The following is a 449968-nucleotide window of genomic DNA, read 5'->3' as shown; positions in this document are numbered from 1 at the left end:
TCGACGCCGTTGATGCCGGACAGTTTCAGCACGCGATTCTGATCGACGACGCGCGCCTCTTTCTCAATCCGCCGCCGCCACCGCACAAGGCCGACCAGTGGCCGACCATCGGTGCCGTCGTGGATCGCCTGCGCGCGCGTTTCGCCGACGCGTTCGTCATGGTGTCGGACGACGTCATCGTGCGGGTTCCGGCGGCACTGCGGTCGCCGCTCGAGCAATTTATGGGTCGTGAAAGCCGGCCCGTTCGCGCCATCCGCCGATGGCTGCGCGGTCGCTGAGCGGTCACTTTGCCGGGCTTGCACGCACGAAACCTGGCGGTGCGAGGCAGGCTTGCAGCGGGCCCACATCGCGCGGAGCTGGACGTTCATTAGAGCGACAGAGCGACGACGTTCAGCGCCAGTTCGCGACTCGATCCCGGCCAGCGTCAACTATTCGCCATGTCGGGGCGCTTCCGCCTAAACAGCACGTTGTGCTGAGAGGGAAATTCAAAGTCCCGATCGGTTGGCTGGAAGCCCGCCGCGCGAAGACAAGGTCTCGACGTCTCGCTTCAGCCATTGCCCCTGCCAAACGGATTCTTCCTCGACCTCGATCAACAGGGATTGCACTGTCGGGAGGAACCGCTGGGCCCCGGTCAGAACCTCACGAGCAGCCCCTTCCACGTCGATCCATAACGCTGCGTGGCGATGCGATGAGCCGCGAAAGAATTCGTCCAGGGAAGTACACGGGACGTCGACATGGACATACGAGTGCCCGGTCCCGGATCTGCCGAGTAGCGAACTGCGCTTGTTGGCGCGTTTGCCGTCGCCAAGAACTGTGAAGGTTCGCTGCTCCGAATTGTCGGCCACCGCAGAGAGCACGAATTCGACGTCGCCCTTTTTCAACCCACGCGCCTTGGCAAAGCGCTTGTAGTTGAAGGGGTTCGCCTCGAAGGCGACGATGCGCGATCGCGGCAGCGATCGGCGCATTTGGACGGATGTTGCTGCGTCATAGGCGCCGACCTCAACAAACAGATCCGGCTGCGTCTCGCGCTGTAGGCCAATAAAGGTTTCACGGAGGGCTGCCGCGGACGCCGCGCCAGGTCTTACCTTGCTTCGCCAGAAGAAACGCATACGCCACCTGCGTGCACTAAATACTACCGCAGCGAGCAGCGTAGTGTTTTATTCGTCCTTTCTCAACGAGATTGCCGGTCAGCCACCGCGGCCGACGTATTCCTGCAGCGGGCGCACATCGAGTTCGCCGCGCTTGTACGCTTCGATGCCGAGGGAGGCGGCGACCGCGCCGGCGATGGTCGTGTAGTACGGTACCTTGTGGAGCAGGGCGGCGCGGCGGAGCGACCGGCTGTCCGATACGGCCTGGGCGCCGTCGGTCGTGTTGAAGACGAGCTGCACGTCGCCGTTCTTGATCGCGTCGACGATGTGCGGCCGGCCTTCCAGCACCTTGTTGATGCGCGTGCAGGCGATGCCCTTGTCGGCGAGATATTCTTTCGTGCCGCCGGTGGCGATGATCCTGAAGCCGAGCTTCTCCAGCCGCGCCATCGCCTCGACGATCTTCTTCTTGTCGCTGTCGCGCACCGAGACAAACACCGTGCCGCCCTGCGGCAGCACGGCGCCGGCGCCCATCTGCGACTTGGCGAAGGCGACGGCATAGTCGCGGTCGAGGCCCATGGCCTCGCCGGTCGAGCGCATCTCGGGCCCGAGCAGCGTATCGACGCCGGGGAAGCGGGCGAAGGGGAACACCGCCTCCTTCACCGCAACATGATCGAGCTTCTTCGTTTTCAGATTGAACGAGGCCAACGGCGCTCCGGCCATGACCAGCGCGCCGATCTTGGCGAACGCGGTGCCGACGGTCTTGGCGACGAAGGGCACGGTGCGCGAGGCGCGCGGGTTGACCTCGAGGATGTAGATGTCGCCATCCTTGATGGCGTACTGCACGTTCATCAGCCCGATGACGTTCAGCGCCAGCGCCAGCTCGCGCGACTGCCGCTCGAGCTCGGCGATGATCTCCGGCGACAGCGAGTGCGGCGGCAGCGAGCAGGCCGAGTCGCCCGAGTGGATGCCGGCCTCCTCGATGTGCTCCATGATGCCGCAGACGAAGACGTTCTTGCCGTCGGCGAGCGCGTCGACATCGACCTCGATCGCGTCGGAGAGATACGAGTCGATCAGCACCGGCGACTTGCCGGAAACGACCACGGCTTCCGTTATGTAGCGCTCGAGCTGCACCGTATCGTGGACGATCTCCATGGCGCGGCCGCCGAGCACATACGACGGGCGGATGACGACCGGGAAGCCGATCTCCTCGGCGATCTTGCGGGCTTCCTTGCCGCTCTTGGCGATGCCGTTCCGCGGCTGCTTCAGCTTCAGCTTCTCGATCAGGTGCTGGAAGCGCTCGCGGTCCTCGGCGAGATCGATCATGTCAGGCGAGGTCCCGAGGATCGGCACCTTGGCCTTCTCCAGCGCCTCGGCGAGCTTCAGCGGCGTCTGGCCGCCAAGCTGGACGATGACGCCGTGGAGGGTGCCGCGCGATTGCTCGACGCGCACGATCTCCAGCACGTCCTCGGCGGTCAGCGGCTCGAAATAGAGGCGGTCGGAAGTATCGTAGTCGGTCGACACGGTCTCCGGGTTGCAGTTGATCATGATCGACTCGTAGCCGGCGTCGGCGAGCGCGAAGCAGGCGTGGCAGCAGCAGTAGTCGAACTCGATGCCCTGGCCGATGCGGTTCGGGCCGCCGCCGAGGATGATCACCTTCTTGCGGTCGCTGGGCGCGGCTTCGTCCACGACCGCGCCGGCGAACGGCATCTCGTAGGTCGAGTAGAGATACGCCGTCGGCGAAGCAAATTCCGAAGCCGACGTATCGATGCGCTTGAACACGGGATGTACGCCGGCCTTGCGCCGCAAACTCGCGACGTCGCTTTCGTTCCTGCCGGTGAGATGCGCCAGCCGCGCGTCCGAAAATCCCATCGCCTTCAGCCGGCGAAGCGGCCCGGCCGCCGCCGGCACACCCTTGGCGCGCACCTCGTCCTCGGCCGCGACGATCGCGTCAAGCTGGCGCAGGAACCACGGGTCGATGTGGCAGACGGCGTTGATCTCCTCGACCGTCAGCCCCAGCCGCATGGCCTGCGCACACGCGACGAACCGGTTGGGCGTCGGCTTTCCTAGGGCGGCGCGGATGGCGTTCTTGTCGTCGCCCTGGCCAAGGCCGGGGATGGCGACTTCGTCGAGGCCCGTCAGCCCGGTTTCCAGCCCGCGCAGCGCCTTTTGCAGCGACTCGGCGAACGTGCGGCCGATGGCCATGACCTCGCCGACCGATTTCATCGACGTGGTCAGCGTCGGTTCGGCGCCCGGGAATTTTTCGAAGGCGAAGCGCGGGATCTTGGTGACGACGTAGTCGATGGTCGGCTCGAAGCTCGCCGGCGTGGCGCCGCCGGTGATATCGTTGTCCAGTTCGTCGAGCGTGTAGCCGACGGCAAGCTTGGCCGCGACCTTGGCGATCGGGAAGCCGGTCGCCTTCGACGCCAGCGCCGAGCTCCGTGAGACGCGCGGGTTCATCTCGATGACGATCAGCCGGCCGTCGGCCGGATTGACGGCGAACTGCACGTTGGAGCCGCCGGTTTCGACGCCGATCTCGCGCAGCACCGCGATCGAGGCGTCGCGCATGATCTGGAATTCCTTGTCGGTCAGCGTCAGGGCGGGGGCGACGGTGATCGAGTCGCCGGTGTGGATGCCCATCGGATCGATGTTCTCGATCGAGCAGACGATGATGCAGTTGTCCTTCCTGTCGCGGACGACCTCCATCTCGAATTCTTTCCAGCCGAGCACCGACTCCTCGATCAGGATCTCGTCGGTCGGCGAAGCATCGAGCCCGCGCTCGACGATCTCGAGAAATTCTTCCCGGTTATAAGCGATACCACCGCCGGTGCCGCCGAGCGTGAAGCTCGGCCGGATGATGCAAGGCAGCCCGATCACCTCCAGCGCGTTCAGCGCATCGCCGAGCTTGTGGGCGAGCACGGAGCGCGGCGTCTCCAGCCCGATCTTCTTCATCGCCTCGCGGAAGAGCTCGCGGTCCTCGGCCTTGTCGATGGCGTCGGCGGTCGCGCCGATCATCTCGACATTGTACTTTTCGAGCACGCCCATCTTGCGGAGCGACAGCGCGGTGTTCAGCGCCGTCTGCCCGCCCATGGTCGGCAGCAGCGCATCCGGCCGCTCGCGCGCGATGATCTTCTCCACGATCTCCGGCGTGATCGGTTCGATGTAGGTGGCGTCGGCGAGGTCCGGATCGGTCATGATCGTCGCCGGATTGGAATTGACGAGGATGACGCGATAGCCCTCGTCCTTCAGCGCCTTGATCGCCTGCGTGCCGGAATAATCGAACTCGCACGCCTGGCCGATGACGATCGGCCCGGCGCCGATGACGAGGATGGATTTTATATCGGTGCGCTTCGGCATAGGGCTCGCGAACAAAGCCCCGGCGCGGCGGTCCGGCCGGGGCGAATCCAGAGTTTCAGGCTAGGCCGGGCTTATAGGGGAAAGGGGCGGGGGGCGGAACCCCCGGGACGGCGACGAGAGCCGAGGTTCGGGATCGACCCGCACCAGACCTCGCTCGGCTACGCTGTGCAACAACGACAGCCCCGAGGAATCCCCCGGGGCTGCCGAACCTTTTCGACCGGTGCGGAGCTACCTAAGACCCGAGCGCCGCAATGAAATCCTGGGCACTGGTGAGGACGAGGTTGGCGACGCGGTCGGCATCGTCTTCAAGGTTCTTGTAGTTTTTCACGTAGGCACTGGCGAACTCGTCGATGCCCATGTTGGAATATTGCACCGTATGCTGAACTTCATGGGCCCAGAAGAAGAGATCCCCCTTGGCGCCGGGCGTGTTTTTGAAAACGATGATGTTGTCGATAGTCACGGCGTGATTGGTGGTCGTGGCTTCGCCGAGCTTGTCCTGCAGGAGATTGATCAGGCCGGCTATGTTGCCCGCGTTGTCATCAACAATGTAGCGGACTCGGTCGAGCTGCTCGCGGCTGAAATGACCACCAATCTCAAGAAGCACGCGAACTTGGGGCGGGAGCGGCTTGGCCAGAGGCTCATAGTACGTTTTCGCCTGGCGGAGCATCGCGTCGAGAGGCACGGCCACGATGTCCTCGGCGCCGATTGCTTCGCCCTCGCTGGCCCCGATCGCCTTGTCTACCAAAACGCCGGGAAGCTGGTTCGCCACCTGCGTGGGCATGTGCATGACCACAACGACCGACGCTGCGCCGGTGCCGAGCACGTCACCAACCGTGCCAATCGCAGCGTTCTCGATCCCAGCGGTGAGCGTTGGGATGGAAGCGGCGGCGCGGAGCCCTTCCTTCGCCTGGTCAACGAGATCGTCGAGCGCATCTTGCGTGCTCTTTCCTTCGAGCAGGACTTTGCCTACCTCGTTGAGCGGCGCCGCTGCAGTCTTGCCGATCGTCTTCAGCGTTGTCGGTATCTTCTGCAGGGGCGGAGTCACCACATCCGAGACGTTGTGGCACGTCTTGTGGGCGAGCTTACCAAAGACGTTGAAGACCTGATCGCAAATGACGCCTGCGTGCCCGGGAGCGGACGCAGTGACGACGGCGGAGAAGGTCACGGCGAGAAGAAGCTTGCTTGAGGTTTTCATGGCAGTTCCTTTTCAGCGTTTGGCCTGTCCGTCGGCGCTGGTGGGCGCTTGGGACGTTGAGGTACCGACTTGAGCTGGTCTCGTCGGGCCGCTGCTTGATCAGCGACGACTGCTTTTGCCAAACCCGGAAAGTGCAATCGAACCAACTGACGGAACGCCATCGGCGTGCGCGTCCCCATCCGGCGTTAAGAATCCGTTAACCATGTTGCACCGGTAGGTTGTGGGGAATAGAAGGGAGAAATGGGGAACTGATCGGGAAGTTTCTGGGGGAGCGCCGTGAGCACCATTCCGACCGAGGTTGCTTCGCAGATCACAGCGGCCATCAACCGCGCGATCATGATGAAGGGCATCACTCAGCTCATGATCGCCCACGACACGGGCTACGATCCCAAGACAATCCGCAAGATGATTAACGGCCAGAGCGTCCACCCGCAAACGATCATCGACACTTGCGAATACCTGGGTGTCGATTTCGAATCGTTCTTCGAGCAGAAGAGTGACGCGCGCGTCGCGGACGACGAGTACGGCGCCTATAACTATGCGTCGGTCCAGGAATATCTCGGGGATTATTATCTCTATCGCCGCAAGTTCGACCCGCACATGACGTGCGTCTGTTCAGCGGTGAAGATTTTCTGGTCCGACGTCGTTAATGCCCTTGCCTTCCATCACGACAACAAGTCGTCCGACGCCTCCGGGGCGACGATCGATCACAGTCAAGCCGGGCTCATCCACATCAGCCCGATGATTGGGTTGATCCACATGGTCACCATAGCCAAAGGCGCGGTGCGGTTGATCACACTCCATCGCATGCGCTTCCCCGAGAATTTCCTTTATGGCGTGCTGCTCACACAGTCGGACGAGAAGCTTTATTGGAAGCCGTCGGTCTCGCCCGTCGTGATGGAGAAAGTCGCCGTCGGCGGAATTCCTTCAGCATCCGCGTTTGGAGTGGTGGCGGAGAAGAGCGAGCGCTACGCCGGCATTGCCAATCGGCTCGCGCTTGCGGAGAAGCAGTTCGTGAATTTTGCGGTTCACGCGGCGCCTTAGCGCTCAGCGACTGGCCCCGACGGTTACTCCGCCGGCGCCACCGCCAGCCGCGGCACGCTGCGCCGCGACCAGAACAGCACCGCCAGCGCGATCAGCGCCGACGTCGCGCCAACGAGGCCGAGGTCGGTCAGCGGGATCGCGGTCTGGACGAAGGAGCCCAGCGCCGCGCCGCCGGCCTGGCCGAAGAACAGCGCCGACGAGTTGAGCGACAGCACGACCACTGGGGCAGCCGGCGCGACTTCGATCAGGCGCGAGGATTGCGCCGGGTAGAAGGCCCAGCCGGCGGCGCCCCACACGACCATCAGCGCCAGCACGACCACCGTCGCGGCGGTGCCGGAGGCGAAGGTCGCGGTGACGGCGATGGCGGCGAGCGAGGCGGCAAGCGTGCCCAGCGCGACGGCCAGTGTGCGCGCCGAGCCGATGCGGTCGACGATGACGCCGCCGTAGGCGTTGCCGGCGGCGGAGGCCGCGCCGAACAGGAAGAAGGCGCCGCTCACCTGCCAGCCGGTGACGCCGACGTGGGCGAGCAGCGGGGCGACGAAGGTGAACACCGTGAAGGTCGCCATCGCCCAGAAGAGGGTGACCAGAAGCGTCTTCAGCACCAGCGGCTCGGAGGCGAGCGCCAGGCGTTGGCGGAGCGAGACGGCGCCGACCGGCAGCTTGCCGGGCATGAAGACGGCGAGGCCCAGCGAGGCGACGAGGCTGACGACGGCGACCACGGCGAAGGGCACGCGCCACGACGTCTGCGTCGCGATCAGCGTGCCGATCGGGGCGCCGAGCGCGACGGCGACGGTCATGCCGCCGATGACGGTGGCGATGGCGCGGCCGCGCATCTCGGGCGGCACCATCTGCACGGCAACGGCGTTGGCGGTCGGGATGAACAGGCCGGCGGACAGGCCGAGGAGCACGCGCGCCGCCATCAGCAGGGCGAAGCTCGACGAGAAGGCGGCGAGCGCGTTGGCAATGGCGAAGGCAACCAGCGCGCCGACCAGCATGGGCTTGCGCGGTGCGCGACCGAAGGCGGTGGCGAGCACCGGCGAGCCGATGGCGTAGGTGAGGGCGTAGGCGGTGACGAGCTGGCCGCCGGCGGCGAGCGTCGTGCCAAGGTCGGTGGTGATCTGCGGCAGGACGCCGGCGACGATGAAGCCTTCCGCGCCGATGACGAAGGTGCCGACGGAGAGCCAGAGGAGACGGGCGAGCATGGGAAACCCCGGGGTTCAAGGCTTAGTTCAACGATCCTTGAACAATAGGCCTATGCTGCACCGCATTCAACGGCGAAGTTCAAAAATATTCGTACTATTGAAATTACCTGCGATTACAGCTATTTGCAACCCATGCGAACCCTGCCTCATCCGAACACCAACGAAATCGAGCTGGCCCGCGTGCTGGAAGCCTTGAGCGATCCGACGCGGCTGGCGGTGGTCGCCTTCCTGGCGCTTGGCGACGGCGAGCCGTTCGAGACGCGTTGCGGCGATTTCCAGGCCTTCGGCTCCAAGACGAACCTCACCTATCATCTCGCCAAGCTGCGCGAGGCGGGCGTCACGCAGACGCGCATTGCCGGCACCTCGCGCTACATCTCGCTCCGCCGCGCCGATCTTGAGGCGCGCTTCCCCGGCGTGCTCGACACGCTGATCACGGCCGCCCTGTCGGAGCCGGAGCGCGCCGCGCTGGTGCGCGCCGCGCAGGCCGAAGCGGCGAGCCTCGCCGCCGCGTCCTAACGCCGGCGGCTCTTCGGCTTGCCGTCGTATTCCTCGACGCCGATCGAGAGCGCATAGCAGGCGAGTTCCACCGCCTTCGGAATCTCGATCTTCTTCCCGTCGCGGGCGCCGTGCTCGTAGTACTGGATGACGCGCTTCTTCAGCCCCAGCTTGTCCGCCGCTTCTTTCTGCTTCAGGCCCATCGCCTTCCGCCACGCCTTGAACGCCGCCGGGGTCATTGCCGTGCCGGCTTGGTGCCGAGTGCCACGAACGACGCCGGCTTCGCTTCCGCGGCGCCGCCGACGCCGGCGGCATTCAGCGCGGGGTAGGCGACCGAGGCGATGTGCGAATGGATGCGCTTCAGGTCGCGCAGGATGTCGAGGTGCAGCGACGTCGTCTCCATCGACTCGCGCCGGCCTTCGCGCAGCCGCTCGATGTGATGCTCGGCGGCGGCGAGCTCGGCGTTGCGCAGTTCCGTCTTCTCCGCGATCAGCTTGCGCGCCTCGACCGGATCGCCCGACATGAAGACGCCGAGCGCGATCCTGAGACTCTCCAGGATGCGGCGATGGAAGGCGGCGAGTTCCGCCGCGCCCTCGGCCGAGAACTGCAGCTTGCGCTTGATCTTCTTCGCCGCGAGCTCCGACAGGTTCTTGTCGATGATGTCGCCGGCGTGCTCGAGGTTGATCGAGAAGGAGATGATCTCGGTGGCGCGCCGCGCCTCGCGCTCGTCGAGCGAACCGCGCGTCAGCTTGGTGACGTAGAGCTTGATCGCCTCGTCGAGCTTGTCGACGGTGTCGTCCATGCGGCTCACCTCGGCGACCAGTGCGCGGTTGCCGGTGAGGATCGCGGTCATGATCTTCTGCAGCATCGTTTCGACGACGTCGCCCATGTGCAGCGTCTCGCGCGCCGCGTCGGCAAGCGCCAGCGACGGCGTGTCGAGCGCGCTTTCGTCGAGGTAGCGCGGCGCCGAAGGGTCGGCGGCCTTCTGCCGTGCCGGGAAGAGGCGCACCAGCAGCGCGGCGAACGGATCGAGCAGGCCGATGAACAGCACGGTGAGCGCCAGGTTGAAGGCGATGTGGAAGAACGCCGTCATGCGTGCCGCGTCGGGCGCGAAGGCGGTGAACGCGTGCGTAATCGGGCCGAGGAACGGCAGCACCAGGACAATGCCGACGAGGCGGTTGAGCAGGTTGCCGACCGGCAGGCGGTAGCTCGCCGGGTCGTCGCGCCTGGCGCCTTCCAGTATCGGATTGATCGCCGAGCCGAGGTTGGCGCCAAGCACCATCGCCAGCGCCGCGTCGGGCGTCACGAAATGCGAAAACGCCAGCGACATGATCAGCAGCACCGCGGCGACGCTCGAATGCGCCGCCCAGGTGAAGATCGCGGCGACCAGTATCGCCATGATCGGGTCGCCGGTGATCGCGTCGAGCAGCACGCGGACGCTCGGCGCGCTCTCGGCCGGCGCCAGCCGGTCGATGATGATGTGCAGCGCCAGCAGCACGAGGCCGAAGCCGATGGCGATGCGGCCGATGTCGCGCACGCGCGTGCCTTCGCCGGCGCGGAAGGCGACGAGGCCGATGACGAACAGCACCGGCGCGATCGCCGCGACGTTGAAGGCGAGAAGCTGGACGATCAGTGTCGTGCCGACATTGGCACCGAGCATGATCGCCAGCGCCGGCACCAGCGCCACCATGCCCTGCGCCGCGAACGACGCGGTCATCAGGCCGGTTGCGGTCGACGACTGGAGGAGGGCGGTCAGCCCGAGGCCGGCGGCGAACGCCGAGAAGCGGTTGCCGAGCGCCTTCGCCAGGAAGTAGCGCAGATCGGAGCCGAAGGCGCGCAGTATGCCGGACTGCACCATGTGCAGCCCCCAGAGCAGCAGCGCGACGCCGCCCATGAGGTCGAGGAGGACGAGGGTGCCCATGTCAGCCGGCCGCCATGCTTGAAAGGCGAGGGCGCCGCGAGGGGCAGGGAAGGCTGGGCAAGTCTCTCGTCCTTGGTCTGATTTCTATCCGCCTCCCAACGACTCATATAACGCACGTGGTGCGTCTTGTGAAGCGCACATCGTGCGCCTGATGGAGCCAAGAAAATCCCGCCCTCACCGGGGGGAGAGGGCGGGACCTGCGAGGACGCCCGCGGTGTTGAGAGGGCGCCCCCACATCTTCGCGGGCCTGCCGGCGGCTTGCGCCCTGGCCGCCGCGCCACGACGGCGCGGGTGCCCTCGGGCACAGGTACGCGGGAAGCCGGCACAAGGTTTCATCGGCGCGCAACTTTTCCCTCTGCGATGCCGGTCACTGTTCGCGGCGGGGAACTTCCCTTAGGTTCGGCCGTTCATCCGCTGGCGGAGAAACTTCCATGGAATGGCGCGGACGTCGCGAGTCGACCAACATCGAGGATCGCCGCGGGACCGGCGGCGGCATGGGCGGCGGGCTCGGCGGCCCGCGCATGAGCATGGGTGGGGGCGGCGGCCTCGGCATCGGCGCCATCGCGGTCATCCTGATCGTCGGCTGGGTCGCCGGCATCAACCCGCTCGACCTGCTCAGCCAGATGGAGGGCGGCGCGCCGATCTCGTCGGGCAGCGGTACCGGCAGCCAGACCACGGGCAAGGTCGGCACGCCCAGCGACGACGACGGCCAGTTCGTGGCGACCGTGCTCGCCGACACCGAGACCACATGGCACGACATCTTCGCCGCGGCCGGCAGGACGTACGAGGACCCGACGCTGGTCATCTTCGACGGCGGCACGCAGTCGGCGTGCGGCTACGCCGAGACGGCGCAGGGTCCGTTCTACTGCCCGAACGACCGCAAGGTTTACATCGACCTCGCCTTCTATCGCGAACTGCAGGAGCGCTTCCAGGCGCCCGGCGATTTCGCCGAGGCCTACGTCATCGCGCACGAGATCGGCCACCACGTGCAGAACCTGATCGGCACGCTGCCCAAGATCGATGCGCAGCGTCAGCAGGTGAGCGAGGCGGAGTCCAACAAGCTGTCCATCCGCATCGAGCTGCAGGCCGACTGCTACGCCGGCATCTGGGCGCACGACGAGGAGAAGCGCGGCTTCCTCGACGTCGGCGACATCGACGAGGCGCTGAACGCGGCGGCCCAGGTTGGCGACGACGCCATCCAGGAACGCAGCCAGGGCTACGTTGTGCCGGAAAGCTTCAACCACGGCACCTCGGAGCAGCGCAGCCGCTGGTTCAAGCGCGGCTATAACGGCGGTACGCTCGACGCCTGCGACACGTTCACGCCGAACGCGGTGTAAACTCTTTCGCTGACGTAGTTTCCGAGTCGCGTTTTCCGCGGGGAGATATCCATGCAACATCACGAAGCCATCGGCGCGCTGGCCGAACAGCTATTGGCCATGGACGAGGGCGACCTCAAGCCGCACGAGCGGGCGGTGATCGAGCGCTGCGTCCGCCGCCTCGCCGTCTCGCGCAACATCAACATCGACCTCGAGAACAGCTCGACTTTCGGCGAGCGCCTCGCGGATCGCGTCGCGTCGGTCGGCGGCTCGTGGAAGTTCATCATCGGCTTCGGCGTCTTCATCGCGCTGTGGTCGGCACTCAACACCGTGCTCCTCGCCACGCACGCCTTCGATCCCTATCCCTTCATCTTCCTCAACCTGACCCTGTCGATGCTGGCGGCGGTGCAGGCGCCGCTGATCCTGATGTCGCAGAACCGCGCCGCGGCGCGCGATCGCATCGCCGCGACGCACGACTACGAGGTCAACCTCAAGGCCGAGATCGAGATCGCGGCGCTGCACGAGAAGCTCGACCAGATCCGCGCGCAGGAATTGGCGACGCTGATCGAGAGCGTGCGGGCGGAGGTGAGGAAGATCTGACCCGTCAGCCGAGCAGGCGCTGCAGCTCGGCATGGGCACGGCCGTAGGTGCCGGCGGCGCGGTCGACCAGTCCCTTGCGGTCGATGATCGAAACCTTGCCGCGGCGGCTGTCGATCAGGCCGTCGCGGGCGAGTTCCTGGATCGCCAGCGTCACGCCGGCGCGGCGCACGCCCAGCATCAGCGCCAGGAATTCGTGCGTGAAGGGCAGGGCGTCCGCCTCCATGCGATCGTTGGCCATCAACAGCCAGCGCGCCAGCCGCGCGTCGATGGTGGCGCTGCCGTTGGCGAGCGCCGTCTCCGTCACCTGGATGAGGAAGGTCGCGGCGAAGCGCAGCAGCATGCGCCGGAAGGATGCGCTTTCCCCGATCGCCGTCATCAGCAGCTTGGCCGGCAGGCGGTAGCCCTCGCCGGCGACCTGGACGTAGACGTCGTGCTGCGAGCGGTCGTCGTGCAGGATCAGCTCGACGCCGGTGCAGCCTTCGTGGCCGATCAGGCCGACCTCGACGGGCTTGCGCTGGCGGCCGTTGGCTGCGACCACCGAGATGATGCCGTGCTCGACGAAATAGATTTCGCTGATCGGCCCGCCGACAGCCTGCAGCGACTTGCGAAAGGGCAGCTCGACCGGTGACAGCCCATCGCGCACCAGCGCCGGGTCGGTCTCGACCAGCTTCTGCAGGATGCGGTTACGGAATTGAGTTTTCGTGCGCGCCACGTCAGCTCGTGTTGGGCGCGGGACAGCGAAGCGCTCCCGGCCGGTTCGCTTGTTCTGCGGACCTGAAAAGAGCGTACGCGGCGGAATGTTCCGTGGTTAGCGAAAATTCGGTGCGATATCGCACCGTTCGGGCGGGAAAAAGTGGAAAAGGGCGACAGCGCCGTCGCCCTTTTCGATTTTCGTGCCGGGCAGTTCTAATGCGCGGCGTGGAAGCCGTTGACGCCGTCGCCGGTCACCTGGCCGGGGCGCGTGTCCTTGAACCAGAAATACAGCGGCTTGCCGTTGTAGGCCCACTGGTTGCCGAACATGCCCATGCGGTGGACGACGCTCCACTTGCCGAAGCTCTTGGCGTTCATCGCCGCGCGGAACGGCGGCCAGGCGACGGCGCAGGCGCCGTAGCAGGTCGACTGGCCCTTCGGGTCCTTGCCGAAGGTGTAGAGCGCGAAGCCGCGCGCATCGACCCAGACGAGACCCTTGCCGGTGCGGGCAAGATGCGCCGGCGCGAGCGCGAGGACCGGCTTGACGTGCACCGGCGGCTTCATGATCGAATGCATCGGTGCGGGCGGTGTGCCGTAGCCGGCGGCGTCGGCCGTTCCGGTCATGAATGTGACGGCCGCAAGAATGGCGGCCGCGGTGGTGAACGATTTCAACATGTCGATATCTCCTGGCGCGAGCACGCGCTCGAGCCCCCTAGCCGCGCCGTCAACACGCCAGCGTTGCCGGTTATTCGAACGGCGGCGAACGCCGCGGGCGGTGTCCCACTCTGCAACCACGTCGAATTGACTCGCTATTGCGGCCCATTCGTGCGCTGCCTGCGCCATGCCGGAAGCAGCAATGACCCGCAGGGCCGGAACGCCCCGCTCGCTGGCGGACGCCATCGTCGATACGGTGCACGAGCCGCTGGTCATGCTCGACCGCGATCTGCGCGTGCTCGCCGCCAGCCGCTCGTTCTACAGGGCGTTCGGCGTGTCGCCGTCGGCGACGCAGGGCCGCCTGTTCTACGAGCTCGCCGACGGGCAGTGGGAGATCCCGGCGCTGCGCAAGCTGCTGGAGGAAGTGATCCCGCTGCACCAGACGGTGGAAGCTTACGAGATCGAGCACGACTTCGCGACCATCGGCCGGCGCACGCTGCTGCTCAACGCGCGCGTCGTCTTCGACGAGGACAACGCCGATACTGCGCTGCTGCTGGCGATCGAGGATGTCACCGGCCGGCGCAGCATCGAACGCGAGAAGGACGAACTGCTGCGCCAGAAGGAGATGCTGCTTGAGGAGATGCGCCATCGCATCGCCAACAGCCTGCAGATCATCGCCTCGATCCTGCTGATGAAGGCGCGCACCGTGCAGTCGGAGGAAACCCGCCGCCACCTCGAGGACGCGCACCAGCGCGTCATGTCGGTCGCCACCGTGCAGGAGCAGTTGCGCGGCACCGGCTTCGGCGACCACATCGAGATCGGCCCGTATCTCCGCAAGCTCTGCGACAGCCTCGGCAAGTCGATGATCGGCGCCGACCGCTCCATCGCCGTCGTGGTCGAAGCGGGCGAGGGCGCCGCCGTCTCCGGCCAGGCGGTGAGCATCGGCCTGATCGTGACCGAGCTCCTCATCAACGCGGTCAAGCACGCCTTCCCGCTCAACCGCGCGGGCACGATCCGCGTCGCCTACCGCGCCACCGGCCCGGCGTGGCGGCTCACCGTCTCCGACGACGGCGTCGGTCGCCCGACCGGCGAGGGCAAGCCGGCGGCAAACGGCCTCGGCACAAGCATCGTCCAGGCGCTGGTCCAGCAACTCGACGCGCAGCTCGACATCGCCAGCAGCGCGCAGGGCATGACGGTAACCGTCGCCCACGCGGCCTAGCGGCCGCTAGGCCAGCATCGCTCCCGCGATCTGCCGGCGCCGCCGCCGGTCACGCTTCAGATGCCACTCCCGGCTCATCGCTTCGCGCTTCGAGGCGAGTTGCTCGACATGCAGCAGCACCCACACGCGCCCACGCGTCGACCGCGCGCCGGTGCCGGCGTTGTGCTCGCCAAGCCGGCGATCGGGATCGGTCGTCCAGCCGACGTAGGTGCGGACGCCGTCATGGTCGGAACAGCCGAGGAGATAGACGAAGAACATGGAGCCGATGATGCTGGTGAGATGTTGATGCGAAGTTGAGAGCGAGGGCTAGTTACGAACGCGTTCCCCCACCCGTCCGGCTCCGCCGGCCACCCTCCCCGCAGGGGGGAGGGAAGTCCGCAGCGCGTCCACCGCTTGTAGAATACGTGCAGAGCGAATTGGATGTCCTCCCTCCCCCCTGCGGGGAGGGTGCCGAGCGAATGCGAGGCGGGTGGGGGACGGCCTCTCAGTTCGGCGCAAACAGTGCTGACCGGTCGCTGCTGAAATGTGGACCGGCGGAGTGGCGCCTGCGCGCCGCCTAGCGCTTCCCGTCCATCAACCCGACAAACCGCTCGAACAGATACCGCGAGTCCCGCGGCCCCGGCGATGCCTCCGGATGATACTGCACGCTGAATACCGGCCGGTCCTTCAGCTTCAGGCCGCAGTTCGATCCGTCGAAGAGCGAGACGTGCGTCTCCTCGACGCTGTCGGGCAGCGAGTCGCGGTCGACCGCGAAGCCGTGGTTCATCGACGTGATCTCGACCTTGCCAGTGGTCAGGTCCTTCACCGGATGGTTGGCGCCGTGGTGGCCCTGGTGCATCTTCAGCGTCTTGCCGCCGAGAGCGAGGCCGAGCATCTGGTGGCCGAGGCAGATGCCGAAGGTCGGCACGCCGGAGTCGATCACGCCCTTGATCGCAGGCACGGCGTATTCGCCGGTCGCCGCCGGGTCGCCGGGACCGTTGGAGAGGAACACGCCGTCGGGCTTGTGCGCCAGAATCTCGTCGGCGGTGGCGGTTGCCTTGACGACGGTGACGCGGCAGCCGTGGTCGGCGAGCAGCCGCAGGATGTTGCGCTTGATGCCATAATCGACGGCGACAACGTGATGCTTCGGCTGGGCGAGGCGGCCGTAGCCCTTGCCCCACTGCCACGACGTCTCGTCCCAGGTGTAGGTCTGCCCGGTGGTGACGTCCTTCGCGAGGTCCATGCCGACAAGGCCCGGCCAGGCGCGCGCGTCCTTGAGGACGGCGTTGCGGTCGAACTTGCCGCCGCGGTCGTGGATGATCACCGCGTTCGGCGCGCCGCCGGTGCGGATCAGCGCGGTCAGCGCGCGGGTATCGACGCCGGCGATGCCGATGATGCCGCGCGCCTTCAGCCAGGCATCGAAGTGGCGCGTGGCGCGATAGTTCGACGGCTCCGAGATGTCGGTCTTGATGACGCAGCCGCGCACGCCCGAGGCGGACGCCATGTTGACCGTCTCGATGTCCTCGTCGTTGACGCCGACGTTGCCGATGTGGGGGAAGGTGAAGGTGACGATCTGCCCGGCGTACGACGGGTCGGTCAGGATCTCCTGATACCCGGTCATCGCCGTGTTGAAGCATACCTCGCCGACGCACTGGCCCTCGGCGCCGATGCCGTGGCCCTCGACGACGGTGCCGTCGGCGAGCGCCAGGAGCGCCGTCGGGGCGGGGTCGTGCCAGGGGGCAGGGGAGTCGGCCATGATGGCGCCTAGATAGCGAGGCGAGGCGGGTGCGTCAAAGGCGTGCGGGCGGCGGCCGCAGCGGCGTCGCCCCCTCACCCTCTTTCTCTAGGCTCGCTGCGCTCGCCAAGAGAAAGAGCCCTCTCCCACAGGTGGGAGAGGGGACAAACCAATAGTGAGGCAGGTCCCCTCTCCCACCTGTGGGAGAGGGCTTCGCCTCTTGAGAGCGAAGCGAACTAGAGGCGAAGGGTGAGGGGACGCGGCCGGTCGAAATTCCGCCACACCGCTTCTCCAACCACGCCGCGAGTATCGACCGGCGTCTTCCTCCTGCTCCGCTTCCCCCGCGAAGGCGGGGCCCAGGTGGCGAGCGCGGCACGATAGGCAGTTGCGCTCTCGCCTGACGACCTGGATCCCCGCTTTCGCGGGGAAAGCGGAGAGGGGTGGCGCCGCCCTACACCCGCTTATCCAACCACGCCTCGATATCCGCCAGCGTCTCTTCCTTGCCGACGTCGGCAAGCAGGTCGTGGAAGTGATCCTTGTAGATCTTGATCTGCTTGTCCTTCGAGCCGGCCTTGTCGAAAAACTCCTGGCTGCCCACGGGGAGCGTAGCGTGGTCCGCCGTGCCGTGCAGGATCAGCACGGGGATCGTGATCTTCGAGAACTCGCGGTGCAGACGGTCGCCGGCAAGCTTCAACGCGGCGATCGTCTTCAGCGGCTGCTTCTCGCCCTTGATCAGCGGGTCGGCATCCATCTCGGCGACGTGCTGCTTGTCGCGCGAGAAGTCGCTGTTCTTCAGCGCCAGGATCGGAAACTTCGGGAAGAACGACGAGAGCCAGACAAACACGTTGATGATGAAGTCCGGCGCCGGCACCTTGTAGGCGAAGCTTTCGCTGATCAGGCCGGCGAGTTCGTTCTGGTTGTCGAGCGTGTAGTAGACGGCGGTGACGCCGCCGGCGCTGTGGCCCATCAGGAAGACCTTCAGCCCGGGATGGCGCGACTTGGCGAGCTTGATCATCGCGCCGAGGTCGCTGGTGTACTGGCTGATGTCGTCGACATAGAAGCGCGGCGTGCCGTCGGACTTGCCGCGACCGCGGAGATCTGCGGCGTAGACGGCGTAGCCGCGCGCCGCTTGCTTTGCGCCGGGCCAGGCAAAGTATCCGCTGTGGGCATTGAAGCCGTGGCAGAACACCAGGACGGCCTTCGGCGCGCCCTCCGGAAGCCAGGAGCGGTAGGCGATCTTGCCGCCGGTGCCGGCGAAGCTGTCTTCCTTCACTATTGCCATGGTGCTGGTCCCCTCGTTTTGGATGCTTGGCCGGCCGCAAGCAGGCACAAGCCGTGCCATCGCCGATATTGGCAAAGGCGGCCGTTTCCCGTCTATGACACGTTCCGCACCACTGCGTTAATGTTCCCCGCGATTCACAAGGATGGGCCCATGATCCGCGAACGCATCGCCGATGAAACCAAGACCGCGATGAAATCGGGCGACAAGGCGCGCCTGTCGACGCTGCGCATGGTGTCCTCGGCCATCAAGAACGCCGAGATCGAGGCGCGCACCGGCGGCAAGGGCGACCTATCCGACGAGGCGCTGCTGCCGCTGCTGCAGAAGCTGGTGAAGCAGCGCCAGGAGTCGGCCGAGCTCTACGACAAGGGCGCGCGGCCGGAGCTCGCGGCGAACGAGCGCGCCGAGATCGCGGTCATCCAGTCCTTCCTGCCGCAGCAGATGAGCGAGGACGAAGTCCGCGCCGCGATCGCCGAGGCGATCAAGGAAGCCGGCGCGACGAGCGCCAAGGACATGGGCAAGGTGATGGCGGCGCTGAAGGCGAAGCATTCCGGCAAGATGGATTTCGCCAAGGCGAGTGGAGTGGTGAAGGGGATGCTGGGCTGACGCTACCTGGGGAGGAGGCACACCCCTCCCCAAAACGCCTACGGCGTTTTGACCCTCCCGCAAGGGGATGGTTCGTCGTGTGGGAACACCGAGCCTCCACAAACTCCGCTTGAGCCCTCCCCTTGCGGGAGGGCCAAAACCGCTTCGCGGTTTTGGGGAGGGGTGTCTCTCCTCCCCACCGGCATCGCCAGGCGATCACCGCGAAACTAATGCGCCTCGATCTTATTCTTCGAAATCGTGAACCCATTCCCGCCGCGCTTGCACACCAGTCCGCTGGTCGCCGAGGTGCACGAGAACGGCGGCATGTTCCACGTCTGCCCATACGCGAACGAATTCGACCCGCCGCAGCAGCCGGGGTCGCCGACGTCGCCGATGACGCTGGTCGGGCCGCTCGCGGCAAGGGTGAAGCGGAGGTACGTCGGCTCGGCGGCGGTCGCACGACAGCTCCGGCCCGCCGTCGGCCGGCGTGTAGACCGACGAGCCGCCGGCCGGCGTGTAGATGCCAGGCGACGTTGCCGGACGGCATGACGAAGGTGATGGCGCCGCTGGCGTCCGGCGCAAAGGCAACCGGCGCCGCGGTGGCGAGGCCGGTTGCGGCGACAAGGGCAAGGCCGAACGAGGCGAGGCGCGTCAGCATCGGTTTTCCTCCCGTCACGAACCGTGATCGAAAGATACCCTAACACGGGCGCCGCGTGCCTTAGAACCGGCGAAGTTCAGCCATCACACTTCCGCATTGGCGCGCTCTAACCGAGCCCTCGGACTTAGGGATCGAGGGAGCGGGTAGAATGCGCGGGGCGGGCGGTGCGGCGAGTGCCGGAAAGATCGATGGAGGTGGAGGCCGTGGTGAGCTATTCGCTCATTTCCGCCGGATGGCGACAAGCCGGCGGACAATGACGGGCGCGTCGAGCCGCGCCTGACGATATTGCCCATGGAGCGCAAGGTGCGCTCCGCCGAGATCGCGGCGCCCTCGTCGGAGGAAGCCGCCGCGCACGGCGCCCGTTTCGAGGCGCGGCCGATCGATCCGTTGCCGCCCGACCCCAAGGCCCGGCGCCGCCGTCGTCCGGGCGTCGCCATCGTCGGCGTTGCCGCGGTGCTGATCGGCATCGGCGTTCTCGCCGCCACCTTCGGCAAGGTCATCACCGGCAACGCGCCGGCCGTGACGGAATCGGTGAGCGAGCCGCCGGCGCCGATCGCGCTGGAGCCGCCGCCGCCCGCCATCGAGGACACCGCCGGTCCGGGCGTGCGCGTCATCGCGCCCGACGGCAACACCGGCAGCGGATCGTTTGCGACGGATACCGTCTCGCCTCCGGCGGCCATTGAGCCGTCAACGGAGGCAGCGGCGCCAGCCACGAACACCGCCACGCTCGAGCCGATGCCGGCGCCCGAGCGCGGCGCCGGCCAATCCGCCGCTGCCGCGCCTGCGCCCGACGACGCCGACCGTCGCCTCGCTTCCCCGCGGCTACCGCCGCGTCCGGTGCGCCCGCCGCGCAGGGCGACGACGTCGGTGCGATGATGTCGGACATCGACCGCATCCTCGCCGAGCACAAGGCAGCCGAGCCCGCGCCTGCGGCACCCGCGCCGCTGGCGCCGCCGACGGACAACCGCCGACGCCGGTCCGCAGACGATCACGGGCCCGGCGCCGCTGGAACTCCTGGCCCCGCCACCGCCGGCCCGCCGCGGCTGGTTCCTCTACCCCAACACGCGCGACGCCAGCGGCATACCCGTGCCGCCGGCCGACATCCCCGATCCGGAAGGTGCGCCGGGGCAGTAGCCTCCGTGCCGGCTGTTGCCTTCCGGGGCGGCGCTGTGCATGGCTTGTCCGTCGATTTCTGCCAACGATGGCCTGACCATGCTGCGTTCGATTGCCCGGGGACTCCTGACGATCGCCGACCGGATGGAGCGGCAAACCGCGGCCGACAGCCCGTTCGGCAATGCCCCGCAGGCCGATCGCGCCACGTATCTGGCGCTTTATGAGAAGGCCCGGCAGGCGGCCTATCCCGAGATCGACGCGATAGAAGCCGAGAGCGGCTTCGCCATCGACCGCGGTTTTCTCGACGGCCTTGCGCTCCACACGCAGGTGGTCGTGAAGAAATCGGCGCTCGCCTGGCCCCACGGCCGCGTGCTCTACGCGCTCTTGCGCGACTACATCCGCCGTGCCGGCGGCGTAGGGCAGTTGACGGTGCTGGAGACCGGCACCGCGCGCGGGTTCTCGGCGCTGTGCATGGCGAGGGCGCTCACCGACTCCGGCACCGGCGGCACGATCCTGACCTTCGACACGCTGCCGCACGACCGCGCCATCCACTGGAACGTCATCGACGACAACGACGGCCCGCGCACCCGCCGCGAACTGCTGGCGCCGTGGCACGATCTCATCGCCGCGCACGTCGTGTTCGTCTGGGGCGATACGCGCGTGACGCTCCACCGCGTCATGCCTGAGCGTGTCCACTTTGCCTTCCTGGACGGGCAGCACGACTACCCCTCGGTGATCGCTGAATTCGAGCACGTGGCGGCGCGCCAGCAGAGCGGCGACATGATCGTCTTCGACGACGTGACGCCGGACCGCTACCCGGGCATCGTCAAGGCCGTCGCCGAGATCGGCGCGACGCGCGGCTATAAGGTCAGGCCGCTCAGCGCACGGGCCGACCGCCAATATGCCATCGCCACCAAGGCTTAACGCGTGGGGATAAGGCTGTGCTCAAACCTGTGCATAACCTGTGGATAAGTTGGGGATAGCCTGGGGACAGCCTGTGGAGAGAGACATCCGGCAGCGCCTCTCGCGCCCTTTCCGCCGCCAGGGCATCATCCCGGTCATGCCGCCGCGCCGCCGCTGTTTCCCGTGACCGCCACGCCACGCCCGCGCAAGGCATCGACGCGGCCGCTGCTGGTGGTCGACGGCGACTCGTTCACGCACCGCGCCTATCACGGGCTGCCGAAGACCATCCGCCGTGCCAACAAGCGGCCGGCGGGCGCCATCGTCGGCTTCGCCAACACGCTCATCCGCCTCTACGAGCAGGAAAGCCCACGCGCCGTCGTCGTCGGCTGGGACACGCTGGAGGAGGCGACCTATCGCCACGAGGCGCTGGAGTCCTACCAGGCCGGCCGCGACTTCGACGACGCGCTGCTCGAGCAGCTCGCGCTGATGCCCGAGTTGGTCGCGGCCTGCGGCTTCGCCAATGCGCGCGGCGCCGGCTACGAGGCCGACGATTTCCTCGCCGCCGCGGCCAGGCGCGAGGAGAAGCGCGGCGGCACGGCGCTGGTGGCGAGCGGCGATCGCGACTCCTTCCAGCTCGCCTCCGACGCCGTCACGATCCTCTATCCCATGGGCGGCGGGCAGTGGGCGCGCGTCACGCCGGCGGAGGTGCGCGAGCGTTACGGCGTGGAACCGCGGCAGGTGCCCGACTTCATCGCGCTCCGCGGCGATCCCTCCGACGGCATTCCCGGCGCCAAGGGCGTCGGCGCGATCGGCGCCGCCAACCTGCTGACGCACTTCGCGACGCTCGAAGATGCCTTCGCCGCCGGTCGCCTGTCGGCGCAGGCCGACACGCTCCGCCTTTACCGCAAGATCGCGACCATGGACGCGAAGGCGCCGCTGCCGCGCCTCGGCGACATGAAGCCGACGTGGGCGAAGGCGGCGGCGCTGGTAGAACAATGGGGCCTCAACGCGCTCGCCGGGCGTCTCGAAAAACTGGCGGAGGAATGATGGCCGGCACCAACTGGGCGGGAAACCTGGCCTATCACGCGACCGCGCTGGTCGCGCCGGCAACCGTCGCCGAGGCGCAGGCCGCCGTGCGCGCCGCGACGAAACTCCGCGTCGTCGGCTCCCGCCACTGCTTCAACGACATCGCCGACACCGACGCGACGCACCTGTCGCTGGAGAAGCGGCGCGGCGCGCTGTCGATCGACGCGGCGCAGCGCACCGTCACCGTCGAAGGCGGCACGCGCTACGGCGACCTTGCGCCCGCGCTCCACGCCGCCGGCTACGCCCTCCACAATCTCGCCTCGCTGCCGCACATCTCGATCGCCGGCGCCATCGCCACGGCGACGCACGGCTCGGGCGTAACGCTCGGCAATCTCGCCACCGCCGTCCGCGCCATCGAATTCATCGGCGCCGAGGGCGAACTCAGCACGCTGTCGCGCGACAAGGACGGCGACACCTTCGCCGGCGCCGTCGTCAATCTCGGCGCGCTCGGCGTCATGACGAAGCTGACGCTCGCCGTCGAGCCGAGCTTCACGGTCCGCCAGGACCTGTGGCTCGACCTGCCGCTTGCCGAACTCACCGCGAATTTCGATGCGATCGTCGCGGCCGGGTACAGCGTCAGCCTGTTCACCGACTGGCGGAGCGACGCGATCAACCAGGTGTGGATCAAGAGCCGCGCCGATGCCTTCATGCCGCGCGCCGATTTCTTCGGCGCCACGCGTGCGACGGCGAAGATGCATCCGCTGCCCGGCCACGACGCGACGGCCGCGACCGAGCAGCTCGGCGTGCCCGGCGCCTGGCACGACCGCCTGCCGCACTTCCGCATGGACTTCACGCCGTCGAGCGGCGCCGAGCTGCAGGCGGAATATTTCGTGGCGCGCGAGCGGGCCGCGGACGCCATCGCGATCCTTCGCCGCTGGGGCAGGGCGCTCGGGCCGTACCTCATGGTGTCGGAGATCCGCACCATCGCTGCCGACGACCTCTGGCTCAGCCCCGCCTACCAGCGCGACGTCGTCGCCTTCCACTTCACTTTCCGGCAGGAATACGGAGTCCGCCGCGCGCTCCACGAGATGGAAGCGCAACTCGCGCCGCTCGATCCCCTGCCGCATTGGGGCAAACTGTTCTCGCTGTCGCCGGAGAAAGTGCGCGCCGGCTATGCGCGGATGGACGATTTCCGCGGGCTCGCCGCCAAGCTCGATCCGGGCGGCAAATTCCGCAACGCGTTCGTCGATAAATATATCCTCGGCAAGTAGCGCGAGACACCATGCGCAAACCCGCAACGACCAAGACTATCAGGCCGCGCAAGGCGCCGGCGAAACCGCCGTCCGGCAAGGCTGTGAAGCCAAAACTGCTATCCGGCGGCAATCCGCAGATTGCCAAGGCCGATGGCGACGCGCCGGTCGCGGCCTACATCGCCGCGACGCCGGGCTGGAAGCGCGACGTCGCCGCCGGCATCGATGCGCTCGTCACGCGCACCGTGCCGGGCGTGCAGAAGGCGGTGAAATGGAACTCGCCCTTCTACGGTCTCGCGGGCCAAGGCTGGTTCCTCAGCTTCCACTGCTTCACCAAGTACGTGAAGGTCGTCTTCTTCAAGGGCGCCTCGCTGAAGCCGCTGCCGCCCGGCGAGTCCAAAGGCGAGAACACGCGCTACCTCGACATCCACGAGGACGACGGCTTCGACGAGAAGCAGTTCGCCGCGTGGGTGAAGCAGGCGAGCAAGCTGCCCGGCTGGCTGGCGTAGTTCACGCCGCGGCGCGTTCCGCGACCACGCGCGGCGCAGGTTCGCCTGCGTCAGCGCCGGCGGCTGGTAGTCGGCTTCATTGATGCCGACATCGGCGCCGGGCGGCACGATCTGGTCGATCCGGTCCAGCACATCGTCCGCAAGCCGCACCTCGGCGCCGGCGAGGAGCTCGTCGAGCTGGGCCATCGTGCGCGGACCGAGAATGGCCGAGGTCACGCCCATGCCATAGCGCTGGCAGGTCGGCAGCATGTCGCGCTCGATGCCGCGGTCGAGCATCGAGTAGGGCGGCTCCTCGGTGCGGAGGCGGGCGAGATCCGCGCCGGCGTGGAGCCAGGCGAACTGCTGGGCGCGGTGGCAAGCCTGTCGACGCAGTCGCATGGCGAAGGCGCCGCCGCCGCCCAGCGCATGGTCGCACTGCTCGTCGACGGCTTGCGCTACGGCGCGAAGCCAAGGACGAAGAAGCGCGGCTGATTTTGCGTTATCGTCGCGGCGACGTCAGCCAAGAGGGCCGCGGACCGCAGCGATGAAAAAAGCATCCCCCGCCGAGAAGAAAGCCGTCGCCGCAGGCGCCGCCGCGTCAAAACTCATCGACATCGCGATCGCCGAGCTGCCCGGCTGGCGCGGCGAGACGCTCGCCCGCATCCGCGCGCTCATCCGGCAAGCCGATCCGGACGCGGTCGAGGAGTGGAAGTGGGGCATCCCGGTGTGGTCGCACGACGGGCTGATCTGCACCGGGGAGACCTACAAGGCGGCGGTGAAGACGACCTTTGCCAGGGGCGCGTCGCTGCCCGATCCGTCGCGCCTCTTCAACTCCAGCCTCGAAGGCGCCACGCGCCGCGCCATCGATTTCCGCGAGGGCGACAAGATCGACGAGAAGGCGTTCAAGGCGCTGATCAAAGCGGCGGTGAAGCTCAACACGGCGAAGCCGGAGCAGGCAGTCGCGAAGAAGCCGGCGAAGAAAGCCGGATGAGATTCAACACCGCCGGTATCGCCAATGGCCGCGGGCGGAAGTTATTTGTCCTCCCTCCCCCTTGCGGGGAGGGTGCCGAGCGAATGCGAGGCGGGTGGGGGAACGCGTTGCATGAAGTCGAACAAGCCAATGGGAGGCACTCCCCCACCCGGCCGGCTACGCCGTCCACCCTCCCCGCAAGGGGGAGGGAAGTGCAGCGTCGATCGCGCTCTGCCCGCGAACTCCCCTGAAAGGGGAGGGCGGGAGGGGGTCACTTCCAGCCACATCCGCCGACCATGAGCGACGACTGCTACACCCGAAGACGAACGCCGCGCAGGAGAAGAACCTGATCGCGCTGGCACGCCATCGCGTCACCAACCGCCGCCCGACATGGATCACTCGGTCAAGCTGGGTGATGACGATGCCGGTTGGACCCGCCGCGCGTCACAAACTCCGCTTGAGCCCTCCCCTTGCGGGAGGGCCGAAACCGCAAAGCGGTTTCGGGGAGGGGTGTCTCTCATCCTCGCTGCCCGAGATGCGGATGCCGCCGCTCGCCGGCGTCGCGCCGAAGCCCGGCGGCGACGACTGGCGCAGCTACTCAGCCCGCTCCTTCTGCATCCGGTTCGAGCAGCCGTTCATCCACTGGCTGCAGGCCGCGCCGTGGAAGGAGACGGAGGGCAGCGCGATGGGCGCGGGCCTGCGCATCGCCTACGTCCTCGACTACGGCGTCCCGCACGACTACCGGGCGATCGCCGCGGGCACGGCCGGCACCGACTACGACGACAACGGCTTCCTCTGGGACAAACTCGACATGCTGCCGCCGGGATACATGGGCGGCCCGTTGCCGAAGCTGCGGCAGTGGCCGTCGCGCGGCGACGAGGTCGCGGGCGAGATCAGCCCGGGAGGATTTATGCCGAGGGGGAAGGAGAAGTGGGAGGCGGAGTGGGCCATCGAACGACGGGGCTTAGCTTGGCGACAACTGCGCTCCCGGAAATCATACCAGCGTGACTAGGCGGCCTTGTGCTCTTGGATGAAGAAAGCCATCGGAACGCTGAGCAAATGCTTTTCCGAACTAGACATTAGGAGCAGGCGATTGACGTTATTATCTTGAAGGCCTTTCGCCGGAAATGCACACAAGACCTTGCCGTGTTTTATCGGCATGCCGATTCTAGAAATCGTTGCCTGTGCTGATGCGTGTGCCCTTACGAAATATCCATTTAGGCTCGCCTCGACGTTTGGTTTCCGTCCGCGCTCTTCGTAGTTCGACAAGTATTTGAACGCGTCGCGCATGAGTGGCGCGTATGCCTTCATCGTGCCTTGAACATCAAGCGTGGCAATGTCAGTTGCGACCTGCGGAAAAGCGAACGTTGCTGATCGGATGCTGTTCTCCAAGCTCGCGAGTCGCGCCGCACCTGCTACGCTCAATCGGCGAGCAATAGCGGCTTTTATCTCGCGCCAGCGCATGGGGCTATCGGTGACGATCGAAGAGCCGGTCGCTTGTGCGATATAAAGCACCATTTCGAAATTCGGAGCGAGTTTGATCATGTTGAGTTGCCCGCCCTCCTTTCCGCCAGCTAGAGACCCCTCCTGCAACACCGCGAGTGGGTCTTCTTGTTTGATTTGGTCGACGTAGGAAAGGGCATTCGTCAGCGCAGTCCCATCTAGTCCCGGAGAGGATTTCAAAAATTCACGCCGAAGCGCGTCCCTTGGCATCGACCAAAGACCACGTTGAAAGTCTTGTCTCATTAGTTCTTCAATTCGAGGCTCATCCTTTGGACTGAGTTCAATGCCAGCGGAACGAGCTGTGGCCATCCTCAGCATCTCGTCACGGAGATGGCTGTCGAAGTTGCATGGGTCGGGGATTAAATTTACCAGGCCATGTTCAACCAGGGGCATGATAGTCAAAAAACAAAGGACTGTTTTTAGAAACTCCTGGCGGTACTTCTTGGGACTGTGAACGGGGCTGAATTCCTTCTTCATGATGCCGGCGTGAACAAACGGGTGTTCGACGATTAGCTCGCCGAAATAGAGGGGCGCCGCAAGCGCGAACTCGACTATCGTTGCCGGATGAATTGGCCCGGTATACACGGCGCGAGCGCTTCCATCCGGCTTCGGCAATAACTTCAGCAAGTCGGTCTCAAGGGGCCAAAGGGCTTCGAAAATTCCGTAGACTTTGCTTATTTGCTCGTCTGTTAGATCGCGCCGCACGCTGATCCAATCTCGCCCTTCCGACAGTCGCAAGACGTTGTCGATGCCGTTCAGCAGCATGATGTTTCGCTCGCGGATGCTGCGTTCGTCCCACGATGGTCGCAGTGTGACGGGCTTCGAGCTGCAGCAAGCACCAAAAGATCGCCCCGAGCCACAGCCACATAAGTCGCGACTGCGAAGCGGACCGCTGGGCGGCTGCTTAACTAGAAAGTCGCGCGGCTGCTCGGTTCTTCCGAATTCGTCCTGATAGTGAACGTGCCCACTGTCGAACTTTGCAATTATCTCGCCGCCGAAGTGCCAAAGCCCGTTTTCTGGCGGCTGTAGCGTCGTCCTTAGATCGGACCACTGTCCTTCGAATTGTCTTTCGGGATAGAGCCATTCTTGACGGCCGGCCGCTACATATCGACGGGCGCGCAGCTTCACGATGTAGTTGATCTGCGCCACATGGTCGTCGGACAGTTTGCGCGTGTGGATGAACCCGTCGGTTCGAACCATGGAATTGCGATAGTTGCGTGCGAAGGTCCGTTTTTCGAGGGGCGGAGTTGACGTATCCTTCGCGTATTCAAGGTTTGTAATTATCAAACAAAAATTCCGGTTGAGCGGAAAGATCGTTTGTGTGGCCCTTAGCGCAATTCCGGGATCATTTGGATACCGGCACTCGTCTGCGGCAGGGGAGGCCGCATAGTTGTAGATCGTGACTGGGTGGTCGCTGATTATGAACTTTAGACCCGCGTCCTCAGCTGAGACGATCTCGTGGACTCCTTCGCTCCAGATCGTACAGAGCATCGACCGGATGCCCTGCATCTCGAACATAAGTTCGTTTTGGGTAAGATCGGGGTATTGCGCCTTGAGCCAATCTAATCCCTTAGGCGTGCGAATTTTTTGGACGTCAATGTATTCGAACAGCGTCTGATAATTTCGATGCCATTCATTGATGTCTGCCGGTCCCGCAAAGGCCCTTACGGCTCGCGATCCTCGTGCATCTACTTCACCGAACAATCGGCGTTCGATTTCGTCGTTGATGGAGTTGCCGAAAAAAGTTGAATAGAGATCGATCTGGAAAAATGCGCGTGATGTCGGTGCGTCAAACAACGCTCTCCCTACAATCGTTCGGCCGTCATCGAGCCTCTTCTGGGCAGGCTGCAAGTCAAGATATGCAAGCGTGTTGCGGTCAGGCTCGAAGAAGCCTTCTTGATACCACTGCGGCACGTAGTGGTTATTTCGCGTTTTTGTCATCGTGAGGTCAGTTGCTCGGGTTTCGGCGCGCGAGCACCAGTGTCGATCTGGCGCCGCAAGAATCACTCTCGCCAATGTAGTTGAGGTGCGAGCTGTGTGCCGTGCCGACTGTCCTGTGCATAACCCGGAAAACCGCGCCTAAACCCGCCGCCATCCGCCCGCCACACCACGACCCCGTATAATCCCGCGAATCACTCCCGCTCCCCGCTGATTCGGTCGCCGCTCGCATGCGCTTTCCCGATTCCCTGCTCGATGAAATCCGCGCGCGGCTGCCCGCGTCGGCGGTCGTCGGGCGGCGGGTGAAGCTCAAGAAGCAGGGCAGGGAGTTCGCCGGGCTGTCGCCGTTCAATGCGGAGAAGACGCCGTCGTTCTTCGTCAACGACAGCAAGGGCAAGTGGTTCGATTTCTCGGCGCAGAAGAACGGCGACATCTTCACCTTCCTGATGGAAACGGAGGGGCTGTCGTTCCCGGAGGCCGTCGAGCGGCTGGCCGCTGAGGCTGGCGTCGCCATGCCAGCGCGCGACCAGTTCGCCGAGGAGCGCGAGAAGGAACGCGCGACGCTCCACGAGGTGATGGAGCTGGCGACGAAATTCTTCGAGGCGGCGTTGCAGTCCCGCGCCGGCGCCGCCGCGCGCGGCTATCTGCAGAACCGCGATCTCGGCCCCGAACTCCAGCGCCGCTTCCGCGTCGGCTACGCGCCGCCGGACCGTGCGGCGCTGAAGGAGCATCTCGCGTCGAAGAACGTGACGCAGGCGCAGATGATCGCCGCCGGCCTGCTCGTCACCGGCGACGACATTCCGGTCTCGTTCGATCGCTTCCGCGATCGCGTCATTTTTCCCATCGCCGATTTCAAGGGCCGCATCGTCGCCTTCGGCGGCCGCGCGCTCGCTGCCGACGTGCCGGCGAAGTACCTGAACTCGCCGGAGACCGAGCTCTTCCACAAGGGCTCGCTGCTCTACAACGGCGCGGAGGCGCGCAAGGCCACCCACGACACCGGTACGGTGATCGCGGTGGAAGGCTATGTCGACGTCGTGCAGATGGTCGGCGCCGGCTTCCTGAACACCGTCGCGCCGCTCGGCACCGCGCTCACCGAGCGCCAGTTGCAGATTCTGTGGCGCATGGCCGACGAGCCGATCCTCTGCTTCGACGGCGACAAGGCCGGCGTGCGTGCTGCCTTCCGCGCCGCGGATCTCGCCCTGCCGCTGCTCGCGCCCGGCAAGTCGTTGCGCTTTGCGCTCCTACCGGCGGGGCAGGACCCCGACGATCTCGTCCGCTCCGGCGGCCGCGATGCGATGGCCGCGGTCATCGCGGCGGCGCGTCCGCTGGTCGATATGATCTGGGTGCGCGAGACCGAAGCGGGCGTCTTCGACACGCCCGAGCGGCGCGCGGCGCTGGAAGCCAAGCTCCGCGAGATCGCGCGCGCCATCGGCGACGAGAGCGTGCGCCGTCATTACATCCAGGCCTTCGCCGAGCGCGTTGCTGCCTTCTTCCCGCGAGCGAATAGCGAGTGGCGAGTAGCGAATAGGGACCAAGGTAGGGGCCGGAATTTCGCTACGCGCTATTCGCCATTCGCTAGTCGCTCTTCTTCCGCTACTCGCTATTCGCTACTCCCTACTCGCTCCACTGCCATTCCCGTTTCCGATCGTCTGCGCCGCAGCCAGATCATGTCGGGCCGCGCCCAGCATCCGCTCCGCGAGGTCGTGCTGGCGATGACCGTCATCAACCACCCGGCGCTGCTTCAGAGCCACCTCGACGAATTCGCCCACATCGAGTTTTCGTCGACCGACCTCGATCGCCTGCGCGGTTCCATCCTCGAGATCGTCTCGCATGGCGACGGCGAGGGCGCCTCGATCCGTGACGCCCTTGCCGCGGCCGGCTTCGGCGCCGTGCTGGAGCGGCTGGAAGATCAGGTCGAAAAGGCGGGATACTGGCCGGCGACGCCCGAGGCCGCCGACGCCGATGCCAATGAAGGCTGGCTGCAGGCGTTGACCTTGCACCGCCGGGCGGGGGCGTTACATAAGGAACTCAAGGACGCCGAGGGCGCGCTGGGCCTTGATCCCAGCGAGGCCAATCTCGCCCGTCTGGTTGACATCCAGCAGCAGCTTGCCAAAAGCGAGGGCACCGAGGCTTTGATCGAGGGTTTCGGCGCCCCATCCGGGCGCGCCGCGCGGGCGTTCTGATGCTGGAAGTCGCATACGGCCCGCCTTGCCCGGCAGGGTTAAGCGTGGCTTAAGACGGGGACATTAGGTTCGGGGAGTGCCGGTCGGGACGAGGGCAGCCGGTATCTTGCGGATTTGTAAGGCGTTTTCATTTTCGGGCTGGCGGGCGATGCGCCCGCCGCTCGGCTGTCGGAGATTAGATTAGATGGCGACCAAGGTTCAGGAAAACGAGGAAGCCCCGGACGCCCCGGCCGCCGAGGCTCCGGACGGGCCGCTGCTCGATCTTTCCGATGCCGCCGTCAAGAAGATGATCAAGTCCGCCAAGAAGCGCGGATTTGTCACCTACGACGAGCTCAACGCCGTGATGCCCTCGCAGGAGGTTGGCTCCGAGCAGATCGAGGACGTCCTGTCGATGCTCTCCGAGATGGGCATCAACGTCATCGAGACCGACGAGGTCGAGGAAGCCGACGCTGACGAGGAGGAAGAGAAGGAGGAGGGGACCGAGGTCGCCGAGCGCCCGTCTTCCGCCGTCGCCACCAAGGCCGCCAAGGAACCGACCGACCGCACCGACGATCCGGTGCGCATGTACCTCCGCGAGATGGGCTCGGTCGAGCTGCTGTCGCGCGAGGGCGAAATCGCCATCGCCAAGCGCATCGAGGCCGGCCGCGAGACCATGATCGCGGGCCTCTGCGAATCCCCGCTCACCTTCCAGGCCATCATCATCTGGCGCGACGAGCTGGCCGCCGGCAAGATTCTGCTGCGCGACATCATCGACCTCGAGGCCACCTACGCCGGCCCCGACGCCAAGAACGCGCCGATCCAGGTCCACACCCCGCCAGAGGGCGGCCACCAGAACGGCCGCACCAACCCCTACATCAAGATCCAGCCGGCGAACCCGCCGCCGCTCGCCCCCAAGGGCAGCGACGACGATGACGAGGTCGCGCAGGAGCGCGCGCGTCTCGCCGCGCAGGAAGAAGAAGACGAGGACGAGTTCGAGAACGCCATGTCGCTCGCCGCGATGGAGGCCGAGCTCAAGCCCAAGGTCGTCGAGACCTTCGACACCGTCGCCGCCGAGTACAAGAAGCTCCGCCGCCTGCAGGACCAGGACGTCGAGTTCAAGCTCAAGAACACGACGCTCTCGCCGTCGCAGGAGCGCCGCTACAAGAAGCTCAAGGACGAGATCGTCACCGCGGTCAAATCGCTGTCGCTCAACCAGCACCGCATCGACAGCCTCGTCGAGCAGCTTTACGACATCAACAAGCGCCTGCTCGGCTACGAGGGCCGCCTGCTGCGGCTCGCCGAATCCCACCGCGTCACCCGCGAATCCTTCCTCAAGGAATACCAGGGCGCCGAGCTCGATCCGAACTGGATCCGCCGCATCTCGAATCTCTCCGCCAAGGGGTGGAAGGAATTCGTCGGCAAGGAGAAGGAGAAGATCAAGGACCTCCGCAAGGAGATCCAGAATCTCGCCACCGAGACCGGGCTGGAGATCACCGAGTACCGCCGCATCGTCCATATGGTGCAGAAGGGCGAGCGCGAGGCGCGCCAGGCGAAGAAGGAGATGGTCGAGGCGAACCTCCGCCTGGTCATCTCGATCGCCAAGAAATACACCAACCGCGGCCTGCAGTTCCTCGACCTGATCCAGGAAGGCAACATCGGCCTGATGAAGGCGGTCGACAAGTTCGAGTACCGCCGCGGCTACAAGTTCTCTACCTACGCCACCTGGTGGATCCGCCAGGCGATCACCCGCTCGATCGCCGATCAGGCGCGCACCATCCGCATTCCCGTGCACATGATTGAGACGATCAACAAGATCGTGCGCACCTCGCGCCAGATGCTGCACGAGATCGGCCGCGAGCCGACGCCGGAGGAACTGGCCGAGAAGCTCGCCATGCCGCTCGAGAAGGTGCGCAAGGTCCTCAAGATCGCCAAGGAGCCGATCAGCCTCGAGACGCCGATCGGCGACGAGGAAGACTCCCACCTCGGCGATTTCATCGAGGACAAGAACGCGATCCTGCCGATCGACGCGGCGATCCAGTCGAACCTGCGCGAGACCACCACCCGCGTGCTGGCCTCGCTCACCCCGCGCGAGGAACGCGTGCTGCGCATGCGCTTCGGCATCGGCATGAACACCGACCACACGCTGGAAGAAGTCGGCCAGCAGTTCAGCGTCACGCGCGAACGCATCCGGCAGATCGAGGCGAAGGCGTTGAGGAAGTTGAAGCATCCGAGCAGATCACGGAAGCTGCGGTCGTTCCTGGATAATTAGTCGATGTCGTTATGGCCGGGCTTGTCCCGGCCATTCCCATCTCAGGGCTACGCCGCCTTCAGCCGCGCAATCTCCGTTTCGAACTCAAAGCGAAGTTGCGCGCCTTCGTCATCCGGGAGCCAAAGTGTCATTTGGGGAACAATGGCGCGGTAAAGTGAGAGCCGCGTCGGTTCCCACGGCAATGTTTTGGCCGTGCGGGCTTCGCCAATAATCTTGTGTAGTCTCGCGCGTACCTTGTCTGGGTCAGGCTGGTAAACAGGTGTCGCATCAGGCCCAAACAGTTCCTGTTGCGTTTCGGTTTCGAAAAAATCCGGTTCGTCAGGGCGAGCCACACGTCCACCGCAAATCTGGAAGCGAATCACAGTGAATCATGCTCGAATTGACTAGCGGGCGCGAGGGCCGAAGGCCGCTTATCCCCGGTCGGGAAATGTCGCTCGGTAAGCTTTGTCGATTTCAGCCATCTGCTCGATCGTGAACGCAAGGCTGTCTGCGATTGCTGAAACGTGGGTGATTTCGTCAAGTGATAGCGAGCGCGCTTTGCGTGATTTCAGATAGTTGTCGAGCACCTGGTAGCCGCCGATTTGGAATTCCCAAACGGCCGGCGTCACGGGCTCGAAGCGTTGAGTGGTGTTAATCCAGATGGCCTGCTCTTGGAGTGAATAGCGTACGCCTTCGACCGTATGGTTGCCTTTGCCGTGGTACGCAGCCAACCCCCGCTGCGGCAGTTCGAGGAGGAGGTGTGCCTGCACCAAGCCCCAGCCGAGGACAGAGAGGTTTTCGAAGTCCTCTGCGGAATCGGGAAAGGGCACACGTGGAAAGTCGATGCGGAGGAATTCGGCATAGCGCGACCGATAGGTCGGCGCGTGCAACACGGCATAAACGTAGCCGAAGACCTCCTCCGGACTGTAGTGATGGTCATAACGTGCATCAAGGAACGAACGGAAATCTGGGGAGAGGTTTTCGGCAGCTCTTCGTCCTCTCTCCTGCTGCGACTGGTCGGCTGGATGAACATACAGAGGAAACACGTAAGAGATGTCGTATGCCGACGCGCTCTTATGAGCGATTGGGTCCAGCGTACAGAATACCGCACCTTCGTCTTTGGTGATTCTGGTCGTAATCAATCCGATATTTGGCCACTTGAAATTCCGCATCACCGCTCGCCGCGGTCGGAAAACCAACCGGCCGTCGTTGTAGAGTTTGCGACGATCAAATGGCCTAAAATTATAGTCCTCAACGAGATTCGGATTAAACGGCTCGCCTTCCAGTGCCTTTCGAGCGGTCGCTAGCTTCCATTGGTAGTTGTCCCCGACTGCATAGCTGGTGCGGATTTCCTCGTCCGGCACTGTCGGATCGATGAATTTGTTGATCCGCGTCCGAAGCTCGCGTTCGGAAAACGCGACCACCAATCCATCGCGGGCGGTAACAATCCCTGTGACGCTCAGGGAGATGATGTCGGCGATAGAGCGGAACTCGTTGTACTCCGCCCGCCCGGAAGTAGTCTGAGGAATGAAGAAATAATAGGGGCTAGTCGGCTGCAATTCATTCCAAATCTGTGTTTTCAGTGTCTCCTTTGCAGCGGTTTCGTACTTGCTTTGACGCGACCCCCACGCGTCGGCGTGGAACACGCCTCGTGGTAGGCCCGCCTTTTTTACAAACACGCCAATCGCAACGCCCTGCTTGATGTCAAATACGTTTTGATCCTCGCCCCCGCCGGGAGGACGCTCCTTTTTTTCAGCATTGCCGTGGAGGTTGAGCACATAGATTTGGTCGAATGTCGACATCAGCGACTGGCGCATGCCTCGGAAGGTGGGATTGTCCAGCCAGGAATGATTGGTGATGATGCCAACGACGCCTTCCTCAACGGCGTCCATTTTTTGCTGAGCGAAGCGGATGAATTTCACGTAGTCATCATTCAGCCAGTGCTTTTTCTCTCCTAGCGGCTTCCCGTCAACCCACTTGTAAGCTCCGATGGAGGCGGACGCGTGAGGCCCCTTGTTGCGCGAAATGGCCGAGTATGGCGGGTTGCCCGTGATGACTAGGACGGGCTGTTCTTTTACTCGCTGGGCCGCCTCGGCTTCAGCGCTGATCGCGGGGAGCAAGAGGTTCATCTGGGGCTCAACTGGCTCCAACGTATTTGTCAAAAAGACTTGGAGTCGTTCGTCGCCATCTAGTGGATGCCCTTGATCCCTCAGGTACTGCGACAGCTTGAGATGCGCGATTGTATAGGGCGCGATCAGGTATTCGAATCCGAACAGGTTCTTTAGAATATGCTCGCGCACGATCGGCTCGGCGCGTCCAGTCTCTGGGCCACCAATATTGTCGAAGATTCGCTGAAACACCTCCAAGAGAAATGTTCCGGTGCCACAGGCGAAGTCGAGCACGGTCACCCGCTTGTGGTCGGCTAGGCCGTCGTGGATGCTGAAGCTGTCCTTCAGAATGTCGTCCACTGCACGAACAATGAAGTTCACTATGGGCGGGGGCGTGTAGTACACCCCACGACTCTTGCGCATCGCAGGGTCGTAAGCTTTCAGGTAGTCCTCGTAGAAATAGATGAAGGGGTCGCGCTCGAAGAGCCTGTGTTCTTCCTCATCCGTGGCGCGCACATTGCGGCTAATCGCCTTCCGCCGGCGGAACGATAGGTCTTCATGAATGGCCGCAAGATCCAACGAATTCACGATGGACAGCACCTCTTCGACCACCCAACGCACATCGCGGTACTCGTATTTTTCGAGTTCGATCAAGAAGTCGACGAGTTCACGAATGAGTCTGAATGACCCCGGTACGTACTCCCGTGCATTGTGGAGTGTCACCTGTTCCAAACCGGAATTGAGCCGCGCAAGAAAGAGGCCGTAGGCAAGCATCTGCGCAAATGCGTCAGCAAATTCCTCAAGCGTTAGTTCGTGGAAGACCTGGTCGCGGAAGATTTGAAAGAGGCCAAAAAGTCGCCCTTCCTTATGCTCACGCTCCTGCCTCACCAGTTCTTCGCCGAGGTAGTCGCGGAGCAATTTGCTGCGCACGGCGAGAGCCAACGCGAGTTGCTGCGAACGGCCGATGCCTTCGGGAGCCGTCGAAAAGAAGCCCTGCAGTAGCTTCGAGACTGCGGCAACGCGATCTTCACGTAGCCGGTATTTCGGATTTTCCAGATCGGTCGAATGGCACAGCGACTCGCGCTGGATGCCATCTTTGCTAATCCAGGCGAAATGCAGGTAGTCAGTGACGATGATATTTTGCGAGAGAGTCTTGTAGCGTTTGATCTGATCGGATTTCAGAACCTTATCGAGATTCTCTCCGATGGCTTTGTTTTCGACGTAACCAAGGATCAGGCCGCCTTTTTTGATCTTGAAGTCTGGTGCACCCTTGTCAGCTATGCGCTTGGGCTCATGTTGGATGGTGAGGCCCCTCGACCCCGTCTCTCTGGCAAATTCGTTCAGCAATGCTTCCAGCGCCGCGCGACCGGTGTGTTCGGTCTGCTCATCAAGCGGAATTTCGCGGAGTTTTCGAAGATATGAGTCGAATTTGTTCGCCATTGCTGCTTGTCGCTTGACGGTCAATGACCGTCAAGGTTGAAGGACTGGGAAGTTATCCCCGTCTCCGAGACTTGGATGACGATGGCAGGATGACCAGCCCCAAGTCAGCTTTCCAGAACCCCCGCGAAATCCCCTTCGAGCCCCAACTCGAACGCCCGCCGCTGACGCTGCCGCCGCGGCCCGAGCGCGATCTGGTCTATGAGCGCCGCGTCGAGGCGGATCGGCTGTGCCTGTGGATGGCGTGCCGCCGCGCGCTCTGCCGCTCCAGCCGCCATTGCAACGGCACGCTCGCCACCTGCATCTTCGAGAATCCCGACATCGTTGATCCGATCCTGCGCTGAGCCGCCGACGGAAGCGGACGTCGCCGCTGGCCGCGGCGCCGACTTTCTTGCGTCACCCCCACCCGAAATCGCTCTGCGATTTCGACCTCCCCGCAAGGGGGAGGTAGGAGGAGGAGAGGGCGCCGCTCAACTTCTGAGCGGGCATAACTAAAAACTTATCCCACAGTACCCAACTCCCATGATGATGCTCCGTCCTCGCTCGACGAAGGGGCGCCAACCGGTGGCGACCAGTTTGCGGAGTGGGGATGTGTTGCCTGGCGGTTCCGGCAGGGGCCGCAGAAGGAAGTAACCCGTCAGCCGGTGAGGTAGCCGGCCGTCGACGCGTCATGGCGCGATCAAGGGTGCGTGGTCCGGTGCCGCGGTGGCCGCGACGGAGATCTTCCGTGGCGGCACCGCACGTGAAGGCACCGAAGCGAGGACCGGGGAGGCGACATCCCCTCCGGCCTGGCCACGAGTCCGGGTGCGGGGCTAACCCGAAAAGCAGCACGGCGGGCGCTTGGTTCGAGCGCCCCAGAAGCTAGCTGGTTTGGCACTCAACCGAGCGCCCGCCACCCCTTCTCACGCCGTAGCGCAAAGCGCGAAGGCGGATGAGGGACTGAGACAAGAGACCGTGGAGCGCCGAAGCGCGACAGGGATCGAAAAAGTGGAAGGAGACGATGACTCGGATGCAAAGGCGTCGCGAGAACGCGGACGCATACTCAGATGTCCCCTCTACCCGGAGGGGAGAGGGCCATGAGCCTTACGAGCGAAGCGAGTTAGGCTCATGGGGTGAGGGGAGAAACGACAGGAGTCATGCGCGCCAGATGTTGCCCTCACCCTTCGTCTCCAGTTCGCTTCGCTCACAAGAGCCGAAGCCCTCTCCCCGTCGGGGAGATCGGACACTGAGAAGGCAGGGATAAGGGGCGGGTCCGCTACTCCTCGTCCGCCTCATCCTCCAGATGAAACCGATGCAAAAACCGATGCAGGATCGGCGCGATCGTAACGCCGGCGGTCGCGATCAGCGCCAGACCCGAGTAGATCGCGTACAGGCCGGCGAAGAGCTTGGCGCCGTTGTCGTGGAGTTCGTCGACCGGGCCCATGCCGGAAAGAATCATCGCCGCGTTCTGGAAGGCGTCGATCCACTCGAGCCGCGCGATGAAGTGGTAGCCGGCCATGCCGACGAACAGCGAGCCCAGTATCAGCACGATCGCCACGAGGCCGTTTACGGCCAGCCGGCGGACGAACACCGAGCGGCTGGCGAGCGGCTCGCCGCGGTGCTCGTAACCGAAGAAGCTGAACTTCGGTGGCTCTTTCGTCTTCTTTTTTTGGGCGGGCTTCGCCATCGAACGCGCCGCTACTGCGGCGCAATTTCAAAAGTCACCGACGCGTTCACCGTCACCTGCTGCTCGCCCGGCATCACCGGCACCGGCGCCGATGCCTTCAGGTCCATGCGCGCGTACATCGGCATCGGGCCGCCACCCTCGGAGGTCGAGACGTTGAGGATGCGCACCAGCTTGACGCCGGCGGCCGCCGCCATCAGCTCGGCCTTCCGCCTGGCATCGGCGATCGCGTCCTTCAGCGCCGCGTCCGAGGGCGTCGTGCGGTCGGCGACGTCGAAGTTGATGCCGGAGACGCGGTTGGCGCCCGCCGTCACCACCTGGTCGAGGATCGCGCCCGACTTTGCGATGTCGCGGATGGTGACGCGCACCTCGTTCGAGACTTCGTAGCCGGCGATCTTCGGCGGCTGCGTCTGGCTGCCGTCGCTGTTCTGGGCGTAGACGGGGTAGATCGAGAAGCCCGACGTGCCGATGTCCTTGTCGGCGATGCTCGCCGCCTTGATCACGGCGATCGCCGCCGCCAGATCGGTGCTGTTCTTGGTCAGCGCCGCGCTCGCCGTATCGCCGCGGGTGGTCACCCCCAGCGTCACGATGGCGATGTCCGGGGTGACGTTAACGATGCCGGCGCCGTTGGCCTGGAGCTGTGGCACGGGCGGCGCGTCGGCAAAGGCCGGCGCGGCGAGGAAGGCGAGGGCGGCTAGGCTGGCTGCGAACGTCTTCATGGGCGGTACTCCTTGGATCCGGGGCGCGGACGGGTGCCAATCCATTGCGGTATCATTGCGGCGCGACAGCGTGGTGGGCCCGGCAGGACTCGAACCTGCAACCAGATCGTTATGAGCGACCGGCTCTAACCATTGAGCTACAGGCCCGCCAGAGGCGGTATACACCGCTTCGCGCCGCCTTCAACCAGCCCCGGCGCGGCCGGCATTTGTAACTTTCGTCGAATCGAAGCTGTGTTAGCCTCACGTTACTGAAGCGGGGAATAGCTGCCTGACGAAGCGGGGTGCGTGGTTCGCCCTCGTCCTGCTGGCGGCCGGTGCGGGGCAAGCGCTCGCGGGGAGCGTCGCCGATCATCGGCTGCTGGTGCTCGACGGGGATACGGTCAAATGGGGGGCGCCGGTGCTGGGCACGGGCGCGACGGTGACCTACGCCCTGGTGGCCGCGCCTGGCGAATTCCCCGATGCCCGCAATTGCCGCTCGGTCGTCGCCCTCGATGGCCTTCTCGCCGCCAACGGAATCTCGTCTGCCCGGTTCCAGGGGGAAGTGACGCAAGCCTTCGCGGTCTGGTCGGCGGTGGCCAACATCGTCTTCCAGCCGTCGGACCCGGCGACTGCCGACATCCTGATCGGCGCCGAGGCCGATCCGTTCGGCCGCGCCTTCACCAATGTCGCCCACGCGGCAGCGTCAGGCGAGGGCACCGCGCCCATCGCGCGTTCCGTCATCTGTCTCAACCCGGTGCAGAAATGGAAGGTCGGCTTCGACGGTAACCTCGACGTCTACGATCTGCGCTACGCGCTGGAGCATGAGATCGGCCACGCCATCGGGCTCGATCATCCGGGCGTCACCGGGGTGCTGATGGATTTCCGCTACCGCGAGAAATTTTCGGGGCCGCAGGCGGGCGATATCGCCGGGGCGCTGGCGCTATACGGGGAGAAGGGTGCGACGCCGCCGGTCGCGGCAATCGCGGCGCCGGCAATCGGCACCGCCGAAGTCGGCCTCGGTGCGAACGCCAATGCCGCGCCGCTCGATCCGCGGCATCTGTTCCGGCCCTAAAAAACGAAACGGCCCGCACCGAAGTGCGGGCCGCTCCGCTGGCCTCATTCCAAATTTACGACGGCGACGTCAGCCGCATCGTGTCGCGCGAGCCGGAGTACGCGTCCTTGTCGTACTGCGGCGCCGCTTCGAGCTGGTCCTTGCTGAACTTCGTGTAGACGAAGAGCGCGCCGTTGGCGTCCTTGCGGATGTCGAGGCCATCGAAGCCGATGGCCACCGGCTTCTCACCGAGACCGAGGAAGCCGCCGACGTCGAGCACGACCGCGTCGATCTTGCCGTCCTCAGCCAAGATCACGTCGCTGACTTCACCGACGTTCTCGTTGGTGCCGGAGTAGACGGTGGCGTTCATCAGGTCCTTGGCGCTGATGGTTGCCACATCGACCGGCTGCAGGTCGGCCGAGTTCGGGATGGTCGCCGACGTGCCGCTGGCGGCCGGCGCGGGAGTCTGCGCCGCCATCTGCGTCTGGTCAGTGCCGGTGGCGTCCGTGGTGGCGCCGGCCGCGGGGACCGGTGTCTGGGTCGCTACCTGCGTCTGGTCAGCCGGGGCCGCCGTGCCGGCATCAGGCGCCGCCTGCTGGGCGAGCGTGTCGTCGGCGGGCACCTGATCGGTGGTCGCCGCGCCGGTCGCGTCTGTCGCCGGAACGTTAGACGCCGTCTGGTCGACTGGCGCCGTGCCGTCGGCCGGAACCGGCTGGTCGAGCGCGGCGGTGTCGAAGGCCGGGGCGTTGTTCAGGTCGTCCTTGGTGGCGCTCGCCACCAGCACCGGGCCGTCGTCGCGGGTCGTCCAGTGAAGCGAGGTGAAGTCGAGCGCGACGTTCTTCTGGCCGATGCCGAGGAAGCCGCCGACGCCGACGACCACCGCCGAGACGGCGCCGTTGTCGGCGATCACGATGTCGTTGATGTTGCCGATGGACTGGGCGTCGGCAGCGTCGCTTTCATAGACCGCGGCGCCGATAAGCTTGGTGGCGAGATGATCGCCTGAGGTGGCCGCCGGCAGGAGAACCTGGCCGGTGGCGGGGAGGACGGTGGTGGCGGCGTTGGCGCCGGCGGTTGCGTTGACAGTCGGTTGGGCAGCCTGCGTGGCCGTCGCGATCGTCGCGATGGCCGTGGCCGCAAGAAGTTGCTTGAGCAGCATTTTGGTCTCCTCGAGAGGAATGGTGCCCCATCGGGAACGCTCCCGTCAGCGGAGAGAAAACGATGCGCAGCGGGATATGTTCCAAATCGAAGCGGCTGGAGTTTCCGCCGCACGTGTGTTGAAAAGGCCGCGAAATCGGGGCGGGAAAAACCGGCGTGTTCGATAACGGAATTGTCATCGTCGGAGGCGGCCACGGCGGCTCGCAGGTCGCCGCGAGTCTGCGCGCCGACGGCTACGACGGCACGCTGACGCTCGTCACCGCTGAGCCCGACCTGCCGTACCAGCGGCCGCCGCTGTCGAAGGCGTTCCTCAAGGATCCGAAGCACGACCTGCTGCCGCTGCGGCCGGAGTCGTTCTACGTCAAGAACAACGTCGATCTGCGCCTCGGCGCCGAGGCGACCGCGATCGACCGGCGCCATGGCGTCGTGCGGATGGCCGACGGCGGCGCGATCCCGTTCGACCGCGTCGTGCTGGCAACCGGCTCGCGCCCGCGCCTGCCGCCGATCGCCGGGATCGCGCTCGACGGCGTCATGACGCTCCGCCATGCCGGCGACGCGCGGCGGCTGCGCGAGCGGCTGACCGCCGCGGCCAACGTCGTGGTCGTCGGCGGCGGCTTCATCGGCCTCGAGATCGCGGCGACGGCGCGGCTGCTCGGCAAGACGGTGACCGTGCTGGAAGCCGCCGACCGCCTGATGGGTCGCGTCGTCGCGCCGCAAATCTCGCAGCATTTCCTGGCGCTGCACCGCGGCTGGGGCAGCGACATCCGCCTCGGCACGCCGGTCGGCGGGATCGTAGGCGAGGACGGTCGCGTCGTTGCGGTCACCACCGCCGACGGCGCGCGCATTCCGGCCGACATCGCGGTCATCGGCATCGGCGTGATCCCGAACACGGAGCTCGGCGCCGCCGCAGGCGTGGAAATCGCGAACGGCATCGGCGTCAGCGATTTCATGGAGACCAACGTCCCCGAGATCATGGCGGTTGGCGACGTCGTGTCCTTCACGCACTGGGAACTCAACCGCCGCATCCGGCTGGAGTCGGTGCAGAACGCCGTCGATCAGGGGAAGATCGTCGCGGCGACGCTGCTCGGCCGGCGCGAGGCGTATCGCGCCGTGCCGTGGTTCTGGTCGGACCAGGGCGACGTCAAGCTGCAGATGGTCGGGCTTTCCGGCGATGCGACTCGGAGCGTCATGCGCGGCGCGCCGGAGGGCGGCACGTTTTCCGTTTTCCACTACGCCGGCGAGCGGCTGGTGGCGATCGACTCGGTCAACCGGCCGGCCGATCACGTGCTCGGCCGGCGCATGATCGGCGCCGGGATTTCGCCGGCGCCGGCGCTGGTCGAGGACGAGGGGACCGATCTCAAGGCGCTGGTCGCCGGCCTCGCCGCCGCGCCGGCCTGAGACGCGGGAGCGGTCGCCCGGCGACTTGAGATTCATTCCAACGTCACTTTCGGGTGACTGCCGGTTTGCAGGCGGCCACGCGATCGGTGCGTCGCCAACGGCTTAGGCCACCGTTGGCATAATTAGAATAATTACAAAGGCTTGGCGCCGCGCCTGCGACCGAAAATGCATTGCGGTCAGGGGCTTCGGCCTGTACGCCAATCCGCCGAGGCCCCCGTTGGTGTCGCCAATAAAAATGAAAAGCCGTATTGCCGCCGTCGCCGTGTTGGTCACGCTTGGATTTGCCGCGCCGGCGTTTGCCGAAGATCCCGTGCAGATGGCGATCGTGATCAAGGATCACAAATTCGATCCGGTCGAACTGAAGGTGCCCGCCGGCAAGGTCGTCGAGCTCACCGTCGATAACCAGGACCCGACGCCGGAGGAATTTGAATCGGCGACACTCAGGGTCGAGAAGATCATTCCGGGCAGCTCGAAGGGCAAAGTTCGCTTCGGCCCGCTGTCGCCCGACGTCTATCTCTTCATCGGCGATTTCAATCAGGCGACCGCGCGCGGCGCGGTCACGGCGGAGTAGGCCGGTGCTCAGCGCGTTCGTCATTGTCTTGCGTGAGGTGATCGAAGCCGGCCTGATCGTCGGCATCGTGCTTGCCGCGACGCGTGGGGTGCACGGGCGCGGGCTGTGGGTCGGGCTGGGCGTGCTCGGCGGTCTGGTCGGCGCCGGTCTTGTCGCGATCTTCGCCGGCGAGATTTCGAATCTCTTCCAGGGCTATGGCCAGGAAATCTTCAACGCTGCGATCCTCATCCTCGCGGTCGGCATGCTCGCCTGGCACAACGCCTGGATGGCCAGCCACGGCCGGCAGATGGCGGCGGAGGTCCGCAAGGTCGGGCAGGACGTCGCCCACGGCGACCGGCCGCTCGCCGCGCTCGCCATCGTCTGCGGCGTCGCCGTGCTGCGTGAGGGTTCCGAGGTCGTGCTGTTCCTCTACGGCATCGCCGCCGCCGGTTCGTCGGGCGTCGCGATGCTGGAGGGCGGCCTGCTCGGGGTGCTCGGCGGCGTCGCCGTCACCGGCCTTTCCTATCTCGGGCTGCTCGCCATACCGCAGCGCTATATCTTCACGGTGACCGGCTGGCTGATCACGCTGCTCGCCGCGGGCCTGGCGACACAGGCGGTGTTCTTCCTCAACGCGGCGAACGTGCTGACCGCCCTCAACACGCAGATCTGGGACACCTCCGCGATCCTGCCGCAGGACGGCGCCATCGGCCTCGTGCTGCACACGCTGATCGGCTACAGCGACCGGCCGACCGGCATGCAGCTCGTCGTCTACCTCGGCGTCATCGCTGCGATGATCGGGCTGACCCGCTACGCCCGCGCGCCGCAGAAGACGGGCAAGCCGGCGACGGCGTAGCGCGCCGACGCGAAATATTGCGGCGGCCTTGCGCTTCGACTAGAAGAACGCCACCTCTCGACCTCACCTCAAAAACGCGGCTTCCCGCATGGCGCGGGTGTGCCCACGGAGTCCCAAGTGGCGCGGCAGTTCATCTATCACATGCAGGGCCTGACCAAGGCTTATGCCGGCGGCAAGAAGGTGCTGGAGAACGTCCATCTCCAGTTCTACCCGGACGCCAAGATCGGCGTGCTCGGCCCGAACGGCTCGGGCAAATCGACGCTGCTCAGGATCATGGCCGGCACCGACAAGGAATACGCCGGCGAGGCGTGGCTCGCCGAAGGCGCCACCGTCGGCTACCTGCCGCAGGAGCCGCAGCTCGATCCGACCAAGGATGTCGTCGGCAACGTGATGGAAGGCGTCGCCGCCAAGAAGGCGATCCTCGACCGCTACAACGAACTGATGATGAACTACTCCGACGAGACCGCCGACGAGGCGACGACGCTCCAGGAGAAGATTGACCGCGAAAACCTGTGGGACCTCGATTCCCAGGTCGAGCAGGCGATGGATGCGCTCGGCTGCCCGCCGAACGATTCGCCGATCGAGAATCTCTCGGGCGGCGAGAAGCGTCGCGTCGCGCTCTGCCAGTTGCTGCTCCGTCAGCCCGACCTGCTGCTGCTCGATGAGCCGACCAACCATCTCGACGCCGAGACGGTGCAGTGGCTGGAGAAGCACCTCCGCGAATATCCGGGCGCGATCCTGATCGTCACCCACGACCGCTACTTCCTCGACAACGTCACCGGCTGGATCCTCGAATTGGATCGCGGCCGCAGCATCCCGTACGAGGGCAACTACTCGGCGTACCTCTCGGCCAAGGCCAAGCGCATGGCGCAGGAAGGCCGTGAGGAGGCGGCGCGCGAGCGTGCGCTCAACGCCGAGCGCGAATGGATCGCGGCCTCGCCCCGTGCCCGCCAGACGAAATCCAAGGCGCGTATCCGCGCCTACGACGAGCTGCTCAAGCGCAACGAGGAGCGCGCGCCGGGCACCGCGCAGATCATCATCCCGCCGGGCGAGCGCCTCGGCGACAACGTCATCGATCTCGAGAACGTCTCGAAGAGCTACGGCGACACCCTGCTCATCGAGAATCTCACCTTCAAGCTGCCGCCCGGCGGCATCGTCGGCGTCATCGGCCCGAACGGCGCCGGCAAGACGACGCTGTTCCGCATGATCACGGGGCAGGAGAAGCCGGACTCCGGCTCGATCGAACTCGGCGACACCGTGCATCTCGGCTACGTCGACCAGAGCCGCGACGATCTCTCGCCCAACAAAAACGTCTGGGAGGAAATCTCTGAGGGCGCCGACATCATCAAGCTCGGCAAGCGCGAGATCAACTCGCGCGCCTACGTCGGCGCGTTCAACTTCAAGGGCGGCGACCAGCAGCAGAAGGTCGGCTCGCTCTCCGGCGGCCAGCGCAACCGTGTCCACCTCGCCAAGCTCCTGAAAGCCGGCGCCAACGTGCTGCTGCTCGACGAGCCAACCAACGACCTCGACACCGAGACGCTCGCCGCGCTGGAAGACGCGCTGGAGGATTTCGCCGGCTGCGCCGTGGTCATCAGCCACGACCGCATGTTCCTCGACCGGCTGGCGACCCACATCCTCGCCTTCGAGGGCGACAGCCACGTCGAATGGTTCGAGGGCAACTTCGCCGACTACGAAGCCGACAAGATCCGCCGCCTCGGCGCCGACGCCAACAGCCACAACCGGGTGAAGTATAAGCGGCTGACGCGGTAGGCGGCCAGCACTGGACGTTGCCGCAGCTATGAGCGATCCTGCCGCGATGACGAAGTCGAGAGCATAGTGCTCGAGCACCTCCGCCATATCCGCCGGGCGGTCGATGACCTGCGCGAAGACATGGTTGAGGTAAAGTCGCGCCTGGGCATCCTCGCGAACCAATACGCCAGCCTTTCCAGCCGTCTCGACCGGATCGACCAACGCGTTGGCCGCATTGAGCAGCGGCTGGAATTGGCGGAAGCCTAGTCGATCAGCAGTCTGAGCCGACAGATGATGTTGTCCGTCAATTCGCAACAGCGATACGCGGCGACGTGCTAGACCGCGTATCTGACCGGCGAACGACGCGGCACAATGGCCCGCGGGACGCTGCTTTGCAGACGAATTCCCGCAACACATCGCGCCCCGGGGGCCCATGGTTCGCTACGCCAAATCCGATTGGCTGATCCCGGCCGGGCTGATCGCGCTCGCGTTCATTCCGGTCGTCGCCGGCATGGCGCGCCTCGTCATGCTGGCGAGCGGCGCGCCGGTCACGGCCGACAACGCCCGCTTCTTCGCCGAGCCGGTTCCGGTCGTGCTGCACGTCCTATCGGTTACGATCTACTGCATCGTCGGCGCGTTCCAGTTTTCGCCGGGCCTCCGGCGTTACCATCCGCGCTGGCATAGTATCGCCGGCCGCGCGCTGGTGCCCTTCGGTCTGGTCGCCGCGGGGTCCGGAATCTGGATGGCGCTGGCGTACGCGATCGTGCCCGCGGACAACGCGCTGCTCCACAGCTTCCGCCTGCTCGCCGGCGCCGGCATGGCAGCGTCCCTGGTGCTGGGCTACGTCGCGATCCGGCGGCGGAATGTCGAGATGCATCAGGCATGGATGCGGCGTGCCTATGCGATAGGGCAGGGCGCGGGCACGCAGGCGCTGACGCAGTTGCCGGTGATCCTGTTGTCCGGCCCGCTCGACGACATGACCAGGGCGCTGATGATGGGCGCGGCGTGGCTGATCAACCTCGGCGTCGCCGAGTTGCTGATCCGGAGGCGCCGTGAGGGCAGGCGGATCGCGGTCGCCGAGGCCTAGTCGGCCAGCAGCCTGACCAGATGGTTGGTCTGCATCAGCCGCTTGGCCAGCATCGTCGCGATGCCCTCGTGGAAGCGGAGCCCCACGTCCGGCATCTCGGCCTGCAGCCGCTCGATCGACTGGCGCGAGAAGCGCCACACGACCATGTCTTCCTCGGCGATCACCGAGGCCGAGCGCTCCTCGCCGAGGTAGAACGCGACCTCGCCGAGGATGGCGCCCGGGCCGACCGTCGCCAGGCGCACCGGCGTGTGGCCGTCGGAGGCGACGCTGACCGAGGCGTGGCCGCACTCGACAAAGAAGATGTCGGCCGACGGCGTGCCCTGCTCGATGAGGGTGACGCCGCGCGAGATGTCCATGCGCTCGCAGTAGGCGGCGACCTTGGCCGCCACGTCGCGATCTTCCAGGATATCGCCGAGGCGGCTTTCCAGCGGCCGCGCGGCGTTCGGCCGGTAGTCCGGCGCGGTGCGGGCGAGCAGCGCGTCCTCGCACCACTTTAATCCGGCGTCGAGGTCGCCGATGAAGCGGATCGGGGCCTCGTCGCCGACGTCGAGGCCGCCGCGCAGCATGGTGGCGCGCGTACTTTCGCTGACGCCGGTGAAGACGATGGTGAAATCTTCGCGCACCGCGGTCTGGCTGAGGCGGACGAAGCTCAGCACGGTCGATGAATCGAGGCCGGTGACGCGGCGGAAATCGATGACGACGAAATGCGTGCGCGTGCCCTGGTCGATGGCGCGGCGCTCGACGCGCTGGCGCAGGCGGTCGGCGGTGCCGAAGAACAGGAAACCCTGCAGCCGCATGATGAGGATGGCCTCGCCGTGCGCGGCCAGCGTCTGGCGGCGTTCCTCCGACGCGTCGATGCTCGACTGGTAGTCGCGGCCGGTGACGAACAGGCGGACGATGTCGATGCGGCCGTATTCGACGACGAACAGCATCAGCGCCGCGACGACGCCGACGAACAGGCCCCAGGCAAAGCCGACGAAGGCAATGGCGACGAAGATCAGGATGATGACGAGGTATTCCCAGATCGACAGGCGCCGGTAGGAACGGAACAGCCACTCGGTGAGCAGCGAGCTGCCGATCCACAGCAGCATGGCGCCGAGCAGCGGCGTCGGAATAGCGCGCAGCACGACGTTGCCGAAAAGCAGCGCGCCGAAGCACATCGCCGCCACCGTCAGGCTGACGGCGGCGCCGCGGCCGCCGAGCCGGCTGCCGAGGAAAGTCAGCGACAGCGAGTGAAACCCGGGCAGGCCGCCGCCGAGGCCGGCGACGATGTTGGCGAGGCCGACGACCTTCAGCTCGTTGTCGAGATCGACGTCGCGGTGCTGGTCGAGCTCGATCGAGGTGGCGTTCATCAGCAGCGCCGCAATGGTGAGCACCGCCGCGGCGGGCAGATACTCCATCGCCGGCAGGATGGCGTGCCAGTTGATCAGGCCGAACTCCGCCGGCGCGATCGGCGGCCACAGCACGGCGTTCTGCGGCAGGGTCAGCAGCCAGCCGCCGGCGGCGAGCGCGGCGCTGGACAAGCCGGTGGCCCAGGCGACGACGTTGAACAGCACCAGCGCGGCGGCGACCATCGCCGGCAGCAGCAGCCGCGAGGTGACGACACGGCCGAGCAGCAGCACCGCGGCGATGAACACGGCGGCAGCGGCGAACTTGCCGGCGAGCGGTCCGTCGACGTGGCTTGCGGCTTCCAGGATCGGGCGCCCGGCGATGACGTCGAGCCCGCCGCGCAGAATCAGCAGGCCGGAGCCGGCGAGGAATCCCGCGACCACCGGAAACGGCGTGAAGCGGATGAAGCGGCCGAGGCGGAAGACGCCTAGGATCAAGGCCGTCGCGCCGGTCACCAGCGTCGCCACGGCTACGGTCGCCACCAGCGTCGCGGTGAGGGTGGCTGCCGAGGCGCCGGCGGTCGCCGTCTCGACGGTGCTCAGCATGCCGAGGATACCGACCGTCGCCACGCCCTGCGTGATCGCGACGATGCCGGGGCTGGAGGAGAGAAGCGGCGTGATCGCCGCCACGACGGCGCTCGAGAACAGCGCCATGCCGATGGCGGTCAGCGAGAACGACGGCACGCCCGTCGCCAGCAGGCTGCCGAGGCCGATCGACTGGACGATGGCCAGCAGCCCGCAGGTTGCGCCCGCCGCTATGGCGTGCGTCAGGTTGCCCGATGGCGGGGGCGGGGAGCTGATGGTCATGCGGCGAGCGGCAACCGGATTCCTCTGGCGCTCACTATGACATGGACGCGACAGTCTCATGGCGGAAAGCGCCCTTTGTCTGCTGACACTTGCGGGCAGCCGTTGGGCTAGACTGGCCGCATGTCCGAAACGCGCTACTGGATCGGTGTTGCCTCCCGCGACCATGTGATGAAGGGCGTCGCCGGCGGTTTCTGCCAGCTTTCGCACGGCAAGGCCGGGCCGGTGCGGCGGCTCTCGCCGGGCGACTGGCTCGCGTACTACTCGCCACGCGAGACGATCGGCGAGGGCGAGCCGGTGCAGGCATTCACCGCGATCGGCCGCATCAAGCCGGGCGAGCCGTACGAAGGCGAAATGGGCGGCGGGTTTCGCGCGCTCCGCCGCGACGTTGCGTTCCTCAAGGCGAAGGATGCGCCGATCCGCCCACTGCTCGACATGTTGAGTTTCACCAAGGGACGTGCGTCGTGGGGCTACGTCTTCCGCCGCGGCAGCTTCGAGGTCGGTGCCGACGACTTCCAGCTCATTGCCGAGGCGATGGACGTCGCGGCGAAGATCACGTGACTCGCGTCGTGTGGCTGAGCGCGGCGTAGTAGCTCCTGCCGTAGCCGGCGATGAGGTTCGCCTTGTCGGTGCCGTTGACGATGCGGCGGGCGCCGGTCCAGTCGGCGCGCGACGGATTGAAGTAGTCGGCCAGTTTCCGTCCGGTGAACATGCCGCGGATCATGCCGGTGAAAAGGATCTCGGTCGCGACCGGCAGTTCCATCGCTCTGTCGGGAAAGGCGACGAGGTCGATGCACGTCGGTCCCGTCATGGCGCGGTAGTTGTCCTTCCAGGTGAGCTGCACGAAGCCGCGCCCGCAATATTTCACGCCGTCGCCGGGCTCCGTGTTGCCCATCTTGCGCGCCAGCGCCGGCCGCGCGCCGGTGACGTCGTACATGCGGCGGAGATAGGCCGCGCCGCCAGCCTCGCGGATCGGCTGCAGCGTGCGGTCGGTCTCGTGGTGGGCGGTTGCCAGCATGTACGCCAGCCAGCGGTCGTCGCTCGCGGCGTGGTCGCGCTCCCAGGCGTCGAGGATCGCGGTCAGGCCATCGACCTGCGACTGGCGGAGCGCGCCGTCGAACAGGGTGAGGCGGATGCGGTCGAAGAAAAAATGGCGGTCGATCATCGTGCGGCTCCGTACGTTTGCCGCATGATCCGGCCGCCGCCGTTGCCGGGGATAAGTCGGCCGCCTCTCCCCGTTGCCGGCCAGGCGGAGCGGGGCTAGGAAACGCGGCATGACCGACCTTTTCGGCCCACCGCAGAAAATCCCGCGCAAGACGATCCACGCCCGCGTCGCCGGCCTCTATGCCGCCGGCTCGGCCAGGGACATGACGTCGGTCGCGGTCGAGACGCTGGAGCTGGAACTCGCCGGCGTGCCCGGCGACCGTCACTTCGGCTTCACCCGCAAGGCCGGCTCGCGCGAGCCGTGGTATCCGCGCGGCACCGAGATCCGCTCCGGCCGGCAGGTCAGCATCGTCTCGATCGAGGAACTGGCCGAGGTCGCGCGGCTTATGGAACTGCCGTCGCTGCCGGCGGAGTGGATCGGCGCCAATCTCGCGCTGGAAGGCCTGCCGCATCTCTCGCATCTCCCGCCCGGCACGCGGCTGTTTTTCGAGGGCAGTGCCTCGCTAGTGGTCGAGGGCGCGAACGCGCCGTGCCGCGATGCCGGACGCTCCATCGTGCGTCACACCGGCGGTCGCTCCGAATTCGAGCTGATGTTCCCCAACGTCGCGCGGGAGCTCCGCGGCGTCGTCGCCTCGGTCGAGCGCGCCGGCATCGTGCGGACCGGCAGCGACGTGCAGGTGCGCATCCCCGAGCAGCGGCTTTACGCATGACGGCGTGGTCGGCGGCGCAATAGCTGAAGTTCGAGGACGAGCGCACGCGCCCGGCGCGCGAGCTGCTGGCGCGGGTGCCGCTCGCCTCGGTCGCCGCCGCCGTCGACATCGGCTGCGGCCCCGGCAACTCGACGGAGCTGATCGCGGAGCGCTACTCGGCTGCAAAGCTTACCGGCGTCGACTCGTCCGTCGACATGATCGCCGCCGCCCGCCAGCGCCTGCCGGCGGCAACTTTCGTCGAAGCCGACGTGGCGACGTGGTCGCCGCCGGCGCCGGTCGACCTGATCTTCGCCAACGCCGTGCTGCAGTGGGTGCCCGACCATCTCGAGGTCGTCGCGCGGCTGATGGCACACCTCAATCCGGGTGGCGCCATCGCACTGCAGGTGCCGGATAACCTGCAGGAGCCGTCGCACAGCCTGATGCGCGAGGTGGCGGCTTCCGGTCCGTGGGCGGCGAAATTCGCGTCGCCGATCGCGCGCGAGGCGATCCCGCCGGTCGAGGCGTACTACGATCGCCTGGCGCCGCTCGCCGACGTCGATATCTGGCGCACGATCTATCACCACGCGCTGGCCGATGCGGCGGCGATCGTCGAGTGGGTGAAGGGCACGGGCCTGCGACCGTTCATCGAGCGGCTCGATGCAGCGGAGCGGCCGGCATTCGTCGCGGCGTACCAGGCGAAGCTGGCGGAGGCCTATCCGCCGCGCGCCGACGGCCGCGTGCTGTTCCGGTTTCCGCGCCTGTTCGTCGTGGCCGTGAGGCGCCGATGAACATCGACGTCACCGGCGTCAGCTCCGATTTTCCGGATTTCCGCGTTGCCGTGGTCGTCGCGCGCGGCCTGACGATTCCTGCCGAGCGTCCGCCCGAGCTTGCGGCGCTGATTGCCGCGCGTGAGGAGGCCTGCCGGGCGCGCTGGGGCGGCACCGATCTTTCCGCGATCCCGGGCATCGCGGTGTGGCGCGCCGCGTATCGCGCCTTCGGTGTCAAGAAGACGAGCTACCGCTGCGCGGTCGAGCGGCTGGTCAAGAACGTGCTCGCCGGGCGGACGCTGCCGCCGATCAATGCCTTCGTCGACGCCTACAATGCCGTGTCGCTGACACACGTGATGCCGCTCGGCGCCGACGATCTCGCCCATATCGTCGGCGATGTCGCCTTCCGCCGCTCGCGGCCGGGCGACACGTTTCTCGACATGGCCGGCGGCGAGAACGGCGAGGGCGGTCCCGTCGCCGATCCGCCGAAGGAGGGCGAGGTCGTGTACGCCGATGCCGAGAAGGTCCTGTGCAGGCGATGGAACTGGCGGCAGGACGCCCGCTCGCTGGTGACGCCCTCCACGACCGAGGCCATCGTCACGATTCAGACGAACGGGGAGGGCGACCTCGACGCGGCAGTCGCCGATCTCGACGCGCTCATCCGGCGCTTCTGCGGCGGGTCGGTCAGCGTCGCCATCGCTGATCGCACCCGTCCGGTCCTGGAAATCGGCCAGTCCTGAGCCATTGCTTCACGGCGGCACAACGTATAAGTATATCTTTATATCCGTTGGAGGCCGCCGTGGCGCCGTCGCTGTCGCTTACCGTCGAAACCGTGCTCACCGCGCTCAAGGCCGCGGGTGAGGCGACGCGCCTGCGCATCCTGGCGCTGCTCGGGCAGGCGGAGCTGACTGTCAAGGACCTGACCGCGATCCTCGGCCAATCGCAGCCGCGCATCTCGCGTCACCTCAAGCTGCTGTCGGAGGCCGGGCTGATCGACCGCCATCCGGAAGGCGCGTGGGTCTTCTACCGTCTCACCGACGGGGCGCCGACGCGGCGGCTGGCCGCCGATCTGCTGGCGCTGGTCGACATTGGCGACCCGATCCTGACGCGCGACCGCGAGCGCCTGGCGTCGGTGAAGCTGGAGCACGCCGAGGCGGCGAAGCGCTACTTCGCCGACAACGCCGTCGACTGGGACACCATCCGCGCACTCCACATCGCCGACGCTGCGGTCGAGGCCGCGATCGTGGCGGCGCTCGGCGAGCGGCAGTTCGACTCGCTGCTCGATCTCGGCACCGGCACCGGCCGCCTGCTCGAGCTGCTGGCGCCGCTCTACGCGCGCGGCATCGGCGTCGATGCCTCGGCCGACATGCTTGCCGTGGCGCGCGCCAATCTCGACCGTGCGCACCTCGCCAACGCGCAGGTGCGTCTCGGCGACATCCACCATCTGCCGTTCGCGAAAAATTCGTTCGACGTGGTCACCATCCACCAGGTGCTGCACTACCTCGACGAGCCGGAGCGCGCGATCGCCGAGGCGGCGCGCGTGCTGCGTCCCGGCGGCCGCCTGCTGATCGTCGATTTCGCGCCGCACGATCTCGAATTCCTGCGCGAGCGTCATGCCCATCGCCGCCTAGGCTTTCCGCAAAACGCGATGCGCCAGTGGATCGAGGCGCCGGGTCTGGCGCTGGAATCGGCGCGTGACCTGCCGGCAGGCGAGGGCGGCAAGCTCACCGTCACGCTGTGGCTGGCGCGCGACCGGCGCATCGCCGTCGCTGACGCCGGCGCACGCGAGGTGGCATGATGGACGCCAGCCCGCGCCACAGCCGCATGATCGGCAGCGACGGCCGCCTCGCGGTGTCGTTCGAGTTTTCCCCGCCTAAAACGGAGCAGATGGAAGAGACGCTGTGGCGCTCAATCGAGCGCCTGGCGCCGCTTTCGCCGTCCTTTGTCTCGGTCACCTACGGTGCCGGCGGCTCGACGCGCGAGCGCACGCACGCCACCGTCAAGCGCATCCTCACCGACACGTCGCTGACGCCCGCGGCGCATCTCACCTGCGTGGGCGCCAGTCGCGCCGAGGTCGATGCCATCGTGGACGGCTATACCGAGATCGGCGTCCGCCATCTCGTGGCGCTGCGCGGCGATCCGGTCGGCGGCCTCGGCACGCCGTACGTTCCGCATCCGGAAGGCTATAGCCACGCCGCGGACCTCATTGCGGGCATCAAGCGCCGTCATCCGGCGATGGAGATCTCGGCCTCCGCCTGGGTAGAGCGGCACCCGGAAAGCAGCGACTGGCAGACCGAGATAGACAACATCAAGCGCAAGGTCGACGCCGGCGCGGATCGTCTGATCACGCAGTTCTTCTTCGACAACGACCTCTACGATTCCTATCTCGAGCGCATCCACGCCGCCGGCATCCGCCTTCCGGTCGTCCCGGGCATCGTGCCCATGCTCAACTTTGCGCAGACGGCGAAATTTGCAGCGAAGGCAGGCGCGTCGGTGCCGGCCTGGCTGGTGCAGCGCTTCGAGGGCCTTGAAGACGATGCGGCGACGCGCCAGTTGGTGGCGGCCGCCGTCGCTTCCGAGCAGGTGCTCGACCTGGTCGATCGCGGCGTCACGAATTTCCATTTCTACACGATGAACCGCGCCGATCTCGTCTACGCCATCTGCCACCTTCTCGGCCTGCGTCCGGCGAAGACCGTTGCGAGCGAGGTAGCCGCGTGAGCAAGAATCCCGAAGCCGCCCTCCGCGCCGCCGCCGCCAAGCGCATCCTGGTCATCGACGGTGCCATGGGCACGCTGATCCAGGGCCTGAAGCTGAACGAAGCCGATTTCCGCGGGTCACGCTTCAAGGACTGGCACCGCGACCTCAAGGGCAACAACGACCTGCTCATCCTGACGAAGCCGGACGCGATCCGCGGCTTCCATCTCGATTATTTCCGCGCCGGCGCCGACATCGTCGAGACGAACACCTTCGCTTCGACGCGCATCGCGCAGGCCGACTACGGCCTCGAGGATTACGCGTACGAACTGAACGTCGAAGGCGCGAAGCTGGCGCGCGAGGCGGCCGACATCGTCAGCGCTGAGACGCCGGACCGGCCGCGTTTCGTTGCCGGCGCCATCGGGCCGACCAACCGCTCGGCCTCGATCTCGCCGGACGTCAACAATCCCGGCTTCCGCAACATCTCGTTCGACGAGCTGGTCGCGGCCTATGGCGAAGCGGCACGCGGCCTCATCGACGGCGGCGCCGACATCATTCTGTTCGAGACGATCTTCGACACGCTCAACGCCAAGGCCGGGATTGTTGCGGTCGAGCAGGTGTTCGCCGAGAAGGGCATCCGCCTGCCGGTGATGATCTCGGGCACCATCACCGATCTCTCCGGCCGCACGCTGTCCGGCCAGACGCCGACCGCGTTCTGGTACTCCGTCCGCCACAGCCACCCGTTCACCATCGGCCTCAACTGCGCGCTCGGCGCCAAGGAGATGCGCGCCCACATCGCCGAGATCGGCCGCGCCGCCGATGCGCTGGTCTGCGCCTATCCGAACGCCGGCCTGCCCAACGAATTCGGGGAATACGACGAGAGCCCCGAGGCGATGGCGGCGATGCTCGGCGAGTTCGCGCGCTCGGGTCTGGTCAACGTCGTCGGCGGGTGCTGCGGCACGACGCCGGCGCACATCGCCGCGATCGCGAAGGCTGTCGCGGGCGTGACGCCGCGGGCGGTTCCCCAGGTCGAGACCAAGCTGCGCCTCTCGGGCCTAGAGCCTTTCGAAACCGCCGCATGATAGATCAGCCCGCGTATGAGTAAGAGCACCGCCACCTTCGTCAACATCGGCGAGCGGACGAACGTCACCGGCTCGGCGAAGTTCCGCAAGCTGATCACCGCCGGCGACTACGCCGCCGCGCTCGACGTGGCGCGCGAGCAGGTCGCCAACGGCGCGCAGGTGCTCGACGTCAACATGGACGAGGGCCTCCTCGATTCCGAGAAGGCGATGGTGACGTTCCTCAACCTGATCGCGTCGGAACCCGACATCGCGCGCGTCCCGATCATGATTGACTCGTCGAAATGGTCGGTGATCGAGGCGGGCCTGAAGTGCGTGCAGGGCAAGGGAATCGTCAACTCCATCTCGATGAAGGAGGGCGAGGCCGAGTTCCGCCAGCGCGCCGAGCTGCTGCGCCGTTACGGAGCCGCGGTCGTGGTCATGGCCTTCGACGAACAGGGCCAGGCCGACACCTACCAGCGCAAGATCGACATTTCGGCACGTGCCTATCGCATCCTGACGCAGGAGATCGGCTTCCCGGCGGAAGACATCATCTTCGACCCGAACATCTTCGCGATCGCCACCGGCATCGACGAGCACAACAACTACGGCGTCGATTTCATCGAGGCGACGCGCTGGATCAGGCAGAACCTGCCGCACGCGCACGTCTCCGGCGGCGTCTCGAATCTCTCGTTCTCGTTCCGCGGCAACGAGGGCCTGCGCGCGGCGATGCACTCGGTCTTCCTCTACCATGCGATCCAGGCGGGCATGGACATGGGCATCGTCAACGCCGGCGCGCTGCCGGTCTACGACGATATCGACCCGGAGCTCCGCGATCTCTGCGAAGACGTGATCCTCAACCGGCGGCCCGATGCGAGCGGGCGCCTGCTCGAAGCGGCAACGCGGCTCAAGGGCGATACGTCGGAGAAAAAGGGTCCCGATCTCACGTGGCGCGAGCTGCCCGTCAATAAGCGGCTGGAGCACGCGCTGGTCGCCGGCATCACCGAGTACATCGAGGCCGACACCGAGGCGGCGCGGGTTGCGGCGCTCCGCCCGCTTGACGTGATCGAAGGCCCGCTGATGGCCGGCATGAACGTCGTTGGCGATCTGTTCGGCAGCGGAAAAATGTTCCTGCCGCAGGTAGTGAAGTCCGCCCGCGTCATGAAGCAGGCGGTCGCCTACCTGCTGCCGTTCATGGAGGAGGAGAAAAAGCGCACCGGGCAGGCGCAGGGCAACGCGCCGCGCATCCTGCTCGCCACGGTCAAGGGCGACGTCCACGACATCGGAAAGAACATCGTCGGCGTCGTGCTCGCCTGCAACAACTACGAGGTCATCGACCTCGGCGTCATGGTGCCGGCGGCGAAGATCCTCGCCACGGCGCGCGAGAAGCAGGTCGACATCATCGGCCTGTCGGGCCTCATCACACCGTCGCTCGACGAGATGGCGCACGTCGCGGCGGAACTCGAGCGCGAGGGCTTCGACCTGCCGCTGCTGATCGGCGGCGCCACCACAAGCCGTGTGCACACGGCGGTGAAGATCAACCCGAACTACAAGCGCGGCCAGACCGTGCATGTGCTCGATGCCAGCCGCGCGGTGGGCGTCGCCTCCAGCCTCATCGGCGGCGGCAAGGACGCCTACGTCGAAAAAATCCGGGCCGAGTACAAGAGCGTCGCCGAGGGGCACGCCCGCGGCATGGCCGACAAGAAGCGCATATCGCTGGCGAAAGCGCGCGCCGACCGCTTCGCCATCGACTGGAAGGCGCCGCTGCCGAAGCCGACGTTCCTCGGCACGCGCGCCTTCGTGAATTATCCGATCGCCGAGCTGGTGCCCTACATCGACTGGACGCCGTTCTTCGCGACCTGGGAGATGAAGGGCACGTACCCGCTGATCCTTGACGATGAGAAACTCGGCGCTGCGGCGACGTCGCTCTACAACGACGCGCAGGCGATGCTCCGCCAGATGGTCGCGGAAAACTGGCTGACCGCGAACGGCGTCATCGGCTTCTGGCCGGCAAACGCCGAGGGCGACGACATCGTCCTCTACGACGATGAGACGCGGACGAAGGAGAAGACGCGCCTCTATACGCTCCGCCAGCAGATCGCGCGCTCGGCCGACTCCAAGCGCAGCCATACGGCGCTGGCCGATTTCGTCGCGCCGAAGTCGACCGGCATCGCCGACTGGATCGGCGGCTTCGCCGTCACCGCGGGCATCGGCGAGGAAGCGATCGCGGAGCGTTTCGACCGCGCCAACGACGACTACTCCAAGATCCTGAGCCAGGCGCTCGCTGACCGCCTCGCGGAAGCCTTCGCCGAGCGCATGCACGAGCGCGTCCGCCGCGAGTTCTGGGCCTCGGCGCCGGACGAAGACCTGGCGCCGGAGGACCTGATCCGCGAGCGCTACAAGGGCATCCGCCCGGCGCCCGGCTATCCGGCGCAGCCCGACCACACCGAGAAGCAGACGCTGTTCGATCTGCTCGACGCGGAGAAGACGACCGGCATCAAGCTGACGGAAAGTTACGCCATGTGGCCGGGCTCGTCGGTCTCGGGCCTCTACTTCGCGCATCCGGAGTCGCACTACTTCGGCGTCGGCAAGATCGAGCGCGACCAGGCCGAGGATTACGCCCGCCGCAAGGGCTGGCCGCTGGCGGAAGCCGAACGCTGGCTGGCGCCGATCCTCAACTACGAGCCGGAAGGCATGGCGGCGGCGGAGTAGGCCGGCGAGAGGTTCTCGTGCGGAGGAGGGACACCCCTCCCCAAACGGCCTTCGGCCGTTTGACCCTCCCACAAGGGGAGGGTTCGTTCTGCCGCTCGACCCGGGCTCCACTTGAGCCCTCCCCTTGTGGGAGGGCCGAAACCGCAAAGCGGCTTCGGGGAGGGGTGTGCCTCAGCGTCCGCCGAGCCGCCGTTTGAGCTCCGCCGTGTCCGCCACGAACCACGCCACGGCGCCACGATTCGACTCAGCGATAAACGCCGCCAACGCCTCGCTCGCCGCAATCGCCGCCGAAACGTCGCCGACGAACGCCACCCGTACGCCGTAGTTCACGAACTTCTGGATGAACAGCCCGGCCATCTTCGTGCGGAGCTGAAGAAAATCGGCAGCCAGCCGCGAGACCGGAATTGCGAACAGCGCGAATTCCACGCCATACGCCTCGCCAATCAGATCCGTCGCGTTGTGCTCGCTGCCAAGCCGCGGTTCCTCCGCCGGCACCTCGAACACCGTTACGCCGCCCTGATCGAAAGTCCGCATCCGCGCCTCTACCGCGTCGACCACGCCAGCCATGCGGCGATGCCGAGCAGCGCGACCGCGAACACGCGGCTGGTGATCGACACCAGCCGATCGTTGGTCAGCAGCGGCCGCAGGAATCCCGCGAGCGTCACGATCGTGGCGTGGACGGCGGTGGCGACGACGACGTAGAGCGCGGTCAGCGCCAGCGCCTGTCCCTCGGCCGGCCGCGCCGGGTCGATGAAGGTGGGCAGCACGGCGACATAGAAGATCGCGGCCTTGGGATTGAGGAGGTTCGAGATCAGCCCGCGCACGAAGAAGCCGGTGTCGCTCTCGACCCGGATGGCGGCAGAGGGCAGGCCGTCGCGCCAGGCGTCCCAGGCGAGGTAGATGAAGTAGAGGACGCCCAGCCAGCGGAGCGCGCCGTAGACCATCGGCGACGCCGTGACGATCGCGGCCAGCCCCAGCGCGGCCGCGAGGCCCAGTCCCGCCAGACCCAAGGCCACGCCGGCGGTGGCGGCATAGCCGGCACGGCGCCCGACCGTGACGCCGACCAGCGCGAGGTAGGTCATGTTCGGCCCGGGCGTGAGCTCGATAAGCAGGCTCGCGAGCGCAAAGGGCCAGACGGCCTGCATGATGTATCGTTCTGCCTCCGCCGCAACCTGCCGGGCTTGGGGCCCGGCCCTGGCGCGGAGTATAGCTATCGGCGCGAAAGCGCCTACTTCTGCCTTCAAAGGCTCCGCCAATCCGCGTTGTTCAGGAAACGCCGCCCATGTGTCGCAACATCCGCCCGCTGTTCAATTTCGATCCGCCCGCGACCGAGGATGAGATCCGCGCCGCGGCCATCCAGTTCACGCGCAAGATCAGCGGCTTTACGCGGCCGTCGAAGGCCAACGAGGATGCCTTCAACCGCGCCATCGATGAATTCGCCGCGGTGGCGCGCGGCCTGCTCGATCATCTCGAGACCAACGCGCCGCCGCGCAATCGCGAGATCGAAGCCATGAAGGCGCGCGGCCGGGCGCAGCTTCGCTATGGGCGGGTAAGCGCCTGATCCTCGCGGCCACTCTCGCCGCGCTGCTGGCGTCGCCGGCAACGCCGGTCAACATCATCGACGGCGCCGACGATCGCGGCGCGCTGAACGTACTCGGTCCGTCGCTGGGCCTGAGCGCCGCCGAGATCGCGCGCATCCGGAAAGTCTCCGGCCACGTCGGTTGCTTCGATCCGCTGCCCAAGGTCGGCTCGGGCGCGTTGTTCCTGTCCGGCGACCTGGTGCTGACGGCGGCGCACATTTTCTTCGAGGGCGGCAAGCGCGAGAGCAAGTGCTACTTCCGGGCGCAGACTCCGGGCGCCGGGTGGGTGGCGCTGAAAACCGGCGCCGCGGACGCCCGTTTCGGCGCGGCGAACCCGAAGCCCGGCTCGAACAATGACTGGGCGATCGTTCGGCTGTCGGCGCCAATCGCCGGTGCTTCGCCGTTCCCGCCCGAGGCGGCAAAGCCGGTCGCCGGCGATCCGCTGATCGTCGTCAGCGCGCACCCCGACGGCATGGAATCCGTGCCGCTCGACATGCCGGTGGCGCAAGCGTGCAGCGTGCGCCGCGCGCCGGTATCGTCGGGCGCGACGTCGTTCTATCGCACCGACTGCGACGCCAGCCCGGCGTCGTCGGGCGGGATGCATCTCTTCCGCGGCGCCGACGGTGCGCTGCGTTTCCGCGGCATGACAATCTCCACCGGCCCGTGGAGCGATGGCGCGCTCGCCGGCGCGCCCTATAACGAGAAGGCGGGCAGCGTGACGACGGCGCTCGGCACCGACGCCGCGATCCTCGCGGCGGGGAAGGAACTCGCGGGACAGTAGTTGGCGATTGGTGCTCAGTCGTGACCCCCTCCCATCCTCCTCCTTTCAGGGGGGGAGGCCGAGCAGCGATCGGTCGTACGAATTAAAGAGTGAGAGGATCACCCACGGCGCCTTTTTCCTTCCTCCCCCTGAAACGGAGAGGTGGGAGGGGGTCGCCATCCTCCGCGCAAATAGTGCATCGAGAGAAACATGGCCAATCATCTCACCGGCCTCGTCACCGGCGCCAACCAGGGGATCGGGCTGGAGGTCTGCCGCCAGTTGAAGGCACAGGGCTACGACGTGATCCTCACCAGCCGCGACGAGCGGGCGGGGCGGGCGGCGGCGAAGGAAATCGGCGTCGATTATCGCCGTCTCGACGTGACCAGCGCCGCCGACATCGCCGCGCTGGCGGCTGAGAAGCTGCAGCTCGATCTGCTGGTCAACAATGCCGGCATCTCGATGGACGGTTTCAACGACAACGTCGTCAAGACGACGCTCGCCATCAACTTCCTCGGCGCGCTGGCGGTGACCGAGGGCCTGCTGCCCTCGATCCGCGACGGCGGCACCATCGTCTTCGTGTCGAGCGGCATGGGCGAGTTGCATCCGTATTCACCGGCGATTCGTGCGCGCTTTTCCGATCCGAAGCTGACGCGCGATCAGCTCGTCGCGCTGGTCGATGAATTCATCGCCGGCGTGCACGCCAACCGCCACACGCAGGAAGGCTGGCCTTCGTCGGCCTATCGCGTGTCGAAGGCGGCGTTGGTGGCGCTCGCGAAGGTTCTGGCGCGCGATCTCGCGCCGCGCGGCATCCGCGTCAACGCGGTGTGTCCCGGCTGGGTCAAGACGCGGATGGGCGGACGCTCGGCGCCGCGGTCGGTGGAGCAGGGGGCGCGGTCGGTGGTCTGGGCGGCGACGCTACAAGACGCCACCACCGGCGGGTTCTATCGCGACGGCAAGCCGGCGACGTGGTGAACCGAGCTCGGTGTCATTCCCGCGAAGGCGGGAATCCAGTAACCGCCGGCCGGGCTTTCATCGCGCTGGCGGCGTTTACCAGGTCCCCGCGTTCGCGGGGCGACAATTGGAGCGTAGGCGGGCGCCTCGCGCCTAGATCGCGCCCAGCACGATGGCGCCCACGAACAGGAACGCCGCGAAGATCATGACTACCTGGAACGGTCGAGCTTGGCTCATGGCTGTCTCCCGTCGTCGATCATCGAACCTTAAGCATACCCCGGTTCGGCCCGGTCTCGAAACGCCGAATGCGCCGGCTTGTTCCCGGCCCCTTGATTTGCCAGCGTTTCCGGGCCGGCCGCCTGTGGACAACGGCGCCGTCCTTTTGCCGTCATCGTCGCCCTGCTAGCGTCCCTGCGTAGCCGAATCTCCCGTTAGGACCAGCCGCATGGAGCGTTTCGAGACCGCGCGGGACGCCGCTTTCGCGCTCCGCCCCGACGTGCCGGTTTACTGCTTTCGCCCGCGCGTGCTGGCAGACGACGCGCGCACCTTCATCTCGGCGTTCCCCGGGCGCACCGCCTATGCGGTGAAGACCAACGGCGAGCCGATGGTGCTCGAGGCGCTGACCGCCGCCGGCATCAAATGCTTCGACGTCGCCTCGCCCGGCGAGTTCGCCGCCGTGCGCGCCGTCGCGCCGAAGGCCGAGATGCTCTACATGCACCCGGTCAAGGCGCAGTCCGACATCCGCCTGGCGCTCGAGACGTATCGCATCCGCACGATGGCCCTCGACCACGAGGACGAGGTCGCCAAGATCCTGCGCATCGTGCGCGGCCTCGATCTCGATCCGGAAGAGATCACGCTGTTCGTGCGCATCGCAGCGCGCGGCCATGCCGCTTACGAATTGTCGAAGAAGTTCGGCGCCTCGCCCTCGCACGCGGTCGAGCTGGTCAATCGCATCGCGCGCATCGGCTTCAAGGTCGGCCTCTGTTTCCACGTCGGCAGCCAGATGGAGGACGCCGACACCTATGAGCGCGCGCTCGCCACCGCGGCGTGGGTGAGGAGCCGCGCCAGCGCCGAGATCAGTTCCCTCGACATCGGCGGCGGCTTCCCGGCTGCCTACGGCAGCGATCCGCGGCGCGCGCCGCTGCCGCCGCCCGACACCGCCGGCCTCGTCTCCGAGATCGTCGGCGAGATCGGCGAATGGGGCCTCAGCGACCTGCCGCTCACCGCCGAGCCGGGCAGGGTGATCGTCGCCCGCTCGCTGTCGGTCATCGTCCGCGTGCTGCTGCGCAAGGGCAAGCGCATCTACATCAACGACGGCATCTGGGCGTCGCTGTCGGATTCGTGGACCGGCAAGATCACGCTGCCCGCCCGCCTGCTGCCCGACCCGGCGCACCGGGGAAAACGCGCCGGCAACGCCGACAGGCTGATGCCGTTCCGCGTCATGGGCGCCACCTGCGATTCCGTCGACATCCTGTCGCGCCCGTTCTACCTGCCGGAAACGGTGGACACCGGCGACTGGATCGAGATCGGCCACATCGGCGCTTATTCGCTGGCGCTGCGCACGCGCTTCAACGGCTTCTATCCCGACACGTTCGTCGAGGTGACGACGCCGTTCGAGGCCGGCGGCCCGGCGGAGTCTTTTGCGTCGATCGAGACGATGGCGGCGGCGGAGTAGTCCCTCACCCTTCCTCTCTAGGCTCGCTCACGCTCGCCAAGTTCGGAAGTCCTCTCCCCTGCAGGGAGAGGGGACGCATATTCAGGGTTCCGTGCTCCGCTCCTTGTCCGGAACTCCACGTCCCCCTCACCCCGCAGGGGAGAGGGCTTCGCTCCTTATGAGCGCCAGCGAATTAGAGGCGAAGGGTGAGGGGCTCTGCTCTCTCGCGAATGCGTCGCAATCAAAATCATCGCCGTTGATCGCATCCTCCGCGGCCCCTACAACGCGCGCCGAGATGCGCGACCAACCTGCCCACGCCAGCACTAACACGCTCGCCGCGATCAGCGTCGGCGTCGGTGCGCTCGTGCTCGCGCTGAAGTTCGCCGCCTGGTATCTCACCGGCTCGGTGGCGCTGTGGTCGGATGCGCTGGAGAGCCTGGTCAACGTCGCCACCGCGATCGCGACGGTCGCCGCCATCCGCTACGGCGCGCTGCCGGCGGACGCCAACCACCCGTATGGCCACGGCAAGGCGGAGTATTTTTCCGTCGTGCTGGAGGGCGTGTTCATCATCATCGCGGCGGTGTCGATCTTCAACGCCGCCTACACCGGCCTGCGCGCGCCGCAGCCCATCGGCCAGCCGGTCGAGGGCCTCGCCATCACGGTGGTGGCGAGCGCCATCAACGGCGCGTGGGGCTGGGTGCTGGTGCGCGAGGGCCGCAAGCGCCGCTCGCCGGCGCTGGTCGCCGACGGCGTGCACCTGTTCACCGACGTGGCGACCTCGGCCGGCGTCGTGATCGGCCTCGTGCTGGCGCTGGTCACCGGCTACCTGATACTCGACGCCATCCTAGCCGCGCTGGTCGCGCTCAACATCCTGTGGGCCGGCTGGCGCGTCATCCGCATGTCGATCGGCGGCCTGATGGACGAGGCGGTGGCGCCCGACACGCTCGACCGCATCCGCGCGCTCATCTCGCAGAACGCCAGCGGCGCCATCGAGGCGCACGACCTGCGCACGCGCCACGCCGGGCGCCTGACGTTCATCGAGTTTCATCTGGTGGTGCCGGGCGCCATGCCGGTGTCGGAATCGCACGACATCTGCGACCAGATCGAGCGCGCGCTGAAGGCCGAGGTCGAGGACGCGATCATCACCATCCACGTCGAGCCGGAAGAGAAGGCGAAGCACACCGGCGTTGTGGTCGTCTGATTCGCTAGCTGCGCGGATGATCGGCCGGCCAGCCGCGGCAGTGGCCCATCTCGTGGCGCAGCATCGGCTGCCAGCCCTTGACCGGCAGGATGATCTCGCACGGGCTGCCGATCTCGGCGAACGAGCAGGCGAGGTGCTTGCCGAAGCAGGCGGCGGCGAGCGCCGCGGGTGCCAGATGCTCAATGACCGGCGTTTGGTATTGCGGATTGATGAGCGGGCCGCGGTCGTATTTTGCCGGCGGCGGCCAGATGTCTTTTGCCTCGGCGCCCGAAACCGACAACACGAGAATGGCGGTGAGCAGACCGATGGCGATATCGCGAACGAATTTCATGGGCGTCGTGCCTCGAAATGATGAGGGCTTCGCCGTTCGCGTTCCCGACGTCCGGCTGCAGCCCGAAAAAAGGGGGAGCGGATTCAGCGATTCCGGGAGCGGCGCGAACGCGGCTCGGCGGCGCTGGCCCTGGCCCGTCTCATGCGGCCTGGGGGCGTGTCGCAGTTGAGGATCGGCAGTTCCTGACGGCCGGTACGACGGAGAAGAACACTCACGAATCGTGCCGGGCGTTTGGTGCCGTATCGGGACTCGGGCGGCCGCCCGGATGGCGCGATCCGGTCGTTCAGTCCGTCTGAGGCACGGCGCGTGCTTCCCGCGCGCGACCGATCAGAGACAGGCGTCCCAAACCTCGGTCAACGCTTCCTTAACCCGATCGCTCCAATTGTCTGGATATGCTCCGTCGTGTTGCGTATCTGGCGGTCATTGCCGGCGTTGCCATCGCGCTCACCGGCTGTGCGCTCTCCCTCTTCGGCTACGAACGCCGCGCCGCCTGGCGCGATGCGGAGGAGCGCTCGTGCATGGCCTCGCGGCAGGTTCAGTTGTCGGCGTGGGTGCGGCCCGATCGCGGCGCCGCCAACGATCGCGGCGCCTGCGGCATCGATCGGCCGCTGCAGGTTTCCGCCTTCGAGCAGGGCACCGTGGAACTCGGACCGGCGGCGACGCTCGGCTGTCCGATCACCGCCGCCGTCGAAGGCTGGCTGAACGATGCCGTGCAGCCGGCGGCGATCGCCTGGTTCGGCGAGCCGATCACCGACATCAAGCAGATCTCCGCCTACTCGTGCCGCCCGCGCAACAACGAGTCCGGCGAGCGGCTATCGGAACACGCCTTCGGCAATGCGCTCGACGTCGCCGGCTTCCGCCTCGCCGATGGCCGCATGATCACGGTGAAGCACGACTGGTCGCTCGGCGACGACGCGACGCGCAGCTTCCTGCGCGAGGTCCTCGCCGCCGCCTGCGAGCGCTTCAAAACCGTGCTCGGGCCGGGCGTGAAATATCATGGCGACCACTTCCACCTCGACCTCGCGCACCACAACGAGGCGGGCACTTCGCGCTATTGCCGTCCGGTGATGGACATTCCGCCGCCGCGCCGCGCCCCGTACTCGCCCGGCCTCTTCGCCCGCACAGGCGGGCTGGTCGACTACGGCCAGACCAGTTCGATCACGCCAGCGCCGGCGCCTGGCGAACTGCTGACGCAAGCCCCGCCGGACGTGATCGGCGAAGAGCTCGGCGAGCTCGACGCGGACTAAGTGATCAGTGCGCTCTCCCCCAGGCCTTACTCCTCTTCTCGGAATTTCCTAGCGCGATAAACGATGAACTTCTTGATGGTTTGATCGAAGAATCTGACAAACCTGCCATCGACTTCAATCTTGCGCCCATAAAACTGGCTCCAGGAAAAGATATCTTGGCGCTCCAGCTTCCCCGGTTGGTCGTATTCGAATCTAAAACCTCGTCCCATATCCTCGGAGAACATGACGCCGGTCTTCGACGACCGGCTGAAGGAGTTCACGACGCCGACGACCGTCTTGACGTCGTCGTCAATTTCGTCGGCCTCTATTCTGGCCAAAACGCCCGCGTCCACCACGCCCACTGGTTGTTGCGTGGGGCCGGCGAGAATCGCCACGGTGTCCGCGCTCCGCCCGATCGGACGAAAGATGCTCCTGAAGGATGAGGATGTAATGCTTCGTAGAACCTGCATCTCATTTGTGTGAGCCTGCATATGATCGGACACAGTTGCTTCTTGTTGCGCCGTGATGGCGGGAGCGACAGAACTAGGCCGTTCTCTGAGTAGGCGGTTATTTTCCTGCAACTCAGCGACGATGGCCGATAGTTGTGGACTCTCGCTCGGTATCCATGACTCGACCACCTTGGTAATGAACACCGTAAATGGCACCGAAATAATTGAGGTCACAACTCCCGCGATAACTGTTTGCTTAAACGACCCTTCTTCCGGGGGTACTAGATAAAGGGCGAGCTGACTCGTCGGCGCCTGAGAGATAATTGAGCCGTTTATGTAGTACTGGCCTAAGATTGAAAGTACGCGAGCAAGCCCATAGTAGGACTGACTAGCGTCGTAGAGATCCAATCTGTTGGCCCTTGCATCACGCCCGTTAAAGAGAAGCGAAAACTCGGAGTCGGCCATTCGAAGGGTCCCGCATGCCGGTCGAATCGCTACTATCGGTTGTGTTGCTCTTGTAGTCTAGGATATCCCGTACCCGCCACCGGTCGGCGTCGTCACGATCACCGCGTCGCCCGGCGCCATCGTCGTCTGATCGCATCCGCTGAGCGCCTCTATCCGGCCATCCGCGCGTCGGATGCGCGTGACGCCGAGCCCCCCGTTGGCGCCGCCCATCAGCCCGTGCGGCGGCACGATGCGGTGGGATGAAAGGATCGCGCAGTCCATCGCCTCGAGGAAGCGCAGCGTGCGCTCCGTTCCGCCGCCGGCCGACCAGCGGCCCTTGCCGCCCGAGCCTGCGCGGATGTGGAAATCTTCCATCACGATCGGATAGCGCAGCTCCAGGATTTCCGGGTCGGTCAGCCGCGAATTGGTCATGTGGGTGTGGACGCCGTCGGCGCCGTCGAAGCCGGTGCCGTCGTTCAGCACGCCGGCCGGCGCGCCGGAGCACAGCGTCTCGTAGTACTGGTAGCGCGCGTTGCCGAAGGTGAGATTGTTCATCGAGCCCTGCGCCGAGGCCATGGCGCCCAGCGCGCCGAACAGGCAGTCGGTGACGTGCTGGCTGGTCTCGACGTTGCCGGCGACGACGGCCGCCGGATATTTCGGCGATAGCATCGAGCCTTCCGGGATGACGATGCGGATCGGCCGCAGGCACCCCGCGTTCATCGGGATGTCACCCTCGACCATGACGCGGAAGGCATAGAGCACGGCGGCGCGCGCCACCGGCTCGGGCGCGTTGAAGTTGGTCGCCTGCTGCGGGGAGGTGCCGGCGAAGTCGACCGTTGCCTCGCGCTTCGCCCGATCGACGGTGATCTTCACCTTGATCGTCGCGCCCTGGTCGGTGTCGACCGCGAATTCGGAATCGTGCAGCGCGTCGATGACGCCGCGCACGCTCTCCGCCGCGTTGTCCTGCACGTGGCCCATGTAGGCGCGCACGACGTCGAGGCCGAAGTGCGCCACCATCTTGTGGACCTCGGCGACGCCCTTCTCGTTGGCGGCGATCTGGGCGCGCAGGTCGGCGATGTTCTGCGCCGGGTTGCGGCACGGGTAGGGGTGGTCGGTCAGCACGGCCAGCACATCGGCGCCGCGGAAGACGCCGGCTTCGACGAGGCGCAGGTTGTCGATCAGCACGCCTTCCTCGTCGACGGTGGTGGCGCGCGGTGTCATCGATCCGGGCGCCGTGCCGCCGACGTCGGCGTGGTGGCCGCGCGAGGCCACCCAGAACAGGATCTTTCTTTCTTTCCCGGTCGCGCCTTCGGCGCTTCTCGCCTCTTGGCCCGCCTCATCGAAGACGGGCGTGCAGACCGTGATGTCCGGCAGGTGCGTGCCGCCGTTGTAGGGCGCGTTCAGCGCGAACACGTCGCCGGGATGAATGTCGCCGGCGTTCAGCCTGATGATCGTCTCGACCGAGCGGTCCATCGAGCCCAGATGCACCGGCATGTGCGGCGCGTTGGCGACCAGCCGGCCGTCGCCGTCGAACACGGCGCAACTGAAATCCAGCCGCTCCTTGATGTTCACCGAGCTCGCCGTGTTCTGCAGCGTCACGCCCATCTGCTCGGCGATCGCCATGAAGAGATTGTTGAACACCTCGAGCATGATCGGGTCGGCATCGGTGCCGACGGCGGCGCGGTGGTGCGCCGGCGCAGTGCGCGTCAGGACGAGATCGTTCCGCGCCGTCACCTCGGCGCGCCAGCCGGCTTCGACCACGACCGTCTGGTTCGGCTCGATGATCAGGGCGGGGCCGGCGACGACGGCGCCGAGGGGCACGGCGTCGCGCAGGTAGATGTCCGCGTCGTGGAACGCGCCGTTCGAGAAGAAGCGGCCGCGGCCGGCCGCCTTCGGCTCGCCGCCCGCAGCGTGGCCGGCGACGTCGGCGATCCCGGCGCCGCCGCCGACCGCCTCGACCTCGACGCTTTCGACGACCACCGGCCGGTCGGGAAACAGGAAGCCGAACTGCTTGCGGTGGGCGGCTTCGAAATCGACGGTCGCCGCTGCAACCTCGCCGCCGGGACGGCGAACGAGAACGGGAATGGTCGTATCCGTTCCGTCGTAGCGCAGGTGGAGCCGCGTGAAGGTCGCGACGCCCTCCGTCACCCCTTGGCCCGCCAGCTCCGCCAGCACCTCCGCGGTCAGCGCATCGACAAGCGCGGCGTCGATGCCGTGCGACAGCGGCATCATCACCGCCCGGTTGCGGGTTGCGCGAATCTCGGCGAGGCCCATGCCGTAGGCGGAAAGCACGCCGGAATAGGGATGGATGAGCACCGTCGTCATGCCGAGCGCGTCGGCGACGGCGCAGGCGTGCTGGCCGCCGGCGCCGCCGAAGCAGTTCAGCGCGTATTCGGTGACGTCGTAGCCGCGCGCCACCGATACCTTCTTGATCGCGTTCGCCATGTTCTCGACCGCGACATGCAGGAAGCCGTCGGCGATCTCCTCCAGCGAGCGCCCGTCGCCGATCGTCTTTGCCAGTTCCGCGAATTTTTCGCGGACGGCGTTCGCGTCGAGCGGCGCGTCCCGGTCCGGTCCGAAGATCGCCGGGAAATATTCCGGCATCAGCTTGCCGACCATGATGTTGGCATCTGTGACAGTGAGCGGGCCTCCGCGGCGGTAGCCGGCCGGGCCGGGATCGGCGCCGGCCGATTGCGGGCCGACGCGGTAGCGCCCCTGGTCGAACTTCAGGATCGAGCCGCCGCCGGCGGCCACGGTGTGAATGCGCATCATCGGCGCGCGCATGCGCACGCCCGCGACCTCGGTCTCGAAGGCGCGCTCGTATTCGCCGTCGAAATGCGAAACGTCGGTCGAGGTGCCGCCCATGTCGAAGCCGATGACGCGACCGAAGCCCGCCTGCCGCGCCGTCTCGACCGCGGCGACCACGCCGCCGGCCGGGCCCGATAGGATCGCGTCCTTACCCTGGAACAGATCGGCGGCCGTGAGCCCGCCCGACGAGCGCATGAACATCAGCCGCGGCGCCCCCTCACCCGGTTCCTCTAGGCGCGCTGACGCTTGCCAAGAGGAACCGCCCTCTCCCACAAGGGGAGAGGGGATCGCCACTCTTGAGGTGTTTCCCTCTCCCCTTGTGGGAGAGGGCTGCGCCTCTTGTGAGCGGAGCGAGCTAGAGGCGAAGGGTGAGGGGGCGCCAGCCCCCAATTCGCGCGCCACCTCATCCACATATCTCCGCAGGATCGGCGAGAGATACGCATCGACCACGGTCGTATCGCCGCGCCCGACGAGTTTGATCAGCGGCGAAACCTCGTGGCTTGCCGAGACTTGCGGGAAGCCCATCTCGCGCGCCAGCGCCGCCACCCGCCGTTCGTGTTCCGGAAATTTCCACGCGTGCATGAAGACCACCGCGACCGAGTGGATGCCGTCACGCCACGCCGCCTCGAGGTCACGGCGGACGGCGGCGAGATCGGGCGCCGCTTCGACCGTGCCGTCGGCGAGCACGCGTTCGCCGACCTCGGCGACGCGCTCGTAGAGCATCTCCGGCTTGACGATCTTCTTGGCGAAGATTTCCGCCCGCGCCTGGTAGCCAAGCTTCAGCGCGTCGCGGAAGCCGCGCGTGATCAGCAGCAGCGTGCGGTCGCCCTTGCGCTCGAGCAGCGCATTGGTGGCGACGGTCGTGCCCATTTTCACGGTGGCGATGGCGCCGGCGGGAATTGCCTCGCCCTCGTTAACGCCGAGCAGGCGCCGGATGCCCGCGATGGCTGCATCGCGGTACACGCCCGGATTTTCCGATAAAAGTTTCGCGACATGCAGCCGTCCGTCGGGGGCGCGGGCGACGATGTCGGTAAACGTACCGCCGCGGTCGATCCAGAAATCCCATTGCCCCGGCGCTGCCACAGTCTTCTTCTCCCAATCTTCCCGGGCTGGCCCGACGTCGGGCCATATGGCCCCGGCGCCGTTCGCTTCTCAAGCTGTTCCATCGACGGAGCCGGGGCTATAGCATCGCCGCCCGAGGGGAGCCGCTTCGAAATGATTGCCCGCACGTTCGTCCTTGCCGCCGCGCTCTGCCTCGCGGGCCTCGGGCCCGCGGCGGCCGTCTGCCCGGGGCTCGACGTGCTGTTCGCGGACACCTTCGATTCGCTGCAGCCGACGTGGGGGCAGGCGAGCGCGACGGTGAAGGTCGAGGCCGGTCAGCTCGTGCTGACGCCGGCCGTCGGCACGTACGTCTGGGTCGCCAATAACGCCGGTATGTACGACGACGTCGACATGTGCGTGAACGTGACGACGGTCACCGGCATCGACCCGACCGAGGCCAAGGCCGGGCCGATCTTCTGGTACGCCGACGTCAACAACTTCTACGTCTTCGAGCTGGCGCCGAACGGCAAGGCATCGGTGTGGCGGCGGCAGCGCGGCAAGTGGCTGGCGCAGGTCAACTGGCAGGACGCGCCGAACGCCAACAAGGGCGACGGCGCCACCAACGAACTGCGCGTCACCACCACCGGCGACGACGCGACGTTTTACGTCAACGGCACCGAGTTCAAGAAATTTTCAGGGTCGGCGCCCGACAACGGCCAGCAGATCGGTCTCTTCGCCGGCTCGCCGGAAAAGGACGCCGCCACCTTCGCCTTCGACGACCTCAAGGCGACGAAGCCGTAGGCTTCCTATTTTCGCCAATGTGGCTGGAATGCTGCTTCGTCCCGAATTTGGGCAGGCAGCGATAGTACGTCGTTCCAAGATCGCCGACGCTTGCTAGGCTCTCTGCGCGGCGTTTGTTGCGTAGCATTGTGTCATGTGGGGTTTCGGGGGGAATGGCCGGCGGCGCTTGCTCGGCGCGCTCGGTCTGTTTGGCGTGGCGCTGCTTGGGCTCATGGGCGGGTCGGCGCAGGCGGAGACACTTCCGTCCGTCGGGTGTCAAATCATCAAGATCTACTACTTTCAGTCCGACAACCTCTCCGGCCTTAACGCGTCTACGAGCCACATCATTGATGGGCCGTTTTCGGCCGGAGAAACGATCACCATAACCGGGCAGCCAATTGAGAATATCAAGTCTGACACGAACGTCCTCGTGCAGGCTAGCGGTCGGCATGCGTTCGTCGATGCCGCTACCGGTGTTGCGACGCTGGTGATCGAGGCAAGCGAGGTCGCTTCATCGATAACGCTATTCGTGGCCACTAATAGTGTGGGGGCGGCGGATTTCACCTATTCGTGCACGGCCGCCGAGGCGCCGGCCACCAGTACGACCACGCTCAGCTCGTCACTGAACCCCAGCGTCGATGGACAGGCGGTGACCTTCACCGCGGTGGTTTCCGGATTCGGTGGCAGCGGCGCCGTAGGCGGCACCGTCGAATTCAAGGACGGCTCCGACTCGCTGGGTAGCGCCACGCTGAGCGGCGGCGTCGCCACCCTTACGACGGCGGTGCTTGCCGTCGGCGACCATACGATCACCGCGGTCTACAGCGGCAATTCCGACTTCCCGACGAGCACGTCGCCGCAGCTTATCCAGACCGTGACGGCCGCCTCCAATGACAGCCAGCACCTTTCCGAGGTGCAGGGGCAGGGCTCCACTCTGGTCGCGACGACCACGGGCGCGGCGACTTCAGACGCGGTCGCTGGAGCCGTCGAGGACGGGTTCGGCTCGTCGGGCCAGACCTTCGCCATGAACGACAACGGCTTCCGTCTCGCCTTCGGCCCGGAGAAGGGCACCGACAATGCGGCATCCGGCGCAATCGCGCGTAACGACCCGCGCTGGAACGTGTGGTTCGACGCGCAGCAGAGCGGGTGGAACGTCGACCCCGGCGCCAGCATCGCCGGCAACCAGACCAACGCCATCGCCGGGATAGGCTTCCGTCCGAACGCGACGTTCGTCGTCGGCGCGCTCGCGGGCTACGAGCGGTTCGACTACGGCTTTGCCTCGCTCGGCGGCAGGCTTACGGGCTCTGGCTGGTCGGCGGGCGGCTATGCCGGCTGGCGCCCCGACGACGGCCCGCGCCTCGATGTCTCCGTAGTGCGGTCGTCCATCGCCTATGACGCCGTCGCCGGTGCTGCGACGGGATCGTTCAGCGGTGTGCGCTGGCTTGGCTCCGCCGGCCTTTCCGGCGCGCTGGCCGCCGGCGCGTTCACGTTCGAGCCGTCGGCGCGCGTCTATGGCCTGTGGGAGAGCCAGGCGGCCTACACCGACAGCCTAGCCGTCGCGCATGCAGCCAACGAGTTCGGCACAGGCCGCGCGAGCGGCGGCGGCCGGGTCACCTGGCAGAATCCGATCGGCGGCTCGGCGACTCTCAGCGCCTACCTCGGGGCCTTTGGCGACTATCGCTTTTCGCAAGGCGGTGCAGCGGCGAGCAACGGCGCGGTTTCCTTCATCGACGGCTGGTCGGCCCGTGCGACCACCGGAGTTTCGGTTCGCTGGTCGTCCGGTGCCACGCTGGGCATCGACGGCGAACTCGGCGGCGTCGGCGGCGGCTACGTCGCCTGGTCGGCGCGCGCCCGCGCCGGCCTGCCGTTCTGACCCTGCCGTCGTTGCTGTGCCCTAGCTGACGGCGCGCTGGCCGACAGCGGCGCGGCGGCCGAGCGCCACCACGACGACTACGGCCAGCGCGAAGCCGATCATCTCGCCATCGACGGCTTCCTTCAGGAACAGCGCGGCCAGCCCCATCGAGACGAAGGGCTGCACCAGTTGCAACTGGCCGACGCGTGCCACCCCGCCTGTCGCCAGCGCCACGTTCCAGAAGGCGTAGCCGATGAACTGCGAGATCGCGCCGACGTAGATCAGGCCGATCCACGCCGGCAGCGGCACGCTCGCCGCGTCTGCCGGCCACAGCGCCACCGTCACGACGACGGCGAAGGGCAGCGCCATCACCAGCGCCCAGGCGATCACCTGCCAGCCGGCCATGGCGCGCGACATCACGCCGGACAGCGTGTAGCCAACGCCGGTCAGCGTCACCGCCAGCGCCAGGAATATGTCGCCGGTGACGATGGCGACGTTGCCGTCGCGCAGCGCGAAGGCGGCGACCAGCCCGGCGCCGGCGAGGCTCAGGATCCAGAAGAATAGGGAAGGGCGCTCGCCGGCCAGCGGCACCGCGGCGACGGTGGTGGCGAGCGGCAGGAGACCCAGGATGACGCTGCCGTGCGCTGCCGGCACGGTGACCGAGGCGATCGCCATCATCGCCGGAAAGCCGATGACGAGGCAGGCCGAGATCAGCGCCAGCCGGGCGGTGTGCTCGCGCGGAAAGCGCGGCCGGTTCACCGCCAGGGTGCCTAGCGCCAGCACGCCGCCGATGGTCGCGCGCGCCGCGGTGACGAACCAGGGATCGAGATACGCAACGGCAATGCGTGTCGCCGGCAGCGAGCCGCCAAACATGACGACGGCGACAAGGCCGAGCAGGAGGCCAAGGGTGCGGCTGTTCTGAAGCATCGGTGTAACGAAGGCATAAAGCGTCGTGGCGGCCCTGTCTCGCACGGCCGGCGCGATTCGCCTAAGCTTCCAGCCATGAGCTTGTGGAACTGGATAGGTCAGGCGGCCGAGAGCGGCGTCGATGCGCTGGGCGCGCTGCTCGCCAAGACCGGGGCGCTGTTCGGGGCGATCCCGGATGCAGCGACGCGGCGCCAGGTCGCCTTCGCGACGGCGCTCATCGCGCTGTCGGCCAAGATGGCGAAGGCCGACGGCGTCGTGACGCAATCCGAGGTCGCCGCCTTCCGCAACATCTTCAGCATGCCGGCGGGCGAGGCGGGCCATGTCGCCCGCCTGTTCGATCTCGCCAAACGCGACGTCGCCGGCTACGACGCCTACGCGCACCGCGTCGCGACGCTCTACGCCGACGACAAGGCGACGCTCGAGGACGTGCTCGACGGCCTGTTCTTCATCGCCAAGGCGGACGGGGCGGTCCACGAAGCGGAGCTGGCGTTCCTGGAATCGGTGGCGGAAATTTTCGGCATCCGCGGCCCGGCGTTCGAGCGGGTAGCGGCGCGCCATGTCGTCGGGCCGGAAGGCGATCCGTACATGGTGCTGGGCGTCGGCCGTCACTGGCCGCAAAGCAAGATCCGGTCGCAGTACATAAAACTTGTCGCCGAAAATCATCCCGACCGGTTCATCGCGCGCGGCTTGCCGGCCGACTTCATCGCCATAGCCAACGACCGGCTGGCGACGATCAACCGCGCCTATGAGCAGATCGAGCGCCAGCGCCGCGCGGCGACGGCGGGGGCCAACTGAGGATGGCGCTCGCGATCGAGCACAGCCCGTCGCCCAACCACGGCGAACGCGCGCCGGGCAAGCCGGTCGACATGCTGATCCTCCATTACACCGGCATGATCTCCGACGAGCGGGCGCTGAAGTGGCTGTGCGATCCGGAGTCGGCGGTCTCCTCGCACTACTTCGTCTATGAGGACGGCCGGCTCGCCCAACTGGTCGACGAGCAGCGCCGCGCCTGGCACGCCGGGCAGTCTTCCTGGGCGGGTGAAACCGACGTCAATTCGCGCTCGATCGGGATCGAGGTCGCCAATCCCGGTCACCAGTTCGGCTACCGGCCGTTCCCCGAGGCGCAGATTGCCGCGACTATCGCGCTGTGCCGGGACATCCTTTCCCGCCATGCGATTGCGCCGGATCGCGTGCTGGCGCATTCCGACATAGCCCCAATGCGGAAAGACGACCCCGGCGAACTGTTCCCGTGGCAGACGCTGGCGGAGGCCGGCGTCGGCCTATGGGTTCCCGCGGAAACCATTAACGGGGGTCAAAGTCTCCGGTTTGGTGAACGCGGGGCGGGCGTCGAAAATTTGCGTGCCGCGTTGGCCAGCTACGGCTATGGCCTTGATCCCGGTAACGAATTCGACAGCGTTACCGAGGCGGTCGTAAAGGCGTTCCAGCGCCATTTTCGCCCGGAACGGGTCGACGGCATCGCCGATCGGAGCACAATTGCTACCCTAGGTAACCTTCTCGCAATGCGGCGAAATTAATCCCGCAAGGCAACATTTTCTTACAGTTAAGAGACGGTAAGTGACTTGGCGCGCCCCATTTCCGGGCGCTTTCCCCGATGGGTTCGCGGCCTCACCAAAACCATCGGGGAATGCCAAGACATGCGAAATGCCTTCCGTACCGTTTTTGCGTCCGTTTTCTTCCTAGCCATCGCCGGTGCCATCTCCTCCCAAGCACAAGCCGGCAATCCCGAAGCCTACGCTGCCCTCATCGCGACCCACGCGTCAGCCAACGGAATCCCGGTCGAACTGGCCAGGGCCGTGGTCCGCCATGAGAGCAACTTCAACCCGCGGGTAACGGGTCGGGCGGGCGAGATCGGCCTCATGCAGATCAAGCTGCAAACCGCCCGTGGCATGGGTTACACGGGCACCCGCAAGGCGCTCTACGACCCGGCGACCAACATAAAATGGGGCATGAAGTATCTCGGCCAGGCGCAGCGCCTTGCCGGCGGATCGCAGTGCGGCACGCTCTCGCGCTACAACGGCGGCCTCTACACCAAGCGGCTGATCAAGGGTTACTGCCGCAGCGTGGTCGCCAAGCTCGAGATCGGCGCCCGCGCCAAGCACGCCAAGGCGATCCGCGTCGCGGCGGTTGCTCCGTCGAGCGTGCGGGGCAACGCCACGGTCGCGAACGACAACACCGGCGGCGGCAACCTTTTCCAGGTCTTGCTCGCGTCGCTGCAGTAAGCCTCAAGCAAACGCCAACCAATCCGCCGGCTTCGGGTTGACCCGGGGCCGGCGGACTGCCATCTGCACTGTCGTCAGTAGGCCGGACGGCCGCTCCGGCAAGTTCCGAAAGGATGCCGGGGAGGAAAGTCCGGGCTCCATGGAAACACGGTGCCGGCTAACGGCCGGCGAGGGCGACCTCAGGGAAAGTGCCACAGAGAGCAGACCGCCCGCCGGCGCAGCTTCGCTGCTACGGCGTGGCAAGCCCTTCATCGGGCGCGTCACGACGGAGCCCCGCAAGGGGCGAAGGCGGGTAAGGGTGAAAGGGTGGGGTAAGAGCCCACCGCGGCGCTGGTAACAGGGCCGGCATGGCAAACCCCACCGGGAGCAATACCGAATAGGGACGACGGAGGTTCATAGCCTCAGGCCTGTTTTCTGGCTGGTCGTCCGGGTAGGTAGCGCGAGATGCCGGGCAACCGGTGTCCAAGAAGAATGGCCGTCACGCGGCGGGCAACCGCCGCCGTACAGAACCCGGCTTACAGGCCAACTGGCACATTACGATGAGGGGCCGTCGTCCGAACAGGACGGCGGCCCCACCCGTTTTGGCCGGGAATTATTCCCGCGGCTTGCTACCCTGCCGTGCTAAGAAAGCGATGCATGAGCAGGCAACCGCCAACCCTGAAAGGCTTAATCAGTTCGGTCGGCGACCAGATGTTGGGAGCGGCGTGTTGGTTTGCCGTTCCGCTTGTTCTGCTCTTCGCGCGCGTCCCAATTCCCTATGTCGTTTTGGGAGCTTTTGCGCAGATTGCAGCAGTTGTCGCGCTTTCAAGCTTCTTTCAGCGCCGTCGAGCAACGTCGCGAAGCCACCTCAGCTTCCAGAGCATCGAGGCGGAATTTTCGGATTCCGGATGGGAACGCGACGCGATCGAAGCGGCGTACCTGGATATTTCCCGCGATCGGGGCCATCCGGTCCAAAGATACGATTTGATTCAGAAGACCTTGGGATTTCTTCCGGAGGACTTCGCCTCGCTAGCGCGGAGCAGATTGAGCGAACTTGGCGTGCCCGACCTGGATACGTCCGCGTATGCGAAAGCCTCGAATGACGTAAGGACCGTGGACGACTACGTGGGTTTCCTTTCCCACGTGATCCGTCTGGAACGGGAAAAGAAGGGAGCGCCGGAATAGCTCGAGCGTTGCGCGCGGTTCAGGCTATTCGCGCGGCTCGTCGAGGGTGGCGTCGATGGCGAGGATGGCGGCTTTGAGCGCGCGGAGATCGTCGCGGATGACCGCATAGAGGATGCCGTTGATGACATCGCGGTATTCGTGACGCAGAACATTGCCTATCGCCCGGATTTGGTGCCAGCGCACTTCGGGCCGGGAATCGCAGAGCTCCTGCGGAATGCGTCGTGCAGCTTCCGACATGATTTCGATGCTGCGCTTGACAACCTTCTGCAGGCGTCGATCGCTGTCATAGTCGCCCAGCGACTTGCCTTGCATGATGCCGTCGATGTCAGCGATTTCGCCGAGGATGTCATTGAGATACGGACGGACCAATTTCCGCACGCTCAAAATATCCTTATCGCATCGCTCTCAGCGAATTTCCGAAACTCCGGTCGGATGCCCTTGCGAATCGAGACATCGACCTTGGTCGCCAGACGCTCTTCCAGCTCCTGCTGAATGCCAACTAGGTCGAGGAGTGAAAATCGTTTTCCTTCGTCATACTCGATGAACACATCGACATCGCTATCCGCTGTCGCCTCATCCCGCGCCGTCGATCCGTACAAATAAAGCGCGGTCGCGCCGAGTGCCCTTACGGCATCGGCGTTCTCCTTCAGCTTGGCGATGGCGGTGTCGCGGTTCATGGCACCACTAATATAAGCGGCGACCAGTTTCGGCACCATTAGCGGCCCCGTCCAAATTGGGACGCACGCCGTGCCACCGGCCGAACGGAATCTTAAGCCTAACCGTCTTTGATCATGGCCAGGCGCCGGGTCTGGTGACCGCGTACCGGCGCCGTTTTTCCTTTTGTTGTCACGGGTTTCCATTGACGGCCCGGAAAATCCCATGGTATCCCATGAAATCCCGGAAATTGGCGGCTTAGGCCGGCCCTTCCGGCCCGTTCCGGCAGGCGGGCTCACCCGGGATCATGGAGTCACGGGCGAGGGCGATGGACGAGTTCGTTTCCACATTCACCAACCGGCTGGACGCCAAAGGTCGCGTTTCGATACCGGCGTCGTACCGGACCGTGCTGGCGGTCGATGGCTTCGACGGACTCTATTGCTGCCCGACGCTGGATCGCCAGGCAGTGGACGCGGGGGGAAACCGCTTCCGGGCGACGATCGGGGCGAGCCTCGCCAACTTCGAGCCGTTCTCGGAGGATCACGAGTTGCTGTCGACGACGCTGATCGGCGAGAGCGAGATCCTGAAGATCGACGGGGACGGGCGCGTGGTGCTGACGGACGCGCTGAAGGCGCACGCGGGCATCGCGGACAAAGTCACGTTCGTGGGGCAGGGCTACAAGTTTCAGATTTGGGAACCGGACCGTTTTGTCGCCTACCGGGAAGAGGCCAAGAACCGGTTGCGCGACATACGGAAGCGGCTCGGCCCAAGCCACCGCGCGACAGGCGCAAGTCAGAGGACGGAAGACTGATGGCGGGTCGCGGCACACCGAGCGGCGGTGTCGCTGGCGGACTGGCTCGCCATGTTCCGGTTCTCATCGAGGAGGCCCTTGGGTTCCTCGCGCCTGTCGCCGGTGGACTAATCATCGACGGGACGTTCGGGGCAGGGGGCTACACCGAAGCCATCCTCGCCACCGGTGCCTCGGTCATCGCCATCGACCGCGACCCGACCGCGATTGCGGCGGCGGAGCCGCATGAGCGGCTGACGCTGGTCGAAGGCCGCTTCTCCGACCTCGACGAGATCGCGCGGGCGCATGGCCACGAGCGCGTCGACGGCGTCGTGCTCGACGTGGGCGTCTCCTCCATGCAGCTCGATACGGCGGAGCGCGGCTTCTCCTTCCGCAACGACGGCCCTCTCGACATGCGCATGGGCGACGAAGGGCCGACGGCGGCCGATGTCGTCAACCAGATGGAGCGCGGCGACCTTGCCCGCGTCATCGCGGTGCTCGGCGAAGAGAAGAAGGCGCGGCTGGTGGCGGCCGCTATAGACCGGGCCCGTTCCGGCGGCCCCATCGCGACCACGACCGACCTTGCCGAGATTGTGTCGAAGGCGATCGGCCGCGGCGGTGCCGACAAGATTCATCCCGCCACGCGGACGTTCCAGGCGCTGCGCATTTTCGTCAACCGCGAGCTGGAGGAGCTGGCGCAAGCGCTGGCCGCCTCCGAGCGGATATTGGGCGAGGGCGGCCGGCTGGTCGTCGTCTCGTTCCACTCGCTGGAAGACCGCATCGTGAAGCGCTTCCTCGCCGACCGCTCGGCGGAGAAGAGCAGCGGCTCGCGGCACGTTCCGGAAGCAATCGTCGCGCCGCCGACGTTCACGCTGCTCGCCAAAAGCGGCGTCGAGCCGTCCGAGCGCGAGGTGCGCGCCAACCCGCGCGCCCGTTCGGCGCGCCTGCGCGCTGCGCAGCGCACGGCGGCGCCGGCGCGTGCCGTCGATGAATTCGAGTTGGGTGTCCCGGCGTTGCCGTCGTTCGGTTCGGGGAGGGCGTAAATGATCCGCCGCATTTTCAATTTCGTGCTGCTCGCCGTGATGATCATCGGCGCCACCGTCACCTACGACCTGAAGCACAAGGCCGAGATGGCAGCCGACAAGGTGGCGCGCCTGCAGACCGATATCGCCAAGGAGAAGGACAAGCTGGCGCTGCTTCGCGCCGAGTGGAGCCTGCTGACGCAGCCGTCGCGCCTGCAGTCGGTGGTCGACAAATACGCCGATCACTTCCAGCTCCAGCCGTTCTCGCCGAAGCAGATCGCCAGCATCGGCGAGATCCCGCTGCGCAAGGTGTCGGCGCCGATGCCGGCCGGCGAGACGCTGGCGCGGCTGGCTTCAGGGGAGCAGCCATGAACCCGAAGCCGCAGACCGCCGACGGCATGCGCGGGCGCATCCGCGTCGCCGCCGTCATCTTCCTGCTGGCGTTCGGCGTCGTCGTCGGCCGCCTGATCATGTTCGGCCTGACGCCTGCCCCTAACGAGGCGGCCGGCGTCGCCGCCAATGCCGGGCTCGCCACCTCGCGCCCCGATCTGGTCGACCGCAACGGCGAGATCCTTGCCACCGACATCAAGATGTCGTCGCTCTACGCCGAGCCGCGCAACATCCTCGATCCGGACGAAGCGACCGAGCTCCTGTCGAGCGTGCTGCCCGACCTCGACGCCACGGCGGTGCGCCAGAAACTCGCCACCAACGCCGGTTTCGTCTGGATCAAGCGCGAGATCACGCCGGACCAGCAGCGCCAGATCCATGAGCTCGGCATCCCGGGCATCGGCTTCATCTCCGAGTCGCGCCGCTTCTATCCGGGCGGGCCGACTGCCGCGCACATCGTCGGCCTCGTCAACGTCGACAACCAGGGCATCGCCGGCTTCGAGAAATACGTCGACGATCACGGCCTCGCCGATCTCCACTCAGCCGGCTTCGCGACGACCGAGGACATCGCGCCGGTTCCCTTGTCGATCGACGTGCGCGTGCAGCACATCGTGCACGACGAACTCGCCGATGCGATGGTGCGCTACAAGGCGCTGTCGGCGACGGGCGTCATTCTCAACGCGCACACCGGCGAAGTGCTGGCGATGGTGTCGCTGCCGGACTACGACCCCAACAACCCGGTCGACGCGCACGATCCCGATCGCCTCAACCGGATGACTGCCGGCGCGTACGAGCTGGGCTCGGTGTTCAAGAGCTTCACCTTCGCGATGGCGTTCGACTCAGGCGAAGTGAAGATGAGCGATGTCATCGACGCCTCGACGCCGATCCATATCGGCGGCTTCACCATCCACGACTTCCACGCCAAGTCGCGGCCGCTGACCGTGCCGGAAGTCTTCATCTACTCGTCCAACATCGGCGCCGCGCGCATGGCGATGAAGGTCGGCAAGGAGGAGCAGCAGGCGTACCTGCGCAAGCTCGGCCTGCTTACCCGCCTGCAGACCGACCTGCCGGAGGTGGCGAGCCCGATCCTGCCGCCGCGCTGGACCGACCTCACCGCCATGAACGTCGCCTTCGGGCAGGGCATCGCGGTCACGCCGATGCAGACCGCCGTCGCCGACGCCGCGCTGGTCAACGGCGGCTACCTCATCCCGCCGACCTTCGAGCCGCGCACCATCGAGCAGGCGCGGGCGCTCGCCGTGCAGGTTGTGAAGCCCACGACCAGCGACCAGCTTCGCTATCTGTTCCGCCTGAACGTCGAGAAGGGGTCCGGCAAATCTGCCGATGTCCCGGGCTATATGGTCGGCGGAAAGACCGGAACGGCCCAAAAAGTCATCGACCGCCGTTATTCCGACAATCATCGGATCAATTCCTTCCTCGCCGCATTCCCGATCGACGATCCGCAGTACGTCGTTCTGGTAGTGCTTGACGATCCGCAAGCCGAGAAACAGGGTGCGGGTTCTACCGCCGGCTCGAATGCGGCACCGGTGGTAGGCGCGATTATCCGCCGTTCGGCGGCGCTGCTCGGGGTCGAGCCGCGTACTGACACTGAACTGAGCCCCCTTCTGGTGTCGAACTAGTTTCGCCGCCGGCCGGGAGCGTATGACTTGAACCGCACAACCGGGTTTCGGCGACCGCAATGCTCCTTGAGGACCTCGTCCCCTCCGATGTGACCGTGCCCGAGGGCGCCGGCAGCATCGATATCAAGGGCGTTTCCGCCGACAGCCGGACGATCCAGGCCCAGTCGCTGTTCGTCGCCGTCGCGGGCACCAACACCGACGGCACGCATTTCGTCGCCAATGCCGTGACCAGGGGCGCGGTCGCGGTACTCGCCGCCACCGACGTGCCGGTGGTCACGACCGTGCCGATTCTCCGCGCCGCCGATCCGCGCCGGGCGCTGGCGCTGATCGCGGCGCGCTTCCGTCCCTTCCAGCCGACGCATCTGGTCGCCGTCACCGGCACCAGCGGCAAAACATCGGTCGCCGATTTCGCGCGCCAGATTTTCGCCGCCGACGGAAACCAGGCGGCCAGCATCGGCACGCTCGGCGTGGTCACCGCGTCGGGCACCGAGTACGGCACCATGACGACGCCGGATCCGGTCGCGCTGCACACGCTGCTCGACGAGCTGGCCGAGCGCGGCATCACGCATGCGGCGATCGAGGCGTCGAGCCAGGGCCTCGACCAGCGCCGCGTCGACGGGCTGAAGCTCGAGGCGGCGGCGTTCACCAATCTCGGCCGCGACCACATGGACTACCACCCGACGGTGGAGGCGTATCTCGCCGCCAAGCTGCGCCTGTTCGACACCGTGCTGCCGGCCTCCGGCGTTGCGGTCATCGACATGGACGGCACGCACGCCGCGGCGGTCGAGAAGGTCGCCAGCGATCGCGGCCAGATCCTCATCCGCACCGGCAAGGCGGGCGAGGAACTGAAGCTCGTTTCGCGCATCCCGAAAGGCTTTCGCCAGCAGCTCATCGTCAGCGCCTTCGGCAAGGAGCGCGAAGTGATGCTGCCGCTCGCCGGGGCTTTCCAGGCGTCAAACGCGCTGGTCGCGGCGGGCCTCGCCATCGGCGCCGGCATCGATACGCTCGACGCGCTGGATGCGCTCGCCGAGCTCAAGGGCGCGCCCGGGCGGCTTGAGCTGATCGGCTCCAAATCCAACGGCGCCATGGTGTTCCTCGACTATGCCCACAAGCCCGACGCGCTGGTCAGCGTGTTGCGTGCGCTCCGCCCGATGACAGAGGGCGTGCTGTTCGTCGTCTTCGGCGCCGGCGGCGACCGCGACGCCGGCAAGCGGCCGCTGATGGGCGCCGCCGCCACCGCCAACGCCGACGTCGTCATCATCACCGACGACAACCCGCGCTCGGAGGACCCGGCCGCGATCCGCAAGGCGATTGCCGACGCGGCGCCGGACTCGATCGAGATCGGCGACCGCGGCGAGGCGATCCGGCGTGCGGTCAAGATGCTGGGTGCCGGCGACGTGCTGGTGGTCGCGGGCAAGGGCCACGAGACTGGGCAGATCGTCGGCGGCAAGACGATCCCGTTCTCCGACCGCGATACGGTGGTGGCGGCGCTCGCCGCCGAAGAGGCGGCAGCATGAGCGCGCCGCTGTGGACCTGGGACGCATTCCTCAAGGCGACCGGCGGACGCCGCCTCGGCGGCGCGCCCGACGCCGTCACCGGCATATCGATCGACACGCGCACCATCCAGCCGGGCGACGCGTTCTTTGCGATCAAGGGCGACGTGCACGATGGCCACGACTTCGCGCTGATGGCGCTCGCCAAGGGCGCGGCGACGGCGGTGATTGCCGACAGCCGCCTGTCGGGCCTGGCGCGGGCCAAGGGCTGCCTCACCATCGTCGATGACGTCATGGATGCGCTGCGCGATCTTGGCATCGCGGCGCGCGTGCGCTCCACTGCGGGCATCGTCGCGATCACCGGCAGCGTCGGCAAGACCAGCACCAAGGAGATGCTTGCCGCGGCGCTGATGCCGGACGGGGACGTGCACTATTCGCCGGCCTCGTTCAACAATCACTGGGGCGTGCCGCTGACGCTGGCGCGGATGCCGGCGTCGGCCAGGTATGGCGTGTTCGAGATCGGCATGAACCACGCCGGCGAGATCGAGCCGCTGGTCAAGATGGTGCGGCCGACCATCGCGATCGTCACGACCGTCGAGCCGGTGCATCTCGAATATTTCAAGACGGTGAAGGACATCGCGCGCGCCAAGGCCGAAATATTTCTCGGCATCGAGAAGGGCGGCGCGGCGATCCTCAATCGCGACAATCCGCACTACACGCTGCTCGCGAAGCTCGCCAAGGAAGCCGGCGTCGAGCGCATCGTCTCCTTCGGCGAGCACAAGAAGGCGGACCTGCGGCTCGACGAAGTCTGTCTCAAGCCGGAATGCAGTTGCGTCTCGGCAACGGTGCTCGGCGAAGCGGTATCGTACAAGCTGGGCTCGCCCGGCCGCCATCTCGTGCAGAATTCGATCGCGGTGCTGGGGGCGGTGTCGCTGCTCGGCGCCGACATGGCGAAGGCGTGTCTCGCCTTCGCCTCGATGCGGCCGCCGAAGGGCAGGGGCGAGCGCCACAAGCTCGTGTTCCCGCGCGGCGGCGAGGCGACGCTGATCGACGAAAGCTACAACGCCAACCCGGCCTCGATGCGCGCCGCCATCGCGACGCTCGGCCAGGCCGAGGTGAAGAAATCGGCGCGCCGCATCGCGGTGCTCGGCGACATGCGCGAGCTCGGCAAGGACGGCGCCAAGATGCACGCGGCGCTCGCCGAGGCGATCGAGGCGGCGCGCGTCCACGCCGTCTTCCTCGCCGGCCCGCTGATGCGCTCGCTGTGGGATGCGCTGCCCGCCGGCGTCCGCGGCGGCTACGCGGAGACGGCCAAGGAACTCGAAGGCGCCGTCATCGGGACGCTGGCGCCCGGCGATATCGTCATGGTCAAGGGCTCCAACGCCAGCCGCATGGGCCCACTGGTCGAAGCCATCAAGGCGCGCCTTGCTCCTGCGCAGGCGACGCTCGAGGACAAGCAGGAACAGGAAACCGCCTAAGATGCTCTACTACCTCGGCCAGTTCGGCGAGCACCTCTCGGTCCTCAACATCTTCCGTTACATCACGTTCCGCACGGCGGGGGCGACGGTGACGGCGATCGTGTTCGTCTTCCTGTTCGGGCCGACGATCATCGCGGCGCTGCGCATGCGTCAGGGCAAGGGCCAGCCGATCCGCGCCGACGGTCCGCAGAGCCACCTGCTCACCAAAAAGGGCACGCCGACCATGGGCGGCCTGATGATCCTGTCCGGCCTCGTGGTCACGACGCTGCTGTGGGCGAACCTCACCAACCCCTACGTCTGGGTGGTGCTGTTCGTGACCATCGGCTTCGGCGCCGTCGGCCTCTACGACGACTACCTCAAGGTCACCAAGGCGACCGCCGGCGGCTACTCGGGCCGCGCCCGGCTCGCCATCGAGGCGGCCATCGCCATCGTCGCGGCGATCGCCTTCGCCTACATCGGCACGCAGCCCCTGGCGACGGAGCTCACCTTTCCCTTCTTCAAGGACGCGGTCATCAACCTCGGCTGGTTCTTCGTGCCGGTCGCGGCGTTCGTCATCGTCGGCGCCGGCAACGCGGTGAACCTCACCGACGGCCTCGACGGCCTCGCCATCGTGCCGGTGATGATCGCGGCGGCGAGCTTCGCGCTCATCGCCTATCTCGCCGGCAACGCGGTGTTCGCCGACTACCTGCAGATCCACCCGGTGCCGGGCACCGGCGAACTGGCCGTGGTGTGCGGCGCGCTGCTCGGTGCGGGCCTCGGCTTCCTCTGGTTCAACGCGCCGCCGGCGGCGATCTTCATGGGCGACACCGGATCGCTGGCGCTCGGCGGCCTGCTCGGCGCGGTCGCGGTCGCGATCAAGCAGGAGATCGTGCTCGCCATCGTCGGCGGCCTGTTCGTGCTGGAAGCGGTGTCGGTGATCGTGCAGGTCGCGTCGTTCAAGCTGACGGGCAAGCGCGTCTTCCGCATGGCGCCGATCCATCATCATTTCGAGGCGCTCGGCTGGACGGAATCCCAGATCGTGATCCGCTTCTGGATCATCGCCGTCGTCCTCGCCCTCGTCGGCCTCTCGAGTCTCAAGCTGCGATGATCCCGGTCTTCTCCTTCCGCAACCAGAACGTCGCCGTCTTCGGCCTTGGCGAGAGCGGCAAGGCGACGGCGCTGGCGCTCATCGCCGGCGGCGCGCTGGTGTCGGCCTTTGACGACAGCGCCGTGTCGGTCGATGCCGCGGCGTCGGCGGGCGTACCAGTCGAGGATCTGCGGATTGCCGACTGGCAGAGTTTCGCGGCGCTGGTGCTGGCGCCGGGCGTGCCGCTGACGCATCCGAAGCCGGCGTGGCCGGTGGTATCGGCGCGCGCGGCGGGCATCGAGGTCATCGGCGACATCGAGCTGTTCTGCCGCGAGCGCACCCGCAACGTGCCCGCGGCGCCGTTCATCGCCATCACCGGCACCAACGGCAAGTCGACGACGACGGCGCTCATCGCGCATATCCTTTCCGCCACCGGGCGCGAGGTGGAACTCGGCGGCAATATCGGCCGCGCGATCCTGTCGCTCGAGCCGCCGCGTACCGGGCGCTACCACGTCATCGAGTGCTCGTCGTTCCAGATCGATCTGGCGCCCAGCCTCAATCCGTCGATCGGCGTGCTGCTCAACATCACGCCCGATCATCTCGACCGCCACGGCACGCTTGCCGCCTACGCGCGCATCAAGGAGCGGCTGGTGGCGCAGTCGGAGATCGCGGTCATCGCGATCGACGACGAGTGGACGCAGTCGACGGCCGACCGCCTGCAACGCGCGGGCAAACGCGTCATCCGCATCTCGGCCCGGCGGCCGCTCGCCGACGGCGTCTACGCCGAGGGCGCCGACATTTACGTCGCCTCGAACGGCAACGCGGTGAAGTTCATGTCGCTCGACGGCATCTCGACGCTGCGCGGCCAGCACAACGCGCAGAACGCCGCCGCGGCCATCGCGGTCTGCCGCGCCTCGGGCCTCAGCGACGCCGAAATCGCGACGCAGGTGCAAACCTTCGCCGGCTTACCGCACCGCCTGGAGGAGGTCGGCCGCCGCGGCCGCGTCACCTTCATCAACGACAGCAAGGCGACCAACGCCGACGCCACCGCCAAGGCGCTCGCCGTCGTCTCGCGCATCTACTGGATCGCCGGCGGCCGCGCCAAGGCCGGCGGCATCGCCAGCCTCAAGCCATACTTCCCGCGCATCGAGAAAGCCTACCTGATCGGTGAGGCGGCAAAGGATTTCGCCAACACGCTCGGCGACGACGTGCCGTGGCAGATGTGCGGCACGCTGCAGAACGCGGTCAACGCCGCGGCGGCGGATGCCGCCGACGACAACCGGCCGGGTGATCCGACCGTGCTGCTTTCGCCGGCGTGCGCGTCCTACGACCAGTTCCAGAACTTCGAGCGGCGGGGCGACGCCTTCCGCCTGCTCGTGCGTCAGCTCAACGGGGTCACCAGCCAGGGGAGGGCTGCCTGATGGTCAGCCGCGCCAACAGAAGTGCATTTTCCGAGTGGTGGTGGACGGTCGACAAATACCTGCTTGGCGCGGTCATCGTGCTGATGCTGGGTGGCGTCGTTCTATCGTTGGCCGGCTCGCCGGCGGTGGCCGAGCGCCTCGGCTACGACAGCTTCCACTTCGTCAAGCGGCACGTCGAATTCTTCGTGCCGGCACTCGCGGTGATGATCGGGACGTCTTTCCTTAGCCCGCGAAATGCCCGGCGCACGGCGATGGTCGTGCTGCTCGTCGCGCTCATGCTGATGCTGGCGACATTGTTCGTCGGCTTCGAGGTCAAGGGCTCGCGCCGCTGGATCAACCTCGTCGGCCTGTCGCTGCAGCCGTCGGAGTTCATGAAGCCGGCCTTCGTCGTCGTGGTCGCCTGGCTGTTCGCCGAAAGCCGCGTCCGCACCGACATCCCGGGCAACATCTTCGCGCTCATCCTGCTCGCCATCGCCGCGGCGCTGCTCATCGCCGAGCCCGACTTCGGCCAGACGATGCTGATCACGCTCGCCTGGGGCGCGCTGTTCTTCCTCGCCGGCATGTCGTGGGTGTGGATCGCGGCGCTGGGCGTCGTCGCGGTCGCGGGAACCTTCGCCGCCTACACGATGCTGCCGCACGTCGCGCAGCGCATCGACCGGTTCATGTCGCCGCAGTCGGGCGATACGTTCCAGGTCGACAAGGCGCTGGACTCGATCATGCACGGCGGCTGGTTCGGGCAGGGGCCGGGCGAGGGCATCGTCAAGCGCGTGCTGCCCGACGCGCACACCGACTTCATCTTCGCGGTGGCGGCGGAGGAATTCGGCATCATCGTCTGCCTGGCGCTGGTCGCGGTCTTCGCGCTTATCGTGTTCCGCGGCCTGTCGCGGAGCGCGCGGAGCGAGGATCCGTTCGTGCGCCTCGCCTCGGCCGGGCTGGTCGTCCTGTTCGGCGTCCAGTCGGTGATCAACATCGCGGTCAACCTCAACCTGATGCCGGCCAAGGGCATGACGCTGCCGTTCATTTCCTACGGCGGCTCGTCGATGATCGCGGTCGCCTTCGGCATGGGTCTGCTGCTCGCCTTCACGCGGCGCAAGCCCGAGGCACGCCGCGTCCGCCAACCGCTCGCCGCCGAGCCGCAAGTCACGGCGGCCTGACGTTGGCCGGTCGTCTCGTCCTGATCGCCGCCGGCGGCACCGGCGGCCATCTCTTTCCGGCGGAGTCGCTGGCGCTGGCGCTCAAGGCGCGCGGCTGGCGGGTGCAGCTTGCGACCGACCACCGCGTCGAAACCTACGGCCACGATTTTCCGGCGGAGAAGATTCACTTCATCCAGTCGGCGACGATCACACGCTCGCCGGTCGGACTGGTGACGGCGCTGGCGTCGCTGGGCTGGGGCGCCCTGCGGTCGCGCGTTCTCGTCCAGCGCATCAAGCCCAACGTGGCGATCGGCTTCGGCGGCTACCCGACCGTGCCGCCGATCCTTGCCGCCGCGTCGGCCAAGATCCCGACCATCGTGCATGAGCAGAACGCGGTGCTCGGCCGCGCCAACCGCTTCCTCGCCAAGCGCGTCACGCGGCTGGCGACCAGCTTCGCCAAGGTCGGCGGCACCGAGGCGCTGGCCGCCAAGGTCGTGCAGACCGGCAACCCGGTTCGCCCTGCGGTGCGCGAAGCTGCCGCGACTCCTTATCCCGCACGTAGCGCCGCCGATCCGTTCCGCCTGCTCGTCTTCGGCGGCAGTCAGGGCGCGCGTTTCTTTTCCGATCTGATGCCCGCCGCCGTCGCGCTGATGGGCAAGGACATGCAGGCGATCCTGAAGCTCACGCAGCAGTGCCGGCCCGAGGATATCGCCCGTGTCCGTCAGGGCTACGATCTGCTGGGCATCAACGCCGACCTGCAGCCGTTCTTCTCCGACATGCCGAAGCGGATCGCTGCGAGCCATCTCGTCGTCTCGCGCTCGGGCGCCTCGACCTGCGCCGAGCTCGCGGTCATCGGCCGGCCGGCGATACTGGTGCCGCTGCCGCATGCGCTCGATCAGGATCAGAAGGCCAACGCCACGGTGCTGGCCGAGGCGGGCGGCGGCTGGCTGATCGATCAGGCGGCGCTGACCCCGGCGCGTCTCGCCGGCGAGATCGTGCGCACCATGAAGGAACCGGAGCGGCTGACGGTCGCCGCCGCGGCCGCCAAAGGGCAGGGCAGGCCGGACGCAGTTGACCGGCTCGCCGATCTGGTGGAACAGGTCGCCGCATGATCGAGCTCGACCCCTCCCCAAAACCGCTGCGCGGTTTTGACCCTCCCGCAAGGGGAGGGTTGGAAAAGAGATGAAGCAGCTCCGCGAAGACATCGGGCCGGTGCATTTCATCGGCATCGGCGGCATCGGCATGAGCGGCATTGCCGAGGTGCTGGCCAATCTCGGCCATCGCGTGCAGGGTTCGGACGCCGCCGACAACGCCAACGTCCAGCGGCTGCGTGCTCGCGGCATCCCGGTCTTCGTCGGCCACAAGGCCGAGAACCTCGGCGCCGCCAAGGTGGTGGTCGTGTCGTCGGCGATCAAGCGCGACAATCCGGAGCTGATCGCGGCGCGCGAAAAACTGCTGCCGGTCGTGCGCCGCGCCGAGATGCTGGCCGAGCTGATGCGCTTCAAGCAGGCGGTCGCCATCGCCGGCACGCACGGCAAGACGACGACCACGTCGATGGTGGCGGCACTGCTCGACGCCGGCGGTTTCGATCCGACCGTCATCAACGGCGGCATTATCAACGCCTACGGCACCAATGCGCGCATGGGCGCGTCGGACTGGATGGTGGTCGAGGCCGACGAATCCGACGGCACGTTCGTCAAGCTGCCGGCCGACGTCGCGCTGGTCACCAACATCGATCCCGAGCACCTCGATCATTACGGCTCGTTCGACAAAGTGCGGGAGGCGTTCCTTGAGTTCGTGGAGAACGTGCCGTTCTACGGCTTCGCCGTGATGTGCCTCGACCATCCGGAGGTGCAGGCGCTGGTCGGCCGCATCGAGGACCGCCGCATCGTCACCTATGGCGCGAGCCCGCAGGCCGACGTGCGCTACGTCGATCTGCGCATTGAAGGCGGCAAATCGCATTTCTCCGTGCTGGTGCGCGATCGCCTGGGCGGCAAAACGCACATGATCGAGAATCTCGCGATCTCGATGCCGGGCGAGCACAACGTCCAGAACGCGACCGGCGCGCTGGCGGTCGCGCACAATCTGGGCGTCGCCGACAAAGCCATCGTCGCGGGCCTCGCCGGCTTCGGCGGCGTCAAACGGCGCTTCACGCGCACCGGCGAATGGAACGGCGTCGCGATCATCGACGATTACGGCCACCACCCGGTCGAGATCGCCGCCGTATTGAAGGCGGCGCGCTCGATCAGCGCCGGGCACCACGTCATCGCCGTCGTCCAACCGCACCGCTACACGCGGCTGCACGATCTGTTCGACCAGTTCTGCCTCTGCTTCAACGACGCCGACACGGTCATCGTCGCGCCGGTCTACGCCGCCGGCGAGGCGCCGATCGAAGGCGCCAGCCGCGACGCGCTGGTCGCGGGCCTGAAGACTCGCGGCCACCGCGATGCACGGCCGCTGGAAGGTCCCGAGGCGCTGGCGCCGATGATCCGCGACATCGCGCGGCCGGGCGACATGGTCGTCTGCCTCGGCGCCGGCTCGATCAGCGCGTGGGCCTACGCGCTGCCGGAGCAACTGGCGAAAGCCGGCGGGAAGGCTTAGATTCGAGCCATGAGCGATGCTGAAACCATTCTCACCCGGGAAATCAGCCGCGACCAGCTCGTTGCGGAACTGAAGGCGTTGCGGCCGAGGTTCGAACGCGAGGGCGTGCTTCACATGGCGCTTATCGGCTCGCGCGCGCGGAGAGATAACCGCCCCCACAGCGACGTCGATCTTGCCATCGAAGTGCTGGACGGAGTGCGTCGGTTTTCGCTGCTCGACATGATCGGCGTGAAGCACGTGGTCGAAGATTCTCTCGGTCTCCAAGCCGACGTCTTCATGCTGCGGAGTCTCGATCCTGCGTTGCGCGCCAACGCGCAGCGCGATCGAGTCGACATCTTTTGACGCCTGAACGGCCGCAGCAGCGCGCGGATGACATAAAAGTCCGCATTCGCCTGATACGACGTCTGCTCGACGGAAAGTCGCTTAACGAAGTCGGCGCCGACCTTGTTGCGCGCGCGGCATTCGAGCGCTTTCTGGAGATCATCAGCGAAGCATCGCGGCATCTGCCGGATGATTGGAAGGCAGAACATCCGGAGATTGAGTGGCGGCGTATTGCTGATATCGGCAACGTCATGCGTCACGTCTATTCGGCTGTCGACCTCTCCATCCTGTGGGCGATCTACGAGCGTGACCTCGATCCGCTCGAAGCAGCGATTGAAGCCATGCTTGCAGCGTACGGAAAATGACGATGCCGCATTTCGGCGATTTCGCCGGCGTCCGCGGCCGGCTCACGCCCAATGCCGAGATCGCGCCGTTCACATGGTTCCGCGTCGGCGGGTCGGCGGAGCTTCTGTTCCAGCCGGCCGATGCCGACGACCTCGCGTTGTTCCTGTCCAAGCTCGACGCGTCGGTGCCGGTCACCGTCATCGGCGTCGGCTCCAATCTTCTGGTGCGCGACGGCGGCATCGCGGGCGTCACCATCCGCCTGTCCGCCAAAGGCTTCGGCCAGGCGACGCGCGAGCCGGGCGAGCGCATCCGCGCCGGCGCCGCGCTGCCCGACAAGCGGCTGGCGTCGTTCGCGCTGGAGCAGGGCTTAGCCGGCTTTGCGTTCTACTACGGCATCCCCGGCACGATCGGCGGCGCCCTCCGCATGAACGCCGGCGCCAGCGGCGGCGAGACCAAGGACCGGCTGATCGAGACGAACGCCATCGACCGGCAGGGCAGGCGGCATACGCTCGCCAACGCCGACATGGGCTTCACTTACCGGCACTCGGCCGCGGGCGACGACCTCATTTTCACCGACGCCGTGTACCAGGGCACGCCCGCCGATCCCGCCGCGATCAAGGCCGAGATGGATGCGGTCGAGGCGCACCGAGAGGCGGCCCAGCCGATCCGCGAGAAGACCGGCGGCTCGACCTTCACCAACCCGCCCGGCAAGAAGGCGTGGCAACTGATCGACGCCGCCGGCTGCCGCGGGCTTCACGTCGGCGGCGCGATGGTGTCGGAGATGCACTGCAATTTCCTGATCAACACCGGGCCGGCGACGGCGCACGACATCGAACTGCTCGGCGAGACGGTGCGCGCCCGCGTGCTCGAAACCAGCGGCGTGCGGCTGGAGTGGGAGATCAAGCGGGTAGGGCGGTTCAAAGGCGAGGAAATCCGGCCATTTTTGGTGGATGGTTGAATTCTACCATCCGTGGGTATATTTCTACCTTTGGAGGTTGCAATGGGCATCAACATTAAGAATACCGAGACCGAGCGGCTTATCCGCGAGTTGGCGGAGATGACGGGCGAAGGAAAAACTCAGGCCATCGGGACTGCTGTTCGTGAGCGGATCAATCGACTGCAAGCAAAGAGTCGCGCTGAACAGCGATACAAGGCGATGACGGAGATCGCCGAGGAGATAGCGCCCCTGTTAAAGGACTTCGACATGGATGACGCGCTCTACGGTCCTGACGGGCTATATGACCGGGAAACCGGCTTGCCGAAATGATCGTCGATACTTCGGCGCTCGTCGCGATTATTCATTATGAGCCCGAGGCAGAGCTCTTCCAGAAGATAATCAGCGAGGCCGAACCCGCACGCTTATCTGCGGCAAGCTATGTTGAACTGGGTGTCGTCATCGCGCGCGGCCGCAATCCACGGATCAGCAACACACTTGATTATTTTCTCGATGGTGCTGGCATCATCATCGAGCCGGTGACCGAGAAGCAGGCGCGGATCGCGCGCGAGGCTTATCGCGACTACGGCAAGGGCAGCGGCCACCCTGCCGGCCTTAATTTCGGCGACTGCTTCGCTTATGCACTCGCCCGAGATCTGGGGGAGCCGTTGCTGTACAAGGGCACTGACTTTGCGCACACCGACGTCCGGTCCGCGCTGAAATGACCAAACACGTCGCGGTCCTGATGGGCGGCTGGTCGTCCGAGCGGCCGGTGTCGCTGTCCTCCGGCGGGCAGTGTTCCGATGCGCTGGAGGCCGAGGGCTACCGCGTGACGCGCGTTGACGTCGGCCGCGATGTCTCGGAGGTGCTGGGGCGGCTGAAACCCGACATCGCCTTCAACGCGCTGCACGGGCCGTTCGGCGAGGACGGCTGCATCCAGGGCATCCTCGAGTATCTCGCGATCCCCTACACGCACTCCGGCGTGCTCGCCTCGGCGCTGGCGATGAACAAGCCGAAGGCCAAGGACGTGATGCGCGCGGCGGGCATCCCGGTCCCCGGCGGCGGGCTGTTCAGCCGCCTGGAGGCGGCCAGGGCCCATGTGATGGAGCCGCCGTACGTCATCAAGCCGCCGGCCGAAGGTTCGTCGTTCGGCGTGCTGATCGTGAAGAAGGACCAGACCCACCCGCCGCAGCAGCTTTATTCGTCGGAGTGGGCCTTTGGCGACACAGTGCTGGTCGAACCGTACGTCGGCGGGCACGAGCTGACCTGCGCGGTTGTCGGCGACCGGGCCCTCGACATTATTGATATCGTTACGGATAATCGCTTCTACGACTACGAGGCGAAGTATGCGACCGGCGGCTCCCGCCACATTCTTCCGGCGCAAATTTCACCAATTATTTACCAAAATGTACGGATGCTTGCTCTGCGCGCTCATCAGGCTTTGGGCTGTCGTGGAGTTAGCCGTTCCGACTTTCGGTACGACGATCAACTCGAGGGTACGGACGGTCTCGTCTGCCTCGAAGTGAACACGCAGCCCGGCATGACAGCGACGTCTCTGGTTCCGGACATGGCGGCTTATGCCGGCATGAGCTTCCGGGACCTGGTGCGCTGGATGGTCGAGGATGCGTCTTGCAATCGGTAGCAGATAGAGCGGACTCACTGGTCGATGACGAGATGGTGCGGGCGCGGGCCTCGCATCACATCGTGCTGCCGCGCTTCCTGCGCCGGCCGGTCAGGGTGCTGCGCCGTGCCAACTGGAAGCTGCCGCGCCATCTCGGCATCAAAAGCCTCGCTGCGCTGTTTCTCGTCACCGCGGTAGGCGGCGTAGTCGTCGGCGGCCATGGCATGACCGTGCTTTCCGCCGCCACCGCCGCGGTCGGCTTCGGCATCGAAAACGTCAAGATGACCGGGCAGAGCGAGACCTCCGAGGTCGATGTGCTCGCCGCGCTCGATGTCGGCCAGTATCCCTCGACGCTGACCCTCGATCTGCAGGATGCGCAGGCACGCATCGAAAAACTGCCGTGGGTCAAGCGCGCGGCGCTGAAGAAGCTGTTCCCCGACACGGTCGAGATCGCCATCGTCGAGCGCGAGCCCTATGCGCTGTGGCAGCACGACGACACGCTGTCGCTGATCGACGACGCCGGCAAGGTCATCACCGACGATATCGACGATCGCTATGCCGCGCTGCCCAAGGTCATCGGCGCCGGTGCGGCCGAGAAGGCGACGGCCTACACCGCGCTGCTCGATCCGTTCCCGGCCATCGCATCGCAGGTGCGCGCCGGCATTCTCGTCTCGGAAAATCGCTGGACGCTGGTGCTGGGCAACGGCATCGAGCTGATGCTGCCCGAGAAGGATCCGGCGGCGGCGCTCGGCACCATCGCGGCGCTCGACCGCGATCAGTCTCTCTTGTCGCGTGAAATTGCGGCGGTCGATCTTCGCGAGCCCGGTCACATGATCGTGCGGCTTACCGGTACGGGTCTGACTGCCCACGACGCTGCGCTCAAGGAGCGTGAGAAGCTGGCCAAGAGCGGAAGGACGAACACCTGATGGGTATGTTCGCGTCTTCCGAGGGCCGGTCGCTCTCGCGCCGTCCAACGATCGTGTCGGTCCTCGACATCGGCTCGACCAAGGTGTGCTGCGTCGTCGCGCGGCTCACTCCGGCCGAGCAGGGCGAGGCACTCCGTGGGCGCACCCACACCATCGAGGTGCTCGGCATCGGGCACCAGCGCTCGCGCGGCATCAAGTCGGGCATCGTCGCCAACCTCGACGCCGCCGAGCAGGCGGTGCGCGCCACCGTCGATGCGGCCGAGCGGCAGGCCGGCGTCACGGTCGAGTCGCTGATCGTCAATCTCTCCGCCGGGCGGCTTGCCAGCGAGACCACGTCGGCCACCGTCGATCTCGGCAGCGAGCCGGTCGGCGACAAGGACATCGGCCGCGTGCTCGCCGCCGGCCGCCGGCACTCGGTCGCGCCCGGCCGCGCCATCATCCATTCGCTGCCGATCGGCTACGGCCTCGACGGCGACGGCGGCATTGCCGATCCGCGCGGCATGGTCGGCCACAAGCTCGGCGTCGCCATGCACATGGTCACCGCCGACCAGCCGCCGCTCCGCAATCTCGAGCTCGCCGTCAACCGCTGCCATCTGTCGGTCGAGGCGCTGGTAGCCTCGCCCTATGCCTCCGGCCTGTCGGTGCTGGTCGACGACGAGGCCGAGCTCGGCTCCGCCGTCATCGATTTCGGCGGCGGCACGACCTCCATCGCGGTCTTCAATCGCGGCGAGCTGGTGCATGTCGATGCCATCGCCGTCGGCGGCCAGCACATCACCACCGATATCGCGCGCGGCCTTTCGGTGCGCATCGAGGACGCCGAGCGGCTGAAGACGATGTACGGCAGTGCGCTGCCCGGCATATCCGACGAGCGCGACGTGCTGTCGATCGCGACCATCGGCGACGACGAGCACTCCGGCCCGACGCAGGTGCCGCGCGCGGCGCTGACGCGGATCGTCCGGCCGCGCGTCGAAGAGATTCTGGAACTCGTGCGCGACCGGCTCAATGCCTCCGGCTTCGCGCATCTTTTCGGCCGCCGCCTGATCCTCACCGGCGGCGGCTCGCAGCTCAACGGCCTTGCCGAAGCGGCGCGGCGCATCCTTGCCCGCAACGTTCGCCTCGGCCGGCCGCTCGGCATCGCGGGGATGCCCGAGGTCGCCAAGGGTCCGGCGTTCGCCGCGGCCGTCGGGCTGCTGATCTATCCGCAGGTCGCCGAGATGGAGCAGATCGACGACCGGCGCACGGAATACGCGATGACCGGAACGGGCGGCGGCTTCGTCGCCCGCGTCGGGCAGTGGTTCAGGGAAAGCTTTTAGGGACTGGAGTTCCGGGCGCCGTGGCGGCGGTGCCCGAAAGCAGAACGGATAAGGCCGGCGGGACGCGCGGACGGCCGACTGGGGTCAAGACGGGACGAGGATGCCATGGCACTCAATCTGAAACTGCCTGAGATCAAGGAACTGAAGCCCAAGATCACCGTGTTCGGCGTCGGCGGCGCCGGCGGCAACGCGGTCAACAACATGATCCGCTCCGGGCTGCAGGGCTGCGAATTCGTCGTCGCCAACACCGACAGCCAGGCGCTGACCTCCTCGCGCGCCGAGAAGATCATCCAGATGGGCGTCGCCGTCACCGAAGGCCTTGGCGCCGGCTCGCAGCCGGAAGTCGGCCGGGCCGCGGCGGAAGAAGCCATCGCCGAGATCACCGATCACCTGACCGGATCGCACATGGTGTTCGTCACCGCCGGCATGGGCGGCGGCACCGGCACGGGCGCTGCCCCGATCATCGCGCGCACCGCGCGCGAGCAGGGCATCCTCACCGTCGGCGTGGTCACCAAGCCGTTCCAGTTCGAGGGCGTGCGGCGCATGCGCGTCGCTGATGCCGGCATCAAGGAGCTGGAAGCCTGCGTTGACACTCTGATCGTCATCCCGAACCAGAATCTCTTCCGCATCGCGAACGAGAAGACCACCTTCGCCGACGCCTTCGCGATGGCCGACCAGGTGCTCTACTCGGGTGTGGCCTGCATCACCGACCTGATGGTCAAGGAAGGCCTGATCAACCTCGACTTCGCCGACGTCCGTTCGGTGATGCGCGAGATGGGCAAGGCGATGATGGGCACCGGCGAAGCCTCCGGCGAGCGGCGCGCGACGCAGGCCGCCGAAGCCGCGATCGCCAACCCGCTGCTCGACGAAACCTCGATGCGCGGCGCCCGCGGGCTGCTCATCTCGATCACCGGCGGCAAGGACCTGACGCTGTTCGAGGTCGACGAGGCCGCCACCCGCATCCGCGAGGAAGTCGATCCCGACGCCAACATCATCCTCGGCGCCACCTTCGAGGAGGCGCTGGAAGGCGTCATCCGCGTGTCGGTGGTCGCCACCGGCATCGCCTCCAGCGAGCAGAAGGCCGACCAGCGGCCGCTCGAAGCGCGCGCTGCCGAGCAGATCAGCCAGCGCCTGCGCGGCCTTGCCGCGGCCGTGAACCCGGCGCCGGCGAAGCCTGCTCCGGCGCCCGCCATGCCGCGCACCGCGCCGGCGATGCCGCCGCGTCCGGCGCCGCAGCCGATGATGCCGGCCGCGATGCAGGATCCGTCGCTCGCGGCGTTCGACACCGACGCCTCGCACTACGGCATGGAGCCGGAGACGATGGAGGAGGGGGCCGACGAGATGGATCCCGCCGACGCGCCGTTCATCGCGCCGGCGCCGGAAGCTCCGGTCCGCATTCCGCGGGTGGAGGATTTCCCGCCGGTCGTCCAGCGTCAGATCGAGGCCCGCCAGCAGCCGCAGCGTCCGGCGCACGAGGACCGCGGTCCGATGAGCCTGCTCCGCCGCCTCGCCTCCGTCGGCCTCGGCCGTGCCCACGAGGAAGCGCCGGCACAGGATCGCCAGCCGGCGCCGGTGCAGCGTCCTGTCCAGAAGCCACAGACGCAGCAGCGGCAGACGCCGCCGCAGCCGCGCGCCGCCCAGCCGGCGGCGGCTCGTACGCCGGCTAAGGACGCCCTGTATCGCCCGGCCGAGGGCAATCTCGACCCGCACGGCCGCCAGCAGCCGGCGGCCCGGGCGCAGGAGGACGAACTGGAGATTCCGGCGTTCCTCCGCCGCCAGGCGAACTAGCCGAAAACGATCACGAAAAGACCGGCACCTTTGGTTTAGGTGTCGGTCTGCAAGCCTTTGTGCGAACAATGGAAAGGCCGAATCAGCCTCTGTGGATATCCGCGTAACACGAGGATACCAAGCGTGATTGGTGCAAGGCCCGCGGCGCGCCTATCCTTTGATTCGAGGACAGCGCCTGGGGTCGGGCGCCAGTGGGGCTGAGCACCGGTTTTTCCCCGTTAGAGCGGGGCTATCCATGTCGGTTCCCCTGTACCGCCGCCCTATGACGTCGTCTCGTGCCGCGCAAGCGGCGGGGGTTGCATCGGGGCGTACGCGAACCATGGTTCAGCGTGGACGGCAGTCGACCTTACGCAAGCGTGCCAAAGTTTCTGGCATCGGCGTTCATTCCGGTCGCGAAGTTTCCATCACCCTCCATCCCGCCGAAGCCGACAGCGGCGTCACCTTCTTCCGTACACATGCCGAGGACGGTCGCGACCGCGAGATCCCGGCAAACTACCGCCACGTCAACGCCACCGACCTTTGCACCTCCGTCGGCGTGCCCGGCGCCTCGGTTGCCACCATCGAGCACCTGATGGCGGCGCTTTCCGCGCTCGACGTCGACAACGCCACCATCGAGATCGACGGGCCAGAAGTTCCGGTCATGGACGGCTCGGCCGGCGCCTTCATGTCGGCGGTCGATGCCGCCGGCGTTGCCGGTCTCGACGCGCCGCTGCGCTATCTCAAGATCACCAAGCCGGTGCGCATCCAGCAGGGCGACTCCTTCGCCGAATTCACGCCGTATAACGGCCGCCGCATCGAGGTCGAGATCGATTTCGCCTCGCCGCTCATCGGCAAGCAGAGCTTCGCCGCCGACATCGACTCCGATTGCTTTCGTCGCGACATCGCGCGCGCCCGCACCTTCGGCTTCCTGGCCGAGGTCGAGCAGCTCTGGGCCCGCGGCTTCGCGCTAGGCGCCTCGCTCGAGAATGCGGTCGTCATCGGCGACGATCGCGTCATCAATCCGGAAGGCCTGCGCTTCGCCGACGAATTCGTGCGCCACAAGGTGCTGGATGCGGTCGGCGACCTGGCGCTCGCCGGTGCACCGATCCTCGGCCGCTACCGTTCCTACCGCGGCGGTCACAAGCTGAACTTCAAGGCGCTGGAAGCTTTGTTCGCCGACACCTCGGCCTGGGTGATGGTCGAAGCGACCCAGCCGCGCCGCGAAACCGCGCACGCCGACCTCGTCTCCGGCGTGGTCGCCCCGGCGTACAGCGCCGAAGCTTCGTAGCTCGCGCTAGACCCCTCTCAAGGTCCGCTAGGTGAACTTCGTTCGCCAAGCTTCCCTTTCTCCCCTGCAAGGGGGAGAGGATTCGCTGCATTGTTGCCGTTCCGGCTCTCCCCCCCCTTGCGCGGGAGAAAGCCGCGCTCGGCGAGCCGTAGCGAGCCTAGCAAGGCTTGAGAGGGGTCACCCACAGTCCTATTCCCCGTCCGCCACAAATTCGCGGCATTGCGCCCGCACCAGAGTTGGCGGAATCGGGCGGCTTCGGCTAAACAGGCTCGGCTAAAAACGCGGGACAGGAGAGGCGAAGCACGGCTCCCCGGGGAGCGGCTTCGAGAGGGCATGGACGACAAGCGCAGAAACGGCTTCCGGGCCGCCCTCAGTCTCGTGGCCGTCGCCGCGGCGCTGTTCCTCGCCGGCTGCAACAAGACCACGCAGGACGTGATGGCCGACGACGAGCCGGCCGGCACGCTCTACAACGAGGCACTCGACAAGCTGAACGCCGGCAAGCTCGGCGATGCGGCCAAGGGCTTCGACGAGGTAGACCGCCAGCACCCGTATACGGACGAGGCGCGCAAGGCGATCCTGATGTCGGCCTTCGCGCAATACCGCCGCGGCCGCTACGACGATACCGTCGCCTCGGCCAACCGCTTCCTGACGCTCTATCCCGGCAGCCCCGATGCGCCCTATGCGCAGTACCTGATCGGCTCGTCCTACTTCCACCAGATCCCCGACATCACCCGCGATCAGCAGGCGACGCAGCGCGCGCTCGCCTCGCTGCAGGAGATCGTCGATCGCTACCCGGATTCGGAATACTCCGCCGACGCCAAGCAGAAGATCATCGTCGCGCGCGACCAGCTCGCCGGCAAGGAAATGCAGATCGGCCGCTACTACCTCGAGCGGCGCGAGTACATCGCGGCGGTCAACCGCTTCAAGAACGTGGTGACCAACTATCAGGACACGCGCCACGTCGAGGAGGCGCTGGAGCGGCTGAGCGAGGCGAACCTGTCGCTCGGCCTTTCGTCGGAAGCGCAGACCGCGGCGGCGATCCTCGGGCACAATTTCCCGGACAGCCCCTGGTACAAGGACGCCTACAACCTGCTCCAGTCGGGCGGCCTGTCGCCGAACGAGAACAAGGACTCGTGGCTGTCCAAGCTGTTCGGCGGCAAGCCGGCGCAGACGGGCTAGCCGCGCCGCCGGCGGCCGCATGCTCGTCGCCCTGTCCATCCGCGACATCGTCATCATCGACCGGATGGCCATCGATTTTTCCTCGGGCCTGACGGTGCTCACCGGCGAGACCGGCGCCGGCAAATCCATCCTGCTCGATGCGCTGTCGCTGGCGCTCGGCGGCCGCGGCGATGCGGCGCTGGTGCGTTCCGGCGCGGAGCAGGGCGACGTCACCGCCGTCTTTGCCGTTGCCGACGATCATCCCGGCCGCGCGTTGCTCGTCGAGGGCGGGCTCGACGCGGAGGGCGACCTGATCCTGCGCCGTGTGCAGGGCGCCGACGGCCGCAGCCGCGCCTTCGTCAACGACCAGCCGGTGTCGGCGAGCCTGCTCCGCCAGATCGGCGAGACGCTGGTCGAGATTCACGGCCAGCACGCCGACCGCGCGCTGATCGAGACATCCGGCCACCGCGCGCTGCTCGATGCCTTCGACGGCCTTGCGCCGCTCGCCGCAAAAGTGCGCGCGGCGCACGCGACCTGGCGCGCCGCCGACCATGCGGTCGCGGCGCTGAAGGCGAAGATCGCCGCCGCGCGCAACGAGGCCGATTACCTCCGCGCCGCCGTCGATGAGTTGACGATCCTCAACCCGCAGGCCGGCGAGGAAGAAAGCCTCGCCGAGCGCCGCGCCCAGATGATGCGTGCCGAGAAGGTCGCCGGCGATCTTGCCGAGGCACACGAGACGGTCGCCGGCTCGGCCTCGCCGATCCCGACGCTGTCCAGCCTCGCGCGCCGCCTCGAACGGAAGGCCGCGACGGCCGGCGGGCTGCTCGATCCGGCGGTGGCGGCGCTCGACCGCGCGCTGATCGCGCTCGACGAGGCCGAGCAGGCGCTGAACGCCGCCATGCACGCCGCCGATTTCGACCCGAAGGAACTGGAGCGGATCGAGGAGCGCCTGTTCGCGCTTCGCGCCGCCGGCCGCAAGCACAGCGCGCCGGTCGCGGAGCTGCCCGCGGTCCTGGCGCGCATGAGCGCCGATCTCGCGGCATTGGAGTCCGGCGAGGAGCGTCTGGCGGCATTGGAGAAAGAAGCCGCCATGGCGCGCGCCGCCTACGACAGCGCCGCCGCGTCGCTATCGAAGAAACGCCACGCCGCCGCCAAGCGGCTGGAGAAGGCGGTCGCCGCGGAGCTCCCCGCGCTGAAGCTCGAGCGGGCGCAATTCCTGGTCGACATCGACTCCGACGCAACGCGGGCAGGGGAGGCCGGCATCGACGAGGTCGCGTTCTTGGTCCGCACGAACCCGGGTACCGAGCCCGGCCCGCTGATGAAAGTTGCATCCGGCGGCGAGCTCGCGCGCTTCCTGCTGGCGCTGAAGGTCGCGCTCGCCGATCGCGGCAGTGCGGCGACGCTCGTCTTCGACGAGATCGACACGGCCGTCGGCGGCGCGGTCGCCGACGCCATCGGCGTCCGCCTCGCCCGCCTCGCGGAGCGTGTGCAGGTCCTCTCCGTCACCCACGCGCCGCAGGTCGCGGCGCGCGCCGGCGCCCACATGCTGGTCGCGAAGAAGGCGGCGCGGGGCACGGTCGTCACCAGCCTGACGCCGCTCGACGCCGGAAAACGCCGCGAGGAGATCGCGCGGATGCTCGCCGGTGCTACTATCACCGACGAAGCGCGCGCCGCCGCCGATCGCCTGATCCGCGGCGCGGCGTAGAACCGAGGGCGACCGGGGAGCGTATGACCAAGAAGTACATAATGGGCTGGCTGCACTTCAAGCCGGGCAAGCGCGATGCCTTCATCGCCGGCTCGCGCGACTACGTCGGGAAATGCCGCGCCGAGTCCGGCTGCGAATTCTTCGACGTCAGCGTGTCGCCGTTCGATTCTGACCTGGCGATGGTGATGGAGTGCTTCACGAGCCCGGAGGTCCACGAGGCGGAGCACCTCAACTCTCGGCACTTCAAGCAGTTCTGGGCGGCGCTCGGCGAGGTCTGCGTCGAGGCGCATTTCGAAAACATTCTTTCCGACACGGTCATTCCCGACACGACTAAATTCGCCTGATGTCGGCCAAGCTCGCGATCCTCTTCGGTATCCTCGTCATCGACGTTTTCGGCATCGGCCTCATGCTTCCGGTGGTGCCGGGGCTGGTGCGCGAGCTGACCGGCGGCGACATCGCCTCGGCGGCGGCCACCTACGGCTGGCTGATCGCGCTTTATTCGCTGATGCAGTTTCTCTTCGGCCCGGCGATGGGGGCGCTGTCGGATCGCTTCGGACGCCGGCCGATCCTGCTCATCTCCATGCTCGGCCTCGGCCTCGACTACCTGCTGCTGGCGGTGGCGCCGGCGCTCTGGGTGGTGGTCGTCGCGCGTATCATCGGCGGCGCCATGGGCGCCTCGATCTCGACCGCCAGCGCCTACATCGCCGACATCACGCCGCCGGAAAAGCGGGCGCAATCCTTCGGCTTCATCGGCGTCGCCTTCGGCATCGGCTTCATCACCGGGCCGCTGGTCGGCGGCTTCCTCGGCGAATACGGATCGCGCGTGCCTTTCTACGGCGCCTCGACGGTCAGCTTCATCGCACTCATCGCGGCGTGGTTCCTGCTGCCCGAGTCGCTGGCGCCGGAGCTCCGCCGCCCTTTCCGCCTGCGCGAAGCCAATCCGCTCGGTGCCTTCATCGTCATCTCGCGCTACAAGGCGGTGATGACGCTGCTCGTCGTCTTCGTCCTGTCGCAGCTCGCCGAGCGGCTGCTGGAGAGCACGTGGGTGCTGTTCACCGCCTATCAGTTCCACTGGTCGCCGGTCGATGTCGGTGTTTCCTTCGCCTGGGTCGGCATCCTGTTCGTCGTCACGCAAGGCGGGCTCGTGCGCCTCGTGGTGCCGCGGCTCGGCGAATGGAACACCGTCATCCTCGGCTTCGTCGTCGCGGCGGTGTGCATGACGACGATGGCGTTCATCACCAGCCCGTGGGCGCTCTACGCCATCACCGTGCCCTACGTGCTCGGCTGGGGCCTCACCGGCCCGGCGTCGCAGGCGGTGGTGACGCGCATCGTCGCGCCCAACGAGCAGGGCATCCTGCAGGGCGCCATCGCCAGCGTCTCGACCGCCACCGGCGTCATCGCCCCGCCGATCGGCGGCGCCCTGTTCGGCTATTTCATCAGCCCGGGCGCGCCGTTCCATCTGCCGGGCGTGGCGTTCCTGCTCGGCGGCTCGCTGTTCGTGCTGGGGCTCATATTTGCGGCGCGGCCGAAGGTGTTCCGGACGGTGCGCGAGGCGCTGGCGAAGGCATAGGGCCGGTGATCCTCCCCTGCAACGCGGGGGAGGGGGACCATGCGAAGCATGGTGGAGGGGGCACGGCAAAAGCCCCCTCAGTCGGCTTCGCCGACAGCTCCCCCGTAAACGGGGGAGCACCGCCGCTGCTACTGACGCCTTGCGGCATTGATCGGTGTTAGGCAACTTTCGCGTAAACGGAGCAACACGCGTGGCGAAGAAAGCGGCGAGCGTCAGGGCAAAACGCGTCGCGGACCTCAGCGAGGCCGAGGCGAAGGTCGAGCTGGCCGATCTCGCCGCCGAGATCGCGCTCAACGACCGCCGCTACCACGAGCAAGACGCGCCGAAAATTTCCGACGCGGAGTACGACGCGCTCCGCATCCGCAACGACCAGATCGAGGCGCGCTTCCCAAAGCTGAAGCGGACCGACAGCCCGGGCAAACGCGTCGGCGCCAGGCCGTCCGCGAAATTTGCCACCGTCCGCCACGCCGTGCCGATGCTGTCGCTGGAGAAAGCCTTCACCGACGAGGACGTCCGTGCGTTCGTCGAGCAGGTGCAGCGCTTCCTCAACCTGCCGAAGGACGATCCGGTCATGCTGACGGCCGAGCCAAGATCGACGGCCTGTCGATATCGCTCCGCTACGAGGACCGTGAGCTGGTGCAGGGGTTGACGCGCGGCGACGGCGTCGAGGGCGAGAACGTCACCGCCAACGTCCGTACGATAAAGGACATTCCGCACAAGCTGCCCAAGGATGCGCCGATCTCTTCGAGGTGCGCGGCGAGATCTATCTGCGCAAGGAAGATTTCCTCACATTGAACCGCGAGCAGGCGGAGGCGGGGCTGGAGCTCTACGTCAACCCGCGCAACACCGCGGCCGGGTCGCTCCGCCAGAAGAACCCGGAGGTGACCGCCGCGCGCCCGCTGCGTTTCTTCGCCTATGCCTGGGGCGAGAACCACGGCCTGCCGGCGGACACGCAGTTCGGCGTAATGGCGGCCTTCCGGCGCTGGAAATTTCCGGTCAATCCGCTGGTCCGCCATTGCGCCGGCGTCGACGAGGCGCTCGCTGCCTACGCCGAGATCGAGAAGCAGCGCGCGTCGCTCGCCTATGACATCGACGGCGTCGTCTACAAGGTCGATCAGATCGCGCTGCAGGAGCGCCTCGGCATGCGGACCTCGACGCCGCGCTGGGCGATCGCGCACAAGTTCGCTGCCGAGCGCGCCACGACTGTCGTCGAAGGCATCGCCATCCAGGTCGGCCGCACCGGTGCGCTGACGCCGGTGGCGCAGCTCACGCCGGTCGGCGTCGGCGGCGTGGTCGTCGTCAGCGCCACGCTGCACAACGAAGATTTTCTCCGCGGCTACGGCCGCGACGGCGAGCCGCTGCGCATCGACGACGACGGCAACGTCATCGACATCCGCGTCGGCGACACCGTCACCATCCAGCGCGCCGGCGATGTCATCCCGCAGGTGCTGTCGGTGGACCTGAAGCTGCGGCCGAAATCGGCGAAGCCGTTCGACTTCCCGAAAATCTGCCCGTGTCCGCTGAAGACTCCGGTGGTGCGCGAGGAAACCGCGACCGGCAGCGAGGGCATCGTACGCCGCTGCTCGGGCGAATTCGCCTGCCCGTTCCAGCGCAAGGAGCACCTCCGCCACTTCGTCTCGCGCGGCGCCTTCGACATCGAAGGCCTCGGCGAGAAGCAGATCGAATATTTCTACGACAGCGAGGACCTGCCGGTGAGGGCGCCGGCCGATATCTTCACGCTGCGCGCCCGCGACCAGCAGAACCTCAAGAAGCTGAAGGACGTCGACGGCTTTGGCACGGTCTCCGTCGCAACCTGTTCGATGCAATCGACGCCCGCCGCGAAATTGCGCTCGACCGGTTCCTCAACGCGCTCGGCATCCGCCACGTCGGCGAGACCACCGCCAAGCAGCTCGCGCGCGGCTACGTCTCATGGTCCGCCTTTCACGACGCGGCGTTAAAGATCGCCGACGGCGACATGCTGGCGCGGCAGGAGATGGACGACATCGACCAGATCGGCGAGACGGTGGTCGATGCGATCGCGCGCTACTTCGCCGAGCCGCACAATCGCAAGCTGGTCGAGGCGCTGACCAAGGAAGTTACGATCCTCGATGCCGAGCGCGCCGCCACCAACTCGCCGGTGGCCGGCAAGACCGTGGCCTTCACCGGCTCGCTCGAGAAGATGACGCGCGACGAAGCCAAGGCGATGGCCGAGCGCCTGGGCGCGAAAGTCTCCGGCTCGGTGTCGAAGAAGACCGACCTCGTCGTGGCCGGCCCGGGCGCCGGCTCGAAGCTCAAGGAAGCCGAGAAACACGGCGTCACGGTCATCGACGAAGACGCCTGGCTGAAGCTGGTTGGCGGGTAGGGGCGCTGGCGCGGTGCCACTCGGACACTAGGTGGATCCGCAAACTCCTTCCCTCCCTTGCGGGGAGGGTGGCCGGCGGAGCCGGCCGGGTGGGGGGAGTGCCTCCCGGATCCTGTGCATCTTTACGCAATGCTTTCCCCCACCCGCCTCGCAGGGGAGAGGGAAGCTAGTGAACAATGTTCGTGAACATTGTTCACTATCTGCTACATTAGGCGCGTCCTAATTCACCAGCGAGGCCGCATGTCTTTGGTCCGACAATTGAAACGCGCCGGTGCGATTGCCACCTTCCTGGTCGTCCCTGCGATTGCCCACGCCGATTCCGCCGCCGTCGACGAGACGGTCGAGACGCTGCGCTCCGGACAACTCTCGGCAGGCGCGGTGACGCTCACCGAGATGATCGCCGCCGACAGCGCCAACGACGAGGCCCGCTTCGGCCTCGGCATGGTGCGCTTCGTCCAGGCGATCGAGCATCTGTCGCAGGGCTTCTACCGCTACGGCCTGCAGCCGCCGCGCTCGGTGATGATGCCGATCGTGCGGCTGCCGGTGCCCGACAATCCCGATCCGGAGCCGATCGACTACGAAAAATTCCGCGCGCTGCTGGTGGCCTTCGTTGCCGATCTCGACAGTGCCGAGAAGACGATGGCGGGGATGGGCACGCGCGAGGTGAAGCTGCCGGTCAACCTCATCACCGTGCGCTACGACGTGGACGGCGACGGCAAGGCGGAGGCCGACGAGACGCTGATCGCGGCGCTCGCCCGTTTCTTTGACACGGACGCCAGCGACATCATGGGCCGTGATATGACCGTCGCGTTCGACCGCGCCGATGCCTACTGGCTGCGCGGCTATTGCCACGTCCTCATGTCGATCGGCGAATTCCTGTTGGCGTACGACTGGCACGAGAGCTTCGACGACTCGTTCCACATCTTCTTCCCGCGGGCGCACTCGCCGTTCCAGGAGGCGCTGGCGCCGCCCGGCACCGGCTTCATCTCGTCGGAGACCGCGATCGCCGACCTGATCTCGTTCCTGCACGTCCGCTGGCCGGTGGTCGAGCCGCAGCGGCTGCTCGCCGTGCGCGAGCACCTGAAGCAGGTGGACGGCGCTCAGCCGCGAGGATTTCGCCGCGATCGTCGCGGAGAACGACAACGACCGCGAGTGGATCCCGAACCCGAAGCAGACCGGCGCCGCCGGCTCGCCGGTGACAGGCGAACAGATCGCCGCGTGGCATGCGGTGCTGGACACCTTCGACGGCCTGCTCGACGGCACGCTGCTCATGCCGCACTGGCGGCTCAAGCAGGGCGTCAACCTCCGCCGCGTTTTCGAGGAGCCGCGCCCGTTCGACTTTATTCTGTGGATCACAGGCCCGGCGGCGCTGCCCTACGTCGAAAACGGCCGCGTGCTGACGAGCCGGGAATGGAAGGACATCACGACCGCCTTCGAAGGCTCCTTCGGCGGCTACGCCATCTGGTTCAACTAGCCGGCCGGGTTGGGCGCCGGGTTGATCGGCAGGACCGGGACTGCGGGCGAGGGCGCCTGCGGCACCGGTCCTTCCGGCGCCATCATCGCGGTGGCGCTGAAGGCGGGCGCCGCGTCCAGTTCCTCCTTCGTCGTGTCGAAGGTCAGGCGCAGCTTGCCGTCCGCATCGATAGATGGCGTGATCGCGGCGTACGAGACGGCGACGTTCTTCTCACCGAGGCCGAGGAAGCCGCCGACGCCGACGACCAGCGCATAGGGGCTGCCGTCGGAGGCGAGCACGATGTCGTTGACGTCGCCGAGATTTTCGCCGGCCGGGCTGTAGACCGTGGCGCCGACCAGCTCGCTCGCGAGCAACTGGTCGGCTCCGATCTGCGGGATGAATTTCGGTGCCGTCAGGGTACCGCTCGGAGTCTGGATATTCGGCATGACGGGCGGGGGCCACGACGTCCTGGGCGTAGAGCGGAGTCGCGAGGCCGAGCGCCGCGATAGCGGTTGCGGTCACGAAGATCTTGCGCATGATTTCTCTCCTCGATGCGATTGTTCGTTCCCACCCTTCCGGTGCGATGGGTTCGGTGCTGCACAGAGAATGCGCCGGCGCGGCGTATGTTCCGTGTGCCTCGTCCTAGGCGAGGTAGCCGCCGTCGATGGTCAGGCTGGCGCCGGTGATGAAGCTCGACTCGGGGCCGGCGAGGTAGGCCACGAAACTGGCGATCTCCTCGTCCTGCGCCATGCGGCCGAGCGCGATCAGCGGCCGGACGTAGTTGGCGACCGCGTCGTTGTTCATGTCGGTCATCGTCGGGCCCGGCTGCACGTTGTTTACCGTGATACCGCGCGGCCCGAGGTCGCGCGCCAGCCCGCGCGTGAAGCCGGCGAGCGCCGCCTTGGTCAGCGCATAGACCGACGCGCCGGCGACGCCGGTGCGTTCGGCGACAACGCTGCCGATGGAAACGATGCGGCCGCCGGCGGTCATGTGGCGCGCCGCCTCCTGCGCCGCCACAAAGAAGCCGCGCACGTTGACGCTCAGCATGCGGTCGAAATCGGCAAGGTCGTAGTTGTCGATCTCGCCGCGCAGCATGATGCCGGCGTTGCTGACGAGAATGTCGAGCTTGCCGAACGCGGCTATGGTCGCGGCGACGGCGGCGCGTACTGCTTCGGCGTCGGCGCTGTCGGCGCGGATCGCTATCGCGCGGCCGCCGGCGGCGGTTACCTCCGCCACCAGGGCGGAAGCCTTGTCCTCCGCATTGGCGTAGGTGAAGGCGACCGCCGCGCCCTCGCGCGCCAGCCGCCGTACGATCGCCGCGCCGATGCCGCGCGAGCCGCCGGCGACCAGCGCCGTCTTCCCGGAAAGTGTAGCGGTCATAAAAGAGTCCTGTTCTGGATTGTTCAGTCCAAAATGCGGTGAGCGCCGTCGCGGCGGATTGCGTTCCGTGATCTATTTCAAGCTGCGGATGGCCATGCGGGCGATGTCGCGCAGTGCGGCCGGCGCCGTGCCGCCGCGGGCGGCGACCTTGATGCCGACGATGGTGGCGCCGAGGAATTCCGCCGCGGCGCGCGCATCGAGCTTGCGGTCGACGCTGCCGTCGGCCTTTGCCGCCGCGATCGTCCGCTCGAAGGCGGTGCGCAGCCGCCCGGCCGGCGGCCTTGTTGAGCGCGTCGATCTCGTCGTCGGCGCGGCCGAACTCGCAGGTTGCCATCACGCCCATGCAGCCCTGCGCGGCGACAGCCTGCGGCCGCGAGGCGAAGGCGACCAGCGCGGTTTCCAGCTTTGCCAGCGGCGGCCTCCGCCGCGTCCATGCTGGCGATGATCTCAGAGATGCTGGCGGCGTTGTAGCGCTCCAGTGCCGTCAGGTAGAGCTGCCGCTTGTCGCCGAAGGTGTCGTAGAGGCTCTGGCGGCTGATCCCCATGGCGCCGAGGAGCGCCTCGGTCGATGCGCCCTCGTAGCCGTCGCCGGAGAAAACCGTTATCGCCGCGTCGAGCGCCGCCTCGCGCTGGAATTCCTTCGGCCGTGCCATCTGCCATGCCTTCTGCGTGAATCTTCAGAAGGCAACATAGAGTTATGGACTGATCTGTCCAGTATCTAAAATCGGCTTGGTTGCGGCGAGCAGCCAGGCCTTGTCATCCGCGCCAAGCAGATGGCCGAGCTTGGCGGGCAGAGCGGTGTGGTACGCGTTGAGCCACGCCCGCTCCTCCGCCGTCAGCAGCGCGGCGTCGACCAGCCGCGTGTCGATTGGCGCGAACGACACCGTCTCGAACGACAGAATCGGCCGCTCGCCGCCGGCAATTTCCTGCGGCGGCAGCACGAGCACCAGATTTTCGATGCGGATGCCGTAGGCGCCGGTCCTGTAGTAGCCGGGCTCGTTCGACAGCAGCATGCCGGGCTCGAGCGGCACGGTGCTCACCTTCGAGATGCGCGCCGGCCCCTCGTGGACGGAGAGAAACGCGCCGACGCCGTGGCCGGTGCCATGGTCGAAATCGAGGCCCGCCTCCCACAGCGCGCGCCGCGCGAACGAGTCGATCTGCGCGCCGCTGGCGCCAACGGGAAAGCGCGCCGTCGCGATGCCGATGTGTCCCTTGAGCACGCGGGTGAAGCGGTCGCGCATCTCGGGCGTCGGATTGCCGGTCGAAATCGTGCGAGTGATGTCGGTGGTGCCGTCGCGGTACTGCGCGCCGGAATCGATCAGGTACAGCTCGCCGGGCCTGAGGACACGCGCGCTTTCCGGCGAGGCGCGATAGTGGATGACTGCGCCGTTCGGCCCGGCGCCGGAAATCGAATCGAACGACAGATCGACCAGCTCCGAGCCATCCTTTGTCGCAGTGTCGGCGCGAAATTCGCGGAGCTTGTCGGAGAGCGCGATCTCGTCGTAGCGGCCGCTGGCGCCTTCGCGATCGAACCACGCCAGGAAGCGCACCATCGCGGCGCCGTCGCGGACGTGGGCGCGGCGGATGCCGGCGATCTCGGTGGCGTTCTTGCGGGCGCGCGGCAGCACGACCGGATCGCTGCCTTCGACCAGCATGCCGCCGGCGGCGGTCACCGCGCCGGCGACGGCCTGGCTCGTGGTCTGCGGGTCGATCAGCACGCGCTTGCCGCCAAGTTCGGTGAGTGCCGCCGTCAGCGCCGCCGGCTCGCGCGGATCGGCGATCTCGGCGAGCGTCGCGCGGATGCTGTTGGAAAGCTTGCGCCCGTCGATGAACAGTTCCGGCTTTCCCGCGGCGGGCAGCACGGCGTAGGCGAGTGCCACCGGATTGTGCGCTACGTCGCCGCCGCGAACGTTGAGCAGCCAGGCGACCGAGTCCGCCTGCGTGATCACCGCCGCGTCGATTTTCCGTTCGGCCAGCCCCGCCTGCAGGCGCGCGATCTTAGCGGCCGCTTCCTCGCCGGCGAGCGCCGCCGGCTGCAGCGACACCGGCGCCATCGGCGCCGCCGGCCGGTCGCGCCACAGCGCGTCGAGCGGATTGGCGGTCACTGGCACGAGCGCCGCCTCCGCCGTTTCGCAGGCCTCGGCGAAGCGGCGCACCTCGGCGACGGTCATCAGCCACGGGTCGTAGCCTATGCGATCGCCCTTCTTCGCATGCGCCGCCAGCCACTTCGCCGGCGGATGCTCGATCAGGTGCTCGCGCGCAAACGATGCGACGTCGACCTGCTGCGCGGCCTGCAGCGTGTAGCGGCCGTCGATGAAGATCGCCGCCTCGGTCGCCAGCACGATGGCGAGGCCGGCCGAACCGGTGAAGCCGGTCAGCCACGCCAGCCGTTCGGCGGACGCCGGCAGGTATTCGCTCTGGTGTTCGTCGGCGTGCGGCACGATGAGGCCGGTCAGCCCGGAAGCAACGAGCGAGGCGCGGAGCGCCGTCAGGCGCGTCGCGGCGCTGGATTTGGCGGGCGTTCCGGTCATGCGCTTCCCCTCGAATTATGCACAAAGCCGCGCCACCGTGTGGCAGCAATGCGGCAGTGCAACATTTCCATGACGCAATGCAATAAACTCATGTCTGTCATGCCTTAGGGCCGTATCCGGCGACCGCGGCGCCATCGTATCTAGCGGCCGGGGCTGATTCGAGAACGGAGTCGGATCATGGTCATGACAGTCTACGACGGAGCCGGCGGCCGTGCCGCGCCGGTCCATGGTGTACTCCGCCGCGCCGTCGCGCGGATCGTGGTCGCGCGCCCGCGTCCCGACCGTCGCGCCAGCGCGCATATGCTGGGCCTCGACGACGCCGGCTTCGCCACCTTCGCCGCGGATCGCCGCGCGATGGAGCACGCCGGGCAGGGCGAGTGCCCGCTCTAGCGGCGGAAAACTAAAGTCGCCCATTCGCCTAGCGGGATCGCTGATGCAAACCTCAGCCCCTGTCCGCGGTACGCGGCCGCGACACGCCGCTGCTGTTCCGTCAGCAACCCCGACAAAATCACGGTGCCGCCCGGCGCCAGATGCCGGCGGATTGCCGGCGCCAGCATCACCAGCGGCCCCGCCAGAATATTCGCAACGATCAGATCGTAAGGCGCCTCGGCTTCGATCGCCGCGTGGTTCAGCCCCGGCGCGGTTAGCGTTTCAACAAATCGCGCCACCCCCGTTCAGCCGCACATTGCCCGCCGCGACTTTCGTCGCCACCGGATCGATGTCGCTCGCCACCACATGCGCGTGGGCGCGCTTGGCGAGCGCAATGGCGAGCACACCGGATCCGGTGCCGACGTCGAGCGCGTTGACGATCCGCCGCGCCTTGGTCTCGCGGTCGATCGCGATCAGGCATCCGGTCGTGGTGCCGTGGTGTCCGGTGCCGAAGGCCAGCCCAGCCTCGATCTCGATGCCGAGATCGTTCGGCATGACCTTGCCGCGGTCGTGGCTGCCGTGAACAAGAAACCGCCCGGCGCGGACCGGCGCCAGGCCGGCGAGCGACTTCGCCACCCAGTCGGTCTTGGGCAGCGTCGCCACGACGAACTTTGCCTTGCCGGCGAGGCGGCTGAGCGCCGCGCGCTCTTCGCTGGTCGGCGCCGTCTCGAAATAGACCGCGACCTGCCATCTGCCCGGCGCGGTCTCGCTGAGGTCGAACGCGTTTGCCCACAGCAGATCGTCGCCGTCGAGCGCGCCGGCAAGGGCGCGGGCAGGGGCCTCGGCAAGGGCAATGGTGGCGACGACCGTCATCGGGCGGCGTTCATAGCAGAAGCCTGACCGTCACAGGGCAGCGGCGAAACCGCGGAAATCCGCCGAAGCCGAATTAACCAATGGCATCAATGTCATCGGGGTGTCATCGCAATCCCATCTGCCTGCAATCCGGCCGCCCCAGACTTTGGCGTGATCTTGTGATTCGCTGGCCATTCGCCTCCGAACGGCCGTCGAAGCATCGAAAGGAGCGACGATGGCCGACCGGTCAGACATCACGGTGCGACGCGTTGTCGATGAAGCAGGCCGGGCCGACGTGCTCGGCATCCTCAAGGCGACCTATCTCGCCGAGAAGCGCTGGATCAGCAATCCCGAGGGCCAGTTTCCGTCGTCCGATCTCGAGCGCGACGATATCGTCTGGTTCGTCGCGGAAGCCGGCGGCGTGCCGGCCGGCGTGGTGCGCATCCTCAACGATCCGCCGATCGCGGCCTACGCCAAGTACCAGCTCACCGCGCTCGATCCGGCGATCCGCGTCGAAGACTTCATCGGCCAGCCCGGCATCGCCGAGGTCGGCCGCTTCGCCGTGCTGCCCGACAGCCGCAAGCGCCTGATGGTCGCCGCGACGCTCATGCGCGCCGTCACCATCGACTGCCTGCAGCGCGGCGTGACGCATCTCATCACCGACGTGTTCGAGGACGATCCGCACAGCCCGTTCGGCTTCCACACGCGCGTGCTGGGCTTCCGCCCGGTCGCCACCCACGACGTCGGCGAGCTCGCCAGCACCAGCCGGCGCATCACGCTGCTCCTCGACATCATCGGGGCGCACCGGCGCCTGCGCGGCCTCAACCACTGGTTCTACCGCTATCTCAAGGACGCGATGCCGGCGGCCCTCCACGGCCGGCTGGCGGCGTGACCTGCCGATGAGCGAGATGAGCGAACGCAGCGTGGTGCCGACGGCGGCCAACGACGCCGCCTCCGACCTGTCGTCGCTGGCGATCCAGTCGGTGGCGCGCCGCATGGCGCCGCTTGGCTCCAGCGGCGTGCCGACGGTCGGGCAGGTGTTCCGCCGCCGCCTGCCGTTCGCGCGCATGCTCGACCGGCTGCTGCTCCGCTTCGTGACGCTGGTGGCGCGCCGCCAGGTCGCGGCGATCAGCGGCATCGAGCACATCCTCGGCCCGCAGCCCTTCATCCTGGCGCTCAACCACAGCATCAAGCGCGAAGCCGTCATCGTGCCGGCGCTGCTCGTCTTCCACCGCGGCGGCCGGCTCATCCATTTCTGGTCGGACTGGGTCTATCGCCTGGTGCCCGGGCTGGCGCTGATCCTCCGCCGTGCCGGCACCATCGTCGTCATCACCAAGCCCGGCCGGCCGCGTGCGTTGAATGCGCTGAAGCCGCTGTTCGCACCGGCAAAGCCGGCGATCGAGCAGGCGCGCGCCCATCTCATGGCGCACCGTCCGATCGGCGTGTTCCCGGAGGGCACCGTCAACCGCAACCGCCGCCGTCTGCTCCCCGGGCGCTACGGCACCGCCCGCCTGTCGCTCGAAACCGGCGTGCCGGTCGTCCCCGCCGGCATCGTCTTCCCGTCGGCGCCCGCCGGCAGCGGCCCGATCCCCGAACGCGAGACGATGGAAATCCGCATCGGCGCGCCGCTCACCCCGCCGCACTACGCCGGCGCCCGGCCGACACACGACGAGATCCGCGCCTGGCACGCAACGATCATGCGCGAGATTGCGCGGCTCTCCGGCAAGACGTGGGAACCGATCCGCGACAGCGGCGAGGATCGCGACGAGCAAGCCGCGGCGGCAGCCTGAATTCGGTCGATCCCGGCAAGGCCGGAATCCAGCGCGACCATTGCGGTGCACTCCGCGTTCAGCGCTGGGCCCCGGCTTTCGCCGGGGTGACGACGGAGGAGGCGCGCCGCGCACTCCTCCCCCTCATTCCAGCGAGAGCCGGAAATCCAGCGCGAGCCAAAGCATCCGCGCGACGCCTCGCTAGTGCCGCTCCACAAACGAATCCAGCACCTTCTTCTGCCCGGCCTTTTCGAAATCGACGGTGAGCTTGTTGCCGTCGATCGAGGCGATGCGGCCGTAGCCGAATTTCTGGTGGAAGATGCGTTCGCCGGCGCGGTAGTCGCTGGTGCCGCCGATCACCGATTTCGCCACCAGCTCACCCTCGATCAGCCGCGGCCCCGAGCTCAGCGGGTGGTCGAAGTTGGAGCCCTTGCGGCCGCCGTTTTTCTTCGCCTCCTCGGCGCCGCGCTTCTGGGCACGCTGCCAGCCCGGCGTGGCGTACGTGTTCTGGAACGGATCGCGCGTGTCGAAGCGCGAGGCGCCGTATGCCGCCGAGCCGTAGCCGCCATAGGCCGACGTATCCTCGACGACATCGACGTGCGCCTCGGGCAGTTCGTCGAGGAACCGTGACGGCATGCCGGACTGCCAGAGCCCATGCATGCGGCGGTTGGCGGCGAAGCGGATGAACGCGCGCTTGCGCGCCCGCGTGATGCCGACATAGGCGAGGCGGCGCTCCTCCTCGAGGCCGGCCTTGCCGTTCTCGTCTAGCGTGCGCTGCGAGGGGAACAGGCCTTCCTCCCAGCCGGGCAGGAAGACAGTGTCGAACTCCAGCCCCTTGGCCGAATGCAGCGTCATGATCGAGACGGCGTCGTTGCCTGCCTCGGCCTCGGCATCCATCACCAGCGAGATGTGCTCGAGGAAGCCCTGCAGGTTGTCGAACTCCTCCATCGAGCGGACGAGTTCCTTGAGGTTTTCCAGCCGCCCCGGCGCATCGGCCGAGCGGTCGGCCTGCCACATCTCGGTGTAACCGCTTTCCTCGAGGATCAGCTCCGCCAGCTCGGTGTGCGACAGCGTCTCGATCTGCGAACGCCAGCGCGCGAAGGCGCCGAGCAGATCGCGGAGCGAGGCGCGCGTCTTGCCGGCGAGCTCATCCGTCTCGGCAAGCTCCGCCGCCGCCTGCATCAGCGGTACTTGGCGGAGGCGCGCGCGGTCGTGCAGCGCCTTCACCGTCGTCTCGCCGATGCCGCGGCGCGGCACGTTGACGATGCGCTCGAAGGCGAGGTCGTCGGCCGGCTGCGCGGTGGCGCGGAAATAGGCCAGCGCATCGCGCACCTCCTGCCGCTCATAGAAACGCGGGCCGCCGATGACGCGATAGGGCAGCCCCAGCGCGATGAAGCGATCCTCGAAGGCGCGCATCTGGAACGAGGCGCGCACCAGGATCGCGATCTCGTTCAGTTTGTGCCCCTTGGCCTGCAGCGCCTCGATCTCCTCGCCGATGGTGCGCGCTTCCTGCTCGCTGTCCCACGAGGAAGCGACGGAGACACGCACCGCGTCCGGATCGACGTCGTCGGTGAACAGCGTCTTGCCAAGGCGGCCTTCGTTGTGCGCGATCAGGTGCGAGGCGGCGCCGAGGATATGCGAGGTCGAACGATAGTTCCGCTCCAGGCGGATGACGACCGCGCCGGGAAAATCTTTCTCGAAGCGCAGGATGTTGTCGACCTCGGCGCCGCGCCAGCCGTAAATCGACTGGTCGTCGTCGCCGACGCAGCAGATGTTCGCGACGCTTTTTCTTTTGCCGTCATGGCCGGGCTTGTCCCGGCCATCCACGCCTTCACTGGTCGGCGTGCTGCCCGGCGATGCCGGCGGGGCCTGGGCGAGCAGCCGCAGCCAGAGATACTGCGCGACGTTGGTGTCCTGATACTCGTCGACCAGCAGGTAGCGGAAGCGCTGGTGGTAGTCCGCCAGCACATCCGGATTGGCGCGCATGATCCGGAGCGGCTCGAGCAGCAGGTCGCCGAAGTCGGCGGCGTTCAGCGTGCGCAGCCGCGCCTGATAGGCGGCGTAGAGCTTCTTGCCCTTGCCGTCGGCGAAGGCGCGGCCGTCGGCATCGGAGACGTCGCCAGGGGCCTGCCCGCGGTTCTTCCAATGGTCGATCATCCCGGCGAGCTGGCGCGCCGGCCAGCGCTTCTCGTCGATGTTCTCCGCCTGGATGATCTGCTTCATCAGGCGGATCTGGTCGTCGGTGTCGAGGATGGTGAAGTCAGATTTCAGCCCGGCGAGTTCCGCGTGCCGGCGCAGCATCTTGGCGCCGATCGAGTGGAACGTGCCCAGCCACTGCATGCCCTCGACGACGCCGCCGATGAGATCGCCGACGCGCGTCCTCATCTCGCGCGCCGCCTTGTTGGTGAAGGTGACGCAGAGGATCTGCCACGGCTTGGCCTTGCCGGTGGCGAGCAGGTGCGCCACCCGCGTGGTCAGCACGCGCGTCTTGCCGGTGCCCGCGCCGGCCAGCACCAGCACCGGCCCCTCGGTCGCCTCGACGGCGGCGCGCTGTTCCGGGTTCAGCCGCGCCAGATACTCCGGCACGGCGCCGCGCCCCGAGGCGCGCGCCGCGATGCCGCCGGGCTTCGGCCCGGGCGCGGCAACATCGTCGCCGGGCTCGCCAACAGACGCGGCGAGCGAGCCTGCCCCGGACCCCGATCCGGGGTCCAGCAACGGGGCGTCGTCATCGTCACGGCGTTTGGCAGGGTCGGTCATAGGCCCCTAAGGAATCCACGAATCCGGAAAGGAGAACACTATAGCAACAGATGGGGGAGGCGGCGGCTTTCGCAATCGCGAAAATGAAACAGGCCGATGGCCTGTTTCGAGCGGACGAACGCGGGAGCGCAAGCCAGAGCCGGACGCCAACTGTGGAGAAGGGCAGGGGCCGCCCGCAACGGACCTTCAATCATTCGCCGCCACTATAGGGTGTGGGTGCGGCGGTGATTCGGGCCGCCGGCAGAGGCGGTACGGTTCATGCGGCGGTCCATCAGCGCCACCCTCGCGGTGGCGGCGGCGATATGGGCTGCGCAAGCGGCCGGTGTCTCGGCGCAAACGCCCGACTGGAGCGGCGCCTACCTTGGCGCCTTTGCCGGCTCCGTCTCCGGCGATTCGGCCGCCACCACCGAGATCGGCTGCGTCGACGGCGGCTATATCTGCAGCCCGGTCCAATATCTGGACAACGGGGCGCTGGTCGGCGCCACCGGCAGCGGCTCGGCCGGCGCCACCGCCTTCATCGGCGGCGGCTTCATCGGCCGCAACTGGCAGAACGGCGAGGTCGTCTACGGCCTCGAGGCCGACATCGGCGCGATGCCGCTCAGCATCACCAACGGCGGCAGCGCGGCGAGCGTCAACGCGGGCATCGTCAACAACGGCGTGCCCGCGACCTTCTCGATGCACGTGACCGCGTCGACGGACTGGCTGGCGACGGCGCGCGCCCGCGTCGGCTTCCTGCCGCTGCCCGGGCTGCTCCTCTACGGCACCGCCGGCATCGCCGCCACGACGCTGACCGTGTCGAACGCCTACGCCGACGACTACGTCTTCACGGACTACTCGGGCCCGAGCGGCGGCCACGAAAATGCCAGCACCTCGGAGTTCCGCACGGCGCTGGTGCTCGGCGCCGGCGCCGAATGGGCGATGGCGGAGCACTGGACGATGCGTGCCGAATACCTGCACGCCGATTTCGGCACGCTCGCGGTCGCGGGCAGCATCTCCTACGCCGATCTCTGGATCGACGTGAACCCGGCCAACAGCACCGCCAGCCTCAGCACGGACATCGTCCGGGTCGGGTTGGCGTACGGGTTCTGACGCCGCAGCCAAAGCAGACTTCGCTTGTCCCTTCGATCAGGGATACGCCTCGCGAAGCGCACTCGGCCTGCTCTCCGATCAGGGACGCGCATAGCCAAAGCAACTCCGCTTATCCCTCCCCTCTACGGGGAGGGGGACCGCGCATAGCCGAAGGCGAAGCGTGGTGGGTGGGGCACGCCTCCATGCCATACGCCCGGCCTCACATCGGACGCGGTAGCGGGAACGCGAAGTCTTGTGCTCCTTTCCGCTCATTCCCGCGATAGCGGGACCCGAGAGCAAGAAGGGAGGACCACGGTCGCCAGTACGCACCGCGCGCTTCTATCGACCTGGATTCCCGATTTCGCGGGGAAACGCGGGGAGGGAAGAACCACCCGGAACACGCGCCCTCGATCGCGGCCGGTCCCGCGGCGATCGCCGCGATGCCGAAGCCGCGCGATGACGTTCCGGCGACATGGCACATCCGTTGCTCCGTCTTGTGCCGATAGTGGCGGCTGGCGCTGCCGGCACGCGATACGGCGCAAAGGGCGAGTGAGCAAAAGGGGTGAATGCAATGCGCACGATGTTGAAAGCCATGCAATTGGCCGGGCTGCTGGCCGGCCTTGCCGCCATGACCGCGGTCGCGTCGGCCGACGATCTCTATTCGGCCAAGAAATTCACCAGCACCAGCCAGACGAAGGAGGGCTACTTTGTCGATGCCGCTCCGATTCCGGGCCAGCGCGCCATCCGCGCCTGCATTGGCGACAAGGTCTGTCCGGTGGCCGTCGCGGCAATGTTTCCCTGCGGCTACACCGAGCTTCAGGTCGCGACGGAGGTCTGCACGCTCTACAAGGCCGACGGCAGCACCGCCGTTCTCGATCACTCGATTGTGCATCAGGGGACACACGCCGGTAACAAATGCGGCTACGACTGGTTTTTGGTGACCTGCTACCCGGCGAACTAGCGCAGCGCGGTCGATTGTTTGGGCGCGTTGTCTAATTCTTGCGCTTGCCATGCTGCGTTGCATTGGCAAATGTTGCATAGCAGCAAGTGCCCGTGGGAGGGGCGCACTTTGACTGTCCGTATGGGCAATCAAAGAGGACTCCATGGAGAGTTTGCGTGCTTCGATCCTGCTCGTTGAGGATGACGAGCCGATCCGACTGGTGCTTTCGAGGGTTCTGAGCAAGGCCGGGTACGACGTAGCCCAAGCGGCCGACGGCCGCGAGGCGATCAAGCGTATTGCCGAGTCGCTGCCGGATCTCATCATTTCCGATGTCGTCATGCCGCGGCTGGACGGGTTCGGGCTGGTCGCCATGCTGCGCGCCGATCCATCCACGCGGATGGTTCCGCTGATCCTGCTTTCCGCCCGCAACAAGCACAGCGATATCGTGCGCGGGCTGGACCTCGGGGCGGACGATTATCTCGTCAAGCCGTTCGACGGGGCGGAGCTGTTGGCGCGCGTGCGCGCCAAGATGGTCCGCCCGCCCGTGCCCTTCGACCTCGTGCCGCAGGACGCCACGGCCGGCATCCTGCCGGTTGCCCACTTCAACCAGGAAGCCGCCCGCGAGATCGCGCGCACCCAGCGCGGCGGGGCGCCCGGCGTGCTCGCCTATGTGGCGCTGAACGAACTGTCGTCCGGGCTGCGCGAGCGCATGGGCACGCGCAGCCAGACCCAGCTTGCCGCGCAGGTGTCCGCGCTGGTCGACGCCGACCGCCAGCCGCTCGACCTGCTCAGTCGCGACAGCGCCCTGCGCTTTCCGTTGCTGATGCCCGAGATGGACGTGACGACCGCCAAGGTCCGCCTTGCCAAGCTTGCCTATCGCATCGCCGCGCACAGCTTCGTCGCCGGCGGCGAGCGCATGCGGCTCACGCCGACGATCGGCTACACCACCTTTGACGATACGACGGAGGCGTCGCCGGCCCGTGAGGCGCTGACTGCCCTCGACGTCGCGGCGACCCATCTCGACCTGCAGCCCATTCGCTACCATCCGAGCCAGAACATTGCGGTCAGCCGGAAGAAGGCGGCGCTCGAGGTGGCGCTGCGGCCGTTGCTTGAGCGGCTGGGGGCGCTGCTGCTGCCGCCTCTGCAGTTGGCGGTTCTCGCTTTCCTGGCGTTCGGCTTGCCGCTGACGGTCTATTCCTCGCTGGCGCGCGTCGGCTGGGACATCACGCCCTTCGCCTATCTGGTCGTGCTGCTGGCGCTGCTGTTCACCGCCGGGCTGATCTGGGCGGAAGGGATCGCGGCGATGCGCCGCGTCGATCCGCCCAACGATCCGCAGATGGTCTATCCGCCGGCCAGTGCGATCATCGCGGCCTACTTGCCCAACGAGGCCGCGACCGTCACGGAGACGATCGAGGCTTTCCTGCACCTCGAATATCCCGGGCCGCTGCAGATCATCCTTGCCTACAACACGCCGCGCACGCTGCCGGTCGAGGCGCATCTGCGCGAGCTTGCCGCGCGCGATCCGCGCTTCGTGCCCATCCGGGTCGCCGATAGCACGTCGAAGGCGCAGAACGTCAACGCTGCGCTGGCCGCGGTCACCGGCGAGTTCGTCGGCGTGTTCGACGCCGATCATCATCCCGACGCGCGCAGCTTCACCCGCGCGGCGCGCTGGCTCGCCAACGGCTACGACGTCGTGCAGGGGCACTGCCAGGTGCGCAACGGCGACGAATCGTGGGTGTCGCGCATGGTCGCGGTCGAGTTCGAATCGATCTACGCGGCCAGCCATCCCGGACGGGCGCGGCTGCATGACTTCGGCGTCTTCGGCGGTTCGAACGGCTACTGGAAGACCAACCTGCTCCGTGAAACCCGGATGCACGGGTTCATGCTGACCGAGGACATCGACTCGTCGATGCGGGTGGTCGAGGCCGGCTACAAGATCGCATCGGATCCGCATCTGGTGTCGCGCGAGCTGGCGACGACCACGCTGAAGGCGCTGTGGAACCAGCGCCTGCGGTGGGCGCAGGGCTGGTTTCAGGTATCGCTGCGCCACACGGCGAGTGGATTTCAGTCGTCAAGACTCTCGCTTCGGCAAAAACTCGGGTTCGCCCATCTGCTGGCGTGGCGCGAGATCTATCCCTGGATATCGCTGCAAATGGTTCCGATCCTCGCCTTCTGGGCATGGCGGGCCGGCGGCATCCAGTACATCGACTGGTTCGTGCCGATCTTCGTTCTGACGACGATCGTGACGCAATCGGTGGCCGTCGGGCAGGTCTACATGGCCTACGTGCTGGCGGCGCCGGAGATCCGCAAGCGAACCAGTTGGTTCGTGTCCTACTTCTTCATCTCGTTCTTCTTCTACACGCCGCTCAAGAATCTCATCGCGATGTACGCGCAGATCAAGGAGCTGTTCCGCGACCGCAAGTGGAAGGTGACGCCGCGGGGGGCGAGGGGTGGCGGCAGTGCGCCGGCCGAGGTCGAGGCGGTGCAGGGCTAGGACGGCGCCCGCGCGAGGCGCCGGAACACGCGCCCGTCGATCGCGGCCAGCCCGGCGGCGATCGCCGCCATGCCGATGAAGTGGTTTGCCGCCAGCCGCTCGCCGAGGAACACCGCGCCGAGCAGCACGGCGGTCACCGGGATGAGCAGCGTCACCAGCATCAGGTTGACCGAGCCGGCGGTCGCCAGGATGCGGTAGTAGATGACGTAGGCGAGGCAGGTCGACAGCGCGGCGATGCCGAGCAGCGCGCCGATCACCGCGAGGCTCGGGAGCGGCAGGCGCCACGGCCCGTCGAAGACGAGCACGAGCACGCCCATGATCGCCGCGCTCGCCGTGATCTGGCCGGCGGCGGTGGCGAGCGGCGCGAGGCCCATCTGCGAGAAGCGGCGGGCAAAGATCGCCGAGTAGGCGTAGAGGCAGCAGGCGGCGAGGATGGCGAGCTCCGGCACGAGGTGGCCGCCGACGTGGGCGAGCGCGTCGCCGCCGATCATGACGACGACGCCGGCGAAGCCGACGAGAATGCCGCCGACGCGGAGCGGCGTCATGCGCTCGTCGATGGTGAGATAGTGGGCGACGACGACCGTGAACAGCGGCGTCGCGGCGTTGAGGATCGAGGCGAGGCCGCTAGGGATCCCGTGGCCCTGCGCCCACGCGATCAGCGTGAAGGGCAGCACGTTGTTGCAGAGGCCCATGATCGCGAAGGCGCGCCAGCTTTCGCGGTCGCGCGGCAGACGACCGCCGGTTGCACGCAGCACGGCGTAGAGCAGGGCGGCGCCCAGCACGACGCGGACCGCGACCAGCGTGTAGGGATCGACGCCGGTGAGTGCCACGGCGTTGAAGAAGAACGAGCCGCCCCAGAGCAGCGAAAGAAAAAGCAGCAGCCCCCATTCGGCCGCGGTCATGGTGTGATTTGGCGGTGAGGCCATGTCGGTCGGTTCCAGCATCGGTTGCCGGCGGGAGTAGCAGGCGCCTGAAAAGGATGCATTCCGTTTCTTGCGCTTGTCATGAACGGGTGCCTTTAAGGCTTTGGTTCCCTTGGATCATTTGCTACGCTCATGGCCTCGCCCATGTGACCGGCGGAGGCAGACCTGAACCGGCTTTATCTCATCGTCGGCGGGGCCATCGTGATCGTGCTGTTCGCGGCACTGATCGTGCCGTGGTTCGTCAACTGGGACAGCTACACGGCGAACTTCGAGCAGGAGGCGACCCGCCTCGTCGGCCATCCGGTCCATGTCGGCGGCGCCGCGCGCGTGCGGATATTGCCGTCGCCGTCGGTGACTTTCACCGATGTCGAAGTCGGCGAGCCGGGCGCGCCGCCGATCGTCACCGTCGAAAATTTCTCTGCGACCATCGAGCTGGTGCCGCTGCTGCAGGGCGAGGTGCGTGTGCTGTCGATGACGCTGGAGCGGCCGCACGTGCGGCTCTCCGCCGACAACCTCGCCGCGGTCAACTGGCTGAAGCCGCCGGGCGGCGGCAAGGGCAACCCCGACCGCATTGTGCTCGGCGGCGTGCAGATCAACGACGGCACGCTGAACTATACGGATTCTGAAACCGGCATCGCGCTCGCCTTCGGCGGCGTCACGGCATCGGTGGCGGCGGACTCGCTTGCCGGTCCGTGGCGGCTGGAGGGCACGTATCTCGAGGGCCAGCGCAGCGTGCCGTTCCGCTTCGCCACCGGCCGGCAACTCGACGACGGCACCATCCGTCTGCAGTCGACGCTGGCGCCGCCGATGCTGCCGGTCAGCCTCTCGGCCGATGGCGTGCTTTCCAATACCGCCGCAAAAGGCTTCGCCTATGTCGGTACCTACAACGCTGCCGAGGTCGCCGGCGACAAGCCGCTGCCCGCCGGCTGGCGCAGCCAGGGCACCTTCGCGCTGTCGCGCGACCGCATCGCCATCGACAAGGCCGTGCTGTCGAACGGACCGGTCGAGCGGCCGACGAGCGTCGCCGGATCGCTCAGCGTCGCCTTCGGCAAGGATCCATCGTTTGCGGCGAGCGCGGAAGCGCGCCAGCTCGATCTCGACCGGACGCTTGCCGGCGGGCCGTCGCAGCCGGTCGACGTTGCTGCCGTGGCGCAGGATTTCCTCGCCCGCATCGTGGCGCTGCCGGTGCCGACGATCCCCGGCCGCATCGCGTTCAATGTGCCCGGCATCGTGGTCGGCGGCTCGGTCATCCAGGACCTCGCCTTCACGGCGGAACCGGCGCCAGACGGCTGGAAGGTCAGCGGACTGCGTGCCCGCCTGCCGGGGCAGGCGCTGGTCGAAGCCGACGGCGTGCTGTCGACGCGGCGCGCGGTCGGCTTCAGCGGCCACGCGCGTCTTGCCGTCGCGCAGCCGGCGGTGTTCGCCGGCTGGTGGCGCGGCAGCGCGCAGGCGGGAGCGGGCGGGCCGCTCTCGGCCTTCGACATATCCGGCGACGCCATGCTCGCTGCCGGCCGCGTGTCGGTCGACAAGATCGCGGCGACGATAGGCGATGCGACCATCACCGGCCGTTTCAGTTGGGGCGACGTCAAGGGTGGCCGTGCGCTGTCGACCGACCTCAAGGCGGATCGCATCGACTACGCCGGGGTGAAGGCGCTGGCCGACCTGCTCGCCGGGCGCGACCTCGCCGATGTGGGATCGCTCGCCGACAGCTTCTCGGTGCGGCTCGCCGCCGACGCCTTCCAGTACGGCGACGTCGCGATGCGGAACGTCGCGGTCGATGCGTCCTACGCCAACGACACGCTGAACGTCGTGCAGCTCGCGATCGGCGACGTCGGCGGCGCGAGCTTCCGCGTCACCAGCGGGCGGATCGACGAACTGACCGCCAACCCGCGCGGCCACCTCGACGCGCACCTCGAGGCCGACACGCTCGACGGCCTGACCGTGATCGCGGGCAAGGTGCTGCCCAGGAGCAGCATCGCCGAGTGGCTGGCGCGTACGGCGCCGTCGCTGGCGCCGGCGGTCGTCAACGCGCGCATCATGGCGCCGCCGAAAAGCGGTGCCGGATTTCAGGTCGCGGTCGACGGCGTCGCCGGGGCGACCACCTTCAGCGCGACGGTGCAGTCGTCGGTCAATCTCAAGCAGGCATCGACATGGCGGACCGTGCCGGGCGTCTTCGCGATCACGGCCGACTCGCCGGACAGCGCTGCGCTCGCGCATCAGTTCGGCTTTGCGGCGAGCGCAGTGAAGGACGACGGCGGCGCGCACCTCGCCGCGAAGGGCGCGGGGATTCCGAAGGACGGCCTCGACTCGGTGGTCGACGGCGAATTCGCCGGCGTCACGGCGAGCGCACAGGGCAAGCTGGTGCTCGCCGAGGCGGCGCCGATCTTCACCGGCAATTTCACGCTCAAGGCCGACGACCTCGCCGCCGCCATCGGCACCGCCGGCCTGTCGATCCCGGGAGCGGCGGCGGGCACGCCGGTCGCGCTCGCCGGGACGTTCGTCGCCAACGGCTCGGATCTCACGCTAACGTGGAAGGACGGCACCGTCGCCGACCAGCCCGTGAGCGGCAACGCCGAAATCGCGCGGGCCGCCGACCAGAGCTGGCGCGTCGGCGGGGCGCTCGACATCGACACGGTCGATCTCGGCTGGCTCGCCTCGCTCGGCCTCGGCTTCGCGCCGGAACTCAGCGGCAACGCCAAGGCGCCGTGGTCGAAGGCGGTATTCGCGCCGCCTACCTATGGCGCGGTGAGCGGCAAGGTCACGGTCGCGACGCGGCATTTTTCCGTCGGCGACCTTGACGTCACCGGCGGCAGCATCGCGCTGGCGCTGCAGCCGAACCGGATCGACGTGGACCTCACCGGCGGTCATGTCGCGGGCGGTGCGGCGGCGGGCGGCGTCTCGATCCAGAACGTCGACGGCAATGCGACGCTCACCGGCCAGTTCAACCTGACCGGCGCGGCGCTCGACTCGTTCGTGTGGCAGCGCGACGGGCAGCCGGCGATTGCCGGTGGACTCGACCTGTCGGCGAATTTCGAGGCGACCGGCAAATCGCCGGCGGCGCTGGTGGCGAGCATGACCGGCGGCGGCGTCATCGCGGTCCACAACGGCGTCGCGCGCGACATCAATCCGGAGACGGCGCGCACGATCGTCCGGCTTTCCGATCTCGGCGAGCCGTTCAGCGACGCCGCCCTGCAGGACGCCGTCGCCAGCCACATCGACACGGATTCGCTGCCCTTCGGCGAGACCGGCGGCGCCTTCACCATTGCCGCCGGCACGGTGCGGCTCAACGGCCTCGCGGCGCGCGGCGCCGACGTCGAGGCGACAGGCAACGCCGTCCTCGACCTCAACGCGCTGACGCTCGCCAGCGACTGGTCGCTCGTCTTCAACTCGGTCGAGCCGGTAGCGGGCGGCGGCGACGCGAAAATCAATCTCGCCTTCCGCGGGCCGCTCGCCGCACCTGTCCGCACCATCGATGCGCTGCCGTTCAACTCGTACCTGTCGACGCGCCAGGCGGCGCGCATGCTCGACGTGATCGCGACGGAGGAAGCGGACCATATCGAGCATGACCGGCTGCGCGACCAGATCAGCAAGATTCGCGGCGATGCGGCGCGCATCGAGCGGCAGAAGCAGCAGATGATCGACGCGGCACGGCGCAAGGCCGAGGCGACGGCCAGCGCCATCGCCAAAGTTGCGGCATGGCACGTCGACCGCGAGATCGATGACGAGGCCCGCACGCTGACGATGCTGGTGCGGGCCGCGGACATTGCCCGCGGCGCCGCGGCGACGGCCGACCTGAGCGCGACCGATGCGGCCGCGAGCGCTGTGGCGGCACGGGCGAAGGCGAACGATGCGCAGGCGGTGCTGGCGTTATCGGTGGCTGCCGACACGAACGCCGCTGCGGCAGCCGCGAAGGCCGGCAGCGACGTTGCTGCGGCGCAGGCGGCGGCGGCTTCGGCCGACGATGCCGCGCGCAAGGCGGCGGCAATCGCGGACAGCGCCGAGGCCAGTGCGGCGGCGGCGATGAAGGCGGAGGCAGAAGCAAAGGACACCGCCGACAAGGCCGACGCCGACCGCTCGACGACGGGCGTCGCGCTCGACGCTGCTAATGCGAAAGCGACCGAGGCCCATGCCGCTGCCGATGCGACCGTCGCCGACCTGGCGCGGGCGCGGGCGGCGCTCGATGCTGCCGGCAAGGCGGTGACCGACGCGGCGCGGCAGCGCGATAGCGCGAAGCAGGCGCTGGCGTTGGCGAGTTCAACGCTGGCGACGACGAAGACGCTGGCCAACCAGAACGCCGAGATCGCGCGGAGCGCGGCGCAGGACGCGACCGAGGCCGACGCGGAGCGGGCGCGGCTGGAGATGCTGGCGCATGCCGCGGTCGACGATCAGCGCGCCGCCGAGACGGAGCGCGACCGGGCGCGCGCCGCGGCCGACGGCAACCGTCAGCAATATGCCGTCGCCCAGTCCGACCTCGCTGCGGCCGAAAGCGCCGATCCGACCGGCAACAGCCTGCAGATTCTCACCAAGCGCACCGACGCCGACAATGCCAAGCGGATGCTGGAGATCGCCGAGAATGCGCTGGCGGCCGCCGAGACGAGCGTCGGCACGGTGGCGGCGAAAGCGGCGACCGCGCAGGCGAGCGCCGACCTCGCCATCGGCAAGGCGCTCGGCGCCGCCGCTGCGTCGTCGCAGGCGGCGGCGACCAGCAGCGCCACGCAGAGCCTGCTCGAGCAGAAGACATCGGAGCGCGATACGGCCGCCGCGCTGGCAGACGCCACCGAGACTGCGGCGCAGCGCGCCGGCGCCGATTTCAACGCGGCGCAGACCGCGGTAAACGTCGCCGACCAGCGCGCCGCAGAACTCGCTGCGGCGGCGAAGGCGGCCGACGCCGAGCAGACCGCCGCGACGAAGGCCAGCGCGGCATCCGGCGCCGGCGTTGCCGGCTTCGCGCTGGCGCAGGCGACCGCGGCGCGCGCCGCCGCCGTTGCCGACGCAACCGCGGCGCGGGATGCCGCCGACATCGCCAAGGCCAGCGCCGATGCCGCTTCGTCCGCGCTGGCGACGCTCGTCGCCGCCAATAACGCGGCGACGGCGGCCGCCGAGACGGCGCACGTGAGGCGGGTTGCCGACCAGCAGGCGGCCGAGGCCGCGCTCGCGGCGGCGACAAAGGCCGACGCCGACGCGACCGCCGCGGCGGCGAATGCCAAGGTGCTGCTCGCCGAGGCGGATGCCGCAACGCGCCGGGTTCAGCCCGAAGCGATGGTTCCGGCGAAGCCATCGGCGACGGTGATGCCGATGCCGCGCCAGCGGCCGCGGCCGTTCAGCCTCGTGCCGGACGCGATGGCCGGCGAGCCGATGACGATCACGCCGGCGGAGTAGCCGCCTTCTTGCGATACCAGGCGAGCACTGCGACGCGGACGGCGGCGGAAAGATTGGTGCCCTCGGCGCGGCCGCGGTCGATCGATGCCACCACGGCCGCGACGCTCGACTTCCGCGCCTCGGCCATCGCGGCCAGCGCCTCCCAGAACGGCGCCTCGAGCGAGATCGACGTGCGGTGGCCGGCGACAGTGAGCGACCGCTTGGCCATCAGTCGCGGTCGCGCTTGTGGCCGTCGATGTTTTTGTCGGCGAGATCGCGCCGTGCGGCCTCGGCTTCCTTCTCGGCGCGCGTACGGCCGAAGCGGGTGCGGTTCGCGGCGGCTTCCTTCTCGCGCTCGTCGCGTTGCTTCGATTTGCGGACGCGGCGGAGGTTGACGATATCGGCCATGATCAGACGCCCGTGAACAGCAGGTCGAGCGCGCGGATGATACGGTCGCGCTGCGCTGCCAGGGTGCCGGCGACTGCGCCTAGCGAACTCGTGCGGATATATGCGAGCTCATTTATGGCCAGCCAATATTCGCCACGGCTGAAACGTATCGGGACAAATACCGGAGGTCGCGCGTGATCGGATTCCGGCCACAGCGGCGCGACGACCACAGTGCGTATGGGCTCCAGGTGGTCGGACTGAAGATTTACGAGAAACGGCGGGTCGGACGCTCCATCCGCGAACGCGTTGCGGTGGACGTCGAATTGGCGACTCATCAGTCGCGAAGGCGTTCATACCAGAGACCGTTTTTCTCGATCTCCTTGTTCCAGGCGTCGATGGCTTGGCGATTCTCTTCCTGCCAGGCGAGCTGCCGCTTGCGCTTGTCAATACTCTGGCGGAGGCCCAATTCCACCTCACGCTCCACATCGACACCGAGCTTCCGCGCCTCGCGCAGCAATGCCGAATCCACGGCAAGATCGACTGTGTCAGCCATGATCTTCTCCTAGACCTTCAGAATAGCACGGCCCCGGCAGGCGGCAACCGATGGCCTATTTCGGCCCGAGCATGTCCTCGGGGCGGACGATCCGGTCGAATTCGGCGGCGGTGACGTAGCCGAGGCGGACGGCTTCTTCCTTCAGCGTGGTGCCGTTGTGGTGGGCGGTCTTGGCGATCTCGGCGGCCTTGTCGTAGCCGATCTTGGGGGTGAGCGCCGTCACCAGCATCAGCGAGCGCTGCATCAGTTCCTTGATGTGATCTTCGTTGGCCTTGATGCCGATGACGCAGCGGTCGGTGAAGCTCACCGCGGCGTCGGCGAGCAGGCGCACCGACTGCAGGAAATTGTACGCCATCACCGGATTGTAGACGTTGAGCTCGAAGTGGCCCTGGCTGCCGGCGAAGGTGACGGCGGCGTGGTTGCCGAAGACCTGCACGCAGACCTGGGTCATCGCCTCGCACTGCGTCGGGTTGACCTTGCCCGGCATGATGGACGAACCCGGCTCGTTCTCGGGAAGCGACAGCTCGCCGAGGCCGGAGCGGGGACCGGAGCCCAGCAAGCGGATGTCGTTCGCGATCTTGAACAGGCTCACCGCCACCGTGTTCAGCGCGCCGTGCGAGAAGACCATCGCATCATGTGCCGCCAGCGCCTCGAACTTGTTCGGCGCCGTGGTGAAGGGCATGCGCGTGATCGCGGCGATGCGGTCGGCGATGCGCTGCGCGAAGCCGACCGGCGCGTTGAGGCCGGTGCCGACGGCAGTGCCGCCCTGGGCGAGCTGCATCAGGCGGGGCAGCGTCTGCTCGATGCGCGCGATGCCGTTCTCGACCTGCGCGGTGTAGCCGGAGAATTCCTGGCCGAGGGTAAGGGGCGTCGCATCTTGGGTGTGGGTGCGGCCGATCTTGATGATGCGGGCCCACTCCATCGCCTTGTCGTTCAGGGCGTTCCGCAGCTTCTGCAGCGCCGGGATCAGGCGGTGGTGGATCTCCTCGGCCGCGGCGATGTGCATCGCGGTCGGGTAGGTGTCGTTGGACGATTGGCTGAGGTTGACGTGGTCGTTGGGGTGGACCGGCGTCTTCGAGCCGAGTTCGCCGCCGAGCAGCTCGATCGCGCGGTTGGCGATCACCTCGTTGGCGTTCATGTTCGACTGCGTGCCCGAGCCGGTCTGCCAGACGGCGAGCGGGAAGTGGGCGTCGAGCTTGCCCTCGATCACCTCCTCGGCCGCCTCGACGATGGCTTCGCCGATCTTCGGGTCAAGCTTGCCGAGGTCCATGTTCACTTCCGCCGCGGCGCGCTTGACGATGCCCAGCGCGCGCACGATCGGGACGGGCTGTTTCTCCCAGCCGATCGGGAAATTTTCCAGCGAGCGCTCGGACTGCGCGCCCCAGTAGCGATCCGCCGGCACCGCGATCGGGCCGAAGGAGTCCGTCTCCATTCGCGACTTCTGGGTGGCCATCGGAGCTTACTTCTTGCGGAATGCGTCGAGGCTGACGACCTGGGCCGCCGCGGCCGGCACGGCGTCTTCCTTGTCTTTGTCTTTTTCCTTGTCGCGGGCGGCGGCGGGCGCCTCGGCCTTCTTCTCGAGCGCGACGACAGGCGCGGGCGCCGCGACTTCGGCGAGCGGCTCGGCGAGGCGCGGGGCGAGCGCCATGTTGAACTCGATCTTGAAGCCGACGGAGGGATCGAGGAACTGCTTCACCGCAGAGAATGGAATGAGCAGCCGCTCGGGTATGCCGTTGAAAGAGAGACCGACCTCCATCGCGTGCTCGGTGACGACGAGATCCCAGTACTGATGCTGGAGGACGATGGTCATCTCCTCCGGGTACTGCGACAGCAGGCGGGTGGAGACGCGCACGCCCGGCGCGGTCGTCGCGAACGAGATGAAGAAGTGATGGTCGCCCGGAAGCGTGGTGCGCGCGACTTCCGACAGCACCTTCCGCACTACGCCGCGCAAAGCATCCTGCGCCAGGATGTCGTAGCGGATCAGATCCTCGGCCATTGTGCCTGCCGCATTAACCAGTGCCCCCCGCGCATCCGTCGGGGCACAGCCCCTGGAATAAAGTGGAGGCTTCTGTTGCCAGGTGCCTCCGAACCCCGCCTTACGATGCGAACCGCAAGGACTTCGATTGAGATTGCATCACTGCATTACGCAGCGAGGCGAACCTCGGCATAGTTGTCATTAGCAACTATAGTTTCGGTCCGATAACGGTGGAACCATGCCGAGCGAAAACACACCCTTTACGCCCTCGTCGATCCTAGTTCGCCCCCATAAATGGTGGAGGCGCCGGGTACTGCCCCCGGGTCCGTAGGGTTTATTACGATGGCAGTTTATCGCCGTAGCCGGATTGCTCCGGCACCTCGAAATATAGGGATTCGCGCCGCGAACGCAAAGGGAAGCCGTTCGCTGTGCCTTAAGAGGCGATGAACCGGCCAATTGCCTCACTGTCCCCAAACAGGGCAGCACGCGCGCGATCCCAATCGACGACCATCAGCGGCTCGGGCGAAGGGAGGGCCGCCAGGGCGGAAAGCACGGCTTCCTGCTCGGTGTCGGAGCCGCGCAGCGTCAGTTCGATCGTCTGGATGGCCGTGCCGGCGGGCTGGCGGTAGAGCACAGCCGCCGTCAGGAGCGATGGCCCGAAAGCCTTGGCGCGAGCGATGATCTGGGGCCGGTCGGTGCGGCCCGTGACGACCTGGCCGATCGGTGGGAACAGAGGCGCCAGAGCATCGACCGCGGCCGCGAACGGGATTCCGAGGCGCTCCACATCGGCGGGAGCCGGCGGCCGCACATACATGTCCGACCAGCCGTAAGCGGTCCGGTGCGCTGCCGAATGGCGGGCAATTGCTGCCATTTGTTCGGCCACCCAGGCTGCGTTCCCGGCAGGCATGACTTCCACCCCGCCAACCACATCGTCGTCGATGAACAACTGCTCCATGGGGTGCGATCTTGCCGAGACGGGCAGGGGACGCCAAGTAGCATCCCTCCATGAGGGCGAAAACTATGGAACTGGGCGTCTACACCTTTGCCGAGATGTCGCCGGACCCGCGGACAGGCGCGCGGCTCGATCCGGCGACGCGCTTCCGTAATCTGCTGGAGGAAGTCGAACTGGCCGATCAGGTCGGGCTCGACGTCTTCGGCATCGGCGAGCACCACCGCGTCGATTTCGCGGTGTCCGCTCCCGCCGTGGCGCTCGCGGCAGCGGCGGCGCGCACCAAGAACATCCGGCTGACCAGCGCGGTCAGCGTCATTTCCTCCGACGACCCGGTGCGGGTGTTCGAGGAATTCGCCACGGTCGACAATATCTCCAACGGCCGCGCCGAGATCATGGCGGGGCGGGGCTCGTTCATCGAGTCGTTCCCGCTGTTCGGCTACGACCTCAACGACTACGACTCGCTGTTCGCCGACAAGCTCGACCTGCTCCTCAAGATTCGCGCCGGCGAGCGCGTGAAGTGGTCGGGCAAGCATCGCGCGCCGATCAACAATCTCGGCGTCTATCCGCGGCCGGTGCAGAATCCGCTGCCCGTGTGGATCGCGGTCGGCGGCACGCCGGAGTCGGTGGTGCGCGCCGGCACGCTCGGCCTCCCGCTGGCGCTCGCCATCATCGGCGGCGAGCCGGAGCGCTTCGCGCCGCTGGTCGATCTCTATCGCGAGTCGGCGCAGCGCGCCGGTCACGATCCGGCGAAGCTCAAGGTCGGTATCAATTCGCACGGCTATGTCGCCGACACCGCCCAACAGGCGCGTGACGAAGCCTTCCCGCCGTTTGCCGAGGCGATGACGCGGATCGGGCGCGAGCGCGGCTGGCCGCCGACGACGCGCGCGCAATTCGATGCGGGAACGACGCTGCGCGGGGCTGCGTTTGTCGGCAGCCCGGACGAGGTGACGGAAAAGATTCTGTTCCAGCACGAGTTCTTCAACCATGACCGCTTCCTCGTGCAGTTCAGCGTCGGGGCGCTGCCGCACAAGCAGTTGATGCACTCGATCGAACTGTTCGGCACGAAGGTCGCGCCGGCGGTACGCAAGGCGCTGGGCGCGGCGGAGGCGGCGACCGTAGCGGTCGACGCCTAGTTCGCCTCACTTTTGCAGCTTCGCCTTCACCTCCGGCCAGTTCGTCTGCGCGGCGGGGATGTTGCCGGGCAGGTCGACGAAGGCCGCCGAATAATTCATGTAGAGCTTGCCTTCGATCACCTCCCAGACCTCCGGCTCGATGTTGGCGGAGACCTCGTGGTAGGCGACGCCCTCGGCGCACAGGCCGCCGAATTGCGGCGCGTACGCCTCCGGGTTGGCGGCGAACAGGGCGCGGTCCTTCTCATTCGCGAACTGCCACGTGGCGCCTTGCCATTCGTAGGTGATGGTCTCGAGGCCCCTGGTCGCTTTCCTGGCCGTGAAATACGCGACCGTGTCGTAGCCCTCGATGGCGACGTTGCCGAAGTATCCGGTGTTGACGTTGCTGGCGAAGGCGGGCGCGCTCGCCAGGATGGTTCCGGCGACAAGCAGGCTGGTGAATCGGAAGGTCATTGCCGTGGCTCCTTGGTTATCGCCGTCGATCAGAGTGCGGCTTTGCGCTTGGTGCATTCCTTCAGCCATGCCGGATCGACCTCCTGGCACGCAGCGCCCCTCTTGAGGAGCAGCGCGATGATGGCGTCGTGTTCCTTGAAGGCGGAGCGCGTCAGCACCGTGTAGCCGTGTGCTTCGGTCTGCTCGATCGCGGCGCCGCGGTCGAGCAGCAGCGTGACGATGTCGATGTGGTTCTCCTCCGCGGCGACGAACAGCGGCGTCACCTTGAACTTGTTGCCTGCCTCATCGACGGCAACGCCGGCGGCGAGCAGGGCCTCGACGGCGGGCAGATCGCCGGCAAAGGTCGCGGCGTGCAGCGCCGTCATGCCGCGGTCGTTCCTCGCGTTGACGTCGGCGCCGCGCTTGATGAGATCGAGCACCACGGCGGTCTTGCCGGCGAGTGCGGCGATGATCAGCGGTGTCTCGGCGCTGGCGTTCTTTTCCTCGATCGTGCCGCCACTGCCGAGCGCCTTGGCAAGTGCCGCGAGGTCGCCGGCCTTGGCCGCGTCGCCGACCGGGCCGGCCATCGCGGCGGCAGCGAAGAGGCAGGAAAGCGAAGCGGCGATTGCAGCGATTCGAAGGTGCATCGGAGGTCTCCCTGACGCGCTCTGTGCGTGCTCCGACTTTGCTTGCATCGCGGCGATGATGGTATGACTGGCCGTCCGATCTTGCTGTCCGATCGTCCCAATCGGGAGGGCGAATGAGCATTCTGACCCTCGAAGAGATGGTCGAGCAGATCCAGCAGCCCGAGCCGGACGTGCTCTCCGAGGTGTTGCGCGCCGTCCGCCTGACCGGCGCGCTGTTCTTCGACAACGCCGGATACGCGCCATGGGTGGCGACGACGCCCACCGTCGCCGACGTCGCCCATTTCGTCATGCCGCGGGCCGAGCATGTGATCCCCTTCCACATCGTGACGGCGGGCTCGTGCTGGGTGTCGCTGGTCGACGATCCGTCGTCGGCCGTGCTGCTGCGCGCAGGCGACGCGGTCCTCTTCCCCAACGGCGATGAGCACAATCTCGGCTCCTCGCCGGATCTCCACGAGGAGCCGCGGCTGGAGGAATGGGACGTTGCCGATCGGCCGCTGCCGGTTACCTTCATTCTTAACGCGGGCGAGGGCAGGGAGGAGGCCTGTCACTTTGTCTGCGGCTTCCTCGGCTGCGACGCGCGTCCGTTCAATCCGCTGCTGGCCGCGCTGCCGCGCATGCTGCGCGCGCGCACGTCGGAATCGACGCAGCGCCTGCTGGTCAGTCTGGTCGGCAAGGCGATCGCCGAGACGCGCGGGCGTGGCGCCGGCAGCGATTCGGCGCTGACCAAAGTCGCCGAGCTGATGTTCGTCGAGGTGATCCGCTGGCACATGGACAATCTGCCGGCCGACGCGGTCGGCTGGCTGGCGGCGCTGCGCGATCGCCACGTCGGCGCCGCGCTCCGCCTCATGCATTCGCGGCCGGCAGAGCCGTGGACCATCGAGAGCCTGGCGCGGAACGTCGGCCTGTCGCGCTCGCGCTTTGCCGAGCGCTTCACCGACCATCTCGGCACCTCGCCGATCCAGTATCTCGGCCGGTGGCGCATCCAGCTCGCCTCGCGCCTGCTCGAGCAACAGGGTGCCAGCGTCGCTAGAGTCGCGGCGGAGGTGGGCTATGCTTCGGAGGAAGCCTTCCAGCGCGCCTTCAAGAAACTCATCGGCGTGCCGCCCGGGGCCTGGCGGAAGGAACACGGCCCCCTATCTCCCGCTGCTTCGGTCACCGGGTCAACCTGACGACTGCTGTCAGGTTCGTGCTGCAGTGCATGGCATTGTGATCAAATCGTCACACCTAAGATGTTGATGTGACGGGTGTTCCAGCTAAATTGTTGCATTGCACAAATGCGCGGTATATAGACTTAGTCCCAGCGCGATCCTTCCTCCCAAGGCGGCCCGCGCCACCACCCGAAAGACATCGCTATGGCATCAAGTTTCGCACGAAACGCGATCGTGCTCGGCCTCGTGTCGGCTATCGGCCCGTTCGCGATCGATATGTATCTTCCGGCCTTGCCGACGCTTGCGCAGGACCTGCAAGCTTCGCCCGCCGCCGCTCAGGGAAGCCTCATGGCTTTCTTCCTGGCGGTCGCCCTCTGCCAGATCATCTACGGCCCGGTGTCCGACTCGTTCGGCCGCAAGGCGCCGCTTTATTTCGGCAGCATCCTCTACGTCATCGGCGCGGTCGGCTGCAGCTTCGCGCCGTCGATCGAGTGGCTGATCTTCGCGCGTTTCGTTCAGGGTATCGGTGCCTGCGCCGGCATGACGATCCCGCGCGCGGTCGTGCGCGATCTGCACACCGGACATGAGGCCGCGCGCCTGATGTCGCTTCTCATGCTCGTCTTCAGCGTCTCGCCGATCCTGGCGCCGCTGTTCGGCAGCGCCGTCATCGCGTTCGGCTCGTGGCGGGAAATCTTCCTGGCCATGGCGGTTGCCGCCGTGCTGAGCGTGTTCCTCGTCGGCTTCGCGTTGAAGGAGACGCGGCCGGTCGAGCAGCGTATCCCGTTCAACATCCGCACGATCGCGGCGAGCTATGCCGGGCTGTTCCGCGACCGGCAGTACATCGGGCTGGTGTTCATCGGCGGCTTCGGGCTGGCGAGCTTCTTCGCCTTTCTGTCGGGCTCGTCGTTCGTCTACATCGGCCACTTCGGCCTCTCGCCGGCCGAGTACAGCATTGCCTTCTCGGTGAACGCCATCGCCTTCATCGGCACGGCGCAGCTCACCGGGTATTTCGGCAAGCGCTTCGGCCTGCACCGCACGGTGCGCGCGGCGCTCACCTTCTACCTGATATCGACCTCGACGCTGTTCGTGCTGACGCTGGCCGGCGTCGACAATCTCTACGTTCTGGCCAGCCTGCTGTGGATCGGCTTCGCGGCGATGGGCCTCGTCATCCCGTCGACAGCGGCGCTGTCGCTCGAAAATTATGGCCGCACGGCAGGTACGGCGGCGGCCCTGATGGGTACGCTGCAGCTTGTTGCTGGAGCCGTCGTGGTCGGCCTCGTCGGGGCGTTCTCGAACGGCGCCGTCCTGCCGATGGTCACGGCCATCGTCGCCTGCGCGCTGGTCGCCTTCATTCTCGGCATGATCACGCTCCGCAAGGGCGCGCCGGAAGTCGAGGTCGAGGCCGAGGCGCACGCGCAGCCGGCGGAATAGCTGGAGTTTCGGGCGGGGGTGCGCCCCCGCCCGGAATCGCCTATCTAGTCCCGGATGCGCCAGTACCTCGACCTGATGCGCCACGCGCTGGAGCACGGCACCCGCAAGCCGGATCGCACCGGCACGGGCACGTTGTCGCTGTTCGGCTACCAGATGCGCTTCGATCTCGCGGCCGGCTTCCCGCTGGTGACGACCAAGAAGATTCACCTGAAGTCGGTGATCCACGAGCTGCTCTGGTTCCTCTCCGGCGACACCAACATCCGCTACCTCAAGGACAACGGCGTCCGTATCTGGGACGCGTGGGCCGATGAGAACGGCGACCTCGGCCCGGTGTACGGCAAGGAGTGGCGGGCGTGGCCGACGCCGGACGGCGGCACCATCGACCAGATCAAGCTGGTTGAATCCGAGATCAAGCGTAACCCGGACTCGCGCCGCCTGATCGTCACCGGCTGGAACCCGGCCGACATCGACAAGCAGGCGCTGCCGCCGTGCCACACGCTGTTCCAGTTCTACGTCGTCAACGGCACGCTCTCGTGCCAGCTCTACCAGCGTTCCGGCGACATCTTCCTCGGCGTGCCGTTCAACATCGCGTCCTACGCGCTGCTGACGCAGATGATGGCGCAGGTGACCGGGCTGAAGCCCGGCGAATTCATCCACACGCTCGGCGACGCGCACCTCTATCTCAACCACATCGACCAGGCGAAGCTGCAGCTATCGCGCGCGCCGCGGCCGCTGCCGAAAATGAAACTCAATCCGGACGTCCATTCGATCTTCGATTTCGTCTACGACGATTTCGTGCTGGAGGGGTACGACCCGCATCCGTCGATCAAGGCGGAAGTCGCGGTCTGAGCTGAGGAGACGGGCGTGAAGGAGATCGAGTCCGCGATCGAGAAGCTGATCATGGCGGCGCGCTGGATTCTGGTCGTCTTCTACGGCGGCCTCGGTCTGGCGCTCATCGTCTATGCGGTTTCGTTCGTGCTCAAGTTCTTCGATGTCGCGGCGCATGTCGTCGATTACGGCGAGGACGAGATGATCCTCGCCATGCTGTCGCTGATCGACGCGGCGCTGGTCGCCTCGCTGCTGGTGATGGTGATGATCTCGTCCTACGAGAACTACGTCAGCCGCTTCGAGAACGCCGCCAACGAATTGTCGTGGCTGGGCAAGCTCGACGCGGGCAGCCTCAAGATCAAGGTGGCGTCGTCGATCGTCGCCATCTCGTCGATCCATCTCCTGCAGATTTTCCTGAACCTCGGGAAGTACAGCGAGGACCAGATCCGCTGGGCGACGATCCTGCACATCACCTTCGTCGTGTCGGCGCTGCTGCTCGCGGTCGTCGACCGCATCTCGTCCAAGACCAAGGAACCGAAGCAGCCGTGAGCCGCCCGCGCATCGCGCTCATCGCGGCGGTCGCGCGGAACGGCGTGATCGGCGCGGCGGGCAAGATGCCGTGGCGGCTGTCGACCGACGCGCAGCGCTTCAAGCGGCTGACCATGGGCAAGCCGATCGTCATGGGCCGCAAGACATACGAGTCCATCGGCAAGCCGCTGCCCGGGCGCACCAACATCGTCGTGACGCATCGTCCCGGCGCTGCAACCGAGGGCGTCGTGTTCGTGCCCGACCTCGAGGCGGCGCTGTCGGTTGCCACGACCCGTGCCGAGGTGGCCGGCGTCGGTGAGATCATGGTTATCGGCGGCGGCGAGATTTACGCGGCGACGCTGGAGCGCGCGGATCGCCTCTACATCACGCATGTCGAGGCGTCGCCGGACGGCGACGCGCGCTTTCCGCCGATCGATCCCGCCGTGTGGCGCGGCGCGTCGTCGGAGCGCATCGGCGTCGGGGAAAAAGACACCGCGCCGACGACCTTCGTTATCTATGACCGGGTGGCGCCGCTGCCTGTTTAGTTGACAGTCGCCCCGCCGCTACCCAAGTGATGCCACGCCCCTCACGTTGCATGGGTGGCCGAGGTTGCTATAACCCCGGCCGGACAGCATGATTGCCCGCCCGAAGCGCAAAACCCTGCGCTGACAGCCCCTTAAGGAGCGCAATGCCCGGTATCATTCACGCCAGCGGTGGCTGGAAAGGCGGCAACGGCGGTCCGTGGGGGCAGGGCCCGCGCAACCCGGGCAGCGGCGGGGGGTCGAGCCCGCCAGACCTCGAAGAGCTTCTCCGCCGCAGCCAGGACAGACTGCGCCGCGTGCTGCCGGGCGGCGGCGGGCGCAACGTCAATCCGGTAACGCTGATCGCGATCCTGGCGCTGGTCGTCGCGTTCGCCGCGTATTTCTTCTTCACCTTCCGTGTCGCGCAGAACGAGGAGGGCGTCGTCCTCCGTTTCGGTTCCTATTCGCGCGATGCGCGGCCGGGCCTGAACCTGCGCCTGCCGTATCCGATCGAGACGGTGTTCACGCCCGAGGTGACGACGGTCAACCGCGTCACCATCGGCCAGGACGACCGCGGCAGCGGCCGCGACATTCCGGAAGAGTCGCTGATGCTGACCGGCGACGAAAACATCGTCGACATCGACTTCACCGTCTTCTGGAAGATCAACGACGCGGCGAAGTATGTCTTCAACATGCAGGACCCCGACGGCACGGTGAAGGCCGTCGCCGAGAGCGCGATGCGCGAGGTCGTCGGCCAGTCCGACATCGCGGCCGTGCTGACGCAGGCACGCCAGATCACCGAGACCAACGTGCAGAAGCTGATCCAGGGCACGCTCGACGAGTTCGGCTCGGGCATCATGATTACGCAGGTGCAGTTGCTGAAGGTCGATCCGCCGGGCGACGTCATCGCGTCGTTCCGCGACGTGCAGGCGGCGCGCGCCGACCAGGAGCGCATCCAGAACGAGGCGCAGACCTACGCCAACAAGGTGGTGCCGGAAGCGCGCGGCCGGGCTTCGCAGATCACCGAGGCCGCCAACGCCTACCGCGACCAGATCATCGCCGAGGCGGAAGGCCAGGCGGAACGCTTCGATAAGGTCTATCAGAGCTACAAGGCGTCGCCGGACGTGACCCGCCGGCGCATGTACCTCGAGACGATGGAGCAGGTGCTGGGCGGCGTCGATAAGGTCATCGTCGGCGAGGGGGCTGCCGGCGCCTCGGGCGTCGTGCCGTACCTGCCGCTCGACCAGTTCAGCACGACCCGCAGCGCGCCGCCGCCGCCGGTTTCGTCTTCCTCGACGACGGGAGACGGCCAATGAGACGGACAATCTTCTCGGGCGTCGGCGTCGCCGTCGTCGTCATCCTGGCGTTCCTTCTCTATGTGAGCGTCTTCATCGTCGACCAGACGCAGCAGGCGCTTGTCTTGCGCTTCGGCCAGGTGGTGGCGCCGGTCGGCGGAGACCTGCAGCCGGTCACGCAGCCCGGCCTCTATTACAAGCTGCCGCTCATCGACAACGTCGTCTATTTCGAGAAGCGTATCCTCGATCTCGACTCGCCGCCGCTGGAGGTCATTGCGTCGGATCAGAAGCGGCTCGTGGTCGATGCCTTCGGCCGCTACCGCATTACCAACGCGTTGCTGTTCTACCAGTCGGTGGGCAGCGAGGAATCGGCGCGCGAGCGTCTGTCGCTGATCCTCAACTCCGCTATCCGCCGGGTGCTCGGCGATGCGACCTTCATCCAATTGGTGCGTGACGAGCGCGCCGACCTGATGAAGAAGATCACCGAGCAGGTCGATCGCGAGGCGAACGGCTTCGGCATCCAGATGGTCGACGTGAAAATCCGGCGGGCCGATCTGCCGGCGGAAAACAGCCAGGCCATTTACCAGCGGATGCAGACCGAGCGTCAGCGCCAGGCGACGGAAATCCGTGCGCAAGGCGAGCAGGCGGCCCGCCGCATCCGCGCCGAGGCCGACCGTCAGGCGACGGTGATCGTGGCCGAGGCGAACGGCGAGGCGTCGCGCCTGCAGGGCGACGGCGAAGCCGAGCGCAACCGCATCTATGCGGCGGCGTACGGGCAGGACCCGGACTTCTTCGCCTTCTACCGCTCGATGCTGGCGTATCAGGCGGGGCTGAAGCCCGGCTCGACGCGGCTGCTGATCTCGCCGGATTCGGAATTCTTCCGCTTCTTCGGCAATTCGCTGGGGACTCCGGTGCCTCCGGCGGCGGCAAAGCCGGCGACGCCCTAGCTCGGAGGCGCACCTCCTCTCCGCCTTCCCCGAAGGCGGAGACCTCCTCTCCGCTTTCGCAGGGATGAGCGCGGCGTCGGGGCCTCGCGGAAAAGTGCCCGCAAACGCGGTCGCTTTTCCGCCCCAGTTACAGCATGATTGTTGTCGCGAGGGCGGCCGCGGTCGGCCGCTTTGAGGAGAGGCTGATGGCCGCCACCACGATGTCCCGAGCCCCCATGATTTTCGGCGCCGCGCTCTTCGCGGCGTTCGTCGCCGCCGGCCCGGCCTCGGCCAAGAACGGCGGTGGGCCGGACTCGGTCGCCGATCTCGTCGCGCCGCTGCTCGACGCGGTGGTCAACATCTCGACCGCGCAGACGATTGCCGGCACGCGCGGCGCGGCGCCGGCGCCGGACGACAACGCCGGGCCGGGCGGCGACGTGCCGTTCCAGGATTTCTTCAACGATTTCTTCGGCGACAAGAACGGCGGCGCGGTGCCCGAGGCGCGGCCGCGCCGCGTCCAGTCGCTGGGCTCCGGCTTCGTCATCGATCCGTCCGGCATCATCGTCACCAACAATCACGTCATCGAGGACGCCGACGAGATCACGGTCAACTTCCCGAACGGCAAGAAGCTGCCCGCGACCGTCATCGGTCACGACGACAAGACCGATATCGCGCTGATCCGGGTCAAGCCGGCGGCGCCGCTGACCGCGGTCAAGTTCGGCGATTCGACCAAGCTGCGCGTCGGCGACTGGGTGATGGCGATCGGCAATCCGTTCGGCCTCGGCGGCACGGTCACGGTCGGCATCGTCTCGGCGCGCAACCGCGACATCAACGCCGGCCCCTACGACGACTTCATCCAGACCGACGCGGCCATCAACCGCGGCAACTCGGGCGGCCCGCTGTTCAACGAGAGCGGCGAGGTCATCGGCATCAACACGGCGATCATCTCGCCGACCGGCGGCTCGATCGGCCTCGGCTTCTCGATCCCGTCGGAGATCGCGTTCAACATCGTCGGCCAGCTCAAGGAATTCGGCGAGACGCGCCGCGGCTGGCTCGGCGTGCGCGTGCAGGACGTGACCGACGAGGTCGCCAAGGATCTGGCGATGGATACGCCGACCGGCGCGCTGGTCGCGGGCGTCGAGGAGACCGGCCCGGCGGCGGCCGCCGGCATCGTCGCCGGCGACGTCATCCTGTCGCTCGACGGCAAAACGATCGACGCCATGCACGCGCTGCCGCGGCTGGTCGCCGACGAGCCGGTCGGCAAGGTCGTCGATGTCGTCATCGTCCGCAAGGGCGTGCAGCAGACGCTGAAGGTGACGCTCGGCCTGCTCGAGGAAGCAAGCGCGGCGGCGCTCGCCAATGACAAGCCGGACGCAACGACCGCCGCGCCGGGCGACACCAAGAAGGGCGGCGGGACCACCGACCAGGCCAACCGCGGCGACGATTCCACGACCATGCAGCAGGGCGAGACGCCGCCGGCAACCGCGCCGCACGTCATGACCGGGCCGCTCGGCCTGACGCTGTCCGATCTTTCGCCCGACACGCGCGCGACTTACGGCATCAAGGCGGACGTCACCGGCGGCGTCGTGGTCACCGGCGTCGAAGCGGGCAGCGCGGCGGACGAGAAGCGGCTCCAGGCCGGCGACGTGATCTCGATGGTCGGCGAGGACCTGGTCTCGTCGCCCGACGATTTCCAGGCCAAGATCGATGCCCTGAAGAAGGACGGCCGCACCAACGTGAAGCTGGTCGTCCAGAACAAGGAAGGGCACGTGCGCTGGGTGAACCTGCCGCTCAGCGCGGAGTAGGTCGGCAGTCTGGAACTCGGCTCAACTCCCCCCTTTGAGGGGAGGTCGAAACTGGCGAAGCCTGTTTCGGTAGGGGGTTCCGGTGCTTGGGATAGAGCCCGACCCCTCCCCAAAACCGTTCCGCGGTTTTGACCCTGCCTCAAGGGGAGGGTCGGCGTTTTCATTACCGGCGCCCGGCGACTGCTTTGATCGCCGGCCACTGCCGCTTGTCGATGCGGTAGAGCACATGCGGCGCCAACTTGTGGCCGGGCGCGATGCGCGGATGGATGAAGTCGTCGGCCGGATCGCGCGTCATGCCGATCCGCTCCATCACGCGGCGTGACGGCCGGTTCCATTCGGCGGTGAACGACACCAGTTCCGGCAAGCCGAGATCGGCGAAGGCGTGGTCGCGAACTGCGGCCGCCGCTTCGCTCGCGTAGCCCTGGCCCCAGCCTTCGCGCGCCAGCCGCCAGCCGATCTCGACCGCGGGCGCTACGGGCGGGAAGTCGGCGTGCGCCAGCCCGACGAAGCCGATGAACTGGCCGGTATCCTTGACCTCGACGGCATAGAGGCCGTAGCCGCGCTCGGCGATTGCGGCGCGTATCTTCGCGATCAAGGCATCGGACGCGGCGCGGTCGAGTTTTGCGGGGAAGAATTCCATGACGCGCGGGTCGGCGTTGAGCGCGGCGAAGGGTTCGGCGTCGGCATCGATCCAGTCGCGGAGGCGCAGGCGCTCCGTTTCGATATGGACCGTCGCCGTCATTCGACGAACTGATGGCGCTTGTAGCCTTGTGCGTAGAGCAGGGCGGTGAGGTCGGCGTGGTCGATGCGCGCCGCGGCGGCCTCCGCCACCTTTGGCTTGGCGTGGTAGGCGACGCCCAGCGAGGCGCGGCGGATCATGGCGAGGTCGTTGGCGCCGTCGCCGACCGCGAGCGTGCGCTCCTCCGGGATGCTGAGACGGATCATGGCGTCTTCCAGCGTCGCGAGCTTCGCGCTCCGCCCTAGGATCGGTTCCTCGACCTTGCCGGTGAGCTCGCCGTGGGCGGTGAGCAGCACGTTGGCGCGGCTCTCGTTGAAGCCGACCATGGCCGCGACCTTCTCGGCGAAGGCTGTGAAGCCGCCGGAGACGAGGATGGCGGTGGCGCCGTTGGCGCGCATCGTCCACACCAACGCCTTCGCGCCGGGGTTCAGCGTCACGCGCTCGGCGATGACTTTGTCGATGGTGTCCACCGGCAGGCCGGCGAGGAGGGAGACGCGCTCGCGCAGCGCCGGCTCGAACTCGATCTCGCCGCGCATGGCGCGATCGGTGATCGCGGCGACCTTCGCCTTCAGTCCGACGAAGTCGGCGAGATCGTCGATGCATTCCTGGCCGATGATGGTCGAGTCCATGTCGGCGACGAGCAGGCGCTTCCGCCGGTTGGCGACGGGCTGCACGACGACATCGACCGGGCGGCCGGCGATCTTCGCCTCGAGCGTGGCACGGTGCGTCTCGATGAAATCGGGCGACGAAAAGAAAAGATCGATCGCTTCGTTGGCGGCGAGCACGTCGCTCCGCGAGACCGACACCGCCGCGCCGCAGGCCGTCGCCGCCGCCTCGAGGTCGGAGGCATTCTGCGGCCGGGCTATCAACGTCGCGACGAAGTCGGTCATGGCACCTGCGCCGGCGTGACGGAAACGGCCCGGTCCCGGGGCCAGAATGGAGGCGGCGTCGTAATAACAGATGGGATGGCAGCGGCAAGGTTTCCCGTTAAAGTAGCGTCGCGGCTTTGGGTCGGACGCGTGGCAATGAAGCCAGAAATGGTTGCGCGCCATCTTCGCGATGCGGAGTGGCAGGCCGTGCACGGCAATCCGAACGGCGCGCTAGCTCTGTACCGGCGCCTGTTCGCTTCGGGATATAGAGACGTCGAGACGTTCAAGCGCTATCGCAGGCTGCACTTGACGCACCGCGGCATTGACCTGCCCCACCACGAGATTTTTGACATGATCTACCGAGCCGAGGTCTGGGGCAGCCGTGGCAACGAAGCGGCGGTGTCGTCAGGCTACGGATCGACCGGCAAAGCGACAGCTCCGTATCGCGACTTCCTCGTGTCGTTCATGCGCGACAAGAATATTCGCAGCGTAGTCGATATCGGTTGCGGCGACTGGGAGCTCGGCCGGCTTGTTGATTGGACGGGCGTCGATTACACCGGCGTCGATGTGTCCGCAGTCATTCTCGAGAATACCAGTCGCTTTACCGCTGACGGCATCCGCTTCATCGAGGGCGACGCGCGCACGATCGATTTGCCGCGCGCCGATCTTCTGCTGATGAAGGATGTGCTGCAGCACTGGTCGAACGACGACATCAAGCGGTTCCTGCCCAAGATCGGCGGGTACCGCCACGCGCTCCTCACCAATGGCGCGCCGCTGCGGGAAGCGGAAGACATCAACCACGATATCCCGGCCGGGAACTATCACGCGCTGGACCTGACGCGGCCACCGTTCGCTGTCGCGGGCACGTTCGTGCTGACCTACAAGAGCGTCGTGACGGAAGGGGACGGCAAGAGGGCCATCGACTTCAAACGCGTGCTGCACGTCGAGAGCAATGTTGCATGACGGTGGTTCTCATCGCCGGGCCTACCGCGAGCGGCAAGTCGCGGCTGGCGCTGGAGATCGCGGCGGAGCGCGACGGCGTCGTTGTCAACGCCGACTCGATGCAGGTCTATCGCGAATTGCGCATCGTCAGCGCACGGCCGTCGGCTGAGGACGAGATCGCAGCGCCGCATCGGCTCTACGGCCACGTCAGTGCGGCGACCCGCTACTCGGTCGGCACCTGGCTGGCGGAGGTCGCCCTCGTACTGGCCGAGGCGCAGCAGCAGGGGCGCACGGCGGTCGTCGTCGGCGGCACCGGGCTCTATTTCAAGGCGCTGCTCGAGGGTCTGGTCACGGTGCCACCCATTCCCGCGGACGTACGCGCCGCAATCGCGCGCGACATCGACGGGGTCGAGACGGCGGCGCTTCACCTGATGCTCGCCGATGCCGATCCCGAGGACGCGGCGGCAATCCGGCCCTCGGACCGTTCGCGCATCGTGCGCGCGCTGGAGGTATTCACCGCCACCGGCCTGTCGCTTGCCGCGTGGCAGCGGACCGGCACGCAGTCGCCGCTGGTCGATCCCGCGCGGGTCGAGCGGCGGATCGTTCTGCCCGAGCGGGCCGAACTCCACCGGCGCATTGCGGCACGGACGGAGGCGATGGTGCATGGCGGCGCGATCGAGGAGGTGCGGGCGCTTGCCGCATTCAATCTCGATCCCGCGATGCCGGCGATGAAGGCGATCGGGGTGCGCGAATTGATGGCGCACATCGCCGGCAAGATGTCGCTCGACGAGGCCGTCGCCGCGATGAAGACGGAGACGCGGCGCTATGCCAAGCGGCAGATGACGTGGATCCGGAACCAGATGGCGGATTGGGCGGACGCTTAGCGGCGAGGGGAGGACACCCCTCCCCAAAACCGCGAAGTGCGGTTTTGGCCCTCCCACAAGGGGAGGGCTCAAGTGGAGTCTGGGTCATGCAGCAGAGCGAACCCTCCCCTCGTGGGAGGGTCAAACGGCCGAAGGCCGTTTGGGGAGGGGCGTCTCTCACGGGGCGACCGCCTATCCCGCGACATACGCCGCCGTTGACCTTCGCCCCCGACCCGCATAAATAAGCCCCCATGTCGAACGTCATTCTCCTCGTAGGAACGCGCACCAGCCGGGCGGCCCCATAGGGTCGCCGGAGCAAGCTGGTGCGCGAAAAACAGGCCCTTCCGGGGCCTTTTTTATTGGCCGAAAGGGCCAGGTAACGGAACAAGACTAAGGAACGGGCGGCAGCGCCCCACGGAGCGGAACATGAAGCGGAACGGCAGCGAATCCGGCAAACGGCAGATGACCGGCGCCCTGATGGTGGTGCAGGCCCTCATCGACCAGGGCGTGAAGGATATCTTCGGGTATCCCGGCGGGGCCGTGCTGCCGATCTACGACGAACTCGTCCAGCAGGACAAAATCCGCCACATCCTGGTCCGGCACGAGCAGGGGGCTGGCCATGCCGCCGAGGGCTACGCGCGCTCGACCGGCAAGCCGGGGGTCGTGCTGGTCACGTCCGGGCCGGGGGCGACCAACATGGTGACGCCGCTCGCCGACGCGCTGATGGATTCGATCCCGATGGTCTGCTTCACCGGCCAGGTGGCGACGCATCTCATCGGCAACGATGCCTTCCAGGAGGCCGACACGGTCGGCATCACGCGGCCGGCCACCAAGCACAACTGGCTGGTCCGCGACGTCAACGACCTGGCGCGCGTCATCCACGAAGCCTTCTATGTCGCGACGCATGGCCGGCCGGGTCCGGTGCTGGTCGATATCCCGAAGGACGTGATGTTCGCGACCGGCACCTATGTTCCGCCGGGCGAGGTCGAGCACAAGACGTATCATCCGCGGGTCAAGGGCGACGAGCGCGCCATCCGCGCCGCGGTCGAGCTGATCGCCAAGGCGAAGAAACCGATCTTCTACACCGGCGGCGGCGTCATCAATTCCGGCCCGAAGGCGACGGCGCTGCTGCGCGAATTCGTGCGCACGACCGGCTACCCGATCACCTCGACGCTGATGGGCCTCGGCGCCTATCCGGCCGCCGACAAGCAGTGGCTCGGCATGCTCGGCATGCACGGCATGTTCGAGGCCAACAATGCCATGCACGACTGCGACGTGATGGTGTGCGTCGGCGCGCGTTTCGACGACCGCATCACCGGGCGCATCAACGCATTCTCGCCGGGCTCGAAGAAGATCCACATCGACATCGACCCGTCGTCGATCAACAAGAACATCCACGTCGACATCCCGATCATCGGCGACGTCGCCAACGTGCTGGAAGACATGCTCGCCGTCTGGAAGCAGATGAAGCCGACGCTGGACAAGGCGGCGCACAAGGCGTGGTGGGCGCAGATCGACAAGTGGCGGGCGGTCAACTGCCTCGCCTACAAGCCGAACCGCGACATCATCATGCCGCAGTACGCGATCGAGCGGCTCTACGCGCTGACCAGAGGCAAGGACGTCTACATCACCACCGAGGTCGGCCAGCACCAGATGTGGGCGGCGCAGTTCTTCCACTTCGAGGAGCCGAAGCGGTGGATGACGTCGGGCGGGCTCGGCACGATGGGCTACGGCCTGCCGTCGGCGGTCGGCGTGCAGGTGGCGCATCCGAAGTCGCTGGTCATCGATATTGCCGGCGATGCCTCCGTGCTGATGACGATGCAGGAGATGTCGACGGCCGTGCAGCACGACCTGCCGATCAAGATTTTCATTCTCAACAATCAGTACATGGGCATGGTGCGCCAGTGGCAGGAGCTGCTCCACGGCAACCGGCTGTCGCATTCGTACATGGAGTCGCTGCCCGATTTCGTGAAGCTCGCGGAGGCCTATGGCGGCGTCGGCATCCGGGCGGAGAAGCCGGACGAGCTCGACGATGCGATCGAGGAGATGATCTCGGTCGACAAGCCGGTGCTGTTCGACTGCCGCGTCGCGGCGCTTGCCAACTGCTTCCCGATGATCCCGTCGGGCAAGGCGCACAACGAGATGCTGCTCGGCGCCGAAGTCAGCGCCGAGGCGATCCAGAACGCCATCGGGAAAGCCGGAAGGATGCTGGTGTGAGCAAGACCGTGACCAAGAAGCCGGCCGCCAAGGCCGCGGCGCCGAAGCCGGCCGCGACGCAACCGCTGTCCGTGTATTTCATGGAGGAGCGGCACGACAAGACCGAGCGGCACACCCTTTCGGTGGTCGTCGACAACGAGCCGGGCGTGCTGGCGCGGGTCATCGGCCTGTTCTCCGGCCGCGGCTACAACATCGAAAGCCTCACGGTGTCGGAGACCGAGCACTCCGAGCGCATCTCGCGCATCACCATCGTCACCACCGGCACGCCGATGGTGCTGACGCAGATCAAGCATCAGCTCGAGCGGCTGGTGCCGGTGCACTCGGTCACCGACCTCACGGCCGACGGCCGGCCGCTGGAGCGCGAGCTGGCGCTGGTCAAGGTGGCGGGATCTGGGGCGGCGCGGGTCGAGGCGATCCAGTTGGCGCAGGCCTACGAGGCCTCGGTGGTGCATGCCACGGCCAGCCACTTCGTCTTCCAGGTCACGGGCAGCTCGCCCAAGGTCGACGAATTCATCGCGATCATGGCGCCGCTCGGGCTGGTCGAATTGTGCCGCACGGGCGTGGCGGCGATCGGCCGGGGGTCGAAGTCGGAGTAGGCCAGCCTTCCTCTCCATCGTCGTCCCGGCGAAAGCCGGCATCCCGTCGAGGAGCGCCGGAGTCCATGACCGGCCCCCGGCTTTCGTCGGGGTGACGAGTGAGAGGAGGTGAGCCATGCGGGCCCCAACAATCGGGCCGTTTTTCACGCCTTGAATCACGCCTAACCATCTGATAAACAATAATAATACCTGACTGACCGGAGCGATTGTCGCGGGGCCTGTTTCGGCCTCGCGCGGCCATCTTTCCGTGCCAGTATCCCCGCCCCTCAGGAGAACGAAACAGGCATGGCGTCGTCGTCGCGGCATCTCGGGCTTGGCGTGCTCGAAACGCGCTGGTTCGACGAGCGGCACCATACGGTGCGTCCGCTCTTCGAGTTCCTGTCGTATGCGCTGAAGGACCGTTCCGACGCGTTCACCTATGAGCGCTTCGTCGGGGCCTCGTCGTTCCGCGACGCGGTGCGGTTCATCATGGCCGGCGGGGACGTCGATTTTCTCTACGTCGCGGCGCACGGCGACTTCGGCAAGATCGAGGCGCCGGACGGCACCGGCCTGTCGCGCACGTACCTGCGCAACTCGTTCGTCGAGGTGAACCGGCGCAAACGGCAGCTCAAGGGCGTGCTGTTCGGCAGTTGCAAGTTCGGCGACGAATTCACGCTGGTTGAGATGCTGCGGCCGGCCAAGATCCGCGGCGAGGAGATCGACAGCCGGCTGATCTGGGTCGGCGGCTACAACGAGGAGATCGACTACACGCGGAGCTCGCTGTTCGACATCGCGTTCTTCGACCTGTTCTTCCGCACCAACGGCGGCGACGAAGTCTTCCGCGTCGAGAAGACGATCGAGGCGCTGGACAAGGCGATGCCGGGCGTCGCCAAGAACCTGTCGCTCCGCATCGTCGCCAGGCTCCGGCGCGGGCGCTACCGCGACGTCATCAGCGGGCAGACGCTGGTCGATTGAAAATCCCGGATTTTCGCGCTTGGCAGGCGCTTTTGCGCGTCGCTTTCCGCTGCTAAGCTTGCCCGCGTTCGGGTTCGTTTTTGGGGGGTAGTCATGCGTTCTGCAGTTGCCGCTACGGCCTTGACCCTGTTGCTCGCGGCCGCCGGCGCCGCGTCGGCGTGCGAGGGAAAGACCATCCTGCTCGAGGATCATTTCGACGAGAAATCCAGCGTCTGGTCAACGACGGGCGCCGTCACGTACACCGACGGCCTGATCGAGATGAAGGTAAAGCCGGGCAAGGCGGACAAGATTTTCGCCAATCCCTTCTACAAGGACGTCGACATCTGCGCCGACATGGCGGTGACGGCGGGCTCCAACCTTCCGGGCATCTATCTCGGCATCGCCTTCTGGGCGACCGACAAGGACAACCTCTACACCTTCCAGATCTCGCCCTCGGGCGTCGCCGGCGTCTTCCGTCTCAAGGACGGCGAGTGGTCGACGATCGTCGAGGACACCAAGAGCGACGCCATCAAGCAGGGGCGCGACAAGGTCAACACGCTGCGCGTCACGACGGAAGGCGAGGACGGCACGATCTACGTCAACGACGAGAAGATCACCGACTTCAAGGGCGAGCCGCCGGCGGAGGGCCAACTGGTCGGCTTCGTCGCGCAGGCGGCCGATCAGTCGTCGGCGACGTTCGAGTTCGACGATTTCCAGATGACGTCGCCGAACTAGACGGTCACGCCGGCACAACCGCCGGGCGGGCCGGTCCGGCGGTTGTGCCGTGACGTTTCGCGCCCGGAAGCCGTCAACAATTGCGCTCGGGAAGCCCGCCCGCTAGAACCGCCACGACTTTTCGCCGGTTCAGCTTAAAAGAGGGCTTTCATGCGCGTCTATTACGATCGGGATGCCGATCTCAACCTGATCAAGGCCAAGAAGGTCGTGGTCGTCGGCTACGGCAGCCAGGGCCATGCCCACGCGCTGAACCTGCGCGATTCCGGCGTGAAGGACGTGGTGATCGCGCTCCGCCCGGGCTCGGCTTCCGCCAAGAAGGCCGAGAAGGCCGGCCTCAAGGTCATGGACGTCGCCGCCGCCTCGAAGTGGGGCGACCTCATCATGATGCTCACGCCCGACGAGTTGCAGGGCGACATCTTCCGCCACTCGATCGCAGACAACATCCGTGACGGCGCGGCCATCGCGTTCGCGCACGGCCTCAATATCCATTTCAACCTGATCGAGCCGAAGAAAAGCATCGACGTGATCATGATCGCGCCGAAGGGCCCCGGCCACACGGTGCGCGGCGAGTATGCCAAGGGCGGCGGCGTGCCGTGTCTGGTCGCGGTGGCGCAGGACGCTTCCGGCAACGCGATGGAGCTGGCGCTATCCTACGCCTCGGCCATCGGCGGTGGCCGCTCGGGCATCATCGAGACGACGTTCCGCGAGGAATGCGAGACGGATCTGTTCGGCGAGCAGGTGGTGCTCTGCGGCGGCCTGGTCGAGTTGATCCGCGGCGGCTTCGAAACGCTGGTGGAAGCCGGCTACGCGCCGGAGATGGCGTACTTCGAGTGCCTGCACGAGGTGAAGCTGATCGTCGACCTCATCTACGAGGGCGGCATCGCCAACATGAATTATTCGATCTCGAACACCGCCGAGTTCGGCGAGTACAAGTCGGGCCCGCGCATCATCACCAACGACACCAAGGCCGAGATGAAGAAGGTGCTGAAGGACATCCAGACCGGCGCCTTCACCTCGGAGTGGATGCGCGAGTTCAAGGCCGGGCTGCCGATGTTCAAGGCGACGCGGCGGCTCAACGACGAGCACCCGATCGAGGAAGTCGGCCAGAGGCTGCGCGCCATGATGCCGTGGATCGGCGCCAACAAGCTGGTCGACAAGGAAAAGAACTAGCGCCTCAGCGCCACGCAAAAAAAGGCCGCCCCGGCGACAAGCCGGGACGGCCTTTTTGTTTGGCGCCGATGGGCGGTGTCAGTGCCAGTACGGCGAATAGCAGGTCGCCGGCACGCCCTTCTTGATGAAGAACGTGTTGGTGTACGGGTTGTAGGTCTTGTAGTGGCTGGCGCACCACTGGACATGCAGATTCCCGCCGCCCGCGTACCGCGGGTAATAGGGCCGCTGGTATTGCGGGCCGAACGAGAAGCCGAAGAAGAACGGCGTCGACAGATAGAAGCCGTTGTGCGGGTGGAAATTCTGGTGCGGGAAGTAGCCGGGGTGCGGCCAGTAGGGCTTGGCGTCCGCGCTGGCGGTGACGGCGAGGGTCGCCGTGGCCGCCATGGCGACGGCGAGGCCGAGAGCTGCGATCTTCTTCATTCTTGATGTCCTCCGGTCGGGGTGGGCTACTGGTAAGGATCGAGGCAGGGCCGCTCGATGCCCTGGAAGTCGATGAACGTGTCGCGCTCGCCGTTGTACGAACGGTACGTCTTCGCACACCACGCGAAGTGGGTATCGATGGCGGCGTAATTCGGGTGCGGCGGCGGCAGGTACGCCGGCTCGGGCGGCGGCACCGGCTCGGCGTAGGCCTGCGAGGCGATGGCGCCGAAGGCGAGGCCGAGGAAGGCGCCGGCGAGCAGGGCACCGCCGGCATCGCCGCCGGACTGATAATTCTGGTGCGGATTCTGCTGGTACTGCCAGTTCTGGCTGTGCTGGTAAGGCCCATGCGGGTAGGGACCATGCTGGTTCCAGCCGCCGTTCCACGGGCCGGCGGCGGCGCCGCTGGCGCTGGCCGCAATGCCGCCCGCGGCAAGCGCACCGGCGACGGCAAGGGAAACGAGGATCTTCATGGGGCCACTCCCGGATGTCAGTTGAACGCTTCCGGCGGCAACTGGGTTCCGCCGTCTGACACGATGTTTGGCTGAACGCCGATGAACGGAGGCTGAACACCGGATATGGCGCGACGGTGGCCGCGCCTGCGCTTGACCGTCGCACCCGCGGCGGGCGAAAAGCCGCGGCCCGCTACAGGTTTCGCGAGTCCGGCCATGGCCTACCGCTACGTTGTTCTCGACGTGTTCACCGACAGGCCGCTCAGCGGCAATCCGCTGGCCGTGTTTCCCGAGGCGGCGGGGCTGGACGATGGCCAGATGCAGGCGATCGCGCGGGAGTTCAACCTGTCGGAGACGGTGTTCGTCTTTCCGCCGGCCAACCCGCGCCACAGCGCCACGGTCCGCATCTTCACGCCGCAATCCGAGCTGCCGTTCGCCGGCCATCCGACGGTCGGCACGGCGGTGCTCATCGCCATCGAGAAGACGAAGCATCTCGGTCCGGGCCGGCACGAGATGATGGTGCTGCTCGACGAGAAGGTCGGGCTGGTGCGCTGCGGCGTCTTCGTCACCGGCGGCGGCAACGGGCACGCGATCTTGGACGTGCCGCGGAACCCGGAGGAAGTCGCCGGCGGCGGCGACCGCGACGCGATCGCGGTGGCGCTTGGCCTGACGCCGGGCGAGATCGGCTTTGAAAATCACAAGCCGGGCGTGTTCAGCGCCGGGGTTGCGTTCAGCTTCGTGCCGGTGCGCGATCTCGCCGTCATCGCGCGGGCCAAGCCCAACGGCGCGGCGTGGCAGCGCGCCTTCGAGGAACGCGGCGCCTTCCTCTATTGCCGGCAGACGGAGTCGGCCGGCCGGCAGTTTCACGCGCGCATGTTCTGGCCGGGCAACGGCATGGCTGAGGATCCCGCCACCGGCTCGGCGGCCGCGGCCTTCAGCGAGGCGATACGGAAGTTCGACGCGCTGCTGCCCGGCGCGCACCGCTACGTCATCGAGCAGGGATTCGAGATGGGGCGGCCGAGCCTCATCAAGCTGGAGCTCGACGTCGCCAACGGCGAGGTCGCCGCCGCGCGCGTCGGCGGCGATGCGGTGATCGTCGCTGAGGGGACGCTCAACGTGTGATCCGCCGCCTTCGCGGGGACGACATAGGCGGTTAGTCTGGAACCCTGCTAAACTTACCGCCCAGACTCACGAGGGCCGCCATGAACGAAATTCTCCTCATCCTGCATCTGTTCGGTTTTGGCGCCGGCGTGGCGTCGTCGGTCGGCAACATCGCGATCATGCGGATGAGCCGGGCGGCGCCGGCCGATGGAATGGTGCTCGCCAAGCTGTCGCCCGTGCTCGGCCGAGTCGGTCAGGTCGGGCTCGGCGTGCTGTGGATCACCGGCATCATCCTGGTGTGGAGCAAGTGGGGCGGGCCGCAGTATGTGCCGCCGGCGTTCTGGGCGAAGTTCGTCTGCGTCGTGCTTATCACCGGCGTGAGCGTGATGCTGGGGATCACCGCAAAGCAGATCCAGGCGGGCAACCGTGCGCTGATCGCGCGCATGCCCATCCTTGGCGCCGCCTCGGGCGTGCTGCTGATCCTGATCGTGATTTTCGCGGTCTACGCCTTCGACTAAAACGGACAGCAATGCTGACCCAAGCTTTGCTTGTTTCGTTAAGGGCGAGCCGCTAAAAAGCCGGCCATGACGACGCGCGTCCCCTTCGTTTCGGCTGAGCCGGCGGTTTTCCGCGGGCAGCGCGCGTTTGCCGCCTCGCTCCTTCTCGGCCTGCTTCTTAGACGCCCCTGAGCGTCGGCTGCCCCTTTGGGCGGACATTCAGGGGATCGCTTCTAACCAGCGCTTAAAGGCCACGCCCCAGAGTAGCGGGCAGAGATTCGAGAAGGACGGATTTTCATGACGACCGCCACCCCGACGCCCTCCGAGAAGGACCGCGTCATCATTTTCGACACGACGCTGCGCGACGGCGAACAGTCGCCCGGCGCCTCCATGACGCTGCCCGAGAAGATGCAGGTCGCCGAGCTCCTCGACGAGATGGGCGTCGACGTCATCGAAGCCGGCTTCCCGATCGCCTCCAACGGCGACTTCGAGTCGGTGCTCGAGATCGGCAAGGTCATCAAGCGCGCGGTGGTCTGCGGCCTGGCGCGCGCCGGCAACAAGGACATCGACCGCGCGGCGGAAGCGCTGGTGCACGCCGAGCGCAAGCGCATCCACACCTTCATCTCGACCAGCCCGCTCCACATGAAGTTCAAGCTCAACATGGAGCCGGACGCGGTCTACCAGGCGGTGATCTCGTCGGTGACGCGGGCGCGCAACCATACCGACGACGTCGAATGGTCGCCGGAAGACGGCACGCGCACCGAGCACGATTTCCTCTGCCGCACGGTCGAGGCCGCGATCAAGGCAGGCGCCACGACGATCAACATTCCGGACACCGTCGGCTACACCGTACCGGACGAATACATTGCGCTGATCAAGATGCTGTTCAATCGCGTGCCGAATGCCGACAAGGCGATCTTCTCGACGCATTGCCACAACGATCTCGGCCTCGCGGTCGCCAATTCGCTGTTCGGCATAGAAGGCGGCGCGCGCCAGATCGAGTGCACGATCAACGGCCTCGGCGAGCGCGCCGGCAACGCGGCGCTGGAGGAAGTCGTGATGGCGTTGCGCACGCGCGGCGACCGCTATCCGTACTTCACCAATATCGACTCGACGATGCTGCTGCGCGCCTCGAAGCTGGTATCGCAGGTGACGGCGTTCCCGGTGCAGTACAACAAGGCGATCGTCGGCAAGAATGCGTTCGCCCATGAGGCGGGCATCCATCAGGACGGGATGCTGAAGAACGCGCAGACCTACGAAATCATGCTGCCGGAGGACGTCGGCGTGAAGGCGACGTCGCTGGTGATGGGCAAGCATTCCGGCCGCCATGCCTTCCGCGAGAAGCTCAAGGAGCTGGGCTTCGAGCTCGGCGACAACGCCTTCGAGGACGCCTTCAAGCGCTTCAAGGATCTCGCCGACCGCAAGAAGCACGTCTTCGACGAGGACCTTGAGGCGCTGGTCGAGGATCAGGCGACGATCGCGGCGGAATCGATCCGCATCGTCTCGCTGACGATCATTGCCGGCACGCAAGGTCCGCAGAAGGCGACGCTGACCTTGTCGGTCGATGGCACGGAGATCACCAAGGAGACCACCGGCAACGGCCCGGTCGATGCGATCTTCAACGCCATCCACGCGATCGTGCCGCACACCGCGAAGCTGTCGCTCTACCAGGTGAACTCGGTGACCGAAGGAACCGACGCGCAGGCCGAGGTATCGGTGCGTCTGGAGGAAGACGGCAAGTCGGTCACCGCGCGCGGCGCCGACCCGGATACGCTGGTTGCCTCGGCCAAGGCCTACATCTCGGCGATCAACAAGCTGAAGGCAAAGCGAGCCCGCATCCACGCGCAGGGGTTTGGGGCCTAGGTACGCTTCCGCACACAGGTCGGCGACGCTGCTGTTGCGAAAAAGGCGGCGTCGCCAACTACCTCGCTCGGTGACGACTATAAGTAGTGGAAAAGCCGGAACTGGTGATTGCGACTTTCCGGTGAGGGCGCCCAATTGTGCCAACGCACACGAGGGACCCGAGAACCATGCTGCTGAAGACACTGCTTACGACTACCGCCGTCGCGTTGGCGGCTCCGGCCCTTGCGGCAGATTTTTCCGAGCCGACCACTTTCCTGGCGTCACCGGTCTCCGGCTATCTCGAAGCCTACTTCGGAATTGGACAGTCCAGCGGTAGCTCGGTGAGCACCGGGCTCGTCGCGCTCGACGTCGTCGGCGGCAATGACTTCCGCTATACCAACACGATGTTCGGCGGCAGTGGCCGGCTCGCCTATGCGCTTGCGCCCAACTTCAGCGTGCAGGCCGATGGCTGGTTCGACAGCGATCTGGCGCAGAATTATTTCGGCGGCGATGTTCTCACCTACTCCAGCGCGTCCACCGGCCTTGGCCTGCACGGCACCTGGCGCGGGATGAACACTGCGTTTGGTGGCCTCATTTCCATCGGTCAGAACGGTGCGCCGGCGCGCTACGCCAACCTTGCTGCCGAAGGGGCATGGTACGGCGCCACGTCATCGTTCACGGTGCAGGGCGGCTATACGGTCAAGTTCGCCGGAGCGCCGTTCTCCGAGTCGGGCTACTACGGACACGCCGTGGCGACCTTCTTTCAGAACCCCAATCTGGCGCTTTCGGGCGATGTCGGGGTCACCAACCAGTCTGCCGCGGAAAACGACGGCTATGCTTCCAGCAGCGGCAACGCCGTCCAGTGGGGCGCTCGCGTCGATTACAAGCCGGAGCAGGTGCCGTTCAGCTTCTTCGTCGCGTATCAGGGCTCGTCAACCAGCGCGTCCTTCAATAGCGACTACGGCAGCAACAGCTCGACTTCGACCGGCACGTCGCACGCTGCCTTCATCGGCGCGCGCTACCTCTTCGGCTCCGATACGCTGCAGAACCTGGATCGCACGGTGGGCTTCAAGGACCATAACGCGCTGTTCGGCGCCAACGCGCTGGGCAGCATAGCGCCTTACGACTAAGGCGCTCCGACGACCCGCGGGCCTCGACTGTCTCCTGATAAATGAAAAGGGCGCGGAGCCAAGCTCCGCGCCCTCCGGCCTCCCGCTTGTTCGGCTAGCGGGGCCCGATCTCGGTGCCTTCGACGATGACGAACTCGGTCTTCGCGCCGCCGATGCCGAAGTCGTTGTCGTTGACGACGAGCAGCTTGCCGTCCGGCGTCAGCGACGCGCCTTCGATCTTCGCCGGATACTTCACCGCGGCGCTGTCGAGGGAAGAGGCAACCAGACGCTCGGTCTTCGTCACCGGCACGATGCCGGCGGCGGCTGCGTCGTTCGACTGCTCCAGCGTCGGGGTCGTCGCCGGGTCATCCCACTTGGAACCGAGGATGTCGGTGGCGCCGTCGAGGCTGATCTCGAAGAACTTGGCGATCTGGTCGGTGCGCTCGTCGACCAGGAAATGGTCGTGGCCAAGCGCGGTCATCTCGCTGATGCGCAGCGACGAGGCCTTGGTCGCGTCGGTCGCGCCGAGGTCCTTGAACTTCTGCCAGTCGTCGAGCTGGTAGACGTATTCCGCCACCGGCTTCAGCGTCGTGGCGTCGCCGTCCTTGCCGAGCTCGAGCTTGAGCAGGCGCGTGTTGAGCGCGACGCCGTAAGCCTTGGCATCGGGGTTGGTCAGCGGGTTCTGGACGAGCGCGTAGAGGTACTTCTGGTCGTCCGACATCGACAGGGACTCGATGCCGCGGTTGGACGTGCGCTTGGCGAAGATCGCCGGCAGGGCGCCGACGACCGGGTAGTCGGCCGTGGCGAAATCCTTCTCGGTGCCGGCCGGAATGAAGCGGCGGATGACCGTGCCGTCGGCGGCGACCTCGGCAATGCCGGTGGCATTCTCTTCGCCGATGAAGAAGCGGCCGTCGGGGAGACGGACGAAGCCTTCCGCGTCGATGGTGTTGGCGTCCTGGGCGATGACCTTGCCGTTGCCGTCACGCGGCACTTCGGTGGCGGCGACGGTGAGCGGGTTGGTCAGGCCGACGATCGGCTTGCCCTTCGGCGTGTGCATCGGGATCGTCTGGGTGACGGTGTAGGTCTTGGCGGCCGGGTCGAGGGTCACCTGGTAGATCGAGACGTTGTAGTCCGGCGTCGGGTAGACGCGGCCGGCGCCGGCCTTGACGGTATCGCCGGCCGGGCAGATCGCCTCGGCGGCGACGGCGAGCAGGTCCTTGCCCTCGTCGCAGGTGAAGTTCGGGCCGCGGTCCGACAGCGTCCAATAGACGTTCGGGCCGTCCTTCGGATCGTGGAACAGGGCGGAGCCAACGCCAACGTCGAGGTTGAGCTGCTTGGCGCCGGCGACGGTCGACTGGAACGGCACCGGCTGGAACATGGCTTGGCCGGGCGCGGCCTCGAGCGTGGTCGCGGTTTCGGCATGGACCGCGACGGGCGCGGCAAGAATGATGGCGGCGATGACGCCGCCCTTGGTGATGATCATGGGGCGAATCCCTTTTTTGCGGGTCTGGTAACAACGCCCGCCATAGGGTGCGTCGGTGAAACGCCGATTACAGGGGAATGACCTCCGGATGAACGCGCGACGATCGCGCCCGGCGGCGGCCTCGCACTCGTGCCGGCGGTAAAATCCGAGGCAGTCCGGAAACCTTCGGTTGACCCAAACCCGGCACAACCGCTGGCCAGCAGGGCCGCGGCGGCGCGAGGGTTCCCCCGGCGGCCCGGTGATGCTAGGGAGCGGGCAGGGGAAACATGGCTATGGTGGCAACCGAACTCGCTTCGTGGCTGGGCAAAAGCGTCGTCTTCAACGGCCTTGACGAAGCCGAACTGCGGCGGCTCGCCGGCATCACGCGCGAGGTGACGCTGGCGCCGGACGACGTCCTGTTCGAGCAGGGCGAGGAGTCCGACGGGCTCTACATCGTCATCTCGGGCATCATCCGTATCTACCTGACCGCGGGCGACGGTCGCGAGGCGACCATCAGCCTGCTCGAGGACGGCGAGATGATCGGCGAAATCGCGCTGCTCGACGGGCTGCCAAGAAGCGCGGGCGCGGCCGCGCTGACGCCGACCAAGCTTATCTTCATCCCGCACCGGCCTTTCTGCGACCTGCTCGATTCCTCGCCGCAGCTTTCGCGGCAGGTGATGCTGATGCTCTGCGAGCGGCTGCGTGCGGCCAACAGGCAGGTCGACCAGGCGATCTTCCACGACCTGCGCTACCGCCTGCTGGTGCTGCTGCGCCAGATTGCGGTCATCCACGGCCGCATCGAGAAGGACGTCGCGGTGGTCGATCTCGACGTCACCCAGGGGATGCTCGCCCAGATGCTCGGCGCCAGCCGCGAGGCGGTAAACAAGCAGCTCCGCGCGCTGGCCAAGGAGGGCGGCATCGTCATGGACGGCCACCAGATCCGGGTGATGAAGCAGACCCAGCACTAGCCGCCCGGGCGACGCCGAAAGCGGGTGTGGACAGCGGGAGGCCGCTTTGCTAAGCCACCGCCTCGCTTTGGCTTGTATCTGCTGAAAACCAAGGCGCGGCGGGCGCATAGCTCAGTTGGTAGAGCAGCTGACTCTTAATCAGCGGGTCGTAGGTTCGATCCCTACTGCGCCCACCAAATCCCCTCCCTAAAAGGTTAGGAACGGCCCAAATCCAACCAATGATTGGGGATTGTGCTGCCTTTATTGGGGAAATCCGGCTCCGGGGTATCTCGCGTTGTACGCGGCGCACCTAATCTCGCCCCATCTGAAACGATTCCGGGCGGGGTGCGGCATGTTTAAGGCGATTTCTGCGGGGGCGCTGGCCCTCGGACTGTTGGGCGGCGGCGCAGCGCAGGCTGGCATCGATCCGCCACTCTACAATTGGACTGGGTTCTATATCGGCGGCTATGTCGCCGGTCTCAGCGGGCACCTTACGCCGGCCTACGGCGAAGGTCCGTCCGGCATCGATGGCGGCCTTACGGTCGAATATGCCTGGCAGAACGCCGACGGCTGGGTGTTCACGCCCTTCGTCAGCGTGCCGATTGCGGGGCAGACGGGCGTGCCCGCGACGCTCTCCACGAGCAAGATCAACTGGGGCTTGTTCGGCGGGGCGAAGGTCGGACTCGCCGTCGGCCGCTGGCAGCCCTATGGGCTGGTTGCCGCCGTAGTCGGGCAGGGGACCGCCTCCAATCTGGCCGTAACTAGAAGCAATACCCACCACGGCCTTATCTTCGGGCTTGGGGCCGACTACGCGCTGACCGACCATTGGACCGTCGGCGGGCGTTTCTCCCACATCGCGATGGACGCACAGAACTACAACGGTGCCGAGGCGGCGTTTTCCGCCAACAGCGTCGCGGCCACGTTTGCCTACAAACTCAAGTAGCAGACGCCGCCCTGTATTCTGTTAGTTGCGCACGGCCGCTTGAGGCGGCCGTGCGTTGTCGCGTTATGATCCCGCCATGCAAGGCAAGGTCTACGACGTCGCCATCATCGGGGGCGGCCTCATCGGCGCGGCGATCGCGCGCGACGCGGCCGGCCGCGGGCTGGCCGTCTACCTCTGCGAGGAGGGCGACCTCGGCGGCGGCGCCTCGTCGGCCACGACCAAGCTGATCCACGGCGCGCTCGACGCGATGGAGGGCCTGCGCCTGGCGGCGATGCGCGAGGCGGTGCTGGAGCGCGAGATCCTGATGCGCGCGGCGCCGCATCTCGTGCGGCCGATCACGTTCCACATCCCGCATCACGAACGGCAATGGTCGCGCGCCGCGTTCCGCCTTGGCCTGTTCGCCTACGATCATGTGGCGCGCCATTCGCTGCCGCGGGCCGAGCGCGTCGATCTCGAGGCGACCGGCGCCCATGGCGCGCTGCAGCCGCATTTCACCACCGCGTTCGCGTATACCGACTGCGTCGCCGACGACAGCCGCCTGGTCATCCTCAATGCACTCGACGCGCGGGCGCGCGGGGCGACGATCGAGACGCGCCAGCACTGCACCGTCGCCGAGCGCGACGGCGGGCGCTGGCGCCTGTCGCTGGAATCGACCGCGACCGGCGAAAGGTCGATCGTGCTGGCGAAGATTCTGGTCAACGCGGCGGGGCCCTCGGCCGCCGAGGTGCTGAACCATATCGTCCACGCGCGCCAGCAGGTGCGCGTGCGCATGGCCAAATCGGCGCACATCGTCGTCCGCCGCGATGGCGCCGGCGAGCCGGCCTACGCGCTGCCCAACGCCGACGGCCGCATCGTCTATGCCGTGCCCTACGAAGCCGGCACGATGCTGCTCGGCCCGGCGACGACGGCGTACACCGGCGATCCGTCCGCGGCGGCGGTCGATCGCGACGACGCGGCGTACCTGCTCGACGTCGCCAATCAATATTTCCATGCGCCGCTCTATCCCTCCGACATCGTGTGGACCTTCGCGGCGGTGACGGCGCTGCCCGACGACGCGCGGCGCGGGCGGGCGGTCGTCATCGATGCGCCGCCCAACGTCGCGCCGCTGATCTCGGCCTTCGGTGGCAGCCTCACGACGCACCGGCGGCTGGCCGAGCAGGTGGTCGATCGGATGGGCAAGTTCCGCACGATCGCGCCGGCATGGACGGGGGCGGCGGAGGCCGTGCTGCCGGGCGGCGGTTTCCCGCGCGGCGGGGAGGGCGACATCGTGCGGGCACTGCGCGCCGGCTACCCGTTTCTGCCGCTCCATCTCGCCGAGCGGCTGGTCAGCGCCTACGGCACGCGCGCCTCGGCGGTGCTGACGGGCGCGCGGAACGTCGCCGATCTCGGCATCGGCTTCGGCGGTGATCTCACCCCGGCGGAGGTCGATTATCTCCGGCATGACGAGTGGGCGGCGAGCGCGGAGGACATCCTCTGGCGCCGCTCCAAGCTCGGGCTGGTGCTGACCGAAAATGAGGCGGCGGGGCTGGATGCGACCATGACGGCGCGGACGCCCGCCCGGGCTGCCGCGGAAAGCCCGGCGCTAGTCTAGCGCCCGCCTTTTCGCCGCCGAAATCGCGTGCTAAGCCCCGCGCAACCTCAAGACGACTGCGGTCCCGCGAATCTCGATGATCTCCAAATCCCTGCTGCTTTCCGCGCTGGCGCTTGCCGCGTTCGCCGGCCCGGCCGCGGCCGACAAGGTGTCCAATCCGGTCGCCGTGTTCGCCGGGCTCGACAAGATCACCGGGCGGATCATCGGCTTCGACGTCTACATGGACGAGACGGTGCAGTTCGGCGCGCTGCAGGTGACGCCGCGCGTCTGCTACAACCGGCCGCCGACCGAGGAGCCGCAGACCGATGCGTTCGTCGAGGTCGACGAGATCGGGCTGAACCGGAAAGTGAAGCGGATTTTCACCGGCTGGATGTTCGCGGCGAGCCCCGGCCTGCACGCCGTCGACAACGCCGTCTATGATGTCTGGCTGACCGACTGCAAGATGAAGTCGGACGTGGCGCCGCCCAAGAAATAAAAGTCGGCGTCGGCGGATATCGCCTCTTCCAGCATCGCCTGATAGACGCGCCGGTCGACGTCGATGGCGCCGAACTGCTTCAGGTGCGCGGTGGTGAACTGCGTGTCGAGCAGCATGAAGCCGCCGGCTTTCAGTCGCGCCACCAAGTGTACCAGCGCGACCTTCGAAGCATCGCGCTCGCGCGAGAACATGCTTTCGCCGAAGAACGCGGCGCCGAGCTGCACGCCGTAAAGGCCGCCGACCAGCTTGCCGTCGCGCCAGGTCTCGACCGTGTGCGCCGCGCCCATATCGAACAGGTCGCCGTAGAGTTTGCGGATGCGGGCGTTGATCCACGTCTTCGGCCGGCCCTCGACCGACGCCGCGCACGCGCCGATGACCGCGCCGAAATCATGATCGACGCGGACCTCGAATTTTTCGGATGCGATGGTGCGGGCGAGGCGGCGGGGCAGGTGGAAGCCGTCAAGCGGGATGATCCCGCGCTCCTCCGGCTCGATCCAGAACAGTCCGGGATCGTCGGCCGATTCGGCCATCGGAAAGATGCCGACGGCGTAGGCCTTGAGCAGCACCTGCGGGGTGATCTCGAGGAGGATGTCGTCGCGGGAGGCCATCGGCCCCTTACTTAGGCCAGGGCCAGTTTCTCGTATAGGTCGCCGGACGGAACGCCGGGGGCTCCGCAACCTTGCGGGCGGTGCTCGCGGCTGGCCTGCGACCGGCTGACCAGAGAATTCCAAGAAAACGCATAGTAAATTGCCTTCAAATTCGTGAGGCACTGAACATAGGTGCGCGACCGCTCCTGACGTATGGCCTTCGTCACAAAGCAGGGTTGCGCCAAAACGATGGCGCGGCGGGGCGATTTCACAGCTTGGGCAGGCCCGCCTGACGCAGAATCGCGTTCACCGTGCCGATCTTCTTGATATCGAACGGCACAACGACATGGCGCTGCGTTGCCGGACTGAGCGAGATTTCGTGGCTGCCTTTGCCCTGTCTCACGAATACGCAGCCCGCGTCATGGAGACGGCGCACAAGTTCACGATAGAGGGCACCCGCCACTAAAGCCGGGCGGTCGTGTGAAGAACGAAGCGGAGATTCAGCTCTCCCGTGTGCCCATTGAGGGCCGCGATCTCGGGAGCGATCAGCCAGACTCGTTCGATCAACGCGTCGAGCGTATCCGCCTCCGTGGCGATCGGAAGGTCGTCCGATTCGGCGATCCATCGGTCGCCATCGGCGTCCAGATAGAGCTCGACCGGATATTCCTGCGCGACGACCGCGTCAGTCCGGCGCGTGAGAAATGCCAAGTCGTTCATAGAACGGAAAATATGCCGACGCGCCGGGCGGGGCTACCCCGCCGCCAGCCGCTTCTCCAGCCAGTGGATGTCGTAGTTGCCGGCGATGATGTCGGGGTCGTTCACCAGTTCGCGGAAGAGCGGGATGGTCGTCTTGATGCCGTCGATGACGAATTCGTCGAGGGCGCGGGCGAGGCGGCGGAGCGCGGCCTGGCGCGTCGGGGCGTAGACGATCAGCTTGCCGATCAAACTGTCGTAGTAGGGCGGGATCGTATAGCCCTGATAGACGCCGCTATCGATGCGCACGCCGAGGCCGCCGGGCGGATGGTAGTAGGCGATCTTGCCCGGCGAGGCGGCGAAGGTCTTGGGATCCTCGGCGTTGATGCGGCACTCGATGGCGTGGCCGGAGAAGGTCACGTCCTTCTGCGTGAAGGAGAGGCCGAGGCCGGAGGCGACGCGGATCTGCTCGGTGACGAGATCGATGCCGGTCACGGCCTCCGTCACCGGGTGCTCGACCTGCAGGCGCGTGTTCATCTCGATGAAGTAGAACTCGCCGTTCTCGTAGAGGAACTCGATGGTGCCGGCCCCGGCGTAGCCAAGCTTGGCCATGGCGTCGGCGACGACGCCGCCGATGCGGGCGCGCTGCTCGGGCGTGATGACTGGGGAGGGCGACTCCTCCAGGATCTTCTGGTGGCGACGCTGGAGGGAGCAGTCGCGCTCGCCGAGGTGCACGGCTTTGCCCTTGCCGTCGCCCATCACCTGCACCTCGATATGGCGCGGCTTGGCGAGATATTTTTCGAGATACACGGCGTCATCGCCGAAGGCGGCGCGCGCTTCGCTGCGGGCTGCGGCGAGCGCGTTCGACAATTCCTCGGCGCTGCGGGCGACCTTCATGCCGCGGCCGCCGCCGCCGGCGGAAGCCTTGATCAGCACCGGGTAGCCGATCTCGTCGGCGATCTTCTTCGCCTCGGCGTCGTTGGTGACGCCGCCTTCCGAGCCGGGGACGACCGGGATGCCGAGCTTCTTGGCGGTGCGCTTGGCCTCGATCTTGTCGCCCATGATGCGGATGTGCTCCGCCGAGGGGCCGATGAAGGCGACGTCGTGCGCCGCCAGAATCTCGGCGAAGCGCGCGTTCTCCGACAGGAAGCCATAGCCGGGATGCACGGCGTTGGCGCCGGTGATCTCGCAGGCGGCGAGAATCTGCGGAATGTTGAGATAGGAGTCGCGCGCCGCCGGCGGGCCGATGCAGACGCTTTCGTCGGCGAGGCGGACGTGCATGGCGTCGGCGTCGGCGGTGGAATGGACCGCGACCGTGGCGATGCCCAGTTCCTTGCAGGCGCGCAGCACCCGGAGCGCGATCTCGCCGCGGTTGGCGATCAGGATCTTGTTGAAGAGATGCGGCGCCGTCGTCATTCGATGATCAGCAGCGGCTCGCCAAACTCGACCGGCTGACCGTCATCGACCAGAATCTTCACGACCTTGCCCGACTTGTGCGCCGGGATCTGGTTCATGGTCTTCATCGCCTCGATGATGAGGACCGTGTCGCCCTGGCGGACCTGATCGCCGATGTCGACATACGGACGGCCGCCGGGCTCCGGCGCGCGGAAGGCGGTGCCGACCATCGGCGAGTGGACGGCGCCCGGATGGTTGGCGTCGGTCACCGGCGCGGCGGCGGAAGACGAAGCGGCGGAAGCCGCCGAGGCCGGCGCGGCGTTCATCACCACCTGCGGCGCGGCGCTCACGGTCACCGTGCGGGCGACGCGGATGCGCGTGCCGTCGCGGTCGATCTCGATCTCGGTCAGGCCGGTCTCGGCGAGGAGCTTGGCCAGCTCGCGCACCAGCTCCTGATCGACGATCGCGTTCTTGTCAGCCATCAGGCTCCCTTTCGGCGCGCGGTCTTTGCCGGCTTGACGAGTTCCGCCAGAGCTTCCAGCGCCAGCGTGTAGCCATGCGGCCCGAGACCGCAAATCACGCCTTTCGCAACCGGCGAAACAAACGAGTGATGGCGGAAACGCTCGCGCGCGAAGATGTTGGAAAGATGCACCTCGATCACCGGGACGTCCGCGGCGCGCAGCGCGTCGTGGATCGCGATCGACGTGTGGGTGTAGGCGCCGGCGTTGAGCACGATGCCGGCGGCCTTGTCGCCGGCCTCCTGGATCCAATCGACGAGGATGCCCTCGCGGTTGTCCTGCCGGAAGTCGATGCTGAGGCCGAGCGCCTTCGCCTTGTCGGCGCACAGCTTCTCGATGTCGGCGAGCGTGCCGGCGCCGTAGAGCGCCGGCTCGCGCTTGCCGAGCAGGTTCAGGTTGGGTCCGTTGAGGACGAAGATCGTTGCCGCCATAGCCGACCGTTCTTGTCGTTGCCGGCATCGCTGGCGCGAAAAATCCGGAAAGTCGGCCGGTTATAAGGGGATCGGCAGCGAAGGAAAAGCCCGGAACGGGCCAAAAGCCTTAAGCGTCAACAGGCTGGCTTAACAGGTTGCCACGTCGGCGCAGGCCCGGGCGGCCTTGACCTCGGCCTTGAGGTTGTCGAGGCCGACGGCGCCGACCACAACCTTGAGCTTGGTGGCGTAGGACGGGGTGCCGGTCAGGTCGAGCTTCTCGGCCAGCTCGCGGACCTCGTTGATGTTGGCCTTGGCCTCATCGGAGGTTGCCTTCGCCTTCAGCACCGCCGGGTCCATCCCGAGGTCGGCCGCGACCGCCAGCGCCTTGTCGCCATCGACCTGGCCCTTCTCGGTGATGAGGGCGTTGTGGAAGTCGGCGTACTTTTCCGGCGCCGTCATGAGCACGGCGACGGCGACCTGCGCGGCGGCGACCGAGCCGTCGCCGAGGATCGGGAACTCCTTCAGCACGACGCGGAGGTTGGGGTCGTCCTTGATGAGCTGCTGCATGTCGGCGTGGGCGCGACGGCAGTAGGCGCAGTTGTAGTCGAAGAATTCGACCAGCGTGACGTCGCCCTTGGGATTGCCGAGCACGACCTCGTTGGCGGAGTCGAACAGGGTCTTGCTGTTGTCGGTGATCACCTGCGACTGGGCTACGCGGGCGGCCTCGTCTTCCTTGCGCTGCAGCTCGTTGATCGCGTCGCGGATGATCTCCGGGTTGGCGATCAGGTAGTTGCGGATGACGCCTTCGATCTCGGTGCGCTGGCTGTCGGAGATGTCGGCCATCTCCATCGCTCCGGGAGCCGGCGTCATGGCGGAGGGCGACGGGGTCATCGCCGGGGCCGGCTTGGATGCGGCGAGCATGTCCTTCACCATCGCCTCGACGGCGGCGCTGTCGATGCCGTGGCTGCGGGCGCCGAAGGTGTAGGCGAGGGCGCCGACGGCAATCGCCAGCACGAGGGCCAGCGCGGCGGCATAGCGGAAGTTCATTTGCTCACATCTCTCCGGCGCCCGAGCGGGCGGTGCGGCGACGCCAGGCGGCGCGCCAGGGATCAACCCTCACTTGCGGGGTTTATAGGACACGATGTCGTCGGCGCGAAGCCATGCCGGCGACCCGGTCTTCAACTTTGCTTGAGCCCGGGCGGCCTGGGCCTTGGCTTCGCCGAAGTTTCCCTCGGCAAACAGGCCCTGCGCCGTGGCGAGCTGGGCCATCGGGATATTGTTGACCATGGCATAGGCGCGGGCCAGCGAATGGTAGCCGATGCCCATGTCGGGCTCGCTCTGCAGCGCGGGGGTGAGCAGCTTGATGACCTCGGGCGCGCTGGCGGCGTTGTCGCTGGCGACGATCGCCTGGCCGAGCAGGATTTTCAGGATGCTGGAGCTCGGCGCCAGCGCCACCGCCTTGCGGAAGGCGGCGACGGCGCCAGGCTGGTTGCCGATCTCGAGCAGCGACTGGCCCTTCAGCTCGTAGAAATAAGGATCGTTCGGGCTCGCCGCGATCAGCGCATCAATCTGCTTCTGCGCCGCGCCCGGCTTGCCGGTGCGGTAGGCGACGATGGCGCGAGCGTACTTAGCCGCCAGGCTCTGGTCGGCGAGCGGGTAGCGGCGCAGCACCCGGTCGTTCGGCCACGTGAAGCCGACGAGCTTGGCGCGCACCAGGTCGTGGCGGCGCTGCAGGTCGGGCGAATCCTTGACGGCGGTGTACGGGCTCTTCGCCACCAACGCCTCGATCGCGATGACGCGATCGCGGGGCAGGGGGTGCGATTGCAGGTACGGGTTGATCTGCTGCGACAGGAGCAGGCTCTCGTCGGCGAGGCGCTTCATCGTCGCCAGCATGCCGGCGCCCGACTGGCCGGTGGCGGTGAGATACTTGATCGCGTTGCGGTCGGCGGCCGATTCCTGCTCGCGCCGGAACGACATCAGGCTGCGGTCGGCGATGCTCGGCGCCGCCGAGAGGATGCTGGTGCCGACGCCGCTCGCGCCCTGCGAGCCGGACGCGGCGCCCGCCGCAGCGGCGCCGACGCCGAGGATGCTGCCGACGAGCAGCGCCGCCTTGGTGTCGTCGATCTGCTGCACGAGGCGCGCGGTGTCCTCGTTGGCGATGTGGCCGGTCTCGTGGGCGAGCACGCCGATCAGCTCGTTCGGCGTCTCGGTCTGGATGATGGCGCCGACGTTGACGAACATGTGGTCGTGGTCGGTGACGAAGGCGTTGAAGGCGTCGCTGGGGACTATACGAATGTCGGGCATCTGGACGCCGGCGACCTTCATGATCGGGCGGAGGTAGTCATAGAGCAGCGCCTCGGTCTCGGCGTCGCGCACGACCGGCACCGACTCAGCAAGGGCGGAGAGCGGCGCGAGGCCGAGCAGCGCCGCAAAGCCGGCCGCCGATGCCCGGACTTTCCAAGTCCGGCCCCGCCTGCTAGTCACGCCCATCCGGCCCATGAACCCTCCAAACCGCATATTTTACAAGGCGTTGCCCGAAATGCTCCGCGACCGCACCCTAGGCCGGCAAATCTGGCGACAGCAAGACCGTATCGGCGGCGGGCGGCGATGAAAAAGGTGCTGCAGCCCTCGGCACGGAGCGCGGTCGAGCCGTTCATCGTCATGGAGGTGATGCGCGCGGCCGCCGACCGCGAGCATGCCGGCGACCGCGTCATCCACATGGAGGTCGGCCAGCCGGGCGCCGTCGCGCCGCGCGCCGTGCTCGATGCCGCGCGCGCTGCGCTCGACGACGGCGTGCTCGGCTACACCGAGGCGCTCGGCATCCGGAAGCTTCGCGCCCGCATCGCCCGGCACTATGCCGAGATGTACAAGCTCGAGGTGGCGATGGATCGTATCGCCATCACCACCGGCTCGTCAGCCGGCTTCAACCTCGCGTTCCTCGCCGCGTTCGACGCCGGCGACCGCATCGCGCTCGCGGCGCCCGGCTACCCGGCGTACCGCAATCTTGCGACCGCGCTCGGCCTCGAGACGGTCGACATCCCGGTCAACGCCGAGAGCGGCTACACGCTGACGCCGGCGATGCTGGACAAGGCGCATGCGGAGAAGCCGCTCGCCGGAGTGCTGGTCGCCAGCCCCGCCAATCCGACCGGCACGATCATGGCGCCGGCGGCGCTGAAGGCGCTTATCGAGGCGGCCGAGGATCTCGGCATCACCTTCATCTCCGACGAGATCTATCACCGGCTGGTCTACGAAGGCGTCGCGGCGACGGCGCTCGAATTCTCGAACGACGCGATCGTCGTCAATTCATTCTCAAAATATTACTGCATGACCGGCTGGCGCGTCGGCTGGATGGTGGTGCCCGATCCGCTGATCCGCGCCGTCGAGCGGCTGTCGCAGAATCTCGCGATCTGCGCGCCGACCATTTCGCAGCGCGCCGCGATCGGCGCTTTCGACGCCACCGCCGATCTCGACGTCATCCGCGACGGCTATGCCGCCAACCGGCGCCTGCTGCTCGAGCGGCTGCCTAAGATCGGCTTCGAAGATCTCTTCCCGGTCGACGGCGCCTTCTACGTCTATGCTTCGGTGCGCCGCTTCGCCAACGACTCGCTTGCCTTCGCCTCGCGCATGCTGGCGGAGGCGGGAGTGGCGGCGACGCCGGGCCATGATTTCGACCGGGTGAACGGCAATGGTTTCATCCGCTTCTCCTTCGCCGGCACCGAGGCGGCGATGGCCGAGGGGATGGACCGGCTCGCCCATTGGCTCAAATAGACAGATGGCGCTATCAAAGGGCCGAGGCCCGCATTTCGGAGTGAAAGCAACGTGACCCCGGCGATGGTGAGAGCCTTTACGGCGCTGGAGGCGCTGCGCTCGCCGGCGACGGCGGTGCCGATGCGCCAGCGCTTCGCCGACGATCCGGAGCGCTTCCGGCGCTTCTCGATCTCGTATGGCAACTTCCTGCTCGACTATTCCAAGAACCTGATCGACGAGGCGACGCTGCGCCACCTGCTGGCGCTGGCCGAGGCCGCCGAGGTCGAGCGCCACCGCGGCCAGATGTTCGGCGGCGAGGCGATCAACGTCACCGAAAACCGCCCGGTGCTGCACGTGGCGCTGCGCGCCGCGCCCGACGACGTCTACCGCGCCAACGGCAAGAACGTCGTGCCCGACGTGCAGGCGGTGCTCCAGCGCATGGCCGATTTCTCCGATGGCGTCCGCTCGGGGGCGATCGCCGGCGCCGGCGGCAAGTTCACCGACGTCGTCAACATCGGCATCGGCGGTTCGGACCTCGGCCCGGCAATGGCGACCAAGGCGCTGAAGCCGTACCACGACGGGCCGCGCCTGCATTTTGTCTCCAACGTCGATGGCGCACATATCCGCGACACGCTGGAGAAGCTCGATCCGGCGACGACGCTGTTCCTGATCGCCTCCAAGACCTTCACGACCACCGAGACGATGACCAACGCCGCCACCGCGCGGCAGTGGATCGTCAGCGGCATCGGCGAGGCCAAGGTGCCGGCGCACTTCGCCGCCATCTCGACGGCGCGCGAGCGGGTCGCCGATTTCGGCATCGGGCCGGAGCGCATGTTCGGCTTCTGGGATTGGGTCGGCGGGCGCTACTCGGTGTGGTCGGCCGTCGGCCTGTCGGTGATGATCGCGATCGGGCCGGAACGCTTCCGCGAGTTTCTCGACGGCGGGCGCAAGATGGACGACCACTTCCGCACCGCGCCGCTCGCCCAGAACATGCCGGTGATCATGGCGCTGATCGGAGTGTGGTACCGCAACGTCATGGGCTTCCCGATCCAGGCGATCCTGCCCTACGACCAGCGGCTGGAACGTTTGCCGGCGTACTTCCAGCAGCTCGACATGGAATCGAACGGCAAGCGCGTCGGTGTCGGCGGCAACCAGGTGCGCGGCGCGACCGGGCCGATCGTCTTCGGGGAACCCGGTACCAACGGGCAGCATGCGTTCTACCAGTTGCTGCATCAGGGCACCGATCCGGTGCCGGCCGATTTCCTGGTCGCGGCGCAGTCCGATATCGGCGAGGACGAGCACCAGTCGCTGCTGCTCGCCAATTGCCTGGCGCAGAGCGAGGCGCTGATGCGCGGCAAGAATCTCGCGGAGGTGCGCGAGGAACTGAAGAACCAGGGCCTCAGCCAGCGCGCCATCGACAAGCTGGCGCCGCACAAGGTGAGCCCCGGCAATCGGCCGTCGAACACGATCCTCTACCGCAAGCTCGACCCGCACACGCTCGGCATGATCATCGCGCTCTACGAGCACAAGGTGTTCGTGCAGGGCGTCATCTGGGGGATCAACTCGTTCGACCAGTGGGGCGTGGAGCTCGGCAAGACGCTCGCGACCGAGCTTCTGCCGCTCCTCAACCGCAGCGACGAGGACCATCCGCGCGACGCATCAACCGAAGGGCTGATGGCGACAATCCGCCTTTTCCGCGGCTCCTGAGCCTGTTCATTAATCATGGCGCAACCACTGCTCGCGTAAATTGCCGCGGCTTGGCAGCGCGCCGGCGGGAGGCTGGCGCGGCCCTCTGACGTGGGTTACGGGCGATGGTCGATAGTCGCGCGCGCAACACGCGCAAGCCGCTCGCGCCGGCGGCCGAGGAAAGCCTCCGGCGCCTGGTCGCGATCAGCCGCGATCTTGCCGCGCAGGACTGGCAGAGCGAGCGCGCGCTCTTCCGCGCCATGATCGACCAGGTGCCCGACTACCTGTTCGTCAAGGACACCGACAGCCGCTTCGTCATCGCCAATCGTGCCGTCGCCGCCGACGTCGGTGCGCAGCCGGACGACCTTATCGGCAAGACCGATTTCGACATCCACCCCGACGAGCGCGCCCGGCAATTCGTCGCCGACGAGCAGCGGGTGATCGCCAGCGGCAAGCCGCTGATCGACATCGACGAATTCATCGTCGACTTGAACGGGCGGCAGAAGTGGCTGTCGACTTCCAAGCTGCCCCTGCGCAACGCTGCCGGCGAGATCATCGGCATCGTCGGCATCTGCCGCGACGTGACCGAGCGCAAGCGCGCCGAGGAGCAGATCCATTTCATGGCGCACCACGATGCGCTGACGCGGCTGCCGAACCGCGCGCTGCTGATGGACCGGCTATCGTACGAGCTGCAGCATACGCGGCGGACGGGCGGCAAGGTAACCGTCGTGTTCGTCGATCTCGACAATTTCAAGCTGGTCAACGACAGCCTCGGCCACAACGCCGGGGACACGCTGCTCAAGATTATCGCCGAGCGTATGGTCAAGTGCGTGCGCGGCAGCGACACGGTGGTGCGGCTGGGCGGCGACGAGTTTGTCATCCTGCTGGTCGATGAGGCAGACGCGCCGCGGCCGCTGCCGGTGATCGACCGGCTGCGCGGCACGATCACCGAGCCGGTGCCGATCGAGGGGCAACTGTTCCGTGTCACCTGCTCGATCGGGCTCGCGACCTTCCCCGGCGACGGCGAGGACGCCGAGACACTGCTGATGAACGCCGACGTCGCCATGTACCAGGCGAAGGAAGGCGGGCGCGACACTTTCCAGTTCTATACCTCGGAGATGAACGAGGTGGCGCGCGAGCGGCGCCTGCTGCAGGAGGGCCTGCGGAACGCCATCGTCAACGAGGAATTCGCGCTGCTCTACCAGCCGCAGATCAACCTCCGCACCGGCGTCATCTTTGCCGTCGAAGCATTGGTGCGCTGGCACCATCCGCAGCTCGGGCTCGTGGCGCCGTCGCGCTTCATTCCGATGGCGGAGGAAAGCGGCCTGATCGTGCCGCTCGGCGACTGGGTGCTGCGCGAGGCCTGCCGGCAGAACAAGGCCTGGCAGGACGCCGGCATGGAGCCGATCACGGTGTCGGTCAACGTCTCGGCGCGCCAGTTCCGCGAGAAGACGTGGGTCGAGCGCGTCGCCAGGATTCTCAAGGAGACCGGCCTGCCGCCGGAGTATCTTGAGCTGGAGCTGACCGAGAGCCTGCTCATGCACGACGTGACGCAGGCGATCGACACCATGCGCCAGCTTCAATCGATCGGCGTCCATTTCTCGATCGACGATTTCGGCACCGGCTACTCCTCGCTCTCGGCGCTGAAGAGTTTTCCCGTGGCGCGGCTCAAGATCGACCAGTCGTTCGTGCGCAACCTGCCGCATGACGCCAACGACCGCTCGATCGCGACCGCGGTCATTTCGCTCGGCCAGAAGCTGAACATGAAGGTGATCGCCGAGGGCGTCGAGACTGACGCGCAGATGGCGTTCCTCACCGAAAACGATTGCGACGAGATCCAGGGCTACCACTTTTCGCGGCCCGTCGAGGCCGACGCGGTGGAGACAATGCTGCGCAAGCAGGCGGGGTAGCCGGCGGTTGCCTTCGGCCACCCGATCTGGTCCCATCGCCGCCATGAACAACCCTGTCCCGATGAAGTTCGGCATGGGCGCCCGCGTGCGGCGGATGGAGGACAAGTCCCTCATCACCGGCGCCGGGCGCTTCACGGACGACTACACGCCGGAGGGGACGCTCCGCGCGGTCGTCGTCCGCTCGGCGATGGCGCACGCCAGGATCGCGGTCAGCGGCGTCGCGGAAGCACGCGCCATGCCCGGCGTGCGGCTGATCCTGACGCATGCCGACATCGCCCCATACGGCGGCCTGCCGCAGAAGGGCGGCTTCAGGCAGGTCGACGGCAGCGGCATCAACAAGCCGAAGCATCCCTTGCTGGTCGGCGACGTCGTGCGCCACGTGGGCGACCCGATCGCGTTCGTTGTGGCGGACACGCTGGAGCAGGCGAAGGTCGCCGGCGAGGCGATCGTCATCGACTACGAGCCGCTGGAAGCGGTCACCAACATGCGGCAGGCGCTGGCGAAGAACGCGCCGCTGGTGTGGCCGGAGCTCGGCACCAACGTCGCCTTCGACTGCGACCGCGGTGACAAGGCTGCGACCGATGCGGCCTTCGCCAGGGCGGCGAAAGTTTCGCGCATCGAGATCGTCAACAATCGCGTCGTCGCCAACTATATGGAGACGCGCGGCATCGTCGCCGAATACGACGCGGGGACGGAGCGCTTCACGCTGACGCTCGGCACGCAGGGCGGCCACGGCATGCGCGACATCATCGCCAAGGACATCCTGCACATCGACCCGAAGGCGATCCGCGTGATCACGCCCGACGTCGGCGGCGGCTTCGGCACCAAGTCGTTCTGCTACCACGAGTATCCGCTGGCGGCGATCGCGGCGAAGCAACTCGGTAAGCCGGTTAAATGGATCGGCGAGCGGAGCGAGCATTTTCTCTCCGACAGCCAGGGGCGCGACAACATTGCGGTCGCCGAAATGGCGATGGACGCGGACGGAAAATTCCTCGCCATGCGCGTCGATCTTCTCGCCGACATGGGTGCTTACCTGTCTCAGTACGGCCCGCACATTCCGGAAGGCGGCCTGACGATGTCGACCGGCGTTTACGACATTCCGCAGCTCTACGCCTTCGGCCGCGGCATCTATACCAACACGGTGCCGGTCGATGCCTATCGCGGCGCCGGGCGGCCCGAGGCGGCGTACCTGATCGAGCGGCTGGTCGATATCTGCGGGCGCGACGCCGGCCTCGGCCCGGCGGAAATACGCCGGCGTAATTTCGTCCGGCCGGAGGCGCTGCCTTATACGACGCAGGGCGGCCGCATCTACGACAGCGGCGAATTCGACGGTCACATGACGAAGGCGCTGGCGCAGGCGGACTTCGCCGGCTTTCCTTCACGCGCCGCGGCAGCGAAGGCCGCCGGCAAGGCGCGCGGCATCGGCTTTGCCACCTACGTCGAGGCGTGCGCCTTCCCGGGCAGCGAGGGCGCCACCGTCATCCTCAACGACGACGGCACGGCGACGCTGCTGATCGGCACGCAGACCAACGGGCAGGGGCACGCCACCGCCTATGCACAGTTCATCGGCGGCCACCTCGGGCTCGACTACGACAAGATCACCGTCATCCAGGGCGATACCGACCGCGTGCCGACGGGCGAGGGGACCGGCGGCTCGCGGTCGATCCCGCTTGGTGCTGTGTCCGTTGACCGCGCCTCGATCAAGCTGGCCGGCCAGCTTCGCGCCGCCGCGGCAGTGCGGCTGGAAGCAAGGGCCGACGATTTGGAGTTCCACGACGGCACGGTGCGCGTCGCCGGCACCAACCGCGGGCTGACGCTCGCCGAACTGGCGCGATCCACCGCCGACAAATCGGTGCTCCGCGCCTACGACGAATCGTTCGAGCAGCCGGAGCCGACCTATCCGAACGGCACCCACGTCGTCGAAGTCGAGATCGATCCGGAGACCGGCGTCACAACCATCGTCAACTACACGATCGTCGACGACTTCGGCGCGACGGTGAATCCGATCCTGCTCGAGGGCCAGATCCACGGTGGCGTGGCGCAAGGTATCGGCCAGGCGCTCTACGAGCGCACGGTCTACGACGCCTCCGGCCAGTTGCTGACCGCGACGTTCCAGGATTATGCGATGCCGCGCGCCGACGGCATTCCGTTCCTCAATTTCGAGACGCGCAACGTGCCGGCCAAGACCAATCCATTCGGCATCAAGGGGGCAGGGGAGGCAGGCTCGATCGGCTCCTCGCCGGCGGTGATGAACGCCATCGCCGAGGCGCTGTGGCGGGAGTACCGCGTGCCGGGCATCGACATGCCGGCGACGCCGCTGCGGGTTTGGGAAGCGATCCGCGCGGCTGGCGGCAGGTAGGCGCGGCAGGCGGCAGGAGCTGCGGGCAGGAGGCACACCCCTCCGCAAAACCGCGAAATGCTGTTTTGGCCCTCCCACAAGGGGAGGGCTCAAGCGGAGTTTGGTGAAACTCGACGTTCCAGCAAGGATGAACCCTCCCCTTGTGGGAGGGTCAAAACGCCGAAGGCGTTTTGGGGAGGAGTGTCTCTCATCCTCTCTCAACGGCGTGCCGCCTGCTCACTCGCCGATTGTTACACCCGCCCAGTTCGCATCCGAACACCGCCGCGAAGCCTTGCCCGACTCCGCGCCGTGTGGTGGGTTGGCTTCCTCTCATGGCGCAGTACACGTCGGCGCAGCCGCTTGTCGGTATCGCGCTCAAGGTCATCTCGACGCTCGTCTTCACCGGCATGGCGACGCTGATCAAGCTCGTCAGCGACCGCTATCCCGTCGGCGAGATCGTATTCTTCCGTTCGTTCTTCGCGCTGATCCCGGTCGCTGCGTGGGTGGGGTGGCGCGAGTTCCCGCGCATCTTCCGCACGCCGCGTTTCGGCGGGCATGTCGTGCGCTCGATCGCCGGCGCCAGCGCGATGTTCTGCAGCTTCACGGCGCTGTCGCTGCTGCCGATCGCCGATGCCACCGCGATCGGCTACGCCTCGCCGCTGCTCACGGTCGTGTTCGCGGTGTTCCTGCTCGGCGAGAAGGTGCACGCCTATCGCTGGTCGGCGGTGGCGGTCGGCCTTTGCGGCGTGCTCGTGATCCTCTCCGACTACGTCGGGCCCGCGGCGAGCCAGGTCGCGCGCGGCAGCGTCATGGGCGCCGGCTTCGCGGTTGCGGGCGCGGTGGCGGCGGCGCTCGCCGCGACGCAGACGCGGAGTTTGACGCGCATCGAGCCGGCCGCGACGATCGTGGTCTACTTCTCGCTGCTCACGGCGGTGTTCGCGCTGGCGTCGCTGCCCTTCGGCTGGGCGGTTCCCGACGCGCTCGATCTCGCGGCGCTGGTCGGCGCCGGCATCTGCGGCGGCATCGGGCAGGTGCTGCTGACGCAGAGCTACCGCTTCGGCGATGCGTCGCTGATCGCGCCGTTCGACTATACCTCGATGATCTGGACGCTGGTCGTCAGCCTGCTCATCTTCGGCACGTGGCCGAGCGCGATCGTTCTTTCGGGCGCGGGCATCGTCATCCTCGCCGGGCTGTTTGTCATCTGGCGCGAGCGCAAGCTGGGCATCGAACGCACGCGGTCGAAGCGGGCGCAGACGCCGACGACGGTGAGTTGAGTCCACCTTCGACGCCGGAATGCAGCGCCAAGCAGGGAGGGGAGGCACCCCTCCCCAAAACGCCTCCGGCGTTTTGCCCCTCCCACAAGGGGAGGGTTCGTCGTGTTGGAAAACCACGCTCTACCAGACTCCGCTTGAGCCCTCCCCCTGTGGGAGGGCCAAAACCGCGTCGCGGTTTTGGGGAGGGGTGTCTCGCGGTCAACGCGAACCGGCGTCCCTCGGATGGCGGAAGCTTACTTCCCCTTGTACGGCAGGATTTTCTGCGTCTGCTCGCCGAGGCCGGCGATGCCGAGGTGGATCGTTTCGCCGCCCTTCAGGAACTTCGGCGGCTTCATGCCGGCACCGACGCCCGGAGGCGTGCCTGTGGTGATGACGTCGCCGGCTTCCAGCGCCATGAACTGGCTTAGGTACGAGACGAGGAACGCCACGCCGAAGATCATCGTCTCGGTGTTGCCGGTCTGCACGCGCTTGCCGTCGATATCGAGGAACATGTCGAGGTTCTGCACGTCCTTGATCTCGTCGCGCGTCACCAGCCACGGGCCGATCGGACCGAAGGTCGGGCAGCCTTTGCCCTTGGTCCACTGGCCGCCGCGCTCCTGCTGGAACTCGCGCTCGGAGACGTCGTGGCAGACGGTGAAGCCGGCAACGTGGCTCAGCGCCTTCGCCTCGTCGATGTAGCTGCCGCCCTTGCCGATGACGACGGCGAGCTCGACTTCCCAGTCGGTCTTCTTGGAAGCGCGCGGGATCTGCACATCGTCGTTCGGGCCGACGATGCACGATGGCGCCTTGTTGAAGACGATTGGCTCCTTCGGAATCTGCGCGCCGGTCTCCTTGGCGTGGTCGACGTAGTTGAGGCCGATGGCGATGAAGTTGCGCACGCCGCCGACGACGGGCCCCAGGCGCGCGTTCTTCGGGGCGGCCGGAAGGTCCGCGATCTTCGCCTTCTTGATCTTGGCGATGGCACCGTCGGCGAGCGTCTCGGGCGTGATGTCGGAGACGACGCGCGACAGGTCGCGGATGACGCCGGCCTTGTCGACGATGCCGGGCTTCTCGCGGCCCTTCGGCCCAAAACGGACGAGCTTCATTTCGCAGAATCCCCCAAAACCCCGTGTGAAAGACGTGTCGGCGTAGCCCGATCGACGGCATGGCTCAAGGGGCAAATCGCGTTTGCACCTACTGGTATTTCCGCAAAAGGTCAGTATCATTGACCTAATAGAAAAAGACGGTCCCCAAAGACGGCGCCCCATGGAAACGCTCCTGCCTCTCTTCGGCTACGTCGTCGTGTCCTCGGTCACGCCGGGGCCGAACAACCTGATGATGCTGCAGTCCGGCGCCAACTTCGGATTGGGCCGCACCTTTCCGCATATTCTGGGCGTCGCCTTCGGCTTCCCGGTGATGATTGTCGCGATCGGCTTCGGCCTGACTTACGTCTTCGATGCGTACCCGGCGGTGCATACCGTCCTCAAATGGGTGTCGTTCGTCTACCTCTTGTGGCTCGCTTGGCAGATCGCCTCGGCGGGGCGGCCGCATGCCGTGGCCGCCGACGGCCGGCCGGTGACCTTCCTGCAGGCGGCGGCGTTCCAGTGGGTCAATCCCAAGGCGTGGGCCATGGGCATCGGCGCGCTGGCGCTGTTCACCACCGCCGGCGGCAACAAGGTCGTCGAGGTCGGTATCATCGCGCTGCTCTTCGGCCTGGTCTGCCTGCCCAACGGCGTCGCCTGGACTCTGTTCGGCCGTGCCATCGCCGGCTTCCTGCAGGACGACCGCAACCGCCTGTGGTTCAACATCGGCATGGCGGTGCTGCTGGTCGTCTCGGTCGTGCCGACGCTTTTCGAGTAGGCTGCCGGCATGGTGCAGGTTCCGACCATCGACGACGTCCGTGCCGCGGCGAAGCGTATCGCCGGCCACGCAGTGCGGACGCCGCTTCTTTCCAGCGCGTACCTCGACGAGGTGACCGGCGCGCGCGTGCTGATCAAGCCGGAGAATCTCCAGCGCACCGGCACGTTCAAATTCCGCGGCGCCTACAATGCGATTGCGGCGCTGACCCACGAGGTGCGCGCGGCGGGCATCGTCGCGGTGTCGTCGGGCAACCATGCGCAGGGCGTCGCCGAGGCGGCGCGTCTGTTCGGGGCGGCGTCGATCATCGTCATGCCGGCGGATGCGCCTGCCATCAAGCGGGAACGGACGGAGCGGAGCGGCGGGCGCGTCGTCACCTACGACCGGCGGACGGAGAATCGCGACACTGTCGTCGCGGCCTTGATCGCGAAACACGGCGGCACGCTGGTGCATCCCTACAACGATTTTCACGTCATCGCCGGGCAGGGAACCATCGGCCTCGAGGTCGCGGAAGATTGCGCGGCGCGTGGCGTCGTGCCGGATGCGGTGCTCGTGCCGTGTGGCGGCGGCGGATTGTCGTCCGGTGTCGGCCTGGCGCTGCGTCATGCTTATCCGTCGATCGAGCCCGTGCTGGTCGAGCCGGACGGCTTCGACGACTACCGCCGCTCGCTCGCCGAGGATCGCATCGTCGCCAACGCGGCGACCGCGGGCTCGGTCTGCGACGCACTGCTCGCCGTGTCGCCGGGCGATATCGGCTTTGCCCTCAACCGCGCCAACAGCGCTACCGCCGTGTCGGTCAGCGATGCCGAGGCGCTGGCCGCAGTCGCCTTCGCGTTCCGCGAATTGAAGCTGGTGGTGGAGCCCGGCGGCGCCGTCGGCCTCGCCGCGCTGCTATCGGGCAAGGCGGCGATGGCGCGCGGCGCGACGGTCGTCGTTGTCCTCTCCGGCGGCAATATCGATCCGCCCGTGCTGGCGCGGGCGCTGGCGCTGGCGGAGAATCCATGACGGAACTGATCACCACGCTCGGGCCGCTGCGCGCCGATCAGCTTGGCGCGATGCTGCCGCACGAGCACGTGTTCGTGGATCTGCGCACCTGGGACAAGCCGGGCTACGGCGAGGCGGAGGCCGCCGACGTCGTGGCGCTGATGGCGCCGGAGATCGAGCGGATCAAGAAACTCGGCTACACCGCGCTGGTCGAATGCTCCACCGTCGGCGTCGGGCGGCGCGCTGACATGGACCTCGCCGTCTCGCAGGCGACCAACTTTCCGATTGTGGTGCCGACCGGGATTTACCGCGAGCCCTGGGTGCCGCCGTTCGGGCACGAGTGGTCGGAGGACAGGCTCGCCGACTGGATGCTGGCCGAGCTCACCGAGGGCATCGAGAATTCCGGCGTGAAGGCGGCCTGGATCAAGGTCAGCGCCGGCGACGATGGCATCACGCCGGTCGAGGCCAAGATTCTCCGCGCCGCGGCCCGCGCGGCGGTGAAGACCAACGCCGCAATCGGCAGCCATACGATCAAGGGCCGGGTCGTGATGGACCAACTCGACATCATCGAGAAGGCCGGCCATTCAGCGTCGCGCTTCATCTCGATCCATACGCAAGCGGAGCCCGACCCGGCGATGCACTTGGCCGTCGCGAAGCGCGGCGCCTTCATCGAGTACGACTGGATCGGCGTGCACGGCTCGGACGAGAGCTACATCGAGAATATCCATCGCGTGCTCGATGCCGGCTTTGGGCGTCAGCTTCTGCTCAGCCATGATCGCGGCTGGTACGACCCGGCGCTGCCCAAGGGCGGCACGCCGAAGCCGTACACCTACCTGCACGATGTCTTCCTGCCGAAGCTTGCCGCCTCCGGCGTCGATGCCGGCACGATCGCGACCATTACCCGCGATAATCCTTTCCGGGCGTTTGCCCGCTAGGGTGGCTGGAGCTAGTTTCCTCGCCGCCCACACGATTCTCGCCGGCCCCGACAGATGACAACCGAGCCCAACGCCGTTACCGCGGCGCCGTCGCACTACGTGCTGCGGATGTGGATCTTCTACGCCGGCTATTTCATCTTCGGCGGCATCTCGACGCCGTTCTTCCCGGTGTGGCTGCAGGCGCGCGGCCTCTCCGAGATCGAGATCGCGCAGGTGATCGCGCTGCCGCAACTGATCCGCGTGTTCCTGACGCCGCTCTCCGGGCTCTACGCCGACCGGGCGCCGAGCCGGCGCTTCGCCACCATCAGCTTCACGGTGCCGGCGGCGTTCCTCTTTCTGCTTGCCTATCCGGCGCACGACTTCTGGTCGCTGCTCATCACCACCGGCATCGCCTTCACCATTTTCGGCATGGCGCTGCCGCCGGTCGAGGCGCTGGCGCTCACCGGCGTCCGCCGCTTCGGCCTCGACTATGGGCGCATGCGCATGGGCGGCTCGGTCGCCTTCATCGTGGCGAACCTTGCGAGCGGCGCGCTGCTCGGCATCTTCGTCGCCGACGACATCTATTTCTTCCTGCTCATCGCGCTGTTCTTCGCCGCCGGCATCTCGTTCGTGCTGCCGCGGACACCGCCGGCGGTGCGGGCCGAGGACGACGCGGCCAAGCCCGACGTGCGCTCGTCGCGCGAGGTGCTCGGCAACCGCGCGTTCCTCGCCATCCTCATCGCCGTCGGCGTCGTGCAGGGCAGCCACGCCATCCTCTATTCCTTCGGCAGCATCGAGTGGCACGCGCTCGGCTATTCGTCGTTCCAGATCGGCGCGTTCTGGGCGTTCAGCCTGGTGTGCGAAATCTCGGTGTTCGCCTTCGCGCGGCCGCTGGTGAAACGCTTCGGTGCGCACAATCTGCTGCTCATCGGCGCCGGCGCCACGGTCGTGCGCTGGATCCTTTTCCCGCTGATGCCGCCGTTGGGCTTCGCCGGCTTCGCCTTCACGATGGCGCTGCACGGGTTGACCTTCGGCGCCACGTACCTCGGCGCGCAGCAGACCATCGCGCGCATGATTCCGGAGAAGATGACGGCGTCGGCGCAGGGCATCTTCGCCATGGTCACCGGCGTGTCGATGGCGGTGGCGACCTCGCTCGCCGGACCGATCTACCATGCGCTCGGCATCGACGGATTTTTCGTCATGGCGCCGGTGGCGGGGCTGTCGTTCCTGACGCTGCTTGCCGTGCGCCGGCGCGTGCAGTAGCGCCAAACGAAAACGGGCGCCCGAAGGCGCCCGCTCGAAACTCGTGCGTCGACGGTTAGTCGAAGCGGCCCGAGGCGTGGGCGAGCATCGTGTAGACCTTGCCCGTGTCGGAGGTCAGGTACGCGCCGCCGGCGGCGCGGTCCTTGCCCGACTTGGTCACCTCGGCGAGCAGCTTCTCGAAATCCGAGACGTAGCGGTCGACCGCGGCGCGGAAGTCGCCGTCGCGCTGATACTTCTTGCGGATCTCGTCGAAGGTCTGCTGGCCCGACAGCGTGTAGAGCCGGCGGGTGAACAGGTTCTTCTCGCCCTTGCTGTGACGGGCCCAGAGCTCGACCGCGGCGTCGTGGTCGATGGCGCGGGCGATGTCGGCCGAGATGGCGCCGAGGCCCGCCGGCGCGGCGGAGCCGTTGGCTTCGGCCGGGACCACGGCGGTCTGCGGACGTTCGATTGTCGGAGCAGGGGCCTCGTCGTCGGTCGAGGCGCGGCGCAGCAGGTCGGAGACCCAGCCTTCGCCGGCCTCGTCGCTGGCCGTAGCCGTGCGGAGCGCGGCGGGAGCCTGGCGCGGCACCGAGCGGGCCGGCGACTTCGCCACCGGGACCGGCTGCGGAGCCGCGGCACCGTTGCCATTGCCGTTGCCGCCGCCGCGGCGGGGTTCGGCGGTGTAGCGCGCCGCGGCCGGCTCGGCGACGGTCGGCGCCAGTTGCACCGGCTCTACGGCGACCGCGGTCGCCTCGAGGCGGATGCGCGGCTCGCCCAGCGCCGGGCTCGACAGGTCGAAATTCTTGCCGTGCCGATTGATGATCTCGGACAGCTCGCTGAGCGCCTTGATCTGGTCGCCGACGACGCGGCGCATGGCCTCGGCACCCTCGCGGGCCTCCTCGGGCAGTTCGAGCACGCCGCGGCGCAGTTCCTCGCGGGTGACCGACAGGTCTCGCTGCAGGTCCTGCGTCGCCTGGCGCATCTCGCGCGAGGCTTCGGCGAAGCGGCGCGACAGCTCGGTCATCGCCTGGCCCATGTCGGTGATCATGGCCTTGTTCGACTCGCGCACCGCGTCCGCGGCCTTGCGGCTTTCGGTGCCGGCGGTGCGGTTCATCGTCTCGAAGTTGTCGATGACGCCCTTGGTGGCGGTCGCCGTGTTCTCCGTCAGCATGCGGCTGACGGCGGTGGCGCGCTCCTCGGCGGTCTTCAGCGTCTCGGCGATGATGCGGGTGAACGACTTCATCAGGCCGTCGAGTTCCTCGCTGCGCGACTTGAGGCCGGCGGTGAGCTGCTCGAGCTGCGGGCGGCGCTCCTCGACGGTGGTCTGGATCTGGCGGTTGACGTCGGCGAGGTTGCGGGTCGCGGCGCCGAGAGAGGTGCTCTGCTCCTCGAACCGCTTCACGACGCTGCCGACGCCCTCGATGATCTCGCGCGAGACGTCGCGGAGCTTGCCGACCTGGCCGCCGAGCTCGTTGGTGGAAAGCTGTGTCGCCTCGACCGCGTGGCCGATGGCGGCCTTGAACTCGGTCGAGCGGGTGGCGAGCTGCGTCTCGATCTTGGCGAGGTTGTCGGAGGTCGAGCCGAGCAGCGCGTTCAGCACGTCGTTCGACTGCTTGAGTCGGGTCGAGATGTCGGCAACTTCGGTCTTCAGCGTGTTGTTGGTCGACACGAAGGTGTTGGCGACCTGCTGGCCGCTCGCCATGAGCGTGCGCGCGGCTTCCTCGCTGCGCGTCGCCACCATCTCGACGACCTGCGCGCCGGTATTGTTGAGCGTGTAGAGCAGCGCGTTGGAGCGGCCGTCCAGCAGCGCGGCCAGCTCGCCGGAGCGCGCGCCGAGCACCTCGTTGAAGTCGCGGGTGCGCACTTCCAGCGCCTCGGTGACCGCGTTGGCGCGGGCGCCGAACATGCCCTCGATCTCGTTGATGGCGCGGCCGAGGATGGTCGAGGCTTCGGCGGCCGACGAGCGGATCGAGCGGGTCGCCTCGTTCGATTCGTTGGTCAGGCGCTGCGTGACGTCGGTGACGGTCTCACGGATGGTGAGGGCCACGTCTTCGCTGCGCGCGGCAAGCGAGTCGGTGATCGAGTTGGCGCGCTCGGTCAGCGTCTCGGCGAGCGTCTCGATGCGCGAGGTCAGGCTGCCGCCGACCTCGATCAGGCGATCGTCGATGAGCGCCGCGAACTCGGTCTGGCCCGAGGTGAACGTCTCGGCGATCTCGCGGGTGCGCTCGATGAGCGTCTGGTTGATCTGGCGCGAGCGGTGGTCGAGCGCCTCGGCGATGCGGTGGGCGTTCGATTCCAGCGCCTCGGAGACGTCCTCGATCTTGAGGCGGATGCCGTCGCCGAACTGCGACAGCTTGCTCTGCAGGGCGGTCTCCATCGAGTGCGCCTGCTCGGAAAGCGAGGTGATCAGTTCCGGGCCGCGCTCGCTGACCAGTTCCGAAATCTTGGCGAAGCGGTTCTCCAGCACGTCGCCCAGTTCCTGGCTGCGGCGCTGGATGATGTCGCCGAACTTGGTACCGGCTTCGACGACCTTGCCGTGGATCGCCTGGCCCTTCTGGTCGATGGCATCGGCGACTTCGGTGCCCGAGGTGATGATCTTCTCGTGGATCGTGACGCCGCGGCTTTCGATGGCGTTGGCGACATCGCGGCCGGAGGCGAGGATCTTCTGGTGGATCGACGTGCCGCGGCTTTCGATGGCGTCGCCGATGTGCTGCGTCGCCTCGACGATCGAGTCGTAGATGGCGGTGCCGCGGCCTTCGATCGAATCCGCGATCTCGCGCGACGACGACAGGATGCGCTCGTGGATGGAGGCGCCGCGCGACTCGATCTCGTTGGCGATCTGCGAGCCGGACTCCACGATGCGCTCGTGGATGGTGTTGCCCTGGTCGATGATGCGGTCGGCGATGCGCGTGCCGCTGTCCACGATGCGCTCGTGGATGGCGCCGGCGCGCGAGGCGACCGTCTCGGCGATCTCGTTGCCCGAGGCGATGATCGTCTCGTTGATCTTCATGCCGCGGACGGCAATCGCCTTGGCGACTTCGCCGCCGACGGAGGCGAGGCGCTGCGTCAGCTCGGCGCTGCGCTCGTCGAAGGAGTCGTAGACCGAGGTGGTGGCCGAGTTGATCGCCTCGCGCAGGCCGTTGGTGCGCGTCTCGATCAGGTTGGCCATGGCTTCGCCGGTCGAGGCGAGGCGCTCGTTCAGTTCGGTGCCGTTGACCGCGATCGATTCAAAGATGCGGTCGCCGGTGCGCGACAGGCGGTCGGCGAGCTCGCCGCCGCGGTTGGTGATCGTCTCGGCGATGCGCGTGCCGGTCTCGTCGAGCTTGTCGGCGATTTCCTGGCCGCGGAGCGCGAGGTCGACAAGAAGGGAGTCGGCGTTCGACTTCAACGCCTCGTTCACCTCGGTGACATGCTTGGAAATCGTCGCGGCGGCCATGTTGCCGGTTTCGCTGATCGATTTCGTGATGTCCTCGGTGCGGCCTTCGAAGCCGGCGATGAGTTCGGCGCCGACGGAGGAGAGGGTGTCGTTCACCTCCTGGCCGCGCTCGCTGATCGTGTCGGCCATGGCGCGGCCGGTCGACGACAGCGTCTCGTTGATCTCGGACGAACGGGCGAGCAGCGCGTCGGTGACTTCCGCGCCGGTCTGCGCGAGCGAGACGGCGACGTCGCTGACGGTGTCGGCCAGGCGCGAGACGAGGTCCTCGCCACGGGCGGAGAGCTGGTCGACCATCGCTTCGCCGGCGGTGCCGAGCGCGGCGGTGATCTGTTCGCCGCGGTCGGTGAGCGCCGCAGTGATGCGGTTGCCGGCGGTGGTGACGTTGTCGGAAATAGATTCCGACGCGATGCGGAGGTCCTTCGACAGGGCTTCCTGCGCCGAGACGATCGAGGTGCGAACGCGCTCGGAGTTGATGACGATCGCCTCGCGCTGGCCGGCGAGGTCGTCGATGAGCGCGCGCATGCGCGTTTCGTTGTCGGAGTACGAGCGTTCCAGCGCCGCGACTTCGTTGTGGACGAGGAGTTCCAGTTCCGAGGCGCGGGCGAGCGCGCGCTCGATGCCGTCGCCGACGGCGGCGACTTCGCGGCGCACCGCCTGGCTGACGTTGATGACGGCGTCGGTCGCCATGTTTTCCGGCTCGGACAGGCGGATCGCCATGTCGGAGACGGAGCGGGCGACGTAGCGCAGTTCCTGCGTCCGCCACATGGTCGAGGCGATGGCCCAGACGAAGCCGATCGGGACGAAGAGGAACAGTGCGACGTTGAGGAAGCGCGGATTGGTGACGATGTCGCCGCCTTCGCCGGTGAGGCCGCCGGTCGACATTGCGTAGACGACGACGAAGATTGCCCAGGCGGCGGAGAGCACCATCGCGGCCGGATAGATGAGGCGCGAGGGGCGGCGCATCGGGCCGGCGACCGTGCGGCGGTCGTCGTTTGCGGCGAAGCGGCTGCGGCGCTGCTCGGCGGCGCGGGCGCGGACCGGGTTTACAGGCGCCGGCGCCTCGTTCGGGCCCTCGGCGAAAGTGCGCGGCGGCGGATCGCGGCGCGGTTCCTCCGCGGCGCGGCGCGGCTCGTCACGCGGGCGCGGCGGCTGCGGCGCGGCGGCATCGCCACGGCGCGGCGGCGCGGGGACGCGCGGCTGCTCTGGACGGCGCTGGCTGGCGGTGGTGCGGGGTTCGTTGGCGCTGGTGCGGGCCGCGCGATCCCGGCGGCCATCGTCACTTGTGTCGGGAGCGGGCGCGCCGTCCTCGGGCGTATAGTCGAGCCTGAGCGCCTCTTCGACCGCCGAGAGGGCGGCGTCGTTGGGGTTCTTGGTTCTCGGGGTAGTTGCCATTTACAATCCGCCTCGCGCCGAACTCAAAACCACATCGGGCCTGCCGGGCAGATCAACGCCCGGCAATAGCGCAAGCGAACGTCGCGAGATCGAGGCGTGCGGACGCTCCGCACAAACTTTCCCCCTCCCGCGGCGCACGCCGCGCAAAGACTGGTAAAACTGACCAGTCCGGGTGGCCTCCACCCATGCCGCTAAATCATCCTAGTGGCACATTCATGGCAGAGGAACCCGGAATCTTCGAGCGTTCACCGCTAAGACCGTAAACAGGTTCAAGAACATGCCGGTGACGGCTCGACACGGAAGCGAACGCGCGCGCGTAACTGGCGAATGGCGGCGGGCGGTTGCGTGCAGTTTGAGTGACGCCGAAGGGTACCCCTCGCGGGGTGTGATGGCTACGAACTGGGCGGTGGAAAACTCGCGCGCCGTGGTCCGAAACATCGGCGGTTTTGACGAAAATCCTCGCAAATCGGCGGATGAGGGGCGTTGAGGGCCGGCGAAGCGTCCGACTGCGCTGCAGCATCGACGCCGGGAAGGCCGTACTTAGCCGCGACAGCAAACCGGCCGGAGGCGCGCACAACCCGGGATTGCCGAGGTTTTTGCCGTTAACGATATCTTAAGAATCCCGGCCCGTTGCTGGCCGGAGACACTGACGGAACGGCTAATCCAGCGCCCATGGAAGCGACCACCGCCCATCCTCCTGTCGATCTTGCACATCTGGCGCGCCAGACGGGCGGCAACGAGGCGCTCGGCCGCGACGTGCTGCGCATGTTCCTGGAGGGCTCCCCGGCCGACTTTGCCCGCCTCGCCAGGGCCACCGGGACGGAGCGGCGCGAGGCGGCGCACCTGATCCTCGGCTCGGCCCGCGCTATCGGCGCCGGGGCGGTGGCGACCGCCGCGGCCGCGGTTGAGGCCGGCGACCAGAATCTTTCCAATCTGGAAGCCGCGCTCGCCGCCGCCAACCAGTTCATCGCCGCATACCTATCCCGGTGACCGCTGCACTGGCAGGGTAGGGCGGAATCGCCTATAGAGCCGCCCGAATTCCCGCCGGAACTGCATCCGCCCGATGGCCAAGATCACCTACATCGACACGACCGGCACGCGCCACGAAGTGGAAGCGGAGAACGGATCGACGGTGATGGAGAACGCCATCCGCAACGGCGTGCCCGGCATCGAGGCGGAATGCGGCGGCGCCTGCGCCTGCGCCACCTGCCACGTCTACGTCGATGAAGCCTTCAAGGAGATCGTCGGCCCGCCCGAGCCGATGGAAGAAGACATGCTCGACTTCGCCTTCGACGTGCGGCCGAACTCGCGCCTGTCGTGCCAGATCCGCGTCCGTGACGCGCTCGACGGGCTGGTCGTCACCGTGCCGGAGCGGCAAGGCTAACTCCGGCACCGCTCAGCCCCGCAACAATCTTCCTTTGAATCACGGGCGCGAGCGGATAACTGTCGCGCGAAATCACGCTTCTGAAGGTATGGCTGGAATGAACGACGCTTCCCCCATCGGCGGCCTGGTCGAGACCGACGTCATCATCGTCGGTGCCGGCCCGGTCGGCCTCTTCGCCGTCTTCGAGCTCGGCCTGCTCGACATCAAATGCGCGCTGGTCGACATCCTCGACAAGCCGGGCGGGCAGTGCGCCGAGCTCTATCCCGAGAAGCCGATCTACGACATTCCCGGCTACCCGATCATCACCGGCGAGGGGCTGATCGAGAAGCTGCTCGAGCAGATCAAGCCGTTCAACCCGAGCTTCCATCTCGGCCAGATGATCGAGTCGCTGGCGCGCGAGGCTGACGGCCGCTTCCGCATGACGACCGATGCCGGTACGACGTTCCTCGGCAAGGTCGTGGTGATCGCGGCGGGCGGCGGATCGTTCCAGCCGAAGCGGCCGCCGGTGCCAGGCATCGAGGAATACGAGGGCACCTCGGTCCACTATGCCGTGCGGCGCATGGAAGATTTCCGCGGCCACGACGTGCTGATCGTCGGCGGCGGCGACTCGGCGCTCGACTGGACGCTGAACCTGCAGCCGTTGGCGAAGTCGCTGACGCTGCTGCACCGGCGCGACGATTTCCGCGCGGCGCCCGACAGCGTGCGCAAGATGCGCGAGCTGGTCGAAGCCGGCAAAGTGAAGCTGGCGCTCGGCCAGGTGAGCGGCCTCAAGGGCGAGGCCGGGCAGGTGACGCACGCCGTCGTCAAGGACAAGGACGGCGCCGAGGTCCATCACGAGGCGACGCGCATCCTGCCGTTCTTTGGGCTGACGATGAAGCTCGGGCCGGTCGCCAACTGGGGGATCAATCTCGAGGAGAATCTGATCCCGGTCGATACGGCGAAGTTCGAGACGTCGGAGCCCGGCATCTTCGCCATCGGCGACATCAACACCTATCCGGGCAAGCTGAAGCTGATCCTCTGCGGCTTCCACGAGGCGGCGCTGATGGCGCAGGCCGCGGTCCACCGCGTGTTCCCCGACAAGCGCGTCGTGTTCCAGTACACGACCTCGTCGTCGAGCTTGCAAAAGAAGCTTGGGGTGATCTGACCTTTCCGTCATTCCGGCGAAAGCCGGAATCCAGCGCAGTCGTCTGCGCAAGCCGAGGCGGTTGCGCTGGACCCCGGCCTTCGCCGGGGTGACGCGTGAGAAGGTGATCTGACACCCGCCGTCGTCCCCGCGAAGGCGGGGACCCAGTAAACATTGTCCTGTCGGCGTGTACTGGATCCCCGCATGCGCGGGGATGACGCCTGCGCGTAGGTGACAGCAGTCTTACGCCGCGTCCGACTTCTCTGCCTCGCAGGCCAGCCCGTATTTCTCCGCCCACGACTCGATCGCGTCGATCGTCGGGCGGAGCGCGAAGCCCGACTCGGTCAGCTCGTAGCTGGTCTTCGGCGGCATCACTGACTGCACCGTCTTCTTGACGATGCCGGCCTTCTCGAGCCGCGCCAGGCGCTGGGCCAACGTGGTTGAGTTCACGTCGCCGGTGTTGCGGGCCATGTCGTTGAAGCCCTGCGGGCCGGACAGAAGCACCTTCACGATCAGCAGCACCCACTTCTCCTGGAGCAGGCTCACCCCTGCGTGGAGATGTCGCGACGGACAAGCAGAATTGTCGGCGGCGGGCGGGTTGCGTGGCATGGCGGCTACCTATCACAGGCGGAGCGATTCCGCGAGTACTTGATTTTCTATAGTGCTATATCTAATTATCTAACCGATAGTTTCAAGCACTCTAGGAGCCATGCCATGAACGCCGTCACACAAGCCTTTGTCCCCGATCCCCGCCACATCGCCCTCGCCGACGAGACCAGCATTGCCAACGCCAAGGCGGCGCTGGAGAAGGCCGGCATCGAGGTTTTCGTCGTCGACAGTGCCGCCGAAGCCAAGGCCAAGGTCCTCGAGCTGATCCCCGAGGGCGCCGAGGTGATGACCAACGCCTCCAAGACGCTCGACGAGACCGGCATTGCCGCGGCCATCAACGAGTCGGGCAAGTACGACGCGCTGAAGCCCAAGCTGATGGCGATCTACGGCGATCCCAACAAGAAGCGCGAGCAGCGCAAGCTGGCCGCCGCGCCCGACTATTCGCTGGGCAGCGTCGCCGCCGTCACCGAGGACGGCTCGCTGCTGATTGCATCGGCCAGCGGCAGCCAGCTCGGCCAGTACACCTACGCCGCCGGCAAGGTGATCTGGGTCGTCGGCACGCACAAGATCGTCAAGGACATCGAGGAGGCGCAGCAGCGCCTGAAGGAGCACGTGTTCCCGCTCGAGAACGAGCGTGCGCTCGCGGCCTATGGCTTCAACAGCGCAATCCTCAAGGTGCTGACGATCCACGGCGAGCGGCCCGGCCGCCTGACGTTGATCCTGATCCGCGAGCACCTCGGCTTCTAGTCGGCCGAGAAGGTGATCGTGCTCGAGGCGTAGCTGGCTCCGGTCCTGGGGTCCTTCCTGACGGTGGAAAGTCTGTAGCCGCCGGGAAGGACCTCGATCGTATTGACCGAGGTATCGGGCTGGCCGGTCAGCGTATCGATGAACGACGCGTTGAGATCGAGCCGCGACGCGTTGCCAGTGCCGGCCAGCGACGCCGGCCCGCGCGAGGCGAGGCTCGCCAGCGTGCCGGAATATTTGCCGCCGCCGTCGGCCCTGATCTCGCCGTCGATGCGGCCGGACGACGAGGCCAGCGAGCAGCGGCCCTTCTGGTCCAGCGTCTTGCCGTCATCCTTGAGCGTGTTGGTGAGCTTGCAGAAGACGCGTTCCGGGTCGCTGCCGGGCTTCACCACGATCATGCCGCGGCCGGTCCATTCGCCGACCAGCTTGGCCAGCAGCGCATCGTCGGCGGCGAGCGCCGCGGCGGGCATCAGCGAGATCAGCGCGGCGGCGAGTATCGCTCTCATTCTTTTTCCGTCTCCGCGCTTTCCGTTCCCGGCCGCTCGAACCAGCGGCGGGCGAACCCGTACATCAACGCCGGCATGACGATCAGGTCCCCGGTCATGGCGACGACCAGCGTGATGCCGGCGATGACGCCGAACAGCGTGATCGTCGGCAGGCCGCTGGCGAAAGTCGTCGACAGGCCGGCGAGGATGACGATGGTGGTGCCGATCAGCACCGGCCCGACGTCGCGCGACGTCTCGACGATCCGCCGGCGGAGCGGCACCTCGGGGCCGTGCAGCACGAGAAGCCGGTTGATGTAGTGGATCGTGTCGTCCACGGCGATGCCGAAGGCGACGGTCAGCGCGATCACGGCGGTGAACTGCATGCCGCGCCCGGTCAGATAGAGCAGGGCGCCGGTGGCGAATAGCGGCAGCGTGTTGGCCAGCGACGAGACGATGCCGATCGGGATATTGCGGAAGGCGATGACCAGCAGGAAGACGTCGCCGAAGACGGCCGTCGCCAGGCTCCAGTTGAGGTTGGCGATGGTGCGCGAGGCCTCGGCGTTGGTGACCGCCATGACGCCGGTGAGCACGACGTCCGGCCCGCCGGCGGCCTTCACGGCGGCCTCGGCGTTGGCGATGAGCGGCGTCAACTGCCGCGCCGGCATTTCGCGGACGTTGGCGGAGACGAGCGCGGCGCGCGTCGTGCTGCCGATCAGGCGGCTGCGCGCCTGCGGCGAAAGCTGGTCGAGGATCGCGTCGAGCTTATCGCTGGTCGCCTCGTCGGCGCCGCCGCCCACCCACTGGACCAGACTCCACAGCGACAGCGGCGCGCTGGCGCCCGGCACCGCGGCGAGCGCCTCGTGCACGGCCTTGATACGCAGCAACTGTGCCGGTGCGGTGGCGCCGACGCCGGGCGTCGCCGGCACGACGGCCTCCAGCGGGAAGGCGCCGTCGAATTTGTCGTCGTAGCGGCCAAGAGCGGCGTTCGCGACATTGTTCGTCGGCAGGTGCTCGCGCACCGAATGCTCGGGCGGCACCATCCAGTAGAGCGCGCCGCAGACGACGAGCAGCACGCCCGAGATCACGCCGAGGCCGCGCGCATGGCGCACGACGAAGCGGCCGAGCGCCTCGCTCGGTCCCTCCGAGCGGGTGAGGATATCGAGGGCGGTGCCGCGGTTCACCTTCCAGAACCGGCCGAGGGCGAGCGCCGCCAGGGCGTGGCCGACCAGCATGATCGGGCAGGCGACCAGCATCGCGACCGCGCCGGTCCAGGCAAAGCTCCGCACCAGGCCGATGTCGGTCAGAGCCAGCGAGGCGAAGGCACCGGCGACGGTGAGCGCGGTCAGCATGCACGCGGCGCCGACTTCCTTCTGCGCCAGCCACTCGGCTTCCAGCGGCGTCTTGCCCTCGTCGCGGTGCTTCCGCCAGGCGTGGCTGAGGTGCATGCCGTCGGCGTAGCCGAGGATCATCACCAGCGCCGGGATGACGTTGGACATCACCGTCACCTTGGCGCCGAACAGGCCCATGCCGCCCAGCACGATGCCGGCCGACAGGATCGACGGCACCGCGGTCATCAGCGCGCCGACGAGCGAGCGGAAGGCGACCAGGCTGATGGCAAGGCCGATGATGGCGCCGATGCCGTTCAGCACGATCTGGTCGCGCTTCAGGATATCGACGATGGCGATGCGGATCGCCGGGTAGCCGGTGACGGTGACCGTCACGCCGCTGTCGGGGCCGAGGACATCGGCGGCGGTCTTCTCGATGGTGCCGTTCAAGACGCGGGAGACGGCCAGCGGCGCCTTCGGCTCGGCCGGGGTGACGAAGAACGCCATCGCCTTGCCGTCGGCGGACAGCAGCTTCGATCCCATCAGCGGGTTGGCGCGGATCGCGGCGGCGAGCTCCGGTGTCAGGCCGGCGCCGGGGTCGCCGACCAGCGGTGGCGCGTTGCCGTCAGCGTCGGGCGGGGCGCGGAGCGCGAAGGGCGAATACACGCCATCGACGCCGTCGGCCACCTGCAATTCGAACTGCAGGTCCTGCAGCTTCTGGAACGTGGCCGGGTCTCCGAGGTGATCGCCCTCGATCAGGACGATGGTCTCGTTCTCGGGATCGACGAATTCGCTGGTCGTCTCGACGTAGGTGCGGAAGCCGACCGAGTCGCTGGCGAAGGTATTGCGGAGGTCCTCGTCGAAGGCGAGCCGCGTCACGCCGAAGACGGCGACCGCCAGAATCGCCGCGAATACGATGGCCGTTGCCAGCGGCCAGCGAAGGGCGGGCCACGCGATACGCTCCAGACCGAAACCGATAGACCGCATGAAGGACCGGAACGACTACACCGCCCACCGTTTTGACCGTGCGGCGGAGGGCTGTCAAACTTCCGCTGATGAAAGCCGAGCCGCACTTCTTCGCCGACGATGGCGACATCCCGAACAACCGGCTGCCGCTGATCCTCTACGCGGGTGCGCTCGCGCCGACCGCCGATACCGCGGCGGCCTTCGAGGCGCTGTTCCGTGCCAACAACTGGGGCGACGGCTGGCGCTACACGGTCTATCCGTTCCACCACTATCATTCGAACGTGCACGAGGCGCTGGGCGTCGCGGCCGGCACGGCGGAACTCCGCTTCGGCGGCGAGGCGAACGGCCGGATGGTGCAGGTGAAGCCCGGCGACGCGGTGCTGATCCCGGCGGGCGTCGGCCACAAGCGCGTGTCGTCGTCAAACGATTTTCTCGTCGTCGGCGCGTATGCGCTGGGCGCCAATCCGGCGGGGACGGATCGCGATCTTTTCCGCGAAGGCGCGGAGGACACGGCGCGCATCCGCGCCCGCATCGTTCAGGTGGCGCGGCCGGCGACCGATCCGGTCACGGGCGCCAGTGGCGGATTGCACGAACTCTGGCGGTAGTCACACGCCGCTTCCCCCGCAAAGGCGGGGGTCCAGGTGGGACGGCAGGTACTTGCCGCGAGCTTAGTGCACCAAACTACCTCCTGGGCCCCCGCCTTTGCGGGGGAAGCGGAGTGTTGAGCACGCTCCAGCCTTCGAAGTGCCATCCCAGAATCCAAAAGGGCCAGCGGTTACCCGCCGGCCCCTTCGTGCCCCGAGGGTACGCCCCTCAATTCAGAACGACGACCTTGGTCCCCACCGCCACGCGATCGTAAAGATCGATGACGTCGTCGTTGACGAGCCGGATGCAGCCCGAGGAAACCGCCTGTCCGATGGTCCAGGGTTCCGCCGTGCCGTGAATGCGATAGATGCGACCGCCGATGTAAAGCGCGCGGGCGCCGAGCGGGTTGCCGATGCCGCCCTTCATGTAGGCGGGCAGCTTGCGGCCCTTGGCGGCCTCGCGGGCGATCATCACCGCCGGCGGCGTCCAGCCCGGCCACTCGGCCTTGCGCGATACGCGGTCGGTGCCCTGCCAGGTGAAGCCTTCGCGGCCGACGCCGATGCCGTACTTGATCGCCTGGCCGTTCTCCATGACGTAATAGAGCCGGCGCTCGGTCGTGTTGACGACGATCGTGTTCGGGCCGTAGGGGCCGTCGTAGCTGACGGTCTCGCGCGGAATCGGCGAGTAATTGTGCCCGGCCGGCGCCAGGTACTGCCAGTCGGTGTCGATCGTGGTGATCTTCCCCGTCTGGGCATCGTACTGGGTAATGATCTTGGCGTTCGCCGACGCTACGCCCATCACCAGGGCCGCTGCCGCCATCGCGGCCAACATTATCTTGCGCATGCCAAATCCCGTGCGGCTTGTCGCTCCCGCCCGTTGACATGCCCCAAGCAGCGGCCTGTGGACAACATGTTGCTGGATGTGTCTGGCCGATTTGTCGCAACTGTTGTCACGATGCAACGGTAGGTTCCAGGATGGCCGTGGGTCGCGGATGGGGCGACAATCGCCGGCTGGCACATAAAGGGAGGCAGGAACGATGGACGACAAGCGTTGGGATGCGGTCGACGCCTACTTCGAGGGCGCGCTGCTCGGCAAGGATCCGGTGCTGGAGGCCGTGCTCAAGGCGAGCAGCGACGGCGGGCTGCCGGAGATCGCGGTCGCGCCGAACCAGGGGATGCTGCTCAACATCTTCGCCCGCTCGGTCAACGCCGAGCGCGTCCTCGAGGTCGGCACGCTCGGCGGATACTCCTCGATCTGGCTGGCGCGGGCGCTGCCCAAGGGCGGCAAGCTGATCACGCTCGAGGTGGAGAAGAAGCACGCCGACGTGGCGCGGGCGAATTTCGAGCGGGCGGGGCTGGCCGACAAGATCGAGCTACGGCTCGGCCGCGGCACCGACCTGCTGCCCAAGCTCGCCGCCGAGAAGCCACAGCCGTTCGATCTGGTCTTCATCGATGCCGACAAGCCGAGCAACGCGGACTATTTCGATTGGGCGATGAAGCTGACGCGCAAGGGCAGCCTCATCATCATCGACAACGTCGTGCGCGGCGGCGCGGTCGCCGATCCGAAAAGCACCGACGCGTCGGTCAAAGGCGTCCACAAGCTGGTCGAGCGTCTCAAGGGGGAGAAGCGCGTGATAACGACGGCGGTGCAGACCGTCGGCGTCAAAGGCTACGACGGCTTCACCATCAGCGTCGTGATCTGAAGGCACATCACGGTCGGTGCTCCCCCGTTTACGGGGGAGCTGTCGGCGAAGCCGACTGAGGGGGTGCCCCCCGCCACCGCCTTCGGCGGTCCCCCTCCCCCGCTTTGCGGGGGAGGACCGACGGCGCCCTGCGAGCTAGTCACTCTTGTCGCCGGCGAGCGGCCTCAGCGCCGCCATGACGTCGGCGATGCGCGGCGGCGTGCCGACGACGAAGGGCAGGGGACGGCACACCTCAATCGCCGCGATGCCGACGCGGGCGGTGAGCAGCCCGTTGATGACGCCCTCGCCGAGCCTTGCCGACAGGCGCGCGGCGACACCGTGGCCGACGATCTGCTGGACCAGCGAGTCGCCCGCGGCGATGCCGCCGGTGACGGCGAGGTGGCCGATGGTCTCGCGCGCCAGGCGCAGGAAGCCGATCGTCCCCGGCCGGCCGCCGTAGAGCACGGCGAGGCGGCGGATGAGGCGCAGGATCTCGGAGCCGACGAACAGCAGGTCGATCAGGGCGCGCGGCGAGATGGCGGTGACCAGCGTCACGCGCTTCGCCGAGGCCAGCACCATGCGCCGGGCCGACTCGTCGAAGGGCAGCAGCAGTTCCGTCTCTGCGAGGCCGATCAGGTCGCGGCCGTCGATGATCTCGCCGCGGTTGGTGGCCAATTTGGCGCGGCCGCGCGCCGTCTCGGGGCGGCGGCGGTAGAGCGCGTCGATCTCGCGGATGACGAGCACTGCGGCGTCGCGGTCGTCATTGGCCGCGGCTTCGACCGCGCGGGCGTGGATGTGATGGACGCGGCGCAGACGCAGCAGCGCCGCGATCTCGCGCCAGGCCAGAGCTATGAGGGCGATGACGGCGACGGCGGTGAGGGCGAGAGCGAGGTAGCCGAGAATATCGTTCCGCTCGAACAAACTGCGGACGAGGTTGTCGATGCCGATGCCGATCGCCAGCGCGATCAAGCCGCCGGCCGCGGCGAAGAATACGTTAAGCCAGCGGCGCGGCTTGAGCGGCGCGACCGCGACGGCGAGGCCCTTTTCCAGCGCGGCGTTCTCCTCGGCCTCGGCGCCGGGGTAGAGATCCTCCGCCTCGAAGCGCACCTCGTCGAGGTTGAACGATGTCGGGCGGCGCGTCATGCGAGCTTGTCTCCGAGCAGGAATTCCAGCGCGCGGTCGAGACGGATATGCGGGAGCGAGAGCGTCAGGCCCTCGGCGGTACGCTCGAGCTTCGGCGGGCGGAAGCGGACGAAGCGGACGTCGGTTGGCGCGGCGTCGGGCTTGAACAGCACGTCGGTGTTCTTGGGCAGGTCGCCCGGGAAGATCGCGACCTCGCTGTTGCCGTCGAAGGTGCGGCCGTCGACGGCTTCGCCGGGCAGCGGCGTGCCGATGATCGAGGGCAGCGTCTCTCCGGCGCTGGTGACGCTTGCCTCGCGGGTGGCGCGCACGGAGGCCAGCGCCAGCACCTCGACCTTGGCGCGCGCGTATTTGGCGCGCTCGACGGCGCGGGAGACGAGCCGGCCGAGGATCGTCTCCAGCCGGTCGTGGTCGCCGTGGTGCAGGTGATCGGCCTTGGTGGCGGCGAACAGGATGCGGTCGATGTTGCGGTTGACGATGCCGCCGAACCAGCCCGAGCGGCCGAGGCGGAACGCCGACAGCACTTCGGTCAGCGCCGTCTCCAGTTCGGCCACCGCAGCCGGGCCGGCGTTCAGCGCGGACAGAACGTCGGCGAGCACGATCTGCCGGTCGAGGCGGGCGAAGTGATCGCGGAAGAAGGGCCGCACGACGATCGCCTTATAGGCCTCGTAGCGCCGCGCCATCATGCGGGCGAGCGTGCCCGGCGCGCCGTCGTCGGTGACGTTCATCGGCGCGAAGGTGAGGGCCGGCGAGTTGTCGAGATCGCCCGGCATGAGGAAGCGGCCGGGCGGCTCGGTCGACAGCGCGCCGTCGGCGGTGCGCGTGCCGCGGAGATACGCGGTGAACAGCGTCGCCAGTTCCCGCGCCTGCCCCTCGTCTTCCTTCGTGGTCGGCGACAGCGTCGCGAGTCGCGCGAGCCAGGGCGCGGCGTGTCCACGATGGCCGGCGAGGCCGGCTTTGGCGATCGCGCTCTGCGACCACTCGGCGTAACTCTTGCGCAGCAGCGGCAGGTCGAGCAGCCACTCGCCGGGATAATCGACGATGTCGAGATTGAGCTTGCCGCTGCCGATGGTGCGCGAGAAGAACGACGCCGACTCGTAGCGGACGGTGAGACGCACCTCGGAGATCTGCCGGGTCGATTCCGGCCAGATGCGGTCCTCGACCAGCGACTTCACGTGCCGCTCGTAGTCGAAGCGCGGCACGTCGTCGTCCGGCTGCGGCTGCAGCCTGGCGCCGGCGACGCGGCCGGCGGCGTACGACTTGAACAGCGGCAGGCGGCCGCCGTGAATCAGGTTGTGGATCAGCGCGGTGATGAACACGGTCTTGCCGGCGCGGGCGAGGCCGGTGACGCCGAGGCGCACGGTCGGGGTGACAAAACCGAAGGCGCGGTCGCCGATATTGGCCAGAACCAGGCGGGTTTCGTCGGTCAGCGTGGTTAGCTGCATCTTCCCCATGTATGCGAGCGCAGGGTGGGGCGCCAGTGCCGCCCTAGTCGTCGGCCTCGCCGCCCAGATCCTTGGGCCGGCGGAAATCGACCAGCTCGCCCGGCTCCACGTGCCAGTCCGGCGTGTCGATGGCGATCACCGCCAGGGCGGAGGTCGGAAACTTCGCCGCCATCGCGGCACGGAGTTTCCTGTCGCCCTTGACGGACAGCGCCACCGCAGTGGCGTGGATGGTCGGATTGTGCGCGATCACGAGCAGGCGCGCCGCGCCGCCGCCGTGCGTGGCGATGACGTCGTCGTAGGTCGCGTCACGCCCGTCGTAGAGGCGGTCGACGAAGGTGATCTTCGGCTCGCTCGCCAGCGTCTCGACGATTCCCTCCAGCGTCTCGCGGGTGCGGCGCGACGGCGAGCAGAGGATCAGGTCGGGAATGCCGCCCTCGGCGATCGCGGTGCCCATCAGGCGGGCGTCGCGGTGGCCGCGGGCGGTGAGCGGGCGGTCGCGGTCGGCCATGCCGCGCTCAGCCGGCACGGTCTTGGCGTGACGAAGAAGCAGAAGATGTTTCACGCTCCGCCCCAAATGAAACACGCCCGCGAGATGTCTCCCGCGGGCGTGCGCATGATCTTCGTCGGGCTAGTTGAAGGTGAGCAGCGACTGCGACACCCAGCCCGGACCCTTGTAGCCGCCGACCTGGCACCAGCCGGTCGAGGCGCAGACGGCGACCGACACGGTCGTGTTGGCGGGGAGCTGTTCCTGGACCGGATAGTCCTTGCCGGGCCCGATGCGGACGTTGACCTGCGTCGCGTACGGCGTGTTGGCCGAGGTGCTCGGCGGCGGGAAGGTCGAGTAGGCGACCGGCGTCGGCGCCGGGCCGCTGCCGGCGCACTGGGCGTAGGCGGCGTTGTAGATCTGGGTGCGCTTCTCGGCCGACAGGATGGCGCCGCCGGCGCCGCCGGCGACACAGCCACCGGCGATCGCGCCGGCCTGGCCGTTCGAGAAGAGCGAGCCAAGGCCCGCACCGACGGCGCAGCCGAGCGCCATCGAACCGACCGGATGGGTCTGGGCATCGACCGCGGCCTGCGCCACGGCGTTGCAGTCCTTGGCGTAGGCGCTGCCGGCAATGGCCATCGCCATCGTCGCGGCGGCGAGCGTGGTGAACAGAGTCTTCATGTCCAAGTCTCCTCCAAAGGGGCCGGACGGCCGTGCGGAATGCTTAGCGCCCCAAGCGCTGCCCGCAAGCCGCGAACCAATCGTTGGCAAACAAATATAGACGGCGCGCATGACAGGCAGTGACAGCCGTCACAACCCGGGAATCCGGCTTTTGTTCGTCTATTCGTCCCGATAGACGCGCTCGCGGCGCTCGTGACGCTCCTGCGCCTCGATCGACAGCGTTGCGATCGGACGCGCATCCAGCCGCTTGAGGCTGATCGGCTCGCCGGTTTCCTCGCAGTAGCCGTACGTGCCGTCGTCGATGCGCTGCAGCGCTGCGTCGATCTTGGAGATCAGCTTGCGCTGGCGGTCGCGGGCGCGCAGCTCGATGGCGCGGTCGGTCTCGGAGGAGGCGCGGTCGGCGAAATCGGAGTGGTTGGTGCTCTCGTCCTGGAGGTGCTGCAGCGTTTCCTTCGCCTCGCGCAGGATGTCTTCCTTCCAGGTGAGCAGCTTGACGCGGAAGTACTCGCGCTGCCGATCACTCATGAACGGCTCTTTTTCGGTCGGCCGATATTCCTGCAGGCGCGTATTGGGCATGAAGGCTAGACCCCTGACTCGGCTATCAATTCGGCGCGGAATATAGCGATGGGGTCCGGCAGGAACAACAACAAGAACATGACGAAAACGTCACGTTTCAGCGTGGGTTAAAGTGGCGGAAAACTGCGGAAAACCGCCTACGGACGCTTGGCGGTGATCTCGCCCAGCAGGCGGGCCATCTCGCGCTCGAGGTCGTTCACCTTCGCCGCCGTCTCGTCGGCGGAGGGACTCGGCGCGGCGTAGGGATTGGCTTCCGGCTCCGGTTCGGGCTCGTGGGTACCGGAGCCGTTGAGGTCGCCGGCGCGGCGGCTGAAGGGCGTGCCGGCAGCTTCGTCATAGGTCGGGGCCTGCGGCAGTTCGGGGAACAGCGGTGCCGTGTCGGCCATCGGCTCGAACTGGACCACGGTCGGTGCCGGGGGCGGCGCGGGCGCTGGTTCCGGGCGGGGCGCCGTCGCGGTGGCGCGCCGTATCGGCGAGAACGGGCGCTCGATCGGCTGCGCGGTGGCCGGCGGGTAGGCGGGTGGCGGCGGCGCCGAGGCGGCGGGCGCCATCGGCGGATTTTCGGCACGATACGACGGCGGCGGGGCGCCGGCGGCCGACTGCGGGCGCGCCGTCGGGAAGGGGATCGGTGAATTTTCGGGGGCAAACGGCGCCTCGAACGGCGGGTCGTTGGCTGCCGGGGCAGGCGGGGCCGAAGTCTGCGGGCGCGCCGCAGCAGGGCGCTGGCGGGGCCGCACGATCGCCTGCTCGACCACGATGTCGGTCGGTCCGCCGATCAGGATCAGGTGCTCGACGTTGTCCCGGCGCACCAGCACCAGGCGCCGGCGGCCGTCGACCGGCATGGCGTCGATCACCGCCAGGCGCGGCACGCGACCGCGGCCGATACGGCCAAGACCACCGGAGGAATAGCGGCGAACCAGCCAGTAAACCACGGCGATCAGGACCAGTACGACCACCAGGGTGATCGTGAACTGGAGGATCAATCCGCCCCAAGAGCCGAACATCGGCTTTCGCCCCGCATCTTCCGTGCCATGCCGCCATTGGCATTGTCAGTTTGGCGCAATCGCCGCGAAAGACAACTTTTTCCGGCGAACTATTCTGGAATGCGAGGCGGCGCGGTGTGCCGGCGTGGTGGGAATGCTGCGGTCGCGTTGAATTATGCGGCCGGTGTGACCATTGTCCTTGGATAGCGGCGCCCGATTTGATTCACTCCGCCCGAGACTGATTCGCGAGCCGCCCGGGGGCACCAAGCGTCCTTCATGTCCGATCGCGCAACGACGCCAGCGCCCGTTCAGCCGGTCCTCGACCGGACGGAACGCATCAGTGGTGTCGGTCGGCTGATCGTTCTCTCCTTCGCGCTGGTCGGCGTTTCGATCGGCCTCATGCTCCTGCAGCCGGATCGCGGCGAGCCGTTCCTGCTGGGCCTGCTCGGCATTCTCTCGATGGTCGGCGTGGTGGCGCTGCTCGGCGGCGCCATCGGCATCATCCGCTTCACGGCGCGCGGGCAGGACGACAGCGTCGGCAAGGCGTTCGTCGATGCGATGGGCGAGGGCGTCATCCTCACCGACCTCGTCGGGCGCTTCGTCTACGCCAACCGCGCCTACGGCGAACTGATCGGCGCGACCGACGCCAAGGAAGTGCACTCGGTCGAGCGGGCGTTTTCCGGCAATGCCGATGCGACCGAGGCGATCTACCGGATCGCGCAGCACGTGCGCGAAGGCGACACCGGCGAGGAAGAGGTGCGCATGCCGGGGCCGCTCGACGCCGCAAGCGGCGAGGGGGCGCGCTGGTATCGCATTTCCGGCCGGCCGCTCGCCGTCAGCGGCCGCAAGCGTCCGCTGATCGCCTGGCGCGTCGCCGACATTTCGAGCGAACGCCTGCGGCAGGAATCGGTCTTCCAGGAACTGCAGTACGCAATCGATTATCTCGACCACGCGCCCGCCGGCTTCCTGTCGGCGGAGCCCGACGGCCGCATCGTCTATCTCAATGCGACGCTCGCCGAGTGGCTGGGTATCGATCTCACGCGCTTCGAGCCGGGCTCGCTGACGCTCGCCTCGATCGTGCGTGGCGACGCGATCGCGCTGCTGTCGTCGCCGTCAGAGGAAGAGACGCGCAACCGCACGACCGTCATCGACCTCGATCTCACCAAGCAGAACGGCCAGAGTTTGCCGGTGCGCCTCCTGCACCGCGTGCCGGTCACCGCCGACGGCGCGCCGGGCGCGACGCGGACGCTGGTGCTCAACCGCAGCCCGGGTGAGGAAAGCTCCGAGGCGCTGCGTGCCGCCGAGGTGCGCTTCTCGCGCTTCTTCAACAACACGCCGATCGCCATTGCCGCGATCGATGCCAAGGGCGGCATCGGGCGCACCAACGCGTCGTTCCTGCGCCTGTTCGGCACCTCGATCATGGGCGGCGGCTCGCGCCGGCTGGTCGATCTGGTCGGCGAGACCGAGCGCGCCAAGCTTGCCGATGCGCTGAAGTCGGCGACCGAGGGGCAGGGCGTCGTGCAGATCGACGCGACGCTGTCGGCCGATCGCGAGCGCAGCGTCCGCTTCTACATCAACCCGGTCGCCGAAGGTGCGGGCGGCATCGAGGCGGTGATCGTCAACGCCATCGACATCACCGAGCAGCGGACGCTGGAAAACCAGGTCCGCCAGCAGCAGAAGATGGATTCGGTCGGCCAGCTTGCCGGCGGCATCGCGCACGACTTCAACAACGTGCTGACCGCGATCATCGGCTTCTCCGACCTGTTGCTCGCCAACCACCGGCCGAGCGACCCGTCCTTCCAGGACATCATGAACATCAAGCAGAACGCCAACCGGGCCGCCGGCCTGGTGCGCCAACTGCTCGCCTTCTCGCGCCGCCAGACGCTCCGCCCGCAGGTGCTGCTGCTGCGCGACACGCTCTCGGACATCTCGATCCTGCTCGAGCGGTTGCTCGGCGAGAACGTCAAGCTGCAGATGAACCACGGCCGCGACCTCTGGCCGATCAAGTTCGACCTCAATCAGTTCGAGCAGGTCGTGATCAACCTCGCGGTCAACGGCCGCGACGCGATGCCCGCCGGCGGCACGATGTCGATCCGCACGCGCAACCTCGATGCCGCCGACAGCCAGCAGTTCGGCTACAAGCCGCTGCCCAAGGCGGACTACGTGCTGATCGAAGTCGAGGACACCGGCACCGGCATGTCCCCGGAGGTGCAGGCCAAAATCTTCGAGCCGTTCTTCTCGACCAAGGAGGTCGGCAAGGGCACCGGCCTCGGCCTCTCCACCGTCTACGGCATCGTCAAGCAGACCGGGGCGCACATCTTCTTCACCTCGGTGTTCGGCTCGGGCACGGTCTTCCGCATCTTCGTGCCGCGCTACATCCCGGCGGCGGGCGAAGTCACCGCCGGCCAGGTCGAAACCAATGCCGAGATCGCCGACCTCACCGGCACGGCGACGATCCTGCTGGTCGAGGACGAGGAAGCCGTCCGCGCCTTCGCCGCCCGCGCGCTGCAGTCGCGCGGCTACAAGGTGTTCGAGGCAACGTCGGGCATCGACGCGCTCGAGGTGATGAAGGAATCGGGCGGCGCGGTCGATCTCGTCGTATCGGACGTCGTCATGCCGGAACTCGACGGCCCGTCGATGCTGCGCGAGTTGCGCAAGACCCGGCCCGACCTCAAGATCATTTTCATCTCGGGCTACGCCGAGGATGCCTTCCGCAAGAACCTGCCGGACGGCGAGAAATTCTCCTTCCTGCCGAAGCCGTTCTCGCTGAAGCAGCTTGCCGTCGCGGTGAAGGAGACGCTGGGGCGGTAACTCCACTCCCGCTGTCCCCGCGAAGGCGGGGATCCAGGTCCGTCAGCAGGACCGACCGCCAGCGCGAGCGCGCTTCGTTACCTGGATCCCGCCTTCCCGGGGAAAGCGGAGTTGGGTCAGGCCCGGTGCGTCACCAGATCGCGGATCGCGGCCGGCGCGAAAGCCAGGCCCATGCTCATCAGCGGCGTGTAGAGCGCGCCCCAGTAGTCGTTGAAGGCTTTGCCGACGATCAGGAACGTCGCCATGTAGACCGCGACGGTGACGCCGATGCGGGCGGCTTCGGGTGCGCGCCAGCCGATCAGGCCGAGAAGGCAGAGCGGCACGACGATGGCGGACACCCAGAGCGGGGCGGCGAGCAGCATGCCGTTGAAGGCGGCGGTCGACAGCACGAAGGACATGCCGCCGAACTGGATCCAGCCGTCGACGTAGGAGAAGTCGCCCGCCGCGTGCTGGCCCTCCACCATCATGTAGTGCCAGGCGAAGTAGGCGAAGAACGCGACGAGGCCCGCGGCCCATCCGGCCAGCTCGGAGCGGCGGCCGTCGCGCCAGGCGAAATAGATGCACACCAGCACGTACGGCGCCGCCAGTTCGCGCACGAACAGCGCGGCCAGCGCGAGGACGAACCCGATCGCCGGGCGCTTGAGGCCGTAGGCCGAGGCGGAGGCGAGGATCATCACGCTGGCGACGATCTCGGTGAACAGCACGCCGGCGCCGGTGGCGCAGGCGGCGAGGCACATGGCGAGGGCAAAGGCGGCGATGTAGGCCGTCGGCTTGTCGGCGGTGTCGCGCACCAGCTTGGCACCGGCAAAGACGGCGCCGATGGCGCCGAGGCCGAGGACGATGCTGGCCCACAGCAGCGAGGGGAAGCGGCTGTCGATCCATGACAGCGTCGGCAGGCGCCAGTTGAAGACGGACTGGGTGCCGTAGCGGCCGTCGTGCAGCTCGGTGTGGGCGGCGGTGTAGTAATTCTCGCCGGCGTGCATGCGTTCGACGACGCGCTCGTACATCGCCCGGTCGCCGTTGTCCGTGTCGGGCGCTTCCGCCGGCGGGGTGAAGCGAAGCGCGATCGCCAGCAGCACCAGCATGGCGAGGGCGGTGACGATCAGGATCGCGGCCGCAAGCCGCCGGTCGATGTCGCGGAAGCGGGTCGGCGGCAGGCCGGCGATCAAGGCGCCGGTTAGGCTGGACTGGGCGATCGTGCGCGTCTGCATGGCGCGCACTTTGCCTCAGGGTTTCTCAACAACGGGCTAATGCGGGAGGTTTCTCCTCGTCATTCCGGCGGAAACCGGAATCCAGCGCGGGCGTTACGTCCTTGTCTGGCGGTAGCGCTGGCCCCCGCTTTTGCCGGGGCGACGAGGGAGGGGCGGCGAGCTCGCGCATCCTCTTCGTTTCGTCCCCGCATCCGCGGGGACGACGTCAGTGGGATTAGCCCGTGAGCGCCACCGCGATTTCGGCCGCGAGGCGCGCGTTGTTCCGGACCAGCGCGATGTTGGCCGTCAGGCTGCGTCCGCCGGTATGTTTCAGGATCGCGTCGAGCAGATACGGTGTCACGCCCTTGCCGGCGATGCCGTCGCGGGCGGCGGCTGCGACGGCGGCCTCGATGGCCGGGCGTATCTCCGATGCCGGGATCTCGTCGCCCGGCGGGATCGGGTTGGCGATCAGCACGCCGCCGGTCATGCCGAGGCCGTTGCGGGCGCGGATGAAGGCGGCGATCGCCGCAGGAGAATCCATCCGGAGCGGGGCGGGGAGGCCGCTCGACCGCGACCAGAAGGCGGGGAACTCGTCGCTGCGATAGCAGACGACCGGTACGCCCTGTGTCTCCAGGAACTCCAGCGTCTTCGGCACGTCGAGCAAGGCCTTGGCGCCGGCCGCCACCACGACGACGCCGGTGCGGCCGAGTTCGGTCAGGTCGGCCGAGATGTCGAAGGTCGTCTCGGCGCCGCGGTGGACGCCGCCGATGCCGCCGGTGGCGAACACCGGGATGCCGGCAAGTTTTGCGGCGATCATCGTGGCGGCAACGGTGGTGGCGCCGTGCTTGCCGGCGGAGAGGGCGTAGGCGAGGTCGGCCGACGACAGCTTCAGCACGTCTTTCGCCTTGGCGAGCCATTCCAGCGTCTTGAGATCGAGGCCGACGCGGAGCTTGCCGTCGATGACGGCGATGGCCGCCGGGACTGCGCCGGCGCCGCGCACTTCCGCCTCGACGCCCTGCGCGGTTTCGAAATTCTGCGGCCACGGCATGCCGTGGCTGACGATGGTGGTTTCCAGCGCCACGACGGGGCGATGCGCGGCGAGCGCGGCGGCGACCTCGTCGGAGATGACCAGCGGCGGCTTCGTCACGACGCGATGCGCTCGCGGCTGGCCGGTCCGGCGAGGCGCTCGGCCAGCGCGTCGGCGCTGAACGGGGCGGCGATGATGCTGCCGGCCTCCACTGCAAGCGCGGCGGCGGCAAGGCCGAAGCGGACGGCGTCGTAGAGCGTGTGGCCCTCGGCGAGGCCGAGGATGGTGCCGGCGGCAAGCGAGTCGCCGGCGCCGTTGACGCCACGGGCGGCGGCGCGCAGCGGCATGAACGAACGGACCTCGCCGCCGCTTGCCACCGCCAGCGGCTCGGTGCCGTTGGTGACGATGATGCTCGCCGAGCGGTGGCCGGCCAACTCGGTCGCCATCGCCATCGGCGACAGTGCGACGTCGTCGGGATCGCGGCCGAGCAGGGTCGCGGCTTCCTTGCGGTTGGTGAAGACGTAGGTGAGGTCGTCGAGGATCGGGACGAGACGCACGGCCTTTGCCGGCGAAACGGTCAGCGCCGCGATCGGGCGGCGGGCGTGGGTCGCTTCCGAGGCCAGGAACTCCAGCGTCTCGGCCGGCAGGTTGGCATCGATCACCCAGAAGTCGCGCGGGCCGCTTTTCGCTACGGCCTCGACAATGATCGCCGGCGTGATCTGCTCGCAGATCTTCATGTCGGCGATGCCGATGATCAAGTTGCCGGTGTCGTCGAAGGTGGCGTGGTAGCCGGCGGTGGTGGCGCCCTTCAGCGCCGTCATGCCGGCGGTATCGATGCCGGCGACTTTCGCGGCGTTGACGATCGCCTCGCCGGCGGCGTCGCTGCCGACGACGGTCGCCATGCGCGTCGGGAAGCCGAGGCGGGCAAGCACGGTGGCGACGTTGAAGCCGACGCCGCCCGGCAGGTGGCGGACGGTGCCGGGGTTGGAGGCGCCCATCACCGGCGGCGCGCTCGAGCGCGCGACGCGGTCCAGCGTGGCGCCGCCGAAGACGGTCACCGTATCGAACGGCCGCGCGTGATCTTCCATGTGCTGATGCTCGTGCCCCCGGCTGCCACCGGTTTTAGCCATGGTGACGCCGACTTGCGAATGATTCCACGCATGTCATGCCGCGATATTGATGAAAATTGTCAATTTCCGCCGCTCCGCAGCGGCTATCAATGCCGCGCCCGGCGACTATTATCCGCCGCCCGCCATCAGGAATCCCCGACCTTGAAGATTTCCTTCCACGGCGCCGACCGCGAGGTCACCGGCTCCTGCCACCTCATCGAATGCAACGGCAAGCGCATCCTGATCGACTGCGGCATGTTCCAGGGCAGCCGCGACCTCGACGAGGACAATGCCGAGCCGTTCGACTTCGACCCGAGGGCGATCGACTTCCTGCTGCTGACCCACGCGCACCTCGATCATTGCGGGCGGCTGCCGCTGCTCGCCAAGCGCGGCTTCAAGGGCGAGATCATTGCGACGGCGGCGACGCGCGAGCTGGCGCGGCTGGTAATGATCGATTCGGCGCGGATAGCCGAGGAAGACGCGGGGCACCGCTCGCGCCACTTCTCGCGCCGCAACGGCGAGGTGCCGAACGTCGAGCCGCTCTACACGCTGCTCGATGCGATGAACGTCCAGGATTTCTTCGGCCGTGTCGCCACGTACCGGCAGCCGATCGAGGTGGCGCCCGGTATTCGCGCGACCTACCTCGATGCCGGCCACATCCTTGGCTCGGCGTCTATCTTCCTCGAGCTTACGGAGGGGAGCGAGAAGCGCCGCGTCACGATGTCGGGCGACATCGGCAACAGCGGCCGGCCGCTGATGAACCCGCCGACGCTGCCGCCGGAGTCGGATGTCGTCGTGATGGAGACGACCTACGGCGACCGCAACCACAAGCCCTACGATGTGTCGGTCGCCGAGTTCTACAAGGCGATCGACGAGACCTTCGCGCGCGGCGGCAACGTCATCATTCCGACCTTCGCGCTGGAGCGGGCGCAGGAGCTGCTGTTCGCGCTGCACGATGCGATCGCCAAAAGCCGGCTCGCGCCGGCGGTGCAGGTGTTCCTCGATTCGCCGATGGCGATCTCGGCGACGGAAATCTTCCGTCATCATTTCGAGTGCCTGTCGGCGGAGGCGGTGGCGCTGTTCAAGGGCGGCGACGATCCGCTCAATCTGCCCGGTCTGCATTTCACCAGCGAGACGGCCGACTCGATCAAGCTCAACACGATCCGCGGCGGCGCGATCATCATGGCCGGCTCCGGCATGGCGACCGGCGGGCGCATCCGCCACCACATCCGCCACAACATCTGGCGGCGCGAGACCGGCATCGTGTTCGTCGGCTTCGCCTCGCAGGGCACGCTGGCACGCCTGATCGTCGACGGCGCCAAGACCGTGAAGCTGATGGGCGAGGAGATTCCGGTAAAGGCGAAGGTCTACACGATCAACGGTTTCTCGGCGCACGCGGGGCAGGCGGAGCTGCTCTCGTGGCAGGCGCCGTCGAAGGCCGCACGGACCTTTCTCGTGCATGGCGACGAGGCGGTGATGACGACGTTCGCGGGGCTGCTTACGGGCACGCAGGCGATCATGCCGAAGCGGGGCGAAAGCTTCGATCTCTAGGCATCGCGGAACGATGCCGGCCGCGGCGCGTTACTTCCTACCAGGTACCCGACCCGGTCGGGCCCCTTTCCAGGAGGAACCACCATGACCAGTCGCACCAGAACCATCGTCACAAGCTTGGCAGCCGCTGCAATGCTCGCGGTCGGCACGCTCGCCGTCACAGCCCCGGCCGCCGAGGCCGGGCAGTACAACTGGCAGCAGAACCAGAATAACTGGCAGTGGCGCCAGCAGCACCGGAACCAGCACTACAACGGCTACAACAACAACGGCGGCAACGCGGTCGCGGCCGGAATTCTCGGCCTGATCGCCGGGACGTTCCTCGGCACGGCGATCAGCCAGTCGAACCACACCGTTTCGTACTGCGTGCAGCACTTCAAGAGCTACGATATCGGCTCGCGCACGTACCTCGGCTTCGACGGCTTCCGCCATTCCTGCGGCTAGTCCGAGCGAGGCATAAATAGCGAAGGCCGCCATGTTGGCGGCCTTTCGTTTTTCGTGCGGGCAAGGCCGTGCCTAGGCCGGACCCATGCGGTTGTAAGCATCGAGCGCCGCGATCTTGTAGCCCTCGGCCAGCGTCGGATAATTGAAGGCGTTGCCGACGAAATAGTCGATCGTGCCGCCGAGGTTGAGCACCGCCTGGCCGATGTGGATCAGTTCGGTCGCGCCTTCGCCGACGATGTGGGCGCCGAGCAGCTTCCGATCCGCCAGCGAGAACACCAGCTTCATCATCCCCGAGTCGAGGCCCATGATGTGGCCGCGCGAGATTTCGCGGAAGCGGGCGATGCCGATCTCGTAGCCGATGCCGGCGTCGCGCGCCTGCGCCTCGGTCATGCCCACGGTCGAGATTTCGGGCACCGCGTAGATGCCATACGGGAAATATTCCGGCGCGGTCGGCACCGGCGCGCCGAAGGCATGGCAGGCGGCGATGCGGCCCTGTTCCATCGACGTCGAGGCGAGGCTCGGGAAGCCGATGACATCGCCGGCAGCATAGATGTGCGGCACGGAGGTCTGGAACGTCTTGCGGTCGACCTCGATGCGCCCGCGGTTGTCGGTGGCGATGCCGCAATGTTCCAGCCCGAGATCCTTGGTCGCGCCGACGCGGCCGGCGGCGTAGAGCAGCATCTCGGTGCGGACCTTGCGCCCGTCCGACAGAAAGGAGACGGCGTAGCCCTGGTCGTCGACCTCGACGCGGTCGACCTTGGCGCCGAGGCGGAACTGGACGCCGCGTTTGCGCAGGTCGTGCATGAATTCGTCGATGATCTCGCGATCGATGAACTCGAGGAAATTGTCGCGCGGCTCGACGATGGTCACCGGCACATCGAGGGCGGAGAAGATCGTCGCATACTCGATGCCGATGACGCCGGCGCCGACGACGGTGAGGCTGCGCGGCACGTGCGGCTCGGTGGCGATGTCGTCGCTGTCGAAGACGTTGCGGCCGTTGAAGGGAATCGTCGGCGGCCGGTAGGGCGAGGTGCCGACCGCGACGATGATCTTCTCGCCGCGGAAGGTGTGCTCCTCGTTGCTGGTCTTCACCACCAGCGTATGGGGATCGGCGAAGCGGGCGACGCCGGCGAAGGTGCGCACGCCGTTGCGGGCGAACTGGTGCTCCAGCACCTCGATCTCGTAGTCGAGCGTCATCCTGAGGCGGACGCCGAGGTCCTTGCCCTCGATGTCCTTCTTCACGCGGTAGGCCAGGCCGTAGAAGCCGCGCTCGCGCCAGCCGGAGAGATTGAGCGCGGTCTCGCGGAGAGTCTTGGACGGGATCGTCCCAGTGTGGACCGACACGCCGCCGACGCGCAGGCGATTCTCGATGACCAGGACGCTGCGGCCGAGCTTGGCGGCCTGGATGGCGGAGCGGCGTCCCGCCGGGCCGCTGCCGATGACGATGAGATCGTATTTATCCACGCGCGCCCCTCGGTATTCCGCCAGTGCCGGCAAATCACCGAAGCAAGTTGCACGCCGTTGATGTCACTTGAGATGTCGGAGGAGGCGGCCGGCATGGCGCTGTGTTTGCTGCTGACACATTTTGGACAGCGCGTTCTTGCCTTGTAGAACAAAACGTGTACACTCAAATTCATCAAGGGGCGCCACACTTTCCCACTGGCTTTCGACGCGGCCCCGGCGAATAAGGAGCGAGACATGCCGGCCACACCACTTCGCGTGATCGAGGGCAATTCCATGGACGCGAGCAAGTCGAAGGCGCTCGATGCTGCGCTTAGCCAGATCGAGCGGAGCTTCGGCAAGGGCTCGATCATGCGACTGGGCAAGAACGAGTCGCCGGTCGAGATCGGCACCGTGCCGACCGGCTCGCTCGGCCTCGACATAGCGCTGGGCATCGGCGGCCTGCCGCGCGGCCGCGTGGTCGAGATTTACGGGCCGGAATCCTCGGGCAAGACGACGCTCACCCTCCAGGTGATCGCGGAAGCGCAGAAGGCGGGCGGCATCTGCGCCTTCATCGACGCGGAACATGCGCTCGACGCGACCTATGCCCGCAAGCTTGGCGTCAGCCTCGACGACCTGCTCATTTCGCAGCCCGACACCGGCGAGCAGGCGCTGGAGATCGTGGACACGCTGGTGCGTTCCGGCGCCATCGACGTGCTGGTCATCGATTCGGTGGCGGCGCTCACGCCGCGGGCCGAAATCGAAGGCGAGATGGGCGACCAGTTGCCCGGCCTGCAGGCCCGCCTGATGAGCCAGGCGCTGCGCAAGCTCACCGGCTCGATCTCGCGCTCCAACACCACCGTCATCTTCATCAACCAGATCCGCATGAAGATCGGCGTCATGTTCGGCAGCCCGGAGACGACGACCGGCGGCAATGCGCTCAAGTTTTACGCCTCGGTGCGCCTCGACATCCGCCGCATCGGCTCGATCAAGGAGCGCGAGGAGGTCGTCGGCAACCAGACCCGCGTCAAGGTGGTGAAAAACAAGCTGGCGCCGCCGTTCAAGCAGGTCGAATTCGACATCATGTACGGCGAGGGCATCTCGAAAACCGGCGAGCTGGTCGATCTCGGCGTCAAGGCCGGCATCATCGAGAAATCCGGCGCCTGGTTCTCCTACGACAGCCAGCGCCTCGGGCAGGGCCGCGAGAACGCCAAGGCGTTCCTCAAGGACAATCCCGAGATCGCCGCCAAGATCGAGAAGTCGATCCGCGAGAACTCCGGCCTGATCGCCGAGAAGTTCCTCGAGCGCGCCGACCCCAGCGACGACGACGGCGAAGCGGCCGAGTAATCGGACGGTAGCGTTTCTCCAGCGTATGGGTCGTTCGATGAAACTCGCGATCAACTACATCGAGTTCGCCAGCCCCGACATCGCGGCCAGCCGGGCCTTCTTCGCGAAGGCTTTCGGCTGGTCCTTCACTGACTATGGCCCGTCCTACACGGCGTGGAACGAAGCCGGCATCGACGGCGGCATAGCGGCGGCGGAGAAGCCGGCCGCGCTGCCGCTAGTCATCCTTTATGCCGACGATCTCGACGCCGCCGAGGCAGCCGCGCTGGCTGCGGGCGGTACGGTGGTGGTGCCGCAATACGACTTCCCCGGCGGACGGCGATTCCATTTCCGGGAGCCGGGCGGGAATGTGCTGGCCATCTGGAGCCCGCGCGCGGAGGCGTGATGGGTTAGTGGGGAGGAGAGACACCCCTCCCCAAACGGCCTTTTGCCGTTTGACCCTCCCACAAGGGGAGGGTTCATCCTTGCCGAAGCGTCGGCTCCAACAAACTCCACCTGTTGAGCCCTCCCCTTGCGGGAGGGCCAAAACCGCAAGGCGGTTTTGGGGAGGGGTGTCTGTCCTCCGCATTGGTGCCGCAGACGCCGTTCGCCGTGCGCTAAGCCATAAGCCGGCGTCACAATCATTGGACAGCGCAACCGCCGGGGCGCTAGAAACGCGCGGTTATCCGGCGTTCCCGCGCCGGCCGCGGCGGTTCTTCACGAGCACCCATCCGAATGCCCAGCGTCAACGACATCCGTTCCCAGTTCCTCAGCTATTTCGTTGCGAACGGGCATACCGAGGTCGCCTCGAGTCCGCTGGTGCCGCGCAACGACCCGACCCTGATGTTCACGAATGCCGGCATGGTGCAGTTCAAGGACTACTTCACCGGCCGCTCGACGCCGCCCTATCCGCGTGCGACGACGTCGCAGAAGAGCGTGCGCGCCGGCGGCAAGCACAACGATCTCGACAACGTCGGCTATACCGCGCGCCACCACACCTTCTTCGAGATGCTCGGCAACTTCTCGTTCGGCGACTACTTCAAGGAGCGCGCGATCGAGCTGGCGTGGAACCTGATCAGCAAGGAATTCGGCCTGTCGAAGGACAAGCTGCTGGTCACCGTCTATCACACCGACGACCACGCCTTCGATCTATGGAAGAAGATCGCCGGCTTCTCAGACGACCGCATCATCCGCATCGCGACCAGCGATAATTTCTGGCAGATGGGCGACACCGGCCCGTGCGGCCCGTGCTCGGAAATCTTCATCGATCAGGGGCCGACGCTGCAGGGCGGGCCGCCGGGCAGCCCGAACGAGGATGGCGACCGCTTCCTCGAGTTCTGGAACCTGGTGTTCATGCAGTTCGAGCAACTGCCGGGCGGCGAGCGCATCGACCTGCCGAAGCCGTCGATCGACACAGGCATGGGGCTGGAGCGCATCTCGGCGATCCTGCAGGGCGTCTACTCCAACTACGACATCGATTTGTTCAAGACGCTGATCGCGGCGTCCGTCGAGGTCATCGGCGTCAAGGCCGAGGGCGAGAATCGCGCGTCGCATCGCGTCATCGCCGATCATCTGCGCGCCTCGAGCTTCCTGATCGCCGACGGCGTGCTGCCGTCGAACGAGGGCCGCGGCTACGTGCTCCGCCGCATCATGCGCCGCGCCATGCGGCACGCGCATCTGCTCGGCGCCAAGGAGCCGGTGATGTGGCGCCTGGTGCCGACGCTGGTCGCCGAGATGGGCCGCGCCTATCCGGAGCTGGTGCGCGCCGAGGCGCTGATCCGCGAGACGCTCAGGCTGGAGGAGACCCGCTTCGGCCACACACTGGAGCGCGGTCTGACGCTGCTCGACGAGGCGACGACGTCGCTCTCCTCCGGCGGCACGCTCGCCGGCGACGTCGCCTTCCGCCTCTACGATACCTACGGTTTCCCGCTCGACCTGACGCAGGACGCGCTGAAGCTGCGCGGTATCTCCGTCGATACCGCCGGCTTCGACAAGGCGATGGAGAAGCAGAAGGAGGAGGCGCGCGCAAGCTGGGCCGGGTCCGGCGACACGCAGACCGAGCCGGTGTGGTTCAAGCTGCGCGAGGCGCTGGGGGCGACCGAGTTCCTCGGCTACGAGACCGAGAGCGCCGAGGGCGAGATCGTCGCGCTGGTGCAGAAGGGCGAAGGCGTCGCGTCGGCCAAGGCCGGCGAGGAGGTCGCGGTCGTCGTCAACCAGACGCCGTTCTACGCCGAGTCCGGCGGCCAGCAGGGCGACATGGGCATCATCGTCGGCGAGAAGGGCGGCGCCGTCATCAACGATGTGCAGAAGCGCGCCGACGGCCTGTTCGTGCACAACGGCCGCGTCGCCAACGGCACGCTGTCGGTCGGTGACGCCGTGCGCCTGTCGGTCGACAATCCGCGGCGCACCGCGATCCGCGCCAATCATTCGGCGACGCACCTCTTGCACGCGGCGCTCCGCAACGTGCTGGGTTCGCACGTCGCGCAGAAAGGATCGCTGGTCGCGCCCGACCGCCTGCGCTTCGACTTCTCGCACCCGAAGCCGATGGACGCGCACGAGATCGAGGCGGTCGAGGATCTCGCCAACACCGTCGTCCTGCAGGATGCGCCGGTGACGACGCGGCTGATGGACCGCGACGAGGCGATGCAATCGGGCGCCATGGCGCTGTTCGGCGAAAAGTATGGCGACGAGGTGCGCGTCGTGTCGATGGGCGTGCAGCCCGGCGGCGTGCCCGACAAGACGTACTCGGTCGAGCTGTGCGGCGGCACGCATGTCGGCCGCACCGGCGAGATCGGCCTGATCACGCTGGTCGGCGAGGCCGGCGTCGCGGCGGGCGTGCGCCGCATCGAGGCGCTGACCGGAGCGGCGGCGCGCAAGCATCTCGCCGATCAGGAGAAGCGGCTGCGCGCTGTCGCGCTGGCGCTGAAGGTGCGGCCGGAGGAAGCGGCCGAGCGCGCCGCGGCGCTGATGGATGAGCGGCGGAAGCTGGAGCGCGATCTGGCGGACGCGCGCAAGAAGCTGGCGATGGGCGGCGGCGCATCGAACGGCGCCGACACCGGCATCCGCACCGCGGGCACCACGAAATTTCTCGGCCGCTCGGTCTCGGGCATCGCGCCCAAGGACCTCAAGGGCCTGGTCGACGACGGCAAGAAAAGCGTCGGCTCCGGCGTCGTGGCGATCGTCGGCGTCACCGAGGACGGCAAGGCCGGGCTGGTGGTCGGGGTAACCGACGACCTCACCGCGAAATTCAGCGCGGTCGATCTGGTGCGCGTCGGCTCCGAGGTTCTGGGCGGCAAGGGCGGCGGCGGGCGGCCCGACATGGCGCAGGCCGGCGGCCCCGATGGCGGCAAGGCCGACGCGGCGCTCGCGGCCATCGCCGCCGCGCTGGAAGCCGGCTGAAGCGGGATGGCGACGGTGGCGCGGTCGCACGAACTCCGCCGTCGCGTCTTCGATCTTCTTGAGCGGGTGGATCGCCACGCGCGCCTGCCGCGTGTCATCTCCGGCTTTCTGGTTGTGCTGATCCTGATCAACGTCGTCGCGGCGGTGTTCGAGACGGTCGCCGCCTATGCGGTGCAATACGGCTGGCTGTTCAGCGGCATAGAGATCGTGTCGCTGGTCATCTTCTCGTTCGAGTATCTCGTTCGCCTGTGGGTGTCGGTCGAGCATCCGCGGGCCCGCGGCAAGCCGGCGTGGCGGGCGCGGCTCGCCTACGCCGTGACGCCGGCGGCGCTTGTCGACCTCATCGCGATCGCGCCGTTCTTCATCGAGGCGTTCACCGATACGCACCTGCGCATCGTCGTGCTGGTGCGGCTGCTGCGGCTGTTCAAGCTCGGGCGCTACTCGACCGGATTTCAGTCGCTGGCCGAGGCGCTGCGGCGCGAGCGCTCGGCGCTGCTCGCGAGTTTCCTGATCCTGGTCTCGGTCGTGCTGGTCGCGGCGTCGTTCGCCTACATGGCCGAGCGCACCGTGCAGCCGGATGTGTTCGGCTCGATCCCCGACGCGATCTGGTGGGCGATGGAGACGGTTACCACCGTCGGCTACGGCGACGTCATCCCGAAGACGGCGCTCGGCCGCATCATCGGCGGCGTCACCATGATCAGCGGCATCCTGATGATCGCGCTGCCGGTCGCGATCATCGGCTCGTCGTTCGCCGAGGTCGTTCGCCAGCGCAGCTTCGTCATCACGTTCGGCATGGTGGCGCGCATTCCGCTGTTCGCCGACATCGGCTCGCAGGTGCTGGGCGATATCCTGCCGCACCTGCGCGCCATGACGATCGAGGCGGGGACGGTGATCGTCGAGCCGGAGCAGGGCGACGAGGCGCTTTACGTAATCGCCGATGGCGTGGTGGAGGTGGACTTCACCCATTCGCGGCGGCGGCTGGTGGCCAACGAATCGTTCGGCGTGGCGCCCGATCCGCAGGCGGTGGCCGAGCACTATTCCGCGCTGGCGCTGACGCGGGTGAAGCTCCTGGCGCTCGACCGGATCGACCTCCGGCACCTGGTCGCCCGCCATCCCGAGCTCGCCCGGCGGATCAGGCCGGCGGTGCTGGTGCCGACCGCGTGAGCCCATGCTGAATCTCGAGGCGCAGGACCGGGCGCTGCTCGACGGCGCGCAGGGCGGCGCGGCGGCTTTCGCCATGGGCCTGCTGGTGCGCTACGGCGAGGCGGTCGGCGCGGAGCGCTTCATCGACATCACGCGCGCGCACATCGACGGATGCCTCTATCACGGCGAGGCGAGCCTCGATTTTGCCGAGCATGTGCTGCGGCTCGGCGGCAAGGTGTGCGTGCCGACGACGCTGAACGTCGGCTCGATGGACCTGATCCATCCGGAATTGTTTCGCGGTGCGCCGGCGCTGGGGGCGGCCGGGCGGCGGCTGATGGAGGTGCACGAGGCGCTGGGTTGCGTCTCAAGTTTCACCTGCGCGCCTTACCAGACGCTGTTCCGGCCCGTGCTCGGCGAGCAGATCGCGTGGGCGGAGTCGAACGCAATCGTCTTCGCCAACTCGGTGATCGGTGCGCGCACCGCCCGCTACGGCGACTTCATCGATCTTGCCGCGGCGCTGACCGGCCGCGTGCCCTATGCCGGGTTGCATGTGCCGGAGAACCGGCTCGCGACGATCGTCTTCACGGTTCCGCCTGCCGTCGCTTCGTGGCCGGGCGATGCGCTTGCGGTCGCCGTCGGCAGCATCGTCGGCGCGCGGGCGGGGAACGAAATCGCGGCCATCGTCGGCCTGCCGCCGTCGCTCAGCGAGGACGACCTCAAGGCGCTCGGCGCAGTCGGCGCGTCGAGCGGGGCGATGGCGATGTTCCACGCCGTCGGGTTGACGCCCGAGGCGCCCGACCTTGCGACCGCCACCGGCGGTGTGGCACCGGGAAGGGTGGTGGCGCTCGGCGAGCGCGACCTCGGCGATGCGATCGACCAGCTTTCGACGGCGCGGCCCGGCGCGGCGGTCTCGGCGGTGGCGCTAGGGACGCCGCATTTTTCGGTTGCCGAGTTTGCGCGGCTGATGCCGCTTCTCGCCGGGTTCGAGCGGGCGCCGTCCGTCGATCTTTACGTCAACACCGCCCGCGATACCTACGCGGCGCTCGGCGAACGCGGCTGGCTCCCAACATTGGAGGCGGCGGGGTTCACCATCGTCGTCGATACGTGCACCTACGTCACGTCCGTGATGCGGGAAATCTCCGGCGTGGTGATGACGAACTCCGGCAAGTGGGCGCACTATGCGCCCGGCAACCTCGGCATCGACGTAGCGTTCGGTTCGCTGGAGGAGTGCCTGGCCTCGGCCGCGGCGGGTCGCGTGACGCGGAGCCGGCCGTGAGATTCGACGGGCGCAGTCTGACACCGGGCAGCGGATCGGGACCCGTGACGGCGATCGCGCCGCTGAGCTTCTGGGGCGGCTACGATCCGGAGGCGGGGCTGGTCATCGACCGGCATCATCCGGCGCATGGCCGTTCGCTCGCCGGCGTTGTCCTGGTCATGCCATCGGGCCGCGGTTCGTCGTCGTCGAGCACCGTGCTGGCCGAGGCCATCCGTCTCGGCAAGGCGCCGGCGGCGATCGTGCTCGCCGAGCCCGACCCGATCCTCGTGGTCGGGGCGATGGTGGCGGAGGCGCTGCACGGGCGGCGCTGCCCGATCGTCGTATTGTCGCGCGCCGACTACGATCGCGTCGCGACGTCGCCGACCGCGGAGGTCATGGCGGAGGCGGGAGCGGCTTCGGTCGCCATTCCCGCCGCCGCGTAACCCTACGTCAGACGCTCAGCGGTCGGCCGACGTTCTGCCGCTCGATCATCCAGCCGGGATATTCCGCGGGCAGGGCGCTCACCTTGTCGAGCGCGGCCAGTTCGTGCGCCGTCAGTTTCACATCGACCGCAGCCAGGTTGTCGTCGAGTTGCGCGACGTCGCGGGCGCCGACGATCACCGTGGTCACGAACGGCTTGTGCAGCAGCCAGGCGAGCGCGATGCGCGCCACCGAGACGCCGTGTGCCGTCGCGATCGGCCGCATCGCGTCGATGGCGTTGAAGGCGCGGTCCTTGTCGACCGGCGGGAAATCAAAGTTGGCACGGCGCGCCGTGCCCTCGGCCTTGCCGTCGCGGTCGTACTTGCCGGAAAGCAGGCCGCCGGCCAGCGGACTCCATACCATCAGCCCGACCTTCTGGTCGGTGAGCAGCGGCGCGATCTCGCGCTCGAGGTCGCGGCCGGCGATGGTGTAATACGCCTGCAGCGAGGCGAAGCGCGCCCACGCATGCGCGTCGGCGATGCCCAGCGCCTTCATGATCCGCCACGCCGCCCAGTTCGACACGCCGACGTAGCGGACGTGTCCCTGGCGGACGAGGTCGTCCAGCGCGCGCACGGTCTCCTCGACCGGCGTCGCCTGGTCCTGGCCGTGGATCTGGTAGAGGTCGACGTGGTCGGTGCCGAGCCGCTTCAGGCTGGCTTTGACCGCATCCATGATGTGGCCGCGCGATGAGCCGCGGTCGTTGGGACCTTTGCCGGTCGAGCCGTTGGCCTTGGTGGCGAGGACGAAATCGCTGCGTGGCCGGCCGGAATTCTTCATCGCCTGGCCCGTGATTTCCTCCGACAGGCCCTCCGAATAGACGTTGGCGGTGTCGACGAAATTGACGCCGGCTTCGAGCGCGCGATTGACGATGGCGTCGGCGCTCTTCTGGTCCACTTCGCCGATGTTGGTCCAGATGCCGCGGCCGCCGAAGGTCATGGTGCCGAGGCAGATTTCGGAAACGAGCAGGCCCGTCCCGCCGAGTTGCTTGTAGCGCATGGGATTTGTCCGAGAAGGAAAGAGGGGAGGCGCGGCGGAATCGCGGCGTCGACACTGACCTAGGCGCGAACCCGCGGACGACAAGGAGAACCGAAGCAATTCTCGCCGGAATCCTGCCGAAGCATTTGGCAAGGGACGGCTGCTTTCTTGACCGGCGTGGCGGCCGTCGGCATCATCAGAGTCGGGGGCGTCCGATGGAGGTCGATCCATGGCTCAAACCGGAAAATTCGCGGTGGCAGTCGCTGCCGTGCTCCTCTCCGCGCCCGTCGCGAACGCCGCGCCGATGGAGTGCAAGCCCAACTTCAGCTCGCCGATGGTGCTGAACACCAGCGACGTGGATACTTCCTGGAAGACGGCGGTCACGCAAGCCTATGACGCGTCGTGGGCCGACTTCGGGCGCGCCAAAAACAAGAAATATCACGACGTGAACCTTGGCCTGGGCATACTGCACTACGTCATCGCGCAGCCCTGCCGGCCATGGCGCCCGGCGGGGCAGATCAACAGAACAAACGGCGTGCTGCAAAAGGCGCCGTAGCCGGCGCTACGCCATCGCCACCTTGAGGTTCTCGTCGACCTTGTCGAGGAAGCCGGTCGTGGTCAGCCACTTCTGATCGGGGCCGACGAGTAGCGCCAGGTCCTTGGTCATGTACCCGGCCTCGACGGTGTCGACGCAGACCTTCTCGAGGGTCGAGGCGAACTTCGCCAGCGGCGCGTTGTCGTCGAGCTTGGCGCGGTGGGCGAGGCCGCGCGTCCAGGCGAAGATCGAGGCGATCGAGTTGGTCGAGGTGTCCTTGCCCTTCTGGTGCTCGCGGTAATGGCGGGTGACCGTGCCGTGCGCGGCCTCGGCCTCGACGATCTTGCCGTCGGGCGTCAGCAGCACCGAGGTCATCAGGCCGAGCGAGCCGAAGCCCTGCGCCACCGTGTCGGACTGCACGTCGCCGTCGTAGTTCTTGCACGCCCAGACGTAGCCGCCTGACCACTTCAGCGACGACGCCACCATGTCGTCGATCAGCCGGTGCTCGTAGGTGATTTTGGCGGCCTTGAACTTCGCCGCGAACTCGGCGTCGAAGACTTCCTGGAACAGGTCCTTGAAGCGGCCATCATAGGCCTTGAGGATCGTGTTCTTGGTCGACAGGTATACCGGGTAGTTGCGCGACAGGCCGTAGTTCATCGAGGCGCGGGCGAAATCGCGGATCGAATCGTCGAGGTTGTACATGCCCATGGCGATGCCCGAGGAGGGCGCGTCGAACACCTCGTGCTCGATCACCTTGCCGTCCTCGCCGACGAACTTGATCGACAGCTTGCCCTTGCCGGGGAAGCGGAAGTCGGTCGCCTTGTACTGGTCGCCGTAGGCGTGGCGGCCGATGATGATCGGCTTGGTCCAGCCGGGGACGAGGCGCGGCACGTTCTGGCAGATGATCGGCTCGCGGAAAATGACGCCGCCGAGGATGTTGCGGATCGTGCCGTTCGGCGACTTCCACATCTTCTTCAGGGCGAATTCCTCGACGCGGGCTTCGTCGGGCGTGATGGTCGCGCACTTCACGCCGACGCCGACGCGCTGGATCGCCTCGGCGGATTCCACCGTCACCTTGTCGGCGGTGCGGTCGCGGTTTTCGATGCCGAGGTCGAAGTAGAGCAGGTCGATGTCAAGGTAGGGCCGGATCAGCTTGTCGCGGATCAGGTGCCAGATGATGCGGGTCATCTCGTCGCCGTCGAGCTCGACGACGGGATTGGCAACCTTGATTTTCTGCATGGCGAACGGCCCCCTGGGTACGATTTATACCGCCGTTTAACATCGCCGGATGGGCGTGCAAAGACGCGCCGGTGCGGCAGATGCACCGGCCCGCGCTTCTCTACAGGCAGCGGTTGCTAGGTCAGTTCCAGCACCGCTTCGCCGGACACCGGATCGGTGACGCCGAGGCCGCCGCCGAGGTCCTCGAGCAGCGGGCGTAGCTTGTCGAGATTGGCGATCATGGCGGAGCGGGCGGCGACGATATCGGCCATCGCGTTCCACTCGCCGACCAGGCAGTAGGTGCGGTCGCCGGTCTTGATCAGGGCGAGCTTGCGGAAACCCTTGATGCCGTCGGCCTTGTGCAGGTCGACGAATTCCTTTTCGCGGCCGGGCTTAACCCGGAAGCGCACGACGTTATACGCAGTCATCGCATGGTCCTCCCGCGCGGTTGCGGCGGAGATATTGCCGCAGCCCGCGCGGGAAGTCTTGTCACATCTGCCCGATCAGGCAGCGAGCCGCCGTGCCGCCAGCGCGATCGCGACGTAGCTCCAGCCGGTGAAGGCCAGCGAGATGCCGGCGAGCGTGCCCAGCGCATAGCCACTCGACATCGGCCACTGGATCCAGATCAGGACGCCGACGATGAGGGCGATGACGCCCGAGGCGACGATCCAGCCCCAGCCGTCGTGCGGACGGAGCTGGAAGCCGAGGATGATCTGGAAGACGCCCTTGACCACGAACATGACCGCGGCGAGCAGCGTCAGCGTGATCAGGCCGCTGACCGGGTTGAGGTAGATGCCGATGCCGCCGACCAGCAGGACGATGCCGATGATCAATTGCCAGATGAAGCCGCCCCACGACTGCATCCGCCAGGCGTGGACGATCTGGCCGATGCCGGTCAGCACGATGATCACTCCGACGACGGTCGCGACGACGATGCCGGCGAGGAACGGGGTGATGAAGGCGAAGAAGCCGCCGACGATGAACAGGATGCCGAGGGCCAGCATCCAGCCCCAGTTGGCACGCACGCTTTCGCTCAGGCTCATGGGTGTCATCATGGCATTGGTCATGGGTGTTTCTCCGTCCCCGATTCGGTAGGGCGCCAGTATACAACCTCGCGGCTGGTGCGGCGCCTGACGATGGGCTAGGAGGGCGCTCGATGCCGCCGAATTCCGAGCCTGCGATCATCCTGGTCGAGCCGCAACTGTCCGAAAACATCGGGACGGCGGCGCGCGCCATGGCGAATTTCGGCCTGTCGCACCTCCGGCTGGTCAATCCGCGCGAGGGCTGGCCGAGCGACAAGGCGCGCTCCGCCTCGGCGAGCGCCGACCATGTCATCGACGGCACGCAGGTGTTCGCGACGCTGGAGGAGGCGATCGCGGACCTCAACTTTGTCTACGCGACGACGGCGCGATCGCGCGAGATCGTGAAGCCGGTGGTCGGCCCGCGCGCCGCGGCGGAGGCCTCGCGGGCGCGGATCGCGGCGGGAGGCGCCGTCGGCGTGCTTTACGGGCGCGAGCGGAGCGGCCTTACGAACGAACACATCTCGCTCGCGGACGAGATACTGACGCTGCCGGTCAATCCGGATTTTTCCTCGCTCAACATCGCGCAGGCCGTGCTGATCTTCGCCTACGAGTGGCGGTTGGCGGGCGAGGGCGGCGCGACGCTACCCTTCGGCGAGGAAGCGCGGCCGCTCGCCTCGCGTGAGCAGCTCGTCGGCATGTTCGAGCATCTGGAAGCCGCGCTCGACGACGCCGGCTTCTTCCGGCCTTCGCAGAAACGCCACCACATCACGCTGGTCATCCGCAACTTCCTGCAGCGCGCCCAGCTCAGCGAGCAGGAGGTGCGCACCATGCGCGGCATCATCGCGGCGCTGGAGCGGCGGCCGACACGGCCGCATCTGACGCCCGACGGCAACGAGACGACCGAACGGGGCAAGCCATGACGCGGCTGCTCGTATTCGACTCCGGTATCGGCGGCCTGTCGGTGGCGCGCGAGATCACGCGCGCATTGCCGGCCGCGGAGATCGTCTACGTCGCCGACGATGCGGGCTTCCCCTACGGCGACTGGGCGGAGGCGGACCTGACCGAGCACGTCGTCCGCATGGTCGGCGGCCTGATACACATCCTGAAGCCGGCGGCGGTGGTCATCGCGTGCAACACGGCATCGACGCTCGTGCTGCCGCCGCTCCGCGCCGCGCACCAGGTGCCGTTCGTCGGCACGGTGCCGGCGATAAAGCCGGCGGCGGCGGAGACGCGCAGCGGCCTCATCAGCGTGCTCGGCACCTTCGGCACGATGCAGCGCGAGTATACGCGCGCGCTGATCCAGGAATTCGCGGGCAACTGCCACGTTCGCCTCGTCGGCTCGGCGAATCTCGCTTCGCTCGCCGAGGCCTACATGCGCGGCGAGCAGATCGACGACGCCGCCGTCTGGGCGGAGATCGAGCCGGCGTTCGTCGAGCGCGAAGGGCAGCGTACCGACACCATCGTGCTCGCCTGCACGCACTACCCGTTCCTGCAGGGGCACTTCGCGTCCGTTGCGCCGTGGCCGGTGCACTGGATCGACCCGGCGCCGGCGATCGCGCGGCGCGTCGTGTCGGTCGTCGGCGAAGTTCCCGGCACGCCGGCCGGGGGGCGGGCGTATCTCACTTCCGGCAAGGCGTGGGCGCAGCCGATGGCCGGCGTGCTCGATCAGCTCGGACTGGAGCCGGCGCAGCTTCCCGGCATGGCAAGGACAGAGACATGACGATCCGCGTGGTGGTGGCCGGTGCGACCGGCTGGACGGGCAGCGAACTGGTCAAGGCGATCGCGAAGGCTGACGACCTGATGCTCGCCGCAGGCGTCGCGCGGAAGGGCGAGGGCATGGTGCCGACGCTGGAGGCGGCGCTCGCGGCGCCCTCCGACGTCGTCGTCGACTACACGCACCCGGGCGTCGTGAAGGCGCACACGCTGCTGGCGCTGTCGAAGGGCCGGCACGTCGTCATCGGCACGTCGGGCCTCACCGCCGGCGACTATCGCGAGATTGACGCGGCAGCGAAAAAGGCCGGCAAGGGCGTAATCGCCGCCGGCAACTATTCCATCACCGCGACGCTGCTGACGCGCTTCGCCGTCGAGGCGGCGAAATACATCCCGGACGTCGAGGTGATCGACTACGCCTCGGCCAAGAAGCCGGACGTGCCCTCGGGCACGACGCAGGAGCTCGCCGAGCGCATAGCCGCCGTTCGCGGCAAGGGATCGTCGGTGCCGGTCGGCGACATCCTCGGTCCGAAGGAGGCGCGGGGCGCGGCGATCGGCGAGGGCAAGCCGGTGCAGCTTCATTCGCTTCGCCTGCCGTCGTACGTCATCGCGGTCGAGGCGATATTCGGCGCGCCCGACGAGCGGCTGACCATCCGCCATGACGCGGGTTCGTCGGCGGCGCCCTACGTCGCCGGGACGTTGCTCGCGGTGCGTAAGGTGGTCGGGCTGGTCGGGCTCACGCGGGGCTTAGACACGCTGATCTGAGGTATCCGATGAGCGCAGGGCCGACGTTCCGCGAAGCGACGGCGGTCTGGGCGAAGATCGGGCTGCTCGGCTTCGGCGGCCCGGCCGGGCAGATCGCGCTCATGCACCGGATGGTGGTCGAGGAGCGCAAGTGGGTCTCCGAGGCGCGCTTCCTGCACGCGCTCAACTTCTGCATGCTGCTGCCGGGACCCGAGGCGCAGCAACTCGCCACCTACATCGGCTGGCTGCTGCACGGGACGCGCGGCGGCATCGTCGCCGGCACGCTGTTCATCCTGCCCGGCCTCGCGCTGATACTCGGGCTCTCGACGCTCTACGCCGTGTTCAACGATGCGGCCTGGCTCGCCAGCCTGTTTTTCGGGCTGAAGGCGGCGGTGCTGGCCATCGTCATCGATGCGGTTGTCCGCATCGGCCGGCGCGCGCTGAAGGGCGGCGTCGCAGTGTCGCTCGCCGCTCTCGCCTTCGTCGGCATCTTCGCGTTCCACGTTCCGTTTCCGGTGATCGTGCTTGGGGCGGGGTTGATCGGCGTTGCGGTGCCGCGCTTCTTCTTCTTGGCCGACGTTGACGATACGGAAGCCGACGCCGTCGCGCCGCCGACGGCCGCGCGATCGCTGCGCGTCGTTGCCGTGTGGGGCGCGCTGTGGGCAGCGCCCGTCATTATCGTCGGCGTCGGGTTCGGGTGGGGCAGCCTCTACGCCGGGCTCGGCGGCTTCTTCAGCCAGATGGCGGTGGTCACCTTCGGCGGCGCCTACGCGGTGCTCGCCTACGTCGGGCAGGTGGCGGTGTCGTCGTATCACTGGCTGCAGCCGGGGCAGATGCTCGACGGGCTGGCGCTCGCCGAGACGACGCCCGGGCCGCTGCTGCTGGTGCTCACCTTCATCGGCTTCATCGCCGCCTACGCCGCGCCGGGCGTACTGCCGCCGCTCGCCGGCGGCTTCCTCGGCGCGCTGCTGGTGACGTGGGTGACGTTCGTCCCGTCCTTCCTCTGGATATTCCTCGGCGCGCCGTACATCGAGCGCGTGCGCGGCAACCGCACTGTGGCCGCGGGCCTTGCCGCCATCACCGCGGCGGTGGTCGGCGTTATCCTCAACCTCGCGGTGTTCCTCGCGCTGCACGTCCTTTTCTGGCAGGTCGGCGAGCTTGCGTGGGGTCTGTTCCGCCCCGCCTGGCCGTTATTCTCGAGCCTCGACCCGGAGGCCCTGGCGCTGGCCGTGATCGCGGCGGTGGCGCTATTCCGCCTGCGTCTCGGCATCCTGCCGATTCTGGGTGTTTGCGGCGTCCTTGGCCTGCTGATCCGGCTGATTTGACTGGAAGGGAGGCGCAGGGTATTACCCCGCCCGTCAAACGGGGGCTTCGGTCCCCGTTGGCATTTCCATGCGACCCGCGGAAACCTTGGGCAGCTTGCCCAGATTTCCTGTCGGTTTCCCCGAAACGGGAGACAGAGGAGGGCGCCTAACCCGACAGGGATTATGCGATGACCAAGCGCGCGCAAGCGAAGTACAAGATCGACCGACGCCACGGCCAGAATATCTGGGGCCGTCCCAAGAGCCCGGTCAACAAGCGGGAATACGGCCCCGGCCAGCACGGCCAGCGCCGCAAGGGCAAGCTCTCCGATTTCGGCACCCAGCTTCGCGCCAAGCAGAAGCTCAAGGGCTACTACGGCAACATCTCGGAGAAGCAGTTCAAGAACATCTACTACGAGGCAATCCGCCGGACCGGCGACACCTCGGAGCATCTGGTCGGCCTGCTCGAGAGCCGGCTGGACGCGATCGTCTATCGCGCCAAGTTCGTGCCGACCGTGTTCGCGGCGCGCCAGTTCGTCAACCACGGCCACGTGCAGGTGAACGGCAAGCGCGTCAACATTGCGAGCTACCGCGCCAAGGCCGGCGACGTCATCTCGATCAAGGATTCGTCGAAGCAGATCGCGCTCGTGCTCGAGGCCGTGCAGGCGCCGGAGCGCGACGTGCCGGAATACATCAGCGCCGATCACTCCAAGATGACGGCGACATTCCTGCGCACCCCGGCGCTCACCGACGTGCCGTACCCGGTGCACATGGAACCCCACCTGGTGGTCGAATTCTACTCGCGCTAGTCGCGGGCTCGGTTGCGAAGGCCGCCTACGGGCGGCCTTCTTCGTTTCAGGAGCAGGCGGCGAGTGGCGACGAACCGCACCAACGAGATTCTGGCGTTCATCGCGCGGGCAGCGGACGATTCCGACGTGCCGGCGCTGATCGAGGATTTCCGCCGGGTCATCCGTCTGTTCGGCTTCGATTGCTCCTCCGGCGGTAACTGGGTCGGCCTCGGCAAGCAGCGCCACTACCGCTTCTTCTTCAACGACTGGCCGCAGGACTGGCTCGACTATTACAACGAGCACGGCTTCTTCCAGCGCGACTTCATCGTGGCCGAGTCGCGCCGGCGCATGGCGCCGTTCACGTGGAGCGAGGTCGATCCGTCGATCTTTTCCAGCGCCGTTGCCAAGGAATTCTTTGCCGCCAGTACCGCGCACGGCTGGATCGATGGCTTCGTGGTCCCGATCCGCGGCACCGGCGCCTACGAAGGCATCGTCAGCCTGGCGGCGAAGCAGAAGCTCGACCTCGCCGCGGTCGATCGCGGGCTGCTCGAGACCGCCTGCCGCGTACTCAACGAGCGTTGTCGCACGACCATCGGCCTCGGCGACACGCCGCAGCCGCTGCCGCAACTCACGGAGCGCGAGATCGAAAGCCTGCAGTGGGTGTCGCTCGGCAAGACCGACTGGGAGATCGGCGAACTGATGGGCGTCACGAAGGCGACGGCGCATTTTCACATCGAGCAGGCGAAGCGCAAGCTCGGAGTCACGTCGCGCGTGCAGGCGGTGGCGCTGCTGCTACTTCATGGTGTGTTGTAGCCGGCGCGCCGGTCAGAACACGGCGTCGGCGAGCGTCTTGAAGCGGGGGTCGGTGTGGAGCGGCTTCAGCTGCGGGTCGAGACGGATACCGATGATGTCGGGTTCGTCCGCGGCCTTCGACTTTTCCAGGTAGTCGAGCGCCGTTTGCAGATCGCCGAGCGAGGCGGCGGTGCGGGCCACATTGAAGGCGGTTTCCTTGCCGGCGGCATATTGGGCGGTCTGGCTGGTGAGGATCGCCGTGAACATCGCCGGCGCGCCGCCCGAAGCCAGCGCAAGGCTGGCCGCCGTGAAGGTGGCGCGCATGGCGTCGTTGCCCTCCAGCCGCGCCGCTTCCAGCGACTCGCGGATATAGTCGCCGTACTGCCCGCGATCGAGGTGGATGGTCGCCAGGTAATAATGGGGCGGCAGGAATTCCGGCGCCGTCGTCTTCAAATCTTCGAGCAGCGCCACGGCTTCGTCGGCGTGGCCGGCGTAAAAGAGGATCAGCCCCTTGTTAGCGAGGATCGAGCGCGATTCGGGCTCCAATTCCTGCGCGTGCGTGATGGCGCGCAGCGGCTCAGCGAAGTCGCCCGAATGCATCGTCACCAGCGCGTACCAGTGCAGCGTGCGGCTGGCGTCGGGATTGAGCGTCAACGCGCGTTCGAAAAGCGCCCGCGACTTCGCCAGGTCGTGAGCCCAGTAGAATGTGGTGAAGGCGAGCGCGGCGTAGGCGTCGGAGAGATTGGCATCGAGCGCGATGGCGTGCTCGGCCGCAGCCTTGGCCAGCGGATAGGCGGTGGCGGCCGGCATGTCGGTATACTGCGTTAGCAGATTGTAAGCGTTGGCGAGGCCGACATAGGCTTCGGCGTACGCTGGGTCGGCGGCAATCGCCGCATCGAACAGCCGCCGCGCCTCGCGCAGGCTATCCGGCGTGCGCGTGTTCCAGAAATACGTGCCGCGGAGGTAGAGATCGGCCGCGGCTGCGGACGGCTGGTGGCGCGGTGGCGTGGTCGCGGTCGCGACATGCGGCGCGACCGGCGCGCGGTTTACCAGAACCTCGGCGGCGACACCGAGAGCGACGAGCGCCAGAGCTCCGGCCGCGACGACGGGCCAGGCCCACGGCCGGGGCGTCGCCGGTCCGACCGCGTCGGCGGCCTGCCGTTCGACGCGGCCACTGCGCAACCATTGTTCGAGTTCGCCGGCAAAGGCGAAGACCGTGGTGCGCGCGCTGCCCGGCAACCTGTGCACCGGCAATCCGCGCTGCGCCTCCCAGCGCTTCACGGTCCGCTCGTCTTTGCCGAAAAAGGCGCCGATTTCCTTCCAGCTGTTCAGCCGGCGGTCGGGCGCGGGGGAATCTACTACGCTTTCCGTACTCATGTCCCGATATGCCCCGGGCGAGTCCCGAGATGTCGGCTACCGCAATCTGGCCCCAACCATAGCATCCACCTGAGGGAATTCGCGAGTCTCGGCATGCGGACATGCTGAATCGGTGGGGTGTTGCGTGGTGGTTTTGTACCGGCTTTTGGCGCGTCGCATGCACCCGGCAGTAGTGCCGCTCGCCCTGTTGGCTGGGTTCTGGGTCTTGGCGGCCGGCGGGGTAGCGAGTGCCGCCTGCGATTCAACGAGCCCGGCATCCAACACCACGGCGAATTGCACCGGCGCGGAGAGCACGGGGGTAATTGCTTCCGGAAGCTCCAACGTCATCGTCAACGTCCAGCCTGCCGCGTCGATCACGCCGGCAAGCGGTCCCTCGATCTGGCTTGGCGCCGACGCCGACATACGGATTCTGGGCACGTCCACCGTCGGCAACAATGCGAGTGCGGACGATACCAACGCCGTACTGATAGGCAATTCGTCGACAGTCACGGTCAACGGCACCATCCAGGCCAAAAGAGGCATTGCGGGCCCGACGCAGGGCACCGGCTCGCCCGGCTTCGCCAATGCAGACATCACGATCGCGCAGGGTGGCAAGATCATCTACAACGGCGCAGAAGGAACTTCCCGCGCGCTCGACGGCCGGGCCGGCAACAACGTCTACAAGATCAGCGGTGAACTTGACGCCACAGCGACCGCGGGCGGCGAGTTGATCGCGGTCGGCAATAACGACAACATCACGCTCAACGCGACCGGCGTGTTGAAGACGCTGTCGTCAGGCGCCGGGGCGATCCGGTACTCGACGGCGACGAACGTCACCGTCACGACCGCTGCCGGTTCCCTCATCGAGACGCACGGCGTCGGCGCCAACAGCATCCTCGTTGGCAGCGGAGCGCATCTCGAGCTTTCCGGTGCGATCCGCTCCTACGGCGATACGGGATCGTCCGGCGCTTTCGGCGGCTTGGGGGTTGATGTCGGCGTCGGCTCCTACGTGTGGCTGAAGAGCACGGGCAGTATCATTACCGGCAACAACAGCGGTCTGGGTAACAAGGGAGATGGCGCGCGCGGGATCACGACCTACGTTTCGGGTACGGCTTCGAACTCGACGATAATCGTCGACGGCAAGGTCGATACGTCCGGGCAGTTCAACGCGCATGGCATCTTCGCCGGCACCGGAGACAACATCACCATCGGTGCGACGGGAACTGTCACGGTCCGTAACAGCGGCTCCTACGCAATCCTGGTGCGCGCAACGACCACCGATGCCAATCATCATGTGACGCTCGATATCGCGGGCCGGGTCGAGCAGCTCAGCACGACGCAGGCGTTGCGCATGCAGGCGGACCAAGGTCCCGATCTCAACGCGGACGTCACCATCGAGCAGGGCGGCACCCTCTATGCCGCTGCCAACCTGGCGTACTCGCAGCCCGACGGCTTGGGCTCGTACGGTGCGGTGATCGACAACCTTGTCGTCAAAGGCACCATCCAGCGCGGTAACAGCGGTAAGGCGATTGACCTGAACGACGGTGCCGACACGATCACGTTGTTCCCCACGTATTCGATTATCGGCGGCGTCGATGGCGGCAGTGCCTCCGCGGGCAGTGATCCGCAAGTCGACACCTTCGCCTTCGACGGCGCGGCCGATACCAACGGCACCTTCGATTTCGGCGCCATCGCCGTTACAAATTTCGAGGCGGGCGCGAAAAAGGGCGCCGGCCACTGGACCCTGACCGGCACGGCCGGCACGGCGATCAACGGATCCTTCGCGGTCGACGCCGGCCTGCTTTCGGTCAACGGCACGATGAACAGCACGGATTTCGTCGTCGCCGCGAACGGCACGCTTGGCGGCAGCGGCACGATCAAGTCGTTTGCGGGTGCCGGCAAGATCGCGCCGGGCAACTCGATCGGCACGCTCACCACCGGCACCGCGACCTTCAGCGCCGGGCAGACGTATGAGGTCGAGCTCGACGACGTCGACAATCACTCCGACAGGGTCGTCGCGACGACCGTCACGATCAATCCGACCGCGATGGTGTCGGTGCTGGTGACGCCCGGCACCTACGCCGACACCAACACATATCTGATCGTCGATGCGACGGGCGGCACGCTGACCGGAACGTTTGCCAACGTCGTCGATAATTCGGCGTTCGTGAATTTCACGCTCGACTACACGCACGACAAGCAGGTGTGGCTGAAGACATCCATCGTCGCCGCGCTGCCCGACGTCGCCGAGACTCCCAACCAGATCGCGGCGGCCGGCGGTATCGACGAGCAGGGACCGAGCACCGCGTTGTTCGATGCGATCCTGCCGCTCGGCGCGGACGCGGCGCGTAACGCGTTCGACCTCTCGTCGGGTGAAATCCACGCGACCCTCGAGGATATCGTCCTCGACGACACGCGCTTCATCCGCGAGGCGGTGTTGCAGCGGCTGAACGATGCGTTCGGCCCCGGCAGCGAGGCCAGCGGCGGGGCCGATCCCGCCCGCCCGAGACTCGCGCTCTGGGCGCAGGGCTTCGGCAGCAGCGGCTCCGGCACGGGCGACGGCAACGCTGCCGGCTACAGCCGCTCGATCGGCGGATTGGTCGCCGGCGTCGATGGCGGCGAACCGGGCGCCTGGCGCGCCGGCGCGGCGGTGAGCTACCAGCGTGCCAGCCTGTCGGTTCCGGATCGCGCGTCGTCGGCCACGGCAGACAGCTTCGCTGTGGCGGCATACGGCGGCGTGGAGAACGGCGCCGTCGCGCTCCGCTTCGGCGGAGCTGCGAGCAGCGGCACGATCGACACGGTGCGGAACGACACCTTCGGCGGCTTCAGCGAGGTTCTCACCGCGCGCTATGGCGCCCGCACCGGGCAGTTGTTCGCCGAGGCCGCCTATCGGGCGAAATTCGGCAATGTCGCCGTCGAGCCGTTCGCCGGCGTTGCCCGCGTGGCGGTCGACACCGATGCCTTCACCGAAGCTGGCGGCGCGGCGGCGCTGACGGCCGCGTCGGAGCACCATGTCATGACGATCGCGAGTTTCGGCGCGCGCTTCGCGGCGCCGCTTCCGGCAACCCATGGGCGCCTGACGGCGCTCGTCGCGTGGCAGCATCGCTTCGGCGATACGACGCCGACGGCGAGCCTCGCATTCGCCGGTGGCTCGGCGTTCACCGTCGCGGGCGTGCCGCGGCAGCGCGACTCGCTCCGCATCGAGGCGGGCATGGAATGGGATATCGGACGGCGCTCGACGCTATCGCTCGCCTATTCCGGGCAGATCGCGTCAGGCGCGTCCGATCATGGCGCCAAGGCGCGGTTCGCGATCCGCTTCTGACACTACCGCCGGTGCCCGCTCCACCGCGGATCGTTGACGATCTCGAGTTCGGGCGCCGGCGCGCAAGGGCCCGGTCGCTTGACGACGCAGACGGCGGTGCGGCTGCCGTCGCTGAAGCAGCGCGTGCCGGCTGGAGGCGATCGGGGCCAGCCGGCCGGCGATTGCCGGCACCCAGCGCTCGCGCAATTCGAGCCGGCAGCCGAGCACGACCGCGACCGCCACCGCCGGAGCAAGGTGGAATCGGAACGCGACCGCGCTGCCGAGCGTCAGTCCGGCGAGCAGCATGCGGCGCGGCGTGGCCGGTCAGCAACGCAGGGCCGGGCAGCAGTAGGTCGGCGGCGATGACTTCGCCAAGCGGCTGGACGCCGTCCATCGCCAGCCCGAGGCCAGCGGCGACGGCGAACGCGGCGCAGGCCGCCTCGTCCCTACCGAAGCGGCGGCCGATGTTCCACACCGGCAACAGCGCCAGCGCGGCGAGCTCCAGCGAGACGGCGCGAGGTAGATGGCAGGCGATCCGGTGATCCACCCGCCGGCGCCACGACTACGGACAACAGACCGGGCAGCAGCCAGTTCCGCGCACCCAGCGCGAATTCTCACGGCACGACGCCGTAGCCGAAGATCAGGCGATGCGCCTGCTCTGGTGCCTGGAAGATTTCGTCGGCCGTGTCGTAGGACGGGAAGGCCAGCGCCAACCATGCACGCAGCACGAAGGCCGCAGCGAGGATAAGCGCCAATACAGATCAGGCCGCGCGGCGCGGCGGCCGGTCCCCCTGATGCCGCCCCCCCCCCCCCGCGACGATGCGCGGTGCCTACGCGACGATGCGCGGTGCCTATTCGGCCGGGGTTGCCGCGCCGGCGGCGACCGCGATGCCCTTCTCCGTCAGAAGCGGGGCCAGCTCGCCTTCCTGGAACATCTCGCGGACGATGTCGCAGCCGCCGACGAACTCGCCCTTGACGTAGAGCTGGGGGATCGTCGGCCAGTTGGAATATTCCTTGATGCCCTGGCGGATGTCGGCGTTCTCAAGGACGTTGACGCCCTTATAGTCGAGGCCGAGGTAGTCGAGGATCTGCACCACCTGGCTCGAGAACCCGCATTGCGGGAACGTCGGCGTGCCCTTCATGAAGAGCACCACGTCGTTGCTCTTAACTTCGTTGTCGATCCAGGCCTTGATGTCGCTCATGGTCGATAAGTCTCCGAAAGATTCCGTGCACATAGCATAGGAAGTCGCCGGGGCCGGTGCAATGCGGCCTTGCATCCCGCTCCGGTTGGCGGCATAAACCGCGCCATCGAAGGAAGGGACTTCCGATGACCAGTGGGATCAACACCTAGCGCTTTGTCGCCGGCCGGCCAGTCGCCCGGTCTCCCGCTTGTCTGCTTCTTTCGGTGATCCTCAAAATGGCGTTCTTCGGGAATGACGCGATCAATCGCGTCAATCTGCATTCCGGCATCCAGGCTCTGGCCCAGGGTTCCGGCGGCATCTTTTTCCTCGTTTTCCTGCTCCGTGCCGGGGTTTCGGTGCCGCATGCGCTGGTCGCGCAGGCAGCGATCCTCGGCGGGCGATTCGTGCTGCGGCCCGCGATCCTGCCGCTCGCCAAGCGCTGGGGGCTGAAGCCGCTGCTCATCGCCGGCACGCTCGGCCTTGCCGTGCAGTATCCGCTGCTCGCCGAGGTCGATGGCGTCGGGCCGCAGCTCGTACTGCTCCTCTGCGTCGTGTCGGTGGCGGAGATCCTGTACTGGCCGGCCTACAACGCGGCCTTCGCGGCGCTGGGCGATGCCGAGCACCGCGGCCACCAGATCGCCGCCCGCGAAGCAGTCGTGGCCGTGGTCGGCGTCGTCGCTCCTCTCATCGGCGCGTGGGCGCTGGTGACCGGTGGCCCACGCATCGCCTTCGCCGCGGTCGGCGTGATCCAGGCGATCGCGGTCCTGCCGCTCATCGGCATCCCCAACGTCGCGGTCAAGCAGGAGGCGCCGGGCGCGCTCCGGGCCGCCCGTCTCGGCGTGATGCTGACCGCGTTCGACGGCTGGTTCGACGCCTTCTACATCATCATCTGGCAGATCGCGCTGTTCGTCTCGCTCGGCGAAAGCTTCGCCGCTTACGGCGGCGCGATGGCGGTTGCCGGTCTGGTTGGCGGTGCGTGCGGCCTCTTCCTCGGCCGCATCATCGACGCCGGTCACGGCCGGCGCGCGGTGGCGATCGCGTTTTCGGTCGCGGCGGCGCTGGTCGCCTTCCGCTCCGCCAGCCTGCCGGTGCCGTGGGTCGCTGTGCTCGCCAATGCGCTAGGCGCCGTGTTGTGGCCACTGCTCCTGCCGGCGCTCGGCACTGCGACCTACAATCTCGCCAAGGCGGCGCCGTGCACGCTGCGCTTCAACATCGTGCTGGAGGCGGGATGGGACGTTGGCTGCGCCTCGGCCTGCCTGATCACGGCGGCCCTCGTCGCGACAGGCGTGCCGCTGGCGTGGTCGATCCTCTTGGCGCTGCCGGGCCTCGCGTTCGGGGCGCGGCTGCTGTGGCGCTACTTCCCGGCGGCCAGCGCCGCCGCCTAGGAGGCCGGCGCCGCGGCGCGAATTCGACCAGCGGGCGGTCGACCATGAAACTGTCGAAGTGGCTCTCGCCGGCCGCGCCCTCGGTCAGGCGGAATACGTCGGCCGCCTCGGCCATCTACTAGCCGTCCTGCGGCACGCTGGTCTGGAGGGCGAGCGCGTGCAGCGCCCCGCCCATGTTGCCGCGGAGCGCGTCGTAGACCAGCTTGTGCTGCTGGACGCGCGTCTTGCCGCGGAACGTCGCCGACACGACCTCGGCGGCATAGTGATCGCCGTCGCCGGCGAGGTCGCGGATGGTCACCGTAGCGTCGGGCAGCGCCGCCTTGATCAGGGCCTCGATATCGCCGGCGTTCATCGCCATGATCGGGCTCCTCTCGGGTTCAGCCGCCGGCCATGAAAGCCGGGAACCAATTTTCATGCGCGGCGCGCAGCTTTGCAACCGGGATCGCGTCAGCCTCGCCGAGTTTCACGTCGGCGCCGCCGGTGGTGCCGATCCACGGCGCAAACAGGCCGGCCGCCTCGGCCATCTCGTATACGCGGTCGAGGTCGTCGCGGCGGATGGCGACGAGGTAGCGGCTCTGGTCCTCGCCGAAGAATGTCTCGGCGGGCTCGACGTCGTTCAGTTCGGTCGTGGTGACGCCGATGCCCGACGCCATCGCCATCTCTGCCAGCGCCACCGCGATGCCGCCATCGGAGACATCGTGCACGGCGGTGGCGATGCCGTCGCGGATCAAGCCGCGGACGAAATCGCCGGCGCGCTTTTCATGCGCCAGATCGACGGAAGGCGGCAGCCCATCCTCGCGGCCAAGAATTTCGCGCAGCCAGATCGACTGGCCGAGATGCGTGCCCCATGCGGCCGGCGCGCCGACGCACAGCACGCATTCGCCGGCGGCCTTGAAGGCGATGGTCGCGACCTTCGTCACGTCGTCGACCAGCCCGACGCCGCCGATCGCCGGCGTCGGCGGGATCGCGGCGCCGTTGGTCTCGTTGTAGAGCGAGACGTTGCCCGATACGACCGGGAAGGCGAGGGCGGTGCAGGCCTCCGAAATGCCGCGGATGGCGTCGACCAGCTCGCCCATGATCTCCGGCTTCTCGGGATTGCCGAAGTTGAGGTTGTCGGTGACCGCCAGCGGCAGGGCGCCGACGGCGGTGAGGTTGCGCCAGCATTCGGCGACCGCCTGCTTGCCGCCCTCGAACGGATCGGCAGCGCAATAGCGCGGCGTCACATCGACCGAGAATGCGAGGCCCTTTCTGCCGGCGATGCGAACCACCCCGGCGTCGCCGCCCGGCCGCTCGATGGTGTCGCCGCGGATCAGCGTGTCGTACTGCTCCCACACCCAGCGGCGCGAGCTCATGTCGGGCGAGCCGAGAATGCGCAGCAGATCGGCGCCGATGTCTGTCGACTTCAGGCCACGGCCGAGCGGGGCAGGGCGCGCCTTGGCGACATGCGGCCGGTCGTATTCCGGCGCCTGGTCGCCGAGGTCCTTGATCGGCAGGTCGGCCTCGACCTTGCCCTTGTGGATGACGCGGAAGCGGAGATCGTCGGTGGTGTGGCCGACGACGGCGAAATCCAGCCCCCATTTGCGGAAGACTGCCTCGGCCTCCGCCTGCTTTTCGGGATGGAGCACCATCAGCATGCGCTCCTGGCTCTCCGACAGCATCATCTCGTAAGCCGTCATGCCCGCTTCGCGCGTCGGCACCTTGTCGAGATCGAGCTCGATGCCGAGGTCGCCCTTGGCGCCCATCTCCACCGCCGAGCACGTGAGGCCGGCGGCGCCCATGTCCTGGATCGCGACCACCGCGCCGGTGGTCATCAGTTCGAGGCAGGCCTCGAGCAGCAGTTTCTCGGAGAAGGGATCGCCGACCTGCACCGTCGGCCGCTTCTCCTCCGATGCATCGTCGAATTCGGCCGAGGCCATCGAGGCGCCGTGGATGCCGTCGCGACCGGTCTTGGAGCCGAGGTAGACGACCGGCAGGCCGACGCCCGAAGCCTTGGAATAGAAGATCGCATCCGTCTTCGCGATGCCGGCCGCGAAGGCATTGACCAGGATGTTACCGTTGTAGCCGCGGTGGAAATTGACCTCGCCGCCGACGGTCGGCACGCCGAACGAGTTGCCGTAGCCGCCGACGCCGGCGACCACGCCCGACACCAGATGGCGCGTGCGCGGATGCTCCGGCGCGCCAAAGCGGAGCGCGTTCAGCGCCGCGACCGGGCGCGCGCCCATAGTGAAGACATCGCGCAGGATGCCGCCGACGCCCGTCGCGGCGCCCTGATACGGCTCGATGAACGACGGGTGGTTGTGGCTCTCCATCTTGAAGATGACGGCGAGGCCATCGCCGATGTCGACCACGCCGGCGTTCTCTCCGGGCCCGCAGATGACGCGCGGCCCCGTCGTCGGCAGCGTGCGCAGCCAGCGCTTGGACGACTTGTACGAACAGTGCTCGTTCCACATCGCCGAGAAAATGCCGAGCTCGGTCAGCGACGGCTCGCGCCCGACAAGCTGCAGGATGCGATCGTACTCGTCCGGCTTCAGGCCGTGCGCGGCGATGACGGTCGGCGTGATGCGGGCGGCGGCGTTCATGCTCGGTGTGGCGGCTCCGAATCCTCGAACAAGGACGATGCATAGAGGATGCCAGCCGCGATTGGTATGGTGGCCGCAGGCTGTTGAAAAACAGAGGGATTCGGGGCGGGTGAAACAGGCCGGGCGGCTCACGGTGCTCATCGTCGGCGGCTACGGCACCTTCGGCGGGCGCCTCTGCGACCTGCTCGCCGACGAGCCGCGGCTGACGCTTATCGTCGCCGGCCGCTCGCTGGCCAGGGCGACGGCGTTCTGCGCCCGGCCATCGCAGGCGAAGCTGGTGCCGGCGGTCGTCGATCGCAACGCCGGTGTCGCCGCGGCCATCGCAGCGCATGACCCCGACATCGTCGTCGATGCCAGCGGCCCGTTCCAGGCCTACACGCGCGGTGCCTACGCCGTAGTCGAGGCGGCGCTCGCCGCTGGCGCCGACTATCTCGATCTTGCGGACAGCGCGGCTCTCGTCGCGGGCATCACGGCGCTGGACGCCCGTACGCGCGGTCTCGGCCGTTTCGTCCTGTCCGGCGCGTCGAGTTTTCCGGTGCTGACGGCGGCGGTCGTGCGCCGCCTCGCCGGCGATCTGCAACGCATCGACACGATCGCCGCGGGCATCGCCCCGTCGCCTTACGCCGGCGTCGGCATCAACGTCATCCGCGCGATCGCCTCCTACGCCGGCAAGCCGGTGCGCGTCATCGCCGACGGCGAACCGGTGGATCGGCCTGGCCTCGTCGCCAGCGTGACGCGGACGATCGTCGTGCCCGGCCACGTCCCGCTCGGTCCTGTCCGATATTCGCTGGTCGACGTTCCGGATCTCGTCGTGCTGCCGGCGTTGTGGCCCGGCCTCCGGTCAATCTTTACCGGCGCCGGGCCGACGCCGGCGATCCTGCATCGCGCTCTATCGGCGCTGGCGTGGCTGGTGCACGTCCGCGTGCTGCCGTCGCTATCGCCGTTCGCGGGCCTGATGGACTGGTGCGTCAACCATCTGCGCTGGGGCGAGCATCGCGGCGGCATGTTTGTCGATGTCACCGGCATCGACCGCGATGGGTGGCCGGCGGCGCGACGCTGGAACATGCTGGCCGAGGGCGACGCCGGGCCGCTCGTCCCGTCGATGGCGGCGGAGATCGTCATCCGCGCGTGCCTGGATAGTAAGCCGCCGGCCGCAGGTGCACGTGCCGCCGGGCCGGAGATCGACCTTGCCGACTACGAGCGCCGCTTCGCGGCGCGCGGCATCGTCACCGCGATCGATCACGGTGCGCCGGACTCTGCGCTGCCGATCTACCGGCAGATGCTAGGCGCTGCCTACGACCAGCTTAGCGCGCCGATTCAGCGCGCCCATGACGTTACAGGCACGTTGGTCCTGTCAGGCCGCGCCAGGGTCGAGCCGGCAGCCAACCCGATCGCGCGGCTCATCGGCCGCATCGTCGGCTTCCCGCCCGCCGCGGACGATCGGCCCGTGACGGTGACGCTATCGCGCGTAGGCGAGTGCGAAATCTGGGCGCGGAATTTCGACGGCCACGCCTTCCGCAGCGTTCAGTATCGCGGCACCGGCCGCAACGAAGGCCTGATCGTCGAGCGGTTCGGCCCGATCGCCTTCGCCATAGCCATGGTCGTGCGGGACGGACAACTACATCTGGTGCAGCGGCGGTGGACGTTCTTCGGCATCCCGATGCCACGCTTCCTGCTGCCGACCGGCGCGGTCTATGAGCACGACGCCGACGGCCGGTTCAATTTTCACGTCGATGTCGTGCTGCCGGTCGTCGGCCGCGTCGCCGGCTATCGCGGCTGGCTGGTGCCGGCCTAGCCGCAGTCGCTGCCGCCCTTCAGCCAGCGCGTGAGGTCGTCCTTGATGCGTGGCGCCAGCGCGGTGGCGAGCAGCGGACCGTATGCATCGGCGGTTCCCGCGCGCTTCGGCTCGACGACCAGAAGCGGACGACCGTTCGGTTCTTTCTTCGACACCAGCAGAATGCGTGGCGCACCGATGTTGATTTCCGGCACGTACCGATACGCCGCGAAGGCGGCGTCGCCGCTGAACCAGCATTTCTTCATCGCACCGGCGAGATGGGTCGCGAGCGTGTGGGCGGATTCGGGAACCGCCGCGGGTGCGGACGCCGACGCTGCCAGCAGCAGCGCCGCCGCGGCGATCACAAATCTCACGCGGCGAGACCGGCGAACAGCGCGCGGCCGTCGATGCCGCCCTGCAGCGGCTCGATCAGGTTCTCCGGGTGCGGCATCAGGCCCAAGACGTTGCGCTTGTCGTTCAGGATGCCGGCGATGTCGTCGAGCGACCCGTTCGGGTTGGCGCCGTCGGCGTAGCGGAAGGCGACGCGGTCCTCGCCCTTGAGGCGGCGGAGCGTCTCGTCATCGCAGCGATAGTTGCCGTCGCCGTGCGCCACCGGCGCGCGGATCGCCTGGCGCTTGGCGTAGCCACGCGTGAAGGCGCTCGCCGTTGTCTCGATGCGCAGCTGCACCTCGCGGCAGACGAAGCGGAGGCTGGCGTTCCGCATCAGCACGCCCGGCAGCAGGCCCGCCTCGCACAGAATCTGGAAGCCGTTGCAGACGCCCAGCACGAGCACGCCGCGCGCCGCCGCATCGGCGACCGCCCGCATCACCGGCGCGCGCGCCGCGATCGCGCCGGAGCGCAGGTAGTCGCCGTAGGAGAAGCCGCCCGGCAGCACGATCAGGTCGAGCGCGGGGAGCGCGGTCTCGGTGTGCCAGACCGACAGGGGCTTGACGCCGGTCACTGCTTCGAGCGCGACCAACATGTCGTGGTCGCGATTGGAGCCGGGGAAGGTAATGACCGCCGATTTCATGGGGACGCTTTAGCCGATTCCGGCCGCCGGATCATGCCGAATTTCAATTCAGTCCGCACTGATGCCGTGGAGAAGATCGAGGAACCGTTCTTCGGGCAGTCCCGGCAGGAAGTTGCAGGCGCCGCCAAAGCCGCTGGCCACCCGATACACGACGCCGTCTTTCTCGGCACAGGCCGCCAGTATTGGCGTGTCTTGCGCGCGGCAGCCACTCCATCGGGCTTTGGCCGTGAATGGCAGCGGCGTGCCTGGCAGAAGGGCCAGTGCGGTCTCGTCGCTCTCGTTGAGAGGCTCACACGTCGCGCCGGATTTTGTTGCGGTAACGTCGGCGGCAGCGAAATCCGGGCAATCGGCGGCGACGCAGGTGAAGGAGAGGGCGGCGATGCCCGATCGTTCCTCGGCACGCCAGACCGTGGCATCGTATTGAACTGTCGCTGCGCCGAGCGGGACGGACTTCGTCTCCGCATGCGCGACACCAGCGATGACTAGAACGGCGAGAGCGAACAGCAACCGCATCGCGTCAGACTATCGCGATCTCGTACTTCTCGATCACGGTATTCGCCAGCAGCTTGTCCGCCATCGCCTTCAGCGCGGCTTCCGCCTTCGCCCTGTCGGTCTCGCCGGTCTCGATATCGAAAACCTTGCCCTGGCGGACGCTCGCCACGCCGGCGAAGCCGAGGGAAGCGAGGGCGCCTTCGATGGCCTTGCCCTGTGGGTCGAGCACGCCCTGCTTCAGCGTGACGGTCACTCGCGCCTTCATGCTTCCCCCGAGACTGAAACGGCCGCCCGTGGGCGGCCGTCAGATAAACGATGCGAACCTACTGGACGAGGACCGGGCCCGATCCCTTCGGCCGCTCCTGCTCGATCAGGATGCCGAGCCGGCGGGCGACTTCCTGGTAGGCCTCGACGAGGCCGCCCATGTCGCGGCGAAAGCGGTCCTTGTCGAGCTTGTCCTTGGTCTGGATGTCCCAGAGCCGGCATGAGTCAGGCGAGATTTCGTCGGCGACGACGATGCGCATCATGTCGCCTTCCCAGAGGCGGCCGCACTCGATCTTGAAGTCGACCAACTGGATGCCGGCGCCGAGGAAGAGGCCGGAAAGGAAGTCGTTAACGCGGATGGCGAGCGCCATGACGTCGTCGATCTCCTGCGGGCTCGCCCAGCCGAAGGCGGTGATGTGCTCCTCGGAAACCATCGGGTCCTCGAGCTCGTCGTTCTTGTAATAGAACTCGATGATCGAGCGCGGCAGCACGGTGCCTTCCTCGAGGCCGAGGCGCTTGGCGAGCGACCCGGCGGCGATGTTGCGGACCACGACCTCGAGCGGAATGATCTCGACTTCGCGGATCAGCTGCTCGCGCATGTTGAGGCGGCGGATGAAATGCGTCGGGATGCCCATCTTGTTCAGATGGTTGAAGATGTGTTCGCTGATGCGGTTGTTGAGCACGCCCTTGCCGTCGACGATCTCGTGCTTCTTCTTGTTGAAGGCCGTGGCGTCGTCCTTGAAAAACTGGACGAGCGTGCCGGGCTCGGGACCCTCGAAAAGGATCTTGCCCTTGCCCTCATAGATGCGCCGGCGGTTCTTCATGGGCACATACCGCGGTTTGAGAAAGTCCATTCGGTCGGGGTTCCGGTGTCTGAATGTGGTCGCGACATGGTCATCCGCCGACTCATGTGGCGCGTGAGCCTGCCGCCACGGGGCGGACCCTATTCGATCGATCCACCAAGTACAATGCGGCGCGTGCGCCGCAAAATGCCCGGGAAACCGGCAGAAAACACAAGGCTTTACGAGCGTTGATTTAGGTTTGCCCAGGCGATATGCAAGGCCACCTCTTTTACGACGCCCGCCGGCCAAGGGAGCCGATTCATGACGACGTTCGACAAGCGCAAGGACGCCTTCGAGGGCAAGTTCGCGCATGACGCCGAGCTGCAGTTCAAGGCCGAGGCGCGGCGCAACAAGCTGCTCGGGCTGTGGGCCGCCGGCCTGCTCGGCAAGACCGGCGCGGCGGCCGACGCCTACGCCAAGGAAGTCATCGCCTCCGATTTCGAGAAAGCGGGCGACAGCGACGTGTTCGGCAAGATCCGCCGCGACTTCGACGCCGCCGGCGTCCAGCAGTCCGACCATCAGATCCGCCGCACGATGGACGACCTGATGCAGACCGCCATCAGCCAGATCCAGACCGAAGCCTGAACGATGGCGGTCACCCCGGTCCTGGCCGGGCGCCTGCGGGCCGGCGAGACGCTTCTGTCGGGCTGGTCGGCCATTCCCGAGCCGCTGGTCGCGGAAGGCGTGGCGCGGGCCGGCTTCGATGCCGTCGTCCTCGAGATCCAGCACGGTATGCACGACGTCGGCTCGGTGATGCGCGGCATCGCCGCGGTCGTGCTTGCCGGCAAGCCGGCGCTGGTGCGCATCCCGGTCGGGGACAACGCCACCGCCAGCCGCGTGCTCGACTTTGGCGCCGAAGCCGTGATCGCCCCCATGATCAACAGCGCCGCGGAGGCGCGCGCGCTGGTCGCCGCCACGAAATATCCGCCCGTCGGCGAGCGGAGCTGGGGGCCAAGCCGCGTGCTGGCGCTGCGCGGCACCGAGGCGCAACAGCACCTTGCCGGCGACAATGCCGTCTCGATGACCTTCGCCATGATCGAGACCCGCCGCGCGCTCGACGCGCTGGAGGAGATCGTCGCGGTCGAGGGGATCGACGGGATATTCGTCGGCCCCTCCGACCTGTCGGTCAGCCTTTCGGATGGCGCGCGGATCGCTCCGTTTGACGCGAGTCTCGACGGGCCTCTCGGCAGGATTGTCGAGCGCACTCTTGCCGCGGGAAAGACACCGGCGATCTACGCGGCAAATCCCGACCGCGCCCGCCATTTCCGCGCCATGGGCTTCCGGCTGATCGCGATGTCGTCGGACGTCAACTATTTGAGCGCGGGGGCCAAGGCCATGCTTGCCGCGTATTTTGCGTAGTTGCGGATCGGCAACAAACGCGGATTGACTGATTCCAGACAGCAACTTTGTCCTTTCCCCGAGTCGGGCTGTCATGTTTCTGTATGTGTCAACGGGAATCGGGGCGAAATTCACATGATCTATTCGACATTTGGGGTGAGCCGACTGGCTCTGGTGGGCGCGGCCTTTTTCGCGATGGCCGGCACGGCGATGGCCGACGACATGTTCGACGTCGCCTTCGGGGTGGCGGTCAACAGCGACTACATCTCGCGCGGTATCACGCAGACGGAACACAAGCCGGCAGTGTCCGGCTACATCGAGCCGAGCATCGGCATCGTCTACGGTGGTGTTTGGGCGTCGAATACCGAGTTCGACGGCGTGACCGATACCGAGATCGATTTCTATGCCGGCGTACGTCCTGAGGTCGGGCCGGTGTCGCTGGACTTCGGCTACAACTACGCGACCTCGGCCTCGACTCTGTCGACGGCGGGCGCGGGTGAGCTATACGCCAAGGCCGACATCGCCGCGAACGACAACACGACGATCGGGGCGCAGTTCTACGTCAATCCGGAAGATCCGTCCGCGACGTACGTCGAGGCGAACGCCGACATCACGTTGCCGCACGGCTTCGGCGTGTCTGGTGCGCTGGGAGCGGTCAGCAACAGCGACCTGCCGTACACGACCTGGAACGCCGGCATCTACTACGCTCCGGTGGAGTGGGCGAAGATCGACTTGCGCTACACGGCAACCAATCTTTCGGCGAGCGACTGCGGAACCTACTACGGCGCCAACGGCGACGAGTGCGACTCGCGCGTGATGGTCGGCCTGTCGATCGATACGTCGCTCTCCGCCCTCAAGGCGAAGTAGCCGCGACACGGTTCAAGGAATATCGCGATGGCCGGGCTTTGCCCGGCCATTTGCATTTGTAGCGGCCGCTAGGCGCCGAGTTCGCGTTCCACCGCGCCGACCAGGATCGGATCGAGCGGCACGAGGTCCGGATCGAAGCGGGCGACCACGTCGCCGTTGCGGCTCACCAGAAACTTCTCGAAGTTCCAGCGCACGCCCTTTTCCGCCTGCTTGGCGACGGCGCCGGGTCTGGGCGTCGCGCTCAGCGTGCGCGGCGGTGCCGACTCGGTGAGGAGCCGATAGAGCGGCGCCTGATCCTCGCCGCCAACCGACACCTTGCCGAACATCGGGAAATCGACGCCGTAGGTCGAGCGGCAGAAATCCTGGATCTCCTCGTTCGAGCCCGGCTCCTGGCCGGCGAAGTTGTTGGCCGGGAAGCCAAGGACGACGAGGCCCTTGTCCTTGTAGTCGGCGTAGAGCTTCTCCAGCCCCTCGTATTGCGGCGTCAGCCCGCACTTCGAGGCGACGTTGACGATGAGCAGGACCTTGCCGGCGTAGTCGCCAAGCTTTGCGGGCGTGCCGTCGATCTTCGGCGCGCTGATTTCGTAAATCGGCTTCATGGCTATCCTTTGCGGCCGGGCTTTTTCTTCGCCGGCTCAAGACCGAAGACGCGCTGGAAGATCACGTCGACGTTTTTCAGGTGGTACCCAACATCGAAAAGTGTGTCGATCTCGGCGGCTTTCAAGCGGCCGGTGACGGTTTTGTCCTTCTTGAGCAGCGCGGCAAAATCGCCCTTGCCGGCCCAGGCCTGCATGGCGCTCCGCTGCACGGCGGCATAGGCGTCCTCGCGGCTCATGCCCTTATCGGTCAGCGCCAGCAGCACGCGCTGCGAATGGATGACGCCGCCGAGGCGGTCGAGGTTGGCCCGCATCTTTTCGGGGTAGACGACCAGTTTGTCGATCAGGCCGGCCAGGCGGGCCAGCGCGAAATCGAGCGCGATGGTCGCGTCGGGGCCGATGACGCGCTCGACCGAGGAGTGCGAGATGTCGCGCTCGTGCCAGAGTGCCACATCCTCCAGCGCCGGGGTGACCATGCCGCGCACCAGTCGTGCGAGGCCCGTGAGATTCTCCGACAGCACCGGATTGCGCTTGTGCGGCATCGCCGACGAGCCTTTCTGGCCGGGCGCGAAATATTCCTCGACCTCGCCGACCTCGCTCCGCTGCAGATGCCGTATCTCCGTCGCCAGCCGCTCGATCGACGAGGCGACGACACCGAGGGTGGCGAAGAACATCGCGTGACGGTCGCGCGGGATGACCTGCGTCGAGATCGGCTCGGGGCGCAGCCCCAGCGCACGCGCCACGTGCTCCTCGACGCGCGGGTCGATGTTGGCGAAGGTGCCGACGGCGCCGGAGATCGCGGCGGTCGCGATCTCCTCGCGCGCGGCATGCAGGCGGCGGCGGGCGCGAACGAACTCGGCGTAGGCGACGGCGAGCTTCAGGCCGAAGGTCGTCGGCTCGGCGTGGATGCCGTGGCTGCGGCCGATGGTCGGCGTGTCCTTGTACTCGTGCGCGCGCCGGCGGAGCGCGGCGAGCAGCGCGTCAACGTCGGCGATGAGCAGATCGGCGGCGCGGGTGAGCTGCACGCTGAAGGCGGTGTCGACGACGTCCGACGACGTCAGTCCCTGATGCAGGTAGCGCGCCTCGGGCCCAACGATCTCGGCAACGTGCGTCAGGAACGCGATGACGTCGTGGCGCGTCTCGCGCTCGATCTCGTCGATGCGGGCGATGTCGAAGGTGGCGTTGTCGCCCCTGGCGTGCACGGCCTTCGCCGCGGCCTTAGGCGCTGCGCCGATCGCCGCCATGGCGTCCAGCGCGTGCGCCTCGATGTCGAACCAGATGCGTAAGCGGGTTTCAGGCGACCAGATCGCCGCCATCTCGGGGCGCGAATAGCGCGGAATCATCGGTCGCTCCGGTACGATTTTCGTGTCGCGGTGCGTTTATCAGACCGTGCCCACCGCGACAATCGAAGCCAGGCGCGGGCTCTACGGCATGTGGGTTGCATCCCTCCCTCGCCACCCCGGCGAAAGCCGGGGTCCAGTCGAATTGTCGAGCGTTCGCGTTCCATGACTGGATCCGGGCTTTCGCCGGGATGACGAGCGGGGGAGCGGCGCAGTGTCTGATTCTGCGTCGTGAAATGGCGGACGACCGCTCCCCAGTGTCGTCCCCGCGAAGGCGGGGACCCAGTAGACGCGGTCGGTGCCGATAAGTCCCGCCGGTGTTTACCGGATTCCCGCCTTCGCGGGGATGACACCCGAGAGGAGGCGGGCATGACACCGTGGGAGGTGGAGGTCGCGGCCTAACCGGCGGCGGCCTTGCGCAGCGCCGCGATGTTCGTCGCGTAGTCGCCGCGAAACACGGACGACCCGGCCACCAGCACTGTCGCACCGGCGGCAACCACCGCCCCGGCGTTGTCCGGCGTGATGCCGCCATCGACCTCGATCGGCACATCCCGGCCGCCGAGCAGCGCGCTGATCTCAGCGATGCGCCCGAGCGCCGCCGGCATGAACGCCTGGCCGCCGAAGCCTGGCTCGACGCTCATCACGAGCACGAGGTCGACCTGATCGACGAACGGTGCGATCGACGCGACCGGCGTGGCGGGCTTCAGCGTGATGCCCGCCTTCTTGCCCCTGGCTCGAATCGCGGCCAGCGAGGCGGCGACCTCGCGCTCGGCCTCGACGTGGATGGTGATGCGGTCGGCGCCGGCGTCGGCGAAGGCCGCGAGGTAGGGCGCCGCCGGCGCAATCATCAGGTGCACGTCGAGCGGCTTTTGCGTGTACGGCCGGATCGCTTTCACGACGTTCGGGCCCATTGTGATGTTGGGCACAAAGTGCCCGTCCATGACGTCGACGTGGATCCAGTCGGCGCCGGCGGCGTCGATCGCGCGCACCTCCTCGCCGAGGCGGGCGAAGTCCGCCGACAGAATCGAAGGTGCGATGAGAATGGGTCCGCTCATGGCGCGCGGACTAGCACGGGCGCGCGAATTTCAGAAGCCCGCCGGGGCGTAGTCGCCGCCGCGCCAGACGTACCAGTCGTAGCGGGGATCGCGGAGGTCGCCCTTCTCGTCGAAGGCGACCGGGCCGACGACGGTGGCGAACGATCCCGCAGTGAGCGCCGCCGCGAGCTTGTCGAAGTCGGTGCCGCCGGCGGCCTTGGCGGCGGCGACCCAGACCTGGACCGCGGCGTAGGCGGGCAGCGTGTAGCCGGCCGGGTCGATGTTCTTCGCCGCGAATTCCGCCACGACCGGTGCGGCGGCGGCCGCGGCGCGCGGGTCGCTCGGGTAGGCGACCAGCGTGCCCTCGGCGGCATCGCCGGCGAGGTCGGCGTAGTCCGGCGAGAGCAGCGCGTCGCCGGCGACGATGGTGGCGGTCATGCCGCGCGCCTTCATCGCCTTGGCGATGATCGCCGCTTCCGGGTTGGCGCCGCCGAGGTAGACCACGTCGATTGCCGCGGCCTGCAGGCGCGAGACCAGCGTGTTGTACTCCTTGCCACCGGGCGCGTAGGTGTCGCGGAGTACGATCGGCTTGCCGGCGCCGTCGAGTGCGGTGGCGGCCGCATCGGCGAGCGACTTGCCGTAGGCGGTGGTGTCATCGACCACGGCGACGTTGCCGGCGGTGTAGCGCCGCGCGATCATGCGGCCGGCGAAGGTGCCCTCGGCGTCGTCGCGCCCGGCGAGGCGGAAGACGCCCGGGCCGGCGCGGTCGTCGGTGAAGCCGGCGAAGGTGGTGCCCGGCGAAATCTGGACGATGTGCTCGGCGGCGTATACCGCGGCGCCGGCGATGGATGCCTTGAGGCACAGGTGGCCGACGACGAACACCGCGCCCTTGGCGGCGAGCGCGCTCGCGCCGGCGTCCGCTCTCTTGGCATTGCAGGCGTCGTCGACGACTTCGAGCACCAGCCTGGCGCCGCCGATGCCGCCGGCGGCGTTCGTGTCGGCGACCGCCTGCTCGACGCCGGCGCGCATCTGGGCCCCGAGCGGCGCGAATTCCCCGGTCATCGGCCCGGCGACGCCGATGACGATGTCGGCATGCGCCACGCCGGCAACGATCAGCGTTGCGCCAAGAATCGCGATGCGGACGGCGGAGCGGAGCATGGCGCGAGCCTGACACGGGGCAGGGGCGGCGCGCAATTCGCGACAACCGCGCAGGCGAGCCCGCGCCCGGCGCAAACAAAAACCCCGGCGTTGCCGCCGGGGTTTCCGTATTTCAAACGCTGAAGCGTGAAGGCCTACTGCTGAACGTAGGTGATCTTCCCGTCGGCGCCCTTCTTCCAGATGTACATGACGTAGTCGAGCGACTTGCGGTCACCCTTCGAGTCGTACTCGAGGTTGCCGATCGCCGTCTTCCACGGGCCGCCGGACTTGATGGTCTCGGCGACGGTCTTGGTGTCCGTCGTGCCGGCCTTGGTAATGGCCTGCGCCATGACCTGGACCGCGGCGTAGGTGTAAAGCGTGTACGCTTCCGGCTCGAAGCCGGCGTCGCGGAATTCCTTCACGATGCCAGCGGCATCGGGATTGAGGCGGGGATCCGGACCGAAGGTGTTCAGAACGCCTTCAGCGGCCGGGCCGGCGATCGAGGCGAACTCGTCAGAGACGATGCCGTCGCCGGAGATGAACTGCGACTTCAGGCCGGCGTCAGCCGACTGGCGAACGATGAGGCCGCCTTCGGTGTGCAGACCACCCCAGTAGGTGACCGTGACGCCCGCGTCCTTCATCTTCGAGATGAGGGCCGAGAAGTCCTTGTCACCGACGTTGATGCCTTCGTACATGACTTCCGTCACGCCGGCGGCATTCATCGCCTTCTTGGTCTCGTCAGCCAGGCCCTGGCCGTACGGAGTCTTGTCGTGAAGGATGGCGATCTTGCCGTCTTTGAAGTGATCGGCAATGTACTTGCCGGCAACCGCGCCCTGCTGGTCGTCACGACCGCACGTGCGGAACACGTCCCAGAGGCCGCGCTCGGTGACCTGCGGGTTGGTGGCCGACGGGGTGATCATCAGCAGGCCGTTCTCGGCGTAGACTTCCGAGGCCGGAATGGTGACGCCGGAGTTGAAGTGACCGGCGACAAAGGTCACGCCGTCGCCGACGAACTTGTTGGCAACCGACACGCCCTGCTTCGGATCGGAAACGTCGTCGCCGAGCTCGATGGTGAAGGTGTTGCCGCCAGCACCGCCGGCCGCATTGATGTCCTTGACGGCCTGCTCAGCACCCTTCTGGAGCTGGGCGCCGAAAGCAGCGTTCGGGCCGGTCAGCGGGCCGGCGACGCCGAGCTTGATCTCAGCGGCCGACGCGTGGGCGACGAACGCGAGCGCGGCAGCAAATACCACGCCCGAAAGGAGTTTTGACTTCATGTGTAGTTCCCCTGTTACGAACAATATTGAAGGATTTTAGTTGGCAGGTCAGTGACTTGCAGGGCGCACGCAGGGAGAAATTCCCAGGCCGCCATCATGGTGCGGATTTATGCCGGTTTTTGCGGATTTGTCACTTGCTTTCGTGAGCCGGCAGGTCTGCGCCCGGTCGTGCTCGCCAGGAAAAAGGACCGGTGCGCTCGTAAAGCCAGCCATATTGCGCAACCATCTGGCGAGCCAGCGTAAATCGGTAGGCAATAGTGCCAATGATGAGCAGGATTATTGCGTCAACGAAGTAGTAGTGCAGGCTGAAGAAAGTCTGGGTGAACAGTGCGTAGTACATGAAGCGCACGGCGACGCTGAGCCCCAGCACCGACAGCAGAAGGATCGGCCACGGCCGCCACATCTGCGCCGTCGAACGGCCGCTCACCCACGCCGCGCCGCCGCCGAGCCCGATCGTGACGAAGATGAACAGCAGTATCGACTGGCCCTCGTAGATTACGCCCTGCATACCTGCTCCTGTCGTCCGGCCGTCAGTGTTTCACGCCGCCTTCGAGATAGGCGTCGCGCACCTCGGGCCGCTGGAGAAGTTCGCGTCCCGTGCCCGACATCGTGATCTTGCCGTTCACCAGCACATAGCCGCGGTGCGACAGCTTCAGCGCCTGGTAGGCGTTCTGCTCGACGATGAACACCGTCAGCTTCTGCGACTGGTTGAGTTCGCGGATCGAGGCGAAAATCTGCGACGAGATGATCGGGGCGAGGCCCAGCGACGGCTCGTCGAGGAGCAGCAGCTTGGGGCGCGCCATCAGCGCGCGCGAGATCGACAGCATCTGCTGCTCGCCGCCGGAGAGCGTGCCGCCGCGCTGGTTGATGCGTTCCTTGAGGCGCGGGAAAAGCGTGAAGACCTTCTCGACGTCTTCCTCAAAATGCTGGCCGTTGTCGATCGAGGCGCCCATCTGCAGGTTCTCGTACACCGACATGCGCGGAAAGATGCGGCGGCCTTCCGGCGACTGGGCGACGCGCAGGCGCGCGATCTCGTGGGTGGGCAGCTTGGTGATGTCGCGGCCGTCGTAGCGGATGCTGCCGTCGCGGGCGCGCGGGTTGCCGCAGATGGTCATCATCAGCGTCGACTTGCCGGCGCCGTTGGCGCCGATCAGCGCGACGATCTCGCCGGCGTGCACATCGAGATCGATGCCGCGAAGCGCCATGATCTTGCCGTAGAAGGTGGTGACGCCGCGGATCTGAAGGAGGGGGGCGGCGCCGTTGGTCTCGGCCATCAGTGCGTCTCCGCCGTTTCGAGCTGGCGGGTGACGGTGCCGACTTCCTCGTCTTCGACGCCGAGATAGGCGGCGATGACCTTCGGATCGTTGCGCACCTCGCTCGGCGTGCCGTCGGAAATCTTGATGCCGTATTCGAGCACGATGACGTGGTCGGAAATCTCCATGACCACGGACATGTCGTGCTCGATGAGCAGCACCGAGGTGGCGTGCCTGTCGCGGATGCCGATCAGCAGCTCGTTCAATTGCGCCGACTCGCGGGCGTTGAGGCCGGCGGCGGGCTCGTCGAGGCAGAGCAGCTCGGGATCGGTGCACATGGCGCGTGCGATCTCGACGCGGCGCTGGGCGCCGTAGGGCAGGTCGGCGGCGGCGTCGTCGGCGCGGTCGATGAGGCCGACCTCGTTCAGCCAGTCGCGCGCCTTTTCGACCGCGGCGCGCTCGGCCCTGCGGTAGCTCGGCAGGCCGAGAATGCCGAACAGCGACATGCCGGAGGCGACCATCAGCTTGTTGTGCTGGGCGACGAGCAGGTTTTCCAGCACCGTCATGCCGCCGAATAGGCGGATGTTCTGGAAGGTGCGGGCGACCTTGGCACGCGAGGCGATGCGGAAGTCGGGCATGCGCTCGAGCAGGAACTCCTTGCCGCCGCGCTGGCGCAGCCGGATCATCCCCTCGGTCGGCTTGTAGAAGCCGGTGACGCAGTTGAACACCGTCGTCTTGCCGGCGCCGTTCGGGCCGATCAGCGCGGTGATCTCGCCGCGCTTGCCGCGGAACGAGAAGTCGTTGATGGCTACCAGGCCGCCGAAGCGCATGGTCAGGTGATCGACGGCGATGATCGGCAGGTCGGCTGCCGCGGCACTGTCCATGTCAGCCATGCCCTTCGCCGGTGAGCGACCCGGATATGGTTTTTCGCTCCTTGAGGAACACGGTCGGCTGGCGCGCGGTGACGAAGCCGCGCGGCTTCCACAGCATGATCAGCACCATGGCGAGGCCGAAGAGCAGCATGCGGTACTGCGTCGGCTCGAAATCCTGGCCGAAGACTTCCTTGAGGATGGTGAGCTCGCGGAGACTCTCGATGCCGCCGATCATGGCGACGGCGGCGACCGCGACGCCGATGATCGAGCCCATGCCGCCGAGCACGACGATGGCGACGATCATCGCCGACTCGATGAAGGTGAACGATTCCGGGCTGATGAAGCCCTGGCGCGCGGCGAAGAAGGAACCGGCGAAGCCGGCGAACATCGCGCCGGTGGCGAACGCGGTCAGCTTGGTCGAGGTCGTGTTGATGCCGAGCGACCGGCAGGCGATCTCGTCCTCGCGCAGCGATTCCCAGGCGCGGCCGATCGGCAGCTTGCGCAGCCGCGTCGTCACCCAGGCGGTGAACAGCGCCAGCGCCAGGATCAGGTAGAACATGAAAATCTTGTAGTAGGCGGACGAGAGCGGCAGGTGGAAATGCGCGGCGAAGCCGTTCGGCGAGGCGTCGAACGGCATGCCGAAGAACGTGATCTTCGGGATCGAGGTGATGCCGAAGCCGCCCTTGGTGACGTCGCGCCAGTTGACCAGCACCAGGCGCACGATCTCGCCGAAGGCGAGCGTGACGATGGCGAGATAGTCGCCGCGCAGCCGCAGCACCGGGAAGCCGAGCAGCACGCCCCAGGCCGCGGCGAGAAGGCCGGCGACCGGCAAGAGCACCCAGAACGACAGGTCGAAGTGGATGGCGAGCAGCGTGTAGGAATAAGCGCCGACGGCGTAGAAGGCGACGTAGCCGAGGTCGAGCAGGCCGGCGAGGCCGACGACGATGTTCAGGCCCCACGCCAGCATGACGTAGATCAGGATCTGCACGCCGAAGTTATCGACCCACTTGATCGAGCCCTGGATGCCGCTCGTGCCGAGCACGATCGGCGGGTAGAGGACGAGCAGCAGTATCGCGATCGGGATGAAGAAGCGGCGGAGCGTGGTCTGCCACTGCGGCGCGGCCTTGACCCTCGCCGGCGCGCCGCGGCGGCGCGTGGCGTAGGGCGCGTAGAAATAGGCGATGAGGAAGCGGCCGACCGCGACGATGCCGACGGCGGTGGCGAGCAGGCCGGGCCGCGTCACCAGGACGAGTTCGTTGCGGACGTTCTGCGCCGTGAGCAGGCCGAGGAAGGGACCGAACAGCGCCAGCGCGACGCCGCCGGCGATCAGCGCTTCCTTTATCGCATGGCCGAAATCGGCCTGACCGACGTTGGTGATGGGCGGCTCGCCCTGCGCGGCGGCGATGCCCTGTTCTTCCAGTATCTGGGCGCCTTCGGGACGGAAGTCGGCTGTCGGGGCGGTATCGACCATGGCCTAAACCTTCTCCACGTCGGGCCGGCCAAGGATGCCCTGGGGCAGGAAGATCAGCACGATGGCGAGGATCGAGAAGGCGGCGACGTCCTTGTAGTCGATCGAGAAATACGCCGACCACAAGGCTTCGATCAGCCCGATCAGGATGCCGCCCAGCACCGCGCCGGGCAGCGAGCCGATGCCGCCCAGCACCGCGGCGGTAAACGCCTTGATGCCCGGCGAGAAGCCGTCGGAGAAATTCACGACGCCGTAGAACATCAGGAACATCGTGCCGGCGACGGCGGCGAGCGCGGCGCCCATGACGAAGGTGAGCGAGATGGTCTTATCGACGTCGACGCCGACCAGCGCCGCCATCTTGCGGTCCTGCTCGCAGGCGCGTTGCGCGCGGCCGAGCGGCGTCTTCTGCACGATGTACCAGAAGATCGCGAGCAGCGTCGCGGTGACCAGCACGATGATGATCTGCTTCAGCGACAGCGTGATCGACGAGTTGGAGCCGGCGGCGTGGTAGACGGTGAAGACGTCGCGCACGATCGGCGGGATCGGCTTGTTGCGCGGGTCCTGCGCCACCTGCACGAAATTGGAGAGCGTGATCGAGACGCCGATCGCCGAGATGAGCGGCGCCAGGCGGAACGATCCTCGTAATGGTCGGTAGGCGACCTTCTCGATCGCCCAGTTCCACGCGCCGGTGAGCACCATGCTGATCAGCAGCATGGCGATGATCGCGACGACCACCGAGCCGATGCCAAGCCAGGTCGTGACGATCAGGAAGACCATCAGCGCGATGAAGGCGGAGAGCATGAAGACGTCGCCGTGCGCGAAGTTCACCATGCCGATGATGCCGAACACCATCGTGTAGCCGATCGCGATCAGCCCGTAGATCGAGCCAAGCGTGACGCCATTGATGAACTGCTGAACGAAGTACTCCATTCGCCCCTGTGTCCCCTGTTCAATGGCCTTTTGGCCGGAGGCCGGGTCGAGCCGGCTTCCTTTAATTGATTAGGGTTATCAACCTGAAGGGCGCAACACAACTGCGTCGCAGCCATCCGCTGTTCATTCTTTCGGCACCGACTGCCGCGTGTTTATTCTTTTGGCATTGCCGCGTCGGCCGCTTCCGGCGCCGGCTCGGGCACCGCCGAGCGCGGGTCGAGCGCGGCGCTCTCGTGGGTCGCGGTCTTGCCGATCGGCAGGCCGCGGAAGGTGTCGCGGAGCACGACGTTCAGCGTCGAGCGCCGGCTGATGCGATAGGCGACGTAGCCGACGACCACGACATGCACGGCGGCGGTAAAGGCGAACAGGCCCTCCGGCGCCAGGTGGCCCATGGCCCAGGCGGCGGCGAGCGGGCCGAACATCGTGCCGATGCCGTAGAGCAGCAGCAAACTCGAGGCGATCTTCACGAATTCGTCCGCCGCGGCGAAGTCGTTGGCGTGGGCGACGGTCAGCGCATACATCGGATAAATCATGGCGCCGAAGACAATGGCGAGGGGGATGACCACCGCCGGCGCATGCGGGCGGAACACGAAGAAGGCGAGGCCGATGACCGCCGCGCCGATGGCGACGCCGATGAGCACGCGGCGGCGGTCGGTGCGGTCCGACAGGCGGCCCAGCGGAAACTGGATCAGCGACCCGCCGATGAGCGCGCCCGCCATGAGGAAAGCGATATCGCGCGTCGGCAGCCCGATCTGCTGGGCGTAGACGGGCCCCAGCGTGCCGAAGGCGCCGTTGACCAGGCCGACGAGAAAGGAGACCACGGCGCCCACCGGCGAGATCGCATAGAGGCGGCGGACGTCGAGCTTGGCGGCCTTCAGCGGCTGCGGGCTTTTCGCCGTCGACAGCGCCGTCGGCAGGATCGCCAGGCAGTAGAAAATCGCGCCGATGGCGAAAAAGAAGAAATCGGACGGCGGCTTGATGACCATCAGAAGCTGGCCGGTGGTCGAGGCGGCGAAGTTCACCATCTGGTAGACCGAGAAGATCGTGCCGCGATTTTCGCGCGTCGCCCGCTCGTTCAGCCAGCTTTCCACCACCATGGCCGCGCCGGCGAAGCAGAAGCCGTTGATGGCGCGGACGACGATCCACGCCGGCGCGTTGATGAACAGCAGGTTGAGCAGGATCGTCACCGCCGCGACCGAGGCCAGGGCACCGTAGCTACGGACATGGCCGACGCGGCGCACGATCTGCGGAATAAGGATGCAGCCGGAGATGAAGCCCGCCGACCAGCCGGTGCCGAGAAGGCCGAGTTCCGTGAGGTTGAACCCGGCTTCGGCGCCGACGACCGGCAGCAGGATGCCGTGCAGCCCGCCTGCGATCAGCAGAAAGGCCGAGCCGAGGAGCAGCGAGGCAACGGCGACGAGCTGGGAGGACATCTCAGGCGGACGAGCGTGATTCTCAAGGGCCAGTCTTCGCCGTCTCCGCCCCGGAATTCAAGGCTTCCCGCAGCATCAGGAAATCGCGCCAGGCGAGCCGCTTCTGCAGCGGCTGGCGCAGAAGATAGGCGGGGTGGAGCGTCGCCATCGCCTTGATGGTGCGCGTGCCGGTGTCAAAGTCATGCCAGCGGCCGCGGAATTTCAGGATGCCCTGCGTGTTGCCCATCAATTCGGCGGCCGAGGGTGCGCCGAGGCAGATCAGGAAATCGGGGTTCGACAATTGGATCTGGCGGAGCGTGAACGGGCGGCAGGCCGCCGTCTCCTGCGGCGTCGGCGTGCGATTGCCCGGCGGGCGCCAGGGCACGACGTTGGCGATGTAGACCGACGTGCGGTCGAGGCCGATGGCGGCCAGCATCCGGTCGAGCAGTTGGCCCGAGCGGCCGACGAAGGGCAGGCCCTGGATGTCCTCGTCGCGGCCCGGGGCCTCGCCGACCAGCATGACCCGGCTGCCCGGCGTGCCGTCGGCGAACACGAGTTGCGTCGCCGTCTTGCGCAGGCCGCAGCCTTCGAAATTTTCCAGCGCGGCGCGCAGTTCGTCGAGCGTGTTCGCCGCCTGCGCCGCGGCCCGCGCGGCGCGCGCCGTTTCGTCGGGCGGCGCTGCCGGTTGCGCGGCCGGTGCGATCAGCGTGCGCGGTGGCGGGAGCGGCGCGTTGCGGTCGAACGATAACGGTGCGGCCGGCGTCGGCATGGGCGCTGACGCCGCCGGTTGCGGCGTTGGCGCGCGCGCGGCGAAGCGGTCGACGGGTGCTTCCTCCAGCGCGACGTCGATGCCCACCTCGGCGTACCAGGCAACGAGATCGCGCGGATCGTTGGTTTCGGTCATCGGCGAATATCTAGCGTCCCTTGAAGCGGCCCGCCATCGCCCCATTTCCGTTGCCACGGGGGCGCACTCCACGACTGCAGGAGCGAGCCATGCGGAAATCCACCATCCTTCTGGCGTTTGCGGCGGCATTTGCCGCGGCGCCATCGTTTGCGGCCGACAGCCAGGTGCTGACCGGCCAGGCCGCCTTCGGCGGCTGGGACAGCCAGGCGCCGGGCGTCCGGCGTCTGATCAAGCCGGGCGACCTGCCGGCGCCGTTCGCGACCGAGTCTGCCTCCAACGCGCCGGGCCTGGTCGACCGGCCGCCCGACGCGAAGCCGATAGTAGCAGCAGGCTTCACCGTCGATCTGCTGGCGCAGGGCTACCAGCAGCCGCGCGTCGTGCGTGTGGCGCCGAACGGCGACCTGTTCGTCGCCGACTCCTCGGCCAACACCGTCCACGTTCTGCGTCTCGATGCTTCCGGCAAGGTCGCGCAGGACTCGACCTTCGCCGACGGCCTCAACCAGCCGTACGGCATCGCGTTCTATCCGCTCGACAATCCGCAATACGTCTATGTGGCGAACTCCGACAGCGTCGTGCGCTATCCGTACAAGGCGGGCGACCTGAAGGCGACGGCGGCGGCCGAGACCATCATCCCCAACGTGCCGTCCAACCATCACTGGACGCGCGACATCGCCTTCTCCGCCGACGGCAAGACGCTCTACCTCTCCGTCGGCTCGGGCTCGAACATCGGCGAGGACGTCAGTGGCCTGCCCGACGGCGGCATCGCGCAGTTCGCGGCGTCGCATCCGCTGGGCGAGATGTGGAACGAGGAGGAGGCGCGCGCCGCGGTGCTCGCCTACGATCCCGACGGCAAGAACATGCGGGTCGTCGCGACCGGCATCCGCAACTGCTCGGGCATGACGCTGCAGCCGGCGACCAATGCGCTGTGGTGCGTCACCAACGAGCGCGACGGGCTCGGCGACAACCTCGTGCCGGACTACGCCACCACGGTGAAGGACGGCGCTTTCTACGGCTGGCCCTGGTACTACATCGGCTCGAACGAGGACCCGCGCGCGCCGCTGAAGGGACAGCGTCCCGACCTCGCCGGCAAGGTGACCGTGCCCGACGTGCTGTTCCAGGCCCACTCGGCGCCGCTCAACATCGCCTTCTACGACGGCGGCATGTTCCCGCCGGAGTACAAGGGCGACGCGTTCGCCACCATGCACGGCTCGTGGAACCGCGGCATGCGCACCGGCTACAAGGTCGTCCGCCTGCTGATGGACAACGGCAAGCCGACCGGCGCCTACGAAGACTTCATGACCGGCTTTGGCATGTCGTCGGAGCAGGTGTGGGGCCGTCCGGTGGGCGTCGCCGTCGCCAAGGACGGCGCGCTGATCGTCACCGACGACGGCAGCGGTTCGATCTGGCGCGTTTCGCATGACGTCAATCCGTCGTAGTCTCGGCGGGCCGTAAGACCTAGAGCCCGGCGGCGCAAACCGCCGGGCTTTCCGTTTGCTGGGAGGCGGACGCGATGCTGAAAGGCCTGACGCTTGCCGTGCCGTTCCTGCTCTGCGCCGCCGCGGCTTCGGCGGAGGGCACGCTGACCGGGGAGGCGGCGTTCGGCGACTGGCACTCCGACCGTCCCGGCGTTCGCCGCCTGATCACGCCGGCCGACCTGCCGGCGGCAAATCTCACCCCGGAAAACGGCGCCGCCGCGCTGGCGCCGATCCTGCCGATGCCGGCGGACGCGAAGCCTGCCGTGCCGCCGGGCTTCGCGGTCGATCTGTTCGCCGGCGACCTCAAGGGACCGCGCGTCATCCGCGTGGCGCCGAACGGCGATATCTTCGTCGCCGAAAGCGGGGCAGGGCGGATCACCGTCTTGCGCACCGGCGCCGACGGCAAGGTGAGCGAGCGCAGCGTCTTTGCCGAGAATCTCGGCTACGCCTACGGCATCGCGTTCTATCCGGCCGGCAACGATCCGGTCTGGCTCTACGTCGCGGAGAGCAATCGCATCATCCGCTTCCCCTACAAGAGCGGCGACCTCAAGGCCGAGACGCGGCCGCGCACCGTGCTCGGCGGCATTCCGGCGGAAGGCCACAACACGCGCGACATTCTCTTCTCGCCCGACAACCGGCTCATGTATCTGACCGTCGGATCGGCGACCAACGCGGCGGACGGACTGCCGCAAAAATCGCCGGACGAGATCGCGCGGCTGGAGGCGGCGCTCGGCGTCGGCGCGGCGTGGTCGGCGGAGCAGGGGCGCGCCTCGATCTTCACCTTCGACCCGTCCGGCAACGAGGGCCGCATCATCGCCGGCGGCATCCGCAACTGCTCGGGCATCGCCATCCAGCCGAAGACCAACGCGCTGTGGTGCGCGGCGAACGAGCGCGACGGCATCGGCGCCAACGTGCCGCCCGATTTCATCACGCACATCGCCGACGGCGCCTTCTACGGCTGGCCCTGGTACTACATCGGCGACCACGAGGATCCGCGCCACGCCGGCGAGCGGCCCGACCTCAAGGGCAAGGTCACGGTGCCCGACGTGCTGCTCGCGCCGCACTCGGCGCCGCTGGGACTCGTCTTCTACGACGGCGCGATGTTCCCGGAGGAATATCGCGGCGACGCCTTCGCCACGATGCACGGCTCGTCCAACCGCGGGGCGCGTACCGGCTACAAGGTCGTGCGCATCCCGATGAAGGACGGCGTGGCGACCGGCGAGTACGAAGACTTTATGACCGGCTTCGTCCTCAACGACGACGCGGTCGATGGCCGCCCGGTTGGCGTGGCGGTCGCCAAGGACGGTGCGCTGCTGGTCAGCGAGGACGGCAACAACACGATCTGGCGGGTGTCGGTGGCGAAGTAAGTCTGAGCGGGCGTGCCCCCTCCGCTTTCCCTGCGAAAGCGGGGATCCAGGTGCCGGAAGTCTGCCGGGAGCTGGCGTCTCGTACTGAACCTCCTGCGTCCCCGTGGGGAAAGCAGAGTGGGCTGGTTCGCAGCGCGGGTCCGGCCATGACGGAGGCGGAGTGCCGCGTTATATTCAGCCGGACACATCGGAGCGCCGACGCATGCCCACACCGGACCTCGACGTACTCGCCGCCGCTGAAGCCTGGCGGAAGGCCGGGCGCGACGTCGCGATCGCGACCGTGGTCGAGACGTGGGGCTCGGCGCCGCGCCCCGTCGGCAGCCACCTGATCGTCGATGGCGAGGGCAACTTCGAGGGCTCCGTCTCGGGCGGCTGCGTCGAGGGCGCGGTGGTCGGCGAGGCGCTCGACGTGATCGCCGCGGGCAAGCCGAAGATGCTGGAGTTCGGCGTCGCCGACGAGACCGCGTGGCGCGTCGGCCTGTCGTGCGGCGGGCGGATCAAGGTCTACGTCGAGAAGCTCGACTAGATGAAACTCGACATCCTCGAGCGGCTGAACGCGGCGCGGCAGAAGCGGCAGGCGGCGATCCTGGTCACCGATCTCGCCAGCGGCCACCTGCGCCTGGTGGTCGAGCACGAAGGCTACGACGGCGATCCGCTCGCCGACGAGCTCCGCCGGCGCTTTGCTTCCGGCGCGTCGGGCACCGTCGGCGAGGCGAACACGTTCCTCACCGTCCACCTGCCGCCGCCGCGCCTCATCGTCATCGGCGCGGTGCACATCAGCCAGGCGCTGGCGCCGATGGCGAAGCTGGCCGGCTTCGATATGACCATCGTCGATCCGCGCACGGCCTTCGCGACGCCCGACCGGTTTCCCGATGTGACGCTCATCGCCGAGTGGCCGCAGGACGCGCTGCCGAAACTCGGCCTCGATCCGTTCACGGCAATAGCGGCGCTGACGCATGACCCGAAGATTGACGACGGGGCGCTGGAGGCGGCGCTTCGTGCGGAATGCTTCTACGTCGGCGCGCTCGGCAGCCGGAAGACGCAGGCCAAGCGTCTCGACCGGCTGCGCGCCCTCGGCCTCGACGAGCGCGCGGTGGCGCGCGTGCGCGGGCCGATCGGCCTTGCCATCGGCGCGCAGTCGCCGGCCGAGATCGCGGTGTCGATCCTCGCCGAGGTGATCGCGACGCTGCGCAGTCGCGGCGCCGTGGCGAAGGAAGCGGCGGCGTGAAATTCGGTCCCGTGCCGGTCGCGGCAGCCGGCGGCGCGATCCTCGCCCATTCGGTGCGCCTTGCCGACGGTGCGCTCCGCAAGGGCACTTTGCTCACCGCGGAACACATCGCAGCACTTGCCGCGGCCGGCATCGCCGAGGTCACCGTGGCGCGCCTCGACGTCGACGACGTGCCGGAGGATGAGGCCGCGGCCACGATCGCCGCGCTGCTCGCCGGCAAAGGCGTGCGCGCGGCACGTCCCTTCACCGGCCGCGCCAACCTCACGGCCGAGGCGTCCGGCGTCGTGGTCATCGACCGCGCCGCCATCGACCGGCTGAACCGCGTCGATCCCGCCATCACCGTTGCGACGGTGCCGGAATACGCCGCCGTCGCGGCCGGCCAGATGATCGCGACGGTGAAGATCATCCCGTTCGCCGTTCCGCGTGCGACTTTGGCCAAAGCAAACGCCGGCGCGGCGATCCGCGTCGCGCCGTTCCGCGCGATGAAGGTCGGCCTGGTGGCGACGACGCTGCCGTCGGTCAAACCGGCAGTGATGGACAAGACGCGCCGCCTGCTCGACGAGCGGCTGGCGCCGGCCGGCGCGTCGGTGCTGCGCGAGGATCGCGTCGCGCACGACGCCGATGCGGTCGCGGCGTCGCTCGCGGCGCTGGCCGGGCAGGGTGCCGGCCTGCTGATCGCGTTCGGTGCTTCCGCCGTGGTCGATGGCGACGACGTCATCCCCGCGGCGATCCGGCAGGCGGGCGGCGCGGTCACGCGCCTCGGCATGCCGGTCGATCCGGGCAACCTGATCGTGCTCGGGCGCATCGGCGACGTGCCGGTGATCGGCGCGCCGGGTTGCGCGCGGAGCCCGAAGGAGAACGGCTTCGACTGGGTGCTGGCGCGCATGCTCGCCGGGCTCGAGGTCACCTCGGACGATGTCGCGGCGATGGGCGTCGGCGGCCTGCTCGGCGAGATCGTGACGCGGCCGCAGCCGCGCGCCGGCGCGGCGCCGAAGATTGCGGCGCTGCTGCTCGCCGCCGGCTCCTCGCGCCGCATGGGCGAGGCCAACAAGCTGGTCGCGACCATCGGCGGCCGGCCGCTGGTGCGCATCGCGGCGGAAGCGGCGGTCGGCTCAGGCGCCGCGTCGCTGACGGTGGTCACCGGCTACGCGCCGCAGGAAGTCGAGGCCGCGCTCGCCGGCCTCGACGTGGCGCGCGTGCACAATCCCGACTTTGCCGGCGGCCTGTCGACCTCGCTCCGCGCCGGGCTTGCGTCGCTGTTCGACGATGTCGACGCCGCCGTCGTGCTGCTCGCCGACATGCCGGCGGTCACTTCGGCGACCGTCGATCGCCTGATCGAGGCGTTCCGCCCGGGCGGCATCGTCGTGCCGTCGTTCGCGGGCCAGCGCGGCAATCCGGTGGTCTGGTCGCGCCGCTTCTTCCCGGAACTGATGGCGGTGACGGGCGATACCGGCGGGCGCCGGCTGATCGAGGCGCACCGCGACGCGGTCGTCGAAATCGAGCTCGGCGCCGATATCGCGCTCGACGTCGATACGCCGGAAGCGCTGGCGGCGCTGGGCGGCAAGCCGGCCTGATGTTCCGGAGCGCGAAATTGCGTATGGTCGCGGCATGAATCTCTGGCTGACCGATATTCTCTCGCCGACCGCGCTTGCCCACCACGTGGCGCTGTTCCTCATCGTCGTCGCCGTGGCGATGCCGACCATCGCGCTAGTGCGCTGGCTGGCGCTGGCCGCCGGGCTGGTCGGCGGCGTCACCACCATCTACTTCGGCTTCAATGCCACAGAAGGCTTCTGGTGGGCGCTGCTGGTGCTGGTCGCACTGGTGCGTATCGTTCGCGCCATCAACTGGCGCTGGGGCGGCCGGCTCAGCGCCGAGGAGCAGATGTTCCACGAGCAGGCGGTGCCCGGCCTCAATGCCGGCCAGGTGCGCCGGCTGCTGGCGGTAGGGCGCTGGCGCGAGGTCGTGCCCGGCACGGTGCTGACCAGGAGCGGCGAGCGCATCGCGGAACTTTGTTTCGTCGTGCGCGGCCAGGTCGACATCATCGTCGACGGCAAGAAGGTCGCGGAGGTCACGGCCGGATCGCTGCTCGGCGAGACCGGCATCTCGACCGGCGAGGCGGCGATGGCGACCGCCGTGTGCGCCACGCCGGTGCGCTACCTGGGCTTCGAGGCGACGCGCCTCTATCGCCTGCTCGACAGCCACACGGAGTTACAGGACGCGATCGAGCTCGCGGTCGAACGGAGCCTCCGCGAGAAGCTCAACCGCTCCAACATGGCGGCAGCGCACGGCGAGCGGCCGCCGCGGTAGGGCGGCAATTGGGAAGTCGGCAGTCGGCAGTCGGAGCATCTCCGCTACCGACTACCGATTGCCCCGTGCCGACTGCCGTCTGTGTTTGTCAGCAGCCTCGGCGGCATGCTGCTAATCATTTGACCCTGCGAACGAATCCGCGAAACCGGCGTTGCTTTTGCATGACAGGAGCGTGAACCTGCCAGCAGAGGAGTCGGGCTGATGACCGCGTTCGATTTCAGGAACCTCGAGGGCTACGGCCTGACGACGGCGGAAATCTTCTACCGCCTGCCGGACCACCGCTCGCTGCTGCAGACGTACGTCTGGCAGGGCTACGACATTGCCCCGCGCTTTCCCAAGTTGCGCGACTTCCTCGATTTCTGGGAGGCGAAGCTCGACGGGCCGCTGCACTCGGTCAAGGTCGCGCACAAGCGGCTGATCACGCCGAGCGAGGTGCGTGCGGTGTCGATGGAGTTGCGGCTGAATTAGCCCCGCCCGACGTACGGCATCGTCGTCGCCATCACCGTCATGAACAGCACATTGGCGTCGAGCGGCAGGCCGGCCATGTAGAGCACGGCATCGACGACGTGGGTCACGTCCAAGCGCGGCTCGGTCGCGGTGGTGCCGTTAGCCTGCAAGGCGCCCGTCTGCATGCGGCTGGTCATGTCGGTGGCGGCGTTGCCGATATCGATCTGGCCGCAGGCGATGTTCCATTGGCGGCCTTCCAGCGCCGTCGACTTGGTCAGGCCGGTGATCCCATGCTTGGTGGCGGTGTAGGGCGCCATGTTGGGGCGCGGCACGTGCGCCGAGATCGAGCCGTTGTTGATGATGCGGCCGCCCTGCGGCGCCTGCGCCTTCATCAGGCGGAAGGCTTCCTGCGTGCACAGGAACGGGCCGGTGAGATTGGCGCCGATCGCAGCCTGCCACTGCTCGAAGCTGATCTCGTCCATCGGCAGCGACAGGCTGACGCCGGCGTTGTTGAAGAGCAGATCGAGCCGGCCGAAAGCCTGCTTCACGCGGGCGAAAAGTGCGCCGACCGATTTCGGGTCGCCGACGTCGGCCGGCACCGCGATGGCGCCGTTGCCGATGTCGCGCGCCGCTGCCTCCAGCGGCCCGATGCGCCGTCCGGCGACCACGACCGAATATCCGGCGCGGCCGAGGCCGAGGGCCACGGCGCGGCCGATGCCCGAGCCGCCGCCGGTGACGAGGGCAACCTTGGCTGTCATCTCGATTTATACGGCGGCGAGGGGATCGCCTTGTGGGCGGCGCGCAGCGCAGCCGACCAGCGCTCGCGGAGATCGTGGAAGTAGGGCTCCGCCGCCTCGACGCGGTAGCTCAACTCGAGCTTCTCGGTGTCGCGCCGGATGGTGAGAATATCGATCGGCAGGCCGACCGAGAGATTGGAGCGGATGGTCGAGTCCATCGAGATCAGCCCGAGCTTCAGCGCTTCGTCGAGCGTCGTCGACTCGGTCACCGAGCGGTCGAGGATCGGCTTGCCGTATTTGTGCTCGCCGATCTGCAGATAGGGCGTGTCGGGCGTCGCCTCGATGAAGTTGCCGGCGGCGTAGATCATGAACAGCCGCAGCCGGCCGCCGAGGATCTGGCCGCCGAACAGCATCGAGACGTGGAAGGCGCTGGTGTCTTCCTGCTCGAGCGTCTCGCCGATCTCGTTTCGCGCCTCGCGCACGGCGCGGCCGAGGAATTTCGCCGCCGCGAACATCGACGGCATGTCGGTCAGCGTCTCGAGCGCGCCGGTCTCGGGATTTTTCATGCCCTCGCTCGCCAGCGTCAGCGCCGACTGCGTCACCGCCAGATTGCCGGCGGTGGCGATGCCCAGCGCGCAGACGCCCGGCTTCTCGAAGACGTGCAGCTTGCGGAACGTGGCGATGTTGTCGAGGCCCGCGTTGGTGCGGGTGTCGGCGATCATCACCAGTCCTTCGCGGACGAGGATGCCCACGCAATAGGTCATGGCATTGCCCGCATAGCTACGCTCGCCCCCGGCTCCCCAACCGCGGGGGGATTTTGAGGGTTTAGCCACGAGTCGCAATGAAAAAAGCGGGACGTGGTTTCAACGGCCGCGGGTGATGTCCGCAACATGGACGTGCACGGCCAGCGTTTCGCCGCTGCCGCCGTAGCGAACGCCCCGGATTGGCGCGGCGCCGAGATAGTCGAGGCCGATGGCGGCGCGGACGTAGGCTTCCGTCGGGCTGACGCCGTTCGCCGGGTCGAAACCGACCCAGCCGAGGTCGGGAATCAGGGCCTCGGCCCAGGCGTGGCCGGCCTCCTGCTGGATGTAGTCGTCGCGGCAAAGGTAGCCGGAAACATAGCGCGACGGGATGCCGAGGTGGCGCGCGGCGGCGATGAAGATGTGCGCGAAATCCTGGCAGACACCCTGGCCGAGGCCGAAGGCTTCCGTCGCGCTGGTGCCGGTGTCGGTGGCGTCGACCTTGAAACGCAGCCGCTCGCGGATGCCATGCATGACGGCGTGCATGACCTTCAGCGGGCTGCCGGCCTCGCGTCCGGCAATCGTGTCGGCGAAATCGCGGATCGCGGCGTTCGACGTGGTCAGCGTGGTGTCGCGCAGAAAGATAAGCGGTGGGAAGCGCTCGATCTGGCCGTTGATCACTCCGGCGGTATCGTTGGTCTCGATCTGGCCTTCGGCGACGATCGTAAGGCCGTTCAGCGGACCCTCGGCGGTGAAGGCGTGCAGCGTGTTGCCGAACGGATCGGACGACTGATCGAGACGGCAGTCGTGGTCGACGTCGATGCGCCAGTCGAGGATGAACTGGCCGTCGTGCCCGCGCGGCGACAGGCGCAGCACCTCGATCGCGCGCGTCGCCGGTGTGGCGTAGGCGTAGGCCGTCTCGTGGCGGATGCGGATGCGCATGATGTCAGGTCAGGTACTGCTCGGTGATGGCGTTGCCGAGGCGGCCGTTGTCGGCGATGAACTCGGTCAGGAACTCGTGCAGGCCCTTCTTCTGGAAGATGTCCGAGATCGAGGCATTCTGTAGCCGCGTGCGGATCGAGCGCGCGACGCGCTGCGCCGGGCCCTGACGGCCGTAGGCGAGCGACAGTTCGTCGAGGAAGGCGCAGAGATTCTCGTAGCAGGAGGCGAGCGAGCGCGGCATCTGCTCCTTCAGCACGAGCAGGTCGGCGATCAGCCACGGCTTCAGGCTCTCGTGATAGACCCAGCGGTACGCGGTCAGCGACGAGACCGAGCGCAGGATCGACGCCCACTGGAAATAATCGAGGCCGCCGCCGACGCTGGCGCCTTCCGGCAGCAGCAGGTGATATTTCACGTCGAGAATGCGGGCGGTGGAGTCGGCGCGCTCGAGATAGACGCCGAGGCGCAGGAAGAAATACGCGTCGTTCCTGAGCATCGTGCGATAGGCGGCGCCGTCGAAAAGCAGGCAGGCGTCCTTCACGCGGCCGAGGAACTGGGTGAGCGTGTCGCGGTCCATGCGGGCGCCGTCGAAGCGTTTCAGCTCCAGCCAGCCGGCGTTGATCGCCTCCCACATATCGGCGGTGAGCGCGGTGCGCTCGGCGCGGCTGTTGTGGCGCGCGGTGCCCAGGCAATTCTTGATGCTCGACGGGTTGTCGGCGGAGAAGGCGAGAAAGTCGATGACCGTGTCGCGGTCGGCGGTGCGCTCGCCGAAGAGATGCAGCGCGCCGGCGGCGGCGAGCGCCGACTCCCACTCGTTCGATTCGCCGGCGTAGGAAATCGGCATCGCGGCAAGGCGCGAGGCGGCGTCGATGATGCGCGCCGTGTTGTCGGCGCGCTCGACATAGCGCGCCAGCCAGAACAGGGCATCGGCGGTGCGGCTCAGCATGGTGCTGTCCTGGTTGATCCTCCCCCGCAAAGCGGGGGAGGGGGACCATGCGCAGCATGGTGGAGGGGGCCGGCCCCCTCAGTCGGCTTCGCCGACAGCTCCCCCGTGAACGGGCGAGCACCGCAGCGCAGCGGATGCGCCACCCACCTCATGCGTCCAGCACCCAGGTATCCTTGGTCCCGCCGCCCTGGCTCGAGTTCACCACCAGCGATCCTTCCTTGAGCGCGACGCGCGTCAGGCCGCCGGGGACGATGCGCACCTTGTCGCCGCCCGAGAGGACGAACGGACGGAGGTCGACGTGGCGCGGCGCGATGCCGGCATTGACGAAGGTCGGCGAGGTCGACAGCGCCAGCGTCGGCTGGGCGATGAAGTCGTCCGGGTTCGCCTTCAGCTTCAGAGCGAAGTCGCGGCGGGTCTCGGCGTCGGCGGTCGGCCCGATCAGCATGCCGTAGCCGCCGGAGCCAGAGACTTCCTTGACCACCAGCTCGTGCAGATGCTCGAGCACGTAAGCCAGCGAGTCTTTCTCGCGGCAGCGCCAGGTCGGCACGTTTTTCAGGATCGGCTCCTCGCCCAGATAGAAACGCACGATCTCGGGCATGTACGAGTACACGGCCTTGTCGTCGGCGACGCCGGTGCCGACGGCGTTGGCGAGCGAGATGTTGCCGGAGCGGTAGGCGTTCATCAGGCCGGGGACGCCCAGCGTCGAATCCGGGCGGAAGGTGAGGGGATCGAGGAAGTCGTCGTCGAGGCGGCGGTAGAGCACGTCGACGCGTTTCGGTCCCTCGGTGGTGCGCATCCAGACGATGTTGTCGCGGATGAGAAGATCGCGGCCCTCGACCAGCTCGATGCCGAGCTTGTCGGCGAGGAACGAATGCTCGTAGTAGGCGCTGTTGTACGGGCCGGGCGTCAGCAGCGCGACCGTCGGGTCGTCGGGGGCGGAATGCGGCGCCACCGACTTCAGCGTGGCGAGCAGTTCCTCCGGATAATTTTCCACCGGCGCGATGCGGTTGACCGCGAAGAGATCGGGGAACAGCCGCATCATCACTTCGCGGTTCTCCAGCATGTAGGAGACGCCGGAGGGCGTGCGGGCGTTGTCTTCCAGCACGTAGAAGTCCTGGTCGTCGACGCGCACCACGTCGATGCCGGCGATCATGACGTAGATGTCGTGCGGCAGCTTCACGCCGGCCATCTCGGGCCGGAAGTACGGGTTGCGGTAGATGAGGTCGGCGGGCACCTTGCCGGCGGCGATGATCTCGGCCCTGCCGTAGACGTCGGCGAGGAACGCGTTCAGCGCCTTCACCCGCTGCTCCAGCCCGCGCGACAGGCGCTGCCACTCGGCCTTGGTGAGCACGCGCGGCACGATGTCGAACGGAATGATGCGCTCCTCGCCGTCGGCGTTGCCGTAGACGGCGAAGGTGATGCCGATGCGGCGGAAGAGCAGCTCGGCCTCGGTGCGGCGGTGGGAAAGCAGGTCGGCGGGCGTCGAGGCCAGCCAGCGCTGGAGGAACTCGTAGCCGGCGCGGGGGGCGCCCGACTCGGCGAACATCTCGTTGAAGGCAGTCGGCATCGGCAGCAGCTTACCTGAACTCGCCCGGAGTCATCCTACGGACTTGGCGGAAGGCCGTGCAAGAAGAACGCCAGCTCCACCGTCCTCTCCCCAAAGGGGAGAGGGCTTCGCCTCTTGCGAGCGAAGCGAACCAGAGGCGGAGGGTGAGGGTTGCGGCATTGCACGGAGGAGGAACACCCCTCCCCAAAACCGCGATGCGGTTTTGTCCCTCCCACAAGGGGAGGGCTCAAGCGGCGTTTGTTGCAGCACGCTGTTTCAGCAAGATGAACCCTCCCGTTGTGGGAGGGTCAAACCGCCGCAGGCGGTTTGGGGGAGGGGTGTCTCGCCTCCCTGCTTGCCTACGCGATCGCCTGCTCGCTCTCGCCGTCTTCGACGTCCGGCTGGACGGCTTCCGGCTCGAGGTTGGCCCAGCCGATGATCTCGATGCGGCCGTCATCGTGCTCGACCGCGGCGGTGCAGCTTTCCACCCAGTCGCCGCAGTTGACATAGCGCAGGCCGAACTCGTCGTGGGCGGCGGCGCGGTGGATGTGGCCGCAGACGACGCCGTCGACGTCGTTCTCGCGGGCGGCCGCGACGAGGCTTGCCTCGTAGTGGCCGATGAAATTGACGGCGCCCTTCACCCGCATCTTGGCCCAGTTGGAGAACGACCAGTAGGGCATGCCGAAGGCGCGGCCGACGCGATTGACGACGGTGTTGATGGCGAGCGCGGCGACATAGGCGTTGTCGCCGAGGAAGGCCAGCCAGCGCGCCTTCGACTGGATCGGGTCGAAGCAGTCGCCGTGGACGACGAGGTAGCGCTTGCCGTCGGCGGCCTGGTGGATGACGCTGTCGTGGATCTCCAGCGCCTCGCTCTTCGAGCCGATGTACTGGCGGGCGAATTCGTCGTGGTTGCCGGGCAGGTAGACGATGCGCGTGCCCTGCTCGGCCTTGCGCTTCAGGAGGCGGAGGACGGCGTTGTGCTCGTCCGGCCAGTACCAGCGCACGTCCAGCCGCCAGGCATCGATGATGTCGCCGACCAGGTAGATCGTCTCAGCCTCATGGCTGGCGAGGAAGTGCAGGAGCTGCCCGACCTGGCACCCTCTGGTGCCGAGATGCATGTCGGAGACGAACAGCGTGCGGTGGGTGCGGGCGGGGGCGATGGCGTTCATCGTGTCTTGTTCCCAGTCTTCCAGGTCCAGCGTTGCAACGGACTCGGGCGAAGGCTACGGGCCCCGACGGCGCGGGGAGTCCCGAAGGCACGGAACGAACGGATGGCGCGGGCGCCGCGGATGCGCAGCGCCAGCGCGTGATCGGCCAGCGTCCGCGTCGGCACCTCGGGCGCGGCGGCAGCAAGCTGGCTGGTCTTCATGTCCATCGCGTTGCCGCGCCAGACGAAGGTGTTGCCGGTCCAGCCGGCGACCCAGAGGGCGGGCAGCGCCAGGTCGCGGACGAACATCATCAGCGCAATGCGCGGCGAGATCGGCCAGCCCATGCGCGAGGCGAGCAGCAATTCGGCCGCGTACCACGCGATGAACAGCATGACGAGGCCCGGCCATGTGGCGGGGCCCAGCGCGATCACGATCGCCGCCATGGTCAGCGGCAGGAAGCCGCCGGATACGATCTCCAGCGCATAGAGCGGTGCGAAGGTGGCGCGACGGAGACGCGCCCAGCGGAGCTGACGGTTCCAGATATCGCGGACGGCGCGGTAGCCGAGCGGCTGCGGCCACGGATTGCGCACGAGGCGGACGCGATAGCCGGCGTTGCGCACGACCTTGGTCGCGGCCGCGTCTTCGGCGGGCTCGGAGGCGAGCGCTGCGATGCCGCCGGCGTTGTCGAGATCGGCGCGGCGCCAGAAGATCGTCTTGCCCTGGGCGAAGGCCATGGCGAAGACGTCGGCGGTGAGCTGCCAGCGCGCCTGATACGTGTTGAGGAAGGCGCACTCGAGTTCGGCGCCGACGCCGTCCGGCTCGGTGCCGACCGGCGGCGAGCAGACGAGACCGACGCCGGGGGTCCAGCGGGCGAGCAGCGTGTCGATGTAGTCGGGCGTCAGCAGCACGTTGGAGTCGGTCATGACGATCCACTCGTGCTTCGCCTCGCGCCAGCCCTTCACCAGGTTGTTGAGCTTGGGGTTCATGCTGATGCGGTCGTCGCCGATCAGCAGGCGCGACGGCACGCCCGGGTGCCGCGCCATGATGCGTTCGATCACGGCGATGATCGGATCGTTCTCGCGCTGGACGCAGAAGACGATCTCGAATTCCGGATAGTCGATGAAGAAAGCCGACTCGAGCGTGCGCTCGATATGATTCTCGATGCCGCAGGCGGGACGAAGGATCGTCACCGGGGGGCGGTTAAGGGCTTGCTTCGGCGGCTTCAGATAAGACCGCGCCACCAGCACGGCAATGCTGATGAAATGGGCTGACGCCGCGACGACCAAGCAGAAGAGAATCAGATCAGTGAGCGTCATTGCGGTGCACAATGTCTTTCATTTGTGACCCCAAAAGCAAGACTATGTGACGCCTATGTGACGGAAAGCCAAGGCCCCTGCGGCCTCAGATCAGCTTTAGCCCCCGAAAGCTCGCGTGGCCGCCCTTTCCGACGATGATGTGGTCATGAACCATAATTCCCAATGGCTTAGCCGTATCGACGACCTGCCGCGTCATCTGGATGTCGGCGGTCGAAGGCGTGGGATCGCCTGAGGGGTGATTGTGAACAAGAATGATGGCGGTTGCAGAAAGTTCCAATGCCCGTTTGACCACTTCGCGGGGGTAAACGGGCGTGTGATCGACGGTTCCGCGCTGCTGAACTTCGTCGGCTATTAGCTGGTTTTTCTTATTCAGGAAGAGAACGCGGAAGTGTTCGATCGGCTCGAAGGCCATCGCGGCCTTGCAGTAGTCGATGACCGATTTCCACGAACCAAGCAGCGGCCGCTCCGTGATCTTGTCGCGCGCAAAGCGCTGCGCCGCCGTCTTCACTAGCTTGAGCAGGTGGATGACGCCGTCGCCGATGCCGTCGATCTCGCGCAGTTGCGCTTCCGGCGCGGCGAGCACCTCGGAGAAGCTGCCGAAGCGGGTGAGGAGGGTCTTGGCGAGCGGCTTGGTGTCCCGCCGCGGCACGGCCTGGAACAGCAGGAGCTCGAGGAACTCGTAGTCGGCGAGCGAGTCGCCGGCCTCGCGGAAGCGCGTCTTCAGCCGCTCGCGGTGGCCGTGAAAGTGCGGCGCCGCGGTTTCCGCCGGCTGCATGCCGCCCTTATCCTCAAGGCCGCTCATGCGCTCGTGCGGTCGATCTCCGCATGCTTCGGCGACAGCGTGAAGACCTCGTGGCCGGTCTCGGTGACGCCGACGGTGTGCTCGAACTGCGCCGACAGCGAGCGATCGCGGGTGACCGCGGTCCACCCGTCGGCGAGCACCTTCACGTGCGGACGGCCGAGATTGATCATCGGCTCGACGGTAAAGATCATGCCCGGCTTCAAGACGACGCCATCCCGCGGGCTGCCGTAATGGAGGATGTTCGGCACGTCGTGGAAGACGCGGCCGACGCCGTGGCCGCAGAAATCGCGCACGACCGAGCAGCGCTCGCCCTCGGCGTATTCCTGGATGGCGAAGCCGATGTCGCCGGTGGTGTTGCCGGGCTTCACCGCCGCGATGCCGCGCATCATCGCCTCGTAGGTGACGTCGACGAGGCGCTCGGCGGCGCGCTTCACGTCGCCAACCTGGACCGTGCGGCTGGAGTCGCCATGCCAGCCGTCGACGATCAGCGTCACGTCGATGTTGGCGATGTCGCCGTCGCGCAGCGGCTTCTCGCTCGGGATGCCGTGGCAGACGACGTGGTTGGTCGAGACGCACGTCGAATTCATGTAGCCCTTGTAGCCGAGCGTCGCCGGCAGGGCGCTATGGGCGAGGGCGAAGTCGTAGATGAACTTGTCGATCTCGATGGTCGGCAGGCCGGGCTCGATGATCGCCTCGACCGCGTCGAGGCATTCGGCGACCAGACGGCCGGCACGGCGCATGCCGGCGAAATCGGCGGCGTTATGCAACTTGATCTGCCCGTCATTGCGGACGGGGGCGAGGGCGGCTTCGACGTAGCTGGTCATGATCCCCAAGGATATGGCGACTTTGGGCCTGCCACGCAAGCGTCAGACGAGCAGCACCGGCAGCGGGGTAGTGACGGCGATTTCCTCAACCGAAAGGCGGCATTGGTAGGCCAGCATCTCGACGCCGGCGCGTCGGGCATCGTCAAAAGCCGCGCCATAGGCCGGGTCGAGGTCGCGGGAGATCGACATGGCGGCCGTATCGTCGCGCTGGACGAGATAGAGCATAGCGGCGCGGTGGCCGGCCGCCTTCATGGCCGCCAGCTCGCGGAGGTGCTTGGCGCCGCGCTCGGTGACCGAATCCGGGAATTCCGCCCGGCCCTTGGCGCGGGAGAAATGGACGTTCTTCACCTCGACGTAGGCGTCGGGCTTGCCGGCCCCGGCGAGCAGAAAATCGATGCGGGAGTTGGTGCCGTAGCGCACCTCGCGGCGGATGACGTCGTAGCCTGCAAACTCCGCGATGCCGCCCAGCGCCAAGGCCTCGGCGACCAGGTTGTTCGGCCGGGAGGCGTTGACGCCGACCAGCGCGCCGTCCTGTTCCACGATCTCCAGCGACCACGGCAGCTTCCGCGTCTTGCTGACGACCTTCTCGACCCAGACCCGGAGGCCCGGCGTGTTCAGCCCCAGCATGGCGCCCGGGTTGGCGATGTGCGCCGTGGCAAAGCTGCCGTCGGCGAACTGGACGTCGGCGAAGAACCGCTTGTAGCGCCGCACCAGGGTGGCTTCGGTCAAGGGTGGGGAGAAGCGCATCGGACGGCGCCAGCGAGGTGACGGGCGGGAAGGGGATAGCATAGAGTCGCCGCCCTGCTTCCCCGAAAGGAGCCTCCCTTGTACCGCCCGATCCTGCTGTCCCTTGGCCTGATCCTGCTTGCCTCGGCCGGCGCCCATGCCGGGACGGCGGTCGAGGACGACTGCCTCTCCGCCGATCCGCGCTTCGCCGTCGAGGCGTGCACCGCGGCGCTGCAGGACGGCAGCGAGCGGTCGGCGATCGAGCTGTTCCGCCTGCACGCGGCGGAGGCGGACGCGGAACTCGGCCGCGGCGGCGACAACCTGAAGTACGCGATGGTGGAATTCGACGCCGCGCTGGGCGAGGTCGAAAAGGACGGCGGTGCCTCGCCGCCGGACGCCGAATACGCCGATTTCCTCGCGCAATATGCCGTCGCCTACCTGCGCAACAGCGACCCGGCAAAGGCCCTCGATCTTCTCGGCACCGTCGCTGCGACCGACCCGGCCAACGCCCGCGCACCGCTGCTGACGGCGTTCGCGCATTTCGCCGCCGGCGGTGCCGGGCAGGCGGGCGGCGAGGCCGCCGCGCTGCTGGCGAAGGCGCCGAAAGACGGGACGCTTGTGGCGTTGAAATCGCTCGCCGAACAATGGGTCGCGGATCCGGTGGCTGCCGTCGCCCAGTGCAAGAAGTATTTCCCGCAGGCCGAATGCGGCGCCGCCGCGCTGCCGCTCTACGGCAAGGAGCACGCCGCCGCCGATCTCGTCTCCAGCATCCTCGGCGAGTTCTTGCGCCGCGACGTGCGCCGCATGAGCCGCGAGGAAGCCCCCGGCGCGTGGAACGATTGCGACGCGCCGGAGCCGCAATACGCCGGAGTCGGCTGCGACCAGATTCTCTCCGGCCTGATCACGCCGGAGGAAAGATACGAGGCGCAGGTGAAACGCATCCTCGCCTTCATCCACAATGACGACGCCTGGGCGGGCATCACGGAGGCGGAGCACCTGATTGCGCGCGTCGGCTACGGCGTCGCGCGCCCTGCCGACGACGGCCCCGACCCGGCGGCCGCGCGCGCTCTGCTGGCGCAGGCGCACCTGCAGCGCGGCGAGATCGACGAAGCGGCAAAGGTGCTCGACGACGCACTCGCCGACGAGCCGGACAACGTCACCTACCTCGCGCTCCGCGGCCTCGTCGATCTGGCCGACAGGAAGGCGGAAGATGCCGAGGCCAATCTCGGCCTGGCGTTCGACTACGTCTCGGATGACGATCCGTCCGACGTCAGCGTCGTCTCCGGCGTCGTTTCCGCCGCCGCATCCAGTGCCGAGGAAGGTGTCGCGTCGTGCAAGGACGCGTATCCTGACGCGCCGTGCGGCGCCGACGAACTAGCCGCGGGCGACGGGGCGGCGGCGCTCGCGGCGATCGCTGCCAGCATCAACGACTATTACCTCGGGTCCGCGGAGCGTCGGTTCACCCTGATCGGCGTGGACGAGGTGCCATGACAACGATCGTCACCGCCGCGATCCTCGTCATCGGCGACGAGATCCTGTCCGGCCGGACCAAGGACAAGAACATCGGCTACATCGCCGAGTACCTGACCGCGATCGGCATCGACCTCCGCGAGGTGCGCGTCGTGCCCGACGTCGAGGCGGAGATCGTCGCGGCGGTGAATGCGCTGCGCTCGCGCTACGACCACGTCTTCACCACCGGCGGCATCGGGCCGACGCACGACGACATCACCGCCGACGCGATCGCCAAGGCGTTCGGCGCGACCATCGACGTCGATCCGCGGGCGCGCGCGATGCTGCGCGAGCGCATCGCCGAGGCCGATCTCAACGAGGCGCGCCTGCGCATGGCGCGCATTCCCGCGGGCGCATCGCTGATCGCCAATTCCGTGTCGAAAGCGCCAGGCTTCACCATCGGCAACGTGCACGTCATGGCCGGCGTCCCGTCGATCATGCACGCGATGCTCGACGCGCTGGCGCCGAGCCTACCGACGGGCGCGAAGATGCATTCCGTCTCGATCGACGCCGGGCTCAAGGAGGGTGACATCGCCTCAGCCTTCGGCGCGGTGCAGGCGAAATTCCCCGACGTAGCAATGGGCAGCTATCCCGGCTTTCAGGAAGGCGTCGGCTTTACGACGTCGCTGGTGCTGCGTTCGCGCGATGAGGCGCGGCTTTCCGAGGCGGAGACTGCCGTCAAGGCGATGCTCGCCGAGGTTCGCGCCGGCCTGTCCAAACGCTGATTTTCTTGTGGAGCGCAGTTTCGGCTAGATTGTCATTTTAGCGGCGCTGCCGCGATCTTCCGGCAAAGGCAGAGGGGCACCATGGCTGAGCCACGGGCGGAGAAGGCGTTTCCGGTTTCCTGGGACCAGTTCCACCGCGATTCGCGCGCGCTGGCATGGCGGCTTTCCGGGCAGAAGGCGAACTGGCAGGCGATCGTGTGCGTCACCCGCGGCGGGCTGGTGCCGGCGGCGATCATCGCCCGCGAGCTCGGCCTCCGGCTGATCGAGACGGTGTGCGTCGCCTCGTATCACGACTACCGCGACCAGGGCGGGCTGCAGGTGCTGAAGCCGATCGGCAACGAGATCGTCAATCTCGGCGGCGGGCAGGGGGCGGGCGTCCTCGTCATCGACGATCTGGTCGATACCGGCAAAACTGCCAAGCTGGTGCGCGAGATGGTGCCCAAGGCGCACTACGCCACGATGTATGCCAAGCCGGCCGGCCGACCGCTGGTTGATACGTTCGTCACCGAAGTGAGCCAGGACACGTGGATCTATTTCCCGTGGGATATGGGCTGGTCGTTCCAGCCTCCGATCGCGCAGGACACGGCCGGCTGACATTCCTAAAATTAGCGGCAAATTTTCAACCCACGGCTTAATCGTATCTTTCCGGTTCACGGCCTAGCTTGACGCCCGGATAGCCAGTCGAGTGGCGCGGGCGGCGCATGGATTTCTCTCATCTGAACCTGGTCGTTCTTCTCGGAACGACGGCGGGCCTCGCGGCGTCCGCGCTGACGCTCGGCGTCCTCTATCTGCGCAGCCATAACGCGCTGCTCGATGCGCGCGAGACGGAGCGCAATTTCCGCGAGCTCTACGAGAACATCAGCGACGGCGTCTGCCGCTGCACGCTTGACGGCGTCGTGCTGCAGGCCAACCCGGCCGTCTATCGCATGCACGGCTTCGCCGACGACGAGGAGCTGCTCGAGCACGCCCACGACATGGCGCGGAACTGGTACGTCGATCCCGGCCGCCGCGCCGAGGTCAACCGCATGCTGGCCGAGCGCGGCCGCGTCGATGGCCTGATCTCGCAGGTCAAGCGCTACAAGACCGGCGAGCCCCTGTGGGTGGAGGAAAACATCCGCGTCGTGCGCGACCGGCGATCGGGCGCGGCCCGCTACATCGAGGGCACGGTCCGCGACGTCACCGACGCGGTGCGCCGGATGGAGCTGCAGTTGCGCACCGAGAAGATCGCCTCGCTGGTCTCCGGCTGCCTCTACCAGCAGCGCACCCTGGCGGACGGGCGCACCGAGATGCCGTACATGAGCGTCGGCATCAAGGACATCATGGGGATCACCGCGGAAGCGGCGCAGAAGGATCCGGCGCTGATCTTCTCGCGCGTCCATCCCGAGGATCGCCCGCGGCTGGTGGCTTCCTTCGCCGAATCCGGCACCGCGCTGACGCCGCGCAATCTGGAATACCGGCTGCTGCTGCCCGGCGGCGTCGTGAAATGGGTGCACGGCCAGTCGGTGCCCGAGCCGCAGCCCGACGGCTCGGTGCTGTGGCACGGCTGCCTGACCGATATCACCGAGAAAAAGAAGGCGGCGGAGCACGTCTACAATCTCGCCTACCGCGACACGCTCACCGGCCTGCCCAATCGCGGCGCGCTGGTCGAGCAGTTGCAGGCGGCGATCGACGCGCCCGGGCACAGCGGCCGCTGGAGCGCGCTGCTGTTCATCGACCTCGACCAGTTCAAGGTGCTGAACGACACCAAGGGGCATCATTTCGGCGACCGCCTGCTGGTCGACGTCGCCCGCCGCCTGCTGCCGGTCGTCGCCGGCGGCGATCTGGTGGCGCGGCTCGGCGGCGACGAATTCGTCATCCTCATCCACGGCCTCGCCGTCGGGCGCGAGGTCGCCGAACAGCAGGTGAGCCGCACGGTCGAGAAGCTGCACACCACGCTTGCCGAGCCGTTCATTCTCGACGGCTTTCCGTTCCACACCAGCGCGAGCATCGGCGTCACGCTCTTCCGCGGCAGCGAAACCGGCGTCGACGAATTGCTGAAGCGCGCCGACATGGCGATGTACGAGGCGAAGGCGATGGGCCGCGGCTCGGCGTCGTTCTTCGTCAGCGAGATGCAGGCGGTGCTGGAGGAGCGCGAGACGCTCACCAACGAACTGCGCCAGGCGCTGGAGGAGGGGCGGCTCAAGCTGCACTACCAGCCCGAGGTGGACGACGCCGGCGTGCCCTTCGGCGTCGAGGCGCTGCTGCGCTGGGACCACCCGATGCGCGGCGCGATTCCGCCGGCGATCTTCATCCCGCTCGCCGATCGCGCCGGCTTCATGGAGCGGATCGACGCCTACGTGCTGGCCACGGCGTGCGATACGCTCAACCGCTGGGGCCGTAATCCGGCGCTGAAGCACCTGCAGATGGCGGTCAACATCGGCGGCCGACGCATCGGGCCGGAACTGGTCGATCTCGTCACCTCGGCGATCGAGACGAGCGGGGCCGATCCGGCCCGCCTGACCATCGAGATCACCGAGCACGTCATGCTCGACAACGCCCGCGAGGTCGAGCGCGCGCTGGTCGCGCTCAAGGCGCACGGCGTCAAGATTTTCCTCGACGATTTCGGCACCGGCTACTCGTCGCTGTCGCATTTGAAGCGCCTGCCGATCGACGCGCTCAAGATCGACTGCTCGTTCGTGCAGGACATCGAGACCGACCAGAACGACCGCGTCATCGTGCAGACGATTCTCAACATCGCGCGCAACCTCGGCATGGCGGCGATTGCCGAGGGCGTCGAAAACGAAATGCAGGCGCTGCTTCTGCGCCGTTTCGGCTGCCGCGCCTTCCAGGGCTTCCTCTACGGGCGCCCGATGTCGATGGAAGACGTGGAGCGCCGCGTCATCGTCGGCGAGCGCCAGCGCATGGCCGTGATGGAGCCGTCGCGGCTGGTCGTGTGAGCCATTGAGGCGAGGCCGCTGTCTGAGGGAGGCGCCAGCTCACCCTTCGTCTCTAGTTCGCTCCGCCCACAAGAGCCGAAGCCCTCTCCCACGAGGCGAGAGGAGAATACGCCGCCGCCAGTTGGTCCCCTCTCCCCTCGTGGGAGAGGGCTCTTTCTCTTCGCGAGCAAAGCGAGCCCAGAGAAAGAGGGCGAGGGGGCGCGGTCGCCAGCATCTTTCGCGCGCCTCGATCATCCATCTCCGCTTTCCCAGCGGAAGCGGGGACCCAGGTAGCGAGGCAAACTCGCCGCCGCGGCATAGCCTCACCTCCTGGACCCCGCCTCGCGGGAAGCGACGTGGAGCGGTCCATTTCCAATGTACGTCGGCGTCGCTAGTTTCCTTCCCGGCTCAGAGGAAAACCATCATGCCCAACCACCCCGCCATCACCACCGGCCGCACTGCCGTCATCACCGGCGGCGCCAGCGGCATCGGGCTTGCCGCGGCCAAGCGTTTCGCCGCCCTCGGCATGAACGTCGCCATTGCCGACCTCGACGACGCGCGCCTGTCGGCCGCCGCGAAGGAGATCGGCGGCACGGTGCTGACCGTGAGGACCGACGTCAGCCGGCTCGCCGAGGTCGAGGCGCTGCGCGACAAGGTCATGGCGACCTTCGGCGACGTCGGCATCCTGATGAATAACGCCGGCACCGGCGGTGGCGGCAGCGCCATCGAGAATTACGCCGGCTGGCAGAAGGTGCTGGGCACCAACCTCTGGGGCGTCATCAACGGCGTGCAGGCATTCGCGCCGGCGATGATCGCGGCCGGCAAGCCGGCGGCGATCGTCAACACCGGCTCGAAGCAGGGCATCACCACGCCGCCCGGCGACACGGCCTACAACGTCTCCAAGGCGGGCGTGAAGGTGCTGACCGAGGGGCTGCAGCACACGCTGCGCAACACGGCCGGCTGCAAGGTCAGCGCGCACCTGCTCGTGCCGGGCTGGGTGCACACCGGTCTCACCGCCCGCGACGGCGGGCCGAAGCCGGCCGGTGCGTGGTGGCCGGGCCAGATCGTCGACGTGCTGCTTGACCGGCTCGCGCAGGGCGACTTCTACATCATCTGCGAGGACAACGAGGTCACCAACGCCGTCGACTTCAAGCGCATCCAATGGGCGGCCGGCGACATCACGGAGAACCGCCCGCCGCTGTCGCGCTGGCATCCGGACCACAAGGACGCGTTCGCGAAGTTTTTGGCGGAGTAGTTTCGGGTTTAGCGACCGCTCATCCCCACCGCTGTCATCCTTCGGCGAGGCCGCAGGCCTCGACCGGAGGACCGCGCACGGCTTACGTCAGCGGCACATGCTTGCCGGTGCTGGTCCTCCGGTCGGCGCTTCGCGCCGCCGAAGGATGACAGCGGAGGGGAGTGGCTGCCTAGTTCAAGCCGCGGCTTCACGCTTCGCCCGCTCGATGTCCGGCAGGAACACCGTCAGCAGCCCGATCGCCGGCAGGAAGGCGCAGACGTTGTAGACGAAGCCGATGCTGGTGGCGTCGGCGAGCGCGCCGAGCGCTGCCGCGCCGATGCCGGCGACGCCGAAGGCCACGCCGAAGAAGATGCCCGAGACCATGCCGACCTTGCCGGGCAGCAGTTCCTGCGCGAACACCACGATCGCCGGGAAGGCTGAGGCGAGGCCGGCGCCGATGATCGCGGTCAGCACGATCGTCGTCCCAAGCCCGACATGCGGCAGGATCAGCGTGAACGGCAGGATGCCGAGGATGGAGGCCCAGATGACGTACTTGCGGCCGAAGCGGTCGCCGAGCGGGCCGCCGAAGAAGGTGCCGGCCGCGGCGGCGCCGAGGAAGACGAACAGCAGGATCTGCGAGGTCTGCACCGACACGCCGAAGGTCGTGATCGTATAGAACGTGTAGTAGCTCGAGATGCTCTGCATGTAGATGTATTTCGAGAAGACCAGGATCACGAGAATCGCGAGCGCGATCACGGTGCGCGCCGGCGACAGGCCGGTCGGCACCGGCGGGCGCGGCGCGACGCGCGGCTTGTCGCCAAGGTGGTTGGTCTTGTACCAGGCGCTGACGTTCCACAGCACGACGATCGCGATGAGTGCGATGATCGAGAAGCCGGCGATGCTGTGCTGGCCCATCGGCACCACGATCGCCGCGGCGAGCAGCGGGCCAAGCGCCGAGCCGATGTTGCCGCCGACCTGGAAGAAGGATTGCGCGAAGCCGTAGCGACCGCCCGAGGCGAGCCGCGCGATGCGGGAGGCCTCCGGGTGGAACACCGACGAGCCGACACCGACCAGCGCCGCGGCGATCAGCAGCACGGGATAGTTGGGCGCGACCGACAGGAGCAGCAGCCCGACGAGGCTCGCGCCCATGCCGATAGGCAGCGAGAAGGGCATCGGCCGCTTGTCGGTGACCATGCCGACCACGGGCTGGAGCAGCGAGGCGGTGACATGGAAGACAAACGTGATGATGCCGATCTGCGCGAACGACAGTGCGAAGTTTTGCTTGAGCAGCGGATAGATCGCCGGCAGCAGCGACTGGATGGTGTCGTTGAGGAGATGCGAGACGCTGGCCGCGATCAGGATCGCGTAGACGGCGGAATCGCCGGAGGCGGCAACGGCGCCGGGCTTGGTGGGAGCGTTCACGGGGTAGGACTGCCTGCGAGGAGAAGCGGTGCAGGCGGATATATATCCGGACCGGTCGCGGTGACCAGCGGGTGATTTTGTCCGAAGCGTAACCCGCTCTCCGCTGATCCCCGCGAAAGCGGGCACCCAGGGGAAACCCTGGGCTCAAGCCTCGCGGACCTGCGCGCGGCACTTCCCGGGTCCCCGCCTTCGCGGGGAAAGCGGGAGGGGGCGAAGTGAAGGCCGAAAAAAGGCCGGAGACTGGGTCTCCGGCCCTTTGCAGATAGAGATCGGCGATGCGCCGCTAAAGGTCGATCACGTCGTCCCGGTTGTTCAGTCCGCGGATCGCCTTGGCGGCGTCGCGGAGCGCCTTGGCGACGCGGCGCTGCACGTCCTCGGCCGCCTGGTCGAGCTTCTCGGCGATGGCTTCCTTGAGGTCGCGGCGGGCGTCGTTGACTTCGTCGATGACGCCCGGAATGTCGCGGTCGGCCTTCGGGCCGCCCTTGCGGTCGCCTTCCCACCAGGCGCGGGCCTGGGCCATCTTGCGGCCGAACTTCTCGATCGAGTCGAGGACCATGTCGGCAAGGTCGCGGTTCTCTTCGAGGTGCTGCCGGCCGGCGTCGGTGATGGCGTAGACCTTCTTGTTGCCCTCGGTGGTCGCCGAGACGTAGCCGACTTCCTCGAGGTAGGTCAGCGTCGGATAGACGACGCCGGGCGAGGGGCTGTAGATGCCGCTCGACTTCTCCTCCAGCGCCTTGATGATGTCGTAGCCGTGCCGCGGGCCGTCCTTGAGCAGCGCCAGCACGACGACGCGCAGGTCGCCGTCGGCTAGCATCTTGCCGACGCGGAAGGCACCGCTGCCGAAGCCGCCGCGTCCGCCGCCGCGCCCGTGCTTGCTCCAGCCGCCGCTACCCGGGCCGCCGCGTCCCGCGAAGCTCCAGGCCATTCTCTCGTCGCGCCAATGATTGTGCATGTTCGTATTCTCCGTTGTATCGTGCGATATATCTAATGGGCGCTATTTGAGGCGTCAAGACCTATCGTACGATAATCGGCGTCCTTGCTATCCTTAGGGCCGCGGCTTACCCAAGCGGCGGCGCGGACGTGGCGGAATTGGTAGACGCAAGGGACTTAAAATCCCTCGGAGGCAACTCCGTCCCGGTTCGACCCCGGGCGTCCGCACCACCGCTATTTTGCTTGATTAGTTCCCGTTTCGGGCTATACCCGCGCCTCCAATCGATTCTTTCGAGGCACATCCCTTTGCAGATCATGGTGCGCGATAACAACGTCGATCAGGCGTTGAAGGTGTTGAAGAAGAAGCTCCAGCGCGAAGGCATCTTCCGCGAGCTCAAGCGTCAGGCGTTCTACGAGAAGCCGTCCGAGCGCAAGGCGCGCGAGAAGGGCGAAGCCATCCGCCGCGGACGCAAGCTCGCCCGCAAGCAGCTCCAGCGCGAAGGCCTGCTGCCGATGCCGAAGAAGGTCGAGCGGCCGACACGCGCGGGTGGACGCGCCTAAGACGATAATGACGTTCGCCACCTGGATCGCATTCCTGGCGGCGTCGATTGTCATTCTGCTTATTCCCGGTCCGACGGTGCTCCTCGTCGTCAGCTACGCGCTGACGCAGGGGCGGAAAGTTGCCGTCGCGATGGCGGCCGGGGTCGCGCTCGGCGACTTCACCGCGATGACGCTGTCGCTCGCCGGTCTCGGCGCCCTGCTTCTCACCTCCGCGGCTTTCTTCACGGTGCTGAAATGGATCGGCGCCGCGTATCTCGTCTATCTCGGCGTGCGGCTGTGGCGCGCCAGCCCCGTGCTGCCTGATGTCGCCGAGGCGGCGCCCCGGACGCGCGGCATCTTCCTCCACGCCTTCACGGTGACGGCGCTCAACCCGAAAAGCATCGCGTTCTTCGTCGCCTTCGTGCCGCAGTTCATCGATCACGCGCGGCCGCTCTTGCCGCAGTTCGCGATCGTCGAGGCGACGTTCGTTGTCCTGGCGACAATCAACGCGCTCGCCTATGCGCTCGCCGCCGACAAGCTGCGCGACCGCATCCGCAGGCCGGGCGTGCTCGCCTGGATGAATCGCGCCGGCGCGACCTGCCTGGTCGGCATGGGCGCGGCGACGGCAGCCATCGGGCGCAGCTAGTTTATCCACCGCGGTCCCCAGGCCTTCATGCGCCTGTCACGGATCGGTGCGTCGCTGCGGTCGGCGGCTCGGAGACGGGAAACAGATGGACGCTGCGGGGGACGGCAAGCCGCGCTTCGCGCTGCTCGGCGGGCCGATGGGGCAGGGGATGCTGCCCGGCCTGGTGATGGCGCTCCGCTTCCATGCCGACGGGCGCTCGGTGGAGCTGCCGGCCGACCAGCCGGTCGATCTTGCCACCGACAACGGCGACTGGCTGTGGCTGCATTTCAATCTTGCCGACAAGCGCGCCTGCCAGTGGATCGCGAATTCCGCCTCGGTGCCGGCGGTGGCGCGGGCACTGCTCGTTGCGCTGCATGACCACCAGCAACTCTACACCACCGGCGACTGCGTCTACGGCGTCTTCTCCGATCTGGTGCGGGCCCTCGACCGCTCGCTGGACGAGACCGGCTACCTCAATTTCGCGATGACCGAGAGGCTGGTCGTCACCGGCCGGCGGCAATCGCTGCAGTCGGTCGAGGCGGTACGCGCGGCGCTGGTCGCCGGGCGCAAGTTGGCCGGCGCCGCCGCGCTGATCGAGGCGATCGTCGAGCGGGCGACCGCCGGCATCGACGGGCTGATGGACGACCTCGGCAAGGACCTCGACCGCATCGAGGACCTCGTGCTGATCGACTCGGTGCCCGACGAGCGGCGCCGCGTCGGCCGCGTGCGGCGCACGGTGGTGCGGCTGCACCGGCAGGTCGCGAGCCTGCGCGCGCTGCTCGACCGCTTCGAGGCGTCGGACGAGGAGGCGAAGACCGCGTCGCTGGAGATCGCCACCGACCGGCTGGTGCAGCGGCTGGATGCGCTCGACCAGGAAGTCATCGCCGTGCAGGAGCGGGCGCGGCTCTTGCAGGAAGAGATCAGCGCGCGGCTTTCGGAAGAGAGCGCGCGGAACCTCAACGCGCTGTCGGTGCTGACCGCCGTGTTCCTGCCGGCGACGCTGGTCACCGGCATCTTCGGCATGAACACGACCGACCTGCCGTTCGCGCATGGCACGCACGGCTCGCTGTGGGCGGTCGGCGTCGGGGCGCTGGCTGCCGGGCTGACCTACTGGGTGCTGCGCTGGATGGGCGTCATCCGGCGCTGAGCTGCCAGTTGTAGATCCAGTCGTTGCGCTCGAGGATCAGGCGCTCGGCGGCGTAGTGGAGCGCGGTGTCGCGGGCGAAGGCGAGCGGGCCGGCGTAGTGATACTGGCGGCCGGTCTGTTCGGCGGCCCTGGCGACAGCGGCGACGCGGGCTTTGCGCGCGGCCTCGTAGGCGCGGAGCCCCGCCGGGATGTCGCTCACGCCGCGCAGCGTTTCGGCGAGCACCGCGGCATCCTCGATGGCCATCGCCGCCCCTTGCGCGAGATACGGCGGCATGGCGTGGGCGGCGTCGCCCAACAGCGCCAGGCGTTCGCTGGTCCACGGTGCGCCGGCATTGACGCGATTGATGGAAAATTTCTGCCACGACACCGGCGCCGCGATGAGGTGGCGGGCGCGGAGCGGCCAGTCGTGGAAGCGGCGCGCGATCTCGGCGCGATCGCCGACCGCACTCCAGCCCTGCTTGTCCCAGACCTCATCGACGATGGCGACGATGTTGACGGCCGAACCCTGCGCCACCGGATAGTGCACGAGATGCGCGTTGCGGCCGAGCCAGAGATTCACGCGCGTCATCGAGACGAGATCGCGGCCGACATCGGCGGCGAGGAGCGCGCGCCACGCTGTGCGGCCGGTCGGCGTTGCCTTCGCGCTGCCGGCGATCTTGTCGCGGAACGTCGACCAGACGCCGTCGGCGGCAATGATCGCGACGGCCGGGACGACGTCGATGCCGCCCGGCTTCTGGATGCGGACGAGCAGGCCGTTCGGCTGCGGCAGCGTCTGCGCGACGGTGGCGCCGAGCTCCAGCGTGACGTTCGGATTCGCCTCGACCGCGGCGGCGAGCACCGACTGGAGGTCGGCGCGGTGGATGACATGATAGGGCGCGCCGTAGCGGGCGCGATAGGCCGCGCCGGGGATAGTGGCGATGACCTTGCCGCTGGTGCCGCTGCGCACTTCGATCGCATCGGGCTCAATCGCGGCGGCGGCGATCTTCGTCGCGAGGCCGAGATTGGCGAGGATGCGGCCGGCGTTGGGTGCGATCTGGATGCCGGCGCCGGCTTCCGAAAGATGATCGGCGCGCTCGACGACGATGACGCGGAAGGATGCGGCGGCAAGCGCCACCGCGGCGGTCAAGCCGCCGATGCCGGCGCCGACGACGACTATCGTCTGCCGGTCGCCGCCTTTCGCCTGCGGGTTGATCGCCACAGGCGTTCCACGATCAGGCGGCGCGTTCTACGAACAGGTGGCCGGGCGGGTCGGTCTCGGTCGCGCCGAGGCTGGCCTGGTAGCGGTAGAGGGTCGAGCAGTAGGGGCAGACCTTCTCGTCGGCGTCGCCCATGTCGATATAGATGTGCGGGTGGTCGAACGGCGGATTGGCGCCGACGCACATGAATTCCTTGACGCCGATGGCGATGGCGCGGACGCCGGCGGTGTTCTGGAAATGGGGGACGACGTGGTCGGCCATGTCAGTTTCCTTGCGTTAGTGGCCGGGACAATAGCGGCGGCAACTCTGTCTGTCATGCCCGCGAAGGCGGGCATCCAGTAAACGCCGGCCGGTCGTTGTGTACTGGGTCCCCGCCTTCGCGGGGACGACAGGTGCGGGTATTCGTCATTTCGCATTCCTGCGCTATGTGCAGGCCGCGAACGAGAGCTTCGATGAATCACTTTTCTTCCAAAGGCATGGATATTGCCTACGTCGATGTGGGCGCCGGGCCGCCGATCCTGCTGATCCACGGCTTCGGCTCCAGCCACGCCATCAACTGGAAGGCAACCGGGTGGATCGACACGCTGACCGGCGCCGGGCGACGGGTGGTCGCCATGGACGTGCGCGGGCACGGGCAGAGCCAGAAATTCTATGAGCCTTCCGCGTACCGGCCTGCGCTGCTCGCAGAGGATGCGGCGAACCTGCTCGACCATCTCGGTATCCCGCGCGCCGACGTCATGGGCTACTCGATGGGCGGGCGGATCGCCGCCGTGCTCGCCATCGCCCATCCGGAGAAGGTGCGGGCGCTGATCATCGCCGGCATGGGGATGGGCATGGTCGAGGGCATCGGCGACGAGGAGGAGATCGTCGCCGCGCTCGAGGCGCCGACGCTCGAGGATGCCGTCGGCGACACCGGGCGGGCGTACCGCAAGTTCATCGACCTGTCGCGGAGCGACCGGAAGGCGCTTGCCGCCTGCATCATCGGCCAGCGCGAGGTGGTGCCGATCGAGGCGGTGGCGCGGATACGGGCGCCGACCCTGGTCGCGGTCGGCACCAAGGATGCCGTGGCAGGTTCGGCGCGGCGGCTGGCGCACGTCATCCCCGATGCCGAGGTGCTCGACATTCCCAATCGCGACCACATGCTGGCGGTCGGCGACCGGACGTATAAGGCCGGGGTGCTGGCGTTCCTGGCGCGGCATTCACCGCTGGACTAGAACGCGACCCCCCACCCGAAATCGCCCGGCGGGCGATTTCGACCTCCCCTCAAGGGGGAGTTAGGAGGGGGCGCCATCTCCCACTCCGCTTTCCCCGCGAAGGCGGGGATCCAGGTGTTAGAAATCGCCTCGCTTCTTGGGCCTTGCGCGGCTCCTGGGTCCCCGGCCTTCGCGGGGGAAAGCGGAGGGGAGGCTTGGCTCGTGGGATTCGAGGCCTAACTGGCGGGAACGTTCATTAACCGGCGGCCGTTATGTCTCCGCGGGGCCGGCTGGCGGATGGCGCGGCTTGTGATAGTGTCCCGCGCCTTTTCGAGGTTTTGAGCCATGGTTGCCAAGCATTCCGAAGCGATCCGCGAGGTCGATCCCGTCTGGGACCAGATCAAGCGCGAGGCGCAGCAGATTTGCGCCGCGGAGCCCGCGATCGCGAGCTTCGTCTACGCCACGATCCTCAACCATGACCGGCTGGAGGATGCGATCATCCACCGCGTCGCGCAGCGGCTCGACAACAGCGTCGTCAACGCCGAGGTGATCCGCCTTGCCTACAAGGAGGCAGTCGCCGACGATCCGTCGATCGCCGAAGCGTTCCGCTCCGACATCGCCGCGGTCTACGATCGCGATCCGGCCTGCGACCGGCACATCGAGCCGGTGCTCTACTTCAAGGGCTTCCACGCCATCCAGACGCATCGCCTGGCGCACTGGCTGTGGAAGAAGGGGCGGCGCGACTTCGCGCTCTACCTGCAGGCGCGCTCGTCGTCGATCTTCGCCACCGACATCTCGCCGGCGGCGCCGATGGGGCGCGGCGTCATGCTCGACCATGCGACCGGCATCGTCATCGGGCGCACCGCCTCGGTCGGCGACAACGTCTCGATCCTGCAGGACGTGACGCTCGGCGGCACCGGCAAGGAAACCGGCGACCGCCATCCGAAGATTCGCGACGGTGTGCTGATCGGCGCGGGCGCCAAGATTCTCGGCAATATCGAGATCGGCGAAGGCGCAAAGGTCGCGGCGGGATCGGTGGTGCTGCACGCGGTGCCGCCGTATACAACGGTCGCCGGCGTGCCGGCCAAGGTCATCGGCGAGATCGGCGGCAACGCCGAATCGGTCCGCGCGATGGACCAGACGTTCGAGGAATGCTGAGGAAAGAGGGGCGGCAGATGGATCGCAAAGAGATCCAGAAACTCGAAGCGTATTTCCGCAAGCGGTTCAACATGCCGCAGATGGAAGTGAGACAGCGCCCGCAGAAGAACGACTCGGCCGAGGTCTACATCGGCGACGAGTTCATCGGCGTGATCTATCGCGACGACGAAGACGGCGACCTTTCCTACAATTTCACGATGGCGATTCTGGATATCGACCTGGAGTAGCTCTCCGCTTTCTCCGCGCCCTCTCTCCGTCATCCCGGCGAAAGCCGGGATCCAGCGCGGGACGCAAAGCTTGCCTCAACCTACGTCGCTGGACCCCGGCTTTCGCCGGGGCGACGGCTGCGGGTAGTTCCGGCAAAGCGTCAGTTCGGGATCACGAACCCCGCCACCAGCTTCTGCATCCCGGCATCCAGCGTGCGCCAATCGGTCAGCAGATCGCGGTTGAAGCGGTAGAGCACGGACAGGCCGCGGCCGAAGTTGACGTCGCGGAGGCAAGTCGCGGGCACCTCGGGCGAGGCTTCCGCCAGGCAGCGGGCGACGAACGGGCGCGGCTCGGACGGCATGAAGTAGACGATCTCGTCGCCATAGCCCGACTCGGCGCTGAGCTTGCGGCCGACGAGGCCGGAAGGGCCGGGCAGCGGCTTGTCGACGAAGAAGCGGGCGTAGACCTCGTCGAGGCGGCCGGTGGAATCGAGCGGCTCGTCGCGCGTCGAGATCGTGGCGTACACGATCGGCGCGTTCTGGCCGTCGTCGCGGAAGGCGTCGGACTGCGCCTCGGTGTAGCCCTCGAGGTTCGGCCAGTGGAGCGCGAGATCGGCGCGCTCGACCGGGCCGCCGCGGCGCGTGCGTTCCGAGCGCAGCATGTTGCCGGGGATGGCCAGTTCCTCGGCGCCGATCGCGAGCTTCACCGGCGTAGCGTCGGCCGTGAGGCCGGTCAGCAGCATGGCGTCGTGGTAGACCTGAATGACGGTGCGCGTCAGGCCGCCGAACGCGACGATCAGCAGGATGACGGCGGCGATAAGCACCAGCGGCCGGTTGGGCTGCCAGGCGCGCGGCACGTCGCGCGGCGGCGCCGGTGGCCTCGGCGCGGCGGCCTTGGCGGGCGCCGGCTTCGGCGGAACGGGCGCGGGCTTCGGCGCCGCGGGAGCGGGCGGCGTGCGTCCGAGCTTGTGTCTTATCGAAACATCCGCCATCCGACCGCCCAGCGACCCCAACCGGGAAAGCCTTTGCGATTCCATGCCCTTGGGAGAGGCGAATCGCATGCTTAACGGACGGTACGCGCCTTGCACCCACCGCTCAACGGTGGGGCGGATGTATCCGCGTGGGACGTTTTTCGGGACGGCGACCGTGTTGCACGATGGGTTCCTGGTTTTCTACTGCGCCGCCGTGGGCTTTGTGGCCTCGGGCGTCGCGGCGAGCTTCTACAAGATGATGACCGCCGAGGCGCCGCGTTTCGCGCTGCTCGGCAAGGGCATCACCGCGCTGGCGGTGACGTTCATCCTGTGCGCGGTCACCGGGCGGTGATCGTGCTCGACATGGTGATGAAGTCGCGGATCAGCGACCGGAACGCGGTCGGCACCGTGCTGTTCGGCGTCTTCGTCGTGCTCCTGTGGAGCGTGTGCTCGGGCGTTCTGGTGCTCGACCTCGCGCTCAATTTGCGGGATACGTTCGCCTGACATGGCGATCCACAGTCTCGACGGAAAATCACCGACGCTGCCGGCCGACGGCCGCTACTGGATCGCGCCGACCGCGACGGTGATCGGCAACGTCACGCTCGGCGACAGCGTCGGCATCTGGTTCGGCGCGGTTGTCCGCGGCGACGGCGAGGCGATCGTCATCGGCGCCGACTCCAACCTGCAGGAGCACGTCGTCGTGCACACCGACCCCGGCTTCCCGGCGACGGTCGGCATCGGCTGCACCATCGGCCACCGCGCCATTGTCCACGGCTGCACCATCGGCAACAACGTGCTGATCGGCATGGGCGCGATCGTCCTCAACGGCGCGGTGATCGGCGACAATTCGCTGGTCGGCGCCGGCGCGCTGGTGACCGAGGGCAAGGTGATCCCGGCGGGTTCGCTGGTGATCGGGGCGCCGGGCAAGGTTGCGCGCCCGCCTCACCGACGACGAGATCGCGCGCAACAAGCGCTCGGCGGCGCACTACGCCGCCAACTGGCGGCGCTTCGCCAACGGGCTCGACCGCTAGCCCTTCGGGCGCTGGCGCTTCGTCGCACGCTCCGTCGGCCCGATCCAGAACCGCCGCGGCTTGCCGAGCCGCAGCACATCGACGGCGACGACGCGCGTGATCTTGTCGGCGGTGAGCAGGCGGATGAGATCGCCGACGCCGGCGACGGGCACCTCGTCCAGCGCCACGACGACGTCGCCGGTGAGCAGGCCACCAGCCGAGGCCGGGCCGGTCTGGTCGATGGTGCGGAGCACCGCGCCGGTATTGCCGGCAAGGCCGGCGGCGAGCGCGAAGCGGCGCGGCACGACTGCCGTCTCGGCGCTGACGCCGATGAAGGCGCGGCGGACGCGGCCGTGCCGCACCAGCTCGCCCAGCACGAAGCGTGCGGTATCGCTGGCCACCGCGAAGCTGATGCCCTGCGCGCCGGGGATGACGGCGGTGTTGATGCCGATGACCTCGCCGCTCGAGGCGACCAGCGGGCCGCCTGAGTTGCCGGGGTTCAGCGCCGCGTCGGTCTGGATGACGTCCTCGATCAGCCGGCCGGTGCCGGTCGGCAGCGAGCGGCCGAGGGCGGAGATGACGCCGGCGGTGACCGTCCAGTCGAAGCCCAGCGGATTGCCGATCGCTGCCACCAACTGGCCGCGCTTCAGCGTGCGCGAGACGCCGAGGGTCGCGGCCGGCAGGTCGCGCGCGGCGTTGGCGCGGATGAGCGCGAGGTCGGTGTCGGGATCGTCGCCCAGCAACTGCGCATCGGTGGTGCGCCCTTCGGTGTCGGCAAGGCCGATGACCGCGGCGCTGGCGACGACGTGGCTATTGGTGAGGATCAGCCCGTCCGACGAGAGAATGACGCCGGAGCCGGTGCCGCCGCGGCGCGAGCCGGCGGTCTGCCGCGTCTCGACGCGCACGACGGTCGGCCCGACACGCTCGACGATGCCGGCGACGGCGGTCGAGTAGGCATCGAGCAGCGCGGCGTCCTCGCGCGGCGACCCTTCCGGTTCAGGCTGGGCGAATATATCGAGCATGCTGCGGTCCCTCTGGCGAGGGACGCCGTCGCCGATTGGCGCGCTTCCCTTCAAACCAACGATTTCCGCCCATATAGGAACGAGGCGCGGCGAGCGCCATCGCGATTCAACGGCGGAGACGCGTCATGAGAGCAGCACAGTTTTCCGCCTTCGGCGGGCCGGAGGCCCTGTCTGTGGTCGATGTTGCGCAACCCGTTCCCGGCGCCGGCGAGGTGCTGATCGGTGTGCGCGCGGCAGCCCTGCAGCCGTTCGACTGGAAGGCGCGCGCCGGACGGATTCCGCTGCCGCCGGGGAGCAGCCTGCCGCTGATCACCGGCAACGAATTCGCCGGCGTCATCGCGGACCTCGGGCCGGACGTCACGGGCTGGTCGGTCGGCGAGGCCGTCGCCGGCCGCCGGACCTTCGGCGCCGCGGCGGAGTACGTCGTCGCGCCGGCCTTCGACATCGCCCGGAAACCGGACAACGTGTCCTTCGCCGAAGCCGCGACCTTTGGCGCCACGGCGCAGACCGCGGATGCCGCCATCGAGATCCTGCCGCTGGGGCCCGCCGCCGTGCTGCTCATCTTCGGTGCCGCCGGCGGCGTCGGCGCCTTCGCCGCGCAGCTTGCGCTGAACACCGGCGCCAGCGTCGTCGGCGTCGCCGGTGCCGCCCACGCCGACTACCTGCGGGAGTTGGGCGCGATACCGGTGGCATCCGGCCCAGGCTTCGCCGACCGGATCGCGGCCGCCGCCCCAAGTCCGGTGACGGCCGTGCTCGACACGGTGGGCGGCGAGGCGCTCGACTACGCGCTTACGCTCGGCATCGACCGCGCCGGCATCGTCAGCATCGGCGATAGCCGCTGGCGCGAGCTCGGCGTGCGCTGGCCGCAGGGAAAACGCGACGGTGCGCGACTGCAGAAGCTGCTCGATCTCGCCGCCGCGGGTCAGCTCCGCACGCTGGTGCGTGCCACTTTTCCGCTGGACGACATCGCGGCGGCGCATCGCGCGCTGGAGACCGGGCACGGGCGCGGCAAGATCGTCGTCACCGTCGGCTGATCGCGGCACCACAAAAAAAGTGAGCCGGCCCCGGGGCGGGGGCCGGCTCTCAAGGACCTGATCTTGGGGACGGGGGGTGGGACGCGACCAGGTCCAGGTCTCCAGATACGTTTCCCCTTTAAGCTTTGGTCGGCAGCGGCGCGAATATCGCCGCGAAGAGATTTTCAGCGCGTAAGGCTGCCGACCAAATTCGTGCGGGCATCGTCGATTGCCATCCACTGCCCGCTGTTCGTTTCCGACTGCCGCTTGACGTACTGGTAGTCGGTATCGCTCCACACCAGGACGCGGGGCTGCAGGCTGTCGAGCACGAGGTCGCCGCGGTCGGTTTCGACCGTCAGCACCGCGTGGCCTTCGCCGTTCGTCTGGCGCACCACGGTGATGAGAAGGGAGCCAACCGGCCATCCCTGCTCGATCAGGTCGCGGCGCTTCAGCAGCACCAGGTCCTCGCAGTCGCCCCGCGTGGTCGGGTAAGCCCAGACCTCGGGGCGGCCGTAAATCTCTTCGTCGGTCGCCGGCTTGATGGCGAGGTTGACCTCGGCATTGACCGCGACCAGTTCGTTCCAGAGCTGCGGCGTCAGGCGGACGCGCTGCGAGCCGGAACTCTTCACCGTGCATTCCGCGACGTGGCTCTGGCAGAATTCGTAGTGCCCGATCGGCTGCGAGGTCCGGCCGGCGGTCGCCATGAAGGCACCGTCCGTCGGGCTCGCCCCAGCCACGCCCGCAGTCAAACCAAGTATCGCCCCGAAGAATGCAAGTCTAATTGCAGTGTTCTTGTACATAGTGCGCTCCCCAACCCGAGGCGGACTATGGCAGCGATGCTTTTAGACCGGCATAAGTTGGGCGCGATAAGTCGAGTCAAATGCGAGGGGTTGGATTAGGCGGCTGTTTACTATGAGGCGGCGGCGCTTCCCTTAGCTGTCATCCTTCGGCGGCGCGGAGCGCCGACCGGAGGACCAGCGGCAGCATCAATCCTGCCAGTAGTTCGAGGTTGAGTGGTCCTCCGGTCGAGGCCTTTGGCCTCGCCGAAGGATGACAGTGGAGGGGGCACCTGGGTCCCCCGCTTTCGCGGGGAGAGCGGGGCAGGCAGCTTTGACGGCGGGAAATGTGGAGAATTACGCCAGATTCTGCTGCAACGAGGCGGCCGTCTGGAGGGTGGCGAATTCGATCGCGATCCCTTCCTCGAAATGGCGGACGACCGAGGCGCGGAGCTTGCCGATCATCAGCGGCGAGCCGATCGGCGGCTTTACTTCCATGGCCAGCGCGGCGCCCGACAGCGACATGTCGACGACCTTGGCGCGGTACTCGCGGCCGTCGGGGAGCGCGACCGCGACCGAGGTGATCTGCGGGGTCACGCGATCGTGACGGCGGTCTTCCGGCAGGTTCAGCTCGTGGCGGTTGGCGAGCCAGGTGAGCTTGGCGGCAAGCTTGTCCTTCTTGCGCAGCGTCGCGTTGATGGTCATGGCGAAGCCGCCGTCGTAGGCGCGGGTGATCTGGCCTTCGACGCGGCCGATGTGGTCGATGTAGGCGACGACGCGCTCGCCGACGCGGCCGACGATGGGCGTCGTCAGCGCCAGGCTGCCGGGCGACATGTTCTGCGTCTGGCAGGGAATTCGCGGCGGTCTTCCAGCATGAAGCGGCCGAGTAGATTGACCGTGACGCGCTGGTTGCGACGGCGGTCGTGTTGCCGGATCAGCGAACGCTGTCGGAAGGTCTGGGGGGCAGCCATTTCTAGGGCGTAGCGCTCGGTTTTACCGCGACGGCCGATCTTCAACCATCGCGGTTAACAAGCGGTAAGGATGGCGCTTGGTATGTTTACCGACGCTTATTCCTTGCCGCCGTCGACGACGAACAGGTGGCCGCGGCGGCGCGAGTTGGGCAGCGGCATCGCGATGATGTCGGCGTTGGCGCCGGGGAGCGCGACCGGGCGGGCCGGCGGCACCTCCGGCTGGTCGCCGCGGCGGCGGCCGTAGCGCGGCGTCTCGTCCGGCCAGATTAGTCGGAGGCTGGCGATGGTCTGCTTGATCACCGGCTCGGTGCCCAGCCAGTAGGGGCGCTCCAGCACCGCCAGCGAACCCAGCACGCGGTCGAAGGTCGGACCGGAGTGGCGGAGCGGCAGCAGCAGAAGCTCGGCGGCGACGTCCTGGCCACGCGCGGTCTTCGCCTCGACCGTGATGACGGCGGCGGCGCCATCCTCGGTCACGGCGGCGGCGAGCGTCTGCATGGCGGAGCGATCGTCGGCCTGGAACAGATCGAAGAAGTTCGTGCTCTTCAATTCGCGGCAGTAGAGCGAACAGACGCGCGTGCCGGCGAGACGCACGAGATAATTCTCGCGGTCGGCGACTTCGAGAATGAAGGTGTCGGCAAGGACACGGCGGATGTCGCTCGGCTCGATCGAGCCGCGATGCGGAGCGCGATCGCTGCCGCGCACGCGGTTCCAGTATTCGAACAGCTCGCGTGACGAACTGTGTTTCATCGTCGCCATCCCCGTCGTCCCACTATGAGGCCGCAAGAAGCCCGCGGCCGTCCCGCCGCCGGATTCCACGTCCAGGTTCGGGACAGGCTTTCCGTCTTGTTCCCGTGCCCGCCGCTCTGACTGCAGACGGTGTGCCAACGGCGGCGGTAAGGTTGATGTGCGGCGCGGAGTGTCGCGGCGCGCGGCGGCGTGCGAGAGTCGCGCCTTCGTTCTCGGGGGAAGACGGGAAGCGACCCAAAGCCGCCGCGCGCAAACCGCGCCGGGCGGTTTTTGTTTTGGCGGCGCATTCGCTACGGTGGCCGCCGCGCCCTATTTCAGCCGGGGTTCGCCCCGACACGGTCACCGATGAACGCACCCGTCCCCAATCCGCACATACCGGCGACCCGCCAGCCGATCTTCAACCTGCCGGCGGTGGTCACCGGGCTGATCGCGCTGCTCGTCGCGATCCACGCCGGCCGCGTGTTCATCCTCTCGCAGGACGCCGACCTGCAGGTGATCCTCGATTTCGCCTTCCTGCCGATCCGCGAGACCAACCCCAATGCCTACTCCGATCTCGCCGCGATCGGCGACGGAGCGCGGGTGTGGACGTTTCTCACCTACGCGTTCCTACATGCCGACTGGGGCCACGTGCTGATCAACTGCGTGTGGCTGGCGGCGTTCGGCAGTCCGCTGGCGCGGCGTTTCGGGGCGGTGCGGTTCCTGGCGTACTCGGCGGTCGGCTCGATCGCGGGCGCCGCGGTGCATCTCGCCATCTATCCGACGTCGGCGGCGCCGGTGATCGGCGCATCGGCCGGCATCTCGGCGCTGATGGCGGGCGCGGCGCGCTTCATCTTCCAGCCGCAGGGGCCGATGTGGTCGCTGGGCGGCTTCGATGCCTATCGCCAGCCGGCGGTGCCGCTCCGCCAGCTCGTCCGCGACCAGCGCGTCGTGATGTTCCTCGGCGTGTGGTTCGTCGTGAACCTGCTCTTCGGGCTGACCGGCGGAGCGGGCCTCGCCAGCGGCGCGGTGGCGTGGGACGCGCACCTCGGCGGCTTCGCGGCGGGGCTGCTGTTCTTCCGTCTGTTCGATCCGGTGCCGCGCGCCGCGTGAGGCGTTGCTGCGGTGCAGCTTGTCATCGCCGCAATCCGGTCGCATCGTTGGGCACTGGCTTGGGGGCGACGCAACCCGACGGAGGTTGGCCCAATGACCGTGGCGGCAATTTTATCGGACAAGGGACGCGAGGTCGCGACCACGACGGCGGCGAAGACGGTTGCCGACGCGGTGGCGCTGCTCGCGCGCAAGAAGATCGGCGCGCTGGTCGTCGTCGAAGGCGAGCGCATCGCCGGCATCATCTCGGAACGCGACATCGTCCGCGCCATCGCGGCGACCGGCGGCGCGGCACTGACTGAGCCGATCGACGCGATCATGACGCGGACGGTGGTCACCTGCACCGACGGCGAAACGATCGACAGCGTCATGGCGCGGATGACGCGCGGCCGCTTCCGCCACCTGCCGGTGGTGCGTGCCGGCAAGCTCGACGGCATCGTGTCGATCGGCGACGTGGTCAAGGCGCGGATCGGCCAGGTCGAGCGCGAGGCCGAGGAGATGCGCGCGTATATCGCGATGGCGTAGCCTGCTCTCGCCTACCTCGCCAATACAGCGGCGTCTTTTCCTCTCCGCTTTCCCCGCGAAAGCGGGGATCCAGGTTTGGGTTGGAGTTCGGGAAAGAGAACGGAGCGCGGTGCGGCCCCTGGACCCCCGCTTTCGCGGGGAAGCGGAGGGAGTCGTGCCCGTGGCAGTCTCCCGCCCTCCGCTCATCCCCGCGAAAGCGGGGATCCATGTGGAGTGGCTTGGGAGTGGAGTAGGGAAGCGGAGCGCGATGTCACGTGAGTCCCCGCTTTCGCGGGGACGAGCGGCGGGAGGTTCCTGCCCGCGCTACGGCTTCCGCGGCATCGCCTTGTCGAACACCAGCGCGAGGTCCGGAGTCGGGGCCGCGCCCGTCGGGACGCTGCGGTAGAAGCACGAACGGTAGCCGGTATGGCAAGTCACGCCATCGCCGGCGACGCGCACCTTGAGCAGCACCGCGTCCTGGTCGCAATCGATGCGGATGTCGGCGACGGCGAGCGTGTTGCCGCTCTCCTCGCCCTTCCGCCACAGCTTCCGGCGCGAACGCGACCAGAACCAGCCCTGCCGCGTCTCGATGGTGCGGGCGAGGGCCTCGGCGTTCATGTGCGCGACCATGAGCACATCGCCCTTGTCGGCATCGACGGCGATGGCAACGATCAGCCCGTCGGCATCGAACTTCGGCGAGAGGGCGGTGCCGGCTTCAACGGTGTGCTCGTCGGCGCGGGGGGCGAATTGGGCAGTGGGCATCGGCTTGGTCCCGAATGGAGTCAGGTTGTTCAGAGCGAGGCGCCAAACCTATCCACCTGCTCATCTCCGCGAAAGCACCATCCCCTCTGTCGTCCTTCGGCGAGGCCGAAGGCCTCGACCGGTGGACCGAGTGCGGCATTCAAATAATGGCGAAGCTTTGCAGAGGCGGGTCCTCCGGTCGGCGCTGCGCGCCGCCGAAGGATGACAGTTGGTGGAGGAAGGAGCGGAGCGCGGGGAAAAGCGACGGCAGGAAAGAGCGACCGGGCTACGCCCCGGAATGCCCGCCCTTGACCAGCGTCACGAACCGCATCTGCTCCGCCGGGTCGTCGCGGAGGCGCCGGTGAACTGCGTCGTCACGGTGCTCGCGCCATGCGCCTTGACGCCGCGCAGCGTCATGCACTGGTGCTCGGCTTCGATCATCACGGCGATGCCGCGCGGCTTCAGCGTCTCGTCGATGGCCGATACGACTTCCGAGGTCAGCCGCTCCTGCGTCTGCAGGCGGTGGGCGAAGACCTCGACGACGCGGGCGAGCTTCGACAGGCCGACGACCTTGTTGTCGGTCGGGTAGTAGGCGACGTGCGCCTTGCCGACGAAGGGCACCATGTGGTGCTCGCAGTGCGAGAAGAACGGAATGTCGCGGACGAGCACCATGTCGTCGTAGACGCCGATGTCCTCGAAGGTGCGCTCGAGCGGCACCTCGGCCGACTGCTCGTAGCCGGAGAAGAATTCGCCGTAGGCCTCGGTGACGCGCTTCGGCGTGTCCTTGAGGCCGTCGCGATCGGGATTGTCGCCGGCCCAGGCGATCAGCGTGCGGACGGCCTTTTCGGCCTCCTCGCGGCTCGGGCGCTCGATGTGCCGCGCCGGTGCGACGGCGACTGGCTTCTTGAAGACGGCTTCCATCGGATTCCCCGTTTGCGCGACCGACGCTGAGATAATGTGCTGGCTTATATAGGCAGAGGCTAGCCGCTTGGAAGCCGCCCTCTGTCAGTAGTGTGACAGGGCTTAAAAAAGCTTTCCAAATCCTATAGTTGGCGCGGTTATCCCGTCCGGCGATGGCCGCGGGCGCGATGCTTGCTATATTCGGGCCATGCTCGACGACATCTACAACAGGCAGATTCTGGAGTTCGCTGGGACGATCCCGCGGCTGGGGCGGCTCGACGCGCCGGACGCCACAGCGAGCGCGCACTCCCGCCTCTGCGGATCGACCGTCACCGTCGATCTCAAGATGGACGGCGATATCGTCACCGACTTCTCGCATGATGTCAGGGCCTGCGCGCTCGGGCAGGCGTCGTCGTCGATCATGGCGCGGCACGTGGTCGGGGCGAACGCGGCGGAGCTTCGCGCCGTGCGCGAGGCGATGCGGAAGATGCTGAAAGAAAACGGGCCGCCGCCGGAGGGACGTTTCGCCGAGCTTCAGTTTCTGGAGCCGGTGCGCGACTACAGGGCGCGGCATGCCTCGACCATGCTGACCTTCGATGCGGTGGTCGACGCGATAAGTCAGATCGAGGCGAAGCGCGCGGTCTAGGGTTCGGGGGTCCACACGTGGAAGACGGACTGGTTACGCTGGTCAGCCGGCGGTCGGTGCATGACACGATCGACGCGCTCTGCGAGGCGGTCGCGAAGGTCGGCCTCGAGGTGTTCCTGCGCATCGATCATGCCGCCAACGCCGCCAAGGTCGGCATGACGTTGCGGCCGACCGAGCTGCTGATGTTCGGCAACCCGGTCAACGGCACCATCCTGATGGAAGACGAACAGGCGGCGGGACTCGACCTGCCGATGCGGGCCGCTGGCGTGGGAGGACGAGAACGGCGAGGTCTGGCTGACCTACAACGATCCGCACTGGATCGGGCGCCGGCACGGGCTCGGCTACAAGAGCCAGACCGTGCTCAAGACGATCGAAACCGGCATGGCGACGATCGCGCGAGCGGCGACCGGCAACTAGCGGATCTGCATCGGACGCGAGCGCGTCGATACGACGGCCCACGCAAAGCGGATGGCGGCAAGGCGGCCGATACCGACGCGGCGGTAGTCGAGGTAGTGCTGGATGAAGCTGGCCATACGATTTATTCCCTTGGCCTCGGATGCCCCTGACGACCCCACGACGACGGTCCAGAGCCTGTGCCCGAGTGGTGAATTTTCGGTTAGGGCACGCGGGCACTGCGCCGACGCTGCGTCGCTGTAGCCGGTTTCTGTGACAGATTGCCGGGACGCCGTTCGGGCACCTACATAGGGGCGATGAGCGATCTCTCCCTCACGCGCGTGCCCGGCCTTCTCGGCATCGGCGCGATCAGGCTTTACCGGCTGTTCCTGTCGCCGCTGATCGGGCGCTCGTGCCGCTATCTGCCGACGTGCTCGGAGTACACGGAGGAGGCGATCGCGAAATACGGGCTGTGGCGCGGCTCGTGGATCGGGCTGGCGCGGCTGCAGCGCTGCGGGCCGTTCGGCGCGTCGGGCTTCGATCCGGTGCCGGAGACTTTGCCGACGGACGCCGCGTGGTATCGGCCGTGGCGCTACGGGCACTGGACCGGCGACCACATTCACCCGGATACGCGGCTGGACGTCTGAAGTTTACAGGGGCGGAAACACCTCGGCGCTCAAAGACTGGCCTGTAGTTAGAACTTGCATCGCTCTGGCAATCACATTCCACGTCAGAGACATGGCCTTTTTTCGTTCCGGCCAACTGGTGTTTACAAAATCGCCGTGTCGAAAATGATCGGAGAGCTTCTTCACATCGTCGTCGATAGTCTCACGACGTACTTGAAGAGATTCTCGAAACAGTAGCCATTCAGCTTCCTGGACACGTGGAACTTCCACCCCTCGCACTACCTCGCAAATCATTCTCGCTACCGTCTCAATTGCGAGGAAGCAGAAGAATGTTGTGAGGGCCCGGTCACGAAGACCGTGATTGAAGCATCTCAAGGCGTGGTCCAGTCGCGGATGGGCGGGCGTGAATTGGACCGGCGAGAAAAATGGAAGCTCTTTCCGTGTGAACGCTGCTTGCTGTTCCGGCGTATCGAAAAACACCGGTTCGAAGACACCAAGGATCTCGCTTTCTTCACCAGATATGATGCTCGTGACTTCCACGTCGTAACCACAGAAATTTGCAAAACTAAGTCGATCGACGATGTTGCGTAAGACGAGATTCGCCACCGTTGAAGCGTGGAGCAGGTTGTCGAAACCCGACGACGAGGTAATTGACCCGACTATTTGCGAGCCGAAACAGAGAGCTGAGAATTCAATTTCTCGATCTTGCAGTCGAGCGTGCTGTTTCTGAATATTGAAATAGGCGTGGGCGCGTTCTGGCAGGACTTTTCCGTTGAAGAAACAAGGCTGGTTAAAGCCTTTGCTGCCGTTTGAGGTTTCGCTCATCTGAAAGACCTTTCACGTAGAACCGCGTGCTTGACTGTTGACGTGGTTTGCGCGACGACGCTAACTGAGTCACCCCGAAGCTTACCCGCGCTCGTACGTGGGAGTGAGCAGGAGAGAACGATGATCCACCTGACCTTCCCCGACAATTCCGTTCGCGAATTTCCGGCCGGCATCACCGGCAGGGATGTCGCCGAGGGCATCTCCAAGTCGCTCGCCAAGAAGGCGGTGGCGATGGCGCTCGACGGGACCGTCGCCGACCTTTCCGACCCGATCCAGAAAGACGCGAAGATCGAGATCGTGACGCGCGACGATCCGCGCGCGCTGGAGCTCATCCGCCACGATGCGGCGCACGTCATGGCCGAGGCGGTGCAGGAGCTCTATCCCGGCACGCAGGTGACCATCGGTCCGGTGATCGAGAACGGTTTCTACTACGACTTCTTCCGCAACGAGCCGTTCACCACCGACGACCTGCCGAAGATCGAAGCCAAGATGCGCGAGATCGTGCAGCGCAATCTGCCCTTCACCAAGGAAGTGTGGTCGCGCGACGACGCCAAGCAGGTGTTCGCCGACAAGGGCGAGATGTTCAAGGTCGAGCTGGTCGATGCGATTCCCGCCGACCAGCAGATCAAGATCTACAAGCAGGGCGACTGGTTCGATCTCTGCCGCGGGCCGCACATGGCCTCGACGGGGCAGATCGGGCAGGCGTTCAGATTGATGAAGGTCGCCGGCGCCTACTGGCGCGGCGACGCGCGCAACCCGCAGCTCACGCGCATCTACGGCACCGCCTGGCAGAGCGAGGAGGAGCTGAAGCGCTACCTCACCATGCTCGAGGAGGCGGAGAAGCGCGACCATCGCCGGCTCGGCCGCGAGATGGACCTCTTCCATTTCCAGGAGGAGGGGCCGGGCGTCGTCTTCTGGCACCCGAAGGGCTGGACGATGTTCCAGGCGCTGATCGCGTACATGCGCCGGCGGCTGCGCGCCGACTACCAGGAAGTCAACGCGCCGCAGATGCTCGACAAGGTGCTGTGGGAGACGTCCGGCCACTGGGGCACCTTCCGCGAAAACATGTTCAAGGTGCAGCCGGCCGGCGACGAGATCGACGACAACGATCGCCTCTACGTGTTGAAGCCGATGAACTGCCCGGGCCACATCCAGATATTCAAGCACGGGCTGAAATCTTACCGCGACCTGCCGCTGCGCTTCGCCGAGTTCGGCGCCGTGCATCGCTACGAACCGTCGGGCGCGCTGCACGGGTTGCTGCGCGTGCGCGGCTTCACGCAGGACGACGCGCACATCTTCTGCACCGAGGAGCAGCTCGCGGCGGAGTGCCTGAAGATCAACGACCTGATCCTGTCGACCTACGCCGACTTCGGCTTCAGCGAGGTCGTCGTGAAGCTGTCGACGCGGCCGGAGAAGCGCGTCGGCTCGGACTCCGCCTGGGACGAGGCGGAAGCCATCATGCTCAACGTGCTGAAGACGATCGAGGCGCAGTCGGGCGGCAAGGTGAAGACCGGCATCAACCCGGGCGAGGGCGCCTTCTACGGGCCGAAGTTCGAGTACGTGCTGCGCGACGCCATCGGCCGCGACTGGCAGTGCGGCACGACGCAGGTCGATTTCAACATGCCCGGCCGCTTCGGCGCCTTCTACATCGACGCCGACGGCTCGAAGAAGACGCCGCTCATGGTCCATCGCGCCATTTGCGGCTCGATGGAGCGCTTCCTCGGCGTGCTGATGGAAAATTACGCCGGGCATTTCCCGCTGTGGTTCGCGCCGGTGCAGGTCGTCGTCGCGACGATCACGCAGGACGCCGACGACTACGCCAGACGCGTCGCGGCGGAACTGACCCGGGCGGGGCTGCGCGTCGAGACCGACCTCCGCAACGAGAAGATCAACTACAAGGTGCGCGAGCACTCGCTGCAGAAGGTGCCGGTGATCCTGGTATGCGGCCGGCGTGAGGCGGAGGAGTCTTCCGTCAACATTCGCCGGCTCGGATCGCAGGACCAGAAGTCGATGTTGCTCGCCGACGCGGTCGCGGCCCTGCAGCAGGAAGCCGAAGCGCCGGACGTCAAGCGCGAGGCAGCCGAGGCGAAGGCGGCGTAGGCCGCGGGGAGGAGGCACACCCCTCCCCAAAACGCCTCCGGCGTTTTGACCCTCCCGCAAGGGGAGGGTTCAAGCGGAGTCCGGGTCGTGCAGCAAGCTGAGCCCTCCCCTTGCGGGAGGGCCAAAACCGCAAAGCGGTTTTGGGGAGGGGTGTCTCTCCACGAGTCCGACCGCATGTTGGTCCCGAGGGAGAGATGACGCCAATGGCTAGGCGCCTGTCTCCGCGAAAATAAGTTATCCCCGCGACCCAAACCTCCCCGACAATATGCCCATCCCCGCTCACCCGAGGGCGCAACTCGAGGCGTTCGTGGTCGCGGAGCGGGGATGCGGTTCCCTGCCGGCTCCGGTTACGCAACCGGGTCGCGGGGCGAAGCGTGGCTGGTCCGTCGGCACTACGACCGTCCCGCCCACCTCGGGCTTGAGTTCGTCGCGTTGAGGCCCCGCCGGCACGCCGGAGAGGCGCTTCCCCAAAGCTACGTCGGGGAGCTAGCCGCGATGGACCGAAGTGCCGGCCGGCTTCGACAACGGCCGCGGCGGGCGCCCGGATGGCGCCCACAAACGCGGACTACCCGCTCGGCACCAGCCGGGCGCCCGCCACCCCTCGGATTTTCGGAGAGGAAATGAGGAAGGATCAGGACTCGGATGCGAATGCATCGCGAGAACGCGGAGCCGTATCCTCCACTCCGCTCATCCCCGCGAAAGCGGGGATCCAGGAGTCAGAGCACGCACGGCAGGCAAGGATGACGCACCTCGATCTCCGCTTTCGCGGGGAAAGCGGAGGGGATGCGAACGGTGCACGACGGGGAATGCGCGAGGCGGAGCCGCTACTGTGCCAATACCTCGACGTCGCGATCGCTGCCCGCCTCGACGCTGAATTTCTTTTCGAATGTCTTGCCTTCGTGCTTGGCGAGCGCGGTGTAGTCGCCTTCAGCGAGGATCACCGTCGGGAAGGCGCCGACGCTTTGCACGACGTTGGTGCCGCCGTTGGTCTGCACCGTCCACGCGGTGTCGGCCAGCGCCTCGCCGCCGTGCTGCTCGACCAGCTTCAACGTCATGCGCGCTGCCTTCTGGAACACCGTCGCCTCGGTCAGCTTGCCGGGGTCGATCTTGATGTCGGCGCGCACGATGGCGTTCGCCTCGCCAAATTTCGAGACGACGTGGTAGACGCCGGCGTTGAGGCTGATGACATGGCCGGGCGGGGCGTTGGGGACCAGCAGGAAGCGTTCCTCCGAGCCCGCCTCGTCGGGGGCGTAGATGTCAAAGGTGACCTCGCCTGGTGCAGCGGCTGGTCCTTGTTGTTGTTGGCCATCAGGCGCACGCCGCCGGCGTTCAGCACCACGACCTCGCCGCCGGTGCGGCCGTTGACCGAAATCTTGCGTGTCGCTCCGGCGCGGCCGTAGGCGGCGTGCACATAGTAAGTGCCCGGGTTGAGGCCGAAGTAGACGATGCCGCCGTCGGCCTCGCCGAGAAGCTGGAGGTGGCCGTCGGGGCCGGGCGTGTCGCCGAAGATGCGCCACTTGACGCCATCGCCGAGCGGCGGGCCCTTGGGGGCGAGCCGCGCCTCGAGCGTGAACGAGCCGGGGCGGATGTCGGAGGGCGGGCCGACGTCGGGTTGCGCATCGGGCGCGACGTCGGGGACCGCGTCGAGGTCGTCACCGCTGCCGGCGCCGATGTCGTCGGTGCCGTCGCCGGAATCGCCCGAGTCGATCGCGTCGCCGCTGTCGTCTCCGCTGTCGGCGGGCGGCGTGGCGCCCTTGGTCGCGGCGGCGGCGGAGAGGAGCGGGATCGCCGGGGCATCGGTGGTGTCGGCCGCGGCGCCCTTGTCGGGGGCAAGCCGCGGCAGCGGCACCTCGACCGGCTGAGCGAGCGCGGGCAGGGCAAGGCCGACGGCGCAAATGCCGCCTGCAACCAGCAGGCGCCAGCGGCGCGGAATCGTGTCGGTTTCCCCGGGTTTCACGTGAGGCAGAGTCCGCGTTTCCGTGGCGAATTCAAGGCCCATACTGCGCGCATTGGTCGATTTGCTTTCCCGGCGAAATCGGCCACAGTCCGCGCCATGACCGACGCGCTCGACCTGCTCAAGACCCGCAAATCCATCTCCGCCCAGTTTCTCGCCGGCCCGGGGCCGACAGACGCGGAACTGACCGAGATGCTGACCATCGCGGCACGCGTGCCCGACCACGGCAAGCTGACGCCGTGGCGTTTCATCCTGTTCAAGGGCGACGAGCGGCGGAAGGCCGGCGAGGCGCTGGCGAAGCTGTTCGCTACGCGCAATCCGGCGGCGGACGAGAAGCAGATCGAGGAGGAACGGGCGCGCTTCGCGCGGGCGCCGCTGGTAGTGGCGGTGGTCAGCCGGGCGGCGGCGCACCCCAAGATTCCGGAATTCGAGCAACTTCTCTCTGCCGGGAACGCCGCCTTCAACCTGGAGCTGGCGGCCCACGCGCTGAGCTACGCCGCGCAGTGGACGACCGGCTGGGTCGCCTACGACGAGGAGGCTGGGCGCATTCTCGGCCTTCAGCCGGGCGAGCGGTTCGTCGGCTTCATCCACATCGGCAAGTCGACGGTGCCGTTCACCGACCGGCCGCGGCCGGCGCTCGGCGATGTCGTCAGCGAGTGGAAGGCGCCGACTTAGGCCGGATTTCCACCGCTTTTCATGGTGAACGGATCGTTAAAGATTCGGGCGGCAGTATCCGCCGCATGATCGTTCGCGAATTCCTCATCTGGATCGAAACGGCGCCGGCGCCGCGGCGGGCGGAAGCGGCGCACGCGCTCGCCCGCGCCTACCTTTATGCCGACGTCGACGACGAGACGCGGAGCGCGATGGAAGCGGCGCTGACGCTGCTGCTCGACGACACGTCTTCCGACGTCCGCCTGGCGCTCGCCGATTCTCTCGGCTCCAGCGACAAGGCGCCGCGCCACGTCATCGTGACGCTCGCCGCCGACCAGGCCGACGTCGCGGAACTCGTATTGTCGCGCTCGCCGCTGTTCATCGACGCGGAGCTGGTCGACATCGCCGCAGCCGTCGCCGGGCGGCTGCAGATCGCCATCGCGAAGCGGCCGGTGCTTTCCAATGCCGTTGCCGCGGCCATCGCCGAGGTCGGCGACCGCGAGGCGTGCCTGACGCTGCTCGCCAATCCCGGCGCAGCGATCGCGCGCATCAGCTTCCGGCGCATGGCGGAGCGGTTCGGCGAAGATTTCGAGGTGCGCGATGCGCTGCTCGGGCGGAAGGACCTGCCGGCCGACGTCCACCAGCGCATCATCCGCGCCGTCGGCGACCAGCTCGGCGCGCTGATCGTGCGCAAGGCCTGGGTGCAGGAGCCGCGGGCGAAGGTGGTGACGCGCGAAGCCTGCGACCGCGCCACCGTCGCCATCGCGGCGGAGACCGAGACGGAGGAACTGTCGGCGCTGGTCGAGCATCTGCGCGTCACCGGGCAGCTCACGACGGCGCTGCTCTTGCGCGCCGTGTGCGCCGGCAACGTCGCATTCTTCGAGACGGCGCTGGCGTCGCTGTCGGGCGCGCCGCAGCATCGCATTTCCAGTCTGGTGCGCGCCGGCCGCGTTTCCGGACTGCGCGCCGCCTACGCCAAGGCCGGATTGCCGCCGCTGGCGTTCGACGCATTCGCGGCCGCGCTCGACACGTGGCGGAAGGCGGCGGGCGAGGGCGGGCCGACCGACAAGTACCGCTTCACGATGCAGATGGTCGATGCGGTGATCGCGCGCTACGCCGACATCACCGACGGCGAGATGAACGACCTGACGACGATGCTCCGGCGCTTCGCCGCCGACCAGGCGCGCGAAGCGGCGCGCGATTTCGCCAAGGCGGCGGTGGCGGCTTAATACTTGAACTGCTCGGTGAGGATGCGTTCGTCCCACGAGTGATCGGGATCGAACAGGATCACGCTTTGCGCGGTGCGATCCTGGTGGATGGTCACCTCGACCACCGACTTGAACTCGACGTTGTCGGCGACCGCATTGATCGGGCGCTTCTCCGTTTCCAGCGCCGTGATCTTGACCGTGACGTGATCGGGGAGCAGCGCGCCGCGCCACGTGCGTGGGCGGAAGGCGCTGATCGGAGTGAGCGCGAGGAGGGGCGCGTAGATCGGCAGGATCGGGCCGTGCGCCGAGAGATTATACGCCGTGCTGCCGGCGGGCGTCGCGACCAGCAGGCCGTCGCAGATGAGATCCTCCAGCCGCGTGTGGCCGTCGATGGTGATCGTGAGCTTCGCCGCCTGGTAGGACTGGCGGAGCAGCGAGACTTCGTTGATGGCGTAGGCGGTCTGCGTGGCGCCCGTGGCGTCCAGCGCCGCCATCACGAGGGGATGGATGACGCTCTCGCTGGCCGCGGCGATGCGGGCGGGGACGTTGTCCTCGGTGAGGTCGTTCATCAGGAAGCCGATGGTGCCGCAGTTCATGCCGTAGATCGGCTTGCCGGTGTTCATGAAGGCGTGCAGCGTCTGCAGCATGAAGCCGTCGCCGCCGAGCGCGACGATGACGTCGGCCTGCTCGGGCGCGACGCCGCCGTAGCGGGCGATGAGGCGCGCCTGCGCGGCGCGCGCTTCGTCGACACCGCTCGAAATGAAAGCAATGGACGCGTTCTTGAGCCGCCCGCCCGCCATTTACGCGCTCCCGCAATGAGGCGGCAGGCAGTACCACGCGCGCGCGCGGAATTCCAATTTGCGATCATCCCCTAACCACGGCCAAACGCCGCGGTTGCGGCAAGGGCGGGCGTTCGCTATCGGTCACGCGGCCTTTGATCCCGCGAGCGCACGAGTCCCTTCCCGATGGTGGCCGAGCCGGCACGATTTGTCCTGACGCTTTCCTGCGGCGACCGGCGCGGCATCGTCGCGGCGGTGGCGAACAGCATCGCGTCGCAGGGCTGCAACATCGTCGAGAGCGCGCAGTACGGCGACCCGGAGACGGAGCGTTTCTTCATGCGCGTCTCGTTCTCGGCGCCGAACGACGTCACCGTGAAATCGTTCAGCGACGGCTTCATGCCGGTCGCGACCGGGTTCAATTTTCAGTGGACGCTGCACGACCTGACGGTGAAGCCGCGCGTCCTCATCCTGGTCTCCAAGTTCGGCCACTGCCTCAACGATCTGCTCTACCGCAACTCAATCGGCCACCTGCCGATGGAGCTGACCGGCGTCGTATCCAACCATGACGCCATGCGGCGGCGGGTCGAGGCGGAGGGCATCCGCTATTTCCATATGCCGGTGACGGCCGAGACCAAGGCGAAGCAGGAAGCAAAGCTCTTGGCGCTGATCGACGACGAGAAGGTCGAGCTGATCGTGCTCGCCCGCTACATGCAGGTTTTCTCGCCGACGATGATTGCGCGGCTGGCGTCGCGTCACGTGTCGGCGATCAACATCCACCACTCGTTCCTGCCGAGCTTCATCGGCGCGCGACCCTACCAGCAGGCGCGGCAGCGCGGCGTGAAGCTGATCGGCGCCACGGCGCACTACGTCACGCCGGAGCTCGACGCCGGGCCGATCATCGAGCAGGACGTCGGGCGCGTCGATCACGCGATGGCGGAGGAGGAGATGATCGCCGCCGGGCGCGACATCGAGGCGACCGTGCTGGCGCGCGCGGTGCGCTTCCATCTCGAGCATCGCGTGCTGATCAACGATAGCCGCACCGTGGTTTTCTCCTGATGACGGCGCGGCTGATCGATGGGCGCGCGATCGCCGCGGAGGTCACGGCACGGGTCGCCGACCAGGCGCGGCGGCTGAAGGCGGAAGCCGGGATCGTGCCGGGCCTCGCCGTGGTGCTGGTCGGCAACGATCCGGCAAGCGAGATTTACGTCGGTGCCAAGGGCAGGAAGGCAGAAGAGCTCGGCTTCCGCTCCGTGCAGCACACGCTCGCCGCTGCGACGGGCGAGGTGGAGTTGCTGGCGCTGATCGAGAAGCTCAACCGCGACCCGGCGATCCACGGCATCCTGGTGCAGTTTCCGGTGCCGGCGCAGATCGACCGCGTTAGGGTCGTCGAGGCGATCAGCCCGGCGAAGGATGTCGATGGTCTGCATCCGATCAACGTCGGGCGCCTCGCCGCCGGCATCGGCGGCGGCATGGTGCCGTGCACGCCGGCGGGATGCCTGATCCTGATCCGGCGGTCGGTGCCGGATGGGCTGGCGGGGAAAAACGCGGTCGTCGTCGGGCGCTCGGCGCTGGTCGGACGGCCGATGGCGCAGTTGCTGCTCGATGCCAACTGCACGGTGACGGTGGCGCATTCCAAGACGCGCGATCTCGCGGGCGTCGTACGCGGCGGCGACATCGTCGTGGCGGCGGCGGGCAGGGCGGAGATGATCCGCGGCGACTGGATAAAGCCGGGCGCGGTCGTCATCGACGTTGGTGTGACGCGGTTGCCGGCGCCGGAGAAGGGGCCGGGCAAGACGCGGCTCTCCGGTGACGTTGCCTTCGCCGAGGCCGTGGAGGTCGCCGGCGCGATCACGCCGGTGCCGGGCGGCGTCGGGCCCATGACCATCGCGATGTTGATGGCGAATACGCTCACGGCCGCCTGTCGAGCCGCCGGAATCGCACCGCCGGATTTTGCGTAAAAAGAAACCCGGCGGGGGAGATCCGCCGGGTTCCCGTGCTCGACAGAGGTCCGTCGCTTAAATTAGTTGCCGAGCTTCGCGATCATGCGGCAGAGCGCCACAAGGTCCGTGTCGAAGGCGCCCGGCGAGCTCAGGATCGACGAGCAGCGCAGGCGGAGCTGCTGCTGTTCGCCCGAGCCGAGGCCGTTGAACGCGACCTGGATCTGAGCCGCGGTCGCGCCGCCGCCGTTGCCGCCACCACCACCGTTGCCGCTGCCGTTACCGCCAGCGCCACCGTTGCCACCGCCGCCGCCATTGCCGGCTCCGCCATTGAGCAGACCGCCGAGGTCGATGCTGAGGCCACCGTTGCCGCCCGTGCCGCCCAGCCCGAGCCCGCCCAGATTGACGTTGGCCGACGTGCCGTCCGGATTGGTGGTCGAGGCGATCAGCGGGCCGCTGTTCGTGCCGACGCCGACGGTCGTGTTGGTGCCGGTGGCGTTGGTGTTGACCGAGGCGAGGTTGCTGCCGCCGCCGACCGTGGCGCCGACGTTGGTCCCGCCGACGCCGACGGAGACGTTGGCGCCGCCGCTGGACGTGGTGTTGGCGCCGATGCCGATGCCCAGCACGTTGACCTCCGCGGCACCCGCAGGAACGATGGCGGCGCTCATCATCAAGCCGGCGCACACCGCAGTCAGAACTAGAATCCGTGTCATGGGTTTCCTCTTTTGGTTGCAGCGCAGCACACAACGGAACCGCAGGGACGGATGCGTCATTGCTCGCGTACAACCACTAGGCGCCGGGGTTTTCTAACCGGGCCTGAAGCAAATTCGGAGGATTCTACTCAAACCGCGCCGAGTCAGGGCTGCCTGGCTTATGATCGGCATGGTCGTCAATTTTCACGATAGCGTGAATTGCCAGTGGGGTGGAATGTTGCACTGCAACTACGGCATGTGCTCGCCATGGTGGCGGAGGGGCGCGGCGCCGTGGGGTGGCAGTGGTGCCGGATGAGGGGATTGAACCCCCGACCTTCGGTTTACAAAACCGCTGCTCTACCGCTGAGCTAATCCGGCCCGAGTCTCGCGCGCGGTTTCGCTTTAGCAGCGCGGCATAGCTCCGGAAAGGGCGTGCGCGGCTGGTTCATCATCCCGCGCTCGGGCAACCGCGCGGCAGGTATCCCCGCCGCGAGTCTCGATCTCACCCAGGCATCAGGCGCCGGCGTTGAGATGCCGGCTGGCGAGATAGAGCGCCAGCGCGGCGGCGTTCGAGACGTTGAGGCTGGTGATGGCGCCCGGGACCTTGAGGCTCGCGACCACGTCGCAGGTTTCCTGCGTCAGCCGGCGGAGGCCCTTGCCTTCGGCGCCGAGCACCAGCGCAATGCGCGGGCCCGTGAACGCGGTCTCGATGTTCGCTTCCGCGTCGCTGTCGAGGCCGACGCGGGTGAAGCCCATGCGGCCGATCTCCTCCAGCGCGCGGGCGAGATTCTGCACCTCGATCCATTTGATCTGGTCGAGCGCGCCCGAGGCGGCCTTGGCGAGCGTGCCGCTTTCGGCCGCGGCGTGGCGGCCGGTGGTGACGATGGCGTCGGCGGCGAAGGCGACGGCGGAGCGCAGGATCGCGCCGACATTGTGCGGGTCGGTGACCTGATCGAGGACGACGATCAGCTTTGCCGCGGCGATGGCGTCGAGGCCGAGCGCCGGCAGCGCGGCGACCTCGAGCGCGATGCCCTGGTGGACGGCATCGGTGCCAAGCAGGCGGTCGAGATCGCGCGGGTGCGCGTCCTCCGGCGCGAAGGGCAGCGCGGCGCCGGCTTCGGCGACACGGGCGACGGCATTGGGCGTCGCGAGGATGCGGTTGATCTTGCGACGCGGATTGTTGAGCGCGGCGGCGACGGCATGGATGCCGTAGATCCACAGCGAGTCCGGCCGGCGCTCGGCCGGATGCAGCGTCGCCAGCCGCTTCTGCTCGGCGATGCGCTGCTGCTGGCGCTCCTGGCGCTCCTGGGGGGTGTTGTGGCGGGTCATGGGTTCACCTTGGCGATCACCAGCGCGGCGAGCTTCTTCGGGGCGATGGCGCGGTAGCTTTGCGCGATCCAGGTCTTGAGGAGATCGGTGTTGGGCTTCTGGCCGGATGGTATCTGTGCGGTTATCCAGCCGCTCCGTCCCAGTCCATAGCCGGTCGGCTCGACGTAGGGGAGCGTCAGCGCCATCTCGGACGACAGCGGCAGCTTCACGCCGACGCGGAGCTGATCCTCGACCAGCCCGAGGAACACGAAGATCTTGCCGCGCACCTTGATGACGCGCTCGCCCCACGGAAACTGCTCCGACGCCTCGGGAAGCGACAGGGCGTAGCGCCGCAGCGCGGTTTCGGCCGCGGTATGGGAAGGAGGTGCCGGCATCACGCTTCTATAGATACGCGGCGCGTTGACAGCAAACAGGCCCGTCGCCATAAGACGCCGACCTTTTTCGGGCGGCTCCGGCCGCTCCAAGGGGGAGAGTGTCCCGAGTGGCAAAGGGGGCGGACTGTAAATCCGCTGGCTTACGCCTTCGTAGGTTCGAGTCCTACCTCTCCCACCACGCTTCGCCCTTCGGGCTACGCGTGGCGCAGCCACGCCCTTTCGGCCGGACACGCCGATCCTGTACAGTGGTTCTTGGTTCGCGGGTGTAGCTCAATGGTAGAGCAACAGCCTTCCAAGCTGATGACGAGGGTTCGATTCCCTTCACCCGCTCCAACAATAACAATCCGGGGGATCTGATGATTTTCGCGTTTATGCGCCGGGCCGTGCTGGTTACCGGTGCGGTCGTCGCTTTGACGGGCATGGCGCGGGCGGACGACGCCTTGTTCCTGCCGGTCGCCGATGTCTTCCCGATTTCGGGGATGGGGACGGTGGCCCTCGGCACTGTGGTGCGCGGGGAAATCCACACCGGCGATGCGGTCGAGGTCGTCGGCGGAGCGGGGGCGCCGATCAAGGCGACCGTGCTGCAGTTGCAGATCCATGCCGCCAACGTCGATAGCGCGAAGGCCGGCGACGACGTCGGGGTGCTGCTCCGCGGCGTCGACCAGGACACGATCGAGCGCGGGCGCGTCATCGCGGCGCCGGGTTCGGTGACGGCGCATACGCACGTCACCGCGGAGATCACGCTCGCCGCCGAGGGCGGGCGCTCGACGCCGGTAGCCGACGGATACCGGCCGCTGCTCGCGATATTTACGGCGAGCGTCAGCGCGACGCTGAAGCTGGGCGATGCCACTCTGGCGCCTGGCGGCAAGGCGACGGTGCCGGTGGAGCTCGAGGACCCGGTGGCGCTGCTGGTCGGCGACACGTTCGACGTGACCGAGGGTGGACGCTCGGTCGGGTCGGGGACCGTAGTTTCGATCGAGGATTAGCGCGCGAGCGCTTGCGGTCGGAGGGGCCGCTTGTTATCTCGACGCCAGCGCTAGGGGTATAGCTCAGTTGGTAGAGCGGCGGTCTCCAAAACCGCAGGCCGTAGGTTCGAGCCCTACTGCCCCTGCCAGCGCTGTTTTACGGCTGAAATGCTGCCTTGCGGCATGGGTGCCTCTGAATGGCCACAAATAGCGCTTGACGGCGTGCTTTTTCCCGGGTTATCGGGCTTGAGAATCCTTTCCAAAGGCCTTATGTAGCCTTCCCTAAGCGCCCGACGCGCGAGCCAATAGGTTCGCGCGTCGATCAGTTATGAGCGGTACATGGCCGAAAGAACCAATCCTCTTCAATTCCTCCAGCAGGTGCGGGCGGAAGCGGGCAAGGTCGTCTGGCCGAGCCGGCGCGAGACGGCGGTTTCCACGGTCATGGTGATCGCAATGGCGTTCCTGGCGGCGATCTTCTTTCTGACCGCCGACCAGGTCATCAGCTACGCGGTGAAGTTCCTTTTGGGCCTTGGCAGCGGCACGACGGGCTAAGGGGCGGCAGCGGGTCTAATGGAAAAGAAGTGGTACATCGTCCACGCCTATTCGAATTTCGAGCGCAAGGTCGCCGACTCGATCCGTGAGAAGGCCCAGCAGACCGGGCTTGCGGACCTGTTCGATGAAATCCTCGTGCCGACCGAAAAGGTGGTCGAGGTGCGCCGCGGCCGCAAGGTCGATGCAGAGCGCAAGTTCTTTCCCGGCTACGTGCTGGTGAAGATGACGATGACGGATGAGGCCTATCACCTCATCAAGAACACACCGAAGGTCACCGGCTTCCTCGGCGCCGACAACAAGCCGATGGCGATTTCGGAAGCGGAGGCGAGCCGCATCCTGCAACAGGTGCAGGAAGGCGTGGAGCGTCCCAAGCCGTCGGTCTCCTTCGAGATCGGCGAACAGGTTCGGGTGGCGGACGGTCCGTTCGCTTCCTTCAACGGACTGGTCGAGGAAGTCGACGAAGTCCGTGCCCGCCTCAAGGTGGCGGTTTCGATTTTCGGCCGGGCAACTCCGGTCGAACTCGAATACGGCCAGGTGGAGAAGCTTTAGCGACGGTGGTCATTCGAGTTCGACCATTCTTCGCATGAAAAAGTGCCCCGTTTCGCGAAGCGAAACGGTGGCGAACTGGAATACGGGCAGGTCGAGAAGCTCTAGCTCCTCGCTCTGTTCGTCAGTGGCTGTGGAAGGCGAGGCAGTGTTTGCCAACGCTGACTGAACCGAACCACGGCGTCCTTGCCGGCGATTAGTTCGCTGGCGTCGCGAAAGGAAGTGACATGGCAAAGAAAGTTGCCGGGTATTTGAAGCTTCAGGTACCCGCCGGCGCGGCCAACCCGTCGCCGCCGATCGGTCCCGCGCTCGGTCAGCGCGGCATCAACATCATGGAATTCTGCAAGGCGTTCAACGCCCAGTCGCAGGAAATGGAGAAGGGTTCGCCGATCCCGGTGGAGATCACCTACTACCAGGACAAATCCTTCACCTTCAAAATGAAGACGCCGCCGGTGTCCTTCTTCCTGAAGAAGGCCGCGGCGATCCCGAAGGGCAGCCAGACACCCGGCCGCGGCACGGCCGGCTCGATCACCAAGACGCAGGTGCGCGACATCGCGACGAAGAAGCTCAAGGACCTCAACGCCACCTCGGTCGAGGCGGCGATGCGGATGGTCGAAGGCTCGGCCCGTTCCATGGGCCTCACGGTGACGGAGTAAGCGCCATGGCAATCGGCAAGAGAAACAAGACGGCTCTGGAAGGCGTGGATCGCGAGAAGCTCTACACGCTCAGCGAGGCCGTGAAGATGGTCAAGGAGCGCGCCAAGGCGAAGTTCGACGAGACCGTCGAGATCGCGATGAACCTCGGCATCGACCCGCGCCATTCGGACCAGATGGTCCGCGGCGTCGTCTCGCTGCCGTCGGGCACCGGCCGTACGCAGCGCGTCGCGGTGTTCGCGCGCGGTGCCAAGGCGGAAGAGGCGAAGAAGGCGGGAGCCGATGTCGTCGGCGCCGAGGACCTCGTCGAGAAGGTGCAGGGCGGCACGATCGATTTCGACAAGTGCATCGCCACGCCCGACATGATGCCGCTGGTCGGCCGTCTCGGTAAGGTGCTCGGCCCGCGCGGCCTGATGCCGAACCCGAAGGTCGGCACTGTCACCAACGACGTTGCGTCGGCGGTGCGTGACGCCAAGGGCGGCGCGGTCGAGTTCCGCGCCGAGAAGGCGGGGATCATCCAGGCCGGCATCGGCAAGGCGAGCTTCGACGAGAAGGCGCTGGTCGCCAACGTCAAGGCGTTCACCGACGCGGTGCAGAAGTCGCGCCCGGCCGGCGCCAAGGGAACATTCGTGCAGCGGGTCGCCATCTCCTCGACCATGGGTCCGGGAGTGAAGGTCGATCCGACGACGATCGCGACCGCGTAAGCGGGGCGGTCGGTATCAGGTTCCCGCCGGGTAACACCGGCGGGGTAGGCCTCCACCAGACGCAAGTCCGGTGGAGTCTGGGTGGCGGAGGTTGATCCTTCCGACACTCGATTCCTGTCCGAGACTGCAGGCGCCGGGCATCCGGCTTAATGCGATTTGCCTGCAATAGACGGGGGTAGCCGGGAGCAATTCCGGTTCGAACCTCTTGGCCCAACGGCGCCTAGTTCGGCGCCGGCTGGGGGACAGGCACGGAAGCGTCGTCCGCAGATTATCGCGGGCGGCAAACGCAACCGGCGGTCCCTCATACGGGCTGCCCAATGGAGAGAGGCATGGAGAGAGCGGAAAAAAGCGAGACGATCGCGACGCTGAACCAGGTGTTCAAGGACACCGGGACGGTCGTGGTTGCTCAATACACCGGTCTGACTGTCGCCGAGATGACTTCCCTTCGCGGGAAGATGCGGGCGGCAGGCGGCGGTGTGAAAGTCGCGAAAAACCGCCTCGTCAAGCGCGCTCTTGAAGGCACGGACGTCGGCCATATTGCGGACCTGTTCAAGGGTCCGACCGTGATCGCATTTTCGAAGGATCCGGTGGCCGCGGCCAAGGTCTCTACCGACTTCGCCAAGACCAACGAGAAGCTAGTCATTCTCGGCGGGGCGATCGGCAAGACCAATCTCAACCCCGACGGCATCAAGGCTCTCGCCGCGCTGCCGTCGCTCGATGAACTGCGCGGGAAGATCGTCGGCATGATTCAGACGCCGGCTACCCGGATCGCGCAGGTCCTCTCGGCACCGGCGGGCGCAGTCGCTCGCGTGGTCGGGGCGTATGCCAAAAAGGGCGAGGCGGCGTAGGCCGGTCTCACAAGTCACACAAGGTTCGAACCTAAAACTAAGGATCAAAGTAAAATGGCCGATCTGTCGAAAATCGTAGACGAACTCTCGACGCTCACCGTCCTCGAGGCGGCCGAGCTGTCGAAGCTGCTTGAAGAGAAGTGGGGCGTCTCCGCCGCTGCTCCGGTCGCCGTCGCGGCTGGCGGTGGTGCGGCTGCTGCCGTGGTTGAAGAGAAGACCGAGTTCGACGTGGTCCTCACGGACGCCGGTGCGAACAAGATCAACGTCATCAAGGAAGTCCGGGCGATCACCGCGCTCGGCCTCAAGGAAGCCAAGGATCTCGTCGAAGCCGCGCCGAAGGCCGTCAAGGAAGGCGTGTCGAAGGACGAGGCCGCCAAGCTCAAGGCCCAGCTCGAAGGGGCCGGCGCCAAGGTCGAAATCAAGTGACGGGAGGGGAGCGCGTCAGCGCTCCCGTCGAAGTCATCCTCGGGCGAGCGCAAGCGAGACCCGGGGATCTCGGGAAGTGAATACGTCGATAGCCGGGACAAATCGGCCACGACGGAAGAGCAAAGAGTGGCGACGCCGTCCCCAAGCCGGCGTCGCCCCTCAAGAACAGAGTACCGCGTTAGGAAAAACCGTTGCCCAGAGCGCCGGCGTCGCCGGCTTTCCGGACAACCGTTTCAGACACAAGACTACTGACCAGGAGTCACCATGAACCAGCCGTTCACCGGTCGCCGCAGGGTTCGCAGGTTCTTCGGTTCCATCCGCGAAGTGGCGGAGATGCCGAACCTCATCGAGGTTCAGAAGGCATCTTACGACCAGTTCCTGATGGTCGAAGAGCCCGACGGCGGTCGCCCGGACGAGGGCCTGCAGGCCGTATTCAAGTCGGTCTTCCCGATCTCCGACTTCTCGAACACGGCTCTGCTCGAGTTCGTGCGCTTCGATTTCGATCCGCCCAAGTACGACGTTGACGAGTGCCGTCAGCGCGGCATGACCTATTCGGCGCCGCTCAAGGTCACGCTCCGCCTGATCGTGTTCGATGTCGATCAGGAGACCGGCGCGAAGTCGGTCAAGGACATCAAGGAGCAGGAAGTCTACATGGGCGAGATGCCGCTCATGACGATGAACGGCACCTTCATCGTCAACGGCACCGAGCGCGTGATCGTCTCGCAGATGCACCGTTCGCCGGGCGTCTTCTTCGACCACGACAAGGGCAAGACGCACTCGTCGGGCAAGCTCTTGTTCGCCGCCCGCATCATTCCGTACCGCGGCTCGTGGCTCGATATCGAGTTCGACGCCAAGGACATCGTGCACGCGCGTATCGACCGCCGCCGGAAGATTCCGGTGACGTCGCTGCTCTATGCGCTGGGCATGGACGGTGAGGAGATCCTCAACACCTTCTACAACAAGGTCGTCTACAAGAAGACCAAGCAGGGCTGGCGTTTGCCGTTCAATGCCGAGCGCATGCGCGGCATGCGCGTCGTCAACGACCTGATCGACGCCGACTCCGGCGAAGTCGTGGTCGAGGCGGGCAAGAAGGTCACGGTGCGTCAGGCGAAGGCGCTGGCCGAGAAGGGCATCAAGGCGCTGAAGGTCGCCGACGAGGACCTCTACGGCCACTACCTCGCCGACGACCAGGTCAACCTCGAGACGGGCGAGATCTATGCCGAGGCCGGCGACGAACTGAACGAGAAGCTGCTCAAGCAGCTCGTCGATGCCGGCAACAACGAGATCACGGTCCTCGACATCGACCACGTCAATACCGGCGCCTACATCCGCAACACGCTGGCGGTCGACAAGAACGAGTCGCGCGAGGACGCGCTGTTCGACATCTATCGCGTCATGCGCCCGGGCGAGCCGCCGACGGTTGAGACCGCCGAGGCGATGTTCAAGTCGCTGTTCTTCGACTCTGAGCGTTACGACCTTTCCGCGGTCGGCCGCGTCAAGATGAACATGCGTCTCGACCTCGACGCCGAGGACACCGTGCGCGTGCTGCGCAAGGAAGACATCCTCGCGGTGATCAAGACGCTGCTCGGCCTGCGCGACGGCAAGGGCGAGATCGACGACATCGACAACCTCGGCAACCGCCGGGTTCGTTCTGTCGGCGAGCTGATGGAAAACCAGTACCGCATCGGTCTGCTGCGCATGGAGCGCGCCATCAAGGAGCGCATGTCGTCGGTCGAAATCGGCAACGTCATGCCGCAGGACCTGATCAACGCGAAGCCCGCGGCCGCCGCGGTGCGCGAGTTCTTCGGCTCCTCGCAGCTCTCGCAGTTCATGGACCAGACCAATCCGCTGTCGGAGATCACCCACAAGCGCCGCCTGTCGGCGCTTGGACCGGGCGGCTTGACGCGCGAGCGTGCCGGCTTCGAGGTGCGCGACGTGCACCCGACGCATTACGGCCGCATCTGCCCGATCGAGACGCCGGAAGGGCCGAACATCGGCCTGATCAATTCGCTCGCCACCTTCGCGCGGGTGAACAAGTACGGCTTCATCGAAAGCCCGTACCGCAAGGTGAAGGACGGCCGCGTCACCGAGGAGGTGCAGTACCTCTCGGCGATGGAAGAGGCCAAGTTCACGGTCGCCCAGGCCAACTCCGGCCTCGACGCCAAGGGCAAGCTCACCGAGGAACTGGTGGTCTGCCGCCAGGCCGGTGAAAACGTGATGGTGCCGCCGGACAAGGTCGACATGATGGACGTGTCGCCGAAGCAGGTCATCTCGGTGGCCGCGGCGCTCATCCCGTTCCTGGAAAACGACGACGCCAACCGCGCCCTCATGGGCTCGAACATGCAGCGCCAGGCGGTGCCGCTGATCCGTGCCGAGGCGCCGCTGGTCGGCACCGGCATGGAGCCGATCGTGGCGCGTGACTCCGGTGCCGCGATTGCGGCGCGCCGGGCGGGCGTCGTCGACCAGGTCGACGCGACCCGTATCGTCATCCGCGCGACCGAGGACCTCGATCCGTCGAAGTCCGGCGTTGACATCTACCGGCTGATGAAGTTCCAGCGCTCGAACCAGAACACCTGCATCAACCAGCGTCCGCTGGTGCGTGTCGGCGACCGGGTCGGCAAGGGCGACATCATTGCCGACGGTCCGTCGACGGACCTCGGCGATCTCGCGCTCGGGCGCAACTGCCTGGTCGCGTTCATGCCGTGGAATGGCTACAACTTCGAGGACTCGATCCTCCTCTCCGAGCGCATCGTGCGCGATGACGTCTTCACCTCGATCCACATCGAGGAGTTCGAGGTCATGGCCCGCGACACCAAGCTCGGGCCGGAGGAAATCACGCGCGACATTCCGAACGTATCGGAAGAGGCGCTGAAGAGCCTCGACGAGGCCGGCATCGTCTACATCGGCGCCGAAGTCGTCGCCGGCGACATCCTGGTCGGCAAGATCACGCCGAAGGGCGAGAGCCCGATGACGCCGGAAGAGAAGCTGCTGCGCGCCATCTTCGGCGAGAAGGCTTCCGACGTTCGCGATACCTCGCTCCGCGTTCCGCCGGGCGTCACCGGCACGGTCGTCGAAGTGCGCGTGTTCAACCGGCATGGCGTCGAGAAGGACGAGCGCGCCATGGCGATCGAGCGCGAGGAGATCGAGCGTCTCGCCAAGGACCGCGACGACGAGCAGGCGATCCTCGACCGCAACGTGTTCGGCCGCCTGTCGGACATGCTGGTCAACAAGATGGCGGTCGCCGGCCCGAAGACGTTCAAGAAGGGCGGCAAGATCACCAAGGAGACTCTCGACGAGCATCCGAAGAGCCAGTGGTGGCAGTTCGCGATCTCGAACGAGAAGCTGATGGCCGAGATCGAGGCCTTGCGGAACCAGTACGACGAGAGCCGCAAGGGTCTCGAGAAGCGGTTCATCGACAAGGTCGAGAAGCTGCAGCGCGGCGACGAACTTCCGCCCGGCGTGATGAAGATGGTCAAGGTTTTCGTTGCGGTGAAGCGCAAGATCCAGCCGGGCGACAAGATGGCCGGCCGCCATGGCAACAAGGGCGTGGTGTCCAAGATCGTTCCGGTCGAGGACATGCCGTTCCTCGAGGACGGCACGCACGTCGATGTGGTGCTGAACCCGCTCGGCGTGCCGTCGCGCATGAACGTCGGCCAGATTCTCGAGACGCACCTCGGCTGGGCCTGCGCCGGCATGGGCATCAAGATCGGGAAGCTTCTGGAGGCTTACCAGAAGTCCCAGGACGTGAAGCCGATCAAGAAGATGCTGAAGTCGATCTACGGTCCGAACAGCAAGAACGAGGATGTCGGCGAATACGACGACGAGTCGACCATTCGCCTTGCCGAGCAGTTGAAGGGCGGCGTGCCGATCGCGACGCCGGTGTTCGACGGCGCGCACGAGGCCGACATCGTCGAGATGCTGAAGGAAGCCGGGCTCGATGCTTCCGGCCAGTCGACCGTCTACGACGGGCGCACCGGCGAGCAGTTCGATCGTCCGGTGACCGTCGGCTACATCTACATTCTGAAGCTGCACCACCTGGTGGACGACAAGATCCACGCCCGCTCGATCGGCCCGTACTCGCTGGTCACCCAGCAGCCGCTCGGCGGCAAGGCGCAGTTCGGCGGCCAGCGGTTCGGCGAAATGGAAGTGTGGGCGCTCGAGGCTTACGGCGCCGCGTACACGCTCCAGGAAATGCTGACGGTGAAGTCGGACGACGTCGCCGGCCGCACCAAGGTCTACGAGGCGATCGTGCGCGGCGACGACACGCTGGAGGCGGGCATCCCCGAATCCTTCAACGTGCTGGTCAAGGAAATGCGCTCGCTCGGCCTCGACGTGGAGCTCGACAACTCGAAGGCGCGGCCGCCAGCGGCCGCCGATGCGGCGGAATAACGGGTCGCGCTAGCGACCCGCTTTCCGCGCTTTGAACTGAACATTCGGTTCCCGGGAATCCCCCGCCCGGCGAACCGCGAAGGAGACCAAACTATGAACCAAGAGATCGCGAACATCTTCAATCCGGCCCCGACGCCTGCCCAGGTGTTCGACCAGATTCGCATCTCGATTGCGTCACCGGACAAGATCAAGTCGTGGTCCTACGGCGAGATCAAGAAGCCAGAGACGATCAACTACCGGACCTTCAAGCCCGAGCGCGACGGCCTGTTCTGCGCGCGCATCTTCGGGCCGATCAAGGACTACGAGTGCTTGTGCGGCAAGTACAAGCGCATGAAGTACAAGGGCATCATCTGCGAGAAGTGCGGCGTCGAGGTCACCCTGGCGCGCGTGCGGCGCGAGCGCATGGGCCATATCGAATTGGCCGCGCCGGTGGCGCACATCTGGTTCCTGAAGTCGCTGCCCTCCCGCATCGGCATGCTGCTCGACATGACGCTCAAGGACCTTGAGCGCATTCTCTATTTCGAGAATTACGTCGTCACCGAGCCGGGCCTGACGCCGCTCAAGGAGCGCCAGCTCCTGTCGGAGGACGAGTACCTCAAGGCGCAGGATGAGTTCGGCGAGGACGGCTTCACCGCCAAGATCGGCGCCGAGGCCATCCGCGACATTCTCGTCGGGCTCGACCTTGCGAAACTTGCCGCGGATCTGCGCGTCGAGATCGCCGAGTCGACCTCGGAGTTGAAGCCGAAGAAGCTCGCCAAGCGGCTGAACCTGGTCGAGTCGTTCATGGAGTCCGGCAACAAGCCGGACTGGATGATCATGACCCAGATCCCGGTCATCCCGCCGGACCTGCGTCCGCTGGTGCCGCTCGACGGCGGCCGCTTCGCGACGTCGGACCTCAACGACCTCTACCGCCGCGTCATCAACCGCAACAACCGCCTCAAGCGGCTGATCGAGCTGCGCGCGCCGGACATCATCATCCGCAACGAGAAGCGCATGCTGCAGGAGGCCGTCGACGCGTTGTTCGACAACGGCCGCCGCGGTCGCGTCATCACGGGCGCCAACAAGCGGCCGCTGAAGTCGCTGTCCGACATGCTGAAGGGCAAGCAGGGCCGCTTCCGCCAGAACCTGCTCGGCAAGCGCGTCGACTACTCGGGCCGTTCGGTCATCGTGGTCGGTCCGGAACTCAAGCTGCACCAGTGCGGCCTGCCGAAGAAGATGGCGCTCGAGCTGTTCAAGCCGTTCATCTACTCGCGCCTCGACGCCAAGGGCTTCTCGTCTACCGTCAAGCAGGCGAAGAAGCTGGTCGAGAAGGAGAAGCCGGAGGTCTGGGATATCCTCGACGAGGTCATCCGCGAGCATCCGGTGCTGCTCAACCGCGCGCCGACGCTGCATCGCCTGGGCATCCAGGCGTTCGAGCCGGTGCTGATCGAGGGCAAGGCGATCCAGCTTCACCCGCTGGTCTGCGCCGCCTTCAACGCCGACTTCGACGGCGACCAGATGGCCGTGCACGTTCCGCTGTCGCTTGAAGCGCAGTTGGAAGCGCGCGTCCTGATGATGTCGACCAACAACATCCTGCACCCCGCGAACGGCCAGCCGATCATCGTGCCGTCGCAGGACATCGTGCTCGGCCTCTACTACCTGTCCATCATGATGGACGGGGAGCCGGGCGAGGGCATGGCGTTCGGCAACATCGGCGAACTGGAGCACGCGCTCGCCAACAAGTCGGTGACGCTGCACACCAAGATCCGCGGCCGCTACAAGACCGTCGACGCCGCCGGCAAGCCGGTGACGCAGATGCACGAGACGACGCCCGGCCGCATGCTGCTGGCAGACCTGTTGCCGCGGCATCCGAACGTTCCCTATTCGATCGTCAACAAGCTGATGACGAAGAAGGAAATCTCGAACGTGATCGACACCGTCTACCGCCACTGCGGTCAGAAGGAGACGGTCATTTTCTGCGATCGCATCATGACGCTCGGCTTCACCAACGCGTTCAAGGCCGGCATCTCGTTCGGCAAGGACGACATGGTGATCCCGGACACCAAGCAGAAGATCGTCGACGATACGTCGGAGCTCGCGAAGGACTACGAGCAGCAGTACAACGACGGTCTCATCACGCGCGGCGAGAAGTACAACAAGGTGGTCGATGCCTGGGCGAAGGCCACCGACCGCGTCGCCGAGGAGATGATGAAGCGCATCTCGGCGGTGCAGAAGGACGAGGTCACCGGCCGCACCAAGCGGATGAACTCGATCTACATGATGAGCCACTCGGGCGCGCGCGGTTCGCCCGCCCAGATGAAGCAGCTTGCCGGCATGCGCGGCCTCATGGCCAAGCCGTCGGGCGAGATCATCGAGTCGCCGATCATCTCGAACTTCAAGGAAGGCCTGTCGGTGCTCGAGTACTTCAACTCGACGCACGGCGCCCGCAAGGGCCTCGCCGACACCGCCCTGAAGACGGCGAACTCGGGCTACCTGACGCGGCGTCTGGTTGACGTGGCGCAGGATTGCATCGTGATCGAGCCGGATTGCGGCACGACCGCGGGCCTCAGGATGCAGGCGGTGGTCGACTCGGGCACGGTCATGGCGACGCTCGGCATGCGCGTTCTCGGCCGCACCGCGGCGGAAGACGTGATCGCGCCGGCGACCGGCAAGATCGTGATAGAAGCCGGCCGTCTGATCGACGAACGCGACGTGGACAAGATCGAGCAGGCGAACGTGCAGTCGTTCCGCATCCGCTCGGTGCTGACCTGCGAGACCAAGAACGGGGTGTGCGCCAAGTGCTACGGGCGTGACCTCGCGCGCGGCACGCCGGTCAACCTCGGCGAGGCGATCGGCGTCATTGCGGCGCAGTCGATCGGCGAGCCGGGCACCCAGCTCACCATGCGCACGTTCCACATCGGCGGCACGGCGCAGGTGGTCGATCAGTCGACGCTCGACGCTTCGTTCGAAGGCAAGATCGAGATGCGTAACCGCAACATCGTGAAGGATTCCGAAGGGAATAACATCGCGATGGCGCGCAACATGCAGATCGTGATCGTCGATCGCGACGGCACCGAGCGCGCGGCCAACCGCGTGACCTTCGGCGCCAAGGTGCTGGTCGACGACGGCGACAAGGTGAAGCGCGGCCAGCGCCTCGCCGAGTGGGACCCGTACACGCGGCCGATCATCTCGGAAGTCGACGGCGTCGTCGGCTTCGAAGACCTGGTCGATCGCCTGTCGGTGTCGGAAGCCACCGACGAGTCGACCGGCATCACCAAGCGCGTGGTCATCGACTGGCGGGCCAATCCGCGCGCGTCGGACCTCAAGCCGACGATCGTGGTCAAGGGCAAGGACGCCAAGTCGCGCAAGAGCGGCCGCGGGGGCGCCGAAGGGCGCTACCTGCTGCCGGTCGAGACGATCCTGTCGGTCGAGCCCGGCGCCGAGGTGAAGGCCGGCGACGTGCTGGCGCGTATCCCGATGGAAAGCGCCAAGACGCGCGACATCACCGGCGGTCTGCCGCGGGTGGCGGAGCTGTTCGAGGCACGGCGTCCGAAGGACCACGCGATCATCGCGGAATCGAGCGGCACCGTCCGCTTCGGCCGCGACTACAAGAACAAGCGCCGCATCATCATCGACCCGGTCGAGGAGGGTGCGGAGCCGGTCGAGTACCTGATCGCCAAGGGCAAGCCTTTCCATCTTCAGGAAGGCGACGTTGTCGAGAAGGGCGATTACATCGTCGAGGGCAATCCCGCTCCGCACGACATCCTGGCGATCAAGGGGATCGAGGCACTTGCCGCGTATCTCGTCAACGAGATCCAGGACGTCTACCGGCTGCAGGGCGTGACCATCAACGACAAGCACATCGAGGTCATCGTTCGCCAGATGCTGCAGAAGGTGGAGATCACCGATGCAGGCGAGTCGACGATGTTCGCCGGTGAGCAGCTCGACCAGTTGGACTTCGAGGCGATGAACGCCAAGCTCGTCGACGAGGGCAAGAAGCCCGCGGTGGCGGTGCCGATCCTGCTCGGCATCACCAAGGCGAGCCTGCAGACGCGCTCGTTCTTCTCGGCGGCCTCCTTCCAGGAGACCACCCGCGTCCTCACGGAAGCGGCGGTTCAGGGCAAGGTCGATCCGCTCGAGGGCCTCAAGGAGAACATTATCGTCGGCCGCCTCATTCCGGCGGGCACCGGCGGGATGCAGCAGCGTATCCGCTCGGTCGCCACGCACCGCGACGAACTCATCGTCGAGGAGCGCAAGAAGGTGGCCGAGGAATCCGGCGACAAGGAAGCGATGGCGGAACTCGCCGAGCTTTCCGGCGCGCCGGCGGAATAAGCGCTACAGCCAAGAACTCAGATCGGGGCCGTCCTTCGGGGCGGCCCTTTTCTTTGGGCAGTACGTCGGGGCCGGTCGCGGGCATTTGAACCTGCGGGAGCCGCGCTGTGTGCGTCGCGGGAGCTGCCCGACTCTTCGCCTCCGCTTCCCCCGCGGAGGCGGGGGTCGAGGAGCGTGACCGTGCAACTTTGCCGTATCCGCGTGGATCCCGCTTTCGCGGGGATGAGCGGAGGGGGGAGGCCTCCGCTACCGCCGCACCGTGCCGGTCAGCGCCGTGACGGCGAGGCCCATCACCGCGACGATCGCCAGCGCGAACGGCAGGCCCCAGGCATTGGCGACGAAGCCCAGCGTCGGAGGCGAGAACAGGAAGCCGGCGTAGCCCATGGTCGTCACCGCGGCGACGCCGACGGAGGCCGAGACGCCCGGCGTGCGCGAGGCGGCGGTGAAGGTGACCGGCGCGAGGTTGGCGGCGCCGATGCCGACGATGCCGAAGCCGACGGCGCACACGATCGGCCAGGGGGAGGCGACGGCGATGACGATGCCCGCCACCATCAGCAGGCCGCCGGCGAACACGACCGTGGTCGCGCCGAGCGCCGCCACGACGCGGTCGCCGGTCAGGCGGCAGACGATCATGGCGACGGAGAACACGACCAGCCCGCTCGCGGCGACGCCGTGGCTGGTGCCTTTGACGGTGGAGAGGAAGAGGGCGCTCCAGTCGGACACGGCGCCTTCGCCGGCGAAGGCCAGCAGCGTGATCGCGCCGATGCCCAGCACCGCCAGCGGCGGCAGCGCGAAGCGCGGGCCGGCGTGGTCCGGCTTGTCGGCCGGCCACAGGTTCATCGCCGACCAGACGCTGATCAGCACCAGCAGCGCCGCGACGATCAGCGCGCCGCTGCCGCCGCCCCAGCCGACGCCGACGATGATGCCGCCGAGCGTCGAGCCAATCAGCGCGCCGACCGAGAAGAAGCCGTGGAAGGATGACATCGTCGGCTTGCGGCGCACCGCTTCGACTTCGGTCGCCTGGGTGTTCATCGCGACGTCCATGCCGCCCATGGCGGCGCCCCAGAGGAACAGTGCCACGAACAGGAACCACGGCCATGGCGCGAGGATCGGGAAGGGCGTGAGGAACGCGAAGGCGAGGCCGAACGCGGCGGTCGGCGGACGGGAAGACAGGCGCGTCAGCGCCGCGCCGGTGACCGGCATGCTGAGCACGGCGCCGATGGCGGCGCTGAGCAGCGCCAGGCCGATGGTGGCCGGCGACAGCCCGAGGCGCCCGGCGACGATCGGGATGTGGACGCCCCACACGCCGGCTCCCGTGCCCATGACGAGGAACGTGAGGGAAACAGCGACGCGCGCGCGGAGAAGCGTGGCGGCGGCGTGGGCAGGCGTTGCGTCCAAGCGGGTCCCCGATGCGTTCCCGAATCCGGCGGCGGAGTCTTAGCAGACGGATCGGCGGCGGCTACGGCCTAGCGGCCGGGCGCGGGCTGCCACTGGCGGAGCGCGGCGATGGTCGCGATGGTCAGGCCGGCGGCGCCCAGCACCGCCATGCCGACGGTGGCGCCGAATGCCTGCGAGACGAAGCCGACGACGGGTGGTGAGCTCAGGTAGCCGATGGTGATGAAGGTTATCACCGTGGCGACCGCGACGCCGGTGTCGATGCCGGGGATGCGCGACGAGGCGCCGATCAGCACCGGCACGCCGTTGGCGGCGCCCAGCGCCACCAGCGCGTAGCCGAACGGACTGAGCGAGGGCCACGGCACCAGGACGACCACGGCGATGCCCAGCGCCACGAGCAGGCCGCCGCCGAGGACGACGGTTCGTTCGCCGAGGCGGGAGACCACCGGGCCGCCGCCCAGCCGGCAGATCGCCATGCCGAGCGAGAAGACGGCGAGGCCGGTTGCGGCGTGGGCGGGGTCGAGCCCGCGCACCGTCGTGAGGTAGAGCGTGCTCCAGTTGTTGACCGAGCTTTCGACGTATTCGCCCAGCACGGCGATGGCGAGAAGGCCAAGGAGGGGCGCCGCGGGCATCGCGAAGCGGCGGCCGCCCGGCGCCTTCGCCGGGCGCGGGCGGGGCGGCGAGGCGAACAGCAGCGCGCTCGCCGGCACGCCGCCGGCGATCATCAGCGCCGCGATGGCCGCCGCGCCGATGCCACTGCCGTAGCCGGCGCCGATGACGAGGCCGCCAAGCGTGGCGCCGACCAGGCCGCCGAGGCTCCAGCAGCCGTGGAACCACGACATCGTCGGCTTGCCGCGGGCGGCCTCCAGCTCGGCGCCCTGGGTATTGATGGCGACGTTGTAGGAGCCGCCGGCGGCGCCGAGGAGAAAGCACGCCAGGAAAAGCAGCGGCCGCGTCGGGGCGGTGACGGTGAGCGGCATCATGGCGACGAAGGCGGGCAGCAGGATGCGCGAAATGCGCCGCGAGCCGTGGCGGCTGACCAGCACGCCGACCAGCGGTTGCGGCAGGAACGCGCCGGTGCCGATGCAGAGGAGGGCGAGGCCGAGTATGCCGGGCTGGAGATCGAGGCGGCGGGCAACCAGCGGGATGTGCACCGCCCATATCGCCAGCGTCATGCCGCCGAGCAGAAAGCCGATCGAGATGCCGATGCGGGCGCGGAGAATCGCGTCGGCGCCAATCGTGCGCGGAGCGGGCTGGGCGCCCGCGCCCCTTCGGTCGATGTCGTTCAAGCGTGGCCCCCGGCGGCCGGGCTCCCAGATTCTCCGGCAAGAGCAAGGCTAACCCGCGGGCCGCGGCTTTCACAACCGGGCGTGGGCCTCTCAGAGACGAAAACCGAATCGATACGGCAGTTGGGGGCCCCCGAAGCGTCATCGCGGCACTATTGCCCGCTTTGATTGATTGAGGCGGGTGGGCCGTGGATGGGGGCTGTTCAGGTCATGCCCCTCGTCGGTCCCGTAGATTTGCCGATCAACGCGAGGCGCAAAATCGCGCGCCTTGAAATCTCGCCGTTGAGTCAATAATTTAGCTGTCAGCCCCGGCGCGCGCAAAACGCCTGCCAATGGGGTTGACTGCGGAACGGGGAATCACTAGGTTCCGCGCGCTTTCGGCAGGTAGTAGGTCTTTTCTTCCGACGGGCGCCTCGCTCGCAGAAACAGAAGTCCTAGACGCGGCTGAATCTGGCAACAGACGTTTGAGCACAACATGACCTCGGCTCGTTCGGCCGCGGTCCTCTGTTTTTGAAGAGCGCCTCCCGCTCACGAAAAGGCGGGGCGGGCGCTGGCGGTGTCGCGCACGCGGCGCCTTTTTGGCGTTGGAAGTTGGAAGAAAAGAAGAGTTCGAAAGGGCAGCATGCCGACTATCAACCAGCTCATCCGCAAGCCGCGCATTGCGCCAGTCTCGCGCAGCAAAGTGCCGGCGATGCAGCAGAGCCCGCAGAAGCGCGGCGTGTGCACGCGCGTCTACACGACGACGCCGAAGAAGCCGAACTCGGCGCTCCGCAAGGTCGCCAAGGTCCGCCTCACCAACGCGTTCGAAGTCATCGGGTACATTCCGGGCGAGGGTCATAACCTCCAGGAACATTCGGTGGTGATGATCCGCGGCGGCCGCGTGAAGGACCTTCCGGGCGTGCGCTATCACATCATTCGCGGCGTGCTCGACACGCAGGGCGTAAAAGACCGCAAGCAGCGCAGATCGAAGTACGGAGCGAAGCGGCCCAAGTAGTCGGGGCCGCTTTCTGATTCTCTGAAGACCTAGGAAAAAAGACGACATGTCACGCCGCCACAGCGCCGATAAGCGGGAGATCACTCCCGACCCGAAGTTCAAGAACGAGGTCGTGACCAAGTTCATGAACTCGGTGATGAGCCACGGGAAGAAGTCGGTCGCCGAGCAGATCGTGTATGGCGCGTTCGACATCATCCAGTCGAAGACGAAACAGGATCCGCTGGCGATCTTCCGGAACGCGCTGGACAACGTCATGCCGTCGATCGAAGTGCGCTCGCGCCGCGTCGGCGGTGCGACGTACCAGGTGCCGGTGGAAGTACGCACCGAGCGCCGCCAGGCGCTCGCCATCCGCTGGCTGCTCGTCGCGGCGCGCGGCCGCAACGAGAAGACGATGATCGACAAGCTCTCGGGGGAGCTGCTTGACGCCGCCAACAACCGCGGCAACGCGGTAAAGAAGCGCGAAGACACGCACCGGATGGCGGAAGCCAACCGCGCGTTCTCGCATTACCGCTGGTAAGGATCAGAGGCCCCCGCGATGCCGCGCACCCATAAACTCGAGGACTACCGCAACTTCGGCATCATGGCCCACATCGATGCCGGCAAGACCACGACCACCGAGCGGATTCTCTTCTACACCGGCAAGAACCATAAGATCGGCGAAGTCCACGACGGCGCCGCGACCATGGACTGGATGGAGCAGGAGCAGGAGCGCGGCATCACGATCACGTCGGCCGCGACGACCGCCATCTGGAACGGCAAGCGCCTCAACATCATCGACACTCCCGGCCACGTCGATTTCACGATCGAGGTGGAGCGTTCGCTGCGCGTCCTCGACGGCGCGGTATGCGTGCTCGATTCAAACCAGGGTGTAGAGCCGCAGACGGAGACCGTCTGGCGCCAGGGCGACAAGTATCACGTGCCGCGCATCGTCTTCGCCAACAAGATGGATAAGACGGGCGCCGACTTCTACAAGTGCCTCGACGACATCGTGAAGCGCCTCGGCGCCAAGCCGGTGGCGATCCAGTTGCCGATCGGCTCGGAGAACAACTTCAAGGGCATCATCGACCTCGTCCGCATGAAGGCGGTCGTGTGGGAAGACGAGACCCTCGGCGCCAAGTATCACGACACCGAAATTCCCGACGACATGAAGGAAATCTCGGCGAAGTATCGTGCCCAGCTCGTCGAAGCTGCGGTCGAGCTCGACGACGTGGCGCTCGCGGCCTTCTTCGAGGGCAAGGAGCCGGACGAGGCGACGCTGAAGCGGCTCATCCGCAAGGCGGTGCTCAACTCGACCTTCTTCCCGGTGCTCGCCGGCTCGGCCTTCAAGAACAAGGGCGTGCAGACGCTGCTCGACGCGGTCGTCGACTACCTGCCGTCGCCGCTCGACGTTCCGCCGATCAAGGGCGTCGACCTCAAGGGCAACGAGATCGAGCGTCATGCCACCGACGACGAGCCGCTCGCCATGCTCGCCTTCAAGGTGATGGACGATCCGTTCGTCGGTTCGCTGACCTTCTGCCGCATCTATTCGGGCGTGCTGGAAGCCGGCACGACGCTGCTCAACTCGCCGCGCGACCGCAAGGAGCGCGTCGGCCGCATGCTGCTCATGCATGCCAACCACCGCGAAGACACCAAGGAAGCCTACGCCGGCGACATCATCGCGCTGGCCGGCCTCAAGGAAGCGCGCACCGGCGACACGCTGTGCGACATGCAGAAGCCGGTGATCCTGGAAAAGATGGAATTCCCCGACCCGGTCATCGAGATCGCGGTCGAGCCGAAGACCAAGGCCGACCAGGAGAAGCTCGGCGTGGCGCTCAACCGCCTCGCGGCCGAGGATCCGTCGTTCCGCGTTTCGACCGACCCGGAGAGCGGCCAGACCCGCCTCAAGGGCATGGGCGAACTGCACCTCGACATCAAGGTCGACATCCTGAAGCGCACCTACAAGGTCGACGTCAACGTTGGCGCGCCGCAGGTTGCCTACCGCGAGACGATCACCCGCGCGATCACGCACTCGTACACGCACAAGAAGCAGTCGGGCGGCTCCGGCCAGTTCGCGCAGGTCGAGTTCGAGCTGTCGCCGTCGGGCGTCGGCAAGGGCAATGCCTTCGAGTCGAAGATCGTCGGCGGCACGGTGCCGAAGGAATACATCCCGGGCGTCGAGAAGGGCTACGAGTCGGTGCTGACCTCGGGTCCGCTGATCGGCTTCCCGGTGGTCGACGTCACGGTCGTGCTCACCGACGGCAAGTACCACGACGTCGATTCGTCGGCGCTCGCCTTCGAAATCGCGACGCGCGCGGGTCTCCGCGAGGCGTTCAAGATGGCCGGCCCGGTGCTGCTCGAGCCGATCATGAAGGTCGAGGTGGTGAGCCCGGAAGAATATCTGGGCTCGGTCATCGGCGACCTTAACTCACGCCGCGGCCAGATCATGGGCACCGACACGCGCGGCAACGCGCAGGTCATCAACGCGACCGTGCCGCTCGCCAACATGTTCGGCTACGTCAACCAGCTTCGGTCGATGTCGCAGGGCCGCGCGAACTACACGATGCAGTTCAGTCACTACGCACAAGTCCCACAAGCCGTGGCCGACGAAGTGCAAGCCAAGTACGCCTGATAACGATTCAGTTTGAGAAGAACGGAGAGCCCCGATGGCCAAAGAGAAATTCGAGCGGACCAAGCCGCATTGCAACATTGGTACGATCGGCCACGTCGATCATGGCAAGACGTCGCTGACCGCGGCGATCACCAAGGTTCTGGCCGAGACGGGCGGGGCGACCTACAAGAAGTATGACGAGATCGACGCAGCGCCGGAAGAGAAGGCGCGCGGCATCACGATCAATACCGCCCACGTCGAATACCAGACCGAGAAGCGCCACTACGCGCACGTCGACTGCCCAGGCCACGCCGACTATGTGAAGAACATGATCACCGGCGCCGCGCAGATGGACGGCGCCATCCTGGTCGTGTCGGCCGCCGACGGCCCGATGCCGCAGACCCGCGAGCACATCCTGCTCGCCTATCAGGTCGGCGTGCCGGCGCTCGTCGTGTTCCTCAACAAGTGCGACATGGTCGATGATCCGGAGCTGCTGGAGCTGGTCGAGCTCGAGGTGCGCGAGCTGCTCACCAAGTACAAGTTCCCGGGCGACAAGGTTCCGGTCATCCGCGGTTCGGCGCTCGCAGCGCTGGAAGGCACCGACCAGAAGCTCGGCCATGACGCGATCCTCGAGCTGATGAAGGCCGTCGACTCGTACATTCCGCAGCCGGAGCGTCCGATCGACCAGCCGTTCCTGATGCCGATCGAAGACGTGTTCTCGATCTCGGGCCGTGGCACCGTCGTCACCGGCCGTGTCGAGCGCGGCGTCGTCAAGGTCGGCGAGGAAGTCGAGATCGTCGGCATCAAGCCGACGACCAAGACGACCGTCACCGGCGTCGAGATGTTCCGCAAGCTGCTCGACTCGGGGCAGGCGGGCGACAACATCGGCGCGCTGCTGCGCGGTATCGATCGCGAGGGCGTCGAGCGCGGCCAGGTGCTGTGCAAGCCGGGTTCGGTCACGCCGCACACCCAGTTCAAGGCCGAGGCCTACATCCTCACCAAGGAAGAGGGTGGCCGCCACACGCCGTTCTTCACCAACTACCGGCCGCAGTTCTACTTCCGCACGACCGACGTGACGGGCGTGGTGTCGCTGCCGGAAGGCACCGAGATGGTCATGCCGGGCGACAACATCGCCATGGAAGTGACGCTGATCGTGCCGATCGCCATGGAAGAGAAGCTGCGCTTCGCCATTCGCGAAGGCGGCCGGACCGTCGGCGCCGGCGTGGTGTCGTCGATCATTAAGTAGATCGTCCCACTAAGGGGACGATCTGGAAGCCAAGTGACGTGGATGGCCGGGAGCGAATTCCCGGCCATGACGGACGAGAGAAAAAATGAACGGCCAGAATATCCGTATCCGGCTCAAGGCGTTCGACCACCGCATCCTCGATGCGTCGACGCGTGAGATCGTCAATACCGCCAAGCGGACCGGCGCACGCGTGCGCGGGCCCGTGCCGCTGCCGACCCGGATCGAGAAGTTCACCGTCAACCGCTCGCCCCACGTCGATAAGAAGAGCCGCGAGCAGTTCGAGATGCGCACGCACAAGCGCCTTTTGGACATCGTCGACCCGACACCGCAGACCGTGGACGCGCTGATGAAGCTCGACCTCGCCGCGGGCGTCGACGTCGAGATCAAGCTCTAGGCCGGGCAAGGAAACGAGAAACGCCAATGCGTTCAGGTTTGATCGCACAGAAGGTCGGCATGACCCGCGTCTTCACGGACGGCGGCGAGCAGGTCGGCGTCACCGTGCTCAAGGTCGATAATTGCCAGGTGGTGGCGCAGCGCACCGTCGAGAAGAACGGCTATGCCGCCGTTCAGCTCGGTGTCGGCCTGCGCAAGGTTCGCGGCGTGCCGAAGGCGCTCCGCGGCCACTTCGCCAAGGCTTCCGTCGAGCCGAAGCGGAAGGTCGCCGAGTTCCGCGTATCGCCGGACAACCTCATCGACGTCGGCGCCGAATTGACCGTCGAGCACTTCGTCGTCGGGCAGTTCGTCGATGTGACGGGGACCTCGATCGGCAAGGGCTTCCAGGGCGTCATGAAGCGCTGGAACTTCGGCGGCGGTCGCGCGACGCACGGCAACTCGCTGTCGCACCGTGTCGCCGGCTCGACCGGCCAGCGCCAGGACCCCGGCAAGGTGTTCAAGGGCAAGAAGATGGCCGGCCACATGGGCGACGAGCGGGTCACGACGCAGAACCTCAAGGTCGTGAAGACCGACCTCGGTCGCGGCCTGATCATGATCGAGGGCTCGGTGCCGGGCGCCAAGGGCGGCTGGATCTACGTCCGCGACGCGGTCAAGCGCGCGCTGCCGAAGGAAGCCCCGAAGCCGGGCGCGATCCGCAAGGCGGCGGAAGCCGCCGCGGCTGCTCCGGCGGCCGATGCTACTGAAGCCAAGGGAGCCGAGTGATGGATCTCAAGATCACGACGCTCGACGGCAAGGCCGGCGACACGGTGTCCCTGCCGGACGAGATTTTCGGGCTGGAGCCGCGTGCCGACATCCTGCAGCGCATGGTTCGCTACCAGTTGTCCAAGCGGCAGCTCGGCAACCACAAGACCAAGATGCGCGGCGAGATTTCGGCCACGACCAAGAAGATGTACGCCCAGAAGGGCACCGGCCGCGCCCGCCACGGCGCCAAGTCGGCACCGCAGTTCCGTGGCGGCGGCAGGGCCTTCGGTCCGGTGGTGCGCAGCCATGCGCACGGCCTGACCAAGAAGGTGCGCGCGCTGGCGCTGAAGCTGGCGCTCTCCGACAAGGCGAAGGGCGACAAGCTGATCGTCATCGCCGACACCAAGGTCAAGGAAGCCAAGACCAAGGCGCTCGCCGGCCAGTTCAAGAAGCTCGGCTTCTCAAGCGCGCTGATCATCGACGGGGCGACGGTGGAGCCGAACTTCGCGCTCGCCGCCCGCAACATCCCGGCGATCGACGTGCTGCCGGTGCAGGGCATCAACGTCTACGACATCCTGCGCCGCGACACGCTGGTCCTGACCAAGGCCGCGTTCGACGCGCTGACGGAGCGGTTCAAATGATTACGCTCAGCCACTACGACGTCATCCGCCGCCCGGTCATCACCGAAAAGTCGACCGCGGTTTCGGAGCACAACAAGGTGATCTTCCAGGTCGCTCCTTCGGCGACCAAGCCGCAGATCAAGGCAGCCGTCGAGGCGCTCTTCAAGGTCAAGGTGAAGAGCGTCAACACGCTGATCCGCAAGGGCAAGAACAAGCGCTTCCGTGGCATCGCCGGCCGTACCGGCGACACCAAGCGCGCGATCGTGACGCTGGTCGAAGGCCAGATGATCGACGTGACGACGGGTCTGTAAGGGTAGAGCGATGGCACTCAAAACCTACAAGCCGACGACCCCCTCCCAGCGCGAGCTGGTGCTGGTCGACCGCTCGCACCTCTACAAGGGCAAGCCGGTCAAGGGTCTGGTCGAGGGCAAGCATTCGACCGGCGGGCGCAACAACGCCGGCCGGGTCACCGTCCGCTGGCGCGGCGGCGGACACAAGCGCGCCTACCGCCTGGTCGACTTCAAGCGTCGCAAGCTCGACGTGCTGGCGACCGTTCAGCGGCTCGAGTACGACCCGAACCGCACGGCCTTCATCGCGCTGGTGAAATATGCCGACGGCGAGCTCAGCTACATCCTGGCGCCGCAGCGCCTGGCGCCGGGCGACACCATCGTGTCGTCGAAGGCCGCGGACGTGAAGCCGGGCAACGCGATGCCGCTCTCGGCGATGCCGGTCGGCACTATCGTGCACAACATCGAGATGAAGCCGGGCGCGGGCGGGCAGATAGCACGTTCCGCCGGCACCTACGCCCAGTACGTCGGGCGCGAGCAGGGCTACGCCATCCTGCGCCTGCAGTCGGGCGAGCAGCGCCTGGTGCACCAGAACTGCATGGCGACCGTCGGTGCGGTATCGAACCCGGACCACGGCAACGAGAATATCGGCAAGGCCGGCCGCAACCGCTGGAAGGGCAAGATGCCGTCCGTCCGCGGCGTTGCGATGAACCCGGTCGACCATCCGCTCGGCGGCGGCGAAGGCCGCACCTCGGGCGGCCGCCACCCGGTCACCCCGTGGGGCAAGCCGACCAAGGGCAAGAAGACCCGCACTAACAAGCGGACGAACAAGTTCATCGCGCGCAGCCGTCATGCGCGCAAAGGCTAGTCGGAGAAACTGATCGTGACTCGTTCAGTCTGGAAAGGTCCGTTCGTCGACGGCTACTTGCTCCGCAAGGCGGACAAGGCGCGTGGCAGCGGTCGCAGCGACGTCATCAAGATGTGGAGCCGCCGCTCGACCATCCTGCCGCAGTTCGTCGGCCTGACGTTCGGCGTCTACAACGGCACGAAGCACATCCCGGTGCTGGTCAACGAAGACATGGTCGGCCACAAGTTCGGCGAGTTTGCGCCGACGCGGTCGTTCCATGGCCACACCGCCGGGGACAAGAAAGCGAAAAGGGCGCCGGCCGCATCATGAGCAAGCCGAAACGCGAACGGCCGTTGACGGCCACCGAGGCACGGGCGCGCACCAGCACGATCCGTATCTCGCCGCAGAAGCTGAATCTCGTCGCGCAACTGATCCGCGGCAAGAAGGTCGCGACGGCGCTCGCCGAGCTCACCTTCTCGCACAAGCGCATCGCGCGCGACGTGAAGAAGACGCTGGAGTCGGCGGTCGCCAATGCCGAGAACAACCATCAGCTCGACGTCGACTCGCTGGTCGTGGCGGAAGCCCACGTCGGCAAGTCGCTCGTCTTGAAGCGCTGGACGCCGCGCGCGCGTGGCCGCGTCGGTTCGATCCACAAGAAATTCTCGCACCTGACGATCGTCGTGCGCGAAGTCGAGGAGACTGCCTGATGGGCCAGAAGATAAATCCGATCGGGCTGCGCCTCGGCATCAACCGGACGTGGGATTCGCGCTGGTTCGCCAACAAGGGCGAGTACGGCAAGCTGCTCCACGAGGACATCAAGATCCGCAAGGCTCTGATGGAAGAGCTGAAGCAGGCGGCGGTGTCGAAGATCGTCATCGAGCGTCCGCACAAGAAGGCGCGCGTCACGATCCACTCGGCGCGTCCGGGCATCGTCATCGGCAAGAAGGGCGCCGACATCGAGAAGCTCCGCAAGATGGTCGCCTCGATGACCAACTCGGAAGTGCACATCAACATCGTCGAGGTGCGCAAGCCCGAGATCGACGCGGCGCTGGTCGCCGCCTCGATCGCGCAGCAGCTCGAGCGCCGTATCGCTTTCCGCCGCGCCATGAAGCGCTCGGTGCAGTCGGCCATGCGTCTCGGCGCGGAAGGCATCAAGATCACCTGCGGCGGCCGTCTCGGCGGCGCCGAGATCGCGCGCACGGAGTGGTATCGCGAAGGCCGCGTGCCGCTGCACACGCTGCGCGCCGACGTCGACTACGGCTCGGCGACGGCGAACACGGCCTACGGCACCTGCGGCGTCAAGGTCTGGGTGTTCAAGGGCGAGATCATGGAACACGACCCGATGGCGTCCGAGCGCCGTCAGGCGGAAGCGGCCGACCAGGGCGGCGGGCAGCGCCGCCGCGAGCCGGCCGGCGAGCGGGCCTAAGAGAGAAGAGCGATGCTGCAGCCAAAGCGCACCAAGTTCCGCAAGCAGTTCAAGGGCCGCATCCACGGCACCGCGACCTCGGCCGCCGAGCTGACGTTCGGCTCGTTCGGCCTGCGCGCGCTCGAGCCCGAGCGCGTCACCGCGCGCCAGATCGAGGCGGCCCGCCGCGCGATCACGCGCGAGATGAAGCGTTCCGGCCGCGTCTGGATTCGCGTGTTCCCGGACGTGCCGGTGTCGAAGAAGCCGACCGAAGTGCGCATGGGCAAGGGCAAGGGCACGCCGGAATTCTGGGCGGCGCGCGTCAAGCCCGGCCGCATCATGTTCGAGATCGACGGCGTGCCGGTGGAGCTGGCGCGCGAGGCGCTGCGCCTCGGCGCCGCCAAGCTGCCGATCCGCACGCGTTTCGTTCAGCGTATCGCTGACTAAGGGAAGAAGACGATGAAGGCCGCAGACATCCGGTTGATGACCGCCGACCAGCAGGTCGAGGAGATCGATCGCCTGAAGAAGGAGCAGTTCAACCTGCGCTTCCAGCGGGCGAGCGGCCAGCTCGAGAACACGGCGCGCGTTCGCCAGGTCCGCCGCGACATCGCGCGGCTCGCCACGATCGCGTCGCAGCCCGCGAAGCAGCCGGTGAAGGCTGCCGCGAAGAAGAAGACGAAGGGTAAGTAAGACAATGCCGAAACGCGTCCTGCAGGGCACCGTCGTCAGCGACAAGAACGACAAGACCATCGTCGTCCTGGTCGAGCGCCGCTTCACGCACCCGGTGCTGAAGAAGACGATCCGGCGGTCGAAGAAGTACCACGCGCACGACGCGGAGAATAAGCACAAGGTCGGCGAGACGGTCTCCATCCAGGAGAGCGTGCCGATCTCGAAGAACAAGCGCTGGGTCGTGCTCGACCAGGCGGCAACGAAGTAAGGCTCCCGAACGCGAACGCGGCCGGGCAGGGGATAGAGAAGAGTAGACTGACATGATCCAGATGCAGACCAACCTCGATGTGGCGGATAATTCCGGCGCCCGCCGCGTCATGTGCATCAAGGTGCTCGGTGGCTCCAAGCGGAAGTATGCCTCGGTCGGCGACATCATCGTCGTGTCGGTCAAGGAAGCGATCCCGCGCGGCCGGGTGAAGAAGGGCGACGTCATGAAGGCGGTCGTCGTGCGCACCGCCAAGGACATCCGCCGCGCCGACGGCTCGGTCATCCGCTTCGACCGCAACGCCGCGGTGCTCATCAACAATCAGTCGGAGCCGGTCGGCACCCGCATCTTCGGACCGGTGCCGCGCGAGCTTCGCGCCAAGAACCACATGAAGATCATCTCGCTCGCTCCGGAGGTGCTGTAATGGCCGCGCGTATTCGCAAGGGCGACAACGTCCTCGTCATTGCCGGCCGCGACAAGGGCAAGACCGGCGAAGTGCTGCGCGTGCTGCCGACGGAGTCGCGTGCGGTGGTGCGCGGCGTCAACGTGGTGCGCAAGCATCAGCGGCAGACGGCGAGCGCCCAGGGCGGCATCATCACCAAGGAACTGCCCATCCACATTTCGAACATTGCGCTGACCGATTCGAGCGGCAAGGCGACCCGGGTCGGGTTCCGCGTTACCGACGACGGTCGCAAGGTCCGCTTTGCCAAGCGGACGGGAGACACGATCGATGGCTGATACCGAATACACGCCGCGCCTCAAGACCGTCTACACGGACACGATCCGTCCGGCGATGGTGAAGCAGTTCGGCTACAAGAACGCGCTCGAAGTGCCGCGCATCGACAAGGTCGTGCTCAACATGGGCGTCGGCGAGGCGGTGAACGATTCCAAGAAGGTGGTGTCGGCGCTCGCCGATCTCGCCAAGATCGCCGGCCAGAAGCCGGCGGTGACCAAGTCGCGGAAGTCGATCGCCACCTTCAAGCTGCGCGACAACATGGCGATCGGCGGGCGCGTGACGCTGCGTCGCGAGCGCATGTACGAGTTCCTCGACCGCCTGGTGAACGTGGCGCTGCCGCGGGTGCGCGATTTCCGCGGCCTCAACCCGAAGAGCTTCGACGGGCGCGGCAACTTCGCCATGGGCATCAAGGAGCACATCGTGTTCCCGGAGATCAACTACGACGACGTAGATGAGATCTGGGGCATGGACGTTATCGTTTGCACGACGGCCAAGAGCGACGACGAAGCGCGTGCGCTGCTCAAGGCCTTCGATTTCCCGTTCCGCCAGTAGGACAAGCCTGATGGCAAAGAAAAGCTCGATCGAGAAGAACAACCACCGCCGCAAGCTGACCGCTCGGCTCGCCGGCAAGCGCGCCGAACTGAAGGCGCGCGCCAAGGACAAGAGCCTCAGCCAGGAGGATCAGTTCGCGGCGCGCCTCAAGCTCGCCGAGATGCCGCGCAACTCTTCGGCGGTGCGCATCCGCAACCGCTGCGAAGTCAGCGGCCGGCCGCGCGGCGTCTACCGCAAGCTTCGGGTGTCGCGTATCGCGCTGCGCGATCTCGGCAACAACGGCATGATCCCCGGCCTCGTGAAGTCGAGCTGGTAGGAGCGACAACGATGACGATGTCTGATCCACTGGGCGATATGCTCACCCGCATCCGCAACGCGCAGATGCGCAAGAGCTCGAAGGTTTCGACGCCGGGCTCGCAGCTCCGCCGCAACGTGCTCGACGTGCTGCAGTCGGAAGGCTACATCCGCGGCTACTCGACCACCGAGCTCGACAACGGCCGTTCCGAGTTCGACATCGAGCTCAAGTATTACGACGGCGAGCCGGTGATCCGCGATATCGAGCGCATCTCGCGCCCGGGCCGCCGGGTCTACGCCTCGGTGAAGAACATTCCGCGGGTCAACAACGGCCTTGGCGTCTCCATCCTGTCGACGCCGAAGGGCGTCATGTCGGATGCCGAGGCGCGCGACCAGAACGTCGGCGGCGAGGTGCTCTGCCGCGTGTTCTAAGCGCGGGAGGAGCGAAACAAGAATCGGGTTTGGCAAGATGTCGCGAATTGGCAAGAAGTCAGTATCGGTTCCGAAGGGCGTGACGGCCAACGTCAACGGCCAGTCGGTGACGGTCAAAGGGCCGAAGGGCGAGCTGTCGTTCCTCGCCAACGACGACGTGCACGTCACGTTCGCCGACGGCAAGATCGCGATCGAGCCGGTGAACGAGACCAAGAAGGCGCGTTCGGCCTGGGGCATGTCGCGCACGATGGTGTCGAACCTGATGAAGGGCGTCACCACCGGCTTCGAGCGCAAGCTCGAGATCAACGGCGTCGGTTTCCGCGCGGCGCTCGCCGGCAAGAACCTGCAGCTCAACCTCGGCTATAGCCACGACGTGCTGTACGTGGTGCCGGCCGGCATCAAGATCGAAGTGCCGAAGCCGACCGAGATCGTGATCACCGGCGCCGACAAGCAGAAGGTCGGCCAGGTCGCCGCCGAGATCCGCCAGTACCGCAAGCCGGAGCCCTACAAGGGCAAGGGCGTGAAATATTCCGACGAGTACATCTTCCGCAAGGAAGGCAAGAAGAAGTAACCGCCATGGCTCTCACCAATACCGATCGCCGCATTTTCCGTGTCCGTGCCGCCGTCAAGAAGGCGTCGCACGGGCGCGTCCGTCTCTCGATCTTCCGCTCGTCGAAGTACATCTACGCGCAGGTGATCGACGACGTCGCCGGCAAGACGCTCGCCGCCGCCTCCTCGCGCGAGGCCGAGCTCAAGACGACCTTGAAGAGCGGCGCGGACGTCGCTGCCGCGACCGCGGTCGGCAAGCTCCTCGCCGAGCGCGCCACCAAGGCCGGCGTCAAGGACGTGGTCTTCGACCGCGGCCGCTATCTCTTTCACGGCCGCGTGAAGGCGCTGGCCGACGGGGCCCGTGAGGGCGGCCTCAATTTCTGATCGCCCTTGATTAAGGCCACCCAGACAACGATATCGGACAGACACAATGGCAAGAGAACCACAGCAGCGCGAACGGGGTGAACGCGGCGGTCGCGATCGCGAAGACAGCGAGTTCGTCGACAAGCTCGTCCACATCAACCGTGTCGCCAAGGTGGTGAAGGGCGGCCGGCGCTTCGGCTTCGCCGCGCTCGTCGTCGTCGGCGACCAGAAGGGCCGCGTCGGCTTCGGTCACGGCAAGGCGCGCGAAGTTCCGGAAGCGATCCGCAAGGCGACGGAAGCCGCCAAGCGCGCGCTGATCCGCGTGCCGTTGCGCGAAGGGCGCACGCTTCACCACGATGTGAACGGCCGTCATGGCGCCGGCAAGGTGGTCTGCCGCGCTGCCCCTCCCGGCACCGGCATCATCGCCGGCGGCCCGATGCGCGCCGTGTTCGAGACGCTGGGCGTCCAGGACGTCGTCGCCAAGTCGTTCGGCTCGTCGAACCCCTACAACATGGTGCGCGCGACCTTCAACGCGCTGACCAACGAAGACAGCCCGCGTGGCGTGGCGGCTCGCCGCGGCATCAAGGTGTCGACGCTGCAGTCGCGCCGCCGCGACTTCGACGCCACCGCCGAGACGGTGGAGGCGTAGTCATGGGCAGGCAGACAACCGGGGCCCGCAAGCCCATCACCGGCAAGACGATCACGGTCGAGCAGACCGGCAGCCCCAACCGGCGGCCGGAAGATCAGCGCTCGACGCTGATCGGGCTCGGCCTCAACCGCATCCGCCGCCGCTCGACGCTCGCCGACACGCCGTCGGTCCGCGGCATGATCGCCAAGGTTCAGCATCTCGTTCGCGTCGTCGACGAGGCGTAGGGAAACAGTCCGATGAAACTCAACGAGTTGGCCGACCGTCCCGGCTCCACCAAGGATCGCATCCGCGTCGGACGCGGCATCGGTTCGGGCAAGGGCAAGACCGGCGGGCGCGGCGTCAAGGGCCAGAAGGCCCGCACCGGCGTTGCGATCAAGGGCTTCGAGGGTGGCCAGATGCCGCTGCATCGCCGCTTGCCGAAGCGCGGCTTCAACAACATCTTTGCCCTGCACTACAACGAAGTCTCGATCGGCACCGTGCAGAAGGCGATCGACGCCGGCAAGCTCGACGGCAAGGCGACGGTTACCGCCGCGGTGCTGAAGGAAGCCGGCATCATCTCGAAGGCGCGCCACGGCGTGCGCATCCTGGGCAACGGCGAGATCACGGCGAGCGTGAAGTTCGAGGTCGAGGGCGTGTCGAAACCGGCAGCCGCGGCCATCGAAAAGGCGGGCGGATCGGTGACCATCGTAGGGGCGAAGGCAGAGAAGCAGCAGTCGGCCTAAGCGGGTAGGGCCGGAACGGAGCGATCATGGCATCGGCGGCAGAACAACTCGCAGCCAACCTCAACTTCGGCGCCTTCGCCAAGGCCGAGGCGCTGAAGAAGCGCATCTGGTTCACGCTCGGCGCGCTGCTGATCTATCGCCTCGGCACCTACATCCCGATCCCGGGCATCAACCTCGATGCGCTGGCGGCGGCGTTCACCGCCAACCAGAGCGGCATCATCGGCATGTTCAACATGTTCGCCGGCGGCGCTGTCGGCCGCATGGCGATCTTTGCCCTCGGCGTCATGCCGTACATCTCCGCCTCGATCATCATGCAGCTCATGACGTCGATCATTCCGACGCTCGACGCGCTGAAGAAGGAAGGCGAGTCGGGCCGCAAGGTCATCAACCAGTACACGCGCTACGGCACGGTGGTCCTGGCCGCGGTGCAGTCGTACGCCATCGCCGTCGGCCTGTCGGGCGGCAACAACATTGTCGTCCATCCCGGCCTGTTCTTCGTCTTTACGACGGTGGTGACGCTGACCGGCGGCACGATGTTCCTGATGTGGCTCGGCGAGCAGATCACGGCGCGCGGCATCGGCAACGGCCTGTCGCTGATCATCTTCTCGGGCATCGTGGCGAACCTGCCGCATGCCATCACCGGCACGCTGGAACTCGGCCGCGAAGGCGCGCTGTCGCCGATCGTCATCCTCGCCGTCGGCATCCTGGCAATCGGCGTCGTGGCGTTCATCGTGTTCGTCGAGCGCGCCCAGCGCCGGCTGCTCATCCAGTATCCCAAGCGGCAGGTCGGCAACCGCATGTTCCAGGGCGAGGCTTCGCATCTGCCGCTGAAGCTCAACACCTCGGGCGTCATTCCGCCGATCTTCGCGTCCTCGCTGCTGCTCGTGCCGGTCACGATCGCCAACTTCACGGCGGGCGCCGGGCCGTCCTGGCTCGGCACCATCACGGCGCTGCTCGGCAACGGCCAGCCGCTGTACATGACGCTCTACGCCGCCATGATCATCTTCTTCTCGTTCTTCTATACCGCGGTGGTGTTCAGCCCGGCTGACACGGCCGACAATCTCAAGAAGCACGGCGGCTTTATTCCCGGTATCCGCCCGGGCAAGAACACCGCCGACTACATCGACTACGTGCTGACGCGCATCACGGTGCTCGGCGCGCTGTACCTCGTGGCCGTCTGTCTGCTGCCCGAGATCCTGATCAACGCCACCGGCGTGCCGTTCGTCTTCGGCGGCACCTCGCTGCTGATCGTGGTGAGCGTCACGCTCGACACGGTGGCGCAGGTCCAGGGTCACCTTTTGGCGCATCAGTACGAGGGCCTCGTGCGCAAGTCGAAGCTCAAGGGCCGGACGCGATGAGGCTGGTGCTGCTCGGGCCGCCCGGCGCGGGGAAGGGTACCCAGGCCGAGCGGCTGGTGAAGCAGCACGGCATCGTGCAGCTTTCGACCGGCGACATGCTGCGCGCGGCGACTGCGGCGGGCACGGAAGTCGGCGTGCGGGCGAAGGCGATCATGGATCGCGGCGACCTCGTGCCGGACGATGTGATGGTCGAGATCATCTCGGATCGCATCGCCAAGCCGGACGCGGCGCGGGGATTCATCCTCGACGGCTTCCCGCGCACGGTGGCGCAGGCCGAGGCGCTGGACGGGCTTTTGAAAGGTCGGGGGCTGCACCTCGACCGGGTTATCGAGATCGCGGTCGATGAGGGGATGCTCAAGGACCGCATCGAAAACCGGGCAAAACAGACAGGCGGGGCGCGGGCGGACGACAACGCCGCGACCCTCCATAACCGGATCGCGGTCTACCGGAAGCAGACCGCGCCGGTTGCCGACTACTACCGCGGGAAGGGCGCCCTTTCCCAGGTGGACGGCATGGGAACGATGGACGAAGTGACGGCGGCGATCGCGGGGGTGCTGAAAGCCGCCGCGGGGGCCGGAAAACAAGGGTAAACGGCTCGCGCCCCAGTTGACGGGGCAGGGCGGAATCGCTATCTACCCGGCACAATTCTGCAAGATAAGCCTTGCGGTGCCGGTGGCCTTTTGGGGTAACCGGGGCCGTATTGTGCGTTTTAGGCCGTGTTTTCAGCGGCTTGACAGGTGGAGAGACAGGCCTTGGCCCGCATCGCAGGCGTCAATATCCCGACCAACAAGCGCGTCATCATCGCGCTGCAGTACATCCACGGCATCGGCCCGGCGGCGGCGAAGAAGATCGTCGAGGCGGTGAAGATTCCGGCGGAGCGGCGCACCAACCAGTTGACCGACGCCGAAGTCGTCCAGATTCGCGAAATGATCGACCGCGACTTCCTCGTCGAAGGCGACCTTCGTCGCGAGGTGGCGATCAACATCAAGCGGCTGATGGACCTCGGCTGCTACCGCGGCCTGCGCCATCGCCGCGGCCTGCCGGTGCGCGGCCAGCGCACCCACACCAACGCGCGCACGCGCAAGGGCCCGGCCCGCGCGATCGCCGGCAAGAAGAAGTAACGGCAACAGGCATCCGGCAATCGGCAGCACGACTGCCGGATGCCTGCTGCCGGATGCCACGAGATGTAGCCGCTGGCACTACGGCGGTGTTGAGATCGAAAGCTAAGGACGAGAAATGGGCAAGGATGCTACCCGCGTACGCCGCCGCGAGCGAAAGAACATCACGTCGGGCGTGGCGCACGTGAACTCCAGCTTCAACAACACGATGATCACCATCACCGACGCGCAGGGGAACACGATCTCGTGGTCCTCGGCCGGCCTGATGGGCTTCAAGGGCTCGCGCAAGTCGACGCCGTACGCGGCGCAGATGGCGGCGGAAGATGCCGGCAAGAAGGCGACCGAGCACGGCATGAAGACGCTCGAGGTCGAGGTCTCCGGTCCCGGTTCGGGCCGCGAGTCGGCGCTGCGCGCGCTGCAGGCCGCGGGCTTCACCATCACCTCGATCCGCGACGTGACGCCGATCGCGCACAACGGCTGCCGGCCGCGCAAGCGCCGCCGCGTCTAGGACACAGCGTTAGAGTTTTCAGTTTCACGCGGCTCCGTCTGATGGCGCGGCCGCGAACCGCCAATGACCGGCGGCTCCTCATTGAAAGGACAGGCTCATGACCATCCAGAAAAACTGGCAAGAGCTGATCAAGCCGAACAAGCTCGAAATCTCGCCGGGCAGCAACGACGCCCGGCGTTTCGCCACCGTCGTTGCCGAGCCGCTCGAGCGCGGCTTCGGCATGACGCTCGGCAATGCGCTCCGCCGCGTGCTGCTCTCCTCGCTCCAGGGCGCCGCCGTCAAGGCCGTCCAGATCGACGGCGTGCTGCATGAATTCTCGTCGATCGCGGGCGTCCGCGAGGACGTCACCGATATCGTCCTCAACATCAAGGAGATCGCCCTCAAGATGCAGGGCGAGGGTCCGAAGCGCATGGTCGTGCGCAAGCAGGGCCCGGGCGTCGTCACCGCCGGCGACATCCAGACCGTCTCCGACATCGAGGTGCTCAACCCGTCGCTGGTGCTGTGCACCCTCGACGAAGGCGCCGAGATCCGCATGGAGTTCACGGTCGATACCGGCAAGGGCTACGTCACCGCCGACCGCAACCGGCCGGAAGACGCGCCGATCGGGCTCATCCCGGTCGACAGCCTGTACTCGCCGGTGAAGAAGGTCTCCTACCGCGTCGAGAACACGCGCGAAGGCCAGGTGCTCGACTACGACAAGCTGACGCTCAGCGTGGAGACCGACGGCTCGATCCGCGCCGAGGATGCGGTGGCCTACGCCGCGCGCATCCTGCAGGACCAGCTTTCGGTGTTCGTCAACTTCGACGAGCCGGCCAAGGTCACCACCGAGGTCGCGATCCCCGAGCTCGCCTTCAACCCGGCGCTGCTCAAGAAGGTCGACGAGCTGGAGCTGTCGGTGCGTTCGGCCAACTGCCTGAAGAACGACAACATCGTCTACATCGGCGACCTCATCCAGAAGACCGAAGCCGAGATGCTGCGCACCCCGAACTTCGGCCGCAAGTCGCTCAACGAGATCAAGGAAGTGCTGGCGCAGATGGGCCTGCACCTCGGGATGGAAGTTCCGAACTGGCCGCCGGAAAACATCGACGAACTGGCCAAGCGCTACGAAGACCACTACTAGTACCGCCGGCTTCGGCCGGGGTTTACTTGAGGATGACGTGACATGATGCACGGAAAGAAGGGTCGCCGGTTCAGCCGCACGGCCAGCCACCGGAAGGCGATGTTCGCGAATCTCGCGTCCTCGCTGATCCAGCACGAGCAGATCGTCACGACGCTCCCCAAGGCGAAGGACCTGCGCCCGATCGTCGAGAAGCTGGTGACGCTCGCCAAGCGCGGCGACCTCCATGCCCGCCGCCTGGCGGTCTCGGAGATCCGCGACATCGGTTCGGTCAAGAAGCTCTTCGACACGCTCGGTCCGCGCTACAAGGCGCGCTCGGGCGGCTACACCCGCGTGCTCAAGGCGGGCTTCCGCCATGGCGACAACGCGGCGGTGGCGGTGATCGAGTTCGTCGATCGCGACGTCGAAGCCAAGGGGTCGGCCGACAAGGCCCGCCACGCGGCGGAACGCGTCGAGCAGGGCGTCCCGGCCGAGGCGAACGCGTAAGTTTCAGGTCTTCATCGATTTTGCGAAAAGGCGGCTTCGGCCGCCTTTTCTGTTCGTGCTTATCCGCCTGTGGCGCAGGTCCGCAGGCGATCGCCGAGCACGCGGGCGAGCGGGGCCACGACACTGAACATATCCGGCGCCAGGCGCGCACTGCCAGCGCGATGAAGCGATCGGGAATCCGTGGCGGCGTCGCGTGAATGATCGCGAGACGCGCCGTCACTTCACATCGGTAGCGCTCCACAAACGCACCAAGTTCATCGGCGCGAACCGACGTTACCGGCGCCATCTGCAGGATCAGGAGAGCGATATTTGTCGCCGGTCGCCATGAGAACGTAACAAGAACGATATTCTTGTCCCGCGCTCCGAGGCAACTTCTGCGCGCGTTTTATTTCGCCGGCGCCAGCGGCTGCACCTGCGGCGGCGCGATCGGCGCGTCGACGTCGATGTTCGTGGCGCCGTAGATGTCGTGCAGAGTGCGCAAGGCCACGTCGGCGGCGGTGGCGATGTCGTCCGCGCCCGTCATCGGGATGAACGTCTGGAAGTCGCCTTCGGAGTCGTCGAGGTCGAAGCCCAGCGCATAGAGGGCGTCGCGAAGGTCCTTGCCGAGACGATACTTGCGCGGCTGGCCGGCGGGCGCGGTGTAGTAGCCCGAGGAGGCGTCGCAGCGGATGCGCGTGTCCGCGGCGAGGAAGGTGCACCTCACGTATTTCGTCGGGTCTTCGTGGACGGCGAAGGTCGCCCGCCGATCCTGGTCGTGCGTCGTGTCGGCGTGGACGGCCGTGAGGACCGCGACGGCCCAGGCGCGGTACTCGGTTACAAATGCGTCGGTGTCGTCGGCGGCGGGTGCCGGGCGGACCGCGGCGAGGCAGAGCGCCAGCGTCAGGGCCGCGGGGGCGAGGAGGCGCCGGATCGATCGCATGGCTGGCTGCACCGCTTGAACCTTGCCGGAACAAAATGCGAAAACGCTGGAAACCGGCGTTAGCCTAAACGGTCAACGTGACGCCCCGGTGTAGGCGAACTGCCTCGCCGCTGCCGCAATTGGTGTAGCATTCCCGTTACGGACAAGCGGGCGCGTAACAGGGCAGGAATCGCATGCTGGCCAAACTCCTCGTCGGTCTTTCGCTTCTCGTCGTGCCGCTCGCCGCGGGCGCCTTGGCGGCCGAGCGCCAGGTGCCGGCGAGTGCGGGCGACATGCAGTTGTCGTTCGCGCCGGTGGTCAAGCGCGTGTCGCCGGCGGTGGTCAACGTCTACGCCTCGCGCACCATCCAGCAGCAGACGTCGCCGTTCTTCTCCGATCCGTTCTTCCGCCAGTTCTTCGGCGATCCGTTCGGCGGGCAGACCAACACGCGCGTGCAGCGCTCGCTGGGCTCCGGTGTCATCATCAGCGCCGATGGGCTGATCGTGACAAACTTCCACGTCATCCAGCAGGCCGACGAGGTGAAGGTCGCGCTCTCCGACAAGCGCGAGTTCGCCGCCGACATCGTGCTGAAGGACGAGCGCTCCGATCTGGCGGTGCTGAAGATCAAGGGCAATGCCGGCACGCTGCCGGTCATTGAATTCGCCAACTCCGATCAGGTCGAGGTCGGCGACCTCGTGCTGGCGGTCGGTGATCCCTTCGGCGTCGGTCAGACGGTGACCAGCGGCATTGTCTCGGCATTCGCGCGCGTGCCGGGCAGCCCGTCGGAGGACCAGTACTTCATCCAGACCGACGCGGCCATCAACCCGGGCAACTCGGGCGGCGCGCTGGTCGATATGCAGGGCCGGCTGATCGGCATCAACCGCATGATCGTGTCGCCGTCCGGCGCCTCGTCCGGCATCGGCTTCGCCATCCCCTCCAATCTGGTGCGCGCGGTCACGTCCGCCGCGGCAAGCGGCGCGGCGCCGCGGCGGCCATGGCTCGGTGCCGAGTTGCAGAGCGTGACGGCGGAACTCGCCGCCAGCCTCAAGCTCGACACGCCGAGCGGCGTGCTCGTCGCCTCGGTCGCCCCGGTCGGGCCGGCGGCGGCGGCCGGCATGAAGGTCGGCGACCTGGTCACCTCGATCGACGGGGAAACCGTCGACGATCTGGGCGCGCTGACCTATCGCCTCGCCACCAAGCCGCTCGGCGGCGAGACCAAGCTTGGCGTCATTCGCGACGGCAAGCGCTACACCGCGACAGTGGCGCTGGAGGCGGCGCCCGAGGTGCCGCCGCGTGACAAACGCCTGATCGGCGGCGACACGGCGTTCGCCGGGCTGACGGTGCTCAACCTGTCGCCGGCGGTGGCGGAGGAGCTGAACTACGACGGCGGCACCGGCGGCGTCATCGTCGGCGACGTTGCCGAAGGGTCGAACGCGCAGGAGGCCGGCTTCGCGCGCGGCGACGTCATCGCCGACGTCAACGGCACGACGATCGACTCGACAAAGGCGCTGGAGGACGCGGTGTCCGAGAAGCGGCGCTACTTCGACCTGACGGTGAAACGCGACGGCCGCGCCATCCGCCTGCGCATGGCGGGATAGGCGGCGCGATGTCGCTCTTCGAGGCGGCGGGACTGGAAAAGGCGGCGCCGCGGCCGCTCGCCGACCGTCTCCGCCCGGAGCGGCTCGCCGACGTCGTCGGGCAGGATCATCTGCTCGGTCCCGACGGCGTCATCACGCGGATGCTCTCGACCGGGTCGCTCGGCTCGCTGATCTTCTGGGGGCCGCCCGGCACCGGCAAGACGACGGTGGCGCGGCTGCTGGCGCGCGAGACCGATCTCCATTTCGAGCAGATCTCGGCCGTATTTTCCGGCGTCGCTGACCTCAAAAAGGTGTTCGAGGTGGCGCGCGGGCGGCGGCAGGCGGGGCAGGGGACGCTGCTGTTCGTCGACGAGATCCATCGCTTCAATCGCGCCCAGCTCGACTCGTTCCTGCCGGTAATGGAGGACGGGACGGTGACGCTGGTCGGCGCCACGACCGAGAATCCGTCGTTCGAGCTCAACGCCGCGCTCCTGTCGCGCGCCCGCGTGCTGGTCTTCAAGCCGCTCGACGAGGAGGCGATCGCCAAGCTTCTGGCGCGCGCCGAGGAGATCGAGGCGCGTCCGCTGCCGCTCGACGATCAGGCGCGCGGCATGCTGATCGGCATGGCCGACGCCGATGGCCGCGCCGCGCTGACGCTCGCCGAAGAAGTCTGGCGCGCCGCGCGGCCCGGTGAAATCTTCACGCCCGAGCAACTGCAGACCATCGTCCAGCGCCGCGCGCCGCTCTACGACAAGAGCCAGGACGGCCACTACAATCTGATCTCGGCGCTGCATAAGTCGGTGCGCGGCTCCGATCCCGACGCGGCGCTCTACTATCTGGCGCGCATGCTCGATGCCGGCGAGCAGCCGCTCTACATCGGCCGCCGCCTGGTGCGGATGGCGATGGAGGACATCGGCCTCGCCGATCCGCAGGCGCTGGTCGTCGCGCTCGCCGCCAAGGACGCGTTCGACTACCTCGGCTCGCCCGAGGGCGAACTGGCGCTAGCGGAGGCCGCCGTCTATCTCGCCACCGCGCCGAAATCGATCGCGGTCTACAAAGCCTTCGGCGCGGCGCAGGCGACGGCCAAGGAGCACGGCTCGCTGACGCCGCCCAAGATCATCCTCAACGCGCCGACCAACCTGATGAAGTCGGAAGGCTACGGCTCGGGCTACCGCTACGATCCGGACGAACCGGACTCCTTCTCGGGCCAGAATTATTTCCCCGAGCAGCTCGGCCGGCGGCAGTTCTATGACCCGCCCGACCGCGGCTTCGAACGCGAAATCCGCAAGCGGCTGGATTACTGGGCGAAGCTTCGCAAGGAGCGCGGCCAGCCGTGATCCTGTTCGCCTACGGCGCCAACATGAACCCCGGGCTGATGTCGCAGCGGTGCCCGGAGTTCCGGACGATCGGCGTGGCGCGGGTGATGGATTATCGCCTGTGCTTTCCGCGCTTCTCGCGCGAGCGGCAGTGTGCGACGGCGAGCATCGAGCCGGCAGCCGGCCATGCGGTGTGGGGGGTGCTCTACGAAATCCCGCCGAACGACCTGCCGGTACTCAATTATCACGAGGGCTACGACCCGCAGGCGCCGGTGGCGCGCAACGAGCGAATCATCCGCGAAGTCACGGCCTTGCGGCTAGGTGGCTCGGAAGCGGTCAAGGCGATGGCCTATTTCGCCGTACCCGACGGAACGGACGCACTGCCTTCGCGGGCCTACCTGCAATCGATCATTGACGGGGCGGAATTCCATGGTCTGCCTAAGGCTTGCATCGCCGGCCTGCAGGCGGTGAGGACCGCCTAGCCGGCGAAGTTTTCAACAGGTCATCCACAGGGCGTTTTTTCGCCCGTGCAACCCGCGTCCCAACGGCCCAATGATGGCGTTGGACGAGGGGATGCGGCGGACATGTACTATTTTGCTTACGGGTCGAATCTCGACCTGCTCCAGATGCAGTTGCGCTGCCCGGACGCGCAGTTCGTCTCGACGGCGAAGCTCGACGGGTACCGCGTCTGCTTTCCGCGGCGCTCGGTCATCCGCGATTGCGCGGTGATCAGCATCGAGCCGTCGATGAGCGAAAGCGTGTGGGGCGCGCTCTACGAGCTCGACGGCACCGACATCCAGCGCCTCGACGAGCGCGAGGGCTACGACAAGCGGCGCGACCGCGCGCTCAACCAGTTCAACCGCATCACGGTTCGTGTCGAGACGGCGGACGAGCGCGCCGTGGTGGCGGAGGTCTACGTTGCGGTGCCGACGGCAAACCCCGGGCTGCCGTCGCCGCAGTACGTCGGCTACCTGGTCGCCTCGGCGGCCGAGTGCGGCCTGCCCAAGTCGCACCTCGTGAAGCTTGCGCAGCACATGCCGGTGCCGCAGGCGGCCTAGCAATGTTCCAGATCGTGCTGGTGTTCCTCGGCGGCGGGCTTGGCTCCGTCGCCCGTCACGGCGTCAACATGACGGCCGGGCGGCTCGGCGCCGATTTCCCGTGGGGGACGTTCATCGTCAACGTCGTGGGGTCGCTCGCCATGGGGCTGATCGCCGGCTGGCTGGCGTTCCGGGCGGGCGAAAGCTGGTCGCAGCATGCGCGCCTGCTGCTCACCACCGGCTTCCTCGGCGGGTTCACCACGTTTTCCGCGTTTTCGCTGGATACGGCGACCCTGTGGGAGCGCGGCGCGACGGGCACGGCCGCGCTTTACGTCGTCGCCTCGGTCGGGCTGTCGCTGGCGGCGCTTTTCGCCGGGCTTTGGGTCGTCAGGACGCTCTCCTGATGCTATAGGCTGGCGCTTCAACAGAAGCCCCCTATGGCCACGCTCGAAACACGAACCGTCGAATCGGACGAAGCCGGCATGCGTTTGGACCGCTGGTTCAAGACGCATTACCCGGAGCTGTCGTTCGGCCACCTGCAGAAGCTGCTGCGCTCCGGCCAGGTCCGCGTCGATGGCGGCCGGGTGAAGACGAACGCGCGGCTGGCGGTCGGCCAGTCGGTGCGCGTGCCGCCGCTGGGCACCGGCGGGCTTGGCGGGATCTTGCGCGAGAGCAAGGGCGATGCTCCTCCCGCTCGTAATCCCGCCATCCCTCGTCACCCCGGCGAAAGCCGGGGTCCAGCGCGCGACGAGGACGATGAGACGACGTCGCTGGATCCCGGCTTTCGCCGGGATGACGGCGAGGCGAGGAAAGACGGAGAGGCGAAAAAGCCCAAGCGTCCGACCAGCGATGCCGCCGCGCTCCGCGCGATGATCCTCTACGAGGACGACGACGTCTTCGTCTTCAACAAGCCGCAGGGCCTCGCCGTGCAGGGCGGCTCGGGCCTGACCAAGCACGTCGACGGGATGCTGGAAGCCTTCCGCGACCGCAAGGGGCAGAAGCCGCGGCTGGTCCATCGCCTCGACCGCGACACCAGCGGCGTGCTGGTGGTGGCGCGCACGCGGCTGGCCGCGCAGAAGCTCACCGCGTCGTTCCGCACGCGCTCGACGCGCAAGATCTACTGGGCGCTGGTGGTGGGCGTGCCGAAGCCGAAGCAGGGGCGCATCTCGACGTGGCTGGCGCGCGAGGAGGCCGAGGAGCGGATGAAGGTCGCCAAGCACGGCGCCGACGATTCCAGCCACGCCATCTCGCTCTACTCGGTGGTCGAGACCGCCGGGCAGAAGCTGACGTGGCTGTCGATGCGCCCGATCACCGGCCGCACGCACCAGCTCCGCGCGCACGCCGCCCACATCGGCCATCCGATCATCGGCGATCCCAAATATTTCACCGCCGAGGAGAGCTGGGATTTTCCCGGCGGCATCCAGAAGAAGCTGCACCTGCACGCGCGCCGCATCGTCATCCCGCATCCGTCGAACGGCGGCACGCTCGACGTGACGGCGCCGCTGCCGCCGCACATGCAGCAGTCGTGGAACCTGCTGGGCTTCGACGCGACGCTTGGGGACAGCGATGACGACGAGGGCGTGGAATAGATGCCGACATCGGGCTCGGTAGGGCGTGCGAAAATGCATCCGCAGGGGCCGGAGTTTTCCGGCGTCATTTGGGGCTCGATGCGCTCGGAGGAGCAGTTCGATTCGTCCGGCAAGCTTGCCGATCACCTGCGCTTCCTGCTCGACCGCGGCATCACCACGCTCGATACCGCCAACACGTACGGCATCCCGCATCCGTACTCGACGGAGGAATTCCTTGGGCGTGCGATCAGGGAGGTCGGGCGCGACAAGTTCGAGATCGTGACCAAGGGCGGCATCATGCGGGTCAGCCCGGATTACCCCTCCAACCGCCTCCGCAACTACGACTTCACGGCGAAGAACATCCGCTATTGGATGGACCGCTCGCTGCAGAAGCTCGGCGTCGATCAGGTCGACCTCTACCTCCTGCACCGGCCGGACTACCTGATGGACCCGGACGAGGCCGGCGGCGTGCTCGACGCGCTGATCGTCGAGGGCAAGACGCGCTACGTCGGCGTCTCGAATTTCTCGCCGTCGCGGTTCGATCTGCTCCAGTTGCGCATGAAGGCGCCGCTCATCACCAACCAGGTCGAGTTCTCGCCGCTCCACCTGGCGCCGATCTCCAACGGCGTCTTCGATCATGCGATCGCCGGCGGCTACCGGCCGATGATCTGGTCGCCGGTTGGCGGCGGCAATTTGCTCACCAGCGACGAGCCGCGCATTGCGAAGATCCGCGCGGTGCTGACCGACATCGCCAAACGCACCGGCCTCGCCGGCCCGGCCGAGGCGGCGATGGCGTTCGTTGCCCGCCATCCGGCGAACGGCGTGGCGATCGTCGGCTCGGGCAAGCGCGAGCGTGTCGAGGGCGCGATCGCGGCGCTCACCAGCGTCATGGACCGGCAGGACTGGTACGAGATCGTCACCCAGACCAGCGAGATGCTCGAGCTTTGAGCGACAAGACGCGCGAAGGGCCGATGCAGTCGGCGCAGCGGCTGGCGCGGCCGGAGCTGCCCAAGCGTTTCTACACGACCGCGGCAGCGGCGCCGCTAGGCGACGGCTTCGTGCTGCAGCTCGACGGCCGCGCGGTGAAGACACCGGGCCGCCGGCCGCTGGCGGTGCCGAGCGCGGTGGTGGCCGAGGCGCTGGCGGCCGAGTGGGGCGGGCAGGGCGAGCGCATCGATCCCTCGACCATGCCGGTGACGCGCATCGTCAACGCTGCGATCGACAGCGTCGCCGACGCGCTCGATGCCGTGCGCGCCGAGGTCGTGCGCTACGCCGGCAGCGATCTCATCTGCTACCGCGCCGAGACGCCGGACGCGCTGGCCGCCATGCAGGCGGCGAAGTGGGATCCGCTGGTGCGCTGGGCACGCGAGGCGCTCGGCGCGTCCCTCAGCCTCGCCGCCGGCGTCGTCTACGTGCAGCAGCCGGCGGAGGCGATCGAGGCAATCGCGCGGGCGGTTGCCGCGTTCGATCCGCTGAAACTTGCCGCGGTGTCCACGATCACGACGCTGACCGGATCGGCGGTGCTGGGGCTGGCGCTCGCCCACGGCCGGCTCACCGCCGAGGAAGCGTGGACGGCGGCGCTGGTCGATGAGGAATGGGAAATGAGTCAGTGGGGGCAGGACGCCGAGGCGCTCGCCGCCCGCGCCTTCCGCCGGCGTGAGCTGGACGCGGCGGCGCTGATCCTCACTGCAGCGTGAGCCCGCGCATCGGCACCGCGGGCTGGTCGCTCGGCGCCGAGCAGCGCAAGCACGCGCCGGAGAAGGGAACGCACCTCGAGCGCTATGCCGCTGTCTTCAACTGCGTCGAGATCGACTCGAGTTTCTACCGCTCGCATCAGCGCAAGACATACGAGCGCTGGGCGGCGTCGGTCCCGGACGATTTCCGCTTTTCGGTCAAGCTGCCGCGTACGATAACGCACGAGGCAAAACTGGCCGGCGCCGGCGCGCTGCTCGATCAGTTCCTGTCGGAGGCGAGCGGGCTCGGCGGCAAGCTCGGTCCGCTCGTCGTCCAGCTCGCGCCGCGGCATCTGTTCGACGCGCCGGTGGTGGACGCCTTCCTTGCCGAGTTCCGCGCCCGCTTCCCGGGTCCGATCGCCTGCGAGCCGCGCCACGCCTCGTGGTTCACCGGCGAGGCCGATGGCCTGCTCGCCCGCCATCGTGTCACGCGCATCGCCGCCGACCCGCCGCCCCATCACGGCGCAGGCTCGCCCGGCGGCTGGCAGGCGCTGGCGTATTGGCGCTGGCACGGGTCGCCGGAGGTCTACCGGTCCAAGTACGAGGCGGCGGCGATCTCCGCGCTCGCCGAGCAGGTGAGGGGCAGCGCCGAAGCGTGGGTGATCTTCGACAACACCATGCTCGGTCACGCCTTCTTCGACGCGATCGAATTGCGGCGGGCCCTCGCTTAGCCGCTGTCATTGTTCACGAATCGCGATTGTCTCGCATCCGCAAAACCTTCACTGGACTCGTTGGCGGTCGCTGCTAATAATTTCGCCACCACGCGTTCCCGGGCGGAGTAGGCCACGACCGGATGATGTGGAGTTAGTCGCCGCCCGCGGCACGGCGTCGTTGTCCGGAGTTTCGACTCCGGATGCGTTTGAGGCGTCGTGCGGGCGATGACGGGGGGACCCCATCGTTTCCAGATTATGCGACGGCTGTCGGGCGCCAAGCCCGTCGCCGCGCGTTTCACGACGTCTCGTATCTCGAACATCGGCAGCCAGTTTGCGCGGATCGCTTTTGCGGCGCGCCGGCTTGCCCATACGGAAGGCGGCGTCTGGAACTCCTTCGGTACTGGTTTTCGCGTAACCGAGGGCGCATCTCCTTTTTTTCAGCTCCAGATGCCGTCTCGAATTCCGGCGGCTGCACGACAGGGAGTGTGGCCGGCGAACGCATAGCGGGGTGGGGATCGTCGTGCGCCTGCCTGGCGGAGGGTGCGCGGCGAAGACGCGGAGAGGAGGCAGAGGCAGAATTCAGTCCCCTCGGACGGGGTGGGGTGCATAGCCGTGCGTTTTCTGTTCAGTCTTTTCTTTGTCGTTCTGATCATCGCCTCGGGTGTCGCCGTCGTGGTCTTCTCGACCGCGGAGCAGGGCGCGCCGGGTACGGTCGCCGCGATTACGGACTCGCCGGCGTCGGCAATTGCCGAGCAGAGCTCACGCCTCCTGAAGAAGCTGGCGAGCTTCCTGCCCGCCAATGTTCCGGTGCCGTGGCCGTCGTCACCGGCGGCAGCGTCGCCGGACGCCGCGATCGCTTCCGCCGACAAGCCGCCGCAGCCGCCAGTGACGGTGCTGAAGGGCCAGCCGATCGGCGATTGGGTGCTCAACTGCGGCGTCAATCCGCAGACGATCAAGAAGCAGTGCACGATCTCGCAGCAGCTTACCGACGAGAAATCGAAGTCGGTGGTGTTCGCGTGGCTGATCGGAAACGACGGCAGCGGCAATCTCGTCGCCATCTGGCAGACGCCCATCGGCATCCTGGTCAACCGCGGCGTCGTGGTTAACCTCGGCGAAGAGAAGCCGGTGTCGGTGCCCTTCACCTCGTGCGTCACCGGGCACTGCGAGGCGGTCGCCAACCTCGCCCCCGATTTCATCCAGACGCTGGCGCGGGCAACCAGCGCGACGGCGACCGTCTACACGGTCGCCGGACAGGGTTTGACGTTCAAGCTGAGCGTCAACGGACTGGCTCAGGCCATCGATGCTGTGAAAGCGCCGACGGCCAGCTAAGCGCGCGGGCGGCGGCCGCCAAGGTCGCCGCCCGCTGCAGTCCTTCGAAATTCTCCGGCAGAAATCGGCTACGCGCTCCGCGTCGGGCCGAACGTCGCGGCGAAAGCGCGGCGCAGCTCGACATCGACGTCTTCCATGCTCGCTGCGATGCCGAGATCGGCGAGGCTGGTGACGCCCTGCGAGGTCACCCCGCACGGCACGATACCGCTGAAATGATCGAGGTCCGGATCGACGTTCAGCGCGATGCCGTGGAAGGTCACCCAGCGGCGGATGCGCACGCCGATCGCGGCGATCTTGTCCTCGCGGCCTTCTCCCTTGTCTGGTCGCGGCACCCAGATGCCGACGCAATTCTTCCGCCGCCCGGCGCGGACGTTGAAGGCGGCGAGGGTGGCGATGATCCAGTCCTCAAGGCTCGCGACGTACTGGCGGACATCGGGCTTGCGCCTGTGCAGGTCGAGCATGACGTAGGCCACGCGCTGGCCGGGGCCGTGATACGTGTACTGGCCGCCGCGCCCGCTCTGGAACACGGGAAACCGGTCCGGCTGCAGCAGGTCGTCGGCCTTGGCGCTGGTGCCGGCGGTATAGAGCGGCGGATGCTCCACCAGCCACACCTGCTCGGGCGCCGTGCCGGCCGCTATCGCGGCGACCCGCGCCTCCATCGCCGCCACCGCATCCGGGTAGGCGACCGGCGCCGGCGCGATCGTCCAGTCGACCGTGTCGGCCGCGGCCATCGGAGCGGGAACCTGGGGCGGGAGCGGAGCGTTCATGGCGCGGAATATGGCCCTGCACAGCCACGAAATCCACCGGGAGGCAGCCATGATCAGGAAGCTTGCGTCCGGCCAGTACCGGCTCTACTCGCGGAAGCTCGACCCGAAGTCCGGCAAGCGCCGCAACCTCGGCACCTTTGCCTCGCGCGCCGCCGCCGAGAAGCACGAGCGCGCCGTTCAATTCTTCAAGCGCCGCGGCTAAAGCCGGAACAACGTCAGCGGCGGCACGTTAGCGGCAAAGGCAGGGGGCGTATCCATATCCGCGCTCAGGGAGCCACCGACATGGGAATCTTCTCAAAAGACATCAAGACAATGGACGATCTCTTCGTTCACCAGCTCCGCGACATCTATTACGCCGAAAAGCAGATCGTGAAGGCGCTGCCGGAGATGATTGAAAAGGTCTCCAATCCGCAGCTCCGCGAGGGGCTTGAGAACCACCTCGAGGAAACCAATGGCCATGTCGAGCGGCTGCAGGAAGTCTTCCGCATGCACGGCTCCGAGGCCAAGGCGGTCGATTGCCCGGCGATCGACGGCATCCTCAAGGAGGCGCGCGAGGTGACCGGCGACGTCGCCGACGAGGACGTGCTGGATGCCGCGATCATCGCCGCGGCGCAGGCCGTCGAGCACTACGAGATCGCGCGCTACGGCACGCTGATCGCGTGGGCCCGGGAACTCGGCCGCGACGATTGCGCCGACGAGCTCGAAGCGACGCTGGAGGAGGAGAAGGCGGCCGACGCCAAGCTCACCGAAGTGGCGGAAAGCCGCGTGAACGAGGATGCCGCGGTCGTCTAGGCCGCCAAGCCGGCTGCCTTGTAAGGCCAAGGGCGATTTGTTACACGGAGCCGCGATTTCGCGGCCATGGCGGAATTGGTAGACGCGCTAGCTTGAGGTGCTAGTGGGTAACACCGTGGAGGTTCGAGTCCTCTTGGCCGCACCATTTGCCTGAACCGGTGGTCCGCAAGGGCCGCCGGTTTTTTGCATTTGGGGCTCGCGCCCCGTTAAGCCTCGCAGCAAAACGTTATCGCTGCGACGCAGCACATAATCGACTTTGGCCGTGAATCGGCTAGACCAGCCATGCGGCTTGCTGCTGGAGGAGGGCGCTTCGCCCTCGCATGGTTTGACGGAAGGCACGATCAAGGTTGGCGTCGTCGGCCTCGGCTCCTTCGGCAGGCATCACGCGAAGCATTACGCAAATAATCCGAAGGGCGCGGCTCGTTGCCGTATCCGACCAGGATGGCGCGCGCGGCGCCGCCAACGGGCAGGGCGCGCCGGTGTTCGCCGATCATCGCGACCTCATCGGCAAGGTCGATGCCGTCTCCGTCGCCGTGCCCGCCACCTATCACGCCGCCGTCGCGCGCGATTTCATCGACGCCGGGGTCCATGTCCTGATCGAGAAGCCGATCGCCATCGACGTCGCCGATGCGCGCGATCTGATCGCGCGTGCCGCGAAGCGCGGCGTCGTGCTGCAGGTCGGGCATGTCGAACGGTTCTCGCCGGCGGTTGCCGAGCTGCAGTCGCGGGCCGCCAACCCGCGCCGGCTGACGGCGCGGCGGCGGACGAAATGGAGCGGCCGGTCGATCGATGTTGACGTGATCCTCGACCTTATGATCCATGACATCGATCTGGTGCTGACGCTTGCCGGCGCGCCGGTCGCGTCGGTGGCGGCGAGCGGCATGACCGGCCTCAGCGGCATGACCGACGAGTGCGAGGCGTGGCTGACCTTCGCCAACGGCGCCATCGCGACGCTGTCGGCGTCGCGTGTCGCCGCCGAAAACGAGCGCCGCCTCACCATCACCGAGCCCGACACGATCTACGACGCCGATCTTTCCGGCCCGTCGCTGACGACGACGGCGCGGCGCAAGTCCGGCGCGGTGGCGGTGCCCATCGCACTTACGGCGCGCGACAACCTCGGCGCCGAGATCGACGCCTTCCTCACGAGCATCGCAACCGGCATCCCGCCGGTCGTCGATGGCATGGCCGGGCTTGCCGCCCTCGACATCGCCGAGCGCATCCGCGCGGCGGTCGCCGAGGGCGAGCCGGCACAGATCGCGGTGACCGCATGACCACAGCCCGCCCCGCTCTCGCCGTCGCGGCCACCAAGGCCGGCGGGGGCAAAATTCCGCTGTTCGACCTGCAGCGCCAGCGTGCGCGGCTGGAGCGCGACATCCGCCAGCGGATGGATGCGGTGCTGGCGCACGGCCAGTACATCCTCGGCCCCGAGGTCGATCAGTTGGAGCGTGAGCTGGCGGCCTTCGCCGGCGCCGGCCACGCCATCGCCGTTTCCTCCGGCCGCGACGCGCTGACCATCGCGCTGATGGCGATGGGCGTGAAGGCGGGCGACGCGGTCTTCGTGCCGGCCTTCACGTTCTCCGCCAGCGCGGGCGCGGTCGTCACCGTCGGCGCGACGCCGGTGTTCGTCGATGTCGAGGCGGCGACCTTCAACATGGACCCGGCCGATCTCGAACGCGCCATCGCCGAGGTGAGGGCGGCGGGGCAACTCCGCCCGCGCGCCATCATGCCGGTCGATCTCTACGGCCTGCCCGCCGACTACGCCGCCATCAACGCGATCGCCGCGAAGACTGGCCTCGAGGTTCTGGCGGACGCGGCGCAAAGTTTCGGCGGCGCCTTCGGCAACCGCCGCGTCGGCGGCCTCGCGCCGGTGAGCGCCACCAGTTTCTATCCGACCAAGCCGCTCGGCTGCTACGGCGACGGCGGCGCGGTGCTCGCCGACGACGCCAGGGTGGCGGAGCAGGTGCGCATGATCCGCTCGCACGGCCGCTCGGGCACGGGCGACGCCGCGGTCGTGCTCGGCCTCACCGGCCGGCTCGATACGCTGCAGGCGGCGATCCTGTTGTCCAAGCTTTCGGCGTTCGGCGACGAACTGCAGCGTCGCAACGAGATCGCGGCGCGCTACACCGCCGGCTTGCCGCGCTCCGTTGTAAAGCCGCAGGTCGCCGACGGCTATCGCAGCGCGTGGGCGCTCTATACCGTCCGCGTGAGCGAGCGCGACGCGGTGCGGGCCAAGCTCGACGCGGTCGGCATCGGCACCGGCCTGTTCTACCGCCTGGCGCTGCACCAGCATCCGGCCTTCGCCGGCCTCAATGCCCGCGCCCTGCCGGTGTCGGAGCACCTGGCGAACGAGGTGCTGTCGCTGCCGATGGGGCCGGATCTTACCAACGACGAGGTCGATCGGGTGGTTGCGGCGGTCGCCGAGGCCGTAGTCTAGCTCCACCGTCGCCCACCGGCCCTCGTACCCCCGGCGAAAGCCGGGGCCTAGCGCAGCCATCCTCCCAGCCGCGATTTTCGCGCTGGATTCCGCTTTCGCCGGAATGATGAGAGGCGGAGCCCCAATGATGGGGGAGGGGAGTTGACCGCCTCGTCTCGGGCGCGCCATCCTTCGTCGCCTTCCTCCATCCATCGGAGCCTGCCTTGCAAACCGTCAGCGCGCACGGCGCCACCATCCCCGTCCTCGGCTTCGGCACCTGGAACATCAGCGGCGAGCTCTGCGCCCGCTCGGTCGCCGATGCCATCAAGATCGGCTACCGCCACATCGACACCGCCGCCGGCTATGGCAACGAGGACCGCGTCGGCGAAGGCATCCGTGCCGGCGGCGTGCCGCGCGAGCAGTTGTTCATCACGACCAAGGTCGGGCCGGAGAATCTTGCCGAGCGCGATTTCTACGCCTCGGTCGAGAACAGCCTGAAGCAGCTCCGCGTCGATCAGGTCGACCTCCTGCTCATCCACTGGGCGAGCAAGGTGCTGCCGGTCGCCGACACCATCAAGCCGCTCAACGAGGCGAAGCGCCGCGGCTGGACGAAGCACATCGGCGTCTCGAATTTCACGATCAGGCTGCTGACCGAGGCGTGGGCGGCGACGAAGGAGCCGATCGTCACCAACCAGGTCGAATATCACCCGTACCTGACGCAGGAGAATCTCGTCGCCTTCATGCGCGGCAAGGGCATGATCCTCACCGCCTACTCGCCGCTCGGCCGCAAGGTGATCCTCGACGATCCGGTGATCGCCGGCATCGCCGCGAAGCACAAGCGGACGCCGGCGCAGATCGTGCTGCGCTGGGACATCCAGCAGCCGAACGTCGTGCCGATCCCGAAGAGCACGAAGCCGGCGAACATCCGCTCTAACTTCGATATCTTCGATTTCACGCTCGACGCGGCCGACATGGGGGCGCTGACCGCGCTCGGCGCGAAGAAGCAGCGCATCGCGGGATGGCCGCCGGCAAACCCGGAATGGGATCCTTGATGTAGTCGCCCGGGGCTGCGTCTCTCCACTGTCATCCTTCGGCGAGGCCGAAGGCCTCGACCGGAGGACCACGCTCGGCTCATACCAACGGGAGATGCTTGTTGGGGCTGATCCTCCGGTCGGCGCTTCGCGCCGCCAAAGGATGACAGCCGGGGAAGTCGACTGCCGGGCTAGTTCCCGTCAGCCGGCGGCACGCCCGAGTTAAGCTGCTTCAGCTCGTCGACCAGGCTCGGGGTCTCCGCGTCCGTGCGGATGTTGGCGAGGCGCCAGCCGTCTGCGGTCTTGGTGAGGTCGAGGGTCACCACCGAGTCCTCGCCGTAGTTATCGACATGCGCGTCGATGACCGCCGCGGTGTCGGATTCCGACGTGACGGTGAAGGTCGTTTTCACGTCCTCGAAATCCTGCGCCTGGACGAGCGGGTCGTAGTCGAGCGCCGCTTCGGCGTCGGTCTTGGCGTAGTTGGCGGTGATTAGGTCGCCGAGATTCTTGTCGAGATATTTTTTTATCGCGGCGTCGTCGGCTGTGACGTCGCCCCACAGGCCGGGCAGCGCGTAGAGCGACTTCGCGAAGGCCACCGCGGCGTCGTCGGCGGCGAACGCCCACTGCGGCAGCGCCGCGACGATGGCGACGACGGAGGCTCCGGCGACGAACTGGCGGCGGGTGATCGACATCGGCGCTACCCTGCTCAACACGTGCCGCCGATCCTATGCCGCGGCGGCAGACGGCGCTACCGCCCGGTGATCGCGTGGAAGGCGTTGCCGAGCCCATCGGTAGTTTCGCGGAGCACGGCGCCGAACACGTCCCAGTTGACGATCTGGCGGTCGGCAACGCGTGGGTTCAGCGGATCGTAGGTGACGTTGTTGTCGTGCAGCCATGCCGCGCCGACGCTCAGCAGAGCGCCGAGCACGATCCCGAACAGAGTACGCATCCAATTCCTCCTCCCGCCCGTGCCGCGAGCATGGCCTTGGAATACGGCGGATCGTTGATTCCGGCGATGGGCGGAGCGGGATTGCGCACAGCGTCCGGAAGGATGGCGGCGACGTCGGTCGGGGCGGAAAGCCCATACGGCGTAACCGCTTAGCGCATACCTGTGCGGCACATTTGGCGGGCTACCACAAACCCCGCCAAAGGTGCTAGAAGGCCAGTCCCGCTGCCCCCGTGCAGTGCAACAAGGTTGCCGCCATGGCCACCGAACTGCCGGGCACTGTCCAAGTCCCGGCGCCGGCCAACGGAAACGGTAAGCATCTCCCGAAGACCGGAATCGTGGCGCTGACCGTAGGCGCCGTGGGCGTCGTCTACGGCGATATCGGCACCAGCCCGCTCTACGCCTTCCGCGAGGCCGTGCACGCCGCCGTCGATGGCAAGGGGCCGATCACCACCTCGATCGTGCTCGGCGTGCTGTCGCTCATCATCTGGTCGTTGATCATCACGGTGACGATCAAGTACGTGCTGTTCCTGATCCGCGCCGACAACAACGGCGAAGGCGGCACGCTCGCGCTGATGGCGCTCGCCATGCGCGGCACCGCGGGCCGGGCGACGACGTTCATCGTCTTCCTCGGCATCACGGCGGCGGCGCTGTTCTACGGCAACGCCGTCATCACACCGGCGCTGTCGGTGCTCTCCGCCGTCGAAGGTTTGGAGATCGCGGCGCCGCATCTCGATGCCTATGTCATCCCGCTGTCGATCGTGATCCTGGTCGGTATCTTCGTCGTGCAGTCGCGCGGCACGGCGCGGGTCGCGGTGTTCTTCGGCCCGGTCATGGTGGTGTGGTTCATCGTGCTCGCCATCGCCGGCGTCGCGCACATGGTGACCAATCCGGTCGTGCTCTACGCCTTCAATCCGTTCTACGGCGTCGAGTTTCTGGTGCACCACGGCATCATCGGACTGATCACGCTGGGCGCCGTCTTCCTCGCCGTCACCGGGGCGGAGGCCCTCTACGCCGACCTCGGCCACTTCGGCCGCAAGCCGATCCAGACGGCGTGGTTCGTGCTCGTGCTGCCGGCGCTGACGCTTAACTATCTCGGGCAGGGCGCGCTGGTGCTGGGCGACATGGATGCCGCCGACGGCCCGTTCTTCCTGATGTTCCCGGACTGGCTGCAGTTGCCCATCGTCGTGCTGGCGACCGCCGCCACTGTCATTGCCAGCCAGGCGGTGATCACCGGCGCCTATTCGCTGTCGCGCCAGGCGGTGCAACTCGGTCTCCTGCCGCGCCTCGAAATCCGCCACACGTCGGAATCGCAGTTCGGCCAGATCTACGTGCCGCGGGTGAACGCGTTCCTGCTGGTCTCGGTGCTGCTCGTCACCGGCCTGTTCCGCTCCTCCGGCGCGCTCGCCGGCGCCTACGGCATCGCGGTGACCGGCACGATGGTGGTGACGACGCTGCTCGCCTTCATCGTGGTGTGGCGCGTGTGGCGCTGGCACATCGTCACGGCCATCGCCGTCGTGCTGCCGCTGCTCGTGCTCGACTCGACCTTCCTCGCCGCCAACCTGCTCAAGATCCTGCATGGCGGCTGGTTCCCGCTGCTCGCCGGCGGCGCGCTGATGGTGCTGATGCTCACCTGGCGGCGCGGCAGCCGAATCCTGTTCGAGAAGACGCGCCGGCTGGAAGTGCCGCTCGCCGATCTCGTCCACAGTCTCGAGAAGCACCCGCCGCCGCGTATTGCCGGCACCGCGATCTTCCTGACCGGCGATCCGGACTCGACACCGACGGCGCTGCTCCACTCGCTGAAGCATTTCAAGGTGCTGCACGACAAGAACGTGATCATGACGGTGAAGACCGTCGACACGCCGCGCGCGCCGGAGGAAGACCGCGTGACCGTGCGGCCGTTCTCCGACTCCTTCATCCGCATCACGGTGAAGTACGGCTTCATGGAGACGCCGAACCTGCCGAAGGCGCTGGCGATCGCGCGTAAGGAAGGGTTCTCGTTCGACATCATGTCGACGACGTTTTTCCTCTCGCGGCGCTCGCTGAAAGCGTCGGAGGCGGTGGCGATGCCGCTCTGGCAGGACAAGCTGTTCATCCTGCTCGCGCGCAACGCCGACGACGCCTCGAGCTACTTCCGCCTGCCGACGAACCGCGTCGTCGAGATCGGCACGCAGGTCATCGTCTAGCGGCCTTGTGGACAACGGCCGGGCGCCTATTTGACGGGGCCCGCCCACCGCGCCAAAGCTGCGATCCATGGCCCTCAACCTCATCAAGCTCTGCGTCGGCTGCGATTCGGTCGAGGACCTCGCCGAGTGGATCGAGCAGCGCCTCAAGGAGAAGAAGCGCAAGGGCGAGAAGCCGTTCCACAACCACGTCACGCGGATGGTGCCGAAGCGCATCGCCGAGCTGAAGGGCGGCTCGCTCTACTGGGTGATCAAGGGCACGGTGCAGGTGCGCCAGAAGCTGGTGGCGGTCGAGCCGTTCACCGACAAGGACGGCATAAGCCGCTGCCGCCTCGTGTTGGACGCGAAGCTGGTCCGGACCGAGTGGCAGCCGAAACGGCCGTTCCAGGGCTGGCGTTACTACGCCGCCGACGACGCCCCGAGGGATTTGCGCAAGGGACGCAATGGTGACGATGATCTGCCGCCGGAGCTTTCTGCGGAACTGGCGGGTTTGGGGTTGAGGTAACTCCATCCTCGGCCGAGCCTGCCCTCGGTCTTTCCCCTCTCCCTGAAAGGGAGAGGGCTTCAGCTCTTAGGAGCGAAGCGAGTTAGAGCTGAAGGGTGAGGGTCAGCGACGTATCGGCCTACAACTCCTGTCCCTGACCCTCACCCCATTTGCCTAAGTTCGCTTCGCTCACTAAGGCTCATGGCCCTCTCCCTTCAGGGAGAGGGGACAAGGCGAGGGAGGTTTCGGCGGTGAAAGCCGCTGCACCGGAATCCCGCTAAACCGGAATATTGTCGATCAGCCGCGTCTTGCCCAACCACGCCGCCGCCAATATCCGTTTCGGTTCCTTTGCCACGTCCGTCACTGCGGCCAGCGTGTCGGCGTTGCGCATCTTGACGTAGTCGACCATGAACCCGACCGCGGTCAGCTTCGCGTGCGCCGCCTGCAGCGCGACGTCGGGCGAGGTGCCGTAGCGGATCGCCTCGGCCGCGGCCTGCAGCGCGGCGTGGAGGCGCGGCGCCTTGGCGCGGTCGCCGGCGGAGAGGTACGCGTTGCGCGATGACAACGCGAGGCCGTCTGGTTCGCGGATGGTCGGCACGCCGACAATCTCGACCGGGAACGCGAGGTCGGCGACCATGCGGCGGATGACCAGAAGCTGCTGGTAATCCTTCTCGCCGAACACGGCGATGTCGGGCAGTGCCGCCTGCAGCAATTTCGCCACCACGGTCGCGACGCCGCCGAAGAAATGTGGCCGCGTCACCGCCTCGAGGTCGGTGGCCGGTCCTGCCACCGCGATCGTGGTGCCCGGACCGTTGGGGGTACATCTCGGCGACGGTCGGCGCGAAGACGGCGTCGGCGAGGCCGTCGAGCTTGGCGAGGTCGGCGGCTTCGTTGCGCGGATACGAGTCGAAGTCTTCGGTTGGGCCGAACTGCGTCGGGTTTACGAAGATCGAGACGATGACCTTGCCGGCGCGCTCTTTCGCGGTCCGGACCAGCGCCAGGTGGCCCGCGTGGAGGGCGCCCATGGTCGGCACGAGCGCGATCCTGGCGCCGGCGCCGCGCCAGAGCGTGACGCGGGAGCGGAGCGCCTTGACGGTACGGTCAACGGGCGGGGTGGGCACGGCGGCAATCTCCTCGAAAAGCCGCGGGACGCTAGCAAAAGCGGGCACCGCGGCACAATCCGCCCGCGGCGCAATCGGCCGTTGACGGAATGTTGGCGTTTCTCGTCAAATATGGGGGCGGCAGTAGCGTCAGAGTAGCGGTGTCCGCCCCGATGGGCATTATTTCTCCGCCGTCCAAATCGGCTCACGTCATCGTCATCGGCAACGAGAAGGGCGGCTCGGGCAAGTCGACGACGGCCGTCAACATCATCGTCGCGCTGATGAAGGCCGGCCATCGCGTCGCCTCGATCGACACCGACAGCCGGCAGTTGTCGCTCACCCGCTACATCGAGAACCGCTCGCGCTTCGCCCGCAAGTCCGGGATCACGCTCGAGGTGCCGACGCATTTCTCGGCGCAGCTCGAGGAGGGCGAGGTGATCGCCGAGGTCGAGGCGCGCGAGTTCGCCGCCTTCGCCGAGATCATCGACCGCATGGGCGCGCGGTTCGACTTTGTCGTCATCGACACGCCCGGCAACGACTCGTACCGGATGCGCCTCAGCCACGCGATGGCCGACACGCTGGTGACGCCGGTCAACGACAGCTTCGTCGATCTCGACGTGCTCGGGCGCATCGACGGCGCCACCATGACGGTGCGGAACGCCAGCCAGTATGCCGAGCTGGTGCTGGAGACGCGGCGCAACCGCGCCATGGCCGGCCAGCCGCCGCTCAACTGGATCGTGGTGCGCAACCGCATCTCGACTCTCGCCAGCCGCAACCAGAAAAAAGTCATCGCCGGCCTGAAGGCGCTCGCCGCGATGCTCGACTTCCGTGTCGCCGACGGCATCAGCGAGCGGGTCATCTTCCGCGAATTTTTCCCGCTCGGCCTGACGGCGTTCGATCCGCTCGACCCGGCGGTGCTGGGTGTCCGCCCGACCATGTCGCACGTCGCGGCGCGGCGCGAGATCCGCGAACTGATCGAGAATCTCCGCCTGCCGGTGCGCTGGTCGGTTTCGGCGCCGGTGTCGGGCGCGCTTACCGCGACTCTTGTGGCAAACGCGCCGCTTCCCGCCCTCTAGAGCCTGTCGCCCGCCCGAATCCATGCCATGCTCCGCTTCGGGCTGGCTGGATCCGAGTTTCTCATGGCGCTTCCTCCGCGCACGCCAGGCCCCGCGCACGTCATCGTTCTCGGCAATGAGAAGGGCGGCTCCGGCAAGTCGACGACGGCGATGCACATCATCGTCGCGCTGCTGCAGACCGGCGCCCGCGTCGCCTCGATCGACACCGACGGCCGCCAGCGCTCGCTGACGCGCTACATCGAAAACCGCGCGCTCTGGAAGCAGAAGACCGGCCTTGCCCTCCCGCTGCCGACGCATTTCACCGTGCCGGTCGGCGAGGGCGACACTGTCGCCGACATCGAGGGCCGCGAGTTCCGCGCCTTCGCCGAAGCCGTCAGCCGCACCGAGTACGGCTTCGACGTCATCGTCGTCGATACGGCGGGCAGCAACACGTACCTGATGCGTGTCAGCCACGCGATGGCCGACACCCTGGTGACGCCGATCAACGACAGCTTCGTCGACTTCGACGTACTGGCGCAGGTCGATCCGGAGACATACGCGGTCAGGGGCACCAGCCACTACGCCGAGCTGGTCGCCGAAGCGCGGCGGCAGCGGGCGCTGATCGATCCGAGGCCAATGGACTGGATCGTGGTGCGCAACCGCCTGCAGGCGAAGGACACGCGCAACCGCAAGAAGCTCGGCACCGGGTTGGCGTCGCTCGCCGATCTGGTCGGATGCCGGATTGCGGAGGGCATCAGCGAACGCGTCGTGTTCCGCGAGTTGTTCCCGCGCGGGCTGACGGCGCTCGATGCGCTCGACCGGAAGACATTGGGATTGGAGCCGACGGCGTCGCATGTGGCGGCGCGGAAGGAGATCAGGCGGCTGTTGGCGGAGTTGAAGCTGCCGGTTGGGACACCTCTCCCTGAGGGAGAGGGCTTCAGCTCCTAAGAGCGGAGCGAGTTAGGGCTGAAGGGCGAGGGGTTAGGGACAGAAGTTTTGAGCGATGGGTCCCTAACCCCTCACCCCATTCGCCTAAGTTTCCCCGGATCAAGTCCGGGGTCACCAAGGCTCAAGGCCCTCTCCCTCAGGGAGAGGTGACTAACTAAGAGCGGTGCGCGTGGTTGCACCTTTCGCCGCAAACGCCACATATTCCGACAAGATGGCCGACACCAAGCGCACTCCCGCCAAGCCCACGACGACGCCCACCGGCGACGTGGCTGCCTTCCTTGCGGAGGCGCGGTCGCTGGCGCCGGCCAATGTGGATGGCCGCGGCCGGCTGATCTTCGCGCTCGACGCCACCATGAGCCGGCAGCCGACGTGGGACACCGCCCAGCGTCTGCAGGGAGAAATGTTCGAGGAGGCCGGCAAGGTAGGGTCGCTCGACGTCCAGCTTGTCTACTTCCGCGGCTTCAACGAGTGCCGCGCGTCGAAATGGGTGAGCGACGCGCGGGGCTTGCGCGACCTGATGACCGGCATATCGGTGCGCGCCGGCAATACGCAGATCGGCAAGGTGCTGGCGCACGCGCGCAAGGAGACCGGCAAGCGCAAGGTCAACGCGCTGGTCTATATCGGCGACGCGTTGGAGGAGGAGCTCGACACGCTCGCCGGCACGGCGGGCGAGCTGGGGCTCCTCGGCGTGCGCATCTTCATCTTCCAGGAGGGGCGCGACGCTGCCGTCGAGCGCGGCTTCCGCGAGCTGGCGCGGCTGTCACGCGGCGCCTATGGCCGGTTCGATCCGAATGCCGCCGGGCAACTGGCGCAGTTGCTGCGCGCCGCCGCGGTCTATGCCGCCGGCGGGCTGAAGGCGCTGGCCAGGAGCGGGGCGCCGCCCCTGCTCATCGAACAGCTCAAGTAGCGCCGATGTCCTATCTCATCGCCGGCGGCGTCACCTTCGGCATCCTGTGGGTGCTGGCACAGGCTTATGCCAACGCCGACGCGCGTGCGCTGGTGCGCAGCATCCGCTACGGCATCGGCGGGGCGGTGGCGCTGGTCGGGCTGCTCCTGCTGCTCACCGGCCGCTGGGGCGTCGGCGGCATACTGATCGCGGCCGGGTTCTCGGCGATCGCGACCGGCCGGCTCGGCCCGTTCGATCTCGGCGGCGGCGTGCGCCATGCCGGCACCGACTCCAGCGTCAAGACCGACTGGTTCGACATGCGGCTCGATCACGACACCGGCGCGATGAGCGGCGTCGTGCGGCGCGGCGAATTTGCCGGGCGCGGGCTCGACGATCTCAATGAGATTCAGTTGATGAAGCTTGCCGCGGCGGTTGCCGGCATCGCCGACAGCGCGGCGCTACTCGAAGCTTATCTCGACCGCCGGATACCCGGCTGGCGTGAAGACGTCGAGGGTGATCGAAACGCGGGGGCGGGCGGCGCGGCGAATGCGGGCGCCATGACTGACAAGGAGGCCTATGAGGTCCTTGGCCTTCTTCCCGGCGCCACTGAGGCGGAAATCCGGGCGGCTCACCGTCGGCTGATGAAGGCCGTGCACCCCGACCAGGGGGGATCGACGTTCCTTGCCGCGAAAATCAACCAGGCTAAGGACAGACTGCTCGACAACCATCACTAGGCCTACGCGTTACAAAACGACCTGAAGCGACTGTAAGGGAAAGTGGTTACCGGTCAGTCACTGACGGCGAGGCAGGAGAAAGATTGCCTGGCGAGATAGGCGCAGGCAGCGCGCGCCGCGTCCTTCGTCGCGAAGCCGGAGAAGCGGGCGCGGTAGAGCGTCGAGCCGTTGCGATCGACTGGCTCGGTGTACGGCGCGGCAGAAGCCAGCACCTTGCCGCCCTTGGCGAGCGCGCGGTCGAGGATGTCCTCGGCGCCGGCCTGCGTCGGCGCGGCGGCGATCTGGATGCGCCAGCCGGCCTTGGTCGCCGCCGGCGGAGTCGCGTCAGTAGCGTCGTCGTCATCGGCATTCGTATCGCCCTCGCCGGTATCGGCGACATCGGCCGCGTCAAGCGCGAACAGCGAATTGGCGCCGATCAGCGAAGCGACCGATGCGTTGGCGAACGGCGCCTGGGTCTCGGCCGGTGCGGCGTCGGCGACGGTTGTCGCGGCGTCGCTGGTCGAGGCGGTGACGTCGGCCGTGTCCGGCGCAATGTCGGCCCTGGCGACGACGATCGGCGCGTCGGTCGCGATCGGATCGAGCGTCGGGCGCGGACGGGGCAGCGGCACGTTGTTGGTCGCGACCGCGATCGCCGCATCGGGCTTGGTCGGCGCCGCGGACGGCTTGCCGGGGATCAGCCTGGCGACACGGGCGCCGCGGCTCGCCTTCGGCAGGTAGGTCGCCAGAAGGTCGGCCATGCGGTTGTCGCGCGCCTTGGTGCTCGAGCCGCCGAGCACGACGCCGACGACCAGGCGGTTGTCGCGGTCGATCGAGGAAACGAGGTTGAAGCCGGAGGCGCGGGTGTAGCCGGTCTTGATGCCGTCGATGCCGTCCATGCGCCGGAGCAGGCCGTTGTGGTTGCCGATGCGGCGGCCGTTCCAGACGAAGCTCGGCGTCGAGAAATAATCGTAGTACTGCGGGAAGTGTTCGCGCAGCGCGCGGCCGAGCGTCGCCATGTCGCGCGCCGAGGTCCATTGCTGGGCGGCCGGCAGGCCGGAGGCGTTGACGAAATTGGAGCGCGTCATGCCGAGCGCCTTCGCCTGGCGCGTCATGCGGGCGGCGAAGCTTTTCTCGCTGCCGCCGATGTATTCGGCGATGACCACGGCGACGTCGTTGGCGGATTTCGTCACGATGGCGAGGATGCCGTCGCGGACGCTGATCGAGCTGCCCGGCTTGAGGCCGAGCTTGGAGGGCGCCTGCGCGGCGGCGTAGGCCGAAATCGGCATGCGGGAATCGAGCGTGACCCTGCCGGATGCCAGGGCATCGAACAGCAGGTAGAGCGTCATCATCTTGGTGAGTGAGGCCGGATGGCGCTGGGCATCGACGTTCGACCCGTACAGCACCTTGCCGGTCTTGGCGTCGACCACGATGGCGGAATTGGGCACGGCGGCAGCGCTCGTTTCGAGCGTCGCACCGAGACCCATGATCAGCACTGCCGCGACTGCAAAGGCCTTGAGGACCGAACGCCGGAAATCAAGTCGCAACCGCGGAAGCGCGCCTCTACGCTTCAGCATGAAAATCCTGCTCCGCACCTTACCGGCGTGCCCAGCGCCGGTATCCGCCTAATTCAAACAAGCCGGCTGCTTCGGACACGCATTCACGATTGGGTTTTGCCCCGTGCCGCCATCGGCGGTTTTACCGAGAATGCCGACTGTCAGTAGCGGGCGCCGTCCCTTGCGCCCTGCCGGCCATCACGAAATACGGACAGTATGGAAGGGCCGTTACGTTTCCGTAAAGCGCATTTGGGCCACACGTACCCGCCATTTTTCCGGGGTATTTGTGCGGTGCACAAATTCATTTGACATTAATTGGTGCGGTGCACATATGTCGCGCCACAAGGGAATTCGCCGGCTTCCGGCGCCCCAGACAAGGACACCACCCGTATGAGCAATGCCTTCGATTCAATCCAGAGTTTCGGCAAGGACAACGTCGATACCGCCCTCAAGGCCGCCGACGCCGTCACCAAGGGCTTCCAGACGATCGCCACCGAGGCCGCCGACTACTCCAAGCGCAGCTTCGAGGCCGGCACCGCCGCCTTCGAGAAGCTCGCCGCCGCCAAGAGCGTCGACACCGTCGTCGCCCTCCAGCAGGACTTCGTCCGCACCGCGTATCGGGGCTACGTCGGGCAGGTCACCCGCTTCGGCGAAATCTTCTCCGACATGGCCAAGAGCGCCGCGGCGCCCTACCAGTCGCTCTACGGCAAGTTCGGCAAGTAAGCCGCTTCGCCTCTGCTAACCATTGCCGAAGGGCCTGGCGGGAACGCCGGGCCCTTTCGCTTTTTCGGCACGTCTACAAAACGGCGCCGGACCACCTACATTAACTGTCAATCGCGCCCACCAGCGCGTCCTACCCGACTGCGCCATCTGTTCGCTCATCAATAATTTGATTGGCGGCGGATTGCGCTACCGCCGGTTTCTCGGCAGGATTCCAAGCGGATCGGTAACCACGCACGCGTCAATGAGCAATTCGATTCGCCCACCGAGCTTCGAAGACGACGATTCCGGAACCGGAATCGCCACCAAGACACGGCCGAAGACAAAACGGCCCGCGCTCTACCGGGTGATTCTGCTCAACGACGACTACACGCCGATGGAGTTCGTGGTTCTGGTCCTCGAGAAATTTTTCCAGAAGGGACGCGAGGAGGCGACCCATATCATGCTGCATGTGCATCAGCATGGCGTGGGGGAGTGCGGCATCTACACCTACGAAGTCGCCGAGACCAAGGTGACGCAGGTGATGGACTTCGCACGCAAGCACCAACATCCGCTACAATGCGTGATGGAGAAAAAGTGAGGTCCTAAGTGCCGTCATTCTCCCGCAGTCTGGAAAAGGCCCTGCATCAGGCGCTGTCGCTCGCCAGCGAACGCCATCAGGAATACGCAACGCTGGAGCATCTGCTCCTGGCGCTGCTCGAGGATCAGGATGCCGCCGCCGTCATGCGCGCGTGCAACGTCGATCTCGACATGCTCCGCCGCAACCTCGTTGAATACATCGACACGGAGCTGGCGAACCTCGCTACCGGCGCCGACGAAGACTCGAAGCCGACCGCCGGCTTCCAGCGCGTCATCCAGCGCGCGGTGATCCACGTCCAGTCGTCGGGCCGGGAAGAAGTCACCGGCGCCAACGTGCTGGTCGCGATCTTCGCCGAGCGCGAGAGCCACGCCGCGTACTTCCTGCAGGAGCAGGACATGACCCGTTACGACGCGGTCAACTACATCAGCCACGGCATCGCCAAGCGCGCCGGCATGAGCGACGCGCGCCCGGTGCGCGGCGTCGACGACGACGCGGCGACGGTCGAGGACCGCGCCGACCCGAAGAAGAAGGCCGACGCGCTCGAGGCGTACTGCGTCAACCTCAACGACAAGGCGAAGAAGGGCCGCATCGATCCGTTGATTGGCCGCTCCTCCGAGATCAGCCGCACGATCCAGATTCTCTGCCGCCGGCAGAAGAACAATCCGCTGCTCGTCGGCGACCCCGGCGTCGGCAAGACGGCGATCGCCGAGGGCCTCGCCAAGCGCATCGTCGACGGCGACGTGCCCGACGTGCTGCGCAAGTCGACCGTGTTCTCGCTCGACATGGGCACGCTGCTCGCCGGCACGCGTTACCGCGGCGATTTCGAGGAGCGCCTCAAGCAGGTGATCAAGGAGATCGAGGAGTTCCCCGGCGCCATCATGTTCATCGACGAGATCCACACCGTGATCGGTGCGGGTGCGACGTCGGGCGGCGCCATGGACGCATCGAACCTGCTCAAGCCGGCGCTCGCTTCGGGCTCGATCCGCTGCATCGGCTCGACCACCTACAAGGAGTACCGCCAGTTCTTCGAGAAGGACCGGGCGCTGGTCCGCCGCTTCCAGAAGATCGACGTCAACGAGCCGACCGTCCCGGACGCCATCGAGATCCTGAAGGGCCTCAAGCCGTACTTCGAGGAGTTCCACCGCGTCCGCTATACCGCCGACGCGATCAAGTCGGCCGTGGAGCTGTCGGCCCGCTACATCAGCGACCGCAAGCTGCCGGACAAGGCGATCGACGTGATCGACGAGACCGGCGCCTCGCAGATGCTGCTGCCCGAGAGCAAGCGGCGCAAGACGATCGGCGTCAAGGAAATCGAAGAGACGATCGCGACCATGGCGCGCATCCCACCGAAGTCGGTGTCGAAGGATGACGCCGAGGTGCTGCGCCATCTCGACGAGTCGCTGAAGCGCGTCGTCTACGGCCAGGACAAGGCAATCGAGAAGGTGGCCTCGGCGATCAAGCTGGCGCGTGCCGGTTTGCGCGAGCCCGAGAAGCCGATTGGCTCCTACCTGTTCGCGGGTCCGACCGGCGTCGGCAAGACGGAAGTCGCCCGCGCGCTCGCCAAGGCGATGGGCGTCGAGCTCATCCGCTTCGACATGTCGGAGTACATGGAGCGGCACACGGTCTCGCGCCTGATCGGCGCGCCGCCGGGCTACGTCGGCTTCGACCAGGGCGGCCTGCTCACCGATGGCGTCGACCAGCATCCGCACTGCGTGCTGCTGCTCGACGAAATCGAGAAGGCGCATCCGGACCTCTACAACATCCTTCTGCAGGTCATGGATCACGGCAAGCTGACCGACCACAACGGCAAGAGCGTCGACTTCCGCAACGTCATCCTGATCATGACGACCAACGCGGGCGCCGCCGATCTTGCCAAGCCGGCGATCGGCTTCGGCAAGTCGATGAAGGACGCCGACGACCAGGAAGCGATCAACCGGCTCTTCGCTCCTGAGTTCCGCAACCGCCTCGACGCGATCGTGCAGTTCGCCGGCCTGCCGCCGGAGATCGTCAATCACGTCGTGCAGAAGTTCGTGCTGCAGCTCGAGGCCCAGTTGGCCGACCGCGGCGTCACGTTCGATCTGTCGCCGGACGCGATCAAATGGCTGGCAGAAAAGGGCTACGACGAGCGCATGGGCGCGCGGCCGCTGGCGCGCGTGATCCAGGAGCACATCAAGCAGCCACTCGCGGACGAGGTGCTGTTCGGCAAGCTCAAGAAGGGCGGCACGGTCAAGGTCACCGTCAAGGAAGACGGCTCCGACCTGATCCTCGAGGCGCTGGAAGACGGCCCGGTGATGCCGAAGCCGGAACCGACGCCCGACGACGCGCCGAAGAAGAAGCGCGCGCCGCGCAAGCCCAAGGTCGCCGTCGCCAAGAAGCCGCCGGAAGGCGGCGAAGGCAAGCGCGGCCTGGTGCCGAAGGTGCCGTTGAAGACGAACTAGGCGGCGCACGCAGAATTAGAAAAGGGCGGTCCGATCGGACCGTCCTTTTCCGTTTTTGGCGCGCCCACGATACCCAAAATTGTAGATGGCAAAGCCACAGCATCCCGCTATGGTTGAGCGGGTTGCTGGTTGTTTCGGGGGAAACTGGATGGCGCTGGGACCATCGGACACGGCTCGGTTTGCGCGCAAGATCGGGTATGGCCTGCGTCCGGGCGAAGACCCTGCCGACATCGTCGAGTGGGCGCTCGCCCAGCTTTCCGCCGTGCCGCCGCCGGTAGGAATTGCGCGGCGCGCGGGTCCGAAGATCGTCCCGTGGCCCGAGGATCAGATTTGGGATCTCGAAAAGCTGGTCATCAACATCCTGGCTTACCGCGCCGGAATGGACGTTCTGGACCGGAAGCTGGAGAATAACAGCACGGAATACGGCATCGGCCGCTACAAGCTGCAGACTGAACACAGCGCGGTCAGGTTCGACATCCTCAGGCATTGCCATCAGCCGCTCTATTCAGCGGCGCCGGTGTTCGAGCGCTTTGCCAATTTCTGGCGCAATCACTTCACCGTGGGGGACGGCAACAAGGCCAACGATCTCGCCGAGCATATGGTCGATCACGCGATCAAGGCGAACATGCTCAAGACGTTCGCCGACATGCTGTTCGCGGTGACATCGCACCCGGCCATGGTCAGCTACCTCGACAATATCTATTCCATCGGGCCGAACTCATCCGAAGGACGCGGCAAGAAGGCCGGGGGGTTCCAGTCGAACATCAATGAGAATCTCGCGCGCGAGCTGCTGGAGCTGCACACGGTCTCGCCTGTCGCTGGCTATGCACAGGAGGACGTGACGGAGACAGCCAAGGTCCTGACAGGGTGGGGATACGTCTACGAACTGCCCTCTGAGCAACCCAAGCGCGACAAGTCGCAGGCGTTTTTCCCGCAAAGGCACGAACCGGGCGAGAAGGTCGTGCTGGGCCAGAAGATCCCGGCCGGAGAAGCCGGCCTGCGCACGCTGACGGATTTTCTCGCGGCGAAAACCGAGACTATCGATCACGTCTCGAAGAAGCTCGCGCGGCATTTCATTCGCGAAGAGCCGACCGACGCTGACGTTGCCGCCATCGCGGATGCCTGGAAGACGGGCGGCGGCGATCTGCAGACGATCCATCGTGCCGTGGTCGAGCGCGCGGCGAGCGAGCTGGATGCGCGGAAATTCCAGCAGCCGGAAGCGTGGCTGTTCCAGATGGCGCGGACGTCGGGTGCAAATCCGTTCCTCGGCTTCGACGAGGTCGATGAAAAGAAGATGGACCCATACGAGCGCGACGCGGAGACGATGTTGCGCGAGCTCGGCCAGTTCGATTGGGCGTCGCGTCAGCCGGACGGATTCTCCGATGCGAAAGCGGACTGGGTTTCACCGGAGCACATGGAGCGTCGTGTCCGCTTCTCCGACCTTATCGGGCGCGGCGGTGCACTGCTCCTCGCGGCGCCGGCGATCGCAGACCGGGCAGCAGCTGGCCCGAGCACGCGCACGCTGATGGCAACGGAGACGTCGTTGTCGGCGCAATTCATTCTTCTGTGGTGCAGCCCGGAATTCACGGAGGCCTGATCATGATCTCACGGCGCGAATTCTTGGCAATGGGATCGGCGAGCGTGTTCTACGCGGGCTTTCCGGCGCGCGGGTTCGCCCAGACGCGCGACCTCGGCAAGATCGCCGTGATCATTCTGGAAGGCGGCATGGATGGCCTGGCCGCCGTGCCTGCGATCGGCGACCCTTCGCTGGTCAAGGTGCGAAACGGCCTGATCTCGTCCTCGCCGATAAAGATCAATCCGTTTTTCGGCCTGCATCAGAACTTCGTCAACTTTGCCGAAATGCTGGCAAACAACGAAGCGGCGATCGTGCACGCCACGTCGATCCCCTACATCAATCGATCGCACTTCGAGGGGCAGAACCTGATGCAGTCGGGCGGGACCAATCCGTTCGCGCTGCCGACCGGCTGGCTCGGCCGGACCCTCGATCTTGTCGGCATACCCGGAAAGGCGCTGGCGCTCGACATGCCGCTCATCATTCGCGGCGGCTCGGATCTCGACAACCTTTTCCCCGCCAACCTTCACGGAACCCTCGACCTCAAGGGCGGCATGATGAAGGCGCTTGCGGCTAGCTACGATGGCGACGTCGCCAAGGCCTACACCAAGCTCTACGAGCGCGCCGACAGCCAGACCACGGAGGCCAAGCGGCGCGAGGCGCCGGCGCTGGCTTTCAAAGCGGGCCAGGAGATGGCGAAGCCCGGCGGGCCGAACGTCTCGGTGATCCGGCTCAACGAATTCGACACGCATTCCAATCAGGGCCGCGACGACGGTCGTCTGCCGCGCCTCTTCTCGACCATCGACGAGATATTCAAGAACTACAAAGATGGCCTCGGCGCCGCATGGAAGGATTCGATCGTCCTGACGCTCACCGAATTCGGGCGCACGGTGCGCGAAGACGGCAGCGAAGGAACCGACCATGGCTATGGCACCTGCGGGCTGTTGGCAGGCGGCCTGCTGAAGCGCGCGAGCGTCCTTGCCGACTGGCCGGGTGTCGGCGCGAAGGAGATGTTCCAGGGCCGCGACCTTGCGGCGACGCTGGATTACCGCGCCGTATGCGCCGCCGCCATCGAGGCGGCATTCCGGCTGCCCCACGACGAAATCGCCGAACGCATTTTCGGCGCCCCGAAACTGGCCCATGTCCATGACCTTCTTTTCAAAACCAATGCGTAGCCTTCTGCCACTCGCGCTGCTCACGGGCCTCGCGGCGACCGCCCCGGGTGGTGGCGCGATGGCCGCAGCCCCGGTGGACGACGCGAAGTGCGTTCAGGCTTATCTCGGCAACACCGCCTTCAGGCCCGGCGCGGCGACGGGCAAGCTCGACAAGAAGACGATCGCCGCGGCCGCGGCGTTGTCCGAGCAATTCGGCTTGGGCGACGCGCTGCCGCCGCTTTCCGGCGAAACGGTTAGCGCGTGGTGTGCCTTCACGACGTCAGCGAAAGGAGTCGAGGTTGCCGCTATCGGCCGGCTGCGTATCTATCCATCGGAATTGAAGCCGAAGGAGCCGGAAGCCGATCCCGGGGTTCCGAAACAATACGCCTTCAATTTCTCCAAGGTGAAACTGGGGCATGAGCTTGACGGCCGAGCCTGCAATTTCTCGCTCAGCCGGATTTTGGTGAACGAGAAGCAGACGCCGGATCTTATCGCCATCGGCAAGATATCAGTGCTCGACGGCAGAATTTCATTCACGAAGGGGCAGTGGCTTGTCGGAGGTACTGCCACTCCGGACAGCTTCGTCACGGCGAATATCGGCATCACCGACAAAGGCCTGCTGCTTGGCAAGATGCAGGTATTTCATATGTTCACCGATCCGGGCGAGCCGCCGCATGAGCCGGTGCTGGTGGCAATCAAGTCAAAGGTCGCTGTACCGGAGAACGCGGGCGGCCAGGCGTGGACGTTCGACCTGGATTCCGATACGCGCGGCGTGCTCGAACTCGGGGACTGCCACTAGAGGTTCGGTTAGGCTAGCGCCTTCCGTATCTTCTCAGCGTTCGCCGCCAGCACCTCCGGCCGCTCCATCCCGCCGGTATGCGGTTTGAGCAGCACGCCTTCCATGCGCGGGATGACGTGGAAGTGGAGATGGAACACCGTCTGCCCCGCCGCACCCTCGTTGAACTGCAGGATGGTGATGCCGTCGGCGGCGAAGGCGGCTTTCACCGCCCGCGCAACCTTCTGCACCGCCGGCATCAGCGTCGCGAACGTCGCGGGATCGGCATCGAGCAGGTTCCGCGACGGCGCTTTCGGCACGACCAGCGTGTGCCCCGCCGCCTGCGGCATCACGTCCATGAAGGCGACGACGGCGTCGTCCTCGTAGACCCTGGTCGAGGGAATCTCGCCGCGCAGAATGCGGGCGAAGATGTTGGTATCGTCGTAGGTCGGCTGAGACGGCATCGGACGGCTCCGTTCGTTGCGCGGGTCTACCGCCCGGGACGGATGGCGGCAAGCGAGCGCTCACGGTCGGGTTGTTCCCGGTCATGCGGTCGGCTATCCAGTGCCACGTTTTGCAGAGCGTCACAGGTCGGCAGCCGGAATGAGGCCAGCAATTTTCGTCGGCGTGAGCAGCGGCCTCGGCAACCAGATGTTCCAGTACGCCGCGGGGCGGGCGATGTCGGTTCGCACCGGGCTGCCGCTGATGCTCGATCTCGATTGGTTCAGCCGCCCGAGCGGGCAGGTCACGCCGCGGCGCTACGGCCTCGATGTCTTTTCGCTGGCCGGCGAGATCGCCACACGGGAGCAGATCGTTGCCGTCCGTCAGAACTTGCTGGAGCGCCGTTTCGGTCTGGTGCCGCTCACGGAGGTAATCACGTTCTTTCGCGAGCCGTACCGGCGCTACTGGCCGGAGATCGCCGCCATCAACGGGCCGGCCTATCTCGACGGCTATTGGCAGTCGCCGCGCTATTTCGATCCGGCGCCCGACGTCATTCGCCAGGATTTTGCGTTTCCGCCGCTGCCATCGGAGGCCGCCCGCGAACTGGCGGCCGCGATGGTTACCGCGCCGGGGGCCGTCGCCATCCACGTACGCCGCACCGATTACATCGACGGGGCGTTCAGCTTCCGCTTCGCTAATTGCTGCCCGCCGGAATACTACAGCGCCGCGCTCGAGCAACTGGAGGCGAGGGCGTCCGATCCGCTGACGCTGTTCCTGTTCAGTGACGATCCCGTCTGGGTGCGCGCGAATTTCGACACGCGTGGGCACGCCGCGACCGTCGTCGATTTTCCCGAGCACAGGGAGGCGCCGCACCACGACATGCACCTGATGTCGCTGGCGCGGCATCACATCATCGCCAACTCAACCTTCTCGTGGTGGGGCGCGTGGCTTGCCAGCCGCCCGGGCCAGTCGGTGACGGCGCCGCGGCGATGGTTCGCCAACCTCGACGAGAACCGGGCTTTCGGGACGGCCGACCGCTACCTCCCGGGCTGGACCGTCGTGTGATCAGGTCTCGCCGCCGTCCTTGAACGGCAGATACTCGGCCAGCGCCTCGACGTCCTTCGCCACCTGGCGCCGCTCCGTCTTGAGATAATCGGCGACGGCGCGGCGGAAGCCGGGGTCGGGGATCCAGTGGGCGGAGTAGGTCGTCGTCGGGCGATAGCCGCGCGCCACCTTGTGCTCGCCCTGCGCGCCGGCCTCGACGATCTCTTTGCCGTGCGCGATGCCCCACTCGATCGCCTGATAGTAGCAGACCTCGAAGTGCAGGAAGGGCTGCTCCTCGAGCGAGCCCCAGTAGCGGCCGTAGAGCGTGTCCGAGCCAATGAAGTTCAGCGCGCCGGCGATCGGGCGGTTGTTACGCTTGGCGATGACCAGCAGGATCCTGTCGGCCATGCGCTCGCCGACCAGCGAGAAGAAGCGGCGGTTGAGGTACGGCCGGCCCCACTTGCGGCCGCCGGTGTCCATGTAGAATTCGTAGAATGCGTCCCACGCCGTCTCCGTGATCGCGCTGCCGGTGAGCGGCTCGATGGTGACGCCGTTGTCGAGCGCGTCGCGGCGCTCGCGCTTCATCGTCTTGCGGTGGCGCGAGGACAACGAATCCAGAAAATCGTCGAAGTCGCGATAGCCCTGATTGATGAAATGATACTGCTGGTCGGTGCGCTGCAGGTAGCCGGCCTCGCCGAGCAGCGCCCATTCCGCCTCGGTCGCGAACGTCACGTGCAGCGAGGAGGCGCCGACCTTCTCCGTCAGTTGCGCGCCCGCGGTGGCGAGCAATCGCCGCGCGTCGTCGTCGCGCGCCAGCAGCCGCCGGCCGGTGGCGGGCGTGAACGGCACCGCCGCCTGCAGCTTCGGATAATAGCGCCCGCCGGCGCGCTCGTAGGCCTCGGCCCAGCCATGGTCGAAGACGTATTCGCCCATCGAGTGCGACTTCAGATAGCAGGGCAGGATCGCCGCCGGTTTGCCGCCGGCGCCATCCATCACCAGATGCTGGCCGAGCCAGCCGGTCTTGCGGACCGCCGAGCCGGATTCTTCCAGCGACCAGAGGAAATCGTGGGCGAGGAACGGATTGTACTGGGCGCCTTCCGGGTTCGCGACGGCGTCCCAGTCGTCGCGCGCGATTTCGGCGAGCGAGGTCACGACGTGGAAGGTCGCGGTGTCCGGAGTCTTGCTGGAAAAGAGTGCCACTGCGTCAACTTAGGCCGTGGGGCAGGGCGTGCAAGTGAGGCGTGCGCCTCCGATGTCGGCCACCGCATCCCCTCCACTGTCATCCTTCGGCGAGGTCAAAGGCCTGGACCGGAGGACCGTGCTCTTCCCCACGATGCCTGTTTGCTGAGGCTGGTCCTCCGGTCGGCGCTTCGCGCCGCCGAAGGATGACAGTTGAGAGGAAGCGACGCAGCGCCGAGATCAACCGAGCGCGTCCGGGTCAAATCCCTCGAACGTGATCTGGTCCGCCCACGCCTTCGCGATCTCGCGGTCGCGCGCGGTGCGCACCGTCCATGTGATCAGCGGCAGGCCGAAGAAATGCCGGAGCGCCAGCGGCGGCGAGGCGGGCAGCGAGCCGACGTGATACGAGACGAACGACGGCAGCACGGCCGGCGCCATGGCGAAGGTGGCGAACGTCCAGCGCTGGAGCGCGGAAAGCATCGGCCAGTCCGCGGCCTTGAAGCGGTCGCCCAGCATGCCGCGCGGCAGCCCCGGGGCAAGACGCCGCATGGCGGTCATCGACGCCGGATCGAACGACATGACCACCGCGGGGCCGGTGTATTCGGTGAGGATCGCGGCGGTGGCGGCCTCCAGCCTCCGGTCGCCGGTAAAGCCGCTTTTGAGTTCGATCACCAGCGGCACGCGGCCGTCGACCAGGTCGAGCAGCTCCTCCAGTGTCGGGATCCTGGCGTCGCCGCCGCGGAAGGTCGCGGCGCGGAGTTCGGAAAGCGGCTTGCGCTCCACCGGGCCGCTGCTCGTGGTCAGCCGCTCCAGCGTGTCGTCGTGGAAGACCACGACGCGGTCGTCGCTGGTGCGCTGCAGGTCGCACTCGATCGGGAAGTTGTGCCGGATCGCCGCTTCGGCCGCGGACAGCGTGTTCTCGATGCGGCCGGCGGCGATGTCGTGGTAGCCGCGGTGCGCGATCGGCCGCCGGGTCAGCCAGTCCGGCGCGGCCATGCCTTAGGCTGCGATCTCGACGATGACCTCGACCTCGACGGCGACGCCCATCGGCAGCGTCGCCATGCCGACGGCCGAGCGGGCGTGCTTGCCGCGCGGCCCGAGCACCTCGGTCAAGAGATCGGAGCAGCCGTTGATGACCTTGTGCGGGTCCTGGAACTCGGGGGCGCAGTTGACGAAGCCGACGAGCTTCACGATGCGGCCGACCTTCTCGAGGCTGCCGAGCGAGGCCTTGATGTTGGCGAGGATGTTGATGGCGCAGACGCGCGCCGCCTGCTGGCCTTCCTCGACGGTGAGGCTCTGGCCGACCTTGCCGACGTAGCGCGCGCCCGGCCAGATCGACACCTGGCCGGAGACGAACAGCAGATTGCCGGTGCGCACGGAGGGCACGTAGTTGGCCGCCGGGGCGGCCATCGCCGGCAGTTCGATGCCCAGCGCTTTCAGTATGGTTTCCGCCGATTCAGCCATTGCGCTCGCCACCCATTCGCCCGAAAGTCGTTTCAGCGTGTTTCGCTCAAAAGACCTGATGCCGCAAGGGGCCGCTCGCGCGATGTCCAAGCTTGTCCACCTGCTGGCGCTGGCGGCCTTCGCCGCCGGCCCGGCATCCGCCGGCGTGCCGCTCGCCAGCTACCGCGCCGTCCACGACCTCGTTCTCGACCCGACGGTCGACTCGCCCGATATCGGCACGATGACGGGCCGCGTCGTCACCGAGTTCAAGGGCTCGGAGTGCGCCGGCTACACCACTGTGACGCGCTTCGTCACCGACGCCACCGACTCCGACGACCAGCGCAAGGTGATCGATTCGCGCTCGGCGACGGTCGAGAAGCCGGACGGCTCGCTCAGCTTCGACAACCAGACGATCGACGACGGCGACCCCAGCGATATCTCGATCGGCGACGCGCTACGCGGCGCCACAGGCGTGCACGTCAAGCTGAAGAAGCCGGAGAAGAAATCGTTCGACATCGCGCGCGACGTCGTCTTCCCGACCGAGCAGGTGACGCGCACGCTCGATGCGGCGCGGGCAGGGGAGCGCTTCCTCTCCTTCACCACCTACGACGGCCTCGACGGCGGCGAGACGACCGCGCCGGCGACCGTGGTCATCGGCGAAGGCTCGACCGACCCCAGCGACGTCGGCGACGAGGCGCCGATCGCCGACGCCGGCTTCGCGACAATGATGCACTGGCCGGTGAAGATCACGTACTTCGACCAGGACGCGACGATCGACCAGGCGCCGACCTACTCGATGTCGGCGCTGCTCTATGACAACGGCGTCATGCGTCGCCTGCGGCTGGACTACGGCCGCTTCGTGCTGATCGGGAAACTGGTGCGGCTGGACACGCTGCCGAACACGCCCTGTCCGTAGGGCAGGGATGCGGGGACGATCCATTCTCCGCTTTCCCCGCGAAAGCGGGGATCCAGGTGTCACCTGAGCGCGAGACTTCAGGCCGGCGCACAATTGCACCTCCTGGGTCCCCGCCTTCGCGGGGAAGAGCGGAGAGGAGGTTACTCCCGCTTTTCCGGCTCGAACGTCAGCCCAAGCCCGACGGCATCGTCGCCAAACTTCCCGCGGATGCGATCGACCGCCGCCTCCGCCGCGGCGCGCTTGCGTGCCCCGTCATCGACCAGATCGTCCGGATCGGCCAATCGCGGATCGGCGAAATCCGACACTCCGATGCCGATCAGCCGATACCGCGTGCCGTCCGCCTCCGGCGCCAGGAGTTCGCCGCCGGCGGCGAAGATGCGGTCGGCGAGCTGCGTCGGGTCCGTCAGTTGCCGGCTGCGCGTGCGGATGCGGAAGTCGGCCGTCTTCAGCTTCAGCGTTACCGTCACGCCGGCGATCGCCGCGCGCTTCAGCCGCTTCGACACGCGCTCCGCCAGCGTGCGCAGGATGGCGCGGAGGTCGTGCGCATCGGCGATGTCGCCGTCGAACGTCGTCTCGGCGCTGACGCTTTTCGCCTCGCCGCGCGGCTCGACGGTGCGCGCGTCGCGGGCGTGCGACAGGCGCGCGAGGCGCAGGCCCATCGAGCCGTAGCGCCGGCCGAGCTCGGCTTCGTCCATCCGCTGCAGCGCGCCGATGGTGCGGATGCCGTCGGCGGCGAGGTGCGCCTGCATCGTCTTGCCGACGCCCCAGATCAGGCCGACCGGCTTGTCGGCAAGGAACGTCGTCGCCTCCTTCTCGCCGATGATCGAGAAGCCGCGCGGCTTCCTGAGATCGGACGCGACCTTGGCGAGGAATTTGTTGAACGACAGCCCGATCGACACCGTGATGCCGACCTCGTTCTCGATCTTCGTCTGCAGCCTGGCGAGCGCCAGCGCCGGTGGCGCGCGGTGCAGCCGCTGCGTGCCGGCGAGATCGAGGAAGGCTTCGTCGATCGACAGTGGCTCGACCAGCGGCGTCAGTTCGCCCATCAGGCGGCGCACGTCGCGCGCGGCCGCCGTGTATTTCTCGAAATTCGGCCGCACCACCACCGCGTCGGGGCAAAGCTTCAGCGCCTGGAACATCGGCATGGCCGAGCGCACGCCATAGATGCGCGCGATATAGCAGCAGGTCGAGACGACGCCGCGCTTGCCGCCGCCGACGATCACCGGCTTGTCGACCAGCGAGGGGTCGTCGCGCTTCTCGATCGCGGCGTAGAAGGCGTCGCAGTCGAGGTGCGCGATGGTCAGCGAATAGAGCTCCGCATGACGCAGCAGGCGCGGGCTGCCGCAATGGGCGCAACGCTCCGCGGCGCCCGCCGGCGTCAGGCAGTCGCGGCAGAAGCCGGGCAGGGAGTCGGTCGCCATGGCGGAAATTTACCAGAAGTCGGCACACCCCTCCCCAAAACCGCGAAGTGCGGTTTTGGCCCTCCCACAAGGGGAGGGCTCAGGCAGGTTGTACGATCCGGACTCCACTTGAACCCTCCCCTTGTGGGAGGGTCAAACGGCTGGAGGCGGTTTGGGGAGGGGTGTCTCGAAACGCGACGACCACCGCCCTTGCCGCTGCAAAACGCGGTTGCTAAGACCATGCGCAGCTTCAAGGATTTCCTTTCATGTCGGTCGACACGAACACCGTCAAGCGCGTCGCGCGCCTTGCCCGCATTGCCGTCAGCGATGCCGAGGCCGAGAAGCTGACCGGCGACCTCAACACCATCCTCGGCTTCGTCGAGCAGTTGAACGAGGTCGACGTCACCGGCATCGAGCCGATGACCGCCGTCATCCCGATGCAGGCGAAGATGCGCGCCGACGTCGTCACCGACGGCGAGAAGGCCGACAAGGTGCTGGCCAACGCGCCGGGCGGCAACGATCGGTTTTTCGTCGTGCCCAAGGTGGTTGAATGAGACGAGCAGCGGATCATTCAGCCATCCCCGGGCGTGACCCGGGGATTTCGCGCGGCCGGAACTCTGTCGTCATCGCAATCGAAACGCCCCTGCAGGGTGATGTGCGCGAACTCGTTGCCGAACTGAACGAGGCGCTACTGGCGCTGACGCCGCGCGAATTCTGCCATCACATGAGCGTCGAGCAGATGGCCGACGGCGACACGACGGTGTTCGTCGCGCGCGACAAGGGCCGCGCGGTGGCGATCGGGGCGCTGCGCCGCGACCGCGACGGTATCGCCGAGGTCAAGCGGATGTATACGCGGCCCGAATTTCAGGGGCAGGGGATCGGCGGCGCTATCCTCGCCGAGGTCGAGGCGCTGGCGCGGCGCGAAAATTTCCGCCGCCTGGTGCTGGAGACCGGCGACCGCCACCCGGCCGCGTGGCGTGTCTATGAGCGGGCCGGCTTCGTGCGCTGTGGCGCCGTGCTCGGTTATCCCGTCACGCAATGGACGGTCTTTTACGAGAAGCATCTGTCGGCATGAGCGACCTGACCCAGCTCACGATCGCGGAAATTCGCGACGGCCTCTCGGCGAGGCAGTTTTCCGCCGTCGAATTGACGCGCGCCTATCTCGCGGCGATGGAGAAGGCGCGCAGCCTCAACGCGTATATCGTCGAGACGCCGGAGAAGGCGCTAGCGATGGCGGCGGAGTCCGACAGGCGCATCGCCGCCGGCAGCGCGCGGGCGCTGGAGGGCGTGCCGCTCGGCATCAAGGATCTGTTCGCGACGGAGGGCGTGCACACGCAGGCCGCCTCGCACGTGCTCGACGCATTCAAGCCGACCTACGATTCGACCGTGACGGCGAACCTGTGGGCCGACGGCGCGGTCATGCTCGGCAAGCTCAACATGGACGAGTTCGCGATGGGCTCGTCCAACGAGACTTCGTACTACGGCCCGGTGGTCAACCCTTGGCGCTCGACCGGCTCCAATGCGCCGCTGGTGCCCGGCGGCTCGTCCGGCGGCTCGGCCGCCGCGGTCGCGGCGCGCCTCTGTGCCGGCGCGACGGCGACCGACACCGGCGGCTCGATCCGCCAGCCGGCGGCGTTCACCGGCACCGTCGGCATCAAGCCGACGTACGGCCGCTGCTCTCGCTGGGGCATCGTCGCTTTCGCCTCGTCGCTCGATCAGGCGGGGCCGATCGCGCGCGACGTCCGCGATGCCGCGATCCTGCTCAAGTCGATGGCGAGCGTCGACGACAAGGACACCACCAGCGTCGATATTCCGGTGCCCGACTACGAGCAGGCCGTGGGGCAGGGCATCCGCGGCAAGAAGATCGGCATCCCGCGCGAGTATCGCGTCGACGGCATGCCGGCCGAGATCGAGAAATTATGGGAAGAGGGCAAGGCGTGGCTGAAGGCGGCCGGCGCCGAGATCGTCGATATTTCCCTGCCGCACACCAAATATGCTTTGCCGGCTTATTATATTGTCGCGCCGGCCGAGGCCTCGTCCAATCTGGCGCGCTACGACGGCGTGCGCTACGGCCTGCGCGTGCCCGGCGACGACATCATCGATATGTACGAGAAGACGCGCGCCGCCGGCTTCGGCAAGGAAGTGAAGCGGCGCGTGCTGATCGGCACCTACGTGCTCTCGGCCGGTTACTACGACGCCTATTATCTGCGCGCCCAGAAGGTGCGCACGCTGATCAAGCGCGATTTCGAGATCGCCTTCGCGGCCGGCGTCGATGCCATCCTGACGCCGGCGACGCCCTCGGCCGCCTTCGGGCTGGAGGCGATGGCGCTCGCCTCGCCGATCGAGATGTATCTCAACGACGTGTTCACGGTTACGGTGAACATGGCCGGCCTGCCGGGCATCGCGGTGCCGGCCGGCAAATCGCCCGACGGCCTGCCGATGGGCCTGCAACTGATCGGCCGGCCGTTCGACGAGGAGATGCTTTTCCGCGCCGCCGCCGTGATCGAAGATGCGGCCGGCCATTTCACCCCGCAACCATGGTGGGCAACATGAGTCGTCAGAACATCTCCTCCGGCAGTCCGTACGAGCCGGTCATCGGCTTCTCGCGCGCCGTCCGCATCGGCAACATCGTGCACGTCGGCGGCACGGCGCCGATCGGGCCGGACGGCAAGAGCGCCGCAATCGGCGATCCCGCCGGCCAGGTGCGCCGGTCGCTGGAAATCATCCGCGCCGCGCTGGAGCAGGCCGGCGCCAAGCTTGAAGACGTCATCCGCACCCGCGTGTTCATGACGCGGCAGGCCGACTGGAAGGCGATCGGCAAGGCGCACGGCGAAGTCTTCGGCGCCATCCGCCCGGCGAGCTCGATGATCGTCGTCAAGGCGCTGCTCGACGACGACTGGCTGGTCGAGATCGAAGCCGACGCCGTGATCGAGGGATAGATGACACCGGCCGAATGCACGACGCGGGAGGACATCCGGCGCGAGATCGATCGCCTCGATCGCGTGCTGGTCGATCTGCTCGTCGAACGCTTCGGCTACATCCGCCGCATGGCCGAGATCAAGAACGATCCGGACGAAGCGCGCATCGATTCGCGCGTCAACGACGTGCTCGCCAAGGTTACTGCGCTGGCCAAGGAACGCGGGCTCGACGTCGATCTTGCCGCCGACCTGTGGACGACGCTGATGGACTGGAACATCGAGTGGGAGCGGCAGGCAATTGCCGCGCGTGCCAACAAAAAGGCGAAGCCATGAACGCTGCCGAACTCCGCGCCATGCCGGCGCCGCCGGAAGGCGCCAGCGCGCCGCTCGCCGCCCTCTGGCACGCTGCGCACGGCGAATGGGACAAGGCGCACGCGCTGGTCCAGGACGAAGAGGGGCAGGCGGCGGCATGGGTGCACGCCCATCTCCACCGCATGGAAGGCGATCGGGCGAACGCGGACTATTGGTACGAGCGCGCGGGGAAGACCTACCTCGAGCTCGAGACCGAGGAGGAATGGAAGCAGATCGCCAACGCGGCCCTGCTCGAGGGCGGCTGGTAGTGCGCGACTCCCTCCCAGCGCAGCGGCTCAAGGGCGCCACCGGCGAGTGGGAGATTGTCGTCGGCATGGAGGTGCACGCGCAGGTGACTTCGAAGTCGAAGCTGTTCTCCGGCGCCTCGACCGAATTCGGCGGCGCGCCCAATGCACACGTCAGCCTGGTCGATGCGGCGATGCCGGGCATGTTGCCGGTGATCAACGCCGAGTGCGTGGCGCAGGCCGTGCGCACCGGCTTGGGGCTTAACGCGAAGATCAATCTCCGGAGCCGCTTCGACCGGAAGAACTACTTCTATCCCGACCTGCCGCAGGGTTACCAGATTTCGCAATATCAGCAGCCGGTGGTGGGCGAGGGCGCCGTCACCGCCGCAACGCCCGACGGCACCGCGTTCACCGTCGGCATCGAGCGGCTGCATCTGGAGCAGGACGCCGGCAAGTCACTGCACGACCAGCACGCGACGATGAGCTACGTCGATCTCAACCGCTCCGGCGTGGCGCTGATGGAGATCGTGTCGAAGCCGGACATCCGCTCCGCCGACGAGGCGAAGGCCTACCTCACCAAGCTCCGCGCCATCCTGCGCTATCTCGGCACCTGCGACGGCGACATGGAAAAAGGATCGCTGCGCGCCGACGTCAACGTCTCGGTGCGCCGTCCGGGCGAGCCGCTCGGCACGCGCTGCGAGATCAAGAACGTCAACTCGATCCGCTTCGTCGGCGAAGCCATCGCGCACGAGGCGCGCCGCCAGATCGAGATCCTGGAGGAGGGCGGCGCCATCGACCAGGAGACGCGCCTCTACGACCCCGACCGCAACGAGACGCGGTCGATGCGCTCGAAGGAAGAGGCGCACGACTACCGCTATTTCCCCGACCCGGACCTGCTGCCGCTGGAGTTCGATCAGGCGTACGTCGATGGGCTGGCGAAGGCGCTGCCGGAGTTGCCGGACGCGAAGCGGGCGCGGTTCGTCTCCGCCCTCGGCCTCACGCCCTATGACGCCGACGTGCTGACCGCCGACCGGGACACGGCGGATTTCTTCGAGACGGCGGCGAAGGGACGCGACGCCAAGGTTGCGGCGAACTGGGTCATCAACGATCTTGCCGCGCGGCTCAACCGCGAAGACAAGACCATCGGCGAGAGCCCGGTCTCGGCGGCGCAGCTCGGCGGCCTCCTCGACCTGATCGCGGCCAACACGATCTCCGGCAAGATCGCCAAGGATGTATTCGAGATTCTGTGGAGCGAAGGCGGTGATCCGGCTGAGATCGTCGAGCAGCGCGGGCTGAAGCAGGTCACCGACACCGGCGCGATCGAGAAGATCGTGGATCAGGTGCTCGCCGCCAATCCCGACAAGGTCGCTGATGCGAAGACGAAGCCAGCGGCGCTCGGCTGGTTCGTCGGCCAGGTGATGAAATCATCCGGCGGCAAGGCCAACCCGCAGGCGGTGAACGCGCTGCTGAAGGCGAAGCTCGGGCTTTAAGTCTCTCCGTAAGCGGCGACGCCTGTTGGTCACCTCTCCCTGAGGGAGAGGTGTCCCAATGGAAACCTGCGCCGCAATGAGGAGCGGGGCAGGAGATGTTGGTCCGCCTACGTGGCCGCCGCCGCCCGATGCAGCGGCGGCGCCAGCCGCATCATCTGCCGGCGGACCTCCGCCGCCTCGCCATCGAGTTCCACCCCAAGTCGCGCGTGCTCCTCGCGCCATAGCGGCATGGCACGGGCGACCAGCGCGGTCCCGGCATCGGTGACCGAGGCGCGCCGTGCCCGCGCGTCGCTGCCGTCGACGCGGACCGTCACCAGCCCGCGCCGCTCCAATTTGCGCACCGCCGCGGTCACCGTCGCGTGGTCCATCGCCAGGAACGCGGCGAGCTCGCCGAGCTTCGGCGCGCCCATGCCGCCCATCGCGACCATCATGGAAAACTGGCCGTTGGTTATCCCCAGGCCGGCGAACAGCCGGTCGAAGCGGCGGGCGAGGCCGCGGGCGGCGCGCTGCGCGGTGAAGCAGAGGCACCGGTCGCGCACCTCGAGCGCCACGGGGCGTGGAAAAGGCGTTGTCGCTGTCATGATGTTTTGATATCAACATATGTCGAATCCGGCAAGGCGCGGTCGACAAGATGCCGACACGCCGGGAAGCTGCGTGTCGCGGATCAAAAATCGCGGGGAGCCTGCAGATGCCGAATTCAACGTATCGCTGGGTGATCGTCGCGGCGGGCGGCCTCATCGGCTGCGTCGCCATGGGTTGCCTGTTCGCCCTGCCGATCTTCCTGCAGCCGATGGCGACGCAGACGGGCTGGTCGCACACCGGCATCTCGGCGGCGATGACCATCGGCTTCCTGGCGATGGCGTTCGCGTCGCTCTTCTGGGGCTCGCTGTCGGATCGCTTCGGCCCGCGCATCGTCGTCCTGGTCGGCTCGGTGATGCTCGTCGGCAGTTTGTATTTCGCCAGCATCGCGACCTCGCTGCTGGCCTTCCAGCTTCTCTTCGGCCTGGTCGCCGGCGTCGCGGTCGCGGCGTTCTTCGCGCCGCTGATGGCCGCGGTCACCGGCTGGTTCGATACGCAGCGCGGCCTCGCCGTCTCGCTGGTCTCGGCCGGCGTCGGCGTGGCGCCGCTCACCATGACGCCGCTGTCGGCGTGGCTGATCACGACCTACGACTGGCGCGTGTCGATGCAGATCCTGGCGCTGATCGCCGCGGTCATCCTCATCCCGGCGACGTTCCTGCTGCGCCGTCCGCCGGCGCTGGCGCGGGCTGCCGTCGCGGGTGCGTCCGCCGCGGCTCCGCTGGAAGAAGCCGACCGCAGCGACATGACGGTGAAGCAGGCGCTGCTGTCGCCGCCCTTCATCATCCTGGCGCTCACCAACTTCTTCTGCTGCGCGACGCACTCCGGCCCCATCTTCCACACCGTCAGCTACGCCATCATCTGCGGCATCCCGGCGGTCACGGCGGCGACGATCTACAGCGTCGAAGGGCTGGCGGGCATGTTCGGCCGCATCGGCTTCGGCGTCGTCGCCGACAAGCTCGGCGCCAAGAACGTGCTGGTCTGGGGCCTGCTCATCCAGGCGTTCGGCGCGCTCGGCTACTTCTTCTCCAGCACGCTGCCGTCGTTCTACGCCGCGGCGGCGCTGTTCGGCTTCGTCTACGCCGGCATCATGCCGCTATACGCCGTGCTGGCGCGCGAGAATTTCCCGCTGCGCATGATGGGCACCATCATCGGCGGCACGTCGATGGCGGGCAGCCTCGGCATGGCGACCGGGCCCATCCTCGGCGGCTGGCTTTTCGACACCACCGGCACGTACGGCGCGCTCTACCTCACCTGCTTCGGCATGGGCATTGGCGCGTTCCTCATCGCCATGACCTTCCGGCCGTTCCCGAAGATCGCGCCGAAGCAAGCCGACGCGATGGCGGCCTAGCCGGTCACGATCGCGAGCAGGAGGCCGCCGACAATCGCGGTGTTGGTCAGCACGCTGTCGATCTCCTTGCGGCGCTCCTCTCCGGTGCGCTGCCAGAAGTCGTGGAAGACGTACGTTCCCACGACCGTGAAGCCGATAAGCAGCGCGGCGCCGACGGCCGGCCACAGGCTGAGGATCAGCAGCCCCGCTCCGATCGCCTCCACGGCGACCGCAACGCGGATCAGCAGCCACGGCTGCGGCAGCCGCTTCTCGGCGAGGAGCTGCTCGAACATTGCGAACCTGCCGAAGTTGCCGATCGCCGAGGCAAGGAACATCAGGCCAAGCGCAATGCGCGCAATGACGATGAGAGCGAGCGCCAAGCCGCCGGTGACCATGGCCTACTTCTCCACCGCCACCTTGAATGTCGAGTCGGGCTTGTCGCCGTCGGCGACCGCTTTCTGCGCATAGGCGACGTAGGCGGCGAGATCGTCGATGCAGATCACGTCCTTGCACATGCGCATGCCGGCCTGGACGTCGTCCTTGGTGCCGTAGGTGCGCCATGTCTGGGCCTCGCCCTTGCCGGCGTCGAGGTGCAGGTAGCCGTAGAGGATCTGCGCGCCGCTCTCGCCTTCCGGCACTTTCGGATTGGAAAGCTGGGCGACGTAGTAGTCGCCGTCGATGCGCTTCAGGCGAAGCTCGACCGTGTTGCCGTCGCTCTCGGTGACGTAGTGCTTGTCGGCGCGCGTGAAGGCGGCCGGCTTGGCGTCGTCCTCGCTGCCGGTGAACGTGATCTTGGAATAGTCGGCGACGGAGTCGGCGTCGGTGACCAGCAGCTTGTCGCTGGTGTAGCAGCCGGCAAGCAGCGCGCAGGCCAGCGCCGCGACGGCAAAGCGGATCGGTTTCATCTCGTCGCCCCCAAATTTTTTCCCGGTGCCATCTAACGCGAGTGTGGCGCGGCCGCCAAGCGGCGGCGGTTTCGCAGTTGCGGTTAGCGCTCCGTTGCCAAGGCGTGACTAGGAAATTAATCCGCGGCCGGAAACACGAGGAAATCCGCCGTTCGTCAACGAGGGATTACCGCGGCATTTGAAGAAAATTCATCTCAAGTTTTAAGGGCCCCTTGAGCCGCGCCCGCCATCCTCCACGCCATCGAACGGGCAAAACGCGGCGGGGAAAAAAGACCGCGGACGCCCACAACCGGCAAATTACGGGGCAGTGTCATGGGACGTTACGAGATGGGCGCCGAGATGTCGGCGATGGCGGAAGCGAAGCCGACGCCGGAGAATTTCTTCGAGCTCGGCATTGCCTACTCGGCCGGCGCGGAGGTCGAACCCGACCTCGTCGCCGCGCACAAGTGGTTCAACATCGCCGCGGCGCGGGGCTTGCGCGAGGCGGCGACCTACCGGCAGGAAGTGGCGCGCGAGATGACGGCGGTCGCCGTCGCCGAGGCGCAGCGCGCTGCCCGCGAGTGGCTGAGCACGCACTAGTCGCTCCTTTCGCCAGGGTGGATCGGGCGGAGATTCAATCTCCGCTTCCCCCGCGAAAGCGGGGGTCCAGGTGCGGAGATCGGAACAGGCGCCGCGGCAGAATTTCGCCACCTGGATCCCCGCCTTCGCGGGGAAAGCGGGGGAGAGGATGCCTCCCCGCAAGGCGAAGGTATGGCGCCGAGTCCTGTTTGCTGGCCCGGTCGCTAGCCCTTGAACACCGGCACCTTGATGCCGCGCTTCACCATCTCCTCGCCGAGCTTGTCGGGCACCGGGCGGCAGCCGCAATGCCTGGCGTGCGCGACGTGCCAGGCGATGCGCTGATCGAGCGTCGGATTCTTCGGCATCGGGTTGGCGTCGTGCCAGGCGGCGTTGATTTTGCCCATGCCGTCATCCTCGGCAAGGCCGGCCGCGCCGGCCTTGCGCCAGATCAATCCGTCAGTGGTTGTCGCGCGGGATGCCGAACGTCTTGGCGACGTGCTGGTACTTGATCGCCGGCTTGAGGACCATGCCTTCCGAAAACTGATCGACGATGCCGCGCTGGATTTCCTGCCACGGCGTCTGGCTCGCGGGTATCGGGAAGCCGCCGTGCGCATTGAGGTCGGCGCGCCGCTTCGCCAGCTCAGCATCGTCGACCAGAATGTTGGCCTCGCCCTTGTTGAGGTCGATGCGGATCGGGTCGCCGGTCTTGACCAGCGCCAGCCCGCCGCCGGCCGCCGCCTCCGGCGAAGCATTGAGAATGGACGGCGAACCGGACGTGCCCGACTGGCGGCCGTCGCCGATGCAGGGCAGGGAGTGGATGCCGCGTTTGATGAGCGCCGCCGGCGGCTGCATGTTCACGACCTCGGCGCCGCCGGGGTAGCCGATCGGCCCGGTGCCGCGGACGAACAGCATCGAGTTTTCATCGATGGCGAGCGCCGGATCGTCGATGCGGTGGTGATAATCCTCCGGCCCCTCGAACACGACCGCCTTGCCCTCGAAGGCGTTGGGCGACTTCGGGTTGGAAAGATAGCGGTTGCGGAATTCCGGCGTGATGACGCTGGTCTTCATGATCGCGGAATCGAACAGGTTGCCGCGGAGCACGATGAAGCCGGCATCCTTGACCAGCGGCTCGCCGAACGGACGGATGACGTCCTTGTCCTCGATCTCGCGGCCCTTGCAGTTCTCCGCGAGCGTCTTGCCGTTGGCGGTGATGGCGTTGCGGATCAGGCCCTGCTTGTCGAGCTCGTTGACCACGGCCGGGACGCCACCGGCACGATGATATTCCTCGCCGAGATATTTGCCGGCCGGCTGCAGGTTGACCAGCAGCGGCACCTTGTGACCGATCGTCTCCCAATCGTCGATGTCGAGCTTGACGCCGACGTGGCGGGCGATGGCATTCAGATGTATCGGCGCATTGGTCGAGCCGCCGATGGCGGAGTTGACCACGATGGCGTTCTCGAATGCCTCGCGCGTCAGAATATCGGACGGCTTCAGGTCCTCCCACACCATCTCGACGGCGCGCAGCCCGGTCTCATAGGCGATCTGCCCGCGCTCGCGGTAGGGCGCCGGGATCGCGGCGCAGCCGGGCAGGGACATGCCGAGCGCCTCGGCCAGCGAATTCATCGTCGAGGCCGTGCCCATGGTGTTGCAGTGACCGGCCGAGGGCGCCGAGGACGCGGCGATCTTGATGAATTCCTCGTAGTCGATCTCGCCGGCCGCGAGCTGCTCGCGCGCCTTCCACACGATGGTGCCCGAGCCGGAGCGTTCGCCCTTCCACCAGCCGTTCAGCATCGGCCCGCCCGACAGAACGATTGCCGGAATATCGACGGTCGCCGCCGCCATGATGCAGGCCGGCGTGGTCTTGTCGCAGCCGGTGGTCAGCACGACGCCGTCGAGCGGATAGCCGTACAGGACCTCGACTAGCCCCAGGTACGCAAGGTTACGGTCGAGCGCCGCGGTCGGCCGCTTGCCCGTCTCCTGAATCGGATGGACCGGAAACTCCATCGCCAGCCCGCCGGCGGCGCGGATGCCTTCGCGCACGCGCTTGGCAAGCTCCAGGTGATGGCGATTGCAGGGCGACAGGTCCGAGCCGGTCTGGGCAATGCCGATGATCGGCTTGCCCGACTGCAGCTCCTCGCGCGTCAGGCCATAGTTCAGGTAGCGCTCGAGATAGAGCGCGGTCATGCCCGGGTTGGCGGGATTATCGAACCATGCCTTCGACCGGAGATCGGCCTTGTTCTTCTTTGCCATCGCGATTGCCTTCGAGCCACGCGGCCGCAGGGAGGCGGCGCCACGCAGCGTGTTAGCACCCGGCGGCTTTTTCTGTCGACTGGGTGGGCCTCCGCGAGGCGCCAACCTCCCCCTTGAGGGGAGGTTGGAATTCGCGTCAGCGAATTTCGGGAGGCGGGCTGTTCGCCGCCGCGAGAATTGCCGCGCAGACGCCCTCGATGTTGCCGATGACGCCGTTATTCCAGACGCGCAGGAGCCGGTAGCCTTGCCGGCCTAGCCACGTGTCGCGGTCAGCATCACGGGCAGCCGCATCGGGCGAACCATGCTGGCCACCATCGACCTCGACAATCAGCCTTCGTTGCGGGCAAAAGAAATCGACGATGTACGGCCCGATCGGCGTCTGGCGCCGGAACCGCAGCTCGCCGATGCCGGGTTTGCGCAGATAGCGCCAGAGCAATGCCTCGGCCTCGGTCATCTCCCGCCGCATGGTCTTGGCAAATCGCCTGTTGCTCGAAGCGATCTTGCGGCGCGGCATCCCCCCTCCCGAAGTTCGACGAGCGAAGAGGCTCGCCGAACTTCGACCTCCCCTCAAGGGGGAGGTTGATTTGCTGCCGGATCGGCGCGTCAAGGTCCCCCTCGAGGGGAGGTCGAAATCGCGCAGCGATTTCGGGAGGGGGGATTTCTCGGGCATCCGCTTGCCCTATCTAATAGGCCATCCCGCTTGACCCAGCGCCGCCCCCGCGCGATCCATCCACCCCGACAAGTCCCCGACGGAGCCGCCGCCATGACCGAACTCCACCGCAACTTCATCGCCGGCGAATGGGTGGCGGGCGAGGGTATCCCCAACATCAATCCGTCGAACACCGACGACGTCGTCGGCGAGTACGCCCGCGCCTCGGCGGCCGACGTGCAGAACGCCATCGCCGCTGCCAAGGCTGCCTTTCCGGCGTGGTCGCGTTCGGGCATCCAGCAGCGCCACGACATCCTGAAGGCGGCGTCGGACGAGATCCTGAAGCGGCGCGAGGAGATCGGGCGGCTCTTGTCGCGCGAGGAAGGCAAGACGCTCGCCGAGGGCATCGGCGAGACGGTGCGGGCCGGGCAGATTTTCGATTTCTTCGCCGGCGAATGTCTGCGCCTCACCGGCGAGTCGGTGCCCTCGGTCCGCCCCGGCATTGAGGTGAACATGACGCGCGAGGCGGTCGGCGTCGTCGGCATCATCACGCCGTGGAATTTCCCGATCGCGATTCCGTCGTGGAAGATCGCGCCGGCGCTCGCGCACGGCAACACCATCGTCTTCAAGCCGGCCGACCTGGTGCCGGGCTCATCGTGGGCGATCGTCGATATACTCGTGCGCGCCGGCCTGCCCAAGGGCGTGCTCAATCTCGTCATGGGCAAGGGCTCGGTCGTCGGCCAGGCGATGCTCGACTCGCCCGACATCAACGCGCTGACCTTCACCGGCTCGGTCACCACCGGCCGCCGCGTCGCCGATGCGTCGGTCAAGGTGCTGCGCAAGTTCCAGTTGGAGATGGGGGGCAAGAACCCGCTGGTCGTGCTTGACGATGCCGATCTCAAAGTCGCCGTCGAGGTTGCCGCCAACGGGTCTTACTTCTCGACCGGCCAGCGCTGCACGGCATCGTCGCGCCTCGTCGTCACCGCCGGCATCCACGACAAGTTCGTCGCGGCACTCACCGAGCGCCTCAAGGGCCTCGTCGTCGACGACGCGCTGAAGGACGGCACGCACATCGGCCCGGTGGTCGATCCGTCGCAGCTCAAGCAGGACGAGGACTACATCAAAATCGCCAAGGACGAGGGCGCGACGCTTGCCTTCGGCGGCAGCCGGCTGACGCGCGCTACGCCCGGCTTCTATCTCGAGCCGGCGCTGTTCACCGACACCAAGCCCGAGATGCGCATCAACCGCGAGGAAGTCTTCGGCCCGGTGGCGAGCGTCATCCGCGTCAAGGACTACGACGAGGCGCTGGCGGTGGCGAACGACACGCCCTTCGGCCTGACCTCGGGCATCTGCACGACGAGCCTCAAGTACGCGACGCACTTCAAGCGCAACTCAGAGGCCGGCATGGTGATGGTCAACCTGCCGACGGCGGGCGTCGATTATCACGTGCCGTTCGGCGGCCGCAAAGGCTCGAGCTACGGCCCGCGCGAGCAGGGGCGGTATGCGCAGGAGTTTTTCACGACGGTGAAGACGGCGTACACGCAGGCGTAGGCCGAGCGCAGGGGCCAGGGGAGGATAGACACCCCTCCCCAAAACGCCTCCGGCGTTTTGACCCTCCCACAAGGGGAGGGTTCAGCCTTGTTGAAACACCGCGCTCCAACAAACGCCACTTGAGCCCTTCCCCTTGTGGGAGGGCCAAAACCGCAAAGCGGTTTTGGGGAGGGGTGTGTCTCCCGCCCACAGCTTCATGCAGCATCGGAAGCACGGTGAGGATGAGCGATTTGGGGAGGGGTATTCCTCTCCTCCCCAACGCGGCGCGGAACAGCGACCCCCTACGGACACATCCGCTTATCGCCCGACAGCGTCACCACCATCCCGGTCGTCATATTGAACGACTTGTAATGCGCCTTGCACCACGTCAGCCACTCGTCCGACCACGGCGTCAGTCCGCTGCTCGCCGGTCCCTTGCTAGTGCCGACTGACGCCGACGCGGTCTCGGCCGGTTTCGGCTTGGGCTTCACGGGCGCTGCCGGCGGGTCCGCCGTCGTGTCGGTGACCGCCGCATCGCCCGGCGCAAGGTCAATGGAGCCCGTGTCGCCGGGGTCGGCGTCTCCTTGCGGGAACACATCGAACGGCCCGCCGATCGCCTGGTCCGTGTCGGCGGTGCCGAAATAGGCCGAGGACGTCGGGAATTCCGGCTCGTCATCGAGATTGAGGCAGCGATAATAGGCCTGGTCCTCGACCCGCTGGCGGGCGCCTTCCGCCTGGTCGCCGGCGGCCATGTCGATGCGCGCCGAGGCGTATTCGCGGGCGTACAGCGCGCAGTAGGCCGGCGATGCCGCCGACGCCGGTTCCCATCCCCCCGCTACTCCCAACGCAAGACAACACAACGCTACGCTTGTCTTCATCTTGTTTTTCGAGGCTCCCGCACGCGCCCCGCCCGGTGGGGATCGTCCCGTCAATTCTTGGTGAGAAATGGTTCGGCTAGTGTCTGGAAAATGGCAAAAACAACAATGGTGGAAAACGGTGGAACTACCGGGCATCGTCGGTCGCTACGGCCCTTGGGCGCAACAGGCGCCGCCGCGATGCCCCCGCTATCCCCACCGCAACGATAAGAACCCGGAGGATCAAAAATGCCCGACTTCCCGATCGTCGATTGTCACGTCCACCTCTACGACGGGAAGTCGATCGTCTACCCGTGGATGAAGGGCGAGCCGGTATTGGACCGCAACCACGACTCGGCGGTGTTCAGCGCGGCTATCGCGCCGGTCGTTGTGGACAAGATCGTCTTCGTGGAGGTCGACGCGGCGCCGGGCACCAACTTCGACGAGGTGGGCTGGGTCGAGAACGCCGCCAAGACCGACCCGCGCATCCAGGCAATGGTGGCTACGGTCGCCCTCGAAAAGGGCAAGGCCGTCGAATCGGAGGTTGCCCGGTTCGCTCGCCGGCCACTTGCGCGCGACATCCGCCGGCTGATCCAGGGGCATGTCGACAAGCCCGGCTGGTGCCTGCGTCCGGACTACCTCGACGGGGTGAAGATCGTCGCGGAGTACGGTCTTGGCTGCGAAATCGGCATCAAGCATTCGCAGATGCGTGACGCCATCCGTCTGGTGGAGCTCTTCCCGCACGTCCGATTCTCGTTCGACCACATCGGAAAGCCGGGGATAAAGGCCGGGCTGGTCGAGCCGTGGAAATCGGAGATTCGGGCCCTGGCTCAGCTCCCGAACGTCATCTGCAAGATATCGGGGGTGGTTACGGAGGCGGATCGCGATTCGTGGAGCTACGACACCGTCGCTCCCTACATTTCGCACGCGATCGACGTGTTCGGCTTCGACCGGGTGATGTTCGGCGGCGACTGGCCGGTGGTGGATCTTGCCCGCTGCACCTATCCGCAGTGGGTCGGGATCGTCGATCGGATCGTCGCGGGCGCGTCACCGGCCGAGCAGCGTAAGCTGTTCAGGGACAATGCAATTCGCCACTACCGCATGTGAAACGGAAGGTGGCGGAGACGGAGGGATTCGAACCCTCGATACAGCTTTTCAACCGTATAACGGTTTAGCAAACCGCCGCCTTCAGCCTCTCGGCCACGTCTCCCCACACACGGGGGAATACGCACCAAACAATGCCGCATCAAGGGGAATCATGCTGACCCCGGATGGGCACATGTGGCAGAAATGCCATCCCGGATTCAGCGAATCGTTCGGCGTCCAAATGGCCGTGCAGGTCGCCGTTCCTCAAGCGTGCGTTAATTCCGGAGGAGACTTTCGTGCCAAATCTGCAACATCGATTTGAAAACAGGGGGGTAGCGGGGTCCGAAGCTGCTTTCTCGATTGCACGTGGCCGGGGGTTGGATCAGTTTCCACTGGCGAAACGCGGGGTGCCCTGCGGATCGTGTTCTTCGGGCGGTGACCCAGGGGTGGGTCGACAATCTCTCGGCAGAACTATCTCGCGGGGAACTGGGACAGACTTAGCAAGAGCTCGGAATTGACCGGATGCCGAAAGGCGAACGGGAGCTTCGGCAAGAACGAACCTGCCCCTTAAACAATTGGTTGGAGGTCAGGACATGACACTTAAGACCTTACTCCTTGGCTCCGCTGCCGCTTTCGCGGTTGTTGGTGGTGCCCAGGCCGCAGACCTTTCGGTTGCCGAGCCGGTCGAGAGCGTACGGATTTGTGACGCTTTCGCTGGTGGCTACTGGTACATCCCGGGTTCGGACACCTGCCTCAAGATTGGTGGCAGCGTCGAATTCCAGGTGAACTTGCACTCGCTGGCGTCAAACGCTTCGCCGTCTCACTCGGGCAACTGGGACTTCCTCACGAAGTTCGGCCTGACTGCCGATGCGCGTTCGGTCGTCGATGTCGGCACGCTCGAGGGCTACGTCAAGATCAAGGGAACTTTTGACGGTGTTGGCACTACGCCGACCGTGACGACGGATGAGGCCTGGCTGTCTCTCGGCGCCCTGAAGGCTGGTCACTTTGACTCGCCCTTCAAGCCGGGTTCGGGCTTCGTCGATTACATCACCACCACTTCGAATGTTGGCTCCAATAACAAGCTGCAGCTCGGTTGGGCCGCGGCTGGCTTTGGCCTCGCCCTCGGTATCGAAGATCCGCGTGAGACCTGGGGCTCGTCGCTCCCGGACTCGTGGTCGATGCCTCTCATCACGGGTGCGATCACTGCCTCTTCGGGTAGCGTCGCTGGCTTCCTGTCGGCTGGTTTCGTCCAGCTCGATGGTTCCGGTGGAACCTCGACGACTGCTTGGGGCGTGTCCGGCAAGGTCGATATCGGTATCGGCGCCAACGACAAGCTCAAGCTGATCGGCATCTACGGCGACGGCAAGTTCGTCGGCGGCGGCGGCAACGGCTACAACAACGGTTGGAGCGCGATCGCGTCGTTCCAGCACCTGTTCAGCTCGAAGCTCGCCTTCGACGTCGATTACTCGTACCTGCACGCCGCTCAGGGCTCGCCGACTGCTGACACCTGGAATATCGCTGGTGACTTGGTCTGGACCCCGTACACCAACTTCAAGGGCAAGCTCATTGCCGGTTGGACGAACACGGGTACCTGGTCTGGCCGGGTCTCGCTGGCTCGTTCCTGGTAATCGCTTAGCGATCACCTGACGCAAACTGGATTGGGCCCGGCGGTCTTCCGCCGGGCCTTTTCATTTGTGGCTGTCGGCAACCCGGCCGGCGCCGCATTCTCACCGCGATCGCTGGTTCATCTGCTGTCTGCGGCGCATTTCGGGTAAACAGGCGGCATGAACTGGCAACGCTGGATCCGGCCCGGCCTGGTCGCGACTTTCCTGGTCGCGGTCATCGCGCTGGTTATGCGCGACGGCCCGGTGGAGCGGGACATTGCGGGACGCGTGACGGCGGAGCTTGCCGCCCAAGGGCTGGGCTGGGCGTCGGTCGATGTTTCCGCGCGCGATGTAACCATCCACGGCATGGCTCCGTCGGTCGAGGCGCAACAGCAGTCGGCCGAGGTCACGGCGGCGGTGCGCGGCGTGCGCGGCGTGGCCAACGCCAGCGAGCTCCTGCCGATTGTTTCACCCTACGTCTGGAGCGCGAAGCGCGACGGCCGGTCCGTCACACTATCCGGGGCGGTGCCTTCGGAAGGTTCGCGGGCCGCGCTGCTCGCCGCGGCGCGGCGGGCGCTGCCGGAGGCCGAGATACGCGACACCATGGCGCTCGGGCGCGGGGCGCCGGCGAGCTTCAATTCGGCGGCGACCTTCAGCCTGGCGCGGCTGGCAGCGCTGGGCGACGGCGTCGTGACGCTCACCGACTCGACGTTGGCGGTGAACGGCACTGCGGCGAGCGCCGAGGCATATGCCGACGCCCGCGCGGCTTTCGCCGAGCAGTTGCCGGCGTCGATCAACCTCGGGCCGATCGACGTCCTGCCGGCGCGCGCCGACCCCTTCGTCTTCTCCGCGAATTTCGACGGCAAGGCGGTGACGCTGGTCGGCTTCGTGCCCAACGACATCGTGCACCGGACTCTGGTCGCGACGACGAAGGCGACGCTGCCCGGCGCGCCGATCTCCGACGCGGTGGTGGTTGCCTCCGGCGATCCGCCCGGCTTCGCCGAGGCGGCGAGTTTCGCCATCGCGCAGCTCGACCGCATGCACGACGGCGGCGTCACGCTCGACGGACTTAATCTCGACGTCTCGGGCACGGCCAAGAGCGTCGATGATTACGAGGCGCTGCTCGAGAATCTGTCGAGCGGATTGCCGCAAGGGATGAAGATCGTCTCGGCGGCGATCGCGCCGGCGGTGGCTTCGCCGTACGGCTGGTCGGCCGAGAAGAACGGGGCCGCGGTCGTGCTCAGCGGCTATGTGCCGTCGGCGGAGGATCACGACGAGGTCGTGGCGACGGCGCGCATCGTGTTCGCCGGCGACACTATCGACGACCGCGTGCGCGTTGCGGCCGGGGAGCCGCGCATGGACTGGATCGGCGCGATCAAATTCGCGATGGGCCAGCTTGGGCGCCTCGGGCGCGGCAAGGTGGAGATCGGCGAGCAGACGTACGCGATCGAAGGCGAGGCGGCGACGGCCGAGGCGTACGGCGAGATCCTCGACGCCAACGGCCGCACGCTGCCGGCGAGCCTTACGCTGGCGCGGGGCGCAGTCACGCCGCCGCGGGTGACGCCGTTCCGCTTCACGGCCGAGCGCCGCGCCGGCGGCATCGCGATGAGCGGCTATGTTCCCGACGAAGCGACACGCGAGGCGATCTTCGATGCGGCGCACCGTAAGTTCGGTGCGGTCGAAATTTCCGGCGATCTGGTTTTTGCCGCGGGCGCGCCCGACGGCTTCGCCGATGCCGCGATCGCCGCGCTGCAGGCGCTGAGCCGCCTTGTCGGCGGCCACGTCGACGTCGTCGATAACACCGTCAGCGTGCAGGGCCTGGTCTACCAGCCGGCCGCGGTCGGCGACATTGCCGACGCGCTGTCGGCGGCGCTGCCCGACGGGTTCACCGGCGACGCTACCGGAGTCGAGACGCGGCAGGAGGACCAGACTGTAGCTGCCGCCGATTGCCGCGATCAGTTGCAGGCCGTGCTGCAGGCGGGGCGGATTGCCTTCGACGGTGCGCAGGCGGAGATCGCAACCGACAGCGTCGGCGTGCTCGATCGCGTATCGGCGGTGGTTGCGCGCTGCCCCGACGCGAACATCGAGGTCGGCGCCCATTCCGATTCGGAAGGCTCGACATCGCGCAACCGCGACCGCACGCAGGCGCGAGCCGACGCGATCGTCGATTTCCTTGTATCCGCCGGAATCAAGCGCGAGCGTTTGACGGCGGTCGGCTACGGCGAAAAGGATCCGATCGCCGACAACACCACCGCCGCGGGCAAGGCGGCGAACCAGCGGATCGAATTCTCGGTCGCGCTTCCGGACGGCGGCTAGCATGCTTTACGTCATCGCGCAGTACTGGCCGTTCCTGATCGTGGCGCTGGTGCTCGGCGTGCTGGTCGGCTGGTGGTACCAGGACCCGCGTAGCGCCGACGACATGACGGCGTGGCTCGAGCCGGGGCGCGACGAGCCATGATCTGGCATTTTCTCGAGGTCTGGTTCCTGCTCGCCATCGCATTCGCGATCGGCTGCGTGCTCGGCACTTATCTTTACAGCTTCATCGCGGAAAGCCGGCTGGCGCTGGCGCAGGGCGCCGTCGCGGATCAGGTCGGCGACATCGTCGATCGGGTGAAGGCGTCGCTCGGTCTCAGTCCCGACTGGCGGCCGCAGCATTCCCGCGTCGTCGAGCGGCCGCTGCCGCGCGAGGAAGCGGCCGACGACATCGACGATGCGGAACTCGACGACCTGCCGCTGCCCGAGCCCGCGGCGCGCGAGGAACCGAGATTCGTCGAGGCCCCGACACCGGAGCGACGTCCGCGCCGCGAGGCCGCGATTGTCGAGGAAGAGGAACGGGAGGCGCCGCCCGCGGAGGAAGAAGTCACGCATTCCGGTTCCGCCGAGGCGGTCGCGGCCGACGACGTGGCGCCGATACGCCCGGCCGGGCTTGCGGCGCCGCGCGCCGGGGTGCCCGACAATCTGACGCGCATCCGCGGCGTCGGCGAGCGCAACGAGGCGAGGCTGAATTCGCTGGGCATCTATCACTTCGGCCAGATCGCGGCGTGGACGCCGGGTGAGGTGCGCTGGATCGGCGAGTACCTCGCGTTCCCCGAGCGGATCGAGCGCGACGACTGGGTCGGCCAGGCGATGATACTGGCGAGCGGCGGCGACACCGGCTTTGAGAAGTCGGCCGAACGGCGCCGGCGTCGGCGGCAGGAGCGCAAGCGCTCGTCGGGGGCCGAGCAGCTTGCCGTCGACGTCGAGACCATCATGGGACGGCGGCCGTCGGGGCCGCCCGCGGCCGACGACGAAGGCGACGACGACACCTAGCCCGATGGGGCGTCGAGGTCGAACTGCGGCATTTCCTTCGCGATCACGGCGTCGGGCGCGGGATCACCGCCTTCGACCCGCGCGATGAATGCGGCGATGCGCGTCAACAACGGGCCGCGCAGCAGCGGCGCGTGACCTTCGTTGGGCACCAGCGCGGTCTCGACGGAGGGGTGCGCCGCGGTCATCGCCGCCAGCGTCTCCGACGAGAGGAGATCGGAGTTGGCGCCGCGGATGGCGAGCACCGGAATGTCCTTGAGGGCGCGGAACTCGTCCCACAACGCCGGGATCGGCTGGTCGAACTCGACGCCGGCAAGCGTGGCGGAGAGCGCCGGATCGTAGTCGCCTTTCGGCGTGCCGCGATCGTCGGCGTAGGTGATGCGGGCGAAGTGGTCCCAGTCGGCCTCGCCCCAGGCGGTGAAGCTGCCGCCGTGGAGGCGCTTCTGGATGCGGACGGCGTCGGGCCAGTCGTCCGGCGTCGGCGTCAGGCCGACGTATGTCTTGATCCGGGCGAGGCCGCGCGCCTCGACGGCGGGGCCGATGTCGTTGAGCACCAGCGCCGCCACCGTCGCCGGGCGCATGGTCGCCATCAGCATTCCGACGATGCCGCCGCGCGAGGTGCCGACGATCACGGCGCGCGGGACGCCGAGCGCGGTCATGCCGTCGAAGATGTCGTTGGTTTCGGTGATCGGGTTGTAGCCGTCGCGCCGGCGGTCCCAGGCCGAGCGACCGCGGCCGCGATAATCGAAGGCGACGACGCGGCGCGGGCGCGCCTTATGGCCGGCGAGGAACGTAGCAAGCGTATCGAAATCGCGGGTGGTGCGCGTCAGCCCCGGCAGGCAGACGACGGGCAGCCACGGCGACAGGCGCTCGCCGTAGTCGCGGGCGTAGAGCGAGAGGCCATCGGTGCTGGAGTAAAACATGTCGCGCGCCACGACCGGCGGCGCGGGTTCCTCGAGGGGCGGCGGGGGCGGCTGCTTTGCCATCGCCGCCGGTTATCGGCCGGCGGACGGCGCGCGGTCAACCGGGCGCGCCGCGGCGCAGGTCCGCCTCGATGCGCAGCGTCGGCGCACCGAGGCGGGCGCGGTAGACCTGCAGGTTTTCCATGACGCGCTGGACGTAGTTGCGCGTCTCGGTGAACGGGATCAGCTCGATCCAGTTGACGACGTCGACGCTCGGGTCGCGCGGATCGCCGTGATCCTTGACCCACTGGGCGACGCGGCCGGCGCCGGCGTTGTAGGCGGCGAAGGTCATGACGTAGGAGCCGCCGAAATTATCGACGAGGTCTCCGAGGTGGGCGGCGCCGAGCGTCGCGTTGTAGGCGGGATCGGAGGTCAGCCGCGCCTTGGAGTAGGGCAGCCCGACGTCCTTGGCGACGCCCTTGGCGGTGGCGGGCATCAACTGCAGCAGGCCGCGCGCGCCGGCGCTCGAGATGGCGCCGGGGTTGAAGGCGCTCTCCTGGCGCGCGATGGCGAAGACGACCGGGCGCTCGATGCTCGGCGTCTTGGCTGAGTCGGGGATGGCGGAAGTCGGGAACGCCAGCGCCTCCACCGGCAGGCCGCGCACCGCCGCGCTCTTGCCGATCTGCAGCGCGAGCTGGTGGTTGCCGTCGCTCTCGGCCATGCCGGCGAGCAGCGCGATCTCGCCGGGATCGGCGAGCGTCTCGGCGAGATGGCGATAGATCAGCGCGGCGCGGTCGTTGTAGCCGATGGCGGTGAGGTGGCGGATGGCGACGACCAGTTCGCGATTGGCAAAGGTAGCGCGGGCGGTAGCGCTCGCCGCCGGCGGCGGCGCGATGCCGAGCGGGCCGGCGCCGATGCGGGCGGCGGCGAGCTGGCCGTAGAAGGTGGTGCGGAAGACAGCGGCGTTTGAGTATTGGGCGCGGGCGTTCTTGGTGTCGCCGGCGGCTTCGGCGGTGCGGCCCAGCCAGTACTCGGCCCGCGACAGGCTGAGCGGCATGGTCGAGAGCGCGGCGATGGCGGCGAAGTGGCCGCGGGCCAGGGCCGGGTCGTGCAGATATTCCAGCGCGTACCAGCCGGCGTGGAACTCGGCCTCGGCCTGCAGCGTCGGCGACTCGGCGGCGTGGTTGGCGGCGAGATTGTACGCGAGCTTCGCCTCGCCCTGCTCGATGAGGGCGCGCGAGACGAGCCGGCGCTCGACCCACCAGGTGTCCGGGCTGACGATGCTGGCGACGTCGCGCGGCGCGGCGGCGAGCAGGCGCGCCGCCTCGTCGATCTTGCCGGCGCGGCGGGCGACCTCAATGCGGGCGTAGGTGTAGACCGTGTCCCGCTTGACGGAGGCGGGGAGGGCGTCCAGCGCCTTGCCGGCCTTCGACGAGCCGCGGATGGCGAGTTGCACGGCCTTGGCGAGGGCGACCTCGCTCTTGTCGATCAGTGCCGCGGTGCGGAGCGCCTCGTTGGTGTGCTCGGTGTAGAGCAGGCGGTCGAGGCGGGCCTTGTGGTCAGCCGGGCGCAGCAGCGAGGCGAACGACTTCAGCACCGCATTCTCGGTCGATTGCGAGAAATTCCCGTCGCGCCAGAAGGCGCGCATCAGCTTCGCCGCGTCATCGCGGCGGCCGGCGGCGAGGTAGGCGTTGGCGAGCAGCACCTTGCCGTCGTCGGAACTTGGACGGCCGCTCGGGAAGGCGCGGATGACGGCGTCGGGCGCCGGCTTCTCACGCGCCAGCGCCTGCTCGTAGCGCAGCCGCATCAGCGCCTGGCCGGGCCAGTCGGCGAGTTTCTTCTGCAGGTCGGCGAGCATGGCGGAGCTCACGCCGGCATAGCCGCCGGTCGCGATCAGCCAGTTGACGATCTTGATGTCGACCCGGTCGGGCAGGGCGTAGGCGGCGAGCGCCGCGGCGCCGGGGTCGTTGTTTTCGAGCAGCTTGGCGGCGAGGCGCAAGCCGACGGCATCGATCGGCTTGCCGCCGATCGGCGGCGGCGGCGATGGAGCGTGGAGGTCCGGCCGCGCGGCGGCGGCTTCCGGTGCGTCGCTATCCTCGCTGGCGCTCGCTTCGTCCGGAGCGGCCTGCGAGATGAGGGCGCCGATCCCGTCGGTGCCGTTGTCTGCAGCGGTCTTCGCGGCCGGCTTGGTGCTGGCGGTTATGGCGGCGGCACCCGCGATGCGTGGCTTCAGCCGGGGCAGGGGAACGGGAGCCGCCTCCGTGGCGGCGGGTTTCGGCTTGGGCTTCGATGCGGCGAGCGCCTCGCCGGCGAGCGGCAGCAGCAGCGCGGCGACGGCCACGCCGGCGAGCAGCCGGAAACTGAAACTCGGGTGCCGCCGGCGCCAATCGCCGGGCAGTCTCAACGCCATGCCGTGTCGGTCCCTTCCGGTCCGCGCCGCTTCAAGAATCGCCCGTTTCGTCTTGCCCGGCCGACGGCCCGCCCTGCCATCCGCCATTGCCGCTTGAGGCTAGTGTGCCATAGTGAACGATTGTTTGACGACCCGCCGAAAAGGGCCGGTATCCTTGCCCGTGCGGTGGGGCGGGACTATGGTCGCCGCCAATTTTAACAAGCGCCTGATGGGGACGGGCGCCCGGGAAGCGGGGAAAACGCTCCGATGTTCAAGGGTTCGATCACCGCACTGGTGACTCCCATGCAGAACGGCAGCCTCGACGAGGAGGCCTTCCGCGGCTTTGTCGATTGGCAGATCGAGGAAGGGACGCACGGCCTGGTGCCGGTCGGCACCACCGGCGAAAGCCCGACGCTCAGCCACGACGAGCACCGGCGGATCGTGAAGCTGTGCATCGAGGTCGCCGACGGGCGCGTGCCGGTGATCGCCGGCGCCGGGTCCAACAACACCAAGGAAGCGATCGAGCTCGCGAAGTTCGCCGAGGAAGCCGGCGCCGACGGGCTGCTGGTGGTGACGCCGTACTACAACAAGCCGAACCAGGAAGGGCTCTACCAGCACTTCAAGGCGGTGAACGACGCCGTGGGCATCCCGATCTTCATCTACAACATCCCGCCGCGCTCGGTGATCGACATGAGCGTCGAGACGATGGCGCGGCTGTTCGAACTGAAGAATATCGCCGGCGTGAAGGACGCGACCGGCCGGATCGACCGCATCAGCCTGCAGCGTCACGCCATGGGCGCCGACTTCATCCAGTTGTCGGGCGACGACTCTACCGCGCTCGCCGTCATGGCGCACGGCGGCCACGGCTGCATTTCGGTCACGTCCAACATCGCGCCGAAGCTTTCGGCCGAGTTCCAGCAGGCGTGCCTCGCCGGCGATTATGCCAAGGCGCTGCTCTACCAGGACCGGCTGATGCCGCTGCACCGGGCGCTGTTCCTGGAGCCCAACCCGGCTGGCGTGAAGTACGCCCTCTCGGTCATCGGCAAGATGCGCGACGACGTCCGCCTGCCGATTGTCCGGGTCACGGACGGGACCAAGGCCGAGATCCGCGAAGCCATGGTACACGCGGGCCTCATCAACTAGATAAGCCTCATGGCTGACAAGAAACACGACCCGGCGAACCGCGACGCCGCGGTGAACCGCCGTGCGCGCTACAATTATGAAATCGGGCAGGTCTACGAGGCCGGCATTGCGCTGACCGGCACGGAGATCAAATCGCTGCGCGCCGGGCAATCGAACATCGCCGATTCCTACGCCGGCGAACGCAACGGCGAGCTGTGGCTCTACAACGCCTATATCCCGGAATACCTGCAGGCCAACCGCTTCAACCACGAGACGCGGCGTCCGCGGAAGCTGCTCCTCCACAAGCGCGAGATCAGCCGGCTGATCGGCGCCGTCGACAAGGAGGGCATGACGCTGGTGCCGCTGAAGGTGTTCTTCAACGACAAGGGGCGGGCCAAGGTGGAGCTGGCCGTGGCGCGCGGCAAGAAGCTGCACGACAAGCGCGAGACTTCGAAGGCGCGGGATTGGGGGCGGGAGAAGGCGCGGTTGTTGCGGGATAAGGGATAGGGCGCGGGCGTGGAGGTCGGCGTTTCCTGAGGCACACCCCTCCCCAAAACCGCTGCGCGGTTTTGGCCCTCCCGCAAGGGGAGGGCTCAAGCGGAGTTTTGTTGGGGCGCGGTGTTTCAATTCGGCGAACCCTCCCCTTGCGGGGGCGATTATCCTGGACTTGACAGTGCTAGGAAACGATCCTACCGCTGGCTCCGACAGGCCGGCGCTCTAGTCGTCTATGGTTTGGTGCTTATTCCGACGGTCACAGTCTTATCGTCGGGAACGTATTCTTCCGCATATGCGGAAGTCGCAATGCCGACAGCCGCTAAGGCTGCGTGGATGCCTTCGAGGTGCGGTGGTCGTGCATCCAAGTTCTTGATTACCAGGAATGTGCCGAAGATGCCGTATGAAATGGCGTCTTCCCTTGTGACCGGGAAACCAGCTTCTTTAAAAACGGCCTCCAGCTGGTCGGCGTATTGTTTGATTTCCGCATCCCACATTTTCGGCTTTATCTGGACGGGCTCTTTCGGAACTCCCTCCAGCGCCTTCAACAGCGCCACTCGTTGCGCATCGCTAATAACGCGCGGAGAGCGGGCGGCCACTTCTTTCTCTAACGCAAGCCGCAACTCGGCAGCTTCTTTCTCAAGGCCTGCCGCCTTTTCTGTCGCTATCGCCGCTGATTCATTTGCGCGCGCCGCTTCGGCGTTCGCTTTGGCGGCGCCCTCTTTTGCTACGGCTGTGCCTTCCTTTGCTGCCTCTGCGTCGGCCGCCGCTCTTGCCGTTTCGGCACGAGAGACCTCCCGCAATCGGTCCCAATGGAATTCTTTCACGGTCGCAGTCCGAACAATCACAAACGTCGCGACAACACCGCCGAGCAGGCAAGCCAGCAGCGCTAGATTCGCTGCATCGCCCCACCACGTCGCGGACTCAAGCGACATTCCTGCAAATGGCCACATACCTTTTCCGGATTGGCTCTTTTTCCCAGTACTCATCGGCGTCGTGATAATCGGGCTAACCAGCCTTTGGCAGCAATGGCGGGGACTAGGACGTAAATGATCCTAGCATCCTTCAATCGCCGCGCTGAAAATGTCCTCATTCATGCGGTTATTGTAGCGGAACTGGAACTCCGCGACATACAGCGGCAAGTACTTCTTGCTGACCTTGTGGAAGGTGCCGACGACGCCACGCTTAAGGATCGACCAGAACCCTTCAATCGTGTTCGTGTGGATCGAACCGATGACGTACTGCCCCGCACCGTGGCGAATGAACTTGTGCGGGAAGTCCTTGGCGAGGTGCCGGTAGCCGGAATGTTCGTCGGTGGTGAGAAGGCTCACCTTGTCCGAAACAGTCTGGCGAACGAAGCTATCGAACGTGGCGGTATCGGTGTTCTCAATCACGCGGGCGATGACGTTGCCCTTGCGCTTCACGGCTCCGATAACGACGAACTTGTTCGATCCCTGACCGCCAACGCCGTAGCTTTTCTTATCCCAATGGCGGTTCTTGTCCTTGCCGCCGATGAACGTCTCATCGACCTCGACAATGCCGCCAAGTTTCACTTCCGGCTCGACAAGCGCGGTGCGGATTTTGTGGCACATGCTCCATGCGGTTTCGTAAGAACCGAAGCCCATGACGCGCTGGATTTGAAGGGCGCTCATTCCCTTCTTGCTGGTCAGCATCAAATGCACAACGCGGAACCACTGGCGCAGAGGCTTATTCGTGTTCTCGAAAATCGTCCCGGCGATGACCGAGAAACGGTAGCCCTGCGGGGCGCAATTCTGGCACTGCCAATGCCACGGGCGCGACTTCAACTCATAGACCTTGGTGTTGCCGCAGCGTGGGCAGGCGACTTCCTCAGGCCAGCGCCGCGCCTTCAAGTAGCCCTTGCAATCTTCCTCAGTGACGAACATCGCCTCGAACTGCGGGATCGTCATCTGATGAACAGGCTTGGGGCGGCGAGCGGTCATAGGAAACTCCCTTCAATGGAAGGATATTTCCATGCCTGACCGTTACTGTCAAGTCCCTGATAATCGCCCTTGCGGGAGGGTCAAACCGCCGAAGGCGGTTTGGGGAGGGGTAACGGTGCCCGCCTACTCCTCCAGCGCGTCTTCCTCGGCCTCGCCGGGATCGATGCCGAAAGCCTCCAACCCCTCGGCGAGGTAATCCGCCAAGAGCGGCATGCCGAGGAGATAGCGCTCCGTGCGCGTCGTCTTTTCCTCGCGCGCGGTCTGGCGGGCTTCTTCCCAGTCTTCCAGGTCGAACGAGCCGCGGCCGATCCAGGTGAGCGCCACGAGGTCGGTTTCCTCGTCCTCGTTCAGGCCGCGCACGAAGCCGACGATCTCGGCGACGTCCGGGTCGTCGGCGCGGTTTTCGACCAGCTCGACCTCGTCGTCATCGCTCGCCTCGTCGGCCGGGATGACGGGCGAGACCTTCGAGTCGAAGGCGCGGGCCTTGAGGATGAGCCAGCCGACCTTCTCTGGCGCGATCTGCAATTCGGGCATGGGAGAACCTCCAGCGGGATTGGAGACACGTTAACACGGGGAGGGGCGAAAGGTTCGTTCGGGGCGCTGACGCCTTTGTCATCCAGCGGCGCGGCATCTAGCGCAGCGCTGGATGCGTTGGGCCTGCAGCGCCGGACCCCTGCTTCCGCCGGGCGACGGCCCGCGTTAGCCGAGCCGCCGTCGAATGGTAGCGAAAACCGACCGGAACATGGCTTCCGTCAGTACGCCGGTGTTCGTGTTGTAGCGGGAGCAATGGTAGCTGTCGTGCAGGGTCAGGCCGTCGCGCACCTTGTGCACGGCGCCATGGCCGAACGGCGTCGCCGATCTTTTGAGGCCGAGTGCGGAGACGGTGCTGTCATGGGCGATGCGGCCGAGCACCAGGATAGCCTCGAGGTTGGGCATCGCGTCGAGCGTGCCGACGAGGAACCGCCGGCAGGTCGAAATTTCCAGAGGCGTCGGCTTGTTTTGTGGCGGGACGCAGCGCACCGCGTTGACGATCGCGGCGTCCTTCGGCGTCAGGCCGTCCTCCGGATGCGCCGCGTAAGTGCCCGTGGCGAAACCGAAATCCAGCATCGTCTTGTAGAGCAGGTCGCCGGCGTAGTCGCCGGTGAACGGGCGGCCGGTGCGGTTGGCGCCGCGCAGACCCGGCGCCAGGCCGACGATGGCGAGACGCGCGTCCAGCGCCCCGAAGGTTGGCACCGGCGCGTTGTGCCAAGTCGGCTCCTTCGCGCGCCATTCCTCGCGGAAGGCGACGAGGCGCGGACAGAGCGGGCAGTCGCGCCCGGGCTCCGGCGGAGTCACGCGGGACTCAGACGGTGCCTTCGTCCTCGAACTCGTCGTGGAACATCGCCTCGGTCTGGATGCGCTCCGACTGGCGGGCCTGGCGCTCGGCCGGGTCGCGGCCGACGCGGGCCTGCATGGTCGACAGATCGACGAAGTTGTCGGCCTGGCGGCGGAGCTCGTCGGCGATCATCGGCGGCTGGGTGGCGAGGGTGGAGACGACCGTGACCTTGCGGCCCTTGCGCTGCACGGCCTCGACCATCGAGCGGAAGTCGCCATCGCCGGAGAACAGGACGAAATGGTCGACCGCATCGACCATTTCCATGACATCGACCGCCAGCTCGATGTCCATGTTGCCCTTGATCTTGCGGCGGCCGGTGGCGTCGACGAATTCCTTGGTCGGCTTGGTGACCACCGTGTAGCCGTTGTAGTCCAGCCAATCGATCAGCGGGCGGATCGAGGAATACTCCTGATCCTCGGCGAGCGCCGTGTAGTAATAGGCGCGCAGCAGGTAGCCCTTGGACTGGAACTCGGCGAGCAGCCGCTTGTAATCGATGTCGAAGCCCAGCGACTTCGAGGTGGCGTAGAGGTTGGCGCCGTCGATGAAGAGCGCGATCTTCTCGCGCGGGTCGAACAGGCTTTGCTCAAGGCGGTCGCGGGTGGCGGACATGGGACGCAATCCTTTGGAAGACTGGCAAAGGAACTGAAACGGGAAAACTGGGGTCGTTGCTCGGCAGGCGAAAAAGGAAACCTTCGGAATAATTCGTCTCTACCACGTTCGTTTCGCCCTTTCTTGCCGGCGGAGACGAACAAACCGGGATTTCCCCTGCGAATATGGCTGAAAACGGGCGTGGGGACCCGGCGATCGCCCTTGCGTCCTCAGGCGAAGCCGCCTATATCCCGGCCCAATTCCCCACCCGGAGATATTTGCCCATGGCGCGCGTCACCGTCGAAGACTGCGTTGACAAGGTCGAGAACCGTTTCGAGCTGGTGCTGCTTGCCAGCCATCGCGCCCGCATGATCGCGTCGGGCGCGCCGCTGACCATCGACCGCGACAACGACAAGAACCCCGTCATCGCGCTCCGCGAGATCGCCGACCAGACGGTCGCGCCGGAGGACCTGAAGGAAGACCTGATCCACTCGCTGCAGAAGTACGTCGAAGTCGACGAGCCGGAGCCCGAGGTGGTGCCGATGATCGCGTCGGCCAACGGCGAGAAGGCCGCGCCGGTGCCGGACGAGAACGGCGACATCGCCTTCGACCGCATGTCGGAGGAGGAGCTGCTGCGCGGGCTCGAGAGCATGGTTCCGCCGGACAAGACGGAAGAGTTTTAGCAACAAGCGTTCCGGGATACGAAAGGGCGCCTTTGGCGCCCTTTCTGTTTGTAGCGTGGTTCGCAGTTTCGGTGGGGAGGAGAGACACCCCTCCCCAAAACCGCGATGCGGTTTTGGCCCTCCCACAAGGGGAGGGCTCAAGCGGAGTCCAGATCTACCAGCACGACGAACCCTCCCTTGTGGGAGGGTCAAACCGCCAAAGGCGGCTTGGGGAGGGGTGTCTATCCTCCTCCCGACGTTCGCCCTATTTCGGAAACTCGATGCCCATCATCCGGTAGCGCTCCGGGTCGTCGGCCCAGTTTTCGCGCACCTTCACGAACAGGAAGAGATGCACGGTGGTTTCGGCGATCTCGCCGATCTCCTTGCGGGCCGCCATCGATATGGCCTTGATGGTCGAGCCGCCGGCGCCGATCACGATCTTCTTCTGGCTGTCGCGCTCGACGAAAATCGTCTGCTCGACGCGCACCGAGCCGTCCGGCTGCTCGGTCCAGGCTTCAGTCTCCACCGTCGCCTGGTAGGGCAGCTCCTGATGCAGGCGCTCGAACAGCTTTTCGCGCGTGATCTCGGCGGCGAGCTGGCGGAGCGGCACGTCGGAGATTTCGTCTTCCGGGTAGAGCCACGGACCGACGGGCAGGCGGTCGGCGAGGAAGGCGGTGAAGTCTTCGACGCCGTCGCCGGTCAGCGCCGAGATCATGAACGTGCGTTCGAAGGCGAGGATGGCGTTCGCCTGCGCCGCCATTTCCAGCAGCACCTCGCGCTTCACGGCGTCGATCTTGTTGAGCAGCAGGATCTTCGGGTGATGGACCTCGGCAAGCTTGGCGATCATCTCGCGGTTATCGTCGTTCAGGCCCGCCGAGGCGTCGACCAGCAGCGCGACGACGTCGGCATCCTTGGCGCCGCCCCATGCCGTCTCGACCATGGCGCGGTCGAGGCGTCGCTTCGGCTTGAAGATGCCGGGCGTGTCGACGAAGACGATCTGCGTCTGCCGGGCCATGACGATGCCGCGGATGGTCGAGCGCGTCGTCTGCACCTTGTGGCTGACGATGGCGACCTTGGAGCCGACCAGCTTGTTGATCAGCGTCGATTTGCCGGCGTTGGGCGCGCCGATGAGGGCGACGAAGCCGGCGCGGGTGTCGGTGTCGCTCATGGCTTGGGGCTCCAGACGCCTTCGCGGGTGAGCAGCGCGGCGGCCGCCGCCTGCTCCGCCTCGCGCCGCGTCTTGCCGACGCCGCGGGCCGGGGCGAGCGTCTCGACGCGCGCCTCGACGTCGAAGCGCGGGTCGTGGTCGGGGCCGCTTTTGGCGGCGATGGCGTAGCTCGGCACGTCGAGGCCCTGGCCCTGCGCCCATTCCTGGAGCGCGGCCTTGGCGTTGCGGCCGGTGAGGCTGATCGACAGGCGGTCCTGCCAGTGCGTGGCGATGAAGGTGCGCGCCGCTTCCAGGCCGCCGTCCTCGTAGATCGCGGCGATTACGGCTTCGCACGCGTCGCCGAGCACGTTGGTGGTGAGCAGCGAGGCGCGCGGGGCGCGGCCGTTGGCGAAGCGGAGCGCGCTGCCGAGATCGACGGCGAGCGCCACCTCGGCGCAGGTTTCCTTGCGCACCAGATCGGCAAGCCGTCGGGAAAGGTCGCCCTCCGGCGCCTGCGGGTAGGCGGCGAGCAGCATCTCGGCGATGATCAGGCCGAGCACGCGGTCGCCCAAAAATTCCTGGCGCTGGTAGGTGGCGCTGCCGGCGGCGGCTCCCGAATGGGTAAGCGCCGTCAGGATGAAAGCGCGGTTCTGGAAGCGATAGCCGAGGCGCCGCTCAAGCGGCGCGACCGCAGCATCGCCCGGCGTCTTCATAGGATCTTGAAAATGCGATCCCAGCGGACCTTGTCCGGCCACTTCCAGATTTCCCAGACGTGGTTCGTCGGCACCGCTTCGAGCTGGGTGGGGACGTGCTTCTGCTCCTCGTTGAAGGAGAAGAAGATGATGGTCGCCTTGCCTTCCAGATTTTCGAACGGCACGTAGCCGACGCCGTTCGCCTGCGGCGGCACGCGGCTGTCGGTCGAGTTGTCGCGGTTATCGCCCATCATGAAGTAGTTGCCAGCCGGCACCTCGAACACCTTGGTGTCGTCCTCGGCGCCGCCCTCTTCGCGGTCGAGCACGTGGTAGGTGACGCCGTTCGGCAGCGTCTCCTTGTAGCGCTTGGCCTGGACGCCGTCGTCGTCGACGGTGTCGACGTATTCCTTCGGCACGGCGACGTCGTTGATGTAGAGGACGCCGCCCTTCATCTGGATGCGGTCGCCGGGCAGGCCGATGACGCGCTTGATGTAGTCGGTCGATTCATCGCGCGGCAGCTTGAAGACGACGATGTCGCCGCGCGTCGGCTCCTTGCCCCAGATGCGGCCACTGAACAGTGGCGGGCTGAAGGGCAGGGAGAAGCGCGAGTAGCCGTAGGAATATTTCGAGACGAAGAGATAGTCGCCGATGAGCAGCGTGTTCTCCATCGAGCCCGACGGAATATTGAACGGCTGGAAGAGCAGCGTGCGGACGACGAGGGCGAGAACCAGCGCCTGGACGATGACCTTTACGGTTTCGCCGCCGCTGCTGCTTTTGGCCGGTTTCTCGGTGGTCGCGCTCATTCACTGGTCCGTCGTTGCGGCCGTCGCGGTGCCGTGGGGAAAGAAGGGCCGGTAATACCGGCAAGGCGGCGCGGGCGCAACGCCCGCCCGCCCTAGGTTGTGGCCGGGACCGCCTCGATGATCACAAGCGCCTGGGCCAGTGGGAAATCGTCGGTGATCGTAACGTGGATCTCGGGGCGATGGCCGGTCGGAACCAGCGAGGCGAGGCGCTTTGCCGCGCCTCCGGTCAGCGCCATCGTCGGCTTGCCGGAGGGCAGGTTGACGACGCCCATGTCGCGCCAGAAGACACCGCCGCTCATCCCGGTGCCGAGCGCCTTGGAGCAGGCCTCCTTGGCGGCGAAGCGCTTGGCGTAGGAGGCGGCGCGGAGACGCCGGCGTTCCGACTTGCGCACCTCGATGTCGGTGAAGATGCGGTGGGTGAAGCGCTCGCCGTGCTTCTCCAGCACCTTCTCGACGCGGCGGATGTCGATGGTGTCGTTGCCGATGCCGATGATCATGCGGCGACCTCCGCCCGCGCCTCGTCCATCAGGCGGCGCATGGTGCGCACGCTCTCCTCGAGGCCGACGAAGATCGCCTCGCCGATGAGGAAGTGGCCGATGTTCAGTTCCGCGATCTCGGGCAGGCGCGCGATCGGCTTCACGTTGGCGTAGTCGAGGCCGTGGCCGGCGTGAATTTCGAGGCCGAGGCTCCGGCCGTAGGCGGCGGCGTCGGCGATGCGGCGGCGCTCGTGCTCGAAGGCGTCGGGGCCGGAGTGGAAAGATTCGCAGTAGGTGCCGGTGTGTAGTTCGACCACCGGCGCGCGGAGCGATGCGGCGGCGTCGAGCTGGGCGCGGTCGGGCGCGATGAACAGCGAGACGCGAATGCCGGCGTCGCTGAGCGCGGAGACGATGGGCTGCAGGCGATGGCGCTGACCGGCGGCGTCGATGCCGCCCTCGGTGGTGCGCTCCTCGCGCCGCTCGGGCACGATGCAGGCGGCGTGCGGCCGGTAGCGGAGCGCGATCGACAGCATCTCGTCGGTCGCCGCCATCTCGAGGTTCAGGGGCAGGCGGATACCGGCGCGCAGCCGCTCGATGTCGCGGTCGCCGATGTGGCGGCGATCCTCGCGGAGATGCGCGGTGATGCCGTCGGCGCCGGCGGCTTCCGCAATCTTCGCGGCGCGCAGCGGATCGGGGTGATCGCCGCCGCGCGCGTTACGGATGGTCGCGACGTGGTCGATGTTGACGCCGAGGCGCAGCTTGCCCATCGGAATCTCAGACTCCCTCGAGGGTCGGGTGCGCGGCGGCGTGGAGCTTGCGCCGGCGCGCGGCCAGCCGCTCGGCGCGCACGGCGCGGAAGCCGCGCGTGGCGGCGAGCACCATCAGGTAGGCGACGACGCCGGCGGCGAGGCCGATCGGGATCGAGCCGATCAGCATCGGCTTGATGACGGGCCAGATCGCATGCAGCGACTTCTCGGCGAGGTTCGACGGCACGTCGCTGCCGCTGCGGAAGCGCGGGCCGCCGACGAAGATGCGGCCGACGCGGTAGGTCGCCGCCCAGATGAAGGGAATGGTGATCGGGTTGGCGACGGCGGTGCCGAGCGCCGCGGCAACCAGGTTGGCGCCGAGCAACCAGGCGATCAGCAGCGCGATCAGGATATGGAAGCCGAGGAACGGCGTGAACGCGATCGCGACGCCGACGGCGACGCCCAGCGCCACCGCGTGCGGCGAGCCGGTGAGGCGCATGACGCGCTTCTGGAAATATTGCGCCGAGCGCGAGAAGCTGACGCGCGGCCATAGCGCCGTGCGCAGGCGGTCGATCGGATGTTCTTCGGTGCGGCGGCGGAACAGCATCTGGTTACGCCAATCCCCGGCTGCCCGGTTTCACGGCCGGAATTTTCGCCATCTCCGGCGGGATGTCGGCGACGGCGTAGGCGGGCACCTTGTAGCGCGCGAGCGACACCAGCGGGACGCCGAGGTCGGCCTCGCCGCCGGAGCGGTCGATGAGGCAGGCGCAGGCGACCACGGTGCAGCCCAGCGCCTCGACGGCGGCGATGGTCTCGCGGCCGGAGAGGCCGGTGGTGACGATGTCCTCGACGATCAGCACGCGGGCGCCTTTCGGCACCTCGAAACGGCGGAGGCGGAAGACGCCTTCCTCGCGCTCGACCCAGACGGCGGGGATGCCAAGCTGCCGCGCCGTCTCGTAGCCGGGGACGATGCCGCCGATGGCGGGCGAGACGATCAGGTCGACGTCGCCGTGGCCCTCGTCGTCGATCTTGTGGGCGAGCGCGTGGCAGAGCTGCTCGGTCAGCTCGGGATACATGAAGACGCGCGCCTTCTGGATGAAGACGGGGCTGTGCAGGCCGGACGAGAGAATGAAATGACCTTCGAGGATGGCGCCGGCCTGGCGGAAGACGCCGATCACCTCGTCCTCGCTCATCACGCCGCTCATTCGCTGACCCTCGTCACGCTCGATACCACGGGCCGCGCCTTGAGCTGCGCAATCAGCCGGTTGAGATGCTTCACGTCGAAGACTTCCACGTCGATCAGGATCACCGAGAAATCCGGCGCCGAGGTCAACGTCTTGATGCTCGAGATGTTCGCCTCGTTGTCGGCGATGACTTGCGCCACCTGGGCCAGGCTGCCGGGCTCGTTGATCTCGGTCACCTGGATGCGGGCGGGGAAGCGCACCGGCGTGCTCTCGTCGACGTCCCAGCGCACATCCAGCCAGCGCTCGGGCTCGTCGTCGAATTCCTTCAGCGCGGCCGACTCGATCGGGAAGATGGTGACGCCTTCGCCGGGCATCAGGATGCCGACGATGCGCTCGCCGGGCACGGCGCCGCTTTCGGCGAAGCGCACGACGCTCTCGCCGTTCAGGCCGCGGATCGGGATCGCCGACGCGGCGCCGGGCTTGGCCGGACCGACGGCGGCCGGCTTGCGCGACAGGCCGGGCACGCGGAACTTCATGCCCGAGCCGCGCTTCAGGCCGAACCAGCCTTCCTCGCTCTTCGGCTTGGCGCGCGCCTGCGCTTCCTTGTGGTCGGGGTAGACGGCGCGCAGCACGTTCAGCGACGGGATCTCGCCGCGGCCGACGGCGGCGAAGGCATCCTCGGTGTTCGACTGGGCCAGGCGCGGCAGGGCCTTGGCGATCAGCTCTTCGCTGAAGGCACGGCCGGCGCGGGCGAAGGCGCGCTCCAGTATCTGCTTGCCGAGGCCGGCGTACTGCTTGCGCACGACACTGCGGGTGGCGCGGCGGATGGCGGAACGGGCCTTGCCGGTGACGACCATCGACTCCCAGGCGGGCGGCGGCACCTGCGCCTTGGACGTGACGATCTCGACCTCGTCGCCGTTGTGCAGCTCGGTCATCAGCGGCAGGTTGCGGCCGTTGACCTTGGCGCCGACGCAGGTGTCGCCGATGTCGGTGTGGACGGCATAGGCGAAGTCGATCGGCGTGGCGCCGCGCGGCAGCGCGATCAGCCGGCCCTTCGGCGTGAAGCAGAACACCTGATCCTGGAACAGCTCGAGCTTGGTGTGCTCGAGGAATTCTTCCGGCGTGTCGCCCGCGGCCAGCGTCTCGACGGTGCGGCGCAGCCATTCGTAGGCGCGGATCTCGTCGTTGAAGCCGGGCAGCGCCGGCTTGCTGGCGTCGTGCTTGCCATTGCCGCTGCCGTTTCCGTTCGGCTTGGGCGTCACGCCGTCCTTGTAGAGGGCGTGCGTGGCGATGCCGTATTCGGCGACGCGGTGCATGTCGGCGGTGCGGATCTGCAGCTCGACGCGCTGGCGGCCGGGACCGACGACGGTGGTGTGGATCGAGCGGTAGTCGTTCTGCTTCGGCGTCGAGATGTAGTCCTTGAAGCGGCCGGGGACGGCCGGCCACGTCGTGTGGACGACGCCGACGGCGGCATAGCATTTCTCCAGGCCGCCGACGATGACGCGGAAGCCGATGATGTCGGAGAGCTGCTCGAAGCTCACGGCCTTCCGCTCCATCTTGCGGAAGATCGAGTAGGGCCGCTTCTCGCGCCCCTTGACCTCGGCGAAGATGCCGGCGAGGCCGAGCTTGTCGGTCAGCTCCTCCTCGATGTGGGCGATCAGTTTCTGGTTGCGGTCGCGCAGATCGGTGAGCCGGCGCACGATCGTGGCATGCGCCTCCGGGTTCACATGCCGGAAGGCCAGCTCCTCGAGCTCCTCGCGCATGTCGTGCATGCCCATGCGGCCGGCGAGCGGCGCATAGATGTCGAGCGTCTCCTCGGCGATGCGGCTGCGGGCTTCCTCCGGCATGTGCTGAAGCGTGCGCATGTTGTGCAGGCGGTCGGCGAGCTTGACGAGCAGCACGCGGATGTCCGCGGAGATCGCCAGCAGCAGCTTGCGCAGGTTCTCCGCCTGCGCCGCTTTCTTCGACACGAGGTCGAGCTTCTTGATCTTGGTGAGGCCCTCAACCAGGCGGCCGATGTCCTCGCCGAACATCTGGTCGATCTCGGCCCGCGTCGCGTCGGTATCCTCGATGGTGTCGTGGAGAAGGGCGACGGCGATCGTGGAATCGTCGAGCTTCAGGTCGGTGAGGATGCCGGCGACTTCGAGCGGATGGGAGAAATAGGGGTCGCCGTTGGCGCGCTGCTGCGCACCATGCTTCTGCATGGCGTAGATGTAAGCCTTGTTCAGCAGGTTTTCGTCCGCGCCGGGGTTATAGCGCGTGACCCGCTCAACGAGTTCGTACTGGCGCATCATATCGGCGCACCACGGGGAAGGCGCCCGCCGGGGGAAGGCGCGGGCCGCACCATAGCAGATATAGTGTGCCTAGGGTTTACGGACGATGGCTGAACGTCGCGGAAAATCGGCTCAAACCGCGGTAAATCCGTTATCGACGAACAGATGCGTGCCCGTGATGAAGGCGGCCTCGTCGCTGAGCAGGAAAACCACCGCCCCGGCGACGTCCTCCGGTTTGCCCATCCGGCCCTGCTGCATGGCGATGGTGGCGTCCGACACGTCGATGCCGTAACGGGTAAGGCCGGCGACTTCCCGCTTGCCGTGCGGGGTGTCGATGAAGCCCGGACAGACGGCGTTGCAGCGGACGCCCTTGTCGCGGAACTCGACCGCGATGGCGCGGGCGAACATGTGGCAGGCGCCCTTGGTCGTGTCGTACAGGACCTCGGTCGCGGTAGCGGCGACGGCCGAGATCGACGAGGTGCAGACGATGGCGCCGCCGCCGGCGCCGATCATCGCGGGCAGCACGGCCTTGGTCACCAGAAACATCGAGCGGACGTTGATGGCGTGGAGGCTTTCCCATTCCTCCAGCGTCGTTTCCAGGAACGGCTTGATGACGATGGAGCCGGCGTGATTGAACAGCGCCGTCACCGGCCCGAGCTGGCGGACCACCTCGGCAACCGCGCGGTTCACGGCGCCTTCGTCCGTGACGTCGGCTTCGACAAAGATCGCCTCGGCGCCGGCCGCTCGAATCGCGGCGGCGGTCTCGTTGCCGCCGGCGACGTTGCGGTCGACGATCGCGACCCTGGCGCCTTCCGCCGCGATTGCCTTTGCCGCCGCGCCGCCTATGCCCGTGGCGCCGCCCGAAACCAGCGCCACCTTGCCCTTCAGCCGCCCCGCCATATCTCGCGTCTCCCTATCCGAAGCCGGCGAAATCATATGCGATCCGGACGCTCTGGGGTGTAGATTCCGACCATGCAATGGACCGACGAAGGCGTCATCATCGGCACGCGGCGCCACGGCGAGACCAGCCTGATCGTGGAGCTGATGACGGCCGCCCATGGCCGGCACCTGGGGCTTGTCCGCGGCGGCCGATCGCGGCGGCTGCAACCGACGCTCCAGCCCGGAAACTCGGTCAACGCGACCTGGCGGGCGCGGCTCGACGGCCATCTCGGCCACTATACGCTTGAGGGAACCACGGAACGGGCCGCCCGGCTGATCGAGGGCGCCACCGGGCTCTATGGCATCCAGACGATAGCGGCGCTGTTGCGGCTGCTGCCCGAGCGCGACGCGCATCCCAACCTCTACGACGGGCTGGTCGCGATCCTCGACTTCCTCGACGATCCGCTGATCGCCGGCGGGCTGATCGTCCGCTTCGAGATGAAGCTGCTCGAGGATCTGGGCTTCGGCCTCGACCTCTCTGAGTGCGCGGCGACCGGCGGCAACGACGACCTCGCCTATGTCTCGCCACGGACGGGGAGGGCGGTCAGCCGCTCGGCCGGTGAGCCCTATCACGACCGCCTGCTGCGCCTGCCGCCGTTCCTGCTCGAGGTGCCGTCGGAGGCGCGGCCGGACGCCGAGGCGGTGACCGCGGCGTTCCATCTCACGGGATATTTCCTGGCGCGGCATGTCTACGAGCCGCGCGGGCTGGAGCCACCGGAGGCGCGGGCGGCGTTCCTCGGGCTGGTGGCGCGGCAGCGGGACGCGGCGGAGTAGGCCGAGCGCTCTGCTCGCCCTGCAACCTCCCCTCCACTGTCATCCTTCGGCGGCGCGCGGCGCCGACCGGAGGCTTCGGCAAAGTGATTGTTGCGGCTGGTCCTCCGGTCGAGGCCTCCGGCCTCGCCGAAGGATGACAGCGGAGGGGATGCGGCGCGGGAAGCTGGTTCGAGCGAGGCCGCGCCTTGAATCCCAAGGCCCTGCGGGCTACTGCCAGCCATGGCCAAACACCTGATTCCCGGCGGCGAGATCGAGGCTGTCGATCTCCGCGAGGCGCTGGAAGAGCGCTACCTCGCCTATGCGCTGTCGACCATCATGCACCGGGCACTGCCCGACGTGCGCGACGGGCTGAAGCCGGTGCATCGCCGGCTGCTGTTCGCGATGCGCCAGTTGAAGCTCGATCCCGGTTCCGGCTTCAAGAAATCAGCGCGCGTCGTTGGCGACGTCATCGGCAAGTATCATCCGCACGGCGACCAGGCGGTGTACGACGCGATGGTGCGCCTCGCGCAGGAGTTCGCGGTCCGCTACCCGCTGATCGACGGGCAGGGCAACTTCGGCAACATCGACGGCGATAACCCGGCCGCCATGCGCTACACCGAGGCGCGCATGACCGAGGTGGCGCGGCTGCTGCTCGACGGCATCGACGAGGATGCCGTCGACTTCCGCGATACCTACGACGGCACCGAGCGCGAGCCGGTAGTGCTGCCAGGCGCCTTTCCCAATCTCCTCGCCAACGGCTCCGCCGGCATCGCCGTCGGCATGGCGACCAACATCCCGCCGCACAACGCCGCCGAGCTCTGCGATGCGGCGCTGCATCTGATCAAGACGCCGAAGGCGCGCATCGAGACGCTGGTCGATCTCATCCCCGGGCCGGACCTGCCGACCGGCGGCATCATCGTCGAGCCGCGGGCGAATATTATTGAGGCGTACCGGACGGGCCGCGGCTCATTCCGTGTGCGCGCCCGCTGGAGCCAGGAGGATCAGGGGCGCGGTACGTGGGCGGTCGTCATCACCGAGATTCCGTACCAGGTGCAGAAGGCGCGGCTGATCGAGAAGGCGGCCGAGCTGATGGAGGCGAAGAAGCTGCCGCTGGTCGCCGACATCCGCGACGAGTCGGCAGAGGACATCCGCATCGTCATCGAGCCGAAAAGCCGGACCGTCGATCCGGCGCTGATGATGGAGTCGCTGTTCCGCCTCACCGATCTGGAATCGCGCATCCCGCTCAACCTCAACGTCCTGTCGCACGGCGTCGTGCCGAAGGTGATGAGTCTCGGCGAGGTGCTGAACGAGTGGCTCGGCCACCGGCGCGATGTGCTCATCCGGCGCACGAATTTCCGGCTGGAGCAGATCCGGCATCGCCTCGAGGTGCTGGAAGGCTACCTCATCGCCTATCTCAACCTCGACGAGGTGATCCGCATCATCCGCACCGAGGACGAGCCGAAGCCTGCGCTCATCAAGCGATTCAAGCTGACGGACGTGCAGGCCGAGGCGATCCTCAACATGCGCCTCAGGTCGCTCAGGAAGCTCGAGGAATTCGAGATACGCGGCGAGCACGACACGCTGTCGAAGGAGCAGAAGTCGCTCAACGCGCTGATGAAATCGGAAGACAAGCAGTGGGACGCGGTCGCCGATCAGATCAGGGAAGTGCGGAAGGCGTTCGGCCCGAACACGCCGCTCGGCAAGCGCCGCACGACCTTCGGTGACGCGCCGGAGCATGACGACGAGGAGATCCAGACCGCGATGGTCGAGCGCGAGCCGATCACCGTCGTCGTCTCCGACAAGGGCTGGATACGCGCGATGAAGGGCCACGGCATCGACCGCGCGACCCTCACTTTCAAGACCGACGACAGCCTCAAGGCGGCGCTGGAAGCGGAGACCACCGACAAGATCGTCGTCGCCTCGACCGGCGGCCGCTTCTATACGCTCGCCGCCGACAAGCTGCCCGGCGGGCGCGGCCACGGCGAGCCGATCAAGCTGATGGTCGACATGGAAGCCGCCGACGATGTCGTCGCGGTTTTCGTGCACGACCCGGCGCGCAAGCTGCTGGTCGTCTCGACCGACGGGCGCGGCTTCATCGTGCCCGAGGCCGAGGTGATCGGCACGACGCGCAAGGGCAAGCAGGTGATGTCGGTGTCGGCGCCGGACGAGATGCGCATCGCGGTGCCTGCTGCCGGCGACACGGTCGCCATGCTGGGCGACAACCGCAAGCTCATCATCTTCCCGCTCGATCAGGTGCCGGAGATGACGCGCGGCAAGGGCGTGCGCCTGCAGAAGTACAAGGACGGCGGCGCCGCCGACGCGCGCGTCTTCAACAAGAGCGACGGCCTGACGTGGCAGGACTCCTCCGGCCGCGAATTCAACCGGCCGATGTCGGAACTGAAGGATTGGGTCGGTACCCGGGCGCAGGCCGGCCGCCTGCCGCCACAGGGCTTCCCGCGCCACGGCAAGTTCGGCCGCTAGCCGTGCTGGCGAATGCCGAGACCAAGTGGGCGGTGCTGAAGGCATTCAACGCGCTGATCGACCACATCGCCAACGGGCGTCTCAACGAAACGATGGCGTGCTTCAGCGACCACGCCGACGTGGCGTTCTTCGGATCGGAAGTCGGCGAAACGGCGATCGGGCCGGAGGCGGTTCGCACTCAATTCACGGCCATCTACGCGCAGCCGTTCCGCGTCCTGTTCGATCTGCAGCCCGGCAAGGTATCGACCCAGAGCAACGTCGCCTGGCTGACGGCCGACGGCACCTACCGCCTGTCCACGGACGGGGAGCGCCAACCCTACCGGCTGACCGCGCTCATGGTGCGCAAGGAGCACCACTGGTTGTGGCAGGTCTTTTCGGGCTCCGAGCCGCGCTGAGTTATCCACAGCGCCGCTCGATACAGCTCGAATCGGATTCATTCGTCCGTTGCGAATCGGCAACACCGCCGAAATGGCAGTTGAACCAGATAGATACGTCCACTGTCGCAGGGTCGTGTGCGCTCTCGGAGCCATGGACTCCTGATTGTATCCACAAGCCGCTTGCTAGTTAATCAACAGTTAATCAACAGTTGCACCCGAGGCAGGCCACGTAGTGTTGCGTTGTGTAGGGGGCGTTTGTGTCATCCCATGGTTTTGCGCGTGGCCGCTCGGCTGCGAATACGTCAGCCGTCGTCTTTTCCGCCCCGCGCATCAGTCGCGCTGCGCTGCTGGCCAGCGTCGCGACGGTGGCGCTCTTCTCCACGGGCGCATACGCCGCGGGCCTTAATATCGGGGCAGGCGATATCCACAATGTGCCGCCCGCAGGCGAGACCTACGACTTCCTGAACATCGCGCCCACCGGCGTCCTGAATCTCGGCACCGTCAACGGCACCACGTTCATTTCGAATGACAACGGGGTCGACACGACGTGGGCGGGAACAGTCCACGGCGTGAACGGCGCAACGTCAATGCTGCCGACGAACTACCTGCTCAAGACCGGCAATGGAACGGTGACATTTGCCGGGCTGACGGCCGACGGCGGCGAAGTTCATATCAACGGCGGCACGGCGAAACAAACCACCGCAACAAACAGCATTCGCTACCTGTCGGTTGGCGGCGACGGTGGCAGCGGGACCTTCAACATCTCCGGCGGCGTACTCAACATCGTCGGCAGCGGCCTTCCGTCGCCCGCCTTGCAGGTCGGCGACTTCGGCGGCACGGGCGTGGTCAACCAGACGGGCGGGGCCGTCGTATTCGGGGTCGGCTCGTCCTTCAACATCGGCAACCAGGGCGGCAAAGGCACCTACACTATCAGCAGCGGCTCGATCGAGTTTCAGGGCGGCTTCATGACCCTCGGGCGGTCCAACGGAAACAGGCCGACCGCCAGCCAGGGTGTCCTCAATATCAGCGGCGACGCGCTGATCGACCTGCATGGCACGCAGGCCGGCGCCCTCATCATCGGCAACCGCGAAGCTACCGGCACCAACAGCACGACGGGGAAAATCGTTCAGACCGGCGGCACGCTGCGGATTCGCGATAACTCGACGCTGTATCTTTCCGGTCGCGCCAGCGCCAGCGAGTACGACCTCCTGGGCGGCACGCTCGAAATCGGCGGCAACGCGCTGCAGCCCATCTACAGCTCGTCTCTGTCCTCGGGAGGCGTCGCCGGCACGTATCTGTTCAAGCTTGGCGGTGGCACCGTGCGTGTCATCGGGACCGATCTCACCACCGTCGTCAACGCGACGCTGGTCGGCGGCACGACCTCGACCATCGACACCAACGGCCTAAATGCTACCTGGAACGGCCAGTTTCTCACCGACGGCGTCGGCATGGGCAACCTCACCAAGGCGGGCGCCGGCAAGCTCACGCTGAGCGCCGCGAACACCTACACGGGCGCCACCAACATCGCGGGCGGCACACTCGCGCTCGTGGCCGCCGGCGCCATCAACACGTCGTCCGGCGTGGCTCTTTCCAACGCCGGCATCTTCGACATAACCGGGATCACCGGCATCTCGACGACCATCAAGGACCTCAGCGGCGCCGCCGGAACATCGGTGAACATTGGAGTCAAGGGTCTCACGTTCGGCACCGACACGGCGCTCACGACGTTTAACGGCAATTTCGTTGGCACGTCGGGCACGCTGTTCAAGAAGGGGTACGGAACGTTCGTCTTCGGCGGCACGTCGAACGCAACCGGAAACGTCACGATCAACCAGGGCACCTTCGTCACCACGCATTCTGACGCCTTCACGCAGAGCCCGAACGTGGCGATAAACGGCTCGCCGACGGAAGGCGCGACGTGGGATCTCGCCGGCGCTGGCCATCAGACGATCGGCGGGCTCGCCATCGCCAGCGGCGACAAAACACACGTCGTGATGACGTTGGGCAACGGGCACGACTTTATCCAGGCGTCGGGCATCCTGTCCCTCGACGGATACCTCGACATCCGCGGCGGTGACGGCAATTTCACGCCGACGACCACGGGTGTGAAGATCGTGTCGTCGACGAGCGGGCGCAACGGCGGCTTCGATTACTGGTCGGACGACCTGCAATTCCTGGATGCCGTTGTCTTCAACTCGGGCGCTGCCGATGTCTCCGTCAGGTTCGTGCTGAGCGGCACGACTTTCGCGAGCGCGGGCGTGACGCCGAACCAGAAGGCGCTGGGCACTGCGATCTATCCGCTCGGAATCGGCAACCCGGTATTCAACGCGGTCGCCACGCGCAGCGGCGACGCGGCGCTCGCCGTGCTCGATGCGCTCTCCGGCGACTTCCACGCGACCACCAAGGATCTGCTCGGCGTCGACGCAACCTTCCTTGCCGGCGCGCTCGGCGAGCGGCTCAACGGACTGAATGCGCCGAATGGCGGCGGCGGCGCCGAATTTGCGTCGTCGGGCGATGGCGTGTGGGGGCAGGCCTATGGCCACGGCATCTCGCTGGCCGACGCGTCGGGCAACGCCGGCGACGTCGCCGGCTCGCACTACGGGCTGCTCGGTGGCTATGAAGGCGGGTCGGGCAACTGGGCGGGCGGTTTCGGCGGCGGCTTCAGCGGCGCCTCGGTGGCCTCGGCAAGCCGCGGCGCGACCGGCACGATCAGCAGCCTCGACCTCATCGCCTACGCCGGCGGCGACGTGGGCAACAACGTCGACATCCGCGCGGGCGGCACGTATTCGCTGAACGCGATCTCGACGGCACGCACGGTGCTCGGTCAGACGTCGGTCGCCAGCTACAACGCCCGCACTGCGCAGGTGTTCGGCGAGGTCGGTGCGGACCTCGGGATGCTCCAGCCCTTCGCCGGAGCCAACTACATCAACGTCAGCACCGATGGCTTCACCGAGACTGGCGGCATCGGACCGCTGTCGGTGGCGGCGAGCACGCAGAACCTCACGTTCACCACGCTGGGGCTTCGCGTGGCGGGCGATGTCGGCACCGGAGCCACCTTCCGCGGCATGGCCGGCTGGCGGCACACCTTCGGCGACATCACGCCGCTCTCCAGCATGACTATCCAGGGCCAGAGCTACACCGTGGCCGGCGTGCCGGTCGCCGTGGATGCCTTTGTCGCCGAGGCCGGGGTCGAGTTGCCCGTGGGCACCAACTTCACGCTCAGCACCACATACGCCGGACAGATCGGCGCCAATTCGCAGGACCACGGCGGCCGGGTCACGGCGACGGTGAAATTCTAAGCCGCAGACGCGCCAGCGCTGCGACCGTTGTTGCGGGGGGGCGGCCTCAGCGCCGGCCGCTTTGCTTTTGCGGCCGGCTATCGCCATATCCCGCCGCATGCCTAGTCTGTTTTCCGAACGCATTTACGGCGTCCCGTGGGTTGCCCTTGCGGCGTCGGCGGCGGTCATCGCTATCGTCTATGCCGTGCTGCCCGCCGCAGCGAGCGCCGAAGGGCTGCGCTGGTTCGTGCTGCGCTGGTTCCACACCATTGCGTGGGCGTTCTTCGCGCTGGCCGCGCTGGCGCGGTCGAAGGTGGCGGGAACGCCGATAGAGTTTGCCGCGCCGCTCGCGGCGACCGGCGGGCTGGTCTACGTCGCGTTCATGCTGACGACGATCGCCGGCGACGGCTAGGCATCGACGCGGACCCAGCCGCGCGCCATCAGGTGTTCCTGCGGCCTGAAGCGGCGCTTGTAGCTCATCTTGCGCGAGCCATCGACCCAGTAGCCGAGATAGACGTAGGGCAGCCCCATCTTCCGCGCGCGCTGGATGTGGTCGAGGATCATGTAGGTGCCGAGGCTGCGGTCGGCGTATTCCGGATCGAAGAACGAGTAGACCATCGACAGGCCGTCGGCGAGGACGTCGGTGAGTGCCGTCGCGATGAGCGGGCCTTCGCCGCGGCCGGTGATGCCGCTATCTATGCCGCGGAAGCGATACTCCACCACCAGCGTATCGACGTGGCTGTCGCCGACCATCATGGCGTAGTCGAGCACCGTCATGTCGGCCATGCCGCCTTCGGCGTGGCGGGCGTCGAGATAGGCGCGGAAGAGGGAGTACTGGTCGGAGCTCGGGCTGGCCGTCGTCTCGGCGCCGATGACGTCGCGGTTCTTTTTAAGGACGCGGCGGAAGCTTTGCGTCGTGTCGAACGAGTCGACCGCGGTCCTGACCGAAATGCAGGCGCGGCAGCCTTCGCAGGCCGGGCGATAGGCGATGTTCTGGCTGCGGCGGAAGCCGCCCTGGGTCAGTATATCGTTCAGCGCCGCGGCGCGGTCGCCGACCAGATGGGTAAACACCTTCCGCTCGGCGCGGCCCGGCAGGTAGGGGCAGGGAGCCGGCGCGGTCAGATAGAATTGCGGAGTCTCGGTGGTGTGCTGGGTCATGCGGTCGGCGGAAGCTTCAGTCGCGCCAGCATAGTACCAAGGGGCGGCAGGCGAAAAGGCAAGGGGGCGCTCAGCCTTCGCGGCGCCGCAGCGGGCCGGAATTCAGCGCCACGACGCCGAGCAGGAGGTCGTGCAGGAGCTGGCGGCGGGCCGTGAACAGGCCGACCAGCAGAATCAGCGGCGTCAGCACCGAAACCGAAATCCAGAAGATCAGCGCGTGCAGGATGGCGAGCAGGGGGAACATCTTCTGCCCGCTCCAGGTGCGGAACTCGATGCCGGCGATGTGCATGCCGACGGTGGCCGAGCCGCCGCCGCCGAGAGTCAGCGCGACGTAACCCAGCGCGACGATGGCAAAGAGCGGCGAGAACAGCAGCCAGCCGATGCCGAGCGTCACCAGCCCGAAGATGCCGACGACCAGCGCGGCCGGCACCATCAGCGCGACGATCAGCACCGCGTCGATGACGAAGGCGACGATGCGCTTCGACAGGATGCCGTCGAACAGGTCGGCGTCGCGCGTCGCGTCGTAGATGAAGCGGTCGGCGCTGCGGGGGGCGCTGTCGGTCATCGTTTCCGTGGTCCTTTGTCGCGGTTCCGCAGACAATGGTGATTCTGCTGCGCCGCCGCAAGACTGTGACGCAGTTAAGGAAAAGGACGAAGCGCATGGCACGCGCGGCGCAGTTCGGGCTAGTATGCCGCCGGGGTCGGGGCCGACCTTCGGATGCGGCGTCGGAAGTCGAAGCGACGCAATGGTGACCTTCGGTATTTTTCTCGTCGTGATCGCGGCGCTCGCCGGGCTTGCCCTAGCGTACGCGCGCTTTCCGCGCGCCGGGCGGATCGCGGCCCGCATCGCGGGCGTGCTCGCCTGGCCGCTGCTGGCGCTATGCCGCATCGCCTCGACGGTGCTCGATTTCATTCTGCGGCCGGCCGGCGCGCGCCGGCGCATTCCCGCCTGGCGCTATGCGCTGTGGGTGGTTGTCGGCTTGCTGCCGATGGCGGCATTCTTCGCGCTCGTTCTCTGGCCGGTGGCGTTGCCGGGGGTTTCCGATCCGGGCTGGCTGCTGATTGCCGGCGGGCTGTTCCATGTGTTCGCGGTCGCTGCCGCCTACGTCATCGTGCACGACGACTTCGATGTGATGGATGGCGTCGTCGATGCCAGCGGCCGGCGCATCGGCGGGGCGCGCAATGCGACGCGGACGGCGGCCATCGCTATTTCGATCGCGCTGGTCGCGGCGTATGCCGTCGCGATCGCGTACTGGCTTGCCAAGGTCGAGAGTGTGCCGCTCACCGCGGCGCGGCCGGAGACCGGCTTCGCCGGCCTCGACTATGTCCTGATCGGCCTGCGCGCTCTGCCGACCGATCTGCTGCTCGGGCTCATCGACCGGATCACGGGCGACAATACCGGCGTCGTGTTCGGCGATACGTTCGTCGCGCAGGCGTATTACTTCATCGTCAAGAGCATCGGCTCGGTGCTGCTGGTCGGCGTGGTCACGATCCTGATCCAGGAGGCGTGGCAGCTCCGCCGCATCGTCACCGAGATCGGCGAGAGCGACACGCGCCACGACTACCTGATCCAGCGCGCCATCCTGGCGCCGCCGGTGATCAAGAGCGGCATCCTGCGCGCCGCGGTGACGCCGCAGGCGGTGGAGAAGCAGAAGCGGCTGATCGTGGCGGCGAAGGAGATCGGCATCTTCACGCTGCCGCAGACCTTCTGCCACTACGTCGAGAGTTTCGATTCCGAGGTGCAGGTGTTCGGCCTCGACCAGTGCCTCGAGATGTTCCGCCATCGCGCCCGCGATTTCGAGGGCGAACAGAGTGAGAGGACGCTGGTCAAGGCCGCGCATGTTCTGCGCCGCGGCAAGCTCGGCGTCGAGCCGACGAAGAAGCTGCTGCGGCTGATGACGGCGATCGTGGTCCTGAAGCGCGGCGCCTTCGTCATTTCGAGCCAGCTCCGCGGCATGATGGAGGCGACCGTCCGCAGCGAGCTCGACAAGCCGCGTGCGCAGGAAGATCCGGCGCTCCGTGGCTTCTACCGCGATCTGCGTTCGGCGCTCGACGGCATCGCGACCGGGACGCGGCCGATCACCTCGGCGCTGCCGGAGAAGCGCGAGGAGGCGCCGAAGCCGGGGCCTGCTCCGGTGCGGAAGCTGCCGGCGCCGGCGCGTCCGGTCGTGGCGAACCTGCCGGCGGTGCGCGCCGAGGACGAAATCGTCACGCCGCTCCCGGAGGCGGAGGATCCAGACGTTCCACCCGAAAGCCCAGCGCCGACAGTGCATTGACGATCTCGGCGGCGTGGGCGCCGCCGTGCGTCTCCATCGTCACCTCGACGACGGCGCCCTTCGGCGGCACGTCGAGCATCGTGCGGCGGTGTGAGACGTCGAGGATGTTGCCGCCGTTCGCGCCGATGGTGCGTGCGATCTCGGCGAGTACGCCTGGGCGGTCGCTGATGAAGACGCGGATCGCGACGACGCGCTCCTCGCGTGCCAATTCGCGCACCATGATCGAGGCGGCGAGCCGCGGGTCGATGTTGCCGCCGGCGAGCACCAGCCCGACCTTGCGGCCACGATAGCGGGCGGGATCGTGGAGCACGGCGGCGAGGCCCGCAGCGCCGGCGCCTTCTGCCATCGTCTTCTGCAGCATCAGGTACTCGGCGACGGCGCGCTCGATGGCGCCCTCCGGGACCAGCACCATGTCATCGACGTATTGCTTCACGATCGGCAGCGTCAGCGTGCCGACGTTCTTTACCGCGATGCCCTCGGCGAGCGTCTCGCCGCCGATCTTCGCCTTTTCGCCGCGGAGCGCCGCCCACATCGACGGGCAGAGCTCGGTCTCGACGCCGATCATCTCGACCTTCGGCTGCAGCGCCTTTACGGCGATGGCGATGCCCGAGATTAACCCGCCGCCGCCGACGGGCACGATCAGCGCGTCGAGGTCGGGCGCGTCGGCGATGACCTCGAGGCCGATCGTGCCCTGGCCGCGGATCACCTGCGGGTCGTCATAGGGGTGCACCAGCACGGGACCGCCCTCGGCCATGATGCCGCGCACCGTCGTCTCGCAGTCGGCCAGTGTCTCGCCTTCGAGGATCACCCGGGCGCCGAAACTCCGCGTCGCGGCGATCTTCACGAACGGCGTCGGCCGCGGCATCACGATGGTCGCCGGGATGCCCATGCGGCCGGCGTGGTAGGCGACGGCCTGGGCATGGTTGCCGGCCGACATGGCGATGACGCCGCGCGCCTTCTCCTCCTCCGTCAGCGACAGCAGCTTGACCAGCGCGCCGCGCTCCTTGAACGACGACGTCGCCTGGAGGTTTTCGTATTTGACCCAGATGTCGGCGCCGGTCAGCCGCGACAGGCGCGGGGCGGGCAGGAAGGGCGTGCGCACGACATGGCCGGCGATCAGGGTCGCGGCGGACTGGATGTCGGCGAGGGTGGGAGTGGTCACGGGCGCAGGATACGGCAGGTTTGTGGGTTAGGGGAGAGGCCGAGTGTGTTGGGACACACCCCTCCCCAAAACCGCTTTCGCGGTTTTGGCCCTCCCGCAAGGGGAGGGCTCAAGTGGAGTTTGTTGGAGCATGGCGTCTCAACGGGTTGAGCGGGAGGGTCAAATCGCCATGGGCGATTTGGGGAAGGGTGTCTCTCCTCCGCTCATCGGCGGAACTCGGTTGGCCGGAAACTTGCTCCGCGAGACTCAAATTAAGGTGGAGATGGAGGTGGCCGTTTTGATCGCATGGGTGGAGGCCCTGCTCGTCGCCGCGCCGGGCGCGTGGATAGCGATCGGCGCGTTCGAGAATATTCGCGTGCCGAAGGCGAACCGCGACATGGTCGTCGATGTCCTCGCGATGACGAGCATGAAGGCGCAGTTTCCCGACTACTACGCCATCGTCAGTGCCAACCGGATCGAATCGCGGCGGCTGCAGCGCATCGCCTTTGGCGCGATCGTCGTGACGGAAAGCGTTGTCGCGGTCGCGATGCTGTTCGGCGCGCTGGGGCTGGCGGGCGCCGGGATCGGCCTATGGAATGCGGTCGTCCCGCACGGCATCGCTGTCGCCGGCACGCTCGGCTTCACGATGGTGTGGTCGGGTTTTCTCGTGGGCGGGCAGTGGGTCCATTACTGGATCGTCCATCAGGATGCCCAGCACACGCATTTCATGCTGGTCCTCTGGGGCCTGGCGACGCTTGCCCTTTTATTGCTGCTTTAGCGGCGCCTAGCCCTTCTTCAGCATCTCCGCGACGAACGGCGCGAAATACGTCAGCACGCCATCGGCGCCGGCGCGCTTGAACGCGATCAGCGATTCCAGCATCGCGCGGTCGCCGTCGATCCAGCCGCGCTCCGCCGCGCCCTTGATCATCGCGTACTCGCCGGACACCTGATAGGCGAACGTCGGCATGGCGAACGCCTCCTTCACGCGCCAGAGGACGTCGAGATACGGCATGCCCGGCTTGACCATGATCATGTCGGCGCCCTCGGCGATGTCGAGTTCGACTTCGCGGAGCGCCTCGTCGCCGTTCGCCGGGTCCATCTGGTAGGTGCGCTTGTCGCCCTTCAGCGTCTTCGACGAGCCGACCGCATCGCGGAAGGGGCCGTAGAAGGCGGAGGCGTACTTCGCGGCGTAGGACATGATCTGCACGCGGTCGAAACCGTTGTCGTCGAGCGCGGTGCGGATCGCGCCGACGCGGCCGTCCATCATGTCGGAGGGCGCGACGATGTCGGCGCCGGCTTCTGCCTGGATCAGCGCCTGCAGCACGAGCTGGCGGACGCTGGCGTCGTTGGCAATCGTGTCGCCTTCCATGATGCCGTCGTGGCCGTGGCTGGTGTAGGGGTCGAGCGCGACGTCAACGATGACGCCGACGCCCGGCACGTCGGCGTGGATGGCGCGCGTCGCGGTGTTGACGAGATTCTTCGGGTTGAGGGCCTCCGAGCCGGTGTCGTCGCGGCGCGCCGGGTCGGTGTAGGGAAAGAGCGCCAGCGCGGGGATGCCGAGTTCGGCCGCCTTCGCCGCCGCCTCGACCGCCTCGTAGACCGTGAGGCGCTGGACGCCGGGCATCGAGGGGATGTCCTGGTGCCCCTTGTCGCCGTCGATCAGGAAGATCGGCCAGATCAGGTCGTTGACGGTGAGGCTCGTCTCCGCAACCAGGCGTCGCGACCAATCGGTCTGGCGGTTGCGGCGCATGCGGCGGCTGCCGAGGATCGCCTTCATGTCGGGGGCGGTCTTCGGGTCAGGCGTCGGGGCGGGCGGCTTGCTGGTCATGGTTTCGGGCCTTGTCGGCGCGGCGCGGGGAGGGCGCCTATCGCCTTGCGCTGCGTGGCTCTAGCATATCATTTTCCGCAGCGCGCGAGACTCAGGCGGCGTACCGGAGGGTGAATGAGCAGCAGGGACGTGATGGCGCCGGTGGTGCTGCCGCGCACGCGGATCGAGATCATCCTCGATCAGTATGTCGTGGCGCTGTCGGTCGTGGTGCTGCTGTTCGGACTCCGCCAATGGGCGATCATCCTCGGCGTCCTGCAGGGCGCCGGCGGGCCGTTCGAGGACATGTCGACGCCATGGTTCGTGGTCACGGTCCACATGGCGGTGGTCGATCTGGTCGCCGCCGTCGGGCTGTGGCTCCGCGTCGCCGGCGGCAAGGTAGTGTGGGTCTATTCGGCGCTGTTCGAGATCACGCTGCACACGATTTTCATCGGCACGTTCGGCCCGAGCTGGCTGGTCGTCGCCTTCCATGCGGCGACGCTGCTGTTTTTCCTTTTGTTGACCATTCTGGTCTGGCGGCAACCGCGGCGTTGAATCCAAAAACCTAGACATTCCAATCAATTGCGAGGTGCCTGGTAGGCCTTCGTTAAGCGTGGACCTTAAGCCGATTTTTAGTCGCATCCTGTACGTTCGGTTTCACAGAGCAGGGAAAAACGCCTGCCGCGAAACAGGATGAGGCAATAGTCATGGCACTTCCCAAAAGGGCGGAGGCTCCTGCTCAGCCGCTCACCAATGCCGAGCTCAAGCCGCTCTACATGGAGGCGCTGACGCTGGTCGAGCGTCTGCATCGTCGGCTGCTCGACGTCATCAAGGACGAGTTCGACCGCGCCGGCCGCTCGGACGTGAACAGCGTGCAGGCGCTGCTCCTTTTCAACATCGGCGAGTCGGAGCTGACCGCGGGTGAGCTGCGCACGCGCGGCTACTACCTCGGCTCCAACGTTTCCTACAATCTCAAGAAGCTGGTCGAGATGGGCTACATCCATCACCAGCGCTCGCGCATGGACCGCCGCTCGGTCCGCGTCAGCCTGACCGAGAAGGGCGCCGAGGTCGCGAAGATCGTCGACAGCCTTTACGAGCGCCACATCCGCTCGATCGACCAGGTCGGCGGCATCGCCTCGGGCGACTTCACCGACCTCAACCGCTCGCTGCAGCGTCTCGAGCGCTTCTGGACCGACCAGATCCTCTACCGCCTCTAAGCCCTTCCTTTTTGGGAGGAACGAGAAGCCCGGCCTCAGCGCCGGGCTTTTTGTTTGCGCCGCGAAAGCGCCACAGTGGCCCGGCATCTGCAGACGCCGCTGGGCATGTCAAATCTCCGCGATTCCCAGCCATTTTGCCGTTTGCGGCGTTGTTTCGCTGCGGTGCGCGTGTTACGCCCCCGTGTAAGGGGCACTTCGATTGGATCGGCATTTTTCATGATCGCTCTGCGCCTGGCGTCTGCTACCGCATTTGTCCGCCCGCTCCGTGCCCTCGCGGTGGCGTCGGTGGCGCTTGTCGGCATCGTCGGCAGCGCGCCGGCTGGGCAGCCGCAGGACCCGATCGCCGAGGTGCTGCAGAACGGCAGCGCCGAGTGGTCGGACGGCTTCGATGCCGCCTCGGTCGGTGCCGCGGACGTGCGCACCTCGATCCCGACGCTGTCGCCCAGCATCCTCGGACCGATGCAGGCGGCGATCACGCAATACTCCGACATCGTCTCCAAAGGCGGCTGGCCGATCGTGCCGGCCGACAAGCCGCTGAAGATCGGCGTGCGCGATCCGGCGGTCGTCCTGCTGCGCCAGCGCCTCGCGATCTCGGGCGACCTGCCGAGCGAGGCGGCGACCCCGTCCGATGCGTTCGACTCCTACGTCGATGCCGCGACCAAACGCTTCCAGGCGCGCCACGGCATCCAGCCGGACGGCGTGATCGGCGACACGACCTTCGCCGCGCTGAACATCCCGGCGCATCTGCGGCTGACGCAGCTTGCCAACAACCTGACGCGGCTGAAGGCGTTCCTGAACAAGCCGCTGCCGCCGCGCTACGTGATGGTCAACATCCCGGCGGCGAGCGTCGAGGCGGTAGAGAACGGCGTCGTCGTGCAGAAGCATACCGCGGTGGTCGGCAAGACCGACCGGCCGTCGCCGATCGTCAATTCGAAGATCACCGAGATCAACTTCCACCCGTACTGGACGGTGCCGGCCTCGATCATCAAGAAGGACCTGATCCCTCTGATGCAGAAGGATCCGACGTACCTTGCGACGTGGAAGATCCGCGTCTTCGACAAGACGGGCCAGGAAGTGCAGCCGGAGCAGATCGACTGGCAGACCGACCAGGCGACCAAGGGCTACATGTTCAAGCAGGATCCGGGCGATGAGAACTCGCTCGGCATCGTGAAGATCAATTTCCCGAGCCCGGAAGGCGTGTACATGCACGACACGCCGCACAAGGGCACGTTCAACGACGACTACCGCTTCGACTCGTCGGGCTGCGTGCGCATCCAGAACATCCGCGAGCTGATCCCGTGGATTCTGCGCGACACGCCCAACCAGACGCCGGACATGATCGAGGAAGAATTCCGCAACGGCCAGCGTCTCGACGTGAAGGTCGTCAATCCGATCCCGCTGCACTGGGTGTACATCACCGCGTGGGCGAGCACGGAAGGCATCGTCAACTTCCGCAACGACATCTACAACCTCGACGGCCTCGAGCAGTATACCGCCGAGGAAGACGGGCAGGGCCAGCCGCTCTAGGCATTCGCTTAACGCGGCACCCGGCCCCCGACAGGCGGCCGGGAGGGCCGCACGCATGGCCAAGCAATACGACCACATCGACGACAAGCAGCGCGCCTTCATCGAGCGGCAGCATCTGTTCTTCGTCGCCTCGGCGGCGCCCGGCGCGCACGTCAACGTCTCGCCGAAGGGCCTCGATGCGCTGCGCGTGCTCGGCCCCAATTCCGTCGTCTATCTCGATCGCACCGGCAGCGGCAACGAGACCGCGGCACACATGCTGGCCGACGGCCGCATGACGATCATGTTCTGCGCCTTCGACGGGCCGCCACTGATCCTGAGGCTCTACGGCCGGGGCAGGGTGCTGCCGCGCGGCGGCGCCGAGTATCTCGATCTGCTCAGCTCGCGCTTCGGCGGCGAGGAGCCGCTCGGTGCCCGCCAGATGGTGATGCTCGACGTCGCGCTGGTGCAGACGTCCTGCGGCTATGGCGTGCCGAGCTACGAGTACCTCGGCGAGCGGCCGTCGCTCGTCAATTGGGAGCCGCTGAAAGGCGAAGCGGGGCTGGCAGCGTATCGGCAGGAGAAGAACGTGCGCAGCATCGATGGGCTGCCGACGGGGTTTGCGGAGCGGGCGGCCGTCCAAATCCATCTAAATACAGATCGATATAGCTTAGACAGCGGGTAAGACTAAAAATGGAAGAAGCCACGATTAAACAAATCATGCGCGGAGCATTGTTCAACGCGCACAATACACACGGCCATCAGGCGCCTGGTGACAGGCTGTACGTTGCCTTGGATCACGACCAGGGAAATGTATTCGTCGATGCCATTTTTGAGGCGCTCAAGCGTGCCGGGGTACTGGATCTGCAGACGGACACAGGTTTGGCGAAGACGTGATTGGCACGGACGGCTGTGGATTGGCTCCTCCCCGCCATCCGTGCTAACCCGAACCCCGCCCTGTACTGGCCCACAGGAACCGCATCCATGACCATGACCGAATCCCGCCCGAGCGCGGTCGCGCCCGGCTTTTTCACCGCCACGCTGGCGCAATCCGATCCCGAGATCGCCGACGCGATCGCCAAGGAACTCGGCCGCCAGCAGCACGAGATCGAGCTGATCGCCTCGGAGAACATCGTCTCCAAGGCGGTGCTCGAAGCGCAGGGCTCGGTGATGACCAACAAGTATGCCGAGGGCTATCCGGGCAAGCGCTACTATGGCGGCTGCGAGTTCGTCGATATCGCCGAGACGCTGGCGATCGAGCGGGCGAAGAAACTGTTCAACGCCAAGTTCGCCAACGTCCAGCCGAACTCCGGCAGCCAGATGAACCAGGCGGTGTTCTTTGCCCTGCTGCAGCCGGGCGACATCTTCATGGGTCTCGATCTTTCCGCCGGCGGCCACCTGACGCACGGCTCGCCGGTCAACATGAGCGGCAAGTGGTTCAAGGTCGTGCCGTACGGCGTGCGGCGCGACGATCACCTGATCGACATGGACGAGGTCGAGAAGATCGCGCGCGAGCACAAGCCGAAGCTGATCCTTGCCGGCGGCACCGCGTATTCGCGCGTCTGGGACTTCAAGCGCTTCCGCGAGATCGCCGATGCGGTTGGCGCCTATCTCATGGTCGACATGGCGCACTTTGCCGGGCTGGTCGCCGGCGGCGTCCATCCGTCGCCAATCGAGCATGCGCACGTCGTCACCTCGACGACGCACAAATCGCTGCGCGGTCCGCGCGGCGGCCTGATCCTGACCAACGACGAGGACATGGCGAAGAAGATCAATTCGGCCGTCTTCCCGGGCCTGCAGGGCGGGCCGTTCATGCACATCATCGCCGCCAAGGCCGTAGCCTTCGGCGAGGCGCTGCGGCCGGAGTTCAAGGTCTATGCGAAAAATATCGTCGACAACGCGCGCGCGCTGGCGAATGAGCTCAAGTCGCTCGGCTTCGACATTGTCTCGGGCGGCACCGACAACCATCTGATGCTGGTGGATCTCCGTCCGAAGCATCTCAAGGGCAACACCTCGGAAAAGGCGCTGGTGCGCGCCGGCCTTACGGCCAACAAGAACGGCATCCCGTTCGATCCCGAGAAGCCGTTCGTCACTTCCGGCATCCGGCTGGGCACGCCGGCCTCGACGACGCGCGGCTTTGGCGTTGCCGAGTTCCGCCAGGTCGGCCAGCTTATCGCCGAGGTGCTGGACGCCGTGGCGCAGTCCGAGGATGGCTCCGCGCCGCTGGTCGAGGCGGCAGTGAAGCAGAAGGTGCGGGCGCTGACCGACCGCTTCCCGATCTACCGCTAGCGCCGCGGACGATCGCCATGAAGCACGCACCCATCAGCTTCGCCGCCAAATTCGCTCTTTTCAGCGATCGGTGGCAACCGCGCGTGATCGCCGAACTCAACGACTACCAGTTCAAGCTTGTGAAGGTCCTCGGCGACTTCGTCTGGCATAGTCACCCCGACACCGACGAGGCCTTCATCGTGCTCGACGGCGCGTTGCGGATAGATTTCAGGGACGGCGCCGTGAGCATCGGGAAAGGCGAGATGTTCGTCGTGCCCAAGGGTGTCGAGCACAAGCCCTACGCGGAAAACGAAGTCGCGCTCATGCTCATCGAGCCGCGCGGGGTGGCCAATACCGGCGACGCCGGCGGCGAACGGACCGCACCCGATGACACCTGGATCTGAGACGTTTTCTTGGTGCGCCCGCCGTCTCCGGCCGGGCGCGGTGGGCGGGGTGGCCATCTGATGCGCTGCCCCTATTGCGGCACAGCGGACACGCAGGTGAAGGATTCGCGCCCCGCCGAGGATGACACCGTCATCCGGCGGCGCCGCAGTTGCGACGCCTGCGGCGGCCGCTTCACGACCTTCGAGCGCGTGCAGCTTCGTGAATTGACCGTGACGAAGAAGAGCGGGCGCCGCGTGCCGTTCGACCGCGACAAGCTGCTGCGCTCGGTCAACGTCGCGCTCCGCAAGCGCTCGGTCGATCCGGAGCGGGTGGACCGCATGGTCAACGGGATCGTGCGCCAACTGGAATCCAGCGGCGAGCCCGAGGTGTCGTCCGAGCGGATCGGCACGCTGGTGATGGAGGGGCTGAAGAATCTCGACGAGGTCGCCTACGTCCGCTTTGCCTCGGTCTACCAGAACTTCACCAACACCGAAGACTTCAAGGACGTGCTCGGCGAACTGTCCGGCGACGGGGACAAGACCTGATGGCGCGCGCGCCGGCAATCGCGATCGACGCCGAGTTCGACCGCCGCATGATGGCGGCGGCGCTCCGCCTCGGCCGGCGCAATCTCGGCCAGACGCATCCCAATCCCGCGGTCGGCTGCGTGCTGGTGCAGACCGTCGGCGGCGACCGCATCGTCGTCGCCAACGGCTGGACCGCGGTCGGCGGCCGGCCGCACGCGGAAGCCGCGGCGCTCGCCGCCGCCGGCCTAGCTGCCACGGGCGCCACCGCCTACGTGACGCTTGAGCCGTGCGCGCATCAGGGCCGTGCCGGCGCGTGCGCCGATGCGCTGATCGCGGCGGGTGTGGCGCGTGTCGTCTCGGCGATGGTCGACCCCGATCCGCGCACCGCCGGCCACGGCCACGCCAAGCTCGAGGCGGCGGGCATCGCGGTCACCACGGGCGTGCTCGCCGAGGAAGCAGCGCGCGCCCATGCCGGCCACATCGCGCGGGTCACCAAGGGGCGGCCGGCCGTCACGCTGAAGCTTGCCGTGTCCGCGGACGGCATGATTGGCAAGCGCGAGGGCGAGCGCATGATCGTCACCGGCAAGCCGGCGTTCGACGCCGTGCAGATTATGCGCACCGAGTTCGACGCGGTCATGGTCGGCATCGGCACGGTGCTGGTCGACGATCCGCTGCTGACCGTCCGCCTGCCGGGCCTGGCGCGGCGCTCGCCGGCCCGAGTCATCCTCGACAAGGACGCGCGCCTGCCGGCTGCCTCGCGCCTGTTGCAGTCGATCGATGCGGCGCGGCTGATCGTTTACGTCGGCCCGGAGGCGCCGGCGGAGCGTGTCGATGCGCTGGCCGGGGCAGGAGCCGAGGTCGTGCCCGTGCCGCTCGCCAACGCGGGCATCGATATTGCCGCGGTGCTGGCGGATCTCGCCGGCAAGGGATTCACGCGCGTATTGACCGAGGGCGGTGCGCAGGTCGCGTCGTCGTTCGTCTCGGCCGATCTGCTCGACGAAGTTATTCTCTTCCGCGCCAACGTCGTGGTCGGCGCGGACGGCGTGCGTGCGCTCGGCGGCACGGCGTTGTCGGCGATAGAACGCAGCCCGCGCTATCGCCAGATCGACGCGGGCAAGGTCGGCGAGGACATCATGCGCCGCTACGTGAGGGCCGCCTGATGTTCACCGGCATCGTTTCCGATATCGGCAGCGTGATCAAAGTCGAGGAGCGCAACGACGTGCGCCGCCTGTCGATCGCGTCGGGCTACGACCCGGCGTCCATCGCCATCGGTGCGTCGATCAACTGCGCCGGCGTTTGCCTGACGGTGGTCGAAGTGTCGCCGGGCAAGCGTGGCGCGGTCTTCGACGTCGAGGCGGCGCCGGAGACGCTGCGGCTCACCAACGCGCGCGACTGGCAGGTCGGCTCGCGCATCAATCTCGAGCGGGCGCTGCGCGCCGGCGACGAGCTCGGCGGCCACATCGTCGCCGGGCACGTCGACGGCGTGGCGGAAATCGTGAAGGTGGAGGAATTCGGCGACACGACGCGCTTCCGCTTCCGCGTGCCGCACGAATTCGCGCGCTACATCGCGCCCAAGGGCTCGGTCAGCCTCGACGGCACGTCGCTGACGGTTAACGACGTCGCCGGCGAAGAATTCGACTGCCATCTCATCCCGCACACGCTGAAGGTCACGACCTGGGGCGACCGGCAGGCGGGCGACAAGGTCCATTTCGAGATCGACACCATCGCCCGCTACGTTGCGCGGCTGCTGCAGCCGGTCTAGACCCCCATCAGTCAAAGTTGACTTATCTCGGAACTGGCGGGAATGGCTGACGGGAAACCCCATTTTCTGATTGTCGAGGCGCGCTTCTACGACGACCTCGCGGACGCGCTGCTGGAAGGCGCCAAGGCGTCGCTGGCGGCTGCCGGCGCGTCGTTCGACATCGTGACGGTGCCGGGCGCGCTGGAAATTCCGGCGGCGGTCGCGATGGCGATCAACGCCGATAAATATGATGGCTACGTCGCGCTGGGATGCGTCATCCGCGGCGAGACCACGCACTACGAAACCGTGGCGAACGAATCCGCGCGCGGCCTCATGGACATCTCCGTCGCGTTCTCCGTGCCGATCGGCAACGGCATCCTGACCGTCGAGAACGAGGCGCAGGCATGGGCGCGCGCCCGCGTCGCCGAGGGCGACAAGGGCGGCTTTGCCGCCCGTGCCGCGCTGACGATGCTGGCGCTCCGCCAGAAGCTCGCGCTGTGACAGTCGCGCCGAAAACGCGCGAGGCGCGGCCGGCCAACCAGCGCGGCGCCGCCCGTCTCGCCGCCGTGCAGGCGCTCTACCAGATGGAACTCGGCGGCGCGACGCTGCCCGACGTGCTCGCCGAGTTCGAGGCGCATCGCCTCGGCAAGGAAGTCGACGGCGACCAGTACCGCGACGCCGACGCCGCTTACTTCCGCGACATCGTCGGCGGCGTGGTCGAGCATCAGCGCATACTCGATCCGGCGGTGGATGCGGCACTGCTCAACGGCTGGCCGCTGGCGCGCATCGACGCGACGCTCCGCGCCATCCTGCGCTCCGGCGCCTTCGAGCTGGAGCACCGCACCGACGTTCCGGCGCGCGTCATCATCACGGAATACGTCGACGTCGCCAACGCCTTCTACGAAGGCGAGGTGCCGGCGATGGTCAACGCCGTGCTCGACACGCTGGCGAAGAAGATGCGCGCGGCGGAGTTCGGGTAGTGCTCCGGTCGGCGGTGCCAGTGGAGGGAGACCCCCTCCCAGCCTTCCCCTTTCAAGGGGAGAGGGCGACCGGGCGACGCTCCAGCGCACCTCCCCCCAAAAGGGCGAGGGCGGGTGGGGGTTTACCTCCCCACCGGGGCGAACGCTGATGGCCAAGACGCGGCCCGGCGAGTTCGCGCTCATCGACAAATATTTCCGGCCACTGGCGACCGACCGCGGCGCCTTCGGCCTGATGGACGACGCCGCGCTCTACCGCCAGCGCCCGGACGACGATCTGGTGCTGACCACCGACACGGTCGCGGCCGGCGTCCATTTCTTCGCCGACGATCCGCCGGAGTCGATCGCGCGGAAGGCGCTCCGCGTGAATCTCTCCGACCTCGCGGCCAAGGGGGCGGAGCCTTACGGCTACCTGCTGTCGCTGGCGCTGCCGGACAACTGGACCGAGGCGTGGCTGAAGCGGTTCGCCGCCGGCCTCGCGGCGGACCAGAAAACCTACGGCGTATCGCTGCTCGGCGGCGACACGACCAAGGCGAGCGGCGGGCTGACCATCGCGATCACCGCGCTCGGCCGCGTTCCGAAGGGCAAGATGGTGCTGCGCTCCGGCGCGAAGCCCGGCGATGCCATCTTCGTGTCGTGCACGATCGGCGATGGGGCGCTGGGCCTGCGCGTCCGTGGCACCAGGGGCAAGGGCACCGCGCACCTGACCGATCGGTACCTGCATCCGCAGCCGCGCGTCGCGCTGGCGCCGGTGCTGCGTGCCTACGCCAACGCTGCGATGGATATTTCGGATGGCCTGGTCGGCGACCTCGCGCATATCTGCGACGCGTCGGGGGTCGGCGCGGAAATCAACGTGCAGGACGTGCCGCTGTCGCCCGCGGCCGCGGCGATGCTGCTGGCAGACGCGAAGCTGCTGCCGGTCATTCTCAACGGCGGCGACGATTATGAGATACTCGCCACCGTGTCGCCGTCATCGGTGCGCGCCTTCTCCGCCGAGGCCGATTCAGCCGGCGTGTCGGTCACGTGCATCGGCACCATCTTTGCCGGGAAGGGGCCGCCAGTCGTGCGCGATTTCACCGGAAAGGTGATAAAACTCGCGGCCGCCAGCCACACCCATTTCTAGAGTTTCGATGACCGACGCTGTCCTGGACGACGACCGCGAAGCCCGGCGCAATGCGCTTATCCTCGCCGTTGCGGGCGCTGTCGTCGGCTCGGCGCCGACCATCGTCTTTTCGCTGGGCGGGCTTGCGGGCATGTATCTCCTGCCGCCCAATCAGCCGGCGCTGGCGACGCTGCCGCTGTCGTTCTTCATCGTCGGCGGCGCGTTGACCGCCATTCCCGCGGCGATGCTGATGAGCCGCATCGGCCGCCGCGCCGGCTTCATCGTCGGCGCCGTCATCGGCGCGATCGGCGGCCTGATCGCGTCGCTGGCGGTGTTGCGCGGCAGCTTCCCGGCGCTGGTCGCCGGCATGACGGTCGTCGGCTCAGCCAATGCGTTCGTGCAGCAGTACCGCTTCGCCGCCGCCGACAGCGGCAGCCCGCCGATGCGCGCCAAGGCGATCTCGTGGGTGCTCGCCGGCGGCGTCGCCTCGGGCATCATCGGACCGCAGGCGGTGATTTTCACGCGTCACCTGTTCGACCCGATCCCGTTCGTCGGCGGCTTCGCCGCCATCGTCGTGCTGGCGCTCGTCGGGATCCTGCTGCTCCTGCCGCTGTCCGGCGCGGCACGCCGTGCGCCGACGCTGGTCAGCCGCTCCGGCGGGCGGCCGCTCGGCGAGATCGTCCGTCAGCCGCGCTTCATCGTGTCGCTGATCTGCGCTATCGGCAGCTATTCGCTGATGAGCCTCGTCATGACGGCGGCGCCGCTTGCCATGATCGGCTGCGGCCTGGCGCAGGACGACGCGGCGCTGGGCATCCAATGGCATGTGCTGGCGATGTTCGGACCGAGTTTCTTCACCGGGGCGCTGATCGCGCGTTTCGGCGCCGAGACCATTGTCGGCGTCGGGCTGGCGCTGCTTGCGGGTTGCGCCGTGGTCGCGCTGCTTGGCCTCGACGTCTGGCATTTCTGGGCGGCGCTGATTCTGGTCGGCCTCGGCTGGAACTTCGGCTTCATCGGCGCGACGACGCTGCTCACCCAGACTTACCGGCCGGAGGAGCGCAGCAAGGTGCAGGGCTTCAACGATTTCGTGCTGTTCTCGTTCGTGGCGGTCGCGTCGTTCTCGTCCGGCCAGCTTTACGCGACCGTCGGCTGGAACACGATCAACGTCCTGGTTTTCCCCATCGCCGGCGTCTGCGCGCTGGCCCTGCTGGTGGCGACCTTCGCCTTCCGCCCCCGGCCCGCATAGCGCGCCGGTTCTGGGGTACGCCACTCAGCGGCCGGACGGCTTGACGCCCGTTTGCCGACAGTACATACACCGCCCACATTTCGGGCGGCCGCCGTTCCTGCGGCCGTTTTTCGTGGAGATTCGGGCCAGTTTTCAGCGCCGGCGGTGCGCGACTGGAGCCCGGCGGACGGAAGGGAAAACAGCCCGTGCTTTATCTTTACCTGGTCATCCTCTGCGGTCTTCTCGCCCTCGCATATGCCGCGTGGGCGGCGCGCGAAGTGCTGGCGTCCGACGCCGGCTCGGCCCGAATGCAGGAGATCGCGGCGGCGATCCAGGAAGGCGCCACCGCCTACCTTCGCCGCCAATACATGACCATCGCCATCGTCGGCGTCGTCGTCCTGATCATCGTCGGCGTGCTGCTCGGCATTCCGGTCGCCATCGGCTTCCTCATCGGCGCGGTGCTCTCCGGCGCCGCGGGCTTTGCCGGCATGATGGTGTCGGTGCGCGCCAACGTGCGCACGGCGCAGGCCTCGAGCCAGAGCCTCGCTGCCGGCCTCTCCATCGCCTTCCGCTCCGGCGCCATCACCGGCCTGCTCGTCGCCGGTCTCGCGCTCCTCGGCGTCTCGGTCTACTACCTCATCCTCACCCAGTTCGCCGGCTACGCGCCGGGCGATCGTCTGGTCGTCGACTCGCTGGTCGCGCTCGGCTTCGGCGCCTCGCTCATCTCGATCTTCGCCCGTCTCGGCGGCGGCATCTTCACCAAGGGCGCCGACGTCGGCGCCGATCTCGTCGGCAAGGTCGAAGCCGGCATCCCGGAAGACGATCCCCGCAATCCGGCGACGATTGCCGACAACGTCGGCGACAACGTCGGCGATTGTGCCGGCATGGCCGCCGACCTGTTCGAGACCTACGCGGTGACTGTTGTCGCCACCATGGTGCTCGCCTCGATCTTCTTCGCCGGCCAGCCGATCCTCGGCTCGGCGCTGCTCTACCCGCTGATCATCTGCGGCACCTGCATCATCACCTCGATCATCGGCACTTTCTTCGTCACGCTCGGCGCCAACCAGTCGATCATGGGCGCCCTCTACAAGGGCCTCATCGTTACCGGCCTGCTGTCGATCGTCGGCCTGGCCTTGGCCACCACCTTCATCGGCTGGGGCGAGATCGGCACCGAGAACGGCGTCGTCGTCACCGGTCTCAACCTGTTCATCTGCGGCCTCGTCGGCCTGGTGGTGACCGGACTGATCGTGGTGATCACCGAGTACTACACCGGCACCGGCAAGCGTCCGGTCATCTCGATCGCGCAGGCCTCGGTCACCGGCCACGGCACCAACGTCATCCAGGGCCTCGCCGTCTCGCTCGAGTCCACCGCGCTCCCGGCGCTGGTCATCGTTGCCGGCATCATCGTCACCTACCAGCTCGCCGGCCTGTTCGGCACGGCGATCGCGGTCACCACCATGCTCGGCCTCGCCGGCATGATCGTGGCGCTCGACGCGTTCGGCCCGGTCACCGACAACGCCGGTGGCATTGCCGAAATGTCCGGCCTGCCGAAGGAAGTGCGCCACACCACCGACGCGCTTGACGCCGTCGGCAACACGACCAAGGCCGTCACCAAGGGCTACGCCATCGGTTCGGCCGGCCTCGGCGCGCTGGTGCTGTTCGCGGCGTACTCGAACGACCTGCACTTCTTCGCCGCCAACCCCGACATGTTCCCGTACTTCCAGGGCATCGGCGAAATCTCCTTCGATCTGTCGAACCCGTACGTCGTCGCCGGCCTGATCTTCGGCGGCCTCATCCCGTACCTGTTCGGCGGCATTGCGATGACCGCGGTCGGCCGCGCCGCCGGCTCGATCGTCGAGGAAGTGCGCCGCCAGTTCCGCGAGCACCCGGGCATCATGCAGGGCACGGAGAAGCCGGACTACGGCCGCGCCGTCGATCTGCTTACCAAGGCCGCGATCCGCGAGATGATCGTGCCGTCGCTGCTGCCGGTGTTGGCGCCGCTGGTCGCCTACTTCGGCGTGTTGCTGATCTCGGGCTCCAAGGCCTCGGCCTTCGCGGCGCTCGGCGCCTCGCTGCTCGGCGTGATCGTCAACGGCCTGTTCGTCGCCATCTCGATGACGTCGGGCGGCGGCGCCTGGGACAACGCCAAGAAGTCGTTCGAGGACGGCTTCGTCGACAAGGACGGCGTCAAGCACATGAAGGGTTCCGAGGCCCACAAGGCGTCGGTCACCGGCGACACCGTCGGCGACCCCTACAAGGACACCGCCGGCCCGGCCGTGAACCCGGCGATCAAGATCACCAATATCGTGGCGCTGCTGCTGCTGGCCGTTTTGGCGCACTAGTTTCGGCTACGGTTTCAAAACAAAAGCCCGCGGCATGCCGCGGGCTTTTTGATTCAATCTCACGCTGCTTTCCCCGCGCAGGCGGGAATCCAGGTGTGTCGTCCGGGGAGTCGCGTTCGCTTATGCTCCTGGGCCCCCGCCTGCGCGGGGAAGCGGAGATTGGGACTACTTCCCGCGCAACCCGATCATTCCGGTCAGCACCTGCTGGATGAAGCTCTGGTCGGCGCCGCCGGTCGGCGTGGTCGCGCTGGCGAAGTCGAAGACCTTGCCGTCCTGCAGGCCGTAGTTGGCGATGCGCTGGACGGTGTCCTTCTTGTCGAAGTAGACGGCGACGACCCGCTGGTCGATCACCTTGTCCGGCATGAAGGCGGCGGCGCGGTAGCGCGTCTGGCTGATGTAGTAATAGACGTCGTTGCCGTAGTTGGCGGTGGTCGAGGGCGAGCCCAGCGCGATCAGCACCTGGTCCTTGCTCGATCCGACCGGCACCTGCTCGAGCGCATCCGGGGAAACGACGTAGCCGTGCTGCGTCGTCTCGCTGAAGCCGCCGCTTTTCAAGCCGCCGGTCTTCGGGCCCGTCTGGCAGCCGGCGAGCGCGATCAAGGCGACGCAGGCCGCGACAAGGGCAGGGGCCTTCAGCGAGCCGCTCCGGCGCGCCTTCGTCAGTTCCGACGTTGCCCTCATCCCTGTACCCCGTCCCCTCAAATTCATATGGCTTGCGATTCTGGCACTACCGCCCAAGCCTTGGCTTTTCCCCTAGCGTGGGATAGGCCAGCTTGCAACGTCACCGCCCCGTTAGGAAATGCTCATGGCCATGTTCGGCCGGTTGTTTCGTCGCGACAGCGAAGCGGACGCCATAGCATCGGCGCTTTACGGCGCGATCGTGGCGCAGGCGCGCAATCCTGCGCTCTACACGGATTTCGCCGTCGCCGACACCGTCACCGGCCGCTTCGAGATGGTCACCATGCACGTGATTCTGGTGCTCGACCGGCTGGAGCCGCAGGGTGAGGCGGTGCGGCCCTTAGGCCAGCGGATATTCGACCTATATGTGCTGGATATGGACCGCTCCCTCCGCGAACTCGGCATCGGCGATCTCGGCGTGCCCAAGCGCATGAAGAAGATGGCGCAAGCGTTCTTCGGCCGCCACGAGGCCTACCGCCAGGCGCTCGCCGCCGGCGATGTTGCGCGCCTGACCGAGACCATCGCCCGCAACGTCTATCCGGCCGGCGACGCCGGTGCGGCTGCCGGCCTTGCCGCCTACGTGCTCGCCTCGCGCGCGGCGCCGCTCGACCCGGCCGCGGGCACCGTCGCCTTTGCCGATCTCGCCGCCTACGCGGGAGCCAGAGCGGAGACGGCCGCGTGACCGAAGCCTCGATCCTGCACCAGCCGATCAACGTCGCCGAGCTGCCGGCCGACCCGGTGGTCGTCACCGCTAACGAGAAGCAGCGGAAGGCGCTGGCCGAGGCCTACGATGTCGTCGCCGTGAACGCGCTGACGGCGAGCGTCGAGCTTCGCCCGATGCCGGGCGGCGGTGTGGCCGTTGACGGCCGCGTGGTCGCCGACATCGTGCAGAACTGTGTCGTCAGCCTCGTGCCGGTGGACGAGCACATCGACGAGACCTTCTCGCTCCGCTACGTCCGCGATCCCGACCGCCTGCCGAAGCCCGGCGAGGAACTGCTGGTGGAGGTCGACGCGCCGGATCCGCCCGAGCTGCTCGAGGGCATCGCGATCGACGTCGGGGCGCTCGCCGAGGAACACTTCGCTCTCGCCATCAATCCTTATCCACGAGCGCCTGGCGCGGCTCTGCCTGCCGACGTGGACGACGCCGGCAGTGCGAAGGACTCGCCCTTTGCGGTGCTGGCGGCGCTGGCGAAATCGCCGAAGCCGCGGGGCTGAGTGCACAGGTTTCGAGCA

445 protein-coding genes, 9 tRNA genes, 2 other RNA genes and 9 pseudogenes (1 of these 465 only partly in view) are annotated in these 449968 nt (G+C 67.0%); 292 read left to right on the top strand and 173 right to left on the bottom strand.

Features of this window, described 5'->3' with window-relative positions; translation table 11 throughout:
- Positions 1-278 carry the final stretch of a hypothetical protein gene (locus WDM94_12915; GenBank protein ID MEJ0013494.1) on the top strand. Its footprint begins 349 nt before the window's first position, so 278 of the gene's 627 nt are visible here — the last part of the coding sequence; its start codon lies off the left edge, out of view; the stop codon is at positions 276-278.
- Between the two features lie 207 nt (positions 279-485).
- Here the strand turns inward: WDM94_12915 and WDM94_12910 are convergent, their stop codons facing one another.
- The 3 genes from WDM94_12910 to WDM94_12900 all read right to left on the bottom strand — a co-directional run bounded on the left by WDM94_12910 (position 486) and on the right by WDM94_12900 (position 5637).
- Positions 486-1109, bottom strand: a complete 624-nt coding sequence (locus tag WDM94_12910; protein ID MEJ0013493.1) for an FkbM family methyltransferase — start codon at positions 1107-1109, stop codon at positions 486-488.
- A 78-nt stretch (positions 1110-1187) separates the two neighbouring features.
- Complete coding sequence (carB, locus tag WDM94_12905) at positions 1188-4442, bottom strand: carbamoyl-phosphate synthase large subunit (GenBank protein MEJ0013492.1); 3255 nt, start codon at positions 4440-4442, stop codon at positions 1188-1190.
- A 232-nt stretch (positions 4443-4674) separates the two neighbouring features.
- On the bottom strand, positions 4675-5637 hold the full coding sequence (locus WDM94_12900; GenBank protein MEJ0013491.1) for a hypothetical protein: 963 nt from the start codon (positions 5635-5637) through the stop codon (positions 4675-4677).
- Between the two features lie 276 nt (positions 5638-5913).
- Here WDM94_12900 and WDM94_12895 point away from each other — a divergent pair, with 276 nt between their 5' ends.
- Positions 5914-6681: a helix-turn-helix transcriptional regulator gene (locus tag WDM94_12895; GenBank protein ID MEJ0013490.1), complete on the top strand. Its 768-nt coding sequence runs from the start codon at positions 5914-5916 to the stop codon at positions 6679-6681.
- A 23-nt stretch (positions 6682-6704) separates the two neighbouring features.
- Here the strand turns inward: WDM94_12895 and WDM94_12890 are convergent, their stop codons facing one another.
- Positions 6705-7883, bottom strand: coding sequence for an MFS transporter (locus WDM94_12890; GenBank protein ID MEJ0013489.1), 1179 nt, complete (start codon positions 7881-7883; stop codon positions 6705-6707).
- Between the two features lie 132 nt (positions 7884-8015).
- Here WDM94_12890 and WDM94_12885 point away from each other — a divergent pair, with 132 nt between their 5' ends.
- A complete protein-coding gene (locus WDM94_12885) occupies positions 8016-8399 on the top strand; it encodes a helix-turn-helix transcriptional regulator (protein ID MEJ0013488.1) in 384 nt (127 codons plus the stop codon).
- Here WDM94_12885 and WDM94_12880 read toward each other — a convergent pair.
- Positions 8396-8617: a helix-turn-helix transcriptional regulator gene (locus WDM94_12880; GenBank protein MEJ0013487.1), complete on the bottom strand. Its 222-nt coding sequence runs from the start codon at positions 8615-8617 to the stop codon at positions 8396-8398. The genes WDM94_12885 and WDM94_12880 overlap by 4 nt on opposite strands.
- Positions 8614-10299: a Na/Pi cotransporter family protein gene (locus WDM94_12875; protein MEJ0013486.1), complete on the bottom strand. Its 1686-nt coding sequence runs from the start codon at positions 10297-10299 to the stop codon at positions 8614-8616. Before WDM94_12875 ends, WDM94_12880 begins: the two co-directional genes overlap by 4 nt.
- Positions 10300-10730: 431 nt before the next feature.
- Between WDM94_12875 and WDM94_12870 the strand changes: the two genes are divergently transcribed.
- Both WDM94_12870 and WDM94_12865 read left to right on the top strand, forming a co-directional pair.
- Positions 10731-11636 carry a neutral zinc metallopeptidase gene (locus tag WDM94_12870; GenBank protein ID MEJ0013485.1) on the top strand — a complete coding sequence of 302 codons (906 nt, stop codon included), beginning with the start codon at positions 10731-10733 and terminating at the stop codon, positions 11634-11636.
- A gap of 51 nt (positions 11637-11687) precedes the next feature.
- A complete protein-coding gene (locus WDM94_12865) occupies positions 11688-12215 on the top strand; it encodes a DUF1003 domain-containing protein (GenBank protein ID MEJ0013484.1) in 528 nt (175 codons plus the stop codon).
- A gap of 4 nt (positions 12216-12219) precedes the next feature.
- Here WDM94_12865 and WDM94_12860 read toward each other — a convergent pair whose 3' ends face one another.
- Both WDM94_12860 and WDM94_12855 read right to left on the bottom strand, forming a co-directional pair.
- Positions 12220-12927 (bottom strand): Crp/Fnr family transcriptional regulator, encoded by a 708-nt coding sequence (locus WDM94_12860; GenBank protein ID MEJ0013483.1) that lies wholly within the window; start codon positions 12925-12927, stop codon positions 12220-12222.
- Positions 12928-13121: 194 nt separating this feature from the next.
- Positions 13122-13580 (bottom strand): hypothetical protein, encoded by a 459-nt coding sequence (locus tag WDM94_12855; protein MEJ0013482.1) that lies wholly within the window; start codon positions 13578-13580, stop codon positions 13122-13124.
- A gap of 181 nt (positions 13581-13761) precedes the next feature.
- On the opposite strand from WDM94_12855, the gene WDM94_12850 reads away from it, so the two are divergent.
- Positions 13762-14778 carry a histidine kinase dimerization/phosphoacceptor domain -containing protein gene (locus tag WDM94_12850; protein MEJ0013481.1) on the top strand — a complete coding sequence of 339 codons (1017 nt, stop codon included), beginning with the start codon at positions 13762-13764 and terminating at the stop codon, positions 14776-14778.
- 6 nt (positions 14779-14784) lie between these two features.
- On the opposite strand, the gene WDM94_12845 is transcribed toward WDM94_12850, so the two are convergent.
- From WDM94_12845 to WDM94_12835, 3 genes are all read right to left on the bottom strand, one after another.
- Entirely contained in the window at positions 14785-15036 is a 252-nt protein-coding gene (locus WDM94_12845; protein MEJ0013480.1) for a GIY-YIG nuclease family protein, read from the bottom strand.
- Positions 15037-15334: 298 nt separating this feature from the next.
- Positions 15335-16513 (bottom strand): glutamine-hydrolyzing carbamoyl-phosphate synthase small subunit, encoded by a 1179-nt coding sequence (gene carA / locus WDM94_12840; GenBank protein MEJ0013479.1) that lies wholly within the window; start codon positions 16511-16513, stop codon positions 15335-15337.
- A 430-nt stretch (positions 16514-16943) separates the two neighbouring features.
- Positions 16944-17774: a lysophospholipase gene (locus tag WDM94_12835; protein ID MEJ0013478.1), complete on the bottom strand. Its 831-nt coding sequence runs from the start codon at positions 17772-17774 to the stop codon at positions 16944-16946.
- A 150-nt stretch (positions 17775-17924) separates the two neighbouring features.
- Between WDM94_12835 and WDM94_12830 the strand changes: the two genes are divergently transcribed.
- The 10 genes from WDM94_12830 (at position 17925) to WDM94_12785 (ending at position 25776) form a co-directional block, all read left to right on the top strand.
- Entirely contained in the window at positions 17925-18377 is a 453-nt protein-coding gene (locus tag WDM94_12830; GenBank protein MEJ0013477.1) for a GatB/YqeY domain-containing protein, read from the top strand.
- A gap of 237 nt (positions 18378-18614) precedes the next feature.
- Positions 18615-18905, top strand: a complete 291-nt coding sequence (locus WDM94_12825) for a hypothetical protein (protein MEJ0013476.1) — start codon at positions 18615-18617, stop codon at positions 18903-18905.
- 400 nt (positions 18906-19305) lie between these two features.
- Positions 19306-19890, top strand: coding sequence for a hypothetical protein (locus WDM94_12820; GenBank protein MEJ0013475.1), 585 nt, complete (start codon positions 19306-19308; stop codon positions 19888-19890).
- Positions 19891-20226: 336 nt separating this feature from the next.
- A complete protein-coding gene (locus tag WDM94_12815) occupies positions 20227-21051 on the top strand; it encodes a class I SAM-dependent methyltransferase (protein MEJ0013474.1) in 825 nt (274 codons plus the stop codon).
- A 162-nt stretch (positions 21052-21213) separates the two neighbouring features.
- Positions 21214-22077 carry a 5'-3' exonuclease gene (locus WDM94_12810; protein ID MEJ0013473.1) on the top strand — a complete coding sequence of 288 codons (864 nt, stop codon included), beginning with the start codon at positions 21214-21216 and terminating at the stop codon, positions 22075-22077.
- Positions 22077-23327: an FAD-binding protein gene (locus WDM94_12805; GenBank protein MEJ0013472.1), complete on the top strand. Its 1251-nt coding sequence runs from the start codon at positions 22077-22079 to the stop codon at positions 23325-23327. Before WDM94_12810 ends, WDM94_12805 begins: the two co-directional genes overlap by 1 nt.
- Before the next feature lie 11 nt (positions 23328-23338).
- On the top strand, positions 23339-23815 hold the full coding sequence (locus WDM94_12800) for a DUF1801 domain-containing protein (protein MEJ0013471.1): 477 nt from the start codon (positions 23339-23341) through the stop codon (positions 23813-23815).
- 45 nt (positions 23816-23860) lie between these two features.
- Complete coding sequence (locus WDM94_12795; protein ID MEJ0013470.1) at positions 23861-24286, top strand: hypothetical protein; 426 nt, start codon at positions 23861-23863, stop codon at positions 24284-24286.
- A 52-nt stretch (positions 24287-24338) separates the two neighbouring features.
- Positions 24339-24785, top strand: coding sequence for a DUF1801 domain-containing protein (locus WDM94_12790; protein ID MEJ0013469.1), 447 nt, complete (start codon positions 24339-24341; stop codon positions 24783-24785).
- Positions 24786-25305: 520 nt separating this feature from the next.
- Positions 25306-25776 carry a hypothetical protein gene (locus tag WDM94_12785; GenBank protein MEJ0013468.1) on the top strand — a complete coding sequence of 157 codons (471 nt, stop codon included), beginning with the start codon at positions 25306-25308 and terminating at the stop codon, positions 25774-25776.
- Here WDM94_12785 and WDM94_12780 read toward each other — a convergent pair.
- Positions 25773-28274, bottom strand: a complete 2502-nt coding sequence (locus tag WDM94_12780) for a DUF4238 domain-containing protein (GenBank protein MEJ0013467.1) — start codon at positions 28272-28274, stop codon at positions 25773-25775. The genes WDM94_12785 and WDM94_12780 overlap by 4 nt on opposite strands.
- Positions 28275-28435: 161 nt before the next feature.
- On the opposite strand from WDM94_12780, the gene dnaG reads away from it, so the two are divergent.
- Positions 28436-30388: a DNA primase gene (gene dnaG / locus WDM94_12775; protein ID MEJ0013466.1), complete on the top strand. Its 1953-nt coding sequence runs from the start codon at positions 28436-28438 to the stop codon at positions 30386-30388.
- A 184-nt stretch (positions 30389-30572) separates the two neighbouring features.
- Positions 30573-32636: an RNA polymerase sigma factor RpoD gene (rpoD, locus tag WDM94_12770; GenBank protein MEJ0013465.1), complete on the top strand. Its 2064-nt coding sequence runs from the start codon at positions 30573-30575 to the stop codon at positions 32634-32636.
- A gap of 47 nt (positions 32637-32683) precedes the next feature.
- On the opposite strand, the gene WDM94_12765 is transcribed toward rpoD, so the two are convergent.
- Both WDM94_12765 and WDM94_12760 read right to left on the bottom strand, forming a co-directional pair.
- The gene (locus WDM94_12765; protein MEJ0013464.1) at positions 32684-32998 is read right to left on the bottom strand and encodes a hypothetical protein; all 315 of its coding nucleotides are present in this window, start codon (positions 32996-32998) and stop codon (positions 32684-32686) included.
- Positions 32999-33046: 48 nt separating this feature from the next.
- The gene (locus WDM94_12760; GenBank protein ID MEJ0013463.1) at positions 33047-36163 is read right to left on the bottom strand and encodes a type ISP restriction/modification enzyme; all 3117 of its coding nucleotides are present in this window, start codon (positions 36161-36163) and stop codon (positions 33047-33049) included.
- An 89-nt stretch (positions 36164-36252) separates the two neighbouring features.
- Here WDM94_12760 and WDM94_12755 point away from each other — a divergent pair, with 89 nt between their 5' ends.
- On the top strand, positions 36253-36504 hold the full coding sequence (locus tag WDM94_12755; protein ID MEJ0013462.1) for a hypothetical protein: 252 nt from the start codon (positions 36253-36255) through the stop codon (positions 36502-36504).
- A gap of 911 nt (positions 36505-37415) precedes the next feature.
- Here the strand turns inward: WDM94_12755 and WDM94_12750 are convergent.
- The 3 genes from WDM94_12750 to WDM94_12740 all read right to left on the bottom strand — a co-directional run bounded on the left by WDM94_12750 (position 37416) and on the right by WDM94_12740 (position 38689).
- Positions 37416-37826 (bottom strand): hypothetical protein, encoded by a 411-nt coding sequence (locus tag WDM94_12750; GenBank protein ID MEJ0013461.1) that lies wholly within the window; start codon positions 37824-37826, stop codon positions 37416-37418.
- 11 nt (positions 37827-37837) lie between these two features.
- Positions 37838-38542 carry an SIMPL domain-containing protein gene (locus WDM94_12745; protein MEJ0013460.1) on the bottom strand — a complete coding sequence of 235 codons (705 nt, stop codon included), beginning with the start codon at positions 38540-38542 and terminating at the stop codon, positions 37838-37840.
- 71 nt (positions 38543-38613) lie between these two features.
- A tRNA-Ile gene (locus tag WDM94_12740) sits at positions 38614-38689 on the bottom strand.
- A gap of 214 nt (positions 38690-38903) precedes the next feature.
- Between WDM94_12740 and WDM94_12735 the strand changes: the two genes are divergently transcribed.
- Positions 38904-39593 carry a matrixin family metalloprotease gene (locus tag WDM94_12735; protein MEJ0013459.1) on the top strand — a complete coding sequence of 230 codons (690 nt, stop codon included), beginning with the start codon at positions 38904-38906 and terminating at the stop codon, positions 39591-39593.
- A 55-nt stretch (positions 39594-39648) separates the two neighbouring features.
- Here WDM94_12735 and WDM94_12730 read toward each other — a convergent pair whose 3' ends face one another.
- Positions 39649-40728, bottom strand: coding sequence for a PRC-barrel domain-containing protein (locus WDM94_12730; protein MEJ0013458.1), 1080 nt, complete (start codon positions 40726-40728; stop codon positions 39649-39651).
- Positions 40729-40883: 155 nt separating this feature from the next.
- Here WDM94_12730 and WDM94_12725 point away from each other — a divergent pair, with 155 nt between their 5' ends.
- The 6 genes from WDM94_12725 to WDM94_12700 all read left to right on the top strand — a co-directional run bounded on the left by WDM94_12725 (position 40884) and on the right by WDM94_12700 (position 46364).
- A complete protein-coding gene (locus WDM94_12725) occupies positions 40884-42125 on the top strand; it encodes an FAD-dependent oxidoreductase (protein MEJ0013457.1) in 1242 nt (413 codons plus the stop codon).
- A gap of 235 nt (positions 42126-42360) precedes the next feature.
- Positions 42361-42696: a cupredoxin domain-containing protein gene (locus tag WDM94_12720; protein ID MEJ0013456.1), complete on the top strand. Its 336-nt coding sequence runs from the start codon at positions 42361-42363 to the stop codon at positions 42694-42696.
- A gap of 4 nt (positions 42697-42700) precedes the next feature.
- Positions 42701-43528, top strand: coding sequence for an FTR1 family protein (locus WDM94_12715; GenBank protein ID MEJ0013455.1), 828 nt, complete (start codon positions 42701-42703; stop codon positions 43526-43528).
- A gap of 117 nt (positions 43529-43645) precedes the next feature.
- Positions 43646-45298, top strand: coding sequence for an energy-dependent translational throttle protein EttA (ettA, locus tag WDM94_12710; GenBank protein ID MEJ0013454.1), 1653 nt, complete (start codon positions 43646-43648; stop codon positions 45296-45298).
- A gap of 66 nt (positions 45299-45364) precedes the next feature.
- Positions 45365-45544 carry a hypothetical protein gene (locus tag WDM94_12705; protein ID MEJ0013453.1) on the top strand — a complete coding sequence of 60 codons (180 nt, stop codon included), beginning with the start codon at positions 45365-45367 and terminating at the stop codon, positions 45542-45544.
- A 166-nt stretch (positions 45545-45710) separates the two neighbouring features.
- Entirely contained in the window at positions 45711-46364 is a 654-nt protein-coding gene (locus tag WDM94_12700; GenBank protein ID MEJ0013452.1) for a DUF2306 domain-containing protein, read from the top strand.
- Here the strand turns inward: WDM94_12700 and WDM94_12695 are convergent.
- Positions 46361-48559 (bottom strand): SulP family inorganic anion transporter, encoded by a 2199-nt coding sequence (locus WDM94_12695; GenBank protein ID MEJ0013451.1) that lies wholly within the window; start codon positions 48557-48559, stop codon positions 46361-46363. The genes WDM94_12700 and WDM94_12695 overlap by 4 nt on opposite strands.
- 120 nt (positions 48560-48679) lie before the next feature.
- On the opposite strand from WDM94_12695, the gene WDM94_12690 reads away from it, so the two are divergent.
- On the top strand, positions 48680-49117 hold the full coding sequence (locus WDM94_12690; protein ID MEJ0013450.1) for an EVE domain-containing protein: 438 nt from the start codon (positions 48680-48682) through the stop codon (positions 49115-49117).
- Here the strand turns inward: WDM94_12690 and WDM94_12685 are convergent.
- On the bottom strand, positions 49110-49721 hold the full coding sequence (locus WDM94_12685) for a hypothetical protein (GenBank protein ID MEJ0013449.1): 612 nt from the start codon (positions 49719-49721) through the stop codon (positions 49110-49112). The genes WDM94_12690 and WDM94_12685 overlap by 8 nt on opposite strands.
- A gap of 109 nt (positions 49722-49830) precedes the next feature.
- Here WDM94_12685 and WDM94_12680 point away from each other — a divergent pair, with 109 nt between their 5' ends.
- From WDM94_12680 to metH, 6 genes and pseudogenes are all read left to right on the top strand, one after another.
- Positions 49831-50430: a molybdenum cofactor sulfurase gene (locus WDM94_12680; protein ID MEJ0013448.1), complete on the top strand. Its 600-nt coding sequence runs from the start codon at positions 49831-49833 to the stop codon at positions 50428-50430.
- A gap of 23 nt (positions 50431-50453) precedes the next feature.
- A complete protein-coding gene (gene tam, locus WDM94_12675) occupies positions 50454-51197 on the top strand; it encodes a trans-aconitate 2-methyltransferase (protein ID MEJ0013447.1) in 744 nt (247 codons plus the stop codon).
- Positions 51194-51916 carry a phenylalanine--tRNA ligase beta subunit-related protein gene (locus WDM94_12670; protein MEJ0013446.1) on the top strand — a complete coding sequence of 241 codons (723 nt, stop codon included), beginning with the start codon at positions 51194-51196 and terminating at the stop codon, positions 51914-51916. The genes tam and WDM94_12670 overlap by 4 nt, the downstream gene beginning before the upstream one ends.
- Before the next feature lie 71 nt (positions 51917-51987).
- Complete coding sequence (locus WDM94_12665) at positions 51988-52974, top strand: metalloregulator ArsR/SmtB family transcription factor (protein ID MEJ0013445.1); 987 nt, start codon at positions 51988-51990, stop codon at positions 52972-52974.
- Positions 52971-53894, top strand: a complete 924-nt coding sequence (gene metF, locus WDM94_12660) for a methylenetetrahydrofolate reductase [NAD(P)H] (protein MEJ0013444.1) — start codon at positions 52971-52973, stop codon at positions 53892-53894. Before WDM94_12665 ends, metF begins: the two co-directional genes overlap by 4 nt.
- Positions 53891-57640 (top strand): annotated as a pseudogene (gene metH, locus WDM94_12655) (methionine synthase). Before metF ends, metH begins: the two are co-directional and overlap by 4 nt.
- Before the next feature lie 171 nt (positions 57641-57811).
- Here the strand turns inward: metH and WDM94_12650 are convergent.
- Positions 57812-58207: a DUF4180 domain-containing protein gene (locus WDM94_12650; GenBank protein ID MEJ0013443.1), complete on the bottom strand. Its 396-nt coding sequence runs from the start codon at positions 58205-58207 to the stop codon at positions 57812-57814.
- Positions 58183-58785 (bottom strand): LysE family translocator, encoded by a 603-nt coding sequence (locus WDM94_12645; GenBank protein MEJ0013442.1) that lies wholly within the window; start codon positions 58783-58785, stop codon positions 58183-58185. Before WDM94_12645 ends, WDM94_12650 begins: the two co-directional genes overlap by 25 nt.
- Positions 58786-58922: 137 nt before the next feature.
- Here WDM94_12645 and WDM94_12640 point away from each other — a divergent pair, with 137 nt between their 5' ends.
- The 5 genes from WDM94_12640 (at position 58923) to WDM94_12620 (ending at position 63786) form a co-directional block, all read left to right on the top strand.
- Positions 58923-59201, top strand: coding sequence for a DUF2277 domain-containing protein (locus tag WDM94_12640; GenBank protein ID MEJ0013441.1), 279 nt, complete (start codon positions 58923-58925; stop codon positions 59199-59201).
- A gap of 197 nt (positions 59202-59398) precedes the next feature.
- A complete protein-coding gene (locus WDM94_12635; GenBank protein ID MEJ0013440.1) occupies positions 59399-60001 on the top strand; it encodes a serine protease in 603 nt (200 codons plus the stop codon).
- Positions 60002-60190: 189 nt separating this feature from the next.
- The gene (locus WDM94_12630) at positions 60191-60952 is read left to right on the top strand and encodes an SDR family NAD(P)-dependent oxidoreductase (GenBank protein MEJ0013439.1); all 762 of its coding nucleotides are present in this window, start codon (positions 60191-60193) and stop codon (positions 60950-60952) included.
- A 424-nt stretch (positions 60953-61376) separates the two neighbouring features.
- Complete coding sequence (locus WDM94_12625) at positions 61377-62606, top strand: alanine racemase (GenBank protein MEJ0013438.1); 1230 nt, start codon at positions 61377-61379, stop codon at positions 62604-62606.
- Between the two features lie 274 nt (positions 62607-62880).
- Entirely contained in the window at positions 62881-63786 is a 906-nt protein-coding gene (locus WDM94_12620) for a cation diffusion facilitator family transporter (GenBank protein MEJ0013437.1), read from the top strand.
- A 4-nt stretch (positions 63787-63790) separates the two neighbouring features.
- On the opposite strand, the gene WDM94_12615 is transcribed toward WDM94_12620, so the two are convergent.
- A complete protein-coding gene (locus WDM94_12615) occupies positions 63791-64117 on the bottom strand; it encodes a hypothetical protein (protein MEJ0013436.1) in 327 nt (108 codons plus the stop codon).
- Between the two features lie 392 nt (positions 64118-64509).
- Between WDM94_12615 and WDM94_12610 the strand changes: the two genes are divergently transcribed.
- A complete protein-coding gene (locus WDM94_12610) occupies positions 64510-65364 on the top strand; it encodes an extensin family protein (GenBank protein ID MEJ0013435.1) in 855 nt (284 codons plus the stop codon).
- A 26-nt stretch (positions 65365-65390) separates the two neighbouring features.
- Here WDM94_12610 and WDM94_12605 read toward each other — a convergent pair whose 3' ends face one another.
- Together WDM94_12605 and WDM94_12600 are read right to left on the bottom strand one after the other, a co-directional pair.
- On the bottom strand, positions 65391-66257 hold the full coding sequence (locus WDM94_12605; protein ID MEJ0013434.1) for a hypothetical protein: 867 nt from the start codon (positions 66255-66257) through the stop codon (positions 65391-65393).
- Positions 66258-66314: 57 nt separating this feature from the next.
- Positions 66315-70127, bottom strand: a complete 3813-nt coding sequence (locus WDM94_12600) for a hydantoinase B/oxoprolinase family protein (protein ID MEJ0013433.1) — start codon at positions 70125-70127, stop codon at positions 66315-66317.
- Between the two features lie 132 nt (positions 70128-70259).
- On the opposite strand from WDM94_12600, the gene WDM94_12595 reads away from it, so the two are divergent.
- Complete coding sequence (locus tag WDM94_12595; protein MEJ0013432.1) at positions 70260-70886, top strand: hypothetical protein; 627 nt, start codon at positions 70260-70262, stop codon at positions 70884-70886.
- Positions 70887-71295: 409 nt separating this feature from the next.
- On the top strand, positions 71296-72735 hold the full coding sequence (locus WDM94_12590; GenBank protein ID MEJ0013431.1) for an Ig-like domain repeat protein: 1440 nt from the start codon (positions 71296-71298) through the stop codon (positions 72733-72735).
- A gap of 21 nt (positions 72736-72756) precedes the next feature.
- Here WDM94_12590 and WDM94_12585 read toward each other — a convergent pair whose 3' ends face one another.
- Complete coding sequence (locus WDM94_12585; protein ID MEJ0013430.1) at positions 72757-73641, bottom strand: DMT family transporter; 885 nt, start codon at positions 73639-73641, stop codon at positions 72757-72759.
- A 75-nt stretch (positions 73642-73716) separates the two neighbouring features.
- Here WDM94_12585 and WDM94_12580 point away from each other — a divergent pair, with 75 nt between their 5' ends.
- The 5 genes and pseudogenes from WDM94_12580 (at position 73717) to WDM94_12560 (ending at position 77045) form a co-directional block, all read left to right on the top strand.
- Positions 73717-74436, top strand: coding sequence for a TerB family tellurite resistance protein (locus tag WDM94_12580; protein ID MEJ0013429.1), 720 nt, complete (start codon positions 73717-73719; stop codon positions 74434-74436).
- Between the two features lie 2 nt (positions 74437-74438).
- Positions 74439-75176, top strand: coding sequence for an N-acetylmuramoyl-L-alanine amidase (locus tag WDM94_12575; protein ID MEJ0013428.1), 738 nt, complete (start codon positions 74439-74441; stop codon positions 75174-75176).
- Between the two features lie 216 nt (positions 75177-75392).
- A pseudogene (locus WDM94_12570) lies at positions 75393-75701 on the top strand (transglycosylase SLT domain-containing protein).
- A gap of 254 nt (positions 75702-75955) precedes the next feature.
- An RNA gene (gene rnpB, locus WDM94_12565) (RNase P RNA component class A) lies at positions 75956-76415 on the top strand.
- A gap of 102 nt (positions 76416-76517) precedes the next feature.
- The gene (locus tag WDM94_12560) at positions 76518-77045 is read left to right on the top strand and encodes a hypothetical protein (protein ID MEJ0013427.1); all 528 of its coding nucleotides are present in this window, start codon (positions 76518-76520) and stop codon (positions 77043-77045) included.
- A 24-nt stretch (positions 77046-77069) separates the two neighbouring features.
- Here WDM94_12560 and WDM94_12555 read toward each other — a convergent pair whose 3' ends face one another.
- Together WDM94_12555 and WDM94_12550 are read right to left on the bottom strand one after the other, a co-directional pair.
- A complete protein-coding gene (locus WDM94_12555) occupies positions 77070-77423 on the bottom strand; it encodes a HepT-like ribonuclease domain-containing protein (GenBank protein MEJ0013426.1) in 354 nt (117 codons plus the stop codon).
- A gap of 2 nt (positions 77424-77425) precedes the next feature.
- Positions 77426-77722 (bottom strand): nucleotidyltransferase domain-containing protein, encoded by a 297-nt coding sequence (locus WDM94_12550; GenBank protein ID MEJ0013425.1) that lies wholly within the window; start codon positions 77720-77722, stop codon positions 77426-77428.
- Between the two features lie 305 nt (positions 77723-78027).
- On the opposite strand from WDM94_12550, the gene WDM94_12545 reads away from it, so the two are divergent.
- The 26 genes and pseudogenes from WDM94_12545 (at position 78028) to ligA (ending at position 106034) form a co-directional block, all read left to right on the top strand.
- The gene (locus tag WDM94_12545) at positions 78028-78510 is read left to right on the top strand and encodes a division/cell wall cluster transcriptional repressor MraZ (protein ID MEJ0013424.1); all 483 of its coding nucleotides are present in this window, start codon (positions 78028-78030) and stop codon (positions 78508-78510) included.
- A complete protein-coding gene (gene rsmH / locus WDM94_12540; GenBank protein ID MEJ0013423.1) occupies positions 78510-79529 on the top strand; it encodes a 16S rRNA (cytosine(1402)-N(4))-methyltransferase RsmH in 1020 nt (339 codons plus the stop codon). The genes WDM94_12545 and rsmH overlap by 1 nt, the downstream gene beginning before the upstream one ends.
- Complete coding sequence (locus WDM94_12535) at positions 79530-79880, top strand: hypothetical protein (GenBank protein MEJ0013422.1); 351 nt, start codon at positions 79530-79532, stop codon at positions 79878-79880. It abuts the gene before it with no gap.
- Positions 79877-81532 (top strand): penicillin-binding protein 2, encoded by a 1656-nt coding sequence (locus tag WDM94_12530; protein MEJ0013421.1) that lies wholly within the window; start codon positions 79877-79879, stop codon positions 81530-81532. The genes WDM94_12535 and WDM94_12530 overlap by 4 nt, the downstream gene beginning before the upstream one ends.
- A 59-nt stretch (positions 81533-81591) precedes the next feature.
- Positions 81592-83049 (top strand): UDP-N-acetylmuramoyl-L-alanyl-D-glutamate--2,6-diaminopimelate ligase, encoded by a 1458-nt coding sequence (locus tag WDM94_12525; GenBank protein ID MEJ0013420.1) that lies wholly within the window; start codon positions 81592-81594, stop codon positions 83047-83049.
- The gene (locus tag WDM94_12520; protein MEJ0013419.1) at positions 83046-84503 is read left to right on the top strand and encodes a UDP-N-acetylmuramoylalanyl-D-glutamyl-2,6-diaminopimelate--D-alanyl-D-alanine ligase; all 1458 of its coding nucleotides are present in this window, start codon (positions 83046-83048) and stop codon (positions 84501-84503) included. The genes WDM94_12525 and WDM94_12520 overlap by 4 nt, the downstream gene beginning before the upstream one ends.
- Before the next feature lies 1 nt (position 84504).
- Entirely contained in the window at positions 84505-85590 is a 1086-nt protein-coding gene (gene mraY, locus WDM94_12515; protein MEJ0013418.1) for a phospho-N-acetylmuramoyl-pentapeptide-transferase, read from the top strand.
- Entirely contained in the window at positions 85587-86990 is a 1404-nt protein-coding gene (gene murD / locus WDM94_12510) for a UDP-N-acetylmuramoyl-L-alanine--D-glutamate ligase (GenBank protein MEJ0013417.1), read from the top strand. The genes mraY and murD overlap by 4 nt, the downstream gene beginning before the upstream one ends.
- Entirely contained in the window at positions 86990-88144 is a 1155-nt protein-coding gene (gene ftsW, locus WDM94_12505; GenBank protein ID MEJ0013416.1) for a putative lipid II flippase FtsW, read from the top strand. Before murD ends, ftsW begins: the two co-directional genes overlap by 1 nt.
- Positions 88145-88146: 2 nt before the next feature.
- Positions 88147-89235, top strand: coding sequence for an undecaprenyldiphospho-muramoylpentapeptide beta-N-acetylglucosaminyltransferase (gene murG, locus WDM94_12500; GenBank protein MEJ0013415.1), 1089 nt, complete (start codon positions 88147-88149; stop codon positions 89233-89235).
- A gap of 70 nt (positions 89236-89305) precedes the next feature.
- Complete coding sequence (gene murC, locus WDM94_12495) at positions 89306-90724, top strand: UDP-N-acetylmuramate--L-alanine ligase (GenBank protein ID MEJ0013414.1); 1419 nt, start codon at positions 89306-89308, stop codon at positions 90722-90724.
- 9 nt (positions 90725-90733) lie between these two features.
- Positions 90734-91066, top strand: coding sequence for a nucleotidyltransferase domain-containing protein (locus WDM94_12490; GenBank protein MEJ0013413.1), 333 nt, complete (start codon positions 90734-90736; stop codon positions 91064-91066).
- On the top strand, positions 91063-91410 hold the full coding sequence (locus WDM94_12485) for a HepT-like ribonuclease domain-containing protein (protein ID MEJ0013412.1): 348 nt from the start codon (positions 91063-91065) through the stop codon (positions 91408-91410). The genes WDM94_12490 and WDM94_12485 overlap by 4 nt, the downstream gene beginning before the upstream one ends.
- A gap of 2 nt (positions 91411-91412) precedes the next feature.
- The gene (gene murB, locus WDM94_12480; protein MEJ0013411.1) at positions 91413-92348 is read left to right on the top strand and encodes a UDP-N-acetylmuramate dehydrogenase; all 936 of its coding nucleotides are present in this window, start codon (positions 91413-91415) and stop codon (positions 92346-92348) included.
- 42 nt (positions 92349-92390) lie between these two features.
- Positions 92391-92657, top strand: a complete 267-nt coding sequence (locus WDM94_12475; protein MEJ0013410.1) for a type II toxin-antitoxin system VapB family antitoxin — start codon at positions 92391-92393, stop codon at positions 92655-92657.
- Positions 92654-93049, top strand: coding sequence for a type II toxin-antitoxin system VapC family toxin (locus WDM94_12470; GenBank protein MEJ0013409.1), 396 nt, complete (start codon positions 92654-92656; stop codon positions 93047-93049). Before WDM94_12475 ends, WDM94_12470 begins: the two co-directional genes overlap by 4 nt.
- A complete protein-coding gene (locus WDM94_12465; protein ID MEJ0013408.1) occupies positions 93046-93966 on the top strand; it encodes a D-alanine--D-alanine ligase in 921 nt (306 codons plus the stop codon). Before WDM94_12470 ends, WDM94_12465 begins: the two co-directional genes overlap by 4 nt.
- Positions 93954-94871, top strand: coding sequence for a cell division protein FtsQ/DivIB (locus tag WDM94_12460; protein ID MEJ0013407.1), 918 nt, complete (start codon positions 93954-93956; stop codon positions 94869-94871). Before WDM94_12465 ends, WDM94_12460 begins: the two co-directional genes overlap by 13 nt.
- Complete coding sequence (ftsA, locus tag WDM94_12455) at positions 94871-96184, top strand: cell division protein FtsA (GenBank protein MEJ0013406.1); 1314 nt, start codon at positions 94871-94873, stop codon at positions 96182-96184. Before WDM94_12460 ends, ftsA begins: the two co-directional genes overlap by 1 nt.
- Before the next feature lie 105 nt (positions 96185-96289).
- Positions 96290-97972, top strand: coding sequence for a cell division protein FtsZ (ftsZ, locus tag WDM94_12450; GenBank protein ID MEJ0013405.1), 1683 nt, complete (start codon positions 96290-96292; stop codon positions 97970-97972).
- Positions 97973-98291: 319 nt separating this feature from the next.
- Positions 98292-99239 carry a UDP-3-O-acyl-N-acetylglucosamine deacetylase gene (lpxC, locus tag WDM94_12445; GenBank protein ID MEJ0013404.1) on the top strand — a complete coding sequence of 316 codons (948 nt, stop codon included), beginning with the start codon at positions 98292-98294 and terminating at the stop codon, positions 99237-99239.
- 333 nt (positions 99240-99572) lie between these two features.
- Positions 99573-100418 (top strand): outer membrane protein assembly factor BamD, encoded by an 846-nt coding sequence (locus tag WDM94_12440; protein MEJ0013403.1) that lies wholly within the window; start codon positions 99573-99575, stop codon positions 100416-100418.
- A 19-nt stretch (positions 100419-100437) separates the two neighbouring features.
- The gene (recN, locus tag WDM94_12435) at positions 100438-102102 is read left to right on the top strand and encodes a DNA repair protein RecN (protein MEJ0013402.1); all 1665 of its coding nucleotides are present in this window, start codon (positions 100438-100440) and stop codon (positions 102100-102102) included.
- Between the two features lie 23 nt (positions 102103-102125).
- Positions 102126-102446 carry an antibiotic biosynthesis monooxygenase gene (locus WDM94_12430; GenBank protein ID MEJ0013401.1) on the top strand — a complete coding sequence of 107 codons (321 nt, stop codon included), beginning with the start codon at positions 102126-102128 and terminating at the stop codon, positions 102444-102446.
- Positions 102446-103672 carry a TCR/Tet family MFS transporter gene (locus WDM94_12425; protein ID MEJ0013400.1) on the top strand — a complete coding sequence of 409 codons (1227 nt, stop codon included), beginning with the start codon at positions 102446-102448 and terminating at the stop codon, positions 103670-103672. The genes WDM94_12430 and WDM94_12425 overlap by 1 nt, the downstream gene beginning before the upstream one ends.
- A gap of 190 nt (positions 103673-103862) precedes the next feature.
- A pseudogene (ligA, locus tag WDM94_12420) lies at positions 103863-106034 on the top strand (NAD-dependent DNA ligase LigA).
- 219 nt (positions 106035-106253) lie between these two features.
- Here ligA and WDM94_12415 read toward each other — a convergent pair.
- Entirely contained in the window at positions 106254-107177 is a 924-nt protein-coding gene (locus WDM94_12415; protein ID MEJ0013399.1) for a hypothetical protein, read from the bottom strand.
- A gap of 52 nt (positions 107178-107229) precedes the next feature.
- Between WDM94_12415 and WDM94_12410 the strand changes: the two genes are divergently transcribed.
- Positions 107230-107508 (top strand): hypothetical protein, encoded by a 279-nt coding sequence (locus tag WDM94_12410; GenBank protein ID MEJ0013398.1) that lies wholly within the window; start codon positions 107230-107232, stop codon positions 107506-107508.
- Here WDM94_12410 and WDM94_12405 read toward each other — a convergent pair.
- Together WDM94_12405 and WDM94_12400 are read right to left on the bottom strand one after the other, a co-directional pair.
- The gene (locus WDM94_12405) at positions 107505-107933 is read right to left on the bottom strand and encodes a PRC-barrel domain-containing protein (protein ID MEJ0013397.1); all 429 of its coding nucleotides are present in this window, start codon (positions 107931-107933) and stop codon (positions 107505-107507) included. The genes WDM94_12410 and WDM94_12405 overlap by 4 nt on opposite strands.
- A 196-nt stretch (positions 107934-108129) precedes the next feature.
- The gene (locus WDM94_12400; protein MEJ0013396.1) at positions 108130-108867 is read right to left on the bottom strand and encodes a 3-oxoacyl-ACP reductase family protein; all 738 of its coding nucleotides are present in this window, start codon (positions 108865-108867) and stop codon (positions 108130-108132) included.
- A 67-nt stretch (positions 108868-108934) separates the two neighbouring features.
- Between WDM94_12400 and WDM94_12395 the strand changes: the two genes are divergently transcribed.
- Positions 108935-109312, top strand: coding sequence for a hypothetical protein (locus tag WDM94_12395; protein ID MEJ0013395.1), 378 nt, complete (start codon positions 108935-108937; stop codon positions 109310-109312).
- A gap of 100 nt (positions 109313-109412) precedes the next feature.
- Here WDM94_12395 and WDM94_12390 read toward each other — a convergent pair.
- A pseudogene (locus WDM94_12390) lies at positions 109413-109520 on the bottom strand (TetR/AcrR family transcriptional regulator).
- Between the two features lie 42 nt (positions 109521-109562).
- Positions 109563-111398 carry an aminopeptidase P family protein gene (locus tag WDM94_12385; protein ID MEJ0013394.1) on the bottom strand — a complete coding sequence of 612 codons (1836 nt, stop codon included), beginning with the start codon at positions 111396-111398 and terminating at the stop codon, positions 109563-109565.
- Between the two features lie 177 nt (positions 111399-111575).
- Here WDM94_12385 and WDM94_12380 point away from each other — a divergent pair, with 177 nt between their 5' ends.
- On the top strand, positions 111576-111788 hold the full coding sequence (locus WDM94_12380) for a hypothetical protein (GenBank protein MEJ0013393.1): 213 nt from the start codon (positions 111576-111578) through the stop codon (positions 111786-111788).
- Here WDM94_12380 and WDM94_12375 read toward each other — a convergent pair.
- A pseudogene (locus tag WDM94_12375) lies at positions 111785-112640 on the bottom strand (50S ribosomal protein L11 methyltransferase). The gene WDM94_12380 and the pseudogene WDM94_12375 overlap by 4 nt on opposite strands.
- A 214-nt stretch (positions 112641-112854) precedes the next feature.
- Between WDM94_12375 and WDM94_12370 the strand changes: the two are divergent.
- Positions 112855-113511 (top strand): GNAT family N-acetyltransferase, encoded by a 657-nt coding sequence (locus WDM94_12370; GenBank protein MEJ0013392.1) that lies wholly within the window; start codon positions 112855-112857, stop codon positions 113509-113511.
- A 16-nt stretch (positions 113512-113527) separates the two neighbouring features.
- Positions 113528-114409 (top strand): lysophospholipid acyltransferase family protein, encoded by an 882-nt coding sequence (locus WDM94_12365; GenBank protein MEJ0013391.1) that lies wholly within the window; start codon positions 113528-113530, stop codon positions 114407-114409.
- A gap of 180 nt (positions 114410-114589) precedes the next feature.
- On the opposite strand, the gene WDM94_12360 is transcribed toward WDM94_12365, so the two are convergent.
- Entirely contained in the window at positions 114590-117145 is a 2556-nt protein-coding gene (locus WDM94_12360; GenBank protein ID MEJ0013390.1) for a UvrD-helicase domain-containing protein, read from the bottom strand.
- Positions 117146-117403: 258 nt separating this feature from the next.
- On the opposite strand from WDM94_12360, the gene WDM94_12355 reads away from it, so the two are divergent.
- The 3 genes from WDM94_12355 (at position 117404) to WDM94_12345 (ending at position 121647) form a co-directional block, all read left to right on the top strand.
- Entirely contained in the window at positions 117404-118234 is an 831-nt protein-coding gene (locus tag WDM94_12355) for an outer membrane beta-barrel protein (protein MEJ0013389.1), read from the top strand.
- 550 nt (positions 118235-118784) lie between these two features.
- The gene (locus WDM94_12350) at positions 118785-119174 is read left to right on the top strand and encodes a hypothetical protein (protein MEJ0013388.1); all 390 of its coding nucleotides are present in this window, start codon (positions 118785-118787) and stop codon (positions 119172-119174) included.
- A gap of 142 nt (positions 119175-119316) precedes the next feature.
- On the top strand, positions 119317-121647 hold the full coding sequence (locus WDM94_12345; GenBank protein MEJ0013387.1) for a response regulator: 2331 nt from the start codon (positions 119317-119319) through the stop codon (positions 121645-121647).
- On the opposite strand, the gene WDM94_12340 is transcribed toward WDM94_12345, so the two are convergent.
- Positions 121644-122549, bottom strand: a complete 906-nt coding sequence (locus WDM94_12340) for an EamA family transporter (protein MEJ0013386.1) — start codon at positions 122547-122549, stop codon at positions 121644-121646. The genes WDM94_12345 and WDM94_12340 overlap by 4 nt on opposite strands.
- Before the next feature lie 186 nt (positions 122550-122735).
- Here WDM94_12340 and WDM94_12335 point away from each other — a divergent pair, with 186 nt between their 5' ends.
- Entirely contained in the window at positions 122736-127949 is a 5214-nt protein-coding gene (locus WDM94_12335; GenBank protein ID MEJ0013385.1) for an AsmA-like C-terminal region-containing protein, read from the top strand.
- On the opposite strand, the gene WDM94_12330 is transcribed toward WDM94_12335, so the two are convergent.
- The 8 genes from WDM94_12330 to WDM94_12295 form a co-directional block, all read right to left on the bottom strand.
- Complete coding sequence (locus WDM94_12330; GenBank protein ID MEJ0013384.1) at positions 127933-128157, bottom strand: ribbon-helix-helix domain-containing protein; 225 nt, start codon at positions 128155-128157, stop codon at positions 127933-127935. The two genes, WDM94_12335 and WDM94_12330, sit on opposite strands and share 17 nt — an antisense overlap.
- Entirely contained in the window at positions 128157-128336 is a 180-nt protein-coding gene (locus tag WDM94_12325) for a DUF4169 family protein (GenBank protein MEJ0013383.1), read from the bottom strand. Before WDM94_12325 ends, WDM94_12330 begins: the two co-directional genes overlap by 1 nt.
- Positions 128337-128338: 2 nt before the next feature.
- On the bottom strand, positions 128339-128650 hold the full coding sequence (locus tag WDM94_12320; GenBank protein MEJ0013382.1) for a CcdB family protein: 312 nt from the start codon (positions 128648-128650) through the stop codon (positions 128339-128341).
- Positions 128650-128868 carry a type II toxin-antitoxin system CcdA family antitoxin gene (locus WDM94_12315; GenBank protein ID MEJ0013381.1) on the bottom strand — a complete coding sequence of 73 codons (219 nt, stop codon included), beginning with the start codon at positions 128866-128868 and terminating at the stop codon, positions 128650-128652. The genes WDM94_12320 and WDM94_12315 overlap by 1 nt, the downstream gene beginning before the upstream one ends.
- A 55-nt stretch (positions 128869-128923) precedes the next feature.
- Positions 128924-130321 carry a class II fumarate hydratase gene (fumC, locus tag WDM94_12310; protein ID MEJ0013380.1) on the bottom strand — a complete coding sequence of 466 codons (1398 nt, stop codon included), beginning with the start codon at positions 130319-130321 and terminating at the stop codon, positions 128924-128926.
- A gap of 6 nt (positions 130322-130327) precedes the next feature.
- Entirely contained in the window at positions 130328-130864 is a 537-nt protein-coding gene (locus tag WDM94_12305) for a ClpXP protease specificity-enhancing factor SspB (protein ID MEJ0013379.1), read from the bottom strand.
- A 61-nt stretch (positions 130865-130925) separates the two neighbouring features.
- Positions 130926-131260: a transfer-messenger RNA gene (ssrA, locus tag WDM94_12300) on the bottom strand.
- Positions 131261-131276: 16 nt separating this feature from the next.
- Complete coding sequence (locus WDM94_12295) at positions 131277-131798, bottom strand: hypothetical protein (GenBank protein ID MEJ0013378.1); 522 nt, start codon at positions 131796-131798, stop codon at positions 131277-131279.
- A gap of 65 nt (positions 131799-131863) precedes the next feature.
- Between WDM94_12295 and WDM94_12290 the strand changes: the two genes are divergently transcribed.
- A complete protein-coding gene (locus WDM94_12290; protein MEJ0013377.1) occupies positions 131864-132928 on the top strand; it encodes an LLM class flavin-dependent oxidoreductase in 1065 nt (354 codons plus the stop codon).
- A 6-nt stretch (positions 132929-132934) separates the two neighbouring features.
- On the opposite strand, the gene WDM94_12285 is transcribed toward WDM94_12290, so the two are convergent.
- Together WDM94_12285 and WDM94_12280 are read right to left on the bottom strand one after the other, a co-directional pair.
- Entirely contained in the window at positions 132935-133378 is a 444-nt protein-coding gene (locus WDM94_12285) for a YHS domain-containing (seleno)protein (protein MEJ0013376.1), read from the bottom strand.
- A 29-nt stretch (positions 133379-133407) separates the two neighbouring features.
- Positions 133408-134004: an ankyrin repeat domain-containing protein gene (locus WDM94_12280; protein MEJ0013375.1), complete on the bottom strand. Its 597-nt coding sequence runs from the start codon at positions 134002-134004 to the stop codon at positions 133408-133410.
- Positions 134005-134117: 113 nt separating this feature from the next.
- Here WDM94_12280 and WDM94_12275 point away from each other — a divergent pair, with 113 nt between their 5' ends.
- The 8 genes from WDM94_12275 (at position 134118) to WDM94_12240 (ending at position 142486) form a co-directional block, all read left to right on the top strand.
- Positions 134118-135173: an AraC family transcriptional regulator gene (locus WDM94_12275; GenBank protein ID MEJ0013374.1), complete on the top strand. Its 1056-nt coding sequence runs from the start codon at positions 134118-134120 to the stop codon at positions 135171-135173.
- A gap of 183 nt (positions 135174-135356) precedes the next feature.
- Entirely contained in the window at positions 135357-136583 is a 1227-nt protein-coding gene (locus WDM94_12270; protein ID MEJ0013373.1) for a multidrug effflux MFS transporter, read from the top strand.
- Between the two features lie 54 nt (positions 136584-136637).
- Positions 136638-137432 carry a thymidylate synthase gene (locus WDM94_12265; protein MEJ0013372.1) on the top strand — a complete coding sequence of 265 codons (795 nt, stop codon included), beginning with the start codon at positions 136638-136640 and terminating at the stop codon, positions 137430-137432.
- A gap of 15 nt (positions 137433-137447) precedes the next feature.
- The gene (locus WDM94_12260; GenBank protein ID MEJ0013371.1) at positions 137448-137960 is read left to right on the top strand and encodes a TIGR00645 family protein; all 513 of its coding nucleotides are present in this window, start codon (positions 137448-137450) and stop codon (positions 137958-137960) included.
- Entirely contained in the window at positions 137957-138484 is a 528-nt protein-coding gene (locus WDM94_12255) for a dihydrofolate reductase (GenBank protein ID MEJ0013370.1), read from the top strand. Before WDM94_12260 ends, WDM94_12255 begins: the two co-directional genes overlap by 4 nt.
- A 143-nt stretch (positions 138485-138627) precedes the next feature.
- Positions 138628-139776: an FtsH protease activity modulator HflK gene (hflK, locus tag WDM94_12250; protein ID MEJ0013369.1), complete on the top strand. Its 1149-nt coding sequence runs from the start codon at positions 138628-138630 to the stop codon at positions 139774-139776.
- Positions 139773-140702 carry a protease modulator HflC gene (locus tag WDM94_12245; GenBank protein MEJ0013368.1) on the top strand — a complete coding sequence of 310 codons (930 nt, stop codon included), beginning with the start codon at positions 139773-139775 and terminating at the stop codon, positions 140700-140702. The genes hflK and WDM94_12245 overlap by 4 nt, the downstream gene beginning before the upstream one ends.
- 185 nt (positions 140703-140887) lie before the next feature.
- Positions 140888-142486, top strand: coding sequence for a Do family serine endopeptidase (locus WDM94_12240; protein ID MEJ0013367.1), 1599 nt, complete (start codon positions 140888-140890; stop codon positions 142484-142486).
- A 163-nt stretch (positions 142487-142649) separates the two neighbouring features.
- Here the strand turns inward: WDM94_12240 and WDM94_12235 are convergent, their stop codons facing one another.
- Positions 142650-143228, bottom strand: coding sequence for a GNAT family N-acetyltransferase (locus WDM94_12235; protein ID MEJ0013366.1), 579 nt, complete (start codon positions 143226-143228; stop codon positions 142650-142652).
- Positions 143225-144115: a phosphoserine phosphatase SerB gene (serB, locus tag WDM94_12230; GenBank protein ID MEJ0013365.1), complete on the bottom strand. Its 891-nt coding sequence runs from the start codon at positions 144113-144115 to the stop codon at positions 143225-143227. The genes WDM94_12235 and serB overlap by 4 nt, the downstream gene beginning before the upstream one ends.
- Before the next feature lie 135 nt (positions 144116-144250).
- Here serB and WDM94_12225 point away from each other — a divergent pair, with 135 nt between their 5' ends.
- From WDM94_12225 to ilvC, 7 genes are all read left to right on the top strand, one after another.
- The gene (locus WDM94_12225; protein ID MEJ0013364.1) at positions 144251-145057 is read left to right on the top strand and encodes a class I SAM-dependent methyltransferase; all 807 of its coding nucleotides are present in this window, start codon (positions 144251-144253) and stop codon (positions 145055-145057) included.
- A complete protein-coding gene (miaA, locus tag WDM94_12220; protein MEJ0013363.1) occupies positions 145054-145920 on the top strand; it encodes a tRNA (adenosine(37)-N6)-dimethylallyltransferase MiaA in 867 nt (288 codons plus the stop codon). The genes WDM94_12225 and miaA overlap by 4 nt, the downstream gene beginning before the upstream one ends.
- Before the next feature lie 405 nt (positions 145921-146325).
- Entirely contained in the window at positions 146326-148116 is a 1791-nt protein-coding gene (locus WDM94_12215) for an acetolactate synthase 3 large subunit (protein MEJ0013362.1), read from the top strand.
- 80 nt (positions 148117-148196) lie between these two features.
- Positions 148197-148712, top strand: coding sequence for an acetolactate synthase small subunit (ilvN, locus tag WDM94_12210; GenBank protein MEJ0013361.1), 516 nt, complete (start codon positions 148197-148199; stop codon positions 148710-148712).
- A gap of 285 nt (positions 148713-148997) precedes the next feature.
- A complete protein-coding gene (locus tag WDM94_12205) occupies positions 148998-149666 on the top strand; it encodes a hypothetical protein (GenBank protein ID MEJ0013360.1) in 669 nt (222 codons plus the stop codon).
- Positions 149667-149786: 120 nt separating this feature from the next.
- Positions 149787-150380, top strand: a complete 594-nt coding sequence (locus tag WDM94_12200; GenBank protein MEJ0013359.1) for a hypothetical protein — start codon at positions 149787-149789, stop codon at positions 150378-150380.
- Positions 150381-150530: 150 nt separating this feature from the next.
- On the top strand, positions 150531-151550 hold the full coding sequence (gene ilvC, locus WDM94_12195; protein ID MEJ0013358.1) for a ketol-acid reductoisomerase: 1020 nt from the start codon (positions 150531-150533) through the stop codon (positions 151548-151550).
- 78 nt (positions 151551-151628) lie between these two features.
- On the opposite strand, the gene WDM94_12190 is transcribed toward ilvC, so the two are convergent.
- The gene (locus tag WDM94_12190; protein ID MEJ0013357.1) at positions 151629-151970 is read right to left on the bottom strand and encodes a BA14K family protein; all 342 of its coding nucleotides are present in this window, start codon (positions 151968-151970) and stop codon (positions 151629-151631) included.
- Between the two features lie 26 nt (positions 151971-151996).
- Complete coding sequence (locus tag WDM94_12185) at positions 151997-152440, bottom strand: BA14K family protein (GenBank protein ID MEJ0013356.1); 444 nt, start codon at positions 152438-152440, stop codon at positions 151997-151999.
- Positions 152441-152635: 195 nt separating this feature from the next.
- On the opposite strand from WDM94_12185, the gene WDM94_12180 reads away from it, so the two are divergent.
- The 4 genes from WDM94_12180 to WDM94_12165 all read left to right on the top strand — a co-directional run bounded on the left by WDM94_12180 (position 152636) and on the right by WDM94_12165 (position 156989).
- On the top strand, positions 152636-153541 hold the full coding sequence (locus tag WDM94_12180; GenBank protein ID MEJ0013355.1) for a PhzF family phenazine biosynthesis protein: 906 nt from the start codon (positions 152636-152638) through the stop codon (positions 153539-153541).
- A gap of 80 nt (positions 153542-153621) precedes the next feature.
- On the top strand, positions 153622-154038 hold the full coding sequence (locus WDM94_12175; protein ID MEJ0013354.1) for a hypothetical protein: 417 nt from the start codon (positions 153622-153624) through the stop codon (positions 154036-154038).
- Between the two features lie 276 nt (positions 154039-154314).
- Positions 154315-155880 carry a 2-isopropylmalate synthase gene (locus tag WDM94_12170; GenBank protein MEJ0013353.1) on the top strand — a complete coding sequence of 522 codons (1566 nt, stop codon included), beginning with the start codon at positions 154315-154317 and terminating at the stop codon, positions 155878-155880.
- A gap of 167 nt (positions 155881-156047) precedes the next feature.
- Positions 156048-156989: a hypothetical protein gene (locus tag WDM94_12165; protein ID MEJ0013352.1), complete on the top strand. Its 942-nt coding sequence runs from the start codon at positions 156048-156050 to the stop codon at positions 156987-156989.
- A 94-nt stretch (positions 156990-157083) separates the two neighbouring features.
- Here the strand turns inward: WDM94_12165 and WDM94_12160 are convergent, their stop codons facing one another.
- On the bottom strand, positions 157084-158451 hold the full coding sequence (locus tag WDM94_12160) for an esterase-like activity of phytase family protein (protein ID MEJ0013351.1): 1368 nt from the start codon (positions 158449-158451) through the stop codon (positions 157084-157086).
- A gap of 266 nt (positions 158452-158717) precedes the next feature.
- Here WDM94_12160 and WDM94_12155 point away from each other — a divergent pair, with 266 nt between their 5' ends.
- The 5 genes from WDM94_12155 to WDM94_12135 all read left to right on the top strand — a co-directional run bounded on the left by WDM94_12155 (position 158718) and on the right by WDM94_12135 (position 162386).
- Positions 158718-159398 carry a Crp/Fnr family transcriptional regulator gene (locus tag WDM94_12155; GenBank protein MEJ0013350.1) on the top strand — a complete coding sequence of 227 codons (681 nt, stop codon included), beginning with the start codon at positions 158718-158720 and terminating at the stop codon, positions 159396-159398.
- A gap of 100 nt (positions 159399-159498) precedes the next feature.
- A tRNA-Lys gene (locus WDM94_12150) sits at positions 159499-159574 on the top strand.
- Positions 159575-159729: 155 nt separating this feature from the next.
- The gene (locus WDM94_12145) at positions 159730-160320 is read left to right on the top strand and encodes an outer membrane beta-barrel protein (GenBank protein MEJ0013349.1); all 591 of its coding nucleotides are present in this window, start codon (positions 159730-159732) and stop codon (positions 160318-160320) included.
- A gap of 76 nt (positions 160321-160396) precedes the next feature.
- Positions 160397-161911: a glycerol-3-phosphate dehydrogenase gene (locus tag WDM94_12140; protein ID MEJ0013348.1), complete on the top strand. Its 1515-nt coding sequence runs from the start codon at positions 160397-160399 to the stop codon at positions 161909-161911.
- Positions 161912-161987: 76 nt separating this feature from the next.
- Positions 161988-162386, top strand: coding sequence for a DUF2155 domain-containing protein (locus WDM94_12135; protein ID MEJ0013347.1), 399 nt, complete (start codon positions 161988-161990; stop codon positions 162384-162386).
- On the opposite strand, the gene aat is transcribed toward WDM94_12135, so the two are convergent.
- The 8 genes from aat to WDM94_12095 all read right to left on the bottom strand — a co-directional run bounded on the left by aat (position 162326) and on the right by WDM94_12095 (position 168476).
- Positions 162326-162994, bottom strand: coding sequence for a leucyl/phenylalanyl-tRNA--protein transferase (gene aat, locus WDM94_12130; protein MEJ0013346.1), 669 nt, complete (start codon positions 162992-162994; stop codon positions 162326-162328). The two genes, WDM94_12135 and aat, sit on opposite strands and share 61 nt — an antisense overlap.
- Before the next feature lie 247 nt (positions 162995-163241).
- Entirely contained in the window at positions 163242-163436 is a 195-nt protein-coding gene (locus WDM94_12125; protein MEJ0013345.1) for a type II toxin-antitoxin system HicA family toxin, read from the bottom strand.
- Positions 163436-163690, bottom strand: coding sequence for a DUF1902 domain-containing protein (locus tag WDM94_12120; GenBank protein ID MEJ0013344.1), 255 nt, complete (start codon positions 163688-163690; stop codon positions 163436-163438). The genes WDM94_12125 and WDM94_12120 overlap by 1 nt, the downstream gene beginning before the upstream one ends.
- A 33-nt stretch (positions 163691-163723) precedes the next feature.
- Positions 163724-165082 carry an acetyl-CoA carboxylase biotin carboxylase subunit gene (gene accC / locus WDM94_12115; protein MEJ0013343.1) on the bottom strand — a complete coding sequence of 453 codons (1359 nt, stop codon included), beginning with the start codon at positions 165080-165082 and terminating at the stop codon, positions 163724-163726.
- Entirely contained in the window at positions 165079-165543 is a 465-nt protein-coding gene (accB, locus tag WDM94_12110) for an acetyl-CoA carboxylase biotin carboxyl carrier protein (GenBank protein ID MEJ0013342.1), read from the bottom strand. Before accB ends, accC begins: the two co-directional genes overlap by 4 nt.
- A complete protein-coding gene (aroQ, locus tag WDM94_12105) occupies positions 165543-166010 on the bottom strand; it encodes a type II 3-dehydroquinate dehydratase (protein MEJ0013341.1) in 468 nt (155 codons plus the stop codon). Before aroQ ends, accB begins: the two co-directional genes overlap by 1 nt.
- 129 nt (positions 166011-166139) lie before the next feature.
- Positions 166140-167039 (bottom strand): DsbA family protein, encoded by a 900-nt coding sequence (locus tag WDM94_12100; protein ID MEJ0013340.1) that lies wholly within the window; start codon positions 167037-167039, stop codon positions 166140-166142.
- A 69-nt stretch (positions 167040-167108) separates the two neighbouring features.
- Positions 167109-168476, bottom strand: coding sequence for a M48 family metalloprotease (locus tag WDM94_12095; GenBank protein ID MEJ0013339.1), 1368 nt, complete (start codon positions 168474-168476; stop codon positions 167109-167111).
- Between the two features lie 132 nt (positions 168477-168608).
- Between WDM94_12095 and WDM94_12090 the strand changes: the two genes are divergently transcribed.
- The 5 genes from WDM94_12090 to WDM94_12070 all read left to right on the top strand — a co-directional run bounded on the left by WDM94_12090 (position 168609) and on the right by WDM94_12070 (position 176947).
- Positions 168609-169760, top strand: coding sequence for an aminotransferase class I/II-fold pyridoxal phosphate-dependent enzyme (locus tag WDM94_12090; protein MEJ0013338.1), 1152 nt, complete (start codon positions 168609-168611; stop codon positions 169758-169760).
- Positions 169761-169823: 63 nt separating this feature from the next.
- On the top strand, positions 169824-171446 hold the full coding sequence (gene pgi / locus WDM94_12085; protein MEJ0013337.1) for a glucose-6-phosphate isomerase: 1623 nt from the start codon (positions 169824-169826) through the stop codon (positions 171444-171446).
- Between the two features lie 104 nt (positions 171447-171550).
- A complete protein-coding gene (locus tag WDM94_12080; protein MEJ0013336.1) occupies positions 171551-173335 on the top strand; it encodes an EAL domain-containing protein in 1785 nt (594 codons plus the stop codon).
- A 43-nt stretch (positions 173336-173378) separates the two neighbouring features.
- Positions 173379-175694: a xanthine dehydrogenase family protein molybdopterin-binding subunit gene (locus WDM94_12075; GenBank protein MEJ0013335.1), complete on the top strand. Its 2316-nt coding sequence runs from the start codon at positions 173379-173381 to the stop codon at positions 175692-175694.
- Between the two features lie 311 nt (positions 175695-176005).
- Positions 176006-176947 carry a DMT family transporter gene (locus WDM94_12070; GenBank protein ID MEJ0013334.1) on the top strand — a complete coding sequence of 314 codons (942 nt, stop codon included), beginning with the start codon at positions 176006-176008 and terminating at the stop codon, positions 176945-176947.
- A 233-nt stretch (positions 176948-177180) separates the two neighbouring features.
- Here WDM94_12070 and WDM94_12065 read toward each other — a convergent pair whose 3' ends face one another.
- Entirely contained in the window at positions 177181-178032 is an 852-nt protein-coding gene (locus WDM94_12065; GenBank protein ID MEJ0013333.1) for a fumarylacetoacetate hydrolase family protein, read from the bottom strand.
- Between the two features lie 160 nt (positions 178033-178192).
- On the opposite strand from WDM94_12065, the gene WDM94_12060 reads away from it, so the two are divergent.
- Genes WDM94_12060 through WDM94_12045 form a run of 4 tightly spaced genes read left to right on the top strand, consistent with a single transcriptional unit; the run spans position 178193 to position 181944 of the window.
- On the top strand, positions 178193-178786 hold the full coding sequence (locus tag WDM94_12060) for a LysE family translocator (GenBank protein MEJ0013332.1): 594 nt from the start codon (positions 178193-178195) through the stop codon (positions 178784-178786).
- 9 nt (positions 178787-178795) lie between these two features.
- Positions 178796-179788 carry a threonine/serine dehydratase gene (locus tag WDM94_12055; GenBank protein ID MEJ0013331.1) on the top strand — a complete coding sequence of 331 codons (993 nt, stop codon included), beginning with the start codon at positions 178796-178798 and terminating at the stop codon, positions 179786-179788.
- Positions 179785-180702 (top strand): esterase, encoded by a 918-nt coding sequence (locus WDM94_12050; GenBank protein MEJ0013330.1) that lies wholly within the window; start codon positions 179785-179787, stop codon positions 180700-180702. Before WDM94_12055 ends, WDM94_12050 begins: the two co-directional genes overlap by 4 nt.
- Positions 180703-180756: 54 nt before the next feature.
- Entirely contained in the window at positions 180757-181944 is a 1188-nt protein-coding gene (locus WDM94_12045; GenBank protein ID MEJ0013329.1) for an MFS transporter, read from the top strand.
- Between the two features lie 55 nt (positions 181945-181999).
- On the opposite strand, the gene WDM94_12040 is transcribed toward WDM94_12045, so the two are convergent.
- The gene (locus WDM94_12040) at positions 182000-186751 is read right to left on the bottom strand and encodes a hypothetical protein (GenBank protein ID MEJ0013328.1); all 4752 of its coding nucleotides are present in this window, start codon (positions 186749-186751) and stop codon (positions 182000-182002) included.
- Between the two features lie 672 nt (positions 186752-187423).
- Between WDM94_12040 and WDM94_12035 the strand changes: the two genes are divergently transcribed.
- The 3 genes from WDM94_12035 to WDM94_12025 all read left to right on the top strand — a co-directional run bounded on the left by WDM94_12035 (position 187424) and on the right by WDM94_12025 (position 189279).
- Positions 187424-187741 carry an Hpt domain-containing protein gene (locus WDM94_12035; protein ID MEJ0013327.1) on the top strand — a complete coding sequence of 106 codons (318 nt, stop codon included), beginning with the start codon at positions 187424-187426 and terminating at the stop codon, positions 187739-187741.
- Between the two features lie 73 nt (positions 187742-187814).
- On the top strand, positions 187815-188135 hold the full coding sequence (locus WDM94_12030; protein ID MEJ0013326.1) for a 2Fe-2S iron-sulfur cluster-binding protein: 321 nt from the start codon (positions 187815-187817) through the stop codon (positions 188133-188135).
- 115 nt (positions 188136-188250) lie between these two features.
- On the top strand, positions 188251-189279 hold the full coding sequence (locus WDM94_12025; protein ID MEJ0013325.1) for an NAD(P)/FAD-dependent oxidoreductase: 1029 nt from the start codon (positions 188251-188253) through the stop codon (positions 189277-189279).
- 222 nt (positions 189280-189501) lie between these two features.
- Here the strand turns inward: WDM94_12025 and WDM94_12020 are convergent, their stop codons facing one another.
- Positions 189502-189804, bottom strand: coding sequence for a helix-turn-helix domain-containing protein (locus WDM94_12020; GenBank protein ID MEJ0013324.1), 303 nt, complete (start codon positions 189802-189804; stop codon positions 189502-189504).
- Between the two features lie 168 nt (positions 189805-189972).
- Between WDM94_12020 and WDM94_12015 the strand changes: the two genes are divergently transcribed.
- Positions 189973-190614: a lactate utilization protein gene (locus tag WDM94_12015; GenBank protein MEJ0013323.1), complete on the top strand. Its 642-nt coding sequence runs from the start codon at positions 189973-189975 to the stop codon at positions 190612-190614.
- Here the strand turns inward: WDM94_12015 and WDM94_12010 are convergent.
- The gene (locus tag WDM94_12010) at positions 190611-191117 is read right to left on the bottom strand and encodes a hypothetical protein (GenBank protein ID MEJ0013322.1); all 507 of its coding nucleotides are present in this window, start codon (positions 191115-191117) and stop codon (positions 190611-190613) included. The genes WDM94_12015 and WDM94_12010 overlap by 4 nt on opposite strands.
- Positions 191114-193408: an MMPL family transporter gene (locus WDM94_12005; GenBank protein ID MEJ0013321.1), complete on the bottom strand. Its 2295-nt coding sequence runs from the start codon at positions 193406-193408 to the stop codon at positions 191114-191116. Before WDM94_12005 ends, WDM94_12010 begins: the two co-directional genes overlap by 4 nt.
- 68 nt (positions 193409-193476) lie before the next feature.
- Here WDM94_12005 and WDM94_12000 point away from each other — a divergent pair, with 68 nt between their 5' ends.
- Positions 193477-193992: a cupin domain-containing protein gene (locus WDM94_12000; GenBank protein MEJ0013320.1), complete on the top strand. Its 516-nt coding sequence runs from the start codon at positions 193477-193479 to the stop codon at positions 193990-193992.
- A gap of 208 nt (positions 193993-194200) precedes the next feature.
- On the opposite strand, the gene WDM94_11995 is transcribed toward WDM94_12000, so the two are convergent.
- Complete coding sequence (locus tag WDM94_11995) at positions 194201-194815, bottom strand: L,D-transpeptidase (protein MEJ0013319.1); 615 nt, start codon at positions 194813-194815, stop codon at positions 194201-194203.
- A gap of 193 nt (positions 194816-195008) precedes the next feature.
- Here WDM94_11995 and WDM94_11990 point away from each other — a divergent pair, with 193 nt between their 5' ends.
- Positions 195009-195674: an O-methyltransferase gene (locus WDM94_11990; protein MEJ0013318.1), complete on the top strand. Its 666-nt coding sequence runs from the start codon at positions 195009-195011 to the stop codon at positions 195672-195674.
- 135 nt (positions 195675-195809) lie between these two features.
- Here the strand turns inward: WDM94_11990 and WDM94_11985 are convergent, their stop codons facing one another.
- The 6 genes from WDM94_11985 to WDM94_11960 form a co-directional block, all read right to left on the bottom strand.
- Positions 195810-196796: a TIGR01620 family protein gene (locus WDM94_11985; GenBank protein MEJ0013317.1), complete on the bottom strand. Its 987-nt coding sequence runs from the start codon at positions 196794-196796 to the stop codon at positions 195810-195812.
- Positions 196793-198238: a YcjX family protein gene (locus WDM94_11980; protein ID MEJ0013316.1), complete on the bottom strand. Its 1446-nt coding sequence runs from the start codon at positions 198236-198238 to the stop codon at positions 196793-196795. The genes WDM94_11985 and WDM94_11980 overlap by 4 nt, the downstream gene beginning before the upstream one ends.
- A gap of 43 nt (positions 198239-198281) precedes the next feature.
- Complete coding sequence (locus WDM94_11975) at positions 198282-198800, bottom strand: histidine phosphatase family protein (GenBank protein MEJ0013315.1); 519 nt, start codon at positions 198798-198800, stop codon at positions 198282-198284.
- A 66-nt stretch (positions 198801-198866) separates the two neighbouring features.
- On the bottom strand, positions 198867-199403 hold the full coding sequence (locus WDM94_11970) for an SH3 domain-containing protein (GenBank protein ID MEJ0013314.1): 537 nt from the start codon (positions 199401-199403) through the stop codon (positions 198867-198869).
- Between the two features lie 159 nt (positions 199404-199562).
- A complete protein-coding gene (gene dksA / locus WDM94_11965; protein ID MEJ0013313.1) occupies positions 199563-199979 on the bottom strand; it encodes an RNA polymerase-binding protein DksA in 417 nt (138 codons plus the stop codon).
- A gap of 137 nt (positions 199980-200116) precedes the next feature.
- Positions 200117-200983 (bottom strand): flagellar biosynthetic protein FliO, encoded by an 867-nt coding sequence (locus tag WDM94_11960; GenBank protein ID MEJ0013312.1) that lies wholly within the window; start codon positions 200981-200983, stop codon positions 200117-200119.
- A 255-nt stretch (positions 200984-201238) separates the two neighbouring features.
- On the opposite strand from WDM94_11960, the gene WDM94_11955 reads away from it, so the two are divergent.
- Entirely contained in the window at positions 201239-203773 is a 2535-nt protein-coding gene (locus WDM94_11955) for a PAS domain-containing protein (GenBank protein ID MEJ0013311.1), read from the top strand.
- Positions 203774-203889: 116 nt separating this feature from the next.
- Here WDM94_11955 and WDM94_11950 read toward each other — a convergent pair whose 3' ends face one another.
- The 3 genes from WDM94_11950 to WDM94_11940 form a co-directional block, all read right to left on the bottom strand.
- Positions 203890-204984, bottom strand: a complete 1095-nt coding sequence (locus tag WDM94_11950; protein ID MEJ0013310.1) for a hypothetical protein — start codon at positions 204982-204984, stop codon at positions 203890-203892.
- A 214-nt stretch (positions 204985-205198) separates the two neighbouring features.
- Complete coding sequence (locus tag WDM94_11945; GenBank protein ID MEJ0013309.1) at positions 205199-206110, bottom strand: pseudouridine-5'-phosphate glycosidase; 912 nt, start codon at positions 206108-206110, stop codon at positions 205199-205201.
- Positions 206107-207120: a PfkB family carbohydrate kinase gene (locus tag WDM94_11940; GenBank protein MEJ0013308.1), complete on the bottom strand. Its 1014-nt coding sequence runs from the start codon at positions 207118-207120 to the stop codon at positions 206107-206109. The genes WDM94_11945 and WDM94_11940 overlap by 4 nt, the downstream gene beginning before the upstream one ends.
- A gap of 141 nt (positions 207121-207261) precedes the next feature.
- Between WDM94_11940 and WDM94_11935 the strand changes: the two genes are divergently transcribed.
- Complete coding sequence (locus WDM94_11935; GenBank protein MEJ0013307.1) at positions 207262-208650, top strand: MBL fold metallo-hydrolase; 1389 nt, start codon at positions 207262-207264, stop codon at positions 208648-208650.
- An 84-nt stretch (positions 208651-208734) separates the two neighbouring features.
- Entirely contained in the window at positions 208735-209091 is a 357-nt protein-coding gene (locus tag WDM94_11930; GenBank protein MEJ0013306.1) for a BA14K family protein, read from the top strand.
- Positions 209092-209163: 72 nt separating this feature from the next.
- Here the strand turns inward: WDM94_11930 and sthA are convergent, their stop codons facing one another.
- On the bottom strand, positions 209164-210555 hold the full coding sequence (gene sthA / locus WDM94_11925) for a Si-specific NAD(P)(+) transhydrogenase (protein MEJ0013305.1): 1392 nt from the start codon (positions 210553-210555) through the stop codon (positions 209164-209166).
- A gap of 234 nt (positions 210556-210789) precedes the next feature.
- Here sthA and recA point away from each other — a divergent pair, with 234 nt between their 5' ends.
- The 6 genes from recA to WDM94_11895 all read left to right on the top strand — a co-directional run bounded on the left by recA (position 210790) and on the right by WDM94_11895 (position 218094).
- Positions 210790-211878: a recombinase RecA gene (gene recA / locus WDM94_11920; protein MEJ0013304.1), complete on the top strand. Its 1089-nt coding sequence runs from the start codon at positions 210790-210792 to the stop codon at positions 211876-211878.
- Between the two features lie 37 nt (positions 211879-211915).
- Entirely contained in the window at positions 211916-212260 is a 345-nt protein-coding gene (locus WDM94_11915; protein ID MEJ0013303.1) for a VOC family protein, read from the top strand.
- Positions 212261-212589: 329 nt separating this feature from the next.
- On the top strand, positions 212590-215253 hold the full coding sequence (gene alaS, locus WDM94_11910; protein ID MEJ0013302.1) for an alanine--tRNA ligase: 2664 nt from the start codon (positions 212590-212592) through the stop codon (positions 215251-215253).
- A gap of 15 nt (positions 215254-215268) precedes the next feature.
- Positions 215269-216417 carry a cyclic nucleotide-gated ion channel gene (locus WDM94_11905; GenBank protein MEJ0013301.1) on the top strand — a complete coding sequence of 383 codons (1149 nt, stop codon included), beginning with the start codon at positions 215269-215271 and terminating at the stop codon, positions 216415-216417.
- 4 nt (positions 216418-216421) lie between these two features.
- Positions 216422-217672: an aconitase X catalytic domain-containing protein gene (locus tag WDM94_11900; GenBank protein ID MEJ0013300.1), complete on the top strand. Its 1251-nt coding sequence runs from the start codon at positions 216422-216424 to the stop codon at positions 217670-217672.
- A 44-nt stretch (positions 217673-217716) separates the two neighbouring features.
- Positions 217717-218094 (top strand): DUF126 domain-containing protein, encoded by a 378-nt coding sequence (locus tag WDM94_11895; GenBank protein ID MEJ0013299.1) that lies wholly within the window; start codon positions 217717-217719, stop codon positions 218092-218094.
- A 7-nt stretch (positions 218095-218101) separates the two neighbouring features.
- Here WDM94_11895 and WDM94_11890 read toward each other — a convergent pair whose 3' ends face one another.
- Positions 218102-219127, bottom strand: a complete 1026-nt coding sequence (locus tag WDM94_11890) for an aldo/keto reductase (protein ID MEJ0013298.1) — start codon at positions 219125-219127, stop codon at positions 218102-218104.
- Positions 219128-219335: 208 nt separating this feature from the next.
- Between WDM94_11890 and WDM94_11885 the strand changes: the two genes are divergently transcribed.
- Positions 219336-219662 (top strand): hypothetical protein, encoded by a 327-nt coding sequence (locus tag WDM94_11885; GenBank protein MEJ0013297.1) that lies wholly within the window; start codon positions 219336-219338, stop codon positions 219660-219662.
- Positions 219663-219668: 6 nt separating this feature from the next.
- Here the strand turns inward: WDM94_11885 and WDM94_11880 are convergent, their stop codons facing one another.
- From WDM94_11880 to WDM94_11870, 3 genes are all read right to left on the bottom strand, one after another.
- Positions 219669-220880: an NADP-dependent isocitrate dehydrogenase gene (locus WDM94_11880; GenBank protein ID MEJ0013296.1), complete on the bottom strand. Its 1212-nt coding sequence runs from the start codon at positions 220878-220880 to the stop codon at positions 219669-219671.
- Between the two features lie 116 nt (positions 220881-220996).
- Complete coding sequence (locus tag WDM94_11875; protein ID MEJ0013295.1) at positions 220997-221287, bottom strand: DUF718 domain-containing protein; 291 nt, start codon at positions 221285-221287, stop codon at positions 220997-220999.
- Between the two features lie 75 nt (positions 221288-221362).
- A complete protein-coding gene (locus tag WDM94_11870; GenBank protein ID MEJ0013294.1) occupies positions 221363-221926 on the bottom strand; it encodes an HdeD family acid-resistance protein in 564 nt (187 codons plus the stop codon).
- A gap of 89 nt (positions 221927-222015) precedes the next feature.
- Here WDM94_11870 and WDM94_11865 point away from each other — a divergent pair, with 89 nt between their 5' ends.
- The 6 genes from WDM94_11865 (at position 222016) to WDM94_11840 (ending at position 227237) form a co-directional block, all read left to right on the top strand.
- Positions 222016-222801, top strand: a complete 786-nt coding sequence (locus WDM94_11865) for an RNA methyltransferase (GenBank protein ID MEJ0013293.1) — start codon at positions 222016-222018, stop codon at positions 222799-222801.
- Positions 222798-223601 (top strand): glutamate racemase, encoded by an 804-nt coding sequence (gene murI / locus WDM94_11860; GenBank protein MEJ0013292.1) that lies wholly within the window; start codon positions 222798-222800, stop codon positions 223599-223601. Before WDM94_11865 ends, murI begins: the two co-directional genes overlap by 4 nt.
- A complete protein-coding gene (locus WDM94_11855; protein ID MEJ0013291.1) occupies positions 223598-224356 on the top strand; it encodes a dihydrodipicolinate reductase C-terminal domain-containing protein in 759 nt (252 codons plus the stop codon). Before murI ends, WDM94_11855 begins: the two co-directional genes overlap by 4 nt.
- An 8-nt stretch (positions 224357-224364) precedes the next feature.
- Positions 224365-225660: a chromate efflux transporter gene (gene chrA, locus WDM94_11850; GenBank protein MEJ0013290.1), complete on the top strand. Its 1296-nt coding sequence runs from the start codon at positions 224365-224367 to the stop codon at positions 225658-225660.
- 167 nt (positions 225661-225827) lie between these two features.
- The gene (gene rpsD, locus WDM94_11845; GenBank protein ID MEJ0013289.1) at positions 225828-226445 is read left to right on the top strand and encodes a 30S ribosomal protein S4; all 618 of its coding nucleotides are present in this window, start codon (positions 225828-225830) and stop codon (positions 226443-226445) included.
- A 63-nt stretch (positions 226446-226508) separates the two neighbouring features.
- Complete coding sequence (locus WDM94_11840) at positions 226509-227237, top strand: LuxR family transcriptional regulator (GenBank protein MEJ0013288.1); 729 nt, start codon at positions 226509-226511, stop codon at positions 227235-227237.
- 12 nt (positions 227238-227249) lie between these two features.
- On the opposite strand, the gene WDM94_11835 is transcribed toward WDM94_11840, so the two are convergent.
- A complete protein-coding gene (locus WDM94_11835) occupies positions 227250-228593 on the bottom strand; it encodes a hypothetical protein (GenBank protein MEJ0013287.1) in 1344 nt (447 codons plus the stop codon).
- A gap of 187 nt (positions 228594-228780) precedes the next feature.
- Here WDM94_11835 and WDM94_11830 point away from each other — a divergent pair, with 187 nt between their 5' ends.
- A complete protein-coding gene (locus WDM94_11830) occupies positions 228781-231894 on the top strand; it encodes an autotransporter domain-containing protein (protein MEJ0013286.1) in 3114 nt (1037 codons plus the stop codon).
- Here the strand turns inward: WDM94_11830 and WDM94_11825 are convergent.
- Positions 231844-232179, bottom strand: coding sequence for a hypothetical protein (locus WDM94_11825; protein ID MEJ0013285.1), 336 nt, complete (start codon positions 232177-232179; stop codon positions 231844-231846). The two genes, WDM94_11830 and WDM94_11825, sit on opposite strands and share 51 nt — an antisense overlap.
- 56 nt (positions 232180-232235) lie before the next feature.
- Between WDM94_11825 and WDM94_11820 the strand changes: the two genes are divergently transcribed.
- Positions 232236-232415, top strand: a complete 180-nt coding sequence (locus tag WDM94_11820; GenBank protein ID MEJ0013284.1) for a hypothetical protein — start codon at positions 232236-232238, stop codon at positions 232413-232415.
- Positions 232416-232487: 72 nt separating this feature from the next.
- Here WDM94_11820 and WDM94_11815 read toward each other — a convergent pair whose 3' ends face one another.
- Positions 232488-232628, bottom strand: coding sequence for a hypothetical protein (locus WDM94_11815; GenBank protein MEJ0013283.1), 141 nt, complete (start codon positions 232626-232628; stop codon positions 232488-232490).
- Positions 232629-232724: 96 nt separating this feature from the next.
- Positions 232725-233075, bottom strand: a complete 351-nt coding sequence (grxD, locus tag WDM94_11810) for a Grx4 family monothiol glutaredoxin (protein ID MEJ0013282.1) — start codon at positions 233073-233075, stop codon at positions 232725-232727.
- A gap of 215 nt (positions 233076-233290) precedes the next feature.
- Between grxD and WDM94_11805 the strand changes: the two genes are divergently transcribed.
- Positions 233291-234439: an MFS transporter gene (locus tag WDM94_11805; GenBank protein MEJ0013281.1), complete on the top strand. Its 1149-nt coding sequence runs from the start codon at positions 233291-233293 to the stop codon at positions 234437-234439.
- A 118-nt stretch (positions 234440-234557) separates the two neighbouring features.
- Here the strand turns inward: WDM94_11805 and WDM94_11800 are convergent, their stop codons facing one another.
- Both WDM94_11800 and purL read right to left on the bottom strand, forming a co-directional pair.
- On the bottom strand, positions 234558-234797 hold the full coding sequence (locus tag WDM94_11800; GenBank protein ID MEJ0013280.1) for a BolA family transcriptional regulator: 240 nt from the start codon (positions 234795-234797) through the stop codon (positions 234558-234560).
- 19 nt (positions 234798-234816) lie between these two features.
- Positions 234817-237018 carry a phosphoribosylformylglycinamidine synthase subunit PurL gene (gene purL / locus WDM94_11795; protein ID MEJ0013279.1) on the bottom strand — a complete coding sequence of 734 codons (2202 nt, stop codon included), beginning with the start codon at positions 237016-237018 and terminating at the stop codon, positions 234817-234819.
- A gap of 109 nt (positions 237019-237127) precedes the next feature.
- Here purL and WDM94_11790 point away from each other — a divergent pair, with 109 nt between their 5' ends.
- The gene (locus tag WDM94_11790) at positions 237128-238813 is read left to right on the top strand and encodes a DUF4166 domain-containing protein (GenBank protein MEJ0013278.1); all 1686 of its coding nucleotides are present in this window, start codon (positions 237128-237130) and stop codon (positions 238811-238813) included.
- Here the strand turns inward: WDM94_11790 and WDM94_11785 are convergent.
- The 5 genes from WDM94_11785 to purC are packed head-to-tail and all read right to left on the bottom strand — an operon-like array spanning position 238810 to position 241402.
- The gene (locus tag WDM94_11785; protein ID MEJ0013277.1) at positions 238810-239166 is read right to left on the bottom strand and encodes a hypothetical protein; all 357 of its coding nucleotides are present in this window, start codon (positions 239164-239166) and stop codon (positions 238810-238812) included. The two genes, WDM94_11790 and WDM94_11785, sit on opposite strands and share 4 nt — an antisense overlap.
- Positions 239163-239822 (bottom strand): phosphoribosylformylglycinamidine synthase subunit PurQ, encoded by a 660-nt coding sequence (purQ, locus tag WDM94_11780; protein ID MEJ0013276.1) that lies wholly within the window; start codon positions 239820-239822, stop codon positions 239163-239165. The genes WDM94_11785 and purQ overlap by 4 nt, the downstream gene beginning before the upstream one ends.
- Positions 239823-239870: 48 nt before the next feature.
- Positions 239871-240335 (bottom strand): hypothetical protein, encoded by a 465-nt coding sequence (locus tag WDM94_11775; protein MEJ0013275.1) that lies wholly within the window; start codon positions 240333-240335, stop codon positions 239871-239873.
- 4 nt (positions 240336-240339) lie between these two features.
- Positions 240340-240579: a phosphoribosylformylglycinamidine synthase subunit PurS gene (purS, locus tag WDM94_11770; GenBank protein MEJ0013274.1), complete on the bottom strand. Its 240-nt coding sequence runs from the start codon at positions 240577-240579 to the stop codon at positions 240340-240342.
- A 58-nt stretch (positions 240580-240637) separates the two neighbouring features.
- Entirely contained in the window at positions 240638-241402 is a 765-nt protein-coding gene (gene purC / locus WDM94_11765) for a phosphoribosylaminoimidazolesuccinocarboxamide synthase (GenBank protein ID MEJ0013273.1), read from the bottom strand.
- Positions 241403-241681: 279 nt separating this feature from the next.
- On the opposite strand from purC, the gene WDM94_11760 reads away from it, so the two are divergent.
- From WDM94_11760 to WDM94_11750, 3 genes are all read left to right on the top strand, one after another.
- Complete coding sequence (locus tag WDM94_11760; GenBank protein MEJ0013272.1) at positions 241682-242005, top strand: DUF1476 domain-containing protein; 324 nt, start codon at positions 241682-241684, stop codon at positions 242003-242005.
- A 3-nt stretch (positions 242006-242008) separates the two neighbouring features.
- Positions 242009-242779, top strand: coding sequence for an aldolase/citrate lyase family protein (locus WDM94_11755; GenBank protein ID MEJ0013271.1), 771 nt, complete (start codon positions 242009-242011; stop codon positions 242777-242779).
- A 153-nt stretch (positions 242780-242932) separates the two neighbouring features.
- Complete coding sequence (locus WDM94_11750) at positions 242933-243625, top strand: TorF family putative porin (GenBank protein MEJ0013270.1); 693 nt, start codon at positions 242933-242935, stop codon at positions 243623-243625.
- Between the two features lie 68 nt (positions 243626-243693).
- On the opposite strand, the gene WDM94_11745 is transcribed toward WDM94_11750, so the two are convergent.
- The 12 genes from WDM94_11745 to WDM94_11690 form a co-directional block, all read right to left on the bottom strand.
- Positions 243694-244224 (bottom strand): glutathione peroxidase, encoded by a 531-nt coding sequence (locus WDM94_11745; GenBank protein ID MEJ0013269.1) that lies wholly within the window; start codon positions 244222-244224, stop codon positions 243694-243696.
- A gap of 2 nt (positions 244225-244226) precedes the next feature.
- The gene (gene purB, locus WDM94_11740; protein MEJ0013268.1) at positions 244227-245564 is read right to left on the bottom strand and encodes an adenylosuccinate lyase; all 1338 of its coding nucleotides are present in this window, start codon (positions 245562-245564) and stop codon (positions 244227-244229) included.
- Between the two features lie 395 nt (positions 245565-245959).
- On the bottom strand, positions 245960-246616 hold the full coding sequence (gene rpe / locus WDM94_11735) for a ribulose-phosphate 3-epimerase (protein ID MEJ0013267.1): 657 nt from the start codon (positions 246614-246616) through the stop codon (positions 245960-245962).
- Positions 246617-246646: 30 nt separating this feature from the next.
- The gene (locus WDM94_11730) at positions 246647-247753 is read right to left on the bottom strand and encodes a branched-chain amino acid ABC transporter substrate-binding protein (GenBank protein ID MEJ0013266.1); all 1107 of its coding nucleotides are present in this window, start codon (positions 247751-247753) and stop codon (positions 246647-246649) included.
- A gap of 134 nt (positions 247754-247887) precedes the next feature.
- Positions 247888-249006 carry a branched-chain amino acid ABC transporter substrate-binding protein gene (locus WDM94_11725; protein ID MEJ0013265.1) on the bottom strand — a complete coding sequence of 373 codons (1119 nt, stop codon included), beginning with the start codon at positions 249004-249006 and terminating at the stop codon, positions 247888-247890.
- Between the two features lie 130 nt (positions 249007-249136).
- On the bottom strand, positions 249137-249514 hold the full coding sequence (locus WDM94_11720; protein ID MEJ0013264.1) for a DUF6867 family protein: 378 nt from the start codon (positions 249512-249514) through the stop codon (positions 249137-249139).
- A 22-nt stretch (positions 249515-249536) separates the two neighbouring features.
- Entirely contained in the window at positions 249537-250280 is a 744-nt protein-coding gene (locus WDM94_11715) for an ABC transporter ATP-binding protein (protein MEJ0013263.1), read from the bottom strand.
- Positions 250280-251143, bottom strand: a complete 864-nt coding sequence (locus WDM94_11710; GenBank protein ID MEJ0013262.1) for an ABC transporter ATP-binding protein — start codon at positions 251141-251143, stop codon at positions 250280-250282. Before WDM94_11710 ends, WDM94_11715 begins: the two co-directional genes overlap by 1 nt.
- A 1-nt stretch (position 251144) precedes the next feature.
- Positions 251145-252602, bottom strand: a complete 1458-nt coding sequence (gene livM, locus WDM94_11705) for a high-affinity branched-chain amino acid ABC transporter permease LivM (protein ID MEJ0013261.1) — start codon at positions 252600-252602, stop codon at positions 251145-251147.
- Between the two features lie 3 nt (positions 252603-252605).
- Positions 252606-253529 (bottom strand): branched-chain amino acid ABC transporter permease LivH, encoded by a 924-nt coding sequence (locus tag WDM94_11700; protein ID MEJ0013260.1) that lies wholly within the window; start codon positions 253527-253529, stop codon positions 252606-252608.
- 152 nt (positions 253530-253681) lie between these two features.
- Complete coding sequence (locus WDM94_11695; protein ID MEJ0013259.1) at positions 253682-254962, bottom strand: MFS transporter; 1281 nt, start codon at positions 254960-254962, stop codon at positions 253682-253684.
- Positions 254963-254984: 22 nt separating this feature from the next.
- Positions 254985-255845: a uracil-DNA glycosylase gene (locus WDM94_11690; GenBank protein MEJ0013258.1), complete on the bottom strand. Its 861-nt coding sequence runs from the start codon at positions 255843-255845 to the stop codon at positions 254985-254987.
- An 89-nt stretch (positions 255846-255934) separates the two neighbouring features.
- Here WDM94_11690 and WDM94_11685 point away from each other — a divergent pair, with 89 nt between their 5' ends.
- The 7 genes from WDM94_11685 to WDM94_11655 all read left to right on the top strand — a co-directional run bounded on the left by WDM94_11685 (position 255935) and on the right by WDM94_11655 (position 262690).
- Complete coding sequence (locus WDM94_11685; protein ID MEJ0013257.1) at positions 255935-257281, top strand: sorbosone dehydrogenase family protein; 1347 nt, start codon at positions 255935-255937, stop codon at positions 257279-257281.
- A gap of 74 nt (positions 257282-257355) precedes the next feature.
- Entirely contained in the window at positions 257356-258687 is a 1332-nt protein-coding gene (locus tag WDM94_11680) for a PQQ-dependent sugar dehydrogenase (GenBank protein MEJ0013256.1), read from the top strand.
- 202 nt (positions 258688-258889) lie between these two features.
- A complete protein-coding gene (locus tag WDM94_11675; GenBank protein ID MEJ0013255.1) occupies positions 258890-259213 on the top strand; it encodes an XdhC family protein in 324 nt (107 codons plus the stop codon).
- Positions 259214-259915, top strand: coding sequence for an XdhC family protein (locus WDM94_11670; protein ID MEJ0013254.1), 702 nt, complete (start codon positions 259214-259216; stop codon positions 259913-259915).
- Positions 259912-261489 (top strand): molybdopterin-binding/glycosyltransferase family 2 protein, encoded by a 1578-nt coding sequence (locus tag WDM94_11665; GenBank protein ID MEJ0013253.1) that lies wholly within the window; start codon positions 259912-259914, stop codon positions 261487-261489. The genes WDM94_11670 and WDM94_11665 overlap by 4 nt, the downstream gene beginning before the upstream one ends.
- A gap of 34 nt (positions 261490-261523) precedes the next feature.
- Entirely contained in the window at positions 261524-262222 is a 699-nt protein-coding gene (locus WDM94_11660) for a cyclic nucleotide-binding domain-containing protein (GenBank protein MEJ0013252.1), read from the top strand.
- A 201-nt stretch (positions 262223-262423) separates the two neighbouring features.
- Positions 262424-262690, top strand: coding sequence for an usg protein (locus WDM94_11655; protein MEJ0013251.1), 267 nt, complete (start codon positions 262424-262426; stop codon positions 262688-262690).
- Here the strand turns inward: WDM94_11655 and WDM94_11650 are convergent.
- From WDM94_11650 to sfsA, 10 genes are all read right to left on the bottom strand, one after another.
- Complete coding sequence (locus WDM94_11650; protein ID MEJ0013250.1) at positions 262687-263427, bottom strand: SDR family oxidoreductase; 741 nt, start codon at positions 263425-263427, stop codon at positions 262687-262689. The genes WDM94_11655 and WDM94_11650 overlap by 4 nt on opposite strands.
- Positions 263424-264170 (bottom strand): peptidase, encoded by a 747-nt coding sequence (locus WDM94_11645; GenBank protein MEJ0013249.1) that lies wholly within the window; start codon positions 264168-264170, stop codon positions 263424-263426. The genes WDM94_11650 and WDM94_11645 overlap by 4 nt, the downstream gene beginning before the upstream one ends.
- 99 nt (positions 264171-264269) lie before the next feature.
- Positions 264270-265088: a transglutaminase family protein gene (locus WDM94_11640; GenBank protein ID MEJ0013248.1), complete on the bottom strand. Its 819-nt coding sequence runs from the start codon at positions 265086-265088 to the stop codon at positions 264270-264272.
- Positions 265089-265092: 4 nt separating this feature from the next.
- Complete coding sequence (locus tag WDM94_11635; protein MEJ0013247.1) at positions 265093-266031, bottom strand: alpha-E domain-containing protein; 939 nt, start codon at positions 266029-266031, stop codon at positions 265093-265095.
- 148 nt (positions 266032-266179) lie between these two features.
- Positions 266180-267598: a circularly permuted type 2 ATP-grasp protein gene (locus WDM94_11630; protein MEJ0013246.1), complete on the bottom strand. Its 1419-nt coding sequence runs from the start codon at positions 267596-267598 to the stop codon at positions 266180-266182.
- 338 nt (positions 267599-267936) lie between these two features.
- Positions 267937-268746, bottom strand: coding sequence for a UDP-2,3-diacylglucosamine diphosphatase (locus tag WDM94_11625; protein ID MEJ0013245.1), 810 nt, complete (start codon positions 268744-268746; stop codon positions 267937-267939).
- Positions 268743-270041 carry a ceramide glucosyltransferase gene (locus WDM94_11620; protein ID MEJ0013244.1) on the bottom strand — a complete coding sequence of 433 codons (1299 nt, stop codon included), beginning with the start codon at positions 270039-270041 and terminating at the stop codon, positions 268743-268745. The genes WDM94_11625 and WDM94_11620 overlap by 4 nt, the downstream gene beginning before the upstream one ends.
- An 85-nt stretch (positions 270042-270126) precedes the next feature.
- A complete protein-coding gene (gene radC, locus WDM94_11615; GenBank protein ID MEJ0013243.1) occupies positions 270127-270843 on the bottom strand; it encodes a DNA repair protein RadC in 717 nt (238 codons plus the stop codon).
- Positions 270840-271667 (bottom strand): type I methionyl aminopeptidase, encoded by an 828-nt coding sequence (gene map / locus WDM94_11610; protein MEJ0013242.1) that lies wholly within the window; start codon positions 271665-271667, stop codon positions 270840-270842. Before map ends, radC begins: the two co-directional genes overlap by 4 nt.
- Before the next feature lie 42 nt (positions 271668-271709).
- The gene (gene sfsA / locus WDM94_11605; GenBank protein ID MEJ0013241.1) at positions 271710-272414 is read right to left on the bottom strand and encodes a DNA/RNA nuclease SfsA; all 705 of its coding nucleotides are present in this window, start codon (positions 272412-272414) and stop codon (positions 271710-271712) included.
- A 78-nt stretch (positions 272415-272492) separates the two neighbouring features.
- Here sfsA and WDM94_11600 point away from each other — a divergent pair, with 78 nt between their 5' ends.
- From WDM94_11600 to WDM94_11580, 5 genes are all read left to right on the top strand, one after another.
- Positions 272493-273884, top strand: a complete 1392-nt coding sequence (locus WDM94_11600) for a tetratricopeptide repeat protein (protein ID MEJ0013240.1) — start codon at positions 272493-272495, stop codon at positions 273882-273884.
- Positions 273881-274627: a molybdopterin-binding protein gene (locus WDM94_11595; GenBank protein MEJ0013239.1), complete on the top strand. Its 747-nt coding sequence runs from the start codon at positions 273881-273883 to the stop codon at positions 274625-274627. Before WDM94_11600 ends, WDM94_11595 begins: the two co-directional genes overlap by 4 nt.
- Before the next feature lie 81 nt (positions 274628-274708).
- Positions 274709-275221, top strand: coding sequence for a xanthine phosphoribosyltransferase (gpt, locus tag WDM94_11590; protein MEJ0013238.1), 513 nt, complete (start codon positions 274709-274711; stop codon positions 275219-275221).
- 107 nt (positions 275222-275328) lie between these two features.
- A complete protein-coding gene (locus tag WDM94_11585; protein ID MEJ0013237.1) occupies positions 275329-277563 on the top strand; it encodes an EAL domain-containing protein in 2235 nt (744 codons plus the stop codon).
- A 403-nt stretch (positions 277564-277966) separates the two neighbouring features.
- Positions 277967-278797: an SDR family NAD(P)-dependent oxidoreductase gene (locus WDM94_11580; protein MEJ0013236.1), complete on the top strand. Its 831-nt coding sequence runs from the start codon at positions 277967-277969 to the stop codon at positions 278795-278797.
- 174 nt (positions 278798-278971) lie between these two features.
- Here WDM94_11580 and WDM94_11575 read toward each other — a convergent pair whose 3' ends face one another.
- Positions 278972-280198 carry an MFS transporter gene (locus WDM94_11575; protein MEJ0013235.1) on the bottom strand — a complete coding sequence of 409 codons (1227 nt, stop codon included), beginning with the start codon at positions 280196-280198 and terminating at the stop codon, positions 278972-278974.
- 283 nt (positions 280199-280481) lie between these two features.
- The gene (locus WDM94_11570; GenBank protein ID MEJ0013234.1) at positions 280482-281150 is read right to left on the bottom strand and encodes a PadR family transcriptional regulator; all 669 of its coding nucleotides are present in this window, start codon (positions 281148-281150) and stop codon (positions 280482-280484) included.
- 122 nt (positions 281151-281272) lie between these two features.
- On the opposite strand from WDM94_11570, the gene WDM94_11565 reads away from it, so the two are divergent.
- The 4 genes from WDM94_11565 to WDM94_11550 all read left to right on the top strand — a co-directional run bounded on the left by WDM94_11565 (position 281273) and on the right by WDM94_11550 (position 283440).
- A tRNA-Leu gene (locus WDM94_11565) sits at positions 281273-281359 on the top strand.
- Between the two features lie 84 nt (positions 281360-281443).
- Positions 281444-281689, top strand: a complete 246-nt coding sequence (gene rpsU, locus WDM94_11560) for a 30S ribosomal protein S21 (protein ID MEJ0013233.1) — start codon at positions 281444-281446, stop codon at positions 281687-281689.
- Between the two features lie 7 nt (positions 281690-281696).
- The gene (locus WDM94_11555; GenBank protein MEJ0013232.1) at positions 281697-282314 is read left to right on the top strand and encodes a LysE family translocator; all 618 of its coding nucleotides are present in this window, start codon (positions 281697-281699) and stop codon (positions 282312-282314) included.
- An 85-nt stretch (positions 282315-282399) separates the two neighbouring features.
- Positions 282400-283440 carry a CorA family divalent cation transporter gene (locus tag WDM94_11550; GenBank protein MEJ0013231.1) on the top strand — a complete coding sequence of 347 codons (1041 nt, stop codon included), beginning with the start codon at positions 282400-282402 and terminating at the stop codon, positions 283438-283440.
- Here WDM94_11550 and WDM94_11545 read toward each other — a convergent pair.
- Both WDM94_11545 and WDM94_11540 read right to left on the bottom strand, forming a co-directional pair.
- Positions 283427-284638, bottom strand: a complete 1212-nt coding sequence (locus tag WDM94_11545) for an FAD-dependent monooxygenase (GenBank protein ID MEJ0013230.1) — start codon at positions 284636-284638, stop codon at positions 283427-283429. The genes WDM94_11550 and WDM94_11545 overlap by 14 nt on opposite strands.
- Positions 284639-284651: 13 nt before the next feature.
- Positions 284652-284897, bottom strand: coding sequence for a zinc-finger domain-containing protein (locus tag WDM94_11540; protein MEJ0013229.1), 246 nt, complete (start codon positions 284895-284897; stop codon positions 284652-284654).
- A gap of 191 nt (positions 284898-285088) precedes the next feature.
- Between WDM94_11540 and WDM94_11535 the strand changes: the two genes are divergently transcribed.
- The 3 genes from WDM94_11535 (at position 285089) to WDM94_11525 (ending at position 287214) form a co-directional block, all read left to right on the top strand.
- Positions 285089-285850 (top strand): alpha/beta hydrolase, encoded by a 762-nt coding sequence (locus tag WDM94_11535; protein MEJ0013228.1) that lies wholly within the window; start codon positions 285089-285091, stop codon positions 285848-285850.
- A 324-nt stretch (positions 285851-286174) separates the two neighbouring features.
- On the top strand, positions 286175-286987 hold the full coding sequence (gene cysE, locus WDM94_11530) for a serine O-acetyltransferase (protein ID MEJ0013227.1): 813 nt from the start codon (positions 286175-286177) through the stop codon (positions 286985-286987).
- 17 nt (positions 286988-287004) lie between these two features.
- Entirely contained in the window at positions 287005-287214 is a 210-nt protein-coding gene (locus tag WDM94_11525; protein MEJ0013226.1) for a DUF3126 family protein, read from the top strand.
- 140 nt (positions 287215-287354) lie between these two features.
- On the opposite strand, the gene WDM94_11520 is transcribed toward WDM94_11525, so the two are convergent.
- Complete coding sequence (locus WDM94_11520) at positions 287355-288185, bottom strand: hypothetical protein (GenBank protein MEJ0013225.1); 831 nt, start codon at positions 288183-288185, stop codon at positions 287355-287357.
- 157 nt (positions 288186-288342) lie between these two features.
- Here WDM94_11520 and WDM94_11515 point away from each other — a divergent pair, with 157 nt between their 5' ends.
- The 3 genes and pseudogenes from WDM94_11515 to WDM94_11505 all read left to right on the top strand — a co-directional run bounded on the left by WDM94_11515 (position 288343) and on the right by WDM94_11505 (position 289195).
- Positions 288343-288516: a hypothetical protein gene (locus WDM94_11515; GenBank protein ID MEJ0013224.1), complete on the top strand. Its 174-nt coding sequence runs from the start codon at positions 288343-288345 to the stop codon at positions 288514-288516.
- On the top strand, positions 288495-288668 hold the full coding sequence (locus WDM94_11510; protein ID MEJ0013223.1) for a hypothetical protein: 174 nt from the start codon (positions 288495-288497) through the stop codon (positions 288666-288668). The genes WDM94_11515 and WDM94_11510 overlap by 22 nt, the downstream gene beginning before the upstream one ends.
- A gap of 1 nt (position 288669) precedes the next feature.
- A pseudogene (locus tag WDM94_11505) lies at positions 288670-289195 on the top strand (gamma carbonic anhydrase family protein).
- On the opposite strand, the gene WDM94_11500 reads toward WDM94_11505, so the two are convergent.
- Positions 289192-290196 carry a trypsin-like peptidase domain-containing protein gene (locus WDM94_11500; GenBank protein MEJ0013222.1) on the bottom strand — a complete coding sequence of 335 codons (1005 nt, stop codon included), beginning with the start codon at positions 290194-290196 and terminating at the stop codon, positions 289192-289194. The pseudogene WDM94_11505 and the gene WDM94_11500 sit on opposite strands and share 4 nt — an antisense overlap.
- Before the next feature lie 125 nt (positions 290197-290321).
- Between WDM94_11500 and WDM94_11495 the strand changes: the two genes are divergently transcribed.
- Positions 290322-291230 (top strand): NADP-dependent oxidoreductase, encoded by a 909-nt coding sequence (locus WDM94_11495; protein MEJ0013221.1) that lies wholly within the window; start codon positions 290322-290324, stop codon positions 291228-291230.
- Positions 291231-291394: 164 nt separating this feature from the next.
- Here the strand turns inward: WDM94_11495 and WDM94_11490 are convergent, their stop codons facing one another.
- The 3 genes and pseudogenes from WDM94_11490 to WDM94_11480 form a co-directional block, all read right to left on the bottom strand.
- Positions 291395-291913 carry a transglutaminase-like cysteine peptidase gene (locus WDM94_11490; protein ID MEJ0013220.1) on the bottom strand — a complete coding sequence of 173 codons (519 nt, stop codon included), beginning with the start codon at positions 291911-291913 and terminating at the stop codon, positions 291395-291397.
- A gap of 429 nt (positions 291914-292342) precedes the next feature.
- A pseudogene (locus WDM94_11485) lies at positions 292343-292956 on the bottom strand (PilZ domain-containing protein).
- Between the two features lie 96 nt (positions 292957-293052).
- Positions 293053-293703 carry a PAS domain-containing protein gene (locus WDM94_11480; GenBank protein ID MEJ0013219.1) on the bottom strand — a complete coding sequence of 217 codons (651 nt, stop codon included), beginning with the start codon at positions 293701-293703 and terminating at the stop codon, positions 293053-293055.
- A 345-nt stretch (positions 293704-294048) separates the two neighbouring features.
- Here WDM94_11480 and WDM94_11475 point away from each other — a divergent pair, with 345 nt between their 5' ends.
- Together WDM94_11475 and WDM94_11470 are read left to right on the top strand one after the other, a co-directional pair.
- Entirely contained in the window at positions 294049-294792 is a 744-nt protein-coding gene (locus WDM94_11475; protein ID MEJ0013218.1) for a rhomboid family intramembrane serine protease, read from the top strand.
- Between the two features lie 93 nt (positions 294793-294885).
- Complete coding sequence (locus tag WDM94_11470; protein ID MEJ0013217.1) at positions 294886-295314, top strand: CBS domain-containing protein; 429 nt, start codon at positions 294886-294888, stop codon at positions 295312-295314.
- Positions 295315-295617: 303 nt separating this feature from the next.
- Here the strand turns inward: WDM94_11470 and hisI are convergent, their stop codons facing one another.
- On the bottom strand, positions 295618-296055 hold the full coding sequence (gene hisI, locus WDM94_11465) for a phosphoribosyl-AMP cyclohydrolase (GenBank protein MEJ0013216.1): 438 nt from the start codon (positions 296053-296055) through the stop codon (positions 295618-295620).
- Between the two features lie 265 nt (positions 296056-296320).
- Positions 296321-296955 (bottom strand): annotated as a pseudogene (gene folE, locus WDM94_11460) (GTP cyclohydrolase I FolE).
- Between the two features lie 187 nt (positions 296956-297142).
- Here folE and WDM94_11455 point away from each other — a divergent pair.
- The 3 genes from WDM94_11455 to yidD all read left to right on the top strand — a co-directional run bounded on the left by WDM94_11455 (position 297143) and on the right by yidD (position 298620).
- Positions 297143-297580, top strand: a complete 438-nt coding sequence (locus WDM94_11455) for an iron-sulfur cluster assembly scaffold protein (protein MEJ0013215.1) — start codon at positions 297143-297145, stop codon at positions 297578-297580.
- Between the two features lie 17 nt (positions 297581-297597).
- Positions 297598-298146 carry a DUF302 domain-containing protein gene (locus WDM94_11450; protein ID MEJ0013214.1) on the top strand — a complete coding sequence of 183 codons (549 nt, stop codon included), beginning with the start codon at positions 297598-297600 and terminating at the stop codon, positions 298144-298146.
- Positions 298147-298290: 144 nt separating this feature from the next.
- A complete protein-coding gene (gene yidD / locus WDM94_11445; GenBank protein MEJ0013213.1) occupies positions 298291-298620 on the top strand; it encodes a membrane protein insertion efficiency factor YidD in 330 nt (109 codons plus the stop codon).
- 3 nt (positions 298621-298623) lie between these two features.
- Here yidD and WDM94_11440 read toward each other — a convergent pair whose 3' ends face one another.
- On the bottom strand, positions 298624-299424 hold the full coding sequence (locus WDM94_11440; protein ID MEJ0013212.1) for a hypothetical protein: 801 nt from the start codon (positions 299422-299424) through the stop codon (positions 298624-298626).
- A gap of 120 nt (positions 299425-299544) precedes the next feature.
- On the opposite strand from WDM94_11440, the gene thrS reads away from it, so the two are divergent.
- The gene (thrS, locus tag WDM94_11435) at positions 299545-301524 is read left to right on the top strand and encodes a threonine--tRNA ligase (protein MEJ0013211.1); all 1980 of its coding nucleotides are present in this window, start codon (positions 299545-299547) and stop codon (positions 301522-301524) included.
- Positions 301525-302348: 824 nt separating this feature from the next.
- Here thrS and WDM94_11430 read toward each other — a convergent pair.
- Together WDM94_11430 and WDM94_11425 are read right to left on the bottom strand one after the other, a co-directional pair.
- Positions 302349-302648: a hypothetical protein gene (locus WDM94_11430; GenBank protein MEJ0013210.1), complete on the bottom strand. Its 300-nt coding sequence runs from the start codon at positions 302646-302648 to the stop codon at positions 302349-302351.
- Positions 302612-303481, bottom strand: coding sequence for a hypothetical protein (locus WDM94_11425; GenBank protein ID MEJ0013209.1), 870 nt, complete (start codon positions 303479-303481; stop codon positions 302612-302614). Before WDM94_11425 ends, WDM94_11430 begins: the two co-directional genes overlap by 37 nt.
- Before the next feature lie 96 nt (positions 303482-303577).
- Here WDM94_11425 and WDM94_11420 point away from each other — a divergent pair, with 96 nt between their 5' ends.
- Complete coding sequence (locus WDM94_11420; protein ID MEJ0013208.1) at positions 303578-304153, top strand: nitroreductase; 576 nt, start codon at positions 303578-303580, stop codon at positions 304151-304153.
- A gap of 65 nt (positions 304154-304218) precedes the next feature.
- Positions 304219-305358, top strand: coding sequence for a DUF2336 domain-containing protein (locus WDM94_11415; protein MEJ0013207.1), 1140 nt, complete (start codon positions 304219-304221; stop codon positions 305356-305358).
- Here WDM94_11415 and WDM94_11410 read toward each other — a convergent pair.
- Positions 305355-306137 carry an NAD kinase gene (locus WDM94_11410; protein MEJ0013206.1) on the bottom strand — a complete coding sequence of 261 codons (783 nt, stop codon included), beginning with the start codon at positions 306135-306137 and terminating at the stop codon, positions 305355-305357. The two genes, WDM94_11415 and WDM94_11410, sit on opposite strands and share 4 nt — an antisense overlap.
- A gap of 165 nt (positions 306138-306302) precedes the next feature.
- Between WDM94_11410 and purU the strand changes: the two genes are divergently transcribed.
- Together purU and folD are read left to right on the top strand one after the other, a co-directional pair.
- Positions 306303-307172: a formyltetrahydrofolate deformylase gene (gene purU, locus WDM94_11405; GenBank protein ID MEJ0013205.1), complete on the top strand. Its 870-nt coding sequence runs from the start codon at positions 306303-306305 to the stop codon at positions 307170-307172.
- A complete protein-coding gene (gene folD / locus WDM94_11400) occupies positions 307172-308074 on the top strand; it encodes a bifunctional methylenetetrahydrofolate dehydrogenase/methenyltetrahydrofolate cyclohydrolase FolD (GenBank protein ID MEJ0013204.1) in 903 nt (300 codons plus the stop codon). Before purU ends, folD begins: the two co-directional genes overlap by 1 nt.
- A gap of 62 nt (positions 308075-308136) precedes the next feature.
- On the opposite strand, the gene WDM94_11395 is transcribed toward folD, so the two are convergent.
- The 4 genes from WDM94_11395 to WDM94_11380 all read right to left on the bottom strand — a co-directional run bounded on the left by WDM94_11395 (position 308137) and on the right by WDM94_11380 (position 310499).
- Positions 308137-308766, bottom strand: a complete 630-nt coding sequence (locus tag WDM94_11395) for a hypothetical protein (protein MEJ0013203.1) — start codon at positions 308764-308766, stop codon at positions 308137-308139.
- A gap of 282 nt (positions 308767-309048) precedes the next feature.
- Positions 309049-309123, bottom strand: a tRNA-Thr gene (locus WDM94_11390).
- Positions 309124-309258: 135 nt separating this feature from the next.
- The gene (rlmB, locus tag WDM94_11385) at positions 309259-310074 is read right to left on the bottom strand and encodes a 23S rRNA (guanosine(2251)-2'-O)-methyltransferase RlmB (protein ID MEJ0013202.1); all 816 of its coding nucleotides are present in this window, start codon (positions 310072-310074) and stop codon (positions 309259-309261) included.
- Positions 310071-310499 (bottom strand): MmcQ/YjbR family DNA-binding protein, encoded by a 429-nt coding sequence (locus WDM94_11380; GenBank protein MEJ0013201.1) that lies wholly within the window; start codon positions 310497-310499, stop codon positions 310071-310073. The genes rlmB and WDM94_11380 overlap by 4 nt, the downstream gene beginning before the upstream one ends.
- 41 nt (positions 310500-310540) lie before the next feature.
- On the opposite strand from WDM94_11380, the gene WDM94_11375 reads away from it, so the two are divergent.
- The 12 genes from WDM94_11375 (at position 310541) to rpoC (ending at position 323842) form a co-directional block, all read left to right on the top strand.
- Positions 310541-310626 (top strand) — tRNA-Tyr (locus WDM94_11375).
- Between the two features lie 81 nt (positions 310627-310707).
- A tRNA-Gly gene (locus WDM94_11370) sits at positions 310708-310781 on the top strand.
- Between the two features lie 23 nt (positions 310782-310804).
- Positions 310805-311434 (top strand): EF-Tu/IF-2/RF-3 family GTPase, encoded by a 630-nt coding sequence (locus WDM94_11365; protein ID MEJ0013200.1) that lies wholly within the window; start codon positions 310805-310807, stop codon positions 311432-311434.
- Positions 311435-311486: 52 nt separating this feature from the next.
- Positions 311487-311562: transfer RNA gene (locus WDM94_11360), tRNA-Trp, on the top strand.
- Positions 311563-311752: 190 nt separating this feature from the next.
- Entirely contained in the window at positions 311753-311965 is a 213-nt protein-coding gene (secE, locus tag WDM94_11355) for a preprotein translocase subunit SecE (protein ID MEJ0013199.1), read from the top strand.
- An 18-nt stretch (positions 311966-311983) separates the two neighbouring features.
- On the top strand, positions 311984-312514 hold the full coding sequence (nusG, locus tag WDM94_11350; protein MEJ0013198.1) for a transcription termination/antitermination protein NusG: 531 nt from the start codon (positions 311984-311986) through the stop codon (positions 312512-312514).
- 224 nt (positions 312515-312738) lie between these two features.
- A complete protein-coding gene (gene rplK, locus WDM94_11345; protein ID MEJ0013197.1) occupies positions 312739-313167 on the top strand; it encodes a 50S ribosomal protein L11 in 429 nt (142 codons plus the stop codon).
- A gap of 5 nt (positions 313168-313172) precedes the next feature.
- Complete coding sequence (gene rplA / locus WDM94_11340) at positions 313173-313868, top strand: 50S ribosomal protein L1 (protein MEJ0013196.1); 696 nt, start codon at positions 313173-313175, stop codon at positions 313866-313868.
- 329 nt (positions 313869-314197) lie between these two features.
- On the top strand, positions 314198-314716 hold the full coding sequence (gene rplJ, locus WDM94_11335; GenBank protein ID MEJ0013195.1) for a 50S ribosomal protein L10: 519 nt from the start codon (positions 314198-314200) through the stop codon (positions 314714-314716).
- A 54-nt stretch (positions 314717-314770) separates the two neighbouring features.
- The gene (rplL, locus tag WDM94_11330; GenBank protein ID MEJ0013194.1) at positions 314771-315142 is read left to right on the top strand and encodes a 50S ribosomal protein L7/L12; all 372 of its coding nucleotides are present in this window, start codon (positions 314771-314773) and stop codon (positions 315140-315142) included.
- A 264-nt stretch (positions 315143-315406) separates the two neighbouring features.
- Positions 315407-319531, top strand: coding sequence for a DNA-directed RNA polymerase subunit beta (gene rpoB, locus WDM94_11325; GenBank protein ID MEJ0013193.1), 4125 nt, complete (start codon positions 315407-315409; stop codon positions 319529-319531).
- 93 nt (positions 319532-319624) lie between these two features.
- Positions 319625-323842, top strand: coding sequence for a DNA-directed RNA polymerase subunit beta' (gene rpoC / locus WDM94_11320; protein MEJ0013192.1), 4218 nt, complete (start codon positions 319625-319627; stop codon positions 323840-323842).
- Positions 323843-324088: 246 nt separating this feature from the next.
- On the opposite strand, the gene WDM94_11315 is transcribed toward rpoC, so the two are convergent.
- Together WDM94_11315 and WDM94_11310 are read right to left on the bottom strand one after the other, a co-directional pair.
- Positions 324089-325240: an MFS transporter gene (locus WDM94_11315; protein ID MEJ0013191.1), complete on the bottom strand. Its 1152-nt coding sequence runs from the start codon at positions 325238-325240 to the stop codon at positions 324089-324091.
- Positions 325241-325308: 68 nt separating this feature from the next.
- The gene (locus WDM94_11310) at positions 325309-326526 is read right to left on the bottom strand and encodes an MFS transporter (GenBank protein MEJ0013190.1); all 1218 of its coding nucleotides are present in this window, start codon (positions 326524-326526) and stop codon (positions 325309-325311) included.
- 619 nt (positions 326527-327145) lie between these two features.
- Here WDM94_11310 and rpsL point away from each other — a divergent pair.
- From rpsL to rplQ, 31 genes are all read left to right on the top strand, one after another.
- Complete coding sequence (gene rpsL, locus WDM94_11305) at positions 327146-327517, top strand: 30S ribosomal protein S12 (GenBank protein ID MEJ0013189.1); 372 nt, start codon at positions 327146-327148, stop codon at positions 327515-327517.
- A gap of 46 nt (positions 327518-327563) precedes the next feature.
- Positions 327564-328034, top strand: coding sequence for a 30S ribosomal protein S7 (rpsG, locus tag WDM94_11300; protein ID MEJ0013188.1), 471 nt, complete (start codon positions 327564-327566; stop codon positions 328032-328034).
- 18 nt (positions 328035-328052) lie between these two features.
- Positions 328053-330125, top strand: coding sequence for an elongation factor G (fusA, locus tag WDM94_11295; protein ID MEJ0013187.1), 2073 nt, complete (start codon positions 328053-328055; stop codon positions 330123-330125).
- A gap of 34 nt (positions 330126-330159) precedes the next feature.
- The gene (tuf, locus tag WDM94_11290) at positions 330160-331350 is read left to right on the top strand and encodes an elongation factor Tu (protein MEJ0013186.1); all 1191 of its coding nucleotides are present in this window, start codon (positions 330160-330162) and stop codon (positions 331348-331350) included.
- A gap of 85 nt (positions 331351-331435) precedes the next feature.
- Positions 331436-331744, top strand: coding sequence for a 30S ribosomal protein S10 (rpsJ, locus tag WDM94_11285; protein ID MEJ0013185.1), 309 nt, complete (start codon positions 331436-331438; stop codon positions 331742-331744).
- Between the two features lie 26 nt (positions 331745-331770).
- Positions 331771-332505 (top strand): 50S ribosomal protein L3, encoded by a 735-nt coding sequence (gene rplC / locus WDM94_11280; GenBank protein MEJ0013184.1) that lies wholly within the window; start codon positions 331771-331773, stop codon positions 332503-332505.
- On the top strand, positions 332505-333125 hold the full coding sequence (rplD, locus tag WDM94_11275; protein MEJ0013183.1) for a 50S ribosomal protein L4: 621 nt from the start codon (positions 332505-332507) through the stop codon (positions 333123-333125). The genes rplC and rplD overlap by 1 nt, the downstream gene beginning before the upstream one ends.
- Positions 333122-333415, top strand: coding sequence for a 50S ribosomal protein L23 (locus WDM94_11270; GenBank protein ID MEJ0013182.1), 294 nt, complete (start codon positions 333122-333124; stop codon positions 333413-333415). Before rplD ends, WDM94_11270 begins: the two co-directional genes overlap by 4 nt.
- A 10-nt stretch (positions 333416-333425) precedes the next feature.
- On the top strand, positions 333426-334259 hold the full coding sequence (gene rplB / locus WDM94_11265; GenBank protein MEJ0013181.1) for a 50S ribosomal protein L2: 834 nt from the start codon (positions 333426-333428) through the stop codon (positions 334257-334259).
- 15 nt (positions 334260-334274) lie between these two features.
- Positions 334275-334568, top strand: coding sequence for a 30S ribosomal protein S19 (gene rpsS, locus WDM94_11260; protein ID MEJ0013180.1), 294 nt, complete (start codon positions 334275-334277; stop codon positions 334566-334568).
- Positions 334565-334945, top strand: coding sequence for a 50S ribosomal protein L22 (gene rplV, locus WDM94_11255; GenBank protein ID MEJ0013179.1), 381 nt, complete (start codon positions 334565-334567; stop codon positions 334943-334945). The genes rpsS and rplV overlap by 4 nt, the downstream gene beginning before the upstream one ends.
- Entirely contained in the window at positions 334945-335664 is a 720-nt protein-coding gene (gene rpsC, locus WDM94_11250) for a 30S ribosomal protein S3 (protein ID MEJ0013178.1), read from the top strand. Before rplV ends, rpsC begins: the two co-directional genes overlap by 1 nt.
- A 12-nt stretch (positions 335665-335676) precedes the next feature.
- The gene (gene rplP / locus WDM94_11245; GenBank protein MEJ0013177.1) at positions 335677-336090 is read left to right on the top strand and encodes a 50S ribosomal protein L16; all 414 of its coding nucleotides are present in this window, start codon (positions 335677-335679) and stop codon (positions 336088-336090) included.
- Positions 336091-336102: 12 nt separating this feature from the next.
- The gene (gene rpmC, locus WDM94_11240; protein ID MEJ0013176.1) at positions 336103-336333 is read left to right on the top strand and encodes a 50S ribosomal protein L29; all 231 of its coding nucleotides are present in this window, start codon (positions 336103-336105) and stop codon (positions 336331-336333) included.
- Positions 336334-336337: 4 nt separating this feature from the next.
- Positions 336338-336580, top strand: coding sequence for a 30S ribosomal protein S17 (gene rpsQ / locus WDM94_11235; GenBank protein ID MEJ0013175.1), 243 nt, complete (start codon positions 336338-336340; stop codon positions 336578-336580).
- Positions 336581-336632: 52 nt separating this feature from the next.
- Complete coding sequence (gene rplN / locus WDM94_11230; protein MEJ0013174.1) at positions 336633-337001, top strand: 50S ribosomal protein L14; 369 nt, start codon at positions 336633-336635, stop codon at positions 336999-337001.
- Positions 337001-337315 (top strand): 50S ribosomal protein L24, encoded by a 315-nt coding sequence (gene rplX / locus WDM94_11225; GenBank protein MEJ0013173.1) that lies wholly within the window; start codon positions 337001-337003, stop codon positions 337313-337315. Before rplN ends, rplX begins: the two co-directional genes overlap by 1 nt.
- Positions 337308-337865 (top strand): 50S ribosomal protein L5, encoded by a 558-nt coding sequence (gene rplE, locus WDM94_11220; protein ID MEJ0013172.1) that lies wholly within the window; start codon positions 337308-337310, stop codon positions 337863-337865. Before rplX ends, rplE begins: the two co-directional genes overlap by 8 nt.
- 10 nt (positions 337866-337875) lie before the next feature.
- Positions 337876-338181: a 30S ribosomal protein S14 gene (gene rpsN / locus WDM94_11215; protein MEJ0013171.1), complete on the top strand. Its 306-nt coding sequence runs from the start codon at positions 337876-337878 to the stop codon at positions 338179-338181.
- Between the two features lie 11 nt (positions 338182-338192).
- Positions 338193-338591 (top strand): 30S ribosomal protein S8, encoded by a 399-nt coding sequence (gene rpsH / locus WDM94_11210; protein MEJ0013170.1) that lies wholly within the window; start codon positions 338193-338195, stop codon positions 338589-338591.
- A 37-nt stretch (positions 338592-338628) separates the two neighbouring features.
- Positions 338629-339162: a 50S ribosomal protein L6 gene (gene rplF / locus WDM94_11205; protein ID MEJ0013169.1), complete on the top strand. Its 534-nt coding sequence runs from the start codon at positions 338629-338631 to the stop codon at positions 339160-339162.
- 5 nt (positions 339163-339167) lie between these two features.
- Positions 339168-339524, top strand: a complete 357-nt coding sequence (gene rplR, locus WDM94_11200) for a 50S ribosomal protein L18 (protein ID MEJ0013168.1) — start codon at positions 339168-339170, stop codon at positions 339522-339524.
- A gap of 46 nt (positions 339525-339570) precedes the next feature.
- A complete protein-coding gene (gene rpsE / locus WDM94_11195) occupies positions 339571-340152 on the top strand; it encodes a 30S ribosomal protein S5 (GenBank protein ID MEJ0013167.1) in 582 nt (193 codons plus the stop codon).
- Positions 340153-340154: 2 nt separating this feature from the next.
- Positions 340155-340376, top strand: a complete 222-nt coding sequence (gene rpmD, locus WDM94_11190) for a 50S ribosomal protein L30 (protein ID MEJ0013166.1) — start codon at positions 340155-340157, stop codon at positions 340374-340376.
- 12 nt (positions 340377-340388) lie between these two features.
- Complete coding sequence (gene rplO / locus WDM94_11185; GenBank protein MEJ0013165.1) at positions 340389-340874, top strand: 50S ribosomal protein L15; 486 nt, start codon at positions 340389-340391, stop codon at positions 340872-340874.
- A 26-nt stretch (positions 340875-340900) separates the two neighbouring features.
- Positions 340901-342232, top strand: a complete 1332-nt coding sequence (gene secY / locus WDM94_11180; protein MEJ0013164.1) for a preprotein translocase subunit SecY — start codon at positions 340901-340903, stop codon at positions 342230-342232.
- Positions 342229-342822, top strand: coding sequence for an adenylate kinase (locus tag WDM94_11175; protein ID MEJ0013163.1), 594 nt, complete (start codon positions 342229-342231; stop codon positions 342820-342822). Before secY ends, WDM94_11175 begins: the two co-directional genes overlap by 4 nt.
- A 162-nt stretch (positions 342823-342984) precedes the next feature.
- Positions 342985-343353 (top strand): 30S ribosomal protein S13, encoded by a 369-nt coding sequence (gene rpsM / locus WDM94_11170; protein MEJ0013162.1) that lies wholly within the window; start codon positions 342985-342987, stop codon positions 343351-343353.
- 115 nt (positions 343354-343468) lie between these two features.
- Entirely contained in the window at positions 343469-343858 is a 390-nt protein-coding gene (gene rpsK, locus WDM94_11165; GenBank protein ID MEJ0013161.1) for a 30S ribosomal protein S11, read from the top strand.
- A 97-nt stretch (positions 343859-343955) separates the two neighbouring features.
- A complete protein-coding gene (locus tag WDM94_11160; protein ID MEJ0013160.1) occupies positions 343956-344978 on the top strand; it encodes a DNA-directed RNA polymerase subunit alpha in 1023 nt (340 codons plus the stop codon).
- Between the two features lie 42 nt (positions 344979-345020).
- Positions 345021-345461 carry a 50S ribosomal protein L17 gene (gene rplQ, locus WDM94_11155; protein ID MEJ0013159.1) on the top strand — a complete coding sequence of 147 codons (441 nt, stop codon included), beginning with the start codon at positions 345021-345023 and terminating at the stop codon, positions 345459-345461.
- Positions 345462-345846: 385 nt separating this feature from the next.
- Here the strand turns inward: rplQ and WDM94_11150 are convergent, their stop codons facing one another.
- Entirely contained in the window at positions 345847-346380 is a 534-nt protein-coding gene (locus WDM94_11150) for a hypothetical protein (GenBank protein MEJ0013158.1), read from the bottom strand.
- 173 nt (positions 346381-346553) lie between these two features.
- Between WDM94_11150 and WDM94_11145 the strand changes: the two genes are divergently transcribed.
- The 10 genes from WDM94_11145 to WDM94_11100 all read left to right on the top strand — a co-directional run bounded on the left by WDM94_11145 (position 346554) and on the right by WDM94_11100 (position 355572).
- Positions 346554-347957, top strand: a complete 1404-nt coding sequence (locus WDM94_11145) for a Do family serine endopeptidase (protein MEJ0013157.1) — start codon at positions 346554-346556, stop codon at positions 347955-347957.
- An 8-nt stretch (positions 347958-347965) separates the two neighbouring features.
- On the top strand, positions 347966-349273 hold the full coding sequence (locus WDM94_11140) for a replication-associated recombination protein A (GenBank protein ID MEJ0013156.1): 1308 nt from the start codon (positions 347966-347968) through the stop codon (positions 349271-349273).
- Positions 349270-349734: a gamma-glutamylcyclotransferase family protein gene (locus WDM94_11135; protein MEJ0013155.1), complete on the top strand. Its 465-nt coding sequence runs from the start codon at positions 349270-349272 to the stop codon at positions 349732-349734. Before WDM94_11140 ends, WDM94_11135 begins: the two co-directional genes overlap by 4 nt.
- A gap of 102 nt (positions 349735-349836) precedes the next feature.
- The gene (locus WDM94_11130; protein MEJ0013154.1) at positions 349837-350310 is read left to right on the top strand and encodes a gamma-glutamylcyclotransferase family protein; all 474 of its coding nucleotides are present in this window, start codon (positions 349837-349839) and stop codon (positions 350308-350310) included.
- Between the two features lie 2 nt (positions 350311-350312).
- Positions 350313-350693 (top strand): fluoride efflux transporter CrcB, encoded by a 381-nt coding sequence (crcB, locus tag WDM94_11125; protein MEJ0013153.1) that lies wholly within the window; start codon positions 350313-350315, stop codon positions 350691-350693.
- Between the two features lie 33 nt (positions 350694-350726).
- Positions 350727-351878, top strand: a complete 1152-nt coding sequence (locus WDM94_11120; GenBank protein ID MEJ0013152.1) for an RluA family pseudouridine synthase — start codon at positions 350727-350729, stop codon at positions 351876-351878.
- A 33-nt stretch (positions 351879-351911) separates the two neighbouring features.
- Positions 351912-352805 (top strand): aldo/keto reductase, encoded by an 894-nt coding sequence (locus tag WDM94_11115; GenBank protein MEJ0013151.1) that lies wholly within the window; start codon positions 351912-351914, stop codon positions 352803-352805.
- Positions 352802-353554, top strand: coding sequence for an ATP12 family protein (locus tag WDM94_11110; protein ID MEJ0013150.1), 753 nt, complete (start codon positions 352802-352804; stop codon positions 353552-353554). The genes WDM94_11115 and WDM94_11110 overlap by 4 nt, the downstream gene beginning before the upstream one ends.
- The gene (locus tag WDM94_11105; GenBank protein ID MEJ0013149.1) at positions 353551-354261 is read left to right on the top strand and encodes a DUF72 domain-containing protein; all 711 of its coding nucleotides are present in this window, start codon (positions 353551-353553) and stop codon (positions 354259-354261) included. Before WDM94_11110 ends, WDM94_11105 begins: the two co-directional genes overlap by 4 nt.
- 594 nt (positions 354262-354855) lie before the next feature.
- A complete protein-coding gene (locus WDM94_11100) occupies positions 354856-355572 on the top strand; it encodes an invasion associated locus B family protein (GenBank protein MEJ0013148.1) in 717 nt (238 codons plus the stop codon).
- A 68-nt stretch (positions 355573-355640) separates the two neighbouring features.
- Here WDM94_11100 and lipB read toward each other — a convergent pair whose 3' ends face one another.
- Positions 355641-356303, bottom strand: coding sequence for a lipoyl(octanoyl) transferase LipB (gene lipB, locus WDM94_11095; protein MEJ0013147.1), 663 nt, complete (start codon positions 356301-356303; stop codon positions 355641-355643).
- An 85-nt stretch (positions 356304-356388) separates the two neighbouring features.
- Between lipB and WDM94_11090 the strand changes: the two genes are divergently transcribed.
- The 6 genes from WDM94_11090 to WDM94_11065 all read left to right on the top strand — a co-directional run bounded on the left by WDM94_11090 (position 356389) and on the right by WDM94_11065 (position 360596).
- Entirely contained in the window at positions 356389-356541 is a 153-nt protein-coding gene (locus tag WDM94_11090; protein ID MEJ0013146.1) for a hypothetical protein, read from the top strand.
- 80 nt (positions 356542-356621) lie between these two features.
- Positions 356622-357131 (top strand): ferritin-like domain-containing protein, encoded by a 510-nt coding sequence (locus WDM94_11085; GenBank protein MEJ0013145.1) that lies wholly within the window; start codon positions 356622-356624, stop codon positions 357129-357131.
- Between the two features lie 60 nt (positions 357132-357191).
- Positions 357192-357276 (top strand) — tRNA-Leu (locus WDM94_11080).
- A gap of 202 nt (positions 357277-357478) precedes the next feature.
- A complete protein-coding gene (locus WDM94_11075) occupies positions 357479-358402 on the top strand; it encodes a Gfo/Idh/MocA family oxidoreductase (GenBank protein ID MEJ0013144.1) in 924 nt (307 codons plus the stop codon).
- Positions 358399-359565 carry a DegT/DnrJ/EryC1/StrS family aminotransferase gene (locus WDM94_11070; protein MEJ0013143.1) on the top strand — a complete coding sequence of 389 codons (1167 nt, stop codon included), beginning with the start codon at positions 358399-358401 and terminating at the stop codon, positions 359563-359565. Before WDM94_11075 ends, WDM94_11070 begins: the two co-directional genes overlap by 4 nt.
- A gap of 203 nt (positions 359566-359768) precedes the next feature.
- The gene (locus WDM94_11065; GenBank protein ID MEJ0013142.1) at positions 359769-360596 is read left to right on the top strand and encodes an aldo/keto reductase; all 828 of its coding nucleotides are present in this window, start codon (positions 359769-359771) and stop codon (positions 360594-360596) included.
- A gap of 170 nt (positions 360597-360766) precedes the next feature.
- Here WDM94_11065 and WDM94_11060 read toward each other — a convergent pair whose 3' ends face one another.
- Together WDM94_11060 and WDM94_11055 are read right to left on the bottom strand one after the other, a co-directional pair.
- Positions 360767-361267, bottom strand: a complete 501-nt coding sequence (locus WDM94_11060; GenBank protein ID MEJ0013141.1) for a DUF3828 domain-containing protein — start codon at positions 361265-361267, stop codon at positions 360767-360769.
- 56 nt (positions 361268-361323) lie between these two features.
- Entirely contained in the window at positions 361324-361524 is a 201-nt protein-coding gene (locus tag WDM94_11055; protein ID MEJ0013140.1) for a hypothetical protein, read from the bottom strand.
- A 266-nt stretch (positions 361525-361790) separates the two neighbouring features.
- On the opposite strand from WDM94_11055, the gene WDM94_11050 reads away from it, so the two are divergent.
- A complete protein-coding gene (locus WDM94_11050) occupies positions 361791-363707 on the top strand; it encodes a potassium transporter Kup (protein ID MEJ0013139.1) in 1917 nt (638 codons plus the stop codon).
- A gap of 67 nt (positions 363708-363774) precedes the next feature.
- Positions 363775-364209, top strand: coding sequence for a DUF1489 domain-containing protein (locus WDM94_11045; protein ID MEJ0013138.1), 435 nt, complete (start codon positions 363775-363777; stop codon positions 364207-364209).
- Between the two features lie 256 nt (positions 364210-364465).
- Here the strand turns inward: WDM94_11045 and panC are convergent.
- Positions 364466-365309 (bottom strand): annotated as a pseudogene (gene panC / locus WDM94_11040) (pantoate--beta-alanine ligase).
- A 152-nt stretch (positions 365310-365461) separates the two neighbouring features.
- On the opposite strand from panC, the gene WDM94_11035 reads away from it, so the two are divergent.
- The 4 genes from WDM94_11035 to WDM94_11020 all read left to right on the top strand — a co-directional run bounded on the left by WDM94_11035 (position 365462) and on the right by WDM94_11020 (position 368911).
- Complete coding sequence (locus tag WDM94_11035; GenBank protein ID MEJ0013137.1) at positions 365462-366364, top strand: division plane positioning ATPase MipZ; 903 nt, start codon at positions 365462-365464, stop codon at positions 366362-366364.
- 63 nt (positions 366365-366427) lie between these two features.
- A complete protein-coding gene (locus WDM94_11030) occupies positions 366428-367291 on the top strand; it encodes a division plane positioning ATPase MipZ (GenBank protein ID MEJ0013136.1) in 864 nt (287 codons plus the stop codon).
- A 211-nt stretch (positions 367292-367502) separates the two neighbouring features.
- Positions 367503-368198 carry a VWA domain-containing protein gene (locus WDM94_11025; GenBank protein ID MEJ0013135.1) on the top strand — a complete coding sequence of 232 codons (696 nt, stop codon included), beginning with the start codon at positions 367503-367505 and terminating at the stop codon, positions 368196-368198.
- Between the two features lie 5 nt (positions 368199-368203).
- On the top strand, positions 368204-368911 hold the full coding sequence (locus tag WDM94_11020) for a DnaJ domain-containing protein (GenBank protein ID MEJ0013134.1): 708 nt from the start codon (positions 368204-368206) through the stop codon (positions 368909-368911).
- 53 nt (positions 368912-368964) lie between these two features.
- On the opposite strand, the gene WDM94_11015 is transcribed toward WDM94_11020, so the two are convergent.
- Positions 368965-370464, bottom strand: coding sequence for a D-alanyl-D-alanine carboxypeptidase (locus WDM94_11015; protein ID MEJ0013133.1), 1500 nt, complete (start codon positions 370462-370464; stop codon positions 368965-368967).
- Between the two features lie 369 nt (positions 370465-370833).
- Here WDM94_11015 and WDM94_11010 point away from each other — a divergent pair, with 369 nt between their 5' ends.
- The 6 genes from WDM94_11010 (at position 370834) to WDM94_10985 (ending at position 377707) form a co-directional block, all read left to right on the top strand.
- Positions 370834-371166, top strand: a complete 333-nt coding sequence (locus tag WDM94_11010) for a phasin family protein (protein MEJ0013132.1) — start codon at positions 370834-370836, stop codon at positions 371164-371166.
- Between the two features lie 241 nt (positions 371167-371407).
- Entirely contained in the window at positions 371408-371743 is a 336-nt protein-coding gene (gene clpS, locus WDM94_11005) for an ATP-dependent Clp protease adapter ClpS (protein MEJ0013131.1), read from the top strand.
- An 8-nt stretch (positions 371744-371751) separates the two neighbouring features.
- Positions 371752-374181, top strand: a complete 2430-nt coding sequence (gene clpA / locus WDM94_11000) for an ATP-dependent Clp protease ATP-binding subunit ClpA (GenBank protein MEJ0013130.1) — start codon at positions 371752-371754, stop codon at positions 374179-374181.
- Positions 374182-374266: 85 nt separating this feature from the next.
- Positions 374267-375778: a DUF1800 family protein gene (locus WDM94_10995; protein MEJ0013129.1), complete on the top strand. Its 1512-nt coding sequence runs from the start codon at positions 374267-374269 to the stop codon at positions 375776-375778.
- Positions 375748-376929 (top strand): DUF1501 domain-containing protein, encoded by a 1182-nt coding sequence (locus WDM94_10990; GenBank protein MEJ0013128.1) that lies wholly within the window; start codon positions 375748-375750, stop codon positions 376927-376929. The genes WDM94_10995 and WDM94_10990 overlap by 31 nt, the downstream gene beginning before the upstream one ends.
- Positions 376895-377707, top strand: a complete 813-nt coding sequence (locus WDM94_10985) for a hypothetical protein (GenBank protein MEJ0013127.1) — start codon at positions 376895-376897, stop codon at positions 377705-377707. Before WDM94_10990 ends, WDM94_10985 begins: the two co-directional genes overlap by 35 nt.
- An 8-nt stretch (positions 377708-377715) precedes the next feature.
- Here the strand turns inward: WDM94_10985 and WDM94_10980 are convergent, their stop codons facing one another.
- Positions 377716-378147, bottom strand: a complete 432-nt coding sequence (locus WDM94_10980; GenBank protein MEJ0013126.1) for an HIT family protein — start codon at positions 378145-378147, stop codon at positions 377716-377718.
- A 139-nt stretch (positions 378148-378286) separates the two neighbouring features.
- On the opposite strand from WDM94_10980, the gene WDM94_10975 reads away from it, so the two are divergent.
- Positions 378287-379189: an alpha-1,2-fucosyltransferase gene (locus tag WDM94_10975; GenBank protein ID MEJ0013125.1), complete on the top strand. Its 903-nt coding sequence runs from the start codon at positions 378287-378289 to the stop codon at positions 379187-379189.
- Here WDM94_10975 and WDM94_10970 read toward each other — a convergent pair whose 3' ends face one another.
- The 3 genes from WDM94_10970 to WDM94_10960 all read right to left on the bottom strand — a co-directional run bounded on the left by WDM94_10970 (position 379190) and on the right by WDM94_10960 (position 381811).
- Positions 379190-380302, bottom strand: coding sequence for a GNAT family N-acetyltransferase (locus WDM94_10970; protein ID MEJ0013124.1), 1113 nt, complete (start codon positions 380300-380302; stop codon positions 379190-379192).
- A gap of 285 nt (positions 380303-380587) precedes the next feature.
- On the bottom strand, positions 380588-381343 hold the full coding sequence (locus WDM94_10965; GenBank protein ID MEJ0013123.1) for a glycerophosphodiester phosphodiesterase family protein: 756 nt from the start codon (positions 381341-381343) through the stop codon (positions 380588-380590).
- Between the two features lie 3 nt (positions 381344-381346).
- A complete protein-coding gene (locus WDM94_10960; protein ID MEJ0013122.1) occupies positions 381347-381811 on the bottom strand; it encodes a RidA family protein in 465 nt (154 codons plus the stop codon).
- Positions 381812-381893: 82 nt separating this feature from the next.
- Between WDM94_10960 and WDM94_10955 the strand changes: the two genes are divergently transcribed.
- Positions 381894-382706, top strand: a complete 813-nt coding sequence (locus WDM94_10955) for a DUF1849 family protein (protein ID MEJ0013121.1) — start codon at positions 381894-381896, stop codon at positions 382704-382706.
- A gap of 140 nt (positions 382707-382846) precedes the next feature.
- On the opposite strand, the gene WDM94_10950 is transcribed toward WDM94_10955, so the two are convergent.
- Entirely contained in the window at positions 382847-384127 is a 1281-nt protein-coding gene (locus WDM94_10950) for a DNA polymerase IV (protein ID MEJ0013120.1), read from the bottom strand.
- Positions 384128-384372: 245 nt separating this feature from the next.
- Here WDM94_10950 and gatC point away from each other — a divergent pair, with 245 nt between their 5' ends.
- From gatC to gatB, 7 genes are all read left to right on the top strand, one after another.
- Positions 384373-384660: an Asp-tRNA(Asn)/Glu-tRNA(Gln) amidotransferase subunit GatC gene (gene gatC / locus WDM94_10945; protein ID MEJ0013119.1), complete on the top strand. Its 288-nt coding sequence runs from the start codon at positions 384373-384375 to the stop codon at positions 384658-384660.
- Between the two features lie 101 nt (positions 384661-384761).
- Complete coding sequence (locus tag WDM94_10940; GenBank protein ID MEJ0013118.1) at positions 384762-385181, top strand: GNAT family N-acetyltransferase; 420 nt, start codon at positions 384762-384764, stop codon at positions 385179-385181.
- Positions 385178-386659 (top strand): Asp-tRNA(Asn)/Glu-tRNA(Gln) amidotransferase subunit GatA, encoded by a 1482-nt coding sequence (gene gatA, locus WDM94_10935; protein ID MEJ0013117.1) that lies wholly within the window; start codon positions 385178-385180, stop codon positions 386657-386659. The genes WDM94_10940 and gatA overlap by 4 nt, the downstream gene beginning before the upstream one ends.
- The gene (locus tag WDM94_10930) at positions 386656-387045 is read left to right on the top strand and encodes a RidA family protein (GenBank protein ID MEJ0013116.1); all 390 of its coding nucleotides are present in this window, start codon (positions 386656-386658) and stop codon (positions 387043-387045) included. Before gatA ends, WDM94_10930 begins: the two co-directional genes overlap by 4 nt.
- The gene (locus tag WDM94_10925) at positions 387046-387357 is read left to right on the top strand and encodes a chorismate mutase (protein MEJ0013115.1); all 312 of its coding nucleotides are present in this window, start codon (positions 387046-387048) and stop codon (positions 387355-387357) included.
- Positions 387354-387644 (top strand): hypothetical protein, encoded by a 291-nt coding sequence (locus WDM94_10920; GenBank protein MEJ0013114.1) that lies wholly within the window; start codon positions 387354-387356, stop codon positions 387642-387644. Before WDM94_10925 ends, WDM94_10920 begins: the two co-directional genes overlap by 4 nt.
- The gene (gene gatB / locus WDM94_10915) at positions 387644-389110 is read left to right on the top strand and encodes an Asp-tRNA(Asn)/Glu-tRNA(Gln) amidotransferase subunit GatB (GenBank protein MEJ0013113.1); all 1467 of its coding nucleotides are present in this window, start codon (positions 387644-387646) and stop codon (positions 389108-389110) included. Before WDM94_10920 ends, gatB begins: the two co-directional genes overlap by 1 nt.
- 107 nt (positions 389111-389217) lie before the next feature.
- Here the strand turns inward: gatB and WDM94_10910 are convergent, their stop codons facing one another.
- Entirely contained in the window at positions 389218-389691 is a 474-nt protein-coding gene (locus WDM94_10910; GenBank protein ID MEJ0013112.1) for a MarR family winged helix-turn-helix transcriptional regulator, read from the bottom strand.
- Positions 389692-389798: 107 nt separating this feature from the next.
- Here WDM94_10910 and WDM94_10905 point away from each other — a divergent pair, with 107 nt between their 5' ends.
- Positions 389799-391037: an MFS transporter gene (locus WDM94_10905; GenBank protein MEJ0013111.1), complete on the top strand. Its 1239-nt coding sequence runs from the start codon at positions 389799-389801 to the stop codon at positions 391035-391037.
- On the opposite strand, the gene WDM94_10900 is transcribed toward WDM94_10905, so the two are convergent.
- Positions 391034-391411 carry a DoxX family protein gene (locus WDM94_10900; GenBank protein MEJ0013110.1) on the bottom strand — a complete coding sequence of 126 codons (378 nt, stop codon included), beginning with the start codon at positions 391409-391411 and terminating at the stop codon, positions 391034-391036. The genes WDM94_10905 and WDM94_10900 overlap by 4 nt on opposite strands.
- 3 nt (positions 391412-391414) lie before the next feature.
- On the bottom strand, positions 391415-391921 hold the full coding sequence (locus WDM94_10895) for a hypothetical protein (protein ID MEJ0013109.1): 507 nt from the start codon (positions 391919-391921) through the stop codon (positions 391415-391417).
- Between the two features lie 312 nt (positions 391922-392233).
- On the opposite strand from WDM94_10895, the gene WDM94_10890 reads away from it, so the two are divergent.
- Positions 392234-392500 (top strand): hypothetical protein, encoded by a 267-nt coding sequence (locus WDM94_10890; protein ID MEJ0013108.1) that lies wholly within the window; start codon positions 392234-392236, stop codon positions 392498-392500.
- A gap of 203 nt (positions 392501-392703) precedes the next feature.
- On the opposite strand, the gene WDM94_10885 is transcribed toward WDM94_10890, so the two are convergent.
- From WDM94_10885 to WDM94_10875, 3 genes are all read right to left on the bottom strand, one after another.
- On the bottom strand, positions 392704-392883 hold the full coding sequence (locus WDM94_10885) for a hypothetical protein (GenBank protein MEJ0013107.1): 180 nt from the start codon (positions 392881-392883) through the stop codon (positions 392704-392706).
- 52 nt (positions 392884-392935) lie between these two features.
- Positions 392936-394729, bottom strand: coding sequence for an IlvD/Edd family dehydratase (locus WDM94_10880; GenBank protein ID MEJ0013106.1), 1794 nt, complete (start codon positions 394727-394729; stop codon positions 392936-392938).
- A 136-nt stretch (positions 394730-394865) separates the two neighbouring features.
- A complete protein-coding gene (locus WDM94_10875; protein ID MEJ0013105.1) occupies positions 394866-395243 on the bottom strand; it encodes an endonuclease domain-containing protein in 378 nt (125 codons plus the stop codon).
- Positions 395244-395492: 249 nt separating this feature from the next.
- On the opposite strand from WDM94_10875, the gene WDM94_10870 reads away from it, so the two are divergent.
- Positions 395493-396929, top strand: a complete 1437-nt coding sequence (locus tag WDM94_10870) for an aldehyde dehydrogenase family protein (protein ID MEJ0013104.1) — start codon at positions 395493-395495, stop codon at positions 396927-396929.
- Positions 396930-397210: 281 nt separating this feature from the next.
- Here the strand turns inward: WDM94_10870 and WDM94_10865 are convergent, their stop codons facing one another.
- Positions 397211-397786 carry a BA14K family protein gene (locus WDM94_10865; GenBank protein MEJ0013103.1) on the bottom strand — a complete coding sequence of 192 codons (576 nt, stop codon included), beginning with the start codon at positions 397784-397786 and terminating at the stop codon, positions 397211-397213.
- 225 nt (positions 397787-398011) lie between these two features.
- Between WDM94_10865 and WDM94_10860 the strand changes: the two genes are divergently transcribed.
- Entirely contained in the window at positions 398012-398869 is an 858-nt protein-coding gene (locus WDM94_10860; GenBank protein MEJ0013102.1) for an amidohydrolase family protein, read from the top strand.
- A gap of 9 nt (positions 398870-398878) precedes the next feature.
- Here WDM94_10860 and WDM94_10855 read toward each other — a convergent pair.
- Positions 398879-398972 (bottom strand) — tRNA-Ser (locus WDM94_10855).
- Positions 398973-399441: 469 nt separating this feature from the next.
- Between WDM94_10855 and WDM94_10850 the strand changes: the two genes are divergently transcribed.
- The 4 genes from WDM94_10850 (at position 399442) to WDM94_10835 (ending at position 403761) form a co-directional block, all read left to right on the top strand.
- Complete coding sequence (locus WDM94_10850; GenBank protein ID MEJ0013101.1) at positions 399442-400476, top strand: porin; 1035 nt, start codon at positions 399442-399444, stop codon at positions 400474-400476.
- Between the two features lie 156 nt (positions 400477-400632).
- A complete protein-coding gene (locus WDM94_10845; protein ID MEJ0013100.1) occupies positions 400633-402768 on the top strand; it encodes an OmpA family protein in 2136 nt (711 codons plus the stop codon).
- Position 402769: 1 nt separating this feature from the next.
- Positions 402770-402910 (top strand): hypothetical protein, encoded by a 141-nt coding sequence (locus WDM94_10840; protein MEJ0013099.1) that lies wholly within the window; start codon positions 402770-402772, stop codon positions 402908-402910.
- Positions 402907-403761, top strand: a complete 855-nt coding sequence (locus WDM94_10835; GenBank protein ID MEJ0013098.1) for a hypothetical protein — start codon at positions 402907-402909, stop codon at positions 403759-403761. Before WDM94_10840 ends, WDM94_10835 begins: the two co-directional genes overlap by 4 nt.
- On the opposite strand, the gene WDM94_10830 is transcribed toward WDM94_10835, so the two are convergent.
- Both WDM94_10830 and WDM94_10825 read right to left on the bottom strand, forming a co-directional pair.
- Positions 403758-404681: an alpha/beta hydrolase gene (locus WDM94_10830; protein MEJ0013097.1), complete on the bottom strand. Its 924-nt coding sequence runs from the start codon at positions 404679-404681 to the stop codon at positions 403758-403760. The two genes, WDM94_10835 and WDM94_10830, sit on opposite strands and share 4 nt — an antisense overlap.
- A gap of 97 nt (positions 404682-404778) precedes the next feature.
- On the bottom strand, positions 404779-407070 hold the full coding sequence (locus WDM94_10825; GenBank protein ID MEJ0013096.1) for a lytic transglycosylase domain-containing protein: 2292 nt from the start codon (positions 407068-407070) through the stop codon (positions 404779-404781).
- A 246-nt stretch (positions 407071-407316) separates the two neighbouring features.
- Between WDM94_10825 and dapA the strand changes: the two genes are divergently transcribed.
- Complete coding sequence (dapA, locus tag WDM94_10820) at positions 407317-408192, top strand: 4-hydroxy-tetrahydrodipicolinate synthase (protein ID MEJ0013095.1); 876 nt, start codon at positions 407317-407319, stop codon at positions 408190-408192.
- 9 nt (positions 408193-408201) lie between these two features.
- Entirely contained in the window at positions 408202-408678 is a 477-nt protein-coding gene (gene smpB / locus WDM94_10815; GenBank protein ID MEJ0013094.1) for an SsrA-binding protein SmpB, read from the top strand.
- 218 nt (positions 408679-408896) lie between these two features.
- On the opposite strand, the gene WDM94_10810 is transcribed toward smpB, so the two are convergent.
- The 5 genes from WDM94_10810 to WDM94_10790 all read right to left on the bottom strand — a co-directional run bounded on the left by WDM94_10810 (position 408897) and on the right by WDM94_10790 (position 412575).
- A complete protein-coding gene (locus tag WDM94_10810; protein MEJ0013093.1) occupies positions 408897-409652 on the bottom strand; it encodes a hypothetical protein in 756 nt (251 codons plus the stop codon).
- Positions 409653-409718: 66 nt separating this feature from the next.
- A complete protein-coding gene (locus WDM94_10805; protein MEJ0013092.1) occupies positions 409719-410624 on the bottom strand; it encodes an IS1595 family transposase in 906 nt (301 codons plus the stop codon).
- A gap of 123 nt (positions 410625-410747) precedes the next feature.
- Positions 410748-411158 carry a DUF3775 domain-containing protein gene (locus WDM94_10800; GenBank protein ID MEJ0013091.1) on the bottom strand — a complete coding sequence of 137 codons (411 nt, stop codon included), beginning with the start codon at positions 411156-411158 and terminating at the stop codon, positions 410748-410750.
- Positions 411159-411323: 165 nt separating this feature from the next.
- A complete protein-coding gene (locus WDM94_10795) occupies positions 411324-411959 on the bottom strand; it encodes a uracil-DNA glycosylase (GenBank protein MEJ0013090.1) in 636 nt (211 codons plus the stop codon).
- 7 nt (positions 411960-411966) lie between these two features.
- On the bottom strand, positions 411967-412575 hold the full coding sequence (locus WDM94_10790) for an NYN domain-containing protein (GenBank protein ID MEJ0013089.1): 609 nt from the start codon (positions 412573-412575) through the stop codon (positions 411967-411969).
- A 296-nt stretch (positions 412576-412871) separates the two neighbouring features.
- Here WDM94_10790 and rpoZ point away from each other — a divergent pair, with 296 nt between their 5' ends.
- Positions 412872-413270, top strand: coding sequence for a DNA-directed RNA polymerase subunit omega (gene rpoZ / locus WDM94_10785; GenBank protein ID MEJ0013088.1), 399 nt, complete (start codon positions 412872-412874; stop codon positions 413268-413270).
- A gap of 244 nt (positions 413271-413514) precedes the next feature.
- Here rpoZ and era read toward each other — a convergent pair whose 3' ends face one another.
- From era to WDM94_10740, 9 genes are all read right to left on the bottom strand, one after another.
- Positions 413515-414417 carry a GTPase Era gene (gene era / locus WDM94_10780; protein MEJ0013087.1) on the bottom strand — a complete coding sequence of 301 codons (903 nt, stop codon included), beginning with the start codon at positions 414415-414417 and terminating at the stop codon, positions 413515-413517.
- Positions 414414-415109 (bottom strand): ribonuclease III, encoded by a 696-nt coding sequence (rnc, locus tag WDM94_10775; protein ID MEJ0013086.1) that lies wholly within the window; start codon positions 415107-415109, stop codon positions 414414-414416. The genes era and rnc overlap by 4 nt, the downstream gene beginning before the upstream one ends.
- Entirely contained in the window at positions 415106-415891 is a 786-nt protein-coding gene (gene lepB / locus WDM94_10770; protein MEJ0013085.1) for a signal peptidase I, read from the bottom strand. Before lepB ends, rnc begins: the two co-directional genes overlap by 4 nt.
- A gap of 92 nt (positions 415892-415983) precedes the next feature.
- On the bottom strand, positions 415984-416388 hold the full coding sequence (gene acpS / locus WDM94_10765; GenBank protein ID MEJ0013084.1) for a holo-ACP synthase: 405 nt from the start codon (positions 416386-416388) through the stop codon (positions 415984-415986).
- Positions 416385-417134, bottom strand: a complete 750-nt coding sequence (locus WDM94_10760) for a pyridoxine 5'-phosphate synthase (protein ID MEJ0013083.1) — start codon at positions 417132-417134, stop codon at positions 416385-416387. The genes acpS and WDM94_10760 overlap by 4 nt, the downstream gene beginning before the upstream one ends.
- Before the next feature lie 7 nt (positions 417135-417141).
- Positions 417142-417720: a DUF2062 domain-containing protein gene (locus tag WDM94_10755; GenBank protein MEJ0013082.1), complete on the bottom strand. Its 579-nt coding sequence runs from the start codon at positions 417718-417720 to the stop codon at positions 417142-417144.
- A 4-nt stretch (positions 417721-417724) separates the two neighbouring features.
- Positions 417725-418306 carry an orotate phosphoribosyltransferase gene (gene pyrE, locus WDM94_10750; protein ID MEJ0013081.1) on the bottom strand — a complete coding sequence of 194 codons (582 nt, stop codon included), beginning with the start codon at positions 418304-418306 and terminating at the stop codon, positions 417725-417727.
- 8 nt (positions 418307-418314) lie between these two features.
- A complete protein-coding gene (locus WDM94_10745) occupies positions 418315-420591 on the bottom strand; it encodes a bifunctional (p)ppGpp synthetase/guanosine-3',5'-bis(diphosphate) 3'-pyrophosphohydrolase (GenBank protein MEJ0013080.1) in 2277 nt (758 codons plus the stop codon).
- Positions 420592-420702: 111 nt separating this feature from the next.
- Positions 420703-421470, bottom strand: a complete 768-nt coding sequence (locus tag WDM94_10740; protein MEJ0013079.1) for an SDR family oxidoreductase — start codon at positions 421468-421470, stop codon at positions 420703-420705.
- A gap of 72 nt (positions 421471-421542) precedes the next feature.
- On the opposite strand from WDM94_10740, the gene recO reads away from it, so the two are divergent.
- The 5 genes from recO (at position 421543) to WDM94_10715 (ending at position 428810) form a co-directional block, all read left to right on the top strand.
- Positions 421543-422283 (top strand): DNA repair protein RecO, encoded by a 741-nt coding sequence (gene recO / locus WDM94_10735; GenBank protein ID MEJ0013078.1) that lies wholly within the window; start codon positions 421543-421545, stop codon positions 422281-422283.
- Positions 422284-422502: 219 nt separating this feature from the next.
- On the top strand, positions 422503-424743 hold the full coding sequence (gene parC / locus WDM94_10730; GenBank protein ID MEJ0013077.1) for a DNA topoisomerase IV subunit A: 2241 nt from the start codon (positions 422503-422505) through the stop codon (positions 424741-424743).
- A gap of 2 nt (positions 424744-424745) precedes the next feature.
- Positions 424746-425138, top strand: coding sequence for a nuclear transport factor 2 family protein (locus tag WDM94_10725; GenBank protein ID MEJ0013076.1), 393 nt, complete (start codon positions 424746-424748; stop codon positions 425136-425138).
- 413 nt (positions 425139-425551) lie between these two features.
- On the top strand, positions 425552-428419 hold the full coding sequence (locus tag WDM94_10720) for an autotransporter domain-containing protein (protein MEJ0013075.1): 2868 nt from the start codon (positions 425552-425554) through the stop codon (positions 428417-428419).
- 97 nt (positions 428420-428516) lie between these two features.
- A complete protein-coding gene (locus WDM94_10715; GenBank protein MEJ0013074.1) occupies positions 428517-428810 on the top strand; it encodes a hypothetical protein in 294 nt (97 codons plus the stop codon).
- On the opposite strand, the gene WDM94_10710 is transcribed toward WDM94_10715, so the two are convergent.
- Together WDM94_10710 and WDM94_10705 are read right to left on the bottom strand one after the other, a co-directional pair.
- Complete coding sequence (locus tag WDM94_10710) at positions 428807-429556, bottom strand: arginyltransferase (protein MEJ0013073.1); 750 nt, start codon at positions 429554-429556, stop codon at positions 428807-428809. The two genes, WDM94_10715 and WDM94_10710, sit on opposite strands and share 4 nt — an antisense overlap.
- A 70-nt stretch (positions 429557-429626) precedes the next feature.
- The gene (locus WDM94_10705) at positions 429627-430121 is read right to left on the bottom strand and encodes an RDD family protein (protein ID MEJ0013072.1); all 495 of its coding nucleotides are present in this window, start codon (positions 430119-430121) and stop codon (positions 429627-429629) included.
- Positions 430122-430302: 181 nt separating this feature from the next.
- Here WDM94_10705 and WDM94_10700 point away from each other — a divergent pair, with 181 nt between their 5' ends.
- Positions 430303-431832, top strand: a complete 1530-nt coding sequence (locus tag WDM94_10700; protein MEJ0013071.1) for a hypothetical protein — start codon at positions 430303-430305, stop codon at positions 431830-431832.
- Here the strand turns inward: WDM94_10700 and WDM94_10695 are convergent.
- Positions 431765-432994: a threonine ammonia-lyase gene (locus tag WDM94_10695; GenBank protein ID MEJ0013070.1), complete on the bottom strand. Its 1230-nt coding sequence runs from the start codon at positions 432992-432994 to the stop codon at positions 431765-431767. The two genes, WDM94_10700 and WDM94_10695, sit on opposite strands and share 68 nt — an antisense overlap.
- A gap of 169 nt (positions 432995-433163) precedes the next feature.
- Between WDM94_10695 and WDM94_10690 the strand changes: the two genes are divergently transcribed.
- Positions 433164-433751, top strand: a complete 588-nt coding sequence (locus WDM94_10690; GenBank protein MEJ0013069.1) for a DUF2165 family protein — start codon at positions 433164-433166, stop codon at positions 433749-433751.
- A 6-nt stretch (positions 433752-433757) separates the two neighbouring features.
- Here WDM94_10690 and hemB read toward each other — a convergent pair whose 3' ends face one another.
- A complete protein-coding gene (hemB, locus tag WDM94_10685) occupies positions 433758-434750 on the bottom strand; it encodes a porphobilinogen synthase (GenBank protein MEJ0013068.1) in 993 nt (330 codons plus the stop codon).
- A gap of 165 nt (positions 434751-434915) precedes the next feature.
- On the opposite strand from hemB, the gene WDM94_10680 reads away from it, so the two are divergent.
- The 15 genes from WDM94_10680 to WDM94_10610 all read left to right on the top strand — a co-directional run bounded on the left by WDM94_10680 (position 434916) and on the right by WDM94_10610 (position 448057).
- The gene (locus WDM94_10680) at positions 434916-435332 is read left to right on the top strand and encodes a DUF6163 family protein (protein ID MEJ0013067.1); all 417 of its coding nucleotides are present in this window, start codon (positions 434916-434918) and stop codon (positions 435330-435332) included.
- A gap of 152 nt (positions 435333-435484) precedes the next feature.
- The gene (locus WDM94_10675; protein ID MEJ0013066.1) at positions 435485-435994 is read left to right on the top strand and encodes a winged helix DNA-binding protein; all 510 of its coding nucleotides are present in this window, start codon (positions 435485-435487) and stop codon (positions 435992-435994) included.
- A gap of 216 nt (positions 435995-436210) precedes the next feature.
- On the top strand, positions 436211-437521 hold the full coding sequence (locus tag WDM94_10670; protein MEJ0013065.1) for a L,D-transpeptidase family protein: 1311 nt from the start codon (positions 436211-436213) through the stop codon (positions 437519-437521).
- Between the two features lie 55 nt (positions 437522-437576).
- Positions 437577-438182: a pyridoxamine 5'-phosphate oxidase family protein gene (locus WDM94_10665; protein ID MEJ0013064.1), complete on the top strand. Its 606-nt coding sequence runs from the start codon at positions 437577-437579 to the stop codon at positions 438180-438182.
- 8 nt (positions 438183-438190) lie between these two features.
- Complete coding sequence (locus tag WDM94_10660) at positions 438191-438394, top strand: hypothetical protein (protein MEJ0013063.1); 204 nt, start codon at positions 438191-438193, stop codon at positions 438392-438394.
- 93 nt (positions 438395-438487) lie between these two features.
- The gene (gene glyA / locus WDM94_10655) at positions 438488-439786 is read left to right on the top strand and encodes a serine hydroxymethyltransferase (GenBank protein ID MEJ0013062.1); all 1299 of its coding nucleotides are present in this window, start codon (positions 438488-438490) and stop codon (positions 439784-439786) included.
- A gap of 17 nt (positions 439787-439803) precedes the next feature.
- Entirely contained in the window at positions 439804-440169 is a 366-nt protein-coding gene (locus WDM94_10650) for a cupin domain-containing protein (protein MEJ0013061.1), read from the top strand.
- A 60-nt stretch (positions 440170-440229) separates the two neighbouring features.
- Positions 440230-440694, top strand: a complete 465-nt coding sequence (nrdR, locus tag WDM94_10645) for a transcriptional regulator NrdR (protein ID MEJ0013060.1) — start codon at positions 440230-440232, stop codon at positions 440692-440694.
- Positions 440694-441833 (top strand): bifunctional diaminohydroxyphosphoribosylaminopyrimidine deaminase/5-amino-6-(5-phosphoribosylamino)uracil reductase RibD, encoded by a 1140-nt coding sequence (ribD, locus tag WDM94_10640; protein ID MEJ0013059.1) that lies wholly within the window; start codon positions 440694-440696, stop codon positions 441831-441833. The genes nrdR and ribD overlap by 1 nt, the downstream gene beginning before the upstream one ends.
- Complete coding sequence (locus WDM94_10635; protein ID MEJ0013058.1) at positions 441833-442435, top strand: riboflavin synthase; 603 nt, start codon at positions 441833-441835, stop codon at positions 442433-442435. The genes ribD and WDM94_10635 overlap by 1 nt, the downstream gene beginning before the upstream one ends.
- A gap of 42 nt (positions 442436-442477) precedes the next feature.
- Entirely contained in the window at positions 442478-442915 is a 438-nt protein-coding gene (locus tag WDM94_10630) for a 6,7-dimethyl-8-ribityllumazine synthase (GenBank protein ID MEJ0013057.1), read from the top strand.
- A complete protein-coding gene (nusB, locus tag WDM94_10625; protein ID MEJ0013056.1) occupies positions 442912-443394 on the top strand; it encodes a transcription antitermination factor NusB in 483 nt (160 codons plus the stop codon). The genes WDM94_10630 and nusB overlap by 4 nt, the downstream gene beginning before the upstream one ends.
- Before the next feature lie 148 nt (positions 443395-443542).
- Positions 443543-444514 carry a thiamine-phosphate kinase gene (gene thiL / locus WDM94_10620; protein MEJ0013055.1) on the top strand — a complete coding sequence of 324 codons (972 nt, stop codon included), beginning with the start codon at positions 443543-443545 and terminating at the stop codon, positions 444512-444514.
- A 7-nt stretch (positions 444515-444521) separates the two neighbouring features.
- Positions 444522-445736 (top strand): MFS transporter, encoded by a 1215-nt coding sequence (locus tag WDM94_10615; GenBank protein MEJ0013054.1) that lies wholly within the window; start codon positions 444522-444524, stop codon positions 445734-445736.
- Positions 445737-445921: 185 nt separating this feature from the next.
- Positions 445922-448057 carry a sodium-translocating pyrophosphatase gene (locus WDM94_10610; GenBank protein MEJ0013053.1) on the top strand — a complete coding sequence of 712 codons (2136 nt, stop codon included), beginning with the start codon at positions 445922-445924 and terminating at the stop codon, positions 448055-448057.
- A gap of 165 nt (positions 448058-448222) precedes the next feature.
- On the opposite strand, the gene WDM94_10605 is transcribed toward WDM94_10610, so the two are convergent.
- The gene (locus WDM94_10605) at positions 448223-448738 is read right to left on the bottom strand and encodes an outer membrane protein assembly factor BamE (GenBank protein ID MEJ0013052.1); all 516 of its coding nucleotides are present in this window, start codon (positions 448736-448738) and stop codon (positions 448223-448225) included.
- Positions 448739-448862: 124 nt separating this feature from the next.
- Between WDM94_10605 and WDM94_10600 the strand changes: the two genes are divergently transcribed.
- Together WDM94_10600 and WDM94_10595 are read left to right on the top strand one after the other, a co-directional pair.
- The gene (locus tag WDM94_10600) at positions 448863-449417 is read left to right on the top strand and encodes a ubiquinol-cytochrome C chaperone family protein (GenBank protein ID MEJ0013051.1); all 555 of its coding nucleotides are present in this window, start codon (positions 448863-448865) and stop codon (positions 449415-449417) included.
- The gene (locus tag WDM94_10595; protein MEJ0013050.1) at positions 449414-449950 is read left to right on the top strand and encodes a DUF177 domain-containing protein; all 537 of its coding nucleotides are present in this window, start codon (positions 449414-449416) and stop codon (positions 449948-449950) included. The genes WDM94_10600 and WDM94_10595 overlap by 4 nt, the downstream gene beginning before the upstream one ends.
- The last annotated feature ends 18 nt before the right edge of the window (positions 449951-449968 follow it).

Source organism: Bauldia sp., assembly GCA_037200845.1.
GTDB lineage: Bacteria > Pseudomonadota > Alphaproteobacteria > Rhizobiales > Kaistiaceae > DASZQY01.
This window is presented reverse-complemented; position numbering and strand designations above follow the sequence as displayed.

Coding starts and splice junctions, on each gene's coding strand:
- purQ (MEJ0013276.1), bottom strand. CDS start 239,822: ATGAAATCGGCGGTCATTACCTTCCCCGGCTCCAATCGCGACCACGAC.
- WDM94_11015 (MEJ0013133.1), bottom strand. CDS start 370,464: ATGCTGAAGCGTAGAGGCGCGCTTCCGCGGTTGCGACTTGATTTCCGG.
- rpsD (MEJ0013289.1), top strand. CDS start 225,828: ATGACCAAGCGCGCGCAAGCGAAGTACAAGATCGACCGACGCCACGGC.
- WDM94_11090 (MEJ0013146.1), top strand. CDS start 356,389: ATGATCAGGAAGCTTGCGTCCGGCCAGTACCGGCTCTACTCGCGGAAG.
- WDM94_12305 (MEJ0013379.1), bottom strand. CDS start 130,864: ATGGCCGAGGATCTGATCCGCTACGACATCCTGGCGCAGGATGCTTTG.
- murI (MEJ0013292.1), top strand. CDS start 222,798: ATGACGCGGCTGCTCGTATTCGACTCCGGTATCGGCGGCCTGTCGGTG.
- WDM94_11960 (MEJ0013312.1), bottom strand. CDS start 200,983: ATGTTCGGCTCTTGGGGCGGATTGATCCTCCAGTTCACGATCACCCTG.
- gatA (MEJ0013117.1), top strand. CDS start 385,178: ATGAGCGACCTGACCCAGCTCACGATCGCGGAAATTCGCGACGGCCTC.
- WDM94_12120 (MEJ0013344.1), bottom strand. CDS start 163,690: ATGAACGACTTGGCATTTCTCACGCGCCGGACTGACGCGGTCGTCGCG.
- clpS (MEJ0013131.1), top strand. CDS start 371,408: ATGAGCAATTCGATTCGCCCACCGAGCTTCGAAGACGACGATTCCGGA.
- rpsK (MEJ0013161.1), top strand. CDS start 343,469: ATGGGCAAGGATGCTACCCGCGTACGCCGCCGCGAGCGAAAGAACATC.
- WDM94_12205 (MEJ0013360.1), top strand. CDS start 148,998: ATGGCGTCGTCGTCGCGGCATCTCGGGCTTGGCGTGCTCGAAACGCGC.
- WDM94_11535 (MEJ0013228.1), top strand. CDS start 285,089: ATGAATCACTTTTCTTCCAAAGGCATGGATATTGCCTACGTCGATGTG.
- sfsA (MEJ0013241.1), bottom strand. CDS start 272,414: ATGCGCTTCTCCCCACCCTTGACCGAAGCCACCCTGGTGCGGCGCTAC.
- WDM94_12225 (MEJ0013364.1), top strand. CDS start 144,251: ATGAAGCCAGAAATGGTTGCGCGCCATCTTCGCGATGCGGAGTGGCAG.
- WDM94_10965 (MEJ0013123.1), bottom strand. CDS start 381,343: ATGGCCGCGCCGGACTGGCTGACCCGGCGGCCGATCGCGCACCGCGGC.
- WDM94_10850 (MEJ0013101.1), top strand. CDS start 399,442: ATGACACTTAAGACCTTACTCCTTGGCTCCGCTGCCGCTTTCGCGGTT.
- WDM94_12620 (MEJ0013437.1), top strand. CDS start 62,881: ATGCGCGACCAACCTGCCCACGCCAGCACTAACACGCTCGCCGCGATC.
- WDM94_12720 (MEJ0013456.1), top strand. CDS start 42,361: ATGAAAAGCCGTATTGCCGCCGTCGCCGTGTTGGTCACGCTTGGATTT.
- WDM94_11500 (MEJ0013222.1), bottom strand. CDS start 290,196: ATGCTCGATATATTCGCCCAGCCTGAACCGGAAGGGTCGCCGCGCGAG.
- secY (MEJ0013164.1), top strand. CDS start 340,901: ATGGCATCGGCGGCAGAACAACTCGCAGCCAACCTCAACTTCGGCGCC.
- rplD (MEJ0013183.1), top strand. CDS start 332,505: ATGGATCTCAAGATCACGACGCTCGACGGCAAGGCCGGCGACACGGTG.
- WDM94_10680 (MEJ0013067.1), top strand. CDS start 434,916: ATGAGCAGCAGGGACGTGATGGCGCCGGTGGTGCTGCCGCGCACGCGG.
- WDM94_11970 (MEJ0013314.1), bottom strand. CDS start 199,403: ATGAAGACTCTGTTCACCACGCTCGCCGCCGCGACGATGGCGATGGCC.
- WDM94_12355 (MEJ0013389.1), top strand. CDS start 117,404: ATGCGGCGGTCCATCAGCGCCACCCTCGCGGTGGCGGCGGCGATATGG.
- rsmH (MEJ0013423.1), top strand. CDS start 78,510: ATGGCGGGTCGCGGCACACCGAGCGGCGGTGTCGCTGGCGGACTGGCT.
- WDM94_12160 (MEJ0013351.1), bottom strand. CDS start 158,451: ATGATCATCACCAAGGGCGGCGTCATCGCCGCCATCATTCTTGCCGCG.
- crcB (MEJ0013153.1), top strand. CDS start 350,313: ATGTTCCAGATCGTGCTGGTGTTCCTCGGCGGCGGGCTTGGCTCCGTC.
- WDM94_11410 (MEJ0013206.1), bottom strand. CDS start 306,137: ATGGCGGGCGGGCGGCTCAAGAACGCGTCCATTGCTTTCATTTCGAGC.
- WDM94_12685 (MEJ0013449.1), bottom strand. CDS start 49,721: ATGATCGACCGCCATTTTTTCTTCGACCGCATCCGCCTCACCCTGTTC.
- WDM94_12595 (MEJ0013432.1), top strand. CDS start 70,260: ATGATTGCCCGCACGTTCGTCCTTGCCGCCGCGCTCTGCCTCGCGGGC.
- WDM94_11580 (MEJ0013236.1), top strand. CDS start 277,967: ATGCCCAACCACCCCGCCATCACCACCGGCCGCACTGCCGTCATCACC.
- WDM94_12790 (MEJ0013469.1), top strand. CDS start 24,339: ATGAAAAAAGCATCCCCCGCCGAGAAGAAAGCCGTCGCCGCAGGCGCC.
- nusG (MEJ0013198.1), top strand. CDS start 311,984: ATGGAAAAGAAGTGGTACATCGTCCACGCCTATTCGAATTTCGAGCGC.
- WDM94_12135 (MEJ0013347.1), top strand. CDS start 161,988: ATGATCTCCAAATCCCTGCTGCTTTCCGCGCTGGCGCTTGCCGCGTTC.
- WDM94_12490 (MEJ0013413.1), top strand. CDS start 90,734: ATGAGCGATGCTGAAACCATTCTCACCCGGGAAATCAGCCGCGACCAG.
- WDM94_11525 (MEJ0013226.1), top strand. CDS start 287,005: ATGGATCGCAAAGAGATCCAGAAACTCGAAGCGTATTTCCGCAAGCGG.
- carA (MEJ0013479.1), bottom strand. CDS start 16,513: ATGGCCGACTCCCCTGCCCCCTGGCACGACCCCGCCCCGACGGCGCTC.
- WDM94_11365 (MEJ0013200.1), top strand. CDS start 310,805: ATGATTTTCGCGTTTATGCGCCGGGCCGTGCTGGTTACCGGTGCGGTC.
- WDM94_10830 (MEJ0013097.1), bottom strand. CDS start 404,681: ATGTTTTACTCCAGCACCGATGGCCTCTCGCTCTACGCCCGCGACTAC.
- WDM94_10880 (MEJ0013106.1), bottom strand. CDS start 394,729: ATGGCAAAGAAGAACAAGGCCGATCTCCGGTCGAAGGCATGGTTCGAT.
- WDM94_12180 (MEJ0013355.1), top strand. CDS start 152,636: ATGGCCTACCGCTACGTTGTTCTCGACGTGTTCACCGACAGGCCGCTC.
- WDM94_12465 (MEJ0013408.1), top strand. CDS start 93,046: ATGACCAAACACGTCGCGGTCCTGATGGGCGGCTGGTCGTCCGAGCGG.
- purL (MEJ0013279.1), bottom strand. CDS start 237,018: ATGAACGCCGCCGCCCGCATCACGCCGACCGTCATCGCCGCGCACGGC.
- WDM94_10920 (MEJ0013114.1), top strand. CDS start 387,354: ATGAACGCTGCCGAACTCCGCGCCATGCCGGCGCCGCCGGAAGGCGCC.
- WDM94_10805 (MEJ0013092.1), bottom strand. CDS start 410,624: ATGACCGCTCGCCGCCCCAAGCCTGTTCATCAGATGACGATCCCGCAG.
- WDM94_11855 (MEJ0013291.1), top strand. CDS start 223,598: ATGACGATCCGCGTGGTGGTGGCCGGTGCGACCGGCTGGACGGGCAGC.
- WDM94_11685 (MEJ0013257.1), top strand. CDS start 255,935: ATGCGGAAATCCACCATCCTTCTGGCGTTTGCGGCGGCATTTGCCGCG.
- WDM94_11440 (MEJ0013212.1), bottom strand. CDS start 299,424: ATGAGCGAAACCTCAAACGGCAGCAAAGGCTTTAACCAGCCTTGTTTC.
- WDM94_11690 (MEJ0013258.1), bottom strand. CDS start 255,845: ATGACCGAAACCAACGATCCGCGCGATCTCGTTGCCTGGTACGCCGAG.
- WDM94_11475 (MEJ0013218.1), top strand. CDS start 294,049: ATGAACGCACCCGTCCCCAATCCGCACATACCGGCGACCCGCCAGCCG.
- rplE (MEJ0013172.1), top strand. CDS start 337,308: ATGGCTGATACCGAATACACGCCGCGCCTCAAGACCGTCTACACGGAC.
- WDM94_10845 (MEJ0013100.1), top strand. CDS start 400,633: ATGAACTGGCAACGCTGGATCCGGCCCGGCCTGGTCGCGACTTTCCTG.
- WDM94_12800 (MEJ0013471.1), top strand. CDS start 23,339: ATGCGCAAACCCGCAACGACCAAGACTATCAGGCCGCGCAAGGCGCCG.
- rpsU (MEJ0013233.1), top strand. CDS start 281,444: ATGGTGCGCGATAACAACGTCGATCAGGCGTTGAAGGTGTTGAAGAAG.
- WDM94_12440 (MEJ0013403.1), top strand. CDS start 99,573: ATGGACGACAAGCGCAGAAACGGCTTCCGGGCCGCCCTCAGTCTCGTG.
- WDM94_10760 (MEJ0013083.1), bottom strand. CDS start 417,134: ATGGGCAAGCTGCGCCTCGGCGTCAACATCGACCACGTCGCGACCATC.
- WDM94_11990 (MEJ0013318.1), top strand. CDS start 195,009: ATGGACGACAAGCGTTGGGATGCGGTCGACGCCTACTTCGAGGGCGCG.
- WDM94_12645 (MEJ0013442.1), bottom strand. CDS start 58,785: ATGCAGGCCGTCTGGCCCTTTGCGCTCGCGAGCCTGCTTATCGAGCTC.
- rpsN (MEJ0013171.1), top strand. CDS start 337,876: ATGGCAAAGAAAAGCTCGATCGAGAAGAACAACCACCGCCGCAAGCTG.
- WDM94_11720 (MEJ0013264.1), bottom strand. CDS start 249,514: ATGCAGGGCGTAATCTACGAGGGCCAGTCGATACTGCTGTTCATCTTC.
- WDM94_12330 (MEJ0013384.1), bottom strand. CDS start 128,157: ATGGCCAAGCGGTCGCTCACTGTCGCCGGCCACCGCACGTCGATCTCG.
- WDM94_10600 (MEJ0013051.1), top strand. CDS start 448,863: ATGGCCATGTTCGGCCGGTTGTTTCGTCGCGACAGCGAAGCGGACGCC.
- rplF (MEJ0013169.1), top strand. CDS start 338,629: ATGTCGCGAATTGGCAAGAAGTCAGTATCGGTTCCGAAGGGCGTGACG.
- rpsL (MEJ0013189.1), top strand. CDS start 327,146: ATGCCGACTATCAACCAGCTCATCCGCAAGCCGCGCATTGCGCCAGTC.
- WDM94_11025 (MEJ0013135.1), top strand. CDS start 367,503: ATGGCCGACACCAAGCGCACTCCCGCCAAGCCCACGACGACGCCCACC.
- WDM94_12350 (MEJ0013388.1), top strand. CDS start 118,785: ATGCGCACGATGTTGAAAGCCATGCAATTGGCCGGGCTGCTGGCCGGC.
- lepB (MEJ0013085.1), bottom strand. CDS start 415,891: ATGAGCGCGACCACCGAGAAACCGGCCAAAAGCAGCAGCGGCGGCGAA.
- rpsQ (MEJ0013175.1), top strand. CDS start 336,338: ATGCCGAAACGCGTCCTGCAGGGCACCGTCGTCAGCGACAAGAACGAC.
- WDM94_12830 (MEJ0013477.1), top strand. CDS start 17,925: ATGATCCGCGAACGCATCGCCGATGAAACCAAGACCGCGATGAAATCG.
- WDM94_12580 (MEJ0013429.1), top strand. CDS start 73,717: ATGAGCTTGTGGAACTGGATAGGTCAGGCGGCCGAGAGCGGCGTCGAT.
- WDM94_12005 (MEJ0013321.1), bottom strand. CDS start 193,408: ATGCGGTCTATCGGTTTCGGTCTGGAGCGTATCGCGTGGCCCGCCCTT.
- WDM94_11470 (MEJ0013217.1), top strand. CDS start 294,886: ATGACCGTGGCGGCAATTTTATCGGACAAGGGACGCGAGGTCGCGACC.
- WDM94_12015 (MEJ0013323.1), top strand. CDS start 189,973: ATGAACGCCGTCACACAAGCCTTTGTCCCCGATCCCCGCCACATCGCC.
- WDM94_12750 (MEJ0013461.1), bottom strand. CDS start 37,826: ATGGCGAAGCCCGCCCAAAAAAAGAAGACGAAAGAGCCACCGAAGTTC.
- ilvC (MEJ0013358.1), top strand. CDS start 150,531: ATGCGCGTCTATTACGATCGGGATGCCGATCTCAACCTGATCAAGGCC.
- WDM94_12040 (MEJ0013328.1), bottom strand. CDS start 186,751: ATGGCAACTACCCCGAGAACCAAGAACCCCAACGACGCCGCCCTCTCG.
- miaA (MEJ0013363.1), top strand. CDS start 145,054: ATGACGGTGGTTCTCATCGCCGGGCCTACCGCGAGCGGCAAGTCGCGG.
- WDM94_11825 (MEJ0013285.1), bottom strand. CDS start 232,179: ATGCTGCTCGCCGGACTGACGCTCGGCAGCGCGGTCGCGTTCCGATTC.
- WDM94_10975 (MEJ0013125.1), top strand. CDS start 378,287: ATGAGGCCAGCAATTTTCGTCGGCGTGAGCAGCGGCCTCGGCAACCAG.
- WDM94_10605 (MEJ0013052.1), bottom strand. CDS start 448,738: ATGAGGGCAACGTCGGAACTGACGAAGGCGCGCCGGAGCGGCTCGCTG.
- WDM94_12835 (MEJ0013478.1), bottom strand. CDS start 17,774: ATGGCAATAGTGAAGGAAGACAGCTTCGCCGGCACCGGCGGCAAGATC.
- rplJ (MEJ0013195.1), top strand. CDS start 314,198: ATGGAGAGAGCGGAAAAAAGCGAGACGATCGCGACGCTGAACCAGGTG.
- WDM94_10665 (MEJ0013064.1), top strand. CDS start 437,577: ATGGCCAAGCAATACGACCACATCGACGACAAGCAGCGCGCCTTCATC.
- WDM94_12170 (MEJ0013353.1), top strand. CDS start 154,315: ATGACGACCGCCACCCCGACGCCCTCCGAGAAGGACCGCGTCATCATT.
- WDM94_10710 (MEJ0013073.1), bottom strand. CDS start 429,556: ATGACCCAGCACACCACCGAGACTCCGCAATTCTATCTGACCGCGCCG.
- folD (MEJ0013204.1), top strand. CDS start 307,172: ATGACGGCGCGGCTGATCGATGGGCGCGCGATCGCCGCGGAGGTCACG.
- WDM94_11010 (MEJ0013132.1), top strand. CDS start 370,834: ATGAGCAATGCCTTCGATTCAATCCAGAGTTTCGGCAAGGACAACGTC.
- rpsC (MEJ0013178.1), top strand. CDS start 334,945: ATGGGCCAGAAGATAAATCCGATCGGGCTGCGCCTCGGCATCAACCGG.
- WDM94_10670 (MEJ0013065.1), top strand. CDS start 436,211: ATGATCGCTCTGCGCCTGGCGTCTGCTACCGCATTTGTCCGCCCGCTC.
- WDM94_12165 (MEJ0013352.1), top strand. CDS start 156,048: ATGCTGCTGAAGACACTGCTTACGACTACCGCCGTCGCGTTGGCGGCT.
- map (MEJ0013242.1), bottom strand. CDS start 271,667: ATGACCAGCTACGTCGAAGCCGCCCTCGCCCCCGTCCGCAATGACGGG.
- rpsG (MEJ0013188.1), top strand. CDS start 327,564: ATGTCACGCCGCCACAGCGCCGATAAGCGGGAGATCACTCCCGACCCG.
- WDM94_12695 (MEJ0013451.1), bottom strand. CDS start 48,559: ATGACCATCAGCTCCCCGCCCCCGCCATCGGGCAACCTGACGCACGCC.
- WDM94_11730 (MEJ0013266.1), bottom strand. CDS start 247,753: ATGCTCCGCTCCGCCGTCCGCATCGCGATTCTTGGCGCAACGCTGATC.
- WDM94_12575 (MEJ0013428.1), top strand. CDS start 74,439: ATGGCGCTCGCGATCGAGCACAGCCCGTCGCCCAACCACGGCGAACGC.
- rplP (MEJ0013177.1), top strand. CDS start 335,677: ATGCTGCAGCCAAAGCGCACCAAGTTCCGCAAGCAGTTCAAGGGCCGC.
- rplR (MEJ0013168.1), top strand. CDS start 339,168: ATGGCTCTCACCAATACCGATCGCCGCATTTTCCGTGTCCGTGCCGCC.
- carB (MEJ0013492.1), bottom strand. CDS start 4,442: ATGCCGAAGCGCACCGATATAAAATCCATCCTCGTCATCGGCGCCGGG.
- rplK (MEJ0013197.1), top strand. CDS start 312,739: ATGGCAAAGAAAGTTGCCGGGTATTTGAAGCTTCAGGTACCCGCCGGC.
- WDM94_12650 (MEJ0013443.1), bottom strand. CDS start 58,207: ATGGCTGGCGTGGTCGACGCGGTAGAGGCGCGGATGCGGACTTTCGAT.
- nrdR (MEJ0013060.1), top strand. CDS start 440,230: ATGCGCTGCCCCTATTGCGGCACAGCGGACACGCAGGTGAAGGATTCG.
- WDM94_11480 (MEJ0013219.1), bottom strand. CDS start 293,703: ATGAAACACAGTTCGTCACGCGAGCTGTTCGAATACTGGAACCGCGTG.
- WDM94_11145 (MEJ0013157.1), top strand. CDS start 346,554: ATGCTGGCCAAACTCCTCGTCGGTCTTTCGCTTCTCGTCGTGCCGCTC.
- WDM94_12755 (MEJ0013462.1), top strand. CDS start 36,253: ATGACCAGCCCCAAGTCAGCTTTCCAGAACCCCCGCGAAATCCCCTTC.
- acpS (MEJ0013084.1), bottom strand. CDS start 416,388: ATGATCATCGGCATCGGCAACGACACCATCGACATCCGCCGCGTCGAG.
- WDM94_12000 (MEJ0013320.1), top strand. CDS start 193,477: ATGAAAGCCGAGCCGCACTTCTTCGCCGACGATGGCGACATCCCGAAC.
- WDM94_10980 (MEJ0013126.1), bottom strand. CDS start 378,147: ATGCCGTCTCAGCCGACCTACGACGATACCAACATCTTCGCCCGCATT.
- WDM94_11150 (MEJ0013158.1), bottom strand. CDS start 346,380: ATGCGATCGATCCGGCGCCTCCTCGCCCCCGCGGCCCTGACGCTGGCG.
- WDM94_11120 (MEJ0013152.1), top strand. CDS start 350,727: ATGGCCACGCTCGAAACACGAACCGTCGAATCGGACGAAGCCGGCATG.
- WDM94_11555 (MEJ0013232.1), top strand. CDS start 281,697: ATGACGTTCGCCACCTGGATCGCATTCCTGGCGGCGTCGATTGTCATT.
- WDM94_10800 (MEJ0013091.1), bottom strand. CDS start 411,158: ATGCCCGAATTGCAGATCGCGCCAGAGAAGGTCGGCTGGCTCATCCTC.
- WDM94_11835 (MEJ0013287.1), bottom strand. CDS start 228,593: ATGAGTACGGAAAGCGTAGTAGATTCCCCCGCGCCCGACCGCCGGCTG.
- WDM94_10865 (MEJ0013103.1), bottom strand. CDS start 397,786: ATGAAGACAAGCGTAGCGTTGTGTTGTCTTGCGTTGGGAGTAGCGGGG.
- rplQ (MEJ0013159.1), top strand. CDS start 345,021: ATGATGCACGGAAAGAAGGGTCGCCGGTTCAGCCGCACGGCCAGCCAC.
- WDM94_12045 (MEJ0013329.1), top strand. CDS start 180,757: ATGACAACCGAGCCCAACGCCGTTACCGCGGCGCCGTCGCACTACGTG.
- WDM94_12520 (MEJ0013419.1), top strand. CDS start 83,046: ATGAGCGCGCCGCTGTGGACCTGGGACGCATTCCTCAAGGCGACCGGC.
- yidD (MEJ0013213.1), top strand. CDS start 298,291: ATGAGCGATCTCTCCCTCACGCGCGTGCCCGGCCTTCTCGGCATCGGC.
- WDM94_11415 (MEJ0013207.1), top strand. CDS start 304,219: ATGATCGTTCGCGAATTCCTCATCTGGATCGAAACGGCGCCGGCGCCG.
- WDM94_12690 (MEJ0013450.1), top strand. CDS start 48,680: ATGTCCGAAACGCGCTACTGGATCGGTGTTGCCTCCCGCGACCATGTG.
- WDM94_11695 (MEJ0013259.1), bottom strand. CDS start 254,962: ATGTCCTCCCAGCTCGTCGCCGTTGCCTCGCTGCTCCTCGGCTCGGCC.
- WDM94_11930 (MEJ0013306.1), top strand. CDS start 208,735: ATGACCAGTCGCACCAGAACCATCGTCACAAGCTTGGCAGCCGCTGCA.
- WDM94_11645 (MEJ0013249.1), bottom strand. CDS start 264,170: ATGACCTATTGCGTGGGCATCCTCGTCCGCGAAGGACTGGTGATGATC.
- rpoC (MEJ0013192.1), top strand. CDS start 319,625: ATGAACCAAGAGATCGCGAACATCTTCAATCCGGCCCCGACGCCTGCC.
- rpoZ (MEJ0013088.1), top strand. CDS start 412,872: ATGGCGCGCGTCACCGTCGAAGACTGCGTTGACAAGGTCGAGAACCGT.
- mraY (MEJ0013418.1), top strand. CDS start 84,505: ATGCTCTACTACCTCGGCCAGTTCGGCGAGCACCTCTCGGTCCTCAAC.
- WDM94_11670 (MEJ0013254.1), top strand. CDS start 259,214: ATGAAACTCGACATCCTCGAGCGGCTGAACGCGGCGCGGCAGAAGCGG.
- WDM94_12525 (MEJ0013420.1), top strand. CDS start 81,592: ATGCTCCTTGAGGACCTCGTCCCCTCCGATGTGACCGTGCCCGAGGGC.
- WDM94_10960 (MEJ0013122.1), bottom strand. CDS start 381,811: ATGGCTGAATCGGCGGAAACCATACTGAAAGCGCTGGGCATCGAACTG.
- WDM94_12820 (MEJ0013475.1), top strand. CDS start 19,306: ATGGAGCGCAAGGTGCGCTCCGCCGAGATCGCGGCGCCCTCGTCGGAG.
- WDM94_12605 (MEJ0013434.1), bottom strand. CDS start 66,257: ATGGCCGACTCCGAGTTTTCGCTTCTCTTTAACGGGCGTGATGCAAGG.
- purB (MEJ0013268.1), bottom strand. CDS start 245,564: ATGATTCCGCGCTATTCGCGCCCCGAGATGGCGGCGATCTGGTCGCCT.
- WDM94_12610 (MEJ0013435.1), top strand. CDS start 64,510: ATGCTCCGTCGTGTTGCGTATCTGGCGGTCATTGCCGGCGTTGCCATC.
- WDM94_11395 (MEJ0013203.1), bottom strand. CDS start 308,766: ATGACACGGATTCTAGTTCTGACTGCGGTGTGCGCCGGCTTGATGATG.
- dapA (MEJ0013095.1), top strand. CDS start 407,317: ATGTTCAAGGGTTCGATCACCGCACTGGTGACTCCCATGCAGAACGGC.
- WDM94_11865 (MEJ0013293.1), top strand. CDS start 222,016: ATGCCGCCGAATTCCGAGCCTGCGATCATCCTGGTCGAGCCGCAACTG.
- WDM94_11755 (MEJ0013271.1), top strand. CDS start 242,009: ATGGCGGTCACCCCGGTCCTGGCCGGGCGCCTGCGGGCCGGCGAGACG.
- WDM94_10870 (MEJ0013104.1), top strand. CDS start 395,493: ATGACCGAACTCCACCGCAACTTCATCGCCGGCGAATGGGTGGCGGGC.
- dnaG (MEJ0013466.1), top strand. CDS start 28,436: ATGCGCTTTCCCGATTCCCTGCTCGATGAAATCCGCGCGCGGCTGCCC.
- WDM94_12275 (MEJ0013374.1), top strand. CDS start 134,118: ATGAGCATTCTGACCCTCGAAGAGATGGTCGAGCAGATCCAGCAGCCC.
- recN (MEJ0013402.1), top strand. CDS start 100,438: ATGCTCGTCGCCCTGTCCATCCGCGACATCGTCATCATCGACCGGATG.
- WDM94_11915 (MEJ0013303.1), top strand. CDS start 211,916: ATGAAACTCGCGATCAACTACATCGAGTTCGCCAGCCCCGACATCGCG.
- WDM94_12270 (MEJ0013373.1), top strand. CDS start 135,357: ATGGCATCAAGTTTCGCACGAAACGCGATCGTGCTCGGCCTCGTGTCG.
- WDM94_12845 (MEJ0013480.1), bottom strand. CDS start 15,036: ATGTTCTTCGTCTATCTCCTCGGCTGTTCCGACCATGACGGCGTCCGC.
- serB (MEJ0013365.1), bottom strand. CDS start 144,115: ATGACCGACTTCGTCGCGACGTTGATAGCCCGGCCGCAGAATGCCTCC.
- rpmD (MEJ0013166.1), top strand. CDS start 340,155: ATGGGCAGGCAGACAACCGGGGCCCGCAAGCCCATCACCGGCAAGACG.
- WDM94_11085 (MEJ0013145.1), top strand. CDS start 356,622: ATGGGAATCTTCTCAAAAGACATCAAGACAATGGACGATCTCTTCGTT.
- WDM94_12290 (MEJ0013377.1), top strand. CDS start 131,864: ATGGAACTGGGCGTCTACACCTTTGCCGAGATGTCGCCGGACCCGCGG.
- WDM94_12890 (MEJ0013489.1), bottom strand. CDS start 7,883: ATGCTCGCCCGTCTCCTCTGGCTCTCCGTCGGCACCTTCGTCATCGGC.
- rpsJ (MEJ0013185.1), top strand. CDS start 331,436: ATGAACGGCCAGAATATCCGTATCCGGCTCAAGGCGTTCGACCACCGC.
- WDM94_12295 (MEJ0013378.1), bottom strand. CDS start 131,798: ATGGAGCAGTTGTTCATCGACGACGATGTGGTTGGCGGGGTGGAAGTC.
- WDM94_12265 (MEJ0013372.1), top strand. CDS start 136,638: ATGCGCCAGTACCTCGACCTGATGCGCCACGCGCTGGAGCACGGCACC.
- WDM94_11900 (MEJ0013300.1), top strand. CDS start 216,422: ATGCTGAATCTCGAGGCGCAGGACCGGGCGCTGCTCGACGGCGCGCAG.
- WDM94_12430 (MEJ0013401.1), top strand. CDS start 102,126: ATGACCAAGAAGTACATAATGGGCTGGCTGCACTTCAAGCCGGGCAAG.
- WDM94_12865 (MEJ0013484.1), top strand. CDS start 11,688: ATGCAACATCACGAAGCCATCGGCGCGCTGGCCGAACAGCTATTGGCC.
- WDM94_10630 (MEJ0013057.1), top strand. CDS start 442,478: ATGGCTGACGGGAAACCCCATTTTCTGATTGTCGAGGCGCGCTTCTAC.
- WDM94_12850 (MEJ0013481.1), top strand. CDS start 13,762: ATGACCCGCAGGGCCGGAACGCCCCGCTCGCTGGCGGACGCCATCGTC.
- era (MEJ0013087.1), bottom strand. CDS start 414,417: ATGAGCGACACCGACACCCGCGCCGGCTTCGTCGCCCTCATCGGCGCG.
- WDM94_12035 (MEJ0013327.1), top strand. CDS start 187,424: ATGGAAGCGACCACCGCCCATCCTCCTGTCGATCTTGCACATCTGGCG.
- WDM94_12185 (MEJ0013356.1), bottom strand. CDS start 152,440: ATGAAGATCCTCGTTTCCCTTGCCGTCGCCGGTGCGCTTGCCGCGGGC.
- WDM94_11955 (MEJ0013311.1), top strand. CDS start 201,239: ATGTCCGATCGCGCAACGACGCCAGCGCCCGTTCAGCCGGTCCTCGAC.
- WDM94_12145 (MEJ0013349.1), top strand. CDS start 159,730: ATGTTTAAGGCGATTTCTGCGGGGGCGCTGGCCCTCGGACTGTTGGGC.
- WDM94_12625 (MEJ0013438.1), top strand. CDS start 61,377: ATGGAGCGTTTCGAGACCGCGCGGGACGCCGCTTTCGCGCTCCGCCCC.
- rpoD (MEJ0013465.1), top strand. CDS start 30,573: ATGGCGACCAAGGTTCAGGAAAACGAGGAAGCCCCGGACGCCCCGGCC.
- gpt (MEJ0013238.1), top strand. CDS start 274,709: ATGGCTGAGCCACGGGCGGAGAAGGCGTTTCCGGTTTCCTGGGACCAG.
- WDM94_10955 (MEJ0013121.1), top strand. CDS start 381,894: ATGTCCAAGCTTGTCCACCTGCTGGCGCTGGCGGCCTTCGCCGCCGGC.
- WDM94_12345 (MEJ0013387.1), top strand. CDS start 119,317: ATGGAGAGTTTGCGTGCTTCGATCCTGCTCGTTGAGGATGACGAGCCG.
- dksA (MEJ0013313.1), bottom strand. CDS start 199,979: ATGCCCAATACGCGCCTGCAGGAATATCGGCCGACCGAAAAAGAGCCG.
- WDM94_12010 (MEJ0013322.1), bottom strand. CDS start 191,117: ATGAGAGCGATACTCGCCGCCGCGCTGATCTCGCTGATGCCCGCCGCG.
- WDM94_11595 (MEJ0013239.1), top strand. CDS start 273,881: ATGACAACGATCGTCACCGCCGCGATCCTCGTCATCGGCGACGAGATC.
- rlmB (MEJ0013202.1), bottom strand. CDS start 310,074: ATGACCCGCCACAACACCCCCCAGGAGCGCCAGGAGCGCCAGCAGCAG.
- tuf (MEJ0013186.1), top strand. CDS start 330,160: ATGGCCAAAGAGAAATTCGAGCGGACCAAGCCGCATTGCAACATTGGT.
- WDM94_11070 (MEJ0013143.1), top strand. CDS start 358,399: ATGACCACAGCCCGCCCCGCTCTCGCCGTCGCGGCCACCAAGGCCGGC.
- purU (MEJ0013205.1), top strand. CDS start 306,303: ATGGTGGCCGAGCCGGCACGATTTGTCCTGACGCTTTCCTGCGGCGAC.
- WDM94_10840 (MEJ0013099.1), top strand. CDS start 402,770: ATGCTTTACGTCATCGCGCAGTACTGGCCGTTCCTGATCGTGGCGCTG.
- WDM94_12805 (MEJ0013472.1), top strand. CDS start 22,077: ATGGCCGGCACCAACTGGGCGGGAAACCTGGCCTATCACGCGACCGCG.
- WDM94_10635 (MEJ0013058.1), top strand. CDS start 441,833: ATGTTCACCGGCATCGTTTCCGATATCGGCAGCGTGATCAAAGTCGAG.
- WDM94_11495 (MEJ0013221.1), top strand. CDS start 290,322: ATGAGAGCAGCACAGTTTTCCGCCTTCGGCGGGCCGGAGGCCCTGTCT.
- WDM94_10930 (MEJ0013116.1), top strand. CDS start 386,656: ATGAGTCGTCAGAACATCTCCTCCGGCAGTCCGTACGAGCCGGTCATC.
- purC (MEJ0013273.1), bottom strand. CDS start 241,402: ATGAAGAACCGCCGGCGCATCTATGAGGGCAAGGGCAAGATCCTTTTC.
- WDM94_11885 (MEJ0013297.1), top strand. CDS start 219,336: ATGGCTCAAACCGGAAAATTCGCGGTGGCAGTCGCTGCCGTGCTCCTC.
- WDM94_12745 (MEJ0013460.1), bottom strand. CDS start 38,542: ATGAAGACGTTCGCAGCCAGCCTAGCCGCCCTCGCCTTCCTCGCCGCG.
- WDM94_12760 (MEJ0013463.1), bottom strand. CDS start 36,163: ATGGCGAACAAATTCGACTCATATCTTCGAAAACTCCGCGAAATTCCG.
- WDM94_12320 (MEJ0013382.1), bottom strand. CDS start 128,650: ATGAGTCGCCAATTCGACGTCCACCGCAACGCGTTCGCGGATGGAGCG.
- rplA (MEJ0013196.1), top strand. CDS start 313,173: ATGGCAATCGGCAAGAGAAACAAGACGGCTCTGGAAGGCGTGGATCGC.
- ftsW (MEJ0013416.1), top strand. CDS start 86,990: ATGGTCAGCCGCGCCAACAGAAGTGCATTTTCCGAGTGGTGGTGGACG.
- WDM94_12215 (MEJ0013362.1), top strand. CDS start 146,326: ATGAAGCGGAACGGCAGCGAATCCGGCAAACGGCAGATGACCGGCGCC.
- WDM94_11980 (MEJ0013316.1), bottom strand. CDS start 198,238: ATGCAGCTAACCACGCTGACCGACGAAACCCGCCTGGTTCTGGCCAAT.
- WDM94_10890 (MEJ0013108.1), top strand. CDS start 392,234: ATGGGACGTTACGAGATGGGCGCCGAGATGTCGGCGATGGCGGAAGCG.
- thiL (MEJ0013055.1), top strand. CDS start 443,543: ATGGCCAAGACGCGGCCCGGCGAGTTCGCGCTCATCGACAAATATTTC.
- WDM94_11880 (MEJ0013296.1), bottom strand. CDS start 220,880: ATGCAGAAAATCAAGGTTGCCAATCCCGTCGTCGAGCTCGACGGCGAC.
- WDM94_12385 (MEJ0013394.1), bottom strand. CDS start 111,398: ATGACCGGAACGCCCGCCAAATCCAGCGCCGCGACGCGCCTGACGGCG.
- WDM94_11985 (MEJ0013317.1), bottom strand. CDS start 196,796: ATGACGCGCCGCCCGACATCGTTCAACCTCGACGAGGTGCGCTTCGAG.
- WDM94_10900 (MEJ0013110.1), bottom strand. CDS start 391,411: ATGGTCACCGGCGGCTTGGCGCTCGCTCTCATCGTCATTGCGCGCATT.
- WDM94_10615 (MEJ0013054.1), top strand. CDS start 444,522: ATGACCGACGCTGTCCTGGACGACGACCGCGAAGCCCGGCGCAATGCG.
- WDM94_12070 (MEJ0013334.1), top strand. CDS start 176,006: ATGGCGCAGTACACGTCGGCGCAGCCGCTTGTCGGTATCGCGCTCAAG.
- WDM94_10740 (MEJ0013079.1), bottom strand. CDS start 421,470: ATGGCGGGGCGGCTGAAGGGCAAGGTGGCGCTGGTTTCGGGCGGCGCC.
- WDM94_12875 (MEJ0013486.1), bottom strand. CDS start 10,299: ATGGGCACCCTCGTCCTCCTCGACCTCATGGGCGGCGTCGCGCTGCTG.
- thrS (MEJ0013211.1), top strand. CDS start 299,545: ATGATCCACCTGACCTTCCCCGACAATTCCGTTCGCGAATTTCCGGCC.
- rpsE (MEJ0013167.1), top strand. CDS start 339,571: ATGGCAAGAGAACCACAGCAGCGCGAACGGGGTGAACGCGGCGGTCGC.
- WDM94_10835 (MEJ0013098.1), top strand. CDS start 402,907: ATGATCTGGCATTTTCTCGAGGTCTGGTTCCTGCTCGCCATCGCATTC.
- WDM94_12730 (MEJ0013458.1), bottom strand. CDS start 40,728: ATGCTGCTCAAGCAACTTCTTGCGGCCACGGCCATCGCGACGATCGCG.
- WDM94_12065 (MEJ0013333.1), bottom strand. CDS start 178,032: ATGAAGCTCGTCCGTTTTGGGCCGAAGGGCCGCGAGAAGCCCGGCATC.
- WDM94_10810 (MEJ0013093.1), bottom strand. CDS start 409,652: ATGAGTACTGGGAAAAAGAGCCAATCCGGAAAAGGTATGTGGCCATTT.
- WDM94_12030 (MEJ0013326.1), top strand. CDS start 187,815: ATGGCCAAGATCACCTACATCGACACGACCGGCACGCGCCACGAAGTG.
- WDM94_12680 (MEJ0013448.1), top strand. CDS start 49,831: ATGACCGACCTTTTCGGCCCACCGCAGAAAATCCCGCGCAAGACGATC.
- lipB (MEJ0013147.1), bottom strand. CDS start 356,303: ATGGCCGCGGCCGACACGGTCGACTGGACGATCGCGCCGGCGCCGGTC.
- WDM94_11115 (MEJ0013151.1), top strand. CDS start 351,912: ATGCATCCGCAGGGGCCGGAGTTTTCCGGCGTCATTTGGGGCTCGATG.
- WDM94_12240 (MEJ0013367.1), top strand. CDS start 140,888: ATGGCCGCCACCACGATGTCCCGAGCCCCCATGATTTTCGGCGCCGCG.
- WDM94_11130 (MEJ0013154.1), top strand. CDS start 349,837: ATGTACTATTTTGCTTACGGGTCGAATCTCGACCTGCTCCAGATGCAG.
- WDM94_12910 (MEJ0013493.1), bottom strand. CDS start 1,109: ATGCGTTTCTTCTGGCGAAGCAAGGTAAGACCTGGCGCGGCGTCCGCG.
- aroQ (MEJ0013341.1), bottom strand. CDS start 166,010: ATGGCGGCAACGATCTTCGTCCTCAACGGACCCAACCTGAACCTGCTC.
- WDM94_11455 (MEJ0013215.1), top strand. CDS start 297,143: ATGCTCGACGACATCTACAACAGGCAGATTCTGGAGTTCGCTGGGACG.
- rplN (MEJ0013174.1), top strand. CDS start 336,633: ATGATCCAGATGCAGACCAACCTCGATGTGGCGGATAATTCCGGCGCC.
- recA (MEJ0013304.1), top strand. CDS start 210,790: ATGCCGGCCACACCACTTCGCGTGATCGAGGGCAATTCCATGGACGCG.
- WDM94_12365 (MEJ0013391.1), top strand. CDS start 113,528: ATGAGCGAACGCAGCGTGGTGCCGACGGCGGCCAACGACGCCGCCTCC.
- hemB (MEJ0013068.1), bottom strand. CDS start 434,750: ATGAAGGCGATCCTCGGCAGCCGCCGCATGCGCCGCAACCGCCAGACC.
- WDM94_12280 (MEJ0013375.1), bottom strand. CDS start 134,004: ATGCACCTTCGAATCGCTGCAATCGCCGCTTCGCTTTCCTGCCTCTTC.
- WDM94_12055 (MEJ0013331.1), top strand. CDS start 178,796: ATGGTGCAGGTTCCGACCATCGACGACGTCCGTGCCGCGGCGAAGCGT.
- WDM94_11760 (MEJ0013272.1), top strand. CDS start 241,682: ATGACGACGTTCGACAAGCGCAAGGACGCCTTCGAGGGCAAGTTCGCG.
- ilvN (MEJ0013361.1), top strand. CDS start 148,197: ATGGAGGAGCGGCACGACAAGACCGAGCGGCACACCCTTTCGGTGGTC.
- WDM94_12550 (MEJ0013425.1), bottom strand. CDS start 77,722: ATGAACCGCGACACCGCCATCGCCAAGCTGAAGGAGAACGCCGATGCC.
- WDM94_10905 (MEJ0013111.1), top strand. CDS start 389,799: ATGCCGAATTCAACGTATCGCTGGGTGATCGTCGCGGCGGGCGGCCTC.
- WDM94_11680 (MEJ0013256.1), top strand. CDS start 257,356: ATGCTGAAAGGCCTGACGCTTGCCGTGCCGTTCCTGCTCTGCGCCGCC.
- WDM94_12100 (MEJ0013340.1), bottom strand. CDS start 167,039: ATGAACTTCCGCTATGCCGCCGCGCTGGCCCTCGTGCTGGCGATTGCC.
- WDM94_11030 (MEJ0013136.1), top strand. CDS start 366,428: ATGGCGCTTCCTCCGCGCACGCCAGGCCCCGCGCACGTCATCGTTCTC.
- WDM94_12815 (MEJ0013474.1), top strand. CDS start 20,227: ATGCTGCGTTCGATTGCCCGGGGACTCCTGACGATCGCCGACCGGATG.
- WDM94_11675 (MEJ0013255.1), top strand. CDS start 258,890: ATGCCCACACCGGACCTCGACGTACTCGCCGCCGCTGAAGCCTGGCGG.
- WDM94_12700 (MEJ0013452.1), top strand. CDS start 45,711: ATGGTTCGCTACGCCAAATCCGATTGGCTGATCCCGGCCGGGCTGATC.
- WDM94_11635 (MEJ0013247.1), bottom strand. CDS start 266,031: ATGCTGAGCCGCACCGCCGATGCCCTGTTCTGGCTGGCGCGCTATGTC.
- parC (MEJ0013077.1), top strand. CDS start 422,503: ATGGCCAAACACCTGATTCCCGGCGGCGAGATCGAGGCTGTCGATCTC.
- WDM94_12075 (MEJ0013335.1), top strand. CDS start 173,379: ATGAACAACCCTGTCCCGATGAAGTTCGGCATGGGCGCCCGCGTGCGG.
- WDM94_12900 (MEJ0013491.1), bottom strand. CDS start 5,637: ATGAAAACCTCAAGCAAGCTTCTTCTCGCCGTGACCTTCTCCGCCGTC.
- WDM94_10950 (MEJ0013120.1), bottom strand. CDS start 384,127: ATGGCGACCGACTCCCTGCCCGGCTTCTGCCGCGACTGCCTGACGCCG.
- WDM94_11620 (MEJ0013244.1), bottom strand. CDS start 270,041: ATGACGCTCACTGATCTGATTCTCTTCTGCTTGGTCGTCGCGGCGTCA.
- WDM94_12470 (MEJ0013409.1), top strand. CDS start 92,654: ATGATCGTCGATACTTCGGCGCTCGTCGCGATTATTCATTATGAGCCC.
- WDM94_12340 (MEJ0013386.1), bottom strand. CDS start 122,549: ATGACCGCGGCCGAATGGGGGCTGCTGCTTTTTCTTTCGCTGCTCTGG.
- WDM94_12530 (MEJ0013421.1), top strand. CDS start 79,877: ATGAACCCGAAGCCGCAGACCGCCGACGGCATGCGCGGGCGCATCCGC.
- WDM94_12630 (MEJ0013439.1), top strand. CDS start 60,191: ATGGCCAATCATCTCACCGGCCTCGTCACCGGCGCCAACCAGGGGATC.
- WDM94_11820 (MEJ0013284.1), top strand. CDS start 232,236: ATGACTTCGCCAAGCGGCTGGACGCCGTCCATCGCCAGCCCGAGGCCA.
- glyA (MEJ0013062.1), top strand. CDS start 438,488: ATGACCGAATCCCGCCCGAGCGCGGTCGCGCCCGGCTTTTTCACCGCC.
- WDM94_12425 (MEJ0013400.1), top strand. CDS start 102,446: ATGTCGGCCAAGCTCGCGATCCTCTTCGGTATCCTCGTCATCGACGTT.
- WDM94_11630 (MEJ0013246.1), bottom strand. CDS start 267,598: ATGCCGACTGCCTTCAACGAGATGTTCGCCGAGTCGGGCGCCCCCCGC.
- WDM94_12380 (MEJ0013393.1), top strand. CDS start 111,576: ATGGTCATGACAGTCTACGACGGAGCCGGCGGCCGTGCCGCGCCGGTC.
- WDM94_11020 (MEJ0013134.1), top strand. CDS start 368,204: ATGTCCTATCTCATCGCCGGCGGCGTCACCTTCGGCATCCTGTGGGTG.
- ribD (MEJ0013059.1), top strand. CDS start 440,694: ATGGCGCGCGCGCCGGCAATCGCGATCGACGCCGAGTTCGACCGCCGC.
- WDM94_11570 (MEJ0013234.1), bottom strand. CDS start 281,150: ATGCACAATCATTGGCGCGACGAGAGAATGGCCTGGAGCTTCGCGGGA.
- WDM94_12370 (MEJ0013392.1), top strand. CDS start 112,855: ATGGCCGACCGGTCAGACATCACGGTGCGACGCGTTGTCGATGAAGCA.
- WDM94_10705 (MEJ0013072.1), bottom strand. CDS start 430,121: ATGACCGACAGCGCCCCCCGCAGCGCCGACCGCTTCATCTACGACGCG.
- WDM94_11725 (MEJ0013265.1), bottom strand. CDS start 249,006: ATGAAGTCAAAACTCCTTTCGGGCGTGGTATTTGCTGCCGCGCTCGCG.
- WDM94_12855 (MEJ0013482.1), bottom strand. CDS start 13,580: ATGTTGAAATCGTTCACCACCGCGGCCGCCATTCTTGCGGCCGTCACA.
- WDM94_12585 (MEJ0013430.1), bottom strand. CDS start 73,641: ATGCTTCAGAACAGCCGCACCCTTGGCCTCCTGCTCGGCCTTGTCGCC.
- recO (MEJ0013078.1), top strand. CDS start 421,543: ATGCAATGGACCGACGAAGGCGTCATCATCGGCACGCGGCGCCACGGC.
- WDM94_11660 (MEJ0013252.1), top strand. CDS start 261,524: ATGAATCTCTGGCTGACCGATATTCTCTCGCCGACCGCGCTTGCCCAC.
- WDM94_11710 (MEJ0013262.1), bottom strand. CDS start 251,143: ATGGACAGTGCCGCGGCAGCCGACCTGCCGATCATCGCCGTCGATCAC.
- WDM94_12315 (MEJ0013381.1), bottom strand. CDS start 128,868: ATGGCTGACACAGTCGATCTTGCCGTGGATTCGGCATTGCTGCGCGAG.
- WDM94_12885 (MEJ0013488.1), top strand. CDS start 8,016: ATGCGAACCCTGCCTCATCCGAACACCAACGAAATCGAGCTGGCCCGC.
- rplO (MEJ0013165.1), top strand. CDS start 340,389: ATGAAACTCAACGAGTTGGCCGACCGTCCCGGCTCCACCAAGGATCGC.
- WDM94_11940 (MEJ0013308.1), bottom strand. CDS start 207,120: ATGGCTAAAACCGGTGGCAGCCGGGGGCACGAGCATCAGCACATGGAA.
- WDM94_11655 (MEJ0013251.1), top strand. CDS start 262,424: ATGACCGCGTTCGATTTCAGGAACCTCGAGGGCTACGGCCTGACGACG.
- WDM94_11540 (MEJ0013229.1), bottom strand. CDS start 284,897: ATGGCCGACCACGTCGTCCCCCATTTCCAGAACACCGCCGGCGTCCGC.
- WDM94_10875 (MEJ0013105.1), bottom strand. CDS start 395,243: ATGCCGCGCCGCAAGATCGCTTCGAGCAACAGGCGATTTGCCAAGACC.
- lpxC (MEJ0013404.1), top strand. CDS start 98,292: ATGGTTCAGCGTGGACGGCAGTCGACCTTACGCAAGCGTGCCAAAGTT.
- WDM94_11775 (MEJ0013275.1), bottom strand. CDS start 240,335: ATGCGGTTGCTGTTCGCTCTCGCCGTTCTAGTCATCGCTGGTGTCGCG.
- WDM94_12325 (MEJ0013383.1), bottom strand. CDS start 128,336: ATGGCCGATATCGTCAACCTCCGCCGCGTCCGCAAATCGAAGCAACGC.
- WDM94_12405 (MEJ0013397.1), bottom strand. CDS start 107,933: ATGCCGAATATCCAGACTCCGAGCGGTACCCTGACGGCACCGAAATTC.
- WDM94_11805 (MEJ0013281.1), top strand. CDS start 233,291: ATGGCGTTCTTCGGGAATGACGCGATCAATCGCGTCAATCTGCATTCC.
- WDM94_10925 (MEJ0013115.1), top strand. CDS start 387,046: ATGACACCGGCCGAATGCACGACGCGGGAGGACATCCGGCGCGAGATC.
- murB (MEJ0013411.1), top strand. CDS start 91,413: ATGCCGCATTTCGGCGATTTCGCCGGCGTCCGCGGCCGGCTCACGCCC.
- ftsZ (MEJ0013405.1), top strand. CDS start 96,290: ATGGCACTCAATCTGAAACTGCCTGAGATCAAGGAACTGAAGCCCAAG.
- WDM94_11490 (MEJ0013220.1), bottom strand. CDS start 291,913: ATGGCGACCGCCGGCCGGACCTCGCAGCCGATCGGGCACTACGAATTC.
- murC (MEJ0013414.1), top strand. CDS start 89,306: ATGAAGCAGCTCCGCGAAGACATCGGGCCGGTGCATTTCATCGGCATC.
- secE (MEJ0013199.1), top strand. CDS start 311,753: ATGGCCGAAAGAACCAATCCTCTTCAATTCCTCCAGCAGGTGCGGGCG.
- accB (MEJ0013342.1), bottom strand. CDS start 165,543: ATGGCTGACAAGAACGCGATCGTCGATCAGGAGCTGGTGCGCGAGCTG.
- WDM94_11060 (MEJ0013141.1), bottom strand. CDS start 361,267: ATGTCGATCACCCGCCGCCAGTTCGTCGCCGGAGCCTCCGTCGTCGCC.
- rplC (MEJ0013184.1), top strand. CDS start 331,771: ATGCGTTCAGGTTTGATCGCACAGAAGGTCGGCATGACCCGCGTCTTC.
- WDM94_10755 (MEJ0013082.1), bottom strand. CDS start 417,720: ATGCTGTTCCGCCGCCGCACCGAAGAACATCCGATCGACCGCCTGCGC.
- WDM94_11055 (MEJ0013140.1), bottom strand. CDS start 361,524: ATGCGTACTCTGTTCGGGATCGTGCTCGGCGCTCTGCTGAGCGTCGGC.
- WDM94_11270 (MEJ0013182.1), top strand. CDS start 333,122: ATGATTACGCTCAGCCACTACGACGTCATCCGCCGCCCGGTCATCACC.
- gatC (MEJ0013119.1), top strand. CDS start 384,373: ATGTCGGTCGACACGAACACCGTCAAGCGCGTCGCGCGCCTTGCCCGC.
- WDM94_10895 (MEJ0013109.1), bottom strand. CDS start 391,921: ATGAAACCGATCCGCTTTGCCGTCGCGGCGCTGGCCTGCGCGCTGCTT.
- rplV (MEJ0013179.1), top strand. CDS start 334,565: ATGAGCAAGCCGAAACGCGAACGGCCGTTGACGGCCACCGAGGCACGG.
- WDM94_11995 (MEJ0013319.1), bottom strand. CDS start 194,815: ATGCGCAAGATAATGTTGGCCGCGATGGCGGCAGCGGCCCTGGTGATG.
- radC (MEJ0013243.1), bottom strand. CDS start 270,843: ATGAGCGGCCTTGAGGATAAGGGCGGCATGCAGCCGGCGGAAACCGCG.
- pgi (MEJ0013337.1), top strand. CDS start 169,824: ATGGTGAGAGCCTTTACGGCGCTGGAGGCGCTGCGCTCGCCGGCGACG.
- WDM94_10745 (MEJ0013080.1), bottom strand. CDS start 420,591: ATGATGCGCCAGTACGAACTCGTTGAGCGGGTCACGCGCTATAACCCC.
- WDM94_10715 (MEJ0013074.1), top strand. CDS start 428,517: ATGCCTAGTCTGTTTTCCGAACGCATTTACGGCGTCCCGTGGGTTGCC.
- WDM94_12140 (MEJ0013348.1), top strand. CDS start 160,397: ATGCAAGGCAAGGTCTACGACGTCGCCATCATCGGGGGCGGCCTCATC.
- WDM94_10690 (MEJ0013069.1), top strand. CDS start 433,164: ATGGGCGATTTGGGGAAGGGTGTCTCTCCTCCGCTCATCGGCGGAACT.
- WDM94_11625 (MEJ0013245.1), bottom strand. CDS start 268,746: ATGAACGCCATCGCCCCCGCCCGCACCCACCGCACGCTGTTCGTCTCC.
- WDM94_11640 (MEJ0013248.1), bottom strand. CDS start 265,088: ATGCGCATCCGCATCCGCCACGAGACGGCCTACGCCTACGCCACACCG.
- cysE (MEJ0013227.1), top strand. CDS start 286,175: ATGGTTGCCAAGCATTCCGAAGCGATCCGCGAGGTCGATCCCGTCTGG.
- WDM94_12545 (MEJ0013424.1), top strand. CDS start 78,028: ATGGACGAGTTCGTTTCCACATTCACCAACCGGCTGGACGCCAAAGGT.
- accC (MEJ0013343.1), bottom strand. CDS start 165,082: ATGACGACGGCGCCGCATCTCTTCAACAAGATCCTGATCGCCAACCGC.
- hflK (MEJ0013369.1), top strand. CDS start 138,628: ATGCCCGGTATCATTCACGCCAGCGGTGGCTGGAAAGGCGGCAACGGC.
- ftsA (MEJ0013406.1), top strand. CDS start 94,871: ATGGGTATGTTCGCGTCTTCCGAGGGCCGGTCGCTCTCGCGCCGTCCA.
- rnc (MEJ0013086.1), bottom strand. CDS start 415,109: ATGAAGACGCCGGGCGATGCTGCGGTCGCGCCGCTTGAGCGGCGCCTC.
- murD (MEJ0013417.1), top strand. CDS start 85,587: ATGATCCCGGTCTTCTCCTTCCGCAACCAGAACGTCGCCGTCTTCGGC.
- WDM94_12060 (MEJ0013332.1), top strand. CDS start 178,193: ATGGAAACGCTCCTGCCTCTCTTCGGCTACGTCGTCGTGTCCTCGGTC.
- WDM94_11585 (MEJ0013237.1), top strand. CDS start 275,329: ATGGATTTCTCTCATCTGAACCTGGTCGTTCTTCTCGGAACGACGGCG.
- WDM94_11035 (MEJ0013137.1), top strand. CDS start 365,462: ATGGGCATTATTTCTCCGCCGTCCAAATCGGCTCACGTCATCGTCATC.
- WDM94_11800 (MEJ0013280.1), bottom strand. CDS start 234,797: ATGGCGATGAACGCCGGCGATATCGAGGCCCTGATCAAGGCGGCGCTG.
- WDM94_12360 (MEJ0013390.1), bottom strand. CDS start 117,145: ATGACCGACCCTGCCAAACGCCGTGACGATGACGACGCCCCGTTGCTG.
- smpB (MEJ0013094.1), top strand. CDS start 408,202: ATGGCTGACAAGAAACACGACCCGGCGAACCGCGACGCCGCGGTGAAC.
- WDM94_12785 (MEJ0013468.1), top strand. CDS start 25,306: ATGCCGCCGCTCGCCGGCGTCGCGCCGAAGCCCGGCGGCGACGACTGG.
- WDM94_10885 (MEJ0013107.1), bottom strand. CDS start 392,883: ATGGGCAAAATCAACGCCGCCTGGCACGACGCCAACCCGATGCCGAAG.
- rpmC (MEJ0013176.1), top strand. CDS start 336,103: ATGAAGGCCGCAGACATCCGGTTGATGACCGCCGACCAGCAGGTCGAG.
- WDM94_10660 (MEJ0013063.1), top strand. CDS start 438,191: ATGGAAGAAGCCACGATTAAACAAATCATGCGCGGAGCATTGTTCAAC.
- WDM94_12245 (MEJ0013368.1), top strand. CDS start 139,773: ATGAGACGGACAATCTTCTCGGGCGTCGGCGTCGCCGTCGTCGTCATC.
- hisI (MEJ0013216.1), bottom strand. CDS start 296,055: ATGCCCACTGCCCAATTCGCCCCCCGCGCCGACGAGCACACCGTTGAA.
- WDM94_11420 (MEJ0013208.1), top strand. CDS start 303,578: ATGACCGACGCGCTCGACCTGCTCAAGACCCGCAAATCCATCTCCGCC.
- rplL (MEJ0013194.1), top strand. CDS start 314,771: ATGGCCGATCTGTCGAAAATCGTAGACGAACTCTCGACGCTCACCGTC.
- WDM94_11160 (MEJ0013160.1), top strand. CDS start 343,956: ATGACCATCCAGAAAAACTGGCAAGAGCTGATCAAGCCGAACAAGCTC.
- metF (MEJ0013444.1), top strand. CDS start 52,971: ATGATGGACGCCAGCCCGCGCCACAGCCGCATGATCGGCAGCGACGGC.
- rpe (MEJ0013267.1), bottom strand. CDS start 246,616: ATGAGCGGACCCATTCTCATCGCACCTTCGATTCTGTCGGCGGACTTC.
- WDM94_11700 (MEJ0013260.1), bottom strand. CDS start 253,529: ATGGAGTACTTCGTTCAGCAGTTCATCAATGGCGTCACGCTTGGCTCG.
- WDM94_12285 (MEJ0013376.1), bottom strand. CDS start 133,378: ATGACCTTCCGATTCACCAGCCTGCTTGTCGCCGGAACCATCCTGGCG.
- livM (MEJ0013261.1), bottom strand. CDS start 252,602: ATGGTCGATACCGCCCCGACAGCCGACTTCCGTCCCGAAGGCGCCCAG.
- WDM94_12535 (MEJ0013422.1), top strand. CDS start 79,530: ATGATCCGCCGCATTTTCAATTTCGTGCTGCTCGCCGTGATGATCATC.
- WDM94_11175 (MEJ0013163.1), top strand. CDS start 342,229: ATGAGGCTGGTGCTGCTCGGGCCGCCCGGCGCGGGGAAGGGTACCCAG.
- WDM94_12475 (MEJ0013410.1), top strand. CDS start 92,391: ATGGGCATCAACATTAAGAATACCGAGACCGAGCGGCTTATCCGCGAG.
- WDM94_10675 (MEJ0013066.1), top strand. CDS start 435,485: ATGGCACTTCCCAAAAGGGCGGAGGCTCCTGCTCAGCCGCTCACCAAT.
- WDM94_12400 (MEJ0013396.1), bottom strand. CDS start 108,867: ATGACCGCTACACTTTCCGGGAAGACGGCGCTGGTCGCCGGCGGCTCG.
- WDM94_12155 (MEJ0013350.1), top strand. CDS start 158,718: ATGGCTATGGTGGCAACCGAACTCGCTTCGTGGCTGGGCAAAAGCGTC.
- WDM94_12880 (MEJ0013487.1), bottom strand. CDS start 8,617: ATGACCCCGGCGGCGTTCAAGGCGTGGCGGAAGGCGATGGGCCTGAAG.
- WDM94_10650 (MEJ0013061.1), top strand. CDS start 439,804: ATGAAGCACGCACCCATCAGCTTCGCCGCCAAATTCGCTCTTTTCAGC.
- WDM94_12640 (MEJ0013441.1), top strand. CDS start 58,923: ATGTGTCGCAACATCCGCCCGCTGTTCAATTTCGATCCGCCCGCGACC.
- WDM94_10910 (MEJ0013112.1), bottom strand. CDS start 389,691: ATGACAGCGACAACGCCTTTTCCACGCCCCGTGGCGCTCGAGGTGCGC.
- WDM94_11950 (MEJ0013310.1), bottom strand. CDS start 204,984: ATGCAGACGCGCACGATCGCCCAGTCCAGCCTAACCGGCGCCTTGATC.
- WDM94_10860 (MEJ0013102.1), top strand. CDS start 398,012: ATGCCCGACTTCCCGATCGTCGATTGTCACGTCCACCTCTACGACGGG.
- grxD (MEJ0013282.1), bottom strand. CDS start 233,075: ATGAGCGACATCAAGGCCTGGATCGACAACGAAGTTAAGAGCAACGAC.
- purS (MEJ0013274.1), bottom strand. CDS start 240,579: ATGAAGGCGCGAGTGACCGTCACGCTGAAGCAGGGCGTGCTCGACCCA.
- WDM94_12050 (MEJ0013330.1), top strand. CDS start 179,785: ATGACGGAACTGATCACCACGCTCGGGCCGCTGCGCGCCGATCAGCTT.
- WDM94_11715 (MEJ0013263.1), bottom strand. CDS start 250,280: ATGGCCGAGACCAACGGCGCCGCCCCCCTCCTTCAGATCCGCGGCGTC.
- WDM94_12870 (MEJ0013485.1), top strand. CDS start 10,731: ATGGAATGGCGCGGACGTCGCGAGTCGACCAACATCGAGGATCGCCGC.
- WDM94_11045 (MEJ0013138.1), top strand. CDS start 363,775: ATGGCCCTCAACCTCATCAAGCTCTGCGTCGGCTGCGATTCGGTCGAG.
- rpoB (MEJ0013193.1), top strand. CDS start 315,407: ATGAACCAGCCGTTCACCGGTCGCCGCAGGGTTCGCAGGTTCTTCGGT.
- WDM94_12190 (MEJ0013357.1), bottom strand. CDS start 151,970: ATGAAGAAGATCGCAGCTCTCGGCCTCGCCGTCGCCATGGCGGCCACG.
- chrA (MEJ0013290.1), top strand. CDS start 224,365: ATGAGCGCAGGGCCGACGTTCCGCGAAGCGACGGCGGTCTGGGCGAAG.
- rpsH (MEJ0013170.1), top strand. CDS start 338,193: ATGACGATGTCTGATCCACTGGGCGATATGCTCACCCGCATCCGCAAC.
- WDM94_12615 (MEJ0013436.1), bottom strand. CDS start 64,117: ATGAAATTCGTTCGCGATATCGCCATCGGTCTGCTCACCGCCATTCTC.
- WDM94_11650 (MEJ0013250.1), bottom strand. CDS start 263,427: ATGACAGCCAAGGTTGCCCTCGTCACCGGCGGCGGCTCGGGCATCGGC.
- WDM94_12235 (MEJ0013366.1), bottom strand. CDS start 143,228: ATGACGGCGACGGTCCATATCGAAACGGAGCGCCTGCGCCTCCGCGAC.
- WDM94_12080 (MEJ0013336.1), top strand. CDS start 171,551: ATGGTCGATAGTCGCGCGCGCAACACGCGCAAGCCGCTCGCGCCGGCG.
- WDM94_11550 (MEJ0013231.1), top strand. CDS start 282,400: ATGGACGCTGCGGGGGACGGCAAGCCGCGCTTCGCGCTGCTCGGCGGG.
- fusA (MEJ0013187.1), top strand. CDS start 328,053: ATGCCGCGCACCCATAAACTCGAGGACTACCGCAACTTCGGCATCATG.
- WDM94_12175 (MEJ0013354.1), top strand. CDS start 153,622: ATGAACGAAATTCTCCTCATCCTGCATCTGTTCGGTTTTGGCGCCGGC.
- fumC (MEJ0013380.1), bottom strand. CDS start 130,321: ATGGCCACCCAGAAGTCGCGAATGGAGACGGACTCCTTCGGCCCGATC.
- WDM94_11890 (MEJ0013298.1), bottom strand. CDS start 219,127: ATGCGCTACAAGCAACTCGGCGGGACGGGCCTGCTCGTTTCCGAAATC.
- WDM94_11875 (MEJ0013295.1), bottom strand. CDS start 221,287: ATGACTGCGTATAACGTCGTGCGCTTCCGGGTTAAGCCCGGCCGCGAA.
- WDM94_12560 (MEJ0013427.1), top strand. CDS start 76,518: ATGAGCAGGCAACCGCCAACCCTGAAAGGCTTAATCAGTTCGGTCGGC.
- WDM94_11745 (MEJ0013269.1), bottom strand. CDS start 244,224: ATGAAGCCGATTTACGAAATCAGCGCGCCGAAGATCGACGGCACGCCC.
- WDM94_11380 (MEJ0013201.1), bottom strand. CDS start 310,499: ATGGCGACGGGCCTGTTTGCTGTCAACGCGCCGCGTATCTATAGAAGC.
- rplB (MEJ0013181.1), top strand. CDS start 333,426: ATGGCACTCAAAACCTACAAGCCGACGACCCCCTCCCAGCGCGAGCTG.
- pyrE (MEJ0013081.1), bottom strand. CDS start 418,306: ATGAGCGAGGACGAGGTGATCGGCGTCTTCCGCCAGGCCGGCGCCATC.
- WDM94_11140 (MEJ0013156.1), top strand. CDS start 347,966: ATGTCGCTCTTCGAGGCGGCGGGACTGGAAAAGGCGGCGCCGCGGCCG.
- rplX (MEJ0013173.1), top strand. CDS start 337,001: ATGGCCGCGCGTATTCGCAAGGGCGACAACGTCCTCGTCATTGCCGGC.
- WDM94_11870 (MEJ0013294.1), bottom strand. CDS start 221,926: ATGACCAATGCCATGATGACACCCATGAGCCTGAGCGAAAGCGTGCGT.
- WDM94_10985 (MEJ0013127.1), top strand. CDS start 376,895: ATGTCCATGACCTTCTTTTCAAAACCAATGCGTAGCCTTCTGCCACTC.
- WDM94_10825 (MEJ0013096.1), bottom strand. CDS start 407,070: ATGGCGTTGAGACTGCCCGGCGATTGGCGCCGGCGGCACCCGAGTTTC.
- aat (MEJ0013346.1), bottom strand. CDS start 162,994: ATGGCCTCCCGCGACGACATCCTCCTCGAGATCACCCCGCAGGTGCTG.
- WDM94_11520 (MEJ0013225.1), bottom strand. CDS start 288,185: ATGGCGGATGTTTCGATAAGACACAAGCTCGGACGCACGCCGCCCGCT.
- alaS (MEJ0013302.1), top strand. CDS start 212,590: ATGCCCAGCGTCAACGACATCCGTTCCCAGTTCCTCAGCTATTTCGTT.
- WDM94_12670 (MEJ0013446.1), top strand. CDS start 51,194: ATGAACATCGACGTCACCGGCGTCAGCTCCGATTTTCCGGATTTCCGC.
- WDM94_10700 (MEJ0013071.1), top strand. CDS start 430,303: ATGGTGACCTTCGGTATTTTTCTCGTCGTGATCGCGGCGCTCGCCGGG.
- WDM94_10995 (MEJ0013129.1), top strand. CDS start 374,267: ATGGCAAAGCCACAGCATCCCGCTATGGTTGAGCGGGTTGCTGGTTGT.